This window comes from Pseudomonas sp. TH08, assembly GCF_016651275.1.
Taxonomy (GTDB): Bacteria; Pseudomonadota; Gammaproteobacteria; order Pseudomonadales; family Pseudomonadaceae; genus Aquipseudomonas.
Window position 1 is genome coordinate 921,207 of the sequence record NZ_JAEKEE010000004.1, and the last position, 461,373, is coordinate 1,382,579.

Annotated in this window: 390 protein-coding genes, 10 tRNA genes, 1 other RNA gene and 14 pseudogenes (2 of these 415 running past the window's edge); 198 read left to right on the top strand and 217 right to left on the bottom strand. The window is 59.5% G+C overall.

Annotated features, from left to right (window positions below; genetic code table 11):
- Nucleotides 1-631 carry the 3' portion of a nucleotide 5'-monophosphate nucleosidase PpnN gene (gene ppnN / locus JFT91_RS21105; RefSeq protein ID WP_201233724.1) on the top strand. Its footprint begins 743 nt before the window's first position, so only the last 631 of its 1,374 coding nucleotides appear in the window; the start codon falls outside the window, past its left edge; it ends in the stop codon at nt 629-631.
- A gap of 198 nt (nt 632-829) precedes the next feature.
- Here the strand turns inward: ppnN and JFT91_RS21110 are convergent, their stop codons facing one another.
- The 3 genes from JFT91_RS21110 to relB form a co-directional block, all read right to left on the bottom strand.
- Nucleotides 830-2,269: an FAD/NAD(P)-binding protein gene (locus JFT91_RS21110; protein ID WP_201233725.1), complete on the bottom strand. Its 1,440-nt coding sequence runs from the start codon at nt 2,267-2,269 to the stop codon at nt 830-832.
- A 178-nt stretch (nt 2,270-2,447) separates the two neighbouring features.
- Complete coding sequence (locus JFT91_RS21115; protein WP_201233726.1) at nt 2,448-2,780, bottom strand: hypothetical protein; 333 nt, start codon at nt 2,778-2,780, stop codon at nt 2,448-2,450.
- Between the two features lie 125 nt (nt 2,781-2,905).
- Nucleotides 2,906-3,469, bottom strand: coding sequence for a type II toxin-antitoxin system RelB family anti-toxin (gene relB, locus JFT91_RS21120; protein ID WP_201148570.1), 564 nt, complete (start codon nt 3,467-3,469; stop codon nt 2,906-2,908).
- Nucleotides 3,470-3,554: 85 nt separating this feature from the next.
- Between relB and JFT91_RS21125 the strand changes: the two genes are divergently transcribed.
- From JFT91_RS21125 to JFT91_RS21155, 7 genes are all read left to right on the top strand, one after another.
- The gene (locus tag JFT91_RS21125; RefSeq protein ID WP_201233727.1) at nt 3,555-4,490 is read left to right on the top strand and encodes a DMT family transporter; all 936 of its coding nucleotides are present in this window, start codon (nt 3,555-3,557) and stop codon (nt 4,488-4,490) included.
- A gap of 247 nt (nt 4,491-4,737) precedes the next feature.
- Nucleotides 4,738-7,656, top strand: a complete 2,919-nt coding sequence (locus tag JFT91_RS21130; protein ID WP_201233728.1) for a monovalent cation/H+ antiporter subunit A — start codon at nt 4,738-4,740, stop codon at nt 7,654-7,656.
- The gene (locus JFT91_RS21135) at nt 7,656-8,000 is read left to right on the top strand and encodes a Na+/H+ antiporter subunit C (RefSeq protein ID WP_008085854.1); all 345 of its coding nucleotides are present in this window, start codon (nt 7,656-7,658) and stop codon (nt 7,998-8,000) included. Before JFT91_RS21130 ends, JFT91_RS21135 begins: the two co-directional genes overlap by 1 nt.
- Complete coding sequence (locus JFT91_RS21140) at nt 7,997-9,676, top strand: monovalent cation/H+ antiporter subunit D (protein WP_201233729.1); 1,680 nt, start codon at nt 7,997-7,999, stop codon at nt 9,674-9,676. The genes JFT91_RS21135 and JFT91_RS21140 overlap by 4 nt, the downstream gene beginning before the upstream one ends.
- Nucleotides 9,673-10,161 carry a Na+/H+ antiporter subunit E gene (locus JFT91_RS21145; protein ID WP_201226786.1) on the top strand — a complete coding sequence of 163 codons (489 nt, stop codon included), beginning with the start codon at nt 9,673-9,675 and terminating at the stop codon, nt 10,159-10,161. The genes JFT91_RS21140 and JFT91_RS21145 overlap by 4 nt, the downstream gene beginning before the upstream one ends.
- Nucleotides 10,158-10,436 (top strand): K+/H+ antiporter subunit F, encoded by a 279-nt coding sequence (locus JFT91_RS21150; RefSeq protein ID WP_090284207.1) that lies wholly within the window; start codon nt 10,158-10,160, stop codon nt 10,434-10,436. Before JFT91_RS21145 ends, JFT91_RS21150 begins: the two co-directional genes overlap by 4 nt.
- Nucleotides 10,433-10,795 (top strand): Na+/H+ antiporter subunit G, encoded by a 363-nt coding sequence (locus JFT91_RS21155; protein ID WP_201233730.1) that lies wholly within the window; start codon nt 10,433-10,435, stop codon nt 10,793-10,795. Before JFT91_RS21150 ends, JFT91_RS21155 begins: the two co-directional genes overlap by 4 nt.
- An 88-nt stretch (nt 10,796-10,883) precedes the next feature.
- On the opposite strand, the gene JFT91_RS21160 is transcribed toward JFT91_RS21155, so the two are convergent.
- Complete coding sequence (locus tag JFT91_RS21160; protein ID WP_201226788.1) at nt 10,884-11,324, bottom strand: DUF3995 domain-containing protein; 441 nt, start codon at nt 11,322-11,324, stop codon at nt 10,884-10,886.
- A 94-nt stretch (nt 11,325-11,418) separates the two neighbouring features.
- Here JFT91_RS21160 and JFT91_RS21165 point away from each other — a divergent pair, with 94 nt between their 5' ends.
- Both JFT91_RS21165 and JFT91_RS21170 read left to right on the top strand, forming a co-directional pair.
- Nucleotides 11,419-11,808, top strand: a complete 390-nt coding sequence (locus tag JFT91_RS21165; protein WP_201226789.1) for a DUF2946 domain-containing protein — start codon at nt 11,419-11,421, stop codon at nt 11,806-11,808.
- Between the two features lie 91 nt (nt 11,809-11,899).
- The gene (locus JFT91_RS21170; protein WP_201233731.1) at nt 11,900-14,032 is read left to right on the top strand and encodes a TonB-dependent receptor; all 2,133 of its coding nucleotides are present in this window, start codon (nt 11,900-11,902) and stop codon (nt 14,030-14,032) included.
- Between the two features lie 157 nt (nt 14,033-14,189).
- Here the strand turns inward: JFT91_RS21170 and JFT91_RS21175 are convergent, their stop codons facing one another.
- The 3 genes from JFT91_RS21175 to JFT91_RS21185 all read right to left on the bottom strand — a co-directional run bounded on the left by JFT91_RS21175 (nt 14,190) and on the right by JFT91_RS21185 (nt 15,977).
- The gene (locus tag JFT91_RS21175; protein WP_201233732.1) at nt 14,190-15,206 is read right to left on the bottom strand and encodes an ABC transporter substrate-binding protein; all 1,017 of its coding nucleotides are present in this window, start codon (nt 15,204-15,206) and stop codon (nt 14,190-14,192) included.
- Between the two features lie 127 nt (nt 15,207-15,333).
- A complete protein-coding gene (locus tag JFT91_RS21180) occupies nt 15,334-15,531 on the bottom strand; it encodes a hypothetical protein (protein ID WP_201233733.1) in 198 nt (65 codons plus the stop codon).
- Entirely contained in the window at nt 15,528-15,977 is a 450-nt protein-coding gene (locus JFT91_RS21185) for a hypothetical protein (RefSeq protein WP_201234028.1), read from the bottom strand. Before JFT91_RS21185 ends, JFT91_RS21180 begins: the two co-directional genes overlap by 4 nt.
- 425 nt (nt 15,978-16,402) lie before the next feature.
- On the opposite strand from JFT91_RS21185, the gene JFT91_RS21190 reads away from it, so the two are divergent.
- On the top strand, nt 16,403-16,678 hold the full coding sequence (locus tag JFT91_RS21190; protein WP_201233734.1) for a hypothetical protein: 276 nt from the start codon (nt 16,403-16,405) through the stop codon (nt 16,676-16,678).
- A 48-nt stretch (nt 16,679-16,726) separates the two neighbouring features.
- The gene (locus JFT91_RS21195; protein ID WP_201202902.1) at nt 16,727-16,963 is read left to right on the top strand and encodes a DUF2789 family protein; all 237 of its coding nucleotides are present in this window, start codon (nt 16,727-16,729) and stop codon (nt 16,961-16,963) included.
- A 6-nt stretch (nt 16,964-16,969) separates the two neighbouring features.
- On the opposite strand, the gene JFT91_RS21200 is transcribed toward JFT91_RS21195, so the two are convergent.
- From JFT91_RS21200 to JFT91_RS21270, 15 genes are all read right to left on the bottom strand, one after another.
- Nucleotides 16,970-17,173 (bottom strand): hypothetical protein, encoded by a 204-nt coding sequence (locus tag JFT91_RS21200; protein ID WP_201226796.1) that lies wholly within the window; start codon nt 17,171-17,173, stop codon nt 16,970-16,972.
- 112 nt (nt 17,174-17,285) lie between these two features.
- On the bottom strand, nt 17,286-18,890 hold the full coding sequence (locus tag JFT91_RS21205) for a methyl-accepting chemotaxis protein (protein ID WP_201233735.1): 1,605 nt from the start codon (nt 18,888-18,890) through the stop codon (nt 17,286-17,288).
- A gap of 225 nt (nt 18,891-19,115) precedes the next feature.
- Nucleotides 19,116-19,520: a TraR/DksA family transcriptional regulator gene (locus JFT91_RS21210; RefSeq protein WP_003225981.1), complete on the bottom strand. Its 405-nt coding sequence runs from the start codon at nt 19,518-19,520 to the stop codon at nt 19,116-19,118.
- A 327-nt stretch (nt 19,521-19,847) separates the two neighbouring features.
- On the bottom strand, nt 19,848-20,870 hold the full coding sequence (locus JFT91_RS21215) for an ABC transporter permease (RefSeq protein WP_201233736.1): 1,023 nt from the start codon (nt 20,868-20,870) through the stop codon (nt 19,848-19,850).
- 171 nt (nt 20,871-21,041) lie between these two features.
- On the bottom strand, nt 21,042-22,607 hold the full coding sequence (locus JFT91_RS21220; RefSeq protein WP_201233737.1) for a sugar ABC transporter ATP-binding protein: 1,566 nt from the start codon (nt 22,605-22,607) through the stop codon (nt 21,042-21,044).
- A gap of 70 nt (nt 22,608-22,677) precedes the next feature.
- Nucleotides 22,678-23,604 (bottom strand): sugar ABC transporter substrate-binding protein, encoded by a 927-nt coding sequence (locus tag JFT91_RS21225; RefSeq protein WP_201233738.1) that lies wholly within the window; start codon nt 23,602-23,604, stop codon nt 22,678-22,680.
- A gap of 111 nt (nt 23,605-23,715) precedes the next feature.
- Nucleotides 23,716-24,768: a Gfo/Idh/MocA family protein gene (locus tag JFT91_RS21230; RefSeq protein ID WP_201233739.1), complete on the bottom strand. Its 1,053-nt coding sequence runs from the start codon at nt 24,766-24,768 to the stop codon at nt 23,716-23,718.
- A gap of 160 nt (nt 24,769-24,928) precedes the next feature.
- The gene (locus JFT91_RS21235) at nt 24,929-25,789 is read right to left on the bottom strand and encodes a sugar phosphate isomerase/epimerase family protein (protein ID WP_201233740.1); all 861 of its coding nucleotides are present in this window, start codon (nt 25,787-25,789) and stop codon (nt 24,929-24,931) included.
- A 131-nt stretch (nt 25,790-25,920) separates the two neighbouring features.
- Nucleotides 25,921-26,931: a bifunctional inositol 2-dehydrogenase/D-chiro-inositol 1-dehydrogenase gene (gene iolG / locus JFT91_RS21240; protein ID WP_201233741.1), complete on the bottom strand. Its 1,011-nt coding sequence runs from the start codon at nt 26,929-26,931 to the stop codon at nt 25,921-25,923.
- Nucleotides 26,932-26,961: 30 nt separating this feature from the next.
- The gene (gene iolD / locus JFT91_RS21245; protein ID WP_201233742.1) at nt 26,962-28,893 is read right to left on the bottom strand and encodes a 3D-(3,5/4)-trihydroxycyclohexane-1,2-dione acylhydrolase (decyclizing); all 1,932 of its coding nucleotides are present in this window, start codon (nt 28,891-28,893) and stop codon (nt 26,962-26,964) included.
- 123 nt (nt 28,894-29,016) lie between these two features.
- Nucleotides 29,017-29,838 carry a TIM barrel protein gene (locus JFT91_RS21250; RefSeq protein WP_201233743.1) on the bottom strand — a complete coding sequence of 274 codons (822 nt, stop codon included), beginning with the start codon at nt 29,836-29,838 and terminating at the stop codon, nt 29,017-29,019.
- 25 nt (nt 29,839-29,863) lie between these two features.
- Nucleotides 29,864-31,363, bottom strand: a complete 1,500-nt coding sequence (locus tag JFT91_RS21255; protein WP_201233744.1) for a CoA-acylating methylmalonate-semialdehyde dehydrogenase — start codon at nt 31,361-31,363, stop codon at nt 29,864-29,866.
- Nucleotides 31,364-31,393: 30 nt separating this feature from the next.
- Complete coding sequence (gene iolB, locus JFT91_RS21260; protein ID WP_201233745.1) at nt 31,394-32,203, bottom strand: 5-deoxy-glucuronate isomerase; 810 nt, start codon at nt 32,201-32,203, stop codon at nt 31,394-31,396.
- A complete protein-coding gene (gene iolE / locus JFT91_RS21265; protein ID WP_201233746.1) occupies nt 32,203-33,093 on the bottom strand; it encodes a myo-inosose-2 dehydratase in 891 nt (296 codons plus the stop codon). The genes iolB and iolE overlap by 1 nt, the downstream gene beginning before the upstream one ends.
- Nucleotides 33,094-33,254: 161 nt before the next feature.
- Nucleotides 33,255-35,192, bottom strand: a complete 1,938-nt coding sequence (locus JFT91_RS21270; RefSeq protein ID WP_201233747.1) for a bifunctional 5-dehydro-2-deoxygluconokinase/5-dehydro-2-deoxyphosphogluconate aldolase — start codon at nt 35,190-35,192, stop codon at nt 33,255-33,257.
- A 313-nt stretch (nt 35,193-35,505) separates the two neighbouring features.
- Here JFT91_RS21270 and JFT91_RS21275 point away from each other — a divergent pair, with 313 nt between their 5' ends.
- Complete coding sequence (locus JFT91_RS21275) at nt 35,506-36,426, top strand: MurR/RpiR family transcriptional regulator (RefSeq protein WP_201233748.1); 921 nt, start codon at nt 35,506-35,508, stop codon at nt 36,424-36,426.
- 8 nt (nt 36,427-36,434) lie between these two features.
- On the opposite strand, the gene JFT91_RS21280 is transcribed toward JFT91_RS21275, so the two are convergent.
- Entirely contained in the window at nt 36,435-37,769 is a 1,335-nt protein-coding gene (locus JFT91_RS21280; RefSeq protein ID WP_201233749.1) for a hypothetical protein, read from the bottom strand.
- 366 nt (nt 37,770-38,135) lie between these two features.
- Between JFT91_RS21280 and JFT91_RS21285 the strand changes: the two genes are divergently transcribed.
- From JFT91_RS21285 to JFT91_RS21300, 4 genes are all read left to right on the top strand, one after another.
- Nucleotides 38,136-38,741 (top strand): glutathione S-transferase, encoded by a 606-nt coding sequence (locus JFT91_RS21285; protein ID WP_201233750.1) that lies wholly within the window; start codon nt 38,136-38,138, stop codon nt 38,739-38,741.
- 2 nt (nt 38,742-38,743) lie between these two features.
- Nucleotides 38,744-40,012, top strand: a complete 1,269-nt coding sequence (locus JFT91_RS21290) for a DNA alkylation repair protein (protein WP_347340647.1) — start codon at nt 38,744-38,746, stop codon at nt 40,010-40,012.
- Between the two features lie 70 nt (nt 40,013-40,082).
- Nucleotides 40,083-41,735 carry a cytidine/deoxycytidylate deaminase family protein gene (locus JFT91_RS21295; RefSeq protein WP_201233751.1) on the top strand — a complete coding sequence of 551 codons (1,653 nt, stop codon included), beginning with the start codon at nt 40,083-40,085 and terminating at the stop codon, nt 41,733-41,735.
- 138 nt (nt 41,736-41,873) lie between these two features.
- Nucleotides 41,874-42,896 carry a potassium channel family protein gene (locus JFT91_RS21300; RefSeq protein WP_201233752.1) on the top strand — a complete coding sequence of 341 codons (1,023 nt, stop codon included), beginning with the start codon at nt 41,874-41,876 and terminating at the stop codon, nt 42,894-42,896.
- Nucleotides 42,897-43,480: 584 nt separating this feature from the next.
- On the opposite strand, the gene JFT91_RS21305 is transcribed toward JFT91_RS21300, so the two are convergent.
- From JFT91_RS21305 to JFT91_RS21345, 9 genes and pseudogenes are all read right to left on the bottom strand, one after another.
- Complete coding sequence (locus JFT91_RS21305) at nt 43,481-44,137, bottom strand: DUF2931 family protein (protein WP_201234029.1); 657 nt, start codon at nt 44,135-44,137, stop codon at nt 43,481-43,483.
- A 32-nt stretch (nt 44,138-44,169) separates the two neighbouring features.
- Nucleotides 44,170-44,829 (bottom strand): DUF2931 family protein, encoded by a 660-nt coding sequence (locus tag JFT91_RS21310; protein WP_201233753.1) that lies wholly within the window; start codon nt 44,827-44,829, stop codon nt 44,170-44,172.
- A gap of 11 nt (nt 44,830-44,840) precedes the next feature.
- Nucleotides 44,841-45,521 carry a DUF2931 family protein gene (locus JFT91_RS21315; protein ID WP_201233754.1) on the bottom strand — a complete coding sequence of 227 codons (681 nt, stop codon included), beginning with the start codon at nt 45,519-45,521 and terminating at the stop codon, nt 44,841-44,843.
- Nucleotides 45,508-46,165: pseudogene (locus JFT91_RS21320) on the bottom strand (DUF2931 family protein). The gene JFT91_RS21315 and the pseudogene JFT91_RS21320 overlap by 14 nt, the downstream one beginning before the upstream one ends.
- Nucleotides 46,166-46,197: 32 nt before the next feature.
- Nucleotides 46,198-46,854 carry a DUF2931 family protein gene (locus JFT91_RS21325; RefSeq protein WP_201233755.1) on the bottom strand — a complete coding sequence of 219 codons (657 nt, stop codon included), beginning with the start codon at nt 46,852-46,854 and terminating at the stop codon, nt 46,198-46,200.
- Complete coding sequence (locus JFT91_RS21330) at nt 46,854-48,395, bottom strand: T6SS phospholipase effector Tle1-like catalytic domain-containing protein (protein ID WP_201233756.1); 1,542 nt, start codon at nt 48,393-48,395, stop codon at nt 46,854-46,856. The genes JFT91_RS21325 and JFT91_RS21330 overlap by 1 nt, the downstream gene beginning before the upstream one ends.
- A gap of 137 nt (nt 48,396-48,532) precedes the next feature.
- Nucleotides 48,533-48,894: pseudogene (locus tag JFT91_RS21335) on the bottom strand (DUF6124 family protein).
- Between the two features lie 386 nt (nt 48,895-49,280).
- A complete protein-coding gene (locus JFT91_RS21340; RefSeq protein WP_201233757.1) occupies nt 49,281-49,619 on the bottom strand; it encodes a hypothetical protein in 339 nt (112 codons plus the stop codon).
- A 365-nt stretch (nt 49,620-49,984) separates the two neighbouring features.
- Nucleotides 49,985-50,347 (bottom strand): DUF6124 family protein, encoded by a 363-nt coding sequence (locus tag JFT91_RS21345; protein ID WP_201233758.1) that lies wholly within the window; start codon nt 50,345-50,347, stop codon nt 49,985-49,987.
- A gap of 753 nt (nt 50,348-51,100) precedes the next feature.
- Between JFT91_RS21345 and JFT91_RS21350 the strand changes: the two genes are divergently transcribed.
- Complete coding sequence (locus tag JFT91_RS21350) at nt 51,101-51,838, top strand: carbonic anhydrase (protein WP_201233759.1); 738 nt, start codon at nt 51,101-51,103, stop codon at nt 51,836-51,838.
- Nucleotides 51,839-52,179: 341 nt separating this feature from the next.
- Here the strand turns inward: JFT91_RS21350 and JFT91_RS21355 are convergent, their stop codons facing one another.
- The 9 genes from JFT91_RS21355 to JFT91_RS21395 all read right to left on the bottom strand — a co-directional run bounded on the left by JFT91_RS21355 (nt 52,180) and on the right by JFT91_RS21395 (nt 58,043).
- Nucleotides 52,180-52,704: a GNAT family N-acetyltransferase gene (locus JFT91_RS21355; RefSeq protein ID WP_201233760.1), complete on the bottom strand. Its 525-nt coding sequence runs from the start codon at nt 52,702-52,704 to the stop codon at nt 52,180-52,182.
- 141 nt (nt 52,705-52,845) lie between these two features.
- Nucleotides 52,846-53,325: a GNAT family N-acetyltransferase gene (locus JFT91_RS21360; RefSeq protein WP_201233761.1), complete on the bottom strand. Its 480-nt coding sequence runs from the start codon at nt 53,323-53,325 to the stop codon at nt 52,846-52,848.
- Between the two features lie 13 nt (nt 53,326-53,338).
- Nucleotides 53,339-53,554: a DUF4287 domain-containing protein gene (locus JFT91_RS21365; protein ID WP_201202873.1), complete on the bottom strand. Its 216-nt coding sequence runs from the start codon at nt 53,552-53,554 to the stop codon at nt 53,339-53,341.
- Between the two features lie 271 nt (nt 53,555-53,825).
- Nucleotides 53,826-54,404 (bottom strand): LysE family translocator, encoded by a 579-nt coding sequence (locus JFT91_RS21370; RefSeq protein WP_201233762.1) that lies wholly within the window; start codon nt 54,402-54,404, stop codon nt 53,826-53,828.
- A gap of 68 nt (nt 54,405-54,472) precedes the next feature.
- The gene (locus tag JFT91_RS21375; protein WP_201233763.1) at nt 54,473-55,312 is read right to left on the bottom strand and encodes an AraC family transcriptional regulator; all 840 of its coding nucleotides are present in this window, start codon (nt 55,310-55,312) and stop codon (nt 54,473-54,475) included.
- 100 nt (nt 55,313-55,412) lie between these two features.
- Nucleotides 55,413-56,111 (bottom strand): arsenical resistance protein ArsH, encoded by a 699-nt coding sequence (gene arsH / locus JFT91_RS21380; RefSeq protein WP_201202869.1) that lies wholly within the window; start codon nt 56,109-56,111, stop codon nt 55,413-55,415.
- A 9-nt stretch (nt 56,112-56,120) separates the two neighbouring features.
- Nucleotides 56,121-56,591: an arsenate reductase ArsC gene (locus tag JFT91_RS21385; protein ID WP_201202867.1), complete on the bottom strand. Its 471-nt coding sequence runs from the start codon at nt 56,589-56,591 to the stop codon at nt 56,121-56,123.
- Between the two features lie 12 nt (nt 56,592-56,603).
- Nucleotides 56,604-56,951 (bottom strand): metalloregulator ArsR/SmtB family transcription factor, encoded by a 348-nt coding sequence (locus JFT91_RS21390; RefSeq protein ID WP_201202866.1) that lies wholly within the window; start codon nt 56,949-56,951, stop codon nt 56,604-56,606.
- A gap of 207 nt (nt 56,952-57,158) precedes the next feature.
- Nucleotides 57,159-58,043 (bottom strand): LysR family transcriptional regulator, encoded by an 885-nt coding sequence (locus JFT91_RS21395; protein WP_201233764.1) that lies wholly within the window; start codon nt 58,041-58,043, stop codon nt 57,159-57,161.
- 133 nt (nt 58,044-58,176) lie between these two features.
- On the opposite strand from JFT91_RS21395, the gene JFT91_RS21400 reads away from it, so the two are divergent.
- Complete coding sequence (locus tag JFT91_RS21400) at nt 58,177-59,823, top strand: GMC family oxidoreductase (protein ID WP_201233765.1); 1,647 nt, start codon at nt 58,177-58,179, stop codon at nt 59,821-59,823.
- 288 nt (nt 59,824-60,111) lie between these two features.
- Nucleotides 60,112-61,734 carry an MFS transporter gene (locus JFT91_RS21405; protein ID WP_201233766.1) on the top strand — a complete coding sequence of 541 codons (1,623 nt, stop codon included), beginning with the start codon at nt 60,112-60,114 and terminating at the stop codon, nt 61,732-61,734.
- A gap of 169 nt (nt 61,735-61,903) precedes the next feature.
- Here the strand turns inward: JFT91_RS21405 and JFT91_RS21410 are convergent, their stop codons facing one another.
- Both JFT91_RS21410 and JFT91_RS21415 read right to left on the bottom strand, forming a co-directional pair.
- Nucleotides 61,904-62,287 (bottom strand): DUF427 domain-containing protein, encoded by a 384-nt coding sequence (locus JFT91_RS21410; RefSeq protein ID WP_201233767.1) that lies wholly within the window; start codon nt 62,285-62,287, stop codon nt 61,904-61,906.
- A gap of 195 nt (nt 62,288-62,482) precedes the next feature.
- The gene (locus JFT91_RS21415) at nt 62,483-63,892 is read right to left on the bottom strand and encodes a serralysin family metalloprotease (RefSeq protein WP_201233768.1); all 1,410 of its coding nucleotides are present in this window, start codon (nt 63,890-63,892) and stop codon (nt 62,483-62,485) included.
- A 279-nt stretch (nt 63,893-64,171) separates the two neighbouring features.
- Between JFT91_RS21415 and JFT91_RS21420 the strand changes: the two genes are divergently transcribed.
- The 3 genes from JFT91_RS21420 (at nt 64,172) to JFT91_RS21430 (ending at nt 67,632) form a co-directional block, all read left to right on the top strand.
- Nucleotides 64,172-66,103 carry a DNA topoisomerase III gene (locus JFT91_RS21420; RefSeq protein WP_201233769.1) on the top strand — a complete coding sequence of 644 codons (1,932 nt, stop codon included), beginning with the start codon at nt 64,172-64,174 and terminating at the stop codon, nt 66,101-66,103.
- A 184-nt stretch (nt 66,104-66,287) separates the two neighbouring features.
- A complete protein-coding gene (locus tag JFT91_RS21425) occupies nt 66,288-66,791 on the top strand; it encodes a GNAT family N-acetyltransferase (RefSeq protein ID WP_201233770.1) in 504 nt (167 codons plus the stop codon).
- A 511-nt stretch (nt 66,792-67,302) separates the two neighbouring features.
- The gene (locus tag JFT91_RS21430; protein WP_201226825.1) at nt 67,303-67,632 is read left to right on the top strand and encodes a hypothetical protein; all 330 of its coding nucleotides are present in this window, start codon (nt 67,303-67,305) and stop codon (nt 67,630-67,632) included.
- A 234-nt stretch (nt 67,633-67,866) separates the two neighbouring features.
- On the opposite strand, the gene cynR is transcribed toward JFT91_RS21430, so the two are convergent.
- A complete protein-coding gene (gene cynR / locus JFT91_RS21435) occupies nt 67,867-68,757 on the bottom strand; it encodes a transcriptional regulator CynR (RefSeq protein ID WP_201233771.1) in 891 nt (296 codons plus the stop codon).
- Nucleotides 68,758-68,878: 121 nt separating this feature from the next.
- On the opposite strand from cynR, the gene cynS reads away from it, so the two are divergent.
- The 3 genes from cynS to JFT91_RS21450 all read left to right on the top strand — a co-directional run bounded on the left by cynS (nt 68,879) and on the right by JFT91_RS21450 (nt 70,337).
- Complete coding sequence (gene cynS / locus JFT91_RS21440; protein ID WP_201226827.1) at nt 68,879-69,346, top strand: cyanase; 468 nt, start codon at nt 68,879-68,881, stop codon at nt 69,344-69,346.
- A gap of 82 nt (nt 69,347-69,428) precedes the next feature.
- Nucleotides 69,429-69,665 (top strand): DUF2790 domain-containing protein, encoded by a 237-nt coding sequence (locus JFT91_RS21445; protein ID WP_201233772.1) that lies wholly within the window; start codon nt 69,429-69,431, stop codon nt 69,663-69,665.
- A gap of 12 nt (nt 69,666-69,677) precedes the next feature.
- Nucleotides 69,678-70,337 carry a carbonic anhydrase gene (locus JFT91_RS21450; RefSeq protein ID WP_201233773.1) on the top strand — a complete coding sequence of 220 codons (660 nt, stop codon included), beginning with the start codon at nt 69,678-69,680 and terminating at the stop codon, nt 70,335-70,337.
- A 155-nt stretch (nt 70,338-70,492) separates the two neighbouring features.
- On the opposite strand, the gene JFT91_RS21455 is transcribed toward JFT91_RS21450, so the two are convergent.
- Together JFT91_RS21455 and glsB are read right to left on the bottom strand one after the other, a co-directional pair.
- A complete protein-coding gene (locus JFT91_RS21455; RefSeq protein ID WP_201233774.1) occupies nt 70,493-71,995 on the bottom strand; it encodes an aldehyde dehydrogenase family protein in 1,503 nt (500 codons plus the stop codon).
- A gap of 180 nt (nt 71,996-72,175) precedes the next feature.
- A complete protein-coding gene (gene glsB, locus JFT91_RS21460; RefSeq protein ID WP_201226830.1) occupies nt 72,176-73,084 on the bottom strand; it encodes a glutaminase B in 909 nt (302 codons plus the stop codon).
- A 139-nt stretch (nt 73,085-73,223) separates the two neighbouring features.
- Here glsB and JFT91_RS21465 point away from each other — a divergent pair, with 139 nt between their 5' ends.
- From JFT91_RS21465 to JFT91_RS21475, 3 genes are all read left to right on the top strand, one after another.
- Complete coding sequence (locus JFT91_RS21465; protein WP_201233775.1) at nt 73,224-73,712, top strand: GFA family protein; 489 nt, start codon at nt 73,224-73,226, stop codon at nt 73,710-73,712.
- A gap of 232 nt (nt 73,713-73,944) precedes the next feature.
- Complete coding sequence (locus JFT91_RS21470; RefSeq protein WP_201233776.1) at nt 73,945-76,152, top strand: TonB-dependent siderophore receptor; 2,208 nt, start codon at nt 73,945-73,947, stop codon at nt 76,150-76,152.
- Between the two features lie 102 nt (nt 76,153-76,254).
- Nucleotides 76,255-77,052, top strand: coding sequence for a MipA/OmpV family protein (locus JFT91_RS21475; protein WP_201233777.1), 798 nt, complete (start codon nt 76,255-76,257; stop codon nt 77,050-77,052).
- A 33-nt stretch (nt 77,053-77,085) separates the two neighbouring features.
- Here JFT91_RS21475 and JFT91_RS21480 read toward each other — a convergent pair whose 3' ends face one another.
- The 3 genes from JFT91_RS21480 to JFT91_RS21490 all read right to left on the bottom strand — a co-directional run bounded on the left by JFT91_RS21480 (nt 77,086) and on the right by JFT91_RS21490 (nt 79,825).
- Nucleotides 77,086-78,372: an ATP-binding protein gene (locus tag JFT91_RS21480; RefSeq protein WP_201233778.1), complete on the bottom strand. Its 1,287-nt coding sequence runs from the start codon at nt 78,370-78,372 to the stop codon at nt 77,086-77,088.
- The gene (locus JFT91_RS21485; protein WP_201234030.1) at nt 78,373-79,080 is read right to left on the bottom strand and encodes a response regulator; all 708 of its coding nucleotides are present in this window, start codon (nt 79,078-79,080) and stop codon (nt 78,373-78,375) included.
- Nucleotides 79,081-79,222: 142 nt separating this feature from the next.
- The gene (locus JFT91_RS21490; protein WP_201233779.1) at nt 79,223-79,825 is read right to left on the bottom strand and encodes a MiaE family protein; all 603 of its coding nucleotides are present in this window, start codon (nt 79,823-79,825) and stop codon (nt 79,223-79,225) included.
- Between the two features lie 158 nt (nt 79,826-79,983).
- Here JFT91_RS21490 and uspL point away from each other — a divergent pair, with 158 nt between their 5' ends.
- Complete coding sequence (gene uspL, locus JFT91_RS21495; RefSeq protein ID WP_201233780.1) at nt 79,984-80,847, top strand: universal stress protein UspL; 864 nt, start codon at nt 79,984-79,986, stop codon at nt 80,845-80,847.
- 162 nt (nt 80,848-81,009) lie between these two features.
- Here the strand turns inward: uspL and JFT91_RS21500 are convergent, their stop codons facing one another.
- Nucleotides 81,010-81,480 (bottom strand): DUF1289 domain-containing protein, encoded by a 471-nt coding sequence (locus JFT91_RS21500; protein WP_201226966.1) that lies wholly within the window; start codon nt 81,478-81,480, stop codon nt 81,010-81,012.
- Between the two features lie 468 nt (nt 81,481-81,948).
- On the opposite strand from JFT91_RS21500, the gene acnB reads away from it, so the two are divergent.
- The gene (gene acnB / locus JFT91_RS21505) at nt 81,949-84,558 is read left to right on the top strand and encodes a bifunctional aconitate hydratase 2/2-methylisocitrate dehydratase (RefSeq protein WP_201227121.1); all 2,610 of its coding nucleotides are present in this window, start codon (nt 81,949-81,951) and stop codon (nt 84,556-84,558) included.
- A gap of 168 nt (nt 84,559-84,726) precedes the next feature.
- On the opposite strand, the gene JFT91_RS21510 is transcribed toward acnB, so the two are convergent.
- From JFT91_RS21510 to JFT91_RS21525, 4 genes are all read right to left on the bottom strand, one after another.
- Nucleotides 84,727-86,373 (bottom strand): SulP family inorganic anion transporter, encoded by a 1,647-nt coding sequence (locus tag JFT91_RS21510; RefSeq protein ID WP_201233781.1) that lies wholly within the window; start codon nt 86,371-86,373, stop codon nt 84,727-84,729.
- An 80-nt stretch (nt 86,374-86,453) separates the two neighbouring features.
- On the bottom strand, nt 86,454-87,734 hold the full coding sequence (locus tag JFT91_RS21515) for a serine/threonine transporter (protein ID WP_201226258.1): 1,281 nt from the start codon (nt 87,732-87,734) through the stop codon (nt 86,454-86,456).
- A 251-nt stretch (nt 87,735-87,985) separates the two neighbouring features.
- Nucleotides 87,986-88,168, bottom strand: coding sequence for a hypothetical protein (locus tag JFT91_RS21520; RefSeq protein WP_201233782.1), 183 nt, complete (start codon nt 88,166-88,168; stop codon nt 87,986-87,988).
- A 24-nt stretch (nt 88,169-88,192) separates the two neighbouring features.
- Nucleotides 88,193-88,387: a hypothetical protein gene (locus JFT91_RS21525; protein WP_201233783.1), complete on the bottom strand. Its 195-nt coding sequence runs from the start codon at nt 88,385-88,387 to the stop codon at nt 88,193-88,195.
- Nucleotides 88,388-88,711: 324 nt separating this feature from the next.
- Here JFT91_RS21525 and JFT91_RS21530 point away from each other — a divergent pair, with 324 nt between their 5' ends.
- From JFT91_RS21530 to JFT91_RS21545, 4 genes are all read left to right on the top strand, one after another.
- Nucleotides 88,712-89,095: a tautomerase family protein gene (locus tag JFT91_RS21530; protein WP_201226259.1), complete on the top strand. Its 384-nt coding sequence runs from the start codon at nt 88,712-88,714 to the stop codon at nt 89,093-89,095.
- Between the two features lie 208 nt (nt 89,096-89,303).
- Nucleotides 89,304-89,828, top strand: coding sequence for a cysteine hydrolase family protein (locus JFT91_RS21535; protein ID WP_201233784.1), 525 nt, complete (start codon nt 89,304-89,306; stop codon nt 89,826-89,828).
- A gap of 406 nt (nt 89,829-90,234) precedes the next feature.
- On the top strand, nt 90,235-90,663 hold the full coding sequence (locus JFT91_RS21540; RefSeq protein ID WP_201233785.1) for a hypothetical protein: 429 nt from the start codon (nt 90,235-90,237) through the stop codon (nt 90,661-90,663).
- A 170-nt stretch (nt 90,664-90,833) separates the two neighbouring features.
- A complete protein-coding gene (locus JFT91_RS21545) occupies nt 90,834-91,802 on the top strand; it encodes a 2-hydroxyacid dehydrogenase (protein WP_201233786.1) in 969 nt (322 codons plus the stop codon).
- Here JFT91_RS21545 and tssA read toward each other — a convergent pair.
- The 5 genes from tssA to JFT91_RS21570 are packed head-to-tail and all read right to left on the bottom strand — an operon-like array spanning nt 91,799 to nt 99,306.
- Nucleotides 91,799-92,881 carry a type VI secretion system protein TssA gene (gene tssA / locus JFT91_RS21550; protein WP_201233787.1) on the bottom strand — a complete coding sequence of 361 codons (1,083 nt, stop codon included), beginning with the start codon at nt 92,879-92,881 and terminating at the stop codon, nt 91,799-91,801. The two genes, JFT91_RS21545 and tssA, sit on opposite strands and share 4 nt — an antisense overlap.
- Nucleotides 92,878-96,702, bottom strand: coding sequence for a type VI secretion system protein (locus JFT91_RS21555; protein ID WP_201233788.1), 3,825 nt, complete (start codon nt 96,700-96,702; stop codon nt 92,878-92,880). Before JFT91_RS21555 ends, tssA begins: the two co-directional genes overlap by 4 nt.
- Nucleotides 96,699-97,463, bottom strand: coding sequence for a DotU/TssL family secretion system protein (locus tag JFT91_RS21560; protein WP_201233789.1), 765 nt, complete (start codon nt 97,461-97,463; stop codon nt 96,699-96,701). The genes JFT91_RS21555 and JFT91_RS21560 overlap by 4 nt, the downstream gene beginning before the upstream one ends.
- Nucleotides 97,464-97,481: 18 nt before the next feature.
- Nucleotides 97,482-98,813: a type VI secretion system baseplate subunit TssK gene (gene tssK, locus JFT91_RS21565; protein ID WP_201233790.1), complete on the bottom strand. Its 1,332-nt coding sequence runs from the start codon at nt 98,811-98,813 to the stop codon at nt 97,482-97,484.
- Nucleotides 98,814-98,859: 46 nt separating this feature from the next.
- On the bottom strand, nt 98,860-99,306 hold the full coding sequence (locus JFT91_RS21570; RefSeq protein WP_201233791.1) for a type VI secretion protein: 447 nt from the start codon (nt 99,304-99,306) through the stop codon (nt 98,860-98,862).
- Nucleotides 99,307-99,533: 227 nt separating this feature from the next.
- On the opposite strand from JFT91_RS21570, the gene tssB reads away from it, so the two are divergent.
- From tssB to JFT91_RS21625, 11 genes are all read left to right on the top strand, one after another.
- Entirely contained in the window at nt 99,534-100,076 is a 543-nt protein-coding gene (tssB, locus tag JFT91_RS21575) for a type VI secretion system contractile sheath small subunit (RefSeq protein ID WP_064117633.1), read from the top strand.
- 30 nt (nt 100,077-100,106) lie between these two features.
- Nucleotides 100,107-101,591, top strand: a complete 1,485-nt coding sequence (tssC, locus tag JFT91_RS21580) for a type VI secretion system contractile sheath large subunit (protein ID WP_201233792.1) — start codon at nt 100,107-100,109, stop codon at nt 101,589-101,591.
- A 206-nt stretch (nt 101,592-101,797) separates the two neighbouring features.
- Entirely contained in the window at nt 101,798-102,295 is a 498-nt protein-coding gene (locus tag JFT91_RS21585; protein ID WP_007958866.1) for an Hcp family type VI secretion system effector, read from the top strand.
- Nucleotides 102,296-102,310: 15 nt separating this feature from the next.
- The gene (gene tssE / locus JFT91_RS21590; RefSeq protein WP_201233793.1) at nt 102,311-102,754 is read left to right on the top strand and encodes a type VI secretion system baseplate subunit TssE; all 444 of its coding nucleotides are present in this window, start codon (nt 102,311-102,313) and stop codon (nt 102,752-102,754) included.
- Nucleotides 102,738-104,531 carry a type VI secretion system baseplate subunit TssF gene (gene tssF / locus JFT91_RS21595; RefSeq protein ID WP_201233794.1) on the top strand — a complete coding sequence of 598 codons (1,794 nt, stop codon included), beginning with the start codon at nt 102,738-102,740 and terminating at the stop codon, nt 104,529-104,531. The genes tssE and tssF overlap by 17 nt, the downstream gene beginning before the upstream one ends.
- A complete protein-coding gene (tssG, locus tag JFT91_RS21600) occupies nt 104,495-105,520 on the top strand; it encodes a type VI secretion system baseplate subunit TssG (RefSeq protein ID WP_201233795.1) in 1,026 nt (341 codons plus the stop codon). The genes tssF and tssG overlap by 37 nt, the downstream gene beginning before the upstream one ends.
- A 1-nt stretch (nt 105,521) precedes the next feature.
- Nucleotides 105,522-108,062: a type VI secretion system ATPase TssH gene (tssH, locus tag JFT91_RS21605; RefSeq protein WP_201233796.1), complete on the top strand. Its 2,541-nt coding sequence runs from the start codon at nt 105,522-105,524 to the stop codon at nt 108,060-108,062.
- Between the two features lie 54 nt (nt 108,063-108,116).
- Entirely contained in the window at nt 108,117-109,151 is a 1,035-nt protein-coding gene (locus JFT91_RS21610; RefSeq protein WP_201233797.1) for a hypothetical protein, read from the top strand.
- Between the two features lie 143 nt (nt 109,152-109,294).
- Nucleotides 109,295-109,963: an endonuclease/exonuclease/phosphatase family protein gene (locus JFT91_RS21615; RefSeq protein WP_201233798.1), complete on the top strand. Its 669-nt coding sequence runs from the start codon at nt 109,295-109,297 to the stop codon at nt 109,961-109,963.
- 32 nt (nt 109,964-109,995) lie between these two features.
- Nucleotides 109,996-112,005 carry a type VI secretion system Vgr family protein gene (locus tag JFT91_RS21620; protein ID WP_201233799.1) on the top strand — a complete coding sequence of 670 codons (2,010 nt, stop codon included), beginning with the start codon at nt 109,996-109,998 and terminating at the stop codon, nt 112,003-112,005.
- Nucleotides 112,006-112,017: 12 nt separating this feature from the next.
- Complete coding sequence (locus tag JFT91_RS21625; protein ID WP_201233800.1) at nt 112,018-112,560, top strand: toxin-antitoxin system YwqK family antitoxin; 543 nt, start codon at nt 112,018-112,020, stop codon at nt 112,558-112,560.
- A gap of 134 nt (nt 112,561-112,694) precedes the next feature.
- Here the strand turns inward: JFT91_RS21625 and JFT91_RS21630 are convergent, their stop codons facing one another.
- Nucleotides 112,695-113,090, bottom strand: coding sequence for a DUF4280 domain-containing protein (locus JFT91_RS21630; RefSeq protein WP_166220822.1), 396 nt, complete (start codon nt 113,088-113,090; stop codon nt 112,695-112,697).
- A 190-nt stretch (nt 113,091-113,280) separates the two neighbouring features.
- Between JFT91_RS21630 and JFT91_RS21635 the strand changes: the two genes are divergently transcribed.
- The 3 genes from JFT91_RS21635 (at nt 113,281) to JFT91_RS21645 (ending at nt 116,439) form a co-directional block, all read left to right on the top strand.
- Nucleotides 113,281-114,348, top strand: a complete 1,068-nt coding sequence (locus tag JFT91_RS21635; RefSeq protein ID WP_201226262.1) for a phosphotransferase family protein — start codon at nt 113,281-113,283, stop codon at nt 114,346-114,348.
- A gap of 22 nt (nt 114,349-114,370) precedes the next feature.
- The gene (locus JFT91_RS21640) at nt 114,371-115,138 is read left to right on the top strand and encodes an SDR family oxidoreductase (protein ID WP_123532129.1); all 768 of its coding nucleotides are present in this window, start codon (nt 114,371-114,373) and stop codon (nt 115,136-115,138) included.
- A gap of 194 nt (nt 115,139-115,332) precedes the next feature.
- Nucleotides 115,333-116,439 carry a Gfo/Idh/MocA family protein gene (locus tag JFT91_RS21645; protein ID WP_201233801.1) on the top strand — a complete coding sequence of 369 codons (1,107 nt, stop codon included), beginning with the start codon at nt 115,333-115,335 and terminating at the stop codon, nt 116,437-116,439.
- 3 nt (nt 116,440-116,442) lie between these two features.
- Here JFT91_RS21645 and JFT91_RS21650 read toward each other — a convergent pair whose 3' ends face one another.
- The 7 genes from JFT91_RS21650 to JFT91_RS21680 form a co-directional block, all read right to left on the bottom strand.
- A complete protein-coding gene (locus tag JFT91_RS21650) occupies nt 116,443-117,039 on the bottom strand; it encodes a trimeric intracellular cation channel family protein (protein ID WP_347340648.1) in 597 nt (198 codons plus the stop codon).
- 41 nt (nt 117,040-117,080) lie between these two features.
- Nucleotides 117,081-117,302 carry a hypothetical protein gene (locus JFT91_RS21655; protein ID WP_201233802.1) on the bottom strand — a complete coding sequence of 74 codons (222 nt, stop codon included), beginning with the start codon at nt 117,300-117,302 and terminating at the stop codon, nt 117,081-117,083.
- Nucleotides 117,303-118,578: 1,276 nt separating this feature from the next.
- Nucleotides 118,579-118,833 (bottom strand): DUF1652 domain-containing protein, encoded by a 255-nt coding sequence (locus tag JFT91_RS21660; protein ID WP_201233803.1) that lies wholly within the window; start codon nt 118,831-118,833, stop codon nt 118,579-118,581.
- A gap of 136 nt (nt 118,834-118,969) precedes the next feature.
- On the bottom strand, nt 118,970-120,460 hold the full coding sequence (locus JFT91_RS21665; RefSeq protein WP_201233804.1) for a helix-turn-helix transcriptional regulator: 1,491 nt from the start codon (nt 120,458-120,460) through the stop codon (nt 118,970-118,972).
- A gap of 187 nt (nt 120,461-120,647) precedes the next feature.
- Nucleotides 120,648-121,541 (bottom strand): LysR substrate-binding domain-containing protein, encoded by an 894-nt coding sequence (locus JFT91_RS21670; protein WP_201233805.1) that lies wholly within the window; start codon nt 121,539-121,541, stop codon nt 120,648-120,650.
- A gap of 6 nt (nt 121,542-121,547) precedes the next feature.
- Nucleotides 121,548-123,761, bottom strand: coding sequence for a xanthine dehydrogenase family protein molybdopterin-binding subunit (locus tag JFT91_RS21675; RefSeq protein WP_201233806.1), 2,214 nt, complete (start codon nt 123,759-123,761; stop codon nt 121,548-121,550).
- Nucleotides 123,761-124,225, bottom strand: coding sequence for a (2Fe-2S)-binding protein (locus JFT91_RS21680; protein WP_201226266.1), 465 nt, complete (start codon nt 124,223-124,225; stop codon nt 123,761-123,763). The genes JFT91_RS21675 and JFT91_RS21680 overlap by 1 nt, the downstream gene beginning before the upstream one ends.
- A 119-nt stretch (nt 124,226-124,344) precedes the next feature.
- On the opposite strand from JFT91_RS21680, the gene JFT91_RS21685 reads away from it, so the two are divergent.
- The 9 genes from JFT91_RS21685 to JFT91_RS21725 all read left to right on the top strand — a co-directional run bounded on the left by JFT91_RS21685 (nt 124,345) and on the right by JFT91_RS21725 (nt 134,405).
- Nucleotides 124,345-125,235: a LysR substrate-binding domain-containing protein gene (locus tag JFT91_RS21685; RefSeq protein WP_201233807.1), complete on the top strand. Its 891-nt coding sequence runs from the start codon at nt 124,345-124,347 to the stop codon at nt 125,233-125,235.
- 311 nt (nt 125,236-125,546) lie between these two features.
- The gene (locus tag JFT91_RS21690) at nt 125,547-126,476 is read left to right on the top strand and encodes an amidohydrolase family protein (protein ID WP_116031241.1); all 930 of its coding nucleotides are present in this window, start codon (nt 125,547-125,549) and stop codon (nt 126,474-126,476) included.
- Nucleotides 126,477-126,480: 4 nt separating this feature from the next.
- The gene (locus tag JFT91_RS21695) at nt 126,481-127,386 is read left to right on the top strand and encodes an amidohydrolase family protein (RefSeq protein ID WP_064390555.1); all 906 of its coding nucleotides are present in this window, start codon (nt 126,481-126,483) and stop codon (nt 127,384-127,386) included.
- A 316-nt stretch (nt 127,387-127,702) separates the two neighbouring features.
- Nucleotides 127,703-129,088, top strand: a complete 1,386-nt coding sequence (locus tag JFT91_RS21700) for a UbiD family decarboxylase (protein ID WP_201233808.1) — start codon at nt 127,703-127,705, stop codon at nt 129,086-129,088.
- Nucleotides 129,089-129,099: 11 nt separating this feature from the next.
- Complete coding sequence (locus tag JFT91_RS21705) at nt 129,100-129,744, top strand: UbiX family flavin prenyltransferase (protein WP_207196989.1); 645 nt, start codon at nt 129,100-129,102, stop codon at nt 129,742-129,744.
- 121 nt (nt 129,745-129,865) lie between these two features.
- Nucleotides 129,866-130,915: a CobW family GTP-binding protein gene (locus JFT91_RS21710; protein ID WP_201233810.1), complete on the top strand. Its 1,050-nt coding sequence runs from the start codon at nt 129,866-129,868 to the stop codon at nt 130,913-130,915.
- Nucleotides 130,916-131,227: 312 nt separating this feature from the next.
- Nucleotides 131,228-132,595, top strand: a complete 1,368-nt coding sequence (locus JFT91_RS21715) for a nucleobase:cation symporter-2 family protein (RefSeq protein WP_201233811.1) — start codon at nt 131,228-131,230, stop codon at nt 132,593-132,595.
- Nucleotides 132,596-132,608: 13 nt separating this feature from the next.
- The gene (locus JFT91_RS21720; protein ID WP_201233812.1) at nt 132,609-133,997 is read left to right on the top strand and encodes an amidohydrolase family protein; all 1,389 of its coding nucleotides are present in this window, start codon (nt 132,609-132,611) and stop codon (nt 133,995-133,997) included.
- 216 nt (nt 133,998-134,213) lie between these two features.
- Complete coding sequence (locus JFT91_RS21725) at nt 134,214-134,405, top strand: hypothetical protein (protein WP_201233813.1); 192 nt, start codon at nt 134,214-134,216, stop codon at nt 134,403-134,405.
- Nucleotides 134,406-134,524: 119 nt separating this feature from the next.
- Here the strand turns inward: JFT91_RS21725 and JFT91_RS21730 are convergent, their stop codons facing one another.
- The 3 genes from JFT91_RS21730 to JFT91_RS21740 form a co-directional block, all read right to left on the bottom strand.
- Complete coding sequence (locus JFT91_RS21730) at nt 134,525-135,160, bottom strand: Vgb family protein (protein WP_201233814.1); 636 nt, start codon at nt 135,158-135,160, stop codon at nt 134,525-134,527.
- A 31-nt stretch (nt 135,161-135,191) separates the two neighbouring features.
- Nucleotides 135,192-136,403: a helix-turn-helix domain-containing protein gene (locus tag JFT91_RS21735; RefSeq protein ID WP_201233815.1), complete on the bottom strand. Its 1,212-nt coding sequence runs from the start codon at nt 136,401-136,403 to the stop codon at nt 135,192-135,194.
- Between the two features lie 121 nt (nt 136,404-136,524).
- A complete protein-coding gene (locus JFT91_RS21740; RefSeq protein WP_201233816.1) occupies nt 136,525-136,971 on the bottom strand; it encodes an NUDIX hydrolase in 447 nt (148 codons plus the stop codon).
- 508 nt (nt 136,972-137,479) lie between these two features.
- Here JFT91_RS21740 and JFT91_RS21745 point away from each other — a divergent pair.
- The gene (locus JFT91_RS21745; RefSeq protein ID WP_201202550.1) at nt 137,480-137,908 is read left to right on the top strand and encodes a nuclear transport factor 2 family protein; all 429 of its coding nucleotides are present in this window, start codon (nt 137,480-137,482) and stop codon (nt 137,906-137,908) included.
- A gap of 163 nt (nt 137,909-138,071) precedes the next feature.
- Here the strand turns inward: JFT91_RS21745 and mqo are convergent, their stop codons facing one another.
- Nucleotides 138,072-139,718: a malate dehydrogenase (quinone) gene (gene mqo / locus JFT91_RS21750; protein ID WP_201226998.1), complete on the bottom strand. Its 1,647-nt coding sequence runs from the start codon at nt 139,716-139,718 to the stop codon at nt 138,072-138,074.
- A gap of 518 nt (nt 139,719-140,236) precedes the next feature.
- Between mqo and JFT91_RS21755 the strand changes: the two genes are divergently transcribed.
- A complete protein-coding gene (locus JFT91_RS21755) occupies nt 140,237-140,668 on the top strand; it encodes a nuclear transport factor 2 family protein (RefSeq protein ID WP_201226999.1) in 432 nt (143 codons plus the stop codon).
- A gap of 170 nt (nt 140,669-140,838) precedes the next feature.
- Here the strand turns inward: JFT91_RS21755 and JFT91_RS30295 are convergent, their stop codons facing one another.
- Both JFT91_RS30295 and JFT91_RS30300 read right to left on the bottom strand, forming a co-directional pair.
- Complete coding sequence (locus tag JFT91_RS30295) at nt 140,839-141,702, bottom strand: methyl-accepting chemotaxis protein (protein WP_518524890.1); 864 nt, start codon at nt 141,700-141,702, stop codon at nt 140,839-140,841.
- Nucleotides 141,694-142,629: pseudogene (locus JFT91_RS30300) on the bottom strand (MCP four helix bundle domain-containing protein); the annotation flags it as partial. The gene JFT91_RS30295 and the pseudogene JFT91_RS30300, both read right to left, overlap by 9 nt.
- 68 nt (nt 142,630-142,697) lie before the next feature.
- On the opposite strand from JFT91_RS30300, the gene sodC reads away from it, so the two are divergent.
- From sodC to JFT91_RS21775, 3 genes are all read left to right on the top strand, one after another.
- Nucleotides 142,698-143,219: a superoxide dismutase family protein gene (gene sodC, locus JFT91_RS21765; RefSeq protein ID WP_201233818.1), complete on the top strand. Its 522-nt coding sequence runs from the start codon at nt 142,698-142,700 to the stop codon at nt 143,217-143,219.
- Nucleotides 143,220-143,359: 140 nt separating this feature from the next.
- Nucleotides 143,360-143,674, top strand: a complete 315-nt coding sequence (locus JFT91_RS21770; protein ID WP_201233819.1) for a DUF2388 domain-containing protein — start codon at nt 143,360-143,362, stop codon at nt 143,672-143,674.
- A gap of 80 nt (nt 143,675-143,754) precedes the next feature.
- Nucleotides 143,755-144,156, top strand: a complete 402-nt coding sequence (locus JFT91_RS21775; protein ID WP_201202542.1) for a hypothetical protein — start codon at nt 143,755-143,757, stop codon at nt 144,154-144,156.
- Here the strand turns inward: JFT91_RS21775 and ligD are convergent, their stop codons facing one another.
- From ligD to JFT91_RS21790, 3 genes are read right to left on the bottom strand one after another with little or no spacing between them, the layout of a single operon-like run.
- Complete coding sequence (gene ligD / locus JFT91_RS21780) at nt 144,157-146,760, bottom strand: DNA ligase D (protein ID WP_201233820.1); 2,604 nt, start codon at nt 146,758-146,760, stop codon at nt 144,157-144,159. It abuts the gene before it with no gap.
- A gap of 18 nt (nt 146,761-146,778) precedes the next feature.
- Nucleotides 146,779-147,732, bottom strand: a complete 954-nt coding sequence (locus JFT91_RS21785; RefSeq protein ID WP_201202540.1) for a methyltransferase — start codon at nt 147,730-147,732, stop codon at nt 146,779-146,781.
- A 9-nt stretch (nt 147,733-147,741) separates the two neighbouring features.
- The gene (locus tag JFT91_RS21790) at nt 147,742-149,118 is read right to left on the bottom strand and encodes an iron-containing redox enzyme family protein (RefSeq protein ID WP_201233821.1); all 1,377 of its coding nucleotides are present in this window, start codon (nt 149,116-149,118) and stop codon (nt 147,742-147,744) included.
- 315 nt (nt 149,119-149,433) lie between these two features.
- Between JFT91_RS21790 and JFT91_RS21795 the strand changes: the two genes are divergently transcribed.
- Entirely contained in the window at nt 149,434-149,892 is a 459-nt protein-coding gene (locus tag JFT91_RS21795; protein WP_201233822.1) for an REP-associated tyrosine transposase, read from the top strand.
- Nucleotides 149,893-149,970: 78 nt separating this feature from the next.
- On the opposite strand, the gene JFT91_RS21800 is transcribed toward JFT91_RS21795, so the two are convergent.
- Nucleotides 149,971-150,723, bottom strand: a complete 753-nt coding sequence (locus JFT91_RS21800) for a tellurite resistance TerB family protein (RefSeq protein ID WP_201234032.1) — start codon at nt 150,721-150,723, stop codon at nt 149,971-149,973.
- A 259-nt stretch (nt 150,724-150,982) separates the two neighbouring features.
- On the opposite strand from JFT91_RS21800, the gene pcsA reads away from it, so the two are divergent.
- The gene (pcsA, locus tag JFT91_RS21805; protein ID WP_201234033.1) at nt 150,983-151,705 is read left to right on the top strand and encodes a phosphatidylcholine synthase; all 723 of its coding nucleotides are present in this window, start codon (nt 150,983-150,985) and stop codon (nt 151,703-151,705) included.
- A 789-nt stretch (nt 151,706-152,494) separates the two neighbouring features.
- Here pcsA and JFT91_RS21810 read toward each other — a convergent pair.
- Nucleotides 152,495-153,307 (bottom strand): class I SAM-dependent methyltransferase, encoded by an 813-nt coding sequence (locus JFT91_RS21810; protein WP_201202532.1) that lies wholly within the window; start codon nt 153,305-153,307, stop codon nt 152,495-152,497.
- A 32-nt stretch (nt 153,308-153,339) separates the two neighbouring features.
- Nucleotides 153,340-153,612, bottom strand: coding sequence for a DUF4242 domain-containing protein (locus tag JFT91_RS21815; protein WP_201233823.1), 273 nt, complete (start codon nt 153,610-153,612; stop codon nt 153,340-153,342).
- Here JFT91_RS21815 and JFT91_RS21820 point away from each other — a divergent pair.
- Both JFT91_RS21820 and JFT91_RS21825 read left to right on the top strand, forming a co-directional pair.
- Nucleotides 153,611-153,751 carry a hypothetical protein gene (locus tag JFT91_RS21820; protein ID WP_201233824.1) on the top strand — a complete coding sequence of 47 codons (141 nt, stop codon included), beginning with the start codon at nt 153,611-153,613 and terminating at the stop codon, nt 153,749-153,751. The two genes, JFT91_RS21815 and JFT91_RS21820, sit on opposite strands and share 2 nt — an antisense overlap.
- Before the next feature lie 99 nt (nt 153,752-153,850).
- Entirely contained in the window at nt 153,851-154,312 is a 462-nt protein-coding gene (locus JFT91_RS21825; RefSeq protein WP_201233825.1) for a GNAT family N-acetyltransferase, read from the top strand.
- Between the two features lie 17 nt (nt 154,313-154,329).
- Here the strand turns inward: JFT91_RS21825 and JFT91_RS21830 are convergent.
- The 3 genes and pseudogenes from JFT91_RS21830 to JFT91_RS21840 form a co-directional block, all read right to left on the bottom strand.
- Nucleotides 154,330-155,540 (bottom strand): annotated as a pseudogene (locus tag JFT91_RS21830) (cytochrome c biogenesis protein DipZ).
- 47 nt (nt 155,541-155,587) lie between these two features.
- Complete coding sequence (locus tag JFT91_RS21835) at nt 155,588-155,800, bottom strand: hypothetical protein (RefSeq protein WP_201233826.1); 213 nt, start codon at nt 155,798-155,800, stop codon at nt 155,588-155,590.
- 27 nt (nt 155,801-155,827) lie between these two features.
- Nucleotides 155,828-156,091 (bottom strand): DUF2790 domain-containing protein, encoded by a 264-nt coding sequence (locus JFT91_RS21840; RefSeq protein ID WP_201233827.1) that lies wholly within the window; start codon nt 156,089-156,091, stop codon nt 155,828-155,830.
- 295 nt (nt 156,092-156,386) lie between these two features.
- Between JFT91_RS21840 and JFT91_RS21845 the strand changes: the two genes are divergently transcribed.
- Both JFT91_RS21845 and JFT91_RS21850 read left to right on the top strand, forming a co-directional pair.
- Nucleotides 156,387-157,127, top strand: coding sequence for a response regulator (locus JFT91_RS21845; RefSeq protein WP_064392669.1), 741 nt, complete (start codon nt 156,387-156,389; stop codon nt 157,125-157,127).
- Nucleotides 157,124-158,431 (top strand): ATP-binding protein, encoded by a 1,308-nt coding sequence (locus tag JFT91_RS21850; RefSeq protein WP_201233828.1) that lies wholly within the window; start codon nt 157,124-157,126, stop codon nt 158,429-158,431. Before JFT91_RS21845 ends, JFT91_RS21850 begins: the two co-directional genes overlap by 4 nt.
- 120 nt (nt 158,432-158,551) lie before the next feature.
- Here JFT91_RS21850 and JFT91_RS21855 read toward each other — a convergent pair whose 3' ends face one another.
- Nucleotides 158,552-159,301: an HvfC family RiPP maturation protein gene (locus JFT91_RS21855; RefSeq protein WP_201233829.1), complete on the bottom strand. Its 750-nt coding sequence runs from the start codon at nt 159,299-159,301 to the stop codon at nt 158,552-158,554.
- Entirely contained in the window at nt 159,294-160,073 is a 780-nt protein-coding gene (locus tag JFT91_RS21860) for an HvfB family MNIO-type RiPP peptide maturase (protein ID WP_242489329.1), read from the bottom strand. Before JFT91_RS21860 ends, JFT91_RS21855 begins: the two co-directional genes overlap by 8 nt.
- Before the next feature lie 476 nt (nt 160,074-160,549).
- Between JFT91_RS21860 and JFT91_RS21865 the strand changes: the two genes are divergently transcribed.
- Both JFT91_RS21865 and JFT91_RS21870 read left to right on the top strand, forming a co-directional pair.
- On the top strand, nt 160,550-161,596 hold the full coding sequence (locus JFT91_RS21865; RefSeq protein WP_201233830.1) for a class I SAM-dependent methyltransferase: 1,047 nt from the start codon (nt 160,550-160,552) through the stop codon (nt 161,594-161,596).
- Nucleotides 161,597-161,767: 171 nt separating this feature from the next.
- On the top strand, nt 161,768-162,610 hold the full coding sequence (locus JFT91_RS21870) for an NAD-dependent protein deacetylase (RefSeq protein WP_201233831.1): 843 nt from the start codon (nt 161,768-161,770) through the stop codon (nt 162,608-162,610).
- Between the two features lie 107 nt (nt 162,611-162,717).
- Here the strand turns inward: JFT91_RS21870 and JFT91_RS21875 are convergent, their stop codons facing one another.
- Nucleotides 162,718-163,593 (bottom strand): LysR family transcriptional regulator, encoded by an 876-nt coding sequence (locus tag JFT91_RS21875; protein WP_201233832.1) that lies wholly within the window; start codon nt 163,591-163,593, stop codon nt 162,718-162,720.
- Between the two features lie 245 nt (nt 163,594-163,838).
- Here JFT91_RS21875 and JFT91_RS21880 point away from each other — a divergent pair, with 245 nt between their 5' ends.
- The 3 genes from JFT91_RS21880 to JFT91_RS21890 are packed head-to-tail and all read left to right on the top strand — an operon-like array spanning nt 163,839 to nt 166,420.
- Nucleotides 163,839-164,537 (top strand): CoA transferase subunit A, encoded by a 699-nt coding sequence (locus JFT91_RS21880; protein ID WP_103306907.1) that lies wholly within the window; start codon nt 163,839-163,841, stop codon nt 164,535-164,537.
- Between the two features lie 24 nt (nt 164,538-164,561).
- Nucleotides 164,562-165,227 carry a CoA transferase subunit B gene (locus JFT91_RS21885; protein WP_201233833.1) on the top strand — a complete coding sequence of 222 codons (666 nt, stop codon included), beginning with the start codon at nt 164,562-164,564 and terminating at the stop codon, nt 165,225-165,227.
- Nucleotides 165,228-165,238: 11 nt separating this feature from the next.
- Nucleotides 165,239-166,420 carry an acetyl-CoA C-acetyltransferase gene (locus JFT91_RS21890; protein ID WP_201233834.1) on the top strand — a complete coding sequence of 394 codons (1,182 nt, stop codon included), beginning with the start codon at nt 165,239-165,241 and terminating at the stop codon, nt 166,418-166,420.
- A 153-nt stretch (nt 166,421-166,573) separates the two neighbouring features.
- Here JFT91_RS21890 and cobF read toward each other — a convergent pair whose 3' ends face one another.
- Together cobF and JFT91_RS21900 are read right to left on the bottom strand one after the other, a co-directional pair.
- The gene (gene cobF, locus JFT91_RS21895; protein ID WP_201233835.1) at nt 166,574-167,329 is read right to left on the bottom strand and encodes a precorrin-6A synthase (deacetylating); all 756 of its coding nucleotides are present in this window, start codon (nt 167,327-167,329) and stop codon (nt 166,574-166,576) included.
- Nucleotides 167,329-167,898, bottom strand: a complete 570-nt coding sequence (locus tag JFT91_RS21900) for a phosphoglycerate mutase family protein (RefSeq protein ID WP_201233836.1) — start codon at nt 167,896-167,898, stop codon at nt 167,329-167,331. Before JFT91_RS21900 ends, cobF begins: the two co-directional genes overlap by 1 nt.
- 331 nt (nt 167,899-168,229) lie before the next feature.
- On the opposite strand from JFT91_RS21900, the gene JFT91_RS21905 reads away from it, so the two are divergent.
- The 8 genes from JFT91_RS21905 to JFT91_RS21940 all read left to right on the top strand — a co-directional run bounded on the left by JFT91_RS21905 (nt 168,230) and on the right by JFT91_RS21940 (nt 176,553).
- Entirely contained in the window at nt 168,230-169,084 is an 855-nt protein-coding gene (locus tag JFT91_RS21905; protein WP_201227021.1) for a MurR/RpiR family transcriptional regulator, read from the top strand.
- 2 nt (nt 169,085-169,086) lie between these two features.
- Entirely contained in the window at nt 169,087-169,731 is a 645-nt protein-coding gene (locus JFT91_RS21910; RefSeq protein WP_201233837.1) for a cysteine hydrolase family protein, read from the top strand.
- Nucleotides 169,728-171,059, top strand: a complete 1,332-nt coding sequence (locus JFT91_RS21915; RefSeq protein ID WP_201233838.1) for a type I glutamate--ammonia ligase — start codon at nt 169,728-169,730, stop codon at nt 171,057-171,059. The genes JFT91_RS21910 and JFT91_RS21915 overlap by 4 nt, the downstream gene beginning before the upstream one ends.
- A complete protein-coding gene (locus JFT91_RS21920; protein ID WP_201233839.1) occupies nt 171,043-171,795 on the top strand; it encodes an N-formylglutamate amidohydrolase in 753 nt (250 codons plus the stop codon). Before JFT91_RS21915 ends, JFT91_RS21920 begins: the two co-directional genes overlap by 17 nt.
- Before the next feature lie 104 nt (nt 171,796-171,899).
- Entirely contained in the window at nt 171,900-173,249 is a 1,350-nt protein-coding gene (locus JFT91_RS21925; RefSeq protein WP_201227025.1) for an APC family permease, read from the top strand.
- A 118-nt stretch (nt 173,250-173,367) separates the two neighbouring features.
- Nucleotides 173,368-174,384 carry an arginine N-succinyltransferase gene (gene astA, locus JFT91_RS21930; RefSeq protein WP_201233840.1) on the top strand — a complete coding sequence of 339 codons (1,017 nt, stop codon included), beginning with the start codon at nt 173,368-173,370 and terminating at the stop codon, nt 174,382-174,384.
- Between the two features lie 61 nt (nt 174,385-174,445).
- Nucleotides 174,446-175,480: an arginine N-succinyltransferase subunit beta gene (gene aruG, locus JFT91_RS21935; protein ID WP_201227027.1), complete on the top strand. Its 1,035-nt coding sequence runs from the start codon at nt 174,446-174,448 to the stop codon at nt 175,478-175,480.
- Between the two features lie 203 nt (nt 175,481-175,683).
- Nucleotides 175,684-176,553, top strand: a complete 870-nt coding sequence (locus tag JFT91_RS21940) for an oxaloacetate decarboxylase (protein ID WP_007919546.1) — start codon at nt 175,684-175,686, stop codon at nt 176,551-176,553.
- A gap of 133 nt (nt 176,554-176,686) precedes the next feature.
- On the opposite strand, the gene JFT91_RS21945 is transcribed toward JFT91_RS21940, so the two are convergent.
- The 3 genes from JFT91_RS21945 to JFT91_RS21955 all read right to left on the bottom strand — a co-directional run bounded on the left by JFT91_RS21945 (nt 176,687) and on the right by JFT91_RS21955 (nt 179,627).
- Complete coding sequence (locus tag JFT91_RS21945; RefSeq protein WP_347340326.1) at nt 176,687-176,956, bottom strand: hypothetical protein; 270 nt, start codon at nt 176,954-176,956, stop codon at nt 176,687-176,689.
- 123 nt (nt 176,957-177,079) lie between these two features.
- Nucleotides 177,080-178,318, bottom strand: a complete 1,239-nt coding sequence (locus tag JFT91_RS21950; RefSeq protein ID WP_201233841.1) for a M20/M25/M40 family metallo-hydrolase — start codon at nt 178,316-178,318, stop codon at nt 177,080-177,082.
- 235 nt (nt 178,319-178,553) lie between these two features.
- Nucleotides 178,554-179,627 carry a diguanylate cyclase gene (locus tag JFT91_RS21955; RefSeq protein ID WP_201202484.1) on the bottom strand — a complete coding sequence of 358 codons (1,074 nt, stop codon included), beginning with the start codon at nt 179,625-179,627 and terminating at the stop codon, nt 178,554-178,556.
- Nucleotides 179,628-179,893: 266 nt separating this feature from the next.
- On the opposite strand from JFT91_RS21955, the gene JFT91_RS21960 reads away from it, so the two are divergent.
- The 17 genes and pseudogenes from JFT91_RS21960 (at nt 179,894) to JFT91_RS22040 (ending at nt 199,486) form a co-directional block, all read left to right on the top strand.
- A complete protein-coding gene (locus tag JFT91_RS21960) occupies nt 179,894-181,348 on the top strand; it encodes a flavin-containing monooxygenase (protein ID WP_201233842.1) in 1,455 nt (484 codons plus the stop codon).
- Between the two features lie 21 nt (nt 181,349-181,369).
- Nucleotides 181,370-182,296, top strand: a complete 927-nt coding sequence (locus JFT91_RS21965; protein ID WP_201233843.1) for an alpha/beta fold hydrolase — start codon at nt 181,370-181,372, stop codon at nt 182,294-182,296.
- Between the two features lie 190 nt (nt 182,297-182,486).
- Entirely contained in the window at nt 182,487-183,986 is a 1,500-nt protein-coding gene (glcD, locus tag JFT91_RS21970) for a glycolate oxidase subunit GlcD (RefSeq protein ID WP_201227032.1), read from the top strand.
- Complete coding sequence (gene glcE, locus JFT91_RS21975) at nt 183,986-185,035, top strand: glycolate oxidase subunit GlcE (protein WP_201233844.1); 1,050 nt, start codon at nt 183,986-183,988, stop codon at nt 185,033-185,035. The genes glcD and glcE overlap by 1 nt, the downstream gene beginning before the upstream one ends.
- Before the next feature lie 2 nt (nt 185,036-185,037).
- On the top strand, nt 185,038-186,258 hold the full coding sequence (gene glcF, locus JFT91_RS21980) for a glycolate oxidase subunit GlcF (RefSeq protein ID WP_201233845.1): 1,221 nt from the start codon (nt 185,038-185,040) through the stop codon (nt 186,256-186,258).
- A gap of 88 nt (nt 186,259-186,346) precedes the next feature.
- The gene (gene hglS / locus JFT91_RS21985; protein ID WP_201233846.1) at nt 186,347-187,735 is read left to right on the top strand and encodes a 2-oxoadipate dioxygenase/decarboxylase HglS; all 1,389 of its coding nucleotides are present in this window, start codon (nt 186,347-186,349) and stop codon (nt 187,733-187,735) included.
- Between the two features lie 516 nt (nt 187,736-188,251).
- The gene (locus JFT91_RS21990; RefSeq protein ID WP_201227037.1) at nt 188,252-188,767 is read left to right on the top strand and encodes an Hcp family type VI secretion system effector; all 516 of its coding nucleotides are present in this window, start codon (nt 188,252-188,254) and stop codon (nt 188,765-188,767) included.
- Nucleotides 188,768-188,899: 132 nt separating this feature from the next.
- Nucleotides 188,900-190,946, top strand: a pseudogene (locus tag JFT91_RS21995) (type VI secretion system Vgr family protein).
- Nucleotides 190,943-191,809 carry a DUF4123 domain-containing protein gene (locus tag JFT91_RS22000; RefSeq protein ID WP_201233847.1) on the top strand — a complete coding sequence of 289 codons (867 nt, stop codon included), beginning with the start codon at nt 190,943-190,945 and terminating at the stop codon, nt 191,807-191,809. The pseudogene JFT91_RS21995 and the gene JFT91_RS22000 overlap by 4 nt, the downstream one beginning before the upstream one ends.
- Entirely contained in the window at nt 191,806-192,222 is a 417-nt protein-coding gene (locus tag JFT91_RS22005) for a toxin VasX (protein ID WP_201233848.1), read from the top strand. Before JFT91_RS22000 ends, JFT91_RS22005 begins: the two co-directional genes overlap by 4 nt.
- Entirely contained in the window at nt 192,198-195,086 is a 2,889-nt protein-coding gene (locus tag JFT91_RS22010) for a hypothetical protein (protein WP_201233849.1), read from the top strand. Before JFT91_RS22005 ends, JFT91_RS22010 begins: the two co-directional genes overlap by 25 nt.
- A pseudogene (locus tag JFT91_RS22015) lies at nt 195,083-195,952 on the top strand (DUF6708 domain-containing protein); the annotation flags it as partial. The gene JFT91_RS22010 and the pseudogene JFT91_RS22015, both read left to right, overlap by 4 nt.
- A 126-nt stretch (nt 195,953-196,078) precedes the next feature.
- Nucleotides 196,079-197,032: a hypothetical protein gene (locus tag JFT91_RS22020; RefSeq protein WP_201233851.1), complete on the top strand. Its 954-nt coding sequence runs from the start codon at nt 196,079-196,081 to the stop codon at nt 197,030-197,032.
- A gap of 37 nt (nt 197,033-197,069) precedes the next feature.
- The gene (locus JFT91_RS22025) at nt 197,070-197,996 is read left to right on the top strand and encodes a hypothetical protein (protein ID WP_201233852.1); all 927 of its coding nucleotides are present in this window, start codon (nt 197,070-197,072) and stop codon (nt 197,994-197,996) included.
- A 201-nt stretch (nt 197,997-198,197) separates the two neighbouring features.
- Entirely contained in the window at nt 198,198-198,539 is a 342-nt protein-coding gene (locus tag JFT91_RS22030; protein WP_242489331.1) for a hypothetical protein, read from the top strand.
- Between the two features lie 52 nt (nt 198,540-198,591).
- Complete coding sequence (locus JFT91_RS22035; protein ID WP_201202456.1) at nt 198,592-198,855, top strand: hypothetical protein; 264 nt, start codon at nt 198,592-198,594, stop codon at nt 198,853-198,855.
- Between the two features lie 133 nt (nt 198,856-198,988).
- On the top strand, nt 198,989-199,486 hold the full coding sequence (locus JFT91_RS22040; protein ID WP_201202455.1) for a hypothetical protein: 498 nt from the start codon (nt 198,989-198,991) through the stop codon (nt 199,484-199,486).
- A gap of 41 nt (nt 199,487-199,527) precedes the next feature.
- On the opposite strand, the gene JFT91_RS22045 is transcribed toward JFT91_RS22040, so the two are convergent.
- Complete coding sequence (locus JFT91_RS22045; protein WP_201202454.1) at nt 199,528-200,337, bottom strand: VanW family protein; 810 nt, start codon at nt 200,335-200,337, stop codon at nt 199,528-199,530.
- A gap of 217 nt (nt 200,338-200,554) precedes the next feature.
- Here JFT91_RS22045 and JFT91_RS22050 point away from each other — a divergent pair, with 217 nt between their 5' ends.
- On the top strand, nt 200,555-201,382 hold the full coding sequence (locus JFT91_RS22050; RefSeq protein WP_201233853.1) for a glycosyltransferase family 2 protein: 828 nt from the start codon (nt 200,555-200,557) through the stop codon (nt 201,380-201,382).
- A gap of 331 nt (nt 201,383-201,713) precedes the next feature.
- Here the strand turns inward: JFT91_RS22050 and JFT91_RS22055 are convergent, their stop codons facing one another.
- The 7 genes from JFT91_RS22055 to JFT91_RS22085 all read right to left on the bottom strand — a co-directional run bounded on the left by JFT91_RS22055 (nt 201,714) and on the right by JFT91_RS22085 (nt 208,976).
- Entirely contained in the window at nt 201,714-202,298 is a 585-nt protein-coding gene (locus JFT91_RS22055; RefSeq protein ID WP_201205207.1) for a hypothetical protein, read from the bottom strand.
- Between the two features lie 85 nt (nt 202,299-202,383).
- Nucleotides 202,384-202,566, bottom strand: coding sequence for a hypothetical protein (locus JFT91_RS22060; RefSeq protein WP_201202451.1), 183 nt, complete (start codon nt 202,564-202,566; stop codon nt 202,384-202,386).
- A gap of 10 nt (nt 202,567-202,576) precedes the next feature.
- Nucleotides 202,577-202,819 (bottom strand): hypothetical protein, encoded by a 243-nt coding sequence (locus tag JFT91_RS22065; protein WP_201202450.1) that lies wholly within the window; start codon nt 202,817-202,819, stop codon nt 202,577-202,579.
- Between the two features lie 77 nt (nt 202,820-202,896).
- Nucleotides 202,897-203,967 (bottom strand): lipocalin-like domain-containing protein, encoded by a 1,071-nt coding sequence (locus JFT91_RS22070; protein WP_201233854.1) that lies wholly within the window; start codon nt 203,965-203,967, stop codon nt 202,897-202,899.
- Nucleotides 203,957-206,428 carry an FtsX-like permease family protein gene (locus JFT91_RS22075; RefSeq protein WP_201233855.1) on the bottom strand — a complete coding sequence of 824 codons (2,472 nt, stop codon included), beginning with the start codon at nt 206,426-206,428 and terminating at the stop codon, nt 203,957-203,959. Before JFT91_RS22075 ends, JFT91_RS22070 begins: the two co-directional genes overlap by 11 nt.
- Nucleotides 206,425-207,078 (bottom strand): ABC transporter ATP-binding protein, encoded by a 654-nt coding sequence (locus tag JFT91_RS22080; protein ID WP_201227051.1) that lies wholly within the window; start codon nt 207,076-207,078, stop codon nt 206,425-206,427. Before JFT91_RS22080 ends, JFT91_RS22075 begins: the two co-directional genes overlap by 4 nt.
- 200 nt (nt 207,079-207,278) lie before the next feature.
- Entirely contained in the window at nt 207,279-208,976 is a 1,698-nt protein-coding gene (locus JFT91_RS22085; RefSeq protein WP_201233856.1) for a sulfatase-like hydrolase/transferase, read from the bottom strand.
- A 390-nt stretch (nt 208,977-209,366) separates the two neighbouring features.
- Between JFT91_RS22085 and JFT91_RS22090 the strand changes: the two genes are divergently transcribed.
- From JFT91_RS22090 to JFT91_RS22170, 17 genes are all read left to right on the top strand, one after another.
- The gene (locus JFT91_RS22090) at nt 209,367-210,719 is read left to right on the top strand and encodes a UDP-glucose dehydrogenase family protein (protein WP_201148713.1); all 1,353 of its coding nucleotides are present in this window, start codon (nt 209,367-209,369) and stop codon (nt 210,717-210,719) included.
- Nucleotides 210,716-211,753 (top strand): NAD-dependent epimerase, encoded by a 1,038-nt coding sequence (locus tag JFT91_RS22095; RefSeq protein WP_201227053.1) that lies wholly within the window; start codon nt 210,716-210,718, stop codon nt 211,751-211,753. Before JFT91_RS22090 ends, JFT91_RS22095 begins: the two co-directional genes overlap by 4 nt.
- A gap of 18 nt (nt 211,754-211,771) precedes the next feature.
- The gene (locus JFT91_RS22100; protein WP_201227054.1) at nt 211,772-212,518 is read left to right on the top strand and encodes a sugar transferase; all 747 of its coding nucleotides are present in this window, start codon (nt 211,772-211,774) and stop codon (nt 212,516-212,518) included.
- Entirely contained in the window at nt 212,518-213,165 is a 648-nt protein-coding gene (locus JFT91_RS22105) for a CpsD/CapB family tyrosine-protein kinase (protein WP_008084477.1), read from the top strand. The genes JFT91_RS22100 and JFT91_RS22105 overlap by 1 nt, the downstream gene beginning before the upstream one ends.
- A gap of 21 nt (nt 213,166-213,186) precedes the next feature.
- Nucleotides 213,187-214,212, top strand: coding sequence for a polysaccharide biosynthesis/export family protein (locus JFT91_RS22110; RefSeq protein ID WP_201227055.1), 1,026 nt, complete (start codon nt 213,187-213,189; stop codon nt 214,210-214,212).
- A gap of 16 nt (nt 214,213-214,228) precedes the next feature.
- A complete protein-coding gene (locus JFT91_RS22115; RefSeq protein WP_201148718.1) occupies nt 214,229-215,821 on the top strand; it encodes a GumC family protein in 1,593 nt (530 codons plus the stop codon).
- On the top strand, nt 215,818-216,909 hold the full coding sequence (locus tag JFT91_RS22120; protein ID WP_201233857.1) for a glycosyltransferase family 4 protein: 1,092 nt from the start codon (nt 215,818-215,820) through the stop codon (nt 216,907-216,909). Before JFT91_RS22115 ends, JFT91_RS22120 begins: the two co-directional genes overlap by 4 nt.
- Nucleotides 216,906-218,276, top strand: coding sequence for an O-antigen ligase family protein (locus JFT91_RS22125; protein WP_201233858.1), 1,371 nt, complete (start codon nt 216,906-216,908; stop codon nt 218,274-218,276). The genes JFT91_RS22120 and JFT91_RS22125 overlap by 4 nt, the downstream gene beginning before the upstream one ends.
- Complete coding sequence (locus JFT91_RS22130) at nt 218,273-219,241, top strand: glycosyltransferase (protein ID WP_201227058.1); 969 nt, start codon at nt 218,273-218,275, stop codon at nt 219,239-219,241. The genes JFT91_RS22125 and JFT91_RS22130 overlap by 4 nt, the downstream gene beginning before the upstream one ends.
- The gene (locus JFT91_RS22135; RefSeq protein ID WP_201233859.1) at nt 219,234-220,370 is read left to right on the top strand and encodes a glycosyltransferase; all 1,137 of its coding nucleotides are present in this window, start codon (nt 219,234-219,236) and stop codon (nt 220,368-220,370) included. Before JFT91_RS22130 ends, JFT91_RS22135 begins: the two co-directional genes overlap by 8 nt.
- Nucleotides 220,371-220,383: 13 nt before the next feature.
- Nucleotides 220,384-221,385 (top strand): polysaccharide deacetylase family protein, encoded by a 1,002-nt coding sequence (locus JFT91_RS22140; RefSeq protein WP_201233860.1) that lies wholly within the window; start codon nt 220,384-220,386, stop codon nt 221,383-221,385.
- Complete coding sequence (locus JFT91_RS22145; RefSeq protein WP_201227061.1) at nt 221,382-222,689, top strand: lipopolysaccharide biosynthesis protein; 1,308 nt, start codon at nt 221,382-221,384, stop codon at nt 222,687-222,689. The genes JFT91_RS22140 and JFT91_RS22145 overlap by 4 nt, the downstream gene beginning before the upstream one ends.
- A complete protein-coding gene (locus JFT91_RS22150; protein WP_201233861.1) occupies nt 222,686-224,605 on the top strand; it encodes a hypothetical protein in 1,920 nt (639 codons plus the stop codon). Before JFT91_RS22145 ends, JFT91_RS22150 begins: the two co-directional genes overlap by 4 nt.
- A 230-nt stretch (nt 224,606-224,835) precedes the next feature.
- Nucleotides 224,836-225,525, top strand: coding sequence for a GNAT family N-acetyltransferase (locus JFT91_RS22155; protein ID WP_201233862.1), 690 nt, complete (start codon nt 224,836-224,838; stop codon nt 225,523-225,525).
- Nucleotides 225,526-225,529: 4 nt separating this feature from the next.
- Entirely contained in the window at nt 225,530-226,717 is a 1,188-nt protein-coding gene (locus tag JFT91_RS22160) for a GNAT family N-acetyltransferase (RefSeq protein WP_201233863.1), read from the top strand.
- Nucleotides 226,689-227,480: a ChbG/HpnK family deacetylase gene (locus tag JFT91_RS22165; protein ID WP_201233864.1), complete on the top strand. Its 792-nt coding sequence runs from the start codon at nt 226,689-226,691 to the stop codon at nt 227,478-227,480. The genes JFT91_RS22160 and JFT91_RS22165 overlap by 29 nt, the downstream gene beginning before the upstream one ends.
- Before the next feature lie 114 nt (nt 227,481-227,594).
- Nucleotides 227,595-228,287 carry a GNAT family N-acetyltransferase gene (locus JFT91_RS22170; RefSeq protein WP_201202419.1) on the top strand — a complete coding sequence of 231 codons (693 nt, stop codon included), beginning with the start codon at nt 227,595-227,597 and terminating at the stop codon, nt 228,285-228,287.
- A gap of 138 nt (nt 228,288-228,425) precedes the next feature.
- Here the strand turns inward: JFT91_RS22170 and JFT91_RS22175 are convergent, their stop codons facing one another.
- Nucleotides 228,426-229,223, bottom strand: a complete 798-nt coding sequence (locus JFT91_RS22175) for a class I SAM-dependent methyltransferase (protein ID WP_201233865.1) — start codon at nt 229,221-229,223, stop codon at nt 228,426-228,428.
- 205 nt (nt 229,224-229,428) lie between these two features.
- On the opposite strand from JFT91_RS22175, the gene JFT91_RS22180 reads away from it, so the two are divergent.
- Together JFT91_RS22180 and JFT91_RS22185 are read left to right on the top strand one after the other, a co-directional pair.
- Complete coding sequence (locus JFT91_RS22180; RefSeq protein WP_201202417.1) at nt 229,429-229,722, top strand: type II toxin-antitoxin system RelE/ParE family toxin; 294 nt, start codon at nt 229,429-229,431, stop codon at nt 229,720-229,722.
- A 2-nt stretch (nt 229,723-229,724) separates the two neighbouring features.
- Entirely contained in the window at nt 229,725-230,033 is a 309-nt protein-coding gene (locus tag JFT91_RS22185) for an addiction module antidote protein (protein ID WP_201202416.1), read from the top strand.
- A gap of 56 nt (nt 230,034-230,089) precedes the next feature.
- On the opposite strand, the gene JFT91_RS22190 is transcribed toward JFT91_RS22185, so the two are convergent.
- Complete coding sequence (locus JFT91_RS22190; protein ID WP_201233866.1) at nt 230,090-230,989, bottom strand: LysR family transcriptional regulator; 900 nt, start codon at nt 230,987-230,989, stop codon at nt 230,090-230,092.
- 160 nt (nt 230,990-231,149) lie between these two features.
- On the opposite strand from JFT91_RS22190, the gene JFT91_RS22195 reads away from it, so the two are divergent.
- Both JFT91_RS22195 and JFT91_RS22200 read left to right on the top strand, forming a co-directional pair.
- Nucleotides 231,150-232,172, top strand: coding sequence for an alpha/beta hydrolase (locus JFT91_RS22195; protein ID WP_201233867.1), 1,023 nt, complete (start codon nt 231,150-231,152; stop codon nt 232,170-232,172).
- 237 nt (nt 232,173-232,409) lie between these two features.
- A complete protein-coding gene (locus tag JFT91_RS22200) occupies nt 232,410-233,837 on the top strand; it encodes a mechanosensitive ion channel family protein (RefSeq protein ID WP_201233868.1) in 1,428 nt (475 codons plus the stop codon).
- A gap of 194 nt (nt 233,838-234,031) precedes the next feature.
- Here JFT91_RS22200 and ycaC read toward each other — a convergent pair whose 3' ends face one another.
- The 6 genes from ycaC to JFT91_RS22230 all read right to left on the bottom strand — a co-directional run bounded on the left by ycaC (nt 234,032) and on the right by JFT91_RS22230 (nt 240,614).
- On the bottom strand, nt 234,032-234,655 hold the full coding sequence (ycaC, locus tag JFT91_RS22205) for an isochorismate family cysteine hydrolase YcaC (protein ID WP_201233869.1): 624 nt from the start codon (nt 234,653-234,655) through the stop codon (nt 234,032-234,034).
- A gap of 70 nt (nt 234,656-234,725) precedes the next feature.
- Entirely contained in the window at nt 234,726-236,564 is a 1,839-nt protein-coding gene (locus JFT91_RS22210; protein ID WP_201233870.1) for an amidohydrolase, read from the bottom strand.
- 43 nt (nt 236,565-236,607) lie between these two features.
- Entirely contained in the window at nt 236,608-237,234 is a 627-nt protein-coding gene (locus JFT91_RS22215) for an antibiotic biosynthesis monooxygenase (protein WP_201233871.1), read from the bottom strand.
- Nucleotides 237,227-237,643, bottom strand: a complete 417-nt coding sequence (locus JFT91_RS22220) for a DoxX family protein (RefSeq protein ID WP_201233872.1) — start codon at nt 237,641-237,643, stop codon at nt 237,227-237,229. Before JFT91_RS22220 ends, JFT91_RS22215 begins: the two co-directional genes overlap by 8 nt.
- Nucleotides 237,644-237,769: 126 nt before the next feature.
- Nucleotides 237,770-239,542, bottom strand: a complete 1,773-nt coding sequence (locus JFT91_RS22225; RefSeq protein ID WP_201233873.1) for an Ig-like domain-containing protein — start codon at nt 239,540-239,542, stop codon at nt 237,770-237,772.
- A 148-nt stretch (nt 239,543-239,690) separates the two neighbouring features.
- On the bottom strand, nt 239,691-240,614 hold the full coding sequence (locus tag JFT91_RS22230) for a LysR family transcriptional regulator (protein ID WP_201233874.1): 924 nt from the start codon (nt 240,612-240,614) through the stop codon (nt 239,691-239,693).
- A gap of 212 nt (nt 240,615-240,826) precedes the next feature.
- Between JFT91_RS22230 and JFT91_RS22235 the strand changes: the two genes are divergently transcribed.
- On the top strand, nt 240,827-241,258 hold the full coding sequence (locus JFT91_RS22235) for a helix-turn-helix domain-containing protein (RefSeq protein WP_201233875.1): 432 nt from the start codon (nt 240,827-240,829) through the stop codon (nt 241,256-241,258).
- Between the two features lie 134 nt (nt 241,259-241,392).
- Complete coding sequence (locus tag JFT91_RS22240) at nt 241,393-244,194, top strand: ATP-binding protein (RefSeq protein ID WP_201233876.1); 2,802 nt, start codon at nt 241,393-241,395, stop codon at nt 244,192-244,194.
- Here JFT91_RS22240 and JFT91_RS22245 read toward each other — a convergent pair.
- Nucleotides 244,159-245,627: pseudogene (locus tag JFT91_RS22245) on the bottom strand (ATP-binding protein). The gene JFT91_RS22240 and the pseudogene JFT91_RS22245 sit on opposite strands and share 36 nt — an antisense overlap.
- 90 nt (nt 245,628-245,717) lie before the next feature.
- Nucleotides 245,718-246,668: a GlxA family transcriptional regulator gene (locus JFT91_RS22250; protein WP_201233877.1), complete on the bottom strand. Its 951-nt coding sequence runs from the start codon at nt 246,666-246,668 to the stop codon at nt 245,718-245,720.
- Nucleotides 246,669-246,890: 222 nt separating this feature from the next.
- Between JFT91_RS22250 and JFT91_RS22255 the strand changes: the two genes are divergently transcribed.
- Entirely contained in the window at nt 246,891-247,613 is a 723-nt protein-coding gene (locus JFT91_RS22255; RefSeq protein WP_201233878.1) for a pirin family protein, read from the top strand.
- Between the two features lie 50 nt (nt 247,614-247,663).
- Here JFT91_RS22255 and JFT91_RS22260 read toward each other — a convergent pair whose 3' ends face one another.
- Nucleotides 247,664-248,140 carry a hypothetical protein gene (locus tag JFT91_RS22260; protein WP_242489332.1) on the bottom strand — a complete coding sequence of 159 codons (477 nt, stop codon included), beginning with the start codon at nt 248,138-248,140 and terminating at the stop codon, nt 247,664-247,666.
- A 185-nt stretch (nt 248,141-248,325) separates the two neighbouring features.
- Nucleotides 248,326-249,201, bottom strand: a complete 876-nt coding sequence (locus JFT91_RS22265) for a LysR family transcriptional regulator (protein ID WP_201233879.1) — start codon at nt 249,199-249,201, stop codon at nt 248,326-248,328.
- Nucleotides 249,202-249,312: 111 nt separating this feature from the next.
- Here JFT91_RS22265 and JFT91_RS22270 point away from each other — a divergent pair.
- The 3 genes and pseudogenes from JFT91_RS22270 to JFT91_RS22280 all read left to right on the top strand — a co-directional run bounded on the left by JFT91_RS22270 (nt 249,313) and on the right by JFT91_RS22280 (nt 252,620).
- Nucleotides 249,313-250,504 (top strand): annotated as a pseudogene (locus JFT91_RS22270) (YbfB/YjiJ family MFS transporter).
- A 60-nt stretch (nt 250,505-250,564) separates the two neighbouring features.
- Complete coding sequence (locus JFT91_RS22275; RefSeq protein ID WP_201233880.1) at nt 250,565-251,563, top strand: NAD(P)H-quinone oxidoreductase; 999 nt, start codon at nt 250,565-250,567, stop codon at nt 251,561-251,563.
- Between the two features lie 112 nt (nt 251,564-251,675).
- A complete protein-coding gene (locus JFT91_RS22280) occupies nt 251,676-252,620 on the top strand; it encodes an alpha/beta hydrolase (protein ID WP_201233881.1) in 945 nt (314 codons plus the stop codon).
- Here JFT91_RS22280 and JFT91_RS22285 read toward each other — a convergent pair.
- Complete coding sequence (locus JFT91_RS22285; RefSeq protein ID WP_201233882.1) at nt 252,617-254,428, bottom strand: ABC transporter ATP-binding protein; 1,812 nt, start codon at nt 254,426-254,428, stop codon at nt 252,617-252,619. The genes JFT91_RS22280 and JFT91_RS22285 overlap by 4 nt on opposite strands.
- 274 nt (nt 254,429-254,702) lie before the next feature.
- Here JFT91_RS22285 and JFT91_RS22290 point away from each other — a divergent pair, with 274 nt between their 5' ends.
- Nucleotides 254,703-255,116, top strand: a complete 414-nt coding sequence (locus tag JFT91_RS22290) for a VOC family protein (protein WP_201202381.1) — start codon at nt 254,703-254,705, stop codon at nt 255,114-255,116.
- 57 nt (nt 255,117-255,173) lie between these two features.
- On the opposite strand, the gene JFT91_RS22295 is transcribed toward JFT91_RS22290, so the two are convergent.
- The 5 genes from JFT91_RS22295 to JFT91_RS22315 all read right to left on the bottom strand — a co-directional run bounded on the left by JFT91_RS22295 (nt 255,174) and on the right by JFT91_RS22315 (nt 260,601).
- A complete protein-coding gene (locus JFT91_RS22295; RefSeq protein ID WP_201202379.1) occupies nt 255,174-255,503 on the bottom strand; it encodes a hypothetical protein in 330 nt (109 codons plus the stop codon).
- A gap of 149 nt (nt 255,504-255,652) precedes the next feature.
- Nucleotides 255,653-256,678 (bottom strand): RNA 3'-terminal phosphate cyclase, encoded by a 1,026-nt coding sequence (rtcA, locus tag JFT91_RS22300; RefSeq protein WP_201233883.1) that lies wholly within the window; start codon nt 256,676-256,678, stop codon nt 255,653-255,655.
- A gap of 8 nt (nt 256,679-256,686) precedes the next feature.
- Nucleotides 256,687-257,475: a nucleotidyltransferase domain-containing protein gene (locus tag JFT91_RS22305; protein ID WP_201202376.1), complete on the bottom strand. Its 789-nt coding sequence runs from the start codon at nt 257,473-257,475 to the stop codon at nt 256,687-256,689.
- 14 nt (nt 257,476-257,489) lie between these two features.
- Nucleotides 257,490-258,716 (bottom strand): RtcB family protein, encoded by a 1,227-nt coding sequence (locus JFT91_RS22310; RefSeq protein WP_201202375.1) that lies wholly within the window; start codon nt 258,714-258,716, stop codon nt 257,490-257,492.
- Between the two features lie 337 nt (nt 258,717-259,053).
- Entirely contained in the window at nt 259,054-260,601 is a 1,548-nt protein-coding gene (locus tag JFT91_RS22315; protein WP_201233884.1) for an RNA-binding protein, read from the bottom strand.
- Between the two features lie 204 nt (nt 260,602-260,805).
- Between JFT91_RS22315 and rtcR the strand changes: the two genes are divergently transcribed.
- The 5 genes from rtcR (at nt 260,806) to JFT91_RS22340 (ending at nt 264,815) form a co-directional block, all read left to right on the top strand.
- Nucleotides 260,806-262,407 carry an RNA repair transcriptional activator RtcR gene (gene rtcR, locus JFT91_RS22320; protein ID WP_201233885.1) on the top strand — a complete coding sequence of 534 codons (1,602 nt, stop codon included), beginning with the start codon at nt 260,806-260,808 and terminating at the stop codon, nt 262,405-262,407.
- An 83-nt stretch (nt 262,408-262,490) separates the two neighbouring features.
- Nucleotides 262,491-262,769 (top strand): hypothetical protein, encoded by a 279-nt coding sequence (locus tag JFT91_RS22325; RefSeq protein ID WP_201233886.1) that lies wholly within the window; start codon nt 262,491-262,493, stop codon nt 262,767-262,769.
- A gap of 195 nt (nt 262,770-262,964) precedes the next feature.
- Nucleotides 262,965-263,507 (top strand): riboflavin biosynthesis intermediates N-glycosidase, encoded by a 543-nt coding sequence (gene ybiA / locus JFT91_RS22330; RefSeq protein ID WP_201233887.1) that lies wholly within the window; start codon nt 262,965-262,967, stop codon nt 263,505-263,507.
- A 209-nt stretch (nt 263,508-263,716) separates the two neighbouring features.
- The gene (locus JFT91_RS22335) at nt 263,717-264,064 is read left to right on the top strand and encodes a hypothetical protein (RefSeq protein WP_201233888.1); all 348 of its coding nucleotides are present in this window, start codon (nt 263,717-263,719) and stop codon (nt 264,062-264,064) included.
- A 310-nt stretch (nt 264,065-264,374) separates the two neighbouring features.
- A complete protein-coding gene (locus JFT91_RS22340) occupies nt 264,375-264,815 on the top strand; it encodes a hypothetical protein (RefSeq protein WP_242489333.1) in 441 nt (146 codons plus the stop codon).
- A 97-nt stretch (nt 264,816-264,912) separates the two neighbouring features.
- On the opposite strand, the pseudogene JFT91_RS22345 reads toward JFT91_RS22340, so the two are convergent.
- A pseudogene (locus tag JFT91_RS22345) lies at nt 264,913-265,161 on the bottom strand (putative metallopeptidase); the annotation flags it as partial.
- Nucleotides 265,162-265,237: 76 nt separating this feature from the next.
- Here JFT91_RS22345 and JFT91_RS22350 point away from each other — a divergent pair.
- Both JFT91_RS22350 and JFT91_RS22355 read left to right on the top strand, forming a co-directional pair.
- Nucleotides 265,238-265,810 (top strand): hypothetical protein, encoded by a 573-nt coding sequence (locus JFT91_RS22350; RefSeq protein ID WP_201233889.1) that lies wholly within the window; start codon nt 265,238-265,240, stop codon nt 265,808-265,810.
- Between the two features lie 62 nt (nt 265,811-265,872).
- Nucleotides 265,873-266,202 carry a hypothetical protein gene (locus JFT91_RS22355; RefSeq protein WP_201233890.1) on the top strand — a complete coding sequence of 110 codons (330 nt, stop codon included), beginning with the start codon at nt 265,873-265,875 and terminating at the stop codon, nt 266,200-266,202.
- A 51-nt stretch (nt 266,203-266,253) separates the two neighbouring features.
- On the opposite strand, the gene JFT91_RS22360 is transcribed toward JFT91_RS22355, so the two are convergent.
- Complete coding sequence (locus JFT91_RS22360; RefSeq protein ID WP_201233891.1) at nt 266,254-266,577, bottom strand: phage holin, lambda family; 324 nt, start codon at nt 266,575-266,577, stop codon at nt 266,254-266,256.
- A 108-nt stretch (nt 266,578-266,685) separates the two neighbouring features.
- Between JFT91_RS22360 and JFT91_RS22365 the strand changes: the two genes are divergently transcribed.
- Both JFT91_RS22365 and JFT91_RS22370 read left to right on the top strand, forming a co-directional pair.
- On the top strand, nt 266,686-267,015 hold the full coding sequence (locus tag JFT91_RS22365; protein WP_201233892.1) for a hypothetical protein: 330 nt from the start codon (nt 266,686-266,688) through the stop codon (nt 267,013-267,015).
- Between the two features lie 90 nt (nt 267,016-267,105).
- Complete coding sequence (locus JFT91_RS22370; protein ID WP_242489352.1) at nt 267,106-267,255, top strand: hypothetical protein; 150 nt, start codon at nt 267,106-267,108, stop codon at nt 267,253-267,255.
- Between the two features lie 155 nt (nt 267,256-267,410).
- Here the strand turns inward: JFT91_RS22370 and JFT91_RS22375 are convergent.
- The 9 genes from JFT91_RS22375 to thrS all read right to left on the bottom strand — a co-directional run bounded on the left by JFT91_RS22375 (nt 267,411) and on the right by thrS (nt 274,864).
- Nucleotides 267,411-267,487, bottom strand: a tRNA-Pro gene (locus JFT91_RS22375).
- A gap of 89 nt (nt 267,488-267,576) precedes the next feature.
- The gene (locus tag JFT91_RS22380) at nt 267,577-267,933 is read right to left on the bottom strand and encodes a MerR family transcriptional regulator (RefSeq protein ID WP_003179985.1); all 357 of its coding nucleotides are present in this window, start codon (nt 267,931-267,933) and stop codon (nt 267,577-267,579) included.
- Complete coding sequence (ihfA, locus tag JFT91_RS22385; protein WP_002553164.1) at nt 267,914-268,216, bottom strand: integration host factor subunit alpha; 303 nt, start codon at nt 268,214-268,216, stop codon at nt 267,914-267,916. Before ihfA ends, JFT91_RS22380 begins: the two co-directional genes overlap by 20 nt.
- A gap of 3 nt (nt 268,217-268,219) precedes the next feature.
- Entirely contained in the window at nt 268,220-270,598 is a 2,379-nt protein-coding gene (gene pheT, locus JFT91_RS22390) for a phenylalanine--tRNA ligase subunit beta (RefSeq protein ID WP_201233893.1), read from the bottom strand.
- Between the two features lie 26 nt (nt 270,599-270,624).
- Nucleotides 270,625-271,641, bottom strand: a complete 1,017-nt coding sequence (pheS, locus tag JFT91_RS22395; RefSeq protein ID WP_003226365.1) for a phenylalanine--tRNA ligase subunit alpha — start codon at nt 271,639-271,641, stop codon at nt 270,625-270,627.
- A 109-nt stretch (nt 271,642-271,750) separates the two neighbouring features.
- Nucleotides 271,751-272,107 (bottom strand): 50S ribosomal protein L20, encoded by a 357-nt coding sequence (rplT, locus tag JFT91_RS22400; protein WP_007913489.1) that lies wholly within the window; start codon nt 272,105-272,107, stop codon nt 271,751-271,753.
- A 28-nt stretch (nt 272,108-272,135) separates the two neighbouring features.
- The gene (rpmI, locus tag JFT91_RS22405) at nt 272,136-272,330 is read right to left on the bottom strand and encodes a 50S ribosomal protein L35 (RefSeq protein ID WP_002553160.1); all 195 of its coding nucleotides are present in this window, start codon (nt 272,328-272,330) and stop codon (nt 272,136-272,138) included.
- Between the two features lie 60 nt (nt 272,331-272,390).
- Entirely contained in the window at nt 272,391-272,942 is a 552-nt protein-coding gene (gene infC, locus JFT91_RS22410; protein ID WP_172668659.1) for a translation initiation factor IF-3, read from the bottom strand.
- Nucleotides 272,942-274,864 carry a threonine--tRNA ligase gene (gene thrS, locus JFT91_RS22415; protein WP_007913488.1) on the bottom strand — a complete coding sequence of 641 codons (1,923 nt, stop codon included), beginning with the start codon at nt 274,862-274,864 and terminating at the stop codon, nt 272,942-272,944. Before thrS ends, infC begins: the two co-directional genes overlap by 1 nt.
- 381 nt (nt 274,865-275,245) lie before the next feature.
- Between thrS and JFT91_RS22420 the strand changes: the two are divergent.
- Nucleotides 275,246-275,544 (top strand): annotated as a pseudogene (locus JFT91_RS22420) (hypothetical protein).
- A 289-nt stretch (nt 275,545-275,833) separates the two neighbouring features.
- On the top strand, nt 275,834-276,046 hold the full coding sequence (locus tag JFT91_RS22425; RefSeq protein ID WP_003179963.1) for a cold-shock protein: 213 nt from the start codon (nt 275,834-275,836) through the stop codon (nt 276,044-276,046).
- Nucleotides 276,047-276,118: 72 nt separating this feature from the next.
- Here JFT91_RS22425 and JFT91_RS22430 read toward each other — a convergent pair whose 3' ends face one another.
- Nucleotides 276,119-276,436, bottom strand: a complete 318-nt coding sequence (locus JFT91_RS22430; RefSeq protein WP_201227141.1) for an I78 family peptidase inhibitor — start codon at nt 276,434-276,436, stop codon at nt 276,119-276,121.
- A gap of 166 nt (nt 276,437-276,602) precedes the next feature.
- A complete protein-coding gene (locus JFT91_RS22435) occupies nt 276,603-276,908 on the bottom strand; it encodes a hypothetical protein (RefSeq protein WP_201233894.1) in 306 nt (101 codons plus the stop codon).
- A 131-nt stretch (nt 276,909-277,039) separates the two neighbouring features.
- Here JFT91_RS22435 and JFT91_RS22440 point away from each other — a divergent pair, with 131 nt between their 5' ends.
- Nucleotides 277,040-277,252: a hypothetical protein gene (locus JFT91_RS22440; protein WP_201233895.1), complete on the top strand. Its 213-nt coding sequence runs from the start codon at nt 277,040-277,042 to the stop codon at nt 277,250-277,252.
- 33 nt (nt 277,253-277,285) lie between these two features.
- On the opposite strand, the gene JFT91_RS22445 is transcribed toward JFT91_RS22440, so the two are convergent.
- The 8 genes from JFT91_RS22445 to JFT91_RS22480 form a co-directional block, all read right to left on the bottom strand.
- Nucleotides 277,286-278,314, bottom strand: coding sequence for a nucleoside hydrolase (locus tag JFT91_RS22445; protein WP_201233896.1), 1,029 nt, complete (start codon nt 278,312-278,314; stop codon nt 277,286-277,288).
- A 31-nt stretch (nt 278,315-278,345) separates the two neighbouring features.
- On the bottom strand, nt 278,346-278,750 hold the full coding sequence (gene rbsD, locus JFT91_RS22450; RefSeq protein WP_201227145.1) for a D-ribose pyranase: 405 nt from the start codon (nt 278,748-278,750) through the stop codon (nt 278,346-278,348).
- The gene (rbsK, locus tag JFT91_RS22455; protein WP_201233897.1) at nt 278,747-279,664 is read right to left on the bottom strand and encodes a ribokinase; all 918 of its coding nucleotides are present in this window, start codon (nt 279,662-279,664) and stop codon (nt 278,747-278,749) included. Before rbsK ends, rbsD begins: the two co-directional genes overlap by 4 nt.
- Before the next feature lie 24 nt (nt 279,665-279,688).
- Nucleotides 279,689-280,708: a LacI family DNA-binding transcriptional regulator gene (locus tag JFT91_RS22460; RefSeq protein WP_201227147.1), complete on the bottom strand. Its 1,020-nt coding sequence runs from the start codon at nt 280,706-280,708 to the stop codon at nt 279,689-279,691.
- Nucleotides 280,709-280,711: 3 nt separating this feature from the next.
- Entirely contained in the window at nt 280,712-281,689 is a 978-nt protein-coding gene (locus JFT91_RS22465) for an ABC transporter permease (RefSeq protein WP_201148252.1), read from the bottom strand.
- Nucleotides 281,686-283,239: a sugar ABC transporter ATP-binding protein gene (locus JFT91_RS22470; protein WP_201233898.1), complete on the bottom strand. Its 1,554-nt coding sequence runs from the start codon at nt 283,237-283,239 to the stop codon at nt 281,686-281,688. Before JFT91_RS22470 ends, JFT91_RS22465 begins: the two co-directional genes overlap by 4 nt.
- Before the next feature lie 56 nt (nt 283,240-283,295).
- Complete coding sequence (locus tag JFT91_RS22475) at nt 283,296-284,252, bottom strand: sugar ABC transporter substrate-binding protein (RefSeq protein WP_201227149.1); 957 nt, start codon at nt 284,250-284,252, stop codon at nt 283,296-283,298.
- Between the two features lie 201 nt (nt 284,253-284,453).
- Entirely contained in the window at nt 284,454-284,900 is a 447-nt protein-coding gene (locus JFT91_RS22480) for a hypothetical protein (protein ID WP_201202310.1), read from the bottom strand.
- A 349-nt stretch (nt 284,901-285,249) separates the two neighbouring features.
- Between JFT91_RS22480 and JFT91_RS22485 the strand changes: the two genes are divergently transcribed.
- The 3 genes from JFT91_RS22485 (at nt 285,250) to JFT91_RS22495 (ending at nt 287,499) form a co-directional block, all read left to right on the top strand.
- Entirely contained in the window at nt 285,250-286,338 is a 1,089-nt protein-coding gene (locus JFT91_RS22485) for an asparaginase (RefSeq protein ID WP_201148250.1), read from the top strand.
- A gap of 197 nt (nt 286,339-286,535) precedes the next feature.
- Nucleotides 286,536-286,805 carry a DUF1654 domain-containing protein gene (locus JFT91_RS22490; protein WP_166219800.1) on the top strand — a complete coding sequence of 90 codons (270 nt, stop codon included), beginning with the start codon at nt 286,536-286,538 and terminating at the stop codon, nt 286,803-286,805.
- Nucleotides 286,806-286,809: 4 nt separating this feature from the next.
- Nucleotides 286,810-287,499: an endonuclease gene (locus JFT91_RS22495; RefSeq protein ID WP_201227151.1), complete on the top strand. Its 690-nt coding sequence runs from the start codon at nt 286,810-286,812 to the stop codon at nt 287,497-287,499.
- A 54-nt stretch (nt 287,500-287,553) separates the two neighbouring features.
- Here JFT91_RS22495 and JFT91_RS22500 read toward each other — a convergent pair whose 3' ends face one another.
- Entirely contained in the window at nt 287,554-288,465 is a 912-nt protein-coding gene (locus JFT91_RS22500) for a siderophore-interacting protein (protein WP_201202306.1), read from the bottom strand.
- Between the two features lie 87 nt (nt 288,466-288,552).
- On the bottom strand, nt 288,553-288,921 hold the full coding sequence (locus JFT91_RS22505; protein ID WP_008083248.1) for a hypothetical protein: 369 nt from the start codon (nt 288,919-288,921) through the stop codon (nt 288,553-288,555).
- Nucleotides 288,922-289,171: 250 nt separating this feature from the next.
- On the opposite strand from JFT91_RS22505, the gene csrA reads away from it, so the two are divergent.
- Nucleotides 289,172-289,366 carry a carbon storage regulator CsrA gene (gene csrA, locus JFT91_RS22510; protein WP_003179932.1) on the top strand — a complete coding sequence of 65 codons (195 nt, stop codon included), beginning with the start codon at nt 289,172-289,174 and terminating at the stop codon, nt 289,364-289,366.
- 232 nt (nt 289,367-289,598) lie between these two features.
- Here csrA and JFT91_RS22515 read toward each other — a convergent pair whose 3' ends face one another.
- From JFT91_RS22515 to JFT91_RS22525, 3 genes are all read right to left on the bottom strand, one after another.
- Nucleotides 289,599-290,174: a DUF2214 family protein gene (locus JFT91_RS22515; protein WP_201233899.1), complete on the bottom strand. Its 576-nt coding sequence runs from the start codon at nt 290,172-290,174 to the stop codon at nt 289,599-289,601.
- Between the two features lie 663 nt (nt 290,175-290,837).
- Entirely contained in the window at nt 290,838-291,305 is a 468-nt protein-coding gene (locus JFT91_RS22520; protein ID WP_201233900.1) for a hypothetical protein, read from the bottom strand.
- A 57-nt stretch (nt 291,306-291,362) separates the two neighbouring features.
- Nucleotides 291,363-291,439, bottom strand: a tRNA-Val gene (locus JFT91_RS22525).
- A 183-nt stretch (nt 291,440-291,622) separates the two neighbouring features.
- On the opposite strand from JFT91_RS22525, the gene JFT91_RS22530 reads away from it, so the two are divergent.
- Complete coding sequence (locus JFT91_RS22530) at nt 291,623-292,906, top strand: NAD(P)/FAD-dependent oxidoreductase (RefSeq protein ID WP_201233901.1); 1,284 nt, start codon at nt 291,623-291,625, stop codon at nt 292,904-292,906.
- 126 nt (nt 292,907-293,032) lie between these two features.
- On the opposite strand, the gene JFT91_RS22535 is transcribed toward JFT91_RS22530, so the two are convergent.
- From JFT91_RS22535 to leuC, 23 genes are all read right to left on the bottom strand, one after another.
- Nucleotides 293,033-294,004 carry an XdhC family protein gene (locus JFT91_RS22535; RefSeq protein ID WP_201233902.1) on the bottom strand — a complete coding sequence of 324 codons (972 nt, stop codon included), beginning with the start codon at nt 294,002-294,004 and terminating at the stop codon, nt 293,033-293,035.
- A 1-nt stretch (nt 294,005) separates the two neighbouring features.
- Nucleotides 294,006-295,241 carry a c-type cytochrome gene (locus tag JFT91_RS22540; protein ID WP_201233903.1) on the bottom strand — a complete coding sequence of 412 codons (1,236 nt, stop codon included), beginning with the start codon at nt 295,239-295,241 and terminating at the stop codon, nt 294,006-294,008.
- Between the two features lie 2 nt (nt 295,242-295,243).
- Complete coding sequence (locus tag JFT91_RS22545) at nt 295,244-295,783, bottom strand: (2Fe-2S)-binding protein (RefSeq protein WP_201227156.1); 540 nt, start codon at nt 295,781-295,783, stop codon at nt 295,244-295,246.
- Nucleotides 295,776-298,607, bottom strand: coding sequence for a xanthine dehydrogenase family protein molybdopterin-binding subunit (locus JFT91_RS22550; protein WP_201233904.1), 2,832 nt, complete (start codon nt 298,605-298,607; stop codon nt 295,776-295,778). Before JFT91_RS22550 ends, JFT91_RS22545 begins: the two co-directional genes overlap by 8 nt.
- 497 nt (nt 298,608-299,104) lie before the next feature.
- Nucleotides 299,105-299,181: transfer RNA gene (locus JFT91_RS22555), tRNA-Asp, on the bottom strand.
- Between the two features lie 94 nt (nt 299,182-299,275).
- Nucleotides 299,276-299,352 (bottom strand) — tRNA-Asp (locus tag JFT91_RS22560).
- Between the two features lie 56 nt (nt 299,353-299,408).
- Nucleotides 299,409-299,484: transfer RNA gene (locus tag JFT91_RS22565), tRNA-Val, on the bottom strand.
- Nucleotides 299,485-299,652: 168 nt separating this feature from the next.
- Nucleotides 299,653-300,429 carry an SDR family oxidoreductase gene (locus tag JFT91_RS22570; RefSeq protein WP_201233905.1) on the bottom strand — a complete coding sequence of 259 codons (777 nt, stop codon included), beginning with the start codon at nt 300,427-300,429 and terminating at the stop codon, nt 299,653-299,655.
- Nucleotides 300,426-301,637, bottom strand: a complete 1,212-nt coding sequence (locus JFT91_RS22575; protein ID WP_201227159.1) for an O-succinylhomoserine sulfhydrylase — start codon at nt 301,635-301,637, stop codon at nt 300,426-300,428. Before JFT91_RS22575 ends, JFT91_RS22570 begins: the two co-directional genes overlap by 4 nt.
- A 72-nt stretch (nt 301,638-301,709) precedes the next feature.
- Nucleotides 301,710-303,215 (bottom strand): amidophosphoribosyltransferase, encoded by a 1,506-nt coding sequence (purF, locus tag JFT91_RS22580; RefSeq protein WP_007913462.1) that lies wholly within the window; start codon nt 303,213-303,215, stop codon nt 301,710-301,712.
- Between the two features lie 41 nt (nt 303,216-303,256).
- Complete coding sequence (locus JFT91_RS22585; protein WP_201147085.1) at nt 303,257-303,817, bottom strand: CvpA family protein; 561 nt, start codon at nt 303,815-303,817, stop codon at nt 303,257-303,259.
- Nucleotides 303,818-303,915: 98 nt separating this feature from the next.
- On the bottom strand, nt 303,916-304,584 hold the full coding sequence (locus JFT91_RS22590) for an SPOR domain-containing protein (RefSeq protein WP_201233906.1): 669 nt from the start codon (nt 304,582-304,584) through the stop codon (nt 303,916-303,918).
- Nucleotides 304,568-305,875, bottom strand: a complete 1,308-nt coding sequence (gene folC / locus JFT91_RS22595; RefSeq protein ID WP_201233907.1) for a bifunctional tetrahydrofolate synthase/dihydrofolate synthase — start codon at nt 305,873-305,875, stop codon at nt 304,568-304,570. The genes JFT91_RS22590 and folC overlap by 17 nt, the downstream gene beginning before the upstream one ends.
- Nucleotides 305,872-306,792: an acetyl-CoA carboxylase, carboxyltransferase subunit beta gene (gene accD / locus JFT91_RS22600; RefSeq protein WP_201147088.1), complete on the bottom strand. Its 921-nt coding sequence runs from the start codon at nt 306,790-306,792 to the stop codon at nt 305,872-305,874. The genes folC and accD overlap by 4 nt, the downstream gene beginning before the upstream one ends.
- Before the next feature lie 223 nt (nt 306,793-307,015).
- On the bottom strand, nt 307,016-307,636 hold the full coding sequence (locus JFT91_RS22605) for a phosphoribosylanthranilate isomerase (protein WP_201233908.1): 621 nt from the start codon (nt 307,634-307,636) through the stop codon (nt 307,016-307,018).
- Nucleotides 307,637-307,700: 64 nt separating this feature from the next.
- Nucleotides 307,701-308,591: a tRNA pseudouridine(38-40) synthase TruA gene (truA, locus tag JFT91_RS22610; protein WP_518524884.1), complete on the bottom strand. Its 891-nt coding sequence runs from the start codon at nt 308,589-308,591 to the stop codon at nt 307,701-307,703.
- Between the two features lie 204 nt (nt 308,592-308,795).
- Nucleotides 308,796-311,468 (bottom strand): motility hub landmark protein FimV, encoded by a 2,673-nt coding sequence (locus JFT91_RS22615; RefSeq protein WP_201233910.1) that lies wholly within the window; start codon nt 311,466-311,468, stop codon nt 308,796-308,798.
- A 208-nt stretch (nt 311,469-311,676) separates the two neighbouring features.
- The gene (locus tag JFT91_RS22620; RefSeq protein WP_201233911.1) at nt 311,677-312,687 is read right to left on the bottom strand and encodes an aspartate-semialdehyde dehydrogenase; all 1,011 of its coding nucleotides are present in this window, start codon (nt 312,685-312,687) and stop codon (nt 311,677-311,679) included.
- Nucleotides 312,688-312,951: 264 nt separating this feature from the next.
- The gene (gene asd / locus JFT91_RS22625; RefSeq protein WP_008083209.1) at nt 312,952-314,064 is read right to left on the bottom strand and encodes an aspartate-semialdehyde dehydrogenase; all 1,113 of its coding nucleotides are present in this window, start codon (nt 314,062-314,064) and stop codon (nt 312,952-312,954) included.
- Nucleotides 314,065-314,130: 66 nt separating this feature from the next.
- On the bottom strand, nt 314,131-315,213 hold the full coding sequence (gene leuB, locus JFT91_RS22630; RefSeq protein ID WP_201233912.1) for a 3-isopropylmalate dehydrogenase: 1,083 nt from the start codon (nt 315,211-315,213) through the stop codon (nt 314,131-314,133).
- A 54-nt stretch (nt 315,214-315,267) separates the two neighbouring features.
- Nucleotides 315,268-316,035: a class I SAM-dependent methyltransferase gene (locus JFT91_RS22635; RefSeq protein ID WP_201227167.1), complete on the bottom strand. Its 768-nt coding sequence runs from the start codon at nt 316,033-316,035 to the stop codon at nt 315,268-315,270.
- Nucleotides 316,036-316,169: 134 nt separating this feature from the next.
- Nucleotides 316,170-316,814: a 3-isopropylmalate dehydratase small subunit gene (gene leuD, locus JFT91_RS22640; RefSeq protein WP_007913445.1), complete on the bottom strand. Its 645-nt coding sequence runs from the start codon at nt 316,812-316,814 to the stop codon at nt 316,170-316,172.
- A 10-nt stretch (nt 316,815-316,824) separates the two neighbouring features.
- Nucleotides 316,825-318,243, bottom strand: coding sequence for a 3-isopropylmalate dehydratase large subunit (gene leuC, locus JFT91_RS22645; protein ID WP_016984527.1), 1,419 nt, complete (start codon nt 318,241-318,243; stop codon nt 316,825-316,827).
- Nucleotides 318,244-318,383: 140 nt separating this feature from the next.
- On the opposite strand from leuC, the gene JFT91_RS22650 reads away from it, so the two are divergent.
- From JFT91_RS22650 to JFT91_RS22660, 3 genes are all read left to right on the top strand, one after another.
- Nucleotides 318,384-319,268 carry a LysR family transcriptional regulator gene (locus tag JFT91_RS22650; protein WP_201227168.1) on the top strand — a complete coding sequence of 295 codons (885 nt, stop codon included), beginning with the start codon at nt 318,384-318,386 and terminating at the stop codon, nt 319,266-319,268.
- A gap of 74 nt (nt 319,269-319,342) precedes the next feature.
- Nucleotides 319,343-322,621: a sensor domain-containing protein gene (locus JFT91_RS22655; RefSeq protein WP_201227169.1), complete on the top strand. Its 3,279-nt coding sequence runs from the start codon at nt 319,343-319,345 to the stop codon at nt 322,619-322,621.
- A gap of 94 nt (nt 322,622-322,715) precedes the next feature.
- On the top strand, nt 322,716-324,407 hold the full coding sequence (locus tag JFT91_RS22660) for a molecular chaperone HscC (protein WP_201202276.1): 1,692 nt from the start codon (nt 322,716-322,718) through the stop codon (nt 324,405-324,407).
- On the opposite strand, the gene JFT91_RS22665 is transcribed toward JFT91_RS22660, so the two are convergent.
- From JFT91_RS22665 to gltX, 12 genes are all read right to left on the bottom strand, one after another.
- Complete coding sequence (locus tag JFT91_RS22665; protein ID WP_201233913.1) at nt 324,404-327,094, bottom strand: DUF805 domain-containing protein; 2,691 nt, start codon at nt 327,092-327,094, stop codon at nt 324,404-324,406. The genes JFT91_RS22660 and JFT91_RS22665 overlap by 4 nt on opposite strands.
- Nucleotides 327,091-327,786 (bottom strand): DUF1266 domain-containing protein, encoded by a 696-nt coding sequence (locus JFT91_RS22670; RefSeq protein ID WP_201202274.1) that lies wholly within the window; start codon nt 327,784-327,786, stop codon nt 327,091-327,093. Before JFT91_RS22670 ends, JFT91_RS22665 begins: the two co-directional genes overlap by 4 nt.
- Before the next feature lie 179 nt (nt 327,787-327,965).
- Nucleotides 327,966-328,412 carry an Hsp20 family protein gene (locus JFT91_RS22675; RefSeq protein WP_201202272.1) on the bottom strand — a complete coding sequence of 149 codons (447 nt, stop codon included), beginning with the start codon at nt 328,410-328,412 and terminating at the stop codon, nt 327,966-327,968.
- Nucleotides 328,413-328,533: 121 nt separating this feature from the next.
- Nucleotides 328,534-329,493 (bottom strand): tRNA dihydrouridine synthase, encoded by a 960-nt coding sequence (locus JFT91_RS22680; RefSeq protein ID WP_201233914.1) that lies wholly within the window; start codon nt 329,491-329,493, stop codon nt 328,534-328,536.
- Nucleotides 329,494-329,634: 141 nt separating this feature from the next.
- Nucleotides 329,635-330,084 carry an acyl-CoA thioesterase gene (locus JFT91_RS22685; protein ID WP_201227175.1) on the bottom strand — a complete coding sequence of 150 codons (450 nt, stop codon included), beginning with the start codon at nt 330,082-330,084 and terminating at the stop codon, nt 329,635-329,637.
- A gap of 47 nt (nt 330,085-330,131) precedes the next feature.
- Nucleotides 330,132-330,965, bottom strand: a complete 834-nt coding sequence (locus JFT91_RS22690; RefSeq protein ID WP_201233915.1) for an alpha/beta fold hydrolase — start codon at nt 330,963-330,965, stop codon at nt 330,132-330,134.
- Between the two features lie 30 nt (nt 330,966-330,995).
- Complete coding sequence (locus tag JFT91_RS22695) at nt 330,996-331,535, bottom strand: TetR/AcrR family transcriptional regulator (protein WP_201227177.1); 540 nt, start codon at nt 331,533-331,535, stop codon at nt 330,996-330,998.
- A gap of 182 nt (nt 331,536-331,717) precedes the next feature.
- Nucleotides 331,718-331,793: transfer RNA gene (locus tag JFT91_RS22700), tRNA-Glu, on the bottom strand.
- A gap of 80 nt (nt 331,794-331,873) precedes the next feature.
- Nucleotides 331,874-331,949, bottom strand: a tRNA-Ala gene (locus JFT91_RS22705).
- Nucleotides 331,950-332,001: 52 nt separating this feature from the next.
- Nucleotides 332,002-332,077 (bottom strand) — tRNA-Glu (locus JFT91_RS22710).
- Nucleotides 332,078-332,157: 80 nt separating this feature from the next.
- Nucleotides 332,158-332,233 (bottom strand) — tRNA-Ala (locus tag JFT91_RS22715).
- Nucleotides 332,234-332,489: 256 nt separating this feature from the next.
- The gene (gene gltX / locus JFT91_RS22720) at nt 332,490-333,971 is read right to left on the bottom strand and encodes a glutamate--tRNA ligase (protein WP_201227178.1); all 1,482 of its coding nucleotides are present in this window, start codon (nt 333,969-333,971) and stop codon (nt 332,490-332,492) included.
- Nucleotides 333,972-334,199: 228 nt separating this feature from the next.
- On the opposite strand from gltX, the gene JFT91_RS22725 reads away from it, so the two are divergent.
- The gene (locus JFT91_RS22725; protein WP_201227179.1) at nt 334,200-335,249 is read left to right on the top strand and encodes an HlyD family secretion protein; all 1,050 of its coding nucleotides are present in this window, start codon (nt 334,200-334,202) and stop codon (nt 335,247-335,249) included.
- Nucleotides 335,239-336,789: an MDR family MFS transporter gene (locus tag JFT91_RS22730; protein ID WP_201233916.1), complete on the top strand. Its 1,551-nt coding sequence runs from the start codon at nt 335,239-335,241 to the stop codon at nt 336,787-336,789. Before JFT91_RS22725 ends, JFT91_RS22730 begins: the two co-directional genes overlap by 11 nt.
- Nucleotides 336,790-336,903: 114 nt before the next feature.
- Here JFT91_RS22730 and uvrB read toward each other — a convergent pair whose 3' ends face one another.
- Nucleotides 336,904-338,919, bottom strand: a complete 2,016-nt coding sequence (gene uvrB, locus JFT91_RS22735) for an excinuclease ABC subunit UvrB (protein WP_008083013.1) — start codon at nt 338,917-338,919, stop codon at nt 336,904-336,906.
- 336 nt (nt 338,920-339,255) lie between these two features.
- On the opposite strand from uvrB, the gene JFT91_RS22740 reads away from it, so the two are divergent.
- Nucleotides 339,256-340,452, top strand: a complete 1,197-nt coding sequence (locus tag JFT91_RS22740; RefSeq protein ID WP_201227181.1) for an amino acid aminotransferase — start codon at nt 339,256-339,258, stop codon at nt 340,450-340,452.
- Between the two features lie 229 nt (nt 340,453-340,681).
- Nucleotides 340,682-340,882 (top strand): hypothetical protein, encoded by a 201-nt coding sequence (locus JFT91_RS22745; RefSeq protein WP_201227182.1) that lies wholly within the window; start codon nt 340,682-340,684, stop codon nt 340,880-340,882.
- Here JFT91_RS22745 and JFT91_RS22750 read toward each other — a convergent pair.
- A complete protein-coding gene (locus JFT91_RS22750) occupies nt 340,879-341,109 on the bottom strand; it encodes a hypothetical protein (protein ID WP_201227183.1) in 231 nt (76 codons plus the stop codon). The two genes, JFT91_RS22745 and JFT91_RS22750, sit on opposite strands and share 4 nt — an antisense overlap.
- 220 nt (nt 341,110-341,329) lie before the next feature.
- On the opposite strand from JFT91_RS22750, the gene JFT91_RS22755 reads away from it, so the two are divergent.
- Nucleotides 341,330-341,405, top strand: a tRNA-Asn gene (locus JFT91_RS22755).
- A gap of 171 nt (nt 341,406-341,576) precedes the next feature.
- Here JFT91_RS22755 and JFT91_RS22760 read toward each other — a convergent pair.
- A complete protein-coding gene (locus JFT91_RS22760; protein WP_201233917.1) occupies nt 341,577-343,100 on the bottom strand; it encodes a nucleobase:cation symporter-2 family protein in 1,524 nt (507 codons plus the stop codon).
- Between the two features lie 255 nt (nt 343,101-343,355).
- On the opposite strand from JFT91_RS22760, the gene JFT91_RS22765 reads away from it, so the two are divergent.
- Nucleotides 343,356-343,640: a BrnT family toxin gene (locus tag JFT91_RS22765; protein WP_201233918.1), complete on the top strand. Its 285-nt coding sequence runs from the start codon at nt 343,356-343,358 to the stop codon at nt 343,638-343,640.
- Nucleotides 343,641-343,643: 3 nt separating this feature from the next.
- Nucleotides 343,644-343,967, top strand: coding sequence for a BrnA antitoxin family protein (locus JFT91_RS22770; protein ID WP_201233919.1), 324 nt, complete (start codon nt 343,644-343,646; stop codon nt 343,965-343,967).
- A gap of 2 nt (nt 343,968-343,969) precedes the next feature.
- Here the strand turns inward: JFT91_RS22770 and JFT91_RS22775 are convergent, their stop codons facing one another.
- Both JFT91_RS22775 and xth read right to left on the bottom strand, forming a co-directional pair.
- On the bottom strand, nt 343,970-344,797 hold the full coding sequence (locus tag JFT91_RS22775; RefSeq protein WP_201233920.1) for an arylamine N-acetyltransferase family protein: 828 nt from the start codon (nt 344,795-344,797) through the stop codon (nt 343,970-343,972).
- A gap of 100 nt (nt 344,798-344,897) precedes the next feature.
- Nucleotides 344,898-345,692, bottom strand: coding sequence for an exodeoxyribonuclease III (gene xth, locus JFT91_RS22780; RefSeq protein WP_201233921.1), 795 nt, complete (start codon nt 345,690-345,692; stop codon nt 344,898-344,900).
- Nucleotides 345,693-345,821: 129 nt separating this feature from the next.
- Between xth and JFT91_RS22785 the strand changes: the two genes are divergently transcribed.
- Nucleotides 345,822-346,403 carry a GNAT family N-acetyltransferase gene (locus JFT91_RS22785; protein WP_201233922.1) on the top strand — a complete coding sequence of 194 codons (582 nt, stop codon included), beginning with the start codon at nt 345,822-345,824 and terminating at the stop codon, nt 346,401-346,403.
- 11 nt (nt 346,404-346,414) lie between these two features.
- Here JFT91_RS22785 and JFT91_RS22790 read toward each other — a convergent pair whose 3' ends face one another.
- Entirely contained in the window at nt 346,415-347,857 is a 1,443-nt protein-coding gene (locus tag JFT91_RS22790; protein WP_201233923.1) for a mechanosensitive ion channel family protein, read from the bottom strand.
- Between the two features lie 197 nt (nt 347,858-348,054).
- Nucleotides 348,055-348,921, bottom strand: a complete 867-nt coding sequence (locus tag JFT91_RS22795; protein WP_201233924.1) for a pirin family protein — start codon at nt 348,919-348,921, stop codon at nt 348,055-348,057.
- Nucleotides 348,922-349,163: 242 nt separating this feature from the next.
- Here JFT91_RS22795 and dkgB point away from each other — a divergent pair, with 242 nt between their 5' ends.
- Nucleotides 349,164-349,967 (top strand): 2,5-didehydrogluconate reductase DkgB, encoded by an 804-nt coding sequence (gene dkgB / locus JFT91_RS22800; protein WP_201233925.1) that lies wholly within the window; start codon nt 349,164-349,166, stop codon nt 349,965-349,967.
- A 4-nt stretch (nt 349,968-349,971) separates the two neighbouring features.
- Here the strand turns inward: dkgB and JFT91_RS22805 are convergent.
- The 9 genes and pseudogenes from JFT91_RS22805 to JFT91_RS22845 all read right to left on the bottom strand — a co-directional run bounded on the left by JFT91_RS22805 (nt 349,972) and on the right by JFT91_RS22845 (nt 362,337).
- Nucleotides 349,972-353,189: pseudogene (locus JFT91_RS22805) on the bottom strand (transporter substrate-binding domain-containing protein).
- Between the two features lie 10 nt (nt 353,190-353,199).
- Nucleotides 353,200-353,826 carry a response regulator transcription factor gene (locus JFT91_RS22810; protein ID WP_201233926.1) on the bottom strand — a complete coding sequence of 209 codons (627 nt, stop codon included), beginning with the start codon at nt 353,824-353,826 and terminating at the stop codon, nt 353,200-353,202.
- Nucleotides 353,827-353,961: 135 nt separating this feature from the next.
- The gene (locus JFT91_RS22815) at nt 353,962-354,384 is read right to left on the bottom strand and encodes a chemotaxis protein CheY (protein ID WP_201233927.1); all 423 of its coding nucleotides are present in this window, start codon (nt 354,382-354,384) and stop codon (nt 353,962-353,964) included.
- A gap of 77 nt (nt 354,385-354,461) precedes the next feature.
- A complete protein-coding gene (locus JFT91_RS22820; protein WP_201233928.1) occupies nt 354,462-355,682 on the bottom strand; it encodes an EAL domain-containing response regulator in 1,221 nt (406 codons plus the stop codon).
- A 16-nt stretch (nt 355,683-355,698) separates the two neighbouring features.
- Nucleotides 355,699-356,088, bottom strand: a complete 390-nt coding sequence (locus JFT91_RS22825; protein WP_201233929.1) for a hypothetical protein — start codon at nt 356,086-356,088, stop codon at nt 355,699-355,701.
- A 166-nt stretch (nt 356,089-356,254) separates the two neighbouring features.
- Nucleotides 356,255-356,971: an MgtC/SapB family protein gene (locus tag JFT91_RS22830; RefSeq protein ID WP_008084043.1), complete on the bottom strand. Its 717-nt coding sequence runs from the start codon at nt 356,969-356,971 to the stop codon at nt 356,255-356,257.
- Nucleotides 356,972-357,113: 142 nt separating this feature from the next.
- Nucleotides 357,114-359,813, bottom strand: coding sequence for a magnesium-translocating P-type ATPase (gene mgtA, locus JFT91_RS22835; RefSeq protein WP_201227196.1), 2,700 nt, complete (start codon nt 359,811-359,813; stop codon nt 357,114-357,116).
- Between the two features lie 572 nt (nt 359,814-360,385).
- Nucleotides 360,386-361,720, bottom strand: a complete 1,335-nt coding sequence (locus tag JFT91_RS22840; protein ID WP_201233930.1) for a lysine N(6)-hydroxylase/L-ornithine N(5)-oxygenase family protein — start codon at nt 361,718-361,720, stop codon at nt 360,386-360,388.
- A gap of 134 nt (nt 361,721-361,854) precedes the next feature.
- Nucleotides 361,855-362,337 (bottom strand): sigma-70 family RNA polymerase sigma factor, encoded by a 483-nt coding sequence (locus JFT91_RS22845; RefSeq protein ID WP_201227198.1) that lies wholly within the window; start codon nt 362,335-362,337, stop codon nt 361,855-361,857.
- A gap of 322 nt (nt 362,338-362,659) precedes the next feature.
- On the opposite strand from JFT91_RS22845, the gene JFT91_RS22850 reads away from it, so the two are divergent.
- From JFT91_RS22850 to JFT91_RS22860, 3 genes are read left to right on the top strand one after another with little or no spacing between them, the layout of a single operon-like run.
- Entirely contained in the window at nt 362,660-363,832 is a 1,173-nt protein-coding gene (locus tag JFT91_RS22850) for an efflux RND transporter periplasmic adaptor subunit (RefSeq protein WP_201233931.1), read from the top strand.
- Nucleotides 363,833-365,806 (top strand): MacB family efflux pump subunit, encoded by a 1,974-nt coding sequence (locus JFT91_RS22855; protein ID WP_201233932.1) that lies wholly within the window; start codon nt 363,833-363,835, stop codon nt 365,804-365,806. It abuts the gene before it with no gap.
- A gap of 7 nt (nt 365,807-365,813) precedes the next feature.
- Nucleotides 365,814-367,208 (top strand): efflux transporter outer membrane subunit, encoded by a 1,395-nt coding sequence (locus tag JFT91_RS22860; protein ID WP_201233933.1) that lies wholly within the window; start codon nt 365,814-365,816, stop codon nt 367,206-367,208.
- A gap of 129 nt (nt 367,209-367,337) precedes the next feature.
- Here JFT91_RS22860 and pvdP read toward each other — a convergent pair whose 3' ends face one another.
- Entirely contained in the window at nt 367,338-368,966 is a 1,629-nt protein-coding gene (pvdP, locus tag JFT91_RS22865) for a pyoverdine maturation tyrosinase PvdP (protein ID WP_201227202.1), read from the bottom strand.
- A gap of 221 nt (nt 368,967-369,187) precedes the next feature.
- Between pvdP and pvdM the strand changes: the two genes are divergently transcribed.
- From pvdM to JFT91_RS22910, 10 genes are all read left to right on the top strand, one after another.
- A complete protein-coding gene (gene pvdM, locus JFT91_RS22870) occupies nt 369,188-370,537 on the top strand; it encodes a pyoverdine-tailoring dipeptidase-like protein PvdM (RefSeq protein WP_201227203.1) in 1,350 nt (449 codons plus the stop codon).
- A 28-nt stretch (nt 370,538-370,565) separates the two neighbouring features.
- Nucleotides 370,566-371,846, top strand: coding sequence for a pyoverdine-tailoring periplasmic protein PvdN (pvdN, locus tag JFT91_RS22875; protein WP_201233934.1), 1,281 nt, complete (start codon nt 370,566-370,568; stop codon nt 371,844-371,846).
- Nucleotides 371,847-371,876: 30 nt separating this feature from the next.
- The gene (gene pvdO, locus JFT91_RS22880) at nt 371,877-372,770 is read left to right on the top strand and encodes a dihydropyoverdine dehydrogenase (RefSeq protein WP_201233935.1); all 894 of its coding nucleotides are present in this window, start codon (nt 371,877-371,879) and stop codon (nt 372,768-372,770) included.
- 119 nt (nt 372,771-372,889) lie between these two features.
- A complete protein-coding gene (locus JFT91_RS22885; protein WP_201227206.1) occupies nt 372,890-374,539 on the top strand; it encodes a cyclic peptide export ABC transporter in 1,650 nt (549 codons plus the stop codon).
- A gap of 155 nt (nt 374,540-374,694) precedes the next feature.
- Nucleotides 374,695-377,121, top strand: a complete 2,427-nt coding sequence (locus JFT91_RS22890; RefSeq protein ID WP_201202220.1) for a TonB-dependent siderophore receptor — start codon at nt 374,695-374,697, stop codon at nt 377,119-377,121.
- 414 nt (nt 377,122-377,535) lie between these two features.
- A complete protein-coding gene (locus tag JFT91_RS22895) occupies nt 377,536-377,796 on the top strand; it encodes a bacteriocin immunity protein (RefSeq protein WP_201234038.1) in 261 nt (86 codons plus the stop codon).
- A gap of 188 nt (nt 377,797-377,984) precedes the next feature.
- A complete protein-coding gene (locus JFT91_RS22900; RefSeq protein WP_201234039.1) occupies nt 377,985-378,245 on the top strand; it encodes a bacteriocin immunity protein in 261 nt (86 codons plus the stop codon).
- Between the two features lie 27 nt (nt 378,246-378,272).
- The gene (locus JFT91_RS30015; protein WP_518524891.1) at nt 378,273-378,392 is read left to right on the top strand and encodes a pyocin-S2/colicin E7-DNase domain-containing protein; all 120 of its coding nucleotides are present in this window, start codon (nt 378,273-378,275) and stop codon (nt 378,390-378,392) included.
- Between the two features lies 1 nt (nt 378,393).
- A complete protein-coding gene (locus tag JFT91_RS22905) occupies nt 378,394-378,597 on the top strand; it encodes a bacteriocin immunity protein (protein WP_342367175.1) in 204 nt (67 codons plus the stop codon).
- A 211-nt stretch (nt 378,598-378,808) separates the two neighbouring features.
- Nucleotides 378,809-379,099 carry a bacteriocin immunity protein gene (locus JFT91_RS22910; RefSeq protein WP_242489335.1) on the top strand — a complete coding sequence of 97 codons (291 nt, stop codon included), beginning with the start codon at nt 378,809-378,811 and terminating at the stop codon, nt 379,097-379,099.
- 111 nt (nt 379,100-379,210) lie between these two features.
- On the opposite strand, the gene JFT91_RS22915 is transcribed toward JFT91_RS22910, so the two are convergent.
- The 5 genes from JFT91_RS22915 to JFT91_RS22935 all read right to left on the bottom strand — a co-directional run bounded on the left by JFT91_RS22915 (nt 379,211) and on the right by JFT91_RS22935 (nt 411,582).
- The gene (locus JFT91_RS22915; RefSeq protein WP_201202210.1) at nt 379,211-380,158 is read right to left on the bottom strand and encodes an alpha/beta hydrolase; all 948 of its coding nucleotides are present in this window, start codon (nt 380,156-380,158) and stop codon (nt 379,211-379,213) included.
- Nucleotides 380,159-380,221: 63 nt separating this feature from the next.
- Nucleotides 380,222-393,844: a non-ribosomal peptide synthase/polyketide synthase gene (locus JFT91_RS22920; RefSeq protein WP_201233936.1), complete on the bottom strand. Its 13,623-nt coding sequence runs from the start codon at nt 393,842-393,844 to the stop codon at nt 380,222-380,224.
- 12 nt (nt 393,845-393,856) lie between these two features.
- A complete protein-coding gene (locus JFT91_RS22925; RefSeq protein WP_201233937.1) occupies nt 393,857-409,417 on the bottom strand; it encodes a non-ribosomal peptide synthetase in 15,561 nt (5,186 codons plus the stop codon).
- Between the two features lie 179 nt (nt 409,418-409,596).
- The gene (locus JFT91_RS22930; RefSeq protein WP_201227215.1) at nt 409,597-410,331 is read right to left on the bottom strand and encodes an alpha/beta fold hydrolase; all 735 of its coding nucleotides are present in this window, start codon (nt 410,329-410,331) and stop codon (nt 409,597-409,599) included.
- Between the two features lie 78 nt (nt 410,332-410,409).
- Complete coding sequence (locus JFT91_RS22935) at nt 410,410-411,582, bottom strand: MFS transporter (protein ID WP_201233938.1); 1,173 nt, start codon at nt 411,580-411,582, stop codon at nt 410,410-410,412.
- A 257-nt stretch (nt 411,583-411,839) separates the two neighbouring features.
- Between JFT91_RS22935 and JFT91_RS22940 the strand changes: the two genes are divergently transcribed.
- The 3 genes from JFT91_RS22940 (at nt 411,840) to JFT91_RS22950 (ending at nt 415,237) form a co-directional block, all read left to right on the top strand.
- On the top strand, nt 411,840-412,640 hold the full coding sequence (locus JFT91_RS22940; protein WP_201233939.1) for a glucose 1-dehydrogenase: 801 nt from the start codon (nt 411,840-411,842) through the stop codon (nt 412,638-412,640).
- Entirely contained in the window at nt 412,633-414,459 is a 1,827-nt protein-coding gene (locus tag JFT91_RS22945) for a glycoside hydrolase family 15 protein (protein WP_201233940.1), read from the top strand. The genes JFT91_RS22940 and JFT91_RS22945 overlap by 8 nt, the downstream gene beginning before the upstream one ends.
- Nucleotides 414,460-414,847: 388 nt before the next feature.
- Nucleotides 414,848-415,237, top strand: a complete 390-nt coding sequence (locus tag JFT91_RS22950) for a hypothetical protein (protein ID WP_201233941.1) — start codon at nt 414,848-414,850, stop codon at nt 415,235-415,237.
- 143 nt (nt 415,238-415,380) lie between these two features.
- On the opposite strand, the gene JFT91_RS22955 is transcribed toward JFT91_RS22950, so the two are convergent.
- Entirely contained in the window at nt 415,381-416,352 is a 972-nt protein-coding gene (locus tag JFT91_RS22955; RefSeq protein ID WP_201233942.1) for a GlxA family transcriptional regulator, read from the bottom strand.
- 89 nt (nt 416,353-416,441) lie between these two features.
- Here JFT91_RS22955 and inhA point away from each other — a divergent pair, with 89 nt between their 5' ends.
- The 3 genes and pseudogenes from inhA to aer all read left to right on the top strand — a co-directional run bounded on the left by inhA (nt 416,442) and on the right by aer (nt 419,132).
- Complete coding sequence (inhA, locus tag JFT91_RS22960) at nt 416,442-417,128, top strand: isonitrile hydratase (RefSeq protein ID WP_201202174.1); 687 nt, start codon at nt 416,442-416,444, stop codon at nt 417,126-417,128.
- A 168-nt stretch (nt 417,129-417,296) separates the two neighbouring features.
- A pseudogene (locus JFT91_RS22965) lies at nt 417,297-417,464 on the top strand (CPBP family intramembrane glutamate endopeptidase); the annotation flags it as partial.
- A 102-nt stretch (nt 417,465-417,566) separates the two neighbouring features.
- Nucleotides 417,567-419,132, top strand: coding sequence for a methyl-accepting chemotaxis protein Aer (gene aer / locus JFT91_RS22970; RefSeq protein WP_201227224.1), 1,566 nt, complete (start codon nt 417,567-417,569; stop codon nt 419,130-419,132).
- A 276-nt stretch (nt 419,133-419,408) separates the two neighbouring features.
- Here aer and JFT91_RS22975 read toward each other — a convergent pair.
- From JFT91_RS22975 to JFT91_RS22985, 3 genes and pseudogenes are all read right to left on the bottom strand, one after another.
- Nucleotides 419,409-419,772 (bottom strand): annotated as a pseudogene (locus tag JFT91_RS22975) (DUF6124 family protein).
- A 1,067-nt stretch (nt 419,773-420,839) separates the two neighbouring features.
- On the bottom strand, nt 420,840-421,202 hold the full coding sequence (locus JFT91_RS22980; protein ID WP_201233943.1) for a DUF6124 family protein: 363 nt from the start codon (nt 421,200-421,202) through the stop codon (nt 420,840-420,842).
- A gap of 919 nt (nt 421,203-422,121) precedes the next feature.
- The gene (locus JFT91_RS22985) at nt 422,122-422,799 is read right to left on the bottom strand and encodes an alpha/beta family hydrolase (RefSeq protein WP_201233944.1); all 678 of its coding nucleotides are present in this window, start codon (nt 422,797-422,799) and stop codon (nt 422,122-422,124) included.
- Between the two features lie 95 nt (nt 422,800-422,894).
- Here JFT91_RS22985 and ccoN (JFT91_RS22990) point away from each other — a divergent pair, with 95 nt between their 5' ends.
- From ccoN (JFT91_RS22990) to JFT91_RS23035, 10 genes are all read left to right on the top strand, one after another.
- Nucleotides 422,895-424,319, top strand: coding sequence for a cytochrome-c oxidase, cbb3-type subunit I (ccoN, locus tag JFT91_RS22990; RefSeq protein ID WP_201227227.1), 1,425 nt, complete (start codon nt 422,895-422,897; stop codon nt 424,317-424,319).
- Between the two features lie 10 nt (nt 424,320-424,329).
- Complete coding sequence (gene ccoO / locus JFT91_RS22995; RefSeq protein WP_003223389.1) at nt 424,330-424,938, top strand: cytochrome-c oxidase, cbb3-type subunit II; 609 nt, start codon at nt 424,330-424,332, stop codon at nt 424,936-424,938.
- A gap of 3 nt (nt 424,939-424,941) precedes the next feature.
- Nucleotides 424,942-425,139, top strand: a complete 198-nt coding sequence (locus tag JFT91_RS23000; RefSeq protein ID WP_103303919.1) for a cbb3-type cytochrome oxidase subunit 3 — start codon at nt 424,942-424,944, stop codon at nt 425,137-425,139.
- On the top strand, nt 425,136-426,089 hold the full coding sequence (ccoP, locus tag JFT91_RS23005; RefSeq protein ID WP_201227228.1) for a cytochrome-c oxidase, cbb3-type subunit III: 954 nt from the start codon (nt 425,136-425,138) through the stop codon (nt 426,087-426,089). Before JFT91_RS23000 ends, ccoP (JFT91_RS23005) begins: the two co-directional genes overlap by 4 nt.
- A gap of 481 nt (nt 426,090-426,570) precedes the next feature.
- On the top strand, nt 426,571-428,013 hold the full coding sequence (ccoN, locus tag JFT91_RS23010; protein ID WP_201227229.1) for a cytochrome-c oxidase, cbb3-type subunit I: 1,443 nt from the start codon (nt 426,571-426,573) through the stop codon (nt 428,011-428,013).
- A complete protein-coding gene (gene ccoO, locus JFT91_RS23015) occupies nt 428,013-428,621 on the top strand; it encodes a cytochrome-c oxidase, cbb3-type subunit II (RefSeq protein ID WP_064116879.1) in 609 nt (202 codons plus the stop codon). Before ccoN (JFT91_RS23010) ends, ccoO (JFT91_RS23015) begins: the two co-directional genes overlap by 1 nt.
- A gap of 5 nt (nt 428,622-428,626) precedes the next feature.
- Entirely contained in the window at nt 428,627-428,812 is a 186-nt protein-coding gene (locus JFT91_RS23020) for a CcoQ/FixQ family Cbb3-type cytochrome c oxidase assembly chaperone (protein WP_003175465.1), read from the top strand.
- Entirely contained in the window at nt 428,809-429,792 is a 984-nt protein-coding gene (gene ccoP, locus JFT91_RS23025) for a cytochrome-c oxidase, cbb3-type subunit III (protein WP_108226615.1), read from the top strand. The genes JFT91_RS23020 and ccoP (JFT91_RS23025) overlap by 4 nt, the downstream gene beginning before the upstream one ends.
- 171 nt (nt 429,793-429,963) lie before the next feature.
- Nucleotides 429,964-430,218 carry a type II toxin-antitoxin system Phd/YefM family antitoxin gene (locus tag JFT91_RS23030; protein WP_201234040.1) on the top strand — a complete coding sequence of 85 codons (255 nt, stop codon included), beginning with the start codon at nt 429,964-429,966 and terminating at the stop codon, nt 430,216-430,218.
- Complete coding sequence (locus JFT91_RS23035) at nt 430,219-430,626, top strand: type II toxin-antitoxin system VapC family toxin (RefSeq protein WP_201233945.1); 408 nt, start codon at nt 430,219-430,221, stop codon at nt 430,624-430,626.
- A gap of 94 nt (nt 430,627-430,720) precedes the next feature.
- Here JFT91_RS23035 and JFT91_RS23040 read toward each other — a convergent pair.
- Nucleotides 430,721-431,212: pseudogene (locus JFT91_RS23040) on the bottom strand (metallophosphoesterase family protein); the annotation flags it as partial.
- A gap of 193 nt (nt 431,213-431,405) precedes the next feature.
- On the opposite strand from JFT91_RS23040, the gene JFT91_RS23045 reads away from it, so the two are divergent.
- Nucleotides 431,406-431,669 (top strand): hypothetical protein, encoded by a 264-nt coding sequence (locus tag JFT91_RS23045; protein WP_201233946.1) that lies wholly within the window; start codon nt 431,406-431,408, stop codon nt 431,667-431,669.
- 36 nt (nt 431,670-431,705) lie between these two features.
- Here the strand turns inward: JFT91_RS23045 and JFT91_RS23050 are convergent, their stop codons facing one another.
- A complete protein-coding gene (locus tag JFT91_RS23050) occupies nt 431,706-432,704 on the bottom strand; it encodes a metallophosphoesterase family protein (RefSeq protein ID WP_242489336.1) in 999 nt (332 codons plus the stop codon).
- A 422-nt stretch (nt 432,705-433,126) separates the two neighbouring features.
- On the opposite strand from JFT91_RS23050, the gene ccoG reads away from it, so the two are divergent.
- The 6 genes from ccoG (at nt 433,127) to hemN (ending at nt 440,276) form a co-directional block, all read left to right on the top strand.
- The gene (gene ccoG, locus JFT91_RS23055; RefSeq protein ID WP_201233947.1) at nt 433,127-434,542 is read left to right on the top strand and encodes a cytochrome c oxidase accessory protein CcoG; all 1,416 of its coding nucleotides are present in this window, start codon (nt 433,127-433,129) and stop codon (nt 434,540-434,542) included.
- Nucleotides 434,543-434,553: 11 nt separating this feature from the next.
- Complete coding sequence (locus tag JFT91_RS23060; RefSeq protein WP_201227232.1) at nt 434,554-435,093, top strand: FixH family protein; 540 nt, start codon at nt 434,554-434,556, stop codon at nt 435,091-435,093.
- A 163-nt stretch (nt 435,094-435,256) separates the two neighbouring features.
- Complete coding sequence (locus JFT91_RS23065) at nt 435,257-437,707, top strand: heavy metal translocating P-type ATPase (RefSeq protein WP_201233948.1); 2,451 nt, start codon at nt 435,257-435,259, stop codon at nt 437,705-437,707.
- A 22-nt stretch (nt 437,708-437,729) separates the two neighbouring features.
- A complete protein-coding gene (gene ccoS, locus JFT91_RS23070) occupies nt 437,730-437,942 on the top strand; it encodes a cbb3-type cytochrome oxidase assembly protein CcoS (RefSeq protein ID WP_122592544.1) in 213 nt (70 codons plus the stop codon).
- On the top strand, nt 437,935-438,618 hold the full coding sequence (locus JFT91_RS23075; protein ID WP_039770036.1) for a sulfite exporter TauE/SafE family protein: 684 nt from the start codon (nt 437,935-437,937) through the stop codon (nt 438,616-438,618). The genes ccoS and JFT91_RS23075 overlap by 8 nt, the downstream gene beginning before the upstream one ends.
- Before the next feature lie 275 nt (nt 438,619-438,893).
- Nucleotides 438,894-440,276, top strand: coding sequence for an oxygen-independent coproporphyrinogen III oxidase (gene hemN / locus JFT91_RS23080; RefSeq protein ID WP_201233949.1), 1,383 nt, complete (start codon nt 438,894-438,896; stop codon nt 440,274-440,276).
- On the opposite strand, the gene JFT91_RS23085 is transcribed toward hemN, so the two are convergent.
- On the bottom strand, nt 440,273-440,755 hold the full coding sequence (locus tag JFT91_RS23085; protein WP_201227236.1) for a hypothetical protein: 483 nt from the start codon (nt 440,753-440,755) through the stop codon (nt 440,273-440,275). The genes hemN and JFT91_RS23085 overlap by 4 nt on opposite strands.
- Nucleotides 440,756-440,909: 154 nt before the next feature.
- Here JFT91_RS23085 and fnr point away from each other — a divergent pair, with 154 nt between their 5' ends.
- Both fnr and JFT91_RS23095 read left to right on the top strand, forming a co-directional pair.
- Nucleotides 440,910-441,644 (top strand): fumarate/nitrate reduction transcriptional regulator Fnr, encoded by a 735-nt coding sequence (gene fnr / locus JFT91_RS23090; RefSeq protein ID WP_016984742.1) that lies wholly within the window; start codon nt 440,910-440,912, stop codon nt 441,642-441,644.
- 78 nt (nt 441,645-441,722) lie between these two features.
- Nucleotides 441,723-442,271, top strand: coding sequence for an adenine phosphoribosyltransferase (locus JFT91_RS23095; protein ID WP_007918333.1), 549 nt, complete (start codon nt 441,723-441,725; stop codon nt 442,269-442,271).
- 110 nt (nt 442,272-442,381) lie between these two features.
- Here JFT91_RS23095 and JFT91_RS23100 read toward each other — a convergent pair whose 3' ends face one another.
- The 5 genes from JFT91_RS23100 to dnaX form a co-directional block, all read right to left on the bottom strand.
- Nucleotides 442,382-443,530, bottom strand: coding sequence for an acyl-CoA dehydrogenase family protein (locus JFT91_RS23100; RefSeq protein ID WP_201233950.1), 1,149 nt, complete (start codon nt 443,528-443,530; stop codon nt 442,382-442,384).
- Between the two features lie 193 nt (nt 443,531-443,723).
- Nucleotides 443,724-444,326: a recombination mediator RecR gene (gene recR, locus JFT91_RS23105; RefSeq protein WP_201233951.1), complete on the bottom strand. Its 603-nt coding sequence runs from the start codon at nt 444,324-444,326 to the stop codon at nt 443,724-443,726.
- A 66-nt stretch (nt 444,327-444,392) separates the two neighbouring features.
- The gene (curA, locus tag JFT91_RS23110; protein WP_201233952.1) at nt 444,393-445,427 is read right to left on the bottom strand and encodes an NADPH-dependent curcumin/dihydrocurcumin reductase; all 1,035 of its coding nucleotides are present in this window, start codon (nt 445,425-445,427) and stop codon (nt 444,393-444,395) included.
- Between the two features lie 274 nt (nt 445,428-445,701).
- Nucleotides 445,702-446,040 carry a YbaB/EbfC family nucleoid-associated protein gene (locus tag JFT91_RS23115; protein ID WP_053118768.1) on the bottom strand — a complete coding sequence of 113 codons (339 nt, stop codon included), beginning with the start codon at nt 446,038-446,040 and terminating at the stop codon, nt 445,702-445,704.
- 67 nt (nt 446,041-446,107) lie between these two features.
- Nucleotides 446,108-448,207, bottom strand: a complete 2,100-nt coding sequence (dnaX, locus tag JFT91_RS23120; RefSeq protein WP_201233953.1) for a DNA polymerase III subunit gamma/tau — start codon at nt 448,205-448,207, stop codon at nt 446,108-446,110.
- A gap of 145 nt (nt 448,208-448,352) precedes the next feature.
- Between dnaX and JFT91_RS23125 the strand changes: the two genes are divergently transcribed.
- Nucleotides 448,353-449,111 carry a substrate-binding periplasmic protein gene (locus tag JFT91_RS23125; protein ID WP_201233954.1) on the top strand — a complete coding sequence of 253 codons (759 nt, stop codon included), beginning with the start codon at nt 448,353-448,355 and terminating at the stop codon, nt 449,109-449,111.
- A gap of 187 nt (nt 449,112-449,298) precedes the next feature.
- On the opposite strand, the gene ffs is transcribed toward JFT91_RS23125, so the two are convergent.
- The 6 genes from ffs to JFT91_RS23155 form a co-directional block, all read right to left on the bottom strand.
- Nucleotides 449,299-449,395: signal recognition particle sRNA small type (ffs, locus tag JFT91_RS23130), an RNA gene on the bottom strand.
- 189 nt (nt 449,396-449,584) lie between these two features.
- Entirely contained in the window at nt 449,585-450,748 is a 1,164-nt protein-coding gene (locus JFT91_RS23135) for a zinc-binding metallopeptidase family protein (protein ID WP_201233955.1), read from the bottom strand.
- Nucleotides 450,749-450,982: 234 nt separating this feature from the next.
- Entirely contained in the window at nt 450,983-453,340 is a 2,358-nt protein-coding gene (gene ligA, locus JFT91_RS23140) for an NAD-dependent DNA ligase LigA (protein WP_201233956.1), read from the bottom strand.
- Nucleotides 453,341-453,502: 162 nt separating this feature from the next.
- A complete protein-coding gene (gene zipA, locus JFT91_RS23145) occupies nt 453,503-454,366 on the bottom strand; it encodes a cell division protein ZipA (RefSeq protein ID WP_201227245.1) in 864 nt (287 codons plus the stop codon).
- 313 nt (nt 454,367-454,679) lie between these two features.
- Nucleotides 454,680-458,168 carry a chromosome segregation protein SMC gene (gene smc, locus JFT91_RS23150; protein ID WP_201233957.1) on the bottom strand — a complete coding sequence of 1,163 codons (3,489 nt, stop codon included), beginning with the start codon at nt 458,166-458,168 and terminating at the stop codon, nt 454,680-454,682.
- A gap of 2 nt (nt 458,169-458,170) precedes the next feature.
- Nucleotides 458,171-458,830: a GntR family transcriptional regulator gene (locus JFT91_RS23155; RefSeq protein WP_201227247.1), complete on the bottom strand. Its 660-nt coding sequence runs from the start codon at nt 458,828-458,830 to the stop codon at nt 458,171-458,173.
- Nucleotides 458,831-459,098: 268 nt separating this feature from the next.
- On the opposite strand from JFT91_RS23155, the gene xdhA reads away from it, so the two are divergent.
- Nucleotides 459,099-460,553 (top strand): xanthine dehydrogenase small subunit, encoded by a 1,455-nt coding sequence (gene xdhA, locus JFT91_RS23160; protein WP_201233958.1) that lies wholly within the window; start codon nt 459,099-459,101, stop codon nt 460,551-460,553.
- A protein-coding gene (xdhB, locus tag JFT91_RS23165) for a xanthine dehydrogenase molybdopterin binding subunit (RefSeq protein WP_201233959.1) crosses the window boundary here: on the top strand, nt 460,546-461,373 show its 5' portion. The gene runs 1,572 nt beyond the window's last position; 828 of the gene's 2,400 nt are visible here — the first part of the coding sequence; the start codon lies at nt 460,546-460,548; its stop codon lies beyond the right edge, outside the window. The genes xdhA and xdhB overlap by 8 nt, the downstream gene beginning before the upstream one ends.

The following is a 461,373-nucleotide window of genomic DNA, read 5'->3' on the forward strand; positions in this document are numbered from 1 at the left end:
GCGTGTCGGCCACGGCATCATCATCTTCCCGGGCGGCGCCGGCACGGCTGAAGAGTTCCTCTACCTGCTCGGCATCCTCATGCACCCGGACAACGAAGGCCTGCCGTTCCCGGTAATCCTGACCGGGCCGAAACATGCCGCAGCGTATCTGGAGCAGCTCGATGCATTCGTCATCGCGACCCTCGGCGAGGCCGCTAGGCAGCACTACGAAATCATCATCGACGACCCCGCCGAAGTCGCACGGCAGATGACTCAGGGCCTGAAAGCGGTGAAACAGTTCCGCCGCGAGCGCAACGACGCGTTCCATTTCAACTGGCTGCTGAAGATCGACGAAGGCTTCCAGCGCCCGTTCGATCCGACCCACGAAAACATGGCCAACCTGAAACTGCACCGCGACCAGCCACCGCATGAACTGGCGGCGAACCTGCGCCGGGCTTTTTCGGGCATCGTCGCCGGCAACGTCAAGGACAAAGGCATTCGCCTGATCGAAGAACACGGGCCGTATCAGATCCGTGGTGACGCAGCGATCATGCAACCGCTGGACGCGCTGCTCAAAGCCTTCGTCGCCCAGCACCGGATGAAGCTGCCGGGTGGCGCGGCGTACGTGCCGTGCTATCGAGTGGTGGCGTAACTCTTTCACTTACCACGCTACAAATGTAGGAGCGAGCCTGCTCGCGATAGCGGTAGATCAGTCACCTTTTATATCGACTGAACCACCGCTATCGCGAGCAGGCTCACTCCTACAGGTTCTGTGGTGTAGCACAAATGGTGTTTACAACCAGAGTCCTGTGGGAGCGAGCCTGCTCGCGAAGAGGCCCGAAAGAGCACCTCAATTTTCCGACGTCCCCACCAACCGCGCCGCCAGTGCCTTGGCCTGCAACGCCACATCCGTCACCGCCGTACTCTCCCACCACATCCCGCGCAGCGGCGGCCCCATGGCGAATAACCGATTTGCGACCTGCCCGTTTTCGTTCAGCACCGCACCGTCAATCGCAGCCGCAATCCCCAACGCCAACGGCCCCGGTTGCACCAACCCGCGACCCAGCAGCTGTTGCGGCAAAGGTCGTGCGACACGGCGCCAGTCGTACTCGATGCCACTGGAATTGATCAATGCCGCGCCATGGATCACGCAGGTTTCAGCCTCACCACGGCGACGAATACGGATAGCCACGCCGTCCTCCGCTCCCGGCTCAAGCCCTTTGAACGAAGCCGCCTGAATCCGCAATCGACCTTCTTTGTGCAACCGCTCAACGAGTTCGGCACTCAGCGGCGGCGAACGATGATGATGGCTTTCCCACCACGGCCGCACATGCCGTACGAATTGTCGCCGTTGCACATCAGTCGCCTGACTCCACAACCGCGGGATATGCACCCGGACGGTGTCCAGCGGCGCCTGCCAGTCGACGCCTTGGGCGATGGCATCGCGGCAATGCCGACGCACTTCGTGCAGTAGCTGTCGCGGCGTGCGAATACTCGGATCGTCACCCAGAAAATCCGCCCACGATGGCGGTTGCCGACGCACATGCGGCAGCAAGCCGTGGCGCGAAAACACCTCGATCGGCCCGCGATGCCCGGCCTGCTCCAGCGAAACAACGGCGTCAACCATGGTCAGGCCGGAGCCGATGATCAACACGCTGGATTGCGGATCGAGCTGGCGCATGGCGGTGACGTCCCAAGGGTCGAGCGCCGCGGCGTTAAGGCCACTGGATCGAGTTTGCGGCGTGCGTGCGGCGGGAAACATACCCGTGGCGATCACCGCGAATGCTCCCTGCAGGTTTTGCCCGTCGTTCAACGTGAGCCGCACCGAATCAGCGTGCATCTGCAGATCAACCACCTCTGCCTGCACGTGCTCGACGGTGGAACCGTGTCGAGCGCCAACCGCTCGCGCCTCGGTCAGACGTTGCTGCACGTAGACACCAAACATTCCGCGCGGCGGGAACAGCTCGCAGACCGGCACATTCTGCTCGGCAGACTGCGGCCAGCCCCCTGAGGCAATGTGTTCGGTCAGCCATTGCGTCAGATCATCCGGGTTATCCGGATCAACGCTCATGCGTGCGGCATTGCCGTTGAGCGTGTGGCCCAATTCGACAGCGCTGTAGGCTTCGCCTCGGCCAAGTTCGGCGCGCGGTTCAATAATCAGAATCGTGCGCTGAACGGGCAGACGCAACAATTGCGTCGCGAGCATCGTGCCACTGAGGCCACCACCGATGATCAGGATGTCTGCAAAACGGGAAGAAACAAATGACTCCGTGTGGATCTGCTCACGCATAGCTGTTTACTAAGAGAGTTTATTCCGGGTAACAGTATGCTTAATCGCTGCTCTTATCAGCTCGTCTTTTTTAATGCCTGGGAGGGATCCCCACCAAATAAAGCAGTCGACGAGAACCGGAGGTTAGCGAAATAAATCCCGTCTGATCGCACAGACGGGCTGCTCCACCTCAACTCACCTATTTTTCAACGGCGGGAACAATCTTGTAAAAAGCCTTCTCCGAGGGAGAATCATTCCCGCCCCCACCGACATAAACGACGTAGTAAAACGGGATATTCCTGTTGTCTGAATATTTCTCTAAAACTTTTTTCGGGATCTTAAGTTCGCCCCCAGCCTCCGGATCCAGTTCTATCGAACCCACTGACTCCGCGGATTCTCCGATGAATACATCAGCCTCGTCACCATCCGTAGGGTTTGGCACCGGATGAATAACAGCTGTGGCGAATTCACCTAGGTTCTGAAGGCTAATAACGCCATCCACGGCTTCTTTAATACTGAGTGGCTTGAGCATTTGATCATTCCTTTTTAAATGTCCAATGGAGTTTGTTGCGATGCCATTGGAACCACACAGACTCCCTTCGTCTACTGTCAGAAATTACAGGTACCACTACTTTTCCGATCAGCGGCAGTCTAGAACTAGATCACCACATTACGCACAAACCGCGCGGCCACTTCACCATCGTTTCGATAGGCGTGCGGCTGGTTGCTGGCAAACATGAAGAACTCCCCGGTGCCGATGTGCTGTGGCTGATCACCCAACATCAGCGTCAGACAGCCCTCGAACACGTAGATTTGCTCACTCCAGCCGTCGGCATCCGGCTGCGATGGGTAAACCTCACCCGGTTGCAGGCACCATTCCCATTGCTCGACTTCACGGGTCGCGGTGGCTTTCGACAGCAATACAGCTTTACTGCCCGGGATGCTTCCGGCCCATGCCACTTCGTTGATTCGGCTCGGATCGCGCGCGTCGGGTGCCTGGATCAAGTCGCTGAAGGCAACGTCGAGTGCTTCGGCAACGCGATCCAGAGTGGTCAGGCTGACATTCTTTTCGCCCGCCTCGATCGCCACCAACATCCGCCGACTGACCCCGGATTTTTCCGCAAGCGCGGTCTGACTCATGTCCGCCGCATGGCGCAAGCGCCGAACGTTCTGGCTGACGTGCTGGAGGACGGACATTCTTTGGCTGGAATCTTTGGGCACTATATTGCTCACTCGGTGGGGTTGGGCAGTATACTGCGCAACGTTGGGCGCATTGTGCGTCCTGCCTTTTATAGTGCGCAAGGTCATGACGTCGGCGAACAACTCCCCCACTTCCCTCCGTTTCTCCCGTTTCAGCAAAGCCGAATGCGTGTTGGTGCTGATTACCATGGTCTGGGGCGGCACATTTTTGCTGGTTCAGCACGCGATGACCGTCAGCGGGCCGATGTTCTTCGTCGGCCTGCGCTTTGCGGCGGCAGCGTGCATCGTTGCGCTGTTCTCCTGGCGCCATCTGCGCGACTTGACCCTGTTTGAACTCAAGGCCGGCGCCTTTATTGGCGTAGCAATCATGCTCGGTTACGGCTTGCAGACAGTCGGGCTGCAAACCATTCCAAGCAGTCAGTCGGCGTTCATTACTGCGCTGTATGTGCCGTTCGTGCCGTTGCTGCAATGGCTGGTGCTGGGACGGCGGCCGGGGCTGATGCCGAGCATCGGCATCATGTTGGCGTTTACCGGGCTGATGCTGCTGTCGGGGCCATCGGGCGCCTCGCTGAATTTCAGCCCCGGTGAAATTGCCACGCTGATCAGTGCCATCGCCATTGCCGCCGAGATCATTTTGATCAGCACCTATGCCGGGCGGGTTGATGTACGCCGGGTGACCGTGGTGCAACTGGCGACGACGTCGGTGTTGTCGTTTCTGTTGGTCGTGCCAACCGGTGAAGTGATTGCGGATTTCTCCTGGACGCTGATGGTGACTGCGCTGGGATTGGGCGCGGCGAGTGCGGCGATTCAGGTGGCGATGAACTGGGCGCAGAAGAGTGTTTCGCCGACGCGGGCAACCTTGATCTATGCCGGTGAGCCGGTGTGGGCAGGGATTGTCGGGCGGATTGCCGGGGAGCGGTTGCCGGCAATTGCGTTGCTGGGCGCCGGGTTGATTGTGGCGGCGGTGATTGTCAGTGAGTTGAAGACCAAGGGTCAGGTCGTCGAGGCAGAGGAAGAGCTGGAGCGGGAAACACAGGGTTGATCAGCAACATTTCAGCGTCTGCCCCAGCGCTTTCGTGAGCAGGCTCGCTCCTACATTTTGAAATACATTCCAATGTGGGAGCGAGCCTGCTCGCGAAAGGGCCATCTGCCACGGCATCCCTGCCCGCTGAAACAATGCCAAACAGTTAATTTCAGACTACTTTGTAGGATTCTGAGACATCCTGGCGTTTGGTGATCGGGGAGCTGGCACGTATGATGCTTCACAAACTTCCGCAGATTAGAAGCCTATGTCCCTGATAGTTCTACTGCTTCTGCCATTCATTGGCAGCTGTCTGGCAGCGGTGCTGCCACACAACGCGCGTAATACCGAATCCCTGTTGGCAGGTCTGGTCGCTTTGATCGGCACTGTTCAGGTTGCGCTGTTGTACCCGCAAATCGCCCATGGCGGCGTCATTCGTGAAGAGTTCATGTGGCTGCCCAGCCTCGGCCTGAACTTTGTTCTGCGCATGGACGGCTTCGCCTGGCTGTTCTCGATGCTGGTGCTGGGCATCGGCACCCTCGTCTCTTTGTACGCCCGCTATTACATGTCACCGGACGATCCGGTGCCGCGTTTCTTCGCGTTTTTCCTGGCGTTCATGGGCGCCATGCTCGGCCTGGTGATCTCCGGCAACCTGATCCAGATCGTGTTTTTCTGGGAGCTGACCAGCCTTTTCTCGTTCCTGTTGATCGGCTACTGGCACCACCGCGCCGACGCCCGACGCGGCGCTTATATGGCGCTGATGGTGACCGGCGCGGGGGGATTGTGCCTGCTGGCGGGGGTCATGATCCTCGGCCATGTCGTCGGCAGCTATGACCTGGACAAGGTCCTGGCCGCCGGCGATCTGATTCGCGCACATGCCCTCTACCCTATTCTGTTACCCCTCATTCTCATCGGCGCACTCAGCAAAAGTGCCCAATTCCCGTTTCACTTCTGGTTGCCCCATGCAATGGCGGCGCCGACACCCGTCTCTGCGTATCTGCACTCGGCAACCATGGTCAAGGCCGGGGTGTTCCTGCTCGCGCGCCTGTGGCCGTCATTGTCCGGCAGCGAAGAATGGTTCTACATCGTCAGCGGCGCGGGCGCGTGCACGCTGTTGCTGGGCGCCTATTGCGCGATGTTCCAGAACGACCTCAAGGGATTGCTTGCCTACTCGACCATCAGCCACCTCGGTCTGATCACCCTGTTGCTGGGTCTGAACAGTCCGCTGGCGGCCGTCGCAGCGGTGTTCCACATTCTCAACCACGCTACGTTCAAGGCCTCGCTGTTCATGGCGGCGGGGATCATCGACCACGAAAGCGGCACCCGCGATATCCGCAAGCTCAGTGGCCTGATCAAACTGATCCCGTTCACGGCGACGCTGGCAATGGTTGCCAGCGCCTCCATGGCCGGCGTGCCGTTGCTGAATGGTTTCCTCTCGAAAGAGATGTTCTTCGCCGAAACCGTGTTCATCAACGCCACGGCGTGGGTAGAGATGTCCTTGCCGATTGTCGCGACCATCGCCGGTATGTTCAGCGTCGCTTACTCCCTGCGCTTCACCGTTGATGTGTTCTTCGGCCCGCCGGCCACCGACCTGCCGCACACGCCACACGAACCGCCGCGCTGGATGCGTGCCCCGGTCGAGTTGCTGGTGTTCACCTGCCTGCTAGTGGGGATTTTCCCGGCGCAAATCGTCGGCCCGCTGCTCGCGGCTGCCGCGCTGCCCGTGGTCGGTGGCGAACTGCCTGAGTACAGCCTGGCCATCTGGCATGGCCTGAATGCGCCGATGATCATGAGCCTGATTGCCATGTCCGGCGGCATCGTCCTGTACCTGCTGTTGCGCAACCAGTTCAAACGCGGCCGCTTCAAATACCCGCCACTGGTGGGCCGCTTCAATGGCAAGCGCCTGTTCGAGCGCAGCCTGGTGGTGATGATGCGCATGGCCCGTCGTCTGGAGCGGCGTCTGGGCACCAAGCGTCTGCAAATGCAATTGTTCCTGATGGTGCTGGCGGCAGTGCTCGCCGGCCTGATTCCTATGTTGCACAGCAGCCTGAGCTGGGGCGACCGACCGAAGATCCCGGGCTCCATCGTCTTCGTGACCCTGTGGCTGCTGGCAATTACCTGTGCGCTGGGTGCCGCCTGGCAAGCCAAATATCACCGTCTCGCCGCTCTGACCATGGTCAGCGTCTGCGGGTTGATGACCTGCGTGACCTTCGTCTGGTTCTCCGCGCCGGATCTGGCGCTGACGCAACTGGCCGTAGAAGTGGTCACCACCGTGTTGATCCTGCTCGGACTGCGCTGGCTGCCACGCCGGATCGAAGAAGTCTCGCCACTGCCGAGCAGCCTGCGCAAGGCCCGCATTCGTCGTCTGCGCGACTTGCTGTTGTCGGTCGCCGTCGGCGGCGGCATGGCGCTGTTGTCTTACGCCATGCTCACGCGGCAGACGCCGAACGACATCTCCTCGTTCTACCTCAGTCGCGCCATGCCCGAGGGCGGTGGCAGCAACGTGGTCAACGTGATGCTGGTGGACTTCCGCGGCTTCGACACGCTCGGCGAAATCACCGTGCTGGTCGCTGTGGCACTGACCGTGTTCGCCCTGCTGCGCCGCTTCCGCCCACCGAAAGAAAGTCTGCAATTGCCGGCCCAGCAGCGTTTGCTGGCACCGGACGTGGTTACCGATCTGGTCAACCCGCGTTCGGCCAGCGACACCGCGCTCGGCTTCATGATGGTGCCGGCGGTGCTGGTGCGGCTGCTGCTGCCGATTGCGCTGGTGGTCTCGTTCTACCTGTTCATGCGCGGGCACAATCAGCCGGGCGGCGGTTTTGTCGCCGGGCTGGTGATGTCGGTGGCGTTCATCCTGCAATACATGGTCGCCGGCACACAGTGGGTCGAGGCGCAAATGAGCCTGCGACCGCTGCGCTGGATGGGCACCGGATTGCTGTTCGCCACGGCCACCGGTCTGGGGGCGATGCTGGTCGGCTATCCGTTCCTGACAACGCACACCTGGCATTTCACCTTGCCGCTGCTCGGTGACATCCATATCGCCAGCGCATTGTTCTTCGACGTTGGCGTGTATGGCGTCGTGGTCGGTTCGACGCTGTTGATTCTCACCGCCCTCGCCCACCAATCGGTGCGGGGTCACAAGACCGCATCGCTGCCCAAGTCCGTCGCCAGCAAAGGAGCCGTCTGATGGAAGAAGTCATCGCAATCGCCATCGGCGTTCTCGCCGCGTCGGGCGTCTGGTTGATCCTGCGGCCACGAACTTTTCAGGTGGTCATGGGCCTGTGTTTGCTGTCGTACGCGGTCAACCTGTTCATCTTCAGCATGGGCAGCCTGTTCATCGGCAAGGAGCCGGTGATCAAGGACGGCGTCACGCAAGACTTGCTGCATTACACCGATCCGCTGCCACAAGCACTGGTACTGACGGCGATCGTCATCAGCTTCGCCATGACTGCGTTGTTCCTCGTCGTTCTGCTCGCTTCGCGCGGCCTGACCGGTACCGACCACGTCGACGGCCGGGAGCCTAAAGAATGATGGCGATGACTCACCTGATCGCCGCACCGATTCTGCTGCCGCTGCTGACCGCCGCCATCATGCTGATGCTTGGCGAACGGCACCGGCCGCTGAAGGCGAAAATCAACCTGTTCTCCAGCCTCGTCGGTCTGTTCATTTCGGTCATGCTGCTGCAATGGACGCAAACCACCGGCGTGCCAGGCTCCATCGGCGTTTACTTGCCGGGTAACTGGCAGGCACCGTTTGGCATCGTACTGGTGGTTGATCGCCTGTCGGCGCTGATGCTGGTGCTGACCGGGATCATCGGCGTCAGCGCTCTGTTGTTTGCGATGGCGCGTTGGGACGGTGCCGGTTCGAGCTTCCACGCACTGTTTCAGATTCAACTGATGGGCCTGTATGGCGCGTTCCTGACGGCGGATCTGTTCAACCTGTTCGTGTTCTTCGAAGTGTTGCTCGCCGCCTCTTATGGCCTCTTGCTGCACGGCTCGGGCCGGGCGCGGGTGTCGTCGGGGCTGCATTACATTTCGATCAACCTGCTGGCCTCGTCGTTGTTCCTGATTGGCGCGGCGCTGATCTACGGCGTCACCGGCACCCTGAACATGGCCGATCTGGCGCTGAAGATTCCGCTGGTACCTGAGGCTGACCGTGGCTTGCTGCACGCAGGCGCAGGGATTCTGGCGGTAGCGTTTCTGGCCAAGGCTGGCATGTGGCCGCTGAATTTCTGGCTGGTACCGGCCTACTCCTCGGCCAGCGCGCCAGTCGCGGCAATGTTCGCGATCATGACCAAAGTCGGCATCTATACCCTGCTGCGCCTGTGGACGCTGCTGTTTTCCGGGCAGGCTGGCGCGTCTGCATTCTTCGGTGGCGACTGGCTGATCTACGGCGGCATGGCGACCATGGCCTGCGCGGCGCTGGCGATTCTTGCTGCGCAACGACTGGAGCGCATGGCCAGCCTGAGCATTCTGGTGTCGGCCGGCATTCTGCTGTCGGCTATCGGTTTCGCTCAACCGAACCTGATTGGCGCGGCGCTGTTCTACATGGTCAGCTCGACCCTGGCGCTGAGCGCACTGTTCCTGCTGGCTGAATTGATCGAGCGCTCGCGCTCGGCCAACGAGATCCCGCTGGAAGACGAAAGCGAACTGCTACCGCGTCCACAAGAATCCCTGCAACCACCCAAAGGCATCAACCTCGACGACGAGCAGAAAGCCGTGGTCGGTCAGGTCATCCCGTGGACCATGGCGTTTCTTGGCCTGAGCTTCATTGCCTGCGCCCTGCTGATCATCGGCATGCCGCCGCTGTCCGGGTTCATTGGCAAGCTCAACCTGATGGACGCGCTGCTGAATCCACTGGGCCTGGGCACCGGCGCACCGATCTCCAATGCGGCGTGGGCGCTGCTGGCGCTGTTGATCCTCTCCGGGCTGGCTTCGTTGATGGCGTTCTCTCGCCTCGGCATCCAGCGTTTCTGGACGCCCGAGGAGCGCCCTTCGCCGCTGCTGCGCAAACTCGAATACGCGCCGATCTTTCTGCTGTTGGGGCTGAGCATCGCTCTGACCTTCAAGGCCGAGCCGCTGCTGCGCTACACCCAGGCCACCGCCGAGGCGCTGAACAATCCGCAGCAATACGTCATGGCGGTGCTCGGCACCCGCGCAGTACCGAGCCCGGAAAGCAAAGCCGCGATGCTGGAGGTGCAGCCATGAAGCGCGTGTTCCCTGCACCCTTGCTGTCGCTGTCATTGTGGGCCTTGTGGCTGACCCTGAACCTGTCGATCAGCCCCGGCAACCTGCTGATCGGCGCAGTGCTGGGTTTCGCTGCACCGTTGATGATGCGCAAATTGCGTCCCAAACAGGTACGCATTCGCCGTCCGGGGACGATTCTGCGCCTGTTCCTGCTGGTTGGCCGTGACGTGGTGACGTCAAACCTGATCGTCGCCTGGGGCGTTCTCAATGCCGGTCGCCGTCCACTGCGCTCACGCTTCGTCAAAGTGCCGCTCGATCTGCGCGACGCCCACGGCCTGGCGACACTGGCGATGATCTGCACCGTGGTGCCCGGCACGGTGTGGTCGGAACTGTCGCTGGATCGCAGCATTCTGTTGCTGCACGTTTGGGATCTGGATGACGAAGCGCAGTTCATTGAGCACTTCAAGACCGCGTATGAGCGGCCGTTGATGGAGATTTTCGAATGAGCCCGTTACTGTCGAACGCCATTCTACTGACGCTGTTCCTGTTCTCGCTGGCCATGGTGCTGACCCTGATTCGTCTGTTCAAAGGCCCATCAGCGCAGGATCGGGTCTTGGCGCTGGACTACCTGTATATCGTCGCCATGCTGATGATGCTGACCCTGGGCATTCGTTACGCCAGTGACACGTACTTCGAAGCGGCGCTGTTGATTGCGCTGTTCGGCTTCGTCGGCTCGTTTGCGCTGGCAAAATTCCTGCTGCGTGGCGAGGTGATCGAATGAATGCTGAATTGTCTCTGTGGGTCGAAATTCCGGTGGCAATCCTGCTGGTGCTCAGCGGTGTGTTTGCGTTGATCGGTGCGATCGGGTTATTGCGCATGAAGGATTATTTCCAGCGCATGCACCCACCGGCACTGGCCTCAACGCTCGGCGCATGGTGCGTGGCGCTGGCCTCGATCATCTGCTTCTCGGCGCTCAAGTCCGGGCCGGTAGTGCACGCTTGGCTGATCCCGATTCTGCTGGCAATCACCGTGCCGGTAACTACGCTGCTGCTGGCCCGCGCCGCATTGTTTCGCAAGCGCATGGCCGGCGATGATGTGCCGGCAGAGGTGAGCAGCCGCCGTACCGAAAGCGGCAGCTGAACCGTTAAAAGATCGCAGCCTTCGGCAGCTCCTACATTGATCCCTGTAGGAGCTGCCGAAGGCTGCGATCTTTTGACTTTGCCCTTTCTCAAACCCACGCCACCGCCAACAGCCCCGCCCCTAACGCCAGGCACAACGGCGAATACACCCAGGTATCCAGTCGAGCAAACCGCGAGCCCTTCACTTCCTTGAAAAACCCCACCAGATTCGAATCACCAATCGCCCGGGCAAACATCAACAGCGCAATCGCACTGATCACCCACTGCAACGCTTTGTGACTGACCGCCGGCATTCCCCAACCAACCCGCATACACACCAACGCAGCAATCGTTAACAACGCAGCAGCCACCACCAGCGTCAGCCAGCCCGACGGTTTGAACGCCGGACGCACCGTTGCGACAAAACCGCGCACCGGCACCTGCGGCACCACCACTGCCGCCGCCCACTGCCCACCCAGCGCCCAATACACGTGCATCAAGGCGATCACCGCAAAAATTGTCACCAGCCATTGAGCCAATACAAAGGTCATGGTTGAAATCCTTGGAAAGGGATTTGAACAAATCATCCTAGTCGGCATTTTTTGAAGTGCACGACCGATCAGCGGTACGGTAAAGTGCCGCCCCATGAAATTCTCCCGTACCGATCGCTCACTGCTGGCCTGGATGCTTTATTGCTGCGTCCTGTTCAACGTGTTCGCGTGCAGCATCGGTCACGGACAAATGGTCGGCATGCAACTCAACGGCATCGGCGGCCAATTCTGTACAGTCGACCCGGCGACTCAAGCGCCGTTGGCATCCAATCCCACCGAAGAACAACTGCCGACCCTGTCCAAGGCGTTCGGCTGTCCGCTGTGCTCGGTCGGTGGTGGCATGGGGCCAGCGTTCAACTCCAGCCTGACCCTGGCGATCCTCCCGGAACAACACAGCCCGCCGCTGGCGCCCATCGTCAGCGCCGACCTCCCTGCCCGCTTCACCTGGCCCTCGGCCAACCCTCGCGCCCCTCCGCTCGCCTGAGTGTCCCTGCCTTTTGATTTGTCAGCCCACTGCGCCAACGCGCGGCGTTCGCCTGTGCGCTGACTCCTAGACAAGCATTCAGGATTCAATGATGAAACAACTCACTCTGCTGGCGAGCCTGTGCGGCTGCCTGTCCGTTAACGTCTGGGCGCAATCCACCGTGGATCTGGCGCCAATCACCATCGACGGCGAAGCCGGTAACGAGCCGGGCCTGAGCCTCGACCAATCCAGCGGCATGGCCTCACGCCTCGGTCTGAGCGTACGCGACACGCCCGCCTCGGTCGCCATCGCCAATCGCAACGACACCGAACGCCACGGCGCGCAGAACTTCCAGGACGCCGCCAACACCCTGCCCGGCGTCAACGCCAGCGCACCTCCGGGGTTTGGCGGCTTTGTCTCCTATCGCGGCTTCACCAGCAGCCAGATCACCCAGATGTTCAACGGCATCAACGTCTCCGGCGGCCTCGCCCGGCCGGTAGATGCGTGGATTTATGATCGAGTGGAACTGGTCGGCGGCCCGTCGTCCTTGATCAACGGTGCCGGCTCCGTGGGCGGCTCGCTGAACTACGTGACCAAACTGGCCTCTCGCCAAGAGCAAGCCATTGAAGGCCGGGTCAGTTACGGCACCTATGACACCACCGAAACCGCTTTCGGCCTCAACCATGCGCTGACCGCCTCCGGCGCCGATGTGCAGCACTATGCGCGCCTCGACGTCAGCCACAACACCGGCAACGGTTACATCGACCGTCAGGAACGCGATGCCTGGAGCGTGGCGTTCTCCTTGCTCAGCGACCTCACCCCGAACCTGTCGCACACCTTGGCATTGGAATATCAGGACGAACACGAGGACAGCCCTTACTGGGGCACTCCAGTGCTCAATCCCAAGGGGGGCGAGTTGAAAATCGATAAACACAACCGTTTCAACAATTACAACGTCGAGGACGGCCGCTACGAACAGCGGACGATATGGGTGCGCTCGATCATCGATTACCGCATCAATGACAGCACCACGCTGCGCAACACGCTGTATCACCTCGACAGCCAGCGCGACTACCGCAATCTTGAAACCTACCAGTACAACGCTGACAACAGCGCAGTAAACCGCTCCACCGCGTATCAGGTGCGCCATCAGGGCGAGCAGGACGGCAACCAGTTCGAACTGCGCCACGACAACACGCTGTTCGGTCTTGATACGACCTGGTCGGGGGGCTTCGAGTACAAGGTCAATCAAACCACCAACTCGCCGCTGAATATCAAAGGGGCGAGCACGGTTGACCCGAACAACTACCGGCCGGGGTATTTCTATGACATTCCAGGCACCAACCCAACACTGATCAGCGACAAGACCAACGAAGTCACGACCAAAGCGCTGTTCGTCGAAAATCGTCTGGCGCTGACCGACAAATTGTCGCTGCTCACCGGCCTGCGTTATGACGACATCGACCTCGACGTGACCAACCACCGCACCGTGACCGCCGCCAACCCCAAGCACCTGAAACGCAGCTGGGAGCCGGTCACCGGCCGCGCAGGTCTGAGCTATCAGTTCATCCCGTCAGCCAACGTTTATGTGCAATACAGCACGGCCGCCGAACAGCCGAATGGCACTCAGGACTTCGATGTCTCGACCGGCAAGCAATGGGAAATCGGCAGCAAATTCGACTACCTGAATGGCCGTGGCTCGGCGACGGTGGCGGCTTATACGATTGAGCGAAAGGACTTCGCCGTGACCGATCCACTCGATCCGACCGGCAGTATTCCGGTTGGCCAGCAGACGTCGAAAGGGATAGAGATCGCAAGTTCGTTGCGGATCACCGACAAGCTGTTGGCTGAAGGCAACTTCGCCTGGGTGAATGCGCAGTACGACGATTTCACCGAGAAAAACGCCGCAGGTGCGGTGGTTTCACGCAAGGGCAATACGCCCACCAATGTGCCGGATCGGGTCGGCAATCTGTGGCTGACCTATGATTTTTCGCCGCAATGGCAAGGTGGGGTGGATGCGCGGTACGTCGCGTCGGTGTTTGCCGATAGCGCCAACACCATGACCGTGCCGTCGTACACGTTGTTCGGCAGCTTCATCAGCTACAAGGTCGACTCGCACACGACAGTGACCGGGCGCGTGCGCAACCTGACCAATGAGGTGTACGCCGAGTTTGCGCATGTTTCGCCAGCATATTACCTCGCCACCCCGCGCACCTTCGAGTTGGCCGTACAGACCCGATTCTGAATAGACGCTTGACCTGTGGCGAGGGAGCTTGCTCCCGCTCGGCTGCGCAGCAGTCGCAATGTCGGCTAATCCGGTTTTACCGGATAACCGTATTAGCCGGTCTTGGGGCTGCTTCGCAACCCAGCGGGAGCAAGCTCCTCGCCACAGAAAGCCCTCATCACTGCAGGCTCGCGCTCACCTTGTCCGCCACATCCTTCGGCAACCACGCCTGCCACACGTCCGGATGTGCCTTCATGAATGCCACCGCCGCATCGCGTGGCGCGGTGTGTTTCTCGCTCATCTCGGCCAGCGCCTTGTTCAACGGCTCGATCGGAAAATCGACCTTGCTGAAGAACTCGGTAATCTGCGGATATTGCTTTTGAAACGGCGTCGACACGCCAATCGACAGTTTGGAGGCCAGCGAACGCGTTGGTTTCGGATTGGGATTATCAGCGTCGGTCAGGGTCTTCCACGCCTCAGCATCAAACGGCGGCTCTTCCAGTTGCACCAGTTTGAATTTGCCGAGCAGCGGCGTCGGTGACCAGTAGTAAAACAGCACCGGTTTGCCGCGACGAATCGAGGAACTGATCTCGGCATCCAGCGCCGCACCCGAGCCACTGCGGAAATTGGTGTAGTCATCCTGCAGCCCATAAGCGGTCAGCTTCTGTTTATTGACCACTTCCGACGTCCAGCCAATCGGGCTGTTGAGGAAACGCCCCTTGCTCGGAGCCTCTGGGTCCTTGAACACGTCCTTGTACTTTTTCAGATCACTGACACTGCGCAAATCCGGCGCCAATGGCTTGATGCCTTTGGCCGGGTCACCCTTGATCACGTATTCCGGCACCCACCAACCTTCAGTCGCGCCCTTGACCGTGTCGCCCAGACTGACGACTTTGCCTTCGGCCTCAGCCTTGACCCACACCGGACTGCGCCCGGCCCACTCCTCGCCAATCACCTGAATGTCATTGTTGGCCAGTGCCGTTTCCAGGGTGATGGTGGTACCGGGTAGCGTGTCGGTCGGCAGTCCGTAGCCCTTCTCGACGATGATCCGCAGGACATCCGTGATCAGGCTGCCGCTTTCCCAGTTCAGGTCGGCAAAATGGATCGGCGCCTCTGCCGCCATCACCGACTGCGCCGACGTCAGCAAGCCGAATGTGGCCACGCTCGCGGCCAACAACCGTCGAAAACCGTTCATGCATTGCACCTCATGCTGTTCACAGCAATAGCAGGATGGCCTGACAGAAGACCGCAAGCCTCTGAATACTCAGTCAACTGACTGTAGCCGAGGTTCCTGCTTTTTCCGGGACCGAGCCCGGAAGAGGTTATGAATCAGACTTTTCCTGCAAGCTTTGCAGCTCTCTTCTGACCATGCTGGCGTATTCCGCGGGGCGCAACGTATAGAGCTGCGCTGCCACCCAGTTCAGCCACGCGCCTTGCATTTCGGCCTTCGCCGCGAACAAGCGCCGAGCCTCATCGCGCGCCGTGTCGAGGTTCTGCGAATGGAAATCTGCGCGGCTCACTCGCTGGCCTTGAACGTCACCAGTTCGCCCTTGCGCCACTTGGCGGCTTTGGCGGTGACGGCTTTCAGGGTTTTGGTCAGGCCTTCCTGCAGTTGCGCATGGGCGGCGAACACGGTCACCACGCTATGGCCTTCCTTGAACAGAATCGCGTGGCCATCGGCGGTTTCGACGAAGGCGTAATCGCCCAGGCCATAAACCGTCATTTTGATTTCGCGAAAACGGATGTCCATCTTGCCGCCTTCGCGGCTAGGCAAGACCGATGCACTGAAATGATCGCCAACCTTTAGCTTGAGCCCCGGTTTGTCATCGACCACCAAAGCGCTTTCGGTGTCGATTTCGGCAACGTAAATGCCTTCGGCGTTTTGCTCGGTGATGTAAACAAAACGCGACTGGAACAACTTGACCAGCTTTGCACGCAAATCACCCAGCACGAACAAAGCATGCATATCGAGGTTACTGACTGCCAAAGAAACATCCCCACATGTGAAAAAACCGTCCACGGAAAACGCGCACGGCAAAAATAACGGCAAGGCCGACGGTGCTGCCAAATGACTCAAATAAAAGCCCGAAGTGAGCAGAGTGCTCAATCGATCGCGAGGCGCGTAAGACTACTGGAATGTCACTCGCGAAACTCGTGCCGATGTCGCCAAACCTTGAAGGAAAAATCCTTGCTGGCGGCCAGAGAATACTGACTACAAACTTTAGGGAAAATTCTCACTAAAAAAAGCACTTTTCCGACATATCGCCCGTGAAAAATTGCTTTAGATAAGCACTGTCGTCAACAGGTACTGGCGATTCTAGAGCAGCAATGCTCGTTACGACTACCCGAAACGGCTTGTAAATATCAGCCGACCGATGAAAAGGACTTCACATGTGCACGTTGACTCACTTTGCCATGCCCGCTGACGCCCGACTCAAATCGCCTCTGATCTTGCATGTGACCGATATGAACGATCTGGCAAACCCCAAGGAAATCGGTCAGGCCCCGCGCTTTCAAGTCGTGCCGGCGGGTAACGCCTTCTTCCACATAAAGGAAACATCCACCGGACGCGTAAGAGGTTTCCGCAAAGATCACAACCAGGCCTGCGCCCTCGCCCGCTCATTAGAGTTGCAGATCGAACTCCTGGCCAGCGACTGCCTCAGATAAAGAGAATGATCGACAGCGCCATTCCGGCGCACGTAATAGGAGCACACGATGGATCTGGAAGCTTACAACTTGAAAACCCTGTTCGATCAATTGGGTCTGCCTTCGGACAACAAGGCTATCGACGACTTCATCGAAGCGCATCCACTGAGTCCTGACACCAAATTAGTCGATGCGCCCTTCTGGTCGGAGAGTCAAAAACAAACGCTCGAAGAGTGGATTGGCAAAGACGACGACAGAGCAATCGTCTTCGACGAACTCAACGTGCGCCTGCACGACGGCAAGTAACCCTTATCAGTGCAGGCTGTCCCAAGGCTCGGCTTTCAACTGCGCGAGCCATGCAGCCTTGCACTCCTCTGCCTCGTCACGACTGGCAAACGCGGTGCCGCGTCGCTCACCATTGAGCAACACTACCCAGCAAACGCTTTGCCCCATCGCCCTTAAACCGGCAGGCACACCGCTGCCGATCATCACGGCAACATCGACTCTGCATTGCATGCAGACCTCCCAAATCATTAGCCACCTAACTAAGTGGCCAGATTAATGCTTTCTTTCGAGAGGAAACAGCAACCGCCGTGCACAGATTCATTGCATCTGAAGTAACAATCGATCAGCGCGCACGTTCAGGTTTATAGCCCAGACGCAAACCACCCCAATGCCGGCCCTTGATCATGATTGGCACCGAGAGGTCATGCATCAGCTCGCCGGTGTCGCGGGTATAGGTCTGCAACAACACCGGTTTTTGGTGGCTGCCACAGCGAATGCCCGTGCGATCGGCAAACTTGCGTTTGGTGCGATTGTTGACCGCATCGACCTGCGCATCCCCGGTCAGCGGCTGACTAAACGCCTGATTGTGCGTCGGCACATAACCCTGCTGCGTGCAGGCGATGGCAAACACCAAGCCTTCGTGACGCGGCAGCAGAGGCTCCTGAATCGCCGGCAGCACCTGGTCGGTGTAACGGTCGAACCGGGTTTGATACTTGGGCGGCTGGGTATTCGCGATCGCCTGATACTGGCGATCGAACAGATCTTCCAGGCTGATCCGCCCCTGCTCGACATCTGCCTCGAAGCGCGCCGCAATCTGGCTCGCCCCTTCGCGCGCCAGGTCGTAGATGCGCTGGTGATAGTCATCAAGCCCGACTTCGGCCAGTCGCTCGCTGATCGTCTCGGCCTGCCCTTCCATCTGCACCGCCGCTTCGGCGAGGCGTCGGGTTTGCTGGTCGCTGATCGCCAGATCGCTGCGCATTTGCTCGATGGCTTTGAACAGACTGTCGAGTTGCTCGCGGTTGGTCTCCGCGCCTCGGGCGATCTCGCCGACCTGACCTTCCACCCCGGCAGCCAGTCGCGCGATGTTCTGCAGATGCTGACCGGTAAGCTCGACCTGCTCGACGCCTGTGTGCAGATCGCTGGACAGCTCACGAATCTGCTCCACCACCTGCGCGGTACGTTGCTGAATATCGGCAACCATCTCACCGACTTCACCGGTCGCCGACGCCGTGCGCGCCGCCAGCCCGCGCACCTCATCCGCGACCACGGCAAAACCGCGACCATGCTCGCCAGCCCGCGCCGCTTCGATCGCTGCGTTCAAGGCCAACAGATTGGTCTGGCTGGCAATCGACTGAATCACCAGCGTCACGCGCTGGATGTCGTCGCTGCGCACACTCAACGCCTCGATCAACTCGCGGCTGGTATTGGCGCGCTGACTGAGTTGATGCATGCGCGAAATCGAATCAACCAGTTCCGAACGCCCCGCCGCACTGCTGTGATGCGCCTCACTCGCAGCCTCCAGCGCTTCACGGCTGAGCTGTGAAGTGGCGTGTTCGGTGGCGATCATCACCTCGGCATTACTGACAATTCGCGCCGCCGCATCCAGTTGCGATTCGAGCTTGCTTGCCAGTTCCTTGACCGAAAACGCCACACCCGCCGCCGACAACGCGTTGTGGCTGGTGGTGTAGGAAAGGTCGCGGGTCAGATCGGAAATAGCGCTGCCAGTGTCGGCAGGCGGTACAGCGGGGACGGCTCGGGAGCGCAGCCGCGGCAGCCAGATAATCAGCACCGCCAACGGCATGCCAACGTAAAGCGACCACTCACCCAGCGTCATGCCGGCCAACAACAGCATCAGGGCGATGCTTTGCAGGGTCGGAGCGATCCAGCGGTTTTTCGGCAAAAGTACTGGTGCAGGCAGAGCCCCAACCAGAGATCCATCTCTCGTCATTTCAACACCCCACGCTTGTTCTCATTGTTGTGACTGCATTAAACGCCACTACAACGCCATTATCCATGGTCCGTTAGTCGTGGGGTCTGCAGCAGGTCAATGAACCGCGCGGAAATATCACAGACGAGCAAAAACAAAGATCGCAGTCCCAACAACCCCAAATAGGAGCTGCCGAAGGCTGCGATCTTTTCCAGGCGCCCCCATTCAACGGGTCACCTCACAGAATCAGGCCTGACGCTGGTGCTTATCGATCTGCTCGTGACGCTCTTGAGCTTCGATGCAGTATTTGGTGGTCGGGCTGATCAGCAGGCGCTTCAGGCCAATGGCCTCGCCGCTGTCGTCGCACCAGCCAAAGCTGTCTTCCTTGATGCGCTCAAGGGCTTGTTCCAATTGCGGCAGCATGCGCTGGTCGCGATCGATCGCGTTCACCAGCCAAGTGCGCTCTTCTTCAACCGAAGCCGCGTCCGCCGGGTCAGCCGGGGTGTCCAGGCTTTCGATGGCGATGCGGTTTTGCTCAATGCGCTCGTGGGTTTCGACTTTCATGTTCTGCAACAGCTCAGTGAAGAAAGCGTGCTGCTCGGCATTCATGTAGTCATCTGCCGGCATGGCCAGCAACTTGTCCTTTGTCATTGATATCTCTATAAAAAAACGTGCATTAAGGCGAATTAGGGAGCGTTTCGACGAACCGTGTCCGGCCGACGAAAAGGCATCGTTTATTGCAAACGCCACCCGGCACTCAATTTACGAGGGGCGGCAGTCTAAGGCCCGTTTGAGGCCTCAGCAACTGTAAATACAGGGAATCTGTCCAACAAAGCCCGGAAACTGCTCTGACACAGGCTTCATAGCGGTCATCGGAGTGCGTTTATAGCAAGAAATTCAGTCGAGCGGCTGTATATAGAAGACAAACGGCTGCGCCACACCGTTCGGGTGTGGCGCGTTTTCGCGATTATTAGCCTCTTAGCGCTTGAGTTTACGCTTGTTGCGGTACTGGTCGATGACCACCGCCACCACAATGATCAAGCCTTTGATGATGTCCTGAATATAGGCATCGACGCCGACGAAGGTGAACCCGCTGGCCATTACCCCGAGAATCAGCGCACCGATCACCGTCCCGGTAATGCGCCCGACGCCGCCGGCCAGACTGGTACCGCCGATGACCGCCGCTGCAATCGCGTCGAGCTCGTAGGACATGCCCATCCCGGCCTGCCCCGTCGCAGCCCGGGCCGACGCTACTACGCCAGCCAGCCCCGCCAGCAGACCGGCGATGCTGTAGACGATCACCAAATGGCGTTTGACGTTGATTCCCGAGGTACGCGCCGCCTGCATGTTCCCGCCGATGGCGTAGGTGTACTTGCCGTACTTGGTGTAGCGCAACGCGATGTGAAAGATCACCGCCACCACCAGGAAGATAATCACCGGCATCGCCCCATGACCGATTGCGGTATAGGAGTCGGAGAGCATGCTGACCGGTTGGCCTTCGGTGTAGTAACGCGCCAGACCGCGCGCCGAAACCATCATGCCGAGCGTGGCAATGAACGGTGGAATCCCGGTGATGGCGATGATGCTGCCGTTGATCGCCCCGGCGAGCAGGCCGACCCCGAGCCCGGCGATCACCGGAATCCACACCGGCAAGTCAGTCAGCGACGGGAACACTGCGCGGGCGAAATCCGATGTCTGCGCCAGACTCGCCGCAATCATCGCTGACAGCGCCAGCACCGACCCGGATGACAAGTCGATCCCCGTGGTGATGATCACCTGAGTCACGCCGATGGCCAGCAGGCCGATGACCGACACCTGCAGGATCATCAGCACCAGACGCTGCGAGTTCATCAGGAAGCTCTGGTCGCGAACGATCCAGCCAAACACCTCGAAGACCAGACCGATACCGATCAGCACCAGAAAAATGCTCAGTTCGGTTGGAAAGCGCCGACGACTCTTGGTCGGTGCCGTTGCAGGCTTGTTTTCCAGTATCGCGTTCATAACCACTCACCCTTCAAATAAAATCCGGTATCGAATACATACCTTTGGATGCAAGCTGCTTTTTTGTGGCGAGGGCGCTTGCTTCCGCTGGGCAGCGAAGCGGCCCTTAAGCTTGGGCTTGCTGCGCAATCCAGCGGGAGCAAGCTCCCTCGCCACAGAGACCGTGACCGGTCAATGGACCTGGGACATGCCCGAGGCCAGTTGCATGACTCGTTCCTGGGTAGCCTCGTCGCGGCCGAGGGTGCCCATCAGGTCGCCCTCGTGCATGACCATCACCCGGTCGCTCATGCCCAGTACTTCCGGCAGTTCCGAGGAGATCATGATCACCGCCATGCCTTCGCTGGCGAGCAAGGAGATCAGCCGATAAATCTCGGCCTTGGCGCCGACATCGATGCCGCGAGTCGGCTCGTCGAGAATCAGGATCCGTGGATTGGTCATCAGCCAGCGGGCGAGCAAGGCTTTCTGCTGGTTGCCGCCTGACAAGGTGTCGATGCACTGCTCCAGCGACGGGGTTTTCACCCGCAGCTTCTTGCACATGTCTTCACACAGAGCACGCAAGGCTTTTTGCTGGATAAAGCCGTGGCCGGCGTAATGCGGGAGCACCGCCATCTCCATGTTTTCCAGCACCGACAGGCACGGGAACAGGCCGCTGAGCTTGCGATCCTCGGTCAACAGCGCGAATCCCTTGTCGATGGCCATGTGCGGATCGGTGATGCGCACCACCTCGCCGTCCAGACGGATCTCACCGCTGTCGCTGGGCGTTATGCCGAAAATGGTTTCGGCGACGTTGGTGCGTCCCGAGCCCATCAGCCCGGCGATGCCGAGAATCTCCCCGGCATGCAGATCGAACGAGACGCCCTGGAATATGCCGTCGAGTTTCAGATCGCGGACCGACAGCAGCAGATCGCCAATCGGCTTTTCACGCACCGGGAACAACTGGCTCAGTTCGCGCCCGACCATCATCGAAATCAGACTGTCACCGTCCATGCTGTCGGCCCGTTGCAGGCCGATGTAGGCGCCGTCGCGAAACACCGCCACTTCATCGGCAATGGCGAACACTTCGTTCATTTTGTGCGTGATGTAGATGATGCCTTTGCCCTGGCGCTTGAGGTCGGCAATGATCGAGAACAGGTGCGCTACTTCCTTTTCGGTGATGGCCGAGGTCGGCTCATCCATGATCAGAATGTCGGAGTCGTAGGACACCGCTTTGGCAATCTCGACCATCTGCCGTTCGGCGATGCTCAGGTTGCCAACCTGCTCCTCGGGATCGAGGTTGATGCGCAAGCGCTCCAGCAGTTGCGCGGTGCAACGGTGCATGGCGCGGTGGTCGATCATGTGCAGGCCGTTGAGCTGCTCGCGGCCGATCCAGATGTTTTCGGCGATGCTCATGTGCGGCATCAGGTTGAGTTCCTGGTGGATCATCGCGATCCCCGCCTGAAGTGCCGCCAACGGTGTATCGAAGACTACGGGTTTGCCGCGCAAGCGCAGTTCGCCAGCATCGGGCTGGTAGATGCCGGCGATGATTTTCATCAGCGTCGATTTACCCGCGCCGTTCTCGCCCATCAGGGCCAGTACCGACCCAGGACGTACTCGCAGTTGCACATCGGACAGAGCCACCACACCGGGAAAACCCTTGCTGATGTTGGTGATCTCCAGCAGGTACGGCTCATCGACAGGTGTTGCAGTTGGCTGGATATCCACCAACGAGGTGCTCGAAGCGGTCGCTGAAGCGAACATGTTCAGGTACTCCGTCAGCAAGGTCGCGGCAGCAACCCTGCAGGATTATTGTTGTTATTGAACCGATGCACTATTTGAAAGTGTCGACGTTTTCCGGGGTGATCAGGCGATAAGGCACCCAGACGTTCTGCTCCACCGCCTCGTTTTTGGCCATCTTCACTGCAGTGTCGATCGAGCCGTCTGCCTGACCTTTGGCGTCTTGAAACACTGACACCGCCATGTTGCCTTTCTTGATTGCGTTCAAGCCGTCCGGCGTGCCGTCGACACCTGCAATCAACACACTGCCCTTCTCGACACCGGCCTGTTGCAGCGCCATGGCGGCACCAATCGCCATTTCGTCATTGTTGGAAACCACCGCGTCGAACTTGCGGCCCTGGGTCAGCCAGTCATTGACCAAAGTCATGCCTTTGTCCCGCAGCCAGATGCCGGTCTGTTCCTGTTCGATCTTGATGTTCGGGTACTTGGCCAGCACCTCTTTGACGCCCTTGGTGCGATTGGTGGTGGAGTTGTTGGCGAGGTCACCGAGCAGAATCACGATTTCGCCTTTGCCGCCGAGTTTTTCGGCCAGGTACTGCATCTGCATTTCGCCGGCCTCCAGGTCGTTGGAGGCGACCGTGACCACACCTTTTGGCAGTTTGAGGTCATCGGGGCGACGGTTGACGTAGACCAGCGGGATGCCGGCCTTTACCGCGGCTTCGGTGATTTTTCGGGTGGCGGCGGTATCCACCGGGTTGACCACGATGGCATCGACCTTCTGGCTGATGAAGCTTTCGACCTGACTCAACTGCTTGACCACGTCGCTGCGGGCGTCTTCGAATTGCAGTTGCACGCCATCGGGATAGGACTTGGCTTTCTTGTCCATGGATTCGCGCAGGTAAGTCAGCCAGGTGTCATCGAACTGGGACATGCTTACGCCGATCTTCATATCGGCAAGGGCAGCACCGCTGACAAACATCAAGGACAGGGCCAGCGAGGCAAAACGCAGATTGGTCTTCATGAACTGTCTTTCTCCACATTCTTGTTGGTTTTATGGATCAGTCGTGACGGTTTCTGTAGGCAAAATTGACTCTATTGGAATTTATTTTCTATATCAACTCATTTTAGAATTTTATTCCAAATCTGTTCCATGACTTCCAGACGGGTTCAGTTCGACCACCTGACGTTGCTTGAAACTCTGCCGCGCAGCATCCAGAACAACAGTGCTCGCCAGTGCATCACGAGCCTCGACCGGCAATGGGCCGCCAGTCTGTAACGCGGTTTGTAGCTGCTGATAAAACTGCTGCCAGCAGCCCCTTTCCGAAGGCACGCGCTCGCGTTCGCCAGCGTGTTCAAACCAGCCCCAGCGCCGATGCTCTTCGACACCCCAGCCCTCACCCGCGGATTTTGGCGAGAGCCCGGCCAGCGCTTGAGCCTCCTGCCCGTCGAGGCCATCAACGCTGTAGCAGCCCAGCGTTCCGGTGACCCGAAAGCGCGGGCCGGGCGTGCTTTGCAGGCAACTGCCGCCGAGGTGGGAGACAACCCCGTTAGCGTGGGTCAGGGAAACGAAAAAACCGTTGTCGCAGGCCTGGTCCTTGTCCTGATAATCAAGCTCGGCATACACCTGCCTGACAGGGCCGAACAGCAGCAACGCCTGATCCACCAGATGGCTTCCCAGATCGCGCAGAAAACCACCGCCGCTGGCGTTGTTCACCGACTGTGGCGAGTAGCGCTCGACCCGTGATTCGAAACGCGTGACCTGCCCGAGTGCGCCCGACTCGATGAGTTTGCGCACGGTGAGGAAATCCGAATCCCAGCGGCGATTCTGATAAACGCTGAGCCGCACGCCCTGGCGTTCGGCCATGGTGATCAGGGTTTGCGCCTGTTGCGCATCGGCGGCGAAGGGTTTGTCACTGACGACGGCGACTCCGTGTTCGAGACCATCAAGCACCAGCGCCGGACGGCCCTTCAGCGGCGTGGAAATCACCAACACATCCACGCCTGCCTCGACCAGTTCGCCGATGCTGTCGAACGCCGGTACGCCGGGGTGTTCAGCAGCGAGCAATTGGCGGCGCTCCGGGGAACGCGTCACCACACCGGCAAACGTGGCACCGGGCAGACTGCTGAGCAGCGGCGCATGAAAAAACCGGCCGCCATGGCCGTAACCGACAAGTCCGATACGCATGATTCGACTCCTTCTTATTGTTCTGTGAGCCGCTTACTGGGTAAACGCGGCCTTTGTGGGAGCGAGCCTGCTCGCGATAGCGATGCTTCAGGCGACATCGATGCAGACTGTACTGCCGCCTTCGCGAGCAGGCTCGCTCCCACCGGTATTGCGTACTGAGTCAGTGGCAGAGTTCGCTTTTGACCCGTTCGAGCATCATTCGGTTGGATTGATCCGGTCGGTCTTCCCAGGCGAACACCGAGACCGTGGCAATGCCGTCGAACTTGATCTCGCGCAAGGTGCTGAAAAACGCTTGCCAGTCGACCTCGCCCTGGCCGATGTCCAGATGCTGATGCACGGTTGCGGTAACGCCCGGCGGGTTGACGATGTAGCGCAATCCCGACGAGGCCTTGTGGTTGTAGGTGTCGGCAATGATCAGATGGCTGAGTTTCGACCCGGCATATTTGAGCATCGAGGCAATGTCGCCGACGCCGTCGTCGTAGAAAAACGTGTGCGGTGCGGCGTAGAGGTAGTTGATCCAGTCGCGGTCGAGCCCGCGAATGATGTCCACTGACTCGTTGTTGCGTTCGCAGAAATCATACGGGTGGGCCTGAATATCGAGCTTGATGCCTTCACGCTCGAACTCGGGGATCAATTCGTCCATCGAGCGCATGAACTGGTTTTCGCACACCAGCGGGTTGTCCGACTGCCCGGTGAATTCGGTGTTGACCAGCTCGCAGTCCATTTCCACGGCAATCTGGATCGCTCGCTTCCAGTTGCGCACCGCGGCCACGCGCAAACCTTCGTCGGCGGCGGCCCAGTGGTACATCGGTAACAAGGAAGAGAGTTTGACCCCGGTGTCGCTCAAGGCTTTGCGAAACTCCTTGATCCGCGCCTTGTCGACGCGCGGGGCTTTGTAAAACGGCAGGAAGTCTTCGCGAGGCGAGAGCTCGATGTGTTCGTAACCGAGCTCGGCGACCTTGTCGACCATCTTGCCCAGGGACAGATTGCGGTACATGTAGGGATCTAGTGCGATGCGCATCTTCTTGTTCTCCTTCACGCAAAATCAACACCGTCCCCTGTAGGAGCTGCGGCACGCTGCGATCTTTTGACTTTGATTGTAAAAACAACATCAAAAGATCGCAGCGTGCCGCAACTCCTACAGGGATCGGGTTAGCCGTAAAAATGTGGGCGGTCAGGCAGGGTGACTTTTACTATCTGGCCACTGTTCTGGGCTTCGATGCATGCATCTGCCGCGACGGCGGCGGCGAAACCGTCCCATGCCGAGGGCCCGCCCACCTGACCGGCGCGCACACCATCGATGAACGCCTGCAACTCGACGTCATAGGCGCCGATGAAGCGGTCCTTCCAGTCCATCAGAATCGCGTTCGACAGCTTGGCGCCGCTGCGCATTTGCACCTGCTGCGGCTCCGGCAGCTTGGCGATGCCAGTCTCCCCCACCACTTCGCACTGGATGTCATAGCCGTACTGGCAATTGACGAAAACCTCGACATCGATGCGCGTGCCCTTGGCGGTTTCCAGCAGGACGATCTGCGGATCTTTCAAATGCGCCAACGCCTTGCTCGACTTGCGTGGGAATACCACTTGCACCGACACATAATCGTCATCCAGCAACCAGCGCAGCACATCCAGCTCATGGATCAGCGTGTCGGTGATTGCCATGTCGGTCTTGTAGTTTTCGCCGACGCTCGGGTTGCGGTGCGCGCAGTGCAGCATCAACGGCTCACCGATCTGGCCACTGTCGATCACCGCTTTCAGCGCGCGATAACCTTCATCGTAAGGACGCATGAACCCGACCTGCACCAGACGCTTGCCGTGGGCGACCTCGGCTTCGACGATCTTGCGGCACCCTTCGGCAGTCACTGCCAGCGGTTTCTCGCAGAACACCGGTTTGCCGGCGGCAATCGCAGCCAGCACGAACTCTTCGTGACTCGGCCCCCACGAGGTGACAAGGATGGCCTCGACCTCTGGCGCCTTGATCAGCGCGTGACCATCCGGGTAAACCTCGGCCGTCAGCTTCAGATCAGCAACGACCTTGGCGGCTTGCTGCAAGTTGATGTCGGTGACAGCGACGACCTGACTGTTGAGCAAAGTCTGGCTGCAACGACGGATGTGATCCTGGCCGATGGCCCCGGTACCGATAACGCCAAGCTTCAAAGACATGAACATTCTCCATTTCGGGTTTCAGGACAATCAGTACTGGCGGGCCTTGGCCAACCGTTCATTAAGGGTTTTCGCGACCGCATCGGTGCGCGCACTGGTGGACACCTGCGCGACACCGACCCGCCACCACGACAGGTATTTGTGAATCATCGTCTTGGGCAGAACCTTGATATCGATCAGCGTCGACACCGTCTGCAAACGCGCATCGGCCAGCGCTGCCTGCAACGCTTCAACCGTGTTCACCTTGTAGGTCTTGCAGCCGTAGGCCGCCGCGCTCATGGCGAAATCCACCGGAACAAAACCGCCGTCGAGCTTGCCGGTCTCGGGGTTCCGGAAACGGAATTCAGTGCCGAAGCTGTCCATGCCGTGTTCCATCTGCAAGTTGTTGATGCAGCCAAACGTCATGTTGTCCAGCAGCACCACGTTGATCTTGCGGCGCTCCTGAATCGACGTTGCCAGCTCCGAGTGCAGCATCATGTAAGAGCCATCGCCGACCAGCGCATAGACCTCGCGATCGGGCTCGGCGAGCTTCACGCCCAGCGCCGCATTCACCTCGTAACCCATGCATGAATAGCCGTACTCGACGTGGTAAGTGTTGACGCCCTTGCTGCGCCAGCTGCGCTGTAAGTCACCGGGCAGACTGCCGGCAGCGGCGACAATTACCGCGTCGTCGGCCAGGGTCTCATTGAGTACACCCAGCACGCGGCTCTGGGTCAGGCAGGAACCGGTCAACTCGATGAATTCGCGCAGTACGGCCGGGTCCATGTGGTCGTTGATTTCCGGGACGAAATCCTCGGTCTGGTATTCGGCCTGATAAATCCGCTCAACCTCGGCGTCGAGTTGTTCCTTGGCCTCACGCGGCTGATCGCCCCACTCGGCGCGGTAGTCGCCGAGAATATTGCTCAAAGCCTGCAAAGCGGTTTTCGCGTCGGCCAGCAGTTGCACGCCGTCGAGTTTCAGCGCATCGCACGGGCTGATATTGAGGTTGAGGAACTGCACGTCCGGGTGTTTGAACAAGGATTTCGACGCGGTGGTGAAATCGCTGTAGCGGGTGCCGACACCAATGATCAGATCCGCCTCGGGCGCCAGCAGATTCGCTGCCAGACATCCGGTTTCGCCGATGCCGCCGAGGTTCAGTGGATGACTGGAAACCACCGCGCTCTTGCCCGCCTGCGTTTCGGCGAACGGAATACCGAAGCGTTCGGCGAACGCCTGCAACGCAGCATTAGCCCCGGAATACTTCACACCGCCGCCACAGATCAGCAACGGTTTGCGCTTGCCTTTGATCAGCGCCAGCGCATCGCCGAGCATGGCTTCGGTGGCCGGTCGGCGCTCGATGCGATGCACGCGTTTTTGCAGGAAGTAATCCGGGTAATCGTAGGCCTCGGCCTGTACGTCCTGCGGCAGCGCCAACGTCACCGCGCCGGTTTCGGCGGGATCGGTCAGTACGCGCATGGCGTGGATCGCGGCGGTCATCAACTGCTCGGGGCGGTTGATCCGGTCCCAGTATTTGCTCACGGCTTTGAAGGCATCGTTGGTGCTGATGCTCAGATCGTGAAACTGCTCGATCTGTTGCAGCACCGGGTCCGGTTGGCGGCTGGCGTAGACGTCGCCGGGCAACAACAGCAACGGGATGCGATTGGCGGTGGCGGTGGCTGCAGCAGTAATCATGTTCGCTGCGCCCGGGCCTACCGACGAGGTGCAGGCGTAGATCCTGCGGCGCAGATGCTGTTTGGCAAAACCGATGGCGGCGTGGGCCATGCCCTGCTCGTTGCGACCCTGATGGACGATCAGGTCGCCGCTGTCCTGCTCCAGCGCCTGACCGAGTCCGAGCACATTGCCGTGACCGAAAATCGTGAAGATCCCGGCGACGAACTTGCTCTGCACGCCATCGACTTCGATGTACTGGTTATCGAGAAATTTCACCAGGGCCTGGGCCATGGTCAGTCTTGTTGTGGTCATGCTTGCACCTTTCTTAAAGGCAACCGCCAATCCTTGTAGGAGCTGCCGGAGGCTGCGATCTTTTGACTTTGCTCTTCAAGATCAAGAGATCGCAGCCTGCGGCAGCTCCTACACGGGGATGTGTCAGGTCAGGGATTTTTGTAGGTGGGCCATGCTGGCGCTGATGGCTTGTTCGATATCCGCCAGACCGTGAACACTGTCAGCGAATGGTTCGAACGACAGATAGCCGCTGTACCCCGTGCTCAGCAGCGTGTCGATCTGCGCCGCGTTACCGAGAATGTCGCCCTCGCCCACCAACACTCGATGGCCGTCGCGAATGCTTGCCAACGGCGCCTCGGCATCTTCGACGCCGGAGATATGCACCAGCCCGGTCAGTTCGGGGAAAAATTCCTGCTCACTGGCGAGGTGATGGTGAAAGGTGTCATGCACCAGCCGAAACACATCCAGCCCGCCCACCGCCTGGATCGCGTCCACCGCCGTACGCTTGCGCCGCAGCGAGCATTCCTCAAACCCCAACGGCTCGATGAAGCCAAGAATGCCGTGCTCACGCAGGATCGGCGCGAGTTCGCTCAACGCCGTGCGCAGGCCAACGGCGCGTTGCGCGGTCGTGCGCATGTCGCCGGTATCGTTCAGCGGGCACATGACCAACCCCTGCGCCCCGCAATCCCGCGCATACACGGCGAGTCTTGTGGCTTGAGCTCGACGTTCGTCATTCCACACATCGAACGGGTACAGCGCATTGATCGACAGGACGCTGATGCCTTTCGCCGCACACAATTCGCGGACGGTTTGCGGGGCTGTGCCGTCCTCGATTTCCACGCCTTTGAGGTCATTGCGAATCTCGATGGCATCGGCCTTGAGGCTCACCGCCAGATCAATGAACGCGGGCAGGGAAAGTCGTGGTGCGACCATCCGGTTTAGGGCAAAACGCAGGGGCTGAGTCATTCTTGTTGTTCTCCGCACAGACGAATTATTTGGCAGTTGGCATGCTGAATTCAGGGCCTTTGGCGATGCTGTCGGGCCAGCGCTGCATCACGCTTTTATAGCGACTGTAGAAACGCACGCCCTCTTCACCGTAAGCGTGGTGGTCACCGAACAATGAGCGCTTCCAGCCGCCAAACGAGTGCCAGGCCATTGGCACCGGAATCGGCACGTTGATACCGACCATGCCGACCTTGATGGTGCGAGCAAACGCACGGGCGATGCCGCCATCGCTGGTGAAGCAGGACACGCCGTTACCGAACTCATGGGCGTTGATCAATGCCACGGCGCTGGCGAAGTCCGGTACGCGGATGATGCCCAGCACCGGGCCGAAAATCTCTTGCTGATAGATGCTCATTTCGCTGCTGACCTGATCGAAAAGGGTCGCGCCCACGAAAAAACCAGCCTCGGCACCCGGTACATTGAAACCCCGGCCATCCACCAACAACTGCGCGCCCTGGGCCACCCCGTCGCTGATAAAACCCTCAACTTTGGCCTTGTGCTCAGCCGTGACCAACGGGCCCATTTCGCTGTCGCTCTGCATACCGTTACCGACCTTGAGCTGGTCGATACGCGGCAGCAGTTTGGCGATCAGACGATCACCGACATCGCCCACCGCGACGGCAATCGAAATCGCCATGCAACGCTCGCCGGCTGAGCCGTAAGCTGCGCCGATCAAGGCGTCGGCGGCCTGATCGAGATCGGCATCGGGCATGACAATCATGTGATTCTTCGCCCCGCCCAGCGCCTGGACACGCTTGCCGCGTGCAGTGGCTTGCTGGTGGATGTACTCGGCAATCGGCGTCGAACCGACAAAGGAAATCGCCTCGATATCGGGGTGTTGCAACAGCGCATCCACGGCCGTCTTGTCGCCCTGCACCACGTTGAACACGCCGTCCGGCAAGCCGGCCTCGGTGAGCAGACGCGCCATCAGCAAACTGGCGGACGGGTCACGTTCCGAAGGCTTGAGGATGAAACAGTTACCGGTGACCAGCGCCAGCGGGATCATCCACAGCGGCACCATCACCGGGAAGTTGAACGGCGTGACACCCGCGCAAACACCCAGCGGCTGCCGCAGATTCCAGTTGTCGATGCCGCCGCCGATGTTGTCGCTGAATTCGGTCTTGAGCAGGTTCGGCGCGCCGCAGGCGTACTCGACGATTTCGATGCCGCGAGTAACCTCTCCCTTGGCATCGGACAACACTTTGCCGTGCTCGCGGGTGATGATTTCAGCCAGCTCGTTGTGATGCCGGTCGAGCAACTCCTTGAACTTGAACATCACCCGCGAACGACGCAGGGACGACTGTTCCGACCACGCCGGGAAGGCCTTCAGCGCGGACGCGACAGCCTCTTCCACGGTCTTGACGCTGGCCAGCGCCACTTGCGCCTGCACCGCGCCGGTGGCCGGATTGAACACATGACTGAACCGCTCGCCGCTGTCCTGCACCTGACCATCGATGTAGTGGCCGATTACCGGGGCATTGCTCATTGTTGTCGCGCTCCGTTCAAACGTGGGAAGTCAGAGGTCCAGCAGCCAGCTGTGCTGCGGATCGTTATGGAACTGCCAGACACGTTTCGGCCCGGCCATGACATTCAGGTAATAGGACTCGTAGCCGTACGGCACGCTGACCGGGTGATACCCCTTGGGCACCACCACCAGATCGCTGTTTTCCACGGCCATGGCCTGATCGATGCTGCGGTCATCGGTGTACACGCGCTGGAACACAAAACCCTGCGGCGGATTGATCTGGTGGTAATAGGTTTCTTCGAGAAAGCTCTGGTGCGGCAGGTCATCGGTGTCGTGCTTGTGCGGCGGGTAGCTCGACGAATGCCCGGACGGCGTGCGCACTTCCACCACGAGCAGCGAATGCGCCGGTTCGCTGTCCGGCAAGATGTCGCAGACGTATCGGGTGTTGGCGCCTTTGCCACGCACGCTGCGCTTCATCGACTCCGGGCGGATCAACCGTGGCCCGAGGTTGGCGCTGACCGATCCGGGGGCGGCGCAGACGGCGATTTGTGAGTCGCTCAACGCAGTCACTCGCGCCTGACTGCCGGGCGGCAGATACGCGGCGAACGGTGATTTGTCTTCGAACACCGATTGCCGATCGCCCAGGTTGTCCCACTCGAATACGCCCTGCCCCGGCGCCTCGCCGCTGATACTGACGCGACCGCTGAGCAACACCAGGCACAACTCCTGATCGCCCGCTGTCACCGGCAGACTTTCGCCGAGGCTCAGTCGATAGGCAGCGAAACCGACGTACTCAAGACGTCCCTTTTCCAGCTCGACCATGGTGCGGCCATGGGCCTGACTCTTGACTAGAAGGCTCATCACAAGCCCCTTTCATTGAGCAGGGCGCGCAAGGTGTCGTAGCCCTTTTTCGCGTAGATGTAACTCGGTGCCACCGCCGGATCCTGCTCGGCCTCGACCACCAGCCAGCCGTAATAATCGGCGGCCACCAGGACGTCGAGCAGCGCGGCGTAATCAATGTCGCCATCGCCAGGCACAGTGAACGTGCCGTTGATGATGCAATCCGGGAAGCTCCACAGATTGTTGCGCGCCAGTTGCACCACCGGTTTGCGCACGTCCTTGAAATGCACGTGGCAGATGCGTTCGATGTGTTTTTTCAGAACTTGCAGCGGCTCGCCACCGCCCATGTAGCAATGACCGGAATCGAACAGCAAGCCGACTTCGCTACCGGTCAGGGCCATGAGTTTGTCGATGTCTGACGGCGACTCGACGTAGGCACCCATGTGGTGGTGATACGCCAGACGCACGCCTCGGGACAGGGTGAAGCGCGCCAGTTCAGTGAGCTTGTCGGCGTATGCCTGCCACGCTTCTTCGCTATGAAAGCGTGGCCGCTCGACCAGCGGAATACGCTGCCCCTGAATCGAATCGGCGACCTCGCCGTACACCAGAACGTTGGCACCGTTCTGCGCCAGCAACTCGACATGGCTGGCGATTGCATCGATTTCCTCGGCCACCGAGCGTGTCGCCAGTCGGCTGGAGTACCAGCCAGACACCAGCGCCAGATCGTAAGGCCGCAGCACGTCACCGACGCCTTTGGCATCCTTGGGGAATTTACCGTTGAGCTCAAAACCTGCGTAACCGATTGCCTTGCCCTCACTCAGGGCGGTGCTCAACGGCGTCTCGCCACCGAGGGACGGCAGATCGTCGTTGCTCCAGGAAATCGGGTTGATGCCAATTCGGATTGCGGGCATGGCTGCACCTTTTATTGTTTTCCATCAATCATTGAGTCCACCACCGTCCAACTGTAGGAGTGAGCCTGCTCGCGATAGCGGCGCATCAGCCAACTCAAATGTTGGAATGTGCCACCGCAATCGCGAGCAGGCTCACTCCTACAGGGGATCGTGTGAATCCTTCAGGATCGGGCCTTGCGCCAGGCGTCGATCAGTTCGACAAACGTGCCCTGCACCTGGCGGATCAGCGTTTCATCGTCGATCTCGCCGGCCATCCACGCCCGGCTAGGCTCCTGAAAAATCGTCCGGCCCACCGCAAACCCTCGGCAAGTGCGACTGCCGCTGGCCTGCTGAAAACCCTCGGCCAACGCCGCTGCCGGCGCATTCAGGCCCAGCAGCACCACGCCTCGGCAATACGGATCGCGTTCTTCAATCAGCGCGTCCAGTTGCTGCCATTCTTCGGCGCTCTGCGCTTCGATCTTCCACCACGCCGGGTAGATGCCGAGGTTGTACAGGCGCTTCACGGCGCGATAGAGCACGTCCGGATGGGCTGACGGAAGATCCTTCGGCGGCACAACCTCCAGCAGCAACTCATGCCCGCTGACCTGCGAGGCCTGATACAAGCCCTTGAGCTGCGCCTCCTGCTCCAGCCGCAACATCGGCTCATCGTCAGGATGGAATTGCACCAGACACTTGATGATTTGCTCCTGCGGCCAGGCAATCAGATTGCTGCCAACCGAACGCCCGTGTTCGAACGCCAGTGGCCGCGAGTTCTGCACCTCCACCGGCCGCGCCACCCACCAGCCGCGACCGGTGGCGGCGTTGAGCGAGTCCTGGCCGAAACGCTGATCCGCCAGCAAGCCGACATCCGCCTCGACACCCTGCTCGCGCAGATCGGCTTCAACGCGCTCCACCGCTTGGATAAACAGCTGCTTCAAAGCGCTGATGCTGGCGAGATCGCGGCCACCCTTCTGCGCCAGTTCGACCAACTGCCAGCGGTGATCGAAGGCAAAAATGAACAGCGGTTTCCACTGTTTGCGCGGCACGCTGACCCGATGCAAGCGCTGCAATGTTTCGTCCTGATCCGGCCGGGTAATCGGCACCGGGCTGTTGAACAGATAGTCGAGTTCGGCGCGGGTCGGCATTGCCGGGGCGCAAGCGTGGCGCGACACCACCAGCCCGCCGCAGGCATTGGCCAACTGGCAGCAACGCTCATCCGTGGCGTCCTCGATCCAGCCACTGAGGAACCCCGACATAAAGGCATCGCCGGCGCCGAGCACATTCAGCACCTCGACCCGCACGCCGGGATAGATCGCGCCATCCTCAAGCCGCACCGGAATTACCCCGTGAATCACCGTGCAACCCTGCGGCCCGAGCTTCACCACCAGCGTCGCGTTGCTCAAGCGCCGCACATTGCGCAGCGCGCAGAGCAAGTCCTCGGCGCCACCAGCAATCAGAAACTCTTCTTCAGTGCCGACGATCAGATCGAATCGCGGCAGGATCGACTGCACGTGCTGGCTGACATTGCGGTCAGCGACAAACCGTGTCTCGCCATCCGCCTTGCCGGCCAACCCCCACAACACCGGGCGATAGTCGATATCGAGCACGCGTCTGACGTTATGTTTTTCGGCGTAATCCAGCGCCTGAATGCTCGCCTTGTAGACGGACTCGGTGGAGAAATGCGTGCCGGTGATCAGCAGCGCCTTGCTGGAAGCAATGAACGCCTCGTTGATGTCCTCGGCGTGCAACGCCATGTCGGCGCAGTTTTCGCGGTAGAACACCAGGGGAAAGGTTTCGCGGTCCTTGAGACCGAGCAGGACCATCGCGGTCAGACGCTCGGGATCAACCTTGATGCCGCTGACATCACACCCTTCGCGAGCCAGCGATTCGAGCAGAAAACGCCCCATATGGTCGTCGCCGACCCGGCTCAACATCGCCGACTTCAACCCCAGCCGCGCCGTGCCGAACGCGATGTTGGCCGACGAACCGCCAAGGTATTTGGCGAAGCTGGAAACGTCCTCGAGCCGCGCCCCGACCTGCTGCGCATAGAGGTCGACGCCAAGGCGCCCGAGGCAAATCAGATCCAATTGACGCCCACTGGCAAAACGAGTCTGGCCCATGCTGGCTCCTGTTATTTTTATCAGCCGTGGTTTTCGTCGATACGTCGAAGAAAACACATTGAGTGGACGCAGACTAAAACGCCCTGCCAGCAATAATCAATATTTATTCTAATTATTTTTTACGTGGAATATTTTTTCCAATACACTTTCGTACGGGCGTTCCAGACACGGTGCATCGATTCAGCATCGACCGCCGACCGTGCAAGCCAAGATTTTATTAGGGCCTACCCTGTAGACTGCGCACAGCCAACCTATTGTCAGGGCCTGCCGCGCACCCACCCAGGCCTATAAGAACAAGCCAGAAGGATTTTTTATGTCCCGCACCGATCAGCCGGCTATCGACGAGCGCCCCGCCGACAGCGACCTCGCCAGCCCCCCGATCAACGCCGAGCGCTTACTGCAACTGATCACCGAAGAATACGAAGCCCTGCCGCGCCAGCTCAAACGCATCGCCAGCTACATGAGCCAGCAGAGCGACCGGATCATGGTCGATCGCATCAGCGACATCGCCCGCGAGTGCGAGGTCCACCCGTCTGCCATCGTGCGCTTCTCGCAACGCTTTGGTTTTAGCGGCTTCAGCGAAATGCAGGCGCTGTTTCGCAGCGCCTACACCCACAAAGCCTCGCCCGTGCAGAACTACCAACAACGCATCCGCAGCATGATCGCCAACCAGTCGCAGAAAGCCAGCGACGGTGACCTCGCCCGCGAATGCATTGACGCCACCCGCTCCGGCATCGAACGCCTGGGTCGTGAACTCGACGATGTTGCGTTCGAAACAGCCGTCGACCTCATCGTCAATGCCGACAACATCTACGTCGTCGGCGTACGCCGTTCCTTTGCCGTAGCCGACTACCTCGTTTACAACTTGCAACACACTCACAAGCGCATTCAACTGGTTTCCGGGCTCGGCGGCAGCTATCGCGAGCAAATGCGCAGCGTGCGCGCCAACGACCTGGTCATCGCCATCAGCTTCACCCCCTATGCCAAGGAAACCCAACACTGCCTGCGCTACGCCCGCCAGCAACGGGCCAACACGCTAATCCTCACCGACAGCCACCTCTCGCCCCTGGCAAAACATGCCAACAGCGTGTTGCTGGTCAACGAAGGCAGCGCCCTCGCCTTTCGTTCGCTGAGCGCAACGCTGTGCCTGTGTCAGGCGTTGTTCGTGGCAGTAGCCTATCGCCTTGAACTGAATGTCGATGAGATTCACGAACAAGCCGGATTCGAGGATTAGTCAGCGGACTACGAGGCGGGGCACTTACCGCCTTGTGATCTCTGGCTCGGCTGAATGAACCTGGTCATCGTCTTTATACCCGGAACAAGCAGATTCAACGGCGCAACGTTACTGCCGTAATCCGGCTCCAATGGTTTGGGGGACGAAGCGGACGGATTTATCGAAGCGATTTTGAAATGTATGCCTCGATAACCGATGACCACCGGCTCTGCGAAAGCTTGCCGCAATGTAATGCCCAACGCCGAAGACCTCACCACCGAACCGGTGACGCCGGGCATATCCGGCACGATCTCGCTGACTTTCTTCCTCATCGCCTCATTGACTTGAACCAACTCGGCGTTGATGCGCGCAATTTCAGACTGTTTGGCCGGCGTATCTGGCTTTGGTGGCGCTGGCTTCTGATCTTCCGGTTTGGCGACTACTGCCGTTTTCGGATCTTCAGGTTTCGGCTTGGGCGCATCTCCGGCAGGAGGTTCTTGCGCCTGGCCCGGCGCCTGTCCAGTCAACTTGCCCAGTTGAGCCTCAAGTGATTTCTTCTTTTCGCTCAGATCAACCATTGCCAAAGTGACTGCAGAGAAGGTGCCGCTCATGCCCTCCTCCGATGACACCACCAAATCGATTGCCCGAGTCAGATACACATCGGTGACAAACACCAATATCGGCGCGGTTGCATTGGCTTTATCGATCTGCGCGCCCTGCAGTTGGGCAGCCGCTTCACGCATTCTGCGCAAATCGTCCTCGGAATAGCGCTGCAGGGTTTCCTCATCGAAACGGGTCCGGGCCAACAGGTACATGGCGCCATAAGTCTCAGCGCTGGGCACCGAGTAAGACACGCTGTATTGCGATCGACGCCCAAACCCCAACGCAGCACCAATGGCGCTACTGGTGACGTTGACGCCGATATCGCTCTCAGCGAGGGATGCGAAGGTAAATCCCGGAAATGCCACCAGACTGTTGACCTGTTTGTCGCAGATCTTCAGGGGGATCAACGCTCGGGTAGGCACCGGACCGTTTCCCGAGCCATCGTCATAGGTCGCAGACGACTCGAACGTGTGCTTGCGTGCAGACGCAGCAATTTGCGCATCCAGATTGATCGAATCAAATTTGGTAGCAGCCAGGACGTAATCGGCGGTAGCGATCTTCTCGCCGGTCTTCACCGCTCGTGCAATAAAGATGTCCCCGACCTCCACATTGCTTCGAGGCGGGTAGATCGCCTTGATACCCAATTGTTCAGTATTGGTAGTCCAATTCTCGGCCACGACGCCCGGTGCCGGTTTCGAACTCCCGCAAGCCGTCAACCCCGCGCACACCAGACACCCAACCCAATGTTTAGAACTGTTCATGTGACGCCCTCCCTACAGTTTCGATTGCACGACCCTGCGAATTGATACCGCACAGGTCGGCACCTCAACGATCACGGGGTCATGGACTGCAAGGGAGTAATACAAACGAGTACTGAATCAGAGCGCCTGAGCTCGTTTAACTTTTCCATCCCTGGTCGGTGCTGGCACTTTGAATATAGATCGGCAAAAACAACTGACAAGGTCAGGCAAAGCCTTTATTTACGGGTGTTTCATGGCTGTTACGGATTTCACATCAGCCGTCTCGCATCAACCGATCAACTACACCCAGTAGTCAGTCGATAGCCTTTGCCGCTAAATTCAGCGTCTATCGCCCGTTTTGCTGTTGACCTTCCCAAGGAGCAGGAAATGAAATTGATCGGCATGCTCGACTCCCCTTACGTGCGCCGCGTGGCGATCTCCGCCAAACGCCTGGGGATTGACCTCGAACACGAGTCGGTCTCGGTGTTCCGCCACTTCGAGCAATTCCAGCAGATCAACCCGGTGGTCAAAGCGCCCACGCTGATCCTCGATGACGGCGTGGTCCTCATGGACTCGACCCTCATCCTCGACTACCTCGAAGCCAGTTCAGGAAACAGCCTGCTGCCGAAAGAATTGCGCCAACGCGCCCACGCCCTGCGCCTGATCGGACTCAGCCTCGCCGCCTGCGAAAAAGCCGTGCAGCTCTACTACGAACGCAACCTGCGCCCGGCCGATATCCAATACCAACCGTGGGTCGAACGCGTCGAAGGCCAACTCGCCGCCGCGTTTACCGCCCTCGAACAAGAACTCGAGCAAAACGGCCTGCCCACCGACGGCACCCTGACCCAGGCCGGCATCAGCCTCGCCGTCGCCTGGAGCTTCACCGACCTCGTCGTCCCCGACCAGATCGACACCCGCCGCTACCCCCACATCGCGCAATACACCGCCTACGCCGAAACGCTCGAAGCGTTCGTCAGCACGCCGATGAACTGACCGTGAGCACCACCGACACCGCCGCCCCGGCGTTAAAGGAAATCTTCAACGCCGAACGCCTGCGACATATCGCTGACGAAATGAGCGCCGTGTATCCCGCGTTCAAGGCCAAGGCGTTTCTAAAACACGCCCAGGACCGACTCGCTGAATTATCAGTGATGCAACGCATGGCGCGTGTCAGCGAAAGCCTGCATGCCGTGCTGCCGCTGGGCTACGAAGATTCACTCGACGTTCTTTTTGAACTCGCACCCCGGTTAAACAGTGGTTTCGTCAGCATGTGCCTGCCGCACTACGTCGCGAGCTACGGCGGGCACGCATTCGATACCTCCATGGAAGCCCTGAAATACTTCACGACGTTCGGCTCATCCGAATTCGCCATCCGCCACTTTCTGCGCAGCGACCTGGAACGCTCGCTTGAATTGATGCACGACTGGGCACAAGACGAAAACCACCACGTCCGCCGCCTCGCCAGCGAAGGCAGCCGCCCTCGCCTGCCTTGGTCGTTTCGGCTGGAAGCGGTACAAGCCAATCCTCGGTTGGCCGCCGGGATACTGGATCGATTGAAGGCCGACGACAGCCTCTACGTGCGCAAGTCCGTGGCGAATCACCTGAATGACGTCACCAAAGAGCACCCGGAATGGGTACTGGATGTGATTGAGGGGTGGTCGCTGGAGAACAAACACACGGCGTGGATTGCCAAGCATGCGTTGCGGAGTTTGATCAAACAGGGGGACGTGCGCGCGCTGACGGTGATTGGCGCGGGGTCGAAGGCTGAGGTTGAGTTGCTGGATGTGCGGGTTGAACCGGCGGTGGTGCGGTTGGGCGAGACGATTACGTTGTCGTTTACGGTGAAGTCGACCGTGGCGCATGAGCAGCGGCTGGTGATTGATTATGCGATTGACTATGTGAAGGCGAATGGCGGGGTTTCGGCGAAGGTTTTTAAGTTGAAGACGGTGGCGTTGGCGGGGTTTGAGAGTGAGGTGGTCCGGCGGAGTCAGCAGATTAAGGACTTCACTACGCGCAAGCATCATGTTGGGCGGCATGGGGTTCGGGTGATGGTTAATGGAAAAAAACTAGCGGGCACCCTATTCACTGTTATGAGACGAAACCCCGTCACTTCTAAAAAAACGATAACGAATAAGCACTTAGATGAACGCAACCCACTTTGCTACCTCGCAAGACAGGACATTCCCTCACGAGCTATCTTTGATTGCCATTTAGCCAAATTGAAAATGACTACAGCTTCACCTCAACAGCTCCGAACTCAATAGTGGCTTTTTGCCAAACACTAGTGTACCGTTACTGCAACTATAAGAGCACTGATGAAAAAGGACTTTTTCAATGGAAAATTATTTTCAAGACACCATATCTAAAATATATGGTGACGATGATGATTTTATAGTCATTGGATTAACAGGCCGCACGGGAAGCGGTTGTTCTACGGTCGCAAACATCCTTTCAAGCCAACAAGAAGATATACGCCACTCTCTTTTCTCAGGTCACAATCCTAAAGACAACAACCAGCGAAAGCAAAAAGTTGTTTTTAATTGCTTCAAGCATAACTGGGAACCTTTCATAACAATACAAGCCAGCACAGTATTATTATTAATGCTATCGGAGGTAAGCATTGAGGAATCGGGGATATTTATAGGACGTTCAGGAGACTTAGACCCTCCGAAAGCAAAAAAAACAACCGATATCCTAAAAAGCATACGTGACGAGTCAGTCGTCATTGCTGACATTGAGTCACTAAGAAAATTTTATACAAAATTTCTACCGGAGAAAAATGAAGAACTTAAAGATGTCATGGGAGGAGCAGCATACGTTAGAATCTTTCAACTCATCGGAAGCAATTTACGTAATTCTGGAAGCGTAACATCTGAAGACGTATTAAGCGGCAAGTCTTTTTCCTTAGCCGAACGAATCAACAAAATAATTAAACAAATTCGCAAAGCCAGAACTGAAGGCGACAAAACCTTTATTGTTATTGATGCAATAAGAAACCCATTTGAAGCCATATATTTCCAAGATAGATACTCCTCTTTTTATCTAATGGCAGTATCTTGTAACGACGACGAACGAAAGCGAAGACTTCGTGGACTTGGGTACACTGACGCTCAAATAGACATACTTGATAGAGAAGAGTACGGAAAATTAGACGCCACAAACCAAAAAGCCTACGTAAAGCAAGATATTAAAGCGTGCTTACAAAGGGCAGATCTGCATGTAAGCAATCCCGACTCTGGAAACATGGTATCCAACTTTAACTCTCTTGCAGATCAGCTGTTAACCTTTGTCGCGCTGATGGTGAGACCGGGACTTGTTACACCAACTCCATTAGAGCGCTGTATGCAAATCGCATTTACAGCAAAGCTTAATTCCGGATGCATTTCTAGGCAGGTAGGCGCCGTCGTCACCGATGTGAATTTTTCAGTACAGTCCGTAGGATGGAATGATACGCCCTTCGGCCAAGTGCCTTGTAGCCTGAGAAATCGATTCGACCTAACTAACGGCCACGATCAAGCAGCATATTCAGAATATGAAAAACTAGATATAAAATTCATAACATCAGTCTCAACAAACAATGAAAAATTTGTAAAAGTAAGAACAACCGGAAGAAATATTTCATACTGCTTCAAAGACGAATACAACCATCTAACTGGCAAAGACAATCAGGTCCATACAAGATCACTTCACGCAGAAGAAAATGCTTTCTTGCAAATTGCTAAATATGGTGCAAGGGGTGTTGAAAACGGAAAGTTATTTACCACTGCCAGCCCCTGCGAACTCTGCTCAAAAAAAGCATATCAGCTAGGAATAAAAGAAATTTATTATATAGATCCGTACCCAGGTATAGCTATGAGCCATATTTTGATGGGTGGAAGTCTAAATCCAAAACTCGTGATATTTTCCGGAGCTATCGGCAGAGCATTTCACAATTTATATTCTCCGAAACTCTCCTACAAAGACGAACTGAATGCGCTAGCGCAATAGCAGGCTTTTTTGTAAAAAATCAGGGCTTGGCTATTAAGATTACACATAGCCAAGCTTCAAGCTAAAAACCCATAACAACAAAAAATTCTCAAGCAACATCAACACCCAACAGAACAATTAAACGAAACGGGTTATAAAATGCACCAAAAAAGTCAATTAGGCATTACATTAGACGCGATCAAAACATCAACACTGGTGCTTCTATTGGCAGCTGGAATAATAACATCAGGCGTGCTGTTTTATTTTTTAAGCAAAATAGATCAAGGAATAGTTTCAACATTTGAAACCAATCAAAGTATAGGTGTCTGGGACTCAATGTATTTCAGCATTATAACCGTCTCATCTTTAGGGTATGGAGACTATCGCCCAGTAGGCGCTGGGCGGGCCGTAGCTGCTATAGAAGTAGTTTACGGCCTATTCTTTTTAGCGGTAATAGTTTCCAAGCTAGCCTCAGAACGAACTTCGACCTTGATAAAACTTGTATATGCAAGCGACACACAGAGACGTTTACTCGACTTTATAGAAAGCACAAACGATAGAAATGAGAGATTGCAAAAAGCCATTAAAGATAATGACTACTATGCCGCTAGTGAAATTTCACACACGAATAAAACAGCATTTTCCACTTATAAACACTTCGTAAACTACCACTTACAGTACGGCGACATCGGAAACGAGTGGGACACCAAACAGTTGGTTCGATTAATAAAGGCCACCGGAGATAGTACAGACCTCGCACATAGCATAATAAGAAACATGCACACCGATTCAGAGATCCACCTCAGAATCGAAAACTATCTAACAAAAGCAGAAACCTTGTCAGAGCATTTGAAAAAACACTATACCAGAGAAAAAATAGAAAGCATTCACGCACACATATCAAAACAAAGAAAGGCATTTAAAAAAGCTATCGATAATTGCAATAATGATTTCGAAAGGCTTAGGGGTGTCACCCCATACGTATTAACTACCGAGCTTTTGACAAGAGTAAAGCATTCATTACCAAAACGACCTTGGCCAGACCATGTACACAAACTCGTAGCAAAGGAACTCAAAATCTCAAACAAACTGGCTCAGAGAGCTATTTCGGATCTCCTGGTCGGTGGCTATTTTCCACATCAGCAACCATCAGAAGCACATTCTCAAAATGAATTAAGCTAATTTAATGGGAAAAACTTCGTACAACAGAGTTTTAAGAACTAAAAATCGGGATTACAAGAGAGCGCTTGCCCCCCTTATTTCTTCTATAACTGTTTATTAACCCTTATATGGGATGCCATACTTGGTGACGTACCGCTGCCACTTCACTAAAAGTGATAAGAGTAATGTCGTTAGCTCTTATCTTAGCGAGGACCTAATGACCTCAATTTCGCCGTGCGCTCGCGCAATGTTGACTGCGTGATGATAAGAGCGTCTAAGCCAAACAAGCACAACAGCTCCTGGGCTAGTCTCGGAAACACCGAAGCCATAACCTTGCTTCCTGTTCCGATGCCCGCGAGCAACGCTGATTGACGGACGACACCATCAACTTGCTAAGGAATATCTACCCATGCGTGCCACGTTTTTTGTTCGATGATTGATTGTCAAAGGCATCAAATACGAACAGATAAGTCTTCCCAAAGATACCTGGGGTCATCTCCACCAGATTTTGGGCGGTCCGATTTGACAACCCGACAAAAGCAAAACGCCCAACAGTGCAATCGCTGCCTTCATCACCTAAGCATCCATTCAGGTACGTGTCACGACTACCAACTTCCGTATGGAATGCCGAATTTCTCAATGTAGCGTTTGGATTTTTCACTAACCGGGTATGCGTAACGTCCTTGATTCCTGCCCTGACTAGGACCTAACGGTTCGATCTCGGCTTGGGCCTTACCCACTTTGATGGGGCGATGGCACGAGTCCCGAACAAAAACCTGAACAACGCCTCCTGGAGCCAAGCCCAGATAAATAAACGCGCTGTAGCTGGCTTGCTCTTCCGGCGTTTCAGGGCAGCGCTGATTTACTGATTTCACCATCAACTGTCTCGCCTCTTCAGGCACGTCGACCCAAACCTTATACGTCTGCGGTTCAACAATGGATTGCCAACGTACATAAATGCGCTTGGGCAGATCAGCACCAATCACTGCTTTTGAGGCAGCGCCCACAGCGTGCCAGCCTCGTGCGGATTCCTTACCGTTTTCTGGCTCCCCACCTGCGGCTGTACCTCCTCCGGTGCGTCTGAACAACTTGCCGTTTATGTCTTCGACGGCGCTGTCCTCTACCCACACCTTCATGTAGTAGGGCTCAGTGAACGCGAGTTGCCATGACTCGGATTTGGGATCGTTTTTGGCTGACAGAGGATCAGCAGATTGGCAGCCCACCATGAATAGCGCGCACAGTAGCGTCACAAGAGCTTTCATTGCCAAATCGTCCGTTAGGGTACGTTTCACGACTACCAACTTCCGTATGGAATGCCGTACTTGTCGATATACCGTTTGGCTTTTTCACTGACGGGATAAGCATAGCGCCCGTCGTTCTTACCTTGGCTAGGACCCAACGGTTCAACCTCGGCTTGGGTGCGTGCGACTTTGACCGGGTGATTACACGAGTCCCTGACCCAAACCTGCACCACACCACCAGGGGCTAGTCCTAGATAGACCGACGCAATGAATCTACCTTCTTGATCCGGTGTTCGCGGGCAAGGTTGATTGACGGATGAGACCATCAACTGCCGGGCCTCTTCAGGAATATCCACCGACGCCTGCCACGTCTTCTGTTCCACAATCGATTGCCAACGAACCCAAATACGGAGGGGTAGATCTGCCCCTACGACTCTCTTTCCGCTGCCGCCTACCCCACCCGTCCACCCCCGGGCTGACTCTGTGCCATCTTCAGGTTCTCCTCCCGCAGCGCTGCCGCCGCCAGTTTTGTGGAAAATCTTGCCGGTGACGTCTTGAACAGAACTGTTTTCTACCCAGACTTTCATGTAATCCGGCTCAACAAAGGCCAACTCCCACCACTCGGATTTCGGATCGCTCTTAACCGAAAGTGGATCAGTAGCCTGGCATCCCGCGACCAACAACATGCACAGCATCGAAATGAGTTGCTTCATTGGGTTTCGGTTTACCAACTCCCATACGGAATGCCGTATTTATCGATATAGCGCTTGGCCTTTTCACTCACTGGATAGGCATAGCGATCACCATGCTTTCCCTGCTGCGGGCCGAGTGGTTCGATCTCGCCTTGGGCATGGGCAACTTTGATTGGGCGGTGGCACGAGTCTCTGACCCAAGCTTGAAGCACACCGCCCGGGGCTAACCCCACGTACAGCGTCGCCATGTATCGGGCAGTTCTTTCCGGGGTCTCGGGGCAGCGTTGGTGTGTTGACTTCACCATCAGCTGCCTCGCTTCTTCCGGAATTTCTATGAAGCCTTTATAGGTTTTTTGCTCTGTTATGGACTGCCAACGGACGAAGATAAGTTTCGGAAGGTCAGCGCCGGTCACAGACATTCCGGAACCACTAACGGTACCCCAGCCACGCGCAGACTCTGTACCATCTTCAGGCTCACCTCCGGCGGCTGACTTCCCGCCGACTCTGAAAAACATCATGTTCTTGATATCCAGAACTGAGCTGTCTTCCACCCAGATTTTCATGTAACTGGGCTCAACGAACCCTAGCTCCCACCAAGGAGACTTAGGGTCTTCGGCTCCCGAGTCGAAGCTTCCAGTTTGGCAACCCGCCAACGATAAAACGCCCAACAGGACGATCGCTGATTTCCTCACCCAGCGCCTACCAACTTCCATACGGAATCCCGTATTTATCGATGTATTGCTTCGCTTTTTCGCTGACCGGATAGGCGTAGCGACCACCGTGTTTTCCCTGTTCCGGGCCTAGTGGTTCAATCTTGGCTTGACCCCGAGCAATCATTATCGAGTTCCGACAAGAATCACGGACCCAGGCTTGAAGTACGCCTCCCGGTGCGAGCCCCACGTAAAGTGACGCCATGAACCGAGCTGGTTTTTCCGGTGTTTCCGGGCAACGCTGGTGTGTGGACGTCACCATCAATTGCCTGGCTTCCTCTGGAATCTCGATGAAGCCCGCGTAGGTTTTTTGCTCTGTGATGGATTGCCAACGAACGAAGATTTGTTTGGGAAGCTCTGCGCCAGTCACAGGTTTACCTGTTCCTCCCACTGTCCCCCAACCACGGGCAGACTCGGTACTGATGTCGGGTTCGCCGCTGGCAGCTGTGCTCTTGCCGGCTCTGAGAAACACTCTGTTATTGATATCTTGAACGGAGCTGTTTTCTACCCAGACTCTCATGTAGTTCGGTTCAACGAACACTAATTCCCACCAAGGATATTTTGGGGTCGTTTTCACCAGATTCTGGGCCTTCGATTTGGCAGCCCGATAAAAGTAAAACGCCCGACAGTGCAAACGCTGCCTTCATCACCTAAGCATCCATTCAGGTACGTGTCACGACTACCAACTTCCGTATGGAATGCCGAATTTCTCAATGTAGCGTTTCGATTTTTCACTAACCGGGTATGCGTAACGTCCTTGATTCTTGCCCTGACTAGGGCCTAACGGTTCGATCTCAGCTTGGGCCTTACCCACTTTGATGGGGCGATGACACGAGTCGCGAACAAAAACCTGAACAACGCCTCCTGGAGCCAAGCCCAGATAGATAGATGCGCTGTAGCTGGCATGCTCATCCGGCGTTTCTGGGCACCGCTGACTCACTGATTGCACCATCAGCCGTCTAGCCTCTTCAGGTACGTCAACCCAAACCTTATAAGTCTGCGGTTCAACAATGGATTGCCAACGTACATAAATACGCTTGGGCAGATCAGCACCAATCACCGCTTTTGAGGCAGCACCCACAGCATGCCAACCTCTTGCGGACTCTTTACCATTTTCTGGCTCCCCACCTGCGGCTGTACCCGCCCCCGTGCGTTTGAACAACTTGCCGTTTATGTCTTGGACGGAACTGTCCTCTACCCAAACCTGCATGTAATCCGGTTCGACGAAGGCCAGTTCCCACCATTCGGACTTGGGGTCATTCGTTCCGGAGAATGGGTCAGCAGATTGGCAGCCAGTCATGAACAACACGCATAGCACGGTCACAATTAATTTCATTACCAAAGCGTCCAATCAGGTACGTGAGGATGTTGCACGCGAATCGAGTCTGCCGTAGGAGCGTTGATGTAGACAGCTCTTATACCGCTACCATCTCTGCGCCCAAGAGGGTGGTTCCAGTTTGCAGAGGTGTGAATGTACTTCAGTTTCAGAAGCTGTTCTTCCTCAGAAGTGACGTTGTAGTCCTTGGCCAAGAACCGATCACACAGCGCTTGTAGTTCTGAGGGGATAGCCAGGTCTGGAGTGTCTGGGATGTCTTTAAACCGAACGCCCTTCTCTTTTGCCAATTGGTGCATTACTCGCAGATAAACCCTGGACAGCATGCCGCTTACAGGGCGTTTGAGCTGGACCGCAGCGTACACGCGCTTCATGCGTGGGCTTAGTTTTTCTTGCGGGCTATTGGGCATCGGATCCGCCTCTGACGTCACGACTTCGAGCATTTCAGCAGGCCAGCCTTTGGCCAACCATTGGCTTTTGGCGTTAGCAGCATCGCGGTAGATTGAGGTAGTTGTTACATCCGTATGCAGAGGCACTGCCAGTGTTTGCATGGGAGTGACAAGAACACATTCCTGCGCATCCTCCAGGTATCCGCCGCCGATGTCGGAGTGCACTCCCGGCAGGGTTATCTCCATATGATCGGCCTTGACGCGACTGAGGGCGAAGTTGGCTCGGCATTCGTCACGGGCAGACAGTTGGACGACATCAGTAAAGAATTGCCGGTCGAGGTAAAGTTTGACGCCCGTCGCAATGGAGCTTTTGATGTTCCCGAAATTTGACCAGCCGGCAATCGATGGGACGGTATCGAACAAACCGATAAAGCCCACATTGATGTCGCTTTTATATTGGTCGTTGAATTTGGGACCGAAGGCTCTTGGCAGGTTTCGCAGAACGGTACCAAGTGGCCCGCGACTGGTGCGGACAATCTCGTTGGCAAAATGTCGGGCGGCGGCCGCGCCACGACTGAATCCGAACGTATCGAAGGTCAGGGAAGTGATTTCACTTCCTGGGTTATCGATCAAAACCCGACTAATGGCTTGCTCAATTTTTGGAAACGAGGATTCGACGCGTCCAGCCACACCCGTTTCTCCGCGTCCAGTCCCTGCACCAAACTTACTGTCCTCTTCGCCGGAGCGCGTGCCGATACCCTCGACATAGACAACGCGTGAAGTGCTCTTTTTTAGGCCCTCTCCTGCGGCCTCTGGTACGGAGTCGTACAGTTCGCTCAGTTTTTGCACATTGCTGGTGTCGTTGCCATAGCTGCTGTCCGGATTTTTCATGAACGGCTTGCAACTGGCATCAATGTCTTCGGCGGCAATTGGATGATGGGCGCCGCACAGCAAGCCCGCAGCAGCATTACTAGCGTTATTGCCGGTACCGTCGAAGAACACTCCGATACGCAAGGCAATGCCGATTTTTTCACGCGCCGACGCAGGCTCTTTCCCGTGCTTCTCATACTCAGCCCAACGCTGGGCATGAATATCGACGGGTTTGGCTTCCGCGTAGCGATGGTTTTTTGGTGGGTTGGGGACGTAACCACTCAATCCTTGATTCCTTGTTCTGATCCTTGAAGAACGGCGCGAAGGGTGACAGTCGAGGATCAGGGACGCAAGGCGTGGCCCTTTGCTAGCGCGAGGGGAAATCGGGTTTGACGAGGGTTTCCCCTCGTCATGTTGGATGGCTATTTGGGGATTTCGACGTTATCCAGCGCTCGGTTTACTGCGAGTTCGCCGAGCATCACGTTCTGCGCAATGCCGAACGCAGTCTTGCGGTGGGACTTGTCGAACTCGGGGCGAAGTTGATGAGCATTGCACTGGCCGAACCGAGGGCTTTGCTGTCGTTGGCCAGGAGCGATTCCGTGTCGTACTTCGGGTTGGCGAGGTACATGGGTTCGGGCTCGTTGGTGCTGGCCATGATTTGGTCGGAGGGTTTGAGGTAGTGGTCGAGGGCGCGCTCGGCGGCTTCGTGGAATTTCTTGGAGTCGGGGGATTCGTAGGGGGATCCCGGGTCGGTTACTGGCGGGTTCGGCGTTACTTTGAACATAGATGAAGCTCCTAACACATTTAAAGGAGGCTTCACCCTTTCGCTACCAAACGAAGGGTGGCGGCCATGCACAGGTTGGTAGACCGGGTGTTAGGATCCGGCGCGCCCTAGGACGCCCTGTACATGACCACCATAAATCCGAAACGAAGAAATCTCGGCGATGGTGGAGCTGTACATCTAACACCGGGCTACCAAACCCGATCACTGTTTTTCAGTGACCGACAAACGATAGAACCCGCGCCCCAGACGCACAAGCCGGCGGATTCTGGCGTAGTCGTAGGCGATGGCGCAAGGATTTGTAGGGCATGACCAGCAACGTACGACGCGCATTAAACAAACGCGTCGTTTCTTGTTTATAGGCCAGTAGAGGTATTAGAGACTGAGATTCAATGCGTCTCAAAAGAATTCCACTGGTGCGTATCAAGGGCCAGCGCGCAGTAGGGTTCAAAAACGTAAAGCTCAAGCGCATTTTCGATGGCAATTGCTGCCACCTGGAGTGTCTTTAAATAGGATTGGGCCTCTATGAATGAGGTACCGAATAAGGCGTCATCCATTGCCTTCGCGCGCGTCAGTTTGGAGATCGTTCGATCTGGGTGCTTAGCCATCGCTATTCGAAAAGCCAGGCTGGCGTCGAAATGTGTTTTACCGAAGACGTGCTGACGAAGCCGACTGACCACACTTCTGGAAATACCCACGTAGATAGGCACCCCGTTGTCGATCAGCACATAGCAACCCGAAAAGTCATGTGCCAGATCGAACTGTTTTAGCAGCGATTTAGTGCCAACTCCCGGAACTGAATGCCTCCATCTCTCGCGGATCAGCCAGAGCGCTTTTCATTCTGCGCATGTGGCCGGGCAGTACCGTTGTGGCTAACGCTTCAAATGTGTGCGGGCATTCATGTAATGGCATTCGAAAAAAGCTCGCTCTATAAGTAGATACCAACGCTAGCGCGGCAGATCGGCTGATGACAAGCCATGTAATACACGCCTGTTTGAAACAACATCTGAAACATAATTGATTGAAATACGGCGTATCTGGATAGCTCTCTGCAGCGAAGAGCAAAGGCGATCGCTGCAGAGAGCTCTAATTTCTATTTCGGTAGTTCGACGTTGTCGAGTGCCCGGTTCACGGCGAGTTCGCCGAGCATGACGACTTGGGCGATGCCCAGTGCGGTTTTGCGGTGGGAGGTGTCGAGCGTGGCGGCGAAGTTGAGGAGCATTTCGCTGGCCGAGCCGAGGGTTTCGCTGGCGTTGGCCAGGAGCGATTCCGTGTCGTACTTCGGGTTGGCGAGGTACATGGGTTCGGGCTCGTTGGTGCTGGTCATGATTCGGTCGGAGGGTTTGAGGTAGTGGTCGAGGGCGCGTTCGGCGGCTTCGTGGAATTTCTTGGAGTCGGGGGATTCGTAGGGGGATCCCGGGTCGGTTACTGGCGGGTTCGGCGTTACTTTGAACATGGTGAAACTCCTAGTTAACAAAAGAAGCTTTCACATTCGCTACCAAACGAAGGTGGCGGCCATACGCGGGTTGGTAGACCGGTAACTAGGACCCGGCACACCCGAAGGTGTCCTGCGCATGGCCACCATTGAGCAGAGACCTGACAAGGTCTGCGAACGGTGCGCGATGCGACTAGTTATGGCGGGCTACCAAACCCGATCACTGTTTTTCAGTGACCGACAAACGATAGAACCCGCGACCTAGACGCACAAGCCGGCGGATTCTGGCGTAGTCGTAGGCGATGGCGCAAGAAGTTGTAGGGCGCAGGTGGTGTTCTGATGTTTCGTTTAAACAACCTGATTCTCTGCTGTTTATTTCGCTCGGTTTTTGGCGCGTGGTTTACAAGCTCAGGCAGGAGTCGCGGCTCTGCGATGCAAAACTCGAAACTCAGTTGAATTTGCCGAGGTAGGTCAGGTTGGTTGTGCTCTGCGGAGAGCGCAACATCGGTTCGACTTCGGCAATTGCTGAACGCCGCTCGCCCCAGATGGCATTCGCACCCACCACGATGAGGTGGCTGAATGCTGTTGCTTTTGATCCCGGCTTCAGCCTTTCGGAGTGGTCCTGTATATCAACATAAGTCCTACCACCTCCGCTCAGAACCTTCTTCCCAGGTAACCTCTTCGATCGACATTTTCGTGTTTTCGGAAATGCTGCTAACGGCAATCTGCGTCCTGGGTTAATTTGTCTCAATGCCACAATCCAGGAATTGAACAATGAATCAATCTGACCCGCAGCACCCATCCCGCCGCATGCTGCTCAAGCGCGGAGCTGCCCTTTCAGCATTAACGATTACTGGAGCGGCCGGATTAACCATGCCTTCAGTCTCTTTTGCAGCAGCGCTTAGCAAAGAAGAGCGAGATAAAATGACGCCGGATGAGGTCATTGAAAGCCTGAGATCCGGCAATCTGCGTTTCCGTGAAGGCAAAACGCAAAAGCATGACTATTTGGCGCAGAAGCGTGCCAGTCAAAACGGGCAGTATCCGTCAGCGGTAATTTTAAGCTGTATTGATTCGCGCGCCCCGGCGGAAATCCTGCTGGATGCCGGTATTGGTGAAACGTTTAACTGCCGCGTGGCTGGCAATGTGGAAAACGAAGACATTCTCGGCAGTATGGAATTTGCCTGTGCTTTAGCAGGGGCCAAGGTAGTAGTGGTGATGGGGCATACCTCCTGTGGTGCGGTGAAGGGTGCAATTGCCAATGCCGAACTGGGAAACCTGACTGGATTGCTGAGCAAAATCAAACCGGCAATTGCTGAAACGGTATACGCAGGTGAGCGTACGGCTGACAACTATGACTTTGTCGATTCCGTTGCCCGCACCAGCATCAAAATGACGATGGCCGATATCCGTCAACACAGCCCGACCCTGAACAAGCTTGAGCAGGATGGGAAAATAAAAATTGTAGGCGCTATCTATAAGCTTGTGGGTGGAGAGGTTGAGTTCTTTACCTGAAAACAAATGATCGTCAGCCTGGCCATGGCCGCTTTCGATTGCAAACGCTACGGCTGCAGGTCTTCCTCTGAATTACGCAGTGGCCGCAGCTCACCTCGGGCGACCTCATCTGGTACTGCGAAGGAGAACCTGGAAGGCACCGACGATGAGTGCCAACTGGATGCAATGAATACGAAGACTGATCGCTGAACGCTCCCGGTTGGTTCGTTCTGGAAGTGATGGGGGATTGGGCGGACGCCTTCGCGGGTAAGCCCGCTCCCACAGGGATTTGTAGCTGGATTTGAATTATCAGTGAGTGGGAGGCATTGCGCTCGGGCCCACTGTTTTTTATTCCGGCAGCATCATTGGGTTGTATTTCGTTGGATTCGGAACACCAGGCTAGGGGCTTTGCCCGGCACGTCGTCCAGCAGTCCGAAGCGGCGCAGGCCGATTTTCTCCAGCACCTTTATCGACGCCGCGTGATCAGGCCTGACCAGGCCGAACACTTCGGGTAATCCGAGGTGGTCGAAGGCGTGGGTCAACGCGGCTTGCCCCGCCTCGGTTGCATAGCCGTGGCCCCAGGCTTCGACGGCGAAGCGATATCCGAGGTTGATCACCGGTTTTCCCAGATAGTCATGCGTCGCGATGCCGGCGAATCCGAGGATGTGGTCAGGGGACTGGGCACTGGTGATGGTCCACCAGCCGTAGCCGTGGGTCGCCCAGTGTTTAAGCCAGCGTTCAAGCAACGCTTCAGCCTGGGCGAGGTCAGTCATTGGCCCGGCAGGGTTGAACAGGTTGGTTTGCGGGTCGCCGAAGATTGCAAACACGGCGGGCAGGTCGGCGAGTTGCGGTTGCCGGTATATCAAGCGTGACGTGGTGGCTGACATGATCAAAAACCTTGGTGGTAGATTCTCGGAAACACAGGTTGGCTCGGCGGGCGCCATCGCGAGCAGGCTCACTCCTACAAGTGCCGGGCTGGGCGGACGTCATCGCGGGCAAGCCTGGCTCTCACAGGTTTCGCGGGTTGCTCAGGGTTTTTGTTGTTTCATGTGAATGAGCGCTGAGCGACCGCCGTTCGGTGCCGGTCGCTCTTCGATGGCGAACGGCACGAAGCCGAGTTTCGGGTAGAGCAACAGGCCGGCGGTGTTTTCGTTGAAGCAGGACAGTTGCACTTCGTTGGCCTGGTACTTTTCGAAAGCCAGTGCCGTCATCGTTTCGATGATGTATCGGGCGACGCCTTGGCCTCGCGCATAGGGCGCGACGATGACGTTGCCGATGCAACAGATACCGTTGTGTTCAGCGCGGTAGAAATTGGCGAAACCGACGAACTCGCCGTTGGCCAAAAATGCCGTGGAGTCGAAACGCTGGCTGATCGCGGTGTGCATCTGCTCTGCCGTCAGCGGGTACTGCGCTTTCGGGAACATGAAGTACAACTCTTGAACGCCCTGCGGAAAACCGCAGATGGTTGTGACATCGTCGGCCGTCACTGGCCGATGGGAGAAGTTCATGGCTGCCCTGCCCTCATTTTTTGTCCTTGGCCAGATGATGCGCGACCAGTGCGTTGGCATGGCCGTGGCCCATGCCGTGCTCATCTTTGAGCCAGGCAACCAGCTCCATGTGTTTTTTGTCGGTGACGCTGGCGAGCAGACTCAACCAGTGGTCGATGGGCTGGCCGTACTTCTTTTCGATGGACGGAAAGTAGGATGCCGGGCCTTTGACTTTGTTGTCTTCGCTCATGCTGCAAGCTCCCTGTGGTCGCGACGGAGAGTCGGCTGACGCTCCTTGTCGGCATGCCATAGAGTGGACGCGAGAGGTAAATCCGGCAAGTGGCCCGAGCTGCTCGCTCACTTCGAAATGAGTTCTGCCATTCTCTGCAGGTCAGTCTTGCCGGAAAACTGTAGGCCTTCGCCTGCTCGCGATGGCGTCTGTTCAGTCGATATCATTATTGACTGATCCACTGCTATCGCGAGCAGGCGAAGGCCTACAGGGGGTTGCGTGCGTTCGAAGATCAGCTGTGCAGGATCGCTGTCGCGGATGAGACCACCAATAGCACGGCGAGGATCCGGTTCAGCCAGCGCAACTGCGCAGAATTACTGAGCCATCGCGCCGCGCCCCGGCCGAGCAATGCCCAGATCGCGAGGCATGGCAGCGATACCAGAAAGAACACCAGGCACAGCGCATTCAAGCCCTGCCCTTGCGCGGTGAAGACGCTGATCACGGCAATGGCCATGAACCAGGACTTGGGATTGACCCATTGCAGCAGTGCCGCGCCGATCAGGCCCATCTCGGCTTTTTCTTCCTCGGCGGCGGCATCGATGTCGGTGACCGGGGCCGTGAAGATCTGCCAGGCCAGCCACAGCATCCAGCACAGTCCGAGGCCGCTGATGATCGGGCGCACGCCGGGCAGCATCAGCGTGCTGGCCCCCGCGCCCGCGACCCAGACGAGCGAAGCGGCGCCAACGCCCGCGCCCAGAATGATCGGCAGGCATGGCCGCCAGCCGCGTCGGGCGCTGGTGCTGAGGACGATCAGGTTGGTCGGGCCCGGGGTGATGGAGGCGACGAAGGCGAAAAGGATGAATGCAAGCATGGCGCGGCCCTTTAGGAAGTCAGGGCCTACTGTGGCGGCTGGAGCGCGCGTGAGTCTTGAACGTTTGTTCAGCGTCGAATGGTGCCAACGGCGCGCTGTTGATAGGCGCCCGGGGTGATGCCATAGGCGCGCACAAACCAGCGGCCCAGATGGCTTTGATCAGCGAAACCGAGGCGGCTGGCGACTTCTATTGGCTGCACACCCGCAGCGAGCATCTGCCGGCCACGGCTGAGGCGCAGTTGAATCAGCCAGGCGTGCGGCGCCAAACCATAGGCAGCCTTGAACGCACGGGTCAGGCGGAAACGGTCGGTGCCGCAGACCTCTGCCAGGGTTTGCAGACTGATGTCCTGTTCGTGATAGGCCATCAGATAGTCGCGGGCCTGTCGGGCGATCAAGGGTGCGCGGCTAGCGGCGGTCGGCTGCGGGCGTCGGTACAAATGACTGGCGAGGCGCTCCAGAAACGAGTCCAGCGCGACGTCCCGCACCATGCGCACGTCTTGCTGATGCAGCGCGTTGAAGGCGAACAACGTGGCGCGGGCCAACTCGGGGTCATCGTTGATCACACTGCCGATCCCCGGCAAACCACTGCCGAAACGGCCCAGGTGCAAGCCGTCCAGCGCCTGCTCCAGCCAGGAAGGCTGCAAGTACAGCATGCGATAGGTGAAGCCGTCGGGGCTCGGCGCATCACCGTCGTGGATATCACCGGGTTCAAGCATGAAGACCTTGCCCGGCGTGCTGTCATGCCGCGCCCTGCGGCTGTTGAAGCGCTGCACGCCTTGCTCGGTGAAACCGATCAGGTAGGTTTCGTGCCAGTGCGGATCGTACGCGTGCGCGTGCCCGGCGAAATGCGCGTGCAGGGTTTCGATGCCGGTTTCCCGGTCGTGAGTGAGGTTGATCCAGTTGCTCATGGCTTGAATACGGTGATGGGCTGGGGCCAGTAATCCACAATTGGCGAATCGAGGCTAGAAGGTTTGTGCAACGTTCGTCAGATGAGGCCGACGGCTTTTTTCATATCGACCGCTGATTAACCCGTGCCATCAACTGCTCGGCACTTTCCTTGCGTTCGGAGTAGCGGTCGACCAGATGCGTCTGCTGATCGCGCAACAACACGGTGAACTTCACCAGTTCCTCCATCACGTCGACCACACGGTCGTAGAACGGCGACGGTTTCATCCGTCCTGCCTCGTCGAATTCCATGTAGGCCTTGGGCACCGAAGATTGGTTAGGGATGGTGAACATACGCATCCAACGGCCCAACACGCGCAGTTGATTGACCACGTTGAACGACTGCGACCCGCCGCAGACCTGCATCACCGCAAGGGTCTTGCCCTGTGTCGGGCGCACGGCGCCAAGCTCCAGCGGAACCCAGTCGATCTGCGCCTTGAACACGGCGGACATTGCGCCGTGTCGTTCCGGCGAGCACCAGACCTGCCCTTCCGACCACAGCACCAGATCGCGCAGTTCCTGAACCTTGGGATGGTCGACGGGCGCGTCGTCGGGCAGCGGCAAACCGGACGGGTTGAAGACGCGCGTTTCAGCGCCGAAGTGTTCCAGCAACCGAGCGGCCTCCTCCACCAGTAACCGGCTGAATGAGCGCTCGCGCGTGGAGCCGTACAGCAACAGGATGCGTGGTTTGTGCTCGCCGGGCTTCGACGGTTTGGCGTTATCGAACAAGCTGGTATCGAGGTTTGGCAGGTGGGCTGACATGAGTGTTCCTTAAAGCGCGCCGATGCGATCGAGCGCAGTTTTCAATTCATCGCGACTGAGGGTTTCAAAGGGCAGATCGAGGAAGGCCTGGCAGCGCTGGCCGATACGCATCAATGTCGCGCGGAAAGCGGCACTCACCGAAGCCTCGTCACCGGCCACCTCAGAGGGATCTTCCAGTCCCCAATGGGCCTTGAGCGCCGGGCCGAAATACACCGGGCAGGTCTCGCCGGCGGCTTTGTCGCACACGGTGATGACGATGTCTGGCGGGTTGCCTTCGAAAGCGTCGTTGCCCTTGCTGTGCAAGCCATCGATGGCTACGCCGGCCAGTTGCAGCGTCGACAGGCTGCGCGGCAGCACCTGGCCTTTGGGAAAACTGCCGGCACTGACCGCCTCAAATCCGGGCGGCGCCATGTGATTGAACATGGCTTCCGAGAGGATGCTGCGGCAGCTGTTGGCCGTGCACATGAACAGGATTCGCATGGTTTTTCTCTCTCAGCAGCAAGCGGCTTCGCGAACCGGGCGGCCATCCATGTTTTGCAGACGGGCCGCGTTGTCCTTGAGCCAATCAGTGTTGGCCCCAGACGTCACCTGGAGAATTTCGCGAACCCAATCGGGCAGCTGCGGATTGAGGCGGTAGTAGACCCATTGCCCCTGACGGCGATCGAGCAGCAGGCCATTGCTGCGCAGTTGCGCGAGGTGACGGCTGATCTTCGGCTGGCTGTCGTCAAGCGCACACATCAGCTCGCAAACACAGAGTTCACCTTGATCGGCAATCAGCAGGATGGCGCGCACACGGGTTTCGTCGGCGAGGCTTTTGAAGACTTCGGTGGGGGTGATCATGGAACGGCACCAACACATACGGAAATTCGAATATACGGATATCCATATATTAATCAACCGCAGATTTGACACCCCTCCCACTCAAACACACCGAACTCCTTGTAGGAGTGAGCCTGCTCGCGATAGCGGTGTATCAGACGACTTCAGTTTCACAGATATACCGCTATCGCGAGCAGGCTCACTCCTACAGGTTTTGATGTGGGTGCACTATCCGCGTAATAACCCCTGCTCCGCCTCACACAACCCCACCACATAATCCCAGACCACCCGCAGCCGCACCGATTTGTGCAACTCGCGCCGGGTGCTGATCCAGTAACTGCGCTCGATGCTTTCATCCGGCAGCAACGGCACAAGCTGCGGATCCGACTCGGCCATGTAGCAAGGCAGCACCGCAATGCCCAACCCCGACCGCGCTGCCTCCTGCTGGGCGATGACGCTGGTGCTATGGAACACCACGCGAGGATTGCGGCAGAAACTGTTGAGAAACATCAACTCCTGACTGAACAACAAATCATCCACATACCCGATCCAGGCATGCCGGCCGAGGTCTTCACGGCTTTGCAGCGACGGCGCTTTATCCAGATAGGCCTGACTGGCATACAGCGCGAGGCGGTAATCCGTGAGTTTGCGCGTCACCAGCATGTCCGCCGCCGGCCGTTCCAGATGAATGCTGATTTCCGCCTCACGATTGAGGATGCTGACAAAGCGCGGCACCGCGACCAGTTCCACTTCCAGTCCCGGATAGCGTTCGAACAAGCCGATCATGCGACTGGCAAGAAACTTGATGCCCAGCCCTTCGGTGACCCCGACACGAATCTTGCCCAGCGGCGCGGTGGATTGGGTGATCTCTTCCTGTGCCAGCAACGCAACGTTTTCCATCGCCTCAGCATGTTTGAGCAGCGCCTCCCCCGCCGGGGTCATTTCATAGCCTTGCGCATGCTGAACAAACAGAGCAGTGCCGAGGCTTTTTTCGATGGCCTCGATGTGGCGGGCGACGGTGGCGTGGGTGGTGTTGAGTCGGCGGGCGGCGGTGAGCAGGCGGCCGCTGCGTTGCAGTTCGAGAAAAAACCGCAGGTCGTTCCAGTCGAACATGGCGGGTCCTTGTCGGCTATCGTCTAGGAGTGCTGTTTAAAAACGCACAGCGGCTGCGCAAAAACTAACATTCTTTTGACGAAAGCTAACAACTAGAGTGTCCGACAATAAAAACAAAAAGCGAGGTCAGGGAATGCAGACTTCCCTCGATGAATATGACTACATCGTGGTCGGCGCCGGCCCTGCCGGGTGCTTGCTGGCCAATCGGCTGTCGGCCGATCCGCACCAGCGTGTGCTGTTGCTCGAAGCCGGCGGACGCGACAACTATGCGTGGATTCACATTCCTGTGGGTTACCTGTTCTGCATCGGCAACCCGCGCACTGACTGGTGCTTCAAGACTGAAGAACAAGCGGGCCTCAATGGCCGCGCGCTGAGTTATCCGCGCGGCAAGGTGCTGGGCGGCTGTTCCTCCATCAACGGCATGATCTATATGCGCGGCCAGGCCGGCGACTATGACGGCTGGGCGGCCGAAGGCAATCCGGGCTGGGCCTGGAATGATGTGCTGCCGCTGTTCAAACAAAGCGAAAACCACTTTGCCGGCGCCGCGGAATTTCACGGTGCCAAGGGTGAATGGCGCGTCGAACAACAGCGCTTGTCATGGCCGATTCTGGATGCGTTTCGCAGTGCGGCCGAGCAAAGCGGCATCGCCAGCATCGAAGACTTCAATCAGGGCGACAACGAGGGTTGCGGCTACTTTCAGGTCAATCAAAAGGCCGGGGTGCGCTGGAACGCGGCGAAGGCGTTTCTGAAGCCGATTCGTGACCGGGCGAATCTGACGGTGCTGACCGGGGTTGAGGTGGATCGCGTGCTGCTGGAGGGCGGCCGCGCATCGAAGGTCAGCGCCCGCCACGAAGGTCAGGTGAAAAGCTTCAAGGCGCGCAAGGAGATTGTGTTATGTGCCGGTTCTGTCGGTTCGCCGAGCATTCTGCAGCGCTCGGGAATTGGCCCGCGTCCGCTGCTGGAACGCCTCGGCATCGGCGTGATTCATGAACTGCCGGGGGTGGGTGGCAATCTGCAGGATCACCTGCAATTACGCCTGATCTACAAACTGGAAAATGCCCGCACGCTGAACCAGATCGCAGGCAGCGTGTGGGGCAAGATGGGCATGGGCCTGCGTTATCTGTATGACCGCAGCGGGCCGTTGTCGATGGCGCCAAGTCAATTGGGCGCGTTTGCGCGGTCGGGGCCGGAGCAGACGTCGGCGAATCTGGAGTATCACGTGCAGCCATTGTCGCTGGAGCGCTTTGGCGAGCCGTTGCACGGTTTCCCGGCGTTCACTGCTTCGGTGTGTGATTTACGCCCGCAGAGCCGTGGACGCATCGAGATTCGCTCGGCGGATCCGGCGGAGGGGCCACTGATTCAACCCAATTATCTGAGCCATCCCGAAGATTTACGTGTGGCGGCAGACGCCATTCGCCTGACCCGACGAATCGTCAGTGCCCCCGCCCTGCAAGCGTTCAAACCGGTCGAGTATCTGCCCGGTGCCAGCCTGCAAAGCGAAGAAGAGTTGCAGGAAGCGGCGGCGAAGATCGGCACGACGATCTTCCACCCGGTCGGCACGTGCCGCATGGGCAATGACGGTGAGGCGGTGGTCGACGCGCAACTTCGCGTTCACGGCGTGCCCGGTCTGCGCATTGCCGACGCCTCGATCATGCCGCGCATCACCTCGGGCAACACCTGTTCGCCTACGCTGATGATTGCCGAGAAGGCTGCACAACTGATCCTCAACCCCAACACCAGGAGCAGCACCCCAAAACCGGAGCTGGCCCAAACCCTGTAGGAGCTGCCGCAGGCTGCGATCTTTTGATTTTAAATTTTTGAAATCAAAACCAAGATCAAAAGATCGCAGCCTGCGGCAGCTCCTACATTGATTGGGGCTCGACACAGAACTGTAGGAGTGAGCCTGCTCGCGATGACGGAATAACATTCAACATCTCTGTTGGTTGATACACCGCTATCGCGAGCAGGCTCACTCCTGCAGGGACCGGGTTAATTCAAGGCATCGCGCATCACCCGGACACGCAACACCAGTGGAACAACAAAAACAATCACTGTGAGGGATACCGATATGTCAGAACACGCTCAGCCGCTGGACACCGCAAGCGGCGCCAGCACCCGTAACGACACGCAGAAAGTCATCTTCGCCTCGTCCTTGGGGACGGTGTTCGAGTGGTATGACTTCTTCCTCTACGGCGCCCTCGCGGCAGTCATCAGCAAGCAGTTCTTCGCCGGGGTCAACGACACCACGGCGTTTATCTTCGCGCTGATGGCTTTCGCCGCGGGGTTCGTCGTGCGGCCATTCGGGGCGCTGGTGTTCGGTCGGTTGGGGGACATGATCGGGCGCAAATACACCTTCCTCGCGACCATCATCCTGATGGGCATCGCGACCTTCTGCGTCGGCCTGTTGCCGACCTACGCCAGCATCGGCATCGCCGCGCCAATCATTCTGGTGGTGTTGCGCATGCTTCAGGGCCTGGCACTCGGCGGTGAATACGGTGGCGCTGCGACCTACGTCGCGGAGCACGCGCCGATCGGCAAACGCGGTTTCCACACCAGTTGGATTCAATCCACCGCCACCCTCGGCCTGCTGCTGTCGCTGTTGGTGGTGCTCGGTTGCCGCTATTTCACCGGCGATCAGTTTGAAGTGTGGGGCTGGCGCATTCCGTTCCTGTTATCGATTGTGCTGCTGGGCATCTCCACGTGGATTCGCCTGAGCCTGCACGAATCGCCGGCCTATCTGAAAATGAAAGAGGAAGGCAAAACCTCGAAGGCGCCGATCCGCGAATCGTTCGGCAAATGGGAAAACCTCAAAGTCGTGCTGATCGCGCTGTTCAGCATCAATGCCGGGCAAGCGGTGACCTTCTACGCCGCGCAGTTTTACGTGCTGTTCTTCCTCACCCAGTTCCTGAAAATGGATCCGGCGGTGGCCAACACACTGCTGATCATCAGCGTGGTGATCGGCGCGCCGTTCTTCATCATTTTTGGCTGGCTGTCGGACAAGGTCGGCCGTAAACCCGTACTGATGCTCGGCCTGTTGCTGGCGACGGCGCTGTACTTCCCGATTTTCAAGTCGCTGGCGCATTACGCCAACCCGGCCATCGATCAGGCCAGCCGTCAGGCGCCGATCACGGTGTTGGCGGATCCGGCGACCTGCACGTTCCAGTTCGATCCGGTGGGCAAGGCCAAATTCGACAGCCCGTGCGACAAGGTCAAGACCTTCCTGGTCAAGCAAGGCCTGCCCTACTCCAGCGCCGCTGCGCCTGCTGGCAGCGCCGTACAAGTGAGCGTCGGCGACGTCAAACTCGACGGTTACGACGAAGCCGCACTGCGCGGTGCGATTACCCTGGCCGGCTACCCGCAACAGGCTGATTTGCAGCAGATCAACAAACCGATGATCGTCGCGCTGATTGTCGCGCTGATCATTATCTCCGCCATGTGCTACGGACCGTTGGCGGCGCTGATGGTGGAGCTGTTCCCGACGCGGATTCGCTACACCTCGATGTCGCTGCCGTACCACATTGGTAACGGCTGGTTTGGCGGGTTTCTGCCGACGGTGTCGTTTGCGCTGGTGGTGTACACCGGAGACATCTTCTATGGGCTGTGGTACCCGGTGCTGATTACCGGGGTGAGCCTGGTGGTGGGAATGATCTGCCTGCGCGAAACCAAAAACATCGACCTCGACAAAAACTGATTCCAGGTCAAGTCAGCTTCTCTGTGGCGAGGGAGCTTGCTCCCGCTCGACTGCGCAGCAGTCGCAAACCTTGCTAACGCGGTGTGCCTGATACAGCACATTTCCTGGGTCTGGGGTCGCTGCGCAACCCAGCGGGAGCAAGCTCCCTCGCCACAGGGGATTCACACGATCACAGATTTGTGTCTTGGGCGTCAGCCTTGATCACCTCGAACTTCACCTGATCCGGATAAAACGCCACGTAGTTCTGGATGTCTTTGACCGACACTTTCGGATTTTCATAAGTCCACACCGCGTTCGCGCCCTCATGTCCCGGCACTTGCAGGCTGAAATAGTTGGCGTCGCCCTTGTACGGGCAGTAGCTGGTGTGGTCGGTGCGGGCGAAGTATTTTTCGTCGATGTCTTCGCGAGGAACGTAATACACCGGCGGATAGTTCGCCTCGTTGAGGACCATCACATGGGAAGAAGCAGCGACCTGAATGCCGTGAAACTTCACCAGCAGGCAGCCGGCGAGTTGTTCGAGGGTGATGACGGGGCTGAGGCCAGAGCTTTTCATGGGTTCCTCCAAGGACATGAACGAACTGTGGCGAGGGAGCTTGCTCCCGCTGGGCTGCGAAGCGGCCCCAAAATCAGCAATCGCGGTGTGTCAGGTTAACGCGAATTTCGATTTTGCGACGGCTTCGCCGCCGAGCGGGAGCAAGCTCCCTCGCCACAGGAGGCATGCATGCCCTGAATCTACAGAGTCAGCAAATCACGCAACAATATCAGTCGCCACCGCCTGCCCCACCACACCCACGGCAAAATCAACCTGCCCCTGCCCCGTCAGGTCGACCAGCAGCCCGGTCTGACCGTTCTGCGCGTAGTACGTCAGGATCGCATCGCCAGCATGGCCGGTGAAATTACTGACGAAGTTCAGCGTAGCCGCACCCGAAGCAAACTCGGCAATGCCCGACAGGTCGATCTTGTCCAGGCCGCTTTTGAAATCCATGATCCAGTCCGGCTGGTTGTTGGTCGAGTCGCTTGCCGCGCCGAACACGAACGTGTCCGCACCCTCGCCGCCCCACAACACATCCGCGCCGCCACCGCCGTAAAGGATGTCGTTACCGGCGCCGCCGAACAGATGGTTGATCGCCGCGTTGCCGATCAGCAGGTCATTGCCCGAACCGCCCACCGCATTCTCGACGGTCACACCGTAAGCAATGGAAACGTTACCCACCAGGCCACCGACATCGGAGAACGAACCTTCATTGAGGTTGATCTTCTGGTTCTGGGTGAAACCCGAGAAATTCAGAGTGTCATCACCGCCCCCGTCCCACACCGAGAACACCAGTTTCGACGACGCCGACGTGGCGCTGTAGAAATCGCGCCCGGCATTGGAACCGAAACCGTAGGTGGTGTCGCCGGCACGGGTCTCGTAGTTGGCGCCGTAAAGTTTCTGCACCGCAACGATGTCGTCCAGCAGCGGTGCCGATGCATAGGCCCCGCTGCCGTCCTTGCTGAAGTTCTGGTCAGTGTTGGCTTCGCTCCAGTAGCTCATCAGGCTGTAACCACGGGTGTCTTCGGCGTACTTGGCGTCGTTGTAGGTGGGGTTGCCGTTGCCGGCGTTGTAGGCGCCCGGGTGCGACAGACCGAGGGTGTGACCGATTTCGTGGGTCAGGGTCTGACGCCCGTAGTTGTTGGTGTCGGGGGTCTTGTTGACCTGATACTGATTGTTGATCAGGTACCACGACTGACCGTCATAGCTACTGCCGCTCGGCAAGTAGGCGAAAGCCGCGCCGCCGGTGCTGACATCGTAGTTGCCGAAGGTCATGTGGCCATCGCCGCCCTTGCCTTCGCTGAAGGTGACATTGGCGACGTCGGCCCAGGATTGCATGGCCAGCACGGCTTGCGCCTTTTGCTGGGCGCTGAATTCACTGAAGTTGCCCAGCTTGGCGTTGTAGTTCGCCGGTTTCTCGGTGAGGAAGTTGTAGCTGAGGTCGATTTTGCCGTCAGCGTTTTTATCGCCCCACGACAGGCCCTTGCGGAGGATTTCGTCAGCGGCCTGGTCGGCGGTGAACGAGGGTTTGCCGTTGACCAGCGTGTCACCGCCACGGTCGTAGAGGTGGCTGAAGGTGTCGATGGCGGTAAACGCCGTGCTGGCGCTGGAGGATGCTTGAGGCATGGTGTACGTCCTTGTTTCAGAGTAGTCAGTGTCCGACAGACTACGGCGATCTCCTGGCGAGACCGTCCTGTCGCGCGCGTTGTTGAGACGCTGGGAACCTGACACACGCCCAGACAACGGCGCTAATCAATTTCTCGATAGAGCCGTATGCCGTCCCTGTATTGCCCGTCACTTGCGGCAATGCTTTTTATCTGTATATCCATACAGATAAAAGTTGCCCCTGGCGCCAAGTCCGGCCATTCTGTGCACCTGTTCCGACCTTGATCGACGATGGTGGTTATGCGGCTGTACCTCTGTGAAAAACCTTCCCAGGCCAAAGACATTGCGGCCGTGCTCGGTGCCCGGCGCCGGGGCGATGGCTGCTGGCTGGGAACGGACGTCACGGTGACCTGGTGCATCGGCCACTTGCTCGAAACCGCGCCGCCGGATGCCTACGACGCGCGCTACAAACGCTGGGTTCTGGCGGATCTGCCGATCATCCCGGACAAATGGAAGATGACCGTCAAGCCGCGCACCGCCAGCCAGTACAAAGCGGTGAAACGCCTGCTCGGCGAGGCCAGCGAGCTGATCATCGCCACCGATGCCGACCGTGAGGGCGAAATGATCGCCCGGGAACTGGTCGAGCACTGCCGCTATCGCGGGCCGATCCGCCGCTTGTGGCTGTCGGCACTGGACGAAGCGTCGATCCGCAAGGCGTTGGCGGCATTGAAGCCCGGCGCCGAGACATTCAGCCTGTATCACTCGGCACTGGGTCGCTCACGGGCAGATTGGCTGATCGGTATGAACATGAGTCGTCTGTTCACCCTCCTCGGCCGGCAATCCGGCTACCAAGGGGTGCTACCGGTCGGTCGAGTGCAGACGCCGACGCTAAGGCTGGTTGTGGATCGCGACCGCAGCATCGCCGACTTCGTGCCGGTGCCGTATTGGGCGATCGACGTGCAACTGCTGCACAACGGCACCTCGTTTACTGCGCAGTGGCGCGCGCCGTCGGATGCCTGTGACGATCAGGATCGCTGTCTGAATCAGGCGCTGGCACAACAAGCCGCCGCCGCACTCAACAGCGCCGCCAGTGCTCGGGTGATCAAGTTGAAGACCGAGCGCATGCGCGAAGTCGCGCCGCTGCCCTTCGATCTCGGCACTTTGCAGGAAGTCTGCTCGAAGAAGCTCGGCCTCGGCGCGCAGGAAACCCTCGACATCGCCCAGGCACTGTACGAAACCTACAAAGTCGTCACCTACCCACGCAGCGATTGCGGTTATCTGCCGCTGAGCCAGCACAGCGAGGCGCCAGGGATTCTCGCGGCGCTACGTCAGGCCGACCCGAGCCTTGAAGCGTTGAACGGGTTTCTTGAGCCTCAGCGCAAGTCGCGTGCGTGGAACGACGCCAAGGTCAGCGCTCACCACGGCATCATCCCCACCGCCGCCGCGAAGAACCTCGAACGCCTGAGTGGCAAGCACCGTGCGGTCTACACGCTGATTCGCGCGCGCTATCTGGCGCAGTTCCTGCCCAATCATGAATACGATCGCACCCAGGCCGACTTCGATTGCAACGGTGAAGCGTTGCGCGCTGTCGGCAAGCAGATCATCGAGCCCGGTTGGAAACGCGCCCTGCCCGAGGCATTGGCACCGGCCAAGGGCCGTGAGGCGCCTGCGCCGCAAACCTTGCCGACATTGAGCCAAGGGGCTGAATGCGCTGTCGCGGAGGTGAAGTTCAGGGATCTGTGGACGCAACCGCCCAAGCCTTATACCGAAGGCGATTTGATCAAGGCGATGAAAAACGTCGCCAAACTGGTCGAAGATCCCCTGCTCAAGCAGAAGCTCAAGGACACCACTGGGATCGGCACCGAAGCGACCCGAGCGTCGATCATTCAGGGCTTGCTGGATCGCGGCTATCTGGTGAAAAACGGCAAGGCACTGGCCGCGACACCTGCCGCGTTCAGCCTGATCGACGCCGTGCCCCGCGCGATTGCCGACCCCGGCACCACGGCGATCTGGGAGCAGGCGCTGGACATGGTGCAAAGTGGCGAGATGAGTCTCGAAGAGTTCGTCACCAAACAGGCCGCATGGATGAGCAAACAGGTGACCCGCTGCTCGGCGCTGAGCCTGACCATCAGCGGCCCACCACCGACCGGCAAAGCAGCCGCACCGTGGAAGAAAAAACGCAAATCGACTCGCAGCAAAACCACCGGTACAAACAAACGCACCGCCAAGTAACAAAGTATCCTTTGGCAAGGGAGATTTCGTGGCGAGGGGATTTATCCCCGATGGGCTGCGAAGCGGCCCCAGCTTTTCCTCAACCTGGCGGGGCCGCTTTGCGCCCCTTCGGGGCTGTGCGACGTTTCGCTAAATCCCCTCGCCACAGGTGTTGTAGCGGGTTCATCACTGGGAGTTAATCCAAATGCCCACCATCGAACTGCACCCCGCCCAACGCGATGAACTACAAACCATCGAAAACCTCATGCAGTTCTACATGTACGACTTCAGCCAATGGCTGCCGCTCAAATTGGCCGAGCACGGTTTCTTCAGCATCCAGCCGAAAGATGATTACTGGCGCCACCCGGCCACTCAACCGTTCCTGATTCGCGTCGACGGCGAACTCGCCGGGTTCGTGACCGTCGACAACGAAACCCATATCGACGGTGCCGAACACAACATTGGTTACTTTTTCCTCACGCGACGTTTTCGTGGCCAAGGTGTCGCCCAGTTTGTCGTCTCCACCCTCTTGAGCCGCCTCCTCGGTCAGTGGCAAATTTTCCATATCGACGCCAACCTGCCTGCACAACGCTTCTGGGCACGGCTGATTCCTGAATTGAGCGGCGGCGATTTCACCCTTCAACAACGTGAAGTAGACGGTTATCCGTGTACGTTCTACCTCCTGCGCACGCCTTTTTCCGTTGCGTGAACGGATCCTTTCTCATTCCAAAACAGCTTTGTCCGACAATATGTAGTGCTCAAAAATAATCACTACAAAACCGTTGACGGCGTCGTTTTGCTTTTGCATGATGAGGACGTTCCCCGATCGGGAACACGGGTAACACGCTTGAGCAAACTCGTCTGACCGCCGAGTTGTTTTTTCCGGATACACGCTGCCCACAAGGCAGATTGAAGAAGCTGACCTGGCCTGAACGTCCAGTACAAGGACGAGAAGCGCTGGCGAAAATTCTCAAGACGCTTGTGGTCGACACTGAAAATGTCGTCAAGGAGCCTCCCGGTTTTCGCTGCTTCTCCTCGTTGTGACGCTATCGCGTAGCAGTTATTCAACACGACTACATGCAACAGATGCACGACCCCGTACTTCATACGGGCGACCGCTGACGTCCTGGTTTCGGTGCCAGGGATCAACTAACCGATGGGCTACTTGTATTAGCGAATCAACTTTGAAAGATCACCAGACTGGTCAAGGGGCAAAAATGATGAATCTGAACAATCAACCGACTATCGAAGAACTGGCTCGTATGTTCGCTGCGCAAAAAGACAGCCACGACAGCCATATTCTGTGGATCAGCAAATCGGGTCAGGTGCATATCGACTGCCTGGCACCGCACGCTGGTGAAGAAGAGTTCGACCAGAACAACCAGAACCTGCTGGCCCGCCTGAAGATGTACCGTCGCGGCCACGGCTATGTCGGCAAAAAAGCCGCAGCCGACAAGGACTTCATCGGGAATGTTCTGCAAACGCTGAAACAGGCGTGGGACTCGATGCAGAACAAAAACGAAGTACGGGTGATTGATCGGTTCTGCTGATTTACAACTTCAATAATGAAAAGGGCCTGCTCTCTGCTGCTTCACAAGTAGCAAGAGCAGGCCCTTTTTTATATTCAGCATTCGCCACCTCCCCTGTAGGAGTGGGCCTGCTCGCGATAGCGGTAGGTCATTCAATACTGATGTGTCTGAACCAACGCGATCGCGAGCAGGCTCACTCCTACAGGGTCCAGTGGTGTGAACAAGATTTGCAGTCAACCCGCTCCAACAGGGGGACTATGTCGTTGGTGAAGTTTTCGTTTGCAGCACCAAATCCACAAACGCCACGGCTGCGGCGCTGTGATAGTTGTTCTTGCGTCGCAACAATGCCGCCCCGCGCTGCGGTGCTTCGCTGTCGACCTGCAACCGCCGCAGCGCCCTGTCTTCAGTGGCAATCGCCTGCGGCAGCATCGTCGCCATCGGTGCATGCCGGACCACCTCCAGCAATGTGCTCACTGAGTTCACCTCGATTCGCACCTTGGGCGTAATCCCGTGCTGACGAAAATACTCATCCACCGACAAGCGCGTGATGAAGTCCGGGGCCAACAAGGCGAAGTCCAACTGCGCGATGTCACTCGGCGTCAGCACTGACGTGCTTTCGTACAACGGATGCTCGCGTCCGACCATTACCCCCAACGTCTCGACAAACGCCGGAATGCATTCGATATCCGGATTGCGCACTGGCGTAAACGCAATCGCAACATCCAGCGAATCATCCGCCAGCCCCGCCTCGATGTCGTCCATCGACAGCTCGAAAATCTCCAGATGAATCCCGGGAAACCGCGCCGCGAAGTCGCGCACCAAAGGCCCGACCAGATACGCCATGAACGTTGGCGTCATTGCCAGACGCAAGCTGCCACGGGACAAGTCTTTCACGTCGTGCAACGCGCGCTTGCCCGCCTCCAGCTCCACCAACACACGCCGTGCGCATTCGATGTAGGCCTCGCCGGCATCGGTGGCTTTGACCGTGCGAGAAGTGCGATCAAACAGCGTTACACCGAGGGTTTCCTCCAGTTGGCGAATCTGTTGCGACAAGGTCGGTTGCGAGACATGCAACGCCTCGGCAGCACGCGTGAAACCGCCGTGATCGGCAACAGCCAGTAGATAACGCAAATGTCGCAGCAGCATGGGGCACACCATCTATAGGCAGGACTTATGCGTTGCATTGTATATGGATCTTGGACGCTATGGATCAATCGGCAGAAGATCAATCCCACACAGCAAGCCAACCCCTGAAAGGAGTGACAACATGCAACAGTCCCACGCCTACAACGACACCCGCCTGGCCCTGACCACCCGTGTTCTCGACGCCAAGGCACGCAAAGATCTGTCGTGGCAGGACCTCGCCGAAGGCACCGGTCTTAGCCTGGCCTATGTCACCGCCGCCCTGCTCGGCCAACATCCGTTGCCGGAAAACGCTGCCCAGGTCGTAGGCGACAAGCTGCAGCTCACCCCCGAAGACGTCGCAGCGATGCAGATCATTCCATTGCGTGGCAGCCTCAGCGGCGTGCCGACCGACCCGACCATCTACCGCTTCCACGAAATGATCCAGATCTACGGCACCACGCTGAAAGCGCTGGTTCACGAACAGTTCGGTGACGGCATCATCAGCGCGATCAACTTCAAGCTCGACATCAAGAAAGTCGAAGACCCTGAAGGCGGCTCCCGCGCCGTGGTCACCCTCGACGGCAAATTCCTGCCCCTGCGTCCGTTCTGATGTGCCCCGGCCCGCACCTCGAGTGCGGGCCAGCCAAAACTTCCAATGCACTTCGTCACCACCCAAGACTGGAGGCTGCCCCATGCAAAAAATTCTGTTGACCCTGGCCCTGCTCGCTGGCTTCGCCGCCCAGGCCCAGGCCACCGATGAGGCCATCGCCTACCGCTACGGCATGCAGCTGGACGTTGCGCAAGTGCTGAGCATTACCCCGGTTGCCGACGTCTGTGGCGTGGTGCCGGTGGAAATGACTTACCTGGACAGCCATGGCGGCAAACACATTCTGCAATTCAGCGAATTCGGCAGCGGTTGCTCGAACTAAGAGGACACGCACATGAAAGCCCTGATCGACGGTTTCCTGAAGTTCCAGAATGAAGCTTTTCCGCAACGCACCGAGTTGTTCAAGCACCTGGCGACCACGCAGCAGCCCGGCACCCTGTTCATCACTTGTTCCGACAGCCGTGTCGTACCGGAACTGCTGACCCAACAAGAGCCTGGCGAGCTGTTCGTGATCCGCAACGCAGGCAATATCGTGCCCTCCTACAGCCCGCATCCGGGCGGGGTTTCGGCAACGGTGGAATACGCGGTAGCGGTGCTTGGGGTGACCGACATTGTGATCTGCGGCCATTCGGATTGCGGCGCAATGACCGCGATTGCCCAGTGCAAATGCATGGATCACCTGCCCGCCGTCAGCGGCTGGCTGCAACACGCCGAGTCGGCGAAAGTGGTCAACGAAGCGCGGGCACACGCCAGTGACGCGGCGAAATTGAGTTCGATGGTGCGCGAAAACGTGATCGCGCAACTGGCGAATATCCAGACCCACCCGAGTGTGCGCCTGGCCCAGGAAAAAGGCCTGCTGAATTTGCATGGCTGGGTGTATGACATCGAGACGGGTTCGATCGATGCGCTGTCGTCGGATCGGCGCACGTTTGTACCGTTGGCGGAGCAGCCGGCGACGTGCGCCATTCAGGCAAACACCAACGCAGCCGCCTGATACAAATTCGCTGAGGTGAAAAAGAACTTGTGGCGAGGGGATTTATCCCCGATGGACTGCGCAGCAGGCCCAATCTCTTGGGGCCGCTGCGCGCCCCATCGGGGATAAATCCCCTCGCCACAGGACCGGTGTGGATCAACCAGAATGAGGTTTTCTTAGCGCTTCACGGCCAGGTCGATTTGGCTCATGCGGCTGCGCACGGTGAACACGCCGTCACCCGAAAGAATCGCACTGCGCGCAAACAACCGCCCGCTTTCCCAGTTCGAAAGCCCCAGTTCCGGCTTGTTCAACGCGTACTGTCCATCGACCCAACGGGTGATGCCGTTGCCCACGAACGGCGCATTGACCGCGTTATAGAAACGCTCCTGAACGGCGGTATTTTCGCTGATCAGCGACACGGTGAATTGCGGGCTGTAACGGTTGAACAGCGCGATCGCCTGATCCAGATCGTCGACGATCATCAGGCTGACTTCCGGGGTCTCTTCCCACTCCCATTCACGACCCAATGCTGATTCCGCCAGCGGTTCGGCCAGCGCTTCGGTCTGATAACCTTCGGCGCGATAGACCTCGACCGTCGCGTTCTGCCACTCGGTCGGCAAGCAGCTTTCGCTGCCTTCGACGAGGTGCAATTTGCAGCCCTGGCCGCGCGCAGTGCCTGCCTGCTTGAGGGCATCGAGGAACAGCGGCAGCAGTTCTGCGGCGCGTTCGCGCTGAATCAGACAGACGTTCAGGGTATTGCAGACTTTACGATCCAGCGAATTGCGCACCACCGCGGCGAAGCGCTTGGCGTCGGCCTCGCGATCAGCGATCAACCACGCACCACCAGTGCCATGCAGGCTGACGGCTGTGCCCGCCTGCTGGGCGATGCTGCCCAACTGGCTGACGGCCCGGCCCGAGCCGCGAGCCACTGCCAGCGACAGACGCCGATCGGCAAACATCGCCCAACCGGCGGCATGGTTAACGCTTTCGACCAATGACACCGCACCGACCGGCAAACCGGCTTCGGCCAGCGCCGGATTCAGGGCATGGGTGACGATGGCTTGCGCCGTGCCCAAGGCATCGCTACCGATGCGCAACACCGCAGTATTGCCGGTGCGCAATACCCCGGCCGCATCAGCGAACACATTCGGCCGACCTTCGAAGACAAATGCGACGATGCCCAGTGGCGAGACGACTTGCTCAACTTTCCAGCCATCGTGTTCGACGCTGCTGATGACTTTGCCACGGGTGGGCGCGGCATCGCGCCAGGCCCGCAGGCCGGCAATCATGTCGCCGCGCATACGTTCATCGGCGAGCAGACGCGTGGTGGAACGCCCGCGTGCCTTGGCCCGTTCGATATCGGCGAGGTTGGCGGCGGCGATCTGCGCCCAGCACTCTGGGGTTTCCAGGCGTTGTGCGAACAGGTCGAAGAAACGGCTGATCGCTTCATCGGTCACCGCTGATAACGCGGTGAACGCAAACGCCGCACGCTCGATTGCCACCGAAGCCGCTTGTTGATCCGCTACCGGAATCAGCAGCAACTCGCCACTCACCTGCTCCACCAGCAAGTGGTCACCGGGCTGAAAACGCGCGGCCAGTTCGGGGCTGACCACGGTGACGCGGTTACCGGCGAAAGGGATCGGCGTGCCAGCGACGAGACGTTCGAGTGCAAGAGACATGAAGCGGATTCACCATGCAGGGAGCGGCCGGAAAATGTATAGGAACACCCTCCCCCCAAGCAACCCAAAACGCCTGTAGGAGCAAAGCTTGCTCGCGAAAGCGGTGGGTCAGATACACAGATGTTGACTGACACTACGCTATCGCGAGCAGGCTCACTCCTACAGGGATTAGGTTTCGGATCAGAAGACTGACCAGCCGATCCGTGAGCTGAGCATTTCCAGCGCCGCCATCCCTGCCAGCGAGTTGCCGGCGGCGTTGAGTTCCGGCGACCACACGCACACGGTGAACTGCCCCGGCACTACCGCGACGATGCCGCCGCCGACGCCGCTCTTGCCGGGCAGACCGACGCGATAAGCGAAATTGCCTGCTTCGTCGTACAGACCGCTGGTGGCCATGATCGAGTTGACTTGCTGGGTCTGGCGCCGCGTGAGGATCTGTTCACCACTGTGCTTGCAGAAGCCATCGTTGGCCAGAAAGCAAAACGCCCGGGCCAGATCGATGCAGTTCATGCGCAACGCACAGTGGCTGAAGTAACTGCGCAAGACTGCTTCGACGTCGTTATGGAAGTTGCCGAACGACTGCATCAGGTACGCCATCGCCGCATTGCGCGCGCGGTGCTGATACTCGGAGTCGGCGACTTTACCGTCGATCATGATCTGCGGGTTACCCGACAGGCGCCGCACGAAGTCACGCATCGACAGGGTCGGGGCGGCGAAGCGTGACTGGTTGATGTCGCAGATCACCAGCGCACCAGCATTGATGAACGGATTGCGCGGGCGCCCGCGTTCGAACTCCAGTTGCACCAACGAGTTGAAGGGCTGCCCCGAGGGCTCATGTCCCAGACGCTCCCAGATCGACTCACCGGAATGATCGATGGCCTGCACCAGGCTGAACACCTTGGAAATACTCTGCACCGAGAACGGCGTTTCGGCGTCGCCGGCGCAGTACATTTCGCCGTCATTGCCATACACAGCGATGCCCAATTGATTGGCCGGCACAGTGCCGAGGGCAGGAATGTAGTCAGCCACTTTGCCTTGCCCGATCAGGGGCCGGACAGCGTCAAGGATCTCGTTCAACAGCGCTTGCATGCCGGGTTCCGAAGTCTCGCCCCATGGGATCGCGGGGACACTGGGGCTAGACGCTGCAAGCGCCTGTCGCATCACACCGGCAAGGCTCGCGCAAAATGCTCTAGGCTCAACCGCACAACCCTGCTAATGGAGAGCACCCATGCACCTCGAAGGTTCCTGTCACTGCGGCGCTGTCACTTTCAGCCTGACCAGCGCCCACCCCTACCCTTATCAACGCTGCTACTGCTCGATCTGCCGCAAGACCCAGGGCGGCGGCGGTTATGCGATCAACCTCGGCGGTGACGCGACTACGCTCAAGGTACAGGGCCGCAAGAACATCGCCATCTACCACGCGAAGATGAAAGACGAAGGCGACAAACGTGCCCACCGCAGCAGCGCCGAACGGCACTTCTGCTCGCTGTGCGGCAGTGGACTGTGGCTGTTCAGCCCTGAATGGCCTGAACTGATCCACCCGTTTGCCTCAGCCATAGATACACCGCTGCCCGTGCCGCCGGAGCACACGCACCTGATGCTCGGCTCGAAAGCGCCGTGGGTTGAAGTCGAGGCCAGCCCCAAAGACCAACAATTCGACGTCTACCCCGAAGAATCCATCGCGCAGTGGCACGAACGCCTCGGACTGACCCGCTGACCTCGCAACTCCAGCCAACCCAATCCCCTGTAGGAGTGAGCCTGCTCGCGATAGCGGTGTGCCAGACAACAACAATGTTGATTGATAGACCGCTATCGCGAGCAGGCTCACTCCTACAGGGGAACTCCACTGCTTCACATTTTGTTCCAGACAGTTCCCTTTTGCCTTTCTCGTTCGGTTAACCCCTCAGAAGCACTTCAACGACCGATCGATTTGATGCAAAGGGATCTCCATGCCGTACGTCCGTTTTCGTTTTGCCTTGTGCCCGTTGGCGCTGGCGCTGCTGAGCCTCAACGCCCAAGCCGCTGAAACTGCCGCCAAAACCGATCAAGCGCTGCAACTGGGCGCCACTAACATTTCTGCCGAGGGTCTGGGCGCCACCACCGAAGACACCCACGCTTACACCACCGGTACCATGTCCTCGGCGACCGGCCTGCCGCTGTCGATTCGCGAAACCCCGCAATCGGTCACCGTGATCACCCGCCAGCAAATGGACGATCGCGGCGTGCAAAGCGTCGGCGATGCGCTGCGCAACACTCCGGGCATCTCCAGCCAGAAATACGACAGTGACCGCACCGAGTTTTCCGCGCGAGGCCTGGCCATTACCAACTTCCAGTACGACGGCATCAACATCCCGTACGACGGTGTTTACGGTGAGAACCCGAACAACGGTGACGACGCCGCCAGCATCGACCGCGTGGAAATCATCAAGGGTGCGACCGGGCTGATGACCGGTAACGGCGACCCGTCGGCCACGGTCAACCTGATCCGCAAGAAACCGACCAAAGAATTCAAGGCGTCGATCAGCGGCACGGTCGGCTCCTGGGATGCCTATCGCACCGTCGGCGATGTTTCCGGTTCGCTGACCGATTCGGGCAATGTGCGCGGACGTTTCGTCGGCGCTTATTCGGACAAGAATTCCTATCTCGATCACTACAGCCAGAAGAAAGACCTGTTCTACGGCATCCTCGAAGCCGACCTGGCTGACGATACCTTGCTGACCTTCGGCATCGACAAGTCCAGCACTACCCCACGCGGCACTTCCTGGACCGGTAACCCGGTGTATTTTGCCGACGGCGGGCGCACCGATTTCCCCCGTCATTTCAACTCCGGTGCCGACTGGAGCCGTCGCGATTTCGACAACATCACCTACTTCGCCTCGCTCGAACAGGCGCTGGCCAACGACTGGAAATTCAAGGTCAGCGTCGACCAGAAAACCACCGACCACGACACCCGTCTGGCTTCGGCGAGCGGCGGCAACCCGAATCGCGCCACCGGCGAAGGCATGTTCCTGTACTGGGGCCGCTGGGAGGGGCATCGCGTACAGAACACCGCTGACGTCAACGTCTCCGGCCCTTTCACGCTGGGTGGCCGCGAACATGAACTGGTCGCCGGCGTGATGACCGCGCACTCGCGCCAGACCGGTTCGACCTACGACACCAGCGCCTTCGCCGAAGTCCCGGGAAGCATCTATGACTGGCGCGGCGACTTGCCGAAACAGGACTTCCCGAAGAACGGCAAGTACGAACGCACGCAGAGCCAGAACGGCATTTACCTGGCCACGCGCCTGCACCCGACTGACGATTTGTCGGTGATTCTCGGCAGCCGGTTGAGCACCTTCAAATACAACGAGGACTATGGCTACAACCCTGGTGCCGGGCTCGACGACACCCACGCCAGCTACAAGGAACACGGCGTGGTCACGCCGTACGCCGGGGTGGTTTATGACCTCGATGACACTTACTCGCTGTACGCCAGTTACACCAACATCTATCAGCCGCAAACCTACAAGGACAGCAACGGTTCGACCCTCGCACCGGTCGAGGGCGACAGCTACGAGGCAGGCCTGAAGGCTGCGTATTTCGACGGTCGCTTGAACGCCAGCCTGGCGGTCTTCCGCATCGAGCAGGATGGCGTGGCCGAGTCGATTGGCACCAACGCGGTGACTAACGAAGGCATCTACAAAGCCATCGACGGCGCCACCACCAAAGGCCTTGAGCTCGAATTGGCCGGCGAACTGGCCGACGGCTGGAACGTCTCCGCCGGCTACACCTACGCGCGCAGCCGCGATGCCGATGAGCAGCGCATCTACGGCTATCCGCTGTCGACCACCAAGCCGGAACACGTGGTGCGCACCTTCACCACCTACCGCTTGCCCGGTGTGCTCGACAAAGTCACCGTCGGTGGCGGCGTGAGCTGGCAGAGTGCGTTCTACGGCAAGATCTACAGTGCGCCGGCCGGCGATTACACGCGCATCAAGCAAGGTGGCTACACCCTCGTCGACCTGATGAGCCGCTATCAGTACAACGAGCACCTGAGCTTTACGGTCAACGCCAACAACGTGTTCGACAAGCGCTACCTGACAGGGCTGGGCAACTTCGACACGACGTTCTACGGCGAGCCGCGCAATTTGATGCTGACAACGAAGTGGGATTTCTGATCGCGGCTTAACAGTCTTTGACAGTTTCCCGACAAAGCTGCCAAAGATTGCCGCTCGCCTCCCGCCTAGCATGGGCGCATCCACATTCCCCTCGGGTGCCCCATGCTGATTTCGTTTCGAACGTTCTCGCTGTCTCTGACCTCCCTTTGCCTGCTGGTGCCCGGCGGTTCGCTGCGCGCTGAGGACTGGCACGCGACCCTGCGCGCCGGGGCGGTCAATGCACCGCGCTTCAGCGGCAGTGAAGAGCGAGTGACGGCGCCGCTGGTGGGTGTCGAATTGGTCAGCCCGCAGGGATTTTTTCTCGACAGCGACCGGGGTTTGGGCTGGGGATTCGACGAAGAGGATTTCGGCCTCAGCGTCTACATCGGCGCCAGCGATGTGCGCAAGGATCGCCAGACCGGATTCAAGGGTTCTGACGAACTGAACGGCATGGGTTCGATCAAGTCGCGCCCGGTGCTGGGCGTGGACGGCCGCTATCATATGGGGCCGATCATTCTCGGGGCGAGTTTCGAACATGCGCTGGAAAAGGACGACGATGACCACGACACCGGTTCGTCGTGGAATCGCCTGAAACTGAGCATCAACCTGCCGTTGTATGAGGGCCGTTTCGGCAAGGTGTTCGGCGGACTGAACAGCCAGTTCGGCGACAGCGATTACCTGCACACCTGGTATGGCGTGAGCACGGCGCAGGCTGCGCGTAGCCAGTTCCGGGCATATGACGCGAAAGCCGGGTTGATCAGTCGCGGCGCGGACTTGACCTGGACATTGCCGATCGATGAGCGCTGGAGTGTGTCGTCAGTGCTGGCGGTACAGTACCTGAGCCATGAAGCGGCAGACAGCCCGATTGTCGACCGCCGCTTGCAGACTTCATTGGCTGGACAGGTGGCGTATACCTTCTGATTTATGTGGTGGCGTCGGCAAGGCCAACACACGTCAATCCAGGTGCGCCCAGGTCATCCGAAACGACGCCCCACCCCATTCCGATTCCCAGACTTCAACCTGCCCGCCATGGGACTGCGACACCCGGCGCACCAACGCCAACCCCAAACCAAACCCGCCGGTACGCCGATCGCGACTGGCATCCAGCCGCGAGAATGGCTCGAAAATCTTCTCCCGCCCGTCTACCGGAACGCCCGGTCCATCGTCGTTGACGCGCACCTCGTAATAATCGCCGTGGCGTACCAGCGTCACTTCAACGCGCTGCTCGGCGTAACGAATTGCGTTGCGCAGCAGATTGATCACCGCTCGCGCCATAAAGCGCGGTTCGATGCGTACCGTTTCGAGCCGGCAATCGCCAATCAACAACTGCACCCCCGCCGCTTCCGCCTCCAGCGCGACGCTGCCAACGACACTGTCGAGCCAGTTGGCCGCCTGAATGTTTTCACGTTTGATCACCGTCGCACCGCGCTCAAGACTGGCGTAAGTAAGCAGTTCCGAAACCATCTCCTCCAACTCGCCGAGGTCGGCGTACATGTCGGCGATCAACTCGCGGTTCTGGCTGGCGTCCGGCTGTTGCTTGAGTTGGTCGAGCTCGAATGACAACCGCGCAATCGGCGTGCGCAGTTCGTGGGACACCGCGTTGGTCAGCTCGCGCTGATTGGCGATCAAGCCTTCGATACGTGCTGCCATCAGGTTGAAGTGCTCGGCCAGATCGCGAATGTTCGAACGCTTGGACAGTTGAATGCGCACCGCCAGATCGTTGTCGCCGAAGCGCTCGGCGGCCAGGCGCAGTTTCTCCAGATCGCGCCAGTGCGGGCGTACCCAGAAGAACAGGACGATGCCGATCAACACCGCGAGCATCATGTAAGCCACGGTGATGTAGAACGGCATCAGGCTCGGTTCAGGCGGCAACTTGATGCTGAGCAACTGCGACCCGCCGTCAATGTTGCTGATGAACTGCGTGTAGTTGTCGCGAATCACCAACAGATTCTGCGCCAGCTCGGTTTTTTCCTGTGGCGTCAGGGCCAGTTGATCGGCCTCGACCAGCGCCAATGAAAGGCCGTAATGTGGGCGCAAGGCCTCAAGCTGCTGCTCACGCGCTTTGCCCTGCTGATCGCGCATATGCTCGACCAGCGACCACGCCTGACCGCGCACCGCCTCGCGGTTGTATGCCTGCATCTGCCCGTCGAGCAAGGCGTTGAACGTGTGTTCTACGGTCTGCAACGCCAACACCAGACCGATTGTCATCACCACAAACAGCCCGAGAAATAACCGCAGCATCTACAGCTCCCACGCAAACGGATTGAACAGATAACCTTTGCCCCACACGGTCTTGATACACACCGGTTCACGGGGATTGTCCTTGAGTTTGTTGCGCAATTTGCTGATGTACACGTCGACGCTGCGGTTGAGCCCATCGAAAGCAATGCCGCGCATCCGGTTGAGAATGTCATCGCGCGAAAGGATCTTGCCGGCGGCGCTGGCCAGCAACCACAGCAGTTCGAATTCCATGGTGGTCATTTCGATGATCTCGCCCGCCAGGCGAACTTCGCGACAACTGCGGTCGATGCTCAACCGGCCAAACTCCATGAAACTGACCACGCCGCTGTCCGGCACCTGACGCCGTTGCAGGGCACGCAACCGAGCGAGCAGAACCGGTGGCTTGATCGGTTTGATCAGGTAGTCGTCGGCACCGGATTCCAGGCCGAGAATGTGGTCGAGGTCGTCTTCCTTGGCTGTCAGGATGACAATCGGTGTGTCCGAGACGCTGCGAATCTCGCGGCACACGTGCAGCCCGCTCTGCCCCGGCAGCATCAGGTCGAGCACCACCACTTTCGGTTTGAATTCGACAAACACGGCCATCGCCAGATCGCCGCGATGCACCGAGCGGACTTCGTAGCCATGTTGTTCGAGGAAGTGCGCGATCAGCGCGGCAAGACGCTCGTCGTCTTCCACCAGCAGGACTTTGCCAAAACCCAGGTTATCCATAACGACTGTGTGCCAACCCATGTGTGAAAGGGTCGTCATTATGGCGGCAATCGCTGGCGAGGCGTTTGCCTCAGGCAGCAAAAACCGGCCCCGGGGGCCGGTTTTCAGTGATGTTTCATACTCTTAAGAGTTTTTAACAATCTCAGGCAGGTACGCCGCTATGGAAGCGGAATTCTTCATCCGGGGATTCGATCAACTCTTGCTCCGCCGCGCGAACCCGCAGGATTACCTGTTCAACGTCCTTCGCATCACCGTACTGATACGCCAGCTTCAGATAACCCTGAAAATGCCGGGCCTCGCTTTTCAGCAGGCCAAAGTAGAACTTGCCGAGTTCTTCGTCCAAATGAGGCACCAATGCTTCGAACCGCTCACAACTGCGCGCCTCGATGAACGCGCCAACCACCAGCGTATCAACCAGTTTCACCGGCTCGTGACTGCGCACCACTTTGCGCAAGCTCGAGGCGTAACGGCCGGCGTGCAGCTGGCGCAGTTCGATCTTGCGGCGCTTCATCAGGCGCATCACCTGTTCGTGGTGCACCAGTTCTTCGCGGGCCAGACGCGACATCATGTTGATCAGGTCGACGTGGGAATGGTACTTGGCAATCAGGCTCAGCGCGGTGCTGGCGGCCTTGAACTCGCAGTTCTTGTGGTCGATCAGCAGGGTTTCCTGATCGGCCAGTGCCGCCTGGACCCAGGCGTCAGGTGTGCGGCAGCCAAGGAATTCGTGGATTTCGGGAAGGATCATGGGGCTCACGGTAAAGGTGTTCGAGCGAAGGGCGCCGATTATACCGGCCTGTCCGCAGACCACCAGTCGCCAGCGTTGATATGCATCAAGTCGCAGGCGCATGAGCAGCAACTATAGTTGAGCAACGCCGTGCCTTTTCTTTGCTGGAGACTCCGCTCATGCAAGCCATTCGCAGCATTCTGGTGGTCATCGAACCCGAACATTCGGAAAGCCTGGCGCTCAAGCGCGCCAAGTTGATCGCGGGCGTGACCCAGGCCCATCTGCACCTGTTGGTGTGCGACCGCAAGCACGACCACGCCGGCATGCTTGGCGTGCTTAAAGCCACGCTGTTGGCCGACGGTTACAGCGTCACCACCGAACAGGCGTGGAACGAGAGCCTGCACGAAACCATTATCGATGTGCAGCAGGCCGAGGGCTGCGGGCTGGTGGTCAAGCAACATTTCCCCGACAGCTCATTGAAAAAAGCCCTGCTGACCCCGGCCGACTGGAAACTGCTGCGCCACTGCCCGACCCCGGTGCTGCTGGTAAAAACCTCTACGCCCTGGAAGGACCGAGTGATTCTGGCGGCGGTCGATGTCGGCAATGCCGATGGCGAGCACCGGCATTTGCACACGACGATCATCGATCACGGCTATGACATTGCCAGCCTCGCCAAAGGGCATTTGCACGTGATCACTGCGCATCCGTCGCCCATGCTGTCAGCAGCCGATCCGACCTTCCAGCTCAAGGAAACCATCGAGGCGCGTTATCGCGACCAATGCCGGGCGTTCCAGGCAGAGTTTGATGTCGATGACGAGCATCTGCACATCGAGGAAGGCCCGGCAGATGTGTTGATTCCGTTCATGGCGCACAAGCTGCAGGCGGCGGTAACCGTGATCGGCACGGTGGCGCGGACCGGGTTGTCGGGGGCGTTGATCGGCAATACCGCTGAAGTGGTGCTGGATGCACTGGAGAGTGATGTGCTGGTGCTCAAGCCGCAGGAGGTTGAGGATCATCTGCTGGAGTTGGCGGTGAAACACTGAACAGCTCATATTGAAATGCGATCCCTGTAGGAGTGAGCCTGCTCGCGATGGCGGCGTGCCAGACAACAACAATGTCGACTGATAGACCGCTATCGCGAGCAGGCTCACTCCTACCATTGGAATGCATTGCAAAATGCGGGAGCGAGCCTGCTCGCGAAGCTTCTAGGCGCCGAAGGCGTCTTTCAGGAAACCGGGCGCGATGTAGCGCTGATAGTGCGCTTCCGACAGCAGGAAAAATTCCCGATCAATGGCATCGCGCAATTCCGGCAGGTTCCAGTCGCGAAACTCCGGCAGCAGGACCATCCCGTACGCGTCCAGATTAATGATCACCCGCGCCCCACGGGCAATCAGCTGATACGCCCAGCAATATTCCGACTGATGCGGCACGAAGCGGATCTTGCGCTGTTCAAGCTGCTGGCGCAGGCGCGCCGAATCAAAAATCTCGACCTTGCCCGCCATCACTTGTGACAGCAATTGTTCCAGACGCAGCCACACCGCGCGTTTTTCCTCCTCGTTGTATCCATTCCAATGGATCACTTCGTGATGGAAACGCTTGCAGCCACGGCACACCAGATCACCGTAAACAGTGGAGCAGAGGCCGACGCAGGGGGTCTTGATGGTCTGATTGGGCATAGGATGAACAAAACACTGAAACGCGGAACAGGTCGGCATGTTAGCCCTTTGTCGGGCATTGATCACCCCTCAAACATCAGGGGCAACGGCGTCACCGAAGTTTGACCGGGCCACGCACAACGCCACCAAAGTCCAATAGAGCCCGACTTACCTTTAAATTTTTTTTGCCGTAGAATCAGCCAGCCTTTTAAGGCGCCAATGTCCGTTAGAAGCTGTTTTCAAAGCGTCACGAGCACAGTCGTTCCTTCAGAGCGGTGTTGGCGAAGGGTTTTTCCAGCGGGGAAAAGCCCAACGCCAACCCTCATCAGCTCCCCGTTCTGCAGGCGTAAAACTTTGAAAGCAGCTTCTGTAAGGAATTGCCGGTAATTCTGGCCGAACGACCCACAACGTCGTGAGGCGCATGAGTACGGCAATTTCGGGATGAGCGTCCCGGACACCCATTTGGGACCACTGATGAGGGTAATAACTGTGCTTGAAGCCTACCGCAAACATATCGAAGAGCGTGCAGCCCTGGGTATCGTTCCCCAGCCGCTTAACGCCGAACAAACAGCAGGCCTGGTCGAGCTGCTGAAAAACCCTCCGGCTGGCGAAGAAGAATTTCTCGTTGACCTGATCACCAATCGCATTCCACCAGGCGTGGACGAAGCGGCTTATGTAAAAGCCGGCTTCCTGTCTGCACTGGCCAAGGGCGAAGTTTCCTCCCCTCTGCTGGACAAGAAACGCGCTGTAGAACTGCTCGGCACCATGCAGGGCGGCTACAACATCGTGACCCTGGTTGACCTGCTGGACGACGCCGAGCTGGCGCCAGTCGCTGCCGCGCAACTCAAGCACACCCTGCTGATGTTCGATGCGTTCCACGACGTCGCGGAAAAAGCCAAGAACGGCAACGTTCACGCTAAAGGCGTCCTGCAATCCTGGGCTGACGGCGAGTGGTTCAAGAACCGCCCGACGCTGGCCGACAAGATCAGCCTGCGCGTGTTCAAGGTCACCGGCGAAACCAACACCGACGACCTGTCCCCTGCTCCAGACGCCTGGTCCCGCCCGGACATCCCGCTGCACGCCCTGGCCATGCTGAAAATGGCTCGCGAAGGCATCGTTCCTGATCAGCAGGGCGCCATCGGCCCGATGAAGCAGATCGAAGAAATGCGCGGTCAAGGCTTCCCGATCGCCTACGTCGGTGACGTGGTCGGTACCGGTTCGTCGCGTAAATCCGCTACCAACTCGGTACTGTGGTTCTTCGGCGACGACGTTCCTTACGTGCCGAACAAGCGTGCTGGCGGTTTCTGCTTCGGCAGCAAAATCGCTCCGATCTTCTACAACACCATGGAAGATGCTGGCGCCCTGCCAATCGAGTTCGACGTTTCCAACATGAACATGGGCGACGTGATCGACCTGTACCCGCATGCTGGCAAAGTCTGCAAACACGGCACCGACGAAGTCCTGACCACCTTCGAAATGAAGACTCCGGTCCTGTTGGACGAAGTTCGTGCTGGCGGCCGTATCCCGCTGATCATCGGCCGTGGCCTGACCGAGAAGGCTCGCGCCGAACTGGGTCTGCCACCGTTCGACCTGTTCAAGAAGCCGGAAGCGCCGGCTGAAAGCACCAAGGGTTTCACCCTGGCGCAGAAAATGGTCGGCAAGGCTTGCGGTCTGGGTGAAGGCCAAGGCGTTCGTCCTGGCACCTACTGCGAACCGAAGATGACCACCGTGGGTTCTCAGGACACCACCGGTCCTATGACCCGTGACGAACTGAAAGACCTGGCGTGCCTGGGCTTCTCCGCTGATCTGGTGATGCAGTCCTTCTGCCACACCGCGGCCTATCCAAAGCCGATCGACGTAACCACCCACCACACCCTGCCTGACTTCATCATGACCCGCGGCGGCGTTTCCCTGCGTCCGGGCGACGGCATCATCCACTCGTGGCTGAACCGCATGCTGCTGCCAGACACCGTCGGTACCGGTGGTGACTCGCACACCCGTTTCCCGATGGGCATCTCGTTCCCGGCCGGTTCCGGTCTGGTCGCGTTCGCCGCCGCCACTGGCGTTATGCCGCTGGACATGCCGGAATCGATCCTGGTGCGTTTCAAAGGCAAAATGAAACCTGGCATCACCCTGCGCGACCTGGTTCATGCCATTCCTTACTTCGCCATCCAGAACGGTCTGCTGACCGTTGAGAAGAAAGGCAAGAAAAACGCCTTCTCCGGCCGCATCCTGGAAATCGAAGGTCTGGAAGGTCTGACCCTGGAACAGGCGTTCGAACTGTCCGACGCCTCGGCCGAACGTTCGGCTGCCGGTTGCACCATCAAGCTGTCGAAAGAGTCGATCACCGAGTACCTGAACTCCAACATCACTCTGCTGCGCTGGATGATCGGCGAAGGCTACGGCGATGCACGTACGCTGGAACGTCGCGCACAAGCGATGGAAGCCTGGGTTGCCAACCCGGAACTGATGGAAGCCGATGCCGACGCCGAGTACGCCGAAATCATCGAAATCGATCTGGCCGACATCAGCGAGCCTGTGCTCTGCGCGCCAAACGATCCGGACGACGCCCGTCTGCTGTCCAGCGTTGCTGGCGAGAAGATCGACGAAGTGTTCATCGGTTCGTGCATGACCAACATCGGTCACTTCCGCGCTGCCGGTAAACTGCTGGATCAGGTCAAGGGTCAGCTGCCAACCCGTCTGTGGCTCTCGCCGCCGACCAAAATGGACGCTCACCAACTGACCGAAGAAGGCTACTACGGCATCTACGGCAAGGCTGGCGCGCGCATGGAAATGCCGGGCTGCTCGCTGTGCATGGGTAACCAGGCACGCGTTGAGCCGAACGCGACTGTTGTGTCGACGTCGACCCGTAACTTCCCGAACCGTCTGGGCGACGGCGCGAACGTTTACCTGGCTTCGGCCGAGTTGGCGTCCGTGGCTTCGATCCTGGGTCGCCTGCCGACCGTCGAGGAGTACATGGAATACGCTGGCAAGATCGACAGCATGGCGGCCGATATCTACCGCTACCTGTCTTTCGACCAGATCGCCGAGTTCCGTGAAGCTGCTGCGAACGCCAACATTCCGGTCGTTCAAGCCTAACGTTACAACGCAATGAAAAACGCCGCCCATCGTCAGATGCGCGGCGTTTTTTTATGCCTTGGAATACCGCTCCCCTGTAGGAGTGAGCCTGCTCGCGATAGCGGTGTGTCAGTCAAACTTGTATCAACTGGCAGACCGCTATCGCGAGCAGGCTCACTCCTACAGGGGTTATGTGTTGAGCTTGAGGGCTTTCTGCACCGCACCATCAACGCTCAAGCCACTGAGGATCACGCCGTTGGCCGACACTTCGGGTAATGCCTCCAGCACCACCAACGCCTCATGTTTGAGTCGCGCCAGAATCAGCAGCTTGCCTTCCTGATGCACCCGCAGGAAAAACTCTTGCAGCGCCTCGATGCTGGTGCCATCCAGATCCGGTGATTCTTCCAGACTGAGAATCACCGCGTGCAACGGTTCCTGCGAATGCCGAATCAAGCGTAACGCCGCGCCGAGGATCCGCTCGACATTGGCAAAGAACAGCGCCTCGCCCGGCCGGACGATCAACACCCCCGGCTCGCCGATTGCCGTCGGATGGCGCTGTTGATCGACAAAGTCATGCCCGCCGTCAATTCGCCCCAGCACCTGAATGTCCGCCGACGACATCTGCTTGAGCATCAGCAAGACACTGATCGCCACCGCCACCAGCAAACCGTCGAGCACACCGAGCACCAGCACCGCCGCCACCGCGCACAGCACCAGCACGCGGTCGCGACGCCAGATGAAATAACGCCCCAATGGCTGCAGACTCAAACCGCGCCCCAACGCGTGCATGACAATCGCCGCCAATACCGGCTCAGGGGTCAAAGCGATCCACGGCAACACGGTCAGCACGATGATCAGCACCACCAACGCAGCCACCCCGCCAGCCCAACGTGATGTGGCACCCGCCGCCTCATTCGCCGATGTCGCCGAATACCCCGCACCCGCCGGCATGCCATGGAACAACCCGGACAACAGATTCGCCGCCCCCAGCGCCAGCAAGTCACGGTTGGAGGTCACGCGGTCGCCGTGTTTCAACGCAAACGAGCTGATCGAGCCATAAGATTCCGCGTACAGAATCATCACCAGGGCAAAACCGACTTCGCCCAAACGCAGCCAGTCGGCGAACGGCAAGGCCGGCAGGTTTGGCAGTTCCAGGCTCAGGTCGATAACGCCGATCAGCTTCACGCCATACCCCGGCAGGTTCAACCATTGCCCCGCCGCGATGCCAATCACCACCACCAGCAAACCGCCCGGCAAACGTGGGAACCGCGAAAACAGGCCTAGCAGCACTAGCGCCATCGCCGCGACGCCCGCAGCCGGCCAGTTCCAGTGCGGCAATTGTTCCAGTAATTGTGGGGCGAAACGCACCAGATTGGCGTCGGTCAGGTGCACACCCACCACGCTGGCGACCTGCTTGAGGATGATCGTCAGCGCCAGCCCGAAGGCAAACCCGCGCAGTACCGGTTTGGCGATAAACGCAGTGACGCTGCCAAGCCGAAAAACCCCGGCCAGCATAAACAGCGCGCCCGTGACCAATACCAGACCGACCGCGAGGGTTGAACGCAGCTGCGCATCACCGCTGGCCAGCGTCGCCGTAGCCGCCGCCAGTACCGCCGCAGAAGAAGATGTCGCCGAAACAATGGCGAAGCGGCTGGTGCCAAACAGCCCGTAACAGAGCAGTCCGGCAAACAGCGCAATCACCCCGGCTTGGGGCGCCAGCGCGGCGATGGTCGAGTACGCCACCGCCTCGGGCAGAAGCAGACCGGCAATCGACAGACCGGCGAGCACATCCTGCCAGCGGTTGGGGGGGTTAACGGATGGCGGGACGCTCGACAATCCACTGTCTCCAGACGAAAAAAAGCCGCTGTGCGCATCACGCACAGCGGCCACTGTAGCTGAGTATCCGAGGCTTTGGCTTAAGCCGTCAGCGAATAAATCAACGCAGAGATCGCCACCAGGCCCACCGCGGTGACAAACACGTTCGACGCCTGGCCACGATAACGCGCCATCGCTGGCACTTTACGAATGGCGTACATCGGCATCAGGAACAGAATCGCCGCGATCACCGGGCCACCGACGGTCTCGATCATGCCGAGAATGCTCGGGTTCAGGGTCGCCACGATCCAGCAGATAATCAGCATGAACGCCGCGACAATGATATCCAGCGCCTTGGCGCTCGGACGGTTGCCGCTCTTGATGATCAGGCCTTTCAGACCTTCGCTCGCACCGATGTAATGACCGAGGAACGACTTGGAGATCGCCACAAATGCAATCAACGGCGCCGCGAAGGCGATGGTCGGATTGCTGAAGTGGTTGGCTAGGTACGACAGGATCGACAGGTTCTGCGCCTTCGCTTCCGCCAGTTGCTCCGGCGACAGGGTCAGCACGCAACTGAACACGAAGAACAGCACCATCAGCACCATCAGCGCATGGGCACGAGACAGGATCTGCGAGCTGCGCTCTTCAGCGTGAACGCCGTAACGGCGCTTTTGATCGACCGCAAACGCCGAAATGATCGGCGAGTGGTTGAACGAGAACACCATCACCGGAATCGCCAGCCACAGCGTATGCAGCAAGGCCGACGGTGCGGGCACGTGCGACGCGGTGGCGAGGATGCCGCCGTTCCAGTGCGGAATCAGGTAAATCGCCAAAAACAGCAGCGCGACGATAAACGGGTAGACCATCAGGCTCATGGCCTTGACGATCGCCTGCTCGCCGCAACGCACCACGGCCAGCAGGCCAAGGATCAGCACCAACGACAGCCAGATGCGCGGTGGCGGCGTGATGTGCAGTTGGTGCTCAAGGAAGCTGGCGACGGTGTTGGTCAGGCCGACGCTGTAGATCAGCAGGATCGGGAAGATCGCGAAGAAGTACAGCAGCGTGATCAGCGCACCGGCCTTGATGCCGAAATGCTCCTCGACCACTTCCGTGATGTCGGCGCCTTCGCGACCGGAGAGCACAAAACGGGTCAGGCCACGGTGCGCGAAGAACGTCATCGGGAACGCCAGCAACGCGAGGATCACCAGCGGCCAGAAGCCACCCAACCCTGCGTTGATCGGCAAAAACAGGGTGCCGGCGCCGATGGCCGTCCCGAACAGTCCCAACATCCAGGTGGTGTCCTGGCGATTCCAGCTCGACAGCTCGGCTGGTGCTGCTGCTTCAAAGCGTTGGTCGACGCTTTTGGCCTGATCATTCATCCGGTCGGATCTCCGCATTCCGGTCACTTGCCACTCGGTCAGAACGCGTCGGAAAAAACCGACAGACATGCTCCGGCCGAAACAGGGGCGCGATTCTCCGCGATAAATGAGCAGAAGCAAAGACTTAGCTGAGGAATGGTTGTGCGGAGCAGATTAGCGGGATGTCGTTTTTGGGAAAATGTCTGTCGCCACAAGGTATGCGTGGTGTCGTTTTTTGATAAGAGCCAACGCCGACGACGAGCAAAACGTAATTAGATTGAACGCATGACTATCAATCCGATTGTGAGGAACGCCAGGCCAAACAAAAAACCGAGACTGAACCTGAACAGTTCCGACCGAATTTCCGCTGGGGAGAGGCCTTGTATTTCGTCGGCAAGTTCGGCGTCTTCTCGATACAGTCGCTCAATTCTGGCTACGCGTTCTTCCAGGGTCATGATAATTCTCCTCAGCGGGTTAATTTAGAACTTCACCAAAAGGCTTAATACGGCAGCAAGCGCGGTTAAGACCCCAGTACCTACCGCGACGGGATACCAGAACTTTTCTCGCTTGAACTTGCTTTCCTCCGCCATGAGCTTAAGTCTCTCGACAACAAGTTTGCGTATTTCATTTTGTAGCCTCTCAAGTTCCAGATTTTCGCGATCATTCTGAAGCATGTGCCTTCCTTGGCTGTTGGCAGTCACTGCCCGGACTACTTTGTATCCTCATGATTTCCTATTCATCCCGAGCCAGATAGCGGATGAATCCGGCGGTTTTGTAGGCAGAATCCGGGAATCAGGTAGGCTGCCTCGTACCCCCTGCCCCTTCGCGGGCAAGCCAGCTCCCACAAGGATTTGGGATATGGTCACGATTGTTTGAGCACCGCAGGACCTGTGGGAGCTGGCTTGCCAGCGAAAGCGTCCGTTCAAACACCCGATTCTCCAAATCTGGCCCAAATGGTCTAGCGTGTATAAGTCCCTGCCCCCATGGAGTCTCTGCCCATGCCTCTCGTTCGCGTCGAAATCAGAAAAAACCCCGATCCCACCTTCGCAAAACGCATCGGCGAGCAGATCTACGCCGCCATGCGCAGCGCGATCAATGTGCCGGAGCACGATAACTTCCAGATCCTCAACGAACACGACGGCGAGCATTTCATTTTCGATCCGCAATACCTGGGCATCCAGCGCAGCGACCAACTGATCATCATCCAGATCACCCTCAATGAGGGCCGAACGCTGGAGGCGAAAAAAGCTCTGTACCAGACCATCGCCCACAACCTCAATACGCAACTGGGCGTTCGCCTCGAAGACGTGTTCATCAATCTGGTGGAAGTGAAAAAAGAGAATTGGTCATTCGGCAACGGCATCGCCCAATACGCCAGTTGACAGCCCGTGGACGCCGCCAGCATGATCAGCCCCATGAACCTTCGCGCGCTGCACCTCACCCGCACCACCACGACCGCCACCGGCGGGTCGTGGTGTTTGTGCGTGAGGTAAATCCAGCGCAGTGAACCCAAGGCCCCGCCAGCAATGGACGGGGCCTTGTTGTTTCTCCCGTCCGTGCGGCAGCTTTTGCCACCCAAGGAGAAACACCATGTCCGCAGCACTGTTGATCATCGATATGCAGGTCGGCCTGTTCCATGGCCCGGAAAAACCTCACGACGGCGAACGGGTACTCGCCAACATCCGGCAGTTGATCGCAAAGGCGCGCCAGCACGATGTGCCCGTCTTCGCCGTGCGCCACACCGGCCCCGAAGGTTCACCAATTGCGGCGGGCAGTCCATTCTGGCAACTGTTGCCGGCGCTTGAACTGATCGTGGACGTCGACCACCTGTTCGACAAATCCAGACCCAACGCCTTCCACAACACTGACCTTGCGCAGCAGCTCACCAGGCAAAACATCAAAGACCTGTACCTCGTCGGCATGAAGACTCAGTTCTGCATCGACAGCACCTGCCGCGCTGCCGCCGATCTGGGCTTCAAACCGCTGTTGGTAGCCGACGCCCACACTTGCATGGACACTGCGGCACTGCCTGCCCAGGCGATCATCGACCACCACAACGCAACCCTCGGCGGCGCGTTCGCCCGATTGATCAACAGCGCCGACGTGACGTTCTGACGAAGCGGCCTGCCAAATGACGTCGCCTCACTGTGATGCGGCGGCGTCAATGCAGTATTTGTAACTGCATCGGTGTTCCTACAAAAACGTTTAACACACCCTCCTATAACCGATATCAACCCTCTACCCGTTATCTCGACTTCACTGTATTCAACACAAATAACACCCTTGTTTTAATAAAAGTCATTTCGATATTTCAGATAATTCCTACAACTTAAACAGCCAGAAAACACAACAACAAAATATGACACAAGAACAAATGACCAGGATTTGTTACAAGCAACTACCCCGCCATTGAACAACTTACAACTTCAAGCCTATATTTTTCCTGGCTTGAATCTTCTATGCGCTTTATCGATCAGCACAAACAAAGTCCGTCACCCAACAATAAATCCGGGAACCCACCATGCAAAAAACATTGAAAGCTCTGCTGATGTCGACGCTATTGATTTCCTCGGCCTGGTGCGCAGGCGTCAGTGCGCAAGCTGCCACCCCGCCCGCTAAAAATGCGGTCGCCACCGCAGACAACGCGATGATGCTGACCGTGTTCCTGAAACACGATCAGTCACGACCGTTGAGTGAACTCAAGGCCCAACTCGCTCAGCAGGGGTTCTATAAAACCTTTCCCCCGGCCGGGGTAGAGGTGGTGAGCTGGAACATCATGATGGGCATCGGCCAAGTGGTCACCGTGCGCTTCCCGGCGTCGCGCCTGGCGGAAGTCAACCTCGCACTGGAAAACACCGCATGGGGCAGTTACCGAACCGAGTTCTATCCGACCTACGATTTCAAGTCGATTGCCCTGGCCGAACAAGTCAAAGCGCAAACGGCTCAGTGATCTCCTCAGCACACTGGATAACCGGTGTGCTGCCGCCCTTGCTTCTTGCGCGAAGCCGTCCAGAATCTAAACACCACAGCGCAAATCACAATGATTGCCAAACCGCTCTGGAATCAGCACTCTGCAACGACTTTCGCGACCTAACCGCCATTGATCTCAGGAGCCGCGCAATGCCCGCAACCGTTCTGGTACTGGTTGAAACCATCAATGACTATCTGCCGATTCTCGAAAATCAGGGCTTTCACCTGATTCTCGCCCCCACGCCTGCCGAACGCGCGCAAGCGATCAATACTCATGGCTCGCGCATCGATGCTGTGCTGACCCGCGGCCCGCTGGGCCTGACCGCCGAAGAAATCGCCGCCCTGCCCGCGCTTAAAATCATCACGGTGATCGGCGCCGGTTACGAACACGTCGACCTGCAAGCCGCCAGTGATCGCGGGATCACCGTGACCAACGGTGCCGGAGTCAACGCCTCTTCGGTGGCCGACCATGCGATGGCGATGCTGCTGGCGCTGGTGCGTGATATTCCGCGCTGCGATGCGGCGGTTCGCCGTGGCGAATGGCCAAAGATCATGCGCCCTTCACTGGCTGGCAAACGCCTGGGGATTCTCGGGCTCGGTGCGGTCGGCATGGCGATCGCCAAACGTGCGAACCTCGGCTTCGACATGGACATCAGCTACCACAGTCGGCAACTGCGCAGCGACGTGCCCTACGCGTTTTGTTCCACGCCGACCGAACTGGCCAGGGCTTCGGATTTTCTCATCGTCGCCACACCCGGCGGCATCGGCACCCAGCATCTGGTGACGCGCGCGGTGCTCGATGCGCTCGGCCCGAAAGGCTTCATCGTCAACATTGCCCGCGCCAGCGTGATCGCCACGGCGGATCTGATCACTGCGCTTGAGCAACGGCGAATTGCCGGCGCCGCGCTGGACGTGTTTGACCATGAGCCGAAAGTACCGGATGCGCTGAAAATCCTGAGCAACGTGTTGCTCACGCCTCACGTTGCGGGTCTGTCGCCAGAGGCCACGCAAGGCACGGTGGAGCTGGTCGGCAAAAACCTCGTCGCGTTTTTCTCCGGGCGACCGGTCCTCACCCCGATCCAGTTGCCGCCGAGGGTCAATAACCAGCGCGTGCACTAAAGCACGCCAAGCAACGTCCACAGGCGCCGCGATTCAGCGTCGGCGCTGATCAACTCGCCGAGCAGTTCGCTCAGCGGTTTGTTGCCCCACTCGACCCCGCGACGGATCAGATAGGGCACCGGGCTGTGGGGCTCGGTGCGTGCGAGGTATTCGGCGATCAGCAGCAACTGCCGGTACGCTTCTTCGCGACTGGCCGGCTCACGAAACACCTGTCCGACTGGCGCGGGTTCTTCTGATTGCGCGACGGCCACGGCCGCTTCGACCAGCGGCGGTGGCGGCGCCGGTTGTTGTGGGTGCATGGCGATAAACTCCTGAACCAGGGTCAGCAGCGCTTGGATGGTGTCCTGCAAGGGGCGCAGCCCCGGGGCCTGATCGCCCAGATAGGCATTGCTCCAGTTATCCAGCCGTTGCAGGTGTTGCAGGCTCAGCAGCAGATTGCCCTGCGTACGCAGCCAGAACGCCAGCGGCGTGGCGCGGATCTGCTCGTTGAGTTTCTTCTGTTCGTTGCGCGCGGTTTCCGCTGAAGTCTTGGCATTCTTGCTGTCGTTGGCCTGCACCTGCTGAACCTGCAAACGCCGCCAGACTTCCAGGGTATAAGCCTCGAAATCGCTGTTGCGGCTGCCGAACAATGGCACTCGGGTGAGCAGCACTTCACTGTAGCGACGCACCAGCCATTCCAGCGGAATCACCCGCCACGACTGGTCGCCGTCCTCGGCCTGCGGGTGCAGCTGCTCGGGAAAGCGCTCGCATAAACCGGCGATCAACGCCAGGCTGCCGGGCAAGCCGTCCAGCGCTTGCAGATGCAGCCACGCTTCACCGAGCCAGGCGCTGAGCATCAGGTCCTTGCTGCGTTCCAGCAATAACATGGTGGTGAGTTTCTCGACGTCCGGCCAGTTCGCCCGCTTGAGTGTCGATTGCCAGACCCCGGTCGGCAGACTGGCGTCATCCTCACGGCGCAGGTCGCGCAACTGGTCGAACTCACGTTCATAGCGCAAGTCGACGCCGCACGGCGCGTCCGCACTGATCGGCGCGAGCAACTGATCAATCAGGTCCGGCAAGGTGGTCGATGGCAGGCTCACAGCCCCTCCTTCTGCGATTCTATGGCGGCGGTGGTGTTGGTCACCTGAAACGGCGAACGTGGCGCGCGGGTCGGCAACGGTGCAATCGACAACGGCAGTTTCGAGCCTTGGCTCATCAGCGACAGGCGCACAAACATCCGAGTGAAGTCACTGGTGACGCTGTCGCTCGACGCCGTCACCGGCAGACGCAAGGTCAGTGGGAACTCGGTGTAATCCATGCTCGGCTGACGCTGCACCGAAAAATGCGCGCGCATCAGGCGCAGCAACGACCAAGGGCCGCCGTACTCCCAACCAGCCTCCAGATCCCGCACCACCAGGTTCGGTTGCAGTGGATCGTTGACCGGCCGCTCCTTGCCGTTGCGCGCCCAGCGCAGGGTCAGGCGGATAGGCTGGCCGATCATCCAGCGCAGGTTCGGCTGCTCGGCGGGGACCGGATAGTTGATTTGCTGACTGCCGGCGAGCAGGCCCCAGGCAATCACCTGATCGGCGCCCTTCTCATCGTCGCGATCAGTGCGCCAGCGCACATCCAGTTCGACGCCGAGGATGCCGCTCTTGTCGCGCACGAACAGTGGCGTCAACCAGGTACTGGCCTGTTTCAAGCGATTGAGAAAGTCTTCTGCCGCGAGGCGTTCCGGGGTCTGGCTGAGGACCAGTCCGGCTTGCGCCACCGGCAGGCGTTTATCGATGATTTCGAGAAAATGCTGGACCCGCGCCGGATCGGCATCTTGCGCCTGCACGCCGTTGGCGAAAGGAAAACGATCGGCCAGGTATTGATTGAAATAGTTGGCCAGTTCATTCCATGCCGCTGCGGCCTGTTGTTGCTGCAAGAACTGGCAACGCTGCATGGCCGACTGTTGCAGCTCGACCGCGCGCATCGCCAGGGTTCCGCGCCCGCCCGCAACATTGGCGGTTTGCAACACCTGCACGCACGACGCGGTGTCCATGTCGACGAAATCACGACTGACCAGTTGTTCGATCTGCGCCGGCGAACTGGCCGGGTTGGAATCCTTGTACTTGAGCAATTCGTCATTGAGCGCACCGAACTGCGTCACACGCTCGTAATCCAGCGCCGACAGATTGCCCTGCTGCGTCATCAGCCACTGCAACGCCGACTGACGCCGCTCGGTGATGCCGAGCATGGTGTTGAACTGCTGCTTGAGGCTCAGCTTCAAGTCCTGCACATCACTGGCACCGTACAGTTGCAGGCCGAGGTTTTTCGAGCCGTCCCACTGGCTGATTTCGGCTCGCCCGCCGAACAACGGCTGCGCGGTGATTTCATCGAGGCCAGCGACAATCTGCGCCATCGCCCGGCGGTTCAACGCAGCTTGCAGGCGCGCGGCCAGATCATTGCGATGCACCTCGACGAAGGCCTTTTGCAAGGCCATGGCTTGTTCGGCCTGAACATTGAACACCGCGTAAGGATGAGTCTGATCGTTGTGATCCTTGAGGCTCAGCCACATTGCCTGAGCGGCGGCGGCTTCAGCCGTTTGCAGCAGCGCCTCGCGATACGCCGGCGGGATGCGCGGCAACTCTTCGGCGACATAGCTTTTATAGCTGGTGAAGTAATTCAGTGAGGTGTTGAGATCATCGCCATCCACGGTCTGGCCCTGGAGGTTGACGTTGTCTTGATCGGCGCGCAGGGCGACCGAGACGAAGTCACGCTTGAACAGCGCCTGCACGGCATTGTTGAGCTTGACCACTTGTTCCTGCAGCGCCAGTTGCCCACTGCCCTGCTGCACCAGCAGGTTGCCGCGTGAACCGACTTGAGCGATCCATTGATCACGAAAGCTTTGCTGCAACTTGCTCGCCTGTTGATCCAGTTGTTGTTCGACCGCCGGGCCGAGCAAGGTACTTTTGCGCACCTTGTCGAGAAACTCGCGATAACCCGGCACCAGCTCCTGGCCCTTGCCGCGACTCCATGTGGAATTGGTCAACGCAATCGCTGCTTGCAGATCGTCGATCAGCGCCCGCAAGTCTTCGAGCTCTCGCAGGCTGTTGCCGCTGCCGACCTCCAGTTGCTCAAGATGCAGTTTGAGATAACCGGCCTTGCTGACGAAGTTGTCGGCGAGGAAGTACTGGTCGAGCCAGCGCTCCATCAGCCCGGAGAAATTGCTCTCGATCAGTGGCCGATCAACGCTCAGGTCCAGTGCCTGCAAGTCGCTGCCGTCGCCTGCCGCCAGCAAACGGTTGTAGAACCCCGCGTGAGGCAAGGTGCCGGCGTTGAGATTGAGCGACAGCGCGTTGTTGCTCAGTTGCACCAGATCATCCAGCGGCACGCGTGGGTTGTTCTGCACCTGGTTGAACAACTGGTTTTGCTGCTCCAGGCGCAATGCGCGATCCACCAGATCGGTTGCCTTCTGATAATTCTGCCACTGCGCCGGGTCTTCGCTCTCGACGCTGCTGCGCCGATCCGTCGCGCGGATCGCTTTGATCTTGTTCAGCTCACCGGTCAGCAATTCATGCAGCGGCACCAGCATATGTCGCTGGGTGGACTGGAACAGCTCCTGCTGCAAACGGCTATCCAGTGACGAGAACCACGAAGTCGGAAACACCAGCGAGACATAATCCCAACGCGGTGCGCGCTCCAGCACCCGCCAGAAACTCTGCACATTGCGCCGGGTCGGCTCGACGCGATGCGCCTCGTCGGTGACGGCCACGTAGCTCTTCTGCGCACTCTGCATCAGCCGCGCCAGTTCATGGGCATCCTTGACCGACTGATTCCACACCCACAACATTGCCACCGCCCAGACCACGCCAACCACCAGCGCTACGCCAGCGGTGATCCGCTGCCAGCGCTGACGCAAGCGCAGCAGGCGCGGCACGCCTTGGGCCAGACCGCGCTCGCCGACCAGACGCTGGCGCCACAACTGGCGCACGAACACGCTTTGCTGCAAACCGCTGTCGTCGGCGGAAAAACCATCCCTGGCATCTTCCGACGCCTGGCTGGCACTGAAATACACACCGCGAAAGCACGGTGCTTCGCCCTGCGCATTGCCCTGAAACACTGGTTCCAGCACGCTCTGCAAACCACGGCGCAGGGTTTCCAGACGTTCCGGCAAGGCATACAGATCCGCGCTCAAATGCCCGGAAAGAGTACCGACCTCAATCACCGATTCGGCCACTGCGCGGTGAATCCGATCCAGCGCCTGATCACTCCACTGCCCTTGCCAAACGGCATCGCGCGCGTAGGGCGACGACCAGCCCAAGGTGCGTTCGCGGGCCTCGTCGGGCAAGGCACTGATCAGTTCCTGAAACCCCGGCAACTCTTCCAGACCGGTAACAATCACGTACACCGGCACGCTCAAACCGAAGCGTTGCAGCAGATCGATAAAACGCCTGCGCGCCGCCAGACCGAGGCTCGCGGCTTGTTCGAGATTGCTCAGGCGACTCACTGGGACTGTCCAGATCACCCCGTCCAGCGGACGTTTACTGCGCAAACGCAAGATCAAACCGAGCAGGCGCCACCAGCCGCCGCGCTGCAAATGCATGCCGTCGTCCGGCAGGAACAACGCCTGCGGCACCATCAGCACCGCGCCTTCAGGGTCCGACCACCAGCGGCCGAACCACGCCGGTTTGTCGGTCGGCTGCAAGCGCCATTCAGTGACCAGTTGCGTACCCTGAGCTTCGTCGCCGAGCATCAGCAGCCACGGCATCTGATAGCGATCGCGACTGCCCTGCTCCTGCTCCATGTGCCGTACCGACGCGTAAAAACTGCGGATCGCCGCACCGCTCTGGGTGCGCAGCCACCACACCGCCACGGCGATGATCACCAGCAACAACAGCAACGCGAAGACCCACGCGACAATCGTCAGGGTGCTCATGAGTCTTGCTCCGCTGGCGTCACCGAATCGGTCATTTGCAGCACCGGTTCCAGCTCGGAGCGAATGTCACGCCAGAGAAACTGGCCGAGCCCGGTCAACACCAGCACCATCGCCAGAATCCCCAACGCCAGACGAAAACCGTCCGGCAGTGCCGTGCGTACCGGCAACTGCAACGGCGTGCCCAACGAGGGCTGCACCAGTCGCTGGCTGACGCCTTCATAAGAGGCCTCGTCCTGCCAAGCGAAATTGAACAGCGCCAACCGCCACTTCTCCAATTGCGCCTGACTGTGCTCACCGCGCAGACGCCCGTGAAAACCGAGAATCAGGCACTGCAAATACACGTTGGCGAGATCGCGGGTGGTCGGTTGCTGTTCATCAAGCAGGGTTTGAATCGCCGCCGGCACTTGCTCGCCGGCCTGTCGACTGGAATACAAACGCGACTCCAGCGGTTTGTCCTGCCATGCAGCCTGCCCCGGCCATGGCGTAAACAGGAGGGTTTCGTCGACGAGGGCGACAAAGGCATACACCAGAGCCTTGACCTGATCGGTCGCCGAGTCGCCGACCCGCGAATACGCGGTTCGCCACAAACGTTGCGAAGCCTGAGTCGACAGCTCGACCACAGTCTCGACCAGGGCCGCTTCGTCCTCGCTGTCCTTGGGCAACTGCGTCCAGTCCTGTTGCCATTGCTGCCACGTCTGGCGGAACGCGCTGCTCAACGGTGCGTCCTGCAACCCCAGGCCGGCGACACTTCCTTGCGACATATGGTGTTCCTTGTGTGATCAGGCACTTTCACTGTTCTGCGCGACAAACAACACCACTTGCCACGGACTGCTGGTCAGCTTTGCCGCGGGGGCGGCGATCATCAGCGGCAGTTGCGCGTCAAACCAGGCGCCCTCGGCAGTGATCACAAACAGTCGCGTGTCTTCGCCGACGCTGTACGCCACTTGCTCGCTGCGGCTCATGGCCTGATGGCTCAGCCCACTCATGCGCTGGCGACTGAGCAGCGCAATATGCGGTGCCGAGGCGATGATCGCGCCGCGCAACCAGTCAATCGCCGCCTGCTCGCTGGCACCGTTGGGCATGCGCAGGCCGATGACCAGACGCTGGCGCGGTTGCTCGTCCGGCAACTGAATCGAAAAGCTCTGCTCACCGCGTTCGAACGGCAGGCTGCGATAGCCGGCGCGGATCAGTTCGAGGGTGGTTTCCAGCCATTGCAGCACCGCATCGTATCCGCGTTGCAGTTCAAGAAAATCCAGTGGCGCGAACGCCGGGACACCGGCCAGCGGATCGAGCGCCGACCAGGCGCCGGCCAGGCCGAGCAACTGCACATACAAGGTTTGCGGGTGCGCGATGCGACTGTTGAGCAAGCCTTCGACTTCAGGCAGGCGCGCCCACAACGCGGTCAACTGACGGCGGATTTCCAGGGCATCGTCCTGATTGCCGGCCTGTTGCGCCTGACGCAAACGGCCGCCGAGAAACAGGCACTTTTCCCGCGCCCGTGCGCAGAGCCCGGCGATGCGCCGTCCGAGCGCGGATTCCGGCAACAGCATCGGCGTTGGCGGCGTGTACGCCAGCGGCAGAAAACCGCCGCCCTCCTTGCGGATTTTCAGCAGCGGCAGGCAGATTGAGTCAGCCTTGTTCAATTGCGTGCACAGCCGTGGATTGGGGCGCCACACGGTGATCGATTCGGGGAATTCACCACTGGTGAGATCCGGCAACGCCTCGCCGACCACCGACTGCAAACGGCCCTTGAGCGGCAGTAATTGCCCGGCGCGCCACATCGGGCTGATCGCCAGAAACACGGTGACAGTGGCATCGTCGGTGGCGTTGATCGCGGCGCTGACATCCAGTTCCAGCGTCGGCCCGACTCCGGCCTGCAAATCCACCGGCAAACCGTCGGGCATCGTTCCTTGCAGCGACAACACCCGCACAACGCCGGCACTCAAAGCTGAAGGGTCGAACTCCATGTGGCTGACGCCCCAGAACCATGGATTACACGCTTGCGCCAGATGGGCGCCGAGCGCTTCCGCCCGCAGCCCCTGCAACTGAAAATGCTGCGGCAGCAATTGCATGCCTTCGTGCCAGCAAACCGCGTCAGGTAGCAGACTCATACGACTCCTTTCGACCCTGCCGCAAGCCGGCGGCGGACGGTGTATTTCAGTTTTCCTTGCTGACCAGCGTCATCTCGCGGCTGTCGAACTTGAGCCAGGCATCGCTCTGATCGTCGAGCCGCAAGCGGTGTGCTCCGGGTGTGTTATAGCTGGCGAAGACCAAAAGTCCAGCGGCCTTCTTGCCCCCCAGCGGGAAGGGTTGGCGGTCGATGAATTGCCCCGGCACCAGCTCCAGTCCCCACACGCTCATCAACTGACGATAGTCGCGCTGGTATTGCTCGCGCTCGGCAAACCACTGGCTGGCGCTAATGCCGGACAGTTGCTTGAGCAGATCGGGGTCATTGACCGCAATGAAATCCACGGCAATCGGTGTGTCGTCGTTGGCCTTGGGCGCGACGTCGAGGGTCAGGCTGTCGAGGTCGACTTTCGGCCCGAAGAAAGAACAGCCCGCCAGCAGTGCAAACACCCACGTTAGAAAAAGTCGTCTACACAAAATGAATTTTCCTTTTCCTGAACCTGTCCAAAAATGTTTTTCCTTGCATTTTTATAGACCTGTTCTAGCGTCTTGGGTAGTTCGGTTCCTACAGCCGAATGAGGAAGGTTTGTCAAAGGAACGACAGGTCATCTGCCTCCCTTTCTAACCTACGGTCCAGCAAGGGAAAGCGATGAACGGGCCATCCCGATGCATTGCGCCCGCTCATCGCATCGGAGTCCGCTGTCATGGCAGAAAGTACTCAACACAAGCTCGACCGGGTGCGCCCGCCCCGAGTGCAAATCACCTACGACGTCGAAATCGGCAACGCCATCGAGAAAAAGGAATTACCGCTGGTGGTCGGGATCCTCGCCGACCTCTCGGGCAAACCGCTCGAGCCATTGGCAAAACTGACTGAGCGGCGTTTTACCGAAATCGACCGCGACAACTTCAACGAGGTACTCGCCTCGATCGGCCCGCGCGCCACGCTGCAAGTCAACAACACCCTCAGCGGCGACGACAGCAAGCTCAATATCGAACTCAACTTCAAACACATCGACGACTTCGACCCGGTCAAGGTGGTCGAGCAAGTCACCCCGCTGCGGCGTTTGTTCGAAGCCCGCCAGCGCCTGCGCGATCTGCTGACCAAACTCGACGGCAACGATGATCTGGACAAGCTGTTGCGCGATGTCATCGCCAACACCGAAGGCCTGCAAGAGATCAAATCGGCCCGCCCGGACACCGCTACCCCGGCAGCTGATGCCGAGGCGCCGGCCGAACCGCAAGCCTGATCGTCCACTTAATCAAGGGGAGAATTCACCATGCCCGCCGCCGCCCAGCAACAAGCCAGCGACAATGCTGCCGCCGAAACCTTGTCCCTGCTCGACCGGATCATCGCCGAGGGCCGCATGGCCCACGATGACAGTCAGCAGGATTACGCCCGCGACATGCTCGCGGAGTTCGCCACCCAGGTCCTTGACGAAGGCATGGCCATCGACAAAGACACCGTGGCGATGATCAACGACCGTATCAGCCAGATTGACGAACTGATCAGCGCCCAGCTCAACGAGGTGTTGCATCACCCCGATCTGCAAAAACTCGAAGCCTCGTGGCGCGGTCTGCACATGCTGGTGCAGAACACCGAAACCAGCACCCGGCTGAAACTGCGCCTGCTCAACGTCACGCAGAAAGAGCTGCAGAACGACCTGGAAAAAGCCGTCGAATTCGACCAGAGCGCGCTGTTCAAGAAGATCTACGAAGAGGAATACGGCACATTCGGTGGCCACCCGTTCAGCTTGCTGGTCGGTGACTACACCTTCGGCCGCCACCCACAGGACATCGGCCTGCTGGAGAAACTCTCGAACGTTGCCGCCGCTGCGCACGCGCCGTTCATTGCCGCCGCCAGCCCACGCCTGTTCGACATGAACAGCTTCACTGAACTGGCGGTGCCGCGGGATCTGTCGAAAGTTTTCGAGAGCCAGGAGCTGATCAAGTGGCGCTCGTTCCGCGAGAGCGAAGATTCGCGCTACGTCTCGCTGGTGCTGCCGCACTTCCTTCTGCGACTGCCTTACGGCCCTGACACTGCTCCGGTGGAAGGCATCAACTACGTCGAAGACGTCAACGGCACCGACCACAGCAAATACCTGTGGGGCAACGCCGCGTGGGCCTTGTCGCAACGCATCACCGAAGCATTCGCCAAGTACGGCTGGTGCGCGGCGATTCGTGGCGCTGAAGGTGGCGGCGCGGTCGAAGGTTTGCCAGCGCATACCTTCCGCACCAGTTCCGGTGACCTGTCGCTGAAATGCCCGACCGAAGTGGCGATCACTGACCGCCGCGAGAAGGAACTCAATGACCTCGGTTTTATCGCCCTGTGCCACAAGAAAAACAGCGACGTCGCGGTGTTCTTCGGCGGCCAGACCACCAACAAATCCAAGGTCTACAACACCAACGAGGCCAATGCCAACGCGCGGATCTCGGCGATGTTGCCGTACGTGCTCGCAGCCTCGCGTTTCGCCCATTACCTGAAGGTGATCATGCGCGACAAGGTCGGCAGCTTCATGACCCGCGACAACGTGCAGACCTATCTCAACAACTGGATCGCCGATTACGTGCTGATCAACGACAACGCCCCGCAGGAAATCAAAGCGCAGTACCCGCTTCGCGAGGCGCGGGTGGATGTCACTGAGGTGGCCGGCAAGCCTGGCGCGTATCGGGCGACGGTGTTCCTGCGGCCGCACTTTCAGCTTGAGGAACTGACGGCATCGATTCGCCTGGTGGCAACGTTGCCGCCACCGGTTGCTGCCTGACGAAAACAATTTTTTAGCCACTGAAGCACCCTGTGGCGAGGGAGCTTGCTCCCGCTGGGTCGCGAAGCGGCCCCGTTTCACCCAAAAGCTGGGGTCTGCTGCGCAGCCCAGCGGGAGCAAGCTCCCTCGCCACAGGTTCAGTGTTCAATTCAGCAGGTTGGTGCAGGCCAAAATCCTAATGTGATTTTCTTCAGGAGTTTCAAGCGATGGATGCAATCATTCTCGACCTCGGCGGCGACATCAAAGGCGACAGCCTGCTCGAGGGTTATGCGGACAAGATCGAAGTCATGTCCTACAGCCACAACGTCGCGATGCAGGTGACCAACGACGTCAGCAACTCGGAGCGGACCTCCGGCAAGCCTCACGTCGGCGAGTTCACCCTGACCAAATTCGTCGACACCTCGACGCCCTCCCTCAACGAATACTGCTGCGCCGGCAAACCGATTCCGGAAGCCAAAATCACCATCGGCCGTAACGCCGCCGAAGGCAGTGGGCAACTGTTGCCGTTCATCATTTACACGCTGACCAACGTGGTGATTTCCAATGTCAGTGTCAGCGGCGGTACCGGCGGCAAACCGGTAGAAACGCTGTCGCTGAACTTCACCAAGATCAAATGGGAACTCACCGCGCAAAAAGACGACGGCACTAAGGAAGGCACCGCCGCGTCGACCTGGGACATGGCCGCCAACAAGTTGGTCAGCTGACCCGGCGCCCCGGCCATGGCAGGCACCGGCATACTCCCGCCGCTGTTCGAACGCCTCGCTTCGAGCGAGGGCGACGGCGTGCGGGAGTTTGATCGGCAGGATTTGCTCGACTCGGTGCACGCCGAGCTCGGGCGCCTGTTCAACACTCGTCGCGGCCCGCGCACGTTGACCAACCCACCCAGCGTGATCGACTACGGCATCGCCGACTGGAGCGCCCTGCAACAGCAGCGCAGCGATGACCGCCGTCGCCTGGCGCGGGATATCCGCGAAGCCATTAGCCATTTCGAACCGCGCCTGAAGCTGGGCGAGGTTCAGGTCAATCCCCTGGCCGAGCACCCGCAGCAAATGAGCATTCGCTTGGTCGGCGAGTTGCGCAGCGGCCACCAGCACTGGCCGGTAGCGTTCGTCATCGAGCCCGGTGGCCAGGGGCTGGAGGTGCGCCATGAGCGACTCGATTGACCCGCAACTGCTCGACTACTACCAGCGCGAACTGACCTGGTTGCGCCACGCCGGCAGCCAGTTTGCCGAGCGCTATCCGAAAGTCGCCCGGCGTCTGGAATTGTCCCCCGGCGAATGCCCCGACCCGCACGTCGAGCGCCTGCTGGAGGGTTTCGCCCTGCTGGCGGCCCGATTACAGCGGCGGCTGGATGACGACTACGCCGAGTTCAGCGACGCCCTGCTTGAGCAACTTTATCCATTGGCCATGCGCCCGTTGCCGTCGTGCGCCATCGTCCAGTTCGAGCCGGACCCGAGCAAAGGCAAGCTCGACGGCGGTTATCCCCTGCCCCGCGATACACCGCTGTTCGTCACCACCAGCAGGGGCGAAAGCATCCACTTTCGTACCAGCGCCGCCGTGCGCCTGTGGCCGATTGAAGTGAGCGAAGCTTTGTTGCTCGGCAGCGACGAGGCGCAGGCGCTGACCGGCGTGGCGCAGTCGCGTTCGGCGCTGCGCCTGAGCCTGCGCTGCCTCGGCGAGAGCCAATGGTCAGAGTTGGGCATCGAACATTTGCGCATTCATCTGGCGGCGTCGCCGGTGATCAACGCCTGCCTCTACGACCTACTCGGTGCCCACGCCGTGCAGGTGCTGGCCGGGTCGCCGGGCAGCGTTCCGACAGCGCTCAAAGGCTTGCCGCGAATCGTCGGTTTCGCTGAGGACGAAGCACTGTTGCCCGATGAAGACGGGGTGCACCCGGGCATGCGCCTGCTCGCCGAATATTTTGCGTTCCCCGACAAATTTCATTTTTTTGACCTGCCATTGGCCGGCGCGGCCAGCGACAGTCAGACGCTTTATCTGTACATCGTCTTCGACCGCGCCCCGGGTAGTCGCCTGCATCTGCAAGCCAGTGACATCGCCCTCGGCTGTGCGCCGGTGATCAACCTGTTCCCACGTACCTCCGAGCCGCTACGCCCCGATGGCACGCGCAGCGAATATCGTTTGATCGCCGACAGCCACCGCGAAAACAGCGTGGAAATTCACAGCATTCGTGGCATGCGTGCCAGTTCCAGCACTGGCGTGCAACGGCTGCCGGCCTATTACGGCAGCCAACACAGCGGCGGCGATCAACAGCGTTACTGGCATGCGCGCAGGGTTCACGGCATGACCCCGAACCGCCTCGGCAGTGACCTGTTGGTGAGCGTGGTCGATACCCGTTTCGAACCGCAGACCGACCTGCCCGATTACAGCCTCACGGCCGAATTGCTCTGCACCAATCGCCATTTGGCGCAGAGCTTGCCGGCCGGTACGCCGCTGGGTTTCGAGCGCCCCGGCCCGGTGGCGTGGGCGCGTTTACGCAACCCACCGACCCCGCAAAGCCTGCCGCGCCTCGACGGTGATTCTCGCTGGCGGCTGGTGTCGCAATTGACCCTCAACCACTTGTCGCTGGTCGAAGGCCCGCAGGCGCTGGACGCGTTGAAAGAGATTCTGCTGCTGCACAATCTGCGCGACGAGGCCAGTGCCCTGCGCCAGATTGAAGGCCTGCTGGGGATCAATTGCGAACGGGTAATCGGTCATGTCGGCGTCGATGCCTGGCGCGGTTGGCGCAATGGCCTGGAGGTGCAATTGCAGCTTGATCCGCAGCACTTTGTCGGCAGCAGCGCGGTGCTGTTTTCGGCGGTGCTGGCGCAATTCTTTTCGCTGTACGCCACGGCCAATCGCTTTGTGCGCACGGTATTGATGCAGGGCGACAAGGAGGTCAAGGCATGGCAACCCCAAGCCGGCATGCCCCTGTCGCTCTGACCCTGAGCCAGCGCCTGCGCCGCGATCCGCAGGCGTTCGAGTTGTTGCAGGCGTTGCTGTTGCTGGAGCGCGAACAACCACAAGCCGAATCCCTCGGCAGCGGCACCTCGCCACAAGCCGAAGCGCTGAAGTTGCGCGGGCCGCTGACACCGATGTTCGCCGCCAGCCAGATCGAAAGCCTGACTGAAGAGCCGGGCGAAGCGCTGACGATCGACACACCGGTTTTCGGCCTCGGCGGGCCTGACGGGCCGTTGCCCTACGCCTATCAGGAGTGGCTGCAACAACGGGCGCGCGCCAAGGATCATGCGCCGGCCGAATTCCTCGATCTGTTCCAGCATCGACTGCTCAGTCTGCTTTACAAGGTGATGCGCAAACACCGCATCGCCTTGGGGTTTGTCACGCCAGGCGCTTCGCCGGTGCAAGCGCAATTGCGCGCGTTGACCGGCTTGTTGCCCAAGTCTTTGCAGGAACGTCAGGCCGTTGCCGATTGCGCCGTGCTGGCCTGCACGGCGCTGTTTGCCGATGGCCGCCGCTCACTGGCAGGGTTCGCCGCGATTGTCCGTGAACAGTTCGAAGTGCCGGTCGAGCTCAGCGCTTACGAAGGTGCCTGGCGCGAGATTCCGTTGGCCAGCCGCAGCCTGATGAAGGCCGGCGGGCGCAATCTGCAACTCGGGCGCACGGCCGTTGCCGGCAAACGAGTCTGGGATGAACACGCCGGCATTCGCCTGACACTTGGCCCATTGCCCTCGTCGCAGGCCGGGCGCTTTTTGCCTGACGGCGAAGCGCACCCGGCACTGGCGAGTCTTGCGGCGCTGTATTTCGGCCCGGATCTGGACGTGAAACTGGTGCTGCTGGTGCGCGGTGCCGGGCCAATGAAACTCAGTCGCCAAACTCCTGCGCTGCTGAGCTGGAACGGTGGATTGCAGCGTCAGGCCAGCCTCGCCGTGCAACAGATCGAAACCCGTCTTTGTCAGCTGGAGATCACCTGAAATGGAACTGGCCAGCCTGATCGGACGCCTCAACCCGGACAACCGCCGCGCCCTCGAACGCGCCGCGCAGCGCTGTTTGCAACGCGGACATCACTTTGTCGAGATCGAACATTTGCTGCTGGAATTGCTCGACATCGAGGGCGGGGATTTTGCTTTTCTGCTGCCGCGATTTGGTCTGGAACGCGATGCGCTGACAGCGGAGATCAACAAGGCGCTGGACCTGTTCAAGGGCGGCAGCACGCGCACACCGGCATTGTCTTCACACACTTTGGGTTTGCTCGAAGATGCGGTGGTGCAGGCCAGTGTGCTGGGGCTCGACAGCATTCGTTCGGGGCTGCTTTTGTTGGCGCTGATTGATCGCGATGAGCGCCGCAGTCTGCTGCTCAACAGCGCGTCGTCGTTGCTGCGAATTCCCAAGGAAGCCCTGCGCGCGAATCTGCTGGAGTGGACGGAAAACTCTCGCGAACACGTTGGTCCGCGAACCGCGCCGTCTAAAGGTTCGGCGCCGAGACAGGATTCGGTACTCGACCAATACACCCAGGACCTGACCGCCGACGCTCACGCCGGGCGCATCGATCCGATCGTTGGCCGCGATGGCGAGATTCGTCAGTGCATCGATATTCTTCTTCGCCGTCGCCAGAACAATCCGATTCTGGTCGGTGCACCCGGCGTCGGCAAAACCGCCGTGGTCGAAGGTCTGGCCCTGCGCATCGCCGCAGGAGACGTGCCGCCGTCGTTGCAGGAAGTCAGCCTGCGCGTGCTTGACCTCGGCCTGCTGCAGGCCGGCGCCGGAGTCAAAGGTGAATTCGAACAGCGTTTGAAAGGCGTGATCGACGCGGTGCGCAGCGCCGACAAGCCAATCATCTTGTTCATCGACGAGGCCCACACGCTGATCGGGGCCGGCGGTGCCGAGGGCGGCAGCGATGCGGCGAATCTTTTGAAACCGGCGCTGGCCCGGGGCGAACTGCGCACCCTCGCCGCCACAACCTGGATGGAATATAAAAAATACTTCGAGAAAGACCCGGCCCTCGCCCGCCGCTTTCAACTGGTGCAGGTTGAGGAACCGGACGAAATCACCGCGGTGGAAATGCTCCGCGGCGTCGCCGCAAAGCTGGAGCAACACCACGGCGTGCAAGTGCTCGACGCAGCAATCCATGAAGCGGTGAAACTCTCGCACCGCTACATCTCCGGCCGCCAGTTGCCGGACAAAGCCATCAGCGTTCTCGACACCGCCTGCGCCCGCGTCGCCCTCGGCCAGCACGACGTACCGCCTCCGCTGGAAAGCCTGCGCCACCGGCAAAACAGCCTCAAGGATGAAGTCGAACGCCTGCGCCGTGAGCAGGCCACAGGGCTTGATCACCGTGAGCGAATTACCCTGCTGGAAGATGAATCGAAAACCAATGTGCAGGCCATCCGCGAACTGGAAACCCGCTGGGGCGAGGAGCGCGTGGCGGTGCGTGAACTGCTCGATACTCGCCGCGAATTGCTCGACTTGAGCGAGCGCGCCGACAGCGACAAACCCGATGAAGCCACCGACAGCCGCATCGACCATCTCGCCGCCGAACTACTGCGCCTTGAGGCCGGGCTGGATGCGATTCGCCAGGACGATCCGCTGGTGCCGGAACAGGTCGACAGCAAAACCGTCGCCGCTGTCATTGCAGGCTGGACCGGCATCCCCGTCGGCAAGATGCTCGCCGATGAAGCCCACGCTGTGCGTACTCTCGGCCAGCGCATGGGTTTACGCGTCATGGGTCAAACCACCGCGCTCAATACCATCGCCCAACGCTTGCAGGCTTACCGCGCCGGGCTCACTGATCCACAGAAACCGGTGGGTGTTTTCCTTTTAGTCGGCCCCACCGGCGTCGGCAAAACCGAAACCGCGTATGCGCTGGCCGACGCCTTGTATGGCGGCGAACGCAACCTGATCAGCATCAACCTCTCGGAATATCAGGAAGCCCATACCGTCAGCCAACTCAAAGGCGCGCCGCCCGGTTATGTCGGCTACGGCAGCGGTGGCGTGCTCACCGAAGCGGTACGACGCAAGCCCTATTCGGTGGTGTTGCTGGATGAAATCGAGAAGGCGCATCCGGATGTGCTGGAGGCGTTTTACAACGTCTTCGACAAAGGCTTGATGGAGGACGGCACCGGTCTGGTGGTGGATTTCAAGAACACCGTGATGTTGGCCACCAGCAACGTCGGCGCGGAGCTTTTACTGGATACGCCCGTGGCGCAACTCGGCTCGGAAGCCTTCAACGAGGCCCTGCACAAAGTCCTCCTGCAAGCCTTCCGCCCAGCGTTTCTGGCGCGCATGACCGTGGTCGCGTATCGACCGCTGGATGAAGCGACGCTGGAAGGGATTGTGCTGGCGAAGCTGGAGAAGTTGCGTGGCCGCTACAAGGCCGCGACCGGCAAACAGTTCGAGTTTGATTCAGGAATCGTTAAAGCAGTGCTCGCCAAGTGCAGCGCGGCCGGTGCGCGAGATGTCGAGAATGTGTTGATGACGCAGGTGACGGGGAAGTTGGCGGAGTGGGTGTTGGAGTAAACCGTTTGCAACGCGGCCCATGGGTGCATCGAAATTTTTTGTATTGGAGAGATCATGCTAGACCTGAGTATGAGTTATCCCGAGTCTTACACGTTGAAAAATCCGGCAAGGGCTTTCATCGAGGACGGTGCACCCGACTTCGGCTTCACCGAGCCCTTTTACAATGGGGTCAGTGCCATACCGATAAAACGCCGAGGCTTGATGCAGCCGACGGATTTCGATGCACCAACAATTACCTATACCAACGGCCCGGTGTTTACTGCACAAATCACTCGTTGTGCACAGCACAATATTTCATGGGAAATCAGTCTGCCGGAACGTCCCCTGACAAGTTGTTGGCAGTACACGACTCAAAACGGCCCGCAAATTCTCAAAGTACTCACCGATTGCTTTGTTCAACGAGGAGAAATGTTTTCCCCTACTGCCAAATCCTGGTTTTCAAAAATGGAGAACAAAAACCTGCTGAACCAGCACAACAGTCAGTGGACGATCGAGATGTATCCGCAACCGGGGGCGGCACAGTTCATGTCTCACATTCTTGCCCATGAGTATCAGCACGTCGAAGACCATGCTTGGCTAGCCGAGGAAATCATCCGTCCACTCGATACCTGGCACGAAGAAAATCAGCATCGGCTTTTCACCTCGGCGACAAAGGCTGATCTCTACGGCATCGGATTGGCAGGTGTGGCGGTGGGCAACATCCGAGTACTGCGCTACTGGGAGAGATCGATTATCGAGAGTGGACATCTCTACCACAATACGGTGGAGGGAAGTCATCCGGATATCAAGATAGTGTCCATTGCAAAAGGCTCGAACGTGACCGATAAAGGCCTGATTCGCATGACAGTGACACCGAACCGGTTACTGTCATATAGCGGCTTCGATCTCGATGATCCGTTGCCACACTGTTTTCGGCGTGGCCAGGTTTTTTCCGTGCATACCGATATTTTCACGGGTAATGAACCCGCGCTGTCTTACATCGCCACAGACGCCTATCACCCGCGTGTCGTCCGTTACGTACCGCCGAACACGCCGGCGCTACAGCCTGATATGGATATATCGGGCCTGTTCGGGACGAATGACGACTAGACGAATGCGCAATGCGGTGAAAGAACTCGATCAGCACAAAGAGAAAAACCGAAAGCCTTCGAAGGAAAATTTCACGGTAAACCAGTAACACTCAGGTTTGGCAGTTGATCTCTCTGAACGCATGAATCGTTGGGTAACCAAGCATGAGAATCGGAAGTTTCAATGTCGAAAAGAACGGTAAGTCCTCAACGCTCGACAAGCAGACTCAGGTGGATTTCTTTATCCACAATTGCTGCACCAGTGATGCGTGGGATGCGGATATCGTTTTTTTGTGTGAAATCCATTCGGCTCAGGTCGACAACTACCGATCCAACCTCGCGGCCATCTACAAGACTTACTCGGTATATGCCTTCGATGGAGGTTATTCAAACGCCTACATCGTCCTTGTAAAAAGCTTTGAAACTCTTCAAGTCTGCAGCCAGGGCAGTCTGTTCGGTTTGAACAGGGATCTGATTGCCGTGGAGGCCAACGGCGTGAAGGGCTATACCGGCTACGTGTTTCTTGCGCACTTCAAATCCGGGCAGACCGGGCTTACTCGAAGCCAGCTCAAGTCCTGCACGGCATTGGGCGGCAGGTGGGTGGCGACGGGCGACTTGAACCTCGATTACGCCAACGTCGGACAACTCGATACCGCAGGCCTTGCCTACGACTGTTGGGGCGGTCAGCAAACACAAAGCAAAGGCGGGATTCTCGATTGGGTCCTGGCCTCGGCAGACGTGACTGTCAAAGTCGTCGACATTACCGGGTTGGCGCATGTATTCGACATGTCAGGTCCTGATCACCGGCCAATACTGTTTGACGTCACCGGATGAACTTGAATTTGCGTTGCCATTGAGGATATTCAATGCCCCGCTCCACCGACAGCAACACCAGTCTCTCCCTCACTGCCACTTCGCTGGCCGCGCTCTTCCCTGAGTCACTGTCCGGTGAAGAAGCACTCAATTCGCTGGCTGTACAGACTCTCAACGGCCTCAACGACGGCACCTCACTCACCCTCACCAGCGCAGTCGCCACCCACGTCACCACCACCCTGCACAACGACGCGCAAATGCGCCCGTTCGATGCCTTGGTCGCCGAGATCCGCCAACTCCCCGCCGACGCCACCGCCGAGCGCTATCAGTTGGTGTTAAGACCCTGGCTGTGGTGGCTGACACTGGCCAGCAACAACCGTGTGTTCCAGAACCTCGCCACCTCGGACATCGTCACGACGATCTTCAAGGCCCACGGTTTCACCGATTTCAAACTCTCGCTGACCGCCAGCTACACCCCGCGTGAATACTGCGTGCAGTATGGCGAGAGCGATTTCGCCTTCGTCTCGCGACTGCTCGAGGAAGAAGGCATCTTCTGGTTTTTCACCCACGACGATGGCATGCACACGCTAGTGCTTGGCGACAGCAACGATGCTTTCGTGCCGATCCCCAACGGGCCGAAAGTCAGTTATCTGGGGCAAGGATTAGGCGAACGTGAACTGCACGGCATCCGCTCGGGCCAAGTCTGTTTGCAGGCGGTCGCCGGGGTGTATCGGGCGACGGATTACGAATTCACCACGCCAACCACGTCACTGTATGGTCAGGCCGAAGCGGTAGCCGGGCCACGTTCGATCTATGAGCATCCCGGCGGTTACAACGCCAAGGCACGCGGCGATACGCTGACCAAGCAACGCGTCGACGGTTTGCGCAGTGAGGAAAAACGCTTTGTCGGCGAGAGCGACTGCCGCTGGCTGATCCCCGGACACTGGTTCACCCTCGCCGGCCACGACGATGCGAGCCTGAATATCGATTGGATCGTCACGCGAGTGACCCATGACGCCAGCCATGAAAGCTATCGCAACCGCTTCGAGGCAATCCCGAAAGCCACACCGTTTCGCCCGCAACGCAGCACACCGAAACCGCGCATGCACCCGCAAACCGCGATTGTGGTGGGCAAGTCCGGCGAGGAAATCTGGACTGACGAATACGGCCGGATCAAGTTGCAGTTCCCCTGGGATCGCGACGGCAAGAATGATGAAAGCAGTTCCTGCTGGGTGCGCGTGGTGTTGCCGTGGAGCGGTAAGGGATTCGGCATGCAGTTCATTCCGCGCATCGGTCAGGAAGTCATCGTGACCTTTATCGACGGTGATCCGGATCGGCCGCTGGTGACCGGTTGCGTCTATAACGGTGATAACGCCCTGCCCTATGCGCTGCCGGCCAACCAGACGCAATCGGGGATCAAGACTCAATCGTCCAAGGGCGGCGGTGGCTTCAACGAGTTGCGCTTCGAGGACAAGAAAGACGCTGAAGAGGTGTTCTTGCAGGCGCAGAAAGATCTGAAAATCAACGTGCTCAACGACACCACCGCCACTGTCGGCCATGACGAAACTCTCACCGTACAAAACGCCCGCACCCGCACGGTCAAGGACGGCGACGAGACCGTGACTCTGGAAAAAGGCAAACGCAGCGTGACGATCCAGACCGGCAGCGACAGCCTCGATGTGAAGGACAGCCGCACGGTCAAGGTTGGCGCCGATCAGAACCACAGCACCGGCGGCAACTACACCGACAAGGTCACCGGCGATTACAGCCTGACGGTGGACGGCAACCTGACAATTAAAGTCAGCGGCACCCTCACCCTGCAAAGCGGCGGCAGTTTCACGATCAAGAGCGGCGCCGATCTGGCGACCTCGGCGAGCACTTCGATCACGCACAAGGCTGGCACTGCCTTGACCAATCAGGCCGGCACTTCACTGGATAACAAGGCCGGCACCACGCTGACCAACGACGCTGGCATCAGCCTGACCAACAAGGGCGCAGCTTCACAGACCGTCGATGGCGGCGGCATGCTGACCATCAAGGGCGGCCTGGTGCAGGTCAACTGACAAGGAGCAGGCATGGCGATCACACCGCTGGATCTACAGCAGGATGACAAACAGTTGAAGGGTCGTTTGCAGGACGGTCAGCTCGACGGCGCCCTGCAGATCAAGGATGACGGGCGCAAACAGGCGGATCTGAATTACAGCCACGGTGAATTGCAGGGCATGTCGCTGCTCTATCACCCCAACGGCAAAGTCTCCGCGCAGATGCCGTTTGTGCGCGACAAGGTGCAAGGCGTGGCGAGTTTTTATTCAGCCGAGGGTTGGTTGCAGCGCAAGGCCACTTACCGGCGCGGGTTGTTGCATGGCGAGGCGTTCAATTACTTCCCGGATGGGCAAGTGGCTGAGGCGGAGTTTTATCGCGATGGCGTGCGTGAGGGGCGCTATCAGCGCTTTCATCCGAACGGGAAAACGGCGGTCGACGCCCGGTATGTGAATGGGCAGTTGCTGGAGCCCGAGCAAGGATTTGCCGAGGATGGGCGGCCGCTGGGCGCGGATGGCAAGCCGATTTCGCGGGTGCGCTGGTGGTATCGCAGGTGGGCGGATCCGCAACAGGCCTGAAGTTTTTTATTGGCAGCACTGGCCTCTTCGCGAGCAGGCTCGCTCCCACAGTTGATTGTGTTTCTTCAGCTGGAATGCGCTCGAATGTGGGAGCGAGCCTGCTCGCGAAGAGGCCAGACTCGGCAACACAAGCCTCAGGGAATGAGCATCTGCATCTGCCCCGGCATCGCGATCTTGATCACCCCCGCCCAGTTGCACATCAACGTGCTGTTGGCGTCGATCGCCGGCATCCCGCCGAGCAGCAGCGTCGGCGCGCCGCCGGGAATCCACGGCGTCGCGGTCGCCGGAATGCACGGCATCGGCGTCAACACGCCCAGCGCCGCCGCAGTGGCAGCGGCGACCATCGGGTTGGCCATGCTCATGCACACGCCAAACGGCAGGATGTTGACCAGCGGAATGTGATCCATGATGTTCGCCGCCGGCATCCCGCCGGTCAGCGTGCGGTTGACCGGCAGCACATTGAGCATCGCCGGCGCGGCGCCGAAGCTGCATTGCAATGTGGCGGTGGCACAGACTTGCGGACAGCCCATTTCACGACTCCTTCGTGGACACGGCATACCCGCTAAACCTTAGACGCCCACGGCCCGCCGCGCACATTCCCAAAGGTGATTATCGTGCAACACGCTAACCTATAAGACCGCCCCGCGCTTGTGACCGCCCGAGCGCGCCATTAGATTAGCCAATGATGTCTGGCCTCCAAAATAAGCAGAAGGGATAAGCATGGCGCTTACTGACCAGTCCACCCGTATCCGCTCTGGCGAAGAACTTGATGCCAGCCTGATCGATCCGTACCTCAAGGCACACATTCCGGGTCTTGGCGGATTGCCTGCGATCAGCCAGTTTCCCGGCGGCGCGTCGAACCTGACCTACCTGCTGGAATACCCGGAACAGGAGTTCGTCCTGCGTCGTCCGCCATTCGGCCACAAAGCCAAATCCGCCCACGATATGGGCCGCGAATTCCGCATTCTCAATCAGTTGCGCGACGGCTTCCCGTACTGCCCGAAAGCCTACGTGCACTGCACCGACGAATCGGTGATCGGCGCCGAGTTCTACGTGATGGAACGAGTCAACGGCATCATCCTGCGCTCGGAACTGCCGCCGGAACTGGGCCTCGATTCGGCGAAAACCGAAGCGCTGTGCAAGAGCTTTATCGACCGCTTCGTCGAACTCCACCGGGTCGACTACAACGCCTGCGGCCTCGGCGATCTGGGCAAACCGGAAGGCTACGTCGCCCGCCAGATCAAAGGCTGGAGCGAGCGCTACGAAAAAGCCCTGACCCCCGACGCGCCGCACTGGGAAGCGGTAAAAACCTGGCTCAACGAGAAGATGCCGGCCGACCACCCGACCTCGAGCATCGTCCACAACGACTACCGTTTCGACAACGTCATCCTCGACCCGCACAACCCGATGCAGATCATCGGCGTGCTCGACTGGGAACTGACCACTCTCGGCGATCCGCTGATGGACCTGGGCAACACCCTCGCTTACTGGATACAGGCCGACGACCCGGCGCCGGTGCAACTGATGCGCCGTCAGCCAAGCCACGCCCCGGGCATGCTGACTCGCCGCGAATTCGTCGATTATTACGCCGAGCGCTCGGGCATCCAGATCGACAATTTCGACTTCTACTACACCTACGGCCTGTTCCGTCTGGCCGGCATCGTGCAGCAGATCTACTACCGCTTCTACCACGGCCAGACCCAGGACAAACGCTTCGCGCAGTTCATTCACATGAACAAACTGCTGGAGCAGATGAGCCTGCAGGTCATTGCGAAATCGAGCCTCTGACGGCCCACACCCAGGAACCCTTATGTCCAAGACTCAGTTGTTCGACCTCGACGGCAAGATCGCTTTCGTCTCCGGCGCCAGCCGTGGCATCGGTGAAGCCATCGCCAAACTGTTGGCCCAGCAAGGCGCGCATGTGATCGTCTCGAGCCGCAAACTCGATGGCTGCCAGCACGTCGCCGACGCGATCATCGCTGCTGGCGGCAAAGCCACTGCCGTGGCCTGCCACATCGGCGAAATGGAACAGATCAGCCAAGTGTTCGCCGGGATCAAGGAACAGTTCGGCCGCCTCGACATCCTGGTCAACAATGCCGCGACCAACCCGCAGTTCTGCAACGTGCTCGACACCGACCTGGGTGCTTTCCAGAAGACCGTTGACGTGAACATTCGTGGCTATTTCTTCATGTCGGTCGAAGCCGGCAAGCTGATGCGCGAGAACGGTGGCGGCAGCATCATCAACGTCGCGTCGATCAACGGCATTTCGCCGGGGATCTTCCAGGGCATCTACTCGGTGACCAAAGCGGCGGTGATCAACATGACCAAAGTCTTCGCCAAGGAATGCGCGCAATTCGGCATCCGCTGCAACGCCCTGCTGCCGGGCCTGACCGACACCAAATTTGCCTCGGCACTGGTGAAAAACGATGCGATCCTCAAGCAGGCGTTGACCCAGATTCCGCTCAAACGCGTGGCCGATCCGAGCGAAATGGCTGGCGCGGTGTTGTATCTGGCCAGCGATGCATCGAGCTACACCACGGGCGTCTCGCTGAATGTCGACGGTGGTTTCCTGTCCTGACCCCCACTGAAACACGAACCTGTAGGAGCTGCCGCAGGCTGCGATCTTTTGATCTGTCTTTTAAAAACAAGATCAAAAGATCGCAGCCTGCGGCAGCTCCTACAGAGAATGAATATTTATTCTGAAATTTGCATATAGAGAATTTTTATTCCATAAATAGCCTTCCTGAAAATAAAAACCCAAGGAATACGGCTATGCGCGAACTCGGTATCGGTCTCATCGGCACAGGTTTCATGGGCCGTGCCCATGCCTTGGCGTTTCGCAATGTCAGTGCAGTGTTCGAACTGCCGTTCAAACTCTCCCTCGCCGCCCTCGCCGACGCCGATCCACAGCGTGCCCGCCACTGTGCCGAAGCCTGGGGTTTTGCCGCGCATCACAGCGACTGGCAACAATTGATCGATGACCCCAAGGTCAATCTGGTCGCCATCACCACCCCCAATCACCTGCACTACCCGATGGCCATGGCCGCCCTGGCTGCCGGCAAAGCGGTGTACTGCGAAAAACCCCTGGCGGTGAACCTCGAACAAGCCAGCGCCATGCGTCAGGCCGCCAGAGACGCCGGAGTGGTCACGCGGGTCGGCTACAACTACCAGCACAACCCGATGATCACGCTGGCTCATGACTTGATTCGCGACGGCAAACTCGGCGAGATCATCAGCTTTCAGGGTGAGTTCAGTGAAGACTTCATGGCCGATCCCGACTCGCCGTGGTCATGGCGCTGCGACCCGGCACATGCCGGCGGTGCGTTGGCGGACCTCGGCAGTCACTTGCTATCGATGGCGCGCTACCTGGTCGGCGAAGTCACAGCGGTTTGCGCCGACACCCAGACCGTCCACAGCCAACGCCCGGCCGGCACCTCGAAAAAACCGATCAACGTCGACGATCAAGTCCACGCCCTGCTGCGTTTCGCCAACGGCGCCCGAGGCACGTTCAGCAGCAGTTGGCTCAAACACGGCTACAAGAACCACCTGAGCTTTGAAATCAGCGGCACGCGCGGCACCCTCATCTTCGATCAGGAGCGCTTGAACGAACTGCGTCTGTTCCGCGCCGGACAGGACGGTTTCCAGCGCCTGCTCGCCGGCCCCAACCTGCCGGGCTACGCCGCGTTCAGCCCTGCTCCGGGTCATCAATTGGGTTACAACGAACTGAAGACGTTAGAGGTGCATGACGTGCTGATGGCGTTGGCCGGTAACCATCAGGGTGGCACCGACTTCGAACAGGCCTGGGCCGTCGAGCGTCTGGCCACGGCAATTCGCCTCGCCGCGCGCGAGCAGCGTTGGGTCCGCCTCGAAGAAGTCTGAAACTCAGGCATCAATGACCTTCGGCAACTGCCAGCCGAAATGCACTGACAGCAGGCGCAGCAGCAAACACGCTGCGCCTGCCAGCAGCGCCGCTGCGACCGGTGGCACACCGCAACGCCGTGCGATGATCAACACCGCCGCACCGGTAAAAGCCGAACTGGCATACAAATCCGCCTGCAACACGACCGGTATCCGCGCCAGCACAATGTCGCGAAGCACCCCGCCGCCGACGCCAGTAATCGTGCCCATCAGCATGGCCACAAACGGCGTGATCCCGAAGTTCAGGGCCTTCTGCGCCCCGGCCACAGCAAACAGCGCCAGCCCCGCCGCATCCAGCACAATCAGCGTCGAACCGGACCAACCCAGCACCTGTTGATGACAGACAAACGCCAGGCCACCCATGAAAAACGCCAACGCCGGATAGCGCCAATCCGCCACCGCATTGGGTGGCGTGGCGCCGATCAACAGATCACGGGTGACCCCGCCGCCGAGGGCAACGATGAACGCAATCACCATCACCCCAAGCAAATCGAGCTGACTGCGCATCGCCGCAATCGCGCCTTCCACGGCAAACACCGCCGTGCCGAGCAGATCGGCCACCAGCACAATCCGCTCAACCCGAGACTTGCGCCCCGCCGGCGTTATTGAGTGACGCAACGAGTAGTGGTGATGTGTCGAGTCACTTGCCCGTCAACGTACATGTCGCCGGCGACCTCAGTGTTTTCGAGGACCTGGCAAGTACGTTCCGGCGGTGGCGGTGGAGTGACCGGTGGCGGTGGCGGCGGACTGGCACAACCGGCCAACAGCGCCACAGCAAAAGCCAATGACAACGGTGAACACACGCGTTTCCCAAGATTGTTCATAGGACGACCCGCGAGAAATGAGAGACAAACTCCCGCAATCAAACCGACCACGGAAGACCTGACCACTCATTCTTTATAGCCGACAGCCCCGCAAGCGCCAGTAAACCGGCCACGCCGAAGCGCCAGAGCTGTCGATTTTGCGCCGGATTTGAAGGGAAAAAGACTCATGATCCGCTTCGCCAGACTGATCGTCATCGCTGGCAAGCCAGCTCCCACAATGGATTGAGTGCATTCAGTTAGCGGTTGGTTGGTTGGCAGGCCGCCATCGCGAGCAGGCTCACTCCTACAGTTTGATCGGGTGCAGCAGTAAGAGAATGGTCGGCTGGCGGGCCAGCTCCCACAATGGATTGAGTGCATTCAGTTAGCGGTTGGTTGGATTGCAGGTCGCCATCGCGAGCAGGCTCACTCCTACAGTTTGATCGGGGTGCAGCAGGAAGAGAATGGTTGGCTGGCGGGCCAGCTCCCACAATGGATTGAGTGCATTCAGTTAGAGGTTGGTTGGCTTGCAGGTCGCCATCGCGAGCAGGCTCACTCCTACAGTTGGATCGGGTGCAGCAGGAAGAGAATGGTTGGCTGGCGGGCCAGCTCCCACAATGGATTGAGTGCATTCAGTTAGAGGTTGGTTGGCTTGCAGGTCGCCATCGCGAGCAGGCTCACTCCTACAGTTTGATCGGGGTGCAGCAGTAAGAGAATGGTTGGCTGTCAGGGCGACATCGCTGGCAAGCCAGCTCCCACACGATTGATGTACATCCCACGGCAATGGGCCAGCCGAAAGAACGCCTTCGCCAGCAGGCTGGCTCCCACATAGAGCAAAAGCCAAAGCCAACCGCTTTTGACTTACACCACTTAACACAATGAGCGTTAGCTCAAGTGCCGCTTTTGACCTCCACCACTCAACACAATGAGCGTTAGCTCAAGTGCCGCTTTTGACCTCCACCACTCAACACAATGAGCGTTAGCTCGAGTGCAGCTCCTGATCTCAGAGCCCGTCGGGAGGCTGAGTGGAGGGGTTTATCCGGGGAGGCGCGAAGCGCCGTTCGACGAAGTCGAACACATCGAGAGGAGGTGCAGCGCAGCAAACCGGAGGCGATGCCCCCGGATGAACACCGTAGCGAAGGGACCCCGAGCCACAGCGAGGGGCCGTACGTCAGGGTGAAGACCTTTGCTTCCTTTGGGGCGTTTGCCAAAGGGAGTCGACCGTCAGGGCGAAACCGCCAGCAGCCATCACCAAAAAACGGATAAACACCCAAAGACCAAAAGCAACACTCCGCTACACCTACAAAACCGGATCAATAGACGAGCGCAAAGAATTGCTCTCAAGCTCATACCGCAACTCATCAATCAACGCTTCCACCGACTCCGGCGTTCGCAACGCATCCAGCTTCAACCCACTGATCACCAGATCCACCTGCCCTGACACCGGATGATAAAGCTTCACCGTCAGCGAATGATCACCATCAACCGAACACTCACACGCCAGCGGCGAAAAGCTCTGTTCAAGCCGGGCACGCAACTGCGCAAGATTCATCATTGAGGCCGTTCCTTTAACTGCTCGATGGGACACGATCCCAAGCCAAAACAGGCTCGTATCGCACCCCACCAGACTAAGAACAGCCCCCGCCCGCCAACACCCGAATTTGCACCGGATCAACTAGTGCATTTGCACCCTAGCGCTGCCCCCGCCACTCACCGGAAAACAACCCTCGTTCCCGAGCCCAGACAATCGCCTCGCTGCGGCTGTGCACATCGAGCTTGGAATACACAGTCGCCACGTGATTACGCACCGTGTTCGGCGCCAGTTTCAGCCGCGCGGCGATCTCCTTGTCTGCCAGCCCTTCACAGATCAAACCCAGCACATCACGCTCACGCGCCGTCAGATCGGTGAACGACACGCTCGGCAATTGCGGCGAGTTGACCTTCTTCACATTGGCCAGTTTTTCGATCAACGTGCGGCTGAACCATGAGGCGTCTTTCATCACCTCTTCAATGGCAGCCACCAACTCAAGCTCGGTGCGTTTGCGCTCGGTGATGTCCATCAGCACCAGCAAATAGCAAGGCACATCATGAATATTCACCATGTCGGCCGACAGCGCGCACTCCAGCAAGTCGGCGTCTTTGGTGCGCACCCGCACATCCACCCGATCCACCCGGCCGTTTTTCTCAAGCGCCGCGAGCAAACGAGTACGTGCCCCGTTGTCATCGATAAAACCGATCTGCGTCACGGTTTTACCGAGCACATCTTCACTGTCAAATGTCAGCGTATCGAGAAACGCCTGATTGACGTCGAGCACTCGCTGCTCATCCGCCGTGCAGATCAGAATCGGCACCGGCGTCAGGCGAAACGCCTTGGCAAACCGCTCCTCACTCTGGCGCAGCGCCACTTCAGCCTTGTGCCGCAATTCCATGTCGACAAAGGAAAACAGCATGCAGTCTTCATCATTGAGCACCAGCGGTTGTCCGGCGACGATCACCTGTTTGCTGCTGCCATCGGGCAAGCGCAATTCAGCCTGCATCTGCGGAATGGTCTCGACATCGCGCAGTCGCTGAATCGCCAGATCGCGCTTCTCCGCCTGCTCGTAAATATCAATCTCATAAGCCGAAGTGCCGATCACCTGTTCGCGGGTATAACCGGTCATCTCCAAAAAACCCGGATTGACCTTGATGTAACGCAAATCGCTGATACGACAGATCACCGCCGGCGCCGGGTTGGCATTGAAGGTCTTTTCGAAACGCTGCTCGGCGTTGGCCCAATCAGTGACGTCGCTCATGATCAGCACCAGCGACTCGGGCTGTCCTTCGCGGTCAGTCAGCACCATGCTGCGCACGCTGTGTACCCAGACGCGTTCGGGGTCATCTACGGCGAACACTTCAATCAGCACATCACTGAACGCCTCGCAGCGGGCCACGCGGCTGATCGGGTAATTCTCTGCGGTCAGCGAGTGATTATTGCGATAGCGCAGACTGAAGCGTTGCGCGTACTCGGTGGCGTTGTGGCCCAGCTCACCGATCTTGCTGACACCGTGCATGGCCAGCGCCGCTTCATTGGCCCAGAGGATGCTCTGATCCAGTTCCAGCAGAATCACCCCGTCGGACAGCCCGGCGATGATCTGCTGCAACTGGCGACGATTGGTTTCGGTGGTCAGGACTTCCTGGCTCATTGGATCTCCACAAGTGTTGCGCCCATGTGAAGAGTACGACCGCGCGGCGCCGTGATCGTGCCGAGCATCACTTCCCGCATCACCACATTTCCCTGTAGGAGTGAGCCTGCTCGCGATAGCGGTGGGTCATTTAGCCAATACGCTGACTGACATACCGCTATCGCGAGCAGGCTCACTCCTAGAGGGGTTAGTGGTGATTTGAGGATTCCACCAATTCACGCAGGGTGTCGAGGAACAGTTTGAGCACTGGCGAGGCATCGTCGGCGCGATAGGTGGCGTACAGCGGCACTTCCGGCAACGCTGGGGTCAGCGATTTGAACACCAGACCCGCCGGCGCCAACTGTTCGATGGACGCCGGCAACAGCGCCACGCCAAAACCGGCACGCACGAGGCTGAGCAAGGTCTGCACCTCGATCACTTGCTGACGAATCTGTGGTGTGAAACCCGCCTGAATACAGCACTGATAAAGAAAGTTGGCAAACCGCGACTGCTTCAGTTCCAGCGCCACAAACGGCTCCTGTGCCAGATCCGCCGGGGCCAGCACTTCGCGTTGCGCCAGCGGATGATCCGCCGGCATCACCACATGAATCGGCTCATAGATCAGTAGCTCGTTGCGCAACAACGGATCGTCATAACCCACGCGAAACACGCAGGCATCAATGCGCTTCTCCTTCAACGCCTTGACCTGCGCCGCCGGGGTCATCTCGTGCAGGCGCCAGTTGACCTGCGGATAACGCTCGCGAAACAAATGCAACGCCTTGGGCAGCACGCCGACCATTACCGAACTGATCATGCCGATTTCCAGCTCGCCCAACTGCCCGCGACCGGTCTGCCGAGTCAGATCCAGCGCCCGTTCGAGCTGCTCGAACACCAGCGGCGCCTGCTCCTTGAGCATCTGCCCCGCCGCTGTCAGCTCGACCCGATGATGGCTGCGCTCGAACAACGGCGTGCCGAGTTCCTCTTCCAACAGACGAATCTGCTGGCTTAGCGGCGGCTGGCAGATGTGCAGGCGCTCGGCGGCACGACCGAAGTGCAGTTCATCGGCCAACGCCATGAAATACCGCAGCAGGCGCAAGTCCATGGCGATTTATCCCAGACTCAGCGGCGTAGAGCGCTGGCGTACGCCCGTCAACGCGAAGAGCGCGTTGGCGATGGCTGGCGCTACCGACGGGCTGCCCAGCTCGCCAACACCTCCTGGTTTACTCGGCTCACCGTCGAGCACGACGATGTCGGTGGCGGGCATGTCAGACATGCGCGTGACGCGGTAGTCGTGAAAGTTGCTCTGCACCACCCGGCCCTGTTTGATATCGAGCCGGTCGAACAACGCGTGGCCGAGGCCCCACATCAGGCCACCGTAGATCTGCTCTTCGACACCACCGGGCGATACCGCCAAACCGCAATCGACTACGCAGGTGAGCTTCTCGACTGTTGGCTTGCCCTCGACCGTCGCCACCCGCGCGACCACCGCGATAAAACTGGTGTAACCCTGATTCGTGGCGATCCCCAACGCCGTGCCCGGTGGCAACGGCTGGCCCCATCCGGCGCGCTCGGCAGCCTGTTTGAGCACCGCCACATGCCGTGGCCGCTCTTGCATGTTGGCCAGGCGGAACGCCAATGGATCTTCGCCGGCAGCATGGGCGAGTTCGTCCATGAAGCTCTCGACGGCAAACACGTTGGGAATAAAACTCACCGAGCGGTACCAGCCGCTCGGCACCTCACTTTCGTGCTTGACCCAGTTCAGTTCCAGGTGCGGCGGGCGATACGCGAAGTCCCACGCGGTGATCGCCTCGGTGGTGCTGTAGTCCATGTGATCGGGGCGCTCGAAATAACCCGGCTCCCACTGTTCCGGCGACGCCGGCGACACCGCGTGCAGTTGCAACGCGCTGAGTTTGCCTTGGGCATCGAGCGCGCCTTTGACCCGGTGCAAGGTCGCGGGATGATTGAACAGCGCGTGCATTTCGTCTTCGCGGCTATTGAGCAGCTTCACCGGCACGCCGGTTTTCTGTGCCAGATACGCGACTTCAAACAACCAGTATTTGGCCTCCCGCGCACCGAAACTGCCGCCGGAGACCAACTCATGAATAGTGACGTTGGCCTTGTCGATCCCGCACACGGTTTGCGCCGCTTCCAGCGCCGAGGACGGCACCTGCACGCCGCCCCAATAAGTGATTGCCTTGTCCTTGACCTGTGCGGTGATACAGATTGGCTCCAGCGGGTTTTGCACCTTGTAGGGCATGGTGTAGTCGGCTTCGATCAGCTTCGCCGCGCCCGGCCATTGCCCGGCGACATCACCGTGGCTCATGGCTTTGACGGTTTGTACTGTCGGATCGCCGATGGCTCTGGCTTGAGCGCTGGACAACTGCTCGCTGTCGAACCCGGCCAGCGGCGAATCGCTCCACTGGATGGTCAGCACTTTGCGCCCTTCCTGCGCTGCCCAGAACGTATCGGCCAGCACCGCGACACCCTCCAGGTTGCCGCCGAGAACATCGGGCCGCCCAGGAATCGCCAGCACCTTGCGCACCCCCGGCACCCGCAATGTTGCCGCCGAATCGATGTCGAGCACTTTCGCCCCGACCACTGGCGCGCGCTGGATGACTGCCACCAGCATGTCCGGCAACTGTACGTCGATGCTGTACTTGAAACGCCCGCAGACCTTGGCCGCCGCATCACGTTTGTGGCGCAGCTTGCCGATGTATTTGAACTGCGCCGGATCTTTCAGCGTGACCTTTGCCGGGGCTGGCAGGTGCGCGGCCACACCGACCAGCTCACCGTAACCGAGGCTGCGTTTGCTTGAGGTGTGAACGACCCGGCCTTCTTCGGTGGCGCAACTGTCGGGGCTGACTTTCCATTGCTTCGCCGCCGCCGTGATCAACAACGCCCGAGCCGTGGCGCCAGCCATGCGCAAGCGATCGTATTCCAACGAAACGCTGGTGCTGCCGCCCGTGGAGAAGACTTTCCAGATCGGATGAATGTAGGTCTCGAAGAACGGATCTTCCGGGGTGACCACCTGCACGGTCATCGGGTTGACGTCCAATTCTTCGGCCACACATGCAGCCAGTGCAGTCTGCGTACCGGTGCCGGAATCGTGCTTGTGCACCACCAGTTTCACCGTGCCGTCGGCAAAGATGCGAACCCAGGCATTGGGCTCGAATTCTGTCGCCGCAGCAGGGGCTTTGGGGTCGGCGGCGGCGACGCCAGAAGGCAAGTACAGGGCAATCGCCAAGCCTGAGGCGACAGTCGCCGCTTGCTTGAGAAACACCCGGCGTGGCAGTTCGATACGAGTGTCGTCGATGAGGCTCATCACGCCTCCTTCGGCGCATTCGCCGCACGTTTGATCGCTTTGTTGATGCGCCCGTAGGTGCCACAGCGGCAGATATTTCCGGACATCGCATTGCGGATCGAATCGTCCGTCACCGCCGCACCCGTGTTGAGCAACGCGGCGGCGGACATGATCTGCCCGGATTGACAGTAGCCGCATTGCGGCACATCTTCGGCGACCCAGGCCAGTTGCAGCGGATGGTTTTCCGTCGCCGACAAACCTTCGATGGTGGTGATGCTGTGGCCCGCGACGGCCGCCACAGGCAACTGGCAGGAACGCACTGCGACTCCGTTCAGATGTACGGTGCAGGCGCCGCACAGGCCCATGCCGCAGCCGAACTTGGTGCCGGTGAGTTTCAACTGATCACGCAACACCCATAACAAGGGCATGGAGGGGGACGCCTCATCCAGCTCGCGTCGTTCGCCGTTAACCGTGAATGCAATCATTGTCAGGCTCCAAAAGAGCGGCCCGTCTTTGTGCGGGCCTGGTGACCCGATTATTGGAAGCCACGGCAATCCCCGGCCAGCGACGATTTCTGCCAACCGGTGTAAGCAGGACTAACAACATGTACAAGCGATACCCGTCGGTGCAGTCCATGAGCGCGTTTATCCACGCGGCGCGCAGCGGCAGTTTCTCCAGTGCTGCGCGCAAACTTGATCTGACCCATAGCGCGATCAGCCAGCAGATCCGCGCGTTGGAAGATTTCATCGGCCAGCCGCTGTTCGTGCGCGAAGGCGGCGGCAGCAATCTGACCGATGCCGGGCAGTTGTTTGCCAGCGTGTTGTCGGATGGTCTGGCGCAGATTGATCGGGCGATTTCCTCGGTGAAAAACCGCAGCGTGGCGCAGCGCCTGACCTTGGATGTCGACAGCGAACTGGCGCAGAGCTGGCTCAATCCACGCTTGCCGCAGTTGCTCGATGGCTTACCGGATTTTGAGGTGACGCTGCTGTCGATGCCGCGCAGTGATCGCAGCGCGTTCGAGCGGGTGGATCTGGCATTGCGTTATGGCTATGGCGATTGGGACGACTGTGAGATGACGCAGATTTGTGGCGATCGGGTGCTGGCCGTGGCCTCGCCTCAGTTGCTGGAGCGCCACGGTTTGCAGGTGCCGCTAAGTCCGGCGCAGATTCTTCAATTGCCATTGTTGGGGTATACGCGGCGGTCGTGGATTCCGTGGCTGGATGCGGCGGGCATGCCGCCCGTGGAGCCGCCGGCGCGGGTGGTGTTTGATAACGCGGCGAATCTGATTGCGGCGGCGGAGGCCGGAGTCGGCGCGGGATTGGTGCGGGGATTATTGGCGGCCGATGCGTTGCGCAGTGGACGGCTGGTGGCGCTCAACGAAGCGCAGATTGCCGCGCATTACAACCTTTACGCCGTGTGGCCGCATGGGCAGGCTGAGCGGGTGGCGCCAGTGGTTGAAGTGATCAAGCAGTTGGCTTTGCACACGCAACACTGACGCCTTCGCGAGCAGGCTTGCTCCCACAGGGTTACGCATTCCAAATGTGGGAGCGAGCCTGCTCGCGAAGAGGCCATTACCTTCACCACAAAACCAAAACCATATCGCCCAAGTATCACCACCGCGCCCAATTAATATTGTACGAACCCCACCCCTCTTTCCAATACTCGCCCTCAGCAACCACCCACCCGGGCCGGATGCGAACAGGCGAGGGAATGCGCGAGTCTTGCGCATAGAAACGGCCGATTGCCCGGGACGTGGATGCCGAGAGCCGCAAGGCTCCCTTCCCCGCTATCAGGAGATCGACTGCAATGATCATCGATATCAGCTGCTATCCCACGGATCTCGTGGACCTCGCCTGGAGGCATGACGGTGACCCGTTCACCGGTGAGCGTCTGCTGGAGATGATGGATGGCCCGTATATGGTCAACGGCAAGCCTCGCCGCATTGACAAGGCCTTCATCCAGCCGCCGCAAGGCAACACCATTTACACCTGGACCGACGGCGACCTGAGCGGCCGCGAATCCATCGACGCCTACATGGCCTACACCCTGAAAATGGTGCAGACCTACCCGGATCGGTTCATCGGCTGCTTCGTCTACAACCCGCGCTGCGGTGTGGAGAACGGCGTCGAAGCCATCGAGCGCTACGTCAAGGAGCACGGCTTCGGCATGGTGCAGATGCAAGCCAACATGCACGCCTACCGGCCCGACCGCGCACTCGACTGGGTGCGTCCGTGCTTCGAGAAGTGCGCCGAGCTGGGCATCCCGGTCAAGCTGCACACCGGCGACGGGCCGTACAGCATCCCGTCGGAATGGGTGCCGATGATCAAGGAGTTTCCTAACGTCAATTTCATCATGGCCCACTTCGGCGTACAGACCGGCGGCGTCTACGTGTTCGAACCGATGCAATGGGCGATGGAATTGCCCAACGTCTACTGCGAATCCGGCTGGTGCCTGCAATCGCGGATCGTCGAGTTCGCCAAGGTGCTGCCGACGCACAAGATCCTCTTCGGCACCGACACCCCACCGAACGAACCGGGCATGTGGCTGCGTCTGCTCGAAGTGCTCTGCCACGAACCGCCGCAGGGCCTGAATCTCGACGAGGACACCCTCGAAGACTATCTGGGCAACAACACCGCGCGAATGATCGGCCTCGAACCGACCCCGCCACCGCGTTCCGTTTCCGAAGCAGAGGCGCAACTCAAACGCCCCGTCACCACCCAATTGGCCAGGAGCTGAACCGATGATTATCGATACCCATCTGCACCCCACCAATCTGGTCGACGAGGCCTGGCGCCACACCGGCGAACCGTTCACCGGCGAGCGCATGCTCAAGTTGATGGACGGCCCGTACATGATCAACGGCAAACCACGCCGCATCGACATGGGCTTCATCCAGCCGCCACCGGGCAACACCGGTTACCGCGACGGCAACCGCCGGGGCCGCGAAGGCGTGCGCGACTACATGTCGTACATCGCCGAACTCTGCGTGAAATACCCGGACCGCTTCATCGGCAACTTCAACTTCAACCCGCGCTGGGGACCGGAAAACGGTGCGGCGGAGCTGGAATTCCACATCAAGGAATACGGCTTCAAGATGCTCAAGCTGCACGCGAACATGCACGGCTATCGGCCGGATCGGGCGCTCGACTGGCTGCGGCCGGCGATGAAGGTCTGCGCCAAGTACAACATCGTCGTACTGATCCACACCGGCGACGGCCCGTACACGATTCCGACGATGTTCTATCCGATCATCCGCGAGTTCCCGATGGTCAATTTCATCATCGGCCACTTCGGCATCCAGACCGGCGGCAACTACTCGTTCGAAGCGTTCTGGATGGCGATGGACACGCCGAACGTTTACTGCGAATCGGGTTGGTGCTTCCAGTCGCGGATCGTCGAGTTCGCCAAGGAGCTGCCACGCAACAAGATCGTCTTCGGCACCGACTCGCCGCCGAACGAACCGGGCATGTGGCTGCGTGAACTGGAGGTGTTGTGCTCACCGGCACCGCAGGGGTTGGGGATTGATGAAGATCATCTCGAGGATTACCTGGGCAACAACATTGCCCGGCTGTGCGGGATCGAACCGACACCACCGCCCAAAGACCTGGCCGAGGCCGACATACGCCTGACTACCACGTACCTCTAGATAACGCAGACCCTTGGGGTAACAAGGAAACCCTGTGGTGAGGGGATTTAGCGAAACGTCGCACCGCCCCGTTCGGTCGCGAAGCGGCCCCAAAACCTGCGACCGCGTTGTATCAGGCATATCGCGTTTACTGGTTTTACGACTGCTTCGCAGCCGAACGGGGATAAATCCCCTCGCCACAAGGGATCTGTGCACAGAGCACACAGCGACTTTACAGGCACGAAGATGACCCGGCGTTCGTTCGACCGGCAGGCCAACGGCTGGCCGCGCGAACGCCCTCTCACCCCTGCGTGCCTGCTTTTTACGAGGTGACACCATGACCCGTTCGACGCTCGGCGATTCTCAGGACTTTCACGTGTTCATCGACGCCTATCGCCGTGAGTACCCGGACGATGTGCTGACCCTCACTCAACCGATTTCTGCCGATCAGGACGTCACTGCCCTGGTCGACGCCCTCGCCGCCCAGGGACGCGATCCGCTGCTGATCTGCGAACACGTCGGCAACCTCGGTGTGCCGGTGGCGACCAATCTTTTCGCCTCGCGAACCCGCATCGCCCGTCTGTTCGGCGTAACCCCTACGCAACTGCACGAAACCTTCCAGACCCGCGCCAACCAGCCCATCGCACCGCGTTATGTGGAAAGCGGGCCAATCCTTGATGAAGTCTTCGAAGGCGAAGCGCTGGACCTGGCGTTGCTGCCGATGCTCAAGCATTTCGACAGTGACCGCGGGCCGTACATCACCAACGCAATCATCGTTGCCGAAGACCCGCGGACCGGCATCGCCAACATGAGCTATCACCGCTCGATGCGCCACGCCCGCCAGGCCCTCGCCACCAGCCTGCATTCACGCGGCCACCTATGGCGCATGCTGCAAACCGCCCGCGAGCGAGGCGAAGAATTGCGCGTGGCGATGGTCGTCGGTGCGCATCCGCTGTTCATGCTCGCTGCCGCAGCACGTTTGCCGTATGGCGCCGATGAACGCGCCGTTGCTGGCGGACTGTTCGGTGCGCCGCTGGAATTGGTGAAAACGCCGCGCTATGGCATTGGTGTACCCGCCTACGCCGAGTTCGTTCTTGAAGGCGCCATCGACCCGGCGGCTTACGCTGAAGAGGGTCCGTTCGGTGAATTCAGCGGCTACTCCTCGGACCGCTCGACCAACAATGTGCTGCGCGTCGATACCCTGTTAAAACGCAAAGACGCCTGGCTGGTCGACGTCATGGGCGGCCGCTATGCCGAACACCTGACCCTCGCCCGCCTACCGCGCGAAGCCGAGATGAGCGAGAAACTCAAAGCGCGATTCCCCGCCGTCACCGCCGTGCATTACCCCAACTCCGGCACGCATTTTCACTGCTACGTGGCGCTGGATCAGAGCCGTGACGGCGAGGCGCGGCAGATCATGCTGGCGCTGCTCGGCTGGGATCCGTACCTGAAAACCGTGATTGCGGTGGACAGCGATATCGACATCAGCGACGACAGTCAGGTGCTGTGGGCGCTGGCCACGCACTTCCAGCCGCACCTGGATATTTTCATGATCGATGGTTTACCAGGCAGCCCGCTCGATCCTTCGTCGTCGGTCAATGGCACCACGTCGCGCATGGGTCTGGATGCCACACGCGGCTCGGGTTTTGACGGGATCAAGGCGCAGCTCGATCAGGAAGTTCTGGAGCGAGCGCGGGTTTTGCTCAAAGGTCTGGAATCGTGAACCGGCAGCGGATGGTCGTCGGCATCAGCGGCGCGTCCGGTTTTATCTATGGCGTGCGTTTGCTGCAACTGCTCGCCGAACTGGACATCGAAAGCCACCTGATCATCAGCCGCGCGGCGCTGCTGACCATGGCCCATGAGACCGACTACAAACTGGCTGACGTCACCGCGCTGGCCAGCCATTACCACCGCGCCGATGACGTCGCCGCCGGGATCGCCAGCGGTTCGTTTCGCTGCCTCGGGATGGTGGTTGCGCCGTGCTCGATGAGGACGCTGGCGGAGATTGCCACGGGCACTTCGTCAGGGCTGATCGGACGCGCCGCTGACGTCACTCTCAAAGAACGCCGCACGCTGGTGCTGATGGCCCGCGAAACCCCGCTGACCCTCGCCCACCTGCGCAACATGACCGCCGTCACCGAAATGGGCGGAATCATCGCCCCGCCGGTGCCGGCGTTCTACGCCCGGCCTGACAGCCTCGGGCAAATGGTCGACCACAGCCTCGGCCGCGTGCTCGACCTGTTCGGCCTCGACGCCGGCGTCTTACAACGCTGGCGAGAACACCCAGAACCCACTGAGGGAATAAATGCCTGTGGCGAGGGGATTCATCCCCGATCGAGTGCGCAGCAGTCGCAAATGCAGCAAACCCATTCGACCTGAAACACCGCAATCGCAGGTTTTGGGGCCGCTTCGCGCCCCATCGGGGATAAATCCCCTCGCCACACCGAATCCACTGAATCAGCTCATTCATCGTGCACCGGTTAATCAAAGGAGCCTCACCATGAACACTCCCTTCAACGCCCCAACCCGCAACACCAAAATACCCGTGACCATTCTCACCGGTTTCCTCGGGGCCGGTAAAACTACCCTGCTCAATTACATCCTCAAAGAAAACCATGGCCGCAAAATCGCCGTGATCGAAAACGAGTTCGGCGAGGTCGGCATCGACGGCGACCTCGTCCTCAGTTCGGAAACCGAAGAAATCTACGAGATGGTCAACGGCTGCGTCTGCTGCACCGCCGAGGTTCGCGAGGATCTGGTGCGCATCGTTCGCGAGCTGGTGGCGCGGCCGGTGCGGCTTGATCACATCCTGATCGAGACCAGCGGCCTGGCCGACCCGTACCCGGTGGCACAGAGCTTTTTTATCAACGACCCGATCGCCGATGAAGTGGAACTCGACGCCATCGTGACCATGGTCGATGCCAAACACATCGCCCAGCATCTGGAGGATCTGCAACTCGACGGCGTCGACAATCAGGCGGTGGATCAGATCGTCTGCGCCGACCGGATCGTCATCAACAAGGTCGATCTGGTCAGCGCTGACGAGGTCGAAACCCTGCGCGGCAAGATCCGGGGGTTGAACGCCACGGCGGATCTGGTGACCTCGACCCACGCGCAAATCGACCTGACCAAGATCCTCGGCATCGGCGCTTTCGAGTGCACGCAGAAGCTGATGGAAATCGGCGCGGATCAGCACGATCACGATCACCACGACCATGACCATCGCGCTGAAGAGGCCGACCACGAGCACGACCCAAGCGTTTCTTCGGTGGGCATCGCCGTCGATGGCGCGGTCAACCTGATGGCGTTCCATCGCTGGATCAGCGAGCTGCGCTCCTCCCAGGCCGACAACCTCTATCGCATGAAAGGCGTGCTCGCCGTCGCCAACGAAGACCAGCGCTATGTACTGCAAGGCGTGCACAGCCTGGTGGAATTCCGAGCATCAACCGCGTGGGGCACGGAGCCCCGCTCGAGCAAGATCGTGTTCATCGGCCGCGACCTGGATCGCGCGGCCCTGAACCAGGGCTTCGCCGCCTGCCTGGCAGGCTGAAACAAGGCATCGGAGCCGGTGGATGGCGGCTTCGCAGCACGAATGACTGATGCCACAACGATCCAGCAACTGTGGTGTGAACTCTGTGGCGAGGGGATTTATCCCCGATCGGCTGCGAAGCAGTCGCAAACCCTGTGAATACGGTGTGGTCGAGATACCGCGGTCTCAGGTTTTGGGGTGCTTCGCGCCCCATCGGGGATAAATCCCCTCACCACAAAGCCAGCTCCCACAGGGATCTTTGGTGTTCCCAAGTCCGAGGCATCAGACGAATACCCCTCTCTACCACATAAAAACAGCCAGAGGTGTTTCCCCATGTCGTCAGCCACATCCCCATCAAAAAACGCTCCCTCCGTGCATCCCGTCGACCGCATTCTGCCGGTGCGACAAATGCTCACCCTCGGCCTGCAACACATGGCCGTCTCGTACATCGGCGCCATCGCCGTGCCGTTGATTGTCGCCAGTGCCTTGAAAATGTCCCACGCCGACACCGTGGTGCTGATCAGTACCACGTTGTTCTGCTCGGGCATCGCCACCCTTCTGCAAACCGTCGGCTTCTGGAAGTTCGGTGTACGCCTGCCGATTCTGCAAGGCGTGGCGTTCAGCAGTGTCGGCCCGGTGATCGCCATCGGCAGCAACCCCGATGTCGGTTTCGCCGGGGTCTGCGGGGCGGTGATCGGCGCGGGCATCTTTACCATGTTGATGGCGCCCTTCGTCGGTCGATTACGGCGATTTTTTCCGCCCGTGGTCACCGGTTGCATCGTCACCGTGATCGGTTTGCAACTGTTCCCGATCGCCTATGAATGGGTCGGCGGCGGCCGCAATGCGAGCAACTTCGGTGCTCCGGCATTCCTCGGTGTGGCGGTGGTGGTGTTGCTGACGATCCTGTTGGTCAACCGCTATGGCAGTCCACTGCTGCGCAACATGGCGGTGTTGATCGGCATGCTGATCGGCGCCGGTCTGGCCTACGGTCTGGGCATGGGCAATTTCCACAGCGTTGAAGAAGCGCCGTGGCTGACCGTGCCCTACCCGTTCTACTTCGGTTTGCCGACCTTCAGCCTGATCCCCATCGCGACCATGGTGGTGGTGATGATCGTGCAGATGGTCGAGTCGATGGGACTGTTCGTGGCCATCGGCGACATCGTCGAAAAACCGGTGGAAGACAAACAGGTGATCAACGGCCTGCGCGCCAACGGTCTGGCCAGCACCATCGCCGGGATGTTCGCCGCGTTCCCGTTTATCGCCTTCATGGAAAACGTCGGCCTGGTAATCCTCACTGGCGTGCGCAGCCGTTGGGTGGTCGCGGTCAGCGGCTTGCTGATGTGCTCGATTGCCCTGGTGCCGAAGGCCGGCGCGATCATCGCCTCGATGCCGACGGCCGCCCTCGGTGGCGCCGGCATTGCGATGTTCGGCGTGGTCGCGGCGGCGGGCATTCAAACGTTGGCCAAGGTCGACTATGAGCGCAATCGCTACAACGTGCTGATCGTCGGTTTCACCATCGCTGCCGCGCTGGTGCCGGTGCTCGCTCCCACCCTGTTCAAACAACTTCCCGAGTGGTCGCAGCCGTTCCTGCACAGCAGCGTGGTCATCGCCTGCCTGGTGTCGGTATTGCTCAACGCCGCGCTGAATGGCGTCAGCGTGCCGGAAACCACCGCCAGCAAATCCGCCTCGCACATCCTTTAGTTTGGAGCTGCCCATGACTCAACTTCAGAACATCCTGATCAAAAATCCGGTCGCGGTGATGACCGGCCTGCGCGGCCCTCGCGCGCGGGCCGGCGCCGTGGACATCCGCGTGGTCAACGGCCGCATCGCTGAAATGGCCGCGAACCTTGAGCCACACCCTGGCGAACGGGTGATCGACGCGCGCAATTGCGTGGTCTATCCGGGCTGGATCAACACCCACCATCACCTGTTCCAGAACCTGCTCAAAGCCGTACCTGCAGGGCTGAATCAGGATCTGCAAGGCTGGCTGGCGAGCGTGCCTTACCCGCGTCTGAACCGCTTCACACCGCCACTGGCGCGGATCGCCGCACGGCTGGGCATGGTCGAGTTGTTGTTGTCCGGCGTCACCACGTGTGCCGACCATCATTACCTCTATCACGCCCACGGCAGCACCGAGACCGGCGACTTGCTGTTCGACATGGCCGATGAATTCGGCCTGCGTTTTGTGCTGTGTCGTGGCGGTGCACTGGAGTCGGCCAGCGCGCATCCAGGTTTCTCGAAGACCGCGCTGCAACCGGAAAGCCTCGAGCAGATGGTCGGCGATATCGAACGGTTGAAGTCGCTGTATCACCAGGACACCGCGGACGCGATGCGCCGCGTGGTCGTCGCCCCTACCACACCGACCTTCTCGTTGCCGCCAACGCTGCTGCGTGAACTGGCGCACACCGCACGAGGCCTTGGTTTGAGGCTGCACACGCACCTGTCCGAGACGCAGAACTATGTGAATTTCTGCCGCGAAAAGTACAACTGCCTGCCGGTGGAGTTCGTCGCCGAACACGAATGGCTCGGCCCCGACGTCTGGTTCGCCCACGCCGTGCACTTGCAACCCGGCGAAATCCGCATGCTCGCCCAGACCGGCACCGGTATTTCCCACTGCCCGGTGAGTAACGCGCGACTGGGTAGCGGTGTCGCGCCAGTGCCGCAGATGTATGAGGCCGGCGTGCCGATTTCCCTCGGCGTCGACGGCGTGGCATCGAATGAATCCGGGAGCATGGTCGGCGAGGCGAACACCGCGTGGCTGATTCACCGCGCCGAACAAGGTGCTTCGGCGACCACAGCAGAAGATGTCATTCACTGGGGCACGGCGGGTGGCGCGCAGGTGCTTGGACTGGGCGCGGTCGGCACGCTGGAAGTCGGTCAGGCGGCGGATCTGGTGGTCTACAGCCTCGACCATCCACGCTTCTACGGCTTCCACGACAGCGCCGTCGCGCCGGTGGTGGCAGGCGAACCGATCACGGTGAAATACAGCCTGGTCGGCGGCAGGATCGTGGTCGATAACGGCGTGATTCCAGGCCTGGACATCGAGCGCATGCGCGCCGAAGCGTGGGAAGGTGTCCAACAACTGATGAACGTCGACGACTGACCCAAACCCACCAAAAACCCCTGTAGGAGTGAGCCTGCTCGCGATAGTGGTCTTTCATTCACATCAGCTCTGCCTGATACACCGCTATCGCGAGCAGGCTCACTCCTACAGGGGATTGCGGTGCATTCGCATACCGACAGTTTGTCGTCTAAGGTTATCCCCTCATCGGATTGAGCCCCTGCCAGCCACACCGGGCTCTTCATCAAGGAGAGACTGATGACGTCGCGTCGCAACATCGAACAGACCTATCGCACCTGGTCCAGCCCCATTCTGCTGGAGCTGAAAAAACGCGAACACCAGATGGCGCCAGTCGAGCGCCAAGCGCTGGAGAACGTCCTGGTGGAAAGACGGTTGCTGGACGTAGGCAACCCGGATGGCGTTGAACGTCGTCGCAACAGCGGTGGCTGACACTGCGCTTTCGCGAGCAGGCTCGCTCCCACAGGGTTTTGGGTAACTCACAAAGCTCGTGTTCACCCGCAATCACTGTGGCAGCGAGCCTGCTCGTGAAGAGGCCAGTGCCGTCACCCTCACGACTTGGGCCGACGCACCGCCCTCACACGCCCACTGTCGCCGCCACCGCAATAGAAGCGATCCGCACCGTCCGCCTCCAGCCCGGAAACACCTTGTCCCACTGGCATTGTCAGCGCTTCGAGGACTTCGCCGTCCTGCGGATCGATCCGCCGCAATTCACTTTCATCCGCCTCCCAGGTGCCATGCCACAACGCGCCATCCACCCAGGTCACGCCGGTGACGAAGCGGTTTGACTCCAGCGTGCGCAGGATCTTGCCGGTGTCCGGATCGATCTGATGAATCTTGCGCTCGCGATACTGACCGACCCATAACGAGCCATCCGCCCAAGCCATGCCTGAGTCGCCGCCATCGCCCGGCGCCGGGATGGTGTGGAGGACGCGCCCCGTGGCTGGGTCGATTTTGTGGATGCGGCGGTCGGCAATCTGGTACAGGTGCTGGCCGTCGAAAGCGGTGCCGCCGTCGGCGTTGACCTTGATCGTGCGCACGGTTTCGCCACTGGCCGGGTCCAGTGCATTGAGCTGGCCGTCGCTGGCGAACCAGACCTGCCGGCCATCGAACGTCACGCCGTGAATGCCTTTGATGTCATCAAACGGGCCGTACTCGCGAAGGATTTCTGCGTTTGCATGTTTCATGTGGGCTTCCTCGTGGATGTGTGAGTCCAGCCTAGCCATTGCCCAGCGACACCGGGAGTAACAAGATCGTCGCGAAACCCGGCATTGGTGGAGTCAGCCAGCGCCGCGCCCGACCGACACCGAACGCCTGCACCTTGTCCGCCCGCGCCAGAGCCTCCAACGCCCGCTGTACCTGACGCTGACTGTTGCCCAAGGCCAGCGCCAACGCCGAACTCGACCAGGCCTCGCCATCCGCAAGCAAGGCCAGCAACGCCGCGTATTTGTCCTCGACCGGCAGTGTCAGCAACGCGACATCCTCGGCCACCAGCGCAAAGCCCCTTGGCGTCGCGTTGATGTTCGCCAGCGGTGCGAGCGTCGCACGCAACCGGCCAATTTCGACGCGCAAGCGGGCACGGTGTGATTCATCCGTGAGGGGCAAACGAAAGGCTTGGGCGAACAGCGTTTCGCGCGCCACATCGCCCGGCCAGGCCAGCGCGAGTAAACGTGCGAGATTGAAAAGCACCGGCCGTGTGGTCAGCGCCACCGTTATGCCGGCACCGCGCACGCTATAGCGGCAGGCATCGACGATCAGTGTCGACGACGTGAACAAGGCTTCAACCTGCGCCAGATTCACCGCTTGCGCCTCACCGGCAACGATCAACCGCGCTGCCGGCGCGGCAAGCATGTGTCTGGCGTGATCGACCTCGGCGCTCAGTGCAGCGATCCCGGCCTGTTGCGCCGCAGCCTGCGCCCGAGCCAGCGCCGCACCGGCCTTATGCGCCTGAACCCGACGCACGGCGATCCCGGCAGCGATCAATTCATGTGCGGTACGCAGCGCGGGCGGCAACGGCGCCGGGTCAGTCTCACCCAGCAATGTTTCGGCCGCATCCAGTTCGCCGATCAACAGCAACCGGCGAATCTGCAAATAGCGCGCGTGCGCCGCATTCACGCCGTCACCGTGCGCCTGCAACACCCGCCGCGCCGCCTCCAGTGCCTTCACCGGCCAGCCCAGATCCCGCGCCGCCAGTGCCACTTCGGCCTCGGCGACCACACAACGTGCTCGCGACAACGGCTCATTGCTGCCGAACGCCTTCACCGCCCGTTGCAACAGCGCTTTGGCGCGACGCAGATCACCGAGCTGAGCCATGGCAATTGCGCGCAACGCCAACGCCGGCGGGTCTTCACGCAGGGCGACGTAGTTCAACGCGCCCAGCGGATCGCCGGCGGACAGCGCTCTGCCAGCGGCATTGATCAGCGAATCCATGGACCATTATTCCCCGACGACTGAATCGTCAGCTGAGTCTAATACCTGGAATGACGGTCGACGTCGCAACACATTTGATGGGGAGGCGGAAAACCTACAAAGGCGAGCGCTGCGCTGACTCTCAGGCCAGCAACCCGACGCTCTTGAGCAAATCGTGCAAACCCTTCGGCACCAATGGCGCCTGCTCGCTGAAACTTGAACTGTCATGCCAGCGCGCAGTAAAGGCAGCACCGTCGCTTTCATGTCCAATCATTTGCGCATGCGTGTACACGCTGGAGTCGGCAAACGTCGCGTCGTAGACCTGGACGATCTCGTGCCCGGGTTTGCCGTTATAGATGAACAGGCTTTCGAGTGTGCCGAGCAGGCGCAAATCCGTCATGGACAGGCCCAACTCCTCTTGCACTTCGCGCACGATTGCTTCGGCGCTGGTCTCGCCGAATTCGATACCGCCACCGAGTGGACGAAAGCAGGTTTGCTGGCTGACCGGGTCACGAAATTCGTTGACCAGAATTTTGCTGTGATGATGAAAAACGCAAAGTGCGAGGGCGCGGATCCGTTGTTCGGCCATGGGTGAAGTCCGTTTCGAGGTGTGAAAGCGCGGCATTTAAACACGATTCGCACCGCACACCCCGGACATCATCTTGTGGCCATATCTCAGACCGGAGAAATGGTCGCCAGCAAGCCGATCAGAATGGTCAATGTCAGAAATCCGCCGAGAAAAAAAGCCATCTTGTTCATATTGCTCTCTCCAATGCTGAGCTTGCGGTGCACCGGACGCTTCGGGATGAAGAACTGTCGCGAGTGACCGGACTGCGCAGCTATTCTGAGCCTGTGACTGAGCCGGTTACAGAGTCAGATTGAAACGAAAAAAGCGTATCAGATGAAATCTGATCTGTAGGAGCTGCGGCACGCTGCGATCTTTTGATCCTGGTTCTCAGAAGCAAAGTCAAAAGATCGCAGCGTGCCGCAGCTCCTACAGGGAGGGGCAATAAGGTGATATCAGGGAGCGACATTAAGGTTGCCCTGACAGCGCTTTGATCTAGAGTCGAACAACAACAAAAATAACCGGAGTGCCCATGACTGAGTTGAAGCTGCAAGCCAACGTCGCCGATTCCCTGAACCGCTGGCACGAGATGATCCGCACCGGCAACTTGAGCGACCTGCCCGAGTTACTTGATGCAAAAGCAGTATTTCGCTCACCGATGGCGCACACGCCTTACCCCGGCGCGCCGGTGGTGTCGATGATCCTTAATACGGTGTTCGGCGTGTTTGAGGATTTCCATTACCACCGTGAGCTGGCGACAGCGGATGGCTTGAATGTGATTCTGGAATTCAGCGCCAAGGTGGGGGCGAAGGAGCTCAAAGGCATCGACATGATCCGCTTTGATGAGCGCGGCAAGATTGTCGAGTTTGAAGTGATGGTGCGACCGCTGAGTGGATTGCAGGCGCTGGGCGAAGAAATGGGCCGGCGACTCGGCGCCTATCTGGCCTCCGCCAAACCCTGACCACCAAAAATGTAGGAGCTGCCGAAGGCTGCGATCTTTTGATTCTGTTTATTAAAATCACAGTCACAAGATCGCAGCCTTCGGCAACTCCTACAGGGGGATAGTGCATAAAAAACCCACTGACCGTCGCCGGTTCAGTGGGTTTTGTGTGCCAGGCTTCTAGTTACAGAGCCATGTCACGTGCAGCGTTTTCCTTCGGGGCTTCTGCTTTTTCAGCAGCAGGTGCAGCCGGAGCAGCTACCTGACCGATCACTGGAGGCGTCGGCAGTTCGAGGATTTTAGCCGTGTAGGCCCACTCTGCAGCCACTTTGGCTGGATCGCTGTTCAGCTGGGTGCCGTAGCTTGGAACGATCTGGTGCAGCTTGGTTTGCCATTCTGGCGATGCCACTTTGTCTTTGAAGACTTTCTGCAGCACGCTCAGCATGATCGGAGCAGCGGTCGACGCGCCTGGCGATGCGCCCAGCAGGCCGGCGATGGAGCCGTCTTGTGCAGCAACGATTTCGGTGCCCAGTTTCAGCACGCCGCCCGCAGCTTCATCACGCTTGATGATTTGCACGCGTTGGCCGGCTTGCCACAGACGCCAGTCTTCGGCTTTGGCGTGCGGGAAGTATTCCTTCAGCGCGTTCATGCGGTCTTCATCCGACAGCATCAGTTGGCCAGCAAGGTACTCGACCAGCGGGTATTCCTTGATGCCGACCTTGGTCATAGGCCAGATGTTGTGGGTGGTGGTGCTGGTCAGCAGGTCCAGGTACGAGCCTTCCTTCAGGAACTTGGTGCTGAAGGTCGCGAATGGGCCAAACAGAATGACGCGCTTGCCGTCCAGAACACGGGTGTCCAGGTGCGGAACCGACATCGGCGGTGCGCCAACCGAAGCTTTACCGTAAGCCTTGGCCAGGTGCTGTTCAGCGATGGCCGGGTTATCGGTCACCAGGAACGAGCCGCCTACCGGGAAGCCAGCGTATTCCTTGGCTTCTGGAATGCCCGACTTCTGCAGCAGGTGCAGAGCGCCGCCGCCAGCGCCGATGAACACGAACTTGGCGTCGGTTTCGGTTTTGGTGCCGTCTTTCAGGTTTTTGTAGCTGACGCGCCAAGTGCCATCGGCGTTCTTGGTGATGTCTTCAACTTCGCTCGACAGCTTCAGGTCGAAGTTAGGCTTGGTTTGCAGGTGGGCAGCGAACTGGCGGGTGATTTCGCCGAAGTTCATGTCGGTACCCAGCGGGCTCCAGGTGGCCGCGATTTTCTGGTTCGGGTCGCGCCCTTCCATCATCAGCGGAACCCACTTCTTGATCACAGCAGGGTCTTCGGAGTACTGCATGCCGGCGAACAGCGGGCTCGCTTGCAGGGCTTCGTAGCGCTTTTTCAGGAACTTGATGTTGTCATCGCCCCACACGAAGCTCATGTGCGGAGTGGTGTTGATGAACGAGCGAGGGTTCTTCAGAACGCCTTGCTGAACCTGCCAGGCCCAGAACTGACGGGAGACCTGGAACGCTTCGTTGATCTCGACGGCTTTCGGGATCGTGACGTTGCCTTTGTCGTCTTCCGGGGTGTAGTTCAGCTCAGCAAGCGCCGAGTGACCGGTACCGGCGTTGTTCCAGCCGTTGGAGCTTTCCAGGGCGACGCCATCAAGGCGCTCGACCATTTCCATCGACCAGCTTGGCTCCAGCTCATTGATCCACACACCCAAGGTGGTGCTCATGATGCCGCCGCCGATCAGCAGTACATCGACTTTCTTTGCTTCGTCAGCATTGGCGGATGTCATCCCCATCGCCAAAGCCAGACCCAGCAAGGCTGTGTTCACTTTCTTAAACATCTGTTGCACCTATGATAAAACGCCTTCCGCCCGCCGCTGTTATCTGTATGCGATCCGCTTTGATGACGCTCAGGCTAGCGTCGCAGATTCCGGCACACTTCAATTTTGACGGGTGGGCACACAAGGCCGACAGGTTGCATCGACCTCAGTTAATGTCCCTTCTGAACTGACTTTTTATCATTATTGGCTTCAGCTACTTGAGCGACAGGGATTCCGTCGGCCCGCCCGAAGGCAAGCAAACTGAATAAGGTCAAACCAAGTTGGCGCGAAGAATATCACGTCAGGGCAAACCCGCGCGTCTGTTCCCGACTTGAGAGTCTTTTTCCGCTCAGGGACTTATCGGCCGATGCCCGCCGAACATGATCCTGAGGCAGATTCTTGCCGAGACCTCTGTGCCGTTACCGAACGAAGTGGCGCCGTTGTGTAATCCAGGATGAATCTGCTACGTTGTACGATGACTGATGAATTAACATTTTGAATTGATCAGTCATCAACTCTCATAACAACAAGGAAACAACATGACTTATTCCCGTCTTTTGATCGGTTTGCTCTTTAGCTTCAGCGGATATGCCATGGCCGCCCCTGCCCCGGCGGAGCAAGACGTCGCCAAAGCGGTCGATCACCTGACCCAGGCAATGTTGCACAAGGACATTGCTGAACTGGATGCACTCACCGCGCCCAACCTGACGTATGGCCATTCCAGCGGCAAAATCCAGGACAAGAAAGAATTCATCGCCGACATCGAAACCGGCAGGAGCGCCTTCAAGACCCTTGAGATGCAAAAGCAGACCATCACCCTGTCCGGCGACACGGCACTGGTGCGTCACCACTTTTCAGCGCAGGCATTGAAGGGAACTGAAGTCATACCGACCGAGATCGAGAACTTTCAGATCTGGCAGAAGCAGGATGGCAAGTGGTTGCTGGTGGGGCGACAGGCGTTCAAATTCTGACGGGGTAAAACTCATCTTTTATATGTTGTGAACGTATTGTGTTTACACCACAGCCCATGTGGGAGCTGGCTTTTCAGCGATAGCGGTGTGTCAGTCAACATCAATATTGAATGTACCGACCTCATCGCTGGCAAGCCACACACACTGGGCTGTGGTGTTCGCAGCAACACTCACAACCGAAACCGATCCACCGATTGCGCCAACTGCCCCGCCAGACTCGACAACTCATCTGTCGTATTCGCCGTCTGGCCGATTACCCGGCTATTGCCCTCGGACATCCCGGCAATCATTTCCACCTGATGGGCGATCTCGTTGCTGGCATGGCTCTGCTCGCCGATGGTGCGGGTAATGTCATTGACCAGTTGTGTAGTGCTCAACGTCGCGTCGAGGATCTCGCGAATCGCCCGTTCGACGTCAGCCGTTACCGCCATGCCCTTGTCGACCTGCGCCACGCCCGCCTCCATGCTGCTTACCGCCTCGCGAGTGCTGTACTGAATGCGCGCGACCATCGCGGCGATTTCCTGAGTGGACGCACTGGTTCGCGCAGCCAGGCTGCGCACTTCGTCCGCCACCACCGCAAAGCCCCGACCCTGCTCACCGGCTCGAGCGGCCTCGATGGCGGCGTTGAGCGCCAACAGGTTGGTCTGGTCGGCAATGCTTTTGATCACCTGAATGATGTTGAAGATCGCTTCGGATTCCTGGTCCAGCGTGCGGATCACCTGCGCCGACTGTTGTGCCGAGCGCGCGATATCGTCCATATCGCTGACCACTTGATGGATCACCTGCCCGCCATTCTTCGCCAATGACTCGGCCTGATTGGCCATGCCCAAGGCGCGCTCGGCGTGGCGGGTGATTTCCTCGATGCTCGCAGTCATCTGGCTCGCGGCTGCGGCCATGGTCCCGGCGGCGACGCTTTGCTGCTGGCTGCTGTCGGCGACCTGATGGCAGCCGTGGCTCAACTGTTCGCTCATGCCGCTGACGCCGTGGGCGTTACGGCGCACTACGTCGATCATGTCGCGCAAGTCCCGCTGCATGGTCGCCAGGGTCCGAATCAGGCTGCTGGCCTCGTCCTTGCCGGACGGCTCGGCGATAGGCTCGCTGAGGTTGCCGTGGGCGATGCTTTCGGCGATTCGACTGGCCGTTTTCAACGGGCCGAGGATGCTCAGCATCACCCAGCGCCCCTGCGCCAGTAGCAACAGCAGACTGGCGATCAACACCACAGCGAGGGCGAGATTGGCATTGTGGATTGCCGTTTCGGTGCCTTCGCTGGTCTGCCGGGTATTGGTTTCGATCAGCTCGCTTAGCGCCGCCATCTGCGTTTCGAGCTGACTGAACGCGGTGTTGAACGTAGCGAGTTCCTGCTGCGCCGCCTCCGGGTTGTCGAGTGCCAGCCCGACAATCCGCTCACCGGCATTGATGTACGTGTCGAGGCTCGGCTTGATCTGCTCCAGCGCCGTGCGCAGGGTCGGGTTGATGGGCAGCTTGAGGTTGTCGTCGAGGACCTCGCGGAAATGCCCGGCGTGCTCGTTGATCGAATCGCGCACTTCGGCCGCCGTCCCGGTACTTTTGCCCAACCCCACCAGCATCGCCGAGTAGACATCGGCGCGCAGGGCATCGTGCATCATGTCGGCTTCCATGTGGTTGCGCAGCGCGCTCATGCTGACCGCGTTGTCGTTGACCGCTGAGGCCATGTGCGCATTGCCGATGTAACTGACCACCGCCATGATCAGCGCTGTCAGCAGGCCGGTAACAATCAGCAACACTAAACGCAGTTTGATCGACACCTTGAAAATCCTCCCCGGGCTCGCAGTTAAACCTGTCAGACCTTGAGTTAAGCCTATTTGCGCCGATCTGCCGCGCCAGAGCGTGTCAGCGAATGTCCACGCAGGGAGACAGCGCCGGCAAAACTTTCGGATTGTGCGACGAGTCTCACTTTGCAACACCGCGGATCGCGCCTTCATCGCCTGTTAATGGGCAAAGGTTATTGAGTCGGTCCTTCTGAAAACTCCTGCAGCACAAGGAAACGCTTATGAAACGCGCACTCTGGTTGGGACTACTCGGCACCTTCGCTATCGGCACCGCTCAGGCGGCAAGCGAAAAAGTCGCCATCAATCTGGTCAGCGCCGAGGGTGCACCGCAGGCGATTGGTGCGGTGACCATCACTGAGACACCGTATGGCCTGCTGTTTACCCCCGAGCTGAAATCCCTGCCGGCCGGCGTGCATGGTTTTCATGTCCATGAAAACGGCAGTTGCGAGCCCGGTATGAAGGACGGCGTCAAAGGCGCGGCACTCGCGGCCGGTGGCCATTTCGATCCGCAGAAAACCGGCAAGCACCTCGGTCCCTACGCTGATGGCCATCTGGGCGATTTGCCGGCGGTTTACGTGACGGCTGACGGCGTCGCCAACTATCCGGTGCTGGCGCCGCGCCTGAAGAAAATTTCCGAGATCAAGGGGCATGCACTGATGATCCATGCCGGCGGCGATAACCATGCCGACATGCCCAAACCCCTCGGCGGTGGCGGCGAGCGCATGGCCTGCGGCGTGATCTGACCGTCCCGCAGCTAACCGGGCAGCCCGCAACGGTGCTGCCCGCGTCTCTCTTAAAACTCCCACGGAACTCCCGCCCCGCGCGCACCTCTCACATTATGTAGTACTTCCCTTTTGCTTCGCGCTTGTGGAGGAATACCGTCATGCGCAAGTTAGTGCTCGTTTCTTCTTTACTCTTATGCCTGCCGGTCGGCTCGGCGCTGGCCCGCGTCGATGCGGGTGATGTCGCCACCTCGGCGGGTGTCTCCGCGTCGCTGTACTCGACCTTCAAGGATCACAAAATGGTGATTCCGGCTCGTGACGACTTGTCTGCATTTGTCGCCAGTGGCGGGGCCATTCGTGGGGTTTATCTTGAGTCGGTGCTGCAACAGGTTCGTCAGGAAAATCCTGGATTGAACGCCAGCGATGAAGACCTCGCGAACGCGATTCTGGTGCATTACGAAGGCCTGAATCAGTAGCCGCCACGGATGCAGCGGCCGATGGACGGCCGCTGATGGCGCATAGGCAAAACCGTCCGCCGGCCTCTATGATGGAGGCCATGACGACGATTGCGCGCTTGCGCTCACCCTGCCCGCCCGGCGCCTGCGATTGCGGGCGCGATCCGTTGCTGGAAAATCCCGGCGCGGATGTGCGCATCCTGCGTCTAACCCGCGAGGAAGAAAAAGTCCTTCTCGCGCGCCTGGAAAAAATCAAAGACCTCGACGACCTCAGGCATCTGCAAAAACGTATGTTCGAGCAGTTGGGGATTCGTGTAGAGGTCTCGCCGGGCTTTCATGAAGTACGCACGATGCTCGGGATCGAAATCGAAATCGCCGAGCTTCCAGGGCTGTGCCGCAAGACGCGCAAATCGATTCCGACCGCGATTCGCCGAGGACTGAACAACAGCCCGGAAATCGCTTTCGAACTGCTTAACGCCCACGACTTGCTGCGCGACGCCTGATCACTTTTTCATGCCGACCCGCTTGCGCATCTCTGCGGTGATGCTCTGGCGGGTTTTCTTCATATCAGCCCACGGCTCGTCGCCAACCTCGGCCAATCGTTCGTGGACGTTGTGCACGTTCCACTGATTGCCGCCCTTGATATCGGCAACTTCCTCGCGAAACAGCGGCACGGAAACCGGCAAACCTTCGCGTGTGCGCGCTGAATAGGCACAAATGGTGGTGGCACCCAGACCATTGCGCAGGTAGTCGATGAAGATCCGCCCGACGCGATTTTTCGGCCCGGACACCGCAGAAAAACGATCCGGCAACAGCTTGGCCATATGGCTGACGATCGCGTGGCTGAAGTCTTTGACCTCATCCCAGCCAAGTTTGCGGGTCAACGGCACCACCAGGTGAATGCCCTTGCCGCCGCTGGTTTTCAGAAAAGCCTTGAGCCCTAGCTCATCGAGCACGGTCAATGTCAGCGCGGTGGCCTCGACCATGCTTTTCCACGGCAGCGCCGGGTCTGGGTCGAGATCGAGGACGAAGCGGTCGGGTTTGTCGAGATCCGTGGTGGTGGCGTTCCATGTGTGCAGTTCGACCGTGCTCATCTGCACCGCGCCGATCAACGCTTCGGCGTCGTTGACGAGCATGACCGGTTGACCGGTGAGGTCCTTATCCAGCGTGGTGATGCCCGGGATTGCCAGACGCTCAGCGTTCTTCTGGAAGAACAACTCACCGGCAATGCCATCCGGCGCGCGCACCAGCGCAACAGGACGATCTTTGAGCTGCGGCATTATCCATTCGGCAACGCTGGCGTAATACTCAGCCAGTTGCATTTTGGTAGTACCGCTGACGGCGTCGATCACCCGATCCGGGTGGGTGATGCGGACCTTGCCGCTGGCGAGACCCAGTTGTGACGGCGCGGTTTCAGCCGTACTCGCCGAGGCTTTTTTCGCCGGTGTCTTCGCTGGCTTCTTTGCCGCCGTTTTGGTTTCGGGAGTCTTCACAGGCTTTGCTCGCTCCTCGGTGATGTCCTTGGCCGGTTTATCGTCGCGCAATCCATGGAATACGGCGTGACGCACTGACCCGTCCTTGGTCATTTCGGCAAAGGCGACTTCTGCCAGCAGTTTCGGCTTGAGCCAGTGCACGCCTTTGGCCTCAAATCCTGAGGGCGGATTGACGACCGCCGCTTTCTTCGTCTGCAACGGTTTCAATTGCTCGAGGATGCTTTTCAGCGTTGTCTCGTTGAACCCGGTGCCGACCTTGCCGGCGTAGCGCAACTCGCCACTGTCACGGTCATGCAGGCCTAACAGCAAGGCGCCGAAGGCACTGCGCGAGCCTTTTGGGTCGGTGTAGCCGACGACCACGAATTCCTGCCGGTGTTTGCACTTGAGCTTGATCCAGTCGCCGCTGCGCCGGGACACATAAGGTGAGCCGAGGCGTTTGCCGATCAGGCCTTCCATTTGCATCTGGCAAGCGCTGTTGAGCAGCGCATCGGGGGTTTCGTCGAAGGCTTCGGAGAACCGCAACAACGGGTTCTTTTGCGTCCCCAGAACCGTCGACAATGCTGCGCGTCGCTCCTCGACCGGCACCTCACGCAGGTCGACGCCGTTGAGATACGGCAGATCAAACAGGTAGTAGAGGATATTGCCGCTGCGTCCGGCTTCGAAAGCGTTTTGCAGCGCCTGAAAGTCCGGCACGCCATGCTCGTTGGCGACCACCATTTCACCGTCCAGCCAGGCTGATTCGAGGCCCAATGCGGCCAGTGCTTCGGCCTGTTGCGGCAGTTTGTGCGTCCAGTCATGGCCGTTGCGGGTGAACAGTTGCACCTGCTCATGATCGATGCGCGCCATGATCCGGTAGCCGTCAAACTTGATTTCGTAACTCCATTGCCCTTCGGGCGCACTGTCGACCAGCGTCGCCAGTTCTGGCTTGAGCTGCGTCGGCAGCTTGGCCTTGTGCGCGCCGGTGAGTTTGCCGGCCGCTTGCTTGCGCGGTTTGGTTGCGGTTTTTTTGGCCGGCTTGCTTTGCTCGGCGGCCAGTTTCGGCGTGCCGACAATCGTGCGTTCGCTCAACACACTGTCGGGTTCGGCCACCAGCACGTCATAGTCATCCTGCGGCCGCGCCGCGTTGTCCTGATGTTTGATCAGAAACCAGTTTTCCTTCTTTCCTGGCATGTGCGTGCGCACCAGATTCCAGATTCCGCCGAGTTTTTCGCCTTGCAGTTCGAATTTGAGCTTGCCCTTGGCATAGGCCTTTTGCGGATCTTCGAGCGGAATCCACACGCCGCGATCCCAGACAATCACATCGCCGGCACCGTAATGCCCCTCGGGAATGCTGCCCTCGAACGTCGCGTAATCCAGCGGATGGTCTTCGACATGCACCGCCAGACGTTTGATCTTGGGGTCGAGCGACGGCCCTTTCGGCACCGCCCAACTCTTCAGTGCGCCATCGAGTTCCAGGCGAAAGTCGTAATGCAGGTGCGAAGCGTCGTGCTTCTGGATGCAGAACTGCAGAGCATGATCAGGCGCCTTTTTACTGCCGGCACGCTTGACCGCCGCCGGTTCAGATGTCGCCGAAAAGTCGCGCATGCGGTTGTAGTCGTCGAGGTTCCTGGTCATGGGCACACCTGCCTTTTTTCAGCCTATTCGCGTCACGGTCAGCGCCACCACGGCGATCCGGTCGACGCGTTGATAACCGGGGTTGAGCAGTTCTTCGCCGAAAACGTCGGGGTCAAGTTCGCGATAAGTCCAGCCGAAGCGCTGTTGATCGAGTCGCGGCAACACCGTATCGAGAAACGGATCACGGCCATCGACCATGGCCACGCCGGTGTAAAGCAACAGTGAGCCACCGGGCGCCAGCCGATTGAGTGCCTGTTCGACGATACGCAACGACAGCCCCGCTCCCAGCGTGCCGCCACCATGTCGATAAGCGCGCGCGGCCGGATCGGCCATGTACGGCGGGTTGGCGACGATCAGATCGAACTCGCCGTCAACGCCCTGAAGCACATCACTGTGCCGCGTTTCGACGTTGGCGACCTCCGCCAGCGCCGCATTGATCGCGGTCAGACGCAGTGCGGCGGGATTGATGTCCAGCGCCAGCACTTGGGCTTCGCGGCGAGCGCGGCCGATGACAATCGCGCCGACGCCAGCACCGCAGCCGATATCGACTGCACGCTTGATCGGCGCGAAATTCTGCTGCAAATGCGCGTGAATCAGTTGCGCGAAACGGTAGGTGTCCGGGCCGAAAAACACCGCATCGGCAGCATCGGTGGGGAACGCTGAATGCACGAACAGCAAATCGTCGAGGCTCGACCAACGCACGCGACTTTTAAAACGACCGTCGTACGCATCAATGATCTGCGCCTCCTGCAATTGCCGTTGCTCATCGGCAGACAACAACCCCGGCTCGAACGCACGCGACCAACCGAAAACGTCACGCAGGCTGTCGACGGCCTGCCCTTCGTCACGCTGGTTGACCCGTTGATGCGTCAGCGGCGTTGGCGTGATGAAACGATACCCGTCGGCCTGCAAGCGCCGCCCCAGTTGCAGCAGCGCAAGGTCATTGGTGGACAGCTGTTCTTCCTGATTCATTGAGATTCCTTAACCCAGGCTGGATTTCAATTCGATGAAACGGCGGGTGGCGAGCAGCCCGGCCGGATGTGCATGCCGCGCCGGTGCCAGCCAAGGCATGAGAACGGCCATTTGCGCGTGTCCGTCCTGCCCTTGCAGCGCGGCGTTGAGTTGCTGAACGTCGGGATCCTGTTCCGGCACCTCGATAGGCGGCTTGCCCTGCGCACGACGACGGCTGACGCCGGGTTTGCTGGCGGGCGTCCAGTCACCGGCAATCCAGTCGTGCACCAGTTGTTTTTCGTAGGCGCCAAACACACCGAACATCGCTGCACCGTCGCCGTCGATCAATTGCCAGAAGCGGCTGGCTTGCGGGTCTTCGTGGCGTTTGATCCAGCCCTTGTCTTGCAACGCCTGAAGGAAACCGGGCAAATGCTGCGGCTCGGCCAACCATTGATTGACGGTACGCCCGTCGAACCGGCAGTAGTCGGAATGCATGTGCTGAGCGAATGGGCACTTGCGCTCAAGCATCGCCAGTAACTCGCGCTCAAGATCAAAGCCCTCGATGATCGCGCGGCTGCCCTGCCCCAGGTCATTGAGGCGATATCCCAGCGATACCCGACGCAAAAATTCAGCGCGATCAGCCTCCAGCGGCAAAAGATCGAGCGCTGCCTGCACGGCTTTCTGCGCATGGCCGGTGCTGGCGTTGTCGATGGTCACGTGCAGCGTGAAGTAGTACGGATCGATACCCAGTTCACTGAGCTCGTAACTGCTGATCAGCAGGTGCAGCGGCAGTTGCTCGTAACCGAGGTTGTAGCCGATCACCTCCGGCAAAAATTCTGCCCCGCATACGCCGAGCGCCAGTTGCAGCGTGCCCTGTAGATAACGCTCATCGGGGATGACGCTGCTGTGTTCAAGGTCGTGCTCGGCGAGCAACTTGCGATAGATCAACACATGGTTCTGCGCTGGATTGCCTTCGCCCAACTCTTCCAGATAGGTACACAGCAAACCGCTGAAACGCGGATCACGCCATTGCGGCAACAATCCGAAGAGCCAGGCGCCGTCTACCAGTTTGGTCGGTGCGACTGCTTGCAGGAAGTACAGCGCATGCGCCTTGTTTGTGAAAAATTGTCGTGGCCCACCGGCCTTGCGTTGCTGCAAATAGTCGGCGTATTGCCGGGCCACCTCGGCGCAGTGATCAGCCATCCAGGCATGCCAGGTCGAGGGGTCTGCGGGCAGTTCTTCGGGCAACGCTGCCGCGCGTTGAAGCTGCTCGTGCAGGAACGTTTGCGCAAGTGCGTGCGGGTTTTCCTCCCGTAGCAGCGTTTCATAAATGCCACGGAGATTCCCGGCGGGATCGATCGCTTGTGCTTGGGCTGGCACGGATTGCAGGGTTGTCAGGACAGTCATGGCAATGGTCTCGGTCGATTGGCAGGACGCTGATTCACACGCCTCTACAGCAGCAGAGGGGCTGCGCCTGCGAAAAATTCAATCGACGTGAAAATTACCCGGACAAACGGCGGGTTAGCCCCTGCATATCTCGATTGCACATCTCCCCTGTAGGAGCTGCCGAAGGCTGCGATCTTTTGATGTTTCTTTTAAAAGACAAGATCAAGGGATCGCAGCCTTCGGCAGCTCCTGCAGGGTTACATCGTGCAATAGTTGGAGTTCGCGGTTGCTAGGGCAGAAGCTAATGTTCAGGGACTAAAAAAGGAGGGCAATGGAATGCCTGAGGCTGCAAAAGCGTGTGGTTTGCGCAAAGGGCGTTATAGCGAGGTAGGTCGAATTTATTCGCTTACTGCGGTTGTGTATGAGCGTCGGCCGGTGTTTGCAGATTGGCGAATCGGACGGTTGCTTGTAGAGCAGATGCGCGCTGCGAATGATGAGGGAATGATTCATTCGCTAGCGTGGGTCGTGATGCCGGATCATTTGCATTGGCTGGTTGAATTGCGAACGGGTTCTTTAGCGGAGTTGATGCGACGCGTTAAATCGAGGAGTTGTCGATCGATCAATCTAAAGTGCGGGAGTCAGGGACGGTTGTGGCAGCGGGGGTATCACGATCGGGCGTTGCGACGTGATGAGGACCTGAAAGCGGCCGCACGGTATATCGTCATGAATCCGTTGCGTGCCGGATTGGTTCAGCGTTTGGGGGATTATCCTTTGTGGGATGCCGTTTGGCTTTAAGGTCAAAAGATCGTCCGATCGCGGCCCGAGCCTTCGGCAGCTCCTACAGGGGATAGGCTGCGATCTTTTGATCTTGCTTCAGGCCTGACCTTTGGTCTGCTGCTCCAGGTGCACCTGCAACTCAGGATCAATCTTCAACGCCGCCGCCAGTTCATCCAGATAGTTGCGCTCGGCGTCCTGTTGATCGTCCACCAGCATCACGCTGGCCAGGTACATTTCCGCGGCCACCGCCGGATCGTTGTTAGCCGACTGTGCTACTTCATCGGGATCAAGAGGCTTGGCGACCTCGTCATTCAGCCACTGCTGTAGTTGCGGATCATCGGTGTGCTTGCCGATCTCAGTGCTTATACGTTGATTTTCAGTAACGTCGATGTGCCCATCAGCCTTGGCCGCCGCGATCAACGCACGCAGCACGGCGTGGCTGTGTTCTTCGATTTCGGGGCCGGCGAGCAGATTGGCTGTTTGCGGCGTCTGCTGCGGTGCCGCGCTGGCCTGGCTGCGTTGCCAGGCTTGATAGGCCTGGAACGCCATCATGCCCAGCGATGCCAGCGCCGCGTAGTTGGTACCGCCGGATCGGCTTTGCGTGCCAGCGCTGCCGCCCAAAACGCTGCCCAAGCCTCCGCCGCCGAGCAAACCACCGAGCAAGCCGCCCAATCCACCAGCCCCTCCCGCAGGCGAAGCGCCACGAGTAGCGGTGGAATCCGCGCCACCGAGCAGCCCGCCCAGCAATCCACCGAGGCCACCCAGACCACCACCGGCCGAGGCTCCACTTTGTTGACCCGCCGAGGCCTGGCCCCGCAGCAGTTGTTCGAGCAAATCGCTGGTGTTCATGACGGCATCCTCGATGCATAGGCAGTGACTGCGTCTGGCAACGATAGACCCCAACAGCCATTGCGCCAGCACCGTTTGGCCGACACTCGAGACCAAGGCGAGTCGGGCCGGGATTTTTTTCGCCGGGCAGCTAAGATTCATGGTGGGTGAACCTTATCCCGGCCAGACCGGTCGATAGCTGCAACCCCGACCCGGTTTGCCGGCGCCCTTACCTATAAGGACGATAACCGGCATGCATCACTTTCTGGAGAACGCCCCTGTGATATCGACCGTACACATCGCCAGGCTCAAAGCATGGGGCGCCCATGGTTTTACCGCGACCGGCGTGGTCACCGCTTTCCTTGCCACCCTCGCCCTGCTGGAAAACCAGCCGACCCATTGCCTGATGTGGCTGGGTGTGGCGCTGATCGTTGACGGCCTCGACGGCGCATTGGCGCGCAAGGTCAATGTGCAATCGGTGCTGCCGAGTTTCGACGGCTCGATCCTCGATCTGGTGATCGATTACCTGACATACGTGTTCATTCCGGCCCTGTTCATCTATCGCTACATTCCGTTGCCCGACTACACGCTGTTGCTGACCGTGTCGCTGATTCTGGTGTCGTCGCTGTTCTGCTTCTGCAACGTCAACATGAAGAGCAAGGACAACTACTTTGTCGGTTTCCCTGCCGCGTGGAACGTGGTCGCGCTGTGCCTGTACATCATCGGGCCGGGGCCGTGGATCACCTTTCTGACCGTGATTGGCCTGGCGCTACTGACCGTGACGCGAATGAAATTTCTGCATCCGTTCCGTGTACGCCGCTTTATGCCGATCAACATTGCCGTTACGGCAGTCTGGCTGCTGTGCAGTTTGTCGCTGGTGCTCAATCATCCGGTGATCAACCCGTTGGTGATGGGGTTGTGGCTGCTGATGTCGGCGTACTTCCTCGGCATCTGCATCTGGCGCACGGCGCTGGAGTGGTTTGATCGATCCCATCAGAAGTAAGCCCAATCGACACACTGGAACCTGTGGGAGCTGGCTTGCCAGCGATGACGGAGGATAAGTCGATATCTTTGTTGTCTGACACACCGCTATCGCGAGCAGGCTCACTCCTACAGGTTTTGTGTCGTTTACAGACGCGGTGTACGCCGCCAATCTCTGTAGGAGTGAGCCTGCTCGCGATGGCGGCGGGTCAGTCGATATCAATGTTGAATGTCAGAAAGCAATCGCTTGCAGGCAAGCTCCCACAAAGATTTGCGGTGCATGTGGAATTTGACGGCACCACAGAAACCTGTAGGCGCTGGCTTGCCAGCGATGGTGGAGGATCAGTCGATATCTTTGTTGTCTGACACACCGCTATCGCGAGCAGGCTCACTCCTACAGGTTTTGTGTTGTTTACAGACGCGGTGTACGCCGCAAATCTCTGTAGGAGTGAGCCTGCTCGCGATGGCGGCGGGTCAGTCGATATCAATGTTGAATGTCAGAAAGCAATCGCTTGCAGGCAAGCTCCCACAAAGATTTGCGGTGCATGTGGAATTTGACGGCACCACAAAAACCTGTGGGAGCTGGCTTGCCAGCGATGGTGGAGGATCAGTCGATATCTTTGTTGTCTGACACACCGCTATCGCGAGCAGGCTCACTCCTACAGGTTTTGTGTCGTTTACAGACGCGGTGTACGCCGCAAATCTCTGTAGGAGTGAGCCTGCTCGCGATTGCGGTGGGTCGGTCAGCATATTTATCTGCCGATAGACCGCTATCGCTGGCAAGCCAGCTCCCACAAGGATCGAGTTCGACTCAGCGCTTGGTAATCACCACCTCCAGATACTCGCTCGGCACTACCAGCGAGCCCTCGCCCGCACGATTCGTGCGATTGAGCAAGTCCGCCAGATCACTTTCCAAGGCCCGACCGCTTTCCGGCGGCAATGCCGCGAACGCCTTGTGCACCGGCCCATACCAATGCCGAAAAATGTCGATGAAGTGCGCTGCCGAGCGATAACGAAAGTTGAAGGTGCGGCGGGTGACTTGCAGCAGAAAATCGCGCTCGTCGAAATGGCTGTGCAACCAGGCTTCCATGCCCCAGTTCGAGGGTGGCTGGGCACTGGCGGGAGGCGGCAGATGTCGGCCGAGGACCTTGAACATCTGGCCGACAAAGCCTTCCGGCGTCCAGTTGGCCAGACCAATGCGTCCACCACGCCGACAGACCCGCGCCAGTTCGGCAGCCGCCTGCGCCTGATCCGGCGCAAACATCACACCGAAAGTCGAAAGCACCGCGTCAAAACTATCGTCTTCGAACGGCAGCGCTTCGGCATCGGCGACCTGGAATGTGACATCCAGATGCTCCGCCCGAGCCCGATCCTGCCCGCGCTCCAACAGCGCCGCAACGTAGTCGGTGGACATCACCAGACAACCACGTCGCGCGGCCGCCAATGTCGCATTGCCGTTGCCGGCGGCGACATCCAGCACTTCTTCATCGCAGCGCAAGTCGCAGGCTTCGGCGAGGTTTTCACCGACAATTTGCAATGTGGTGCCAATCACCGCGTAATCGCCGCTGGCCCAGGCGACTTTCTGGCGTTCTTTCAGGGCCGTCAGATCAATCGGGGTACTCATGCACAGTGCTCCGCAACAGGTTGAAGCTGCCTTCACTCGGCGGTTGTCGGGTCGATGACCGTCACCACTCGCGCCACGCTGTTGGCGGGGAAACCACCGAGGCGAGCGTGTTCGCGCACCTGCTCTTCATTGGGAGCGATATACACGCAGTAAATTTTGTCGGCAGTGACGTAGCTCTGTAGCCACTGCACCTGTGGCCCGAGTTCCCGCAACGCCTGGCAGGACGTTTGCGACACGGCCTTGAGTTCTTGCTCCGACAGCTTCCCGGCCCCTGGAATCTCGCGTTCAATCACGAATTTCGGCATGGCAACCTCGCGTTCTTCTTGTGGTGTAGCGTTTGTGGCGGGGCCGGCAGTGGCCCTGCTCGCCCACTATCGCGCCGAGCCTGACCTGCGTCTTCGCCAATCGTCCGCCAAGCCCGCAAAACCGCGTGTTGGCCGATGAGTGGCAGGAATTTGTAAAGCCGCCGCAACACCCTCGGGATTGCCAGTCGCCCGGGAATGATTTTTCATGTCGGCAACACCTTCCGAACGGACTCTCCCAATGACTTTGCACCTCGACTGGCTCGCGCAGCACATGCAGCACAGCGACACTTACGCCGAATGGATTCATCGGCAGTTTCACTACGAATACGCGCACCAGCCACTGACCGAGTGGCAAGCGGAATTCGCCCAAGGCCAAAGCAACGGCAATTGGCCGTGCCTGATCGCTCTGAACGATGGGCATCTGCTGGGCGGTGCCGCGCTAGCCCGCGAGGATCTGGCGCATCGACCCGATCTCGGCCCTTGGCTGGCCTGTGTATTTGTCAGCCCCGAGGCTCGCGGCCAGGGTCTGGCGGAGCGCTTGATCGACGGGGTTTGCCAGCAAGCGAAAAGCCATGGTCTGGCGCACCTGTATCTGCATACGCAGAACAAACAGGACTACTACGCCAAACGCGGCTGGAGGGTCGTGGAGCGGTTTCACGCCTGGGACAATGATCAATGGCTCATGGTCCGTGATCTCTGAGCCAATGGGGTGGTTGATCAGGCAGCAGGTGTCTTGGCCTCTTCCAGCAATTGCCGAATCATTTGCTCCTGCGCCTCGTAGCGCCCTTCGCCGAAGTGGCTGAAACGCACCTGGCCCTTGGCGTCGATCAGGTAATGCGCCGGCCAGTACTGGTTATCGAAATTGCGCCAGATCGCGTAGTTGTTGTCGATGGCCACCGGGTAAGTGATACCGAGCTTTTTCACTTGATCCCTGACGTTGTCGATGATGCGTTCGTAGCCGTATTCCGGGGTGTGCACGCCAATAACGACCAGCCCATCCTTTTGGTACTTTTGCGCCCATTCCTTGACGTAGGGCAAGGTGTGTTGGCAGTTGATGCAGTCGTAAGTCCAGAAGTCCACCAGCACCACTTTGCCGCGCAAGGATTCGGCGCTCAATGGCGGTGAATTGAGCCATTGCACGGCACCGGCCAGCGACGGCATCGCGCCTTTGCTCTCGTCCATCAGCGGATCAGCGCGGACCTTGCTGACGAGGAAGTCGAGCACTTTCGGCACGTTATCCAGCAGGCTTTTCTCGACACTGGCGACACTTTCCGAGGAAGTGCCGGCCAACAGGATTTTATCGGCACCGGTGGAAATCACGGCCGCCGCCACGAGTACCGCGACACCGGCGCCACGGCGCAACCAACCAGTGAACGGGATCGACGGTTTCAAGCGGTTGACCAACCCGCGACCGGCGAAAATCAGCGTGCCCAACGACAACGCACTGCCCGCGCCATAAGCCAGCAACAACAGGCTTGTCTGCGCGTTGGCGCCTTGCAACATGGCGCCCGTGAGAATCACCCCGAGGATCGGCCCGGCACACGGCGCCCACAACAGCCCGGTGGCGACGCCGATCATCACCGAGCCCAAGGGCCCGGCCTTTTTTGCGCAGCGGGATCGAGGCGGTTGCCGAGCCACACAAACGGACGCGCCAGCCAGTCGCCGATTCGCGCCGAGATCAGCGACAGCGCAAACAGCGCCATGACGATCAGCGCGATATGGCGACCGTTGTTACTGGCCTGAATCACCCATTCACTGCTGACCACAGCCAGGCTGGAGATCAGCGCGAAGGTCAGTGTCATACCGCCAAGAGTCAGCAATATCGAAGAACGGCTGCGCTGCGTCCCGGCGAACAGGAATGGCACCACCGGCAGGATGCACGGGCTAAGAACGGTCAAGAGACCGCCGAGGAAAGCGATGAGGTACATAAAAGTCACCCTGAATAAATGTGAAAACCGAGCCCTGTGGCCAGGGATCAGGCGTTCTGGCTTTCCAGCCTCTGCCCTTGCGGCGTGCGGCCGGCGCCGTCAGCCGCGAGCAAGGCATCAGCACCTTGTTTGGCGATTGGCGTCAGTTGAAAACAGCTGCTGCCGTGGCAGCTATGCTGTTCAACCGCAGCGTTGGCATGGGTGGCGGCACCGGCGAGAGAGAAAGCGACGGCTGTGAGGAAACGCGAGAAGTTATTCATGGTTTTTCCCTTCAAAAGAGTGACGAATCAGTTGTCGTTGTTGCAGCCGTCAGCAAACTTGCGGTAATCCAGCTCGTGGGTTTTATTGGCCGAATCCAGGTACGTCATGCGCGCATCGACGACGCCGCACGTCACCGAGTTGTCCTGTGTCAGCGAAACCACTTTCTGGATATCCAGGTGCGTGCCGTAGCTGTAGGTTTGCGGGGTGACAACGGCTTCGGCGCGGGCCGACAGGGTGCAGATGTTCAGCGCGGCAAACAGGCAGGCGGCGATAACGGAAGTATTTTTCATGGCGTGTTCCTCAAGGCTTCAGTGGGTTTGAGCCGAGGCGTTGTGGTGTGCCTCGATGGGGCTCATTCAAGGCTCTCGAGGTATCGTCTATGTGTCGGAAACTGGCGGGTATAAATGGCTGTGTATCCCTGCTGCCCGGGGATACACAGCGATACAAAAGCCTGAAAAAATCGCGTTTTTGCGTCCCCGTGTATCGGCTGTCATGCCAGATACACTGCAATACAAAGGCAGGCAGGCGAGCGTGCGAAGGCTCGATAGACTGCACGGTATTCCCCTTTGATAGAGGCTTGGTCCCATGGAACATGTCGATCACATTCTCATCGTCGACGACGACCGCGAGATCCGCGAACTGGTCGGCAACTACCTGAAGAAAAACGGCCTGCGCACCACCGTGGTCGCCGATGGCCGGCAAATGCGCAGCTTTCTCGAAGCCAACACCGTCGACCTGATCGTGCTCGACATCATGATGCCCGGCGACGATGGCCTGCAGCTGTGCCGCGAACTGCGCGTGGGCAAACACAAGGCCACGCCGGTGCTGATGCTCACCGCCCGCAACGATGAAACCGACCGCATCATCGGCCTCGAAATGGGCGCCGACGACTATCTGACCAAACCTTTCGCCGCCCGTGAATTACTCGCGCGGATCAATGCCGTGCTGCGCCGCACGAGGATGCTGCCGCCGAATCTGGTGGTCACCGAAGCGGGTCGCTTGCTGGCGTTCGGCCGTTGGCAACTGGACACTTCGGCCCGCCATCTGCTCGACAAGGACGGCACCATGGTCGCCCTCAGCGGTGCGGAATACCGCTTGCTGCGGGTGTTTCTCGATCACCCGCAACGGGTGCTCAGCCGCGATCAATTGCTCAACCTGACCCAGGGTCGTGATGCCGATCTGTTCGACCGTTCGATTGATCTGCTGGTCAGCCGCTTGCGCCAGCGCCTGCTGGACGACGCCCGTGAACCGGCCTACATCAAGACCGTGCGCAGCGAAGGGTATGTGTTTTCGCTGCCGGTCGAGATCCTCGGTGCCCCGGCATGAGCCTCAACCTGCACTGGCCGCGTACCCTTGCCTCGCGGGTGTCGCTGATTTTCCTGATCGGCCTGATCCTCGCCCAGGCGCTGTCGTTCGGCGCGCAGTATTACGAGCGTTACCAAAGCGCGAAAAACACCATGCTGGGCAATCTGGAAACCGACGTATCGACCTCGATTGCGATCCTCGACCGCTTGCCTGCCGAGGAGCGCCCGGCGTGGCTCAAGCGCCTGGCGCGGGCCAACTACGGCTATCTGCTGAGCGAAGGTGAACCCGGCACCGCCATCGGGCCGGGCGACGTGCCGATTGCAGTCACGTCGATCACCGATGCAATCGGCGACCAATACCCGCTGACGTTCACCGACATTCCCGGCCCGCGAAAGCACTTCCAGGGCCACTTGCGCCTGAGCGACGGCAGCCCGGTGACCATCGACGTGCGCCCCTCGATGGTGCCGCTGTCGCCCTGGTTGCCAGCGGTATTGCTCGGCCAACTGGCCTTGATGATTGCCTGCACCTGGCTGGCGGTGCGCATTGCCATCCGCCCCCTCACCCGCCTGGCCAACGCCGTGGAAACCCTCGACCCCAGCGCTCACCCGATTCAGCTGGACGAGAAAGGCCCGAACGAAGTGGTCTACGCCGCCCGCGCTTTCAACGCGATGCAGGCGCGGATCGCCGATTATCTGAAGGAGCGCATGCAACTGCTGGCGGCGATCTCCCATGACCTGCAAACCCCCATCACCCGAATGAAACTGCGCGCCGAGTTCATGGACGACTCGGCGGAAAAGGACAAACTGTGCAACGACCTCGGCGAGATGGAACACCTGGTGCGTGAAGGCGTGGCTTACGCCCGTAGCATCCATGGCTCGACCGAGGAAAGTCGGCGCACCAACATGGATTCGTTTCTGGAAAGCCTGGTGTTCGACTATCAGGACATGGGCAAGAATGTGCAGCTTGTCGGCAAGAGTGAGGCGGTGGTCGACACCCGTCCGCACGCGTTGCGCCGGGTGTTGATCAACCTGACCGACAACGCCCTGAAATTCGCCGGCGCAGCTGAAGTGTGGGTCGAAGCGAACAAGGGCAACCTGTCGATCACCGTCATGGATCGCGGCCCGGGGATTGCCGAAGCGGAACTCGCGCAGGTGATGCAGCCTTTCTATCGCGTGGAAAATTCGCGCAACCGCGATACCGGCGGCACCGGGCTGGGTCTGGCGATCGCCCAGCAACTGGCGATGGCCCTGGGTGGCTCGTTGACCCTGAGTAACCGCGAGGGCGGCGGCTTGTGTGCCGAGCTCAACCTCCCTCTACACCTTTAATCTCAACACCATCCCCTGTAGGAGTGAGCCTGCTCGCGATAGCGGTCTGTCAGTCAAACCAGCTCCGACTGACAGACCGCTATCGCGAGCAGGCTCACTCCTACAGGGATTTGTAGTGTTTTAGAGAGTGCCGATCACGCCGTCTTCATGCATTTGCTGCAACAACGCCAATCCACTGTCCATGAACGCTGCATCTGCCAGCTGCCCCGCCTCCTGCGCCAATCCCTGCAACTGCTCACGCCCGGTCAATGCCGCAAACTCACCGATGCGCTGCAACAACCGCCATGTCAGTGGGCTCAGTTCCGAGAATTTCACGCTGAAATCCGCATCCCGCCGTGCCAGCAACAGCGTCGGTTGCTGCGGGGCGACCGAGGGCTGGTGATCTGGCCCGAGCAACTGCACCGGCCACACGTAAGCCAGCGGCCACGCCAACGCCGATACCTGCAACGGCTGCTCCAGCAACAACCCCGCATCGGTTGACGGCAAGGGCTGGGCGTCGGATTGCTGCAAGACCATCTCGACCCATTCGTAATGCGCCAGCTCCAGCAGAAATGCCGGCCACTGACCTTCGCGCAACACCGCAGGCTGCGCGGCAAGAAAGTCGAGGAACGCTTCGGCAATCTCAGCGAATTTCGGGGTCTGCGCGCGGTAGTCGCGTAAAAAACCGCGAATCAATTGGTTCCAGCGCTGTTGGCCGATGATCCGGATCAGTACCGGAAAAGTGCCGCTCAACAATTGCGAGAGATTATTGAACAGCAGATCGCGGTAGACATTGACCCGCGTGACGTTCATTCCAGCAGGTGGTGGTTGCTGCTCAGGATCACGCAGATAGCGCGTCAGTGCCTGTTGTTGTCGTTCGAGGTTATCCACGTGGAACTCCTTCGCCTTGCAGACGGCGGATGGTCTGTAGCTCGGCGACCAGTTCGCTGAACGCCGGAAAATTGAAATCCCGCTCGAGCAACGTTGGCCGTGCGCCAAACCTGGCATAGGCTGCGGCCAGCAATGACCACACCTGCGGTTTCACCGAGGCGCCATGGGTGTCGATCTTCAGTGTGTCGGACTCATCGAAATGCCCGGCCACGTGCATGCCGACCACCCTGCCCGGCTCGATCCGCGCGAGGAAATCCTGTGGATCAAAGCCGTGGTTGATCGAGTTGACGTAGACATTGTTGACGTCCAGCAGCAGGTCGCAATCGGCCTCGCGCAGCACGGCGTTGGTGAAGGTCACTTCGTCCATGTCCTGGCGCGGGGCCGCATAGTAGGAGACATTTTCCACCGCCAGACGCCGCTCGAGAATGTCCTGGGATTGGCGGATCCGCGCGGCGACGTGGCGCACGGCCTCCTCGGTGAACGGCAAGGGCAGCAGATCGTAGAGATGGCCGTCGTCGCTGCAATAACTCAGATGCTCGCTGTAATGCCGGACCTGATGATGGTCGAGAAACACCCGTATCTCTTGGAGAAAACCAGTGTCGAGCGGCGCCGAACCGCCCAGCGACAACGACAATCCGTGACAGGACAGCGGATAACGTTCGGCCAGTTCGCGCAGCGCCGCGCCGTGGTCACCGCCGACGCCGATCCAGTTTTCCGGGGCGACTTCGAGAAAATCGAAATCGCCGGAACGGGCGACTAGCAGGTCTTTCATCAGACCACGCCGCAGACCCAGACCGACGCTGGGTTGCCTTGATGATGGGGAGTTTGCATGGGAGTTGACCTCGTTTGATTGGCCAACCCATTTGAACCGACGGCTGTATCGCCGCTGTGTTCAGCCCACCGGGGATTTGCCACCTCGTGTATCCCCGAGCCAACGCGATACACGGCAATACAAATCCCTCATCAAACACCGTCCCCTGTGGGAGCTGGCTTGCCAGCGATAGCGGGGTATCAGGCACCAAGTCAGTAGCTATGCCTACGCCATCGCTGGCAAGCCAGCTCCCACAGGTTTTTCAGTGCCCACAAATTCAGCGTCTATCCCGGACGAGGGCTAGACTCTTTCATTACCCAGTCGAGGGGGCCGCAGGACTTTTGCCGTGCCCTGCCCGTTTCCATGACCACCGCCCGGTGGCGCATGCCTCGACCTCAACGTCGCCGGACCGTGATCCTGTTTCAGGAGCACATGTGATGGACGAGTCCCGACTCAACGAGTTCATGGGCAAACTCGTCAACGACATGGGTGGCGCAGCGATGCTCGCCAACGTCATCGTCGGCGAAGAACTCGGGCTGTACCGGGCGATGGCCGACAGCCAACTGATCAGCCCCGAAAGCCTCGCCGAAAAAACCTCCTGCAACCCGCGACTGGTACGTGAATGGCTCAGCGCTCATGCGGCGTCCGGCTACATGGAACATTCAGAGGGCCAGTTCCGTCTGCCGGAAGAACAGGCTTTAGCATTGGCCATCGAGGACTCACCGGTTTACGTCGCGGGCGGCCTCGGGGTGGTGGCGTCGTTTTTCCACGACAAGGACAAACTGGTCAAAGCCATGCGCGGCAATGGCGCCCTGCCCTGGGGCGATCATCATCCATGCATGTTCACCGGCACTGAGCGGTTCTTCCGCCCGGGCTATAAAGGCCACTTGATCGCCGAATGGTTGCCGGCGCTAGACGGCGTGGTAGCCAAACTTGAAAGCGGCGCAAAGGTCGCCGACATCGGCTGCGGACACGGTGCGTCGACGGTGATCATGGCTCAGGCTTTTCCCAACTCGCGGTTTGTCGGATTCGATTACCACGCACCGTCGATCACCATCGCCACACAGCGTGCTGAAGAAGGAAAAGTCAGCAACCGCGTGCGGTTCTTCCAGGGCACGGCGAAAAGCTATCCCGGCGATGATTATGACCTGATCTGCTATTTCGACTGTCTGCACGATATGGGCGATCCGGTCGGTGCGGCCCGCCATGCGTTCGAGTCGCTGAAGGATGACGGGACGGTGTTGCTGGTCGAGCCGTTTGCCAATGATTCACTCGACGACAACATCACACCGGTCGGACGGTTGTTTTACGCGGCCTCGACGTTCATTTGCACGCCGAATTCGCTGTCTCAGGAGGTCGGCCTCAGCCTAGGAGCGCAGGCTGGGGAAATGCGTCTGCGCAAGGTCTTTACCGAGGCCGGATTCAAACATTTCCGCCGAGCCACACAAACGCCGTTCAACCTGATACTGGAGGCGCGCAAGTAAATCATCAGGACTGAAAAGAACACATACCCTGTGGCGAGGGAGCTTGCTCCCGCTGGACTGCGCAGCAGGCCCATCCTTTGGGGCCGCTTCGCGCCCCAGCGGGAGCAAGCTCCCTCGCTACAGGGGTCGGTGCTAACCTGCAAGGCATTCTCTCTGCCAGGAGCGCTGACCATGCTCGACAGCCCGATCCTCGAACACCTCGATACGCTGCAACAAGCGATGGCCGATGGCAATTTTCTGGTGCTGACCGGTGCCGGCATCAGCACACCGTCGGGCATCCCTGATTACCGCGACAGCGAGGGTGTGCGCCGTGGCCGTCAGCCGATGATGTATCAGGAGTTCCTCGCCGCTCCCGAATCACGCCGCCGTTACTGGGCAAGGGCCATGCTCGGCTGGCCACGGGTGCGTCAGGCACGGCCGAATGCGGCGCATGAGGCATTGGCGAGTCTGCAGAGTCACGGGCGGATCAGCGGGCTGATCACGCAGAACGTCGACACCCTGCACGATCAGGCCGGCAGTCATGACGTGATTGAACTGCACGGCAGCCTGCATCGCGTGTTGTGCCTGGATTGCGGTCAGCGCAGCGAGCGGGATGCGATTCAGCAGTTGATGGAGTCGCAAAATCCATATCTGGCCGGGGTCGATGCGGTGCAGGCGCCGGATGGCGACACGCTGCTTGATCCGGCATTCGAAGCTCGGTTTCAAACGCCGCGCTGCCCGCATTGCGATGGCGAGCGGATGAAACCGGACGTGGTATTTTTCGGTGAAAACGTGGCTCAGCCCACAGCGGCGCGGGCGATGGCGGCGGCCGAGAATGCCGGAGGGTTGCTGGTGATCGGGTCTTCGTTGATGGCCTACTCGGCGTTTCGCTTGTGCCGGGTGATTGCGGATCGCGGCAAACCGTTGATGGCGATCAACCTGGGCAAGACCCGGGCGGATGATTTGCTGGATCTGAAAATCGAAGCCTCCTGCGAACAGCTCCTGCCGTTGCTATCGCAACAGCTCATCTCCTGAACACATAAATTCCCTGTAGGAGTGAGCCTGCTCGCGAAAGCGTCTTGTCAGCCAACATCTTTGCAGACTGAAACACCGCTATCGCGAGCACGCTCACTCCTACAGGTTCAGTGTTCGGCTTTGAGGATATCGAACAGCGCCTGCGCCGCCGCCGACAGTTCATTGCCCGGCTCGGTCAACACGCCGATCGCCCGCTCCACCGAATCATTCAGCGTCAGACAGCGCGCGCCCAATTCCTGCATCTGTTCGGCGCACAGTGCCGGCACCGCGCTCACCCCCAGTCCACTGGCAACCATCCGCCCGACCGTTGCCAATTGATGACTTTCAAATTCCACCGGCAACTTCATGCCCCGCGCGTGCAAATGCTCTTCAAGCATCACCCGTACAGTCGAGGGCCGCTGCAACGTGATAAACGGCTCCTGCAACAGTGTCTGCCAGTCGATCTCGGTGCGATTGGCCAGCGGCGAATCCTGCGGCACCACCGCCACAAAGCGATCCATATACAGCGGCGTAAACGTCATCGAAGTGTTCTGCATTGGCTCGAACGCTACGCCCAGTTCCACCTGGCGGTCGCGAACCATCTCTAGCACTTGCTCGTTGATCACGTCGTTGACCGTGACGCTGACGTTCGGATAGCGCGCCCGGAAGGTCTTGAGGATCGGCGGCAACAGGTTGCCGGCAAACGACGGCATCGCCGCCAGCGTCACCCGCCCGCGTTGCAGGCTGAAGCGCTGACGCATTTCATCTTCGGCGTTGTCCCAGTCGGCGATCAGACGCCGGGCCAGCGGCAACAGCGATTCGCCTTCCGGGGTCAGCGCGACATTGCGTGTGTTGCGGCTGAACAGGCGCCCGCCCAAGCCCTCCTCCAAAGCCTTGATGGTCAGACTGAGCGCCGATTGCGACAGGTGCAGGCGCTCGCCGGCCACGGCGAAGCTGAGGCTTTGCGCGACGGCGAGAAAGGCACGGATTTGTTTGATGGTCATGGGCGTCAGGCGACCTTAATGTAGGAGCTGCCGCAGGCTGCGATCTTTTGACTTTTATCTTAAAAAAACAACATCAAAAGATCGCAGCCTGCGGCAGCTCCTACAGGGGCTAGGTGATTTGAAGAGACTTTATTGAGTTTTATCTATCAATCAACCTTAAAAATCAACTTAACAAATATATCGTCCAGCGCGACACTCCAGTCATTCGGCTAGCCAGCCGCCCGCAAATAATAAAAGAGGTGCATATGGCAGGTTTCGACAAGCGCGTGAGTTCCTACGAGGAAGCCCTCGCCGGGCTTGAGGACGGCATGACCGTCATCGCCGGCGGTTTCGGTCTGTGCGGCATTCCGGAAAACCTGATCGCCGAAATCAAGCGCAAGGGCACCCGCGACCTCACCGTGGTTTCCAACAACTGCGGCGTTGACGGTTTTGGCCTCGGCGTACTGCTCACCGACCGCCAGATCAGCAAAGTGATTGCCTCCTACGTCGGCGAAAACAAGCTGTTCGAAGAGCAACTACTCAAAGGCGAAATCGAAGTCATCCTGACCCCGCAAGGTACTCTCGCCGAAAAAATGCGCGCAGGCGGCGCCGGCATTCCGGCCTTTTTCACCGCTACTGGCGTCGGCACACCTGTCGCCGAAGGCAAGGAAGTGCGTGAGTTCAAGGGTCGCAAGTACCTGATGGAAGAATCCATCACCGGCGACTTCGCCATCGTCAAAGGCTGGAAAGCCGACCATTTCGGTAACGTCATCTACCGCCACACCGCGCAGAACTTCAACCCGCTGGCCGCCACCGCGGGCAAGATCACTGTGGTTGAAGTCGAAGAAATCGTCGAACCCGGCGAACTGGACCCATCGCAGATCCACACCCCGGGCATCTACGTCGATCGGGTCATTTGCGGCACGTTCGAAAAACGCATCGAACAGCGCACCATCCGCAAATAATTCAGGCTGACGGAGAATAACAACATGGCACTTACCCGCGAACAAATGGCTCAGCGCGTCGCCCGCGAAATGCAGGACGGCTACTACGTGAACCTTGGCATCGGCATTCCGACCCTGGTCGCCAACTACATTCCCGAAGGCATGGAAGTCATGCTGCAATCGGAAAACGGCCTGCTCGGCATGGGGCCCTTTCCGACTGAAGAAACCATCGATGCCGACATGATCAACGCCGGCAAACAGACCGTGACCGCACGCGTCGGCGCATCGATTTTCAACTCCGCCGAATCCTTCGCGATGATCCGCGGAGGCCATGTCGACCTGACTGTGCTGGGCGCGTTCGAAGTCGACGTCGAAGGCAACATCGCCTCGTGGATGATTCCCGGCAAACTGGTCAAGGGCATGGGCGGTGCGATGGACCTGGTGGCTGGCGCCGATAACATCATCGTCATCATGACCCACGCGTCCAAGGACGGTGAGTCGAAGCTGTTATCCAAATGCAGCCTGCCGTTGACTGGCGCCGGCTGCATCAAGCGTGTGCTGACCGACCTTGCCTACCTGGAAATCGAAAATGGCGCTTTTGTCCTCAAGGAACGCGCACCTGGCGTCAGCGTCGAGGAAATCGTCGCAAAAACCGCTGGTAAAATGATCGTCCCGGATCACGTACCGGAAATGCAGTTCGCTGCCCAGTGAGGAATTCGAAAATGCAAGACGTCGTAATTGTTGCCGCCACGCGTACCGCGATCGGCAGTTTCCAGGGGTCGCTGGCCAGCGTTTCCGCCGTGGATCTGGGCGCAGCGGTCATTCGCCAGTTGCTTGAGCAGACGGGTCTGGACGGTGCCCAGGTCGATGAAGTGATCATGGGCCAGGTGCTGACCGCCGGTGCCGGCCAGAACCCGGCGCGTCAGGCTGCGATCAAGGCTGGCCTGCCTCACGCCGTGCCAGCCATGACCCTGAACAAGGTGTGTGGCTCGGGCCTCAAAGCCCTGCACCTCGGCGCGCAAGCGATCCGTTGCGGCGACGCTGATGTGATCATCGCCGGCGGTCAGGAAAACATGAGCCTGTCCAACTATGTCATGCCGGGCGCACGTACCGGTCTGCGCATGGGCCATGCACAAATCGTCGACACCATGATCAGCGATGGTCTGTGGGATGCGTTCAACGATTACCACATGGGTATCACCGCCGAGAATCTGGTCGAGAAATACGACATCAGCCGTGAGCAGCAAGATGCCTTCGCTGCCGCGTCGCAGCAGAAAGCCGCCGCCGCCATCGAGGCCGGGCGTTTTGTCGATGAAATCACCCCGATCCTGATCCCGCAGCGCAAAGGCGATCCGGTTGCGTTCAAGGTCGACGAACAGCCGCGTGGTGCCACCACCGCCGAATCCCTGGCGAAACTGCGTCCAGCGTTCAAGAAGGACGGCAGCGTCACCGCTGGCAACGCTTCGTCGCTGAACGACGGTGCCGCCGCCGTGATCCTGATGAGTGCCGAAAAAGCCAAAGCGCTTGGTCTGCCAGTGCTGGCGAAAATCGCCGCTTATGCCAATGCTGGCGTCGACCCGGCCATCATGGGCATCGGTCCAGTGTCGGCGACCCGCCGCTGCCTGGACAAGGCCGGTTGGGAAATCGACCAACTCGACCTGATCGAGGCCAACGAAGCCTTCGCGGCACAATCGCTGGCGGTGGCCAAGGATCTGCAATGGGATCTGAGCAAGGTCAACGTCAACGGCGGCGCCATTGCGCTGGGCCATCCGATCGGTGCCTCGGGTTGCCGCGTGCTGGTGACGCTGCTGCATGAAATGATCAAGCGCGATGCGAAGAAGGGTCTGGCGACCCTGTGCATCGGTGGCGGCCAGGGTGTAGCGCTGGCGCTGCAACGCGTGTAACGAGCAATACAGGCGGCGGGCGGATCCACGACATCCGCTCGCTGTCTGCCCCATGTACTAAGTCCCTCGTGAGGACAGACCCAATCTTTGCACCGACCACAATTCCCTGTGGGAGCGAGCCTGCTCGCGAAAGGGCCGTCCGGTCATTGAGATCTAGGGTTTGCGCAGCAGATAGGTATCCATGATCCAGCCATGTTCAGCCCGGGCGGCCTTGCGTACCCGCTCGATCTGATCCGCGACATCCTTGAGCTTGCCGCTGAGCAAAATCTCATCCGGCGTACCCAGATAGGCGCCCCAGAAAATCTCGGTGTCCTGATCGGCCACCGAATGGTAGGAATCTTCAGCATCGAGCATCACCACCAGACTGTCCGCGTCACTCACCTGACCCGCCGCCAAGCGCCGGCCGGTGGTGATTTCAACGGAGCGGCCAATCGTGTTCAACGGCACTTTGTGCTGCGCCGCCAACGCCTGAACGCTGGTGATGCCAGGGATCACTTCGAACTCGAAGTCACACCGGCCTGAAGCCAGAATCGCCTGCAGAATACGAATCGTGCTGTCGTACAACGCCGGGTCACCCCAGACCAGGAAACCACCGCATTGGCCGTCAGACAATTCGTCGTTGATCAGCCGTTCGAAGGTGTGTTGCTTGGCGCGGTTGAGGTCGTCGACGCTGGCCGCGTAGTCGACGTCGCCGCGCTCACGCTCGGGGCTATGGGCTTCAGCGAAACGGTAGGCAGGATCGGTGATATAGCGCTCACAGATCTCGCGGCGCAGATCGATCAGTTGGTTCTTGCTCTGGCCCTTATCCATCAGAAAGAACACATCGACCTGATTCAGCGCCTTCACCGCCTGCATCGTGATGTAGTCCGGATTACCGGCACCGATGCCGATCACCAGCAGCTTTTTCATCAGACAGCCTCCTCAATGTCGATGCCGGGCAAGCGTAGCCGCCAGATACCGTTAAAGCGCAAATCGACCATTGCCAGCGGCTCGACATCTATTGCATTGAATGCAGCGCCCCGCACCACCTGCATCAGCGCCGCACGCACGATGTAAGGATGAGTGATGGCGACGATATGCCCTGGCGTGGCTTTCAACCCATCGAGCCAAGCCGCCACTCGCTCGCCCAGTTGCACCACCGACTCGCCGCCGGGCGGTGCGGCGTGGGGATCGGCGAGCCACGCTTGCAATGCTTGCGCGTCGCTATTCTGCAACTGCTTGAGCGACTGCCCGTGCCAGCGGCCCCAATCACAATCACGCAATGCCGGATCGATCTCGGCATCCGGGCCAAACCACTCGGCGGTCTGCCGTGTGCGTAACTCGGGGCCGCATAGCAGACGGAACGCGCCGTCGAAACGGTCAGCCAGTGAGTCGGACGCCAAACGCTGATTTTCAACAGGCTCGTTCGTAGGAAAACGCGACAATTTCTGTGCGACGGTTCGAGCATGGCAAATCAATGTCAAACGGCTGGTCTGCACGATCGATCACTCTGTCGAGAATCATGAAAATCCACGGCGCAATGCCGAACCAAGGGCAATTGTGCCGTAAACCGGGGGCTCAGGGGGCTTGATGCAATTTCGCGAAAAAGTGACTTAAGCGCAAAATCGGCAAAATCTGACATCACTGTGGGCAATGGACTACAAAGCAGAACGACTACCGTGTAGCCCTTGTTACACGGGCATCTTGCTCCATTTTGGGGCCTTGGCAAAAGGACAAAAAATTCACTAGACATGTAGCGCCAGTTACATAAATACTGTTTTAACGGATTATGAAGCGAATTCAACACCCCTCCATCCAGCAGGAGCCCGGATGCCCCCTCTCAGAGACCTGATCACCGATCCCGGCCTGGATCTTACGCCGTCGGAGCGCAAAGTCGTTCGCGCCTTGCTTGATCAGTACCCGCGCAATGGCTTGGGACCGATGGCACGTCTGGCCGAACATGCCGGTGTCAGCGATCCCACCATCGTGCGGCTGGTGAAAAAGCTCGGTTTTGGCGGTTATGCCGAATTCCAGGAAGCGCTGCTCAGCGACATGGACCATCGCCTGCGCTCGCCGCGTACCTTGTTGCAGCCGCGTGCGCATCAAAACAAGGATGACGCCTGGGGCCATTATCTGGGCGAGAGCCATCGCCTGCTGGTCGAAACCCAGTCGCTGACCCAGCCGGAAGACGTGCGGATCCTCACCGACTGGCTGCTCGACACACGTCACCAGGTGTACTGCTTCGGCGGACGCTTCAGCAGCCTGATGGCGACTTATCTGCTCAATCATCTGCGCTTGCTGCGCCCCGGTTGCTTTGCCCTGGAAGACAACGCGCTGCTGCCGGACCGGCTGTTCGACCTGCAACGCCAGGACGTGGTGCTGGTGTTCGACTATCGCCGCTACCAGACCCAGGCCCTGCGCGTCGCCAGTGCTGCGAAAAACAATAACGCCCGAGTGGTGCTGTTTACCGACATCTATGCGTCGCCGCTGCGCGAGATGGCTGATCTGATCATCAGCGCCCCGGTGGAATCGGCATCACCGTTCGACACCATGGTGCCGGCGCTGGCTCAGGTCGAGGCATTGATCGCCTGCCTGACCTTGCGTGGCCCCGATCTGGCCGATCGCCTGGAAGGCATCGACGCCCTGCGCAACGACTTCGCCACTCACCTGCTGGAGGATAAATAAGGATGTTCAGCCTTCCCCACCGCTCGCCACGGGATCTGCCGTTTGCCCCCGACCAGACCGCGCTGCTGTTGGTCGACATGCAGCGCGCCTGGCTCGAACCGCAGTTCGACCCGCACCTCAATGGCCCGGACGCCGAGTACTTCCTCAGCCGTGCCCGCGCGCAGGTGGTGCCCAACCAGCAACGCCTGCTCAGCGCGTTTCGCCAGGCGCGGCAAAACGTGCTGCACACGATTATTGAAAGCCTGACTGCTGATGGTCGCGATCGCTCGCTCGACCACAAACTGTCAGACATGCACCTGCCCAAGGGCAGCCCGCAGGCACAGATCATCACCGAACTGGCACCGCTGGAAAACGAAATCGTCCTGCCGAAAACCTCGTCCGGCGTGTTCAACTCCACCGCCATCGACTACGTGCTGCGCAACCTTGAAACCCGTCACCTGATCATCGCCGGCATCGTCACCGACCAGTGCGTGGACATGGCCGTGCGTGACGCCGCCGACCGCGGCTATCTGGTGACCCTGGTCGAAGACGCCTGCGCCACTTACAGCGCCGAACGCCATGACGCCTGCCTGAACGCGATCAAGGGTTATTGCTGGATCACCGATACGCAAACCGTGCTCGGCCGTTTGCAGGAGATGCAGCCATGAGCGCTCGCCTGACGCCGCTGCCGATGACCACCATCGTCACCACCGACTTGATCGGCATCACCCGGGGACGCTCGTTTCCCACTGATGAGCTGGAGCATTATCAGGCGGCCGGTTGTGGCTGGGTGCCGGCCAACAGTGCGTTGACCCCGCAGGACATCATCGCCTCGAACAATCCGTGGGGCGCTTACGGCGACCTGCGATTGATCCCGGATCTGAGCAGCCGCGTGACCGTGAACAATGGCCCGGATGCCGATGCCCCAGCGCTGGACTTCATCCACGGCGACATCCACGAAACCGATGGCCGCCCGTGGGGCGCATGCCCGCGTACGCTGCTGCGCGATGAAGTGGAGCGTTATCGTGACGAGTTGGGCTTGCAGGTCAACGCTGCGTTCGAGCATGAGTTCAACCTGCACGCAGGCTTTGCCGAGCACTTGGCGTTTTCCCTCGAAGCCCAGCGTCAAGGCGCCGAATTCGGTGGCTGGTTGCTCAGCGCGCTGCGCGCCGGCGGCGTCGAGCCGGAAATGTTCCTGCCCGAATACGGCAAGCACCAATACGAAATCACCTGTCGCCCGACGCTGGGTGTGGCTGCGGCAGACCGCGCGGTAAACGTGCGTGAAATCACCCGCGAGATCGCCCGGCAACTGGGTCTGGATCTGAGCTTCGCCCCCAAAACCGCTGAGAATGCGGTGTGCAACGGCGTGCACTTGCACGTCAGCCTGCTTGATCTGAGTGGCCAGCCGATGCTTTACGACGCGGGCACCAGCAACGGCCTGTCGAGCCTCGGTCAGCATTGGGCGGCGGGGATCCTGCACTACTTGCCGGCGCTGTGTGCATTCACCGCGCCGACGCCGGTTTCCTACCAACGCTTGCAGCCGCATCACTGGAGTGCATCCTACGCCTGCCTCGGCCAACAGAACCGGGAAGCGGCGCTGCGCATTTGCCCGACCGTGACGCTGGGCGGAAAATCCGTGGCCCAGCAGTTCAACCTGGAGTTCCGCGCCATGGACGCCACCGCCTCACCGCACCTGGCGATGGCGGCCCTGCTGATCTGCGGACGACTGGGCATTGAACAGCGTCTGGCGCTGAACGCCATCACCGATGACGTTCCAGATTCACTCAACGACGAGCAGCGCAAGGCCCGGGGCATTGTTGCCCTGCCCGCCTCGCTGGCTCAGGCACTGGACTGCCTGCGCGACAGTGCAGCCTTCAATGATTGGCTGCCCAAGCCGTTGCTCGACACCTACCACGCCCTGAAAACCGAGGAACTGGCGCTGACGGAACAGCTCTCGCCCGCTGACTTGTGTGAGCACTATGCACGCCTGTACTGAATCCGCCGAACTGGGGTTGTACACCCGACCGGCCTACAACCTGAGCCGCGAGGACTCGACGCACCCGTTGATTCTGGTGTGCGAACACGCCAGCCGCTACATCCCCGACGCCCTGAACAATCTGGGCCTGGACGACGTTGCGGCCCGTGAACACATCGCCTGGGACATTGGCGCGCTGCAACTGGCCGAGCAGTTGGCGCAGACACTGGGGGCGACCTTGTTGAGCGCCAATTATTCACGGCTGCTGATCGATCTGAATCGCCCGCGGCATGCACCCGACAGCATCCCGGCACAAAGCGAGATTTATCAGGTCCCGGGCAATCGCGACCTCGACGAAGCCACACGCGAGTACCGCCGTCAGACCCTGTTCAAGCCGTTTCACGCACGCTTGCAGACGTTGATCGACGAGCGCCTCGCCAACGGTCAAGCGGTGCGCGTGGTGGGGATTCACAGTTTCACCCCGGTGTATTACGGCCAGCCGCGTCCACTGGAAATCGGCGTGTTGTTTGGTCAGGCCACAAGGTACGCGCAACGCGTGCTCGATGGCCTTGGCGAGCATCCGCTGAAAGTCGCGGGCAACCAGCCGTACAAGATCGATCCGCTGGGCGACATGACTGTGCCGGTGCACGGCGATGCCCGTGGCCTCGACTCGCTGCTGATCGAGGTGCGCAACGACTTGCTGCGCAGCCCCGAAGCCGTGTCGCGCTGGGCCGCATACCTCGCGCCCCTGCTGTAACGAAAGACTGCTGTAACGGATGTTTCGAGCACTGCTGACGCTGTAAACGATGGACCGATATAACAACTAAAAACGATCGACTGGCTGACAAGGAGTTGCGCTTCATGGAAATTGAAGAATTCGGCTACAAGCAAGAGTTGAAACGTAGCCTGACCCTCACTGACCTGGTGGTGTACGGGATGATCTTCATGATCCCCATCGCCCCGTTCGGCGTGTATGGCTATGTCAATGCCGAGGCACCGGGGATGGTGCCGCTGGCCTACATCATCGGCATGGTGGCGATGCTGTTCACGGCGTTGAGCTACGGCAGCATGGCCAAGGCGTTCCCGATTGCCGGCTCGGTGTATTCCTACGCGCAACGCGGTTTGAATCAACACGTCGGCTTTATCGCCGGCTGGCTGATGCTGCTCGATTACCTGCTGATTCCACCGCTGCTTTATGTCTATGCAGCCATGGCGCTCAACCATTTGTATCCGGACATTCCGAAAGTCGGCTTCATTCTGGCGTTTCTGGTCAGCGCCACCTTCGTCAATCTGCGCGGCATCACCTTCACCGCGCGGATGAACATCATTTTCCTGCTGGCGCAACTGATCGTGCTGGGCATTTTCCTGTTCTACGCCTGGACTGCCCTGCACAACGGTGGCGGTAACGGCGAACTGACTCTGGCGCCGCTGTATCACGCGGAAACCTTCAACTTCGCTCTGTTGATGCAAGCCGTATCGATTGCGGTGCTGTCGTTCCTCGGCTTCGATGCGATTTCGACGCTCGCCGAAGAAATCAAAGGTGATCCGGGCAAAAGCGTCGGCAAGGCCGCGCTGATTACCCTGCTGGTGATGGGCGTGATTTTCGTTGCACAAACCTGGATTGCCACTGATCTGGCAGCGGGCATGGGCTTCAAATCCGCCGACACCGCCTTCTATGAAATCGCTGAAATCGCAGCAGGCAGCTGGCTGGCGACGCTGACCGGTGTAGCGACCGCGCTGGCCTGGGGCGTTGCCGTGGCGATCACTTCGCAAGCGGCGGTATCGCGGCTGCTGTTCGGCATGGCTCGCGACGGCAAACTGCCGAAAGTGCTGGCCAAGGTGCATCCGAAACACAACACGCCATATCTGAGTATTTATCTGGTGGCCGTGCTGTCGCTGGTGATCTGCTACCTGTTCATCAACTCGGTCGACACCCTGACCTCGCTGGTCAACTTCGGCGCACTCAGCGGTTTCATGCTGCTGCACCTGACCGTGATCAACTACTACTGGCGTCGGCAAAAGTCCGGTCAGGTTGTGCGCCACCTGATCTGTCCGGTGATCGGCTTCATCATCGTCGCGGCCATCATGTACAACATGGGCGTCGATGCGCAGAAACTCGGGCTGATCTGGATCGCCCTGGGCCTGGTGTACCTGTTCTTCCTCAACAAGCTCGGCGCCAGTACTGCGCTGCCTGACCCGAGCAATGGCTGACATAAAAAAGGGCGGCGTCTGACAACAAATCAGGCGACCGCTGATTTAACGCGTGGAAACCGACAGTGATAGTCAGGTTCGGCGAATTCGTCGGACCTTTTGATACAGGAGTACATCCATGCTGGTCTTACGCCCAGTCGAGCTAACCGACCTGCCTCAGTTACAACAATTGGCCCGCGACAGCCTGGTGGGCGTGACTTCCCTGCCGGATGACAGCGAACGCCTGCGCGAGAAAATCGCCGCATCCTGCGCCTCGTTCGACAGCGACGCAGCCGCGCAAGGCGCGGAGAATTACTTCTTCGTGCTCGAAGAGCTCGACAGTCAGCGTTTGCTGGGGTGCTCTGAAATTGTCGCCACCGCCGGCTTCAACGAACCGTTCTATAGCCTGCGCAACCGCCACTTCACCAGTGCCTCGCGAGAGCTGAACATCGAACACGGGGTACCGGCGCTGTCGTTGTGCCACGACCTCAACGATCACACGCTGCTTCGCGGCTTCCATATCGACGCAGCGTTGGTTCGCACGCCTTTTTCCGAATTGCTGTCACGCGCGCGCCTGCTGTTTATCGCCGCCCATGCGCAGCGTTTCGCTGAAGCGGTGATTACCGAAATCGTCGGCTACAGCGACGAGAACGGCCATTCGCCCTTCTGGGATGCGCTGGGTAAACATTTCTTCGACCTGCCCTACGTCGAAGCCGAAAGGCTGTGCGGGTTACAGAGCCGCAGCTTCCTCGCCGAACTGATGCCGCAATACCCGATTTACGTGCCGATGCTGCCGCAAGCAGCGCAAGACTGTATCGGGCGCATTCACCCGGACGGTCAGGAAGCGTTCGACATTCTTGAGCGCGAAGGTTTTGAAACCAACAGCTACATCGATCTGTTCGATGCTGGCCCGACGCTTTATGCGCGCACCGCGAACATTCGTTCCATCGCCCGCAGCCAGACCGCCCAGGTGCAGCAACAACCGCGAATGGACGCCCGCGGCCGTTATCTGCTGAGCAACGATGCGTTACATGGCTACCGGGCCATCGTCGCCGAACTGGACGTCCAGCCCGATCAACCGCTGTCTCTCACCCCAGCAATGTGTGCGGCGCTGAACGTGACCGACGGCAGTCCGATCCGCTTGATTGCCCTGTGAACCGCGCCCGGTTCCGCAGCCAACGACAGTGCCCGAACAGGCGCGCAGAAGGAGTTACAGCATGATTGTCCGCCCGGTCAAAGTCAGCGACCTGCCAGCCTTGATGAGCCTGGTGCAACAGGCCGGCCCGGGGTTCACTACCCTGCCCGCCAACGAAGATCGACTGGCCCACCGGGTACGCTGGGCGCAACGCGCATTTGCCGAACAAGTGGAGCGCGCCGATGCGGATTACCTGTTCGTGCTCGAAGACGACGATCTGCGCGTGGTCGGCGTCAGCGCGCTGTCCGGAGCCATCGGCATGCGCGAACCCTGGTACAACTACCGGGTTGGCCTGACGGTGAGTTCGGCCCCGGATCTGGGAATACAACGACAGATCCCGACGCTGTTTCTCAACAACGAACTGACTGGCCAATCGGAACTGTGCTCGCTGTTTCTCGGCCACGAACACCGCCACGGCAGTAACGGTCGCTTATTGTCATTGGGGCGTTTGCTGTTCGTCGCCGAGTTCCCGCATCTGTTTGGTGAAAAGATGATCGCCGAGCTGCGCGGCAGTGCTGACGAGCTGGGTTGTTCGCCATTCTGGGACAGTCTGGGCCGGCACTTCTTTCAGATGGATTTCAGCCACGCCGACCACTTGTCGGGCTTGGGCAACAAGTCGTTCATCGCCGAACTGATGCCGCGCCAGCCGCTGTACACCTGCCTGCTCACCGAACAAGCCCAGGCGGCGATTGGCCAGGCACATCCCCACACTGAACCTGCATTGAAAATCCTCCAGGCCGAGGGTTTCACCCACAAAGGCTATATCGACATTTTCGATGGTGGCCCGGTGATCGAAGCGCCAGTGCGCAGTATTCGCACGGTGCGCGACAGCCTTGAGCTGACCTTGAGCCTCGGCATGCCGGATGAACAGGCACCCCTCTGGCTGATTCACAACCGTCGCCTGGAGAACTGCCGTATCACCGTCGCCCGCGCCCGCCGAGTCGGCAGCAGCCTGGTGATCGACCGGCTCACAGCCAAACGCTTGCAATTGCAGCCGGGCAATTCGGTGCGCGCGGTGATGCTGCCCAATCAACAACAGCAGGCCGTCGCTGCCTGATTCTCGGGGATCAAGCCTGCCTCCCTTGCCACAGGTAAATTTTCCCCTTCCAAGGTGAATCCTTTCAGCAGAAGATTCATCGGCAAATCGCTGCCTTGCAAATTCGTCATGATCATTGACCCATTCACGTGATAGCCTTTTAAAACTTCGGCGTTGACACATTTGCTCAAGCCGTTCCATTCCTTGGTATTGGTGGAACTCGTATGACCAGGCTTTCTCATCAAGATTTGCGCCGTAACTTCCGTCAGCTGCTGGCCTCCGACACCTGCTACCACACAGCATCCGTGTTCGACCCGATGTCCGCCCGGATTGCCGCTGACCTGGGTTTTGAAGTGGGGATTCTCGGTGGTTCCGTGGCCTCGTTGCAGGTGCTCGGTGCACCGGACTTTGCCCTGATCACCCTCAGCGAGTTCGCCGAACAAGCCACCCGTATCGGTCGCGTCGCCCAATTGCCGGTGATCGCCGACGCCGACCACGGCTACGGCAATGCCCTTAACGTGATGCGCACCATCGTCGAACTGGAACGCGCCGGCGTCGCCGCGCTGACCATCGAAGACACCCTGCTCCCCGCGCAATTCGGCCGTAAATCCACCGACCTGATCACGGTTGCCGAAGGCGTCGGCAAGATCCGCGCAGCACTGGAAGCCCGCGTCGATACGGAAATGGCGATCATCGCCCGTACCAACGCCGGCATCCTGCCCAACCAGGAAATCATCAGCCGCACCCGGCAGTACCAGGCGGCGGGCGCCGACGGGATCTGCATGGTCGGGATTCAGGATTTTGATCAGCTCGAGCAAATTGCAGAGCACCTGACCGTGCCGCTGATGCTGGTGACCTATGGCAACCCGGCACTGCGTGATGACAAGCGCCTGGCAGAACTGGGTGTGCGCGTGACCATCGACGGCCATGGCGCGTACTTCGCGGCGATCAAAGCGACATACGACAGCCTGCGCGAGCAGCGGCAGATCTTCACCCAGGCATCCGACCTGAGCGCGACCGAACTGACACACACCTATACCCAGCCTGAGGAATATATTCTCTGGGCCAAGGAATACATGAGCGTCAAGGAGTAATAAGTTGGCCGGGCTGACACCATCGCGAGCAGGCTCACTCCTACAGTAGGTCTTCAGTGCACACAGTATTTGTGTTCAACGCCGATCATTTGTAGGAGTGAGCCTGCTCGCGATAGCAACAGCCGCTACGCCGCTACATCGGAGTTCTGTACGCCTCTTCCCGCTGCATCGCCCGCGCCTGAATCACATTCAGAATCGCGCAACCCTCGCGCATCAGCAGATGCACCGCGCTGGTCACCCGCGTCAGATCACAATCGGAAATGTCTTTGAGGTTGAGACTGGCCAAGGTGTCGGCCAGATCGCGCACGACAACGAACCGGTGCATCGCACAGGCGGCCATGTCGCTGAGTTCTGTGTGGGTTTTGATGAAGAGCACCGGGGATTCGGCGTCGTAGGTGCGCACTATGGTGATCGTTCCCACGCTCCGCGTGGGAATGCAGCCCGGGACGCTCTGCGTCCCACACAAAGCCGAACGCGGAGCGTCCGTTGAGGCATTCCCACGCAGAGCGTGGGAACGATCACTCTCTCAGCGTGGCTTGGCCAACTCCATGATCATCCTCGACAACAGATAAATCCGCGGCGTCACGCTTGCCACTTCGGCGTACTCCTCAGGCGTGTGAATGTTGCCGCCGACAATCCCGAACCCGTCCAGCGTCGGCGTGCCTACGCCAGCAGACAGACTGGCATCTGCCGCGCCACCGCTGCCCTCCTCGGTCAGTTTGCGGCCAATCTCACCATAGATACCCTGCGCCATGGCCATCAAACGATCCGACTCAGCCGTCTGCGGCATCGGCGGCAAACCGCGTTGCAAGGTGGTGGTGACGACCGTGTCGGGTATCAATTTGTCCTGCGACACCCGCGCCAGATCCTTCTCGATCCGGTCAAACTCTTCCGGCACCGCCGCACGCACGTCAGCCTTGGCTGTGGCCTGATCGGGAATCACGTTGGTGCGGTCGCCGGCCTTGAGCACGGTGAAGTTGATGGTGGTTTTCTTCGCTTCATCACCGAGTTTGCCCAGTTGCAGAATTTGATGCGCCGCCTCCATCGCCGCGTTACGCCCCAGTTCCGGCGCAACCCCGGCATGAGCAGCCTTGCCTTTGACTTCGACCAGCGCCGTCGCGCTGCCCTTGCGCCACACCACCAAACCGTCAGCCGGACGGCCCGGCTCCAGATTGAGCGTCACATCGTGGAGTTTGGCGGTTTTCTTGATCAGGTCGGTAGCGACGTCGGAGCCGGTTTCTTCGCTGGCATCCAGTAGAAAAGTGATTTGCGCGTAGTCCTTGAAGTCGAGATTCTTCAGGACTTTCAGCGCATAAATTCCGGCGACGATGCCGCCCTTGTCGTCCATCACCCCTGGCCCGTATGCCCGACCATCCTTGATGTGGAACGGTCGCTCGGCGGCAGAGCCTTCCTTGAACACCGTGTCCATGTGCGCCATCAGCAGGATTTTCGCCTTACCGGTGCCTTTGAACGTGGCCAGCACATGGTTGGATTTTTCCGGGGTGTTGGGCACCAGTTCGATGGTCGCGCCAAGCTTCTTCAATTCATCAATGGCGATGTCGCTGACTTGTTTGAGGCCCGGTTCATAACCAGAACCGGAGTCAATGTTGACCAAGCGCTCCAGCAACTTCAGGGCCTCTTGCTGATACTGCTCGGCATCAGCCAATACTTGTTTGTGCGGTTCAGCGAAGGCGTTGCAAGCAGCCATGGCGAGGGACAGGCCAAGGCTGGCGGCCAACAGGGAGCGGGGAAAGGCAAACGTCATGAATCGATCCTTGTTTCGCGTCGGGGGGGATTTCACCGTACCCGACATCGGCGCGACGCTCTACTCCCAATACGACATCATCCTGACCCACAACGAACACCGAACACCGAACACCGAACACCGAACACCGAACAACTGTAGGAGCTGCCGCAGGCTGCGATCTTTTGATCTGGTTTTTACAACCAAAATCAAAAGATCGCAGCCTGCGGCAGCTCCTACAGGGGGCTTTGTGATCTCAGACTGAGTCGCGCAGTGGCTGCCGGGGCTTGTTGTCGCAGTTGCAGATCACCCGGTTACGCCCGCTCGCCTTGGCCTCGTACAACGCCTGATCGGCATCGTTGAGCCAGCGCGTCGCATCGGCATGCGCCGTGTCATAGGCCGCCAGGCCAATGCTCAAACTGACCTTCAGCGCCGGGTTCTGCTCGTAACCCAACGTCGCGAAGCGTTCACGCAAGCCCTCCATGGCCTGGGCGGCGTTGAACAGCGGCAAGTCAGGGAGAATCACGCAGAACTCATCGCCGCCGTAACGCCCGGCAATGTCGGTGGAGCGTAAATTCTGCTTGAGCATCTTGCTCAGTTGCCGCAGCACAATGTCTCCGGCGACATGGCCGTAGGTGTCGTTGATCGCCTTGAAATGGTCGATGTCGATCAAGGCAATTGCCGCGCCCTGCTTCTGCCGCTTGCAAAGTTGAAAGGCGATCTCCAGTTGATCCTTCCACGCGCCGTGATTGAGCAGTCCGGTCAGGCTGTCGGTGCGGCTCAGGGCCAACAGTTCACGTTTGTGCCGGCCGAGGGTGTGGGCCTGACGAAAGCAGATCCAGCCCAACGCCAACGGATACAGCATCAACAACGGCAGGCAGGCATACAGCTGCATGGGCGAGGTTTGCGGGATGAACGCGGGAGCAAACACCACCAGACCGACGCCGACGCCGAGGATCTGCGCCGCCGCCCCGGCCAGCAGAAAACGCAAGCCGCCGATGGCGACGTTGTTCATCGCCATCATCGAAACGGTCGTGGCACTGGGCAGCGGATTGAAATGCATCGCGGCGACCCAGAAGCCACCGAGGAAAGCGTCGATCAATAAATTACGGTGTTCGGCATGATATGGGGTGGGCGAACGGCGCGCCCATTGAAACGCCAGATGTGGCCAGAGCAGCCCGTTGAACAGCATCAGCGCCCAGACCCACAGCGGCGGATCGAGCGGGTACATCGCCACGCTGACGCACACAAGCCCGAGCACCAGCCCGAGGGTTCGCGATGTGTAAAGCCTCCTGGCCAATGAAAGTCCCTTTCCTCCCGTGTTTCCCATAAGGGCCTCGAACACTTGACGGAACCTGCACACCGTAGGACGGATGTGGTGGGAGTCTATCAGGGCAACGTTAAATAGCCATCACCGGCCAGCGGGCTCAATAGAACTCCTGTAAGAGCTGCGGCACGCTGCGATCTTTTGATCTTTTTAGAATCAAAAGATCGCAGCGTGTCGCAGCTCCTACAAGGATTTCGGATCACACAGTGCAAATTTTTAGCTATACATGAAAGGAGGAAAATGGAAAAACAACTATAAGAAGGAGGCCCATGCAGACTTACCAAGTGTTGATCATCGGCAGCGGTTTTGGCGGCCAATGCGCGGCGGTCAACCTGCTCAAGGCCGGGATCGACGATTTTCGCCTGCTGGAGCGAAGGGACTTCTTCGGCGGCACCTGGTGCCAGAACACCTATCCCGGCGCAGCGGTAGACGTGCCATCGCCGCTGTATTCGCTGTCGTTCGCGCCGTATCGCTGGTCGCAGATGTTCGCCGGGCAGGCCGAACTGCAGCGCTACACCGAACATGTCATCGACCAGTTCGGCCTGCGCGAGCGGGTGGAACTGCAGGCCGATGTCGAGCGCGTCGAGTGGGACGATGCGCAAAAACGCTGGGCCGTGCACACCGCCAGCAAAGGCATCTTTTATGCGCAGTTCCTGATCAATGCCAGCGGGCCTCTGAGCCAACCGGTGATCCCACACTTCGCGGGGCAGGAGCGCTTTCAGGGCAAGACGTTTCATACAAACAACTGGGATCACAGCTACGACTACCGCGGTAAACGCGTGGCCATCGTCGGCAGCGGCGCCAGCGCGGCGCAGGTGATTCCGGCGATTGCGCCGCAGGTTGAACAGTTGCATGTGTTCCAGCGCACCCCACATTGGGTGTTGCCCCGCGCTGATCGGGTTTTCGGGCCGTTTCAGCGTTGGCTGCTGGGTTTGAAACCGGCCTACAAACTGCTGCGCTGGCTGATCTACTGGCAATTCGAAACGCGAGTGATCGCCTTCAAATATTCGAAACCGGCGATTCATCTGGTGCAAAAACAAGCGCTGCGCTTTCTCAAACGCCAGGTGCCGGATCCTGTGCTGCAAGAAAAACTCATCCCCGACTTCACCATCGGCTGCAAACGGGTGCTGGTCTCCAGCACTTATTACCCGGCGCTGACCCGCGCCAACGTCACGCTGCACACTCGCGAACAAGGCATAGCCTCAATCGATGAAAGCGGGATCAATACGCAGGACGGCCAGCACATCGATGTCGATCTGATCGTCTGGTCGACGGGTTACGACGCCACCGACGGCGTTATTTCCTACCCGGTCAGCGGAAAAAACGCCGTACAACTTAGAGATGTCTGGGCCGAATACCCTCGCGCCTATTTAGGCACAAGCCTGCCGGACTTCCCCAACCTGTTTATCGTCACCGGGCCCAACACCGGAATTGGCCACACCTCGGCGCTGTTCATCATCGAATCGCAGATGAACTACATCATTGACTGCATTCGTACGCTCAACAGCAAAGGGCTGCACAGCATCGAAGTGCGCCGGGAAGCGGAACGTACCTACACTGAAATGATCCACCAAGAGATGGAACGCACGGTGTGGAAGTCCGGCGGCTGCAACAGTTGGTATCAAAGCAAGAGCGGTCATGTGATCGCGATGTTTCCCGGCTTCAGTTTCAGCTACTACCGGTTGACCCGGACGCTGAAACCGGCCGACCACATTCTGTCCTGAACACGTAAAAGGAAGACGTCGATGCTTTTGCTGTTTGTCGCCCTTGCGGTTTTCGTAGCCTGGAGCTGGTTGAGTTATCCGGCGGTCGGCCATTGGCTGTATGACCTGAACATGGCCATCGAGGCCAAGCTGTACAAATTGCACAAGATCGAAGTGCCGATCGCCGAGATGAGCGTCTCGACCTGGCAAGGTGGGCCGTATGAAGCGTCCAGCGCGATTTTGATGTTGCACGGGTACAGCGCCGACAAGAACCTGTGGCTGCGCTGCGCCCGACATTTTGTTCGTCAATACCGGGTGATCATTCCGGACCTCGCCGGCCACGGTGAAACCGGCTTCAAGGCCGGTGGCGGCTACGACATTGCGGTGCAGGCCAAGCGCATGATCCAGTTGCTCGACGTCTGCGGCGTGGAGAAAGTGCATGTGATCGGCAACTCCATGGGCGGTTACATCGCCGCGTGGCTGGCGGCGACGTACCCGGATCGCATCGCTTCGGTGGCGCTGATCGATCCGGCCGGCGTCACCGCTCCGGAGGTCAGCGACATGGAGCGCCATCTGTCCCGTGGGCATAACCCGTTCCTGATCAATTCCCGCGAGGAGTTCCGCCAGTTTTACGCGATGACCATGGAGTCGCCGCCGTGGGTGCCGAGCCTGGTGCTGGACGCCATCGCCCAGCGCTACGAACAGCGGCGCGATGAGCTGGAAGAGATTTTCCGCGACTTCCGCGCCAGCCCGCCGATGGAGCCGAAACTGGCCGAAATCAAATGCCCGGCGCTGTTGCTATGGGGTCGCAAGGATCGCTTGATCGACGTCAGCAGCGTGCCGATCTGGAGCAAAGGCATCGCCAATTTGCAGGTGGATGTGTGGGATCACGTCGGGCACATGCCGATGGTCGAGCAGCCGGGAAATACCGCACGGCTGTACCGGGATTTCCTCGGAAACCAGAAATGATCCTCAAGATAAACGCGCCCCCTGTGGTGAGGGGATTTATCCCCGATGGGTTGCGAAGCAGCCCCCATCCTGTGCATGCAATCTGTCTGATCCCCAGCATTCTCTGCACTGGGGCCGCTGCGCGACCCATCGGGGATAAATCCCCTCACCACAGTCAATCCTCCTCATTACCAGAGAGATTCGGATTGAGATGAACATTCTTTATGACGAGCGCCTCGATGGCCCGCTGCCGGAGGTGAACAAGGCGCAACTTCTCAAAACCCTGCAGCAGGCCATTCCCGATCTCGACGTCCTCTGGCGCGAGGAAGAACTCAAACCCTACGAATGTGACGGCCTTTCCGCCTACCGCACCACGCCAATGCTGGTCGTCCTGCCCCGACGTCTGGAGCAAGTACAAACCCTGCTCAAGCTCTGTCATCAAAACAACGTCCCGGTGGTGGCCCGGGGCGCCGGCACCGGATTGTCCGGCGGCGCCTTGCCGCTGGAAAAAGGCCTGCTGCTGGTGATGGCGCGCTTCAACAACATCCTCCATATCGACCCCGCCGCGCGCACCGCACGCGTTCAACCCGGCGTGCGCAATCTGGCGATTTCCCAGGCTGCTGCGCCCTTCGGGCTGTATTACGCGCCTGATCCGTCGTCGCAGATCGCCTGCTCGATCGGTGGCAACGTAGCGGAAAATGCCGGCGGCGTGCACTGCCTCAAATACGGTCTGACCGTGCACAACCTGCTGAAAATCGAAGTACTGACCATCGAAGGCGAACGCCTGACCCTGGGCTCCGACGCCCTCGACTCGGCGGGGTTCGACTTGCTTGCGCTGTTCACTGGCTCCGAAGGCTTGCTGGGTATCATCACCGAAGTCACGGTCAAACTGCTGCCAAAACCACAGGTCGCCAAAGTGCTGCTGGCCAGTTTCGACTCCGTGGAAAAGGCCGGGCGTGCCGTCGCCGAGATCATCGCGGCGGGGATCATTCCGGGCGGACTGGAGATGATGGACAACCTGGCGATTCGCGCCGCCGAAGACTTTATCCACGCCGGTTACCCGGTCGACGCCGAGGCCATTCTGTTGTGCGAACTTGATGGCGTCGAAGCCGACGTTCATGACGATTGCCAGCGGGTTCGCGAGGTCATGAACCTGGCCGGCGCCACCGAGGTGCGTCAGGCCCGTGACGAGGCCGAGCGCGTGCGGTTTTGGGCCGGACGCAAAAATGCCTTCCCGGCCATCGGGCGGTTGTCGCCCGACTACTACTGCATGGACGGCACCATCCCGCGCCGCGAATTGCCCGGCGTCCTGCAAGGCATCGCTCGTCTGGGCGAAGAATACGGGTTGCGCGTGGCCAATGTGTTCCATGCCGGCGACGGCAACATGCACCCGTTGATCCTGTTCGACGCCAACCAACCGGGCGAACTGCATCGCGCCGAAGCGCTGGGCGGCAAGATTCTCGAATTGTGCGTGCAGGTCGGCGGCAGCATCACCGGCGAACATGGCGTGGGCCGGGAGAAAATCAATCAGATGTGCGCGCAGTTCAACAGTGCTGAACTGAGCCTGTTCCATGCGGTGAAAGCCGCCTTCGATCCACAGGGCCTGCTCAACCCCGGCAAGAACATTCCGACCCTGCACCGCTGCGCGGAATTCGGTGCGATGCACATTCACGCCGGGCAACTGCCCTTCCCTGAGCTGGAGCGCTTCTGATGGTCGACTTCGACGCTGCCGGCGCCCTGCTCGATCAGGTCAATGAAGCGCGGACCAACGCCACGCCATTGAAGATTCAGGGCGGCAACAGCAAGGCGTTTCTCGGTCGCGAGGTGGCCGGTGAAGTGCTCGACACTCGCGCCCATCGTGGCATCGTTCGCTACGACCCGACCGAACTGGTGGTCAGCGTGCGTGCGGGCACGCCGTTGGCCGAATTGCTCGCGGCGCTGGACGTCGCCGGGCAGATGTTGCCGTGCGAGCCGCCCTCGTTTGCCGATGGCGCCACGGTCGGCGGCATGATCGCCGCGGGGTTGTCTGGGCCGCGACGACCATGGTCGGGCTCGGTACGCGATTTCGTCCTTGGCACACGGGTGATCACAGGTCTCGGCCAGCATTTGCGTTTCGGCGGCGAAGTGATGAAAAACGTCGCCGGGTATGACCTGTCGAGGCTGATGGCGGGCAGTTATGGCTGCCTCGGCGTGCTCACAGAAGTCTCCCTGAAAGTTCTGCCCAAACCCCGCCAGTGTCTGAGCATTCGCCTGGAAATCGATTGCGCGCGGGCGCTGACCAAACTTGCCGAGTGGGGCCAGCAACCGTTACCGATCAGCGCGGCGTGTCACGATGGCGGCAGCCTGTATCTGCGACTTGAGGGCGGCGAAGGCTCGGTGACAGCGGCACATCAACGGCTCGGCGGTGAGCCGTTGGACTCGGTTTTCTGGCGTGATCTGAACGAACAGCGATTACCGTTTTTCGACGAGGGCCTGCCACTGTGGCGGCTGTCACTGCCAAACAATCTCGGGCCACTGGAATTGCCCGGCGCACAATTGATCGACTGGGCCGGCGCACAACGCTGGCTGAAGTCCTCCCGCGACGACATTCATGCCCTCACGCAGTCATTCGGCGGCCATGCGACTTGCTTCACTCACGGCACCAGTGACACACCGTTCCATCCGCTGGCACCGACGCTGCTGCGCTATCACCGGCAACTCAAGGCGCAACTCGACCCGCAAGGGCTGTTCAACCCCGGCCGGATGTACGCGGAGTTCTGACCATGCAAACCACCCTCAGTGAGCAATCCCGGCTGCTGCCCCGCGCCGCCGAAGCGGAAAAGATCCTGCGCACCTGCGTGCATTGCGGTTTTTGCAACGCGACGTGCCCGACCTATCAATTGCTCGGCGACGAACTCGACGGCCCGCGCGGGCGCATCTACCTGATCAAACAAGTGCTCGAAGGCGCGCCGGCCACTGTGCAAACGCAACTGCATCTGGATCGCTGCCTGTCGTGCCGCAACTGCGAAACCACCTGCCCGTCCGGCGTTGATTACCACAACTTGCTCGACATCGGCCGTGCGGTGGTCGATCAAGCGGTGACGCGCCCGGCCGCGCAGCGCCTACTGCGTGAAGGCTTGCGCGCATTGGCGCCGAATCCAGGCTTGTTCAAAGGATTGCTGCGCGTCGGTACGACGTTTCGCCCGCTACTGCCGCGTTTGCTTGAAAGCAAACTGCCGCAGCGTTTGCCGGTTAACGGCTCTCGTCCCGCCCCTCGGCATGCCCGCCGGGTATTACTGCTTGAAGGTTGCGTGCAACCCGGTTTGTCACCGAACACCAATGACGCAACGGCGCGGGTGCTGGATCGGCTCGGGATCAGCGTCACGCCCGTGGCCGAGGCCGGTTGCTGCGGCGCGCTCGACTATCATCTCGACGCCCAGGTCAAAGGCCTCGACCGCGCTCGGCAGAACATCGACGCGTGGTGGCCGCATTTGCAAAACGGTGCCGAAGCGATTGTGCAGACGGCCAGTGGCTGCGGCGCGTTCATCAAGGATTACGGACATTTGCTTTCAAGCGATCCGGCATACGCGATGAAGGCTCGGCGAGTCAGCGAAATGACTCTGGATCTGGTACAGATCCTCGCCCAGGAGCCACTTGAGCAAGTGTGCGCAGCCAGCGAACAACGTATCGCCGTGCATTGCCCGTGTACCTTGCAGCACGCATTGAAACTCGGCGGCGCGGTGGAAGCCGTGCTGAGCCGAATCGGTCTCAACCTCACCGCGGTGCCCGACGGCCATTTGTGCTGCGGCTCGGCGGGCACTTATTCACTGACGCAACCGGTGCTGGCCAGGCAACTGCGCGACAACCGCCTCAACGCGCTGGAAAGCGGCCGCCCGCAACTGATCGTCACTTCCAACATCGGTTGCCAAAGCCATCTGGCCAGCGCTGGGCGCACGCCGGTTGTGCACTGGATCGAACTGGTGGATCAGTCGTTGGCAGAATGAAGTCCGTAGGATTCTTCGTTTGCCGACGTCGGCGAAGGCTGCGATCTTTTCCTGCATCCCATACGTGACCGTGGCAGGAATTTTTTTCATGAGCGTGCAGCCTTTCATCAGCCCAGACCTGATCCGCCAACGCTTCTCCAAAGCGATGTCCGACATGTACCGCGAAGAAGTGCCGCTGTACGGCGCGCTGATGGAACTGGTGGAGCAAACCAACCGCGACGTGCTTTCGCGTGAGCCGGACATCGCCCGACAGCTCGACAGCACTGGAGAAATCGAACGGCTGGACATGGAGCGCCACGGTGCGATCCGTGTCGGCACCGCAACCGAACTGGCCACCCTCGCCCGCTTGTTCGCGGTGATGGGCATGCAGCCGGTGGGTTATTACGACCTGACGCCGGCAGGTGTGCCGGTGCATTCCACCGCGTTTCGCGCAGTGCATGAGGATGCGCTGCAGGTCAGCCCTTTCCGGGTGTTTACCTCGTTGTTACGCCTGGAATTGATTGAGGATCCCGAGTTACGCGCATTTGCCGGAGCCGTGTTGGCCAAACGCTCAATCTTCACCCCGAAGGCGTTGCGCCTGATCGCCCAAGCGGAAACAGCTGGCGGCCTTTACGAAACCGAGGCGCAGGAATTCGTCCTGCAGGCACTGGAGACTTTTCGCTGGCACCACAGCGCCACCGTCACCGCCGCGCAGTACCAGACACTGAGCGCCCAACACCGCTTGATCGCCGACGTCGTCGCGTTCAAAGGCCCGCACATCAATCACCTGACGCCGCGCACGCTGGACATCGACATCGTCCAGGAACAGATGCCCGCCCACGGCATCACCCCGAAAGCGGTCATCGAAGGCCCACCGCGCCGGCAGCAGCCGATCCTGCTGCGCCAGACCAGCTTCAAAGCGCTGGACGAACCGATCGCCTTCACCGATCAAGATGAAACCCGTGGCAGCCACAGCGCGCGTTTCGGCGAAATCGAACAACGCGGCGCGGCGCTGACACCCAAGGGCCGTGCGCTGTACGACCTTTTATTGAATGCGGCACGCGATGCGCTGGGAGAATTTCCCAACGAGGCCAACGCCTCACGCTACAACGCGCTGATGAGTCAGCACTTTGGCGAATTTCCTGACAGCCTCGACGGCATGCGTGAACAAGGGCTGGCGTACTTTCGCTATTTCGCCACGGAAAAAGGCTTGGCAGCAGGTAGCCTGGGCGAGGTATCACTAGAGGATTTGTTGCGCGACGGTTACGTGAAAGCTGAACCGCTGGTGTACGAAGATTTCCTGCCGGTCAGCGCAGCGGGGATTTTTCAGTCAAACCTTGGGGATGCTGCGCCGACGCACTATGGCGAACACTCCAACCGCCAGGCGTTCGAACAGGCGCTGGGCCGCGCCACAATTGATGAGCTGGACCTGTATGCCGAAACGCAGCAGCGCTCACTCGAAGAGTGCGCGGAAGCGTTAGGTCTGAAAACAATCTGAGAACTAACCTGACCTTTGTGGCGAGGGAGCTTGCTCCCGCTGGGCTGCGCAGCAACCCCAAAAAATAGTGCAGTAACGAAGATCTTAGGGAGCGCTACGCACTCCAGCGGGAGCAAGCTCCCTCGCCACAGGTTTTTTGTGTTTACTCAGCGCCGTTTTTCCCAACCAGTCCGCCCACTAAAGAAAACGTCATCGCGCTCACTGATGGCATATAGCCGTACTGCGCAAGAAGTTGCGCAGTTGGTCGTAATATTTCACTACTAAAATGCCCTGCAAGCCATGATCTACGTGGCCTGTAGACGAGTGCGCAAGAAGTTGCGCAGTACTGCGCAACTTCTTGCGCACTTTTGCCCTGATTCGCCTGGCAAAAATCCTCAAACCCACAGGCCAGAGCGGTTTAACCCCCGGCTGCCGGGCACTTCACAAAAGCTGGCACGCTCCTTGATAACAGTCAGGCACCCACCGGGCGATTTCGCCTCCCGGGCACCTTAAATTTATCCGCAAGGAGAGCACCCCATGGCAACACCAGCGTACATGTCGGTTACCGGCGAAAAACAAGGCCTGATCACTGCAGGCGCCTTCACCGCCGACTCCGTTGGCAACACCTACCAGGAAGGCCACGAAGACCAGGTCATGGTTCAGGCTTTCAGCCATGACGTGATCATCCCGCGTGACCCACAATCCGGTCAGCCAACCGGTCAGCGCGTTCACAAGCCAGTTGTGATCACCAAGGTCTACGACAAGGCATCGCCTCTGCTGCAAGCTGCTCTGACTTCGGGCGAGCGCATGAGCGAAATCGTTATCCAGTGGTACCGCACTTCGGCTCAAGGCACCCAAGAGCACTACTACACCACCAAACTGGAAGACGCGATCATCGTCGCCATCAACAACAAAATGCACAACTGCCAGGACCCGTCGAACTCGCACTTCACCCACCTGGAAGAAGTGCAGTTCACCTACCGCAAAATCACCTGGACCCACGAAGTATCCGGTACTTCGGGTTCCGATGACTGGCGTGCTCCAGTCGCTTAATCGCGGCTGACCGCTTCACGCATCGGCCAGCGCTGCTGGTCGATGTTGTTTACGCCCCTCCAGAATTTCGCGTACGTTGACCCGCTTTTGCGGCCGTCGACGAGCGCCGCTGTACAGCACGAGGAACAACGGATGTTCGCGCCGGCCAATGAAACCCACTTTGCCCTGACCATCGAAGGTCTCCCCGCCGACTTTCAGGTGTTTACCCTGCAAGGCCGCGAGGCCATCAACCAGCCCTTCGTCTTCGAGGTGGAACTGGTCAGTGAGCAGCCGTCGCTGGACCTCGAAACCCTCCTGCACAAACCGGCCTTCCTGCAACTGTCGCCCGACGGCAGCGGCATCCACGGCCAGATCTACCGCGCTGCGCAAGGCGATTCGGGCAAACGCCTGACCCGCTATTCGGTGACCCTGCGCCCGCAACTGGCGTACCTCGCGCACCGCATCAACCAGCGCATATTCCAGAACCTCAGCGTGCCGAAAATCATCGGCATGGTCCTCGAAGAGCACGGCATCCAGAGCAATGCCTACGCCTTCCAGACCGGCTCGGTCTACCCCGAGCGCATCTACTGCGTGCAGTACGACGAGTCGGACCTGCATTTCATCCAGCGCCTGTGCGAGGAAGAAGGTATCCATTACCACTTCCAGCACAGCGCCACCGCGCACAAACTGATCTTCGGCGATGACCAGACGGTGTTCCCGAAACTCCAACCCGTGGCCTATCAGCAAGACTCCGGCATGGTTGCCAGTGACCCGGTGATCAAGCGCTTCGACCTGCGCCTGGAAACTCGCACCAGCCGCACCACCCGCCGCGACTACGACTTCGAAAAACCGCGGATCACCCTTGAAAGCGAAAACCGTGGCGACGCCCTGCCCGACCTCGAGGACTACGATTACCCGGGCCGCTTCGTCGACCGCGAGCGCGGCAAACACCTGGCCAAACGCGCCCTCGAACGCCACCGCAGTGACTTCCAGCTCGCTGAAGGCAAAAGCGATCAGCCGTTGCTGGTCAGCGGCCACTTCCTCGCGCTGACCGCAACACCCGAAAGCGAAATGGAACGACCTCTGGCTGCTCACCGAAGTGCTGCACGAAGGCAAACAGCCGCAAGTGCTGGAAGAGTCGGTGACCAGCGACACTACCGCACTCAAAGACGATTTCCACCAGGGCTACCGCAACCGCTTCCAGGCCACGCCGTGGGACGTCCCCAACCGCCCGCCCCTGCGCCACCCGAAAGCGCGCATCCTCGGCAGCCAAAGCGCCGTGGTGACCGGCCCCAAAGGTGAAGAGATCCACTGCGACCAATACGGTCGCGTCAAAGTCCAGTTTCACTGGGACCGCGAAGGCCAGGCCGACGACAAAACCAGCTGCTGGCTACGCGTGTCTTCAGCCTGGGCCGGCGCCCAGTACGGCGGCATCGCCATCCCGCGCATCGGCATGGAAGTGCTGGTGACCTTCCTCGAAGGCGACCCCGATCAACCGCTGATCAGCGGCTGCCTGTACCACAAGGAAAACACCGTCCCGTATGCGCTGCCGGCGAACAAGACGCGCAGCACGTTCAAGACCCTGAGCTCGATGGGTGGTGGCGGTTACAACGAACTGCGTATTGAGGACAAGAAAGGTCAGGAGCAGATTTATCTGCATGCCCAGCGCGATTGGGATGAAAACATCGAGCACGACCAGAAGATTCGGGTCGGCAATGAGCGGCACGATACGGTCGAGAAGAACAGCTACACGGAATTCAAGGCCGAAGAACATCACACGGTTTATGAAGACCGCAAGGTTGAGGCGCAGGCCAGTGATCACCTGACGGTTGGGGTGAATCAGCACGTCAAGATTGGTACTGGGCAGTTCATGGATGCGGGGCAGGAAATCCACCTGAGCAGCGGCATGAAAGTGGTGATGGAGGCTGGCGCAGAGCTGACGCTGATTGGCGGAGGCAGCTTCATCAAGATCGATGCCGGCGGCGTGACCATGAGCGGGCCGGTGATCAACATCAACTCGGGCGGTGGACCGGGCAGTGGCACTGGGGCAGCGCCGTTGTTGCCGGGACCGTTGAAGCAGGCGGATGCGGATAAGGCCGGGACCTTGCTGGTGCCGGCCTTGCGTCAAACCCTGCAACGAGCAGCCACAACGGCTCAGCCAGTCTGCGAGATATGCGAAAAACTGAAGGCGATGAAATGATCCCCGGTACCACACGTTATCTGCTTCTGGATGGAGCAAAGATCGAAAACCTTCCGGCCCGCGTATACAGCCTGGATGAAAATCCGATTGTCGAATGGCTTTACCACTCAACCCCCTTGCAAGAGGTGTTTGATGTCGGCCCTGCGTTGGTCGTCTTGCGCGCCAACACCGCACTCGAAAAAGCCTTCATTGACGACTGGCAAAACGATGCCGGCCTCATCATCGAAAGCGATGCGCCCATTCAGCAACTGACTGAACATCTGCGCAGCCTGATCCACGTACGGGTGACCGATGATGCGTCAATGCTGTTTCGATACTACGACCCGCGAGTCATGCGCCATTGGTTGCCGCCCCTGAGTCCAGCTGAAAAAGATCACTTGATGGGACCGATCCGCCGCGTGCGTCTGCCGGCCCGAGAGGGTGAGCAAGAGCAGTGGATCGTTCGTGAGCAAGATCGCCAAAGTGCCCAGCAATATGCCGAGCGGCCGTGGTTGTACCTTGATGAGCAGCAGTTGCAACAGCTCAACCAAGGCAAGCTGGAGCTGTTTGATCAACAGCTACTGGAGCACGTCAACACCTACTTCCCTGATTGCCTGGCCCAGCGCTCGTCCACGGAGCAGCAGCAATGGGCAGTGCTCTGCCGCGAAGGCGCCGCCAGCCACGGCTACTCGGCGCCCAAGGAAGTGGCGCGCTGGTCGGCACTGGTTGCCGAACATGGCACCGAGTTTCCGCGAGCGCCGGAACATCAGGCCTACCGCGAGATTCTGCAACAACCCACGCTAAACGCCACACAACGCCTGGATGCCTTGTTGGTAGAACTGCATCGCCATTGGCTGCTGACTGACAAGGAGTCCTTTGCATGACCACCCAACCGATCGATAAAAACCGCAATCTGGCCGCCGCCGATCAGGCCGCACAATGTCAGTTCGGCGACGAGGAACTGTCGAGCCCAGGTACCACCTGCCCGGCCAAACACCCGGAAATATTCGTTGTTCCCGCGCGCTACGCGAAGGCCGAGCAGGCCGCCGAACACGCCGACTTCAAACCGCCCAGCCCGACCAAAAGCCACCCGATGGCACTGCGTCGCCTGCGCGCCGGTTATGTCTACCTGTGGCATGCCGAAGGCCCATTGAAACGTTACGGCGTAGGCGCAGATGGCCTGCTGGTCGAGCAGTCGCTGACGCAACCACACGCCGAAATCGCCACAGGCGAAAAAGCCGGTATCGCCCTGAAAAAAGCACCGACGCCTGGATGCTCTACAGCGAAAGACCGTTGAGCAAAGACGCCTGCGAGAGCCTGAAAAAGAACGGCGAGCGACGCAAACGCATGCGTCAGGTAGCACTCACCAAAGTCGCCACAAACCTGACGGCCAAACACTGCCCACCACTCGAAAAAGCCCCGACACTTGTCGCCGAGCTGATGCCCAAGGTACGTGATCAAGCCCTTGCGCATGATTATCAGCAGAACGGTGCGGCCTACCGTGAAGGCGTGAACCAACAGGGCAAGGAGATGCAAAAGGCTCCCACGCAGGACAACATCAAAGCCTATTCTGCGAGCTCGCAATTCCTGCGCGAACGTGAACAAGCAGCCAGCGCACAACCCCCGGGCGAGCCGGTGGCCGAACCTGGCATCTGGAGTGCCACCCCTTGGGAACTGGCCCCGACCCAAGCTTGGCTGGATGCAGCCAAAAGCCAGTCGGCCCCGTTATATGGGGTGTTTGCTGCGCTGGATGATGATCTCGGCGTGTTGCGAGATATCGACCACGAACAGAATAAGGTCGAGGCTGAGCACGAAGCCTGGGTCGCCGACAACAGCTTGCGTCAGACCATCGGCAGTTTTATCCGCAGCATGGTCACCGAAGACGGCGCGGAGGTGGCCAACCTGCTCAACTATCAGTATCGCGAGCACAACCTGAAGCTGACGCCCGAACAAGGCGACACCCTGCTTGATAGCCAGAAGCAGCTCAACGATCTACAAGCGGAAAAACAACGCATCAACCTTCAGCGCGGCCGTCAGTACGGATTATCCAAAGCGGATTCGTTGATGGCGGATGTGAGCAGCCGAGAAGAAGGCATTCTGAATAAAGTGCGCAGCTTTATCCCAAGCGAGCTGCACAAAGAGGCGCAACAAGTAGTACGCGAGTATCGCCGGGAAAAAGCCAGCAATCTGGGAGATGGTCGCGGCGCCAGCAAAGTTGGGGAATATATTGATCTGGCAAGCATGGATCGTTGGCTGGACGAAGAGGCACCGCAGCATTTCAAACAGGTCGAGACGCGTCATCATCTGCTGTATACCGATCGTAAAGCGTATCTCCCACGTAGTGAGAGCGGCACCTGGTTTGTCGACCAAAGCAACGAAGATCACCTCAAGTGGCTGGAAAATTTGACGGTCGCCTGCCTCAGTGCCCAATGCAGCCGCAGCGAAGGGGCCAAGCAGTTTACTGACTACGTGCAAAGCGACAATCCGGGGTTGCTGCGATTGGTGTTCCAGGCTTGGAGCCCGAGCCTCGAAGCGGCAGTCAACAACACGTCGCGACTCAATGAACTGTTCACCGCTCTGGGTATGGAAAACCTCGCTGATTCGCGTGCCGCCATCGCCAAGATTATCGACGCCGACACGCTACGCAACATCGAGCGACTGGCAAGCAACCTTGAAGGTGCCTGGGTCGCAGCCCTTACTCGCCTCGGCGCATCATTGATACAGGCCCGCAACGGCATGGCCATAGGCATGGGTATGTTTCTTGCCCTTCGTCTGGGCGAAAGCGCTCGCCTGCTGCAGGGCATGGAGAACGGCATAAAAGTCTGGCGTCTGGTCGGCCAGAAAGCTGACGCCCTTGGCCAGTGGACGCGCAGCACTGCGCAGGCCATCGGCCTTGGCCGCGTTAGCGGTATCGTCAATGCTCCCGCAGTGAAAGCCTCGGGCGGCCTGCTGCCATTGGCAGCGCTGGTGGTGAATATTCTCAACGCCGGTACATATGCCGGGCAGGCAGCTGCATTGGAAGGCAGCGATGAGCAGCGTCAAGCGGATTCTCTTTCTGCGTATTTATACGCAGGGGCGGCGTTGGGGGCGGTGATTCAGAATTGGCTGCTTTTGGGGAAAGGAGTTAATGAATTAACAGGGCGACTGCCTCTTGGCCTTTCTGCAACCGCTCCAACGTTGACGCTGTTCGGTGGGATTGTTGGCGGACTTTCTGCTGCAGCAGCTCTTCAAGAATTCAATTCGTTAAAAACTCAAATAGATAGCGCTCAAGGCAGTATTGATCCATGGATCAAGATTAAACAATTGGCCGTTACTGGGCAGGTTGCCGTATATGGAGCGCAAGCGCTACTGGGGCTTGGACTAACAGGTATGCGGCTATCAAATCAAATTTCAACTCCAGTGGCCATAAAGCGCTTTCGCCTTGGGATGGGGCCAATGAATTTCTTGCTGTTGGCACTCGGTGGTCTTTACTTGATCGCTTGGCTCCGCCAAGCCAGCCCGTTGCAGAATTACTTGGCGAATTCCTGCTGGTCCCATCGCCGTGCAAATGCCAATAAGGCTATCGAGCCTCAGGCACAACTGGACGAGATCAACGAACTGATGATGTTGTTGTATCAGCCGAGAGTCTCGATGGAGACTCGAGAAGTGCGGATCAGCGGAGTTCTGGGTGACACAATCACCCAGGACGGCATCACCCAGTTAAGCATTGACTTGCCGGGGGCCGCACCAGGAGCGGCACAAATCGATATATCCATGAGCGGCAACCCTACTCCAGTCTCGGCGGGGTTCGGTACCGGTACTAGAGGTACGCCCACCGACCTAGGTGCTACTTGGCTGAATGCCAGCCAGTGCACTTGGATTCCGGCCGATGCCGGCCAGGGCTTGCGCCTCACCGGCAGCTTCTCGCAACCACTTACTCGTTTGTCCTTGCGCGTATGCTACCTCAGTCCCGTGGCACTGCTGGCCGGGGACGGTGCTACCATCGGCGGCTCGAAAGGTTTGGCATATACCTTGTCACCCAATGGCGGATTTCTGAGTCCGGACGGTGAAGTCATCACACTTCGATCAGGCGAGCCAACGCCTGAGCTAGATCGAGCCAGCGTTCACCGCCTTGGCCCACAACAGAACTCCAACTACCTCAACCCCAAGGATAAGGCATGACTTCAGCCACACCCGGCAGCCGCAAAGGACTGTTGTCACGAGAGGATTATCTGGCACCACCGGCTGTCCCTACGGGGCAACCACCCAAGGATGTACTCAACACTATTTGGCGAAAAAATGAGGTGTTCCTAGATATTGGCTCTTACAGCATTGGCTCTGCTGTAATGGTCATCTGGCCGGTGCTGCTGTTGTGTATTTGGCTTGTCCATCATGAACGTAATTCCGGAATTTTCTGGGAAGCATTGGGTCTGTCATTTTTCATGGTGGGCATACCCATTCTTCTAGTCCTTAAAGGCTTGATGAGCCGAGTACCAGCCCCCATTCGCTTCAACCGCCAACGCCGCGAAGTTTGTGTGCCGTTTGACGATGGCAGTTACTGGATCGTGCCTTGGGAACAGGTCACTGCCCAAGCAGTTGCAATGGACTCAGTCGGCCAGCACGGGAAAACTACCCAAGGATTATTAGTTGTGGGTTTTCGAAATCCGGATACCAATGCTCCCGAAAAGGAGCGCGATTTCAGCGTAGGGTTCAGTTGCGGCGGTGGCGAAACGGCCATGAGCCTTTGGGAGTGCATGCGCAGTTTTATGGAGGTTGGACCGGACGCTACTCCACAGGGAAATGACTTGGAGGGGATTCGCGGAAAGCTTGGAAGAAAAGGCATTTTTTGGGGTATCTGGTACGGTTTCTTCACCGGTATTCGTGACCATCTGATGGCAAAAGAGTTTGGTCAAGCACTATGGCTTTTCGTATCCATCTTTCTTTTGGGAACGCCTCTCGCCATGATGCTTCAAGTCTGGAAACTCGCACCTCCGCCGGATCTCACTGATCCAGCCATCGTCGAATGGTCCAAACCACTGCCACCCGAATAATGGGCCAAGCGCTCCCCAGAACTGGAAGAAGCTATCACCAAGCGTGAAGCCGAACTAGCCGCCCAGACAGATCAAGCATTAGCTTGATGATGAGTAGCAGGACTTACAACCCAAGGGCAGCATATGAGTACGCCACCGGCAGGCACTACAAAAAAACGATTGTTTTCGCGCAACGACTATTTGGCGCCGCTACCCATTCCAACCGGTGAAAAACCCTGTGATATGCTTAACACCATCTGGCGAAAAAACGAGGTTTTTCTCGACATCGGAAACTACAGCATCGGTTCGGCGGTGATGGTGCTATGGCCGATGGTCGTGGTACTAGCGCTGATGACGTACATCACCCCCAAGCCGGCAATGATCTTGATTGTAGGAGCAATCATAATTGGAGTACCCGCACTCTTTATTGTTAAGGGCCTTTTCCGCGAGGTGCCTTTGCCCGTGCGCTTCAATCGGCAACGTCGTGAAGTATGTGTGCCCCGAGAGAATGGTGAATATTGGCTGGTGCCTTGGGAAAGCGTAACCGCAGCAGCGACGCAACATTCCTCAGTGAGCCAGGCCGGTAAAGCCACCATGGGCTTGTTGATAATCGGCTTTGAAAACCCAGACCCGCTGGCCAAAGAAGACAACAAACATTTTTCATTCGGATTCAACTGTGGCGGTGGCACCACGGCTATGGCCTTGTGGGAGTGCATGCGCAGCTACATGGAGATAGGGCCAGAAGCGTTACCGATCACCAATGACTTTGAAAGGGGTCGGGACAAGTTACGCGGCAGAAATGTGTTTTGGGGCGTTTGTTGTGAATACATGGGCGGCATTATTCAGCACATGCGAGCCCTGGAAATTGATAAAGCCTTGTGGCTGATTATCGGAGCCATATTCTTGGGCGGGCCACTCGCAATGATGTTGCAAGTATGGAAGCTCTCTCCTCCTCCTGATCTGCTCTATCCAGACATCATCGAATGGTCAAAACCGCTGCCACCCGAACAATGGGTCAAGCGTTCCTCAGAACTGGAAGAAGCTATCGCCAAGCGTGAAGCCGAATTAGCCGCCCAGACAGATCAAGCATTAGCTTGATGATGAGTAGCGGGACTTATAAAGCCAAGGGAAGCAGATGAGTACGCCACCGGCAGGCACTACAAAAAAACGGTTGTTTTCGCGCAACGATTATTTAGCGCCGCTATCCATCCCAACCGGTGAAAAACCCTGTGATGTGCTTAACACCATCTGGCGAAAGAACGACGTATTTCTCGACATTGGCAATTACAGCATCGGTTCAGCAGTGATGGTGATGTGGACGGGCGTGATGGTGTTTTTAGCAATGTCTTTCTTTACTCGAAATCTCAACTCTGATTTCAGCGAGGATATTTTGTATTTGGGTGCCGCTATTTTGGCCATCCCTATTTGGATTTTGATCCAAGCCTTATTCCGCGATGTCCCCTTACCCGTGCGCTTCAATCGGCAACGTCGTGAAGTATGTGTACCGCGGGAGAATGGCGAATATTGGTTGGTGCCTTGGGAAAGCGTCACGGCGGCAGCAACACAACATTCCTCAGTGAGCCAGGCCGGTAAAGCCACCATGGGCTTGTTGATCATCGGCTTTGAAAACCCGGATCCGCAGGCTAAGGAAGACAACAAGCATTTTTCATTCGGTTTCAACTGTGGCGGCGGCACCACGGCCATGGCGTTGTGGGAGTGCACTCGCAGTTACATGGAGGTAGGACCGGACGCCGTACCCAATAGTCGAGTGGGTATTACCCCCTACGAAAAATCGCAAATCGGTTCGCTCATCATCGATCTGCGTAAGGGAGACCTGATAGGTGTTGTATGGGGGATATTCTGCATCACGATTCTGGGAACCTATTTCGCGGAAAAGCTGCAGAACTTGAAACTGTCTTACCCACCCGATCTGCTCTACCCCGACATCATCGAATGGTCAAAACCGCTGCCACCCGAACAATGGGCCAAGCGTTCCCCGGAATTGGAAGAAGCCATCGCAAAGCGTGAAGCCGAACTGATGCAAGAAACACAAGTCGCATGACTGCTTTGGGCAATCGGAACTCCTGAAGTCATTTATCAAAAACAGGCACAACCCGGAAATGCAGCATCCCTGCTATTTGCAAAACCAGGATAAGGCATGACGTCATACACATCTGGCAGCCGCAAGTGTCTGTTTTCAAGAGACCGTTACCTGTCTCGAATTACCGTCGACAGGTCAAGCCTTCATGAATGGAAGTCACCAATGGCAGGCATGACAATCAACACCGCGGGCCCCTACTTCCTGATTCTCGCACTGACATTTCCCGCTGTTTCTCAAGCAACCGATACCACCAGTCCGCTCCCACCCGACGTATCCAGCTTCACCAAAAACCGAGACAACTGCGACACTCTCAGAGGAGAAATCCCCGAACCTGATCCGGCAGACCCAGACAACCTCAGCCAGGTGATCAGCGCCATCAATCAAGCTTGCAAGGGCACGGACAAGCAATTGATGCAGTTAAAGAACAAGTATTCGACCGACGAAAACATCATGAAGAAACTATCGAGTTATGAAGAACGCATCGAAGCAGACATGAGCCTTTAGGCATTGGCCACCTGAACACTCATGACTCCAGCGAGCGCCTGCGAGGTGAAGATTGAAATTCAACGACACGTTCATCAACCGGACCGAACGCTTCACCCTCGGTATCGAAACCCTCTCTGGTACACCGTACCTTTCCATCCCGGTGAGCAACCGTTTGGTGGATTACGAGGAGTACTACGAAATCAGCAGCGACTCTTACGCGCTGTTCCTGAACGATCCATCCGCCGCATCGGATTTTGCCGAGCGCTGCCGAAACCGTCAGGAAGACCAACGATTGATGCTGAAACCCGGATCAGATCGCGGCGTTGCTTCATAAGTACATTCGCAGGCAGCATCGTATTGACGCAGCCACAGCAGGACACTCGCCAGTGACGGGCACTTTCCAACACGCTTTAGATCACCATGAAACCGCGGATCGAAACGCTTTAACCCGAAGACTTGGAAACCCCATGAATAAACATCAGATCACCCTCGCCAACGGCTGGACGGCCACTTTTGAAAACCGGGGCGAGTTCCGCATGGGGGCTGAAGGCTGGGGCTTGTTTCTGCAAGGGCCGGACGGCAGGACTATTGAGTACTTCGCTGACCAGATCATTCTGGTCAATGATGAGGACGGCACTCAGGCCAGTTCGTGCATTCGGCTCTCAAGCGATGGTGTGTACGGCTACTTGAGTGCAGCGATTGATCATTGCTGGGTGATCGACTTTGCGCGGGGCATGATCGCGCCCCATCGAGCGAGCATCCATCACTACCATCACGCCTACGACGAGAGCATCTCGCATTACGAGCAGCCAGCGTTCAAGCGTGAGCGGCAATACATCAGCGTGGTGGGCATGCACATTTATCTGACATTCCCGCTGACCCGCGACGAGGAATTCTCCAAGGTTTGGGATGAGTATCTGTCGATCCGCAGACGCCAACTGGACGAGTTGTATTTCAGAAACTGATCATCTCTGGCGCGCATGTCCAGAAAACATCTATTCGCGCCCTACCCGATCAACTCGTCGGCCACTTCATACTTGACCACCACGCGATTGCGATAAAGCCGTTCGCGTTTCACCAACTCACCCACCTGCCCCTTGTTTCGCACTTCTCGCCAGATTTCGTTCTCGCGGAATACCCGTCCTGCTTCCCGTACAAAGCGGTGCGCCTCCTGGAATACGTGATAGCGATACGCGCGCACTTGATCGCACAACAACTCGCCTTCGAGCTGCGTCTCACCGACATGCAGCTTCAACTGAAAGTGGCGATCCGTCGGGTTGTGCAGTACCAGATCGATGTAGTTGTAAAAAATCGCTGCCCCGGAGCCGAACGGTAACACCCGGCCCTCATCGGGGAACGGATCGAAGCTGTGATTGGATCGTTCAATCACCACCAGCGGCGAATGAATGGCCATCCAGTGAATCAGGTTGCTCAGTTGGCAGATGCCACCACCCACACCGCGTCGAGCCTCGCCGAACGACAGTTCCATGCCTTCGACATAGCCACGTTGGCGGGTCGGACGGCCGACCAGACGACAAAAAGAGAAATGTTCGCCAGGGCCGATAATGACGCCATCGATGGCGGCGACGGCGAGTTTGAGGTTGATAACCTTGTTGTGTTGCAGGACTGGGTCGGAGTCACCAAGTTTGCGGATCAGTTTCGAGGTGTGTTTGAGGTAACGAAATGGCAGACGTTCAGCGGCGGCAGGCCGTGCGTAGCGTTTGCTCGAACAGTACCAGGCGATCTGGCGGAACAGTCTTTTTTGCCACACGCGCAGCCAGTACAAGGCGGGGTGGTAGAGGGAAAGTGGTTTCATCCGTGACACAACGGCGACGCCGTTATCGTCCTTGGGGCGGTTTCAGGGGCACGCATTCTAGCGTGGAAGTCATTGGAAAGCTGCGGCGTTTGCCGCGTACCACCTCACCCGCCCCCCACTGCCGAAACGGCAAATTAAGGTTGGCCTAAGGTTGCTTCGTTAGCATCCCGGTTCAAGAAGCACTGTCGCCCCTTAATTTGCGGATGAGCCCTTGCCAATGACAACGTTTGATTTACCCGCCCAACAGCCGTCGACGTTCAGTCTTGTCCTGGTCAATTACAAAACCCCGGACCTCACCAGAATGTGCCTGGAATTATTGCGCGAGCACGTCAAGGAACAGCGTATTCCAGTGTGGGTGGTGGACAATGATTCGGCCGATGAAAGTCTGGATTATTTGCGTTCTCTGGACTGGATCAACTTGATCGAGCGCCCGTCACCCGGTAAAGAAGCTGGGCACATCGCCCATGGCAAAGCGTTGGATCTGGCGTTGGCGAAAGTTGAAACCGACTATCTGTTTCTTTTGCACACCGACACCTTTGTCTACGACAAGGAAGTGTTCGCGATGATGATGCGCGAGTGCACGAAGTCGGCTGATATTGCAGCGGTCGGTTGTGTAGAGCAAATCAATCGGGGTGCAGTGAGAGATACCTGGCGCTTAACTTCGCGCTTTTGCAAGCATTATATTCGTCGCGCCAAACAGCAGTTTGGCTTGCGCTCAAAAGAGCCAAAACCCTACAGAGAAACACATCTGAAAAGTTTCTGTACATTGTGGAATGCTCGGTTGATCAAGTCGCAAGGCCTGCACTTCTGCCTGGACGATCGCGTGCCCGGTTATACGCTACAGGACCGCATGATGGGGCGCGGCTACGGCATCAAGTTTCTGTCTCCACGGAAGATTTTTCGCTATTTGGATCACATCCAGTCCGGCACCGTCGCGGCAGCCGGCACCTACGGCAAAGATCATCGACGGACAAAAATGTATCAGGCCACGCTCAAGCGTTTTCAGGGGCAGCAAGATAAGTCCGGTATCCAGGCATCGAGTTAATCGATCGGCAATAAAAAAGGGCGACTTCACAGTCGCCCTTTTTATTTGAAATTGTATACAACCTCCCCAATGGAGGTGTTCGCCCAGTGTAATGGCCTGGCAATCCATGCACCGGTAAAGAGCCCTGACACTGGGCGAACGGGAGGGATTTTAATAGAAGTTGGCGCTTATGTCGTCATGCATCATGATGTTTTTTATGTACTAGAAAGTTAAAAAGTGTGTATTGCCGATATTTCCCGGCAAACTTCCTAACCTCTTCAGCCGGAGCAATTAGTATGATTGTTCTCATACAAAACCCTGTACAAGAACAATCATTCTGTAGAGTTAATGCTCAGCTTTCATGCTCGCTGGTCACTTTTAATATATCGGTGTAAGTGACGATTACGCTCTGCCCTTCTTTCAAATCCTTCAGTTTCGCCTGAATTTCAGGCTTTTTGACGTCGAGCGTTTTTGATTGTCCCGATGGGTTTTCGAGGGTCACCTGATTTTTCTTCAAATCAATTTTGGTGATTTTCAGTTGCACCTGAATCTGACGGAATGCTTCGCCGCCCGGGTTTTCGCTGCCCGGAGCGTTGCGCAGCTCGCCCGTACGCTCGGTGGAGCCAGGCAGACCTTTATCCACATCGGTGTCGAGATAGGCCGCGACAGAGCGCTGAACCTCGACGTTGACCTTGTCGCCAACTTTCAGATTGGCGAGGTTTTTTGCCTTGTCGCTCAGTTGAACATGCACCTGTCGACCTTCGGCGCCTTCCAGCACCACCTGATGCTTGGCAGCATCAACGGAGAGCACTTTAGTGGTGACCTGATCCGCTTCAATGGTGGCGGACAGCGGAATATCGGCGGCAAATGCTCCGAAGCTGGTGGCGGACAATACGGTTGCGAGAGTGATGGCCTTGGCCAGTGCGTGGAGCTTCATAAGCGGTACTTTCCCTGTGATGAATGGCAGCACCCGACGCCGAAGCCTGTTCGGCGACAGATGTGCCACTGAGCATAGACGCTGTTCAGGGCTTGGCTTTGGTTTGTTGCTTCGCGGTTTCCTGCGCCGTCGATTCACCGCTCGCAGTGCCTTTGCCACTGTTCTCGCGCTGTTTGGGATCGGTGGGCCGCAGGGCGTCGTTATCGCGCTCAGTCTCGCCCGGTGGCCGCGGTTCGTCGGGGTGTTCGCTTTGAGAGATAGGTTTCATGGGAGAGTCCTCAGGCTTCGGGATCATCGAGTTCACGGGCGACGTTCACCGCTGGAGAGTCCTTGTGCAGGTCAGCAGCTTTGGCGCGCAGGATCTGCCACTGCTCCAGGTCGATGGCGCCTTGCCCAAGCAGGTCGTCGGCGACGCGTTGCAGGTCGAAATAATGGGCGTCGGGAGACTGCTGCCACAGGGTTTCATCGTCGAACAGACGCTGCCAGGTATTCATGTCCGGGGGTTGCAGGTCGTCGCTCATGACAAATCCTCGACAGGTGTTTCTGTGTAGAGGTTTAGCGAACAAATGGAGTTCAACCCAAATCCGTGTAGGAGGCTTTAATAGCCGGTCATTTCGAGGTAGCCGCTGCCGGTGTGGCTGCCACTGATGTTGACCGGGCCTTCCCAGTAGGGAATGCGCAGGTTCATCCACGCATTGGGGTTGAGCGCCGACAGGCGGATGTCGAGGTGTTTGTCCGGGATACTGATCGACCAGCGCACCGGCATGGAGCGACCGGCGACGCTTGCGGTGTCTTCTGGCGTGAGTGTGATCTGCCCGCTGTGCAGGGTTTGCGTCTGGCCGTCAGCGTCGATCCAGGTACCGGTCAGATACGGCGCGCCGTCCTTCTGGCGCATGCGGTACAACATGACGTGTGCGCCGCTGTCCAGGTGCAGGGAGAACCAGTCCCAGCCGGTCTGGTTGGCAGTCAGCGGTTGGCTGCTCCATTCACGATCGAGCCAGGCCGGGCCGCTGACGGTGTAGGTCTGACCGTTGATTTGCAGCGTGCCGCTGGCCTGAAAAAACGGTTGGCTGTAGTAGTACGACGCCTGGCCCTGTTCGGATTTCTGACTGAAACCCTTGTCACCTTGCAGCACCAGCGGACGACTGGCGGTGAGGTGCAGTTGATAGCTGAAGGATTTGTCCTTGGCGCTGAGTTGCATATCGCTCAATGGGTCCTGGGAGTGACTGACAAACTGCCAATCATCGATCCACGCCTCGAACGGTGTCAGGCGTACGCCAGCCTGACCCACCCCACCGCGGGCATAACGTTCGGCGGCACGGTGTGCAGTCGCCGAGGTCACTGCCGCATGCCCCAGCCAGATCGTTTGGCTCCCCCACCCGGCCTGTTCCGGGACGGGTTTGAGGGCACTGCGGAACAACGTCCATTGCACACCGAATTCCCTGCCCTGCTGATCTTTGAGGTTGGCGGTGACGTACCACCACTCAATGCGAAAACCCGCATGCGCGCCGTGGTCCGCCGGAAAGCTGAACACCCGCCCCGGCACCACCGGGGTGAACCCTGACGCCTGATCGCCCATCCCGGCAAAACCCTTTTGCTCGGGCACTGTTTGATCGCAGCCACCCAGCAACAACAGCACGATCAACCACACAACCGCGTTAATCCTCATGGGCAAACGTCCTCAGCAGGTCCGCCGGTTGCGTGCGGTACAGCGAATACAACGGCCACGCCGACGCCAGCAATGTCGCGAGCAACGCCAAACCCATCAGTTGCAGCAATTGCCACGGGAACACCCGCAGCGGCAGTCGCCAGCCAAACGCCTGTACGTTGATCACCGCATCCAGACACCACGCCAGCGCGATCCCCAACGGCAGGGCCAACACCAGCGTCAGCACCGCCAGCAGCCAGGTCTGACCAAGGTTCAGCAGCATCAGTTGGCGTCTGGTCACACCCAGCGCCCACAGCGGCGCGAGCTGGCCGAGTCGGCTCTGGCTCTGGGTCAGCAGGCTGATAAACAGCGCCACGCCCGCCACCGCCAGGGTCAGGCTGTTCAGTGCGGCGGTGGCTGCAAAGGTGCGTTCAAACACTTGAACCGACCAGCCCTTGAGCCGCGCCTGATCGACGATGCGGCTGTCATCGAGCGCAAAACGTGCCTGTAATGCGGACAAAAATGCCGGGATGTTTTGCGGATCGATGCGCAGATTGAAACGGTTCGGCGTCAGTTGTGGCCAGCCGCGCAGCAGGTGATTGACGTTGACCAGCAGGTGCCCCTTGGGATTGCCGTAATCGGCATAGATGCCAACGATGCGCGGTGACCACGCCCCGTTCGGCGTGGAGATGCTCAGGTGTTCGCCAGCATGCAGTTTCAGGCGTCGGGCCAGTTGTTCGCTGAGCATCACCGCATCATCGGTCGCCAAATGCCCCCACGGATCACCGCCACTGACATCTAGCAACGGCCAATGTTGACGGTAATACGGGTGATCGATCACACCGAACACGTCCGCCGGCCAGCCTTGCAGCGTCACCGCAACCTGCCAGTTGGGCAGTACCGCCGTCACGTGCGGCTGCTGTTTGAGCCAGCTATACATCTCGCGCGCCTGAGCCGGGTTGCTCGGGTTGATATAGAGCTCGGCGCTCAGACGTTGTTCGAGCCAGTCGTTGAAGGTCTGGCGAAAACCGGCAGTCATGCTGCCTGCGCCGATATTGGCAGCGAGCGCCAACAGCAACGCCATCAGCGCCAGGCTCAATGCTGGCAATTGCTGGCGGCAGTCAGCGAGAAACCACTGACCGAGCACCGACCGACTGCGCCCGAGCAATTGATTGAGTACGCCGCTGAGCAGCACCGGCAATGCCAGCGCGGCGCCGAGCAGCAGCCCGGCCATCAGCACAAATCCGCTGGCCAGACTGTCGCCCCAGACCAACGCCGCCAACGCGATCACGCCCAGCAACAAGGCCAGCCAGCCCTGACGCCGCAACCAGCGCGCGTATTGTTGATGCCAGGCTTGCGGATCTGCCACCGCCAGCAAAGGCAGGCGCGCCGCCCGCAGCAGACTGTTGGCTCCGGCGAGCAAGGCGCCGAGCAGGCTCAACCCTATCCCGCTGAACCACCACCAAGGGCTCAGCCGCAACTGCCCCGCCACTTCCGCACCGTACAAACCACGCAGGCTGGCGGCGACATCCGGCAGCAACACACTGGCCAGCCAATACCCGCTGATTACGCCAAGTACGCCGCCGATCAGCGCCAACACGCCCAGCTCAACGATAAGACAGCCAATCAACATTCGCGCACTGACACCACAGGCGCGCAATGTGCGCAGCAGTCCGCGCCGTTGTTCCAGGGCGAGGCCGATGGCCGCATGGACAATGAACAAACCGACCACGAACGAGAGAAATCCCAAAGCATCCAGATTGAGATGAAAGCTCTCGGTCAGTCGAGCCAGATTGTTTTCCTCGCCACTGCTCTTGAGCTGCAACTGGCCTTTGAACGTGACCGGTAACTCACCGTGAAAATCCTTGGGCAGCAACAGGCGTGAGAGTTGTCCGGGTTGTTCGAGCAGGGTTTGCGCGACGCCGATGTCAACCAACAAGACGCCCGGCGCCATGTCCTTTTGCGCCAGCAGCGGCGGCAGCTTCTGGCCATTCAGCGTTTGCGGGGTGGCGCCTTCTTGCAGGCTCAGGACCTGCAGGGTTTCCGGGGAAATCCACGTACTGCCCGGCGGCGTGAAGAACTCGACCACTCGCTCGATCGGCATGGCCTGCCCGGCCACCGCCGAATCAGCCGGCAGCGACACCGGTTCGATGCCCATCAGTTGCAGGCGCTGATCGTCGTGCCCCTTGAGAAACAAGCGGCCCTGCAACAGCGGCGACACCGGCCAGCCCTGGCGACGCAGATCGACAAACCATTGCTGCGCGAACGTCGCGCCGTTCGGCATACTGAGACTGGCCTGCGGTTCGCCGCCGATCAATTGGCTGGCGCGTGCGTAGCTGTCGCGGGCCTGACTGTTGAGCGCTTCGACGCCAGTCAACAGGCTGGTGGCCAGCCACAACCCGGTCAGCACACTGAAAAACTGCACCGGATGCCGTCGCCAATGGCTCAGCAGCGCGCGCAGGGTTTGCCTGAAGACGATCACATCAGCCGCCCGTTGGAGAGCACCACCCGCTGTGCCAGCCGCGCCGCCACTCGCGGACTGTGGGTGACCATCAGCAGGGTTGTCGGCGTATCGTCGAGCAGTTCCAGCAGCAAGCGCAGCACTTCATCACTGGTCGCTTCATCGAGGCTGCCGGTGGGTTCGTCGGCCAACAGCAGCTTCGGTTGCGAGGCCAGCGCCCGGCCCAGCGCGACGCGTTGCTGCTGGCCGCCCGAGAGCTGCTCGGGATAGCGTTTGAGCAAATCGCTCAGCCCGAGGCGCTGCACCAGATGTGCCTGCCAGCGCGGCTCGTGACGCCCGGCCAAACGTGCCTGAAACGCCAGATTGTCCTCGACGCGCAAACTGCCAATCAGATTGAACTGCTGGAACACCAGACCGATTTCCGTGCGCCGCCAGTTCGCCAGTTGCGCCTCGTTCATGCTTTCGAGCCGATGTTCGCCGCTGCGAATGCTGCCGCTATCGACTTTGTCGAGGCCGGCGATCAGGTGCAGCAAGGTGCTTTTGCCACTGCCGGATTCGCCCATCAGCGCCAGACTGCTGCCGGGTTCGAGCGTCAGGTCGACGCCTTGCAGCACCGGTAACGAGCCTTGAGGAGTGAGGTAACTTTTGCAGACGTTTTCAATCTGGAGCATGCCGCCACCTGATGGGTCAGTGTGGGGCAAGGATAGCGGATGCCGATGACAGACCAGAGCCTGGCGTTGAATCAAACGACCTCATCGCTGGCAAGCCAGCTCCCACAGGGATTCAGGTTGTTCACAGATACCTGAATTCACCCTCAATCACTGTGGGAGCTGGCTTGCCAGCGATGAGGCCAGTCCTGCCCATACAAAATTTACTGCCCAGCCGCCACACTGGTCGCAGCCTCCCCCGGCGTGACAATGCTGCCCAGATCAATATGCTTCCACTCAGGCTTGGCCCCCAGCCGCGCATTGAAGCGGTAATTGAAGGTGAACTCATCCGCCGTCGGCACCGTCAACGGTTTGCCATACACCGCCTCGATCCCCGCCAGGTCGTAACCCATCAACTGCAACAAGGTCGGGAAAATGTTGTAGTGGCTGGAGTGATCCTTGTTCGCCGCCAGTTGCGCCTGCCAATCCAGCGTCTTTAATTCGCTGCCCTGAATCACCACCAACGGTACCAGCCCTTCCTCCTCCACCGGATCGCCGCCGCAGTGCGTGTTAAGGCCCGGATTACCGCGCTCGTGCAAGTCCTGGCCATGATCGGAGGTATAAATCAGCAACGCATTGCTCAGGTTGGCCTGGGCGAACACTCGTGCAAAGAACTCGCCGACATTCCATAGCACGGTGTTTTTGTAGGCGTTGCGGTACAGCACCCAGTCATCCGGCTGCCCATTGAAACCGGTGCGCTCGCCCGTGTCGGCGACTTCGGTGAACTGCCCGCGCGGCAAGGTCGGCCGATAGGCCATGAATGCATCGGGATACTTGTCGTGTACCGGAAAATGCGCGCCGACTTTGTTGATCACCACCAACTCGGGCTTGTCGTCATTGAGCAGTTCGATCAGCTTCGCAGCAGCGGCCATGTCGCGATCGCGCACGCTGGTCTGGTCGAATTGCACGAAATCGTCGATGTCCTTTTTCTCGGTATCGGTCATCAGGTTCTGCAGATTGCCACCGGTGCGCTGCGCATCGATGTACACCGTGCGCAGCCCGGCCTTTTTCGCGTATTGCCAGATCGACGGCAGCGTACTGTTGATGCGCATGTAGTCAGCGCGGGTGCCGCCGTAGCGCAAGGTGATGTTGGTGTCGGCGCTGCAATTGGCGATGGACGCGGCGTAGCCATAATTGAAAATGTCGACGCCGGCGTGGGCTTGCTTAAGGTTGCTGTGCACCCCGAACGGCGCATTGATATCCAGATAATTGCCGGAGATGCTTTCATCGATGATCAACACGATGTCATGGCCGACCGCTTGCGACGCGCGCGACAACGTGACCGGCTCACGCGGGCCGACGGTGTTGTGCAGCGCTTCATAGGCAAACAGGTTCAGGTAGGCCAACGGCGTGTACATGATCGGCAAGCCACGAGCGCCCTCGCCCGCTCGCAAAAACAGCACAGCGCTGAGCAGCAAAACCCCACAAATCGGCGCGGCTACGCGCAAGGCATTCGGCACCCTCAGCGAGTGTCGGGGTTTCAGACCAATGCCCAACAGCAGCAACAAGCCATTCAGGACGCCATGCAAGATTGCATCGCGGTACTGATACGCCGCTTCCTGGATGAAGCCACCCGAGTACACCAGCGAGACAAAGCTGCTGTAGTTCAGGTAATCCGCGGTGACCCGCGTATAGACATCAAAAAACACCGCCGAGGCGAACATGAACAATGCGAATAAATGTCGAATGAGCGCCTGTCGTATATACGCCGTTAGATATAACGCTAAAGTAAGCGCCAAAAACATCGCGCCAAAAAGAACTACAGAAAACCCCAGGCCGATAGCATTTAACCGCTCAATGTAATAATCGGAATAAACCAGTAGATAAATAACTAAAAGCAGTTCTTTGAGGTATCGAAACATGGCTATTCCGGTCGCGCGAAACGGCAGAGGGTCAAGGTTTTGTCGGTCAAAAACTGACACTAGCACCCGGCCATCAAAGCGCAAGAAATGGCTGACTTTTCCTGAAAGCGTCAAAAAAACGTTGACTCAAATCTGACACACTCAAGCGGCTATAAGCCTTTAATTTCGGGGGATTCGACCGTTTATCGCTTTCTCTGAATTGTGAAAAAAGCGTCAAGGACGGGACAAATCCAACAATAGCAAGCACTTGATGGCAAATCGCCGCAAAAATGTGACCTGTTATACAGGTGCAACATGTCATTTTGCTGACACGCTTTTCTCACCCTGCGCTATACCCCTTTTGACAGTCTCGATTTGAACTCTTTCCACCGTCTTACGAGGCACGCCAATATGGACGTGAGCGTATTTGGTACGGGCTATGTTGGCCTGATACAAGCAGCGGCACTTGCCGATGTTGGACACCGCATTCTGTGCGTGGATATTGATCCGAATAAAATCAAGCAACTGCAACAAGCAGTTCCTCCAATTAGTGAGCCGGGCTTATCCAGCACCCTGGAAGAAAACATTAAAGCCGGGCGCTTATCGTTCAGCACCCAGGCCAGTGATGCGGTGGAGCACGCCGAGCTGATTTTCATCGCCGTGGGCACACCGGCCGATGAGGATGGCTCTGCCGACCTGAGCCACGTGCTCAACGTTGCTCGCCAGATTGCTTCGCACATGGAGGCCGATCGCACGCTGATCATCAAATCCACGGTGCCGGTCGGCACTGCCGATCAGGTGCTGGCCGCTGCCAACAGCGAGTTGCTGCGTCGCGGCAAATCCGAGCTGAACGTGCGCGTGGTCTCCAATCCCGAATTCCTCAAGGAAGGCAGCGCCCTCGCCGACTGCATGCGCCCCGACCGAATCATCGTCGGTACCCGCGATGACGTGGCGCGCGAGCAAATGAGCGAGCTGTACGCGCCGTTCTGCCGCAACCACGAAAAACTGATGTTCATGGACAACCGCAGTGCCGAGCTGACCAAGTACGCGGCCAATGCGATGCTCGCCACCCGCATCAGTTTCATGAACGAGCTGGCCAACCTCACCGAGTTGCTCGGTGCCGACATCGAAGCGGTGCGCAAAGGCATCGGCTCCGACCCGCGCATCGGTTACCACTTCATCTATCCGGGCTGCGGCTTCGGTGGCTCATGCTTTCCCAAGGACTTGCGCGCCCTGCTGCACACCGCCGAACACAACGGCATGCCGCTGAAATTGCTGCGCAGCGTCACCGACGTCAACGACCAGCAGCGGCACATTCTGTTCAGCAAACTGAAAGCGCAATTCCCCCAGGGTCTGGCCGGCAAGTCCATTGCCATCTGGGGCCTGGCATTCAAGCCGAACACCGATGACATGCGCGAAGCCCCGAGCCGTTACCTGATGGATGCCCTGTGGGCCGAGGGCGCCAGTGTGCAAGCTTACGACCCGGAAGCCATGTCCGAATGCCGGCGCCTCTACGGCTACCGCAACGATCTGCACCTGTGCGCCACCCGCGACGACACGCTGGAAGACGCCGATGCGCTGGTGATTTGCACCGAGTGGAAAAATTTCCGCGTGGTCGACTTTGAGTTGCTCGCCGAAAAGCTCCGCTCGAAAGTCATCATCGATGGCCGCAACCTCTACAACCCGGAACACGTTGCCGCTGCCGGTCTGCATTACAGCGGCATCGGCCTTCGCCATATCGCTCCCGAAGGGCCACGGCCATGAAGGTGCTGGTCACCGGTGCGGCCGGTTTCATTGGTGCCCATTGCGTGTTGCGGTTGATGCGCGACGGCCACTCGGTGGTCGGCCTGGACAATTTCAACGCCTACTACGACCCGCAACTCAAGCACGATCGCGTGCAATGGGTGCGCGAGCAGGTCGGCGATTTCCCGCTCGCCACGGTTGACCTGGCTGATGCGTCGGCCATCGACGCACTGTTTGTCCGCGAACGCCCGCAAGTGGTGATCCACCTCGCGGCGCAAGCCGGGGTGCGCTACTCGCTGGAAAACCCACGGGCCTATCTGGACAGCAACCTCAATGGTTTCCTCAACATTCTGGAGAGCTGCCGCCACCACCCGGTCGAGCACTTGATTTATGCCTCATCGAGTTCGGTGTACGGCGCCAACCAGCACACGCCTTACTCGGTGAAGGACGGCGTCAATCACCCGCTGTCGCTGTACGCCGCCACCAAAAAAGCCAATGAACTGATGGCGCACAGCTACAGCCATCTGTTCGGTATTCCCAGCACCGGTTTGCGTTTTTTCACCGTATACGGCCCTTGGGGTCGACCAGACATGTCACCGATCCAGTTCGCCCGCGCGATCACCGACGGCACACCGCTGAAACTGTTCAATTACGGCGAGCATCAACGCGACTTCACCTACGTCGACGACATCGTCGAAAGCATCGCCCGCCTTGTCGATCACCCGCCGCATGCTCATCCGGAGTGGGATCGTGAACACCCCGACGCCGGCACCAGCATGGCGCCGTGGTGCCTGTTCAACATTGGCGGCCAGCACCCGGTGGAGCTCAAAACCTATCTGGCTCTGATGGAAAAACACCTCGGTCAGAAAGCCATTGTCGAGCTGTTGCCGCTGCAACCGGGCGATGTGCTCAACACCTGCGCCGAGACCGACGATCTGGCCCAGGCCACCGGGTTCCAGCCGCAAATAGAGCTGGACGAAGGTCTTGGACGCTTCATCGCATGGTTTCGCGACTACTACCCGACTGCCTATCGCCCACGCGCCGCTCGCGGCTGAACATCAGCGGAGGACTCCATGACTGGACATGAAAAAGGTGTACCGATCCAACAACTGCAGCGTGACAAGCGCATGGATCCGGAACAGCGCATGCGCCTTGATGCGGCGATTCATCGTCAGGGTCAGGGCTGGGTCACCGGTCGAGAAGGCGGTCGGCCATGGACCTTGTCGCGCACCAACCGCGTGGTCGCATGCCTCGGTGCAATCACCATTCTGCTGGTGTTTTCGCCACTGCTGCTGGGCCTGGCGCTGGCCATCAAACTCACCAGCAAAGGCCCGGTGATGTTCGTGCAAAAGCGCACCGGCTACCGTGGCCGCAAGTTCGGCATGTACAAGTTCCGCACCATGGTGGTCAACGCCGAAGAGCTCAAGGAGTCGCTGCGCCACCTCAACAAGCACGGGGCCGACGCCATCGATTTCAAGATCGACAAGGATCCTCGCATCACCGGTATCGGCGGTTTTCTGCGGCGCACCAGCCTCGATGAACTGCCCAACCTGATCAATGTAGTGACCGGCGACATGCGCCTGGTCGGCCCACGCCCGACCTCGTTCAACGCCTATCGGTACAAGGACAGTCACCTCGCCCGGTTGGCGATTTATCCCGGAATGACCGGCCTGTGGCAGATCTCCGGGCGCAGCAACATCGACTTCGACCAGCGCGTTGAGTTGGACCTCAGCTACATCGCCGAGCAGAGCCTTTTGCTTGATCTGAAGATTCTGTTGAAAACCCCTTTCAAAGTATTCAGCGGCCACGGAGCAAGCTAATGGACGGTTCAACCAACAAAAGCCTGAGCATTGCCAACCCCAGCGAATCGAACCTGACTTCGACCGTGCTGGACCTTGATCTGCGGATCCTGTTCCTGACCGCTGCCAACCCCGGCGCCGGCACCACCACCAGTGCATTGGCGCTGGCCAGCCAGTTGGCGCAAATGAGCAGCGGCCAGGTGCTGCTGGTCGACGCCAGCCAATCGGCGAGCAACCTCACCCAGCAACTGAACCTGAGCAAAGAACGCGGTCTGCGCGACTTGCTGTTCAACCCGGACAACCCGCCGCTGTTGCAGGACTGCGTGGTGCAGGTCTCAAGCCTGCCGTTCCACGTACTGCCCAATGGCCGGCCGATCCGCACCATGGAACACCTGACCGCCGAGCGCCTGAGCCCGTTGCTCGATCAATTGGGCAGCCAGTACCGCTTCGTGGTGATCGACGGCGACGCGGTGTATTCCGCCGCCGACACGCTGGTCATCAGCACGCAAGTCGATGGCGTGGTGTTTGTGGTTCGCGCCGAAGACACCCGCTGGGAAGTCGCTCAGGCCGCCGTGCAACGCCTGACGCAGGCTGGCGCAAAAGTGGTCGGCAGCGTGTTCAACCGGCGCAAGTACTACATGCCCAAATGGCTTTACAAAAACCTCTAAGCGAACGCGAAGGATGACGCCATGAACGCCAAGATTCTTGTTCTGCTGATGCTGCCGCTTGCAGGTTGCTCCAGCAATTCCGAAACCCAGAACATGCCGGTGAATATCCTCACCGCCGCGCCGGCCAACGCCCAGGCGACGGACATGCCGAAGATCGAGCAGACCCTTCGCCCGCAGGATGTGCTGGACGTGATCTTCCATATCAGCACCAGCGGCTCGGATGCCTACCGCGTGCAGTCAGGTGACCAGATCGGCCTCAACTTCACCGCCGCCAGCCAGCTCAACGGCAATCAACTGGTGCTGCCGGACGGCACCATTGAACTGCCAGGCGCCAACACCTCGGTAAAAATCGCCGGGCTGACCAGTGACGAGGCGCGCGATGAAATCCAGCGCGCCTATCAACGCAAACAGCTGTTCCAGCCCAACCGCAATCAGTTGACCGTGCAGATCATCAGCCCGCTGACCAATGAGCAGAACCTGAAAAGCGCGCTGAATCACCCGGCCACCGGCATGAGCCGCGAGATCACCGTCGGCACCGACGGCTACGCGAGTTTCCCGGAAATCGGCGCTGTGCCGCTGCAAGGCATGACCGTCAACCAACTGGAAAGCTTCCTCAATAAGAAGTACGCGCAATTGCCGGGCCGGATGACCGTGGATGTGCTGCTGAAATCCACCGCCGGCAACGAAATCTATGTACTTGGCGAAGTCGGCCAACCGGGTTCCTACCCGATCCGCCGGCCGGTCTCGGTGCTTGAAGCGTTGACCCTAGCCCGTGGCACCAACGTCAAGGCACGGCTGGATTCGGTGGTGATCATGCGCCGCAACGGCAATCAGGTGCAGGCGGTGCGTTACGACGTCGAGAAGGCCCTGTCGGGTGAAGCGCCGCAAATCGCCTACCTGCAACCGGACGACATGCTCTACGTGCCGAAAACCAAACTGGCCAGCGCCGGTGAACTGGCGCGGCAACTGGCGGACGTGGTGTTGTTCCAGGGCGTCGGTTTCAGCTTCGGCTACCGCGTCGACAACAAAGACAGCAACAACAACTGACTCTCAGGTGACCGACATGAATCCAAAGGAAAACTACCTGCATGAGTTCTTCAGGATCTTCTTCGCCAACAAGCAACTGGTGAAACGGGTCTTCCTGATCTTTGCAGTCATCGCCCTGCTGCTGCCGCTGGTGCTCAAACAGAGCTTCGATATCACCGCGCAGGTGATCGTGCAGTCGAAAAAACTCTCTCAGGGCGACGCCACGACGTCGCTGACGGTGGACAACGCCACGTTCATTCCACCGTCGCTGGCCGACATGGAAACCGAGAGCAACATCCTCCGTTCGCCGGCGCTGATCCGTCAGACCATCAGCGAACTGCGTGACAAGGGTGAGTACACACCTTCGCCGGGCATCTTCAGCAAACTGGTGGCCGAACCGTTCAAACGCTACGTCAGTTCGCCGCTGCGCCAATACGTGATCAACCCGGTGCGCAACATGCTCGGGCTCGAGACCGACCCGGTGCGTGACACCGCACTCGACGCCTTGACCCAGCAAGCCATCGACAGCCTGAAAATCGAGACACTGCCCGGCTCCAACGTGATCTCGATCGTCTACAGCTTCCCTGATCCGCATCAGGGCACGACGTTTGTCGCCGCCCTGTTGCAGAACTATCTGGTCAGCCGTCAGGCGTTGCAATCGATCGACTTGCCGCAGTCTTTCTACGAATCGAAAAAACAGCTCTATCAAGTACGTATCGACGGCCTGGAAGGCAACCGCCAGGCGTTACTCGAAAGTGTCGGCTCGTCTGATCCGAAGGAAGAAATCACCTTTCGCCTCAACGCGATCAACACCGAAGAGCAAGCGTTGAACCTGTATCAGGACCGCCTGCTGCAAAGCCAACGCTGGCTCGAATACCTGAAAACCAGCCTCGCCGCCGCGAGCGCCAACAAGCTCAACGACTACACCTTCCCCTACACCTTCACCACCACAGTCGACAACGTGGCGTTTGAAGACCGCGAGATCAAACAGCTCGGCGAGCAACTGACCACTCAGGTCAGCCGCTACATGAATGACCTGGCAGTGTTCCAGCCGGGCAGCGAACCGATGTTGCTGACCCGCGAACAGATCGCCCGCACCCGTCAGCAGTTCCTCAAAGTGGTGAGCAACCGCATCCAGGAACGCACCAACGATCTGACCGTGGTGCAACAGGTGATCAATCAGAAAACCGCGCGCATCGCCGAGTTCAAGAACCGCATCCACGAGTTGCAGCAAACCCAGAGCAAACTGCGGCAGATGGACACCGAGATTGATGCGATGCACGCCGCGTTCTCGACGTACGCCCAGCGGTTTGCCGAAAGCAGTACCACACGCACGCTTAACGACGACCTGTCCAACGCGCGAGTGTTGAGCCCACCGTTTGAACCGACCGAACCGGCGTTCCCGAAACCGGGCCTGATCATTCCGTTCGGCATGCTCACCGGGTTGCTGCTGGCGATTGCCTTTGTCTACGTGCGTGAGTTCTTCGATCACCGCTTCAAACACCCGGCGCAAATCAGCCACGAACTGGGCATTCCGGTGCTGTTGGTGATCAACGACCAGAACGTGCTGCCGAGCAATCCGCACAAGAACTGGACCGTGCCAAGCTTCCTGCACTGGGTGCGCAATTGAGCACCGCACCCTCCCCTGTTGCCGCGCTGCCGATCATTCATTTGCTCAGCAGCGGCGGCTTCTATGGGGCCGAGCGGATGTTGCTGGATCATTGTCTGGCGACGCCGGGGCAGCATCAGGTGCTGTTCCTCGACGCGCCGCCAGCACTGATCGCGCGCTTTCGCGAGGCCGGCGTGGACTGTCGCGGTTGTGCCGGGCTTGGGGAATTGCTCCGGCACTTGCGCCAACGTCGCGCTGAAAAACCGCTGATCAATACACACAACTTCAAAGGCCTGTTGTTCGGCTGGGTTGGCGCGACGCTGTGGCGCCTGCCGCTGGTGATCACTCAACACGGCTTCACGCCACGCAGTCGCAAGCAGAAGTTCTACACCTGGCTCAGCCTGCAACTGTGCCGCACCGCTTCGGTGGATCGGGTGGTGTGTGTGGCGGAAAGCATCGCCGTGCTGCACCGTCAGGCCAGCGTGCGGGCGGAGAAGTTGCAGGTGATCCCCAACGGTTTGCCAGCCGCGGCGGCGATGGTGCCGGATGCCGATCGGCAGCGCTGGCTGGCCGGTTACGTCGGCCGTTTGAGCAGCGAGAAAGGCCCGGATCTGTTTCTCGACGCGCTGATCCAGCTGTGTCATCAGCACCCGCAACTGGATGCGGTGATGCTCGGCGACGGCCCGGAACGTGAGGCCTTGCAGTCGCGCATCGACAACGCCGGTTTGCATGCGCGGATTCGTTTGCCCGGTTATCAGATCGCGATGCAACCGTGGTGGCAGCAACTCGATGCGCTGGTAATCAGTTCGCGCACCGAAGGCACACCGATGATTTTGCTCGAAGCCATGCAGGCCGGGGTGCCGGTGGTGGCGTTCGGTGTCGGCGGAATTCCCGATGTGTTGGAACATCGGCACAACGGTTTACTCGCGACACCGACCGACTGCGCCGACCTCAGCCGCCAAATCGACACCTTGTTGAACGAGCCGAAACTGGCCCGGCAACTGCGCGATAACGCAAAACGCACACAACAGGATCGCTACGACCTCAAGGCCCTCGCCGAACGCTGGTCGCAGCTGTACATCCGCACGGCACGGGAGGCACGCGCATGATTTTCCCGCTCTCGATCGTCAGTTTGCTCGGTCTGGTCTGCATCGCTTTGCTGGCCAGCCCTTATCCGTATCTGGCGCCGGGAGCGGTGCTCGGCCTGGTCGGTTTTGCAGTGTTGTACCGCAAGCCAACCTGGGGCCTGCTCGGCATTGCTGCGCTGGTGCCGTTCGAGGGTTTCTTCAAGGACAGTTCGTTGTCGGGCAGTAAATTGCTCGGTGCCGGGCTGGCGGTGATCCTGATGCTGCAACTGGCGCTGCATCAGATTCCTTCGGAACGCCTGCGCAGTAATATCTGGCGCTACCTGATCTGGTTCATGGTGCTGTACTTTCTCAGCCTGCTGAATACCGATGACATGGGCATGTCGCTCGGGCACCTGCGTGAACTCAGCGTCGGTTTGATTCTGTTTGTCATCACCCTGTTGATCGGCCGCGATCTCAATCTCGACCTCTTCGCCCGCCTCGTCACCCTCGCCGTCAGCGCGACCTGCGCGATGGCCATGTTCTCGACAAAATTCCAGGATCAGGGCCGCGCGGCGGGCCTGCTCGAAGACCCGAACGCGTTCGCCATGCTGATTGCTTTCGCAGTGCCGATGGGCCTGCTGCTGGTGATTCGCAGCCCGAATACACTGCACCGTTTGTTCTGGGGCGGTTGCTGCCTGCTGCTGCTTGGTGGCATGACCAAAACCGAATCGCGCTCCGGGCTCGTCGTGTTGGCGCTGAGCCTGTTGATCGGTTGCTGGCATTACCGCTCGCAACTGACGCGGATTCGTCCACGGCATCTGGGTTTCGCCATGCTCGGCGCGGCCATCGTGCTGCCGCTGGCGATCTATGCGATGCCGGCCGGCTATATGGCGCGCATCCAGTCCCTGAGTATTCTCAGCGCCGGTTCCAAGGCGCAGGACGAATCCCTCGGCCGCCGCGCTTCGTACATCGTCGTTGGCAGCCAGATGATCCGCGAGAACCCGCTGCTCGGCTCCGGCCCCGGCACCTTCCCGCTGCATTACGCGACCACCGGTTACGCCAAGGCATTCTCGGCCAACCGCAAGATCGGCGACTTGTACCGCCGCGCGCACAACACCTACCTGGAAATTTTCAGTGAGCTGGGCGTGCCTGCCGGCCTGTTGTTTGTCGGCATGCTCGCCCTCGGTCTGTACAACCTGATTCGCGCGCGGTCGGCGTGGATGCTGCGCCGCGACTGGCATCAGGCCGACATGATGACCCACCTCGGTGTGAGCTTCCTGTCGCTGACCCTGTTCCTGATGTTCCTCAGCGCGCCAAACCAGAAATACGTGTGGATCATGCTCGCGCTGACCAGCGTGCTGCGCCTGAAAGCCGAACAGGCGCCAATGGCGATGGAGGCGAAGGCATGAGCCGGATCAGTATCGTCATCCCGATGTTCAACGAGGCCCGGCACATTGGCCGCACGTTGCTCGCCGCGCAAAAAGCCGCGTTCGCCGCCAATGTCGAATGCGAGCTGATCGTCGTCGATAACGGCTCGACCGATGACGGCCCGCACATTGCTCGCCAGTTCGGTGCGCAAGTGCTGGAGTTGCCGGGCGTGTTGATCGGTGCGCTGCGCAATCGCGGCACGGCCATCGCCAGCGGTGAATGGCTGGCGTTCATCGATGCCGACATCGAGATGCCCGAAGACTGGCTCAAGCCCCTGTTCGAACTGGAGGCCAGCGGCCAGGCCGATGTCTTCGCGCTGGATCTGCACACCCCCGCAGAAGCGCCGTGGTACGCCACCGCCTGGCAACGCCGCACGTTGCGCGTGTCGTCGCAGACTTCGCATACCGTCGACTGGCTGCCCAGCGCCAACCTGCTGATGCGCCGTCGCTGGTTCGACAAGGTCGGTGGCTTCAACGAAACCCTGCGCACCGGCGAAGACAAGGAATTCACCCTGCGCCTGCACGAACAGGGCGCGCGGCTGCTGTCGATCAACAACAGCGTCGCCCTGCACTGGGGTTACGAAATGAACTGGCGCGAATGGATGGGCAAAGAAATGTGGCGTCAGGGCAGTCATCTGCAACTGCTGCGTACCCACGGTTTCAGCCTGCGCCTGCTGCGCTTTCCAATGCTGTCGCTGCTGGTGTGGCTGCTGGATTTTCTGGCGATTTCTGCGTTGTTCAATGGCTTTCCGCATCACGCCGCGATCATGGTGGCGATCACCAGCCTGCCGGGTCTGGTGCTTAGCCTGCGCCAGAGCGCCAAACACCACGATATCGGCCTGACCTTGCAACTGTGGGGCCTGCACTGGGTGCGTCTGCATCTGGCCGGCGCTGCTTTTATTTTGAGTCTGTGTCATTGGAACGCCAGGAGGCCTGCCCGTGGCTGAATTCATTTTCTGGATGTGCCTGTTGCTGCCGGTCTACGCCTACGTCGGCTACCCGTTGCTGCTGACGCTCATCGCGCCGCTGTTTCCGGCCTGGCGCCACACGCCGGCACCGCCGCTGAACATCAGCATCGTGATCGCTGCGCACAACGAAGCTCGGCATATCGAGCACAAATTACGCACATTGCTGGCGCAGGATTATCAGCCAGCAACCCTGCAAATCATTCTCGCCAGCGACGGTTCGACCGATGACACCGTGGCTTGCGCACACAAAGTGGTTGATTCGCGCATCACCGTCCTCGACCTGCCACGCCAGGGCAAAGCCGCGACGCTGAACGCCGGCGTGGCCCTTAGCACTGGCGACATTCTGGTGTTCACCGATGCCGACAACCAATGGTCACGCGAAACCCTCGGCTACCTGCTCGCACCGCTGAATGATCCGCAGGTCGGCGGTTGCGCCGGGCACATGGTAATCCCGGTCACCGGTGGCGGCTTGAGCGTTGGCGACAGCCTCTATCGGCATTACGAAGGCTGGCTGCGCCGAGTGGAAAATCGCACTGGCTGCATGGTGTCCGCCGACGGCGCCCTGCTCGCCTTGCGCCGTGAGCTGTTTCAGAACGTGCCCGCCGAGGTCAACGATGATTTCTTTATCAGCACCTGCGCACCGGTGGCGCACAAACGCATTGTCTACGTGCCGGAAGCGCAAGTGATCGACCACGGTGTCGATGAAGCGGACAAACAGTTCCGCCGTCGCCAACGCGTCACCGTTGGTGGCCTGCAAAGCCTGGCCCAGCGCAGTGAGCTACTCAATCCGCTGAAATATGGTCTGTACTCGATCGCGTTGATCAGCCACAAACTGATCCGCCGTCTGGCGCCGATCCTGTTGCTGCCGCTGCTGCTGAGTAACTTCTGGCTGTGGGACGACCACGGTTTCTATCGCCTCGCCCTGATCGCACAACTGTTCGGCTACACCATCGCGATAGCCGGGCTGCTGGATTCGCAACACCGTTTGCCAAAACCCTTCCGTCTTGCTGCGTTTCTGCTGGTCACCCTCGCCGGGATGAGTCTCGGCCTGTGGCAGTTCCTGCGTGGCCAGCGGTATGCCCAGTGGAATCCCGAACAGAACCGTTAAGAGGACCGAAGCCATGGCGATAAAACAACTGATAAAACGCACCAGTGGCTGGCTCTATCTCAACTCGTCCGTGGGCCGAAACCAGCTGCACGGCGCCGGGGTGATTCTGATGCTGCACCGGGTGCTGGCCAACGACCGCGCCGCTGACCTGCCGCACCGCAATGAACTGTGTGTCGGGCCCAAGGCCTTCGAGCATTTGCTGGTGTGGCTGCGCAAGCATTTCGATTGCGTGCCGCTGATGGAAATTCTCCAGCCCAACGCGCTGCGCACCGAGCGCCCACGGGTGGCGCTGACCTTTGACGATGGCTGGCGCGACAATGCGATCAACGCCTTCCCGTTGCTGCAAAAACATCAGGTGCCAGCGAGTATTTTCCTCTCCACCGATTTCATCGGCAGCCGCCAGCGTTTCTGGTGGGAAGCCTTGGGCGAAACCCTGTGGGGCAGCCATGGAGAAAAGGCGCGGATGCATTTGATCGAGTGCCTGCATGCCAGCGGTCATCCGTTGCCAGTGTTGCTCGATGACATCGATGTCGACCGCCGTAGCCTGTCGCTGCTGCATTACCTGCAAGGGCTGAAAACCCTTGAACCGCAGGAGCTTGAACGCCTGACCGATGAGTGCCCGCAAGAGTCGCAACCGCAGGCACTGGACTGGCATCAGGTGCGTGCGCTGGAAGCTTCCGGGTTGGTGCGCTTCGGCCCGCACGGCGCCAGTCACGCTATCCTCACGGGCCTTGACGATGTGCGCCTGAGCGAAGAGATCACACGCAGCCGCGATGCCCTGAACAACGGCTGCAACCGGCCGCTGCCGGTGTATTGCTACCCCAACGGCGACACCGATGCGCGCGTGCGCCAACAGATTGCCAGCCATGAATATCCGTTTGCGTTGGGCACCGGCACCGGCATTTATCGCGGTGAAGACGATCCGCTGAACCTGCCGCGTTTCGGCGTCAGCCAGCGCACCGCTCGCAATCCGGAACTGCTGTCGTGGCGGATTTTTCGCGGGGCGCGACCATGAGTCGAGGCGGTTACCTGAAGCACTTGGCGCTGAGCATGGGCACCAAGCTGGCGATGATTGCCCTGCGCTTGCTGCGCAACGTGTTGCTGGCACGGATTCTCGGGCCAAGTGAGCGCGGGCTGTTTGCCTTGCTCAGCACCCTGCCCGACTTGATCAGTGCAGCCACCAGTGGCGGGTTGAATTCGGCGGTCGGCTATCAAGCGGCCAAGCAGCGGCCGATGGGCTTGTTGCTCAGCCAAGTGCTGGTGTTCGGCTGCTTGCTGGCGGCGCTGTTGACCTTGCTGGTGGTGGCGCTGGTGCGCGAGTTTGGCAGTGAACTCGATATCACCATGCAACTTGGCCTACTGGCCTGGCTATTGTTGCTGGCGGTGCCGCTGACGGTGCTGAAAAGCGGCCTGCTGACACTGCATAACGCCTCTGGTGGCGTCGTCGCATTCAATGCCTTGCGACTGGTCGAGTCATTGGCGCCACTGTTGCTGTTCCTCGCACTGTTTTGGATGTGGAAAAGCGCCGCCCTCGAAGCAGCGCTGATCAGTTGGCTGGCGGGCATCAGTCTGGTAGTGCTGGCCGGTTGGGTCTGGCTCAAACGCGCGCAACCGCTGCAACTGCAATGGGATCGCACCAGCCAGAACGAACTGCTGCGCTACAGCGCCCGCAGCCACCCCGACTTGCTGTTTCAGCAAGTGATTCTGCGCTCGGATTACCTGTTCATCGGCGCCCTGCTCGGCAGCACCGCGCTCGGTCATTACGCAATGGCCAGCGCTGCTGCCGAATTGCTGCTGATCGTCCCGGAAGCGGTGACCACGCCGCTGATGAAACGCCTGCTGCAACAGGACGAAGGCATGGACAAGGTCACGCCGCTGGCCTTGCGTTTGACGGCGACGGTGATGCTCGGCGCGTGCCTGACCATGGCGGTGATTGGTGAATGGCTAATCGTCACCTTGTTCGGGGCGGCGTACCAACCGGCGTATCCGGCGCTGCTGGCATTGCTGCCGGGACTGTTGGGCCTGTGCTACGCGAGTATTTTGCGTCTGGATCTGCTCGGTAAAAATCGGCCCGGCACGGTGTCGATGCTGATGGGACTGGGCGCCCTGCTCAATCTGGCGTTGAACCTGGTAATGATTCCCGCCTACGGCATTGTCGGCGCGGCGGCGGCTTCGTCGATTGCCTATCTGGCCGTTACCGTAGCGATGCTGGTGCTTTACTGCCGTTTGAGCGGCGTGCCGTTCTGGCAAACCCTGATTATCCTGCCCCGCGACGTCACGCCGATGTGGCTGATGCTGCAACGCCGGAAAACCGCATGAAAGGCCTGGCGCTGCTGATCGGCCTCAGCCTGTCGCTGGACGCCTTCGCGGCGTCGATGCGCTGGGGCGAGATCCGTGACGGCAGTCTGTACCTGCAAACGGATCGCCCCGACACGGTGACCGTACGCTGGACGCCGGCATGGCAGGCAGAAGCCAACGAAGAGCATCTGTATCTGCTCGACGGCCAAGGCAAATTGCAGGGTGAACGCTTCATCAAAGCCAGTGAAATCCGTGGCAGTCAGAGTTGGCCGCTGGTGCCCGGTGCGGCGAGTTATCGACTGGAAATTCCTGGCTACAGCTTCCGTAATTATCGCGTCGAACATGACGAGCGCACGGTCGCGTTGTTCGCCCCGGCCAAGGTGCATTTCAGCGCCGACACCCATAACGGCGATGAGTTGTATTTCAAAGTCGCGCCGGGGGAACACGCGGTGCTGGCCGGCAAGTTTCATGGTGGCGTCAGCGGTTTGCAGGCGCAACGGGTCGGCGATGATCAGCAACTGACCTTGGCGCTGAAACCCTATCGCGCCTACTGGCAATTCGATCAGGTCGCCCTGCCCGTCAGCCAACGCGAACAGATCTGGCGCCTGCGTTTGCAAGGCAGCGGCAAAGCGGCGTTCTGGCTGGACGGCACGGCCAACCTGTTTGCACAGAATCCGCAGCAACTGAAACCGCTGCGCGAAGACCCCGGGCACACCCGTTTGACCGTGCACGATAAAGTCCTTGGGCGTACGCCGGATCTGGGCATCGCCCTGCCCTACGTGATGCCGCCACCGGCCAGTCATGCGGCGCTGGATGCACTGAAGCCGACGGCAGCGAGCTACTACAGCTTTGTCGATGTGACGGCGAAGAATCCGCATTTCGAAGACGCGTTCCGTCAGGTTTATCAAGATCGTTTCGGCATCAAACAGGACATCACATTACTGGCAGGCAGTCAGCGTCAGGCCGATCTGCGCGCCGATGTGCAGAGCAACAGCGGCCTCGATGCCTGGCTGGCCGGCACCCGAGCGCTGGGCGGCAAAGGCACGCACTACATTGGTTTCGCCGACGAACCGAATCTCAACTATTCCAGCTACGCGCAGTATCAGGCGATCTTCGCCAGCATGGCCCGGCAGGTGCGCAGCGATCCGGCGAATGCCAAGGCTGGCGTGCGCATCGCCATGCCGGCCAGTTCGCGACTGGTCAACGGGCCGTTCGCCAATAACGCAGCGGACAAACGCGGGATCGATTGGGCGCGGCGTTTGCTCAGCGAATCAGGCGATCAGGTCGATGCACTGGCGTGGCACGAATGGATGATTCGCGACCTGCTGGCCACCCGCGTCTACCGCGACAGCGTGCGCCGCGCCGCCGAGCTCGTCGGCCTCGACAGCAAAGGCGTGCCGCGCAAAGCCTTGCTGCTCGATCAGACCAATATGTCCAGCGGCTCCAGCCTCAGCCCTTACGATCAGGAAACCCACTACGCTTCGCTATGGTGGACCTCGGTGGTGATCAACGCTTCACAGGACGGCTTGCTGAGCATGCTCAACTGGTTCCAGGCCGCCGATGAGCCGCAGTATCCCAAGGGCATGTTGCGGGTGTTGGCCGATGATCGTTTTGAACTGAAGCCGGTTGGCCTCGCCCAGCAATTTATCGCTCAGCATTGGCTGCCTCAGGTGCTGTGGCTGGAAAACGATTCCTTTGAAGTCGATGTGCTGGCGATGGCCGGCGACGATCAGCGCGGCTTGCTCGGCGTCAACAAGGGCACACGCCTGCAACGTGTGGATCTGAGCGGCGCCAAGTGCCCGCTGAACAACGGCGCCCTGCGTTACTTCGGCGCGGACAACCGCAGCCGCGACGCACCATTTGCCTGCCGCGATGGACGCGTCAGCTTTGACTTGCCGGGGGAAACCCTGTTTGCACTGAGCTGGATCGCGTCATGAAGCCAATTCCGAATCTCAGAAAATGTAAAGCGAACACAGATTTGTGGCGAGGGAGTTTTTGTGGCGAGGGGATTCATCCCCGATGGGCTGCGAAGCGGCCCCGCATTTACAGGCTAAAAGCGACGACTGCTGCGCAGCCGATCGGGGCGGTGCGACGTTTCGCTGAATCCCCTCGCCACAGAGCCCCTCGCCACAGTCATTCGCCTTGCCGGAACTCCGGAGCACGCACAATGGGCATCGTCAGCAAACTCAGCGAACACATCAAGCAAAAAGGCCTGCGCGCCACTTTGGCGAAAGCCTGGAAGCACTACGTTTTTTCCCATCAGGAACTGCTGTGGATGGAGCGCGATCTGGTCAGTCCGGTGCCGCCGCACAATCTCAAACCCTACCCGCCGCTGCGAGTGGTGAAGATTACGCCGGACAACGCCAGCGCCTTCGCCCGCTACTTCGGCGACCGCGTCGGCACCATGGCTGAATTGGCCAACGAAGGTCACACCGGGCATATGCACCTGGACGATCAAGGCGATGCCGTGGCGTTCATCTGGGGCAGCGCGCGGGACTACTTCGACCGGCATTACTACGGCTGCATGTTCCCGGTGAAACCCGGCGAGTTCTTCGAGTTCGGCGGCGAACTGACCCGCGCCTACTGGGGCAGCGAACTGTCGGTGGATCTGCAACTGGAGCTGTGGAAAGCCATGGCTGCGCAGGGTTGCGACAAGGTCGTCGACGTCTGCGAGTTTCACAATATTCCGGCGCTCAAACTGCACCTGCGCATGGGCTACACCGAGCAGAACCGCATCATGAACGTCTACACCCTGTTCGGCCGCTGGCGCTTCTACCGCGAAACCCGCTACAGCGGCTCGCGTCTGGATGCTCTGCGCAAACCTTCCCGTCCACCCGTAACAGCAACGGCGACCTGAGCCTATGGTGACGCGATTCGAATGGCGCACTTCGCTGTGCGCCGCCGATTTCCCGGCAGCAGCGTACGAAGCCCTGCGCCTGCGGATGACGGATCACACGCCGTTCAACAATCTCGGTTGGTTGTGCGCAGCCGAGCAGGCCCTTGGCGAGGGTGATGGCTTGCACATCCTGCTCGCTTGGTCGGCGGATGAATTGCGTCTGTGTCTGCCGCTGGTGGCGAGTCGCGAGCGCTTTGCCGGCGTGCCGTTTCGGGTGCTGCATCACTTGGGTTATCCGTTGGCGGATCGTTTGGCGCTGCTGTCGATGCTGGACAGTGAGGACATGCGTGAGGCCTTGAAATTGATCCGCCAGCGCGTGCCTCACGCGCTGCTGCAACTCAACGAATTGTCCGAGCCGGCCGGAGAGGAGAGTGCCCTCACCGAATGGATGGGGCGCAGTTCCACCGCTGAGCGGCGACTGAGTTGTCGGGTGCCAGTGCACCTGATCAGCGAAGCCGATCATCAGGAAGTCTCCGGCGACCCGCGCTACAAGTTGCGCCGGGCACGCAAGCGGATTGCAGCATGTGGCGCCGAGGTGCGCAGAATTATTCCCGACGCGATGAGCATGGGTGCGCTGTTACAGACCATCAGCGAAGTCGAAGCGGTGAGTTGGAAAGGTGACGAAGGCGTGGGGATTTTTGCCAGCGAACCCAGTCGCCAACTGATCGAAAAAGCTTTCATCGCCCTCGCCGGCCAAGGCCTGGTGCGCGTGGTGACGCTGGAGCTTAACGGCCGCTGCATCAGCTATCGTCTCGGCTTGCTGGAGCAGGGTCGACTCTACGATTACAACCTCGCCTTCCTGCCGCAATACGCCGATCTTGGCAGCGGTCGGGTATTGCTGGAGGAATGGATTCGCTGGGGGCTGGACGAGCACTGGCGCTGGATCGACGCGTCGCGCGTCAGTCTGGAAAACTCCAGCCATCAACTGCACGAACGCATGACCGGGCAACTGGAACACTGGCGCTGGAGTTTCTATTCCTGGCGACCGAGCGGCCTCATCCTCGGTCTGGGCTTGCGCCTGTGGTATCGAATCAAACCGCGCTTGCAAGCCTGGCGGTCACGCCGCCGCGCCGAGCAGGCAAAGCCGACACTCAAACCCGTCGCGATCACCACGGAGGGCGAACATGCCTCGCCAAGTCATAGTCAACGCTGACGATTTCGGCCTCAGCCCGAACGAAAACGCGCTGATCTTCGCGGCGTTTCAGGCCGGGGTCATCAGTTCTGCCACCGCCATGGCCAATATGCCGGCGTTCGAAGCGGCGTGCGCCATGGCTCGGCATGCGACGCTGCAAGGCCGGGTGGGCCTGCACTTCAATCTGACTTACGGACGACCGTTGAGTCAGGCGATTCTCGCTCGCCGCACATTCTGTGATGACCACGGGGTGTTCGACCTCAGCCTGCCGCGCCATACCGTCTGGCTCGGCCGTGAGGATCGTGATGCGGTGCGTGAGGAATTGCAGGCGCAGTGGCAGCGTTGCGTCGATCACGGGATGCGTCCGAGCCACATCGATTCGCATCAACACGTGCATAACATCTGGCCGATCGGCGAGATCGTCGCGCGCTTTGCCGCGCATCAAGGTGTGCCGATTCGCCTGGCGCGTAATCTGGGGCAAAACCTCAATTTGCCCAAGCGCGTGTTCAAGGGATTGCTCAATTGGCGTTTGCAAAGTCTGGCGGGGGCGACAGCGGACTACGTCTGCACCCCAGTGGACTTGCGCAACGACATTTCGCCGACCGACGGCGTGCTGGAAATCGTCGCTCACCCGACTCAGCTCGGCAGTGATTTTGGTGATGCCTATCTCAACCCGGATGAATCCCTGAGCCGCGTGCTAGAGCAGCGGCTGGCAGGCATTCGACGGATCTCCTACACCGACTTGAACAAGGATTTTCTACGCGGTGCTGCGGCACTCGACTGACTTACATACCTTGCAATACTTTCGAAGATGGCACTTTGAAATGAACTTGCACGGGTGATCTATACCCACCACAGAACCATCCACAACACCCGGGCCACGGCCACGGAGGGCATCATGAGCGTCATCGAAAAACTACAAGAACGCATCCGTCAAAAAGGCCTCGGGCGCACCTTCGGCACCTTGTGGAAACGCTACGTGTTCTTCCACTGGGAATTGTTGTGGATGGAGCGCGACCTCGTCAGTCCGGTACCGCCGCACAAGCTGCGCCCTTACGACGGCCTGCGCAGAGTCGATATCACGCCGCAGAATGCCGAAGCGTTCGGCAAGCACTTTGGTGATCGCATTGAGACCATGGCGGAACTCGCCGCCGAAGGGCACACAGGGCACATGTACCTCGACGCGGACGGTCACGCGGTGGCGTTTATCTGGGGCAGCATTCGCGACTATCACGACCGCCACTATTACGGCTGCAACTTCCCGGTGAAGCCTGGCGAATTCTTCGAGTTCGGCGGCGAAATGACCCGCGCGTATTTCGGCAGCAGCCTGTCGGTGGACGTGCAGGTCGCCTTGTGGGAAGCCATGGCAGCCCTGGGCTGCAACAAAGTGGTGGATGTCTGCGAGACCCACAATATTCCGGCGCTGAAACTGCACATCCGCATGGGCTATCACGAACAGGGGCGCGTCACCCACGTTTACTGCCTGTTCGGCCGGTGGAAATTCTTCCGTGAAACGCGTTACCAAGGCTCGCGACTGGAGCCACTGCGCAAACCGGGACGGCCGGTAGTGAGTGCGGCCGCGCAGGCTTGATTCAATCTCAGGATTTGTGGCGGTCATTAGGCCGTCTTCGCGAGCAAGCTCTGCTCCTACAGGGGTATTCGGCGTACAGCAGATTCCTTGTAGGAGCCGAGCTTGCTCGCGAAGAGGTCGGTCGACTCAATGAAGAACTCAGGCCTTGGTGGCGACCAGGGTAAAGCACATCGGCATCTGCGCCTGCTGATTCAAATACTGGTCATACAGCTCTTCCCGATTCGAGTGCGCATACTCCTTGAAATGCGCGATGTTCAGCCCTGCCGCAATGGCGCCGCTGAAGATGGCGCCAAGGGTGTGCACAAACCAGTAGGACTTCGCCGCCTGCTGCTCGACCTTACCGACATAAACGATGGGCTCTTGTTGCACAAACGGCTCCGCGCGGAAGTACGAACTGGCGAGGCGATACGGATCTTCGGCGTCGGGATCGACCATTTCCAGAAATGGATGGGTTTCGTAAATCACCAGGTTGCCGCCCGGTTTCAGCGTCGAGGCGACGTGGCGGAAGAATTCGCCGATATCGGGCATCCAGTTCAGTACGCCAATAGTAATCAGCGCCACGTCGAAGCGGTTTTGCAACGACGCCGGCAGGTGGTGGACATCGGCTTCGATGAATTCGGCGGTGTGCGCTGAACGCTTGTTCAGCTCGCGCGCCTGCTCAAGAAACGCCACCGACTGATCGACACCGACCACACTGCGCGCACCGAGGGCAAACAGCGACAGACTCTCGCGGCCGTTGTTGCAGCCCAGTTGAATCACGTCTTTACCGTCGACCTCCAGCAACCCGCTCAGGGTCTCATCGAGGCAAGAAAAATCCGCCTGCGCGACCTCGCCGAGCAAGGCCTGCCAGTCAGGCGAATCCTGGTGATGGCGGGCGGAATCGTTCCACGCCTGTCGATTGCTCTCGATGGCGGTTTTATTATTAAGCACTTCCATGGCGCACTCCGAACGATGCTCGTGATTGAGCGAACCCGAGTCTAGATCAGCCCGGCAGTTGCGGTTGTTACAAACTTGTAAGCCACCCCCTGCGGCAACTCCTACAAATGAGAAAACTCTCGCCTACAAATACCGACGATTTTTCAAGGTTTGATAGACGACTTGCCTGACTTCGCAAAAGTATCCACTTGGATACAGTCAAGCAATGGATTACCTTATTCAACAAACAGCAGCCTTCCAGGCTTGGCACCGTTCTATTCGAGACCTGCGGGCAAAAGTCGCCATCGCACGTCGCATCGATCGGGCCTCAACAGGAAATCTCGGCGATGTTAAACCGGTGGGTGATGGCGTATCGGAAATGCGCGTAGATGTGGCTGCGGGCTTTCGGGTGTATTTCACGATGCGTAACGGTGCAATCATCGTTCTATTGGCTGGCGGCGATAAGTCCTCACAGAGCGCAGACATCCGCCGCGCACAAAAAATGGCTAAGGAGGTTTAACCATGAGCCAGACTTTGACGAATTTCGACATGGCAGCACTGCTGGACAGTGACGAAGCTATCAGCGAATACCTGTCTCAGGTACTCGCAGACGGGGATAACGAAGAGTTTCTTCGTGCAATCGGCTATGTGCTTAAGGCACGCGGAATGACGCAGATAGCCAAAACGTCAGGCATGGGTCGCGAGAGTCTGTACAAGGCGTTCGCGCCGGGTGCAAAACCGCGCTTCGACACGGTTTTGAAAGTCATGCATGCCCTCGGCATTGATCTATACGCGCAGCCGGGGCATGCGATCAATCACCCAGTCGCTTGAATGCAGGGCAGCCAGGGTTAGCAGGCGCAGGCTTACAGATTTTTTCTGCGTAGGGTTTAGAGGGCGACGTTGCTTTGGTTGAGGCGTTCGCGCAGGAATTCGATCAACGCCTGCACCGGGCGCGACGCCTGGCGATGCTGCGGATACACCGCCGATAACGTCAGCGGCTCCGGACGGAGATCATCCAGCACCGGCACCAAGCGCCCGTCCTTCAACGCCGCGCCAACAATGAACGTTGGCAGATAGGTAATCCCCATCCCCTGCACCGCTGCGTCCCTTAACAATTCACCGTTGTTCACGCGCATACGCCCGGTGACATTGACCAACAGCGGTTTGCCCTGCCCCGCGTTGAACCGCCATTGCACCGAACGACCATGGCCATAAGGCAGGCAATCATGGCTGAGCAGTTCTTCGGGTTTCATCGGTGTACCGCGTTCGGCCAGATAAGCCGGGCTGGCGCAATACACCCGCTCAATGCTGGCGATGCGACGCGCGATCAAGGTCGAGTCTTCCAGCACGCCGATGCGCAACGCCAGGTCGTAGCCCTCGCCGAGCAGGTCCACCGGGCGATCGCTCAAATCGACTTCAACGGTGACCTCGCGATAGCGCTGCAAGAACACTGGCAGCAGACAACCGAGATGCGCCACGGCAAATGACAGCGGCGCACTCACGCGAATCGTGCCGCGCGGCTCGGCGGTCTGTCCGGCGATGCCCTGCTCGACCTGTTCGACTTCACCCAGCAAGCGCAATGCTGACTCGTAATAGCTCTGACCCAGCGGCGTGACGTCGAGGCGCCGGGTCGAGCGATTCAACAATCGCACACCGAGGCGCTCCTCAAGTTGCATCAAGCGACGGCTGACGAATTGCTTGGACAGTCCCAACTGATCAGCCGCGGCGGTGAAGCTGCCGGAGTCCATGACCTGGCAAAAAATACGCATGTCTTCGAACGGGTTCATTGTCACTCTCTGGTGGACAGTTAAACGCTTTATAGCCGCTTTTTCACTTTTCAGCACCCCATTAATCTGTGTCCACGGTGTTGCTGAGGCCTGAAGCCCAGCGCCACAGCAGCCCGCAACCCAGGCAAACAAATCAAAAATATTCAAAAGGATTTCCACCATGAACCTCGTCAAGAAAACCCTGACCGCTTCCCTCCTCGCCCTGTCCATCGGTAATGCTTTTGCCGCTGGCAGCGAGGGTGTCGAACACAACACTCAAGCGTTCCTTGAAGCCCTCGCCGCCGGTGGTGGCAAGCCGCTGGAACAGCTGAGCCCGAAAGACGCCCGCGCGGTGCTGACCGGTGCGCAGGCTTCGGTGAAGGTTGATTTGTCCGGTGTGGAAGTCAGCGACAAGGCGATCAAGGTCGATGGCCAGACGATCAACCTGAAAGTGGTGCGTCCGGCCAAGGTCAAAGGCGAGTTGCCGGTGTTCATGTTCTTCCACGGTGGCGGCTGGGTGCTCGGTGATTATCCAACCCACCAGCGGCTGATTCGTGATCTGGTGGTGGGCTCTGGCGCCGTTGCGGTGTACGTCGATTACACGCCGTCGCCGGAAGCGCAGTACCCGACTGCGATCAACCAGGCCTATGCCGCGACAAAATGGGTGGCGGAACACGGCAAAGACATCGGTGTCGATGGCAAGCGCCTGGCGGTGGCCGGCAACAGCGTCGGCGGCAACATGGCGGCAGTGGTGGCGTTGATGGCCAAGGAGCAAAAAACCCCGGCCCTGCGCTTCCAGTTGCTGATGTGGCCGGTGACCAACGCGCAATTTGACGACGGCTCGTACCAGCAATTCGCCGAGGGCCACTTCCTCACCAAAGGCATGATGAAATGGTTCTGGGACAACTACACCACCAACCCGGCCGAGCGTGCGCAGATCCATGCCTCGCCACTCAATGCCAGCGCCGAACAGCTCATGGGCTTGCCCGCCGCCATGGTGCAGACCGCCGAGTTCGACGTGTTGCGTGATGAAGGCGAAGGCTACGCGCGGCACCTGGATGCGGCCGGCGTGGCGGTGACCTCGGTGCGCTACAACGGGATGATTCATGACTTCGGTCTGCTCAACCCACTGAGCCAGATTCCTGAGGTGAAAGCGGCCGTGCGCCAGGCGGCGGCTGAGCTGAAGACGCACTTGCAGCCTTGACGTTAAAAGATCGCAGCCTGCAGCGGCTCCCACATCGGACACGTGCAGGCGGCGATCTTTTCCATCGATCTTGTGGTGAGGGGATTTATCCCCGATGGGCTGAGCAGCAGTCCCCTGCTTCTTCTGGATAAGAGCGGGGTCGCTGCGCAACCCGTCGGGGCGGTGCGACGTTTCGCTAAATCCCCTCACCACAAAAAGTCCTTCATTACCAAGGCTCTTGCCAATCCGGAGCACATCATGTCCTTCCTCCTCACCCACCTGCTGTCCCTGAGCGCTGCCCTGCTGTTGCTCGACGCCGTGCTCTGGCACTTCACGCCCTTCACCCATCGTGCGCCGAAAGTGGCGGTGCGCCTGGTGCTGTTTCTGGCCTTCACCGCGCTGGTGATCAACGCCGGTGTCAGCCCGTTGCAGGCGCCGCTGTTCGCCGATGATCGCGTGGCGCAACTGGGGGCAACGGCGCTGGGGATTCTCTGGTGGTTGTACGCGGCGCGGGTGCTGACCGAAGTGATCGGTTTGATCCTGATGCGCCGCATCGGCCACAGCGGTCGCCTGCTGCAGGACGTCATCGGTGCGCTGGTGTTTCTGGTGGCCATCGTTGCCGCCGCCGGCTACGTACTGGAGTTGCCGGTCAAAGGCTTGCTGGCGACCTCTGGTGTGTTCGCGATCGTCGTCGGTCTGGCGCTGCAAAGTACGCTGGCCGATGTGTTTTCCGGGATCGTGCTCAACACCACCAAGCCGTATCAGGTGGACGACTTCGTGGTGATCGATGGCATCGAGGGCAAAGTGCTCGATATCGACTGGCGCGCCACGCACCTGCTCACCAGCGCCGGAACCATGGCGGTGGTGCCGAACTCGGTGGCAGCCAAGGCGAAAATCGTCAACCTCAGTCGCCCGAACAACCTGCACGGTGTGTCGATCAGCATCAAAGTGCCGAACTACATCCGCCCACGCCGGGTGCTCGACGCCCTCGACCGCACACTGCAAGGCAGCAGCAGTCTGCTGCTGAGCCCGGCGCCGAAAGTGGTGTTGAAAGAGGCCGGCGAAGAGATGTCCGAATACGTGGCCAGCGGTTTTATCGCCGAACTGGGCAAGAAAAACGAAGTGCGCAATCAACTGTTCGACCTCGCGCATCGTCATCTCGAAGCGGCTGGCATTTCGCGGCATCCGGAGGGTGTGATCGAACCTTCGAGCCGCGCCCGCGCATTGCTCGATGAAGTGAAAATATTCCGTTCGCTGAGCAGCGAAGAACGTGATCGCCTCGCCGAATCGATGGTCGCGCAGCAGTACTCGGCGGGCCAGGTGGTGCTGGATCTGGACGAAGTGCCGGACAGTCTGTTCGTGATTGCCACGGGCGTGGTCAGTGCGACCGTGCCCGACGGTGACGGGCAGACCGAGGCCGGGCGGATGGGGCCGAGCGAGGTCATGGGTGAACAGAGCATTCTGGCGGATACACCGTCGCAGGCTACGTTCACGGCGCTGACGTCGAGCATCATTTATCGACTGGACAAGACCCTGACTCGTCAGTGCATGGAGCAGCGCACGGAGGTCAGTCGGGCGTTGAATAAATTGCAGGCGGTGCGTCAGCAGAACAGTCATCTCGCGTTGATGGCGAAAACCGCGCCGTCGCGCAAAGGCGGATTTCTTGGTTGGCTGCAAAAACGCTGACCCGCAAGAAAGGCAAACACCAAATCCTGTGGCGAGGGAGCTTGCTCCCGCTGGGCTGCGCAGCGGCGCCAGTATCTCGTGAGCGCTGCGCACTCAAGCGGGACGGTGCGGCGATCCGACAAGCTCCCTCGCCACAGGAAATCAGGCAGCACATAAAAATGCCCGCAATCAAGCGGGCACTTTTAGTTCAGCAGTTACTTGGCCGTGAACTTGGTGTAGCTGTTGATCAGGTTGCGATAGTTCGGCAAACGGTTCGACAGCAAGTTAGCCAGACCTTCCATGTCGTTGCGCCAGTCGCCCTGCAGCTCACACGCCACCGAGAACCAGTTCAACAGGTGTGCACCCGCTGCCGACATCCGCGCCCACGCCGCCTGCTGCACGGTGGTGTTGAAGGTGCCCGACGAGTCAGTCACCACAAACACTTCATAACCTTCAGCAATGGCCGACAAGGTCGGGAATGCCACGCAAACGTCAGTCACCACACCGGCGATGATCAGTTGCTTGCGACCGGTGGCCTTGATCGCTTTGACGAAGTCTTCGTTGTCCCAGGCATTGATCTGGCCTGGACGCTGAATGAACGGTGCATCGGGGAACTGCTCGCGCAATTCAGGCACGATCGGGCCGTTGGGGCCGGCGTCGAAACTGGTGGTGAGGATGGTCGGCAGCTTGAAGAACTTGGCGATGTCGCCCAGCGCCAGCACGTTGTTCTTGAACTCGTTCGGGGTGAAATCCTGTACCAGCGAGATCAGGCCGGTCTGGTGATCGACCAGCAGCACAACCGCATCATCTTTGTTCAGACGTGTGTAAGGAACGCTCATGGGGAAACTCCTGATGGACGGATGGATGAAACGTTAAGCGCCGACCGCATGGTCGGCGCTTCAGGGGAAATCAGAACGCGAAGCAGGAACAGCCGAACGCGCCCCAGAAACCGGCGAAGTCGCTGACCGGCGCGTTCGACATCCGCGCCTTTTCATGGCTGTGGGTGTGCACGGCGCACGGGCCGCTGCACTGGTGAACCTGCGACTGCAACGGCGAGTTCGGCCGCCAATGGCCCGGGACTTTCACCACAGGCGACCAGTCCGGCAACACCGGAATCGAGCGCGGCCCCAAGTCTTCGAAGTCGCCGACGGCGTAAACGATCTTGCCGCCGACCACGGTGAGTACCGACTCGATCCACTTGATCGCTTCTTCTTCGACGTGGAAGAAGTCCGCGCTCAGCGCCGCCAGATCCGCCAGTTGCCCGACCTTGATCTGGCCTTTCTTGCCTTGTTCAGACGAGAACCACGCGCTGCCGTGGGTGAACAATTCCAGCGCGGTGATGCGCGGCAGACCTTCTTCGTACAGCGCCAGACCGCCGACGGTGCGACCGCTGACCATCCAGTACAGCGAGGTCCACGGGTTGTAGCTCGACACCCGCGTGGCATCGGTGCCGGCGCCGACCGGCACGCCTTCGGCGAGCATGCGTTTGATCGGCGGCGTCGCTTCGGCGGCTTGCTTGCCGTAGCGGTCGACGAAGTATTCGCCCTGGAACGCCATGCGATCCTGAATCGCGATACCGCCGCCCAGCGCTTTCACCCGCTCGATGTTTTGCGGGGTGATGGTTTCGGCGTGGTCGAAGAACCATGGCAAGCCGTTGAACGGAATGTCACGGTCGACCTTCTCGAACACGTCGAGCATGCGGCTGATCGATTCGTTATAAGTCGCATGCAAACGGAACGGCCAGCGCTGTTCGACCAGATGGCGCACCACCGGCTCCAGCTCCTCCTCCATGGTTTGCGGCAAGTCCGGGCGCGGTTCGAGGAAGTCTTCGAAATCGGCTGCCGAGAACACCAGCATCTCGCCGGCGCCGTTGTGGCGCAGGAAGTCGTCGCCCTGATGCAACTTGACGCTGCCGGTCCAGTTCTGGAAGTCGCTCAGCTCTTCTTTGGGCTTTTGGGTGAACAGGTTGTAGGCGATGCGCACAGTCAACTGGTCGTCTTTGGCCAGTTGCTCGATCACTTGGTAATCGTCCGGATAGTTCTGGAAACCACCGCCGGCATCGATCGCGCTGGTCAGGCCGAGGCGATTGAGTTCACGCATGAACTGACGGGTCGAGTTGACCTGATACTCCAGCGGCAGCTTCGGCCCCTTGGCCAGCGTCGAGTAGAGGATCATTGCGTTCGGCCGCGCGACCAGCATGCCGGTCGGGTTGCCGTTGGCATCACGGACGATCTCGCCGCCCGGCGGGTTCGGCGTGTCGCGGGTGTAACCGGCCACGCGCAACGCGGCACGGTTGAGCAGCGCACGGTCGTACAGGTGTAGGACGAACACCGGGGTGTCCGGCGCGGCCAGGTTGATTTCTTCCAGGGTCGGCATGCGCTTTTCGGCGAACTGGAATTCGTTCCAGCCACCGACCACGCGTACCCATTGCGGGGTCGGCGTGCGGTCGGCCTGATCCTTGAGCATGCGCAGTGCGTCGGCCAGCGACGGCACGCCTTCCCAGCGCAGTTCGAGGTTGTAGTTCAAACCGCCACGGATCAGGTGCAGGTGCGAGTCATTAAGGCCGGGGATCACGCAGCGGCCGTGCATATCGACCACTTGCGTGTTCGGCCCGCGCAGGGCCATGGCCTGATTGTCATTGCCGACGACAACAAAGCGCCCGTCGGTGATTGCCACGGCACTGGCCAGTGGTTTGGTTCGGTCTACGGTATGAAATTGGCCATTGAAGAGAATCAGATCGGCGCTCATCGCAGTTCCTCAAACAAAGTGAAAAGGAGCAAACCTCGCGCGCTCAGCGTGGCGAGATTTCTTGGGAATCGAGGTGTTCATGGGCCTGACCCGCCTCCAGCCACGGCGCGAACAGTCGCGTCACACGGGGCATGAACACGTACACCACCGACACAACGATGGTCAGGGTGATCAGGAACGTGGCAACCACGTAGTTGGAAAGCAGCGGATGCAGCTTGAGCAGCGGCCCCCAGATCAGTGGCACCAGCAAGGTGTGCGGCAAAATCACCAGCAGCGTGATCACCGCTTGCTTCCAGCGCGGCGGCGGTGAGGCTGCATCGGCCAGCGGCGAAAACCAGAACTCGTTGATCGGGGCGACTTCGGTCTGGTCGCCGTCAGCGAGCATTGGCGCGGCTTCGTCGACCAGCGCCTGACGTTGTGGCGATTCCAGCCATTGCTGCATCGCGTCGGTGGAGCAAAAGCGCAGCACGCAGGTGTAGAAGTCGAGGCCGGCACGCTTGCCGCGCACCACGTCGACGCCCAAATGCCCTTCGCGCTGCCCCGCCACCCGGACGATGTTGCGCAGCCAGGTTTCATACGCCGCCTCGAAACCGGCCTTGACCCGGTGCTTGACGATCAACGTGACGGTCTCATCAGACCCCGGTGCTTTTTGACTCAGGACTTCAGGCATAACGCAGCACTCCGGGCAATCGGACATTGAGCGCCAGCCGTCCCGGCCCGGCGATCAACACAGTGGTAAACAGGATCAGCAGCAACCAGCCGAACTGCCCTTCGGCCACGCTCCATTGCGGATGCACGATCAGCAGCGCCACCAGCAGCACAAAGAGAATAGGCACGCAGGCCAATCGCGCCAGCACCCCGGCGACGATCAGTAGCGGACAGAGGACTTCAGCGAAGATCGCCAGACATAAGGTCAGGTGCGCGCCGAGGTGGAACGGGTCTTCGATCAGTTGCAGCTGCGCGCCGAAGTCGAGCAGCTTGGGCAAGCCGTGGACCCACAGCAGGAAGAGCCCGCCGGTCACCCGCAGAAATAGCAAACCGAGGTCGCGCGCCTGTTCATCCCGTTGAGAACCGTGCATGGGCCCACCCTTTAATAGTTATTGGGGTGAATCATGCCGGTGATGCGGAGGAAGAAATTGAATGGATGTGCTCTCTTCGGGACCTTCCCGCCAAGAGGCGCCGAAGATGCCGAGAGTGGCTTTTGCTCAGGGCACAGCCCGAATCGTGTATTCACGCGTTTGAAAGATCGCCGCCGTATTAGCGTTCGCAACCTGATCCAAGTTGACCCTGAAACGAATGATCAGCTTGCTGCCGTTCCTCAGCAGTCGCAGGTAATCGGCGGAGATCACAGGGCTGAAGCTGCCATTGGTCACCCAGGCGCGATGCACCATATTTGTCGACCCCACCCACATCCGCAGGTTGTGCGCACCGGTGTTGCTCTGGCCCTCCAGGTCGAGCCAGATCCGTTGGTTCACTGCGATAAACGGCCAGATAAGAAACAACAGATTTGCGCCGAATGGAACGTCTTTCAGATCGAGAATATCAGTGCCGTTGGCCTGAGTGATCCGCGGAGCCACAAGTCGATCCAGCGCAATCTGCGACACGTTCAGACGCAGGGGTTGAGAGGTCACCGGAGCAGAGGTGCCTCGGGTATAAGTAGAGGTCACCTCCATTGATTTTCCGATGCTGAATGGCACCAGCAGCACGGGCAATCTGATTCTGACCGGGCGTGTGGTGCCGGCCGTAACCGGCGTGGTGGTATGCGAACCGGCAGCGGGTGTACCTGCGGCGGCGGTTACTGTCACGCTCAGCAGATCGCTGGGCTGCATGTCGTAATCCAGCACGGCCGTCAGGGACCTTGTCGCCTGCAGTGGATCAAGATTGGCGTTATCAGGAGCCTCCTCGATCGAGAGCTGCCGACCTTCAGTCGGGTTAACGGTGATGGTCCAGGGATCGGACACCTCATCATCGCCATACATGGCCTGGGCTGTGAACGTGTGCGGACCGACAACCAATCCGGACAAGGGGAACTGCCAGATACCGGCCTCGGCACGAACCGTTCCTCTGGAGTCAGGCCCGTCAAACACCACTAATTGCTCGCCCGCCATCGCCGTACCGCTGATCGTTACGCTGGTGGCGAGGGTAGCTTGCCCATCGGGGATCTCTTGTAGCTCAGGGTCTCTGACCGAGCGGATTTCAGGTTTGAGCGGAGTGGGCGTTGCGCCGGTCCTGACAATGTAGTGGCGAAGCGCAAAGTCGGTTGCATCGGTTTCAACCAGGCTGCCGTCGAGCGATGCGCCGAACTCAATGGTCAAAACGCTGCGATCCTTCAGTCCCTGCAGAGGACCGGCCGGGAAGTCTTGTGCGAAAAAGCCGAAGCGGAAAAAATCCATACCAACCTGACTACCCGGCGCACTCCAGTATTGTTGATCAAACACGCTACCATCGGCGTTCGTCCCCTTAAACCGGGCCCAGAAAAATTGCCGTTGGTCGATCAGAGGCCATGCATTGATTCTCAAGATAAACTGCTGCAGATCCCGCACGAACAGATCCAGACCCTCACCCTCCTTTTCAGCCGATTCGATAGTCGGCCTGGGCAAATCACCTTGTGCCACTGGCAACACGTACAAAATCAAAGGCTGGGAAGTCACCGCAGGTGCGTTACCGCGAATGATGTCGTAGGTCAACGTGACTGTCTTGCCTTGATTGATGGCTGCCAATGAAGGTGCCAGTCGCAGTTCCACCGGGCGCTTGTCGCCCACTTCGACAAAACCTGTGACGTGTGAACCTTCGGCGGGTGTGCCCGATGCGCCCTGCCATTTGACACTGATTTTGTCCGTGGACTCGAGGACAGCGTCCGAGGCGATCGTCAGCGAATACTTGACCAGCACTGGATCGAGAAGGGTGTAAGTCGGGCTTTCCAGAACATAGGGTCGGGGCAAGTCATCAATGGTTATCTTGACGGAGGTGCTGCTCATCATTCGCTCCTGTGCGTGGTTGACGTTGCCCCGGAGGACATTGGCTCATCACACACCGGATCGGTCACTTGCGCTACTGTCAGAAATTACAGGTGACGGCGTATTCCGGACGAACGGCAACAGTTGACCAGACGCCATGGCACAGACGTTACCTGTGTTCGATATCCAGCGGCGCAGCCATGAACTGGCTGATCCGCGATCTCAACCACTTTTCCGCCGGATCGTTGTCATGCACCCCGCTCCACGCCATCGATAACTGCGCCGCATCAATTGGAAACGGCGGGTCTTCGGCGCGCAACGCACACCCTTCAACCAACGCACAGGCAGCGTAATCCGGCACGGTGGCGATCATTTCTGTGCCGGCGAGCAAGGCGCGCAGGCCGCTGAATTGCGGTACGCCGAGCACCACGCGCCGGCTGCGACCGACCTTGGCAAGGTCGACGTCAATGTTGCCGCTCAAGTCGCCGGAGAACGACACCATCGCATGGGGGCGCTCGCAGTACTCGTCGAGAGTCAGCGGTCCCGGGCGATCGTCGCCACGCAGGACTTTGCAGGGAATGTCGCGCAGCTTTTTGCGTTTGGCGTTGGCCGGTAATTCAGTGGTGTAACTGACGCCAACGGAGATTTCCCCTGAGGCCAACAGTGCCGGCATCAGTAAATAATTGGCGCGACGCACCACCACGACGATGCCCGGTGCTTCTTGCTGAAGCTGACGCAACAGGGGCGGGAACAGGCCGAACTCGGCGTCGTCCGACAAGCCGATGCGAAACACGTCACAACTGCTCGCCGGGTCGAATTCCTTGGCGCGGCTGACCGCGCCGGAAATCACGTCCATCGCCGGTTGCAGCTCCTTGAGAATCGCCAGCGCACGGGCGGTCGGCTCCATGGCGCGACCGTTGCGCAGTAGCAACGGATCGTCAAACAGATCGCGCAGGCGACCGAGCGCGGCGCTGACCGCCGGTTGGCCCATGAACAGCTTTTCCGCGACGCGGGTCAGGTTTTTTTCGAACATCAGCGCTTCGAATATCACCAAAAGGTTCATGTCGACGCGGCGCAGATCGTTGCGGTTCATCAGCTCGATTTCCTTCCAAGGCCAGCCAGACGCCAGTGCTACGCACTTTAGCCGATCAACGGTGGTTTATTCGCGGGTCTGTTAAGCAAATTAACAACGATTAACTCGTCAGTCGTCGGCCCGCGACCAACAATCGCTTCACTGCGCAGCGTTGTTTTTTGACCTGAGGGAAGCCGCCTGGCGTGGATCCCTCACCAACACGGACCTTGGCCATGGCTCATTTACAGCATACCGTCGCCCTCGCCCCTGCCTGCGAACCGAGCACTGCGCGCATCGGCGGCCTCAGCCCGCAACGCGTGCGGCGGGTAAAGCAATTGATCCTCGAACGTCTTGGCGAAAGCCTGGAAGTCAGCGAACTGGCGCAGGCCTGTGCGCTGTCTCGCAGTCACTTTTCCCGCGCCTTCAAGTGCAGCACCGGCGTCTCGCCGCAGGACTGGATTCGCCGCCAGCGCCTCGCTCGCGCCAAGCTATTGATCCAGCACACTGACCTTAGCCTGACGCAAATCAGCCTGGAATGCGGGTTCTGTGATCAGGCGCATTTCTGCCATATCTTCACCCGCATCGAAGGGATCAACCCGTTCGCCTGGCGCTGCCAAGTCATGCGTGAACACAAAAGCCACCACTCAACGTCCAGCGCGTTTTGAACTCAACGCCTGCGCCACCCGTTGCACTGACGCCAAAACCTGAGGATTATGCCCGGACATCCCGGAATAGAAGGCCTGCGCGTGCGCCCGGCCCTGCTCCGACCTGTCCGCCGCAGCACCGCAGGAGCGAGCTGTTGAGTCCTCATCCGAATCAGGCGATCGGTTTCGGCCCCTATCGAATCCATCCCGCGCAACGACTGGTGCTTGAAGGCGAGCAGCCGTTGCGTTTGGGTCGCCGCGCGATGGACATTCTGCTGATCCTGCTGGCCCATGCCGGCGAGGTGGTCAGCAAGCAACAGTTGATCGCTGGCGTCTGGCCGGACAGCGTGGTCGAAGAAATCAATCTGCGCGTACACATGGCCGCGCTGCGCAAGGCATTGGGCGACGGACAGGCCGGCCAGCGCTACATCGTCACCGTGGCGCAGCGGGGTTACAGCTTTGTCGCGCCCATTGAATTGCAAACCCTCGAACAACGACCGGCTGGCGACACCGCCGGACGGCATAACCTGCCACTGCGGCGTACGCGGATGATCGGGCGCCAGGCGCTGGTCGACAGCCTGATGACACAGCTACCGCGCCAGCGCTGCATCACCCTGGTCGGCCCCGGCGGGATTGGCAAAACCACTGTGGCCCTGCGTGTTGCCGAGCAGTTGATCGGCAGCTACCGCGACGGCATTCGCTTGCTCGATCTGGCGCCCTTGAGCGACCCGCGCATGATCTGCTCGCACCTGGCCGCCCTGCTCGATATTTTGCTGAACGACAGCGATCCAATGGCAAGCCTGATCAATGGCTTGCGCGAACGGCAGATGCTGCTGGTGATCGACAACTGCGAACACCTGATCGACGCCGTGGCGCAACTCGGCGAAAGCCTCTTGCGTGGCGCGCCGCAGGTGCACATTCTGGCCACCAGCCGCGAGAGCCTGCGCGCCGAGGGCGAATACGTGCAGCGCCTGGAGTCGCTCGACTGCCCGCCACCCACGGCCGTACATGACCGTGCGCAAGCGCTGGGTTTTTCCGCGCTGCAACTGTTTACCGAACGCGCCATGACCGCTCATGAGCATTTCGAACTCAACGAAGCCAACCTGGCGCAGGCCATCGAAATCTGCCAGCGGCTGGACGGAATTCCGTTGGCACTCGAGTTGGCAGCAGCGCAAATCAGCGAAGCGGATCTGAGTGGCTTGCTCAGTCAGTTGCAGGGGCGCTTGCCTGCGTTGATCGCGGGCAATCAGCAGCGTCACCTCACGCTGCGCGCCACGCTGGACTGGAGTTTCAACCTGCTTGGCCACGGCGAACAAACCTGCCTGCGCCGCCTGGGCGTGTTTCGCGGCAGCTTCACCCTGGAGTCCGCTGCGGCGGTGATGGGTGCTCAGCAGATTCTGCCCGGCGAGGTGATGGTCGCGGTTACGCAACTGGTGGCCAAATCACTGCTCAATGTCGAGGTCGGTGATGAAGAGGTGTTCTACCGCTTGCTCGACACCACCCGGCGCTATGCCCTGGAAAAACTCGATCACGCCGCCGAACTCGGCGAAACCCGCAAACGTCATGCCGAACGCTGCCTGGCGTTGATGCATCAGGCGCAGACCGCTTGGGAACACACCCCGACCGCGTTATGGATCGAGCGCTACGCGCGGTGTCTGGAAGACTTGCGCGCCGCGCTGGACTGGTGCCTGAGCGGCGCCGGCCCGACGGGGCTGGCAATCGAATTGGCGGCGACTTCGGCGCCGTTATGGCAAGAGTTGTCGCTGCTCAAGGAATACGGAGGTTACGTGCGGCAGGCGCTGACGCTGCTGGAAAATGCCGACGAGCCCAGCCCACAGTTGCAAATCGCCCTGAAACTCGCACTCGGCAGCGCCTGTTACCACACCTGGGGCGGCACGGCTGAAACCATCGAGGCCTTCGCCAGCGCGCGCGCATTGGCGCAACAACACGGCGATGTCGCCGGGCAACTGCGCGCGGTGTCCGGGCACATGGCGGTCAATCTCAGTTGCGGGAACTACCGGATGGCGTTGGCGCAAAGCGAACATTTCGACCGCCTCGGCCTGCACGGTGAGCCGCTGTTATCGCTAAGCACTCATCGGCTGCGAGTGCTGGCGCTGCACTACGCCGGCGACCAGCCGCAGGCGCGAATCCATGCCGAACAGGTGATTCAGCGCATGGCGCAAAGCGGCCACCTCAATCGGTTTACCCACGGCTTTGGCGTGCAATACGATCAGAGCGTCGCCTCGCTGACGGTGCTGGCGCGAGTGCTGTGGCTGCAGGGTTTCCCCGAGCAGGCGTGGCGCACGGCGCGCCAGGCACTGGACATCGCGGTGCAGATCAATCACGGCACGTCGATCTGCTACACGCTGGCGTTGGCCAGTTGCCTGATCGCCCATTACAACGGCGACCAACAGAACGCTCGGGCACTGCTGCATCTGTTGCTTGAACAATCGCAGAAGCACTCGGTGCTGCTGTTTTACACCTGGGCCCGGCACTACGCGCAGGTGATCGACGCCGACAGCGCCACGTCGATGTCGGCAGATGGCAGCGGGTTGATTCGGGAAATCATGGTGACGCTGGATGAGCGGTTTGTGGATGCTGATTTGCTCAAGCGCGCGCAGGCGGGTGATGCGGGGTGGAGCACGGCGGAGATCTTGCGGGCACGGGCGAATGTATTGTTGATTGGGGATTCGGCCCGCCCAGACAACACCCATATTCAGGAAGCAGAAGCCATTCTCCAACAAGCCCTGTCCATCGCCCGGTCCCAGGGCGCCTTGGCCTGGGAACTGCGCAGCGCCACCTCGCTGGCCCGGCTCTGGCAACAGCAATCGCGCCGTCGCGAAGCCGTGGATCTGCTGACCCCGATCTATCAACGCTTCACCGAGGGCTACGCCACCCCGGACTTGCGCAACGTGCGCGAGCTACTCGACGAGTTGCGCGACCCCTTGCGCGCCTGACGCCTGGCGCATACGGCTGAGGTAACGCGCATGTCGACGCTCAAGATCAATCCCTTCGCCACTGCGCTCGAGTTGCTCACGGGCGTAACGCCGAGTGGTATTGAGCAGGCGGTATCTGCATCCATCTGCACCCTGCTCCACCGTCAGCAGCGACTTGCAGGCCAGGCGATCGATCACCGCCGCCAGCGTTGACGAGGCCAGTTGCGTGCAACTGATCACGCCCAGCGCCGCCTCCAGGGTAAACGCCATTTTGAATACCGATAACCGCTGCAGCGCTCGCTGCTCCTGTTCGCTCAAGCGCAGATAGCTCCAGTCGAGTGCGGCCTGCATGGATTGATGGCGCGGCACCGCCGTGCGCCTGCCGTGGCTGAGCAGTTGCAAACCGTTATTCATTTGCGCCTGCAAGCCGACCAGGCCGAGGGCATCGATCTGCGCCGCTGCCAGTTCGATCGCCAGCGGCAAACCATCGAGTTGACGACAAATCTCGCGCACGCTTGGCAAGTCTTGTTCACGCAGAACGAAATCATGCTGTCGCGACCGGGCGCGGCTGACGAACAACTGCACCGCCGAATAGCCCATGGCTTGCGCGATGCAATTGACCGCCGGATTTTTCGGCATGGCCAGCGGTGGCACGGGCTGCAGGGTTTCCAGAGTGACCTGCAGGGCTTCGCGGCTGGTGGCGAGAATGGCCAGCCGCGGCGCGGCGTCCAACAGCGTTGCAACCAGTGCTTTGCAGGCATCGCGCCGATGTTCGCAATTGTCCAGAACGAGCAACGCATGACGAACGCACAGTGTGGAGAAATCGCAATCAAAGACGCGCAGCAGGTGTTCAAGCAAAGGAGTTTCTTCATCGACCTGCGCCAGATCGACCCACCACCCCCCTCACGAAAATGTTCCAGCAACAACTCCGCCACGCGCAGGGCCACAGTGGTTTTACCGACTCCCGGCGGACCTGTGACGGTCATCAGGCGACACAGCGGCATGCGTCGGACCATGCCGCCCACCAGCGAATCACGACCGGTCACCGGCGTCAGTCGCGCGGGCAAATTGTGCTGGGGAGCCTGCAAGCGCTCGAAGACCCATTGCGCCTCGCTGTCGTAATGCACCGGGGCGATAAAGCTATAACCGCACTGCGGCACATTGACGATATAACGCTGGCCGTTTTCGCCATCGCCAAGCGCCCGACGCAACGCGGCAATGTGCACGCGCAGGTTGATCTCTTCGACCACGGACGTTGGCCAGACCAACGCGATCAGATGCTCCTTCCTGACCACACGGCCGGCGCGCTCGACCAGCACCTGGAGGATGTCCAGCGCGCGGCCGCCCATGCGCAGTTGCCGATCCCCTTCGAGGATCAGGCGCTGGCGCAGGTGAAACGCGAAAGGCCCGAAACGCAGCACAGACGCCGAGTTGAAATCGTTGAGACTGTTCATGCCAACTATCTTGGCAGCCTCGGTTGACGCTACAACTACCGCACGGGGCGCAGCACGGACATCCGGGTGCGCGAGACGGACAGAACCGCTCTAGCTGAACTGTTCGCGGTACTGCGCGGGGGTCAGGCCGAGCTTTTCGGCAAACAGGAACCGCATGTGCCGAACGCTGCCGAAACCGCTTTTGTAGGCCACGGTTTTCAATGGCAGATCGCCGGTTTCCAAGAGGTTTCGTGCGCAGTCGATGCGCGCACTTTGCAGAAACTCCATCGGCGTCATCTCGACGTCGCGAATAAACACGCGAGCGAAGTGGCGTGCGCTCATGTTGGCCAGCCCCGCCATGCGCTCGACCGTAAAGGCTTCCTCAATGTGTTCGAGGACGTAATTCTGTACGCGGGTGATCGGCGTTTCCTGCGGTGCTACCGCCGCCATCAGCGGGCTGAACTGCGCCTGGCCGCCCTGACGTTTCATGACGACCAACAACACTTTGGCAACGTCCTGAGCGAGCTTTTTGCCATGATCGCGAGCGACAACTGCCAGGGCCAGGTCGATCCCGGCGGTGACACCTCCCGAGGTAATCAGGTTGCGATCCTCGACGAAGATCTGATCGGTGGCGACGCTGGCCTTGGGGAACCCCTTGATCAAGCGCTCGGTGTAGTTCCAGTGCGTGGTCACGCGATAACCGTCGAGCAAACCGGCGTGACCGAGCACAAACGCCCCGGTGCAGATCGAACCGTAGCGCTCGGCCTGCCGCACCGCCCTTTGCAACCAATCCAGCAACGGCGGGTGCTTTTCGTTGTAGGCGCCGGGGCCGCCCGGCACCAGCAGCAAATCATAGTGCTCCTGAGCCTGATCAATGTGTCGGTCGGTGTGCACCAGCACACCGTTGGATGCACGCAGCGGCCCGAGCTCGGTGCCCAATGTCGTCAGTTGGTAATGCGACTCAGGCTTGAGATAGCGATTGGCAACCGAGAAGACCTCCAGCGGCCCGGCCATGTCCAGCAGGAGAAAGTCGGGGAACAACACCATTGCCACGGTTTTCATGAGGAGCCATCGCTGAGATCAAAGATAAATGAACGCATGAAACAGGCTGAGCATTATGGCCAAGTGCAGCGCGGTCGACGGAAAAGAATGCGTGAACTACCGCGCATTACTGTCAACTTGAACAGGACAGTCTTTCAGTTTTCATCTACTTTTTGCATTTCCCCGTAAAGATTAACCTTCTCCTCACTCGGACGAATTCACGTCCCACCAGGAGATTTCATCATGCTGACCCTTCGCAAAGCCTCCGATCGTGGCCTCGCCAATCATGGCTGGTTGAAGTCGTTCCACACCTTTTCTTTCGCCAGTTACCGCGACCCGCGTGAGCAGGGTTTCTCCGACCTGCTGGTGATTAATGATGACCGCGTTGCCGCCGGCAAAGGTTTTGGCCAACACCCGCATCGCGACATGGAGATTTTCTCCTACGTGCTGGAAGGCGCGCTGGAACACAAAGACACTTTGGGCACCGGTTCGGTGATCCGCCCCGGCGATGTGCAACTGATGAGCGCCGGCAGCGGTGTGGCGCACAGCGAGTTCAACCACTCGGCAACCACGCCTGTGCACTTTTTGCAGATCTGGATCGTGCCGGAAGTCAGCGGCGCCAAACCGCGCTACCAGCAGGAGCACTTCAGTGCGCAGCAAAAACGCGGTCGCCTGCAACTGATCATCTCGCCCGACGGCAGCGATGGTTCGTTGACAGTACGTCAGGATGCGCGAGTGTTCGCCGGTCTGTTCGATGGCCAGGAAAGCGCTACGCTGGAACTGCCAGCCAACCGCTACGCCTATGTGCATGTGGCGCGTGGCAGCGTTGAACTTAACGGTGTGCAATTGCAGGAAGGCGACGGCGTGCGGGTTCGTGAAGAACAGGCGCTGACCTTGACCAATGGCGTAGACGCCGAAGTACTGGTGTTTGATATGCGGCCGCAGGAGTTGCCGCAAATGCCATGAAGCGGCGTTTCAACCGCTCACAAAAAACGGCCTTCTCTGAAGGCCGTTTTTTATTGTGGCGGCGTGAGCATTGGCAACATGAAAGGCTTGGGGACACTGAAGTCCTTGCCGGCCTGAATCGCTGTCAGGGTCGTTTGAATGGCCACATACATGTTGGCCTGGTTGGCGTAATAGGACCCGATGACAATGGCGACTATTCCCAATAACTGTACGGCCGTTGCCGCCCAGACATTGGCCTTGACTGTACTTGCTTGTCTGAGCGCCTCTTTCGACTCTAGAGCAATTGAGTCGAGGTATTTATCGCGCTCGAGCCGAATGCGCTCACTAGCTTTGTCCCGCTCTGCCTGTACGCAAAGGAATTCTCGAATATCTGCGCGCACTCCCTCCACCCGAGCATCCATCCTTGTTTCGATGGTCTCGATCCTGGCGTTGAACTCTTCACGACTTATAGCGTTCATGGCGGGAGTGCTCTGACCCTTGCTCGAAGCGTTCATGTTTTGGTACTGCTCAAATTCCCTGGCGTTCAATCCGATCCCCTTCCTTGGGTTACCGATACCTTCCCTGGTACATCGTTTGATGGGTGAGCGCTGCGTCTCTCATCAAGCTGGAGCAACAGTAAAGCCCCTGCCCAAAGCCCACAAGCCAGCGGATTCTGCGCTGGATGTAGGTCTTTTCGTCAGGCTGCGTAGCCTTCCCTCGGCAGTCGTCGCACTCACTGATTCTCCGATGCGAATACGTCGACGATCTGCTCGATCACCGCCCTCACCCGCGCGGTATGGCGCAAATCCGCGTGGGTCACCAGCCACACTTCATAGGGCAACGGCCGCGTTCGTTCAGGCCAGAGCCTGACCAGGCCATCGCGCTCGCCCATGTACACGGGGATTTCTCCTACACCCAAGCCTGCCGCAAGCGCACGGCGCACCAACAGGCTGGAACCGAGCCCGGCAACGATCCGCCCGCGATTTATCGGCTCAGAAACCAGAGTCAGGTCTTTGTTGCCCTGCAAGTACGGCTGATAGACCACCAGATCATGGCCCTCGAACGCTGAGCCCGGCGGCGGAACACCTTTGGCGTCGACATAGGCCTGCGACGCGAACAACCCCACCGGCCAACGGGCGATCCGTCGCGCGATCAGGTCCGGATTGTCCGGGCGGGTGTTGCGCACGGCGATATCCGCCTCGCGCTTGGCCAGGCTGAGAATTTGCGTGGAGGCATCCAGCAGCACCCGCACATCCGGGTGCTGCTCATGTAGACGGGCAATTGCCGGAATCAGGAAGTCGATGGCCAGTGAATCGGTGGTGCTCACGCGCACGCTGCCGGTGAGACGGTCATCCAGGCCCTGAATCTGTCGCTCCAGCTCCAGTGCCGAATGCTCCATTTTCTCCACACTTTTCAGCGCCGCTTCGCCAACCGCGGTCAGTGCGTAGCCGTCCGAGGTGCGCAAGAACAGCGTCGCGCTCAAGGATTTTTCCAGGGCGGTGACGCGTCGCCCCACCGTTGCCTGATCCACACCCAGCACCCGCGCGGCTCCGCGCAGTGTCGACTCGCGACAAACAGCGAGAAACACCCGTGCATCATCCCAATTCATACCGTCTCCAGATGATGCAATTACGCATCAGTGCGCCGCCAATTCGCTGCGTTATCGCAGCAACGATAGCCGATATGCTGAGCGCCATAAACCTTCCTTGGAATCGCTATCATGCGCACATCCTCCCCCTCCGGGCTCTGGCTGCCGATCTTCGCCGGCCTCTGCGCCAGCCTGGTCAGCATCGGTCTGGCGCGGTTTGCTTACACACCGCTGATTCCCGCGTTGATTCAGGCGCAGTGGTTTTCGGCCAATGACGTGGTGTACCTCGGCGCGGCCAATCTGGTCGGTTATCTGATCGGCGCCCTGCTCGGCCGGCCGCTGGCGCGGCAACTGAGCAACAAAACCGCGCTGCGCATAATGATGCTGGCGGTGACGGCGGCGTTTTTTGCCTGTGCGTTTCCGTTGTCGGTGATTTGGTTCTTCGCCTGGCGGCTGCTCTCGGGGATCGCCGGCGGCGCGATCATGGTGTTGGTCGCGGCGACCGTATTGCCGCATGTGCCGGCGGCGCGCAAAGGCCTGGCCAGTGGCGCGATCTTCCTGGGTATCGGCCTCGGTATCGCAGGGTCCGGCACGCTGGTGCCGCCGCTGTTGAGCCTTGGTTTGCAAGACACCTGGCTGGGCTTGGGCGCGTTGTCGCTGCTGCTGACGGCGCTGAGCTGGTTCGGTTGGCCGGCCGATCTTGCCGCACACGGTGATCTCACAATCGAACACCACGGCTCAGCCGACACCGCCCGGCGTTTATCTGTTGTTTGGCCAATATGCATTCATGGCGGCCGGCCTGGTGCCGGCCATGGTCTTTCTGGTTGATTACGTGGCGCGCGGACTCGGCGCGGGCGCGCATGTCGGGGCGCTGGTGTGGGTGATGTATGGCTTGGGCGCGATTGTCGGGCCGGTGAGTTATGGCTTTCTGGCGGACCGCTTTGGCGCGCGCAGGAGCATTCGGCTGGTGCTGGTGGTGCAGGCGATTGCCCTAGGCTTGCTCGCTGTTGCCCACTCCTTTCTGGCGCTGGCGTTGCTCGCGGTGGTTCTCGGCTCGTTCCCGCCGGGCATCGTCCCGCTGGCGCTGGCCCGGGTGCATGAACTGCTGCCGGAGCATCATCGCCAGCAAATCGCCTGGAGCCGCGCCACGGTGTCGTTTGCCACGTTTCAGGCGCTGGCCGGATTTGCCTATTCGGCGCTGTTCAATGCCACGGGTGGCCATCACGCGTTGCTGTTTGTGATTGCGGCTGGCGCGATTTTAGTGGCGTTGCTGCTGGCAGGCGATGAACCTCTGGTACCGCTCCCACAGGGTTGCGCCGATTAACGGGAATTTTTGCACTGCACGGACCTCCCATCTACAGAACCTTTATAAGCAGGAATTGAAATGACTTTACCCAACGAAATGACCCGCATCGAAATCACCGAACCCGGTGGCCCCGAAGTGCTGCAACCCAAACGCGTACCGTTGCCGGTGGCCGCAGAAGGTGAAGTGTTGATTCGCGTCTACGCGGCCGGCATCAACCGTCCGGACGCCTTGCAGCGTGCGGGCAAATACCCGATGAAACCCGGCATGAACCCGATTCCCGGTCTCGAAGTGGCCGGCGAAGTGGTGGCCCTCGGCGCCGGGGTCAGCCAGTTTGCTGTGGGTGATCGCGTCTGCGCGCTGACCAACGGCGGTGGCTACGCTGAATACTGCGCAGTTCCGGCCGGCCAGACGCTGCCCATTCCCGACGGGCTCGACTGGGTGCACGCCGCCGCGATTCCGGAAACCTTCTTTACCGTGTGGGCCAACCTGTTTGGTCTCGGCGGTGCCAGCCGTGGCCAACGTGTACTGATTCATGGCGGCACCAGTGGCATCGGTACGACGGCGCTGATGCTCTGCCGTGAGTTTGGCATCGAAGCCTTTGCCACCTCCGGCAGCCCCGAAAAATGCGCGGCGATCAGTGAACTGGGTGGCCAGCCGATCAACTATCGCGAGCAGAATTTTGCTGAAGTCATCGCCGAGAAAACCGCCGGCCAAGGTGTCAATGTGGTTCTCGACATCATGGGTGGCTCGTACCTCAACGGTAATGTCAGCGCCCTGGCGATGGACGGACGTGTGGTCATGCTCGGTTTCCTCGGCGGCGCCCGGGCCAACGATGTCGATCTGCTGGCGATCCTCGGCAAACGCGCGGTGGTGACCGGATCGCTGTTGCGTGCCCGCACCAGTGCGGAGAAATCCGCGATCGCCGATCAACTGCGCGAACATGTCTGGCCGCTGCTGAACGCCGGGCGTTGCCTGCCGATGATCGACAAAGTCTACGCACTCAGCGACGTGGCGCAGGCCCATGCGCACATGGAGGCCGGCGACCATATCGGCAAAATCGTCCTGCGGGTGGACTGAGCCGTTGCAGCATTTTGTAATCGTTGTCCGATCACGGTGGTCGAAAATGTCACGCGCAGACCAAGGCTTCTGGTAAAAAGCGTTCTTTGTCCACGCAATGGTGAAACGTTTAATGTTCCTGTCCTTCATGACTCGTCTGCGCCGCCGTCGTCTGGCGTTTGCCTGCATGGCCGCGTTGATTATCGGCGTGCCGACGAGTTGTGCCGTGCTGGAACACACCGAACGCAAACTGCTGTTTCGCATCGAACCGGGCACAGCGGGCTGGTTTCACGGCCTGCCCGGCAGCGTGCAGGAGCTCGACCTGCAACCGAAGAGCTTCAAGGCCGGGCAAAACATTCATGCCTGGTGGTGGCCCGCGGAAAAGGCCAATGCGCCGGCCATCCTGTACTTGCATGGTGTTCGCTGGAACCTCACTGGGCAGTTGTTTCGCATCGAGCAATTGCGCGCGGCAGGTTATTCGGTGCTGGCCATCGACTATCGCGGCTTCGGCCAGAGCCACGGTGATCTGCCCTCGGAAAGCAGCGTTTACGAAGATGCGCGAGTGGCGTGGGAGCGTTTCAAGCTGCTGCAGCCGGACCCGAACAAACGCCTGATCTACGGGCACTCTTTAGGCGGGGCTGTAGCAGTCGATCTGGCGGCCGAGCTTGGAATGGAAGCCACCCGTGATCACACCGCACTCCCCGTGCGCGGGCTGGTGATCGAGTCCACGTTCACCTCGCTGGCGGACGTTGCCGCGGCCGTGGCCAATACCTCTCTGCCGGTGCGCTGGCTGCTGTCGCAGAAATTCGATTCCATCGACAAGATCGCCGACATTCATATGCCATTGCTGGTGGTGCACGGGATGGCCGACGCCTTCGTACCGCCGCGTTTCAGCGAACAACTGTTCAATGCCGCGCAACAACCCAAACGCTTGCTGCTGGTGCCGGGGGGCACGCACAACAACAGCATGGCGCTCGGCGGGCAGAATTACCGCAAGGCGATTGATGCCTTGATGCAGACCCGACCCGCGCCGCGTATGGCCGGGCCTGCGACCGTGCGCAGCGGGCGGGAAACCTAACGGTAGCCGCGCGCCTGCAAATCGAACAGTTGCGCGTAGTGCCCGACAGCAGCGATCAACCCATCGTGGCCACCCTGCTCCAGAATCCGCCCTTGTTGCAGCACGATGATGTGGTCGGCATTGCGTACGCTGGAAAAGCGATGGGAGATCAGCAAGGTCATGCGGCCCTTGGTGTGCTGGCTGAAATGCTCGAACACCGCCGCTTCCGCCGCCGGGTCGAGGGCCGACGTCGGCTCATCAAGGATCAGAATGTCGGCATCACGGCGCATGTACGCCCGGGACAAGGCAATCTTCTGCCACTGCCCGCCGGACAACTCCTGGCCACCGGCAAACCAGCGCCCCAACTGCGTGGCGTAACCGTTGTCGAGCCCTTCGATGAAGGGCGCCGCCATGCCTTCGGCTGCTGCCTCTTTCCAGCGTTGTTGATCATTGAACGCCAGGGTATCGCCGACGCCGATATTTTCACCGACGCTGAACTGGTAGCGGATGTAATCCTGAAAAATCACGCCGATACGCCGCCGTAACGCGATTTCCTGCCAATCCTGCAAATCGCTGCCGTCGAGCAGAATGCGCCCTTGATCTGGACGGTAGAGCCGGGTCAGCAACTTGATCAGCGTGGTTTTGCCTGAGCCGTTCTCCCCGACCAACGCCATGCTGTTGCCGGGCAGCAGATGCAGGTCAATGCCTTCCAGTGCCGACCGACTGGCGCCCGGATAACGGAAACCGACGTTTTCGAAACGCAAACCGTCGCCCGGTTGCGCGCCGACGGTCAGGTGGCCGGTATCGACCAGTACCGGCTCGGCCAGGTATTCATAAAGACTCGTCAGGTAGAGGCCGTCTTCGTACAGGCCGCTGATCGCACTCAGGCTGCTGCTCACAGCGCTTTGGCCTTGCTTGAACAGCACCAGATACATGGTCATCTGACCCAGGCTGATATTGCCGTGTACGGCATCGATCACCACCCACGCATAAGCCACGTAAAAAGCCGCGGTGCCGAGCAGGCCGAGGCCGAAACCCCAGCCATCGCGGCGCAAGGTCAGGCGCCGGTCTTCGGCATACAGCCTGGCGAATGTGTCGCGGTAGCGTTGCAGCAACAACGGCGCAAAGCCGAACAGCTTGACCTCTTTGATATAGGTTTCGTGAGACAGCAAGGTCTCGATATAACTCTGCTGCCGACTCTCCGGCGCGCGGCGGGTGAACAGCCGAAAGGCATCACCGGAAAAATGCGCTTCGGCAAAGAACACCGGCAACGCACCGACCACCAGCAGCACCAGTGCCCACGGTGAAAAGTGCACCAGCAGCACACCGAAGCTGATCAGCATGATCAGGTTCTGAATCAACCCCAGCGACTTCATCACCAGCGCCAATGGCCGGGTCGAGGCCTCGCGACGCACACGTACCAGTTTGTCGTAGAACTCGGAGTTCTCGAACTGCACCAGTGACAGGGTCTGCGCTTTCTGCAAAATCAGCGTGTTGACCTTCTGGCCCAACTGCACGCGCAACAGCGACTGCTGCACCGAGAGCGCTCGTTGTGTTCCCGACAACATCGCCAACACCCCGGCTTCCAGCAACACGTAACGCAACACTGGCCACAGTGGCGCACTGCCGTTCTGCGCATGCAACTGCATCGCTGCGACCACGGCATCGACAATCCGCTGCCCCAACCATGCCGCGAGTGCCGGCAGCAACCCGGCAATCAACGTCGCCAGTACCAGGCCCAAAAATAATCCGCGTGATGTCTCCCAGACCAGGCGCAAGGCTCGCTGTGCCTGGTCGAACAGGGACGTGAAGCGCGATAAAACAGGCATGGGGCATTGAACTCGGCAGGTGATGACAGTGCGACATGGTACTCCAGCACCACGATTGAAATTCCAGCGTCGGAAGTTCCTCGGGATGCTTGCACCTGATCTCCCCCAGGGATGTCGGCGGCACTGCGCAGTGCTAAGTCCTGCCTTTTTCATGAGAAAAACGTCTGGAAGGCTTTGCCCTTGCCGACGTTCAGCACTCTGCCAGGTTTTAACCACCCAACGTGGAACCAGGCGCACAACCGCCACTCCGCGCCTTACTGCCGGGAGCAAAGACATGAAAATCAACCCGTACCTGATCTTCAACGGCGACTGCCGAGAAGCCTTCACGTTTTACCAGCAAGCCCTGAACGGCGAACTGGAGGCCATGACCTCTTTCGGTGAGTCGCCTGCCGCTGAGCATGTCCCGAAAGAGCATCATGCGTTGATCATCCATACCTGCCTGAAAGTTGGCGATCAGATGATCATGGCCTCGGACACCACGCCCGACCGCCCGACCCAGGGCATGAGCGGTTGCTCGATTTCGCTGAACGTCGACAGCGTCGCCGAAGCTGAAAGCGTATTCAACGCGCTGGCCCAGGACGGCCGCGTCGACATGCCGCTGGAGGCGACGTTCTGGGCGGCACGTTTCGGCATGCTGGTGGATCGTTTTGGAGTGTCGTGGATGGTCAATTGCGATACCGACAAGTGACCCCGAGATTGCCTCAGGCATGAAAAAGCCCAACCGATCAAGGTTGGGCTTTCAACTCTAGCGTTGGGCCAATTCGTGGCGCACGCATTGTTCGTAATACGTCTGCTTGACCGCTGCTGGCTTGAGCTTCGATGTGCTGTTGTAGGTTTGTTCGGTGATGCCCATCGCGGTCATGCGCATCCACGGCTGCTGGAATTTGCGTACCTGCAATTGCTTGCGTGCGCCATACAGCGACATGCCCGATAGCTTGGATTGCTGAGCACCGGCGGCAATGTCCGAACCCCAGATGCAGGCAAAGCGATGGCTTTTACTCAACTCTTTCGCTTCGACTCCCGAAGCGAAGACAGCCAGGGAAAGCGTTGCAACGGTTATGGCAATCGTCCGCATATAGCCAACCTAACCTTTTGAAAAAAGGCGATTTTGCCGGGGAAGCTTAACGTCGGGGGCCAGCAATTTGCCGCTTTTTGGCAATATTCGGCTACAAAAAACGGGACAGCGCGATTTCGTGATGAAATCCCTCTGTCCCGTTGCCTTGTTCAGATCGCGCTGACCTCAACCCGCAATCGATCCGCGCCCTCCTCCTGGCAATCGATACGTACCGGCAAAAACTGCTCGATCACTGCGATATTGCTGTGCAGGTGCTCGGTCATGCGCGGCGTGGTGAACGAACCGCCACCGGCCAGCGCCATCGGCAGCAGCAACTGATCGGCGAGGTGTTCGGCGACAGCGGCACCACTGCGCAACCAGTCGGCGGCCTGATTGATCGCGGTATCGGCGACCTTTTCCGCCCGCAACGACACCTGGCCAAACGCACTGAACACTTCGCTGACGTGTTCGAATACATACTCCAGCAACAATACGTTGCCTGGCCCGCGCGCCGGGTCGAGCGTGACGTGTTGCAGCGCCGAAGGCGGCAGACTTAAACGCTTGGCCACCTGGCTCAACTCACGTTCGGCAACCGTCGGCGCAAGCCCGGCGGTCAGCGCTGAGGCGTGCTGCGAAAGCGCCGCACCACGCTCACAAAGGTCCAGTCGAGCCAGGCGCGAAGGCGCTACCTTCGCCTCGATTTCACCGCCACCGGCCGGCACAAACCCGTGCCGCAGCAACTCCAACTCAATGTCAGCGCCCATGCGCCGCAGCAGTGGCAACCAACTGCGCATGAGGAAGTCCGTCGGCGGTGCCAATGGGTTATGCGTGCCACCGGTAATCCTTACCCGACTCGCCTGCGGTGCCCGCAACAATGCCGGCAACAAGGTCTGCAAGACCAATGTGCAACTGCCGGCCGTGCCAATGGCGAACTGGTAGTCGCCACCGCGAATGGCTCCGGGCTCGAAGCTCAAGGCTTGCGCCCCCAACTGCGCACCACAGACTTTTGCCGCGCAGACCTCGGCCGCCGCCATCACCGCCGTCAGGTGCTGTCGTAACAACCCCGGACGGCTACGCTTGGCACGAATCTGTTTAATGCGAAACGCCCGGCCTGTCACCATCGACAGGCTCAAGGCACTGCGCAACACCTGGCCGCCACCGATGGCGCCGTCCAGTTCTATCACTTCCTGTTTCATTACAATCCTTACGCGTACAGCCCGACGGTATCCCTGAGGTACTGATCCAGCCGTCGCGAGTCTTCCTGAGTTCTGAGTAAGGTGGGCACTTCGCGCTCAAGCTCAGCCGCGATGAACCCGTGCAGTGCCGGACGACGCGGCCCGTAGGCGCTCTCATCGGCATTGCGTTTAAGCGCCAGCAGTTCGTCGACTTCAGCGAGCAGCGCACGATCATCGACCGTGGTCAGCAGGTCGGCGAACGTCATCGGTGGCCGGCCTCGGCCCTGGTCGATCCAGCGCACCGCCAGCAGCGGCCGCAGCACGTAGAAGTACTTCTTGAATCGCACTGTTTCGCCTTGCAGGTAACCGCGAAAGTTCTTCTTCGCCATCGACAAATAGTGATTACGCGCACTGGGTGGGCTGTAGAACGCCTCGGCGAGTTCACGCAGTTGCGCCACCTGGGCGGTTTCGCTGCGATAAACCAGCGGCGAATCGAGCCACTCCAGCAACGTCGGATTGGACTTGCGCAGCAACCCGAGGGTCTTGCGCAGCTCCCAGCCGCTGACGTCGAGTTCATCGTCCAGCGGACGTTCGATCACATCACGCGGTGCATCGACCTGAACAAACCACTCGGGCTTTTCCACATAGACAAACCGCACGTCGTAATCGCTGTCGGTCGAGGCGAAACCCCAGGCCCGACTGCCGGACTCACACGCATACAACACCGTGACATTGCGTTCGCGCTCTATACGCGCCAGCTCTTCCAGTACCCGCGCGCGCATCGTGTCGCACAGCGGATGACGCTCTTCGAGATCCATGACTTGTTTTCCTTTTATCCTTTGACGCACACCACCTGACGCAAGGTGTGCAGCACTTCCACCAACTCACGCTGGGCGTGCATGACTTTGTCGATGTCCTTGTAGGCCATCGGAATTTCGTCGATCACCGCTTCGTCCTTGCGGCACTCGACGTGGGCCGTGGCGCGGATCTGATCGGCCACGGTGAAAGTGTTCTTCGCTTTGGTGCGGCTCATGGTGCGGCCGGCGCCGTGGCTGCAGGAACTGAACGACTCCTCGTTGCCCAGACCGCGAACGATGAAACTCTTCGCCCCCATAGAGCCGGGAATAATCCCCAACTCACCCTTCTTCGCCGACACCGCACCTTTGCGGGTGACCAGCACCTCTTCACCAAAATGCCGCTCTTTCTGCACGTAGTTGTGGTGGCAGTTGACCGCCTCCAACGCCACGTCAAACGGCTTGCGAATAATCTGCCGTGTCGCCTGAATCACCGCGCGCATCATCAGCTCTCGGTTCTGCTTGGCGAAATCCTGCGCCCAGCCCACTGCTTCCACGTAGTCATCAAAGTGCTGGCTGCCTTCCTCGAAGTAGGCCAGGTCACGATCCGGCAGGTCGGCGATGTGCTGGCGCATATCCGCCTGCGCCATCTGGATGAACAGGTTGCCGATGGCGTTACCGACACCGCGCGACCCGCTGTGCAACATGAACCAGACCCGGTTGGCTTCGTCCAGGCACACTTCGATGAAGTGGTTGCCGCTGCCGAGGGTGCCGAGGTGCCCACGGTTGTTGGTGTTGGACAGTTTCGGGTACTTGTCGGTGATCAACTTGAACCGCGGATGCAACGCCGCCCACGCCTGATCGGCCTGCTGCGGGATCTCGTCCCACGCCCCTTTGTCACGTCGCGAACGGGTCGAGCTGCGGCCATGGGGCACCGCTTGTTCGATGGCGCAACGCAGAGCATGCAGGTTGTCCGGCAAGTCGGCGGCGGTCAGCGACGTACGCGCGGCGATCATGCCGCAACCGATGTCGACGCCGACCGCCGCCGGAATGATCGCGCCCACCGTCGGGATCACGCTGCCAATGGTCGAGCCCTTGCCAAGATGCACGTCTGGCATGACCGCCAGGTGTTTGAAGATGAACGGCATCTTCGCCGTGTTCATCAACTGCTCGCGCGCCTCGTTTTCTACCGGGACGCCTTCGGTCCAGAGTTTGATCGGTTTGCCGTTGGCGACTTCAAGCAGTTGGTAAGTATGTTCTTTCATTTCTCTGTTCTTTATTTTTTGGCCGATGATTCGGCGTTGTTCCGTAAGTCGCAGCGACAAAAACACAGGCACTGTGGCTCTGCCAGTTGAGCCCCCGTTGCCGGGGCGGGAGTCGAACCCGCTTTCCGATGTAGTACCTGTCGCATTCGCTGCCAATAACTGCAAAAAAGGTGGCACGACAAAAGTTGATGACTGTTGCGCGTTGCCGCGCTCCGGGGTTAGCCGGACTTCAGATGTACAGCCATCAGGCATTCGTGCCGTCACTGGCGCTGACAAGGGTTTGATGAGACGTTCTGGATGTAGTCCCATCGGCATTCAGCGCCAGTGATAAATCAATTCATAAAGCGCTTTCGATCGCCTCGACCCAGTGCTGCGCACCGTAGTGGCCGCTGGTGAACTGCTCGACCACGTCGAACACGGCATCGCTGAAACCGCCGACATTCAAGATGTCATCACGCTCCGCCGCCTGCGTTGCATGGCCTGGCTGGATATCGATGCACACCAGCCGCGCCTGCGGGTTGAGCTGCTTGATTCGCTCCCACTGACGCATCGTCTCGCTGGCACCGTGGCGCCGCGCATCGATCCACGACTCGTTGTCCGAAACCATGATCAACGTATCGACCCTGGCCTTGCTGTCCGCCAATCTCTTCAGCGGTGCCGAGCAGTTGGTGCCGCCGCCAAAAATCCCGGCGAGCTTCTGCGCATTGCTGATCACGCTGTCACGCGGGTTGAGCTGGATATCCACCACGTTCACCTCGAACGGCATTACCCGTGCTTGCGGCTGTTTGCGCAACACGGCTGCTGCAACCAGCGCCGCTACGTCGATGCAACGCACTACCGACGTCGCGCCTTGGCGATAACCCGTCGCCGGGCTACCCATCGAGCCTGAAACATCCGGGCAAACCACTACCGCCCCTTCAAGCTTCGGCACATTGGCCAATGACAACTCCAGTGCATCCTGCAGCGCTTCGCGTATCAGCGCCGGAATGTCTTCACCCATCATCCGATACGCCGACAACAGCTGATATGGATACACTCGCGCCTTCGCGACTTCTTGCGGGTCGGCCAATCGCGCCGCTACATATTCGACGCAACCCGGCACTTCAAACGCACCGTGGCGAGCCAAGGTGTTGAGGTTGATGCGCAGCCCCTGCCAACCCATGTTGCGCGCTTGCGCCGCCCATTGTTCCTTGCTCAGTGTTTCATTGCCGAGCAACTGAAACGGCACCGCAGGCACCTCATCACTTGCGCCGCTACGAAAGGCCAGCAAATCGCGCGTCAATTGCGGCAAGGCCTTTACCTCAACCGGTTTGCCAATCAACCAGGCGAAGAACGCTTCACGCCACGCTTCGGCAGGTTTCGGGTGAACCATCTTCACCACGTCCGCCAACGACGGTTGATTGCCGATCGACGCTTGCAACAGTTGACGTTCGGTGGCGCTGTTCAGCCAGTTCTGCACCAGACGCTTGGGTTGCGAACCGAGGGATTTACGCCCGGTGGCACCGCTGCGCAGGATCTGCACAAAGTTGCGCAGCATTTTGCCGCTGTCGATCACTTGCTCGAAAACCTCTGGCACCAGGCTCGAACGCTGAGCAGTCAATGCCGCCAGCAACAGCGCTGGCATGTCTTTCATGTGCCCTTGCTTGCGAGCGTAGATCGCGGCCTTCGCCACGAAGCGACTGTCCAACTCAGCCACCAGCTTCAGCACTTGATCCAGCTGGCTTTCAGCGGAGGCGTAAAAGGTCTGGTTCAGGCAACCGGTCACTGCCAGTTGGGCCAGTTGATGCTTGGGGCTGTAGGCATAAGCCGAGGCGCCGGAGGCATTCAAGGTGTTGCAGGCTGGCAAGTGATTCGATTGCGTATTGAAGAGATTCTGGTTGGCCATCGTGGCGTCTCGCTGTGTTGTCCTGTTCGTTGTGATAGGTATTGCAGCCGCTGTGCCAGTTTTGTTTTTCTGCGTTGAATTATTTTTATCTATCTGATTTATAACGTTTTTTATTTTTATTCGTTCTTCTATCGATTGAATTCGCGACAAGCCACCTTCAGAAAAACTATCATTGGATATCGTCTTTTATCTTTTGAGATAAGCATGACCAGCAAACGCACAGTCGCCATCGGTTTTATCGGAGCCACCCTTGATCGCGTCGGTAAAGGCGCCAACCGCTGGAGCCACTGGCGCCCCAGCGTAGGGTTGTGCCAACAACCGGACGTGCTGATCAATCGGCTTGAGCTGATTCACGGCATCGACGCCCGCGATGTCAGCCTCGCCGAACGGGTGCGCGCAGACATCCAACAGGTTTCGCCGGAAACCGAAGTGCGCCTGCACCCGATGTCGCTGCGCAATCCGTGGGATTTCGAAGAGGTCTATGGCGCCTTGCATGACTTCACCACCGCCTACGACTTCGATACCGAGCGCGAGGATTACCTCGTTCACATCACCACCGGCACCCACGTCGCACAGATCTGCTGGTTCCTGCTGACCGAAGCACGCTACCTACCGGCGCGGCTGATCCAGACCTCCCCCGCCAAGCGCGCCAGCGAAAGCGATCACGCCATTGGCACTCACGCGCTGATCGACCTCGACCTGTCACGCTACGACCGCATCGCCTCGCGCTTCGCCAACAAGCGCCTGGAAGGTCTGGAGTTTTTGAAGTCAGGCATTGCCACACGCAACCCGGCGTTCAACCGCTCCATCGAACAGATCGAGCGCGTAGCCGTGCGCTCGAAAGCACCGATGTTGCTGATCGGCCCGACCGGCGCCGGCAAATCGTTTCTGGCCCGACGCATCTTTGAACTCAAACGCAGCCGCCATCAAATGCAGGGCCGCTTCGTCGAAGTCAACTGCGCCACGCTGCGTGGCGATGGCGCGATGTCGGCACTGTTTGGTCATGTCAAAGGCGCTTTTACCGGCGCGCAGAATGCGCGTGACGGCCTGTTGCGCGCCGCCGATGGCGGCATGCTGTTTCTCGATGAAATCGGCGAACTGGGTGCGGACGAACAGGCCATGCTGCTCAAGGCGATTGAAGAAAAACGCTTCTTCCCGCTGGGTTCAGACAAAGAGGTCGACAGTGATTTCCTGATCATCGCCGGCACCCACCGCGACTTGCGCAGCCGTGTCGCCGAAGGCTTTTTTCGCGAAGATTTGTACGCACGCATCAACTTGTGGACGTTCGATCTGCCGGGCCTTGCCGGCCGTCGTGAAGACATCGAACCGAACATCGACTTCGAACTGCAGCGTCATGCCCGCGAGCACGGACAGTTAGTGCGCTTCAATCTTGAAGCACGCCGCAGCTATCTGGCGTTCGCCGGCTCGCCGGAAGCGGCATGGCTGGGCAACTTTCGCGAACTGTCCGCGTCGATCACGCGCATGGCGACACTCGCCGACAGCGGGCGGATTGATGAAGCGCAGGTGCAGGAGGAGATCGACCGCTTGCGTTATGCGTGGGGCCTGGCGCAGCCGACCGGCATTTCCCGGGATTTGCCGGGAGATAGCGAGCACATGGACCTGTTTGATCGCTTGCAACTGAAGGCGGTACTTGAGGTTTGTCGGCAGGCAGACAGCTTGTCGGATGCCGGCAGAAAGCTGTTTGGCGTTTCGCGACAAGCCAAGGCACAGCCCAACGATGCGGATCGACTGAGGAAGTATCTGGCGCGGTTCGGGATTGAATGGAGCCAGGTTGCCAATCGGTAATTTTACCGCTCGTCCAGCGCTATGCACCTTTGCCTTTCTCGCACTTCCAATAAGTACGTTCCCACACGCGGAAGGCCTAGATAATGAACAAGAACATTGCTTCCCTGTCGCTCGCCAGCCTGCTGATTATCAGCCCGCTATATGCCTCTGCAACCGAGAAAACAGCAGCGGAAACGGCCGCCCCACCGACCGCCCTGCCGGGCGTCAATCAATCCGCAAGCTCACGCGAAAACGATGAAAAGGCGAACAAAAAGGGCGAAGAGGCTTCAGGTTCGAATTCGGGCGCAGAGTCCCATGAGACGGCAAAAGATGCAGCGACTTCGAGTGATTCGCAGGACATCAAGAAGCAGACGAAGCCATAGCGACGAATGCGATTGGCTGGCTTGAAAATCCGCGATTCGAGTGGACGGAGAGCATTGGACGCTGCCGAAACTTGAAACGCCTGCAGTCTGCCGGTATGAAGTTCGCCTTTAACGGCAAAACCGCAGCCGATGTAAAAGGCGCGAACTGCTCGCAGTCAATTTACGAATTTAAAAACTATCGCCAAGGAAGCACCATTGGACTCTAAATATCTCGAAGATCTGCGCTCGCGATTCAACTCGGGGGAAAACCTGGAATTCACGTTTTTCTGGGGACATCAACCAAGCAAGAAAGGCATTACCCCAGCGTGCTTCAGCCAATGGTACGTCGCTGAATTCACGGTCGACGGGCAATGCTACCCAACCGCCGAACACTTCATGATGGCCGAAAAGGCAGCCCTGTTCGGCGACCAGGAAATTCGCGCTCAAGTGCTCCAGGCGACCACCCCAGAAGCAGCTAAAGCACTCGGCCGCAAAGTACGCGGATTCAATAACGAGGAGTGGCTGCAACACCGGTATGACATTGTCGTTCGCGCGAACCAGGCCAAGTTTTCGCAAAACCCTGAGCTAAATACTTATCTCAAGGGAACGGGCGCTCGCATCATTGTTGAAGCAAGTCCGGTTGATAGCATTTGGGGGATTGGCCTGACCAAAGATGACGCAAAGGCGAACAATCCCAATCTCTGGGAAGGTTTGAATCTACTGGGATTTGCGCTGATGCAGGTTCGCGACGGCGATTGATTGAGACAAACCCATAACGGCTATTTTCTTGATGCAGTAGGCCCAGACTGTCACTGAATGTCACCGAACAACATGCAGACGCCACCTTGGTGACTATTCAAACCATCCCGGCGACGTGTCTTTTTTGAGGAGGCTCATTCAGCGAGTCGGGTATCATTTGTCTTCCAATAATTTCCGAGAACACAACGCTCATGCATGGACGCCTATTGTTGGCTGCACTGGTTATTGCTCCCTCTCTCGCGGTCGCAGCACCTTCTCTCTACGCCTACGACGAAGCCCCTACAGATGGCTATATGTACGCCATGAGGTATCAACAGGCGAAACTGGCTTGCGGGTCACTTCCAGACGACCTTGAGGCGGACTACGCGAAGGCGATGCGATTGACCGCAGAGGCCAGCTCTGAATTTGAGAAGACCTATACGAAAGGTTTGGCAGCAAACCCACGGTGGCGTAAACCTGCAACAGCTGAAGAACAGGAGGCAGAGTGCAATCAAGGCCAGGTGGCACTTCGAGTGACGGTCAGACTTGCACGCCAGTGGTTTCCTGGCGGCTGGTAACGCTCAGCAGCGTTCGTAAAGTGCGATCCGACTTACTCGACCTAGCGGCTCGGTAACTTGAAGTCAGCCACATTTAGATCTCCAGATCTCAAGTACTTGGCATTAACGCCAAGACATACCGGCCATTTTGGCTGGTTCCTTGAGCAAATTAGCCGCCCCCTCCGACACCACCCGAACGCACTCCTCTCCGCGCCCAACGGCATCCAGCGGAGCGGATGAGTAGATCCGCGTTTCATCGGCCATCAAAGACCAACGCCTCTAACTTGAGGTGACGCTACCGGCATGGTCAAATAAGTAATAGCCCTTTGCCATGGTGATCTCAGTTGAAGCAACATCGCGGATTGATTATCTTTTTCTCGGCAACGACGTTGCTCTTTATCTTGGCCCAGGTATGGCACGCACAATCTGCCCCGGAAGAAAAAAGGAGGAACGGGAACGCCAGCTCAAGGGGCTCGCGCTCATCATGAGTGCCCAGGCCGGAAAAGTATCTGACGAGTCAACTCGCATCAATTCGGTGACCTACAGCGATGAGGTCATGCGTATCTCTTACACACTCACAAAAGTTACGAAAAACGAAATCGATTCTGATGAGTTCACCAAGGACGCAAAAGCGCTTGCAGCTTCTGCATTCTGTAATGAAAAAGGTTTAGGACAATTCGTGAAATCGGGTCTTTCCATTGATCTCCTCTACAAAGATTCAACCAGCTCACCGATAGTCGAGTTTCAGATAGGCAAGTCCGACTGCCTCTGAAGCCCGCCTCTGTCGCGGGCTTTTTTCTGCGTGCCATACCCGCGATGAGTCCGCGCAGCTAGTCATCATCCTCACGAGCGAACCCGAATGCACCCCCTCCGCCAGCGCGGAACGCGACCTGCTCGGCCTGGCCCACTACCGTGCGCCCCTTCTTCATAAACGTAGAAGACGCCCACATCACACGAATGTCCGCATCGATCAGATGGGCGTGCTCTTCATTGTGGATGCTGCCGGTGTCGGCGAGGATCTCGGCTTGGAGCCAATCCCTAACTTCTGGAGCAGGACTCAGCCGCATCCTGAAATCGGCCTGTTCAACTACTGAATGTGGAGGATATGGCCTGTCCATTATTCACCCTTACGCTTGAAATAGTGGCTCATAGCCGGTATTTGTGTGCGCCTCGAAAAGTAAGGACGCCCAACTAATGCGAATTCAACCAATCTCCCTCGTCGCCGCCGCTCTCGCCGCAGTCACTCTTTCTGGCTGTGTAACCGCTCCAACTTGGACTAACAGAGGGCCGTCGACGATTGTCACCGCCAAAGGGATGATCTCCTGCTACGAAGACGCAAACATCATCGACGGAGAGCGGATGCAAGGCACTATTTGCGCCACTCCTGAATCCGGTTTCTTCGGCGGCGGCGAACCAGAGATCTACTTTGGGCCGTGGAATCGGAAATTCATGAAGGAACCAGCAAGCACAACAACGGCAGGTGTAACTCGAGATTATCAAGGGAAGACGGTGTTTCTTCAGTGCGACCCGGTTCTTGCACCTGGCACTAAGACTGAAACCGGGCGGGCGTGCAAGGTCACCGTCAATGGCCAACTCCTAGTCACAGCGAATGTTGAATTCAAAAATAGAACGTTCCGTGCGGCACACCCATGCAATGCGGAACAACTACCGCGGATTTCGATAGAGCGTTCTGCCCAGCCTAGGATGATTAACTTGAGCGACACTGCCCCCCAGCATCACCAACTAGCTCAGGCACACCTTGGTTAACCACTGCTATTGCATTTGTAACCTTTATGGTTGGTGTCGGTACTACACTGGTGGTAGGAGGCATGAATTTTGGACAACAGAAAAATGCGTTAGAAAACCAAACAGTGCGAAATCAGGAGCTGCAAAAGCAAAACAATGAACTGGGCGCCTTGCTTGAGAAATGGAGGGAAGCAGTCGCACAGCGAGACGCGCTGCTATCCTCGACCCAAGCAAAGTTGTCTGCCATGCAAAATGATCAGTGCGAAGCAATACGGGGCGAGATAACCGGACTGGAGGGCACTCTGAGTTGGGCTGACAACAGCCAAATGTCCACTGTAAGACGTTCAGAAATCAATAATCTGATAACGCAGCATCAGCAGTCTCTTCAGAGTTGCTTCGCAACCCGCCGCTAGACCTGCCACGCGTCGCGACACAATTTGCTGACTCGCGAAACGTGTCGCAATTTACTCCGCCTTGCGAGTGGGAAGCTTGAAGTCAGTCACCCGATCCGCGATGTTGCGGATCTTCTCCACGCCCAGGAAGCCAACCCAGCCGCCGGCGAAGGTGGCCATGCTCTGGGGCAGGCCGAAAAAGTCCAGGCCGCTGATGATGGTCAACGTCAGGCCGCCGCAAATGGCGCCTTCCACCAACATCTGGCGACGCGTGCCGCCCCCGTAGGTGATCCGCAAAACGGCCATGGCGCAGGACAGCGCAGCGGCATAGAGGATCGGCGAATGCTGGCTCAACCACGCAAGCGCTATCGCCCATGTGCCTGGTTTGTCTGGCATCTCGGCTCCTCCCCGTAAGGGAGTTAGGAATAAAAAAGCCCGCTCAGTGGCGGGCGTATGGCTCCTTGATATCGTCATTGCCCCTATGGCAATTCGATGGACCGAACCATGGCAAAAACAAATATTGAGCGCTTCGATGAGATGAGCGCTGACATCTTGGCTTTTCTCTACGAGAGTTTCCCGATCCCTTCCGACGTGAGCCCACAGGTCGCAGGATTAACCGTTCTCAAATACCTCGAATACGATCCCGACATTGAAGACGCCGTAACAGAAGGTGCACGCGACCCGGAAACAGAGTTCTTCGACGCCACACTCGAATGGCTGGTGCACGCAGGTTTCATCGCGAAAAAGGCAGCCCCAGTTAACCGGAAAGTCTATGTGCTGACCCCGTACGGCCTTCAAGCACTCAAGCATGTGCCGAAACCTTCGATTGAATAGGTGCGCTCGTCTTTCCGAGCTGGCTGCCAAAGGCCTTCTCAGCGTCGACGCCCCATTGCATCGATCTCGCCGGCCCAGTCTCGCGTCACCGTGCCAGCAGTCGCCGCAGATTTCGCCGGCGCCATGAAGAACAAGCGCACGATCGCCAGCTTGCAGGACGCTGTCGATACTGAACTGGCCGGGGCAAAAATCGCCGCGAGCCAAACCGCCGACGCTATTCGCCTCAACCTGGCCATCTGATTGAGGCTGCGAACATGGTATCAGCAACCGATTCGCGTGGACCGGTCCTGACAATCTTGAAGAGGAAGCAGGCGTGAAAAATCGAGAAGTCACGCAAAAGTCACGCACATGAAAAAGCCCAACTCGCGAAAGTTGGGCTAAGTCATTGAATTATATGGTCGGGACGGAGTGATTCGAACACTCGACCCCTAGCACCCCATGCTAGTGCGCTACCGGACTGCGCTACGCCCCGACTGGTCTTGCAACTCGCTCTTCACCTCGAAGAGCGCTCAAGAATATAGCGCAAGCTTTTGAAAACTGGAAGTATTCAAACGCCGCTTTTTATTTCTTGAGAACAACCAGAACGTCTTCCAATTCGGCAATCATCTGCCGAATCATCTGCTTGTACTGGGTAGTGTCGTCTTTGGCTTCATCGCCGGACAGACGCAAACGTGCGCCGCCGATGGTGAAACCTTGATCGTAAAGCAGCGCGCGGATCTGCCGGATCATCAGCACGTCTTGGCGCTGATAATACCGGCGGTTTCCGCGGCGTTTGACGGGGTTGAGTTGAGGAAACTCCTGCTCCCAGTAGCGCAGCACGTGTGGCTTTACGGCACACAGCTCGCTGACTTCACCAATGGTGAAGTAGCGTTTGCCCGGGATGACGGGTAGTTCGTCGTTATGACTTGGTTCCAGCATAAGCCTCAACTCGGGCCTTCAACTTCTGCCCTGGACGAAAGGTGACCACACGGCGAGCCGTGATCGGGATTTCTTCCCCCGTTTTCGGGTTGCGGCCAGGCCGCTGGCGTTTGTCCCGAAGGTCGAAATTGCCGAAACCGGACAATTTGACCTGCTCGTTGTCTTCAAGAGCGTGCCTGATTTCCTCGAAAAACAGTTCTACCAATTCCTTGGCTTCCCGCTTGTTCAGGCCCAGCTCTTCATACAGACGTTCCGCCATCTCAGCTTTCGTCAAAGCCCCCATACGTCACTTCCTTAACGTGGCGTTCAACCTTTGTTCGAGCGAGGTGAGGATATTTTGCGTCGTCAAATTCACCTCATCGTCATTAAGAGTGCGCGATGGATGCTGCCAGGTCAAGCCAACTGCAAGGCTTTTTCTATCAGGATCAATGCCTTTACCCTGATACACGTCAAACAGCCTGAGATCTGTGAGCCATTCGCCTGCATTTTCACGGATTACGTCCAGTACAGCCGAGGCCGCGACGTCTTTGTGTGGAATTAATGCAAGGTCACGACGCACTTCAGGAAAGCGCGACAACTCGTGGAATTTCGGCATTTTACCGAGTGCCACCTCAGCCAGAACCAGCTCGAAAACGAAGACTGGACGGTCCAGACCCAGAGCTTTCGACAATTCAGGGTGAATGGCACCGATGAAGCCGACTTCACGCCCTTCCCGCTCGATACGCGCGGTTTGACCCGGGTGCAACGCCGGGTGTTTGCCCGGTGTGAAAGTGAAGGAATCCAGTGCACCGGCAAAACCCAATACTGCTTCCACATCAGCTTTGACGTCGAAGAAATCGACGGTGTCGCGACCCTGTGCCCAGCCTTCCGGCAGACGGCTACCGCAGACCACGCCGGACAGCATTGGCTCCTGCTTCAGACCTTCGAGCTGACCGACGAAACGCAGACCGCTTTCGAACAGACGTACGCGATCCTGCTGACGATTGAGGTTGTGTTGCAGCGCTTTGACCAGACCCGGCCACAGCGACGAACGCATGGCCGCCATGTCATTGGAGATCGGGTTGGCCAACAACAGCGGCTCGACGCCCGGGTTGAACAGTTCGAACTGACGCGGATCGATGAAGCTGTAAGTGATCGCTTCCTGATAACCACGAGCCACCAGCAGACGGCGCAGTTCCGGCAGGTCGCTACGCGCCTCAGCCTTGGCTTGCGGCGCCAGGCGCGCTTGCGGATAACGAACTGGCAGACGGTTGTAGCCGTACAGACGGGCCAGTTCTTCGATCAGATCGACCTCCAGGCTGATGTCGAAGCGATGACTTGGCACTTCTACGCGCCACTGGCCTTCACCATCGGCAGTAATGCCAAGACCCAGGCCGCTGAGCAGACGCTCGACCTGTGCCGAATCCATTTCCATGCCGAGCATTTGAGCGATGCGCTGGGCACGCAGAGTGATCGGCGCGATCGACGGCAGATGTTGCTCGCTGACGGTCTCGATAATCGGGCCGGCTTCGCCGCCAGTGATTTCCAACAGCAGGCCGGTGGCGCGCTCCATTGCTTCACGGGCCAGTTGCCAATCGACGCCACGTTCGTAGCGGTGCGAGGCATCGGTGTGCAGGCCATAGGAACGAGCCTTGCCAGCGACAGCGATCTGGTCGAAGAACGCGGACTCAAGGAACACGTCGCGAGTGGTCGCGGAAACACCGCTGTGCTCGCCACCCATCACACCGGCAATCGCCAGTGCACGAGTGTGGTCGGCAATCACCAGCGTATCGCTACGCAGGCTGACTTCCTGACCGTCGAGCAATACCAGCTTCTCACCCTCTTCTGCCATGCGCACACGAATGCCGCCATTGATTTCGGCGAGATCGAAAGCGTGCAGTGGGTGACCCAGTTCAAGCATCACGTAGTTGGTGATGTCGACCGCAGCATCAATGCTACGCACATCAGCGCGACGCAGACGCTCAACCATCCACAGCGGCGTCGGCTTGGACAGGTCAACGTCACGGATGACACGCCCCAGATAACGCGGACACGCGGCTGGCGCCAGCACTTCTACAGAGCGCACTTCGTCGTGCACGGCAGGAATGCTCATCACCACCGGACGGGTGACCGGAGCGTCGTACAGCGCGCCAACTTCACGGGCCAGACCGGCCAGCGATAGGCAGTCGCCACGGTTCGGGGTCAGGTCGACCTCGATGCTGGCATCTTCCAGATCCAGGTAAACGCGGAAATCCTCGCCCACCGGCGCATCGGCCGGCAGCTCCATCAGACCGTCGCTGCCTTCACCGACCTGCAGCTCGGCTTGCGAGCAGAGCATGCCGTTGGACTCGACACCGCGCAGCTTGGCTTTCTTGATCTTGAAGTCGCCTGGCAGCTCAGCACCGATCATCGCGAACGGAATCTTCAGGCCCGGACGCACGTTTGGCGCACCGCACACGACCTGGAAGGTTTCCGCGCCATTGCTGACTTTGCAAACACGCAATTTATCAGCGTCAGGGTGTTGCTCGGTGCTCAGCACCTCGCCCACGACGACGCCACTGAATACGCCGGCGGCCAGCGTGACGCTATCGACTTCAAGACCGGCCATCGACAGACGAGCAACCAGCTCGTCGCGATTTACCTGCGGGCTAACCCAGCCACGCAGCCATTGTTCACTGAATTTCATCCTGCTCTCCTAAGAATTCGTTACGACTAGCGAAATTGCGCGAGGAACCGCAAGTCGTTGTCGAAGAACAGACGCAAGTCATTCACGCCGTAACGGAGCATGGCCAGACGCTCGACGCCCATGCCGAAAGCGAAGCCGGAGAATTCTTCCGGATCAATGCCGGACATGCGCAGCACGTTCGGGTGAACCATGCCGCAGCCCATCACTTCCAGCCATCCAGTCTGCTTGCAGACGCGGCAGCCTTTACCGCTGCACATCACGCATTCCATATCGACTTCAGCGGATGGCTCGGTGAACGGGAAGTACGAAGGACGGAAGCGTACGGCCAGTTCCTTCTCGAAGAACACCCGCAGGAATTCTTCGATGGTGCCTTTGAGATCGGCAAAATTGATGTCGCGATCAACCAGCAGGCCTTCGACCTGATGGAACATCGGCGAGTGAGTGATATCAGAGTCGCTGCGGTAGACACGGCCTGGGCAGACGATGCGGATCGGCGGCTGTTTCGATTCCATGGTGCGGACCTGTACCGGCGAGGTATGGGTGCGCAGCAACATGTTGGCATTGAAATAGAAGGTGTCATGCATCGACCGGGCCGGGTGATGACCTGGGATGTTGAGCGCTTCAAAGTTGTGATAGTCGTCTTCGACCTCAGGGCCTTCGGCAATGCCGTAGCCGATGCGGGTGAAGAACTGCTCAACGCGTTCCAGAGTGCGGGTGACCGGATGCAGACCACCAGAGGTCTGGCCACGGCCCGGCAACGTCACGTCAATGGATTCGGCAGACAGTTTGGCAGCCAGCTCGGCTTCTTCAAACAAGGCCATGCGCGCATTGAGAACGCCTGTAACACGTTCCTTGGCAACGTTGATCAGGGCGCCGACTTGCGGACGCTCTTCTGCCGGCAAATTCCCCAGGGTCTTCATCACCTGAGTCAATTCACCCTTTTTGCCAAGGTATTGAACCCGGATTTGCTCCAGGGCATTGATATCTTCAGCGCTTTGCACAGCCTCTAGTGCTTGAGAGACCAGCGCATCCAGGTTTTCCATGTACAGACTCCAGATACAAAATAGGGGAAGAGCTTGAAGGCTCTTCCCCTATTTAAGACGTTTACCACCTGGCCCCACGGAAGTGGGGCCGGGTGATTGTCGGGGGTACTTAAGCCAAGGTGGCTTTAGCTTTCTCGACAATCGCAGCAAACACCGCTTTTTCGTTCACTGCCAGATCAGCCAGAACCTTACGGTCGATCTCGATGGACGCTTTTTTCAGGCCAGCGATGAAACGGCTGTAGGACAGACCGTTAACACGAGCACCAGCATTGATACGAGCGATCCACAGAGCGCGGAACTGACGTTTTTTCTGACGACGGTCACGGTAGGCGTATTGGCCTGCCTTGATTACCGCTTGCTTGGCAACACGGAATACGCGGGAGCGTGCGCCGTAGTAGCCTTTAGCAAGTTTCAGAATTTTTTTGTGACGCTTACGGGCAATGACGCCACGCTTTACACGAGCCATGAGTTACTTCCTCTATTCTTGACTAAAATTAACGAAGGCGCAGCATGCGCTCGACTTTTGCCACGTCAGACGGATGCAGCAAGCTGCTACCGCGCAGTTGACGCTTACGCTTGGTCGACATTTTAGTCAGGATGTGGCTCTTGAAAGCGTGCTTGTGCTTGATACCGTTAGCAGTTTTCAGAAACCGCTTAGCAGCACCACTTTTGGTTTTCATTTTTGGCATGTTCGGATACTCCGCATTCAGTTGATAAACATAATCAGAAGGCCTGCCGTGCCCTGTTGATTACTTCTTCTTTTTCGGGGCGATGACCATGATCAGCTGGCGTCCTTCCATCTTAGGATGCTGTTCGACCGAACCGTACTCGAGCAGGTCACCTTCAACCCGCTTGAGGAGTTCCATCCCCAGCTCCTGGTGGGCCATCTCACGGCCGCGGAATCGCAAGGATACCTTGGCCCTGTCCCCATCACTCAGGAAACGTACCAGGTTGCGCAGTTTTACCTGGTAATCCCCTTCCTCCGTCCCTGGACGAAACTTGATTTCTTTAACCTGAATCTGCTTCTGGTTTTTCTTGGCTGCGGCAACCTGCTTCTTCTTTTCGAAGATCGATTTGCCGTAGTCCATCAGTTTGCAAACAGGGGGTACTGCATCGGCGGAAATTTCCACCAAATCCAGTTTGGCCTCTTCAGCCTTAAGAAGCGCGTCTTCAATTGACACAATCCCAAGCTGTTCACCTTCAGCCCCAATTAACCGAACCTCGCGTGCCGAGATATTCTCGTTGATCGGGGCTTTCGGTGCAGCTCGTTTATCTTGTCTCATTTCACGCTTAATAATAATTACTCCGAATCTGGGCGACCACGCCGGGAAACCGCTTGCGCGAGAAACTCAGCGAACTGGGCGACGGGCATCGAGCCCAGGTCAGCACCTTCACGAGTACGCACAGCGACAGTCTGCATCTCGACTTCCTTATCTCCGATTACCAAGAGATAGGGAACCTTGAGCAAAGTATGCTCACGGATTTTAAAGCCGATCTTTTCATTTCTCAAGTCGGACTTGGCACGAAATCCGCTTTCGTTGAGAGTTTTTTCTACTTCTGCAACAAAATCTGCCTGTTTATCAGTGATATTCATGATCACCGCCTGGGTTGGCGCCAGCCAGGCAGGGAACGCACCTTCGTAGTGCTCGATCAGAATCCCGACGAAACGCTCGAAGGAACCGAGGATCGCGCGGTGCAACATCACTGGGTGTTTGCGGCTGTTGTCTTCGGAGACGTATTCAGCGCCCAAACGGACAGGCAGGTTAAAATCGAGCTGCAAGGTACCACATTGCCAGACACGGCCAAGGCAATCTTTCAGCGAGAATTCGATTTTCGGACCGTAGAACGCGCCCTCACCCGGCTGCAGATCGTACGGCAGGCCCGCAGAATCAAGGGCTGCAGCCAATGCAGCTTCTGCGCGATCCCACAGCTCGTCAGAACCGACGCGTTTTTCCGGACGAGTGGACAGCTTCATCTCGACGTCGGTGAAACCGAAGTCACGATAAACGTCCATGGTCAGCTTGATGAACGCGGCGGATTCAGCCTGCATCTGCTCTTCGGTGCAGAAGATGTGGGCGTCATCCTGAGTGAACGCACGTACCCGCATGATACCGTGCAGCGCACCCGACGGCTCGTTACGGTGGCAGGCACCGAACTCGGCCAGACGCATCGGCAGCTCGCGGTAGCTCTTCAGGCCTTGGTTGAACACCTGCACGTGGCAAGGGCAGTTCATCGGCTTGATGGCGTAATCGCGGTTTTCCGACTGCGTGGTGAACATGTTGTCGGCGTAGTTGGCCCAGTGCCCGGATTTCTCCCACAGGCTGCGGTCAACGACTTGCGGAGTCTTGATCTCAAGATAGCCGTTGTCGCGCTGGATCTTGCGCATGTACTGCTCGAGCACCTGGTACAGAGTCCAGCCGTTCGGGTGCCAGAACACCATGCCCGGGGATTCTTCCTGGGTGTGGAACAGGCCGAGACGCTTGCCGATCTTGCGGTGATCGCGCTTTTCAGCTTCTTCGATGCGCTGGATGTAAGCCGCCAGTTGCTTCTTGTCTGCCCAGGCGGTGCCGTAAACGCGCTGCAATTGCTCGTTCTTGGCATCGCCGCGCCAGTAAGCGCCCGACAGCTTGGTCAGCTTGAAGGATTTCAGGAAGCGAGTGTTCGGCACGTGCGGGCCGCGGCACATGTCGACGTATTCTTCGTGATAGTACAGACCCATAGCCTGTTCGTTCGGCATGTCCTCGACCAGGCGCAGCTTGTAGTCTTCGCCGCGGGCCTTGAACACTTCGATCACTTCGGCGCGCGGAGTGACTTTCTTGATGACGTCGTAATCTTTTTCGATCAGCTGCTGCATGCGCTGTTCGATGGCGGCCATATCGTCCGGGGTGAAAGGACGCTCGAAGGCGATGTCGTAATAGAAGCCTTCGTCGATGACCGGCCCGATCACCATTTTAGCGGTCGGGTAGAGTTGCTTGACTGCGTGGCCAACGAGGTGGGCGCAAGAGTGGCGAATGATCTCCAGCCCCTCTTCATCCTTTGGCGTGATGATTTGCAGGGTCGCGTCGCTGCTGATGATGTCGCTTGCGTCGACCAGTTGACCATTGACCTTGCCGGCCAGGGTGGCTTTGGCCAGGCCAGCACCAATGGATGCGGCGACCTCGGCTACGGAAACCGGGTGATCGAATGAACGTTGACTGCCGTCGGGAAGAGTAATAGTTGGCATGGCGCCTCCTCTCCTAGTGGTGACCCCTACCAAAGGTCACGTGGGTTGGGATGAGCCAGTACAAGATCCGATCCAGGCCATTCAATGACGAACGCCTGCCTTACAGCGGCAGGAGCCTTGCGGCCAACCGGAAAACCGAACCAGAGTGACTGGGATTCAAATCGAAATATTCGCACGCTGACCGCTACCGGGGCTGAAGGCCATCCGGAGCCTGAGAACGCTTGAGCCCGGCATGCTAGCACAGATGAGCGGTCATCGATGCGCAGGATTAGAGGCAATGACGATTTGCCCATTTTTGCGGCACAAAGTGAACTTGGCATGTACGCTTTGCCTCAAATAGGCTGAGAATCGTCGCCGATATCAATCCAAGGAGTTTCAGAAATGCGCCTTATCCGACTTTTTGCCTTCGCCGCCCCCTGGCATTGCTGCTGCCACTGAGCGCTCACGCGGCGTGGCCTGCGGGCGTCAAAGCCCAATACATGGATGACTGCACCAAAGCTGCCAGCCAAAGCGTCAACCCAACCGTCGCCAAACAGCACTGCACCTGCGGCGCCGATGTCCTGGAGAAGAAATTCACCACGCAAGAGATCGCGCAACTGATGGACAAGAACACTCCACCAAGCGGTGAACTGGGCCAGCGCGCACTGAAAGAAATCTCGGTTTGCCGCGTTCAGAAATAAGGTCGATTCGCTGAATTTTGCAGCGCTTAAGAGGCTGAAAACAGCGAAAAAGAAGCTGAATCCGATATTTTACGAAGGATTTATAGCTTTTTTACAGCCTCGTTTTTCAGCTTGAAGCCCCGCAAACCGGGGCCTGCAGACATTTCAGACATCGAAATGAATGCAATATGAAAGCAAACAGCACGTCCGGGGGGCTACCAAAGCGAACATTTCGACTATGATACTCCGGTGTGCCCAGTTGGCCTGAGCAGCACAGTACTGAAAAATATATGTTTCTTGGAGATACACCATGTCTAATCGCCAAACCGGCACCGTTAAATGGTTCAACGATGAAAAAGGCTTCGGCTTCATCACTCCTCAAGGTGGCGGTGACGACCTGTTCGTACACTTCAAAGCTATCGAATCCGACGGTTTCAAAAGCCTGAAAGAAGGCCAGACCGTCTCCTTCGTGGCTGAGAAAGGCCAAAAGGGTATGCAAGCTGCACAGGTTCGCCCAGAGTAATTTCTCGGCGCACTAAAAAAACCCCGTCCATGTGACGGGGTTTTTTATGCCTGCAACAAAAGCTGCCAGCAATCAGCCGCAGTTCACGCGGTTGACTACCAGGTTGTTGTCGGTGTTCAGGTTCAAGCGATCAGAGCGGTATTCCAGCGTGATCATGTCGGTCGGCTTGAGGAAGCGTGCATTTTGCGCACCGGCTTTGGCGCGCGCCTGCTCCAGCAGCTCAGGCGAAGCTTTCTTGCCGATGGCGAATTGCGCCGCCGATGCTTCACAGCGACTGTGCCCGGCTTCGGTCGCCACCGGATCCTTTGCCGACTCGCTGGAGGTCGTACTGCAACCGGCCAACATGGCAACGGCCATAAGTGCACCCAGTGTCGCGAACTTCAAAGGCATGAAGCCTCCTTGTTTTCTATGATTAAGCTGAGATCGTGCGACCGCCATTCAGGCGTTTGGTTTCATGGCAATGCCATCATCCTGCCCCACGATCGGAAAAACGCCGAGTTTGCCTGAGCAATACCCGCCCCTTCATCAATCAATCGTGACTGAATATTAACGACGCTCAATAGACGTCGATGTAGTCGTACGGCGGATTCGGCCAATTATCCTTGAGCGCGTTGAAAATCTGCATCACCCAGACCTCATCGCTGGCCGCCACATTACCCACATAGCCCGAGCCCTTGGCCCAGGTTTCCAGTCGAAACAGCAGCCCGTCGATATCCTGCCCACCCGTAATGCCTGAAGAGATATAGGCAATACCGCCCTTGGTCACGCGCAACTGGGTGTGTTCGTCGTCACTGGCCGAGGCAAGCAATTGGCGCACTGCGTCCAGCGTGAGGCCGTCAGAGGTATTCAAATCGATCTGCACAGCACGATCCTTGGAAAGCCGTAAAAGACCAAGTGTCGCATAGCACTCCGCTCATGCCTAAGTCGCAGTGCCAAATGCCCGACAAAATGGTTAACTCGCTCTCAGACATTCCAGACTTTCAGAGCGCACTCATGAGCACCGTAAGCATTACTGCCGACATCAAAGTCTTGTGGCCGAAGGGGCATAGTTCGTATAGCCCGGGCAGCTCGGAGGAGCTGGCATTGATCAGCATCGATCTGCTGGTCAAAACGATGGGAACACAAGGTGCGCAAAAGTTTATCGAACAGGTGCTGGAGCGGTATCAGAACGAGCACAAGGCTACATCAGACACCGATAGAGAGTAACGACCCGCAGGCTGGCACCTGCGGGCCTTCGCCCTACTTCAGGCGTTTCAGACGCTCGGTCAACAAATCGAAGAAGCCCTTGGCGTCTCCGTTCTCGACCCAAAACGCATTTTTCGGCTGTTTCAGGCCGTCGTACCAATCGACGACGGTCTGACCGAAAGTGATCCCTTCACGGCTGTCGATGGCCACATTTACCGAACGACCGGTGAACAACTCCGGTTTCAGCAAATAAGCCACGACAGTGGCGTCATGCACCGGGCCGCCCGGAATACCGTAGTGCTCCATATCCCCTTTGATGTACTCGTTGAGGATGTCACCGACGATTTTGCTCGCATTGTTATTCAGCGCCGCGATCTGCTTCAGGCGCGCGTCGCTGGTGAGAATCTTGTGGGTCACATCGAGCGGCAGGTAGGTCAGTTTCACGCCGCTTTTGAGTACCACTTCAGCGGCCTGCGGATCAGCAAACAGGTTGAATTCGGCCACTGGGGTGATGTTGCCGCCGTTGAAGTGCGCACCCCCCATGACCACCACTTCCTTGATGCCCTGAACAATCTCAGGCTCCTGGATCAGCGCCAGCGCCAGATTGGTCTGTGGGCCGAGCATGGCAATGGTGATGCTGTGTGGCTTGGCTTTTTTCAGGGTATCGATCAGATAATTGACCGCATTGCCTTCCGCCAGGCCTTTTTTTGGCTCATGCACGGTGACACCCGACAGGCCTTCCTTGCCATGGATGTTTTCGGCATAGATTGGCGTGCGCATCAGCGGCTTCGGCGCGCCCGCGTAAACCGGCACATCTTCGCGCCCTGCCCACTCGCGAGCCAGACGCGCATTGCGCGACGTCTTGTCGAGGCGCACGTTACCGGCCACGGTCGTCAGCGCACGAATGTTCAGTTCTTCTGGCGAGGCCAGTGCGAACAACAAGGCGACGACATCGTCAGCGCCCGGGTCGGTATCGATGATCAGGTCGATTTTTTCCGCCGCCTGAGCGCCGGTCGCAGTTATCACGGACAAAAGCAGCAGCCCCCGGATGAATTGATGCAGTTTGTGAGCATGGCGTTGCATGGCGCATTCCTTGTGCAGGTGAAAACGAAAGTTAAAACGTAACCCCAGCCAACAAAACGATGTTGCAGTACGGCTGGCATTCGCCGGTACGCACAATCGCTCGAGCCTGTCGACTGAGAACCTTGAATTGCTCATGACTGAGCAGATCGCGACGCCCCAGAGCGCCCTCTTCATTCAATGCGTCGAGCGCAGTCAACGCGGTCGGTTGCTTGTCGAAGATTTCTTTAGCCAGCGCATGGCTTTCCACCTGCATCTCGCTGAGAACAACTTTCAACGTGCTGACGAAATCCGGAATGCCGTGAGTCAGCGCCAGATCGATCAGCTCGACACCCGGCGGCACAGGCAGCCCGGCGTCACCGATGACCACCATGTCGCCGTGGCCCAGAGAGGCAATCAGCCGCGACAGCGCGACGTTGAGCAAAGGAGTCTTTTTCATGCGGGTTTAAAGGCCTGTACGTCGGATAGGGTGGGAATGGACGGTTGTGCGCCGGCGCGAGTGACTGACAGCGCAGCGGCGATCTGTCCGTAACGAATCGCCTCGGCCTCGGTCTTGCCACTGGCCAGTGCAGCGGCGAACCCACCGACAAAGGTATCCCCCGCCGCCGTGGTATCGACAGCCTGTACTTTCGGCGCCGGAAAATGCTCGAAGCCTGTACCGTTGGCAAACAACGACCCCTGAGCTCCCAAGGTAATGATGACTTTGCCCGCGCCCATGGCGATCAGTTGGCTGGCGGCGCGCTCGGCAGTGTCCAGCGAATCGACTGGTAATCCGCTCAACGCCGTCGCTTCGCTTTCGTTGGGTATCAGGTAATCGATAGCGGCAAACCAGTCCGCCGGCAAAGGACGACTGGCCGGCGCCGGATTGAGGATGACAGTCTTGCCCAGGGCGCGTGCCCGTTTGAGCGCATGGCCCACCGTGGCATCGGGAATCTCGAGCTGGCAGATGACCACGTCCGCAGCCTGCAACACAGCGTCAAAGCGGTCGATCACTGCGGGGGTCATCGCACCGTTGGCGCCAGCGACGATCACAATGGCGTTCTGACTGTTGTCATCGACCACAATCAACGCCACGCCGCTGGAATCCTCAACGACACTCACCGCTTGACAATCGATCTGCTCGGCCAGCAAGGCGTCGCGCAATTGCACACCATAGTCGTCGTTACCGACACAGCCGACCATTGCCACTTGTGCGCCCAATCTCGCTGCGGCCACCGCCTGGTTGGCGCCCTTGCCGCCGGAAACCGTGGCAAAGGAATGACCGATCAGCGTTTCACCGCCCACGGGCAGCCGCGGTGCGCGAGTGACCAGGTCCATGTTCAAGCTGCCTATTACCACTACATTTGCTGGCATACATCATTACTCGTCAATTCGGTTTCAGCGGTATTCGGTGAACACGCCGGACAACGGCGCGGTCGATTCGCGCAGGACAATACTTGGGGTCACAATACGTTGATCAGTGCTCAGCGTCGGGGTCGCAATCCTTCGCAGCAGCACTTCGGCCGCCATCTCGCCCAATTGCAGGATCGACTGACCAACAGTGGTCAGCGCCGGGTAGACATAACGGCTCATCTGGATATCGTCGAAGCCGATCACCGACAGCTCGCTGGGCACACGAACATTGCGTTCAGCCGCCGCGCGCAGCACACCAATGCCGATCATGTCGTTACCGGCAAAGATCGCGCTCGGCGGATTGTTTTCAAGCAAGATCGCCGCCGCGTTGTAACCGCCAGTGCTGGTGAAATCACTTTCCAGCATGCGCGCTTGTCGCACTTCGATGCCTGCCTCTTTCAGCGCTCGGCAATAACCCGCCTGACGCATCTGCGCCACGCTGGTGCTCGCCGGACCGCCGATGGTAGCGATATCGCGATGACCCAACTCCAGCAGATGGCGGGTGGCGAGGTAGGCACCGTATTCGTGGTCGATGCGCACCAGATCGGCATCGACACCATCCAGACCTCGGTCGACGATGACCATCGGTGTTTTCACAGCGGCCAGCCCTTGCGCCAGACCACTGTCACCACCAGCAGAGGCGACGATCAGGCCGTCGATGCGCTTTTCCAGCAGCACGCGCAGATAACTGCGCTGTTTGTCCGGGTTGTCATCGGAGTTGCAGAGGATCACGCAATAGCCGTTACGCTCGCAGTAATCCTCGATGCCCCGCGCCAACTCGGCGAAGTACGGGTTGAGGCTGTTAGGCACCAGCAAGCCGATGGTTGCAGTGGTTTTGGCCTTCAATGAGCGTGCCACTGCACTTGGCACATAGTCGAGGGTCTTGATCGCCGCCTCGACTTTCAGCCGCACTTCCTGACTCACCGGCCGCGTCTTGTTCACCACATGTGAGACGGTCGTGTAGGAAATCCCCGCGAGCGCAGCCACATCCTTGATCGTTGCCATGTGTTAGCCCCGTCGACTGGCGCGCTGACTGCGATAAGTATCGAGCACCACGGCGATGACGATCACCGCACCGGTGATGATGCGCTTGGTCGGCTCGGTCGCGCCAATCTGCGCCAGACCGGCCGCCAATACGGAAATGATCAACACACCAAAGAAGGTACTGATCACCGAACCACGGCCGCCCATCAGGCTGGTACCGCCGATCACGACGGCGGCGATCACTTGCAGCTCCAGACCGGAGCCGGCATTTGGATCAGCCGCTTCCAGACGCGAAATCTGAAACAGCGCGGCAACGCCAGCCAACAGGCCCATCAGGCTGAATACCAGGATCTTGTACGGCTTCGGGTTGATCCCCGCGAGCCGTACCGCTTCTTCATTAGTGCCGATGCCGATCAGGTAGCGACCGAACACGGTGCGGGTCAACACCGCTTGCGCGATGAAGATCACCAGCAAGGCAATGATGAACGACGGCGAGATACCGAATGCGATCGGATTCGACAGCCAGGCGAACGAATCACCGATATACGCGGTGCGCGACCCGGTCATTTGATAGGCCAGGCCTCGGGCCATTTCCAGCACGCCGAGGGACACGATGAACGATGGAATCCGCCAGGCCACGGTGATCGAACCGGTGACCGTACCGGCCAGCGCCGCCACTGCCATGCCGAGCAACGCGGATGGCAACACGCCCCAGCCCCAGCCGAGAATCGCCACGCTGACCGTCGATGCCGCCAAGGCCAGCACCGAACCAACGGAAAGGTCGATGCCGCCGATGATCAGCACAAACGTCATGCCGACGGCCAGGACCATCAGGTCAGGAATCTGGTTGGCCAGCGTACTGAAGGTGTTATAGGACAGAAAGTGGCTGCTCAAGACCGAGAACAGCGCGACCATCGCCAGCAAGGCACCGGCCAGGCCCAGATAGGTGCCCAGTCCGTAGAAATTGCCACTACGTTTGCCGGCAGGAGATGCAGTTTTCATGGGAGATCCCTAGGCGCCGCTTCGTTGAGCAACGCATCACGTTTTTGGTAGCCGGCGAACGCGGCGGCAAGCAAATCATCCTGGGTCCAGCTGTCACGCTCGAAGGTGTCGATGAGGCGCCCGGCCGACAGCACACCGATGCGGTCGCAGATCAGCATCAGCTCACGCAGATCACTGGACACCACCACCAGCGCTTTGCCCTGGCGAGTCAATTCGCCGAGCAAGGCATAAATGTCGAATTTGGCACCGACGTCGATACCGCGAGTTGGCTCATCGAACAGCAGCACCGAACAATCACGCTCCAGCCAGCGACCGATCACGACTTTCTGCTGATTGCCGCCGGACAGCTCTGAGACCAACTGTGTCGGGCTCGAACTGCGGATGCGCATGGCGTCGATCTGACGCTGTGCCAAAGCGATTTCGTCGCTGTTGTTAACGACTCCACCCCTGGAAATTTCCGGCATGTTGCCCAGCGCGATGTTGGCGCTGATCGACTGACTGAGCAGCAAACCTTCGCCCTTGCGGTCTTCAGTGATCAACGCGATGCCATTGCGCACCGCATCAACCGGCGAGCGCACACTGACCACTTGAGCCGGCGAACCCAGTGCAATCGTGCCGCTGTCGGCGATATCGGCACCGAAGATCAAGCGCAGCAACTCTGTGCGCCCTGCCCCGATCAGCCCGGAAATGCCGAAAATTTCACCCGCGCGCACTTCGAAAGAAACGTCGCGAACCTTGTCGGAGCGGGTCAGGCCTTTGATCGTCAACGCCGGCGCGCCTATCTTGCGCGGCCCCATGTCAATGTGTTCGCCCAACTCGCGACCGACCATCAGCGTGACCAGTTGCTCACTGTTGTAATTGGCCATTGGCTCGACGCACACCAGATTGCCGTCACGCAGCACGGCGATGCGCTGCGCAACGCGGGCGAGTTCTTCGAGGCGGTGAGAAATGTAGATGATGGAGACGCCGCGCGCCTGCAATCGGGTGATCTGCTCAAAGAGCATTTCGACTTCGCGAGCGGTGAGCATCGCCGTCGGCTCGTCGAGAATCAGCACATGGCAATCGCCGATCAGGTTACGGGCGATTTCGACCATCTGCTGATGCCCGATGCCCAGTTCGCCGACGAGGGTATCCGGATCGATCGCATCGAGCCCGACTTGCGCCATGGCTTCGATCGCCGCTTTGCGCAGTTGCTTGCGACTGATCCAGCCACCGTTGCTCGGCAGGTTGTCGAGAAACAGGTTCTCCGCTACCGACAGGGTCGGCAACAGATTGAGTTCTTGCATGACCATGCGCACGCCAAGCTCTTCTGCCTGAGTACGACTGCCCGGACGATAGTCCTTGCCATGGAATTGCATCTGCCCGGTGGTTGGCGTGACCAGGCCACCGATGATTTTCGACAAGGTGCTTTTACCGGCGCCATTTTCGCCGGTCAGCGCCAGTACTTCACCGCGCATCAGCGTCAGATCGATGCCAGTGAGCACCGGTTGCGCATAGGTCTTACCGATGCCGCTGACCGAGAGGACAGCGTTCGGGGCGGAAACTGACATAAAAACTCTCCATGCGCTCGCCCGGACGGACGAGCGCCGTTGTGTCGCCAGAAGACTTACTTGGTGACCAGTTCGACCGGCGTTTCAATCACGCCATTGGTACCGCTGTCGACTTTCTCGCCCTTGATGATCTTCAGCGCAGTCTCGATACCGAATACGGCTTGCTTGGCGGCGAACTGATCGGCCGTCGCCAATACGCGACCGTCCTTCAACATAGGCTTGATCGCATTGATATTGTCGTAGCCGACCACTTGCACCTGGCCAGCCTTGCCAGCCGCACGAACTGCCGAAACAGCACCTACAGCCATGCTGTCGTTGCCGGCGAGCAACGCTTTGACGTCCGGGTATTCGCTGAGAATCGAAGCGGCAACCTTGTTGCCTTTGTCGATCTCCCAGTCACCGGACTGCAGGGAAACGATCTTGATCTGCGCGGCGTCCATCGCATCCTTGAAACCAGCGGTACGTTGCTGGGCGTTGGTCGTCGTCGACACGCCTTCAATGATGCCGACTTCATCACCGGCCTTGAGCTGTTTGGCCAGGTATTCGCCGACCAGACGCGCGCCTTTGCGGTTGTCCGGGCCTACGAATGGCACGCTGATGTTTTTGCTTTTGACGATTGCCGGATCGAGTTGGTTGTCGATGTTGATCACGGTAATACCGGCATCAACGGCTTTCTTGATCACCGGCACCATGGCCTTGGAATCAGACGGCGCGATAACCAGGGCATTAACCTTCGCCAGGATCATTTGCTCGACAATGCGCGTTTGGCCTGCGGTATCGGTTTCGTCTTTGATGCCGTTGGAGATCAGGTCGAAATCGGCAGAGTGTTCTTTTTGATACGCCTTGGCGCCATCTTCCATGGTCAGGAAGAATTCGTTGGCCAGTGATTTCATGACCAGTGCGACTTTGGGTTTTTCAGCAGATTCGGCGAATGCCGAAGAGACAGGTAGTGCGGCGGCTGTGGCAGCCAGCATAGCGACAGCAAGAAGACGTCCAGCGAATGGCAGCTTCATGGGTTCACTCCGATCTTATGATTATTGTGAGCAACGCTTGCGCTGGCGTAAGCTACGTCACGTTCGCCGGTGACAGAATGTCCCGGGGACGTCGCGCAAACGTTTGCGTAGACCGAACTATGCGAATCCCGTCGACATTTGTCAACAATCAGAGATCGTCATTTCTTGCAGGGCGAACCTGTTGATCCGCCCCGCCACCGTTTATGCGGTGGTGCTGACCAGGTTTCCGCTGCTGGAACCCTTGGACATCTCTTTCAGCAGCGCCGCCGAGACCTGCATCATTTCGCCGCTGGTTTGCGCGATCTGCCCCTGAATGGACATGACCACCTGCGACTTGGCCTCTGGCGTCGGATAGCTCGCAGCCTGCGCGGCAGCGAGTTGCTGTTGCTGCTCCTGCATTTGCTTCTGCAATTCCTGCATGCGCTTCAGCAGCATCTTGACAGTAACGCTCAGGTTATCGCTGCTTTCAGTCTTGCTCTCTTCCTGCGCGGGCCCACCGGTTCTGACCTGATTACTCTCTTCTTTCTCGATGCCCAGCGCCTCGGCGGAAGCATCCGCTTCTGCTGCACTTATGGCATTGATCGTCGCGGCGGTCTTACCACCAATGGTGACAGCAGCGGGATTTGAAATACCGATGGTCAGTGACATGTGAACTCCCTAGATTTCAGTTTCCTTCAACACCCATCGGCCTGCGCACAGGATTCTTTAGCAGGAAATCCAGAACTCACAACCCGGCCTGTTCGACAGAAGCGGTAGTCCTTTTCGGTGAGCCGAACGCGAAAGCGCCCATTGTTCGGAAACCCGGATAAACGATTCACCAAAAATCTTGCCGACTCATAAAATACTGATGTAAATCATCAAGTTAAACATTTCTCTCACGCAAAGTATGGCTGGTACAGATCCTGCTCCCTTCACTGCACCCCGCGCATCCAGATCAGCGCGGGGTGCATCTAGATGAACCTGCACCAGCACCGTCTCACTACTAGAGAGAAAAATAATGACATCTGCTTTGAAAAACTTCGTTCCGGGCGCTTTGGCCCTCCTCCTGCTCCTGCCCACCGCCCTTCAGGCAAAAGAAGTCGAAACCCAGACCAAACTGGCCAACGTTGTTGTGCTCGCGACCGGCGGCACCATTGCCGGGGCTGGCGCCAGCGCCGCCAACAGCGCCACTTATCAAGCGGCCAAAGTCGGCATCGAACAATTGATCGCCGGCATTCCTGAATTGAACAAACTGGCGAATGTGCGTGGCGAACAGGTCATGCAAATCGCCTCCGAAAGCATCACCAACGACAATCTGCTGCAACTGGGCCGTCGCGTCGCCGAACTGGCGGACAGCAAAGACGTTGATGGCATCGTCATCACTCACGGCACCGACACTCTGGAAGAAACCGCTTATTTCCTGAATCTGGTCGAGAAGACCGACAAACCGATCATCGTTGTCGGCTCCATGCGCCCAGGCACCGCCATGTCGGCTGACGGTATGCTCAACCTGTACAACGCCGTGGCCGTGGCCAGCAGTAAAGAAGCACGCGGCAAAGGCGTATTGGTGACCATGAACGATGAAATCCAGTCCGGTCGCGACGTCAGCAAAATGATCAACATCAAGACCGAGGCGTTCAAAAGCGCCTGGGGCCCGCTGGGCATGGTGGTTGAAGGCAAGTCCTACTGGTTCCGTTTGCCGGCCAAGCGTCACACCATGGACTCGGAATTCGACATCAAAAACATCAAGAGCCTGCCTGACGTAGAAATCGCCTATTCCTACGGCAACGTAAGCGATACCGCCTACAAGGCACTCGCCCAGTCCGGCGCCAAAGCCATCATCCACGCCGGTACCGGCAACGGTTCGGTATCGTCCCGCGTAGTTCCGGCTCTGCAGGAACTGCGCAAGGATGGCGTGCAGATCATTCGCTCGTCTCACGTCAACGCTGGCGGCTTCGTTCTGCGTAACGCCGAACAGCCTGACGACAAGTATGACTGGGTTGTCGCTCACGACCTGAACCCGCAAAAGGCCCGCATCCTGGCGATGGTCGCTCTGACCAAAACCAACGACAGCAAAGAACTGCAACGCATGTTCTGGGAATACTGATTGTCCTTCGCCCGATCAGTCCTGGTCGGGCACTCTTCGCTCCATTCACCTGCCTGGTGAATGGAGCGTCGCCTACAGTTCGAACGCACTCCTCCTACAAAAAACTCGACACAGCTCACACCAAAATCGGAAAACCGCTGTCAGAGGATTTTCTTGAATTTTAAGCAGTTGCGAAAATGCTTACAGTTAAATACTGTATGCACGTACAGCTTAATAAGGATAACCTCGTGGCCACCTCCCCTGATGCTCCTGACGCTTATGAACGCATGGGTATGCGCGTTCAGAAAATCATCAATTCCCCCACTGCACAAAAAGCCAAAGCCGCATTGATCTTCCGCTTGCCGGACGAACCGATGGATGAGTGGGAGCGCCTGCTCGAGGAAATCGACGAGAACGACAACGTCACCCTCGCCTATCGAGACGATGGCGGCGTGCAGATTTTTTGGGTTGTGCCGAAGGAAGATTGATTCAATGATTGTCCGCTGTTTTGCTTTGTTGCTGCTGTTCATCACCATGGGTGCCCAGGCTGGCGCGCCCCGCACATTCACAGAAGCCAAGAAGGTCGCGTGGAAGCTGTATGCACCGCAGTCCACCGAGTTTTATTGCGGGTGCAAATACACCGGCAACAAGGTGGATCTGAAGGCTTGTGGTTACGTCCCGCGCAAGAATGCCAAGCGCGCCTCGCGCATCGAGTGGGAGCACATCGTGCCGGCCTGGCAGTTCGGTCACCAGCGCCAATGCTGGCAGGAAGGCGGTCGCAAGAACTGCACCCGCTATGACCCGACCTACCAAAAGGCCGAAGCCGATCTGCACAACCTGGTACCGAGTATTGGCGAGGTCAACGGCGACCGCAGCAACTTCAGCTACGGCTGGTTGCCGGTGCAATCCGGTCAGTACGGTTCGTGCCTGACCCAAGTCGACTTCAAGGCCAAGAAGGTCATGCCCCGCCCTTCCATTCGCGGCATGATCGCACGCACCTATTTCTACATGAGCAAGCAGTACGGTTTGCGCCTGTCGAAACAGGATCGGCAATTGTATGAGGCGTGGGACAAGACTTATCCGGTGCAAGACTGGGAACGTCAGCGCAATCAGAGCGTCGCATGTGTAATGGGGCGCGGTAATGAGTTTGTCGGCCCGGTGAACATGAAAGCCTGCGGCTGATTGCAGCGCAAAAAAGAAAGGCCTCGAATGTTATGTTCGAGGCCTTTTTTGTGACTAGCTTCCAGACTTGTTGTAGCGCCAGTACCCCATCAGATTGAGCGACTCACGAGGAATGCCGCACTCCTTGATCAGGTATTTGCGCAAGCTCATGACTGCCGCACTTTCACCGGCGACCCAGCCGTAAAATCCTTCAGGTGCGGTGTCGGCAATTTCCCAGAGAATATCCTTGTCGATATCGACATCGGCCAACTCGACTGCACGCCCCTCTGACGACGCATGAACGGGCAGCGTTGCCCCGCGCACCGCCTCAACCATCAGCGCTCCGGCGACGGTTTCACCCGATTGTTCACGGATCAACCATTGCACTGACAGCCCCGGCCAGTCAGGAACGGCAAGCATGTCCTGCGCGCTATCCACCTCAAAGAATGCCTGGACTTGCGGCGGTTCATCGAGCGCCGCCAACTCATCGAGAATACCCATGGCAGCCGGCAGCGCCGTGGCGTCGGCGACGAGTAGAACCTGCTTGAGAATTTGTGGCGGCTTCCATTCGAATCCACCGGCATCCTGCGCCGAGAAATGGCTGTCGGGCGCAAGGATCTGCATCGACTCACCGGGTTGAGCCCTTAGTGCCCAACGCGATGCCGGGCCGGTCTCGCCATGCAGAACAAAATCGATATCCACTTCGCCTTGTTCAGCGCGCAGGTGACGGATTGTGTAGGTGCGCATCGCAGGACGTCGATCCGCCAGCATCGCCCGGAAGCGGGCGTACCAACCTTCACCTTGAGAAAGTCGTGATTGCGAACCGTCGGCGGCAGGGAAAAACAGCTTCACCCGTTGATCCGGCGCCCAGGTAGCCATTTCATTGACCGGCGGGCCGGAAAGGGTGATCCGCATCATATGCGGGCTCAAATGCGTTTTACGATGCAAGGTGACATCGAACAACTTGTAGGGATTGGCGGAGGCCATGGGGAGCTCCTTCTGGAAATCATCAGCGACTTCAATAGGAACGAATCGCAGCTGACAACCTTTAGGCAGCTCCACCAAATGAATCGCTTATGGCGTGAGCGGATGCTCAACCAACACCGATTCGACATTCTGCTTTTTCGCCTTCACCAGTGCAGCATCCACTTGCACCTTGCGAGCTTCGGCCTCGGCCTGGGAGTTGAACGGGCCAATCAGAATCCGCGTTTTACCGCTGCTGTCCTTGATGACCGTCGGAACGAAAGCATGTTCGATCAGCCAGCCGCTCAGGTCGCTAACAGCCTGAGGCGTTTCACCGCGCACCTCAAGATCCCACTGTGGAGCAGAGGCTACCGCCGGCGCCGCTGTCACTGCCGTTTTCGGCTTCGGTACGTCTACACTCTTGCCTTCACCACAACCGGCCAAAACCAGTGCCGCGACTACCCAGACCAATTTGCGCACAACGTTTTCCTCGAAATTCTCAAAGCGGCGATCTTAACATTCAAAAATACTTCGCGAGCCCCGCAAAATGGGCACAAAACAACGAGATTGATGATTGCAGCCTCTGTATAGTTACGCCCTGGGAATTAATGCCGCATCTGCGCGTCAGAAAGAGGCACCCAAACCGTGAGACTTCGCACTAATCTATACGTACCACCGACCTCTGCACTGTCTGAATCAGGTGCCCTACAAAGCAATCAAGGAGAAGACCATGCTGATACTCACCCGCAAAGTCGGTGAAAGCATAAATATTGGTGATGACATTACGATCACCATCCTCGGCGTAAGCGGCCAACAAGTCCGCATCGGCATTAACGCTCCAAAGAACGTTGCCGTACACCGCGAAGAGATTTACCAGCGCATTCAGGCTGGCCTGACCGCCCCGGACAAGCCACAAACGCCCTGATTCGCCTCGCAGTCAGTAGCCAGTTCGTTTACCCGCGTGTAATGACTGGCTAAAGATTCACGCGCCGTACTGCCATCCGCTCCCCAATCCCCTTGGGCACGGCGCCTGACACACGACCTCCTTCCCATCCGACTCTTCCCCGCATCCCTATCCTTTGTTGCCGGCGATACTACCCGCCATTATTGAATCTGGCTGTCGGACATTTCCGATAGAACACAGCGAATTCGCCTTCCTAAACGAATGTCACGCCACGCGCCATGCCAGTGGCTGCTATCACCATCAATACAAGCAGCAACGCCTCGACATGACTGATTCGTGCGTACAGCTTTGCACGCTCGGTATCGAGTGCCGCACCGCGCGCAGATGCGATCCGCCATTTGACTAACGTGATCATCGGGGCGAGTTCAATCAGCAGAATAAGCACCAACAGCGTCATCTTCAGATGAAACAGCGGCTGATGAAGATAATAGTCAGTACCTTTCTCATACCCGCCAAATGCGCGCATCCCACCCGTCACCAGCAGGATCAGCGCAGAAATGCCCCATAAGTTATCGGCGAGCAGCACTCGCCCGGCCTCCCCGTTCCGGCCGCCAACCGGCGGAATGCTGTACCGCGCGTAAGCACCGCCCAAAAACCCAAGGCAAAAGCCAATAGATGAATAGCCGCTAGAAACCAGTGAACCAGCATCGACACACTCCTTAGGAAAGAGTTGGAAATCGCCAGTCAGTAGTAGTCGAAAAAGTAAGGATTTGCCCGCACAGCATCGGCAGAAGAAAGACAGGCGCTGCGACAGCCAAATCGCAGGCAAAAAAAAATCCCAAGCAGCTGATGGAAGCTTGGGATTTAAAAATGCATAAACCGTGGTGGTGAACGCGGAGCGAATGTTACTGATTTATCCCGCAGGTAACAACATTTTTTCGATAACTGGTTGGTTAGTAACACTCGTAAACCATTCAATATCCACACTTTTTTAAAGGATGCTAGCGACGGACGGTGACTTTACGCCTGACAACCGAAGCCCTCCCCGCAGCGCTAGTCGACCATCATCCCGACCCACTGGATCATCCACACGCAAATCAGCAAGGACCGCAAAACAATGAAGCACCCCGCTCATGGACGACGCCCCCCTCAAGGCAATCTCCCCGCTAAAAACTCCCCAGGGACACACCCTCAACATCAGCAGTATCAGTACTTGGCCCCTCATCGGCTTCTTGTGCTGTGCAAGTTTTTTTGGTGAACGCCACAGAGATACCAATCAAAGAGGGGATGTCATTTACGAGTGCCAGGCGCGCCTTGATTCAGAATGGCTGGAAGCCGAATCCAACCGACTCAGAAAGGATCGGGGTCGAAAATATCCTGATAAGAAAAGGCTTCATTGAAATTGAATCCTGCACGATGGGCATCCAATTCTGCAGCTTCTACTATTTAAAAGGCCAAACCTGCCTCGGCGTAGCGACAGTGGGCGAAGAGATCAAAGACATGAAGATCTACTCATGGAATTTCGATTGCCCCGAGAGAGAGTGAGGGCGCTGCGAACGATCAGATCCTTTCCTTGGGTCTGCATTTTGCTTTGCCTCTCCAGTGCCATTGCCTGCGCTACAGATATTCCAGTCAAAGAAAGCATGCCGTTTTTATCGGCACGGAATGCATTGATCAAAGATGGCTGGAGGCCGGATGCGCCGAAAGAGAGGCAGCCTGTCGGCACTGCGGTAGAACTTTCAAAAGGGGCATTACGGAAGTCGAGCGATGCACGCAGGGCGTGCAGTACTGCCAATTCCATTACAGGAAAAACAAGGAATGCCTGGGCATCACGACTACTGGCGAAGAGGTAGGAGACCTGGTTATTGATGCTTGGGATTTTAAGTGCCCGTGACCTGCCCGATGTTTTGAAATGCATTCGGAGGGGATTTGCAAAAGTTTTGCAAATCGCAGACAACAAAAAAGGGCCCACCTTTCGGTGAGCCCTTCTAGACCGCCCAGCAGAGCGGATTTTGTTTGGTAGGCGCGATTGGACTCGAACCAACGACCCCCACCATGTCAAGGTGGTGCTCTAACCAACTGAGCTACGTGCCTGCTGTGAGGCGGCATTCTACGGAATTCCGGAGGGGTGTCAACACCTTTTTTTCACCTAACCCTATGAATATGCAAAATATTTAATTTCGGCTCAGCAACCGGGATTTTCCGGTGGCTGGCGGAGGTTTTTCAACTCGGGTAGGATCGACGCACTCGTAAAATATATTAAACAGAGGCTGCAGGATGGCGAACACCCCTTACCCAGAGTCTTATTATGCTGCGTCGGCCAATGCCGTACCGCCACGTCCGGCCCTGCAGGGTGATGTGGAGACGGACGTCTGTGTGATTGGCGCCGGGTATACCGGGCTGTCCTCTGCCCTGTTCCTGCTGGAGAACGGGTTTCGCGTCACCGTGCTCGAAGCAGCCAAGGTCGGTTTCGGCGCCTCCGGGCGTAATGGCGGGCAGATCGTTAACAGCTACAGCCGTGACATCGACGTCATCGAACGCACCGTCGGCCCGAAGCAAGCGCAATTACTCGGGCATATGGCTTTCGAAGGCGGCCGGATCATTCGCGAGCGCGTGGCCAAATACAACATCCAGTGCGACCTGAAGGACGGCGGCGTGTTTGCCGCCCTGACTGTCAAACAGATGGGCCATCTGGAATCGCAGAAGCGTCTCTGGGAGCGCTTTGGCCACACGCAACTGGAACTGCTCGATCAACGTCGCATTCGCGAAGTGGTCGGATGCGAACAGTACGTCGGTGGGATGCTGGATATGAGCGGCGGACATATTCATCCGCTGAACCTGGCACTCGGCGAAGCAGCGGCCGTGGAATCCCTCGGCGGTACTATTTATGAGCAATCGCCTGCCGTGCGCATCGAGCGCGGAGCCAATCCGGTTGTGCACACGCCGCAAGGCAAGGTCAGGGCCAAGTTCATCATCGTTGCCGGCAACGCCTACCTGGGCAATTTGGTGCCGGAACTGGCGGCCAAATCGATGCCATGCGGTACGCAGGTGATCACTACCGAACCGCTGGGTGATGAGCTGGCGAAAGCCTTATTACCCCAGGACTACTGCGTTGAAGACTGCAATTACTTGCTCGACTATTACCGCCTGACTGGCGACAAGCGTCTGATCTTCGGCGGTGGCGTGGTGTATGGCGCGCGTGATCCGGCGAACATCGAGGCAATCATTCGCCCGAAAATGCTCAAGGCTTTCCCGCAGCTCAAAGATGTGAAGATTGACTACGCCTGGACCGGAAACTTCCTGCTGACGCTGTCGCGTTTGCCGCAAGTGGGACGCTTGGGTGACAACATTTACTACTCGCAGGGCTGCAGCGGCCACGGCGTGACGTACACGCATTTAGCCGGCAAGGTGCTGGCTGAGGCATTGCGTGGTCAGGCCGAGCGTTTTGATGCGTTTGCGGATCTGCCGCACTATCCGTTCCCGGGCGGGCAGATGTTGCGCACGCCGTTTGCGGCGTTGGGGGCTTGGTATTACGGGTTGCGGGATAAACTGGGCTTCTGACAGACCGTGAAACAACTGTGGCGAGGGGATTTATCCCCGATGGGTCGCGCAGCGCCCCCTGAAGGGAATGCTGCGCAGTCCATCGGGGATAAATCCCCTCGCCACAAGTAGATATACAAGCCTGTATCAGAGTTGGTCGCGGGCGATGCCGCTGCGGATCCGCAAGATGTCGGCGAGTACCGCCAAGGCAATCTCCGCCGGCGTCTTGCTGCCGAGGTTAAGCCCGATCGGCGCATGAATCCGCGCCAAGTCCGCCTCCCCCAGCCCACCGATTCGACGCAACCGCTCGAAGCGCTTCTGCGACGTCTGCTGCGAGCCCATCACGCCAATGTAGAACGCTTCGGTGCGCACCGCTTCCATCATTGCAAGATCGTCGATGCGCGGATCATGGGTCAACGCGACAACGGCCGTATCGCGGTGGCAGCCACCATCGGCGATAAACACTGAAGGCAATTGTCGACGGATCTCCACGCCATCCAGCACTACGCCTTCGAGCACTTCATCACGCGGATCGCAGAGAATCACTTCAAAGCCAAGACCGACAGCAAACTCGGCACACGCCTGCGCCACGCTGGAGTACCCGGCGAGCAACAAGCGCTGCGCCGCACCGATGCGAATCCGCACCCGATCAATCTCGCGTTCGATCCGCGCACCCTGCTCGCGATCAGCGAACAGACTGCGCGCACCACTGGCCAGATCGACCTCGCGAATCAAGCGGCGCTGACCCAACAGCGCCGATTCCAGCTCGCGCAGATGCGCCTGCACCGCACAATCGGCGTCAAATTTCTCTACCAGCACATCGAGAATACCGCCACAGGGCAGACTGACCCGCGAACGCGGATCGTCGCCCTCGCCGTATCGCACAACGTTGACGGCATCGAGAAACGCACCTTCGGCGACACGTTCGAGAAAATCTTCCTCGACGCAGCCGCCGGACAGCGACCCGATCCACTGCCCGCCGTCATTCACCGCCAGCAGCGAACCCGGCGCACGCGGTGCCGAGCCGTAAGTGGTGAGCACGGTGCACAGCCAGATGCGCTGCCCCGCCACCGACCACTCCAGCGCCCGCCGCACCACTTGTAGATCGAGATGCTGCATATCAGTGTGCCTTGTGCTCGATGGACGGCGCGTCAGCTTGCAGCTTTTGCACTTCACTCACTGCCAACTCGGCAGACTGCCCGCCCCACCCTTGACGCAGGTAGTTGAGCAGATCGGTCAGCTGTTCAGGACTGAGCTTGTCGGCGAAACCCGGCATCGGTTGCATGTGCTCGAACCCGGAGAACTTCTGTTCGCCGATACCATCCTCGATCACGCGCAACAGGTTGCGCGGGTCTTCCAGGCGCAACGTGGTGTTGCCACGCATGGCCACCGCGATGTGCGGCTTGCCTTCGCCACCGACCGCATGGCAACCGGCGCAGACGTTCAGGTATGCCTGCTGGCCGCGCTGGGCACTGGCGCTGAGTTGCTCGACTGGCACTTCAACCAGCGCTTTGGCTGCCGGCGGTTTGTCGCCGAGCAGGAACGTTGCCATCGCCGCCAGATCGGTATCGTTCAGGCCTTGCGTGCTGTTGTGGAACACCGGGAACATCTCGTTGAACATCGTCCCTTGCGCGCTCATGCCGTGCTTGAGGAACGTACCCAGATCCTGCTCGTTCCAGCCGCGAGCGGCCAGATCAGTGGCCAGCAGGCTCGGCGCGAGGTAACCGTTGAGAATGCCGCCGGTCAGGCGTTTATCCAACTGCATCGCGCCCGGCAGGCCGCGTGGCGTGTGGCATTCGCCGCAGTGACCAAGCACTTCGACCATGTACTGGCCACGTTTCCAGGCTTCACTTTTGCCTTCAGCCGACTCCAGTTTCAGCGCCTTGCCGTACATCATGTTCCAGCCGATCAGACCCGGACGCACGTTGAATGGAAAGCTCAGGCTGGTGACCGGTGCTGCGCGTTCGATCGGCTCGATGGTTTTCAGGTACGCATGGATCGCGTCGGAATCTTCGCGCGGCATCAGGTGATACGAGGTGTAAGGCATCGCCGGGTACAGGTTCGCACCGTCGCGACGCTTGCCTTCGGTCAGCGCAGCGAAGAACTCGTCATCGTTGTATAAACCGATGCCATGATCTTTGCTCGGCGTGATGTTGGTGCCGTAGATCGTGCCGAACGGCGAGACGATCGGCAGACCACCCGCAAAAGGCGCGCCGCTCGGAGCAGTGTGGCAAGCCATGCAGTCGGCCGCGCGAGCGAGGTACTCGCCGCGCTTGACCTGATCTTCGGCGTGAACAAACAACACTGGCGCAGCAAGGCCGACCGCCAGGGTCAGGCGGGTCAGAAAAAGCTTCATGCTTAACCCTCCTTGACCAGGCCGAGATCGGTCAGCACGTTGCGGGTGGCGTTGTAATAACGCACGTACCCGGTGCAACGGCAGACGTGATGGCCGAGGCTGTCCTCGATGACTCGCTCCAATTGGCTTTTGACGATTGGCTGACGTTGCAGCTTCTCAACCAAGACTGTCGCGGCGTTGACGAAGCCTGGTGCGCAGTAGCTGCACTGGAACGCGAACTCATCGACGAAGCGCTGCTGGATCGGGTTCAGCTCAGTCACCTGACCGCTCTCATCGCGCTTGGCGTGAGACTCGATGGTGCGGACTTTCTTGCCTTCGAAGTAATGCGCGCCAGTGATGCAGGTGCGCACTTCTTCGCTGGTGCCGTCCGGGTTGTCGACGATCACCACGCAGGCGTGGCAGATACCCTGGCCGCAGCCCAGACGCGAACCGGTGAGGTTTTTGTATTCGTGCAGGTAGTCGATCATCGGCAGGTCATCAGGGATGTCCACCGGGCCGACGGATTGACCATTGAGGGTCAGTTGAAGCGGACGGTTAGCCATTGAGGGCCTCCTTGATGCGCGCAGCAGTGATTGGCAGATCGCGAACACGTTTACCGATGGCGTGCGCCACGGCGTTACCGATGGCACCGACGATCGGGATCATCACCACTTCGGCGATGCCTTTGGACGGATCGCTTGGCGACAGCGCCGGGAGAATCTCCGAGGTCTGTTTCCACACGGCAACGTGGCGCGCCATCGGCAAACGGTAACGGTTGAAGTTCCAGTCACCCTCCCCCGGCCCGCCTTCGTACAGCGGCATTTCTTCCATCAAGGCGTGACCGATGCCCATGGCGATACCGCCTTCCATCTGGCCCTTGACCAATTCTTCGACCAGCACACGACCGCACTCGACCCACGAATGGTGGTTGAGCACTTCGACTTCCGCCGAGCCCTTGTTGACCTTCAGCTCGACCAGCGTGGCGACCGGGCTGTAGTAGGTCACGGCAGCGTTGTTCAGCTGGGTCACCGGGTAGTTGATGTTCTGGCGATCGAGCAGGTGGAAACCAGCCGTGCTCATCAGCGCTTTCTTCGCTTTTGGCGCACCATCACCGTACTTCACCGCCAGACCGTCGAGAGGCAGACGTTCACGCACGCCATCGATGCTGTACTCAGCCTCGGCCCAGCTCCAGCGGTTGAAGGCGTGAACGGTGGCACCGGTCACCAGACCACGCTCGTGAGCGTGTTTGGCCAGCTCTTCGAAGCTCAGTGGCTGCATACCGTTGGCCGTCAGCTTGCCGTCGACCCAATGCGCATCTTCGCGACGCACCACGTAAGGGTTGGCCTGACCGCCGTACGGGCCCTGGCGCCAGATCTCCATCGCCGCTGGCCACAAACCGTTGTTGAACAGCACGCGCGCCGCCTCACGGGTGGCATGGCTGAAGTAATAAGCGGAGTTGGTCGCCGACGACGCCGAGGCCAACTTGCCAACCCAGCGCGGGTTGCGCAGCAGGTTGTCCTGCTCGGCCTGGCTCATGATGTAAGGGTTGCCGCTGGTGATCAGCTGCATTTCCTTCCATTCGGTTTCGCCAGTCTTCACTTCATGCGCCGGGCTGCCGAGGAAATCGGCCACGACCAGCGCTTGCGAAGTGGACATGCCGGTGCCGATCTCGATACCGATGTGGCGCAGGGTAATGCGACCTTCAGCGGTGAACTCGATGCTCGCCATCGGCGCTTCGGAACCAGTGCCGAAGTCTTTCTGGCAGATGGCAAAGCCAACGCCATACCAGTTGTCCGGGTCTGCCGCTTCGCGCTGCTTTTTGATTGCGTCGCGGTTTTTCCAGACTTCGTGCACCGAGGCCTTGTCGAGAATCTCGTGCAGGCGCAAAGCACCTGCCGGGATCGCGCCCTGAGTGTTTTTCATACCGGAGCGCAGGGCGTTCTTGCGACGCAGATCGATGGCATCGACACCGAGGCGATTGGCGATTTCGTCGACCATCATTTCGGTCGACGCCATGCTTTGCAGGGTGCCATAACCGCGCATCGAACCCGCTTCAACACCGCGCGAGTGGTACGCGGTGACTTGCAGATCGTTCTGCGGCATGTAGTAGATCGACTGCGCTGCGGTGGCGCCAACCGCGGCCACCGACGGGCTGTAGTTGATCCGACCACCACCGTCGACGCTCATTTCAGCGCGGAAAATCTTGAAGCTGTAGTCGTTCTTGTCCACGGCCAATTGGTAGCGGATGTCGAACGGGTGACGCTTGATGCCGCTCTGGAATTGCTCGTAGCGGTCATTCGCCAGGCGCACCGGCACACCAGCGCCGTACAGTGCAGCGAGGGCTGCGTAGTAAACGAAGATGTTGTGGTCTTTGGAACCGTAGCCCACGGTGTAACCGGGGTGCATGTTCAGGTTGTCCAGGCCGAAGCGCGACGGCGCGATCATTTTCGCGGTCTCGGTCGCCGCTTCCAATGGGCACTGAGTGGCCACTACGAAGTGCAGGGTCTTGGTTTTCGGGTCGTACCAGCCGTTGCCGTTGTCCGGCTCCATGGCGGCCGGTTCGATCGATGGGGTTTTGTAGCGCTCGTCGAACACCAGCCAATTGTCCGGCGGCGTGTCGATCTCTTTCTTCATGCGGTCGGCGTAGAACAGGCCACGCTCGGTCAGGTTACCGTGCAGGTTCGGCTGGGAATTCCACACCGGGCGACGGTTTTTAAGCATCGGGAAGAGGATCGAGTCCTTGAGGCTGGCGAATTCGTCTTCGTCTGCCGAGGTCGGGCCGCCGACGCGCACATAGCGAAAGCTACCGTAGGGGTCGCCTTCGTAGAACGGTACCTGGGCACCGTAACGAATCGCCTTGTCATTGAATTTGAGTTTGTTCTTGGCCTGGCGGAAACGCTCGAAGTCATTCCAGATCAGGATGGCCACCGGGTGACCAATGAACATCGGCACCTTGCCTTCAGGCAACAGTGGATCCGGCGCATGCTCTTCCGGGAAGACGATGCCGTCCTTGTCCAGATCAGCGGCGGTCACGATGCGGTCAGGCTGCAAGTCGGCGCCGAGCCACGACAGGTCGTAGCCGTCGTAGATGCGGTCAGCCTTGATGGTTTTCAGCAGCATGGCGTGACCTTGCTGCTCAGGCCAGCCCGGCATGTCCTTGGAGCGGATGTCGCGGGCAAACACTTTGCTGCCGCAGACTTTGGACAGTGCATCGTTACGCTGGCGCGCCTTGCCGTTGTTGCCGAGCCATTTCTCGGACGGCACGGTGACGCTGTTTTCCATCAAGGCAGCCAGCGCCTGACTGCTGAGCGGCGTGAGCGTGACGCTCACACCCGCCACCAGCCCGCCCTGGAGGAACGAGCGCCGGGATATATCACGGTTGGACATGGATCATCCTCTGGGCGGTTATGTGTCCGCCCTTCTGGTTATCTACTGGGAATCTCGAGTCTTGCAGAAGCCCTTTTTGGCTAAACAAAGGGCGTGTTGACAGTGCAAAGCTGACCGAAAGGTTAACTTTAAAGGTTTCTGCGCTCGCAGCAAACAACCAGTTACAAAAATTTGACTAAAGAATCAAAAAATCAATGCGACGTGGCACCGCATGAGGTCGCCGTACAAACCGACACCCCTATGTGGGAGCGAGCCTGCTCGCGAAGGCGTAGTGTCAGTCAGCGCATTTTTTGCCTGATACACCGCATTCGCGAGCAGGCTCGCTCCCACATGGGGATTTGTGTCGGATCCAGAATCAGGCAGAAGGAGCAGAGGGGAAAGGTCAAATTTCAGACACAAAAAACCCCGGTCTTTCGACCAGGGTCTTTGCTATCGGATCCGACTCAGCAATGCTGACTTCGGTGCTTCAAGGCGTTCAGTGGTCCTTGAAGCAGATATGGCGCAGCGGACGGGACTCGAACCCGCGACCCCCGGCGTGACAGGCCGGTATTCTAACCGACTGAACTACCGCTGCGTATCGCTTTGAGCTTGCGCTCAAGTAACTCGTTTTGATTGAAAGCTTCGGTGCTTTTCAATCGCGAACCAGACAGTGTCTGATTCGTTCAATATGGCGCAGCGGACGGGACTCGAACCCGCGACCCCCGGCGTGACAGGCCGGTATTCTAACCGACTGAACTACCGCTGCGCGTCGGTGCAGGCACTTTCAGCCTACGCTCTTGCTTACGCAAGTTTCTCGGGGAGTGGTGGGTGATGACGGGATCGAACCGCCGACATTCTGCTTGTAAGGCAGACGCTCTCCCAGCTGAGCTAATCACCCGTTTGCATCTCCGAGGCCGCGAAATTTACGCAGGTAGCGAACCTAAGTCAATAGCAGGATTGAAGTTTTTTTCAAAAAGACGAAATTGCTTCATTCCCTGAAGAAAGCGACAACCCTGGAACCGCTATCGCGAGCAGGCTCACTCCTACAGGTTTGCGGCTTCGCTTCTTAGTCCTTGTAAATCATCTTCTTGGTCATGCCGCCATCGACGACGAATTCCTGCCCGGTAACAAAACCGGCATTCCTCGACAGCAACCACGCAACCATCGCCGCCACATCTTCAACCGTCCCTACCCTGCCCGCCGGATGCTGAGCATGATCGGTATCGGCCAGCGGCTCGGCACGACGCGCAGATGGGTCCCGCGCATCGATCCAGCCCGGGCTCACCGCATTCACACGAATCTCCGGCCCGAGGCTGATCGCCAGCGCATGCGTCAACGCCAGCAGGCCGCCCTTGCTCGCCGCGTACGCCTCGGAGTCGGCCTCCGACTGCCGCGCACGAGTCGAGGCCAGATTGACGATCGAACCGTTGTGCGCACGCAGATACGGCGCGCAGTGCTTGGCCAGCAACATCGGCCCACTGAGATTCACCGCCAACACGCGATTCCAGTAAGCCAGATCGAGGCTTTCCAGGGTGATGTTGTGCGGGTCAGCGACCGCCGCGTTGCACACCAGCGCATCGAGACGACCAAACTGACCCAACACCTCAGCCACACCGAGCGCGACCTGACCTTCGTCCGCAACATCCATGGCAATGAACCAGGCACTTTCGCCCAGCACCTTCGCCACTTTCGAGCCGCGCGCACGATCCAGATCGGTCAGCACCACCTGCCAGCCTTCGCTGATCAGCCAGGCGGCGATGCCAAGGCCAATGCCGCGCGCGGCACCCGTGACCAGCGCAACGCGGCCATGGGTGCCCGAGGTCGGAGTGGACAACTCGATCACAACGCCGCCAGACCGCGCGCCAGGTCGGCTTGCAGGTCGGCCACGTCTTCGAGCCCGACCGCGATGCGAATCAAGCTGTCACGGATACCCGCCGCTTCACGTTCCTGCGGCGCCAGGCGGCCGTGGGATGTGGTGCTCGGGTGCGTGATGGTGGTTTTGCTGTCGCCCAGGTTGGCAGTGATCGAAATCAGTCGGGTGGCATCGATAAAGCGCCAGGCGCCCTCTTTACCGCCCTTGACCTCAAAACTGACGACCGCACCAAAGCCCTTTTGCTGACGCTGGGCCAGCGCGTGCTGTGGATGGCTCTTGAGGCCGGCGTAATGCACCTTCTCGATGCCCTCCTGCTGCTCCAGCCATTCGGCCAGTTGCTGAGCATTGGCGCAGTGCGCCTTCATCCGCAGGTTCAGGGTTTCGAGACCTTTGAGGAAGATCCACGCGTTGAACGGGCTCAGGGTTGGCCCGGCTGTACGCAGGAAGCCGACGACTTCTTTCATCTGCTCGCTGCGACCAGCCACCACGCCGCCCATGCAACGGCCCTGGCCGTCGATGAACTTGGTCGCCGAATGCACAACGATGTCCGCGCCCATTTTCAGCGGTTGTTGCAAAGCAGGTGTGCAGAAGCAGTTGTCGACAACCAGCATCGCGCCTTTGGCGTGAGCGATTTCTGCCAGCGCGGCGATATCGACCAGTTCAGCCAGAGGGTTGGACGGCGATTCGACGAAGAGCAATTTGGTGTTCGGCTTGATTGCCGCATCCCAACCGGACAGGTCGGCCAGTGGCACATAATCGACTTCGACGCCGAAACGCTTGAAGTATTTCTCGAACAGACTGATGGTCGAACCGAACACGCTGCGAGAGACCAGCACGTGGTCGCCAGCGCTGCACAGACTCATCACCACCGCCATGATCGCGGCCATGCCGGTCGCAGTCGCAACGGCCTGCTCGGCGCTTTCGAGCGCTGCAATGCGCTCTTCGAACGCACGAACGGTCGGGTTGGTGTAACGCGAGTAGACGTTGCCCGGCACTTCGCCAGCAAACCGCGCGGCCGCATCGGCAGCGGTACGGAACACGTAGCTGGAGGTGAAGAACATCGGATCACCGTGTTCACCTTCCGGCGTACGGTGCTGACCGGCACGTACGGCCAGGGTATCGAACGCTACGCCTTCAAGGTCGCTGTCCAGCCGACCGGCATCCCATTCCTGACTCATGCTGTCACTCCTTGCCCTGTTCTGAAAAATAAAAGTCAGATACAAAACCGGCCCCTCAGGGCCGGTGGTTACTTAGTTGTTGTACAGATCGATGATCGCACTGACCGCCTGGGTCTTGATCTTCGAGGAGTCGTTACGCGCCTGTTCGATCTTGTTCAGGTAGGCCTCGTCGACGTCGCCGGTAACGTACTTGCCGTCGAACACTGCGCAATCGAAGTTTTCGATCTTGATCTTGCCGCCACCGACCGCTTCGATCAAGTCAGGCAGGTCCTGATAGATCAGCCAGTCGGCGCCGATCAGATCCGCCACGTCCTGAGTCGAACGGTTGTGGGCGATCAGTTCGTGAGCGCTCGGCATGTCGATGCCGTAAACGTTCGGGAAGCGCACCGCTGGAGCAGCCGAGCAGAAGTAGACGTTTTTCGCGCCGGCCTCACGGGCCATCTGGATGATCTGCTTGCAGGTGGTGCCGCGTACGATCGAGTCGTCAACCAGCATCACGTTCTTGCCGCGGAATTCCAGCTCGATAGCGTTGAGCTTCTGGCGAACCGACTTCTTGCGCGCGGCCTGGCCCGGCATGATGAAGGTACGGCCGATGTAACGGTTCTTGACGAAGCCTTCGCGGAATTTCACGCCCAGGTGGTTCGCCAGTTCCAGCGCTGCAGTGCGGCTGGTGTCCGGAATCGGGATGACCACGTCGATGTCGTGCTCTGGACGCTCGCGCAGGATCTTCTCGGCGAGCTTCTCACCCATGCGCAGACGGGCCTTGTAGACCGACACGCCGTCGATGATCGAGTCCGGACGCGCCAGGTAGACGTGTTCGAAGATGCATGGGGTCAGGGACGGGTTGGTCGCGCACTGACGGGTATGCAGCTTGCCGTCTTCAGTGATGTAGACCGCTTCGCCTGGCGCCAGGTCGCGAATCAGGGTGAAGCCAAGCACGTCCAGCGAAACGCTTTCGGACGCGATCATGTACTCGACGCCTTCGTCGGTGTGACGCTGGCCGAACACAATCGGGCGGATGCCGTGCGGATCGCGGAAACCGACGATGCCGTAACCGGTCACCATGGCAACCACCGCGTAACCACCGACGCAACGGTTATGCACGTCGGTCACGGCAGCAAACACATCTTCTTCGGTCGGTTGCAGCTTGCCGCGCTGGGCCAGTTCGTGAGCGAACACGTTGAGCAGCACTTCCGAGTCGGAACTGGTGTTGACGTGACGCAGATCGGATTCGTAAATCTCTTTGGCCAACTGTTCAACGTTGGTCAGGTTACCGTTGTGCGCCAGGGTAATGCCGTAAGGCGAGTTGACGTAAAACGGTTGGGCTTCGGCCGAAGTCGAGCTGCCCGCGGTCGGGTAACGGACGTGACCGATACCCATGTGACCGACCAGACGCTGCATGTGACGCTGTTGAAACACGTCACGCACCAGGCCATTGTCCTTGCGCAGGAACAACCGGCCATCATGGCTGGTGACGATACCGGCAGCGTCCTGGCCGCGGTGCTGGAGCACGGTTAGCGCGTCATACAGCGCCTGATTGACGTTCGACTTACCGACGATACCGACGATGCCACACATGCGACGCAACCCCTACTTAATGGATCTGAACTGAACAACACTCACTGTGGCGTTTTCGCCGACGGCAAGAATTGCTCCTTGAACGGAATATCAGCGGGTACGCTGATTCCGCTGGCAAGCCACTGACTGCTCCACCCGAGGATCAGGTTTTTGGACCAGTCGGCGACCAATAGAAACTTTGGCACGAGCTGTGATTCTTTCCACCACCCGTCCTGCTGTACCGGCCCCAGGCTCAACAGCCCGACCGCCACGACCACCAGCAACACGCCACGCGCAGCGCCGAAGGCCATGCCGAGGAATCGATCGGTCCCGGACAACCCGGTGACGCGAACCAACTCGCCGATAAGATAATTGATCATTGCGCCCACGATCAGCGTGGCGACAAACATGATGGCACAGCCCGCGATCACGCGAGCCGATGGGGTTTCGATGTATCCGGCGAGGTACTCGGACAGTGAGCCACCGAACATCCAGGCAACCGCTCCTGCGATGATCCAGGTCACCAGCGATAATGCTTCCTTGACGAAGCCGCGGCTCAAACTGATCAAAGCGGAGATGGCGATGATTGCAACGATCGCCCAGTCAACCCAGGTAAATGGCACAGTGCAGCCTACAGACGGATAAGGCGGCGCATTTTAGCAGAGCGCATGCCTCTCGGTAAGCTGCGATTGTCAGCGCATTTCAATCGAGGTGATAGTTTTTAGCCGCGCTCAGGCTGGAAACGTACGACAAAACCCTTGAGGTTCTGTTGGCGACCCAGCAGATCACGCAGACGATCGGCTTCGGCGCGCTCGATCAGCGGGCCGACAAACACCCGATTCTTGCCATCGGCAGAACGAATGTAGGCGTTATAGCCTTGGCTGCGCAGGGTTTTCTGCAGGCTTTCGGCACTGGCGCGACTCGACAGACTGGCCAGTTGCACCGACCAGCTCACCGACAGGCCGTTGGCATCGACACGGCTTTGCGTGGTGTCAGGCTTGGTCGAAGCGGCAGTAATCGGCTGAGCAGGTGCCGGAATCGGCTTGGACACCGCTGGTGGCGCGACGGGCTTGGCGATCAAGATCGGAGCAGTCGGTGCAGTCGGTGCAGTCGGTGCCGGCGCAACGGGTGCAGCAGGCGCGGTGTCTTCTGCGACCTCTTCATCCGTGGGCACAGGCTCTTGCGGCAAGGTTTGCGGCTCAGGCACCGCCACCGACTCCATTTGCACTTGCGGCACCACGGGCGCTTGCGGTGCGGCAGGCGCTTCGACAGTCACCTGACGCTGTTCATCCTGACGGGTAAACAGCATCGGCAGGAAAATCACCGCCAGCGCCACCAGCACCAACGCGCCAACCATGCGCTGCTTGTACGCTTTATCCAGCAAAGCCATTTGCCGCTTCCTCCGTGGAGCGCCGGGCCAACCATTCAAGGGCCTCGGCAACACAATAAAATGATCCGAACAACAGAATCTCGTCGTCAGCGGTGGCCACGGCGCACTGCCCTTCCAGCGCAGCGGCGACACTGTCGTAAGACGTGACGCCAGCGCCAAGGTTCTGCAGGGCTGCCTGCAACTCAACCGCCGGGCGTGAACGAGGCGAATCCAGCGGCGCCACCGCCCAATGCTCGACACTAGCACTCAATTCGCCGACAACACCATCCAGATCCTTGTCGGCCAGCAGACCGAACACCGCCAGGCGCTTGCCGACTGGTGGTCGCGAGGCCAGACGACGGGCCAGATACTCGGCGGCATGCGGATTGTGCCCCACATCCAGCAACACATTCAGGCGTTTGCCATTCCACTCGAACGAACGGCGATCAAGGCGTCCGACCACACGAGTGTCCTGCAACGCAGCAACGATTTGCCGGGGATCCCACGGCAAACCGAGCAACAGATAGGCCTGCAAGGCCAATGCGGCGTTCTCCATCGGCAGGTCGAGCAGCGGCAAGCCACGCAACTCGACAACCTGTCCCTGCGCATCGGTGCCGCGCCACTGCCAATGTTGATCGGTCATGCCGAGATCGAAATCACGTCCACGCAGGAAGAATGGACAGGCCAGCTCACGCGCCTTGTCGAGCAGCGGTTGCGGAGGGTTCAGATCGCCACACAGCGCAGGTTTGCCCTGGCGAAAGATCCCGGCCTTTTCAAAGGCCACGGATTCGCGGGTATTGCCCAGATAATCGGCGTGATCGACGCCAATGCTGGTGACCAAGGCGATATCGGCATCGACCACGTTGACCGTGTCCAGACGCCCGCCCAGCCCCACCTCAAGCACCACCGCATCAAGTCCGGCCTGTTGAAACAGCCAGAACGCCGCGAGGGTGCCCATTTCAAAGTAAGTCAGGGAAATGTCGCCGCGCCCGGCCTCGACCGCAGCAAAGGCTTCGCACAGTTGTGCATCAGTGGCTTCGACGCCATTGAGCTGCACCCGCTCGTTGTAACGCAGCAGATGCGGGGAATTGTAGACACCAACGCTCAGACCCTGCGCGCGCAGCAATGAAGCCACGAAAGCGCAGGTCGAACCCTTGCCGTTGGTGCCGGTGACCGTGATCACCCGAGGCGCCGGCTGGCCTAGCCCCATGCGGGACGCTACCTGTTGCGAACGCTCCAGCCCCATGTCGATGGCCGAAGGATGCAACTGTTCAAGGTAGGCGAGCCACTCGCCAAGGGTGCGCTCGGTCATAGGCCAGCAGGTACCGGTGGAACCACGATCGGTTCGATCGGTGCAGCGACGAATTTCGGCGTCGGCTTGCCAGTCATCTGTGCCAGCAGGTTACCCAGACGTGGGCGCAATTCCTGACGGTGAACGATCATGTCAATCGCGCCGTGTTCCAGCAGGAACTCGCTGCGCTGGAAGCCTTCCGGCAGTTTTTCACGCACGGTCTGCTCGATAACGCGCGGACCAGCGAAGCCGATCAGGGCTTTCGGCTCGCCGACGATCACGTCGCCGAGCATCGCCAGGCTGGCGGAAACACCACCATACACCGGGTCAGTCAGTACCGAGATGAACGGAATGCCTTCTTCACGCAAACGCGCCAGAACAGCCGAGGTCTTGGCCATCTGCATCAGCGAGATCAGCGCTTCCTGCATGCGCGCACCACCGGAGGCGGCGAAGCAGATCATCGGGCAGCGATTTTCCAGCGCGTAGTTGGCGGCGCGGACAAAACGCTCACCGACGATAGCGCCCATGGAACCGCCCATGAAGCTGAATTCGAATGCCGAAACCACTACCGGCATGCCCAGCAGGGTGCCGCTGACGGAGATCAGCGCGTCTTTTTCGCCGGTCTGCTTCTGTGCAGCGGTCAGGCGATCCTTGTACTTCTTGCCGTCGCGGAATTTCAGACGGTCAACCGGCTCCAGATCGGCGCCCAGTTCGTTGCGACCTTCAGCATCGAGGAAGATGTCGATGCGCGCACGTGCGCCGATGCGCATGTGGTGGTTGCACTTGGGGCAAACATCCAGGGTCTTTTCCAGCTCCGGACGATACAGCACAGCCTCGCAGGACGGGCATTTGTGCCACAGACCTTCAGGCACCGAGCTCTTCTTGACCTCCGAGCGCATGATCGAAGGGATCAGTTTGTCTACTAACCAGTTGCTCATGCTTTCTTTCTCCAGTACCGGCGGCCCGAACGCTCTGGTTCGCAGCCCCGCGTATGCCCTTCAGCTAAATTCATGTGTGTGGCGATGATCGGTGAACAGCCACGGTCAGCGCGAAACATGACCTGCGTGCCCTCCACAAACCCTCAGCCGCGCCTGCTTTGTGCAAGTGCATTGATGGACGGCGGCAGACTGCCAGCCGTCACATCAATATCGGAACCGGTGCCTAAACGCCTTTTACGGCGTTGATGAACGCGTGGATCCTGGCGTGATCCTTGATGCCCTTACTTGCCTCTACCCCGCCGCTGACGTCTACGGCATACGGCTTTACCCGAGCCACTGCGTCGGCGACGTTCTCCGGCGTCAAGCCGCCCGCCAGAATCAACGGCTTGCTCAACGCTTGCGGAATCAAAGACCAGTCAAACGCCTCTCCGGTTCCGCCAGGCACGCCTTCGACATAAGTGTCGAGCAGCACGCCGCTAGCGCTTGGGTAAGCATTAACGGCGGCAGCGATGTCATCACCAGCCTTGACCCGCAACGCCTTGATGTACGGACGATGCCAGCCTTCGCACGCCTCAGCGGTTTCATCACCATGGAACTGCAACAGGTCCAGCGGCACGGCATCGAGGATTTCCCCCAACTCGCAGCAGCTGGCGTTGACGAACAGGCCCACGGTGGTCACAAACGGTGGCAACGCCCTGATGATCGCCCTCGCCTGCTGCACGGTTACCGCTCGCGGACTCTTGGCGTAGAACACGAAGCCGATCGCATCCGCCCCGGCCTCGACAGCGGCCAACGCATCTTCTATGCGGGTAATCCCGCAGATCTTGCTGCGAACGGCTGACATGTCGAGAAAAACTCCAAGGCAAATCCGGGAAAGTCCCGGATGGTAACAAAAGCGTTCGAGGGCGTCAGCCGTCAAGTTCCGAGAAACCCGTAAGGAAATGTGGCCCGATAAAACGCTCGGGCAACGGGAATTCGTCGTGGTACTCGACCTGCACCAGATACAGACCATAAGGATGCGCGGTCACGCCACCGGAACGGCGCTCGCGACTTTCCAGCACTTCCTTCATCCACTCAACCGGTCGCTCGCCCGCACCAATGGTCATCAGGACACCAGCGATGTTGCGCACCATGTGATGCAGGAAGGCATTGGCGCGAATGTCGAGCACGATCATCTTGCCGTGTCGGGTGACACGCAAGTGGTGCATCTTCTTGATCGGCGATTTGGCCTGGCACTGACCGGCGCGGAAGGCACTGAAATCATGGGTGCCGATCAGATGCTGCGCGGCCTCGGCCATGCGTTCGACATCCAGCGGGCGGTGGTTCCAGGTGATTTCTTCGTTGAGATGCGCCGGCCGGATCTGATCGTTGTAGATCACGTAGCGATAACGCCGGGCGATGGCTTTGAACCGCGCATGAAAATGCGCCGGCATCACTCGCGCCCAACTGACGCTGATGTCATGGGGCAAATTGATGTTGGCGCCCATGACCCAGGCCTTCAGCGAGCGATCGACCTGAGTGTCGAAATGCACCACTTGCCCACAGGCATGCACGCCAGCGTCGGTACGCCCGGCGCACTGCAAGGACACCGGCGAATTGGCGACTTTCGACAAAGCTTTTTCGAGCTCTTCCTGCACCGTCGCCACACCGGTCAGTTGACGCTGCCAACCGCTGTAGCGCGAACCTTTGTACTCAACGCCCAGCGCTACGCGGTAAAAGCCGTCAGGGGCCAGTTCGGCGACCGGGTTATCTATGTTTGCCAAGGTGGGACAGCCTGCTGTTTTTGCAAAGGCGGGCATTATAAGGCTGTCGACCGGGGATGCCAGAGTTCTCTATTGGTCGTTCGGGCCCTATCGCGAGCAGGCTCACTCCTACAGGGGATCGCATTTCAAAATGTAGGAGTGAGCCTGCTCGCGATAGCAATTCTTCAAACACCGCTGAATCCGGCACAAACAAAAACGGCAGCCTCAATGGGCTGCCGTTTTCGCTTACCGCTGGACTGACTACAAGCTCGAGAGCATATCCTTGGCTTCCCCACGCTGCTTCTCGTCACCCTCGGTCAACACTTCGTTGAGGATGTCGCGCGCGCCGTCGCTGTCGCCCATGTCGATATAGGCCTGAGCCAGATCGAGTTTGGTCGCCGCTTCGTCGGTGCCGGCGAGGAAGTCGAAATCATCTTCGCCCAAATCACCGCCCACCGCCGCATCGGCTTCGGTGAAGGTCGGCTCGGCAATGCTTTGCGACAGACGATCCAGCTCGGCGTTGACGTCATCCAGCTCGGCCGCAAATGCATCAGGCTCGGCCGCCGGGTTGCTGTCCATTTCGTCGGCCAGCGACAGATCGAAATCGGCCGGCAGCTCCAGATCGTCCTGCGGCACGCTAGCCACGACTGGCGGTTCGACGGGCGCGAGGTCTTTCACACCCTCGTCCAGGTCGAGCATGAAATCATCGTCCGCCAGATCAACGGCCGGTGCCGGATCGGCGCCGAGATCCAGGTCGAAGTCCGACAGGTCGTCGAGGTTTTCCTTGATCTCGGTCTGCTGTTGCAGCACCGATTCAAAGCTCAAGTCGTCGTCGGCCGGGAACTCGTCCAACTCCAATGGTGCGTCCAGCTCAGCAGGCGCTTCAGGCTCAACCACCGGCGCAGGTTCTACCGGCGTGATGTTGTCGAGATCGTCCAGGCTCAGGTCAAACGCGCTGTCCAGATCATCTTCCACTGGCGCCGGCGCAGGTGCTTCAGGCTCGTCCAGCAGCAGATCCTTGACGTACTGCGCGTCCAGCTCGGCAGCCACGGCCGCAGCGGCCAGACCACCGGCAGCAGCAACGGCAACGGCCATGGCCGGGAAGCGGCTCTTCAGCTCTTCAACCTTGGCAAAGTTGTCGCCATTGGCCACCAACTGACGCTCCTGACCGACGAACGCATCACGATCGCCCTGCTGACCGTAGACTTCCATCAGCTTCAGACGCAGATCACTGCGCTGTGGCTCAAGGCTCACGCCTTCTTCCAGCAGCGCGGCGGCCTGATTCAAGCGGCCGGCGTTGATGTGCGACTGCGCCTTGTCGAGTACGTCGTCAGAACGCTCTGCGGCCGGAGCCACCAGCGGTGCAGCAATCGGCTCAGCCATGACCACTGGAGCGACGATCGGAGCTGGCGTTGGAGCAGCTACTGGTGCAGGCGCCGGAGTGTTGAGCTTGACGCTCGCCGCTGGGGTTTCCAGACCTTCGAAGCTGCTTTCCGGCAGATCCTGTTCAGCGGAGAACTCTTGCTCTTCAGACAGGGCACGCGCCATGCGCAGATGTTTTTCAGCTTCCTGCTGCGCTTTGCGGCGACGGGCCAGCAACAGCAACAGGAGCAGCAGGACAACGGCACCGCCGCCCACCAGACCCAGCAGAATCGGATTGGTCAGCAATTCGTTGAAGGTTTTTTCGTCGTCAACAACCGGCTTCGGCTCCACAACGGGCTCGACAACCGGTGTCTCAGCCGGCGGCGCAATAGCCGATTCCGGCGTAGGAGACGCAGCAGCCTCTGCCGGCGTGGCTGGCGGGGTGGCGGCGAGTTCCGCGGTGATTGCTGGAACCGCAGCACCGGAGGCATTTGCAGCGGGTGCAGCACCCGAGCCTTCTGCCTGCAGTTTCGCCAGTTGATTGTTCTTCAGCTCGATCAGCTTTTGCAGCTTGTCCAACTGGCTTTGCAGATCGGACATGCGGCTTTTCAGTTCCTCATTGTCACGACGGGTCGTGTCGAGGCTTTCCTGAGTGACCGCCAGTTTGTTGCTCAACGCCTTGGCGTCGCCTGCCGGGCCCTTGCCGCGCGCCTTGGCGCTTTCGGCAGACACCAGGCTCAAGTTGTCCTGGGCGTTTGGCGCTGCACCGGTATTGGCGCGACCACGGTTGGTCGCGTCGAGCTGCTGCTGGCCAGTGCCAGGCTTGGCCACATAGCGACGACCCTGACGCCAGGCTTCGTTCTGCGCCGCGACTTCGGCAATCGCCTTCGTCTGCGGTAGCGCGGTGCTTTGCACGGCATCCGGCAGACGCAGCACCTGACCGGTTTTCAGCCGATTGATGTTGCCACCGATGAACGCATCCGGGTTCAGCGCCTGAATGGCCAGCATGGTCTGCTGCACGGAACCGCCAGTACGCGCCTTCGCGGCGATCTCCCACAGGGTGTCGCGCGGCGTGGTGGTGTACTGCGTCGGGTGCGTGGCGCCAGTGGTCGGCGCGGCGATGGTCTGTGACGGTGCCGGTTGCGCGGCGGCGTCGGCAGTCTGCGGCGAGAACTTCGACGGATCCAGCAGCACGCTGTAATCGCGCAGCAAGCGACCGTTCGGCCACATCACCTGCACAAGGAATTTCACCATCGGTTCCGACAGCGGCTTGCTCGAGGTCACACGCAGCACGCTTTTGCCGCTGGCGTTGAGTACCGGGGTGAAGGTCAGATCGTTGAGAAAGGCCTGGCGATCAACACCGGCCTTGGCAAAATCTTCGGGTGAAGCCAGGCTCGGCACCACTTCGGCAGCGGTGAGATCCTTGACGTCGAGCAGCTCGATTTCAGCCACCAGCGGCTGGTTCAGGGTCGACTTCAGGGTCAGCTCCCCGAGCCCGAGGGCATGCGCCATACCGGAGGACAGCGCCGAGGCGGCCGCTATTGCTAACACCAGTTTGCGAACTTGAACCATAGCCTCATCCTTTGTTTGAACGTTCCTCGGCCAGCGAGAAGATGTTGAATACCGCTGCCGTAAGGCATTGCGCGCGACGACGACAGATGTCGCGCGCGATCATTTCTTTGATGCCCCGGAAAGTCCCGGAGGGTGACACGTTATCAAGCGGTTCGGGCAAGCATAGCGCTCACCTAGAATCAGTCGACAAATTGTTGCCAAGTATCTTTTACAGCAGGTCTTTTATCAACAATTCAGCCACCTGCACAGCGTTTAGCGCCGCCCCTTTGCGTACGTTATCTGACGTCAGCCACAGATTAAGTTCCGCCGGGTCGTCGACACCGCTGCGCACGCGACCGACATAGACAACATCCTGCCCTACCGCGTCACCGACGGCAGTCGGGTAATCACCGGCTTCGACCAGCTCGATACCCGGCGCTTCTTCGAGTGCGGCGTTGATCTTTTTCAGGTCGACAGCCTTCGCTGACTGCAAGGTCACGCTAAAGCTATCGCCAAAAAACACCGGGGCTTGAACGCAAGTTGCCGAAATCTTTAATAAAGGTTGTGCGAGCACCTGACGCAACTCGCGCACCAGACGTTTTTCCAGCAGCGTGTGACCCTGCGCGTCCGGTGTGCCGACTTGCGCCAACAGGTTAAAGGCCATTTGGCGGTCGAAGAACGTCGGCTCCAGCGGGCGCATGTTCAGCAGCTCGGCGGTCTGTCGCGCGAGTTCGGTAACGGCTTCACGACCCTGGGCGGAAACGGCCAGATTGGCGGTGACATTGACATATTGCAGATCAAGCAGATCGAGCAGCGGCGCCAGCACTACGGCGAGCGAAGTGGCTGACGGGCTCGGGCTGCTGACCTGGAACGGCGCTTTCAGGCTGGCGAGCACTTCGGCGTTGGCCTCCGGCACGATTTGCGGCGCCTGATCGGCCGGCAAGGCGCCGGACAAGTCGATCAGCGAGCAACCGGCGGCATGGGCGCGCGCGGCGTAGCTCAGGGTGATGGCCGGGCCTGCGGCGAAGAACACCAGTTTGACCTTGCTGAAATCGAACTCGTCGACTTCACGCACACGCACGTTCTTGTTGCGAAAAAGTACCGAACTGCCAGCGGATTCGCTGCTGGCGAGCAGATGCAAATTCGCCACCGGGAAGTTGCGCTCTTCGAGAATCTGCACAAGGGTTTCGCCGACAGTACCGGTGGCGCCGATTACGGCAATATCAAGGGTCTGGGTCATGGTGCGAGCCTCTGGCGAAACGGGGGGAGCGGCACTTTACCGGGTGACCGCCGCACAGGCAATTCGGCGGTGCCTGTACGGGCCTCATCGCGAGCAGGCTCACTCCTACAGTGATCGGTGTTGATCAGAAAATTTGTGCACACCACCACCCCTTGTAGGAGCGAGCCTGCTCGCGAAGGCGTCAGACCAGTCATCCGAGAACCATCGGGCATAAAAAAACCCGCACCTTTCACAAGGTACGGGTTCTTTCATTACTTCAAGCGATCAACGCTCCAGCAAGATCCGCAGCATGCGACGCAGCGGCTCGGCCGCGCCCCACAGCAGTTGGTCACCCACGGTGAACGCACCGAGGAACTGCGAGCCCATGTTCAGCTTGCGCAAACGGCCCACCGGCACGTTCAGGGTACCGGTAACCTTGGTCGGGCTCAGCTCCTGCATGCTGATATCGCGGTTGTTCGGCACCAGTTTGACCCAAGGGTTGTGCTGGCTGATCAGCCCTTCGATGTCGGCGATCGGCACGTCTTTGTTCAGCTTGATGGTCAGTGCCTGGCTGTGGCAACGCATCGCACCGATGCGCACGCAGATGCCGTCGACCGGGATCGGGCTCTTGAAGCGACCGAGGATCTTGTTGGTCTCGGCCTGAGCTTTCCACTCTTCACGGCTCTGGCCGTTCGGCAGTTCTTTGTCGATCCACGGGATCAGGCTGCCCGCCAGCGGTACGCCGAAGTTTTCGGTCGGGTACGCTTCGCTGCGCATGGCATCAGCAACGCGACGGTCGATGTCGAGGATCGCGCTGGCCGGGTCGGCCAGTTGATCGGCGACAGCGGCGTGGGTCGCGCCCATTTGCTTGATCAGTTCACGCATGTTCTGCGCGCCGGCACCGGAAGCCGCCTGATAGGTCATGGCACTCATCCACTCGACCAGACCAGCCTCGAACAGACCACCCAGGCCCATCAGCATCAGGCTGACGGTGCAGTTGCCGCCGATGTAGTTCTTGGTGCCCGCGTCGAGCTGTTGGTCGATGACCTTGCGGTTGACCGGATCCAGAATAATGACTGCATCATCGTTCATGCGCAGGCTGGACGCCGCGTCGATCCAGTAACCCTGCCAGCCGGCTTCGCGCAGCTTCGGGAACACTTCGCTGGTGTAGTCGCCACCCTGGCAGGTCAGAATCACGTCGAGGGTCTTCAGCTCATCAATGCTGTAAGCATCCTTGAGCGGAGCAATGTCCTTGCCCACGGACGGGCCTTGGCCACCGACATTGGACGTGGTGAAAAACACCGGCTCGATTAGATCGAAATCCTGCTCTTCCAGCATCCGCTGCATGAGCACGGAACCGACCATCCCGCGCCAACCGATCAGACCTACACGTTTCATCGCAACTACACCTTCTTGAAAAGTGGGCCGCTGCTTTGTATTGAATTTCGCAGCGGGCCCGAGAGATTACAGATTCCGCAGCGCGGCGACTACTGCGTCGCCCATTTCCTGCGTACCGACTTTGGTGCAACCGGCCGAATGGATGTCGCCGGTGCGCAGCCCCTGGTCGAGCACAACGCTGACGGCTTTTTCGATGGCATCGGCGGCATCGTGCAGATTGAAGCTATAACGCAGCATCATCGATACCGACAGAATGGTCGCCAACGGGTTGGCAATGCCTTTGCCGGCAATGTCCGGTGCCGAACCGTGGCAAGGCTCGTACATGCCCTTGTTGTTGGAGTCCAGCGAAGCCGACGGCAGCATGCCGATGGAACCGGTGAGCATCGACGCTTCATCAGAAAGGATGTCGCCGAACAGATTGTCGGTCACGATTACGTCGAACTGCTTCGGTGCGCGCACCAGTTGCATCGCGGCGTTGTCGACGTACATGTGGCTCAGTTCGACCTGAGGGTAATCCTTGGCCACTTCTTCGACGATTTCACGCCACAGCTGGCTGGAGGCGAGCACGTTGGCCTTGTCCACCGAGCAGAGCTTTTTGCCACGCACCATGGCCATGTCGAAACCGACGCGGGCGATGCGGCGGATTTCGCTTTCGCTGTACGGCAGGGTGTCGTAGGACTGACGCTCGCCGTTTTCCAGGGTACGCGTGCCGCGTGGTGCGCCGAAGTAGATGCCGCCGGTCAGCTCACGGACGATCAGGATGTCCAGACCGGCAACGATTTCCGGCTTCAGGCTGGAGGCGTCAGCCAATTGCGGGTACAGAATCGCCGGACGCAGGTTGCCGAACAGACCCAGTTGCGCACGGATTTTCAGCAGACCACGCTCAGGGCGAATGTCACGCTCGATGGTGTCCCATTTCGGGCCGCCGACAGCGCCCAGCAGCACCGCATCGGCAGCGCGGGCACGGTCGAGGGTTTCGTCGGCCAGCGGCACACCGTGCTTGTCGATGGCGGCGCCACCGATCACGTCATGGCTCAGCTCGAAGCCCAGGCTGTATTTGTCGTTGGCCAGCTCCAGCACCTTGACCGCTTCGGCCATGATTTCCGGACCAATACCGTCACCTGGGAGAATCAGAATCTGCTTGCTCATGCTTTCCTCGTGTCTTCAGTCGGTGCGCCACTCAGGGCGCGCCCGGAAAAATTCTTATCGCTCAGCCATCAGTACGATTACATCTGTACTGAACGAGCCGTCGCCATCAATCTCAAAATATTCGCGCACTTCGTTGCCCATCGATTGCTGCAACTGACGAATCGCTGCTCGCATCACTTCAGGCGTACGCATGCGCTCGACCCAACTGCTGTATTCCAGGCGCAGGCGCTGCCGCGTGGTGCTGCGAACATGCAAACCAGCCTCGCTGACCTGACGCAACCACTCACCGGCGGAATAATCGCGCACATGGCTGGTGTCGCGCAGTACTTCAACGCTTTGCAGGTAAGTGTCGAACAACGGACTGCCCGGTGACAACACGTCAACGAACGCTGCCACGCCACCCGGTTTCAACACCCGGCGCACTTCGCGCAGAGCCACACCGAGATCGCTCCAGTGATGCGCCGAATAACGGCTGAACACGAAGTCGAACTCGCCATCGGCAAACGGCAGACGCTCGGCGGCGCCGTTGACGGTGGAAATGTTGCTGAAGCCGCGATCTACAGCGGCAGCAGCGACCACGTCGAGCATTTGCTGCGACAGGTCGTAGGCGACCACTTCCCTGACCAGCGGTGCGACATGAAAACTGACGTGACCGGCACCGCAACCCAGGTCCAGCACGCGAGCTTCGCCCTGCCCGGCCAGTTCGGCTTGTAGCAGCGCGAATTCGGTGCCTTGAGCGTGAACGGCGCTGCTCAGGTAGGCGGCGGCCTGTTCACCGAATTGCTTTTGGACGACCTGAGTGTGTTGGGCGGTGCTGGTCATGGGGACTTCCTTTTGGGGTGAGTCTTGTGGTGCTTTTTGAGGGCCTCATCGCGAGCAGGCTCACTCCTACAGGGGAACGCATTTCAAATGTAGGAGTGAGCCTGTTCGCGATGGCGTCATTCGCCACACACAAATCACGCGTCGCGGAACAACCACGGCTGGCTCACGCGGTGTTTGGCCTCGAACGTCGCAATCGCATCGCCGTCCTGCAAGGTCAAACCGATATCGTCCAGACCGTTCAACAGGCAATGTTTGCGGAACGCATCGATTTCAAAGCTATAAACCTTGCCATCAGGACGGGTCACCGTCTGCGCCTGCAAGTCGACCTGCAATTGATAACCCGGCTCGGCCTCAACCTGCTTAAACAATTCATCGACTTCAGCGTCGCTGAGGATGATCGGCAGCAAGCCGTTCTTGAAGCTGTTGTTGAAGAAGATGTCGGCGTAGCTCGGCGCGATGATGCTGCGGAAACCGTATTCTTCCAGCGCCCACGGCGCGTGCTCACGGCTGGAGCCGCAACCGAAGTTCTCGCGGGCCAGCAACACGCTGGCGCCTTGATAACGCTCGGCGTTGAGGACGAAGTCCTTGTTCAACGGGCGCTTGGAGTTATCCTGATACGGCTGACCGACATCGAGGTAACGCCACTCGTCGAACAGGTTCGGGCCGAAACCGGTGCGTTTGATCGACTTCAAAAACTGTTTCGGAATGATTTGGTCGGTGTCGACGTTGGCACGATCCAAAGGCGCGACAAGACCAGTGTGCTGGGTAAAAGCTTTCATGCTGCGCTCCTTAGATCAATTCACGGACGTCGATGAAACGACCGTTCACCGCTGCCGCAGCAGCCATGGCCGGGCTGACGAGGTGGGTACGACCACCGGCGCCCTGACGGCCTTCGAAGTTACGGTTGGAGGTCGAGGCGCAATGCTCGCCGGACTCCAAACGGTCCGGGTTCATCGCCAGGCACATCGAGCAACCCGGCTCACGCCATTCAAAACCGGCTTCAAGGAAAATCTTGTCCAGACCTTCGGCTTCAGCCTGGGCCTTCACCAGACCCGAGCCCGGCACGACGATCGCCTGCTTGATGGTCGAAGCGACTTTACGGCCCTTGGCGATCACAGCCGCAGCGCGCAAGTCTTCGATCCGCGAGTTGGTGCAGGAACCGATGAACACGCGATCGAGCTGAATGTCGGTAATTGCCTGATTGGCGGTCAAACCCATGTATTTCAGGGCGCGAACGATCGAGTCGCGCTTGACCAGATCCATCTCTTTGGCCGGATCCGGCACGTTCTGATCAACCGCCAACACCATCTCGGGCGAAGTGCCCCAGCTGACTTGCGGCTTGATCTGCGCAGCGTCGAGCTCAACCACGGTGTCGAACTTGGCATCCGCGTCGGACACCAGGTCTTTCCAGGCTTCGACGGCCATGTCCCATTCCGCGCCTTTCGGGGCGAATGGGCGACCTTTGACGTAGTCGACCGTCTTCTGGTCCGCGGCCACCAGGCCAACACGAGCGCCCGCCTCGATGGACATGTTGCAGATGGTCATGCGGCCTTCAACGGACAAGTCGCGGATCGCGCTGCCGGCGAATTCGATGGCATGGCCGTTACCGCCGGCAGTGCCGATCTTGCCGATCACCGCGAGGACGATGTCCTTGGCGGTCACGCCGAACGGCAATTGCCCTTCAACGCGCACCAGCATGTTTTTCATTTTCTTGGCGACCAGGCACTGCGTGGCGAGCACGTGCTCAACCTCAGAGGTGCCGATACCGTGAGCCAGAGCACCGAAGGCGCCGTGGGTCGAAGTGTGCGAGTCGCCGCAGACCACGGTCATGCCCGGCAAGGTCGCGCCCTGCTCCGGGCTGATGACGTGGACGATGCCTTGGCGGACGTCATTCATCTTGAACTCGACGATGCCGTACTCATCACAGTTGTCATCGAGGGTCTGAACCTGCAAACGCGAAACCTGGTCGGCAATCGCTTCGATGCCGCCCTTGCGCTCTGGCGTGGTCGGTACGTTGTGATCCGGGGTCGCGATATTGGCATCGATGCGCCATGGCTTGCGCCCGGCCAGACGCAGGCCTTCGAAGGCTTGCGGCGAGGTCACTTCGTGGATGATGTGACGATCGATGTAGATCAGCGCAGAGCCATCGTCGCGCTGCTTGACCAAATGCGAATCCCAGAGCTTGTCGTAGAGCGTTTTGCCGGCCATCAGACGGTTCCTCATCAGCTTGTTTCTATGCCCTGGGCTTATCAATAACCCTTTGGCTTGTGAGGCCGATCCTATGGGGTTAGATTAAATAACTCAAATTCATATTTTTTATGCTTTGGATAACCAACTGGAATACGAACATGGATCTGGCCAACCTCAATGCTTTTATCGCGATTGCCGAGACGGGGAGTTTCTCCGGCGCTGGCGAACGGCTGCACCTGACGCAACCGGCGATCAGCAAGCGCATCGCCGGCCTGGAGCAGCAATTGAAGGTGCGCCTGTTTGATCGGCTGGGCCGCGAAGTCGGCCTGACTGAGGCCGGCCGTGCCCTGCTGCCACGGGCCTATCAGATTCTCAACGTGCTCGACGACACGCGCCGCGCCCTGACCAATCTGAGCGGCGAGGTCAGCGGTCGCCTGACGCTGGCCACCAGTCACCACATCGGCCTGCACCGTTTGCCCCCCTTATTAAGGGAGTTCACCCGCCGCTACCCACAAGTCGCGCTGGATATTCAGTTCCTCGATTCGGAAGTGGCCTACGAAGAAATTCTCCACGGTCGTGCTGAACTGGCGGTCATCACCCTCGCGCCGGAGCCTCACGCGTTGGTCAAAGCTACGCCGGTGTGGGACGACCCGCTGGATTTTGTGGTCGCCCCGGAGCATTCGCTGATCAACAACGGTGCCGTCAGTCTGGCGGACATTGCCGGTCATCCGGCAGTTTTCCCCGGCGGCAACACTTTTACACACCATATTGTGCAGCGCTTGTTCGAGGCCCAGGGCCTGACACCTAACATCGCCATGAGCACCAACTACCTGGAAACCATCAAGATGATGGTCTCCATCGGCCTGGCCTGGAGCGTATTGCCGCGCACCATGCTCGACGATCAAGTGGCGAGCATCGCTTTGCCGGGCATACAACTGCGACGCCAGCTAGGCTATATCCTGCACACCGAACGGACGCTATCGAATGCGGCAAGAGCCTTTATGGCCTTGCTGGACGCACAGATCGATCTGCCAGGGACTTAAGGCCAACTTGTGCTACTCCTAAAGAGCCGCTGTCCCTGTGCCTAACGCCACCATCAGCTCAAGGCCTGTCCACAATGCCGAAATCTGTTGACCGAATTCCGCCGATGCCGCGTATTCAGGCGATTGACCCGCGTCATTCCGAGCAGAGCTGGGAGAGCGCGCCGCAATTGCTCGCCGCGCTCAACGGCGCGCGGCTCGGCGCCTGGTACTGGGACATCGAGCGTGGGCAGATCAGTTGGTCGCGCGGCACCCAGGCCTTGTTCGGCTTCGATCCACGGCAGCCGTTGCCGGCGGACCTCGAATACCTTGATCTGCTGCCCCCGGAAGACCGCGCCAAGACCGTTCGGGCCTTCCACGCGGTGATTGCCGGTGCGCCGCTGGAACAGGCGATGCACCACCGCATCCGCTGGCCCGACGGCAGCCTGCACTGGCTGGAGATCAGTGGCAGCTTGTTGCCAGATAAAAACGGCCGCCCCCGAATGATCGGGGTGATTCGCGAAATCACCCACCAGCGCCAACGCGAACAAGCCCTGAGCAGTTCGGAGAAACGTTTCGCCACACTGTTCCATCTGTGCCCGAACATGGTTCTGCTGACCCGCCAGGAAGACGGCCTGATCAGCGAGGCCAATCAATATTTCGAAAGCCTGTTCGGTTGGCCGGTGCAAAGCGCCATTGGCCGCACCACGCTGGAGCTGGGCCTGTGGGTGCACCCCGAGCAACGTGCCGAACTGGTCAGGAAAACCAAGGCCAAGGGCGAACTGATCAGCATGGAAGTGCAGTTTCGCGCGAGCAACGGCCAGATTCACGACGGTATTCTCAGCGCCCAAAAGGTTGAACTCGAAGGCCAGCCGTACTTGTTGAGCACCTTCCTCGACACCACCGAACGCAAAGTCGCCGAACATGCATTAAAGGACAGCCAGGAACGTCTCGACCTGGCGCTGGATTCGGCGCAACTGGGCACTTGGGACTGGCACATTCCCAGCGGCATGCTTTACGGCTCGGCACGGGCCGCGCAATTGCACGGCCTGGACGCGAAACCCTTCCATGAATCATTCGATGCGTTTTTTGAAGGGGTGCCCGGCGAGGAACGCGACAGCATGCGCGACGCCTATCGCAGCCTGCGCGAAGGCCCGGCGGGCAATTACCAACTGACTTATCGCGTGCAACTGCCGGACGGTAGCTCACGCTATCTGGAAAGCCGCGCCCGCCTCTATCGTGACGACAACGGCGCGCCACTGCGCATGGCCGGTACGTTGCTGGACATTACCGACCAGGTTGAGCGCGAACAGCGCCTGGTCGCGTCGGAAGAGAAGTTCGCCACGCTGTTCCAGGTCAGCCCCGACCCGATCTGCGTAACGCGCCAGGACAGCGGCGAATTTATCGAGATCAACTCAAGTTTCAGCCAGACCTTCGGCTGGAGCGCCGCTGACGTGATTGGCCACACCGCAGAGGAAATCGGCCTGTGGGATGCCTCGGCAAAAAGTCTGCAACGCATCGAACGGGTAATCCGCGAACAAGGCCTGAGCAATGTCGCAATCATCGTTCAGCACAAGGACGGTCAATCGCTGACCTGCGTGATTTCCAGCCGGCAGATCAGCGTCGGCGATCAAGCGTGCATCGTCACCACCCTGCGCGACATCACCCAGCAGCAACGCTCGGAAGCGGCACTCAAGGCCAGCGAAGAGAAATTCGCCAAGGCGTTTCACTCCAGTCCCGATGCGATCACCATCACCGAGCGCGACACCGGGCGCTATCTGGAGGTCAACGACGGTTTCTGTCGCCTCACCGGCTATCGCGCCGACGAAGTGGTTGGCAAAACCGTGTATCAGGTGGGCATCTGGGCCGAGGAAAAACAGCGTTCGGCGTTGTTGGCCGAGCTGCAGATAAAGGGCCGCGTGCACCATCAGGAAATGCTCGGGCGCAACAAGCGCGGGGAATTGCTGACCGTTGAGGTCTCGATCGAACCGATCACCCTGAATGAAACCGCGTGCCTGCTACTCACCGCTCGCGATGTCAGCCTGCTGAAAAACGCCGAAGCACAGATCCGTCATCTGGCTTACCACGATCCGCTGACCAATCTGCCCAATCGTGCCCTGCTGATGGATCGCTTGAGTCAGCAGATCGCCTTGCTCAAACGCCACAATCTGCGCGGCGCTTTGTTGTTTCTCGATCTGGATCACTTCAAGCACATCAACGACTCTCTCGGCCATCCGGTTGGCGATACGGTGCTGAAGATTATCACCGCACGACTCGAAGCCAGCGTGCGCATGGAGGATACGGTCGCGCGCCTGGGTGGTGATGAGTTCGTGGTGTTGCTTAGCGGCCTCGAAGGGTCGCGCAACGAAGTCAGTCTGCAAGTGCGCAATCTGGCCGACACCCTTCGCGAACTGTTGTCGGAGCCGATGTTCCTCGACGGCCAGCGCCTGCAAGTAACGCCGAGCATCGGCGTGGCGCTGATCCCTGATCACGGCTCGACCCCGACCGACCTGCTCAAACGTGCCGACATTGCCCTCTACCGCGCCAAGGATTCCGGGCGCAACACCACGACGATGTACCACAACACCATGCAGAAGGCGGCCAGCGAACGGCTGCGCATGGAGACCGACTTGCGCCTGGCGCTGTCGCGCGGTGAGTTCAACGTGCATTTCCAGCCGCAGATCGATGCCCGCGACAACCGCATCATCGGCGCCGAAGCCTTGGTGCGCTGGAATCACCCGGAACTCGGCGCGCAATCACCCACCGAGTTCATCAAAGTGCTGGAGGACAGCGGGTTGATTCTCGAAGTCGGCACGTGGATCCTCGACGAAGCCTGCGATGCCTTCAAACAACTGATCGCCGAGCACCTGATCGACCCGCTCAATTTCAGCCTCTGCGTGAACATCAGCCCGCGACAGTTCCGCCAGAACGACTTTGTCGAACGCATCGAACACAGCATGGTCAGCCACGGGCTGCCCTGCTCGCTGCTGAAACTGGAAATCACCGAAGGCATCGTCATCCAGAATCTGGAAGACACCATCAGCAAAATGCGTCGCCTGAAAAAGCTCGGCGTAAGCTTTGCCATGGACGATTTCGGCACCGGTTATTCGTCGCTGACTTACCTCAAGCGCCTGCCGGTCGACACCCTGAAAATCGATCAGTCGTTTATCCGCGACGCCACCACCGACCCGAACGATGCGGAAATCATCCGTGCCATCGTGGCCATGGCCCGCAGCTTGGCGCTGGAGGTGATCGCCGAAGGCGTGGAAACTTCAGAGCAACTGGCATTCCTGCAAGGTCTGGGCTGCCATTTGTATCAAGGCTACTGGCACAGCCGACCACTACCGCTGGAGGATCTGAAAAAGCTCCTGCCCTGATATTCGCCGCTGCGCAGCTTGCAACAGAGCGGCAATTGCCACGGTTTGCGCCAACCTGTAGGGTCGCTTTTTTTGCGCCGTTTCGAGATCTTTCATGCAGGATGCAACCCTCCCCCGCCCGGCATTGCTGGGCATCGACCTTGGCACCACCAACAGCCTGATCGCCGTCTGGCGCGACGGTCGCGCCGAGCTGATCCGCAATGCCCTCGGCGACGTGCTGACCCCGTCGGTGGTCAGCCTCGATGAAGACGATACGATCCTGGTCGGCAAAGCCGCCCGCGCCCGCCTGACCACGCACCCGGATCGCACGGCCGCCGCGTTCAAACGGTTCATGGGCAGCGATAAACAGATCGAGCTCGGCGCGCGCGCCTTCAGCCCTGAAGAGTTGTCGGCGCTGGTACTCGGTTCACTCAAGCAAGACGCCGAAGCGTTTCTGGGTCATCCGGTCTCCGAGGCGGTGATTTCGGTGCCGGCGTATTTCAGTGACGAACAACGCAAGCGCACCCTGTTTGCCGCCGAGCTGGCCGGCTTGTCCGTCACGCGACTGATCAACGAGCCGACCGCAGCGGCCATGGCTTATGGGCTGCATGAGCAGAAATTCGAACGCACGCTGATCTTCGATCTGGGCGGCGGCACTTTCGACGTCACGGTGTTGGAATACGCCTTGCCGCTGATCGAAGTGCACGCGTCCACCGGTGACAACTTCCTTGGTGGCGAAGACTTCACTGCCGCGCTGTTGCAAGCCTGCCTCAAGGACTGGCAACTGACGCCGGCGCTGATCGACGCCCAGAGCATGGCCAGCCTCGCCGATGCGCTGGAGCAACTCAAATGCAAACTGGGTGAAGGCCCCCAGCAACTGCACTGGCGGCTTGGCGAAAAAACCTTCGAATGGGCGCTGGACGCAGCCACTGCGGCAAGCCTCTGGGAACCGCTTTTGGGCCGCTTGCGTGCGCCGATCGAACAGGCCCTGCGCGATGCCCGCCTCAAACCCCGTGACCTCGACAGCCTGGTGCTGGTCGGCGGCGCCACGCGCATGCTGGCGGTGCGACAACTGGTTGCGACGCTGTTCGGCCGCCTGCCTTATCGGCATCTCGACCCGGACACCATCGTCGCGCTTGGCGCAGCCACACAAGCGGCGTGCAAGGCCCGCGATGGCGCAGTAGAGGAGCTGATCCTGACCGACGTCTGCCCTTACACGCTGGGCATCGAGACGATGCGCGGCAAAGGTGTCGAAGGTGCCTTCTCGCCCATCATCGAGCGCAACACGATCATTCCGACGTCACGGGTGGAACGCTATTACACAACCTACCCACGGCAAGAAGAAATCCGTATTGCGGTCTATCAAGGCGAACGCCCGTGGGTGCGCGACAACATCTTCATTGAGAGTTTCGATCTGACGCTGACACCCTGCGATCATATTCAAGCGCTGGATGTACGCTTCAGTTACGACATCAATGGCCTGCTCGAGGTTGACGTCACGCTGCTTCAGACCGGCAAGCGCCACAGCCACGCCATCGACCGCAGCCCCACCGGCCTTGACGAAGCGTCACGTCAGAACAGTCACGACCGGCTCGCCGCACTCAAGGTTCACCCGCGCGACGCGTTGCCCAACCGCACCTTGCTGGCACGCCTGGAGCGCGCCTGGATGCAGAGCCTCGGCACCGAGCGCGAACGCATTGCCGAATGGTTGCACGGTTTCACGGCTGTGCTCGCCGACCAGCAACCTGCGCAGATTGCCAGCCAGCGCTCACAGCTCAACGACGCCCTGGATGAACTGCGCTTCTAGCCGATGAGACGCCGCAACGCAGCCTGCAAACCGGCGGACAACGGGTCTTCACGAAAGCTTTCCGGGGGCATGCCATAGCGGTTGGGCAACTTCTCCCCGGGAAAGCCGAACAGGACCAGCGGCAGAAAAGGCAAAACGGGTGTCAGTCCGGCGAGCACCAGAAAGGTCGGTATACCTCGGCCCATGTCATGCAGGCGTCGGAGCATGGCGCCGAGCAGAATCAACATCCCGAGCAACAACACCACCAGGGCGGGCGTCGTCGACCCACTGAGCACGGCGACCAGCGGGGTGAGCAGCACCAGGCCAATCACTTGCCCGACAAAGGCCTCGCGACTCAGCCGCGAGCCAAGGCGCCAGAAGGCCATGGCCGATGTCGGCCGCGCCTCGGCCCTGGCCAGCAGCAAACGCTCCGACCACGACAGCAGCGCGCTGCAGGCAAAACGCAAACCGAGGCCGTTCTGCAGGTTGTCCTTGGCGCGCTGCAGGCGTATCAGGTTTTTCTGACGTGGCACACCCGCGTCGCCGTACCTGACCAGATCCTTGAGCGCATCGAGCGCCAGGTAAAAGTCGTCGATGTCGTCAATGCCCTCCAGCGCCTCGCGAGAAGGCCGTACCGGTTCGCCCTTGATCAAGCTGTGGCGGAAACCGTCGAACCAATCCTGCGGGTTGACGACTTCGGTAATCCTGTCGAGTAGAAAGCGTCGCTGTTTGGCATCAAACAATCCTGTGTGATACAGAACCCCGGTCAGCAGCATCCGGCCGAGCAGGTCGTCGTCAAAAGCCCTCAGATCGCGGCGCATGCACGTGAACAACCGGTCGTTGCTGAGCAAGCGCAGGCTGTCGAGCGCCTCCTGAACCCCACACATCTGCTGGGCCAGCAGCGCTTGCACCGGCTCTTCGGTTTGCAGCAAGCCGAGCAAGCCACTGCAATTGCCTTGCTCACGCAACAATCGCTGCAATAACGGCTGCAAGCGGCTGAGCGGATGGGCCGGGTTGAATGCCAATGACTCCAGCATCCGCGCGTCGATCAATGGCAACCAACGCTCCGTTTGCCCCAGCAACGCCAGCAGAAACAGCGTTTGCGCGTGCCATTGCCACAACGCTTCGCCCGCCTCCGGCGCCGGCAACAGCACATCGTGTTGAGCCAGTTGCAGCAGTTGCGTCAGTTCCGACAGATCAGTGCCGGCGTACGAACCGTTGAGCTTGAAGTCTTCGTCAATGCGCGCGAGCGCGGCATGATCGTAAGGACGCAACCGGCGCAACCACCCACGGCAGAGGCTGTGCGACTGATCGCTGGTCTGCGCCGCCGGCAGTTGCGGCGACACTGCGTTTTCATCGATGTAGGCATTCATCGCCAACGCGATCGGCGCTTGCTTCAGCCAGCGCACATGTTGCTCCGCCTGATACTGAAAGCCGCTCAGCACCAGCGCTTCAAGTGCATCCAGCGGCAACGCCTCGTCGAGCACCTGCTGCAACAACAGCACGTCACCGCGATGCAACGCCCACGCGTGCCGATAAAGTCGCTGCAAGCGGATGTCGGCATGCTCGCCGAGCAACAGCGCCAGCAGCGGCAACTCATCGTCGTGCAGGCGCCAATCGACGAAAGCCCTGGCCAGCCCTTGAAGCTGCAGAGGACCTACGTCCAGCCAGCGCAACAGCGTTTGCGGTTGCTGAGACGGGCTGCCATACGCCTGACTGGCGTCGTCAAGATCAAGCGGCCAGGCACTGAAAGGCTGGGCACAATCGAAGGCCTGAATCAGCAACGGCAGCAAGTCCGGTGAGCGCTCGGCACATAACGCCAACAACTGGCCTTCGGCTTTCGGATGGCGATGTTCCTGCCACAAGCGGATCCAGTTCGGCCACGCCTGATCGTCCAGCCCCTGCAAACTGTACTGACTGGCCAGCAAGTACAGCCAGTCGATGTCGTCAGGATGCTGACGCTGCTGTTCGACACATATCTGCAACAGGCCGGGTCCGGCGATGCCCGCCTGAACGAACTGGGTCAACAGGCGTTTGCTGTAGGCGTCGTCGTTGGGCAATGCCTGGCACGTGTGCTGACTGGCGAAGTCAGCGAACTCATCGAGCGAACGCTGGGCGAAGATGAAGTCGAGGCTGCGCGCATACCACAGCGATTCGATCTGCACCGCCTCGGGCCAGGTGTTCATCAGGGTCGTGTCGAACGGATCGCCCGTTTTCAGCCGTTGCAGAAAGGCTTCCACAGACTGCGCATCAGCAAACGACAGATCCAGCAACTGCTGGTCCCAAGCCATTCGCCGGGCGAGCAGATACGCGCAACGATAAGACAACGGTCCAGCGTCGGCCAGCCGATGGTACAAACCCCAACTGAGGTCTTCGAGGGCCTCCAGGGACAATTGATCGAGTGAACGGACAAACGCCTGCCAGGCGTTGAAGTCGAAGCGCCGCGCGGGGTCGTCCAGTAACTCGCAAAAATCCACGAAGGCCTGCGGAACCTCGACAACGGCGGGTTCCGGCTCGTCGAACACCTCTGGCTCTTCTTCCTCTTCATCACGCGCCAGACGCACGGCTTTTTCATACGCCATGCGCAACGCTTGAAAGCCTTCGGGATCGGTCTCCGGGTGATGTGCGGGCAGACGCGCGCGGTAGGCATCACGGATCAGGGTTTCGTCGGTGGTGGGCTCAATGCCCAGATGAATCCAGCAACTCATGACCAGTCGAACTCCTTGAGCGATGCCGGACGTGGCGGCAACTCGATTTCCATTTGCCAAGGCAAGTCAGGCAGAAACTGCGGGATGTTCTGATCCATACCACGGGCGATCAGCAGGTTATGCGTGGTCTGCCCTTGTCGATCGAGCTCGAACGCCAGTGCCTCTTCACTTTTACTCTGGCAGCACCAGAATGCGCGACCGATAAGGAAGCCATGGAAGTAAGCCATCCAGCTGTCGTAATGAAATTGCGCCCTGACGGCCAGGCGCGTGTGCAGCCACTGACTCTCGACCAGATCAATCCACTGGTTGCGCACACCGCAGCGCAGGAGGAACCCCATGCGCCCGTAGTCCCAGGACAAAATCCCGCCAGCCCCGCAGCTGTCGAAGGTGCGGCTGGCAAACTCATGCAGAACGCGTTCACGGAGTTCGAGGCGCTCAAGCAGCGCCGGCCATTCACTCGGCAGGCAACGCTGCCAGGCCAGATACGCGGCACTGAGATGTTTGGCATGGCCGTCGTCGGTCATCCGCCTGAGCATGCCGAACAGCTCCTGGCGGTCATCAATGCCCCAGCTGTTCTTCAGATTGATGTACGCGTCGTCGCAGAAAGCAGGGTCGTCGTACCCGGCTCCAGGATTGAGCGCCGCCATAGGCGCAGACAGGGCCCACAGCCAGCGCTGCTGAATCTCATCCATGAAAAATGCTCCAGGCCGACCGGTGAGGGATGGAGGGTCGGCAAAACTGCGGCGGATTGTAGAGAAACCGCTGCCGGGCGGCAAAGCCGGTGTGTAGCGCCCATAAAAAAGGCCCCGACGTATCGGGGCCTTCGTTCAGCGGCTCAGCGCCCATTCAGACGCTTTTATCTGCAACTGAATCAGTGCTGCAGAGCCGGTTTTTGCGTCCCGCTGATCGGGATGCGCTTGGCCTTCGCTTCTTCCGGGACCACACGCAACAGGTCAATGCTCAGCAGACCGTTACTCAGGTCGGCGGCTTTGATCTCGATGTGATCAGCCAGGCGGAAGGACAACTTGAATGCACGCTGGGCGATGCCCTGGTGCAGGAAGGTCACGCCTTCGTTGGCATCACGCTTGCCACCACTGATGGTCAGCACACCCTTCTCGACTTGCAACTCCAGGTCTTCTTCCTGGAAACCGGCCGCGGCAACGACGATGCGATATTGATCGTCACCGTGCTTTTCCACGTTGTAAGGCGGATAGGTGCTACCAGGCTCGTTGCGCAGGGCGGTTTCGAACAGGTCGTTGAAACGGTCGAAGCCTACCGAGGAACGGAACAGTGGTGCGAGGGAAAATGCAGTACTCATGGTTCAAATCTCCTGAAAACAATCAGCAAGGTTTTGTGTATCCGCGACCCGAATTCGGCATCGCGTAACCCTTAAATAGGGGCCGCCAATTTGATTTCAAGAGATTATTTGCAGATTTTTTTCACGCTGCTTCAACGACCGGCAGACCGAGCAACCGCGAGACATGATCCGGTTCCGTCTCACGACGCAAGACGGTGAACAGCTCGGTGGCTTCGGGATAATTGCGCGTCAGCATCGCCAGCCATTGCTTCAAACGGCCCGGTGATTGACGCGCAGTCATTTGCGCTTTGGCCTGTAACCAGAAGTCCTGCATCAGCGGCATCAGCTCGGCCCAGGTCATCTCGACGACTTCCTCACCGGCGCGCGCTGCAGCGATCTGCCTGGCCAGATCCGGGCGCGAGACCAGGCCACGGCCGAGCATGATGTCTTCTACGCCACTGATTTCCCGGCAACGGCGCCAGTCTTCGACGCTCCAGATATCACCGTTGGCAAACACCGGCACCTTGACCACGTCCTGCACGCGCGGAATCCACTCCCAATGCGCTGGTGGTTTGTAACCGTCCATTTTGGTTCGGGCGTGAACCACGATGTGTTCGGCGCCACCTTCGGCCAATGCCGTGGCGCAGACGAGCGAGCCGTCCGGGCTGTCGAAACCGAGGCGCATCTTCGCGGTGACGGGAATGTGCGCAGGCACAGCGCGGCGCACGTGCTCGACGATCTGGTTGAGCAGTTCGGGCTCTTTAAGCAGTACCGCGCCGCCACGGGACTTGTTCACGGTCTTGGCCGGGCAGCCGAAGTTGAGGTCGATTACCTCAGAACCGAGTTCGCAGGCCAGCGCTGCGTTTTCCGCCAGGCACACCGGGTCGGAACCGAGTAGTTGCACACGCAATGGCACGCCCGACGCCGTGCGAGCGCCGTTGAGCAGTTCCGGGCCGAACTTGTGGAAGTAGGCTGGCGTGAGCAATTGATCGTTGACCCGGATGAATTCGGTCACGCACCAATCGATGCCGCCAACGCGGGTCAACACGTCGCGCAGGATGTCGTCGACCAACCCTTCCATGGGCGCCAGAGCAATTTGCATGGGGAAACACTACTTAAAGAAAAAACGTGCGGCAGTTTACTGGATTACGAGAAAAACCGCAGATCCCTTGTAGGAGTGAGCCTGCTCGCGATAGCGGTGTGGCTGACACATTGCTATCGCGAGCAGGCTCACTCCTACAGTTTAAATTTGGGCAGATTCTGAGGGCTGGATCGCCGGGCCGTAGCCGTCGATGAATTCGGCGGGCATGCGCTTGGGCTTGCCCGTGGACAGCTCGATGCAGACGAAGGTGGTTTGCGCACGGAGCAGCGTGGTGTTGTCGCTCGGGCGTTTGAGCTGGAAATGCCGGGTCATCCTCAGACGCTGATCCCAATCGACGATCCAGGTCGCCAATTGCAACTCGTCCCCCTCATAGGCGGCCGCCAGATAATCGATTTCGTGGCGCACCACCGCCATCGCCCGATCCAGACGCCGGTACTCGACCAGATCCAGTCCTAGACGCTGCGAATGCCGCCAGGCGCAGCGTTCGAGCCAGGTGACGTAGACCGCGTTGTTCGCGTGGCCCAGCCCGTCGATGTCCTCGGCGCCTACTTGCAGATCAATGGTAAACGGCGTTGCCCGATCCCAGCCCATGCCCCACTCCCGGTCAAATTATTTCAACCGGGGCAGTGTAACGGAGCTCACGCCGATTGGCGCGCCTGGAGGCTGCGGCCGGCCAGCAGTGATAACACGCCATCAATCACCCGCGGGTCGGCCAGCACACGCTGATGACCGCCACCTTCCAGACGCAGCAAACGGCTGTCGAACCAGGCTTCGTGGATCAGTTGCGACTCTTTGACCGAGACAAAGTTGTCGTCCTCGGCATGTACGATCAGGCCGGGCATATCCAATTGATAGTGGGCGACATCGAGGGTGGCGGCGCGCATGCCGACATCCTGCTCAACCTGACGAATGAACGCGGAACGCGCTCTCGGCGGCATGCCCACGTAGCGGGCAAACCCACGCAATACGCCGAGGATTCGCGCAGGGGCGGCAATGCTGACGAGGGTTTCCGTGCGCAAGCCCAATTGCACGGCGAGCATGGCGCTGGCGCCGCCCATGGAGTGACCGATGACCGCTTGCAGCGGCGGTAGCTCGGCAGCGGCTTCGAGCATCGCCCGAGCGAACAATACGACATTGGCTTCACGCCCCGGCGAACGGCCGTGGGCCGGACCATCGAGCGCGACGACGGTATAACCGCCATCGACCAACGCCGTGATCAACGCGGCGAACTGGGTTGGGCGCCCTTCCCAACCGTGCATCAGCAGCACCGTCGGGCCTTGACCCCAGCGCAACGCTGAAAGGCCGAAGCGCAACGTGATCCGTTCGGAATTGGCCAGCAACGGCAACTCCCAATCCCGCAGAGGTAGCGACCGCGGCGTCATGAACGCCACACGCATTTTGCTCGCCACGCGTTTCGGTGCAATCCAGCCCAAGGTGCCGTTAACGCCACGAACCCACTTCAACGTGTTCATCGCTCTCTCCTCAGGCCTGCTGCCTTCAGGTCAACGCACGGCCGACTTGGCAGCGCGCAGCAATCGATCGGACAAATCTCCAGGGCCAAGCGCTCTCGCGAGTGCCAGACCACCCACCATCAAGGCCACGTCGGCCAAGGCTTTGTCGGTGTCTTCAGGGCTGGACGCCAACTGCGCAATCATCAGTTCCAGGTGCTCATTGAGCGCAATGCGGAACGATTCCGGCAAACGACCCAATTCGCCGATCGAGGCTGGAATCGGGCATGCCGCTTCACTGGAATCACGGTGTTTGCGCGACAAGTAGAACGCGGCGACCAAGGCGCGACGCTCTTCGCCGGTCAGTTCGGTGTCCATGTCGGCAATCAGGTCGCGACGGCGACCCAGCAGCTGCTTGAACGCTTCCAGCATCATTGCGTCCTTGCTTTCGAAGTGCGCATAAAAACCGCCAACCGTCAGGCCGGCTGCGCCCATCACTTCGCCCACGCTCGGGTCGGCCGGGCCACGCTGGATCAGTGCGGCGCTGGCAGCCTTGAGGATGCGTTCGCGGGTTTGAGCTTTTTTATCGTTCATCGTTGCCTCCGAATATTACGACTAGAATATTATTCGCATAATAATATTCTGCAAGTCAAGAATATGACCGCTGGTCTGAAGCACAGTGTAAGGAAAAAGGAGAATTGGCCAAACGCCAGACAAACAAAAGGGCCATTCAATAATTGAATGACCCTTATAAAATCCCGCAGAGCGGGTAATCGTGGCGTCCCCTAGGGGACTCGAACCCCTGTTACCGCCGTGAAAGGGCGGTGTCCTAGGCCACTAGACGAAGGGGACACAAACCTTCTATACAACTGATCAGTGCTGAGAGCTGATCGATTCAAGGCCGGTGTGGCCAGACCTTGAACTTGTAAAATTGGTGGAGCTTAGCGGGATCGAACCGCTGACCTCCTGCATGCCATGCAGGCGCTCTCCCAGCTGAGCTAAAGCCCCGATTTATCGCCTCGCGGCGGAGTGACATTTTGCAACATCACTTCTGTAAAACTGGCGTCCCCTAGGGGACTCGAACCCCTGTTACCGCCGTGAAAGGGCGGTGTCCTAGGCCACTAGACGAAGGGGACGCAAACCCTTCTATACAACAGACCAACACTGAGTGTTGATCGCTTCAAGGCCGGTGTGGCCAGACCTCGAAGTGTAAAATTGGTGGAGCTAAACGGGATCGAACCGTTGACCTCCTGCATGCCATGCAGGCGCTCTCCCAGCTGAGCTATAGCCCCTCATCGTTGATGTCATCGCTGAGGACGGGGCGAATCTTAAGGGCGTATCGAAAGCCTGTCAAACTTATTTTTGAAATTTTTCAAAATTTTTTGTCGGCATAACAACCACTTACCGCCCTCCTCCCGAAAATCCGGCACTCGGGATAGAACTCGGACCTGCAGGAGCTGCCGCAGGCTGCGATCTTTTGATGTGGCTTTTTAAAGATCCAGATCAAAAGATCGCAGCTTGCGGCAGCTCCTACAGGGGGCTAAGCGCTTAGGCGATGGCGCCCAGAAGCTTTTCCCACTCTTTGTTTTCTTTCTTCGATACGCCGCCCAGCAGGTCAATCGCCTGACGCAGACGGAAACGGGTCAGGTCCGGGCCGAGGATCTCCATCGCATCGAGCACCGACACCGAACTCGCCTGACCGGTGATCGCAGCAAACATCAGCGGCATCGCGTCACGCAGTTTCAGCTCCAGCGATTCAACCACTGCCTGAATCGTTGCGGTGATGTTGTCCTTCTCCCACTGACGCAGGCTTTCCAGCTTCCACAGGATCAACTGCATCAACTGGCGAACCTGATCGCCCGAAAGCTTCTTCGATTCGAACAGCTTGGCATCCGGATTGACGCCTCCGGCGAAGAAGAACCCACCCAGCGGTGCAACCTGGCTGAAGGTTTCAACGCGGCCCTGCACCAGCGGCGCGATCTTCATCATGTATTCCGGGTTCAGCGCCCAGGTCTGCAAACGGCTGGCGAACTCTTCCACCGGCAGATCACGCAGCCACTGGCCGTTGAGCCACGACAGCTTCTCGATGTCGAAGATCGGCCCGCCGAGGGAAACACGTTTGAGGTCGAAGTTGTCGACCATTTCCTGCAGCGAGAACTTCTCGCGCTCGTCCGGCATCGACCAGCCCATGCGGCCGAGGTAGTTAAGCATCGCTTCCGGCATGAAGCCCATGCGCTCGTAGAACGTCACCGAAGTAGGGTTCTTGCGCTTGGACAGCTTGCTTTTGTCCGGGTTACGCAGCAGCGGCATGTAGCACAGCTCTGGTTGTTCCCAGCCGAAGTACTCGTACAGCAGAATCAGTTTCGGCGCCGATGGCAGCCACTCTTCGCCACGCAGGACGTGGGTGATGCCCATCAGGTGGTCATCGACCACGTTGGCGAGGAAGTACGTCGGCAGACCGTCGGTCTTCATCAGTACTTGCATGTCCATGCGATCCCACGGGATCTCGACGTCACCACGGAGCATGTCTGGCACCACGCAGACGCCTTCGCTCGGCACTTTCATGCGGATTACGTGCGGTTCGCCGGCGGCCAGGCGGGCTGCGACTTCGTCCTTCGACAGCAGCAGCGCGCGGCCATCGTAGCGCGGGGTTTCGCCGCGAGCCATTTGCTCGGCGCGCATCTGGTCCAATTCTTCAGCAGTGCAGAAGCATGGGAACGCATGGCCCATGTCGACCAGTTGCTGGCAATACTTCTGGTAGATGTCGCCACGCTCGCTCTGACGGTATGGACCGTGCGGGCCGCCAACGTCCGGGCCTTCGCTCCAGTCGATACCCAGCCAGCGCAGGGCATCGAAGATCTGCTGTTCGGACTCGCGGGTCGAACGCAACTGGTCGGTGTCTTCGATCCGCAGGATGAACTCACCACCATGCTGCTTGGCAAAGCAGTAGTTGAACAATGCGATGTAAGCGGTACCTACGTGGGGGTCCCCGGTAGGCGATGGCGCGATGCGAGTGCGGACGGTGGTCATGGCATGTCTCGAAAAGAATGAAAAGCAAAACAATCAAGCGGCGAATGGTAACAGGCGACACCCGCCCCGCTCCAGCAGGCAGGGCATTTAAGCCAAGTTTGCGTCTGTAACGCCCGTGAGCCGTGGTGAATGGCCGAATATCAACCATGGGCATTTACCGTTTATCGGCTGTATGCGAGATTCACCGGCTGATAACTTTCCTTACAATTACTCGACTACAGTTTGCCCATGCCTGCCCAACTCAAGCGTCGCCTGTTCATTTTTCTACTGCTCGTCCTGCTGATTGCCGGGGGCTTCTTCGCCCATTGGTTTTTCAAGGGGCGCTTTTATGAAAGCACCGACAACGCCTATGTCCAGGGCGAAATCACCCGTGTGTCGAGCCAGTTGAGCGCGCGCATCGACGACGTACTGGTGCAGGACAACCAGCACGTCGAAAAAGGCCAGTTGCTGGTGCGCCTCGAAGGCGACGATTTTCGTCTGGCGGTCGATCGCGCCAATGCCGCGCTTGCCACTCGCGAGGCCGAACGCTTGCAGGCGCAAAGCAAGCTCACTCAGCAAGCCAGTCTGATCGCCTCCAGCGATGCACAAGTGGCGACCACCCAAGCAACCCTCGGCCGCTCTCAGATGGATTTGTCGCGGGCGGAAACCCTGCGCAAACCCGGCTACGTTTCCGAAGAGCGCGTAACCACCCTCGCCGCCGACGCCCACATTGCCCGCTCGCAAGTCACCAAGGCCCAGGCCGATGCGCAGAGTCAGCGCCAACAAGTGAACGCATTGAGCGCCGAAATCAAACGCCTCGATGCGCAGATCGCCAATGCCCGCGCCGATATCGCTCAGGCCCAACTCAACCTGACCCGCAGCGAAATCCACGCACCGATCAGCGGCCTGGTCGGCCAGCGCGCCGCACGCAACGGTCAGGTGGTCCAGGCCGGCGCCTATCTGCTGTCGATCGTCCCGGACGAAGACATCTGGGTACAGGCCAACTTCAAGGAAACCCAGATCGGTCATATGCAGCCCGGACAAAAAGCCGAATTGACCTTCGATGCCTACAGCGACACGCCGATCGAGGCGCGAGTCGACAGTCTGTTCGCCGCCTCCGGTGCGCAGTTCAGCTTGCTGCCACCCGATAACGCCACCGGCAACTTCACCAAAGTCGTGCAGCGGATTCCGGTGAAACTCACCTTCAAAGCCGATAACCCGTTGCGCGGCAAAATCCGTCCGGGCATGTCCGTCACCGCCACCGTGAACATCAAAGACGCCCCAGACGATGGCCGGTGATTCGCTGATCCGCCCGGTCGGCGAACCGACCCGGCGCGACTGGATCGCGGTAATGAGCGTGATGCTCGGCGCCTTCATGGCGGTGCTCGACATCCAGATCACCAACTCTTCGCTTAAAGACATCCAGGGCGCCCTGTCGGCGACGCTTGAAGAAGGTTCGTGGATTTCCACTTCTTATCTGGTCGCGGAAATCATCATGATCCCGCTGACCGCCTGGCTGGTGCAGTTGCTCTCGGCACGGCGACTGGCGGTATGGGTGTCGCTGGGTTTTCTGGTTTCATCGCTACTGTGCTCGATGGCCTGGAGCCTCGAGAGCATGATCGTCTTCCGCGCCATGCAAGGCTTCACCGGCGGCGCGCTGATCCCGCTGGCGTTCACCCTGACGCTGATCAAACTCCCCGAACACCACCGCGCCAAAGGCATGGCGATGTTTGCCATGACCGCGACGTTTGCGCCGTCCATCGGCCCGACGCTGGGCGGTTGGCTCACGGAAAACTGGGGCTGGGAATACATCTTCTACATCAACATTCCGCCGGGGCTGATCATGATCGCCGGGCTGATGTATGGACTGGAAAAGAAAGCAGCGCACTGGGAATTGCTCAAGAGCACCGACTACACCGGCATCCTCACATTGGGGATCGGCCTCGGTTGCTTGCAGGTATTTCTCGAAGAAGGGCATCGCAAGGATTGGCTGGAATCGAGCCTGATCGTGACACTGGGCAGCATTGCCCTGCTGAGCCTGATCACCTTTGTCATCGTGCAGATCTCCAAGCCAAATCCGCTGATCAACCTCGGCATTCTGCGTAATCGCAACTTCGGCCTGTCGAGTATTTCCAGCCTCGGCATGGGCGTCGGGTTGTACGGTTCGATCTATCTGCTGCCGCTGTATCTGGCGCAGATCCAGAACTACAACGCCTTGCAGATCGGCGAAGTGATCATGTGGATGGGCGTGCCGCAGCTGTTTCTGATTCCGCTGGTGCCGAAGCTGATGACGTTCATTTCGCCAAAATGGCTGTGCACTTTGGGTTTCGGGTTATTTGGCTTGGCGAGTTTTTCTTCGGGCGTGCTCAACCCGGATTTTGCCGGGCCGCAGTTCAATCAGATCCAGATCATTCGGGCGCTGGGGCAGCCGTTGATCATGGTGACCATTTCGCTGATCGCCACCGCTTATATCCTGCCGCAGGATGCGGGGTCGGCGTCGAGCCTGTTCAACATCCTGCGCAACCTCGGCGGTGCGATCGGCATTGCGCTGCTGGCGACACTACTGGATGCGCGGACCAAGACCTACTTCGATTATTTGCGTGAGGCGATTGTACCGACCAACCCGCAGGTGGCTGAGCGCATGGCGTCGATGACAGACCGGTTTGGCAGTGACACGGCGGCGCTGGGCAAGATGAGCGAGATCGTCCATCAGCAGGCGGCGATCATGGCCTACAACGATGCGTTTCACTTTGTCGGGATTGCGCTGGGGATCAGTATGCTGGCGATTCTGTTGACCAGGAAATTACCGCAAGGGCTGAAGGCTGGGGAGTCTCATTAAGAACGCGTTGCCGCCATTCGCGAGCAGGCTCGCTCCCACAGGGGATTTTTGAACGACACAATACCTATGTGGGAGCGAGCCTGCTCGCGAAGAGGCCAGATCAGGCAACAGAGATCAGACAGCCAAAAGCCGCTCGCGCAATTTGGCGATTTCATCACGCATCTGCGCCGCCGCTTCAAATTCCAGATCCCGCGCCAGCTGATACATCTTCTCTTCCAGCGCACGAATACGCTTGGTGATCTCGCTCGGCGAACGCAATTCGGCTTCGTACTTGGCGTTTTCCTCGGCAGCCTTGGCCATGCCTTTGCGCTTCTTGCTGCGCGAGCCCGGCACGGTGGCGCCTTCCATGATGTCGGCGACGTCCTTGAACACGCCTTTCGGGGTGATGCCGTTTTCGAGGTTGAAGGCGATCTGCTTGTCACGACGACGCTCGGTCTCGCCAATCGCCCGCTCCATTGAGCCGGTCATGCGATCGGCGTAGAGAATCGCTCGACCATTGAGGTTACGCGCCGCCCGGCCAATGGTCTGGATCAACGAGCGCTCGGAACGCAGGAAGCCCTCTTTGTCCGCGTCGAGAATTGCCACCAGCGACACTTCCGGCATGTCCAGGCCTTCGCGCAAAAGGTTGATCCCGACCAGCACGTCAAAGGTGCCGAGACGCAGGTCGCGGATGATCTCGACGCGCTCAACGGTATCGATGTCCGAGTGCAAATAACGCACGCGCACACCATGGTCGGCGAGGTAATCGGTCAGGTCTTCGGCCATGCGCTTGGTCAGCGTGGTGACCAACACCCGTTCTTCAATGGCGACGCGCTTGGAGATTTCCGACAACAAATCGTCGACCTGAGTCAGCGCCGGGCGGACTTCAATCTGCGGGTCGACCAGACCGGTCGGACGCACCAGTTGCTCGACCACGCGCCCGGCGTGCTCAGCCTCGTAGTTGCCCGGCGTTGCCGAGACGAAAATGGTCTGCGGGCTCACCCCTTCCCACTCATCGAAACGCATCGGTCGGTTGTCCAGTGCCGACGGCAGACGGAAGCCGTATTCGACCAGCGTCTCTTTACGCGAACGGTCGCCCTTATACATCGCGCCGACCTGCGGCACGCTGACGTGGGATTCGTCGATCACCAGCAAGGCGTCGGCCGGCAGGTAATCGTAAAGCGTCGGCGGCGCTGCACCGGCCGGGCGTCCGGACAGGTAGCGCGAGTAGTTTTCGATGCCGTTGCAGTAACCCAGTTCGAGGATCATCTCCAGGTCGAAACGGGTGCGCTGCTCCAGACGTTGGGCTTCGACCAGTTTGTTGTTACTGCGCAGGTATTCGAGGCGCTCCTGCAATTCGACTTTGATGTGCTCGATGGCGTCGAGCAGGGTCTCGCGCGGCGTCACGTAGTGACTCTTCGGGTAGAAGGTGAAACGCGGCATCTTGCGGATGACTTCGCCGGTCAGCGGATCGAACGCGGAGATGCTCTCGACCTCGTCATCGAACAGCTCGATGCGGATCGCTTCCAGATCGGATTCCGCCGGGTAGATGTCGATCACATCGCCGCGCACGCGGAACGTCGCGCGGGCAAAATCCATGTCATTGCGGGTGTATTGCAAGTCAGCCAGCCGGCGAAGCAGCGCACGCTGATCGAGTTTGTCGCCACGATCGACGTGCAGCACCATCTTCAAATAGGTTTCCGGACTACCGAGACCGTAAATGCACGACACCGTGGTGACGATGATCGCGTCTTTGCGCTCCAGCAGCGCTTTGGTCGCCGATAGACGCATCTGTTCGATGTGATCGTTGATCGACGCATCCTTCTCGATGAAGGTGTCGGACGACGGCACATACGCTTCGGGCTGATAGTAGTCGTAGTAAGAAACGAAATACTCGACGGCGTTGTTCGGGAAGAATGCCTTGAATTCGCCATACAGTTGCGCGGCGAGGGTCTTGTTCGGCGCGAGCACCAGGGTCGGGCGCTGTATCTGCGAGATGACATTGGCGATGCTGAAGGTTTTGCCCGAGCCGGTCACACCGAGCAACGTCTGGTGCGCCAGACCGGCTTCGATGCCCTCAACCAATTGGCGAATGGCTTCCGGTTGATCGCCGGCGGGTTCGAAGCGGGTGACGAGCTGGAATTCGGACATATACACCTCTGGGTCGCGGCGTTCCGAGCAAAGCGGAGCACCACGGGGACGACCGCAAACGACCGACGTCGCGCAAGAAAAAACCTGGATTGTGCTCAATGTGGTGGCGATTGCCTGACCTTTCAAGGCAAACGTCCTACATCGGGTAAAGAATCTGACACGGCCAATCGACTAACGGTCGAGAAATAATCGGAAAAACTTGGGGTAAAAGCCGAATCGCCTGTCGCCATTGCTCGCAGATGGCCTCTATACTAGCTCCCCGTTTGTGCACCGCTCTAGTGCATTCGGCTGGAGCGCCACACGTCCCTCCACTATCCATTCAGAGCCGCCGTAATAATGAGCCTGTTCTCCGCTGTCGAAATGGCACCCCGCGATCCAATCCTGGGCCTCAACGAAGCATTCAACGCCGATACCCGGACCGACAAGGTCAACCTGGGCGTGGGTGTTTACTGCAACGAAGAGGGGCGAATTCCACTTCTGCGCGCCGTAATCGAAGCCGAAACCGTTCGCGCTGCTCAGCACGCATCCCGTGGCTACCTGCCGATCGACGGCATCGCTGCCTACGACCAGGCTGTGCAAAAGCTGCTGTTCGGTAACGACTCGCCGCTGATCAGCGCCGGTCGCGTCATCACTACTCAGGCTGTCGGCGGGACCGGCGCACTGAAAATCGGTGCCGACTTCCTCAAGCAGCTGCTGCCTAACGCCGTTGTCGCGATCAGCGACCCGAGCTGGGAAAACCACCGCGCGCTGTTCGAAACCGCCGGTTTCCCGGTGCAGAACTACCGTTACTATGACGCTGCCACCCACGATGTGAACCGTGCCGGCCTGCTCGAAGACCTCAACGCCCTGCCGAACGGCTCGATCGTTGTGCTGCACGCTTGCTGCCACAACCCGACCGGCGTCGACCTGAGCCCGGCGGACTGGAACAACGTGCTGGAAGCGGTCAAGGCCAAAGGTCACGTGCCGTTCCTCGACATGGCTTACCAGGGTTTCGGTGACGGCATCGACGAAGACGCCGCCGCTGTGCGTCTGTTTGCTGAATCCGGCCTGACTTTCTTCGTATCGAGCTCGTTCTCGAAATCGTTCTCGCTGTACGGCGAGCGCGTTGGCGCCCTGTCGATCATCAGCGAATCGAAAGAAGAAAGTGCGCGCGTACTGTCGCAGGTCAAACGCGTGATCCGCACCAACTACTCCAACCCGCCGACCCACGGTGCAAGCATCGTCGCCGCTGTGCTGAACAGCCCGGAACTGCGCGCGCAGTGGGAAGCGGAGCTGGCGGAAATGCGCCTGCGCATTCGCGGCATGCGTGAGCAAATGGTCAGCCTGCTGGCGCAAAAAGCGCCACAGCGTGACTTCAGCTTCGTTGGCCGTCAGCGCGGCATGTTCTCCTACTCCGGCCTGACCACTGAACAGGTGCATCGCCTGCGCAACGAGTTCGGCATCTACGCCCTGGACACCGGCCGCATCTGCGTGGCTGCGTTGAACCAGAGCAACATCAAGGCTGTGACGGACGCGATCGTTCAGGTCATCTGATTTCACGGCGTGATGAAAAACGGGAAGCCTGAGTGCTTCCCGTTTTTTTATTCGTCACGGAAACTGCTCTACACCCTCTAAACTGCAAACAACTCAAAACTGTAGAAGCAAAGCTTGCTCGCGAAGGCGTCGAGTCAGCCGATGATAATGGCGACTGACCTGACGCCTTCGCGAGCAAGCTTTGCTCCTACAGGTTTTGTGTTTATCCGGGATTTTTGAGAGAAGCCAAATGAAAAACGACAACCTGCGCGCTGACCGTGATGACCTGGATGATTTCATCCCCCGCACCCCGGCCAAACGCGAAAAAAGCCTGGTGCTGCAAGTGGCGGCCGGGGTGTTTCTCGGTGGGCTGGCGTTGTGGCTGGTGCAACTGGCGGTGACGGCGGCCTACGCCAAACTGCTGCTCGGCACCCTTACCTTCGGCAGTTAAGCCAGTTCACTCGCGCGCTGACTGGCGGCATCGTCATAAGCGACATACATCGATTCGGCGATCTGGCTCTTGATCGCCTTGGCGCTTTCCAGACCGAGGACGAACCCTTCGGCCTTGCCGCCCGCACGGTTCAATTCTTCAACGGTGCTGGCCTGGGTGATTGCGTCGAGGAGTTTTTCGGCGTGGGGACCGACGCCTTTTGGCAGGCTGATTTGCGCGATGCTCATGCGAGCACCTCGTGGTTGCAGGATGAAAACTTCATGGCGCGTACCTTTTTCGGCGGATGGCCGGTAGCGCGTGTGACCACTTCCGGGCGGCCATGGTAGACCTCTGCTGCGATTCTGGTAACCGCCAATCGCTGACAAACCAGCGTTGATCCAGCCGAATCACTAAATTTCACAACTGACGCTTGACTTCTCTTTTTGAATCAGTAACATACGCACCAATTCCGCAATAGCTCAGTTGGTAGAGCAAATGACTGTTAATCATTGGGTCCCTGGTTCGAGTCCAGGTTGTGGAGCCAAATAGCAAAGCCCCTGAATCGAAAGATTCAGGGGCTTTTTTGTGGGCGCTCGAAAAGCTCACAGAACACCGATCCCTGTAGGAGTTGCCGAAGGCTGCGCTCTTTTGATCTCGAAATGAAAAAGGGCCGATCTGTTTAACAGGTCGGCCCTTTTCCATTCAGCTACCGCAGTCAGACATGCTCGCTGCTTTTCGCCTGCGCTTTCGGCGCGCCATGTCCATGGTCGTGATCATCCGGCTCGATCACCGGCACTTCATTACCATCGCAATCGCGCAGTTTACCTTCGCTGAAGTAATCGCCTTCACGCAGCGCCGCCAGATCACGGAAGCGCAAGGTGCGCTCATCCGCTGCGGCAAACACCGACTGTTGATCCGAGTTACCCGTGGTGAAGTGGTTGAACGCCAGGTTCAGCAGGATCGCCATGATCGCCGACGAGCTGATGCCCGAGTGGAAAATGGTCGCGAACCAGCTCGGGAAGTGATCGTAGAAGTTCGGCGCAGCAATCGGAATCATGCCGAAACCGATCGACGTCGCGACGATAATCAGGTTGACGTTGTTGCGGTAATCAACCTTCGACAGCGTGCGAATCCCGCTCGCCGCCACGGTACCGAACAGCACGATACCGGCGCCGCCAAGCACTGAAGTCGGCACTGCCGCGATGACCCGCCCCATGAAGGGCAGCAAGCCGAGAATCACCAGGAAGATACCGCCAGTGGCCACCACATAACGGCTCTTGATCCCGGTCACCGCCACCAGCCCGACGTTCTGGGCGAAAGCGCTTTGCGTGAACGAACCGAGAATCGGCGCAAACAGGCTCGACAGCATGTCCGCACGCAGACCGTTGCCCAAGCGCTTGGAATCGACCTTGGTGCCGATGATTTCACCGACCGCCAGAATGTCCGCCGAGGTTTCCACCAGCGTCACCATGATCACGATGCACATCGACAGGATGGCGGCAACGTGGAAGGTCGGCATGCCGAAGTGGAACGGCGTCGGGAAGCCGAACATAGGCCCCTGTGTAACACTGGAGAAGTCGGCCATGCCACAGACCACCGCGATGAGCGTGCCGATCACCATCGCCAACAGGATCGACAAGCGCGAGATGGTCGAACTGCCGATCTTGCTCAATACCAGCACCAACAGCAGCGTCACCGCCGCCAGCCCGATATTTTGCATGCTGCCGAAGTCCGGCGCATGGCTGTTGCCGCCCATGGCCCAGCGCGCGGCCACCGGCATCAACGTCAGGCCAATGGTAGTGATCACAATGCCAGTGACCAAGGGAGGGAAGAACTTGGTGATTTTCGAGAACACCGGGGTAATCAGTAAACCGATCAATGAGGCCGCCATCACCGCGCCCAGCACCGACTGGAAGCCACCCTCCCCGCCACTGCTGACGATCGCGACCATGGTCGCAACGCCGGCGAACGACACACCCTGTACCAGCGGCAACTGACAGCCAAAAAACGGTAGACCCAGGGTTTGCAGCAGCGTCGCCAGCCCCCCCGCAAACAATGAAGCAGCAATCAACAAACCAATGTCAGCCGGCGACAGCCCGGCCGCCTGACCGATGATCAGTGGCACCGCGACGATACCGCCATACATGGTCAGAACATGTTGCAGGCCGTAAGCCATATTCGCGCCGACCCCGAGATTTTCGTCCTCGGGCCGTTGGTGTGAAACATGGGGCGTTTTCATGGTGGGGGGTTCCCTGGTTTTTGTTATGCGCACACTGTATTCAATACTCGGGACAAATGTCCATAGAGTTGTATACAACTTATCAGTCACATAATGGATAGGTAGCCACCCAAGCTTCTATCCCGCGGCTTCCATCCCCCACAAATCCGGCAACACATCCCCTCCGGCGCCTACGCCCACCCCCACTACGCTGAAGTGTTCACGGCGACCGACGGTGCCGTCGCGCTGCTTTTATATACATATAAAGTATGCATAATGAAGTCAATTGACATTCAGTACGACAAAAGCAAGAACGCAGCCAACAAACTCAAGCACAAAGGTGTCAGCCTCGCCGAGACCGAAGCGGTCTTTCACGACGAACGAGCGCTGACGATTGAGGACAACGACCATGACGAACAACGCTGGATCAGCCTCGGCCTCGACGGCAGGGGGCGCTTGCTGGTTGTTACGTACAGTTACCGCGAGGCGAATGTCGTTCGAATCATTTCTGCACGTGTCGCCACACCGAGCGAGCGTTGCGCTTATTTTCTGGAGGCTTGACCGATGAAAGACGAATATGACTTCACCCAGGGCAAACGCGGCGCCGTAGCGTCCAGCAAGGGCAAAACGCGCATCACCATCATGCTTGACGATGCCGTCATCGAAGCTGCCCGCACGGTGGCCGAGAACGAAGGGTTTGGTTATCAGACGGTGATCAACAACACACTGCGCCATGTCCTGCTCGACACCGGCAAGCAGGAGCAGAACGAACAGCCGACGCCACTCGGAGCAGGCCTCACCGCCACCGACCTCAAAAGCCTTGAAAAAAAGCTCTCGGCAGCGGCCGGAGAGATTCGCCGGATGCTCGAGCCGGACGCCAAACCCTAGCCTCAGGCCGGCACGATCAGTCGTTCAAACGCGCGGCGTACTGACGGCTGGTCCGGAACGTGCAGATCGAACTCCGTAGTCAGCACATCGATCAGCTCATCGATGCTGGTCAATTCACGCCGCTCGCTATCAGCGCCCATGCGATGAATCGCAAAACTGCCGTTGTTAAGCGTGCGCCGCCAGCCATCGCCAGTACGCGCGACCATCAGGCGCTTGGCGAATGGTGAGTCCGGGTGGGTCGAGACGTACCAGTTGCCAATGGTGTAGTCGATGTCTTCCTGACGTTGCAGGTCGAACAGGTACATCGAGCGCCATTCACCCGCGACATTCGCCCGCAGCATGTAGCCATCGGCCTGTTTTTCGATGCGATAAGGTTCGTGTGGGGTAAGTTGTTCCGCTTCAGAGTCAAGAATCAGCGGTGCAGTCGGCACCATGCCACCGAACCCGACATCGGTGATGTAGCGCACACCATCAAGGATCACCAGGCTCAAGCGATGCGTGCGCGCTGTCCAGGTGCCTTCGGGTTGTGCCATGACTACTCGCCCACTGATACCCCGAGCGTCGAACCCCAGTTCCTGCAACAGCGCCAGAAACAGATTATTCAGTTCGTAGCAGTAACCGCCGCGGCCGTCTTGCAGAACCTTTTGCTCGACAGATTCGAGGTCGATCAACACCGGCTCGCCGCTGATCGTCGACAGGTTCTCGAAGGGAAAGGCGCCGGTGTGGCGCAACTGCAATTGACGCAGGGTCTGCAATGTTGGCGCCGGTGGTGCGTCGAAGCCCAGACGCTGCAGATAGAGATGCAAATGTGTCAGGCGTGGCTCGCTCATGGCTCAATCCTTTTGCATATGGCTGCGGATCGCTCCGCCGATGGCCGACATGTATACGGGATCAGTCACTGCTGACGACAATTGATTTCGCCAATCAACGCTATCGGCGCTTGCGCGAGCCGATGCGGATCCACGTTGGCGCATGGTCACTGGCATGCGGCTCATTGCGCACCCAGGCGTCTACTCCGGCCTCGTGCAAATACGGACTCAGCGCCGGGTTGAGTAATAGATGGTCGATGCGCAGCCCGGAATTGGTTTGCCAGTGTTGGCGGAAGTAGTCCCAAAACGTATAGAGCCGATCCTCGGGATACAGATGTCGCAGCGAATCGGTCCAGCCCTGATCGAGCAAACGCTGATAACACTCCCGGCTCTCGGGTTGCAGCAGTGCATCCTTGAGCCATGAGCGGGTGTTGTAGATGTCCATGTCGGTGGGCACGACGTTGTAGTCGCCGGCCAGCACCACCGGGTGATCGCTGCTTTGCAGGTCTTTTGCGTAGCTGATCAGCCGTTCGAACCACGCCAGTTTGTAATCGAATTTCGGCCCCGGCTGCGGATTGCCATTGGGCAGGTACAGGCAACCGACCAACACGCCGTGCACCGCCGCTTCCAGATAGCGGCTGTGCTTGTCGTCGGGATCGCCCGGCAAACCGCGCCGACTCTCCAGCGGTTGCGCATCACGGGCGAGAATCGCCACGCCGTTCCACGAGGCCTGGCCCTGCCAGATCGCGCCGTAGCCGGCGGCCTCCAGCTCCGCAGCGGGGAATGCACTGTCGACCATTTTCAGCTCTTGCAGGCAAGCGATGTCTGGTTGCTCACGCTTGAGCCAGTCCAGCAGGTTCGGCAAACGCGCGCGTAACCCGTTGACGTTGTAGGTGGCGATCCGCAGGTTTTTCATCGGCTGAGGCTCCTGCCCATGGGCTGTGAAAATTGTGACCTCGTGAACATCGTGGCGGTTGCATCGGATCAGCCTGCTGCGGCGTAATAGGCGCTCGCCATTCGCCTGCTCTGCCGAGACCTGAATCCCATGCAAACCACACTGCAAGGTCAGCGCATCCTTCTGCGCCCGCTTCAGTTTTCCGACGCCGACGCCCTGCTCCACGCGGCGGCCGATGGCGAGTTGTGGAACCTCACCGTCACCGTCGTGCCTTCGGCCAGCACCGTCGACAGCTACTTGCAAAAAGCGCTCGACGGCCGTGAAGCCGGGACGGTAATGCCGTTCGTCATCGTGCTGCGAGACAGCAACGAAGTGATTGGCTCAACGCGCTTCTGGAAGATCGACCCGCTCAATCGCAAGCTGGAAATCGGCAGCAGCTGGATTTCCGCAAGTTGGCAGAAATCTTTCGTCAACACCGAAGCCAAGTACCTGATGCTGCGTCACGCCTTTGAAGTGCTCGATTGCGTGCGCGTGCAATTCACCACCGACGAGAACAACCAGAAGTCACGTAACGCGATCCTGCGTCTCGGCGCGCAGCAGGAAGGCGTCGTCCGCCATGAACGGATCATGCCGGACGGTCGCAAGCGCAACTCCGTACGCTTCAGCATCATCGACGACGAGTGGCCGCAAGTGCGCCGCCACCTGGAACAGAAGCTCGCTGCTTACGCGTAACGCCAAGGTGTTCAGGCGCGATTGCGCAACCATTGCAAGAAGCCCTTTTTCGCCACGACCACCGGCACCTCTTCGGTCAGTGACTGGGCTTTGTGCAAACGGTAATCGAGCAAGGTTTTCATCGCATCGCTGATGTCGTGACGGGCATCGAGGCACGGCTTCAAGTAAGTCTTTTCGATGCGATACATGGCGCAGAAGGTTTTCGCGGCAAACGTCGCCGGCACCGACGTATCGGAAAGAATCCCCGCCTCGCCGATCACCTCGCCCGGGCCCATGCGGCCGGATTCGAACGGCGTGCCGTGCCGGGTCAGGGCTACCGTAACCACGCCGGACTCGATGATGAACAAATGATCGCTGACCTCCCCCGCCGCAAGGATGGTCTCGCCGGCACGGAAGGTTTGCAGGGTCATGTTCTGGCTGAAGGTTTCTTTCTCTTCCTGGCGCAGCGTCGAAAAAATCGGCGAGCTGTCGAGCAGTGCCCGAGGCCGCGAAAGGTTGGCCGGAACATTGGTTTCATTGCTCGACAGCAAACTGACGCCCGACGCCTGCAAGTGCCGATAGGCCAGATCGAACAGTTGATTGCGCACCACACGCTTCTCGCCCATCGAGGCGACGAAGCCACTGATCTCGTATTCCGCGCCGCTGCTGTCGGAGCTTTTCAGCGCCACACTTGGCGCTGGGGTGTCCAGCAACTGGCGACAGCCCTGCATCGCCCGCTCCAGCGCCTCGATTACCGAGTTGGGCCGCGCATGCGGGCTGACCTGAACGCTGACCGAAACGCCGAACATGTTGCTCGGCCGGCTGAAGTTGATGATCTTGGCTTTGGCTGCCAGCGAGTTGGGAATCACCGCCATGCTGCCCTGGCTGGTTTGCAGGCGCGTGGCACGCCAATCGATGTCAGTGACCCGGCCTTCGGTGCCGTCGATGGAAATCCAGTCATCCAGTTGATAAGGCTTGGTGGTGTTGAGGACGATCCCGGAAAACACGTCGCTGAGCGTGCTCTGCAACGCCAGACCGACGATGATCGCCAACGCACCGGAAGTCGCCAGCACACCTTTGACCGGCAGATCCAGCACGTAGGCAAGCGCCGCGATAATCGCGATGAGGAAAATCACCGCGCCGAGCAAATCCTGCAACAGCCGCCCGGTGTGGCCGACCCGCTGCATCATCACCGCACCGAGCAACACCGTCAGCGTGCGCGCACCGAACAGCCACCAGCCGATCTGCAACCCGGTCGCCGCCAGGTGCAAAGCCACGTTGTCGGCCCACGGCGCAGGCTCCATCGGGTTGAGGCCTTCGTTGAACAGCAGGACGCTGAACAAACTGAAAATCAGCACCCGCACCAGCAGTTTCCACTCGCTGCCACGGGAACTGATCAAGCGCCACAGACCGAGATCAAGAAGGATCAGGATCAACGCGCAAAACAACGGATGTTCGGTCAGCAGTGACAGCATCAAACAACTCCGACGGGAACCAGTCGCGAGAAGATCGCACAGATTGGGCTCAGTGTAGGAGCAATTGATTTCAGAGGATGAACACCCTCTCACTGGCAACAAAAAAACTGTAGGAGCTGCCGCAGGCTGCGATCTTTTGATTTTTAAAAACAAAGTCAAAAGATCGCAGCCTTCGGCAGCTCCTACAGGGGTTTGTATCAGCCGTGCATCCGGCCAAAGCGTCCGGACTGGAAGTCGGCGAACGCCTGGTGGATTTCCTGCTCGGTGTTCATCACGAACGGCCCGTGACCGACAATCGGTTCGTCGATCGGCTCGCCACTGAGCAGCAGCACCACCGCTTCCTGACTGGCTTCGAGGGTGAGTTGCCGACCATCGCGTTCGAACAACGCCAGTTGCCCTTGCTCCGCCGATTCCTTTCCATTGATCTGCACCGAGCCCTTGAGCACCACCAGTGCAGTGTTACGCCCTTCGTGCAGATCCAGCGTCAGCAACTTGCCGGCGTTCAGACGCAGATCCCACACATCGATTGGCGTGAAGGTTCGCGAGGGGCCTTTGTGGCCATCGAACTCACCGGCGATCAAACGCAGGCTGCCGGCGTTGTCCTTGAGCGCAATGCTCGGAATGTCGCCATCGAGGATCGTCTGGTAGCCCGGCGCGGCCATTTTGTCCTTGGCCGGCAGGTTGACCCACAACTGGACCATTTCCAGTTTGCCGCCGGTTCGGGCGAAGTTTTCCGAATGGAATTCTTCATGGAGAATTCCCGAAGCCGCGGTCATCCACTGCACATCGCCCGGGCCGATGGTGCCGCCACTGCCGGTCGAGTCGCGGTGCTGCACCTCGCCGTCGTAAACGATCGTCACGGTTTCGAAACCACGGTGCGGATGCTGACCCACGCCACGGCGTTCGGTGGTCGGGGTGAATTGAGCCGGACCGGCATGATCGAGCAACAGGAAAGGGCTGATGTGCTGGCCCAGGTTATCGTAGGAAAACAGCGTGCGAACCGGGAAACCATCGCCGACCCAATGGCCCCGCGGGCTGGTGTAGATACCGATGATGTTTTTCATGGTTGTCTCCAATGGGGTAAGTGACGCGATGGATTAAGCATAAATCCACAACCATTAATGCACTAGACCGCAAAAATCGCCCTCAGCGTTCCATGAGGAGAACAGTCAGCCATGATCCGGTTCTGAGTTCTGCAAAAGATTCATGACCTGCGGGCAAAGGTGCTTTGTCTCACCGACGGTTTTTCTCATGGATGCAGACGCGGATACTCCTGCCCATTCCCACTGCAACCCTGGAGTCCACAATGTCTGTTCCCGCCTTCGGCCTCGGTACCTTTCGCCTGCAAGGCCAGGTCGTCATTGACTCGGTGAGCACCGCCCTCGAACTCGGCTACCGGGTCATCGACACCGCACAGATCTACGAAAACGAAGCCGACGTCGGCCAGGCCATCGCCGCCAGCGGCATCCCGCGCGAAGAGTTGTTTATCACCAGCAAGATCTGGGTGGCCAACTTCGCCAGGGATCGTCTGATCGACAGCCTCAAAGAGAGCCTGCAAAAACTGCAAACCGACTACCTCGACCTGACGTTGATCCACTGGCCATCGCCGGACGATCAAGTACCGGTCGAAGAGTTCATGGGGGCGCTGCTGGAAGCCAAGCGTCAAGGTCTGACCCGAAAGATCGGCGTGTCCAACTTCACCATCGACCTGATGAAACAGGCCATCGCAGCCGTCGGCGCCGATAACATCGCGACCAACCAGATCGAGCTGCACCCGTACCTGCAAAACCGTCAGGTGGCCGAGTTCGCCCACAGCCAGGGTATTCAAATCACGTCGTACATGACCCTTGCTTACGGCGAAGTGCTGAAGGACCCGTTGATCAAACAAATCGCCGAACGCCTGCACGCTACTCCGGCACAGGTTACCCTCGCCTGGGCGATGCAATCGGGCTACGCGGTGATCCCTTCTTCAACCAGGCGCGCCAACCTGCAAAGCAACCTCGGCGCCAGCGCACTGACATTGAGTGACGCTGACATGGCACTGATTGCTTCGCTTGAGCGCGGCCATCGTCTGACAAGCCCGAAAGGCATCGCACCGCACTGGGATTGATTGTTCAGGCCTGAAGACGTTGCGCGAGACCCTGCATGACCTCGCGCAATGCATCGACGCTCATGACCAGCGCGACACCTTCACCATCCCGGCAAGCCTGTTCGAGGTCGGCGCATGCAGACACTACCCGTGCCGCGCCGACCATTTGTGCACCGCCCTTGATGTGATGCGCCAGATCGCGTAACCCTTCGCGGTCATGCTCATGGTGCAGATTGTCCAGTCGCTGCAGATCATGGTGCAGGCTGCTCAGCACTTCCCCGCGCAGATGCTCGATCAGTGAGTGATTGCTGCCCGCCATTTGTTCCAGCGTACTCAGATCAATTTCTGTCAGTGGATCTTCCTCGATCGGCTCGACCTCTATGTCGCAACGACTGGCGCCATTCAACGCCTGCTGCAAATCGTGCAAGCGAATCGGTTTGAACAGGCATTCGTCCATGCCGGCTTCGAGACAACGCAGCTTTTCTTCAACCTGTGCGTTGGCGGTAAACCCGAGGATCAGACAAGGTGCCTGCCCGCTCGCAGCCTCTTCCTCACGAATGGCCACAGCCAGTTCGTAGCCATTGCGCCGGGGCATGTTGCAGTCGGTGATCACCACATCGAACGGCTGTGCCCGCCAACGCTCCAGCCCTGCATGACCGTCCTCGGTATCAACCGTGCGGTGGCCGAGTTCACTTAACTGCCAGCAGAGCAACAAACGGTTAACCGGATGGTCGTCGACCACCAGAACGCTCAGTGAGCATCCGCCAGCGTCCGGTGTTGCAACGGGCGCAGGTGCTTGCGCGAGTGCGGCCAGCAGCGGCAGTTCGAGACTGACTTCGACTTGCGTTCCGTGACCTGGCTCGCTGTCCAGGCGCAACGCACCGCCCATCATTTCGCAGAGACTGCGACTGATCACCAGGCCCAGCCCGGCGCCGCTGCGCAGCGGTTGCGCGGTATTGCTCGCTTGCACGAACGGACTGAACAAGCGCTGCCGATCCTGCGCGCTGATGCCTATTCCGCTGTCCTCGATGAAAACCTTCACCGCCACGCGCTCGGCGCAGGTCACCGTCAGCGCAAGTCGCAGACTCACCTCGCCCTGTTCAGTGAACTTGATGGCGTTGCTCAGCAGGTTCGATAGCACCTGCTTGAAGCGCGTCGGATCAATCAACACATCGACGTCGCTGCATGCATCGAGCTCGATGTGCCACAGCAGGCGCTTCTGCCGCGCCAGTCCCTCGAACACCCGGCAGACCGACACCACCAGTTCACGCAGATTGACCCGTTCAGGGGCCAGGGACAGATGCCCGGTTTCAATCCGTGCGATGTCAAGAATGTCGCCGATCAATGCCAGCAATTGTTGCCCGGCGTTGGAGGCCACTTGAATCGCCAGACGATCGGTCACGCCCTCCTCGGCCCGTTTCAAGGCCAGTTCGAGCATGCCGATCAACGCATTCATCGGTGTGCGGATTTCATGGCTCATGGTCGCCAGAAACGTGGTCTTGGCCCGGTTGGCGTCATCTGCCGCTTCCTTGGCTTGCTGCAATTGCTGCAACCACTGCTGACGCTGACGGATCTGCCAGCGCTGAAATCCGATCCAGCCCAGCGCCAGCACCAGCAAGCCCGCCGCACCGGCAAATCCGAGGATTATCTCGCGGCGATGACGCAGCCAGTAGCTGTCATCGACCACCACATCATGGCTCCAGCGTTCAACCAATTCGTCCATCTGCTGCGGAGCGATGCTCAGCAGGGCCTTGTTCAGGATCGAATTCAACGCTGCAGCCTGCGGCGCAGTGGCCAGTGCAATACGTGCCGGTTGATCACCGACGGTGCTGATGATGCGCAAACGCTCGCGGTAAAGACGGGCGATCAGGTAACGCGCCACCAGCAATGAGCTTACGGTGGCGTCAGCCTGTCCCTTGGCAACCATTGCCATGCCTTCGGCGGGGCTCGCGACTTCGATGAAGCGTATTCGCGGTAGGCGCTGCTGCAGGTATTCGCGCAACGGGTGACCGCGATAAATGGCCAGGCGTTTGCCCGCCAGATCGTCAAGATTGCGTGGGCTCTGCGCAGTCGTTGCACCGACCAGCACGAACGGATTGTTCAGATAGGCGCGGGTGAATTGCAGTTCGCTTTCCCGCTCACTGCTGGGTGTCACCACGGGCAGCACATCCAGTTCACCGGCCTGCAACTGCACAATCTGGCGATCCAGTGAGACGCCACGGACGATGTCGAAATTCAATCCGCTGCGTTGACTGATCAGGCTCAGCAGTTGCGCCGACAACCCGCTGAATCGGCCATCGGCATCAAAAAAGTCAGCGGTGCGAAGTCTTCGATGCCGCCCACGCGCACCACCGGATGTTGATCCAGCCAATGCTGTTCGGCGGCACTCAATTGCACCCGTGCCTGCCCGGCCATTTCGGCAGGTCCGGCACTCCAGCGCAGCTCTATGCGGTGTCGCTGGCTCATGGGAATGCTGGCCAACGCCTTGTCGACAAGGCGTTTGAGGCGCGCCTCGCTCCGCAACATCGCAAAGCCGAACGCGTTGGCATCAAGCCCTGCCGGTCCCGCCAGATGCAAGTCGTTGCGATAATTGGTGTTGATCAAATAGTTGGCACTGATGAAGTCACCCAGGTACACGTCATCGGCGCCGAATGCCACAGCGCCGAGAGCGTCCATCGCCGAGGGGTAACGTTGCACGCTCGCCTCGGGGTAGAACGCCTGCACGGTCGCCAGTGGCAGATAATCCTCGACCATGGCTACGCGCTTGCCCGCTAGGTTCGCGGGCAAGGTTTCATCGAGCCTCGTCACCAGCATCGGCTGATCTTCAGCGTAGGCGCGGGACAGAATGAACGCGGGATCGGCTGTCTCGAAACTGTTCGACGTTCCCAACAGATCGAGGTCGCCACGCTTGAGTGCCGCCATCACCAAATCCCGGTTGGCAAAGCGCCGCACTTCAATACCGGTGCCGAGCAGTTGCGCCAGAAGGTCAGCGTAATCGGCCGTGAGCCCTTCCAGCTCATGCTGATTGCGGGTGATCTCGAAAGGTGGGTAATCGGGCCCGGAAATGCCCATGCGCAATAGCGGATGCTGGCGCAGCCATTGCCGATCCTGTTCGTCCAGACGAACCTTGATATTTTCCACGCTGGCGCGGGTCAGCACCTCCAGCACCTGTGGCGCTTCATTGGCCCAACAAGAAACCACGAGGCTCAGCCACAACCCGCAAACCTGAACGCCGCGGATCATGACCGGCCGCTCAGATCAAATGATTGCGCTTGGCGAAATCGCGCAAGTGCACCGCTGAACTCACCCCGAGCTTCTTCATCAGACGGGTTTTGTAGGTACTGATGGTCTTGTGGCTCAGGTGCATCTCCTCGGCAATCGCCTTGTTGGCCTTGCCCTGGCCCAGTTGCTCGAAAATGTTCAATTCGCGATCGGAGAGCTGGTCGATCATTTGCTTTTCCGTGGTTTGCACGGCATTCAACGTGCTGACGTTGTCCGGCATCGCGGAAAAATAGGTGTAACCCGACATCACCGCCTGAATGGCTTTGTGCAGTTGTGCCAACTGATTGGTTTTGGTCACGTAGCCCATTGCCCCGGCGCGCAGGCAGCGCTCCTGGTAAAACAGGGGATCGTGGGAACTGAACACGAGGATGCGACAGTCAAAGTCGTTGACTCTGATGCGGGTCAGAACTTCCAGGCCATCAAGTGTCGGCAAACGCAGATCAAGCACTACCAGTTGCGGTTGGTGCTCGCGGAGCAATTGCAAGACTTCTCTACCGCTGGATGCCTCGTAGATCTCACTGAAGCGCTCCGCTTCCAGCACGAGTCTGACGGCGGCGCGCACCACCGGATGATCGTCGACGATCAGCGCTGACTTCATGAACACTCCCAGGGCAGACTCTGACGATTAGGCCACCGGCGTGGATTGATCCGGACTCAGTGGCTGCGCAGAGACTGTTACATGGAACGGGAAGGGATTCACCTGTCAGATCTGACAGTTGCGGTCAGCGCACTTCTATGCATACGCCCGGCGTTGTACGGTTTGCTCGGGCTTCCACTGCGCAACGTCGACGTGAGCCATCAAGTGCCTGATTGCCTGTTCATTGGGCAACGGCGCATGACTGATCAGCACATTGTCCTGAGCGAAAGCTGAAAACACCTGCAACGGTGCCGAAGGATCGTTGTAGATCAGGGCATGACGCACCTGCGGGTTATCGAGGAAGAACGCCGGCAGCTCCAGCGAGCCCGCGGCCAGTTCAGCGTTGATGACCACTACGTCGAACGGTTCACAGCCGTACTCCACCAGCGTCAATAACTCGAGGAGGCTTTGCACGGGCGCAATCCGGTAGTACTCAAGGGCATTGAATGAACGTTCGATTTTCATCCGGTTGAAATGCTGCGCGTCAGCGATCAGGACACGCAGGGTTTTATTGATCATGGTCGATCTCCAGAGGGACAGGGTTCTGAGTGCGGCAAGACTACGCAAGCTCAACGGCAGGTTCTGTAGGACTTTTCCTAAAAAGCTGATCGATCTTCCGAGACCCGACGGGCACTGCGCTGTTGCAGCCAATGCAACAAATCGCTCCCGGCCATCGGTCGTGCGTACCAGTAGCCCTGCCCCTGCGTGCAGCCCAGCGCGAGCAATTCACGACGCTGCGCATCGGTTTCGATGCCTTCGATGACCACGGCCATGCCGAGGGTTTCGCCGAGCGCCAGGGTGCTGCTGATCGCCGCCCGGCAACGCGGTTCGTGCTCAAGGTTGCGCACGAAGTCGGCGTCGAGTTTGATTTCGTTGAACGGCAGCTGACACAAGCGTTGCAACGAAGAAAACCCTGCGCCGAAGTCGTCGATCGACAAACGGCAGCCCATCATGCGCAGGCGCACCAGGTTTTCGAAGCTGGCGGCCGGTGCTTCCAACAAGCCGCTTTCGGTCAGTTCAAACGTGAGGCCGGAGCCTTGCGCGGCATGGCGCGAAAGAATGTTTTTGAGGGAGGCCGTCAGCTCTGCGCTGGCTAACTGCACGGCTTGCAGATTGAACGCCAGGTTCAAGACGAAACCCTGCGCGCGGGCGCTTCGCTGCACCTTGAGGGCTTGATCGAGTTGCAAAAACAGCAGCTCGTCGAGCAAGCCACAGCGTTCCAGTACCGGTACGAACAGCGCAGGTGCGATGATTCCGCGAGTCGGATGCAGCCAGCGACAGAGCACTTCCACCCCACAGATTTCACCGCTGCGCAGGTTGAATTTTGGCTGATACCAGGCGTGCAATTGCCCATCCGCCAGAGCCCGGCGCACCGACTCCTCGCTGGCCATAGCGACCGTCGTCGGCGGGCATTCGCCGATGCTTGAGCCGCTGACAAATCTGTTCAGCAGATCGGCCAGGACTTGCGCATGCAACGGTTTGCCGACATCACCCAACAGGTCCAGACCGAGCAGCCTGACCATTTGGTGCACCGCAAGGCGCAAATCGGCGGACAACGAACTGCTGATGATGATCGACTTCACTTGCCCGGAAGCGCCCACCCGTTGGAGGAATTCCAGGCCGTCCATGCCCTCCATTTGCAAATCGCACAGCGCAATGTCGACGCTGCCGATTTCATCCAGCAGCGCCAGCGCCTGTGCACCATCGCTGGCTTCGAACACCTCGTGGCAACCCAGGCTTTGCAACATGCTGACCGCAACCGCACGCTGGAACGCATGGTCTTCAAGCACTAAAACGCGCAGCGGCAATCTGCACATGAGCGTGGTTTCTCCTCTAGACATCAAGCTGCTCCAGCAGTGCACCCAGCGTCTGTCGATCCGGTGTGCGGGTCAGGTGCAACTGGCGTTGATGGTTGGCGTAGATGGTCTCGGCCTGCGGCTGACCGCGCCGCGCATCGTGAATGACACAGTGGCGAATCTGTGGGCTGCTCTGGAAAAAACGCACCGGGTCGACACCGGCGGCAGCGATCAACTCACCGTTGATCACCATCAGATCAAAGCGCTGGAACGGGTCATGGGCGTAGTGAGTCATGGCCAGCAGTTCACGAAAAGAACGCACCGGGGTGAGATTCCGATAGCCCAGTTCATTGAAGATCCTCGCGATTCTGCCTTGCAGAACGCTTTGCTCTTCGGCAATGACCACTCGCCAGCGTTTGTAGGACATAGGATTTAACAGCGTGGGAAAAATGTGCTGACTACGCTAACCGTCCCTCTTTCAAACCTCTGTAGGAAAATTCTTAAATGCGGTCGGAAATCTCCCAAAACCCGACAAGATCACCAGCGTGGATTGCCAGATTGATCCGTGGAACCGCAGGAGACGCCCAAAAAACCTACTCAGTGGTGCTCGGACTCCAGAACGCCTGCACCACCAGCGCCGAGGTGGAGATTCGTGCGACCAGTGCATCCAGCTCATCGCCATCGACCGAGGTGGTCGCCAAGGTGGCTTCGATTTCGATTTCATCGGCACCGAAGGCATGCACGTCAACATCGCTGGCCGGGTAGTTGCTGCGTTCAAGCTCGGCTTCGAGCAAGGCGAACACGGCTTTCTGCTGCGAGCGCCGGGCGATGACATAAACGATGTTGGTAACTTCCGCCGAGACCACGTCCAGTGGCTGACGGTTGATGTTGTTGACGATGGGCCGCAACAAAGTGTTGGCGGCGAGGATGAACAGCGTGCCGAGCACGGCTTCGGCGAGCAGATCGGCACCCGCGCAGGCGCCGACTGCGGCAGAAGTCCAGAGGGTCGCGGCGGTGTTGAGGCCACGCACGTTGCCTTCTTCGCGCATGATCACCCCAGCACCGAGAAACCCGATACCGGAGACCACGTAAGCGACCACACGCACCGCGCCTTCAGCGCCGGCGAGACGGTTGGCCATGTCGACGAAAATCGCCGCACCGACCGCGACCAGCACGTTGGTGCGCAGGCCGGCGGTGCGTTGCCGGTACTGACGCTCAAAGCCGATCAGACCGCCGAGGATGAACGCGGCGCTGAGGCTGACGAGGGTGTCGAGCAGCGAATCGAGATTGAGGTTGTTGATGGCTTGCATGATGAAATCCTTGAGATACACACGACCAAATGTAGGAGTGAGCCTGCTCCGGGCGGCGTTCCGACGATGGCGATGTGTCAGTCAACATTGCAGTGACTGACACATCGCCATCGCGAGCAGGCTCACTCCTACAGGGGCAGCATTATTGCCAGCCGAACCGGCGGATGTAGAAGCCTTTCACCGCCTGGGTCAGCGCCATGTACGCCAGCAGAATCACCGGCAGGAACACGAAGTACAGCGATGGCAACGCCTGCAATTTGAAGTAATGCGCCAGTGGGCCCATCGGCAGGAAGATCCCGACCGCCATGATGATCCCGGTCATCACCAGCAGCGGCGTGGCTGCACGGCTTTGCAGGAACGGAATCTTCGGCGTGCGGATCATGTGCACGATCAGCGTCTGGGTCAGCAACCCCACCACGAACCAGCCGGACTGGAACAGCGTCTGGTGATCCGGGGTGTTGGCATCAAACACGTACCACATCAAGGCGAACGTGGTGATGTCAAAGATCGAACTGATCGGGCCAAAAAACAGCATGAATCGGCCGACGTCACCGGGCTGCCAGCGCTGCGGTTTTTTCAGCATCTCGTCATCGACGTTGTCGAACGGAATGGCGATCTGCGAAATGTCGTAGAGCAGGTTCTGCACCAACAGATGCATCGGCAGCATCGGCAGGAACGGGATAAACGCACTGGCGACCAACACCGAGAACACGTTGCCGAAGTTGGAACTGGCGGTCATCTTGATGTACTTGAGCATGTTGGCGAAGGTGCGACGGCCTTCAAGCACGCCCTCCTCCAGCACCATCAGGCTCTTTTCGAGGAGGATGATGTCGGCCGCTTCCTTGGCGATGTCCACCGCGCTGTCCACGGAAATGCCGATGTCTGCGGTGCGCAGGGCCGGCGCATCGTTGATGCCGTCGCCCATGAAGCCGACCACATGACCGTTGCCTTTGAGGATGCGCACGATGCGCTCCTTGTGCGACGGCGTCAGTTTGGCGAAGACGTTGGTTGTCTCTACGGCCACTGCCAGTTCGGCATCGCTCATGCGTTCGACATCGTTGCCCAGCAACAGACCTTGTTGGGCGAGGCCGACTTCGCGGCAGATTTTCGCCGTCACCAGCTCGTTGTCGCCGGTCAGCACTTTCACCGCCACGCCATGCTCGGCCAAAGCCTTGAGCGCCGGCGCGGTGCTTTCCTTCGGCGGATCGAGGAACGCCACATAACCGATCAGCGTCAGTTCCTGCTCATCCGCCAGGCTGTAGATTTCGCGACCTTCGGGCATCGAGCGGGCGGCCACTGCCACCACGCGCAAGCCTTCAGCGTTGAATGCTGCGGTGACCTGACGAATCCGGGTCAGCAATTCATCGCTCAAGGCTTCATCGACCTCACCGTGACGCACGCGGCTGCACACCGCCAACACTTCTTCCACCGCACCTTTGCAGATCAGTTGATGCGGTTGACCACGCCCCTCGACCACCACCGACATGCGCCGACGATTGAAGTCGAACGGGATCTCATCGACCTTGCGAAACGCCGTGCCGACTTTCAGTTCACGGTGGATTTCCACGTGTTCCAGCACCGCGACGTCGAGCAGGTTTTTCAGGCCGGTCTGGTAGTAGCTGTTGAGGTAGGCCATTTCCAACACGTCATCGGAGTCTTGGCCCCAGACATCGACATTGCGCGCGAGGAAGATTTTGTCCTGAGTCAGCGTGCCGGTCTTGTCGGTGCACAGCACGTCCATCGCGCCGAAGTTCTGGATCGCGTCGAGGCGTTTGACGATGACTTTTTTGCGCGACAAAAACACCGCGCCTTTGGCCAGGGTCGAGGTGACGATCATCGGCAGCATTTCCGGGGTCAGACCGACTGCAATCGACAATGCGAACAGCAGTGCTTCCGTCCAGTCACCCTTGGTGAAACCGTTGATGAACAGCACCAGCGGCGCCATGACGAACATGAAACGGATCAACAGCCAGCTGACTTTATTCACGCCTTGCTGGAACGACGTCACCGCCCGATCAGTCGCGCCGACGCGTTGCGCCAACGCACCGAAATAGGTGCTGTTGCCAGTGGTCAGAATCACCGCCACCGCTGTGCCCGACACGACATTGGTGCCCATGAACAGGATGTTTTCCAGTTCCAGAGGATTGCGCGTGTCGCGATCCTGCTGACGCGGGAATTTCTCCACCGGCATCGATTCACCGGTCATCGCCGCTTGGCTGACGAACAGGTCTTTGGCGCTGAGCACCCGGCAATCGGCCGGAATCATGTCACCGGCCGACAGCACGATCAGATCCCCCGGCACCAATTGCTTGATCGGCAATTCGCTGCGCGGCGCATCCCGGCGCATCACCGTGGCGGTGTTGCTGACCATGGCTTTGAGCGCGTCGGCGGCCTGGTTGGATTTGCTTTCCTGCCAGAAGCGCAGCAGCGTCGACAGCACCACCATGGAAAAAATCACCACGGCCGCCTTGAGGTCTTCGGTCAGCCACGAGATCACCGCCAACAAGGTCAGCAGCAGGTTGAACGGGTTTTTGTAGCAGTGCCACAGGTGAGTCCACCATGGCAGCGGTTGCTCGTGTTCGACTTCGTTGAGGCCGTATTGCGCACGCAGCGCATCGACTTCGAAATCGGTCAGACCATCGGAGTGCGTGCCCAGTGAAGACAGCAACACGCCGCTGTCGCTGTGCGCGGCATCGACCAGCACATTGGCCAAGGTTGGCGGGACTTCACGGCTGACCGTGGTGTCGTTGATGGTTTCAAGCAGCGCCAGGCGACGGAAGTGCCGGGCGATGTGGCGGGTCCGCAGAAAGCCTGCGAAAAATTCCTTGAGCGTAAGTTTCATGGCTGTTGCCCCTATGGTCAGCCGGGAAACCGTCAAGCAGGTACGGCCGCGCCTCGTCCGCCGGATTAACCGGCACGGCAAGGCTTGGCGCGCCGGTCAAAAAGACAGGCGTGTCGATAGGGCTGCGATCACGACTGTGCAGTCGAGATCACGCTCTGTTCAGCGTCGATGAGAAGGAACGTCCAGACATGCCCCAGAACGGGTCATGCACGGGATGCCGCTGCTCGCTGTTACGGCGAGACAACGGCAGAGAAAGGCTGCGCGTTATCTTGCCGAGAATCTGCCGGTTACCGAGACCGGCCGACAACTGTCACTCGAACAAGTACCCACTGTGGGTCTCCGCTATTGATGAAAACGCGCGAAGCTTACGCCCCGATGATTGGAGAGTAAACCCGCAGAAGGAAGTACGTCAGGGAATGTGGGGGATGTTCAGGAAGGGTTCAGGATTGAAGATTGGTGGTGTTTTGAATGGCGCCATCGCGAGCAGGCTCACTCCTACAGGGGTCCTGCTTACACAGAACATTGTAGGAGTGAGCCTGCTCGCGATAGCGGTATATCAGACGCCGCAGGTGTTAGCTGGCAGTTGCCAACAACAGATCCGCCATCGAACGATGCCCGCGATTCTTGCCATGTTCATACAGCGAGCCGGCAATCTCGTCCGCACGAATCGGCAGCACCGACAACAACGTGTCGCTCAGACCATGGCTCGCCTGGCAGAAGCCCTGCATGTAGATGCCGGCCTTGCAGCGCTCATCAGTGATCAGTTTGTAGTTGCGATCAACCTCGAACTCGCCCAGGTACTCTTCCAGCGGCGCGAGCAGTTTGCGGTGCATCTGCCGCTCGTAACCGGTGGCCAATACCACAGCATCGTAGTTGCGTACGGTGACTTCCCCGGTGGCGTTGTTGCGCACGGCCAGTTCTATACCGTTTTCAGTGGCAGTGGCGCTCTCGACGGTGGTCAGGGTGCGGAACGCGTGACGGGCAATCCCCGAAACCTTCTGGCGATAGAAGATGCCGTAGATGCGTTCGATCAGGTCGATGTCGACCACCGAGTAGTTGGTGTTGTGGTACTCGTTGACCAGACGCTCACGCTCGGCGCTGTTCTGCTGGAACACCAGATCGGTGAATTCCGGCGAGAACACTTCGTTGACGAACGGGCTATCGTCCGCCGGTTTCAGTGCCGAACCACGCAGGATCATGTCGACCTGCACCGACGGGAACGAATCGTTCAGGTCGATAAAGGCTTCCGCCGCACTCTGCCCGCCACCGATGATCGCGATGCTCATCGGCTGATTGTTCACGCACGGCTGTTTGGCCATCTGTGACAGGTATTGCGAGTGGTGGAACACGCGGGCGTCGCCCTTCAGCGCCTTGAACGCCTGAGGAATACGCGGTGTGCCGCCGGCGCTGACCACTACCGAGCGGGTAGTCCGTACATGCTGCTGACCGTCGCTGCCACGGGAAATGACGCGCAGCGCTTCGACCTGATGGTTGTGCAGCACCGGCTCGATGGTCAGCACTTCTTCGCCGTAACGGCTCTGCTCGGTGAACTTCCCGGCGACCCAGCGCAGGTAGTCGTTGTACTCCATGCGGCACGGGTAGAAGGTGCCGAGGTTGATGAAGTCAACGAGACGGCCGTGATCCTTCAGGTAGTTGACGAAGGAGTATGGACTGGTCGGGTTGCGCAGGGTCACCAGATCCTTGAGGAAGGAAATCTGCAACTCGCTTTGGGTCGACAGGGTGTTGCCGTGCCAGCTGTAGTCAGCCTGCTTGTCGAGGAACAGCACATCCAGCTCGCCCTGGGTCGGCCCGCGCTCTTGCAGAGCGATGGCCAGCGCCAGGTTCGAAGGGCCGAAACCGACGCCGATCAGGTCGTGAACGATGGGCGATGCAATTGCCTGAGTCATTTCCAGTGTCCTCTGGATGAACCCCTCAACAAGGGGCAAGGAGAGCCTAAGTGACCTGACCGGCCTTGAGCAGGACAGCAGGTCGTCTGTTGAGTAGGAACGAGGACAGTGAAATAAAATTTAACAGTGACAGCTCAATGGGCATCCCATTGCTTGATCCGGATACGACAATGCTTCATCGCGTTGACGATGTGTTTTTCCACCAGAGCCTTGGAAATGCCGAGCTGTTGCGCGATTTGCGGATGCGACAGACCTTCGATCTTGCGCAGTAGAAAACTTTCTCGGCACATCGGCGACAGTTCCGCCAAGGCCCGCTGAAGCATCTCCAGGCGCTGGCCGTGATCGAACGTGCTGTGGGGTGAAGGCGTGAAGTAACGTTCTTCGGTGTCGAGCACTTCCAGCGATTCGACCTGACGCAGTGCGTTGCGCCGATGGTCATCGATGACCAGATTCAACGCGGTCCGATAGAGGAAGGCTCGGGGTTGCTCGATCGGCGTGTCGCTGGAACGTTCCAGCACTCGCAGATAGGCGTCATGCACCACATCTTCGGCGACCTGACGGTTGCCAAGCTTGGCGTTCAGGAAACACACCAGCTCCCGATAGTAGTTTTCCAACATGACTCCCGACCGCTGTGGTGCGGTTTCTGTCCTTGAGCCGACTGATCTGCCAGCACCTGAACGGCAGTAGCAAGATAGTGGCAACTTGAGGCGCGTAATTTATAGTAATTCTCATATAGATTTAAAGTGGTGTTTGTCGTTGCCCGAGAAATAGTCCTGTTCTATAGCTGTAACATCGTGTGTCTTCGCTTAAATTCCCTCGCCCTTGCAACGTTTACAGGACAGCTCCCCGTGTCTGTCGCGCCCTGCGACAGCGTTCAGCGCTGCCCGAAACTGTGTGCCAGCCGAACGACGGGCCGATTTCCACTGGCCGGAACCCTGCATGAAACGTCCCCGCCCCGCCCGACGCGCCCTGCTCGTAGTCCTCTGTCTGATCCCTGTTGTCGGCTATGCCGCGTGGCAAATGCTGCCGCCGGGCCGGGATAAGTTCGCCACCGTGCAAGTGAGCCGTGGCGATATCGAAAGCAGCGTTACCGCACTCGGCACGTTACAACCACGCCGTTACGTAGACGTCGGCGCGCAGGCCTCCGGGCAGATCCAGAAGATCCATGTCGAAGTCGGCGACGTGGTCAAGGAAGGCCAATTGCTGGTGGAAATCGATCCATCGACGCAAAAGGCCAAGCTCGACGCCGGCCGCTTCTCGATCGAGAACCTCAAGGCGCAATTGCAGGAACAACGCGCGCAACATGAATTGGCGCAACAGAAATATCAGCGCCAGCAAAACCTCGCGGCCGGCGGTGCAACCCGAGAAGAAGACGTACAGACCGCTCGCGCCGAACTGAAAGCCACGCAAGCACGCATCGACATGTTTCAGGCGCAGATCCGCCAGGCCGAAGCCAGTCTGCGCAGCGATCAGGCCGAGCTCGGCTACACACGCATCTACGCGCCGATGGCCGGTACCGTGGTCGCCCTCGATGCCCGCGAAGGCCAGACACTCAACGCGCAACAGCAAACGCCGCTGATTCTGCGCATCGCCAAACTGTCGCCAATGACCGTGTGGGCCGAGGTTTCCGAGGCAGACATCGGCCACGTCAAACCGGGCATGACCGCTTACTTCACCACCCTCAGCGGCGGCAATCGGCGCTGGAGCAGCACGGTGCGGCAGATTCTGCCGGTACCGCCCAAGCCGCTGGACCAAACCAGTCAGGGCGGCGGCAGCCCGGCCAGCAGCAGCAAAAGCGGCAGCGCTCGCGTGGTGCTTTACACCGTTTTGCTGGACGTGGATAACGCCGACAACGCACTGATGGCGGAGATGACCACCCAGGTGTTCTTCGTCGCCAATCAGGCCAGGGATGTCCTCACCGCCCCGGTGGCGGCCCTGCAAGGCAGCGACAAAGCCAACCTGCAGACCGCGCAGGTGGTTGCCGCCAACGGCAAAATTGAATCCCGCGAAGTGCGCACCGGCATCACCGATCGACTCAAGGTACAGATTCTCGACGGCCTGAGTGAAGGCGATCACCTGCTGATCGGCCCGGCCGACGGCAGTGGTGGTTGAATGCAAACGCCCCTGATCGACCTGCAGGACATCCGCAAATCCTACGGTGGCGGCGACTCGCCTGAAGTTCACGTGCTGCGCGGGATCGACCTGTCGATCCACGCCGGCGAATTCGTGGCGATTGTCGGCGCGTCCGGCTCCGGCAAATCGACGCTGATGAACATCCTCGGCTGCCTCGACCGACCGACGTCCGGCGAATACCGTTTCGCCGGGGAAAATGTCGCTCGTCTGGACAGCGACGAGCTGGCCTGGCTGCGGCGCGAAGCCTTTGGATTTGTGTTCCAGGGCTATCACCTGATCCCTTCCGGCTCCGCCCAGGAAAACGTCGAGATGCCGGCGATTTATGCTGGCACTCCAGCCGCCGAGCGTCATGCCCGCGCCGCCGCCCTCCTCGACCGCCTCGGCCTCGCTTCGCGCACCGGCAACCGTCCGCATCAGCTCTCCGGCGGCCAGCAACAACGGGTATCGATTGCCCGCGCTTTGATGAACGGCGGCCACATTATTCTCGCCGACGAACCGACCGGCGCCCTCGACAGCCACAGCGGCAAAGAAGTCATGGCGCTGCTCGACGAACTGGCGAGCCAGGGCCATGTGGTGATCCTCATCACCCACGATCGCGAAGTCGCGGCGCGGGCCAAGCGCATCATCGAAATCAGCGATGGCCTGATCATCAGCGACAGCGCCCGCGAAAATCCCCACGCCCAGATCAGTGCCAACCCTGGCGCGCTGCAAGCGGTGGATCTGCGCAAGCGTCTGACCGAGGGCGCCGAAGCCACGGGCGCCTGGAAAGGCGAACTGGTGGACGCCTTGCACGCGGCGTGGCGGGTGATGTGGATCAACCGCTTCCGTACCGCCCTGACCTTGCTCGGGATCATCATCGGCGTCGCGTCGGTGGTGGTGATGCTGGCGGTCGGCGAAGGCAGCAAGCGCCAGGTCATGGCACAAATGGGCGCGTTCGGCTCGAACATCATTTATCTGGGCGGCGTCCCTCCGCACCCGCGCGCTCCGCAGGGCATCATCACCCTCGACGACCTCGCCGTGCTCGCCACCCTGCCGCTGATCAAGCAGATCATGCCCGTCAACGGCGCCGAAGCCGTGGTGCGTTTCGGCAATCTCGACCACAACAGTTACGTGGGCGGCAATGACACCAATTTCCCGAAGATTTTCAATTGGCCAGTGGTTGAAGGCACTTACTTCACCGCTGCCGACGAAGCCAGTGGCGCTGCGGTTGCCGTCATCGGGCACAAAGTCAGAAGCAAGTTGCTCAAGGATGTTGCCAACCCTATCGGGCAGTACATTCTGATTGAAAACGTGCCCTTTCAAGTGGTCGGGGTTCTCGCGGAAAAGGGTTCCAGCTCTGGCGATTCCGATAGCGACGACCGCATTGCCATTCCCTACTCCGCCGCCAGCACGCGCCTGTTTGGCACCTATAACCCGGAGTACGTTGCCATCGCCGCCGCCGATGCGCGCAGGGTCAAGGAAACCGAGCAGGACATCGAGCGGATGATGCTGCGTCTGCACAACGGCAAGAAAGATTTCGAACTGACCAACAACGCCGCGATGATCCAGGCCGAGGCGCGCACGCAAAACACCCTGTCCCTGATGCTCGGTTCGATTGCCGCGATTTCGCTGCTGGTCGGCGGTATCGGCGTGATGAACATCATGCTGATGACCGTGCGTGAACGCACCCGCGAGATCGGTATTCGCATGGCCACCGGTGCGCGTCAGCGCGACATCCTGCGTCAGTTCCTCACCGAAGCCGTGATGCTCTCGGTGGTCGGCGGGATCGCCGGGATTGCCTTGGCGTTACTCGTCGGCGGCGTGCTGATCCTCAGCGACGTCGCGGTCGCCTTCTCGTTACTGGCGGTGCTCGGCGCTTTTGGCTGCGCGCTTGTCACCGGTGTTGTCTTCGGCTTCATGCCGGCCCGCAAAGCTGCCCGGCTCGACCCGGTCACGGCCCTTACCAGCGAATGATCGATCTATGAAACCGCGCCTCAGTTTGTTGACCGTATGCCTGATTCTCAGCGCTTGCGGCAGTCCCCTCCAGCGCCCGGACAGCAGCTTGCAGCCTCCTGCCGCGTGGCAGTCAGCGCCTACTGCCAGCAGTGCTCGCAACAACCCGCAATGGTGGACGCAGTTTGGCAGCCCAGAGCTTGATCGTCTGATCGAACAGGCGCGCGCCGGCAGTTTCGACCTCGCCGCCGCCATGGCCCGGGTACGCCAGGCCCAGGCCGGCACCGTGATCGCCGGCGGCTCTCAATTGCCTGAGGTGCAGGCCTCGCTCAATGCCAATCGGCAGAAACTGCTCCGTGGCAACGGCTACAGTCAACTGGACGCCGACAGCAGTAACAAGGCTGTGGATTATTTCGACGCCAATCTGAATGCCAGTTACGAAATCGACTTTTGGGGTGGCAAACAGGCGTCGCGCGACAGTGCGCAATTTGCCTTGCAGGCCAGCGAGTTCGACCGTGCCACGGTGGAGCTGACGCTGTTCGGCAGTGTCGCCGACACCTATGCGCAAACCTTGTCGCTGCGCGAGCAGAGCCGCATTGCCGAACTCAATCTGGCCAACGCGCAAAGCGTGCTGAAACTGGTGCAAACGCGTTTTGACTCAGGCTCGGCCACAGCCCTGGAACTGGCTCAGCAGAAAAGCCTGGTGGCCGCCCAACAACGACAATTGCCGCTGGTGCAGCAACAAGCCCGAGACGCTTCGATCAGCCTCGCGGCGCTGCTCGGTCGACCCGTTCAGGAACTTGCACTGAACCGGGAATCGTTCGATCAGTTGCAATGGCCGGAAGTCGCCGCTGGCGTGCCAAGCGATCTGCTTGATCGACGCCCGGACATCGCCCGCGCCGAAGCGCAACTGGCTGCCGCCGAAGCCGACGTCAAGGTTGCCCGCGCCGCCATGTTGCCCACCGTCACCCTCAGTGCCGATATCGGCTCGGGGGCGGACCAGTTCCGCGACGTTTTACGCAGCCCCTTCTACAACCTTACTGCCGGATTGATCGGGCCAATCTTCAATAATGGTCGCCTCGGCGCAGAGCGTGACAAGGCGACCGCTCGCCAGGAAGAACTGCTGCAGAATTATCGGGGTGCGATCATCAACGGCTTCGCCGATGTCGAAAAAGCCTTGAACAGCATTCGCGGCCTCGACGAACAGCGGCAGTGGCAGAGCGAAGAACTGCGGCAAGCGCAGACCGCGTTCGACATCGCCCAGAGCCGCTACCAGGCCGGCGCCGAAGACTTGCTGACGGTGCTGGAAACCCAACGCACGTTGTACGCCGCGCAGGACTTGAATGTGCAGTTGAGATTGTCGCGAATGCAGGCAAGCATTGCGTTGTACAAGGCGCTTGGGGGTGGGTGGCAGGCGCTGTAAGTTCTCTGCCGGTCAAACCCATTCGCGAGCAAGCTCGCTCCCACAGTGTTCAGGGGTGCTGCCGCTAGCTACGGGCCAGCACAACAACCTGCGGGAGCGAGCCTGCTCGCCAAGAACGATGACGCGGCCTCAGGCCGAAGTCTGTTTGGGTTTCAGATGGCGCGCATACCAAGGGCGCTGCGGCACCTTGCGAAACAACGACGACAACACCTTCTCGTCATCGCTGAAGGTAATGCGCAGCGCCAGCTTCATGGTTTCCGGATCCATCTCCACTGACTTGCCCGGTTGCAGGCCCGGCACCGTGCTGCAGCCGTGAGTGCTCGGCCCGAGCCACGGATCGGCGACTTCAACCCAGCGCCCCGGTGCAAACCACGGCACACCATTGACCTGCAAGCGACTGACTTCGCCCGGATGGAAGCGTTCGTGCGCGCGAAACCAGTCTTCCAGGCGATCATCGATCCAGCCGTGAAAGTGCCAGAACACCGGGCTGACATGGGAGGAAAACGGATCGCCCAGGAAGTCGTTTTCAGCGGCGTACCAACGCGCGGAAAAATCTGCCGGATCGCGCGCGAACGGTACCGGATGGCCATTGGACGGGTCCCGTGGTACTGACGCCCAGCGCATGTGCAGCCAGTCGTGCAGCCCCAGTTCGACTTCCGAACCGAACTGCCCCAAGGTCAGCCTGGCCAGATAGCGCGGGTCACGGTAGCGCGATTCCCACACCAGGAAATTACTGTGATAAGTCTCGGCCGTCTTGATGTCGCTGACCCATTGCGAGTATTCGTCATCGTCCTCGGCCAGCCAGGTCGGCGGCAGTGAAGTGCCGTCGTGATTGTCGAAATAATCGGCAAAACCTTGGCGATCACGGATCAACTCCGGCTGCGGCAGCGGAAAATGCTGCCACGACGGCAGATCCTGCATTGAACGCGCCGTGCCCAGCATGTGCCGGTGCATGAAAAAGAAATCGATACCCGAGCCATTGCGATCCTTGCGCGGACCACGGGCGTCGCGCTCCTTGTCACGCGGGCCGGGCTGCCAGCCGATACCGCGCAGGGCGCCGCGCTTTTCCTCGCTCAAGGTATGCCACTTGTCGCGGCTGGCGTGCCAGAGCTGATGGAACAAGCGGTGCTCAGGAGAAATCAGCCAGGCCAGCAACGTCGGGTTCAACCCTGCGCGCTCGCGTGCCTCGGGGAATACGCGTTTGACGGCAATAAAACGGTTGTCCTGCGCCGGCAGCATCAAGGGGCGATCAAGGTTGAGGACGCGTCCGCTGAGGCTGCCGCTGCCGGCGTTGCCGAAACCGCCCCAGACCTCATCCAGCGCCATGCTGAATTCGTAGTCCGGTGCACCGTCGGCTGCGGACAGGCTGACCAGACGCCAACTCAACTGCGAGGTTTTGACATCGGCGAGGTCCGCGAGAATTCGATAGCGCGGCGCCTGAGACGAACGCAAGCGCTCGGCCGTGTCGAGAAAGCCGATGACGCCGCGCCCTTTGTGGGCAACATCGAGAAACACTTCCAGACCTTCTCCGGGCAAACCCGCGATACCGGCGTCATGACCCTCGAAACGAATCTGCCAGACACCGCGCAGCGCATCCGCCAGGCGTTGCCCGGCAACATCCGCGACGTCGAACGACGCCTCACCCGGGGTGATCGTCGGATCCGGCTTCGTCCATTCACGATGCCCAAAATACGCTGCAGGCACAGCGGCGCCGGTCAGTGCCAGGCCCGCCATGAACCATCGTCGAGAAATCTTCATTGCCCTACCTGTGTCAGCCATGAAGCAGGCTTTATCCAAGCTAGAACGTTTGTTGCAGAGGTAAATTTATGCCGTCCTGAAAAGATCGCAGCCTTCGGCAGTTCCTGTATCGCGCGCGTTCTTTTCAGCCAGACCTAAATTACCCGGTAGCCCAGTCGTTCCACCCAGATAGCGAAGGCCCTTGCGCCTGCACCTCGACGGCGAACCTGACTGAGATGGCAATGACAAAACCACGTTCGAAAAAGGCTCTTTACATCGGCCTGCCGCTGGCCCTGGCGATCAGTGCCGCCGCAGGTTTTGCGGTTTGGGAACACTGGTTCAAGGACAACCCCGGCTACCCGGTCAAAGTCATGCAGCAAGCCGATGAGTTGCAGGACCGCATCATTTCCTTCGATAGCCACATCACCGTGCCGCTGGATTTCGGCACCGCCGGCAACGAAGCCGACAAGGATGGCAGCGGCCAGTTCGATCTGGTGAAAACAGCCCGCGGGCGCCTGTCCGGTGCCGCCCTGACGATCTTCGGCTGGCCGGAAATCTGGAACGGCGCCAACGCCCCCCACCGTCCGACCGCCGGGTTTGTCGAAGAAGCACGCTTCGAACAGGAAACCCGCTACAAGATCATCAGCACCCTGGTGCGCGACTTCCCCAATCAGGTCGCCATCGCCTACACCCCGGACGATTTCCGCCGTCTGCATGGCGAAGGCAAGTTTGCGATTTTCATGAGCATGCTCAACGCCTATCCACTGGGCAACGATCTCAACGCCCTGGACAAGTGGGCCGCACGTGGCATGCGCATGTTCGGTTTCAGTTACGTGGGCAACAACGACTGGGCCGACTCCTCGCGACCACTGCCGTTTTTCAATGACACCCGCGATGCGCTCGGCGGTCTGTCGGACATCGGCAAACAGGCCGTGCATCGCCTCAATGATCTGGGCGTCATCATCGATGTCTCGCAGATGTCGACCAAGGCACTGGAACAGGTCGCGCAACTGAGTCGCGCACCGATCGTGGCATCCCACTCGGCGCCACGGGCACTGGTGGATATCCCGCGCAATATCAGCGACCAGGAAATGCAACTGATCAAGAACAGTGGCGGCGTTGTGCAAATCGTCGGTTTCCCGACCTACTTGCGTCCCCTGAGCCAAACAACGCAGGACAAGCTCAACGCCTTGCGTGCCAGGTTTGATCTGCAGCCACTGCAGGGCCTGGAAATGGCGCTGATGCCTGGTGACCCGATCATCACCGTATGGCCGGAACAACGCTTTGGCGAGTACGCCGGCCAGCTCTACGCAATCGTCGACGAAGAACCCAAAGCCAACCTCAAGGACCTCGGTGACGCAATCGATTACGCCGTGAAGAAAATCGGCATCGACCATGTCGGCATCAGTTCCGACTTCAACGATGGCGGCGGTCTGGATGGCTGGAAGGACGTCAGCGAAGCACGCAACGTAACCGCCGAGTTGATCTCCCGTGGCTACAGCGAGGCCGACATCGCCAAATTGTGGGGCGGCAACTTCTTGCGGGTCTGGGAACAAGTGCAAAAATCCTCCAAGCCTGTCGTCAACCGCTGACACCTCTTCGAACAAGCGATCAGACCTCATGACCAACCGTCGTTCTTTTCTCAAACAAGCCGGCATTCTTGCCGCCGGCCTGCCCCTGGGCGCAGCCGTCAACCTGCCGGCCCGCGCCGCCAATCCACAACCGATCGGCGGGAACAAATGGGCACAACTGCGCCAGTTGTTCGATCAGGACCCGGATTACCTGCATTTCGCCAACTTCCTCGTGACCTCCCATCCGCGCCCGGTGCGCGAAGCCATCGAGCGTTACCGCGTGACCCTCGACCGCAATCCCGGTCGCGCGATGGATTGGGATCTGGGTGAAACCGAAAAGCGCGAGCAAGCCGTGCGCGAATGGGCCGGTCGCTACCTCAAGGCCAAGCCTGAGCAGATCGCCCTCACCGGCAGCACCACCGAAGGTCTGGCGCTTATCTATGGCGGCATTCATGTGCGCGCCGATCAGGAAATCCTCACCACCGAACACGAGCACTACGCGACCAATTACACCTTGGCTTATCGCCAGCAGAAAGATGACGTCAAGGTGCGCAAACTGAAGTTGTTCGACAGCAGCGCAACGGTGTCCGTCGACGAAATACTGACCCGTATCGACAAAGGCATTCGCCCTGAAACCCGCGTATTGGGCATGACTTGGGTGCAATCGGGCAGCGGCGTGAAGCTGCCGATCGGCGAGATCGGCAAACTGGTGGACCAGCACAATTGTCAGCGCGAGGAAAAGGATCGCATCCTGTACGTCGTCGATGGCGTGCACGGCTTTGGTGTCGATGACCTCGACTTCCCCGACATGCAGTGCGATTTCTTTATCGCCGGTACCCACAAGTGGATGTTCGGCCCGCGCGGCACCGGAATTATTTGCGCACGTTCCAGCGAACTGAAGGACGTCACCCCGACCATCCCGACCTTCTCCGAAGCCACCACGTTCTCGACCATCATGACCCCCGGCGGGTATCACAGTTTCGAGCACCGCTGGGCGCTGGACGAAGCGTTCAAGCTGCATCTGACGCTGGGCAAGCGCGAGGTGCAAACGCGTATTCACGAACTCAATACCTACGCCAAAAACCGCTTGCTGGAACACCGTTCGATTGAACTGGTAACACCGCGCAGCAGCGATCTGTCTGCCGGCTTCACCTTCTTCCGGATCAAGGATCGCGATTGCGATCAGGTCGCCGCTCAACTCATGCAAAACCGCGTGGTATGCGACGCGGTGGAGCGCGACGTCGGCCCGGTGATCCGCATCGCACCCGGCCTGCTGAACAGCGAAAACGACATCGAGCGTTTCATGGCCGTACTCAACAAACAGCTGTGACGCCCCGCTTTCCTTTAGACGAGATGACTCATGAAACGTGATCTGTTGACCCCTGCCCTCGGCGCCAAGGCGCTCAAGGCACTGGCCCTCGCCGCCCTCATGAGCGGCCTGCTGCCGAGCGCCGCCCAGGCCGCAACCGCCCCTGCTGCTGGCAAAGTGTTCAAGGACTGCAAGGACTGCCCGGAAATGGTCGTGCTGCCGGCCGGCACCTTCACCATGGGCACACCGGAGGATGAAGTCGGGCGCGAACCCGACGAAGGCCCGATGCATGAAGTGACCTTCGCCAAACCCTTCGCCATGAGCCGCTTCCAGATCACTGCAGGTGAATGGGACAGTTACATTCGCGAGAGCGGTGCGGTGATCGCCAACGGTGACACGCGCCCCGGTCGCGAGTGCGTCGCGAGCAAACCGCGCTACCCGCAAACCCCGCGCCAGCCGGCGGTATGCATGGACTTCCAGGACATCAAGAACTACGTCGCCTGGTTGTCGAAAAAAACCGGGCAGACCTACAGCATGCTCAGCGAAGCCCAGCGTGAATACGGTGCCCGTGCAGGTTCCAAAGGACCGTTCCCCTTCCCGTTCGACGAGGGCAAGGGCTACAGCATCGCCAAGCACGCCAACACCTACGGCCCGGCGGACGGCTACAGTTTCAGCTCGCCGGCAGGCAGCTATCCGGCCAACGCCTTTGGCCTGTACGACATGCACGGCAATGTCTATGAGTGGGTCGAAGACTGCTATCACCCGGACTACAAAGGTGCGCCAACCGACGGCAGCGCGTGGCTGGAACCCAACTGCGAGACCCTGCGCATTCGCGGCAATGACTGGGGTGAAGCGCCGGTCTTCTCCCGTTCGGGCAACCGCAACGACATCGATCCGAAGACCCGCGGCGACTGGATCGGTTTCCGTGTCGTGCGTGAGTTGTAATCGGCAGTAACGCTTCTCCTCTCCCCCCGGTCGCCGCCAGTCGGCGACCGTCTAAATTAAGCAGCGGATCAGACGTTCTACAGGGTATCTGCCTTTACGACCCAAGGAACTGTCCTGTCATGACCCAGCCTACGCGCGGTGCAATTCATGAATTGTTCACCCTACTCAAACCTTTTCGGCTCGTCGTCGCACTGTCGGTCATTCTGGGTATGGTCGGTGGCCTGAGTGTCACGGTCCTGCTGGCCACCATCAACAACGCGCTGCACTCCGAAACCGGTCTGACCCAAGGCGTGGTCGCGCTGTTCGGTGGCCTGTGTGTGCTGGCGCTGCTCAGCTCGATCTGCTCGGACATCGGCACCAATTATGTCGGCCAGCACATCATCGCCACCCTGCGCAAACAACTGGGCGAGAAAGTCCTGTCGGCACCGATCGAGCAGATCGAACGCTATCGCAGCCATCGCCTGATTCCGGTGCTGACCCACGATGTCGACACCATCAGCGACTTCGCCTTCGCCTTCGCGCCACTGGCCATATCGCTGACCGTGACCCTCGGTTGCATGGGTTATCTGGCGATGCTGTCGTGGCCAATGTTCCTGATCATGGTCGTGGCGATCCTGATCGGCACGGGCATTCAGTACTTTGCCCAAGGGCGCGGGATCAAAGGTTTCTTCGCCGCCCGTGATGCTGAAGACGAACTGCAAAAGCACTACAACGCGATTGCCGAAGGTGCCAAGGAACTGCGCATACACCGCCCGCGTCGCCAACGCATGTTCAACAGCGGCATCAAGGGCACTGCCGATTTCATCTGCAAGACCCAGATCAAATCGATCAACACCTTTGTGATTGCCAAGAGTTTCGGCTCGATGCTGTTCTTTGTGGTCATCGGTCTGGCACTGGCCCTGCAATCGTTCTGGCCCAGCGCTGACAAAACCGTGATGAGCGGTTTCGTCCTGGTGCTGCTGTACATGAAAGGTCCACTGGAACATCTGGTCGGTACCTTGCCGGTGGTCAGCCGCGCACAGATCGCCTTCCGCCGCATCGCCGAACTGTCGGCGCAGTTCTCCTCGCCCGAGCCGCATCTGTTGCTCAGCGATCAGGGCAAGAAAGCCGAGCCGGTACAGAGCCTGGAACTCAAAGACGTGCGCTATGCCTTCCCGGCCGTGGGCGACGCCAACCCGTTCACGCTGGGGCCGGTGAACCTGAAGATCGAACAGGGCGACATCGTGTTCATCGTCGGCGAAAACGGCTGCGGCAAGACCACTCTGATCAAACTGCTGCTGGGCCTGTATCCGCCGCAGCAAGGCGAAATCCGCCTCAACGGGGAATGCGTGACCGCCCTCACCCGCGACGATTACCGCCAGTTGTTCACCACGGTCTTTGCCGACTACTACCTGTTCGATGACGTGGTGCAAGGCGATACGCACATTCCCGACGACGCCAACAAATACCTGCAACGCCTGGAAATCGCCCACAAGGTCAGCGTGCAGGACGGCAGCTTCACCACCACCGACCTGTCCACGGGCCAGCGCAAGCGTCTGGCGCTGGTCAATGCCTGGCTGGAGGAACGCCCGGTGCTGGTGTTCGACGAATGGGCCGCGGATCAGGACCCGACCTTCCGCCGGATCTTCTACACCGAGTTGCTGCCCGACCTCAAACGCCTGGGCAAGACCATCATCGTGATCTCCCACGATGACCGTTACTTCGACGTCGCCGACCAGTTGGTGCGCATGGATGCCGGCAAAGTCAAAACCGCGCTCAACCCGGCCTGACACGCCAACCGCTCAGGGATGGGCTGATCCCGCCTTCACGCGATAGCAGAGTTTTTCGCGGTTGGCGGGATTTTTTTCCGGTTTTTACGCAGTGTTGCGTCTAATTATCATTAACTAATAAAACTGCACTCGCACTTCAGGAGCATCCCGAGCAAATGCAAGCCTTAAAGTTGTCCCGCACCCCTCTGGCTGTAGCCATTTCCCGCCGCAATCCGCGTGGCGCCGTGCTGTCAGGTGCCCTGCTGACGCTGATGCTGTTGGGCAGCGCCCAGGCTCAAGCGACGCCGGTCGACGTCAACGTTCCTGCGCAACCGCTGTCCAGCGCACTGCAACAGCTTGGGCAACAAGCCAACCTGCAGATTCTCTACAGCCCGGAAACCCTCGCTGGCCTGAAGTCGAGTGCGGTCTCCGGTCACCTGGAGCCGAAACAGGCGCTGGACAACTTGCTGCTGGGGAGCGGCATGACTTATCAACTGACCGGCAACACCGTTTCGCTGGTGCCGGCGACCGGAGCAGCTGCGGGAAACGCCCTGGAGCTCGGCGCGGTATCGATTTCCGGCAAGGCGCCGGGGTCGACCACTGAAGGCACCGGGCTGTACACCACGTACTCATCCAGTAGTTCGACGCGTCTGAACCTGACACCCAAGGAAACCCCGCAGTCGCTGACCGTCATGACCCGTCAGCGCCTCGACGACCAGCGCCTGACCAACCTCAGCGATACCCTCGACGCCACACCGGGCATCATCGTGCTGCGTGACGGCCAGGGCGCAGAGTCCGACGGTTACTTCTCCCGTGGTTTCGAGATCCAGAACTTCGAAATCGACGGCGTGCCGACCGTCAAGCGCATGGACAACTACACCCAGAGCATGGCGATGTACGACCGTGTTGAAGTGGTGCGTGGTGCCACCGGTCTGATCAGCGGCCTGGGCAGCCCTTCGGCGACCATCAACCTGATCCGCAAGCGCCCGACCGCCGAAGCGCAGGCCAGCGTCACCGCTGAAGCCGGCAACTGGGATCGCTACGGCACCGGCTTCGACGTCTCCGGGCCGTTGACCGAAACCGGCAACATCCGTGGCCGTCTGGTCGGCGACTTCAAGACTGAACAGTCCTGGGTCGATCGCTACAAACAAGATTCGCAACTGATGTATGGCATCACTGAGTTCGACCTGACCGAAGACACCTTGCTGACGATGGGCTTCAGCTACCAGCGCACCGACGTCGACTCGCCAATGCGTTCGGGCCTGCCGACCCGCTTCACCGACGGCTCGCGCACCAACCTCAAACGTTCCTTGAACTCGGCGCAGACCTGGTCTTACAACGACCACGAACAAACCAGCTTCTTCACCTCGATAGAACAGCAATTCGGCAATGGCTGGAGCGGCAAGGTTGAATTGACTCACTCCGAGAACAAATTCGACGAGGTCTTCAACTACGTCAACGGCGGCCTGAACCCTGACGGCAGCGGCACGACCCAACTGCCGGTGCGCTTCTCCGGTACCCCGCGCCAGAACAACATCGACGCCTACCTGACCGGCCCGTTCGGCCTGCTGGGTCGCGAGCATGAGCTGATCGCCGGTGTGACCCTGTCCCAATACTACGAAAACGTGCCGAGCTACGGTGGCTGGAAATACGACTATTCCAGCTCCCCTGCCGGCGCCATCGACAACCTGCTGAACTGGAACGGCGACTCGGTCAAACCCGAATTCAACGTCACCGGCAAATCCACCGTCGATGAAACGCAATACGCCGCTTACCTGGCCACCCGCCTGCGCGCCACCGATGACCTGAGCATCCTGCTCGGCAGCCGCGTCGTCGACTGGCATCGCGAGATCGAAGACAAACCGTACGGCGGTGCAGAAACCAAGACCAAGGAATCGGAAACCGGCGTCTACATCCCTTACGCGGGCGTGGTCTACGACGTCAACGACACCTGGTCGCTGTATGCCAGCTACACCAAGATCTTCAACCCGCAATCGTCGTGGGTTCGCGACATCAACAACAAGCCTCTGGACCCGATGGAAGGCACCGGCTACGAAGTCGGCGTCAAGGGTAGCCACTTCGATGGCAAGCTGAACTCCAGCTTCGCGCTGTTCAAGATCGAGCAGGACAACCTGGCGATCTGGATCGACACCCCAGGCGGCAACACCTACAAATCCGAACAGGGCACCACCACCAAAGGTGCGGAATTCACCCTCGATGGTGAACTCGCCGAAGGCTGGCAAGCGTCTGCCGGTTACGCCTACGCGGTCAGCACCGATGCCGATGACCAGCGCATCGTCACCACCCTGCCCCGTCACAGCCTCAAGACCTTCACCAGCTATCGCCTGCCGGGCATTCTGGACAAAGTCACCGTTGGCGGTGGCGTGAACTGGCAGAGCAAGACCGGTGCCGACCTGCACACCTTCCAGCAAGGCAGCTACGCCGTCACCAACCTGCTGGCACGCTACGACATCAGCAAAAACCTCAGCGCCTCGGTCAACCTGAACAACGTATTCGACCGCGAATACCTCAGCTACGCAGGCGACCACGGCATGTACGGCGCACCGCGCAACATCATGACCGGCTTCAAGTACACGTTCTGATTTAACCACCGCAACACAAAAAGCGCCCCGGCCAAACCGGGGCGCTTTTTTTATGGGTAAAGGTTTAACGGACTACAAGGCGTGCGCTTTGAAAGGCATTTCCTTTCGTTGCATAGGAAACGTCCGATTACATAAAAGATGCATCCGCTAAAACCCTCTTTTCGCCGAAAACTCCCGCCTTATCTCCTGTCAGCACCTACAGACGACTCGGATATTTCCCTGAGCACTTCGTTGTAACTTTGATTGGCAGGAAGCAACTGACTGCTTACCCGTTACTTATCGAAAAACAATGCACATTCAAAAGGATATGAATATGCAAAAACCACCGCCGTTCGTATTGACCGAGGCAGTCCACACGACTGCGACAGCGCCACAGGTTCAATGTTGTACTGCACTGGGAGAGATAATTTGAAAATGGTATTGAAGGCCAAGTTTGAGGAATACACAGAGTCAGAATATGCAGCCTTAATAAGTCGTTTGGTGGAGGGAGACTATTCCTCAGAGCGGGAGCACGGTGCAATTGTAAACAATATCGTCCGGACTTCAGAGCATCCAAACGGAACAGGGATTTTGTACTACCCGGCAGAAGGCGTTGAAGACAGTCCCGCAGGCGTTTTAAAAGCCATCAAAGAATGGCGAGCAGCCAACGGTAAACCAGGTTTCAAACCAAAATAGTCAGTTCCAGCTTAACCCTGTGGCGAGGGAGCTTGCTCCCGCTCGGCTGCGCAGCAGTCGTAAACCAGAGTTCAAGGTTTGCCTGACGCTCCGCGTATGGCAATTCAGGTCTGCTACGCAGACCAGCGGGAGCAAGCTCCCTCGCCACGGATTCAATATTGTCCGGTATTGGTAGAGATAATTTGAAAATGGTATTGAAGGCCAAGTTTGAACACTACACAGAATCAGAGTATCTCAGCCTTATAAACCGGCTATTCCAAGGGAATTACCGTTCAGAGAAAGAACACGATGACATTGTAGAAAACATCGTAAAAACTTCGGAACACCCGAATGAAATAGACATTCTGTACTGTCCCGAAGAAGGCGTTGAGGACAGCGCAGCCGGCGTACTAAAAGCCATCAAAGAATGGCGAGCCGCCAACGGTAAACCAGGTTTTAAACCGGAATAGTCAGTCCCTGAAAAAACTGCCAGCCAAATTAATCTCGAACTACACCACACGAAATACATATCCAAAAGCGGTGAGATCTACGACATTAAAAACATCGGAGTCACCCCACCAAAACAACACTCTGAAATCCACAAGGAAAAAAATTGAAATGCACAAACCAATTCTTTCCGATTTTACCGAAACAGATTTTCTGCGGTTCGTATCCGGAGTTTGCAATGCGCAATTTGACTCGGAAAAAGAACAGGTCCGCGCAGTGCTGTTGTTTGAAGAGTTGACTGAACACCCCCACGGCTCGGACATGATTTATTACGCCGACTCCGACGAGGAGGCGACCCCCGGAAGCGATCGTTAGCAAAGTGAAGGAATGGCGAGCCGCCAACGGCAAACCTGATTTCAAACCAGAATAGAGTTCCAACATAACCCTGTGGCGAGGGAGCTTGCTCCCGCTCGGCTGCGCTGCAGTCGCAAACCAGAGTTCAACGTGTGCCTGACACTCCGCGCGTGCAGACTCAGGTCTGCTGCGCAGACCAGCGGGAGCAAGCTCCCTCGCCACGGGTTCAATATTGTCCGGTATTGGTAGAGATAATTTGAAAATGATATTGAAGGCCAAGTTTGAGGAATACACAGAGGCAGAATATTCAGCCCTGATTAGTCGCCTGTTCGAAGGAGATTATTCATCCGAGCGCGAACATGACGCCATCATTGAAAACATCCTCTGCACGTCTCAACACCCTGATGGAACCGGCGTTCTTTATGACCCAAAAGAAGGCGTTGAGGACAGTCCAAAAGGCGTTTTAAACACCATCAAAGAATGGCGAACTGCCAACGGCAAACCAGGTTTCAAACCGGAATAGTCAGTTCCTGAAACAAGCTGTCAGGACCGGCCTCTTCGCGAGCAGGCTCGCTCCCACAGGGGCGGATGTTGATGGCCTGAGGTGTGGACGCACACATCAGGCCAGGGCGGATCAGACCGTTTCGGGATACATCACGGTGCGCAGCACGCTCACCAGTTCCTGATAGATCGCCTCCACTTCTTCGGTGACCATGCGCATGCGCAGGAAGTCGTGCACGTGGCCGCTGAATTCGCGGCATTCAAGCAGTCCTCCGGTGCTGGCCAAACGTTCGGCGTAGGCGCGGCCTTCGTCCAGCAGCGGGTCAAAACCTGCCAGGGCGATGTAGGCCGGGGCGGCGCCGGCGAGGTCGTTGCTCAGCAGTGGCGAGAAACGCCAGTCGCGGCGGTCCTCGATGCTGCGGGCGTAGTGCTGGTAGAACCATTCCAGGGAATCGCTTTCCAGCAGGTAGCCTTCGCCGAGCAAGTCCATCGATTCACGGCGCTGCGAGGCGTCGGTCACCGGGTAGCAGAGCAATTGCAGGCAGGGTTTCAGCGCGCCGGGGGCGCGCGCCTCAAGCGCCAGCACGGTCGCCAGCGTGGCGCCGACGCTGTCGCCGCCAAACACCAGGCGCGACAGATCGAGAGCAAATTCACCAGCCTGTTCGCGCAGCCAATCCAGTGCATCGGCACAATCGTGCAACGCCACCGGGAACTTGTGTTCCGGCGCGCGGCGGTAGCCGACCGACAACACTGCACACGGCGTGCGCGCGCAGAACTCGCGGCAGATACCGTCGTGGGAATCGAGGCTGCCGACGACAAAACCACCGCCGTGCAAAAACAGCAGCACCGGCAAGACACCGCCCTTTTGCAACGGACGGTACAGCCGCAAGGTCAGTTCAGCGCCGTCGCGGGCACGGTGTTGCACCTCGCTCACGTCGACATCCGGCACGGCCCAACGCATCTGTTGCGAGGACTGCTCGAACGCCCCACGCGCCTGCTCGGGTGTCCCTTGGTGAAACGCGTCGTTCTGACTGTCTTCGACCAGATCAAGAAACGCCGCTACTTCCGAATTCAATGGCATGCATCACATCCCGGGGCGCTGCGCGCAATGCACACCGCCCCTCTCAAAAAGTTAAAGACCGGCTCAGCGCGCCGACTGTTGCAGGCAATGCTCGACCAGCGCTTCCAGCTCGGCCTGATACTGCTGCATCAAGGTCTCGATGGTGCTTGGGCGGAAGCGACGGGTGCTGTACATGCAGCGCATCGACAGCTTGCCGTCGAACACCTGACCGACGATTTCCAGCCAGTTGCCAAGGTTGGCGTCCAGGCTGTAGACGTCGCCGATGTGCTCGTCCGCCGGCATCAGCATCGCCTGCTCATCAAAGGTCTGGTCGAACTGCCCCAGGTAGTTGAAGGTCAGTCGCGCCTGTGGCAACGCCGCCAGACGCTGTTGCACCGACGCATCGGCCATGTAGCGCAACGCGCCGTAGCCGACGCCCTTCTGCGGCACCGCCGCCAACTGCTCGCGTACCGCCAGAATCGACGCGCCGAAATCCTGCTCGGTCAACGGCGCCAGCCGTACCGGGAACATGGTGGTGAACCAACCGAGCGTGCGGCTCAGGTCCAGCCCTTCGACCAGGTCTTCACGGCCGTGCCCTTCCAGTTGCACCAGCACCGACTCGGCCTCGCTCCAGCGACACAGCACACGACCGAGCGCCGTCAGCAGCAGATCGTTGATCTGCGTGCCGTACACCGCTGGCGCCTGTTTGAGCAACTGCCCGGTACGGGTGGCATCGAGGCCCATGAAGGTTTCTTCGCGGAAACGCACCAGGTTCTTGCCACGCGGGTTGTCACACGGCAGATCCTTGCCCGGCTGATCCAGCTGTGCCAGCCAGTAATCCAGCTCTTGCTCGGCCAGTGCCGGCACCTGCGCCGCGAGGCCATCGGCCCAAGCGCGATAGCTGCTGGTGCGCTGCGCCAGTTGCGGTTCGCGGCCCTGACTGAACGCCTCGTAGGCCAGTTGCAAGTCTTGCAGGAATACCCGCCACGACACCGCATCGATCACCAGGTGATGCACCACCAACAGCAGACGCACCTCGCCGTCCGGCAGGTTCACCAGCAGGCCGCGCATCAGTGGCCCATCGAGCAGGTTGAGGCTGCGCTGGGCCTGGTTGACCAGTGCGTCGAGTTGCTCGATGTCGCTGATCTCCCGTTGCCACAGCAACGGGTTGCGCTCAGCGATGCGCAAGCTGTCTGGCAACGTTTGATAGTGCTGCAACCAGCGGCCCTGGTCCTGATAGAAGCGCAGGCGCAACGAATCATGCTGCTCGAGCATCAACCGCAGCGTCTGCTCCAGTGCCGGGGCATCCAGTGCCTGGCGCGAACGCAGCATCATTGCCTGGTTGAAATGATGCGGTTCACTCATGCCCTCGGCGAAGAACCACTCCTGGATCGGCAACAGACCAAACGCGCCAGCCTGCGCCACATGACTGCTGTCGGCAGTCTGACTCGAGTGCGCGACCGCTTGCTGGTCGAACAGGTTGCCAATGGTCTGGAAGCGCATCAGGTCGCGCAGCTTGATCTCCAGTTTCAGTTGCGCATGGTTCCGTGCCCGGGAAATCACTTGCAGGCTGAGAATCGAATCACCGCCCAACTCGAAGAAGTTGTCGCTGATACCCACCTGCTCCACTTGCAGCACGTCGGCCCAGATCTCTGCCAGCCAACGTTCCTGCTCGTTGCGTGGCGCCTGATATTGATCGGCGCAGAACTCAGGCTCCGGCAGCGCTTTGCGGTCCAGTTTGCCGTTCGGCGAGATCGGCAGGCGCGCCAGACCAATGATCTGCAGCGGCACCATGTATTCCGGCAATTGTGCGCGCAACAGGGTCTTCAGACGGTCACCGGCGTTGTCGTCGGCGCTGACCACGTAACCGATCAACTGTTTGCCCGAGACGCCGTCACGGGCGATGACCACGGCATCGGTGACGCCGTCCTGAGCGCGCAGGCAGGCTTCGATTTCACCCAGTTCGATGCGGAAGCCGCGAATCTTCACTTGATGGTCGGCGCGGCCGACGTAATCGAGGATGCCGTCGTGACGCAGGCGCACCAGGTCGCCGCTGCGGTACAGACGACCGCCCGGCGCGCCGAACGGATCCGGCACGAAGCGCTCGGCGGTGATGGCCGCACGGCCATGGTAACCACGGGCAACCCCGTAGCCGCCGATATACAACTGGCCGGACAAGTCTTGTGGCAGCGGATTGAGATCGTCGTCCAGCACCCACAGCGAGCGTTGGCCGACCACTCGCCCGATCGGCGCATAGGCGGCAGCGCAGGCTTCATCGTTCGGCGCTTTCCAGAGCATCGGCGTGACCACGGTTTCGGTTGGGCCGTAACCGTTGGTGATGAACTGCGGCTGCAACACGCGGCGCACTTGCGCCAGGGTCTGCTCCGGCACAGCGTCACCGCCCAGGCAGTAAATGCGCACCTTCGGCACGGCCATACCGCTGGCCTCGACGTACTCGGCCACCTGCTTGAGGTAGGCCGGCGGGAAACAGGCGATGTCGATCGAACGGCTGAGCAAGGCGTGGCTGGTCTGCTCCGGCGTCCACAGTTCATGATCGCGCAGCACCAAGGTGCCGCCGAAGGCCAGGGTGGTCAGCCAGCGCTCATGCGCGCCATCGAAGGCGAACGACATAAAGTGCAGTTCGCGGGTGCTGGCGTCCATTTCGTACAGTTCGCGGATCGCCTGGCAATGCATGCTCAGCGGTCCGTGCGTCACCGCAACACCTTTGGGCAAACCGGTAGAGCCCGAGGTGTAGATCAGGTACGCGAGGCTGTCATCACAGGTCTGCACCCGAGGTGCGGTGTGCGGATATTGATTGCCATCGAAATGATCGAGATCGAGCAATGGCAGGTTCGCCGGCAGCGGCAAGCGCTGGCTGGCGGCGCCACGGCTGATCATCTGACGCATGCCGGAGTCTTCGATGATGAAGGCCAGGCGATCACTCGGATAATCGATGTCCAGCGGCACGTAGGCAGCGCCACTTTTGAACACCGCGAGCAAGGCCACCAGCATGTCGAGCGAGCGCTCGAGTGCGACACCGATCAGCATTTCCGGACCGGCACCCGCCGCGATCAAATGATGCGCCAACTGGTTGGCACGGCGCTCGAGTTGCGCATAGCTCAACTGCTCGTCGGCACATTCGGCGGCGATCGCCTCAGGGCGTTGCGCGGCAATCATCGCCGGTAACAGCTCGCGCCGGTGCACCGCCGCCGGTTCTGCGCCCCACTGCTGCAAGGCCTGCCATTGTGGCGCAGCCAGACGTTGCAGATTGCCCAGACGCTCGGTCGGCTGCTGCATCATGCTCTGCAGCAACACTTCCATGGTCTGACGGATCCGCTCGACCGCTTCGACACTGAAGCGATCACGCAGGAACAGGTACTCGATGGAGAACTCCTCGCCCAGATGCACCGCCAGGTCCATCGGGAAGTTGGTCACGTCATGGCTGGCCGAGGTGCCGAAGCGCAAGCCGCCCGGAGCCTGTTCCAGACGCTGGTCAATCGGGTAGTTCTCGAACACGATGATGCTGTCGAACAAGGCTTGCCCGCCCTGCCCCGACCAGCGCTGAATGTCCGCCAGCGGTGCGTGAGCATGTTCACGCAGGTCGAGGTTATAAGCCTGCAGACTGCTCAGCCAGGCGTTCAGCGGCTGTGCCGGATCGAGGGTCTGGATCACCGGCAAGGTATTGATGAACAGACCCAGCATGCTGCCGGCATTCGGCAAGCCTTCCGGGCGTCCGGCCACGGTGGCACCAAACGCCACGCTGTGCTGCCCGGTGTAGCGCTGCAACAAGAGCAACCATGCGCCTTGAATCAGCGTGTTGGCGGTGATGCCCTGCGCTCGGCAATGCTGCTGCAACAAAGCGGTCTGCTGTGCATCCCAACGGGTGTACAACGCCTGGTGACCGTGCTCGGCGGACTCGTGACGCGGGTGCATCGCCTGGCTCAACGCCGTCGGTTCGACCAGCGTCTGCAAATGGCCGCGCCAGAACTGCTCCAGTTGCGCCGAATCCTGCTGCTGCAACCACGCGATAAAGTCGCGATAACGACCGCTCTCGCCTTCAACCTGACCGGTTGCGTAATGCTGCAGCACCTCGCCGAACAACTGCGAACTGCTCCAGCCGTCCATCAGGATGTGGTGGCTGGTCCAGATCAATTGGTACTTGTCCGCACCCAGACGAATCAGGCGCGTGCGCTGCAACGGCATGCGGTCCAGCGCAAAACCCTGAACGCGCTGCTGACGGGCAAACTCGGCGAGTTGCGCATCATCCATCGGCGTGTCCAGCGCTTGCAGGTCAACCACGCCCTGACGGTGGACGATCTGCACGGGTGACGCCTGGCTGTCTTGCCAGTGGAACGACGTGCGCAGAATTTCGTGGCGCTGCACCACGCATTCCCACGCGGCACGGAAGCGCTCGATATCGAGGCCTTCCACCGACAGGTTGAGCTGGTTGACGTAGAGATCGTCGCCATCATCGGACAAAGTGTGGAACAGCATGCCCTGCTGCATCGGCGACAACGGATAGATGTCTTCGATGTCCGCGACCGCCACGGGCAAACTGTCCAGACGCGCCTGACTCAGCGCGGCCAGCGGGAAGTCCGACGGCGTCAGGCCGTGGTTGCCCGGAACCACGCAGTGGTCGATCAGCGCCGTCAGTTCACGCCCGTAATCATCGGCCAATGCCTGCACGGTCGCGGTGTCGAACATCTGCTCGCTGAAGCTCCACGACAGGCTCAGCTCACCGCCATACACCTGGCCGTTGACCGACAACCAGTTGCCCAGAGGGGCGCGATCGCTGAGGTCATTGCCGGCACTTTCGCCGGCCGGCAGGAACAGCGCAGCTTCGTCGAACTGGCTGTCGAACTGGCCAAGGTAGTTGAACGTGATTTTCGGCGTTGGCAGGTCTGCCAACGCCTCACGCGCCGAGGCATCGCCCAGATAACGCAAGGCGCCAAAACCGATGCCCTTGTCGGGAATCGCGCGCAGTTGTTCCTTGATCTGCTTGATCGAATCAGCGAGCCCGCTGGCCGGCGTCAGGTGCACCGGGAACACGCTGGTGAACCAGCCGAGGGTGCGGCTCAGATCGATATCGTCAAACAGGTCTTCACGACCATGACCTTCCAGCTGAATCAGCGCCGAGGCATGCCCGTTCCAGCGGCTGATGACGCGCGCCAGTGCGGTCAGCAGCAGGTCGTTGACCTGCGTGCGATAAGCCGCCGGGGCCTGTTGCAACAGTTGTTTGGTCAGCTCAGGGGCAAGACGCGTCTGCACACTTTGCGCGTAGCGGTTTTCCAGGCTGCCGCCCGGGCGCTCGCACGGCAACGTGGCGCTCGCCCCCTGCAAGTGCTCACGCCAGAAGGCCTGTTCATCATCGAGGCTGGCGGTGTGCGCCTGCAGGCGTTCGGCCCAGGCTTTGAAGGCGCTGGTCTTGGCCGGCAACGCGACCTCGCGCCCGGCCTGAATCTGGCTGAACGCGGTGTGCAGATCCTCCAGCAGAACACGCCACGAGACACCGTCGACCACCAGGTGATGCACCACCAGCAGCAAACGCTGAGTGTGGTCCGGCAGATCGAGCAGCACACCTCGCAGCAGCGGACCGTCGTGCAGATTGAGGCTGCCCTGGGCCTGCTGACAGGTGGCTTCGATTTCACCCGGATCGGTCAGCGTGCGCTGCCAGAGCAGTGCTTGCGCAGGATCGATCGGGCGGTGAGTGGCTGTCCAGCCGTCAGTCGTTTCACTGAACGACAAGCGCAAGGCATCGTGATGCACAACCAGTGCCTGAAGCACTTGCGCAACGGTGTCGGCGTGCAGGGTCATCGCCGGTTTTAGCAGCAACGACTGGTTCCAGTGATGCCGCTGGGGAATCTCGCTGGCGAAGAACCATTGCTGGAACGGCAGCAACGGCGTCGTGCCGCTGACCGGTCCCTGGTCGATGCTCAGCAGCGTGCCGCCCAGTTGCGCGACTGCCGCCAGTGCCTGCACGGTCTGGTGCTGGAACAAATCCTTGGGCGTGAACTGGATACCGGCCTGCCGCGCACGGCCGACCACTTGAATCGAGATGATCGAATCACCACCCAGCTCGAAGAAGTTGTCCGTGGCGCTGACACGTTCAAGGCGCAAGACATCGGCCCAGATCGTGGCGATGCGTTGCTCCATGTCGTTGCGCGGCGCCACGTAGCTGTTCTGCATCAGGCTGGCATCCGGTGCCGGCAGCGCCTTGCGATCCAGCTTGCCGTTCGGGGTCACCGGCAGTTGCGCCAGCACCATCAAGTGCGCCGGCACCATGTGCGTTGGCAGACTCTCCTTGAGGGCGTTGCGCACGCTGTCGCGCCATTCGCCCAAATGGGCTTCTGCCACCGACTGCGTCGGCACCAGATACGCCACCAGTTGCTTGCCGCTGGGCCCGGCATGCGCCAGCACCACGGCTTCGCGCACGCTGCTCAGTTCCAGCAGACGCGCTTCGATTTCGCCCAGTTCGATGCGGAAACCACGGATTTTCACCTGATTGTCGACGCGGCCCTGATAGTCAAACACGCCATCGGCGCGCTCACGCACCAGGTCACCGCTGCGATACAGACGACTGCCCGGCGCCCCGAACGGATCGGGTACGAAGCGTTCAGCGGTCATCGCCGGACGATCCAGATAACCCCGGGCCAGCCCGGTGCCGCCCAGGTACAACTCGCCCATCACGCCCTGTGGCAACGCGTTGAGATCAGCGCTGAGCACACAGGTGCTGCGGTCGCCGATACGCGTGCCGATGGGTGCATAGGCCGCGCCGCACTCGTCATTGCGTCCGGCCTTCCAGATCAGCGGAGTGACCACGGTTTCGGTCGGCCCGTAACCGTTGATGATGTACTGCGGCGCCAGCGCGGCACGCGCCCGCTCGAAACTGTCGTTGGGCACGGCGTCGCCGCCGAAGCAGTAGATGCGCACTGCGGGCGGTTGGCCAACCTGTTCGGCGTGCTCGGCCAATTGCTGCAGGTACACCGGCGGGAACGCCGCCACCGTCACGCCGTGTTGCTGCATGGCGGTATAGGTCTGCTCCGGGCTCCACAGACTGTCGTCGCGCAACAACAGCCGCGAGCCATGGGTCAGCGGGGTCAGCCACCGCTCATGAGCGCCGTCGAACGCGAACGACATGAAATGCAGTTCGCAATCGTCCGGGGTCATTTCATAGCGCTGGCCGATGGCCTGGCAATGCATCGCCAACGGGCCGTGCGCCACGCACACCCCCTTGGGTTGTCCGGTGGAACCCGAGGTGTAAATCACGTAGGCGAGGTTTTCCGCCTGCACGTCGACCTGCGGCGCAACGTCTGGCCATTCGGCGGTCGACAGCGTGTCCAGATCCAGTGCGCGCAAACCGGCGCTCAACGGTAACTGGGTGCGCAGTTGCGAATCGGTGAGCAACAGCGCGATGCCCGAGTCTTCGATCAGATAGGCCAGGCGCTCGCGCGGATAACTGGCGTCCAGCGGCACGTAGGCGCCGCCGGCCTTGAGCACAGCGAGCAAGGCGACCAGCATCGATGGGCTGCGCGGCAGGGCTACGCCGACGCGCACTTCCGGGCCGACGCCTTCATTGATCAACACGTGCGCGAGGCGATTGGCCTGGGTTTCAAGCGCGGCGAAGGTCAACGCCTGATCGCTACAACGCACGGCCTCTTGTTGCGCCTGCTGCGCCGCAATCACCGCAATGCGCTGATGCACCAGCAACGGGTCGGTGCAGGGTTGCGCACGATTGCTGTCCTGCAAACGGTTCTGTTCTTCACGGCTGAGCAGGGTCAACGCGCCAAGACGCGCATTGGCCGACTGCACGAATTGCTCCAGCAGCGAGGCCAGTTGTGCGTGCAAACGCACAATCGCCTCCTGGCTGAAATTCGCCGTGGCAAAGCTGTAATGCACCGACAGGGTTTCGCCCAGATTGACCCCGACCGTCAACGGGAAGTTGGTTTGTTCACGGGTGTCGACCGCACCGAAATTCAGGCCCAGCGCTGAGCCTTGCTCCAGCGCTTCGGAGATAGGGTAGTTCTCGAACACCAACAGGTTGTCGAACAGGCCATCGCTGCCCTGCCCCGACCAGCGCTGGATATCGGCCAGTGGCGTGTGTTCGAAATCACGCAGGGCGATGTTGAGTTCTTGCACGGTTTGCAGCCACTGGCTGACCGTCAGTTGCGGTTCCGGACGGGCAATCACCGGCAAGGTGTTGATGAACAGGCCGACCTGCTGCTCGACCCCCGGCAGGTTCGCCGGACGCCCCGACACGGTGGCGCCGAATGCTACGGTCGATTGCCCGGTGTAACGCTGCAACAGCAGCAGCCACGCCGCTTGCACCAAGGTGTTAAGGGTGACTTTTTGCTGGCGGGCAAATTCACTCAGGCGCAACGTGCCGGCGGCGTCGATCCACTGCTGATATTGTTCGATCCCGCCATTTGCGCTCGCCGAACGATCCGCCAGCCCTTGGGCCAGGCGGGTCGGCTCATCAAATTGAGCCAGACGCTCAAGCCAGAACTGCTCGCTGAGCTGACTGTCCTGACGCTGCAGCCAGGCGATGTAATCGCTGTAGCGGCCGATGGTCGCTGCAGGCACTTGCCCGGCATAGCGTTGCAACACCTCACCGAGTAACTGCGAATTGCTCCAGCCGTCCATCAAAATGTGATGACTGGTGTAGAGCAGTTCGTGACGGTCCGCAGCGGTGCGCACGACCACCAGGCGCAACAGCGGCACCTCGTTCAGGTCGAACGGACGGCTGCGCTCGGCCTCGGCCAGCGCATCCAGCGCCTCACTCGGCTGGCCGCGCCAGTCGTGAACGGTGAACGGCAGCGTGGCCGTGCGTTCGACGATTTGCAGTGGCTGCGCTTGCGCGCCGCCCCAGACAAACCGCGTACGCAAAATGTCATGAGCCTCCAGCGCCGCTTGCCAGGCCTGACGGAAACGCTCGACATCGAGCCCTTCCACCGACACGCGCATCTGGTTGATGTAATCGCCCGAACCTTGTTCGTACAGGGTGTGGAAAAGCATGCCCTGCTGCATCGGCGACAGTGGATAAACGTTGTCCACCGCTTGCGGGTCCGTGATCAGCTGATCGAGCTGCGCCTGGCTCAGGTCAGCCAACGGGAAGTCCGACGGCGTCACGCCGCGGTTGTTCGCCTCACAGCAATGGGCGATCAGCGCATTGAGTTCTTGCGCATAGTCGTCAGCCAGACGCTGGATCGTCGCCTGATTGAACATTTCGTGGCTGAACGACCAGCTGAGGTTGAGCTCACCGCCATAGACCTTGCCGTTGATGTCCAGCCAGTTGGCCAGCGGTGCCAACGAACTCTGTTCACGGCCGGTGCTTTCACTGGCGGGCACGAACAGCGCGGCATCGTCGAACTGGCTGTCGAACTGCCCCAGGTAGTTGAAGGTAATGCGCGGTACCGGCTGCGCTGCGAGGGTCTGCTGCGCGTGTTCATCGCCCAGGTAACGCAAGACTCCAAAACCCAGGCCTTTGTTCGGCACGCCACGCAGCTGTTCCTTGACCGCCTTGAGCGAGTCGGCCAGGCCCATGGCCGGGGTCAGGCGCACCGGGAACAGGCTGGTGAACCAGCCAACGGTGCGGCTCAGGTCGATGTCGTCGAACAGCTCCTCACGGCCATGCCCTTCGAGTTGAATCAGGGTCGAAGCCTGACCGGTCCAGCGGCAAATCACCCGCGCCAGTGCCGTCAGCAGCACATCGTTGATCTGCGTGCGATAGGCGGCGGGCGCCTGCTGCAGCAGTTGGCGGGTCTGATCGGCATTCAAGCGGGTTTCCACACTCACCGCGTGACGGTTTTGCAAGGTCGCCGCAGGGTTGTCGCAAGGCAGATCGGCAGGCGCCTCGCCCAACTGCTCGGCCCACCACGCCAGTTCGTTGTGCAGCTCGCCGGCGGCGAACGTTTGCAGGTGTTGCGCCCAGTCCTTGAACGGGCTGGTCTTGGCCGCGAGTTTGATCGTCTGACCGTTTTGCAGTTGCTCGCAAGCGTTCTGCAAATCTTCCAGCAACACGCGCCAGGACACTCCGTCGACCACCAGGTGATGGATCGCCAGCAACAGGCGCTGGCTGCCGTCGGCCACATTCAGCAGCACGGCGCGCAACAGCGGGCCGTTTTGCAGATCGAGGCTGCCTTGCGCGGCGTCGCACACCGCTTCGATTTCGTCGACGTGCTGCACGCTCGCCTGTTGCAGCAACGGCTGGATATCCGGCGCACGGTGCGTGGCCGTCCAGCCTTCAGCGCCTTCGCTGAAGCTCAGGCGCAAGGCATCGTGATGCGCCACCAGCGCCTGCAAGGCGCGTTCGAGGACATTGGCATCGACCGCCTGCGATGGTTTGAGCAGCAGCGACTGGTTCCAGCGCTGACGCTCAGGAATCTGCAGTTCGAAGAATCGTTGCTGGAACGGCAGCAACGGCGTGCTGCCAGTGACGGCGCCCTGCTCGATGCTGAACGCTGCCTCGCCACGCTGGGCGACCCGGGCCAGACCTTGCACGGTCTGGTACTGGAACAAATCCTTGGGGGTAATGCGCAGACCGGCCTGACGCGCGCGGCTGACCACCTGAATGGAGATGATCGAGTCACCGCCCAGGGCAAAGAAGTTATCCGTGACGCCCACTTGCTCCAACCCGAGCACGGCCTGCCAGATCTCACACAATTGCCGCTCGCTGTCGTTGCTCGGCGCCAAATAGGTGTGCTGTTCCAGCGCTGCATCAGGTTTGGGCAGGGCCTTGCGATCAAGCTTGCCGTTGGGAGTCAGCGGCAGTTGTTCGAGGAACAGCAAGTGCGCCGGCACCATGTACTCCGGCAGGTGTTCACGCAGGCCGGCCTTGAGTACTTCGCGCAGCCGCGCTTGTTCTTCGGCATTGCCCAGGGCAGCGCTCGGCACGATGTAGGCGACCAGTTGCTGACCGCTCGCGCCTTCCTGCGCCAGCACCGCCAGTTCGCGCACCGCGTCTTGTTGCAGCAGGCGTGCTTCGATCTCGCCCAACTCGATGCGGAAACCGCGCACCTTGACCTGATGGTCGATACGCCCGACGTATTGCAGGTTGCCGTCAGCTTGATAACGCGTCAGGTCACCCGTGCGGTAGAAGCGCTCGCCCGGAGCGCCGAAAGGGTTCGGCAGATATTTTTCTGCGGTCAACGCCGGTCGGGCCAGGTAACCGCGGGTGATGCCGGCACCGGCCAGATACAGTTCGGCGGCGACGCCTTGCGGCACCGGTTGCAGCTCGCCATCAAGGACATAGCTGGCGGTGTGCTTCAGTGGCCGACCGATGCTCGGCTGGCCACCGGCCGTGCGCCGGGTCCAGGTCGAATAGGTGGTGTCTTCCGACGGACCGTACAGGTCGAAAACATGCTCGACCGTCGGTTGCGCGTATAGGGTGTCGACCAGCGCTTGCTTGAGCGGCTCACCGGCCAGATTGATGATGCGCACGCTCGGCGGGATCTCGCCGCTGCGTTGCAGGGCGGCAATCGCCGACGGCACGGTGTTGATCAGGCGCACCTGATCGCGGGCCGGCAACTGCGGCAACTCCAGCGCGTTACGGGCGATGATCAGCGAGCCACCGTTGGCCAGGGTGACAAACAGCTCCCACACCGACAGGTCGAAACACACCGAGGTCGAGGCCAGCACGCCTTGAATATCGTCGCGGCTGTACACCGATTGCGACCAGTCGATCAGCGCCAGCACGTTGCGATGCGCAATCGCCACGCCTTTCGGTTTGCCGGTAGAACCGGAGGTGTAAATCACATACGCCAGGTTGTCGGCCGACACCCGCGTGTCCGGCGCATGCGCAGGGTACGCGGCGAAATCTTCGGCGGCGTTGTCCATCAGCAGCACGTCGGTGTCGGCCGCGATCGCCAGATTGGCGGCGACCTCGCGTTCGGTCAGCAGGCACAACGCACGGCTGTCTTCGAGCATGTAAGCGACACGGTCGGCCGGGTAATCCGGGTCGAGCGGCACGTACACACCCCCAGCCTTGAGCACCGCCAGCAGTGCGACCAGCAGATTCTCCGAGCGCTGCATCGCCACGCCGACCCGCACTTCCGGGCCGACGCCACGCTCGATCAAGGCATGTGCCAACGGGTTGGCCCGCGCTTCAAGCTGGGCATACGTCAGGTGCCACTCGGCAAAGGTCACCGCGCGTGCATCCGGGGTCTGCGCCGCCTGGCGAGCGATCAACTGGTGGATGCACAGATCGCTGGCAAACGGAGCGTCCACAGGGTTCCAGTCGTGCAGCAAGACCTGCCGTTCACTGGCATCGAGCAACGGCAACTCGCCGACGCGCTGTTGCGCATCGCTGACGATGCCCTTGAGCAACGCCTGCAAGTGCCGGCCCATCCGCTCGATGGACGTCGCCTCAAACAGATCCGTGGCGTAGATCAGCGAGGCCCACACGCCTTGCGGCGACTCATGGGTTTCCAGAGTCAGGTCGAACTGCGCCGTGAGGCTGTCCCAGTTCACACTTTCAACCGCAAGCCCCGGCAATTGCATGGCCTGATTGGCCTGCCGCGCGCCGCTCTGATGGTTGAACATCACCTGGAACAACGGGCTGCGGCTGAGGCTGCGTTCCGGCGCCAGGGCTTCGACCAATTGCTCGAACGGCAGGTCCTGATGCGCCTGCGCGCCCAGCGCCGATTGCCTGGCCTGGGCCAGCAACGCGCTGAAAGGCATGCTGCTGTCGAGGCTGGCGCGCAGGACTTGGGTGTTGACGAAAAAGCCGATCAACCCTTCGGTTTCCGCGCGGTTGCGGTTGGCAATCGGCACGCCGATGCGAATGTCATCCTGACCGCTGTAGCGATGCAGCAAGGCCTGGAACGCCGCCAGCAACAGCATGAACATCGTCACGCCTTCACGGCGCGCGAGGTCCTGCAAGCCTTTGCTCAACGCCGCGTCCAGTTGCAGATCCAGACGTGCGCCGCGATAGCTTTGCACCAGCGGGCGCGGATGGTCGGCCGGCAGTTCCAGCACGCCCGGATCCGAACCCAGGTGTTCGACCCAATAGCTCAGTTGCCGCTCGCGCTCACCGGCGTCCATCCAGCTGCGTTGCCACTGGGCGAAATCGGCGTACTGAATCGGCAACGGTGCCAGCGTGGCCGGCGCGCCCCGACTGAACCCGGCATAGAGTTCGATCAGCTCGCCGACCATCACTTGCATCGACCAGCCATCGGAAATGATGTGATGTTGCACCATCACCAGAACGTGATCGTCCGGTGCCAGTTGCAACAGGCAGACTCGCAGCAACGCATCCTGTTCAAGGTCGAACGGGCGGGCGATCTGTGCTTCGATGGCCGCGCGCAAACGCGGCTCATCGACTTCGCCTGCCAGTGGGTGAACCTCGATCTGCAAGGCATACGGCGCCTTGATCAGTTGAATGGCCTTGTCCTGATCACCTCGGGCAAACCCGGTGCGCAGACTTTCGTGACGCTCGATCAGCGTATCGAAACTGCGCTGCAGTACCGCCATGTCCAGGGCGCCGCGCAAGCGCAACGCCGTGGGGATGTGGTACGCCGCGCTGTCCGGCTCCATCTGCCAGAGAAACCACTGCCGCTCCTGGGCATAAGACAACAGCAACGGTTCACCTTCGGTGCGCCGGAAAATCGGCGCGATGCCATAAAGGTTAATGCCCTGTTTGCCCAGTAGAATCGCCAGCGCCTTGCGTTTCTCGGGAGAAAGCGCGCCTACCGATTCAATCAACTGCTGCATGCCGTGGTCCTCTCAGGAAATCAGTTTTTCAAGTTCATCTGCTGATAAACGATTGAGAGCCTCCAAGGATTTAGCCAAAACATCATGAACGGGCTGCAAATCAGGTTGCAGGGCTTGTACGGCCGCGCTGAAAGCCGCCAGATCGGCACTGGCGAACAGGCTGGCCAACGGCACTTCGAAGCCCAACAACTCGCGCAAACGCAGGGCCACCTGAGTGGCCAGCAGCGAATGGCCGCCGAGCTCGAAGAAGTTGTCCGTCAGGCCGACTCGCTCCAGCTTCAACACGTCGGCCCAGACCTCGGCGATCTGCTGTTGCAGTTCGCTTTCAGGCGCCACGTAGGTGTTTTGCAGCAGGCTGGCATCCGGTTGCGGCAGGGCCTTGCGGTCGAGCTTGCCGTTGGCGGTCAGCGGCAGGCTGTCGAGCAACAACAGGTGCGCCGGCACCATGTAATCCGGCAGGTTGTGCTTGAGCGCCTGGCGCAGGTGCTCACGCCACGGGCCCTGTTGATCGAGTTCGACCGACTGATCGGCCACCAGATACGCGACCAGTTGCACGCCACCGGCGCCTGGTTGATCGAGTACCACGGCCTGACGGATTTGCGGCAGCGCCAACAATTGCGCCTCGATTTCCCCCAACTCGATACGGAAACCACGGATCTTCACTTGATGGTCGATGCGTCCGGCGTACTCGATCCGGCCATCGGCGCGATAGCGCGCCAGGTCACCGGTGCGGTACAGCCGCGCGCCGTCGTCACCGAACGGGTTGGGCACGAAACGCAATGCGCTGAGGTCGGCACGCTTGAGATAACCGCGTGCCAGCCCGGCGCCGCTGACGTGCAATTCGCCGATGCAGCCCTTCGCGACCGGTTGCAGGTCGGCGTCGAGCACGTACCAGCCGAGGTCCGGGATCGGTTCGCCCAGCGGGCTGCCGGCATCCTGTTCGAGATCGGCCAGGGTCAACGGACGGTAAGTCACGTGAACCGTGGTTTCGGTAATGCCGTACATGTTGACCAGTTGTGGCGCAGTGTCGCCGAAGCGTTCGAACCATGGACGCAGGCTGCGCACTTCCAGCGCTTCACCGCCGAACACGACGTAACGCAGCGACAGTTGTGCATCCTGTGGTGCGTCGCAGGCGACTTGCATCAGTTGCTTGAAGGCCGACGGCGTCTGGTTGAGCACGGTGATGCGCTCGCGACACAGCAGCGCATGGAACTCCTGCGGCGAGCGGCTGACGCTGTGCGGCACGATCACCAGACGCCCGCCATGCAACAGCGCGCCGAAGATTTCCCAGACCGAGAAGTCGAACGCGTACGAGTGGAACAGCGTCCAGCGATCCTCGGCACCGAAGCTGAACCAAGGGTCCGTGGCCTCGAACAGACGCAGCACGTTGTCGTGAGCCAGCAGCGTACCTTTCGGCTTGCCGGTGGAGCCCGAGGTGTAGATCACGTAAGCGAGGCTGGCGCTGTCGGCCCAGACCAGCGGATCGGTCGCCAATTGATCCTGCCAGCGGCTGTCATCACCCAGCAGCAGGGTTTCGACGCTGTCGGCCACCGCCAGATGATCGAGCACCCCCGGCTGCATCAGCAGCAAGGCAATGCCGCTGTCTTCGATCATGTATTGCAAGCGCTCGGCCGGGTACTGCGGGTCCAGCGGCAGGTAAGCGCCGCCGGCCTTGAGGATGGCGACCAGGCCGACGATCATGTCGATCGAACGCTCGGCAGCCAGACCGACCAGCACATCGGCGCCGACGCCCCGTGCGATCAGGGCATGGGCCAGGCGGTTGGCACGGGCGTTGAGTTCGCCGTAGCTCAAATGTTCCTCGCCCAGGCTCACGGCAATTGCCTGCGGTGCCCGACGCACTTGTGCTTCGATCAGCTGTGGCAGAGTGCGGGTTTGCGCAAAGGTGGCCGGCGCACGGTTCCAGTCCTGCAACACCGCCTGGTGCTGCGCGGCATCGAACACACTCAGATCGGCCAACAGACGTTGCGCCGGCGAGTCGGCCATTTGCTGCAACAGGTGCTGCAAGTGGCCGCTTATCTGCCCGATCTGCGCAGCGCTGAAATGTTGCCGGGCGTAGGCGAATTGCAACGACAGGCTGTCGCCCAGATCCACCAGCACCGTCAACGGCAGGTTGGTCTGTTCCTGGCTGCACGCCTGGCCGAAACGCAAGCCTTGCGGCGCACCGTTATTCAGCGCCTCCGACACCGGGTAGTTCTCGAACACCAGCAGGCTGTCGAACAAGCCTTCGCCACGTTGTCCCGACCAGCGCTGGATGTCGGCCAGTGGCGTGTATTCGAACTCGCGCATGGCCAGGTTCAGCGCCTGCACTGTTTGCAGCCACTCACCGAGGGGGTGCTCGACACGCGGGGTGGCGATCACCGGTAAGGTGTTGATGAACAAACCGACCTGTTGCTCGACGCCTGGCAGCTCGGCCGGACGCCCGGCGACCGTAGCGCCGAACGCCACGGTCGGTTGCCCGGTGTAACGCTGCAACAGCAGCAACCAGGCGGCCTGCACCACGGTGTTGAGGGTGACCTTGTGCTGACGGGCGAACGCGCCCAGACGTTGCGTCTGCTCACGGCCCAGCCATCGGGTTTGCTGGTCGTAACCGCTCTGGCCAGCGGTCGCCAGCGTATCCAGGCAGCTGCGGGCCAAGTGAGTCCGTTCCTCCAGGTCGGCCAGACGCTCAGTCCAGAAGCGTTCGCTGGCCTGACCGTCCTGACGCTGCAGCCAGCCGATGTAATCAGCATAACGGCCCAGCGGCGCGGCCGGGGTTACACCGGCGTAGCGCTGCATCACTTCGCCGAGCAACTGCGAGTTGCTCCAGCCGTCCATGAGGATGTGATGGCTGGTGTAGATCATTTCGTGGCGGTCATCATCGGTGCGCACCAGCACCAGACGCAGCAACGGTGCCCGCAACAGGTCGAAGCCCTGTTGCAGTTGCTCTTGCGCCAGCACGTCGAGCGCCGACGGCAGGTCAGCGCGGCCTCGCCAGTCCTGCAGGCTGAACGGCAACTCGGCCTGGCGCTGGACGATTTGCAGCGGCTGTTCCTGCTCGGAGATCCACACGAACCGCGTACGCAGAATCGCATGGCGGTCGACCGCGCCCTGCCAGGCCTGACGCAAACGCTCGGGATCCAGGCCTTCGACGCTTACGCGCATCTGGTTGATGTAATCGCCCGAACCTTGTTTGTACAGGCTGTGGAACAACATGCCCTGTTGCATCGGCGACAGCGGGTAGATGTCTTCGACATCGGCACCGGCACCCGGCAAGGCGTCGAGCTGTTGCTGGTTGAGCGACGCCAACGGGAAGTCCGACGGCGTGATGCCGGCGTTCTGCGCGGCGCAGCAATGCTCGACCAGCGCCGCCAGTTCGACCGCGTATTCATCGGCCAGACGTTGAATGGTCGTTTCATCGAACATTTCGCGGCTGAACGTCCAGCCCAGGCTCAACTCGCCACCGTAGACCTGACCGTTGAGTTCCAGCCAGTTGCCCAGCGGCGCCAACGGGCTCTGTTCGTCGCCGGCCTTTTCGCTGGCCGGGGCGAACAGTGCGCCGTCATCGAACTGGCTGTCGAACTGGCCGAGGTAGTTGAAGGTGATGCGCGGTGTCGGCAGCGCCGCCAGCTCACGGCGGGTCGCTTCGTCGCCGAAGTAACGCAACACGCCGAAGCCCAGGCCTTTGTCGGGAATTGCCCGCAGCTGTTCCTTGATCTGCTTGATCGAACCGTCAAGCGACGGGGCCGGGGTCAGCCGCACCGGGAACAGGCTGGTGAACCAGCCGACGCTGCGGCTCAGGTCGAGGTCGTCGAACAGGTCTTCGCGACCGTGGCCTTCCAGCTGAATCAAGGTCGAGGCGTGCCCCGTCCAGCGGCAGATGACTCGGGCCAGCGCGGTCATCAACAGGTCATTGACCTGAGTGCGATACGCCGCCGGCGCCTGTTGCAGCAGTTGTCGGGTCAGCACTTGATCGAGGCGCGTCTGGACGGTGTGTGCGTAACGATTTTGCAGACTGGCCTGTGGATGGGTGCACGGCAGGTCGACGGGCGCATCAGCCAGTTGTGCGCGCCACAGCTCGAGTTCGCCAGCGCGTTGCGGCGCGTGTTGTTGCAAACGTTCGGCCCAGTGCTTGAAGGCGCTGGTCTTGGCTTGCAGGCGCGGGGTCTTGCCGTCGATGCGCTGCTGGTAAGCGCTTTGCAAATCTTCCAGCAGAATCCGCCATGACACACCGTCCACCACCAAGTGGTGCACCGCCAGCAGCAAGCGTTGCGAACCATCGGCCAAGGTCACCAACAAGCCACGCAACAGCGGGCCGTGAGCCAGGTCGAAGCTGCGTTGTGCCTCAAGGCAAGCGTCCTGCAACTGTTGTTCATCGCTGACACTCGCCTGCATCAGCAGGGTGTGTTGCACCGTTGTTGCGTGATGATTTGCGGTCCAGCCGCTGGCCGTTTCTGTGAACGACAGGCGCAAGGCATCGTGATGCGCGACCAGTGCTTGCAAGGCTTGCTCAAGCGCAGTTGCCTCAATGCTGACGGCCGGTTTGAGCATCACCGACTGGTTCCAGTGATGCTGCTCGGCAATCTCGGCCGCAAAGAACCACTGCTGGAACGGCAGCAACGGCGTGGCGCCACTGACCGCGCCCTGATCGATCTGCGCCGCGCCATCGCCCAGCGTCGCGACGCCCGCCAGCGCCTGGACGGTCTGGTACTGGAACAAGTCTTTGGGGGTAAAGCGGATTCCGGCCTGACGGGCACGGGCTACCACTTGAATCGAAATGATCGAATCGCCACCCAGTTCAAAGAAGTTATCGGCCAAGCCGACTCGCGGCAGTTTCAGCACATCGGCCCACACCGCAGCGATACGCTGCTCCAGCTCATTGCGCGGAGCGATGTATTCGGCTTTGCCGGCGCCCAATTCAGGCTTCGGCAGCGCCTTGCGATCCAGCTTGCCGTTGGGACTCAACGGCATCTGCGGCAGCGTCAGCCACTGGTTGGGCACCATGTATTCCGGCAGCCCGGCGTGCAAATGACGCATTAGGGTGTCGCGCCAGTCCGCGCTGTCTTCGTTCAGCACCACGTAACCGGTCAACAGTTTGCCGTCGATCACCAACACCGCGGCTTCTCGGACAATGGCGTGTTCGAGCAGACGCGCTTCGATTTCACCGAGTTCGATACGCAGGCCGCGCAGCTTGACCTGATGGTCGATTCGGCCGGCATATTCGATCACGCCGTCAGCGCGGTAGCGTGCCAGGTCACCGGTGCGGTAGATCCGTTCGCCGGCGCCGAAAGGGCTGACCGCAAAACGTTCGGCGGTCAGCACCGGACGCTGGTGGTAGCCGCGCGCCAGACCGACGCCCGCCAGGTACAACTCGCCGAGCACGCCGGTCGGCACCGGCTCAAGGTTATCGTCAAGGATGTAGCAGCCGAGGTTGGCAATCGGCTGGCCGATCGGCACGCTGTCGCGGCCCTCCTCCACACACGTCCAGTGCGTCACGTCGATGGCCGCTTCGGTCGGGCCGTAAAGGTTGTACAGCCCGGCAGTTGGCAGCTTGGCGAAGACTTGCTGTTGCGCGTCTGCCGGCAGCGCTTCACCGCTGCAGACGATGCGTTGCAGGCTGGTGCACGTACCGACCTCGGCGTCTTGCAAGAAGGCTTGCAACATCGACGGCACAAAGTGCAGCGTGGTGATGTGTTCGCGATTGATCAGCGCCACCAGTTTTGCCGGATCGCGGTGATCGCCCGGGGCTGCGACGACCAGACGTGCGCCGGTCATCAGTGGCCAGAAGAACTCCCACACCGACACGTCAAAGCTGAAAGGGGTCTTTTGCAGCACGCTGTCGCCCGCGCCGATCTTATAGGCCTGTTGCATCCAGCACAGACGGTTGGTCAGGGCGACATGACGGTTGCCAGCGCCTTTCGGTTTGCCGGTGGAGCCGGAGGTGTAAATCACGTAGGCAAGGTTTTCACCTGTGACCGCTACATCCGGATTGTCGCTGGCGAAGCCCTCCAGCGACGCCTCGATCAACAGGGTGTGTACCTGACCGCTCAATGGCAAGGCATCGAGCAGATGCGCCTGAGTCAGCAACAGCTGGACGCCGCTGTCTTCGACCATGTAGGCCAGGCGATCCTGCGGGTATTCAGGGTCCAGCGGCACGTAGGCGCCCCCGGCCTTGAGCACGGCCAACAGCGCGACGACCATTTCGATCGAACGTTCGGCGGCGATGCCGACCAGGCTTTCAGGTCCGACACCCAGCGCCATCAGCTTGTGCGCCAACTGGTTGGCGCGGGCATTGAGTTGCGCGTAGCTCAGGCATTCATCGGCGTATTTCAGCGCCATGGCGTCCGGCGTGCGCAGCACTTGCGCTTCGATCAACTGCTGCACGCTCAGGTGCAGCGGGTATTCGGTGGCAGTGGCGTTCCAGTCTTCGAGAATCTGCTGACGCTCCTGCGCGGCGAGCATCGGCAACGCGGCGATCGCCTGCTGCGGTGCAGCGATAATCGCCCGCAGCAATGCCTGCCAGTGTTCGAACAGGCGCGCGATGGTCGTCGCCTCGAACAGATCGCTGGCGTAAGTCAGACTGACCATCAGCCCGGCGGCGGTTTCGGTGGTGTCCAGGGTCAGGTCGAACTGGGCGGTGGCGCTGTCCCACGGCAGGCCTTCGATGCGCAAATCCGCCACAGCGGTGACCGGCGCGGCATCGCGCTGGTGGTTGAACAGCACCTGGAACAACGGGCTGTGGCTCAGGCTCCGCTCTGGCGCCAGCGCTTCGACCAATTGCTCGAACGGCAGATCCTGATGCGCCTGGGCGCCCATTGCGGCCTGACGCGTCTGCGCCAGCAGATCACGGAAACTCAGGTCCCCGGCAAACTGTGCACGCATCACCTGGGTGTTGACGAAGAAGCCGATCAGGCCTTCGGTTTCAGCGCGGTTGCGGTTGGCAATCGGCACACCGACGCGGATATCGTCCTGACCACTGTAGCGGTGCAACAGGGTCTGGAACGAGGCCAGCAAGAGCATGAACATCGTCACCCCCTCACGTCGGGCAACCTCCTGCAATTGCGCACTCAACGCGGATTCCAGCGGCGCATCCAGCCGCGCGCCACGATAGCTCTGCACCGCCGGACGCGAATGGTCCAGCGGCAGCTCCAGCACCGGTTGTTCGCCGCCGAGTTGAGCCCTCCAATAATCGAGTTGGCGCTGACGTTCGCCGGCCTCCATCCACTGTCGTTGCCACTGGGCGAAATCGGCATATTGCAGCGTCAGCGCTGCCAGTTCGAGCGGTTGTCCGGCGCATTCTGCGGCGTACATCGCCATCAGTTCGCGCACCATCACTTGCATCGACCAGCCGTCAGAAACGATGTGGTGCTGAGTGATCACCAACACATGATCATCCGCCGCCATCCGTAGCAGAGCGACGCGCAGCAGTGGCCCGTTCAACAGATCGAACGGTTGACGGATCTGCGCCTGCACCCAGTTCGCCGGCCCCTCTTCGGTGTTGAGGCGGTGTTGTTCAATCGTCAATTGTCCCTGCGCATGAACCACCTGCACGGTGCGTTCGTGGTCCTGACGGAACGTGGTGCGCAACGGTTCGTGACGGGCCACCAGTTGATTGAAGCTGTGCTGCAACGCAGCGATGTCCAGCGCACCGCGCAAGCGCAGTGCACTTGGCACGTGGTAAGCGGCGCTGTCCGGCTCCAGTTGCCAGAGGAACCACTGACGTTCCTGGGCATAAGACAACGCCAGTGCATCACCGCGCGGCAACGCCAGCATTGGCACAGTTTCGCTGTGTTGCAGGGTCGCGCAGGCGGCGGCAAAGGCTTGCAGCGTCGGCTGCTCGAACAGGGTGCGCATCGGCACATCGAGCTTGAGCGTCTGGCGGACCCGGGAAATCACCTGGGTGGCCAGCAACGAGTGACCGCCGCGTTCGAAAAAGTGATCGTTGAGCCCCACCGCGCCGGACTCCAGCACGGCTTCCCAGATCTGCGCCAGTTGCACCTGCAGCAAGGTCTGCGGCGCGGCATAAGCGCACAAATCCTGGTTCAGTTCGGCTTTCGGCAGCGCGGTGCGATCCAGTTTGCCGTTGTTGTTCAAGGGCAACGCGTCCAGCAACAGCAGGTGTGCCGGCACCATGTAATCGGGCAGCACTTGTTGCAGCGAAGCTTTGAGCGAGCCCAGCCACTGCGCCTGCGCGGTCGCAGGTTCGGTGCCTGCTTCGGGCACCACATAAGCCACCAGTTGTGCGCCCCCCGGGAAATCCTGAGCGATGACTGCGGCGGCGTGCACGCCTTCCTGCGCTTGCAGACAGGCTTCGATTTCCCCCATCTCAATGCGCAAGCCACGAATCTTCACTTGGTGGTCGATCCGCCCGGCGTATTCCAGATCGCCGTTTTCGTTATAACGGGCCAGGTCGCCGCTGCGGTACAGCCGCGCCCCTGCCTCGGCGGCAAACGGGTCTGGCAGGAAGCGCTCGGCGGTGAGGGCCGGACGGTCGAAATACTGCTGCGCCAGACAGGCGCTCGCGCCAATGCACAACTCGCCGACACCGCCAGCCGGCAGCAATTGCCCGGCGCTGTCGAGCACGTACAACGCGCGGCCGGGGATGGCTCGGCCAATCGGAATGCCGAAACTATCGTTGGCATCGCTCAGCCGGCAATCGTGGACGCTGGACACCACCGTCGCCTCGGTCGGCCCGTAGGTGTTGAGCAAGCGCACATGGCTCAACCCAGCCTCGTGCCACAGGCGCAGGCCTTCGACCGACATCGCTTCACCACCGACGTGAACCTGACGCAACGGGCCCAGGCTGGCGATGTTGCCGCCAGCACATTCACGCGCCAGCAAGAACCAATAAGCTGCCGGCAAGTCCGCCAGGGTCACGCCATTGCCGACGATCTGCTCGGCCAACTGGATGACGTCCCAGAGTTCGTCACCGCGCATGATCAGCGCCGCACCGACACACAGCGGCGGGTAGCACTGTTCGACAAAACCATCGAAGCTGAACGTCGCAAATTGCAGCACGCGATCATCAGCGGTGAGCGCCGAATACTCGGCACCGGTCTGGCAGAACTCGCGCAGCGCCGCGTGAGCAATCGCCACGCCTTTTGGCTGGCCGGTGGAACCCGAGGTGTAAATCACGTACGCCAGGTCATTGACCGTGGCGTGATTCAGCGGATCGCTGTCCGGATAAGCGCCCAGCGTCTCGATGATTTCGCCCAGGTGCAAATGTTCAAGACCTGCCGGCAGCGGCACGTCTTGCAGCAGAGCGGATTCATCGAGCAGCAGATCGACACGGCTGTCTTCGATCATGTAGGCCAGACGCTGGGCCGGGTAGTTGGCATCAAGCGGTACGTAAGCGGCGCCCGTCTTCAGCACGGCCAGCAAACTGACGATCATTTGCGGGCCACGACGCAGCGCCAGACCGATGCGTTTGCCCGGTGCTGCACCGCTGGCCAGCAGACGGTGAGCGAGGCGATTCGCCTGACGGTTGAGTTCGTCATAGCTCAGACGCTGTTCACCGCACTGTACGGCCAGTGCCTGCGGTGTGGCTTTGGCCTGCGCGGCAATGCGCTCGTGCACCAGGCCGGTGTGCTGCAATTGCAGCGCTGGCGGCTGGCAATGGGCGAGCATGGTGTGCGTGGCAACGGCATCGAGCAACGTCAGGTTACCGAGGCAAGCGGTGACGTTGGTGATCAATTGCTCAAGCAAGTGGCGCAGGTTGGCGCAGAGCATGTGCACTTGGGCAGCGCTGAATCGCGCGGCGTCGTAGCTCATCTCCAGGCTCAGCGTGGCGCCCAGTTCGATGCCCAGCGTCAGCGGATAGTGAGTGCGTTCATGGTTATGCAGGTTGCCGAAGGTCAACCCGGCCGGCGCGCCCTGTTTCAGCGCCTCGGCGACCGGGAAGTTTTCGAACACCAGCAGACTGTCGAACAGCGCCGAGCCCTGATGCCCTGCCCAGCCTTGAATGTCGTACAACGGCACATGCTCGAATTCACGCAGGGCCAGGTTCTGCGCCTGCAGATCACTCAACCACTGCCCGACGCGCTGATCCGGGCGCGGGTTGCACACCAGCGGCAAGGTGTTGATGAACAACCCCAGTTGCTGCTCGATGCCCGGCAGCGGCGCCGAACGACCGGCCACTGTCGCACCGAACGCTACGCAGTCCTGCCCGGTGTAGCGTTGCAGCAACAGGCTCCAGGCCGCTTGCAGCAACGTGTTGAGGGTGACTTTCTGCTGACGGGCGAACTCGCCCAGACGCCGCGTTGCGGCTGCGTCGATCACCTCGCGATGCTCGTCTGTGCCGTGGCCAGCAACGGGCGCACGCACGGCATCGGCGAGCAGTGTCGGCGCCTGCAACGGCGCCAGCGCAGCGCTCCAGAACGCTTTGCCAGCGTCTGCCGATTGCTGCTGCAACCAGCCCATGTAATCGCGGTAATGCCCCACCGGCGCCGGCAATGAGCGCGCGTCGGCGTAGTGCGAAATCACCTCGCCGAGCAGCTGCGCATTACTCCAGCCGTCCATGAGGATGTGATGGCTGGTGTAGATCAAATGCCAGCTATCGGCGCCGGTGCGCACCAGCTTCAAGCGCAACAACGGCGCGCAGTCGAGTCCAAAACCTTGCGCCCGCTCCGTCTCGGCCAGCGCATCGGTGTCCGTGTTTTCCAGCACCTGCAGCGGCAGTTGCACTTGGCGGCTGATCACTTGATGGGCGCTGTCCAGGCCTTGCCAATGGAAGCTGCTGCGCAACACATCATGACGCGCCAGCGCCGCTTGCCAGGCGTCGGCAAAACGCTGTGGATCGAGGCCCTGAATGTCCAGGCGCATCTGGCTGATATACGCCTCGACCTGCGGTTCATACAGGGTATGGAACAACATGCCCTGCTGCATCGGCGACAGCGGATAAACATCTTCGATGACGGCGGCGGCGACCGGCAACGCATCCAGTTGCGCCTGGCTGATGCGCGCCAACGGGAAGTCCGACGGCGTCACTTGCGCGGTGTCGAGGGCGCAGCAGTGCTCGACCAGGGCAGTCAGTTCTGCGGCGTAGCGATCGACCAGATACTGCACGGTGGCGCTATCGAACATCTGCGAGCTGAAACCCCAACTCAGGCTCAATTCGCCGCCATAGACCTGGCCTTCGACCGTCAACCAGTTATCCAGCGGCGCCTGTTGATCCTGGGCGACACCGCCAAACTCGGTGGACGGCACCAGCAGCGCCTGCTCATCGAACTGACGGTCGAACTGCCCCAGATAGTTGAAGGTAATGCGCGGCGCAGGCAATGCAGCCAGTTCTTCGCGCACCGACGGCGCGGCCAGGTAACGCAGTACGCCGTAACCCAGCCCTTTGTCCGGAACCGCGCGCAGTTGTTCTTTGATCGCCTTGATCGAACCGTCGAGGTCCTCGGTCGCCACCAGATTGACGGCGAACAGGCTGGTGAACCAGCCGATGCTGCGCGTCAGGTCAATGTCGTCGAACAGGTCTTCCCGGCCATGGCCTTCCAGCTGGATCAGGGTGCCCGGCTGACCGCTCCAGCCACTGATAGTGCGCGCCAATGCTGTCAGCAGCAGATCGTTGACCTGCGTGCGATAGGCCGCCGGTGCCTGTTGCAGCAATTGGCGAGTGCGCTCGGCGTCCAGACGCCATTCGATCTTTTTACCGAAACGGTTTTGCAGACTGCCTTCAGGGCGTTCGCACGGCAGATCCTGCGCGGTGTTGTGCTGGGCTTTCCAGTAAGCCAGTTGATCGTCGAAGCGCGAAGCCTCGATGCTCAGGCGCGCCGTCCAGCTCTGGAACGCACTGGTCCTGGCCGGCAATTGCACACCACCACCCGCCGCGAGTTGTTCGTAGGCTTGCTGCAAATCTTCCAGCAACACGCGCCACGACACACCGTCCACTACCAGGTGATGGAGGATCAGCGACAGGCGCTGACTGCCATCGGCCATGGTCACCAACACCGCGCGCAACAGCGGCCCGTTGGCCAGATCAAGACTGCGCTGGGCTTCGTCGCAATGGGCGCTCAGTTGCGCGGTCGTCTCGGCCGTGCGCAGCCACACGTCAGCGCGTTCGACCTGTGCTGCGTACGCTTGCTGCCAGCCGTCGACGCCCTCGACAAAACGCAGACGCAAGGCATCGTGGTGATTGATTACATGGGTCAATGCCGTGTCGAGCCACTGAGCATTCAGCGTCTCGCGCGGGGTCAGCAACAGGGACTGGTTCCAGTGCTCACGCTGCGGCATCGCCCGGCTGAAGAACTGCTGCTGGATCGGCCCCAGCAACGCTTCGCCCGTCGCCGATGCCTGATCCACCGAGCTGAGGCTGTCGGGGATTGCGACCAACGCCAGACTGCGCACAGTCTGATACTGGAACAGGTCGCGCGGGCTGATACGGATCCCGGCCTGCCGCGCGCGGCTGACCACTTGAATCGAAATGATCGAATCACCGCCCAGCTCGAAGAAGTTGTCTTCCAGACCCACACGCTGCAGACCGAGCACGTCTTCCCAGATCGCGGCCAAGGCCTTTTGCATGGCATCCTGCGGCGCAACGAAGGCTTGTTGCGGCGCGGCATCCGGTTCCGGCAAGGCTTTGCGATCCAGCTTGCCGTTGGCGGTGACCGGCAACCTGTCCAGCGTCAGCAGGTAGGTCGGCACCATGAATTCCGGCAGACTGCCGAGCAGCCAGGCCTTGACGTCCTGTTGCCATTGTTCGTCTGCCTGAGCGGTTTCCAGCACCAGATAGCCGACCAGATGTTTGCCGCCCTGCACCAGCACCACGGCTTCACGCACCAGCGGATGCTGCATCAGGCGGGTTTCGATTTCGCCCAACTCGATACGCAAGCCGCGCAACTTCACCTGATGATCGAGACGCCCGAGGTATTCGATGACGCCGTCGGCACGTTGGCGCACCCGGTCACCGGTGCGGTACAGGCGCGCGCCGTCGTGGAACGGGCACGGCACAAAACGCTCGGCAGTCAGCGCCGGGCGCTGGTGATAACTGCGCGCCAGCCCTGCCCCGCCCAGATACAACTCACCGGCGACGCCGCTCGGCACCGGCAACAGTTCGGCGTCGAGCACATGCGTGCGCAGGTTGGCGATCGGCCGACCGATCGGCACGCTGTCGGCGCCTTCGTCGACACAGGTCCAGTGGGTGACATCGATGGCCGCTTCGGTCGGGCCGTACAAATTGTAGAGCCCGGCGTTCGGCAGCTTGGCGAACACTTGCAGTTGCGCATCCAGCGGCAGCGCTTCGCCGCTGCAGACAATGCGCTTGAGGCCGACACAGGCCTCGACGCCCGGCTCATGAATAAACGCCTGCAACATCGACGGGACAAAGTGCAGCGTGCTGATGCCGTAGCGGTTGATGGTCTCGATCAACAGCGATGGATCGCGGTGCGCACCCGGTGCGGCCACGACCAGACGCGCGCCGGTCAGCAGCGGCCAGAAAAATTCCCAGACCGACACGTCAAAGCTGAACGGGGTTTTCTGCAACACCGAATCACTGGCAGCCAGCCCGTAAGCCTCCTGCATCCAGCACAAACGGTTGACCAGCGCCGCATGACTGTTGCCAGCGCCTTTCGGTTTACCGGTGGAGCCGGAGGTGTAAATCACGTACGCGAGGTTCAGCGGGTCGACGACCCCATCGACACGGCCTTCGCTGTAGCGATCCAGCCAGTCAGCTTCCTGATCGAGGGTAATGACGTTCACCCCTGCCGTCGGCAGCGACGCCAGCAACGCACTCTGGGTCAGCAGCAAAGTGATGCCGCTGTCCTCGACCATGTAGGCGAGACGCTCTTGCGGGTATTCCGGATCCAGCGGCACATAGGCGCCGCCGGCCTTGAGAATCGCCAGCAGGCCGATCACCATTTCCAGCGAGCGCTCGACGCAAATCCCCACAAGACTGTCGGCCCGCACGCCTTGTTCACGCAACAGATGAGCCAGTTGGTTGGCCCGGGCATCCAGTTGTGCATAACTCAGGGTTTGCTCGGCGAACACCAGCGCCGGGGCATCCGGGGTGCGCGCCACTTGGGCTTCGATCAATTGATGAATCGGCTGCCCGCTCGGATAAACCGCTGCTGTAGCGTTCCAGGCATGCACCAGCGTGTGCTGCTCATCCGCGTCGAGCAACGGCAGTTCGCCAATGCGTTGCGCAGGATCGGCGACCATTGCCTTGAGCAGGCGCAACCAGTGCCGCGCCATCCGTTCGATGGTCGGCGCGTCGAACAGATCGCTGGCGTAAGTCAGTGCAGCGTGTAGCTTGCCGCCTTTCTCGTAGGTGTCGAGTGTCAGATCAAACTGAGTGGTGCGGCTTTGCCATTCGAGGCTGTCGAGCACCAGGCCCGAGGCCGTACTGAGGGCGGCGATATCGGCCACCTGCGGCTGGTGGTTGTACATCACCTGGAATAGCGGCGTGTGACTGAGGCTGCGTTCCAGCTTCAGCGCTTCGACCAGTTGCTCGAACGGCAGATCCTGATGTGCCTGAGCGCCGAGCGCCGTCTCTTTGATCGCTTGCAGCAACGCGTCGACGCGGGTCTGGCCATCCAGTCTGGTACGCAGCACCTGAGTGTTGACGAAGAAACCGATCAGGCCTTCGATCTCGGCGCGATTGCGGTTGGCAATCGGCACGCCGACACGGATGTCGGTCTGCCCGGTGTAACGGTGCAGCAGCGCATTGAACGCGCCGAGCAACAACATGAACAACGTGACTTGATGCTGTTGCGCGGTGGCGCGCAGTTGCTCGGTCAATTGACCGTCGACGGCAAACTCATAGCGCGTGCCGCGATAGCTCGGCATGGCCGGACGCGAATGGTCCAGCGGCAGTTCCAGCACCGGGTGCTCATCACCCAACTGCGCCTGCCAGTATTCCAGTTGCCGCGCCTGCTCGCCGGCTTCCAGCCAACGGCGTTGCCACAGCGCGTAATCACTGTACTGGACCGGCAGCGCTGCCAGCGCCGGAGGCTGGCCGGCGTCAAAGGCGTCATAGCAACGGATGAATTCGTCGATCAGCACGTTCATCGACCAGCCATCGGAAACGATGTGGTGCAGGGTCAGCAGCAATACGTGCTCCTGCTCGGCGAGCTTGAGCAGGGTGACCCGCAGCAACGGCCCGACAGCCAGATCGAACGGCAACACCGATTGCTGCTCGGCGGCACGAACGACAGCCTCCTCGCGTTCGGTGGCCGGCAGCGCGCTGAAATCTTCGTGACGGATGTTCAAGGTCGCCGTGGCCGGCACTTGCCGCAGACTGTCATCCGCCTGCCGCTGGAACACCGTGCGCAGGGTTTCATGGCGGGCGACCAGTGCGGCAAACGCCTGCTCCAGTGCCGACAGATTCAGCCGCCCGCTCAGGCGCACCGCACCCGGCAAGTTGTAGGCGCCGCTGTGCGGGTCCAGTTGCCAGAGAAACCACATCCGTTGCTGCGCGTAAGACAACGCCTGGCGGTCTTCGGCCTCGATCCCGGCCGGAATCGGAAACCGGGCGAAATCCACGCCCTCCTTTTGCAGGGCCGCGAGGAACATCTGGCGCTTTTCCAGGGGCAACCCGATAAACCGGCGAGCAAGTTTCAAGGAGTCTTCAGCATTCATTTCTCAGCATCCGGATCAGTAGGCAGGAAGCACAAAGGCACGTCGTCCCTATAAAACGAATGCACACCGGAAAAATTAGCGAATGAGAGGAAGTATCAGGAGCGAGGCAGGCGGAGATTTTCAGACAGGCAGGAAACGCTGTGGGAGCGCGCTTGCTCCCACATGAAATGAGCTGATGTTCAGGCAGTGGCGGGCATTGAGTGCCGGCGGTGATGAACGTCGAGCTGATCCTTGATGACTTTCAGCACTTTGGCTTCGTGTTCATGAATAAAGAAATGACCGCCGGCGAGCATGTCCACGGAGAAACTGCCGAGGGTTTCCTTGCTCCAGCCGATCAATTGCTCGGTGGTCGCTCGGTCGGTGGTACCGCCAAGCACATGCACCGGGCATTTGAGCAGTGGTCGCTGGATGGGCTGAAAACGTCCGCACAACAGGAAGTCGGCACGCAGCACCGGCAGGGTCAGGCTCATCAATTCGGCGTTGGCGAGAATTTCTTCGCTGGTGCCATTCAAGGTGCGCAATTGATCGATCAGTTCGGCATCGCTTTTCGGTTCAGCGAAACCGCGATCATATTCACTGCGCAGCGTCGGCGCTGCCGTGCCAGAGGCGAACAGCGCCACCGGCTCCGGCAACCCCAGGGCGCGCAAGGCATGGGCCAGCTCGCAGGCCAGCAGCGCGCCAAGACTGTGGCCAAAAATGGCATAAGGCGCACGCAGGGTCGTTTGCAGTTCGCTGGCCAACTGACGGGCCAGCGCCCGCATATCGGTTTGCAGCGCTTCGCCAAACCGTGCGCCGCGACCCGGCAGTTCTACCGGTTGCAGCGTCAGCCACTGCGGCAGTTTGCGCCGCCAGCGGCTGTAAACCATGGCACTGGCGCCCGAATAAGGAAGGCACAGCAATGTCAGCTGAGTCACCCGGCTTACCTCGAAAAGTTGTCTGTATAAAAGAACGAAGGCGGCCCTGCAGAAATTAGCCCGCGCACGTCTATCCAGTCATTTCAAGTGACGGAAACTCTGTACTGCCGAGCCCAGTACCACCGCCCCGGCCGCTATCGCCAGCCAGAAACCGCTGCGTGCGCCATATGCATCCACCAACGCGCCGGATCCCGCCGCACCGATCGCCACGCCAATGCTCAGACCTGTTATCAACCAGGTCAGGCCTTCGGTGAGCTTGGCCGACGGCACGATACGCTCGACCAGCGCCATCGCCACAATCAACGTCGGCGAGAAAAACAGCCCCGCGACAAATACCGCCACCGAGAGGCCGAAAATATTGCTCGCCCACAACAGCGGCAGCGTCGTCACTGCGGTTGCAATACCGCCGTACATGAACAGTCGCGGCAACGGCAGTTTCGAGCGCATCGCCCCAAACGCGATCCCGGCCAGGCACGACCCAATGGCGTACACCGACAACACAATGCTTGCCGCCGCCGGTTGCCCCTGTTGCTGTGCGAAAGCGACGCTGACCACATCCACCACGCCAACGATGACGCCCATGGCGAGCATCAGCGCCAGCAGCCACTGAATGTCAGTCGAGCGAATGATCGAACCCTGATGATGCGACTCGTGCGGATGCACCGACGGTTCGGTGCTGCGCTGGACGACAAATGCACTGACACCGATCGCCAGCATCAACAGTGCCGCCAGCGGCCCGGCTTCGGGGAACACCGCCACGCACAACCCCACCGACAACGGCGGGCCGACGATGAAACAAACTTCATCAAGCACCGACTCCAGCGCATATGCCGTTTGCAATTGCGGTTGGCCACGATAGATTTCGGTCCAGCGCGCCCGCACCATCGCCGACATGCTTGGCATGCAACCGGCCAGTGCGGCGAAGATGAACAGCGTCCAGGTCGGCGCCTGCAATCGCGTGCACAGCAGCAACATCAGCAGTGCCCCGCCGCCGATCAATGCTGAAATGGGCAGCACTTTGCCCTGACCAAAGCGATCGACCAGCCGCGACACCTGCGGCGCGCAAAACGCCGTGGCCAGGGCAAACGTCGCCGCCACCGCACCGGCCAGTGCATACCCGCCCTTCAACTGCGAGAGCATGGTGATCACGCCGATACCGGTCATCGAAATCGGCATGCGCGCGATCATCCCGGCCAGGACAAAATTGCGGGCGCCGGGGGCGGTGAACAAATCGCGATAGGGGTTTGCCATGGACTGCGGCCTCATCAAGGGCCGCCAAGTTGCCATAAAGGCCGATGAACCGGGAAGCCGGGAATTGTTGGTGGAATGTGAAGGCTCATTCGCGAGCAGGCTCGCTCCCACACGGGATTTGCGACATACAGGGATCTTTGTGGGAGCGAGCCTGCTCGCGAAGGGGCCGGCAAAATCAATGCAACACCGGCATCGAGTGAACTCTCACGCCTGGCAATCGGTCAGCTAGTTAAGCCCTCAACCCAGGCGCCTCAGCTATGCACATTTCCCTCGCCCGCCAGGTTGCACTGGTCACCGGCGCCAGTTCCGGCATCGGCCACGCGGTCGCCAAAGCGCTGGCTGCGGCTGGCGCTGCCGTGGTCATCAACTACAACCGCCAAGCCGAACCTGCCGAAGCACTGGCCCGCCAGATCATCGCCGACGGCGGTCAGGCACTGGCCATCGGTGCCGACGTGTCGAAGGAAGACGAAGTTGAGCGGCTGTTCGCCGAGACCCTCGACGCCTTCGGCTCACTGGACATTCTGATCGCCAATTCCGGCCTGCAAAAAGACGCGGCGGCTGTGGATATGTCGCTGGATGACTGGAATACGGTGATCGGCGTCAACCTCACCGGCCAATTCCTTTGCGCTCGCGCCGCCCTACGAATTTTCAACCGCCAAGGCATTCGCGAAGGTGTGTCCCGCGCCGCCGGCAAAATCATCCACATGAGCTCGGTGCACCAGCGCATCCCGTGGGCCGGGCACGTCAATTACGCAGCGTCCAAGGGCGGTGTCGATCAGTTGATGCAAACCCTCGCCCAGGAAGTCAGCCACCAGCGCATTCGCATCAACGGTATCGCGCCGGGGGCGATTCGCACGCCGATCAATGCCGCCGCCACCGAAGGCGCTGCGGGTGAAAAACTGCTTGATCTGATTCCTTACGGGCGCATCGGCGATGCTGAAGACGTCGCCAACGCTGTGGTCTTTCTCGCCTCGGATGCCGCCGATTACATCATCGGCACCACCCTGTTCATCGACGGCGGCATGAGTCTTTATCCGGAGTTTCGCGGCAATGGCTGAGCATCATCAAGAACGACAAAGCCCGATTGACGCCCACGGCATCATCGGCGACATGCGCAGTGCCGCACTGGTCAACGACAAGGGCAGCGTGGATTTTTTCTGCTGGCCGGAATTCGACAGCCCGTCGATTTTCTGTTCGCTGCTCGACACCCCCGATGCAGGGATTTTCCAGTTGGCGCCGGACCTGCCCGATGCCCGGCGCGAGCAGATTTACCTGCCGGACACCAATGTGCTGCAAACCCGCTGGCTGAGCGAGTTCGCTGTGGTGGAAATCACCGACATGCTGCCGGTGAGTGACAGCGAAGATGACTTGCCACTGCTGATGCGCCGTGTGCGCGTGGTCAGCGGCGAGGCGACTTTCCATATGCGCTGCGCCGTACGCCACGACTATGCCCGTGCCGACACTAGCGCAGCGCTGGATAACAACGACGTATTGTTCAGCGCCAGCGAGCAACCGACGTTGCGCCTGGCCTCGGACCAGACCTTACAGATTGACGCCGCAGCAGCGATTGCCCGGTTCACACTAAAGCAGGATCAGACGGCAGCCTTCATGCTAGGTGCCACGGACGACCCACGGTTTGCCGAGGGTGCCGGCGAGTTCTGCATGGAGCGCACGCTGAAGTTCTGGCGCGACTGGATCGGCCAGTCGATTTACCGCGGGCGCTGGCGGGAAATGGTCAACCGCTCCGCCCTCGCGCTCAAGCTGCTGACCTCACGCAAGCACGGTGCAATCCTCGCCGCCGCGACCTTCGGCCTGCCGGAAACTCCCGGCGGTGAACGTAACTGGGATTACCGCTACACCTGGATCCGCGACGCCTCCTTCACCGTTTACGCCTTCATGCGCCTGGGCTTCGTCGGCGAAGCCAACGCCTACATGAACTGGCTGCGCGGACGGGTCAGCGATTGCCATGGCCAGCCGATGAAACTGAACATTTTGTATGCCATCGACGGTCGCCAGGAATTGCCGGAAACCGAGCTTGAACATTTGTCCGGCCACGGTGGCGCGAAACCGGTGCGCATCGGCAATGGCGCGTATGACCAGATCCAGCTCGACATCTTTGGCGAACTGATGGACGCGGTATATCTGGTCAACAAGTACGGCGATGCGATTTCCCATGAAGGCTGGAAACATGTGTGCGAAGTGGTCAACCAGGTCTGTGAGACGTGGCAGACGACTGACGTAGGCATTTGGGAAATGCGCGGTGAGCAACATCACTTTCTGCACTCGCGGCTGATGTGCTGGGTGGCGCTGGACCGGGCGATTCGTTTGGCTTCGAAACGCTCGTTGCCGGCACCGTTCGCGCAATGGGATCAGACCCGTCAGGCGATCTACGCCGATATATGGGACAACTTCTGGGACGAAGAGCGCGGGCATTTCGTGCAGTACAAGGGCGGTACGGCCCTCGACGGTTCGATGCTGCTGATGCCGCTGGTGCGTTTCGTCAGCGCCAAGGATCCGCGCTGGCTCTCGACCCTTGAGGCCATCGAGAAACATCTGGTACGCGATGGCATGGTTTACCGCTATCGCAACGATGACGCCAACATCGACGGTTTGACCGGCACCGAAGGCGCATTCGCCGCGTGCTCGTTCTGGTACGTTGAATGCCTGGCCCGCGCCGGCCAGGTGGAAAAGGCTCATCTGGAGTTTGAACAGTTGCTGCGCTACGCCAATCCGCTGGGGTTGTACGCCGAAGAATTCGACAGCCATGGCCGGCATCTGGGCAATACCCCGCAGGCACTGACCCATCTGGCGTTGATCAGTGCGGCGAGTTTTCTCGATCGACGGTTGAGTGGGGAAAAGAGTGAGTGGCAGCCGTAATCTTCGCCGCAGGCTGTAGGAAATACCCCACAAATCTGCGCTTCACCAGGCCAGGTCCTACTCACCAATCAGCGGAGTGCCCCCTGTGGCGAGAAGATTTATCCCCGACGGGCTGCGAAGCAGCCCCCAACCCTGCGCCCCCATTCCTGCAGAAATACCGTATTTGCTGACTTTGCGACTGCTGCGCAGCCGGTCGGGGATAAATCCCCTCACCACAATTGCGCAGCCCAGCCCCTACATTTTCTAAACACCCCCGACCCAATCCCTCCTTGGTAACTCGCACTTACACCCGGAAATACCTTGTTGCCACCTGTTACATCCGCCCCTACCATCCACCGCAACGGGCACAGCGGAGCTGTCCAACAAAACCCGAATTCAAGGAAGCAGAATGACCCAGCACGTCCAGCGCAGCATCGACTCGCCCCTTCGCACAGGCCTGAGCCGCACCCAGCTCTGGGAAGCCGCCGACAAAGGCCTGATCAAATGCTGGGAAATCGGTCGTCAGCGCGCCATCCGTTTCCCCGACATTGCCCAAAAGTGCCTCGCCGGCGAATTGCCCGTCCTCGGCTGGAAAGGTGGAGTAAGTCGCAGCCTGAAGAAAAACGAAAAATACGGCTCGCTGAAATACCTCGCCCAATGGCAGGGCCTGCGTGGGGAAAATCTGGATATTGATTTGAGTGAGGAACGCTCGCTGACCTGTTCGCGGACGAGGATGCTGGTGACATATACGCCGGATCGGACCAAGTATTTCAATCAGGTGGCGGAAGCTGAGGTCTGATCCATACGAGGCATAAGGCTTTTATGGCGAGGGAGCTTGCTCCCGCTGGGTTGCGCAGCGACCCCAATTGGGCTCAAAAGCATGGGCCTGCTGCGCAGTCCAGCGGGAGCAAGCTCCCTCGCCACAGGGTCAGGGTCGTCCCGTCAATCTGTTGCGGCGCTGACCGAAAACCGCTCCCGGTAAGCCTGTGGCGTCACGCCAATGGCCCGCAGGAAACTGCGGCGCAAGGTTTCTTCGCTGCCAAACCCACAATTGGCCGCGACCCGTTTGACCGGCAGGCCGGTGTCGCTCAACAGGCGGCGGGCGGTTTCGACGCGGATCAGCTCGATCGCCCGCGCCGGGGTCTGGCCGGTGTCGGCGCGGTAGTGGCGGACGAAACTGCGTTCGCTCATGCCGGCCTGTTCAGCCAGGGTCGCAATGCCGAGGTCGCGGGTGAGGTTCTCGGCGATCCAGGCGTGCAGATCATCGAAGCGGTTGCCTTGTTTTTGCAATGACAGGGTCACGCTGAACTGCGACTGCCCGCCCGGACGCTTGAGGAACACCACCAGTTGCCGGGCGACGTCCAGTGCCATGTCGCGGCCCAGATCGTCTTCAACCATGGCCAGCGCCAGGTCGATACCCGCAGTGACACCCGCCGACGTCCACACTGGGCCGTCATTGATGAAGATCGGATTCGGTTCGACACGCAGCTTCGGATGCTGTTGCGCCAGTTGCTCGCAGCGCGTCCAGTGCGTGACGACCCGACGACCGTCGAGCCAACCGCTGGCCGCCAGCAAGAAAGCACCGGTGCAGACTGACGCCACACGTCGACATTTGGTCGCATGCTCGCGCACCCAGTCCACCAGCGCCGGGTCTTCAGCGGCGGCGTAAACGCCCCAGCCGCCAGAGATGATCAGCGTATCGCTGGCCTCCTGCGGCAAGGGCTCGGCGAGCAATGCCAAACCTGCCGAAGAAGTCACCGCCCCGCCGCCGCTGGCGATCACCGTCGGCGCGTAAGGCGCAGGCAAGCCTTGCTGACGGGCAATGTCGTTGGCCGAGGCGAACACCTGCAACGGGCCGGTGACATCCAGCAGTTGCAGATTGGCGAACGCGAGGACGTGAATGGTTTTTGGCATTTGGCGTAATTCGTGGGGTTATTGGCGTATGCGCCAGAACCTACGCGCCTACAGTGAAGCCGTCCACCCCTTTTCATGGAGCAAGAACGATGACGCTGCAGATCGGCTTTCTGTTGTTTCCACAGGTTCAGCAACTTGACCTGACCGGCCCTTACGACGTGCTCGCCTCACTGCCGGACGTGCAGGTGCACCTGGTCTGGAAGGATCTGATGCCGGTCACCGCCAGCACTGGCCTGCTGCTGAAACCGACCACCACTTTCGAGGACTGCCCCGATCTGGATGTGATCTGTGTGCCTGGCGGTGGTGGCGTCGGGCCGTTGATGGAGGATGAACAGACGCTGGATTTCATCAAACGTCAGGCTGCGCAAGCGCGTTACGTGACCTCGGTGTGCACCGGGTCGCTGGTGCTCGGTGCGGCGGGCCTGTTGCAAGGCAAGCGAGCGACCACACATTGGGCGTATCACGATCTGTTGCCGACGCTGGGCGCGATTGCGGTAAAGGATCGTGTGGTGCGTGACGGCAATCTGTTTACCGGTGGCGGGATTACGGCGGGGATCGATTTTGCTTTGGTGTTGGCGGCTGAGTTGGTGGATGCCGACGCGGCGCAATTGATCCAGTTGCAATTGGAATATGCGCCGGCGCCACCGTTTGACTCGGGCAGCCCGGACACTGCGCCGAGCGCGATTGTCGATGAAGCGCGCTTGCGTGCTGCGCCGTCGCTGAAACTGCGCACAGAAATAACCGAACGCGCCGCCGCGAAACTCAACCTGCGCTAGATCCCTCGCCTTACACATCCCCTGTAGGAGTGAGCCTGCTCGCGATAGCGGTGTGTCATTCAACGCAAATGTTGGCTGATACATCGCTATCGCGAGCAGGCTCACTCCTACAGTTGATCGGGGTTGCCGCAGATATTTGGGTTGTCCCCAATTGCCGCCACACCTTCACTTGTCCCCACGCGCGCGGGCTGGACCTGGGTGTTGCTGGCGGGGCTGGCGGGGGTCAGCTATGGTCTGGCCTACCGTTTTGGCGGACTGGGTGCGGCGATCGCCACGCATTTCGGGCTCAATCTGCTGCACTTCGGCCTGTTCACTTATCCGATGCTCGCGGGCTGAAGCAATGACCGTTTTGCGACGGCATTCTTAAATCTGAAAAAAAATTTCAATAAAAAGCTGACACCGCCGACAACCTTTCAAAGCCTTGCGGATTGAAAAACCATGCGTAATAACCAGCCCATCACACAACGCGAACGGACTTTCCCGGCTCAGCAACGGTTGATTTCCACAACCGACGCCAAGGGCGTGATCACCTACTGCAACGACGCTTTCGTTGAGATCAGCGGGTTTTCGCGAGAAGAACTGATCCGTGCGCCGCACAACCTGGTCCGTCACCCAGACGTTCCGGCTGCGGTGTTTTCGCACATGTGGGGCACATTGAAACAAGGCTTGCCATGGATGGGCATTGTCAAGAATCGCTGCAAGACCGGTGACCATTACTGGGTTAACGCCTATGTAACGCCGGTGTTCGAGGGCAATCAGGTGGTCGGTTACGAGTCGGTGCGGATCAAACCCACCGCCGAACAGATCCGCCGTGCCGAAGCGCTCTACCAACGCATCAACCAGGGCAAGTCAGCGATCCCTTCCAGCGACAAATGGCTACCGGTGCTACAGGACTGGCTGCCGTTCATTCTGGTCAGCCAACTGAGCTTCGTGATCGGCGCGACGTTGAACTCGCATTGGGGCTTTGCTCTGGCGGCAGGTCTTTCGGTGCCGCTGGGCCTGATGGGTCTGCAGTGGCAACAACGCGGGCTCAAGCGCCTGCTGCGTCTGGCCGAACAGACCACCTCCGACCCGCTGATCGCGCAGATGTACACCGACAGCCGTGGCGCCCAGGCGCGTCTGGAGATGTCGATCCTCAGCCAGGAAGCCCGCCTGAAAACCTGCCTGACGCGTCTGCAGGACACCGCCGAACACCTGACCGATCAGGCCAAGCAGTCCGACTCGCTGGCGCACAACAGCTCCATCGGCCTGGAACGTCAACGCGTGGAAACCGAACAAGTCGCCACCGCCGTCAACCAGATGGCCGCAACGACGCAGGAAGTGGCGAGCCACGTACAGCGCACCGCTGACGCGACTCAGGAAGCCAATCGCCTGACCGGTCGCGGTCGTGACATCGCAGGCGAAACCCGCGAAGCCATTCAGCGTCTGTCCGTAGTCGTCGGTGAAACCGGTCTGACCGTGACGCAACTGGCCAAGGACAGCGACGAAATCGGCGGCGTGGTCGACGTGATCAAAGGCATCGCCGACCAGACCAACCTGCTCGCGCTCAACGCCGCCATCGAAGCGGCCCGTGCCGGTGAAATGGGTCGTGGGTTTGCTGTGGTGGCGGACGAAGTTCGTCAACTGGCGCAACGCACCAGCGAATCGACCGGGCAGATCCATGCCTTGATTGCCAAGTTGCAGCAGACCGCGTCGAGCGCCGTGCAAACCATGGAAGCCGGGCATCGCCAGGCTGAAGAAGGTGTGGCGCGCGTACTGGAAGCGGATCAGGCATTGGTCGGCATCAGTGAAGCGGTGGCCAACATCACCGACATGACCACGCAGATCGCCGCAGCCACCGAAGAGCAAAGTGCGGTGGCTGAAGAGATCAGCCGCAACATCAGCAACATTTCGGAGTTGGCGGATCAGACGTCCGAGCAGGCGCAAAACTCGGCGTTGCTGAGTGAAGAGCTGACGAAGACGGCGAATACGCAGTACTCGTTGGTGGAGCGGTTTAACCGCTAAAAGCAAAAGATCGCAGGCTTCGACATCTCCTACAGGAAAATGCATTCCAATGTAGAAGCTGCCGCAGGCTGCGATCTTTTGATCTTGAAAGCCCGGATAGCGAAAGCGTCCGGGCTTTTTGTTGCCGGTCTGAAATTGATGCTGCGTGACAGACCGCTTTCGCGAGCAGGCTCGCTCCTACATTGGGTCTGCGGTGATCACCGATTACGTGCCCGACAACAAATCCCCTGTAGGAGTGAGCCTGCTCGCGAAGAGGCCTGACCGCCAACGCCATTCTTAAGGCAAACGGAAGTTATCCAGCAATCGATTGACCAACAGCTCGTTCATCATGATCACCTGTTGCAGCGCCAGCAGCGGTTTGCGCTCCGGGCCGCCTATCGAGTTGGCGATATTGCCGGCCATGGCATGGGCGTACGACAGCGATTCACAGGCCTCGACGAGCAGGGTTTCGTCATCCAGCGTGGGGTCGACGAGATAGACAGGGCGAAATTTGGGCGAAGGTGGCGGAGCCGTCAGATCTTCGGGTCTGAGGTAGTAGTCGAGGGCGCGATCTGTCGCTTCTTTTACCTTTTGCGGGCTGAGCGCTGGGTCGTGGGGGGATTGGATCGATATGCGGTGGGTTTGGCGTGATTTTGAACATAGATGAAGACTCGTATCGAAATAAATAGGAGCCATCACCCTCGCTACCAAACGCGGGTGGCGGCCATGCGCAGGTTGGTAGACCGGTCAAATCGGGAAACCCGGCGCTCACAGAGGAGCCCCACGCATGCCCACCATACAAAGCCATACCTCAAAAAAGAGACAGCATCGAAGGTGTCGCGACAACGACAATTTAAAGCGGGCTACCAAACCCGATCACTGATTTTCAGTGACAGGGAAACCATACCGCCCGCCTCATAGCCGTGTAAGCCGGCGGATTCTGGCGTACGCGTAGGTAACGGCGCAAGGTGTTGTAGGCCGTGTGGCGTAACGTGTTGTGTAACTTAAACGTGTTCGCTGGATTGCGTTTACGCATCGATGGCGCAGGTGATCCCCTGCTCTATTGATGTTGTCTGGCAGGCCGTCATCGCGAGCAGGCTCACTCCTACATTGGTTCTGTGGTGATCACGGATTAAGTGCCCGACCAAGATCTCCTGTAGGAGTGAGCCTGCTCGCGAAGAGGCCTTCTCTACCGGCTACGATCTCGCTCAAACAATGCAGACACTGCCTACAACTGCGCCAGAATGCGCCGACTGGTGCTCATTGAGGCCAGGTTCTATCGTTTGCCTGTCGCTACTCAATCACGCGGACCGGTCAGCATGAATACACACCCCACCCGAAAACCCGAAAAACAGAAACTTTGTGATGAACTGACATTCCTCGATGTTCGGCAAGCCGCGCGTGATGGGCAGAAAGTGTTCGATAAATTTGTGATCACTGGCAGGCTACCTATTACAAAGTAAATCAAAAGATCGCAGCCTTCGGCAGCTCCTACCAATCACTGTAGGAGTTGCCGCAGGCTGCGATCTTTTGATCTTGAAAGCCCGGATAGCGAAAGCGTCCGGGCTTTTTGTTGCCTGTCTGAAATTGATGCTGCGTGAGAGACCGCTTTCGCGAGCAGGCTCGCTCCTACATTGGGTCTGCGGTGATCACCGATTACGTGCCCGACAACAAATCCCCTGTAGGAGTGAGCCTGCTCGCGAAGAGGGCTGACCGCCAGCGCCGTTCTTAAGGCAAACGGAAGTTATCCAGCAGACGATTGACCAATAGTTCGTTGAGCATGATCACCTGTTGCAGCGCCAGCAGCGGTTTGCGCTCCGGGCCACCGATTGAATTGGCGATGTTGCCGGCCATGGCATGGGCGAACGACAGTGACTCGCAGGCTTCGACGAGTAGGGTTTCGTCATCCAGCGTGGGGTCGACGAGATAGACGGGGCGAAATTTTGGCGAGCTTGGTGGAGCCGCCAGGGCTTCGGGGCTGAGGTAGTAGTCGAGGGCGCGATCGGTCGCTTCTTTGACCTTCTGTGAGTCGAGCGCGGGGTCGTGGGGAATTGGATCGGTGCTGGGTGGGTTGGGCGTAATTTTGAACATAGATAAAGCTCCAATTTGAACAATAAGGAGCCATCACTCTCGCTACCAAACGAGGGTGGCGGCCATGCGCGGGTTGGTAGACCGGTCTAAGCGGAATAGAAACCCGGCGCTCACGAATGAGCCCCACGCATGGCCACCATAAAAACAGCCTCCAAAAAGAGACTGCATAAGGTGTCGTCACACGGCAATTAAAGACGGGCTACCAAACCCGATCACTATTTTTCAGTGACAGGCAAACGATATAGCCCGCTCCATAGCCGTGTAAGCCGGCGGATTCTGTAGTACGCGTAGGCAACGGCGCAAGGTGTTGTAAGCCTTGTGGCGTAACGGGTTGTGTAATTTAAACGTGTTCGCTGGATTGCGTTTATGGGCAGAAAAGACGGGAAGTTGCTCTGTTTTTTTGATGTTGTTTGTCAGGCCGCCTTCGCGAGCAGGCTCGCTCCCACAGTTGAACCGGGTTCATCAGTAAGAGACTGGTCGGCCGGTAGGCCGCCTTCGCGAGCAAGCTCTGCTCCTACGAAGAGCGAGATCAGAAGATCGCAGCCTGCGGCAACTCCTACATGAAACTCGCGGCGCAGCCGCACCACTCGCAGGATGAGCGTTAGCTCGGCTGCAGCTCTTGATCTTGATCCACGGGCGACGTCGGAAGGCTGAGTGGAGGGATTGATCCGGGGGTGGGAGCGCAGCGACCGTTTGGCGCAGCCAAACACATCGAGAGGAGGTGCAGCGCAGCAAACCGTAGGCGATGCCCCCCGGATCGATCCCGCAGCGAAGGAACCCCGAGCCCCAGCGAGCGGGCCGCACGTAGGAGCAAGCGTTTTTTTGCTTACTTTTTTTAGGCGTTTGTAAAAAAAGTGAGTCGCCGTCAGGGCGAAACCCTAAGTGGCCGTTGCCGCAGCAATGGATATGCACCCAAACATTACCGAAGAAACGAAGCTACTTTCTGCGCGGCGCTAGCCAAATGCTGTTCATGGGTAAACCCGGAAACCTTGAGCGGTTTCAAATCATGATCCCCGGCCACCAGCCAATACACCTTGATACTCGGCGATAACGCATACGCCTCGACAGCTTCACGGTTGCCAAGCGCATCCCGCTCCCCCTGCACGATCAAAGTCCGTGTATTCAACCCCGCCAAATGCTCAACCCGCGGCTTCTCGGGTTTCCCAACCGCATAAAACGGATACCCGAGACAAACAAGCGCATCGGCGCCCAATTCGTCAGCCAAAAGACTCGCCATCCGCCCACCCATGGACTTACCACCCATGGCCAAAACCCCAGTGACATGACGTCGCACCAAGCCATACACCTCACGCCAGCACTCAAGCAGTTTCGGCGCCGGGTTCGGCGGACGTTTACCGCCATCAACACGACGTTGGGCCATGTAAGGAAACTCAAACCGCAACACGTTCACCCCAAGCCCGGCAAGGCGTTCAGCCATGTCGTTCATCCAGTCGCTATCCATCGGCGCACCAGCACCGTGGGCGAGGATCAACGTCGCCGAAGCCTCACCACTGGCGGCGTTCCAGAGCCACCCATGATCACGCACGCACTGCGCCCATTGATCCCCGTCAATACTGGCCTTGTGCTGTTTGTCCATGCTTGCCTCGCTTTTAGTCTGCCTATAACTCCAGACGAAGGATTCGCCGCGTGTTGTGCGCGCGCTCACTTCGGCTGAACCGTGGATGGGGAACCATGAACACTTCTATCAGTACCGCCTACAACTACAAGGTGGTCCGCCAATTCGCCATTATGACGGTGGTGTGGGGCATCGTCGGCATGGGGCTCGGGGTTTTTCTCGCGGCCCAATTGGTCTGGCCCGAACTCAACTTCAATTTGCCGTGGACCAGCTTCGGCCGCCTGCGCCCGCTGCACACCAACGCGGTGATCTTCGCGTTCGGCGGCTGCGCCCTGTTCGCCAGTTCCTTCTACTCGGTACAGCGCACCTGCCAGACCCAATTGTTTGCGCCGAAAATCGCCGCGTTCTGCTTCTGGGGCTGGCAACTGGTGATCCTGCTGGCGGCGATCAGCCTGCCACTGGGTTACACCAGCTCCAAGGAATACGCCGAGCTGGAATGGCCGATCGATATCCTGATCACCATCGTCTGGGTCGCCTACGCGATCGTGTTCTTCGGCACGATCATGCAGCGCAAGACCAAGCACATTTATGTGGGCAACTGGTTCTTCGGCGCGTTCATCATCACCGTGGCGATTTTGCACATCGTCAACAACCTTGAGTTGCCGGTAAGTTTCACCAAGTCCTACTCGGTGTACGCCGGTGCAACCGACGCGATGGTGCAATGGTGGTACGGCCACAACGCCGTAGGCTTTTTCCTCACCGCCGGTTTCCTCGGGATGATGTACTACTTCGTGCCGAAACAGGCCGAACGTCCGGTGTACTCGTATCGCCTGTCGATCGTGCACTTCTGGGCACTGATCACTCTGTACATCTGGGCCGGCCCGCACCACTTGCACTACACCGCGCTGCCGGACTGGGCGCAGTCGTTGGGCATGGTGATGTCGCTGGTACTGCTGGCGCCAAGCTGGGGCGGCATGATCAACGGCATGATGACCCTCTCGGGCGCCTGGCATAAGTTGCGCAGCGACCCGATCCTGCGCTTCCTCGTGGTCTCGCTGGCGTTCTACGGCATGTCGACCTTCGAAGGTCCGATGATGGCGATCAAAACCGTTAACGCCCTCTCCCACTACACCGACTGGACCATCGGCCACGTTCACGCCGGCGCGCTCGGCTGGGTGGCGATGATTTCCATCGGCGCGCTGTACCACATGATCCCGAAAATCTTCGGCAAAGCGCAGATGCACAGCGTCGGCTTGATCAACGCGCATTTCTGGCTCGCGACCATCGGCACCGTGCTCTACATCGCCTCGATGTGGGTCAACGGCATCGCCCAGGGCCTGATGTGGCGCGCCGTGAACGAGGACGGCACGCTGACCTACTCCTTCGTCGAAACCCTGGTGGCCAGCCACCCAGGTTTTGTCGTGCGGCTGATTGGTGGGGCGATCTTCCTCAGCGGCATGTTCCTGATGGCTTACAACACCTGGCGCACCGTGCGGGCCTCGCAGCCTGCTGACGTCGTCGCTGCCGCGCAGATGGCCTGAGGAGTCCGCCATGAAACACGAAACGATTGAAAAGAACGTCGGCCTGTTGATGTTGCTCATGGTGTTTGCCGTGAGCATCGGCGGCCTGACCCAGATCGTCCCGCTGTTCTTCCAGGACGTCACCAACAAACCGGTGGAAGGCATGAAGCCCTACACCGCGCTGCAATTGGAAGGCCGCGACATCTACATTCGCGAAGGCTGCGTCGGCTGCCACTCGCAGATGATCCGCCCGTTTCGCGCCGAAACCGAACGTTACGGGCACTACTCGGTGGCCGGCGAAAGCGTCTGGGATCACCCGTTCCTGTGGGGCTCCAAGCGCACCGGTCCGGACTTGGCCCGGGTCGGCGCGCGTTACTCGGATGACTGGCACCGCGCGCACTTGTACAACCCGCGCAACGTCGTGCCTGAGTCGAAAATGCCGGCCTACCCATGGCTGGTCACGCAAGCGGTGGACAGCAGCCACACCGAAACCAAGCTCAAGACCATGCGCACCCTCGGCGTGCCATACACCGACGACGACATCAGCGGCGCGGTGGCCAGCCTCAAGGGCAAGACCGAAATGGACGCCCTGGTCTCCTACCTGCAAGTGCTCGGCACTGCGATCAAGAGCAAGAGGTGAGCCATGGTCATTGAAATGAGTGCAGGCCTGATTCGCGGCCTCGGCACGGTCGTGGTGTTCGTCGCCTTCGTCGGCCTGACCTTGTGGGTGTTCAACCGCAAGCGCACCCCGGAGTTCGCCGAAGCGCGATTGCTGCCATTCGCCGACGAACCGCTACCCGACACAACCCCAGCATCTGAACCAAGGAGTACCCGGCCATGACCACCTTCTGGAGTACGTGGATCTGCGTACTGACCATCGGCAGCCTGATCGGCCTGACCTGGCTGCTGGTCGGCACGCGTCGGGGCGAGACCAAGGGCAGCGTCGACCAGACCATGGGCCACAGCTTCGACGGCATCGAGGAGTACGACAACCCGCTGCCGCAGTGGTGGTTCATGCTGTTCGCCGGCACGCTGGTGTTTTCCGTGGGCTATCTGATCCTTTATCCGGGCCTGGGCAACTGGAAAGGCATCCTGCCCGGCTACGAGGACGGCTGGACCGGCGTCCACGAGTGGGAGAAGGAAATGAGCAAGGCTGACGCCAGGTTCGGACCGATCTTCGCCAAATTCGCCGCCATGCCGCTGGAAGAAGTGGCGAAGGATCCGCAGGCGCTGAAAATGGGTGGGCGTCTGTTCGCCTCCAACTGCTCGGTGTGCCACGGCTCGGATGCCAAAGGCGCGTTCGGTTTCCCTAACCTCGCCGACAGCGATTGGCGCTGGGGCGGCGACGCCGACACCATCAAGACCACCATCATGGGTGGGCGGATGGCGGCGATGCCGGCCTGGGGCGAAGTGTTGGGTGAAGCCGGGGTGAAGAACGTCGCCGCTTACGTGCGTCACGAACTGGCCGGCCTGCCGCTGCCAGCGGACAGCAAGGCTGATCTGCAAGCAGGACAGCAGGCGTTCAGCACCACTTGCGTAGCCTGTCATGGGGCAACCGGCCACGGCACTGAAGCCATGGGTGCGCCGAATCTGACGCACCCGGCTGGATTTATCTATGGCACCAGCCTGACGCAGCTCGAGCAGACCATTCGCCATGGCCGTCAAGGCCACATGCCGGCACAGAACGAGCTGCTGGGCAACGATAAAGTGCAATTGCTGGCTGCTTATGTGTACAGTCTGTCGCACGGATTGAATACAGAAAAACTGATTACTGAGGACAACAAACAGTAATCCATGTGTACAACGTTGCCGCACCATTCTCGGTGCGGCAGCATCCCGCCCCTTTGCGACGCATTGTCGCACCCCGTCACACCCTCTCCTTTCGGTTCCTCTGATTCGGGTCTACGCTTGCTCGATGCGGACTGGCTCGTGCCGGTTCCAGGTTGCCCCAGAGCGATGTGTTCGTCGAATCGGCTGACAGACTCGCCGCAAAGGCCGGTAGATACCGGCTGTCGCGCCGATTGCCGTCCATCAGCCGAACCGGCTGTTGGAACACACCCAGTTACAAGTGACCTGAACCCCTCGCTTTTTTCGTCCGCTGCGACATTTTGTCCGAGGCCAATTTTGACCTTACGCGGCGCATGGAAAGGCCGCAGAATCAGCGTTGGAAAGCATTGACCCAGGTCATGGCGCGTTGCAATGACCCCCTGCTCTCTGCATACTTGCGGCCGATTTTAATCCTAATAAAACACCCAAACCGTGGAACCTTAGAATGAGCACAGCAATCAGTCCGACTGCTTATAACTATAAGGTAGTCCGCCAGTTCGCCATCATGACGGTGGTCTGGGGGATCCTTGGCATGGGGCTCGGTGTCTTCATCGCCTCGCAACTGGTCTGGCCGGAATTGAACTTCGGTCTGCCGTGGACGAGCTTTGGACGCCTGCGCCCGTTGCACACAAACCTGGTGATTTTCGCCTTCGGTGGTTGTGCACTGTTTGCCACTTCCTACTATGTCGTGCAGCGAACCTGCCAGACGCGACTGATATCCGACAGCCTCGCAGCCTTCACCTTCTGGGGCTGGCAAGCGGTGATCGTCGGCGCGATCATTACCTTGCCGCTGGGTTACACCACCACCAAGGAATACGCGGAACTGGAATGGCCGCTCGCCATTCTGCTGGCCATTGTCTGGGTCACCTACGGTCTGGTGTTCTTCGGCACCATTACCAAGCGCAAGACCAAGCACATCTACGTCGGTAACTGGTTCTACGGCGCATTCATCGTCGTGACGGCGATGTTGCACATCGTCAACCACGCCTCCCTGCCGGTGAGCTTCTTCAAATCCTACTCTGCCTACGCGGGCGCGACCGACGCGATGATTCAATGGTGGTACGGCCACAACGCCGTAGGCTTCTTCCTGACCACTGGCTTCCTGGGGATGATGTACTACTTCGTGCCGAAACAGGCCGAACGTCCGATCTACTCCTATCGCCTGTCGATCGTGCACTTCTGGGCACTGATCACCCTGTACATCTGGGCCGGCCCGCACCACCTGCACTACACCGCGCTGCCGGATTGGGCACAATCGCTGGGCATGGCGATGTCGATCATTCTGCTGGCGCCAAGCTGGGGCGGCATGATCAACGGCATGATGACCCTCTCGGGCGCCTGGCATAAGCTGCGCACCGACCCGATCCTGCGCTTCCTCGTGGTGTCGCTGGCGTTCTACGGCATGTCGACCTTCGAAGGCCCGATGATGGCGATCAAGACCGTCAACTCGCTTTCGCACTACACCGACTGGACCATCGGCCACGTACACGCCGGCGCGCTCGGCTGGGTAGCGATGATCTCGATCGGCGCGATCTACCACATGATCCCGAAACTGTTCGGCCGTGCGCAGATGCACAGTGTTGGCCTGATCAACGCGCACTTCTGGCTCGCAACCATCGGCACCGTGCTCTACATCGCCTCGATGTGGGTCAACGGCATCACTCAGGGCCTGATGTGGCGTGCAATCAACGACGACGGCACCCTCACCTACTCGTTCGTTGAAGCGTTGCAAGCCAGCCACCCGGGCTACATCGTTCGTGCCTTGGGCGGTGCATTCTTCGCCAGCGGCATGTTCCTGATGGCTTACAACGTCTGTCGCACCGTGCTCGCCTCGAATTCGGCTGAAGCCGAAGCCGCCGCCCAGATCGCTGTCGTTGGAGCTCACTGATGAAGCATGAAGCTGTCGAGAAGAATATTGGCCTGCTGGCCTTCTTCATGGTCATCGCCGTCAGCGTTGGCGGCCTGACCCAAATCGTTCCGCTGTTTTTCCAGGACGTCACCAACAAACCGGTCGAAGGCATGAAGCCGCGTTCGGCGCTGGAACTGGAAGGCCGCGACGTCTACATCGCCAACGGCTGTGTCGGCTGCCACTCGCAGATGATCCGTCCGTTCCGTGCTGAAACCGAACGCTATGGCCACTACTCGGTTGCCGGTGAAAGCGTCTGGGATCACCCGTTCCTGTGGGGTTCCAAGCGTACCGGTCCGGACCTGGCCCGAGTGGGCGGTCGTTACTCCGATGACTGGCATCGTGCGCACTTGTACAACCCGCGCAACGTGGTGCCTGAGTCGAAAATGCCGGCTTACCCGTTCCTCGTGGAAAACAAGCTCGACGGCAAAGACACGGCCAAGAAAATGGAAGTGTTGCGCACGCTCGGCGTTCCGTACACCGACGAAGACATCGCCGGGGCCAAGGACGCCGTGAAGGGCAAAACCGAAATGGACGCGCTGGTGGCCTATCTGCAAGGCCTGGGCACCATCATCAAAAGCAAACGGTGATCTGGATGGATATCGGGATGATTCGTGGCCTGGGCACCGTTGTTGTGATGGTGGCCTTCATCGGTCTGGCGTTGTGGGTGTTCAGCCCCAAGCGCAAGTCGGAGTTTGAAGACGCGACCTTGTTGCCTTTTGCGGATGATCCCGAAGCCATCAAGCACGTCGAGCAAGCTTCTAGGAGTAACAAAGAATGACTACATTCTGGAGTCTGTACGTCACAGTCCTCAGTCTCGGTACGATCTTCGCCCTGACCTGGCTGCTGTTGTCGACCCGCAAGGGCCAGCGCAGCGAACAGACGGACGAGACGGTCGGGCACTCCTTCGACGGGATCGAGGAGTACGACAACCCACTGCCGAAATGGTGGTTCATGCTGTTCGTGGGCACCATCGTGTTCGCACTGGGTTATCTGGTTTTGTACCCTGGCCTGGGCAACTGGAAAGGCCTGCTGCCGGGCTATAACTACCTCGATAACGATAAGCAGACCGCGTTCGCCAACGGCCAGACGGGCTGGACCGGCGTGCACGAGTGGGAAAAGGAAATGGCTCGTTCGGACGCCAAGTTTGGTCCGATCTTCGCCAAGTTCGCCGCGATGCCAATCGAAGAAGTCGCCAAGGATCCGCAAGCACTGAAAATGGGTGGCCGCCTGTTCGCCTCCAACTGTTCGGTGTGCCACGGTTCCGACGCCAAGGGTGCCTACGGTTTCCCTAACCTGACCGACGCCGACTGGCGCTGGGGCGGCGAACCGGAAACCATCAAGACCACCATCATGGGCGGTCGTCACGCGGTGATGCCGGCCTGGGCTGAAGTCATTGGTGAGCAAGGCGTGGCCGACGTCGCTGCATTCGTCGTGACCAAACTCGATGGCCGTAAACTGCCGGAAGACACCAAGGCTGACCCGGAAAACGGCGGAAAACTGTTCGCCGCCAACTGCGTGGCCTGCCACGGTCCAGAGGGCAAAGGCACCCCCGCCATGGGCGCGCCGAACCTGACCCACCCGGGCGCGTTCATCTACGGTTCAAGCTTTGCGCAACTGCAACAGACCATCCGTTACGGCCGTCAGGGCCAGATGCCAGCGCAGGAACAACTGCAAGGCAACGACAAGGTGCACCTGCTGGCGGCGTATGTTTACAGCCTGTCCCACGGTGAAAAAGCACCGGAAGCGAACGCCGAGTAACGCCGGCGCTTGCAGCGAAAAAGGCCCCGCCAATGAGAATTGGCGGGGCCTTTTTGCTTCTACTTCCTTTATCGAACGACCAGTGGTTATTTTCTGAAGCGCTTAGAGGTTGCCGCACATCGAACACGGTAGTAACGTTTCTACAAACCTTACTCAGGGGAGATCGTCATGATGGCCATCACCACCATTTCAAGCCGCGAATTCAATCAAGACACAAGCAGTGCCAAAAAAGCCTCGCGTCAGGGGCCGGTTATCATCACCGACCGTGGCAAGCCTGCTCATGTACTGCTAAGCATTGAGGAGTACCAGAAACTGACGGGTACGAACGCGAGCATCGTCGATTTGTTAGTCATGCCTGAATCGGCAGACATTGAATTCGAAACCGAGCGTGCCGTGATCACTCACCGCCCTGTGGATCTGTCCTGAATGTATTTACTCGATACGAATGTGATTTCCGAACTGCGCAAACCGCAGGCTGACGCGAATGTCGTCGCCTGGGCCAAGAGTATTTCTGCGTCACGCCTGTTTATGTCTGTGATTACCTTGATGGAGCTGGAGACAGGGGTGCTGCGCATAGAGCGTCGCGATTCCGACCAGGGAAAGGTACTGCGCCATTGGTTAAAACGGCACGTAGTCCCCGCCTTCGACACTAGAATCCTGCCTATTGACGCAGCTGTCGCCGTTCGCTGTGCCAGCCTGCATGTTCCCGATCGCGCCAGCGAAAGCGATGCGCTGATCGCAGCGACAGCATTGGTTCATGGTTTTACGGTGGTGACCCGCAATACCGGCGATTTTCAAAGCAGTGGCGTGGCACTCATCAATCCATGGGATTGATGAATTCGCCCTTTGACGGCGAAGGACCGGTGATACCTACGTTACAAACTGCCGATTTGAAAAGACCCCGCCAGCCATCCGACGGGGCCGTTTTTCATGGCCGATTGGCCCAGATGGATTTCACCGGAATGGTGTCGATCAACTCCCGTTTCTGCCATTGATTGTCTGTCACCAGATAGACCTGCAACTGCTTGCGATCCTCGGTAAAACTGGTGATCAGGTAAGTCTGTTGAGAAGTGGCACCACTCAGGTACATCGGTACATTCCCCAACCAGTAGGAATTTCCGCCGTCCCTGTGCAAGTGGCCGGCAAATACCGCAGTGACCTGATATTTCCTGATCATTTCGATAAAGCGCTTCTGCTGGCTCGCGTCGCCCTTCATCTCCAGCGGCTTGTGCATATTGATGATGGCGTACCCCGCAGCCCTCGCCAGTCGGAGGTCGGTCTCCAGCCAGTCCAGTGCGCAGGTGATGTTGAATGTGGTGGGGTTCCAGACGCTGGAGATATTCGTCATGTAGGTAGGCTCGTTATTGAGCTGCACCAGATGCACATCGCCGAGGGTCTTGGAGTAAGCGAGGCTTCCCGAACTTCAAAACATACTTCCCCACAGCAACCAAAAACCATTTCGCCCCTCATTAATGATCACGCTTACGAGTGCTCATGATTTGCGGTAAATGCTCGATGGACTCACACGTTGTCGACCGGTATTTTCTCTTTCCATCTGGCGAGCACTCGTCAGACCGCCCCCTACAGCCCGCTGTTTTTCAAGGAAGAATGCCATGCGAGAATCCGATCACGATTGCGTGCAGTCCCACGAAGACTTCACCTACACCAACCCAGCTGTCGACCCCGCTACACCTGCACCTGCACCTGATGACTCCATCACCGTCGAAGTCGTGAAGAAAAAACAGGTAGCGGACTCGACAGCCTGGGCGGCGGAAGGCTGGACTGACGCCTTACTGACTCGACTACCAGGCAATCCCGAGGCTCGCTCGTCAGAGCGAGTCTCATGCATCGTCTATAGTCAATTGCCCCGCCAATGAGAATTGGCGGGGTCTTTTTATTCAAGCCTACCCTGCCTATTTCACGGGAATCGTGTCCAACACCACACGACTTGGCCAGTTGTTGCCGTTGACCTGGCTGATAGTCAGGCTTTTCCTGTCGCTGGAAAAACCGGCGATCAGGTAGGTTTGCTGGGAAGCGGCACCACTTAGAAACACTGGTACGCTGCCGAAATAGCGGTAAGCGTAAAGACTGCGTCCTACCGATTGATGAAAGTGCCCGGCGAATACCGCCGTGACGTTGTAAGTGTTAATCAACTTATTGAAACGCTCGATCTGTTGCGTCGTTCCCTGCCATTGACCGGGCTTGTGCATGTTGACAATGATGATTTGCCCACGATCACGCGCAGCCTTCAAATCCTTTTCCAGCCAATCCAGCGAATCCTTGATTTCAAAGGTCGTAGGGTTCCAGGCGCTTGCAATACGTACTGAGTACGTCGGTTCGTTGTGCAACTGTACAAGATGCACATCCCCAACATCTTTGGAATAAGCCAGACTTCCGGAATAAAGCCTATTGAAGACAGGCCCACTGATATTCAGGTCCAGACTATCGACCTTGCCTCGATGATGTTCTTCGAAGTCGGTAATACTACCGGCAGCACAGTTTTCAGAGAAACAGCTGTTGTTTTCATAATCATGATTGCCGAGACCGTAAAGCACATTCTCGCCAAAGTACTTACCCATTACCGGCCGCAACCAACTGCGCTGCCAGCCATGACCGTAGGCCGTAATGTCGCCATTGATCATGACCGGAATATGTTCAGGGGACGTACTGAAGTTCTTCCTGAAACTCGCAATATCCGAAAACTGGCTTTCGATGAGCTGTCGGGAACGGGCCTCCTTTTCCGGCTGAGTCTCAGCTTCACCACTGTCCGTCTTGTCCGTCCAGGGGTATTGAGGGTCGGATGCAAATACCATGTAGTGGGGATTTTGTTCAGCCAGCACCATGGGCGAAATAAAACCAAATACGCATACAAACGCACAGACAATTCGGCTTTTATTAAATAGAGCCTTCATATAATTCCTTTTATTTTCAATTGAGAAATAGCGATAACGTAATCGCAATCGGAAGTTAATGGAAAATCGAAAAGAACAAAACTGCAAATCCATTGCAAATTAATTAACTGCACTTACTACCTTTCCGCCCCCAAACAAAAAACCATTAAAGTTCAAACCTGTATCACTAAGAAATTGCTGAAGGACGCTGTTTACGGATTCGCCTGCAGCCGCAAAAACTCAGCCATACTCTACAAGTCAATTGACCTGCATCATGCTTTGTTACATTCGCTACACCATTCGGGTTTTTTACCCAACGCGACCAAAGGTCGCACCCTTGAGTTAGAGCGACAGGCGTATCATTGCGCCACTGCAACACTCCTTTTTGACCGCGGTTGGCACGTATCGACCGAGGCATTTTTCCACTGCCGTGGGATGCAATGATGAGCAACCAGATTCCGGTACACGACGTCACACCACCGAGCAAAAACGCGAACAACAGCGTTGACCTTTACGCCTCTCGAGAAAAAATCTACACCCGCGCTTTCACCGGCCTGTTCCGCAATCTGCGGATGATGGGCGGCGCGGCATTGTTCCTGCTGTATTTCGGTACGGTGTGGCTGAACTGGGGCGGCCATCAAGCGGTGTGGTGGAATTTGCCCGAGCGCAAGTTCTTCATCTTCGGCGCGACCTTCTGGCCACAGGATTTCATTCTGCTTTCGGGTCTGTTGATCATCGCCGCCTTCGGCCTGTTCTTCATCACGGTGTATGCCGGCCGAGTCTGGTGCGGTTACACCTGCCCGCAAAGCGTGTGGACATGGATTTTCATGTGGTGCGAGAAGGTCACCGAAGGCGACCGCAACCAACGCATCAAGCTCGACAAGGCGCCGATGAGCGCCAACAAGTTTGCACGCAAATTCGCCAAACACGCGCTGTGGTTGCTGATCGGTTTCGTCACCGGCATGACCTTCGTCGGCTACTTCTCGCCGATCCGCGAACTGGTGTTCGAATTCTTCACCGGCCAGGCCGATGGCTGGTCGTACTTCTGGGTCGGTTTCTTCACCCTCGCCACCTACGGCAACGCCGGTTGGTTACGCGAGCAGGTGTGCATTTACATGTGCCCATATGCGCGCTTTCAGAGCGTGATGTTCGACAAAGACACGCTGATCGTTTCCTACGATCCACGTCGCGGGGAAAGCCGTGGCCCGCGCAAGAAAGGCGTCGACTACAAGGCCCTGGGACTCGGCGACTGCATCGATTGCACGATGTGCGTGCAGGTCTGCCCGACCGGCATCGACATCCGCGACGGCCTGCAGATCGAATGCATTGGCTGCGCCGCGTGCATTGATGCCTGCGACAGCATCATGGACAAAATGGACTACCCGCGCGGCCTGATCAGCTACACCACCGAACACAACCTGTCCGGGCAGAAAACCCATAAACTGCGGCCACGCCTGATCGGCTACGCCATTGTGCTGCTAGCGATGATCAGCCTGCTGGTGACCGCGTTCTTCATGCGCTCGCTGGTTGGTTTCGACGTCAGCAAGGACCGTGTGCTGTACCGCGAAAACGCCGAAGGCCGGATCGAGAACGTCTACAGCCTGAAAATCATGAACAAAGACCAGCGCGACCACACTTACCTGCTGGAAGCTGGCGGTTTGCCGGATCTGCGCCTGCAAGGCAAGCGCGAGATCAAGGTCGCGGCCGGCGACATAGTCAGCATGCCGGTCGAACTGTCGAGCGCACCGGAACAACTGCCATCGAGCACTAACGAGGTGAAATTCATCCTCAAGGATGCCGATGACGACAGCGTCCACGTTGAAGCCAAGAGCCGATTCATCGGCCCACAAATCCGTTGAGAGAACTGAACATGCCCGCAGCAAACGCCGCAAGCCCCTGGTACAAGCACCTTTGGCCATGGATCATCATCGGGATTCTGGCCTGCTCGGTGACGCTGACCTTGTCGATGGTGACCATCGCGGTGAACAACCCGGACAACCTGGTCAACGACAATTACTACGAGGCCGGCAAAGGCATCAACCGTTCGCTGGATCGCGAGTTGCTCGCGCAGAACCTGAAGATGCGCGCCAACGTGCATCTGGATGACGTGACCGGCGAAGTCGATCTGCGCTTGAGCGGCGCCAGCCAGCCCAAGACCCTGGAACTGAATCTGATCTCGCCGACCCAACCGGAGAAGGATCGCAAGATCGTCCTGACCCGCAGCGAAACCGAAGCCGGTCGCTATATCGGTCAACTCGGCGATAAAGTCGAAGGTCGTCGTTTTGTCGAATTGCTCGGCAGTCAGGATGACCACGTGTGGCGCATGTTCGAAGAAGAGCTGGTGAGCCATGACAAGGATCTGCTGCTCGGTGACGAACCGCTGCAAGGCGCCGAAGACTTGAAAAAGTAACCTTGCCATTGTGGCGAGGGAGCTTGCTCCCGCTGGGGTGCGAAGCGCCCCCAAAACCGGCTTTACGGTTCATTCAGACATAGTGAGTCTGCTGCTTTGCGACTGCTTCGCAGCCGAGCGGGAGCAAGCTCCCTCGCCACAATAGATTTTCATGGCAACAGAAATGACCACCCCACTCCCCTGCTACCACTGCGCCCTGCCCGTGCCGTCCGGCAGCCGCTTTACCGCTGTCGTGCTCGGGGAGTCCCGCGAGTTCTGCTGCCCCGGCTGTCAGGCCGTGGCCGAGGCCATCGTCGCTGGTGGGCTGCAAAGCTATTACCAGCATCGCAGCGAAGCGTCGGCCAACCCCGAAGCGCTACCGGTGCAACTGGTGGATGAGCTGGCGCTGTACGACCGCGCCGATGTGCAAAAACCTTTCGTCCGCCATGAAGGCGACCTCGCCGAAACCACGCTGCTGATGGAAGGCATCAGTTGCGCCGCGTGTGGCTGGCTGATCGAAAAACACCTGCGCACGCTACCCGCCGTCGCCGAGGCACGGCTGAACCTGTCCAACCATCGTTTGCACGTACGCTGGGCCGATGCGCAAGTGCCGCTGAGCCAGATCCTCGCCGAACTGCGCCACATCGGTTACGCCGCGCACCCCTATCAGGCCGACCGCGCCAGCGAACAGTTGGCCAGTGAAAATCGTCTCGCCCTGCGCCAACTCGGCGTGGCCGGGCTGCTGTGGTTCCAGGCGATGATGGCAACCATGGCGACATGGCCGGAATTCAACATCGACCTCAGTCCCGAGCTGCACACGATCCTGCGCTGGGTCGCGTTGTTTCTGACCACGCCGATCGTGTTCTACAGTTGCGCGCCGTTCTTCAAAGGGGCGATGCGCGATTTGCGCACACGGCATCTGACCATGGACGTCTCGGTATCGCTGGCCATCGGCAGCGCCTACATCGCCGGGATCTGGACATCGATCACCGGCGTCGGCGAATTGTATTTCGACGCAGTCGGCATGTTTGCCCTATTCCTGCTCGCTGGGCGCTATCTGGAACGTCGCGCGCGTGAACGAACCGCCGCCGCCACGGCGCAACTGGTCAATTTGCTGCCGGCCTCGTGTCTGCGCCTTGATGCAGAAGGTCAGAGCGAACGCATCCTGCTCAGCGAATTGCGCCTGGGCGACCGAATTCTGGTGCAAGCGGGCTCGATCCTGCCGGCGGACGGCAAGATCCTCGACGGTCAGTCGAGCATCGATGAGTCGCTGCTGACCGGCGAATACCTGCCGCAGCCGCGTACCCTGGGCGATGCCGTCACGGCGGGCACGCTGAACGTTGAAGGCGCCCTCACCGTGGAAGTGCTGGCGCTAGGCCAGGAAACACGCCTGTCGGCCATCGTCCGCCTGCTTGACCGTGCCCAGGCGGAAAAACCGCGCCTGGCGGAAATCGCCGACCGCGCGGCGCAATGGTTCCTGCTGTTGTCGCTGATCGCCGCGGCCGCCATCGGACTGCTGTGGTGGGAGCTGGATTCGTCGCGCGCGTTCTGGATCGTCCTCGCCATGCTCGTCGCGACATGCCCGTGCGCATTGTCGCTGGCAACGCCGACCGCGCTCACGGCCGCCACCGGCACCCTGCACAAACTCGGTCTGTTGTTGACTCGCGGTCACGTGCTGGAAGGTCTGAATCAGATTGATACGGTGATCTTCGACAAGACCGGCACCCTCACCGAAGGTCGCTTGGTACTGCGCTCGATCCGTCCGCTGAGGACGCTCAACAGTGATCAATGCCTGAGCCTCGCCGCCGCACTGGAAAACCGTTCGGAACACCCGATCGCCCGGGCTTTCGGCCGTGCACCGCTGGCAGCGGAAGAAGTCCACAGCACACCGGGACTGGGTCTTGAAGGTCTGGTCGGCGAACAGCGTTTGCGCATCGGTCAGGCGGAATTCGTCTGCGCCCTCAGCGGCTCGCCTTTGCCAACACTGCCGGACGAGGCGGGCCAATGGTTGCTGCTCGGTGACAGCTCGGGGCCGCTGGCGTGGTTTGTTCTCGATGACCGCTTGCGCGACGATGCGCCCGCCCTGCTCGCTGCGTGCAAGGCCCGTGGCTGGCGCACCTTGCTGCTGTCCGGCGACAGCTCGCCGATGGTCGCCAGCGTTGCAGCTGAACTGGGCATTGACGAGGCCCGTGGCGGCCTGCGCCCGGATGACAAGCTGCAAGTGCTGCAACAGTTGCACAAGGAAGGTCGCAAGGTGCTGATGCTTGGCGACGGCGTCAACGACGTGCCCGTGCTGGCTGCAGCCGACATCAGCGTGGCGATGGGATCGGCCACTGATCTGGCAAAAACCAGCGCCGACGCCGTGCTGCTGTCCAATCGCCTCGACGCACTGGTACAAGCCTTCACCTTGGCGCGGCGTACCCGTCGGGTAATCATCGAGAACCTGCTGTGGGCGGCGCTGTACAATGGCCTCATGTTGCCGTTCGCCGCCCTCGGCTGGATCACTCCGGTGTGGGCCGCCGTCGGCATGTCGATCAGTTCGTTGACCGTGGTGCTCAACGCCCTGCGCCTGACTCGTCTGCCGAGCGCGCCGGCTGCACGCACTTCGTCAGAAACCCGCCCGCTGCCGGCCTGAGCCGCGCGGGCATGGAGTACAGATGCCAGCTCTCTACGTGATGATCCCGGCCGCCCTGCTGATCGTGGCCATCGCCGTGTACATTTTTTTCTGGGCGGTGGACAGCGGCCAGTACGACGATCTCGACGGCCCGGCCCACAGCATCCTGTTCGACGACCAGGACCCGAACCACACTGCAGCCGTCGACGAAGCCAACGCGAACAAACCGGACGACAAGGCGCCACCCCATGCTTGAACTGGCGCCACTGCTGGTGTCGGCGCTGATCCTCGGCCTGCTCGGCGGCGGGCATTGCCTGGGGATGTGCGGCGGTTTGATGGGCGCGCTGACATTGGCGATTCCCAAGGAACAACGCAGTCGGCGCTTTCGTTTGCTGCTGGCGTACAACCTTGGGCGAATTCTCAGTTATGCCACCGCCGGGTTGCTGATCGGCCTTGCTGGCTGGGCGGTGGCCAACAGCCCCGCCGCGCTGTTCATGCGCGTGCTGGCCGGGTTGCTGTTGATTGCCATGGGCTTGTATCTGGCCGGTTGGTGGAGCGGCCTGACGCGCATCGAAAGCCTGGGCCGCGGTTTGTGGCGCTACATCCAACCGGTGGCCAACCGTTTGCTGCCGGTGTCGAGCCTGCCCCGCGCGCTATTGCTTGGCGCATTATGGGGCTGGCTGCCGTGCGGATTGGTTTACAGCACGCTGCTGTGGTCGGCGAGCCAGGGCAATGCGCTGGACAGTGCGTTGCTGATGCTCGCGTTTGGCCTCGGCACTTGGCCGGTTTTGCTCGCCACCGGGCTGGCCGCCGAGCGAGTCACCGCGCTGCTGCGCAAACGCAGCGTGCGCATGGCGGGTGGATTGCTGGTGATCCTCTTCGGCATCTGGACCCTGCCCGGCCCGCATCAGCATTGGTTGATGGGTCACTGACATGAACCCAAGAAATTGAGCCAGTGATATCTACTGTGGTGAGGGGATTTATCCCCGACCGGCTGCGAAGCAGTCGTAAGACCTGTCAGCAAGGTATGACTGGAAGAATGTAGGGGACCGCTTCGCGCCCCATCGGGGCGGTGCGACGTTTCGCTGAATCCCCTCACCACAAAATCCAGGCAAACCCTTCAACCACCGTTGATGCAAATCAACAGCCCCATCGCCGCACCCCGATAGACTCGCCACACTGCCAGCCTATCCGGGGGAATGCCCGCATGCTCGACGCCATTCGTTGGGACCTTGATCTGATCCGCCGCTACGACCTGGCGGGGCCGCGTTACACCTCGTATCCGACGGCCGTGCAATTCAACAGTCAGGTCGGCACATTCGACCTGTTCCATGCCCTGCGCGACAGCCGCAAAGCGCTGCGCCCGCTGTCGCTGTACGTGCACGTGCCCTTCTGCGCGAACATTTGCTACTACTGTGCCTGCAACAAGGTCATTACCAAGGATCGCGGCCGCGCACTGCCGTATCTGCAACGCCTGGAGCAGGAAATCCAGCTGATCGCCTGCCACCTCGACCCCGCGCAGAAAGTCGAGCAACTGCACTTTGGCGGCGGCACCCCGACCTTTCTCAGCCACGACGAACTGCGTCAGCTGATGGCGCATCTGCGTAAACACTTCAATCTGCTGGATGACGACTCTGGCGATTACGGCATCGAAATCGACCCGCGCGAGGCCGACTGGTCGACCATGGGCCTGCTGCGCGAACTCGGTTTCAACCGCGTCAGTATCGGTCTGCAAGACCTCGACCCGGCGGTGCAACGCGCGGTCAATCGCCTGCAAAGCCTGGAAGAAACCCGCGCGGTGATCGACGCGGCGCGCACTCTGCAATTTCGCTCGATCAATATCGACCTGATCTATGGTTTGCCCAAGCAGACGCCAGACAACTTCGCGCGCACCGTCGAGGAAGTCATCAGCCTGCAACCGGATCGCCTCTCGGTGTTCAACTACGCGCACTTGCCTGAACGCTTCATGCCCCAGCGGCGGATCAACGGCAGCGAGCTGCCGAGCCCGACGCAGAAGCTGGAAATGCTCCAGCGCACCATCGAGCAACTCACCGCCGCCGGTTACCGCTATATCGGCATGGACCACTTCGCCCTGCCCGACGATGAACTGGCGATTGCCCAGGAAGAAGAAACGCTGCAACGCAACTTCCAGGGCTACACCACCCACGGTCATTGCGATTTGATTGGTTTGGGGGTCTCCGCGATCAGCCAGATCGGTGATCTGTACTGCCAGAACAGCAGCGATCTCAACGAATACCAGAACACCCTCGCCGCCGCGCAATTGGCGACCAGCCGAGGCCTGGTGTGCAACGCCGACGACCGACTGCGGCGGGCAGTGATTCAACAACTGATCTGCAATTTCAGCCTGGAATTTGCCGAGATCGAGCAGATGTTCAATATCGACTTTCAAGGTTATTTCGGCGCGCTGTGGCCGCAACTGCAAGGCATGGCCAACGATGGCCTGATCACACTGGATCGCGAGCGGATCGAAGTATTGCCCGCCGGACGCCTGCTGGTGCGCTCGGTGTGCATGGCGTTCGACGCGTATCTGGAGCAACAGAACCGTCAGCGTTTCTCGCGGGTGATTTAGTTTTTCATCAGCAATGAACCGACTTGCATGTTTTGCTCGGACGTCAGACCCGACTGGCCCACCACTTTCGACAAAGCCAGATTGGCGGTGATCAGACCGGTGTTCAACGCAGCAATGGCGCCACGCAGGCTGGCAACCTTGATGATTTTTTCTTCGTTGGAAAGGCGCTTGTCGGCCATGATTTTTTCGATCTGCGCCTTTTTCTCGGCAATCTCTTTTTGCAGTTTGCGGATCATCTTCAGCAATTGCTGGATGTTCTCGGGCAAACCGCTTTCTTCGATGTCGCGATTATCGCCACCCGCACTCGCGGATTTCTCGATGGAGGCTCCAGACAGCGACACTTTGACGCCTTCGACCAAGGTCGGGGTTGCCTCCTCGTTCAAGCCGTCTTCGCGTGTATTGCCTGAAGCAGCTTTAAACGTCTCCGGCAATGCCGCAACGTCGCTGCTACCGGGGCCCAGCGTACCAATAGCGGTCATCGAGTCGTTCCTTGTATGCGTGCTGATACCTGTTTATCGGCGGCTTGCCCTGCGGCTTTATGGCCGTAGGACAAAGTCGCCTCAGACTGGCCTGAATGTCCTCCTGTGGGTTACCCTTACGGCTTATGTGTGTTTTCCCACAAGGATTTAAGAAATGTCCGAGCCAGTTAAACTGCGCGCTCACAACCAGGCCCATTGCAAGGATTGCAGCCTGGCCCCTCTCTGCCTGCCACTTTCTCTGAATCTGGAAGACATGGATGCGCTGGACGAAATCGTTAAACGCGGCCGCCCGCTGAAAAAGGGTGAGTTCCTGTTCCGTCAGGGCGACACGTTTGATTCCGTTTATGCAGTACGCTCCGGCGCCCTCAAGACCTTCAGCCTGAGCGACAGTGGCGAAGAGCAATTGACCGGCTTCCACCTGCCGAGCGAACTGGTCGGCCTGTCCGGCATGGACACCGAGAAACACCCGGTGTCCGCCCAGGCGCTGGAAACCACCTCGGTTTGCGAAATCCCCTTCGAACGCCTCGACGAACTGGCCCTGCAATTGCCGCAGTTGCGTCGTCAGTTGATGCGCGTGATGAGCCGCGAAATTCGCGATGACCAGCAAATGATGCTGCTGTTGTCGAAGAAAACCGCCGACGAGCGCATTGCAACCTTCCTCGTCAACCTGTCCGCGCGCTTCCGCGCTCGGGGCTTTTCGGCCAACCAGTTCCGCCTGAGCATGTCGCGCAATGAAATCGGCAACTACCTGGGTCTGGCGGTGGAAACCGTGTCCCGCGTATTCACGCGCTTCCAGCAGAACGAGTTGATCGCCGCCGAGGGCAAAGAGATCCACATCCTCGACCCGATCCAGCTCTGCGCGCTCGCCGGCGGTTCGATCGACGGCTGATCTCGATCCGCGGTTGAGCGAAGCGTTTCAGCCGCGGGTATACTGCGCCGTTTGCAGCCCTGCCAGGACAACTCGACGATGGTCTTCGACTCCTTCGATATCAAATCCCTTATCCGCCCTGTGATCGACTTCCCGAAACCGGGCGTGATCTTTCGCGACATCACCCCGCTGTTTCAATCGCCAACGGCCCTGCGCCTGGTGATGGACAGCTTCGCGCACCGTTATGTGGAAGCCGACTTCACCCACATCGGTGCGATGGACGCGCGGGGTTTCCTGATCGGCTCGGTATTGGCCTATCAGTTGAACAAGCCGCTGGTGCTGTTTCGCAAGCAAGGCAAACTGCCGGCCGACGTGCTGGCTGAAGGTTACGCGACCGAGTACGGCGAAGCGTTTCTGGAAGTGCACGCCGACAGCCTGTGTGAAGGCGATTCAGTGGTGATGTTTGATGATTTGATCGCCACCGGCGGCACGCTGATTGCGGCGGCCAACCTGATTCGCCGCATGGGCGCGCGGGTGCATGAGGCGGCAGCGATTATTGATTTGCCGGAGTTGCAGGGTTCGCAGCGCCTGGAAGACATGGGTATCCCTACCTTCTGCCTGACACAGTTTGCCCTGACCGACAAGTAAGCAGTGCCTGTTAGACCGCCTTCACGAGCAGGCTCGCTCCCACATTTGGAATGCATTCTCCTGTGGGAGCGAGCCTGCTCGCGAAGGCGTCGGCCGCCTCAACGCAAATCCTAAAGGCCCATCTGCTTGCTGATGATCTCGTTCATCACTTCTCGCGTCCCGCCGCCAATCGACAAGATGCGGTTATCCCGATACAGCCGCTCCACCAGACTCTCGCGCATATAACCCAGGCCACCCAAAATCTGCACAGCCTCGGTGGTAATACGATCCGAGGTGTCCGTGGCAAAGTTCTTCGCCATGGATATCTCCTTGATCACGCTCTGCCCCGCCGCCATCTTCGCCGCTTGCCGGTAGGTAAACTCGCGCGACACCTCCAACGCTGTGGCCATCTCCGCCAATCGATGCTTGATTACCTGAAATTTGCCGATCGGTTTACCAAAGGCCTCGCGCTCATGCGCCCACTTGAGGCTTTCTTCCAGCGCCAGCTGTGACGTCATGTTGGCCATCAGCGCCAGTGCCAGGCGCTCGCTCTGGAAATTGCCCATGATGCAAGCGAAGCCCATGTGCTCGGCGCCGATCAGGTTTCCTACAGGTACACGGCAATCGTCGAAGAACAATTCAGCCGTGTCCGACGCCCACCAGCCCATTTTCTTCAACTGCCGGCCGACGGTGAAACCTGGGGTGCCCTTCTCGATCAGCAACAGACTGATGCCGCCGAAACCGGGCGCTCCGGTGCGCACCGCGACGGTATAAAAATCGGCGCGTACGCCACTGGTGATAAAGGTTTTGCTGCCGCTGACCCGGTAGTAGTCGCCGTCACGCACAGCACGGGTTTGCAGGTTGGCGACGTCGGAGCCGCCTCCGGGTTCGGTGACGGCCAGCGCGCTGATCTTGTCGCCGCTGAGCACTTGCGGGGCTACGCGATCTCGCACGTCGGCGCGGGCCCATTTGACGATGGGCGGCAGACCGATATCCAGCGAGCCCAGCCCCGCCACCAGGCCGCCAGAGCCGCAGCGCATCAGCTCCTCACTGGCGGCGACCTTGGCGAACAGATCGCCTTCATGGCTGCCTCCGAGCGCCTCGGGATAACCGATACCGAGTATTCCGGCGGCGCCCGCCTTCAGGTACAGCTCACGAGGGAAGCTTTCGGCTTCTTCCCACTGATCGATGTCCGGCAGGATCTCACGCTCGACGAAACGTCTGACGCTGTCGCGGACCAATTGGTGGCTGGGGTCGAAGTATTCCTGAAAGGCAGGCATCGGCGAGCTCCACTGAAGGGTTCGCCGACGTTAACCGAGCGCTTGCTTGGTTTTCAACTCAATTGTGTGAATCAAGTGAACCGAGGTGCGCCATTCGCGAGCAGGCTCGCTCCCACAGGGGATTTGTGAACGACACAAAACCAATGTGGGAGCGAGCCTGCTCGCGAAGGCGTCAAAGCGGACAGCGCCTAATTCAGAGGGAGATCGGTTTACGGCCGGCAAACGAATGCGCCAGCGTGCCGCCATCGACCAGCTCCAGCTCACCACCCAACGGCACGCCGTGGGCAATCCGCGAAGCGATCAGGCCTTTGTTCTGCAACAACTGCGCGATGTAGTGCGCCGTGGCTTCACCCTCAACCGTCGGGTTGGTCGCGAGAATGACTTCGGTAAACGTGCCCGCCTCTTCGATCCGCGTCATCAACTGCGGAATGCCGATCGCCTCTGGCCCCAACCCATCAAGCGGCGACAAATGCCCCTTAAGGACAAAGTAGCGTCCACGGAAACCGGTCTGCTCGACCGCGTAAACGTCCATCGGCCCCTCCACCACGCACAGCAACGTGTCGTCGCGGCGTGTATCGGAGCATTGCGGGCACAGATCGTCTTCGGTGAGCGTGCGGCATTGCCGGCAATGGCCGACCCCTTCCATGGCCTGGCTCAAGGCTTGGGCCAGACGCAAACCGCCGCTGCGGTCACGTTCGAGCATCTGCAACGCCATGCGCTGGGCGGTTTTCTGACCCACGCCCGGCAAGGTGCGCAGAGCGTCGATCAGTTGGCGAATCAAAGGGCTGAAGCTCATGGGTAAAAAGTCCGACAAAACAACGAGACGCGGTTTATACCCGCGCCTCTGGCCAGCGTCAAATACTCAGTCCTGGGCGACCTTCACCACCAGTTTGCCGAAGTTGCGCCCTTCCAGCAGACCGATAAACGCCTCGGGCGCCTGCTCAAGGCCTTCGACCACGTCCTCGCGGAATTTGACCTTGCCGTCACGCACCCACGGCACCATGTGGCTGACGAACTCAGGCTGACGGTCACCGTAGTCATCAAACACGATAAAGCCCTGAATGCGCACGCGTTTGGTCAGCAGTGTGCGCTGCAGCATCGGCAGGCGATCAGGACCTTGCGGCGCCTCGGAGGCGTTGTAGCCAGCAATCAGACCGCACAGCGGAATGCGCGCCTTGGGGTTGAGCAGCGGCACGACCGCGTCGAATACGTGGCCACCGACGTTTTCGTAATAGATGTCGATGCCTTTGGGGCAAGCCTTAGCCAGTTGTTCGGCGAAGTCTGCGGCCTTGTGATCGATGCAGGCGTCAAAACCCAACTCCTCGACCACGTACCTGCACTTCTCGGCACCGCCCGCCACGCCGACGGCGCGCAGGCCTTTGATCTTCGCCACTTGGCCGACCACCGAGCCGACCGCGCCGGAAGCGGCAGCCACCACCAATGTTTCGCCTTCTTTCGGCTGGCCGATGTCCATCAGGCCCATGTAGGCGGTCATGCCGGGCATGCCCAGCACACCGAGGGCCATCGACGGGCTCGGCAGCCCGGACGGGATTGGAATGATGTTACGGCCGTCGCTGATGCTGTAGCTCTGCCAACCGGTGGCGCCGACCACCAGATCGCCTTTATGAAACTTCGGATGAAGTGAATCCTCGACACGGCTGACAGCACCGCCGGTCATCACTTCGCCAATTTCTACCGGCGCAGCGTAGGACGGCGCGTCGTTCATGCGCCCACGCATGTAGGGATCAAGCGACAGATAGAGGGTTTTCAGCAGTACCTGACCGTCTTGCAGGTCCGGCAGGGCTTCGCGTTCGAGGCGGAAGTTTTCCGGGGTAGGCGCTCCAACCGGGCGTGAGGCAAGGACGATGCGTTGGTTAAGGGTAAGAGGGTCGGACATGTCAGCGTCTCCTGTGAATGAAGAATTCAGCGGGTATAGGGAGCAGACCGTTGCAGCATGGGTGGGTTCGATGTTTCGACACTGCACGAGATTTATGTAGGAGCTGCGGCACGCTGCGATCTTTTGATTTTGCTTATAGAAGTCAGGATCAAAAGATCGCAGCCTCGTTTCACTCGACAGCTCCTACAGGGGCTGGTGTTGAACCAGCCAGAAACAAAAATGCCAGGCGCGATGCCTGGCATTTTGTGTAGCCCATCTGCCGCCGAATGGCGAATCAGAATGGCAGTTTCATACCGGCTGGCAGGTTCATGCCGGCAGTCATGCCGCCCATTTTTTCCTGGCTGCTGGCTTCGATCTTGCGCACGGCGTCGTTGACGGCGGCGGCGACCAGGTCTTCGATCACTTCACGGTCATCTTCGTCCAGCCCCGGCAGCAGGGTCGGGTCGATGCTGACGCGCTTGAGGTCGTGACGACCGGTCATCACCACGGTGACCATATCGCCGCCGGCCTTACCGGTGACTTCGGCGTTGGCCAGTTCTTCCTGCATCTTGGCCATTTTTTCCTGCATCTGCTGCGCCTGCTTCATCAGGCCGGCCATGCCACCTTTCATCATGGGAATCACCTCAAAAGTACTTGGATCAAAACAGCGCCCGGCCATGGAGGCCGAGCGCCTTCAGTTATTAGCCTTGGGTGACCAAGGCGTCGACAGGTTCAATAGTATCGTGTCGCACCACCGCGCCAAACTGCTGAACCATCTGCTGGATGAACGGATCGCCGTGAATCGACTCCTCCGCCTCTTGCTGACGGTTGGCACGGCGACGGGACGCGGCCTGGGCCGGGGTTTCCTGCTCAGGCTTGATCAGCTCGATGGTCAGGGTCAGCGTGCGCCCGTGGAACTGGTTCAATGCATCATTCAAACGACGCTGCTGCGTGGCGTTGAACAACGCGCTGTGCGCCGGATCGAGGTGCATCAGCCAATGGTCGCCATCAACCGCGATCAAGGTGCAGTTGGCGGCGATGCTGCCGGTCATGCCGGAAATCGGCAATTTCGGGAACAGCTCCAGCCATTGCAACGCCAGACCTGTGGCCGGCGCCGCAGCGGGCTCTGGCTCGGGTTCCGGGGCCGGTTCGGCGGCGTGCTCGCTGGCCAGCTCATCAAGGTAGCTGTACGCCGAGTCGATGTCCGGCTCGATGTAATCCTCGTCCAGCGGCGGCTCGTCGTCCATGTCCATGCCCGACGTGGCGGCATCGACGTCGGCGACCGACGGCTCGGGAATTGGCGCGGCGGTCCACTCCGGTGCATCCGGGACGACGCTGTCCGGGGTCGGCAGCGGCATCGGCGGCAACTCGGGCTGCTCGGCGGCGGTTTCCAGTACGGGTTCGACAGCGGGTTGCTGCGCAGGCTCGGGCTCAGGTTCAGGCTCAACCGGGTCGTTCCACGGCAGGTCGACCACCGCTTCAACCGCAACTGGCTCAGGCTCGGGTTCCGGCGCTGGTTGCGGCTCCGCCGCGATCACAGGCTCGGGAACCGGAGCAGGCGCAACCACGGGAGCTGGCACTGGTGCAGGTGTGGGTGCAACAGCCGCCGCGACTACCGCCGCAGGTTTCGGCACGGCAGCCACGGAGTTTGCGGAATCAACTGTGGCCTGGCTGATCCCCACTGGCTTTAGCGGTTGCCTCGGAGCATCCGCCGTGTCTGCGGGCCGGAAGGCCAGCATCCGCAGCAGGACCATCTCGAAACCGCCACGCGGATCCGGTGCCAGCGGTAAATCGCGGCGCCCGATCAGGCCCATCTGGTAATAGAACTGCACGTCTTCGGCCGGCAAGGCCTGCGCCAGCGCCAATACCCGATCGCGGTCGCCCTGCCCATTGTCGACGCCTTCAGGCAGCGCCTGAGCGATGGCCACACGGTGCAGCACGTTGAGAATTTCCGAGAGCACGCCATTCCAGTCCGGACCTTGCTCGGCCAGGTGACGCACGCCTTCGAGCAATGCCTTGGCGTCGCCTTCGATCAACGCATGCAGGACGTCATAGACCTGACCGTGATCGAGAGTGCCGAGCATCGCTCGCACATCGGTAGCGAGCACCTTGCCTTCGCCGAAAGCGATGGCCTGATCGGTCAGGCTCATGGCGTCCCGCATCGATCCGTCAGCAGCGCGACCGAGCAGCCACAGTGCATCGTCTTCGAACGGCACGTTTTCGGCAGTGAGAACGTGGGTCAGATGCTCGACCACGCGTTCCGGCGTCATGTTCTTCAGCGAGAACTGCAGGCAACGCGACAAAATCGTTGCCGGAAGTTTCTGCGGGTCGGTGGTCGCCAGGATGAACTTGACGTAGGGCGGCGGCTCTTCGAGGGTTTTCAACAGCGCATTGAAGGAATGGCTGGAAAGCATGTGCACTTCGTCGATCAGGTAGACCTTGAAGCGCCCACGGCTCGGGGCGTACTGCACGTTGTCGAGCAGTTCGCGGGTGTCTTCGACCTTGGTGCGGCTCGCGGCGTCGATCTCGATCAGGTCGACAAAGCGGCCCTCATCGATTTCACGGCACACCGAACACTCGCCGCACGGGCTGGAAGTGATACCTGTTTCACAGTTCAGGCATTTGGCAATGATCCGCGCAATCGTGGTTTTACCCACCCCGCGCGTACCGGTGAACAGGTACGCGTGGTGCAGCCGCTGGCTGTCCAAGGCATTGATCAGAGCCTTGAGCACATGGGTCTGGCCGACCATTTCGCGGAACGAGCGCGGACGCCATTTACGTGCAAGAACCTGATAACTCATCGAAAACCGTCGCAACGAAGGAAGCTGAAGCGGCTAATGCTAGCGGAGCAAGGGCAAAATTGCATCCGGTGTCCTTCTCTAATATGACTAAGCTGCATCAGCAGAGGCTTTTATCGGCTCGGGACGGGGAAATACCGGAGCGTTTATGCGTTGGGCCGTGGGGGCACTGCTGGGAATCAGCCTGAGCGTAACGGCAGCGGAAACCCCGTTGCGCTTCGCCATGCCCGACAGCTGGGCGATGCCGATGGTGCAATTCGAACGCGGCCGACCGACGCAGGGCATTCTCTACGACATGATGCTCAGCCTGGCGACTCAGGTCGCAATGCCCGCCGAATTCCACGTCCTGCCGCGCGCCCGGGTGCAGAGCGCGATGGAACACGGCGAAATTGATATGCGCTGCTATGCCGCACAGTCGTGGCTGCCGAATCAGTCGGGGGATTACATCTGGAGTCTGCCGCTGTTTTTTCAGCGGGATTTGCTGATCAGCCGCAAGGATCAGCCAGTCAGTGCCGATCCCGCGCACCTGCCCCGCCAATCCATCGGCACTGTCCTCGGCTACACCTACCCCACGCTGCAACCACTGTTCGATGCTGATCGCCTGCAACGTGAAGATGCGCGCAATCAGGAACAAGTGCTGGAGAAGCTGCTGGCCGGGCGTTATCGCTACGCGGTGAGCAATCAGTGGACGCTGGACTGGTTCAACCAGCGCTTGATGCCCGCGCAACAACTGCAAGGGGTGGCAGTGCTGCAAGAACAGAAGGTCGGTTGCTACGTGAGGAATGACCCGAAAGTGCCAGTGCAGCGGATCTTGCGCACGTTGCTGCGGATGAAAATGTCGGGGGAAATTGATGAGATTATCCGGCTCTACACCGGCCAATCCGACAACACCCCATCACCCCTGTAGGAGCAAGGCTTGCCCGCGAAGGCGGTGTGTCAGTCAACTCATCTCTGACAGATCTGGCGCCTTCGCGAGCAGGCTCGCTCCCACAATTAACCCAGGGCGCTGGCCAAATCGCAGACACAAAAAAACCGCAGTGGGCGAAACCCATGCAGTTCTGTTTGAAGCGTTCGATTGTTCGTTAAGGTGGTAACCCCACCAGCCACACCCCGGCACACAATGTTCCCGCTGTGGCTGCTGCCTTCCGGCTCTGACCAGGTTCACGGGTAATCGTTGCGGGGGGACCGATGGGGTCACCATAACGACGCTTGCCTGTCGGCGAGCCGCGCCATTGTACCTATCTGAGACGAAGTTACAACCGTTGGTTGCAGATTAAAAATATGAATCGCTTCAAGGACATAAAGATCGCAGCCTGCGGCAGCTCCTACATGGATCCGCACTCTCCTGCAGGAGCTGCCGCAGGCTGCGATCTGTTGCCTTTACAGGGCCAATACCTCGTCCGCTTTGCCACCGGCTTGCTGGATCACCAGATGAATGAAGTGCAGCTTGGCAATCGCAGCCGCCGGTAGCACGAACGGGTAGAAATCCGGCTGGCCCATGCTGCGCGACAATTCGTTGAGCATCCCCGCGAGTTCGATCCACGCGTTGACGAACGCCAGGAACGCCTCGCCGCCGGGATGCTCCGGGTCGTACAGCGTGCTGGGCGGAAACGGCTGATAGTCGAAATCCATTTCCCGCGCGCTCATGCCGAAGCCCAGCGCCGTGTCCACCGCGTCCATCATGTGCAGGTAATGCGCCCAGGTTTCCGCCCAGTCTTCCCACGGGTGCATGGTTGCGTAGGCGCTGACGTAGTGCTGCGGCCAGTCGAGTGGTGCGCCTTGCTGGTAATGACGATCCAGCGCCTCGACGTAACTCGCGCGTTCGTCGCCAAACAGGTTGCGGAAAGCGTCGAGCCATGGACCGTTGGCAATCAGGCGATCCCAGTAATAGTGACCGACCTCATGGCGGAAATGCCCAAGCAGCGTGCGATACGGCTCGTGCATCTGCGCCCTCACCTGCTCGCGGTGGGCGTCGTCGGCTTCCTTGATATCGAGGGTGATCAGGCCGTTGGCATGGCCGGTCATCGGCGCGTTGCCTTCGAGGTCGACGCCGATGAAATCGAAGGCCAGGCCGGTGTCTTCATCCACGGTTTTCGGGATGACCTGCAAGCCGAGAGTGATCAGTTGCGCGACAAGACGCCGCTTGGCGATTTCGACTTTGCGCCAGCGCTCGGGATTGTCCGGGTCGGACAGGTCGGGGATGGTGCGGTTGAGGCTGCAGGCGACGCATAAGGCGTCGTCGACGTTGGCCGGCAACAGCCAATTGCACGCAGCGGGTGTGTCGAGGTTGGCGCAGCGGCGATAGAGACCCGCGCCAGGATCGGTATCCAGCGTCCACGTGCCGTTCTCCGCAGCGGGCGACAATGAGGTGATGCGACTTTCTTCCGGTTGGTAGCCGAGCAAGGCGTTGCAAGCGAGGCACTGGCTGTTGCGAAAGAACAGCGACTGGCCGCAACGGCACGGCCAGACTTTGCTGTTACGCGAGGATTCGCCCATGAACGGCGCGATGATGCGGGAACTGAGCTGCTCGAAAAAGCGGTGCATGGCGATCTCTCCCTGGGGCTTGCCAAGACTAGATCATTCCCATGACAACATCGTTCCCACCCATAACAGCGCAAACAGGTGATAACACCATTGTGGCGAGGGGATTTATCCCCGTTGGGTTGCGAAGCGACCCCAAATCCATACAACGCGGTAAATCAGGTGTACCGAGCCGTATGGTTTTGCGACGACTGCGTCGCCGAACGGGGATAAATCCCCTCGCCACAGGGGTTTGCGTTAAACCTGAAGTCCATGGGTTTTGAGGAAGGCGATGAAGGTTTCTTCGTCCATCACTTTCACGCCCAGCTCATTGGCCTTGGTCAGCTTGGAGCCGGCGCCGGGGCCGGCGACCACGCAGTGCGTTTTCGCCGAGACGGAACCGGCAACCTTGGCACCGAGGCTTTCCAGATGCTCCTTGGCGACGTCACGACTCATCAGCTCGACCTTGCCGGTCAACACCCAGGTCTCGCCGGACAACGGCAAGCCTTCGACGACTTTCTTCTCGCTCTGCCAATGCATACCGAAATCACGCAACTGCTTCTCGGAGGCCTCGGCCAGTTGCCGGTTCTCAGGCGAGGCAAAAAACTCGCGAACCGAATTCGCCTGCTTCTCCGGCAATGCCTGACGCATGTCCAGCCAATCGGCGTTCATCACCGCTTCCAGCGAACCGAACTTGTCGGCCAGTTTCTGCGCACCGCCCGGCCCCACCGAAGGGATGTGCAGTTTGTCGAGGAAACCACCGAGCGTGGTGCTGGCGGCGAACTCGGCGCCCAGTTCACCCTGATCCTGAATCTGCAAACCATGACCGAGCAATTCAGTAATCACCTGCTGGTTATGCGCATCTTCAAAGAAGCTGTGAATCTCGTGCGCGACTTCCAGACCGACATCCGGCAGATACGTCAGCACTTGCGGCAAGGCTTGCTGCACACGCTCCAGCGAGCCCAGCGAGCGCGCCAGCACCTTGGCCGTCTCTTCGCCGACATCGGGAATACCGAGCGCATAGATGAACCGCGCCAGACTCGGCTTTTTGCTGTCTTCAATAGCCGCTAGAAGCTTGTTGCTCGAGACCTCGGCAAAGCCTTCCAGGTCGACGATGTCGTCAAATTTCAGCGCGTACAGATCGGCTGGTGAACTGACCAGACCTTCATCGACCAACTGCTCGACACTCTTGTCGCCCAGGCCTTCGATGTCCATCGCACGACGCGAAACGAAGTGAATGATCGCCTGCTTCAGTTGCGCACCGCAGGCCAGACGCCCGACGCAGCGATACACCGCACCTTCGCTGACGGTTTCCTTGCCTTTGCTGCGCTTGATCAGTTGCGTGCGCTCGACGTGCGAGCCGCACACCGGGCAGCTTTCGGGAATCGCCACTGGCCGGGCGTTTTCCGGGCGGCGCTCCAGCACCACTTGCACCACTTGCGGGATCACATCACCGGCACGGCGAATGATTACGGTGTCACCGATCATCAGCCCCAGCCGCGCCACTTCATCCATGTTGTGCAGCGTGGCGTTGGCCACGGTGACGCCGGCAACCTTGACCGGTTTCAGTCGTGCCACCGGCGTAACAGCGCCAGTACGGCCGACCTGGAACTCGACGTCGAGCAACTCGGTGAGTTCTTCCATCGCCGGGAATTTATGCGCAATCGCCCAGCGCGGTTCGCGGGCGCGGAAGCCCAGTTCGCGCTGATCGGCAATGCTGTTGACCTTGAACACCACGCCGTCGATTTCATACGTCAGCGAGCTACGGCGCTCGCCGATGTCGCGGTAATAATCGAGGCACTCGTCAATGCCCTTGGCCAGTTTCAGCTCGTGGCTGATCGGCATGCCCCATTTCTGCAACTGCTTGAGGTTGCCGATGTGGGTGTCGGCAATATCGTGGGAAACCTGACCGATGCCGTAGCAGCAGAATTCCAGCGGACGATTGGCGGTGATCTTCGAATCCAGCTGACGCAAGCTGCCGGCAGCTGCGTTGCGCGGGTTGGCGAAGGTCTTGCCGCCGACTTCCAGCTGCGAGGCGTTGAGGCGCTCGAAACCGGCTTTGGACATGAAGACTTCGCCGCGCACTTCCAGCGTCGCGGGCCAGCCTTCGCCGTGCAGCTTCAGCGGAATGTTGCGCACGGTGCGCACGTTGACGCTGATGTCTTCACCGGTGGTGCCGTCGCCGCGTGTGGCGCCGCGTACCAGCACGCCGTCCTGATACAACAGGCTGACCGCCAGGCCATCGAGCTTCGGCTCGCAACTGTATTCCACCGCCGCGCTACCGCCGAACAGATCGCCGACCGGCAGATCCAGACCTTCCGTTACGCGGCGATCAAACTCGCGCATGTCGGTTTCTTCGAAGGCATTACCGAGGCTGAGCATCGGCACTTCGTGACGTACCTGTGTGAACGCGGTGAGCGCCACGCTGCCGACACGCTGGGTCGGCGAGTCGCTGGTGACCAGTTCCGGGTTGGCCGCCTCCAGCGCCTTGAGCTCATGGAACAACCGGTCGTACTCGGCGTCCGGAATACTCGGCTCGTCGAGGACGTGGTAGCGGTAGTTGTGCTGATCGAGTTCAGCGCGCAGCTCGAGAATGCGGTTTTTGGCGGCGGTCATGGATGGTCTCTCATAAAGCAAAAGAGCAGCCGAGGCTGCTCTAATTCATATATCACTGGCAGCAGAATCAAAAGATCGCAGCCTTCGGCAGCTCCTACAGAAAATCGCAATCCCTGTAGGAGTTGTCGAGTGAAACGAGGCTGCGATCTTTTGATCTTGGCCTTAACGCTTCTGGGTCAGGGCGCGACGTTCGAACTCGACGATGCGCTGACGGTAGTGTTCGATGGTCTGCGCGGTCAGAACACTGCGCTGGTCATCTTTCAGCTCACCGTTCAGTTCCTGCGACAGCTTGCGGGCTGCAGCCACCATCACGTCGAAGGCTTGCTTCGGATGACGCGGGCCTGGCAGGCCGAGGAAGAAGCTCACCGCTGGCGTGCTGAAATGGTCGATGTCGTCCAGATCAAAGATGCCCGGCTTGACCGCATTGGCCATGGAGAACAGCACTTCACCGTTGCCGGCCATGCTTTCGTGACGGTGGAAAATATCCATCTCGCCAAAACGCAGACCGCTTTCGAGAATGTTCTGCAACAGTGCCGGGCCTTTGAAGCCGGCAGCGTCGCGGCAGATCACGCTGATCACCAAAACTTCTTCAGCTTGCGGCTGATCCTTGTCGACAACCGCCGGCGAAGGCTTGCTGTCTTCAACGAAATCGTCATCGCGGCTGCTGAAGCTCGGGCCGTCATCCAGATCGAGGTTAAGGTTCAGGTCACCCTGAGCCGGACCATTGCTGCCACGTTTGCCACGTTTCGAACCGGATTCGCGAGGCTCGCGTGCTTCGCGGGCCGGCATGCTCACCGACGGCAGATCGTGTTCGTCCAGCTGCGGTTCTTTATGGTTGTCCAGGACGCGGGCCGGGCCCAACAGCTCGGCGCTGGTGTCCTCGTCCGGCAGGTTGGACAGACTTCGGTCAAGACGGAATTTCAGTTTTCCCTTGCCGCCGCGCATACGGCGCCAGCCATCGAAAAGAATACCGGCTATCACAATGATGCCGATGACGATCAGCCACTCGCGCAGACCGATTTCCATGTAATCCCGTGCCTCTATAAAAAATGCTGAAAAATAAGGGGTTTACACTGTGCAAACCGCTTTAAAACGTGGCGCCAACTCTATGTTCTGACAGGCGTTTTGCCCACGTATACGAAAAATTGACATTAAACTAGCACGACCAAAGACAACTTTACACCGTCTGTCGAAATCGCTGCGCAAATTGTGTCGATTTGCCACTTTCATTCAAATAGTCAGCCTGTTGTCATCTTTGCGCAGCTCAGCTGCAAGTCTCGAGCTATAAGCCACAAGCTCTTCTCTTGCAGCTCGCAGCTTATCGCTCGAAGCTGCGCCGCTAGGCGTCCACCATCGCCATCGCCTCCTCGACATCCACGGCTACCAGTCGCGAACAACCCGGCTCATGCATCGTTACGCCCATCAACTGCTCGGCCATTTCCATGGCGATCTTGTTGTGGGTGATATAGATGAACTGCACGGTCTGCGACATCTCTTTGACCAATCGTGCGTAGCGTCCAACGTTAGCGTCATCCAGCGGTGCGTCAACTTCATCAAGCATGCAGAACGGCGCCGGGTTCAACTTGAAGATCGCAAAAACCAGTGCCAGCGCCGTCAGGGCTTTTTCCCCGCCGGAGAGCAAATGGATGGTGCTGTTCTTCTTCCCTGGCGGCTGCGCCATGATCGTTACCCCTGTATCGAGTAGATCTTCGCCCGTCAGTTCCAAATACGCCCGCCCACCACCGAAAACTTTTGGGAAAAGTGCCTGTAAACCGCCATTGATCTGATCAAAGGTATCTTTAAAGCGGTTTCGGGTTTCCTTGTCGATCTTGCGGATAACGTTTTCCAGGGTGTCCAGTGCTTCGACAAGATCGGCGTCTTGGGCATCCAGATAACGTTTACGCTCGGACTGTTGCGTGTATTCGTCGATGGCCGCGAGGTTGATCGCGCCCAAGCGTTGAATCCGTGCACTGATGCGTTCGAGTTCTTCTTCGGCTTCACGTTCACTGGCTTGCGCAGTTAATGTCGCGAGCACGCCGTTTAGATCGTAGCCGTCTTCGAGCAATTGATCCTGCAACGCCTTGCGGCGCACGGTCAGGGCTTGCCATTCCATGCGCTGTTGTTCGAGTTGGCCGCGAATCAACTGTGATTGCTGTTCGGCCTGGGTCCGGCGTTTTTCCGCGTCGCGCAGTTCGCGGTCGGCGTCTTCCAGAGCGATCTGCGCGGTCTTGAGTTCTTCGTCGACAGTCATGCGCTTGTCGAGCAGCTCTTCGAGTTTCAGGCGCAGTTCTTCCAGTGGCGCCTCGCCCTCCTCCAGGTTCAGACTCAACTGCTCGCGTTTTTCGGTGAGGCGCTCGGCCTGCATTTCCAGACGCTCCAGCGCCTGACGCGTGGAGTCGTGCTGGGCGCGCAACGAGCCGAGGCGCACGGCCAATTGGTGCGCGTGATCCTTGTGCTGACGCGCTTCCTGACGCACGCGATCGAGGCGTTCACGCAGGCTGTCGCGCTGAGCCAGCAGCAATTCGCGCTGCTCGGTGTCCAGTGCCATGGCATCCAGCGCGTCCTGCAACTGCATGCGCGCTTCGCCAACCTGTTCGTGCTCAAGCTCACGTTGCTCGCCGAGCTCGACGAGTTCCTCATCGAGGCGCGTGCGGCGCAAGGTCAACTGTTCGGCCTTGGCTTTACCCGCGGACAGTTGGGCTTTGAGTTCACCTTGCTGACGCGCTTCGTCTTGCAGCAAACGACGCAAATGTTCGCGGCCGTTTTCCTGCTGACGCTGTTGCGCACGCAGGGTTTGCAGACGGGTTTCCATGGCCTCGACCGTGGCTTCTTTCTCTTCGCGCTCAAGGTGCAACGCTTCGATTTCCTGGCCACGGGCGAGCATGCCGCTTTCCGCTTCGCTGGCCCTGCGCACACGCAGGAAGTGCCGACCGACCCAGTAACCATCACGACTGATCAGGCTCTCGCCAGCGCTCAACTGCCCGCGCAGCGCCAGCGCTTGCTCGAGGCTGTCGACCGGTTTGACCTGACCAAGCCACGGCGACAGATCGATCTGTGCATCGACTTTATCCAGCAAGCTGCCCGCCACCCGCACGCCATCGCTGGCCGGGCTGAGCAGGCGCAGATCACCTTGGGTGAAGCCGGACAAATCGAAGCCGCTGAAATCGTCGACCAGCACCGCTTGCAGATCAGCGCCGAGCACGGTTTCCACCGCCAGCTCCCAACCCGCCTCGACCTTCAGGCCTTCGGCCAGGCGCGGACGCTCGGCGAGATTGTGCTCCTTTAGCCATTCGGCGGTGCCAGTGCCCGGATCGAGCGCGGCTTGCTGCAGAGCTTCAAGGGACGCCAGGCGACCATTGAGGCGCTGCAAATCACCCTGCGCCTGTTGCTGCGCGGTCAGTGCCTGCTGCAATTCCTGACGCAATTGCTCAAGCTTTTCGACCTGCGCTTCTTCGCTGGTCTGCAAATCTTCAAGGGTCGCTTCGGACTCGGCGAGCTGCTCGTTGAGCTCCATGATCGCCGCGTCTTCCGGATCCGCCGAGAGCAGCGCGCGCTCTTCGCCGAGACGTTTCTGCCGATCGGCGAGGCGCTCCATGCTGGTTTCCAGCTGCTGGATGCGCGACTGCTGCACTTCGGCCTGACGGCGCGGTTCGGCGGCGGTCAGGTTGAACGTATCCCACTGCTCCTGCCAGCCGTGCATGACGCTTTCGGAATCTTCCAGCGCAGCGGCGGCTTCTTCGGCGGCAGCGCTGGTGACTTCCTGCTCGGGGGTGAGCATGTCCAGCTCTTCGCCGAGGGTCAGCAGCAACGTGCGGTCGTGACCGAGGTGCGACTCGGTTTCCAGTCGGGCGCGCTCGGCTTCTTTCAGATCGTCCTGCAACTGACGCAGACGTTGCTGGCCGTGCTGGATGCTCTGCTCAACCCGGGCGATGTCGCCGCCGACCGAATAGAAGCGCCCTTGCACCAGATTGAAGCGTTCTGACAGATCATGGTGCCCGTCGCGCAGCCGCTCGATGGCCGCGTCGGCATTGCGTTGCTCGGCGACTAGCGCTTCGAAGCTGACTTCCTGAGTACCGATGATCGACTCACGCTGGCCGACCTGATCGTTCAGATCCTGCCAGCGCAGGGCCGACAGTTGCGCCTTGAGCTGACGCTCTTCGGCTTTGAATTCCTGATACTTCTTCGCCGCCTCGGCCTGACGGTGCAAGCGCTCAAGTTGACGCTCAAGCTCTTCACGCAGGTCGGTCAGGCGAGCGAGGTTTTCGTGGGTGCGGCGGATCCGGTTTTCGGTCTCGCGCCGGCGCTCCTTGTACTTGGAGATGCCGGCGGCTTCTTCGATGAAGTTACGCAGGTCTTCGGGCTTGGACTCGATCAGCTTGGAGATCATCCCCTGCTCAATGATCGAGTAGCTGCGCGGGCCGAGGCCGGTGCCGAGGAAGATATCGGTGATGTCGCGACGACGGCATTTGGTGCCGTTGAGGTAATAAGTAGTCTGGCTGTCGCGGGTCACTTTGCGGCGAATGGAAATCTCCGCGTAGGCCGCGTATTCGCCCAGCAGCGTGCCATCGGAGTTATCGAAAACCAGCTCGATACTCGCCTGACTCACCGGTTTACGGCTGGTCGAGCCATTGAAGATGACGTCGGTCATCGACTCGCCACGGAGGTTCTTCGCCGAACTTTCGCCCATCACCCAGCGCACGGCGTCGATGATGTTCGACTTGCCGCAACCGTTCGGCCCGACGACTGCCGCCATGTTACTGGGGAAGTTCACCGTGGTCGGGTCGACGAAGGATTTGAATCCCGCCAGCTTGATGCACTTGAGCCGCACGCTTAGGCGACCGTCAGGGCAGACACCACCAGATCGCAGCTGCGCTGGGCGTACGCCGTCAGCACGATGCGGATCTGCGGCAAATCACGGGCAAGCACGGCGGCCAGCAAGCGTTCGAACAGTTCGAGGAACTCGCTCATGGAGGCCTTGCGCTGTTCGAGGGCGAGGAAGTAGGCGCGGCTCATCGCCGGTTGCAGGTTCTCGACCGTTTCCTGCAGGTACGGGTTGTTGGCGAACGGATAGGCGGCGCGCATCACGCTGAAGCTGTCGTCGACAAACGCACGGATGTCCTGGCGCTCGAAGCTGGCGGTCAGGCGCTGCTGGATTTGCACGAACGGCGCCATGTCGGCCTGCACTTGCCAGCCGTTGGCCACCGAGTTGCCAAGCAGGATGTACAGCTCGCTCATCAGCGTGCACAGGCTCTGCACCTTGTGCGGCGTCAGCTCGGTGACGTGCGCACCACGGCGCGGCAGGATCGCGATCAGGTGGCGGCGTTCGAGGATCAGCAGGGCTTCGCGGACCGATCCGCGACTGACATTGAGTGCCAGCGTGACCTTCTGTTCCTGGATGCGCTCTCCTGGCTTCATTTCGCCACGAATGATGCGTTCGGCGAGGTGGTGAGCAATTTGCTCGGCGAGGCTGTCCGGCGCCTTGAACGTCATGGTTGTCCTTCAAACTCTATCGATCTGCACAAGCGGCGCAGTGTAGCGCAAATGCAGGCTCATGGCGGAGTGCCCACTCAGCGGTTTTTGGCACGAATCCCGCAAAAAAGCAGGGGATCCATTGAGGGTCAATACTGAATAGACACGTTGTTGATCGACGAAACGCATTTTCTTGACCTTTAAGTCAGAAAACCATTGACCGAAAAGTCAGAGCTGCTAAATTCGGCTCAAGTCGGTTAACAACAATAATGAGTCTGCGAGGCCTTCCGTGATCCAGTTTTTACTTAACCAGGAACTCCGTAGCGAGCACGCCCTGGACCCGAATCTGACTGTGCTCAATTACTTGCGCGAACACGTAGGCAAATCGGGCACCAAAGAAGGTTGCGCCAGCGGTGACTGCGGCGCCTGCACCGTGGTGGTCGGCGAGTTGCAAACGGATGACGCTGGCCGCGAACACATTCGTTATCGCAGCCTCAACTCATGCCTGACCTTTGTTTCGTCGCTGCACGGCAAACAACTGATCAGCGTCGAAGACCTCAAGCACAAGGGCGAACTGCACAGCGTGCAGAAAGCCATGGTCGAGTGCCACGGCTCGCAGTGCGGTTTCTGCACCCCAGGCTTCGTCATGTCGCTGTTCGCCCTGCAAAAGAACAGCGATGCGCCCGATCACGCCAAGGCCCACGAAGCGCTGGCCGGCAACCTCTGTCGCTGCACCGGCTACCGTCCGATTCTGGCGGCAGCCGAGCAATCGTGCTGCGGCAAACAACCGGATCAGTTCGATGCCCGCGAAGCCGACACCATCGCCCGCCTCAGAGCCATTGCCCCGACCGATATCGGCGAACTGAACAGTGGCGACAAACGCTGCCTGGTGCCGCTGACCGTCGCTGATCTGGCCGACCTCTACGACGCTTACCCACAAGCGCGCCTGCTCGCTGGCGGCACCGATCTGGCACTGGAAGTTACCCAATTTCACCGCACCTTGCCGGTGATGATCTACGTTGGCAACGTCGCTGAAATGAAGCGCATCGAAACCTTCGATGACCGCATCGAAATCGGCGCCGCCACTGCCCTCTCCGACTGCTACGAAGCGCTGAACGCCGAGTACCCGGACTTCGGCGAATTGCTGCATCGCTTCGCCTCCCTGCAGATCCGCAATCAGGGCACGCTCGGCGGCAACATAGGCAACGCCTCGCCAATCGGTGACTCGCCACCGCTGCTGATTGCCCTCGGCGCGCAGGTCGTGCTGTGCAAAGGCGAAACCCGCCGCACGCTGAACCTCGATGATTACTTCATCGACTACAAAGTCACTGCGCGTCAGGAAAGTGAGTTCATCGAGAAAATCATCGTCCCGCGCGCCAGCGCCGAGCAGCATTTCCGCGCTTACAAAGTTTCCAAGCGTCTGGACGACGACATCTCCGCCGTCTGCGCCGCATTCAACCTGCGCGTCGAAAACGGCGTGATCACTGATGCGCGCATGGCCTTCGGCGGCATGGCCGCAATCCCCAAACGCGCAGCTCACTGCGAAGCCGTGTTGGTCGGTCAGCCGTTCAACAACGCCGTGGTCGAACGCGCCTGCGCCGCCCTGGCCGAAGATTTCACCCCGCTCTCGGACTTCCGCGCCAGCAAGGAATATCGCCTGCTCAGCGCGCAGAACCTGCTGCGCAAATACTTCATCGAACTGCAAACACCGCACATCGAGACTCGGGTGACCGCTTATGTCTAACCATCACGGCGTAGAAAAAACCCAGGCTGAACTGGCTGAATTGTTCGCCAAGGATCTGACTTCTGGCGTCGGCCGCAGCGTCAAGCACGACAGCGCCGCCAAGCATGTGTCCGGTGAAGCGCAGTACATCGATGATCGCCTGGAATTTCCGAACCAGTTGCACCTGTACGCACGCATGTCGGACCGCGCCCACGCGAAAATCATCAGCATCGACACCAAGCCCTGCTACGCCTTCGAAGGTGTGCGCATCGCCATTACCCACGAAGACGTCCCGGGCCTGAAAGACATCGGCCCGCTGATGCCGGGCGACCCGCTACTGGCCATCGATGACGTGCAATTCGTTGGTCAACCGGTGCTCGCCGTTGCCGCGAAAGATCTGGAAACCGCGCGTAAAGCGGCGATGGCCGCGATCATCGAATATGAAGATCTCGAGCCGGTGCTCGACGTGGTCGAAGCGCTGCGCAAACGCCACTTCGTGCTCGACAGCCACACTCACCAACGCGGCGATTCGGTTTCCGCTTTGGCGACCGCTGAACACCGCATTCAGGGCACGCTGCACATTGGCGGTCAGGAGCACTTTTACTTGGAGACGCAGATCTCCTCGGTGATGCCGACTGAAGACGGCGGCATGATCGTCTACTGCTCCACGCAGAACCCGACCGAAGTGCAGAAACTGGTCGCTGAAGTGCTCGACGTATCAATGAACAAAATCGTCGTCGACATGCGTCGCATGGGCGGTGGTTTCGGTGGCAAGGAAACTCAGGCCGCCAGCCCGGCGTGCCTGTGTGCGGTGGTTGCGCACCTCACCGGCCAGCCGACC

Coding starts and splice junctions, on each gene's coding strand:
- ycaC (WP_201233869.1), bottom strand. CDS start 234,655: ATGAGCGTTCCTTACACACGTCTGAACAAAGATGATGCGGTTGTGCTG.
- JFT91_RS21775 (WP_201202542.1), top strand. CDS start 143,755: ATGACGACGATTGCGCGCTTGCGCTCACCCTGCCCGCCCGGCGCCTGC.
- JFT91_RS21155 (WP_201233730.1), top strand. CDS start 10,433: ATGAATGCTGAATTGTCTCTGTGGGTCGAAATTCCGGTGGCAATCCTG.
- JFT91_RS21415 (WP_201233768.1), bottom strand. CDS start 63,892: ATGCCTCAAGCATCCTCCAGCGCCAGCACGGCGTTTACCGCCATCGAC.
- JFT91_RS21375 (WP_201233763.1), bottom strand. CDS start 55,312: ATGAGCAACTGGATCAACCTCACTCACGACCGGGAAACCGGCATCGAA.
- JFT91_RS22285 (WP_201233882.1), bottom strand. CDS start 254,428: ATGCCTGTTTTATCGCGCTTCACGTCCCTGTTCGACCAGGCACAGCGA.
- JFT91_RS22230 (WP_201233874.1), bottom strand. CDS start 240,614: ATGAACCGCAACGATCTGCGCCGCGTCGACATGAACCTTTTGGTGATA.
- JFT91_RS23115 (WP_053118768.1), bottom strand. CDS start 446,040: ATGATGAAAGGTGGCATGGCCGGCCTGATGAAGCAGGCGCAGCAGATG.
- ihfA (WP_002553164.1), bottom strand. CDS start 268,216: ATGGGGGCTTTGACGAAAGCTGAGATGGCGGAACGTCTGTATGAAGAG.
- JFT91_RS21955 (WP_201202484.1), bottom strand. CDS start 179,627: ATGGGAAACACGGGAGGAAAGGGACTTTCATTGGCCAGGAGGCTTTAC.
- JFT91_RS21530 (WP_201226259.1), top strand. CDS start 88,712: ATGCCTCTCGTTCGCGTCGAAATCAGAAAAAACCCCGATCCCACCTTC.
- JFT91_RS21295 (WP_201233751.1), top strand. CDS start 40,083: ATGGAAAATTATTTTCAAGACACCATATCTAAAATATATGGTGACGAT.
- hglS (WP_201233846.1), top strand. CDS start 186,347: ATGAGCGTGCAGCCTTTCATCAGCCCAGACCTGATCCGCCAACGCTTC.
- JFT91_RS22485 (WP_201148250.1), top strand. CDS start 285,250: ATGACATCTGCTTTGAAAAACTTCGTTCCGGGCGCTTTGGCCCTCCTC.
- JFT91_RS22070 (WP_201233854.1), bottom strand. CDS start 203,967: ATGAGGATTAACGCGGTTGTGTGGTTGATCGTGCTGTTGTTGCTGGGT.
- asd (WP_008083209.1), bottom strand. CDS start 314,064: ATGAAACGTGTAGGTCTGATCGGTTGGCGCGGGATGGTCGGTTCCGTG.
- xth (WP_201233921.1), bottom strand. CDS start 345,692: ATGAAAAACCTGCGGATCGCCACCTACAACGTCAACGGGTTACGCGCG.
- zipA (WP_201227245.1), bottom strand. CDS start 454,366: ATGGAAATCGGTCTGCGCGAGTGGCTGATCGTCATCGGCATCATTGTG.
- JFT91_RS21190 (WP_201233734.1), top strand. CDS start 16,403: ATGTGCACGTTGACTCACTTTGCCATGCCCGCTGACGCCCGACTCAAA.
- JFT91_RS22890 (WP_201202220.1), top strand. CDS start 374,695: ATGCAAGCCTTAAAGTTGTCCCGCACCCCTCTGGCTGTAGCCATTTCC.
- JFT91_RS21325 (WP_201233755.1), bottom strand. CDS start 46,854: ATGAAATTAATTGTGACCGTGCTATGCGTGTTGTTCATGACTGGCTGC.
- JFT91_RS22750 (WP_201227183.1), bottom strand. CDS start 341,109: ATGAGCATCGCGCAAATCAGCCTGCCAAAAGGCGTCGGTCCCCACGCC.
- cynR (WP_201233771.1), bottom strand. CDS start 68,757: ATGCTGCTGCGACATTTGCGTTATCTACTGGCTGTTGCCGATCACGGC.
- JFT91_RS22360 (WP_201233891.1), bottom strand. CDS start 266,577: ATGCCAGACAAACCAGGCACATGGGCGATAGCGCTTGCGTGGTTGAGC.
- JFT91_RS22980 (WP_201233943.1), bottom strand. CDS start 421,202: ATGTTCAAAATTACGCCCAACCCACCCAGCACCGATCCAATTCCCCAC.
- JFT91_RS21910 (WP_201233837.1), top strand. CDS start 169,087: ATGTTCAGCCTTCCCCACCGCTCGCCACGGGATCTGCCGTTTGCCCCC.
- JFT91_RS22815 (WP_201233927.1), bottom strand. CDS start 354,384: ATGATCAATAAAACCCTGCGTGTCCTGATCGCTGACGCGCAGCATTTC.
- JFT91_RS22350 (WP_201233889.1), top strand. CDS start 265,238: ATGCGAATTCAACCAATCTCCCTCGTCGCCGCCGCTCTCGCCGCAGTC.
- JFT91_RS22900 (WP_201234039.1), top strand. CDS start 377,985: ATGGTATTGAAGGCCAAGTTTGAACACTACACAGAATCAGAGTATCTC.
- JFT91_RS21370 (WP_201233762.1), bottom strand. CDS start 54,404: ATGCTTGCATTCATCCTTTTCGCCTTCGTCGCCTCCATCACCCCGGGC.
- JFT91_RS22730 (WP_201233916.1), top strand. CDS start 335,239: ATGGCCGGTGATTCGCTGATCCGCCCGGTCGGCGAACCGACCCGGCGC.
- JFT91_RS22740 (WP_201227181.1), top strand. CDS start 339,256: ATGAGCCTGTTCTCCGCTGTCGAAATGGCACCCCGCGATCCAATCCTG.
- JFT91_RS23045 (WP_201233946.1), top strand. CDS start 431,406: ATGCGAGAATCCGATCACGATTGCGTGCAGTCCCACGAAGACTTCACC.
- JFT91_RS21625 (WP_201233800.1), top strand. CDS start 112,018: ATGGCGATCACACCGCTGGATCTACAGCAGGATGACAAACAGTTGAAG.
- rbsK (WP_201233897.1), bottom strand. CDS start 279,664: ATGCCAGCAAATGTAGTGGTAATAGGCAGCTTGAACATGGACCTGGTC.
- JFT91_RS21880 (WP_103306907.1), top strand. CDS start 163,839: ATGGCAGGTTTCGACAAGCGCGTGAGTTCCTACGAGGAAGCCCTCGCC.
- JFT91_RS22905 (WP_342367175.1), top strand. CDS start 378,394: ATGCACAAACCAATTCTTTCCGATTTTACCGAAACAGATTTTCTGCGG.
- JFT91_RS21215 (WP_201233736.1), bottom strand. CDS start 20,870: ATGAACGCGATACTGGAAAACAAGCCTGCAACGGCACCGACCAAGAGT.
- JFT91_RS21850 (WP_201233828.1), top strand. CDS start 157,124: ATGAGCCTCAACCTGCACTGGCCGCGTACCCTTGCCTCGCGGGTGTCG.
- JFT91_RS22795 (WP_201233924.1), bottom strand. CDS start 348,921: ATGAAAAACATCATCGGTATCTACACCAGCCCGCGGGGCCATTGGGTC.
- JFT91_RS21920 (WP_201233839.1), top strand. CDS start 171,043: ATGCACGCCTGTACTGAATCCGCCGAACTGGGGTTGTACACCCGACCG.
- JFT91_RS21465 (WP_201233775.1), top strand. CDS start 73,224: ATGCACCTCGAAGGTTCCTGTCACTGCGGCGCTGTCACTTTCAGCCTG.
- uvrB (WP_008083013.1), bottom strand. CDS start 338,919: ATGTCCGAATTCCAGCTCGTCACCCGCTTCGAACCCGCCGGCGATCAA.
- JFT91_RS22765 (WP_201233918.1), top strand. CDS start 343,356: ATGAAGTCAATTGACATTCAGTACGACAAAAGCAAGAACGCAGCCAAC.
- JFT91_RS21555 (WP_201233788.1), bottom strand. CDS start 96,702: ATGAGCACCCTGACGATTGTCGCGTGGGTCTTCGCGTTGCTGTTGTTG.
- JFT91_RS22200 (WP_201233868.1), top strand. CDS start 232,410: ATGTCCTTCCTCCTCACCCACCTGCTGTCCCTGAGCGCTGCCCTGCTG.
- pvdP (WP_201227202.1), bottom strand. CDS start 368,966: ATGAAGATTTCTCGACGATGGTTCATGGCGGGCCTGGCACTGACCGGC.
- JFT91_RS21865 (WP_201233830.1), top strand. CDS start 160,550: ATGGACGAGTCCCGACTCAACGAGTTCATGGGCAAACTCGTCAACGAC.
- JFT91_RS21585 (WP_007958866.1), top strand. CDS start 101,798: ATGGATGCAATCATTCTCGACCTCGGCGGCGACATCAAAGGCGACAGC.
- JFT91_RS21790 (WP_201233821.1), bottom strand. CDS start 149,118: ATGACTGTCCTGACAACCCTGCAATCCGTGCCAGCCCAAGCACAAGCG.
- tssK (WP_201233790.1), bottom strand. CDS start 98,813: ATGAGTCTGCTACCTGACGCGGTTTGCTGGCACGAAGGCATGCAATTG.
- fnr (WP_016984742.1), top strand. CDS start 440,910: ATGTCCGAGCCAGTTAAACTGCGCGCTCACAACCAGGCCCATTGCAAG.
- ccoO (WP_003223389.1), top strand. CDS start 424,330: ATGAAACACGAAACGATTGAAAAGAACGTCGGCCTGTTGATGTTGCTC.
- JFT91_RS22215 (WP_201233871.1), bottom strand. CDS start 237,234: ATGCCTGAAGTCCTGAGTCAAAAAGCACCGGGGTCTGATGAGACCGTC.
- JFT91_RS21870 (WP_201233831.1), top strand. CDS start 161,768: ATGCTCGACAGCCCGATCCTCGAACACCTCGATACGCTGCAACAAGCG.
- aruG (WP_201227027.1), top strand. CDS start 174,446: ATGATTGTCCGCCCGGTCAAAGTCAGCGACCTGCCAGCCTTGATGAGC.
- JFT91_RS22475 (WP_201227149.1), bottom strand. CDS start 284,252: ATGAAGCTGCCATTCGCTGGACGTCTTCTTGCTGTCGCTATGCTGGCT.
- tssC (WP_201233792.1), top strand. CDS start 100,107: ATGCCCGCCGCCGCCCAGCAACAAGCCAGCGACAATGCTGCCGCCGAA.
- JFT91_RS21940 (WP_007919546.1), top strand. CDS start 175,684: ATGACCAGGCTTTCTCATCAAGATTTGCGCCGTAACTTCCGTCAGCTG.
- glcD (WP_201227032.1), top strand. CDS start 182,487: ATGAACATTCTTTATGACGAGCGCCTCGATGGCCCGCTGCCGGAGGTG.
- JFT91_RS22785 (WP_201233922.1), top strand. CDS start 345,822: ATGCAAACCACACTGCAAGGTCAGCGCATCCTTCTGCGCCCGCTTCAG.
- JFT91_RS22745 (WP_201227182.1), top strand. CDS start 340,682: ATGAAAAACGACAACCTGCGCGCTGACCGTGATGACCTGGATGATTTC.
- JFT91_RS22315 (WP_201233884.1), bottom strand. CDS start 260,601: ATGGCCAACCAGAATCTCTTCAATACGCAATCGAATCACTTGCCAGCC.
- JFT91_RS21890 (WP_201233834.1), top strand. CDS start 165,239: ATGCAAGACGTCGTAATTGTTGCCGCCACGCGTACCGCGATCGGCAGT.
- JFT91_RS21815 (WP_201233823.1), bottom strand. CDS start 153,612: ATGCCGAAATTCGTGATTGAACGCGAGATTCCAGGGGCCGGGAAGCTG.
- JFT91_RS21210 (WP_003225981.1), bottom strand. CDS start 19,520: ATGACAAAGGACAAGTTGCTGGCCATGCCGGCAGATGACTACATGAAT.
- JFT91_RS21185 (WP_201234028.1), bottom strand. CDS start 15,977: ATGCATGCTTTGTTCGTGCTGGGTGATTTGCGTGCAAAGCTGGTCAAG.
- iolD (WP_201233742.1), bottom strand. CDS start 28,893: ATGACCACAACAAGACTGACCATGGCCCAGGCCCTGGTGAAATTTCTC.
- ccoN (WP_201227229.1), top strand. CDS start 426,571: ATGAGCACAGCAATCAGTCCGACTGCTTATAACTATAAGGTAGTCCGC.
- JFT91_RS22310 (WP_201202375.1), bottom strand. CDS start 258,716: ATGAAAGAACATACTTACCAACTGCTTGAAGTCGCCAACGGCAAACCG.
- JFT91_RS21150 (WP_090284207.1), top strand. CDS start 10,158: ATGAGCCCGTTACTGTCGAACGCCATTCTACTGACGCTGTTCCTGTTC.
- JFT91_RS22830 (WP_008084043.1), bottom strand. CDS start 356,971: ATGCAAGCCATCAACAACCTCAATCTCGATTCGCTGCTCGACACCCTC.
- JFT91_RS21500 (WP_201226966.1), bottom strand. CDS start 81,480: ATGCCCAATCAGACCATCAAGACCCCCTGCGTCGGCCTCTGCTCCACT.
- JFT91_RS21305 (WP_201234029.1), bottom strand. CDS start 44,137: ATGAAAGCTCTTGTGACGCTACTGTGCGCGCTATTCATGGTGGGCTGC.
- ccoS (WP_122592544.1), top strand. CDS start 437,730: ATGCCAGCTCTCTACGTGATGATCCCGGCCGCCCTGCTGATCGTGGCC.
- JFT91_RS21140 (WP_201233729.1), top strand. CDS start 7,997: ATGATGGCGATGACTCACCTGATCGCCGCACCGATTCTGCTGCCGCTG.
- JFT91_RS21145 (WP_201226786.1), top strand. CDS start 9,673: ATGAAGCGCGTGTTCCCTGCACCCTTGCTGTCGCTGTCATTGTGGGCC.
- JFT91_RS22760 (WP_201233917.1), bottom strand. CDS start 343,100: ATGAAAACGCCCCATGTTTCACACCAACGGCCCGAGGACGAAAATCTC.
- JFT91_RS22235 (WP_201233875.1), top strand. CDS start 240,827: ATGGCTCATTTACAGCATACCGTCGCCCTCGCCCCTGCCTGCGAACCG.
- JFT91_RS22845 (WP_201227198.1), bottom strand. CDS start 362,337: ATGTTGGAAAACTACTATCGGGAGCTGGTGTGTTTCCTGAACGCCAAG.
- JFT91_RS22690 (WP_201233915.1), bottom strand. CDS start 330,965: ATGAACACGTTGAAGTGGGTTCGTGGCGTTAACGGCACCTTGGGCTGG.
- JFT91_RS21475 (WP_201233777.1), top strand. CDS start 76,255: ATGCTGATTTCGTTTCGAACGTTCTCGCTGTCTCTGACCTCCCTTTGC.
- JFT91_RS23085 (WP_201227236.1), bottom strand. CDS start 440,755: ATGACCGCTATTGGTACGCTGGGCCCCGGTAGCAGCGACGTTGCGGCA.
- JFT91_RS22250 (WP_201233877.1), bottom strand. CDS start 246,668: ATGAAAACCGTGGCAATGGTGTTGTTCCCCGACTTTCTCCTGCTGGAC.
- JFT91_RS22365 (WP_201233892.1), top strand. CDS start 266,686: ATGGCAAAAACAAATATTGAGCGCTTCGATGAGATGAGCGCTGACATC.
- JFT91_RS21840 (WP_201233827.1), bottom strand. CDS start 156,091: ATGAAAAATACTTCCGTTATCGCCGCCTGCCTGTTTGCCGCGCTGAAC.
- JFT91_RS21950 (WP_201233841.1), bottom strand. CDS start 178,318: ATGACGTTTGCCTTTCCCCGCTCCCTGTTGGCCGCCAGCCTTGGCCTG.
- JFT91_RS22445 (WP_201233896.1), bottom strand. CDS start 278,314: ATGCAACGCCATGCTCACAAACTGCATCAATTCATCCGGGGGCTGCTG.
- JFT91_RS22650 (WP_201227168.1), top strand. CDS start 318,384: ATGGATCTGGCCAACCTCAATGCTTTTATCGCGATTGCCGAGACGGGG.
- tssG (WP_201233795.1), top strand. CDS start 104,495: ATGGCAACCCCAAGCCGGCATGCCCCTGTCGCTCTGACCCTGAGCCAG.
- rtcA (WP_201233883.1), bottom strand. CDS start 256,678: ATGAAACAGGAAGTGATAGAACTGGACGGCGCCATCGGTGGCGGCCAG.
- JFT91_RS21230 (WP_201233739.1), bottom strand. CDS start 24,768: ATGCGTATCGGACTTGTCGGTTACGGCCATGGCGGCCGGTTTTTTCAT.
- JFT91_RS23060 (WP_201227232.1), top strand. CDS start 434,554: ATGCCCGCAGCAAACGCCGCAAGCCCCTGGTACAAGCACCTTTGGCCA.
- JFT91_RS21115 (WP_201233726.1), bottom strand. CDS start 2,780: ATGCTCAAGCCACTCAGTATTAAAGAAGCCGTGGATGGCGTTATTAGC.
- ligD (WP_201233820.1), bottom strand. CDS start 146,760: ATGACCAGGAACCTCGACGACTACAACCGCATGCGCGACTTTTCGGCG.
- JFT91_RS22180 (WP_201202417.1), top strand. CDS start 229,429: ATGGATTACCTTATTCAACAAACAGCAGCCTTCCAGGCTTGGCACCGT.
- JFT91_RS21630 (WP_166220822.1), bottom strand. CDS start 113,090: ATGGGCTGTCCGCAAGTCTGTGCCACCGCCACATTGCAATGCAGCTTC.
- JFT91_RS21820 (WP_201233824.1), top strand. CDS start 153,611: ATGGCAACCTCGCGTTCTTCTTGTGGTGTAGCGTTTGTGGCGGGGCCG.
- JFT91_RS21825 (WP_201233825.1), top strand. CDS start 153,851: ATGACTTTGCACCTCGACTGGCTCGCGCAGCACATGCAGCACAGCGAC.
- JFT91_RS23050 (WP_242489336.1), bottom strand. CDS start 432,704: ATGAAGGCTCTATTTAATAAAAGCCGAATTGTCTGTGCGTTTGTATGC.
- ccoN (WP_201227227.1), top strand. CDS start 422,895: ATGAACACTTCTATCAGTACCGCCTACAACTACAAGGTGGTCCGCCAA.
- tssF (WP_201233794.1), top strand. CDS start 102,738: ATGAGCGACTCGATTGACCCGCAACTGCTCGACTACTACCAGCGCGAA.
- inhA (WP_201202174.1), top strand. CDS start 416,442: ATGACGCTGCAGATCGGCTTTCTGTTGTTTCCACAGGTTCAGCAACTT.
- JFT91_RS22155 (WP_201233862.1), top strand. CDS start 224,836: ATGGGCATCGTCAGCAAACTCAGCGAACACATCAAGCAAAAAGGCCTG.
- JFT91_RS22040 (WP_201202455.1), top strand. CDS start 198,989: ATGAATAAACATCAGATCACCCTCGCCAACGGCTGGACGGCCACTTTT.
- JFT91_RS22855 (WP_201233932.1), top strand. CDS start 363,833: ATGCAAACGCCCCTGATCGACCTGCAGGACATCCGCAAATCCTACGGT.
- JFT91_RS21455 (WP_201233774.1), bottom strand. CDS start 71,995: ATGTCTCTTGCACTCGAACGTCTCGTCGCTGGCACGCCGATCCCTTTC.
- JFT91_RS21390 (WP_201202866.1), bottom strand. CDS start 56,951: ATGATCACCCCCACCGAAGTCTTCAAAAGCCTCGCCGACGAAACCCGT.
- JFT91_RS21720 (WP_201233812.1), top strand. CDS start 132,609: ATGACTCAACTTCAGAACATCCTGATCAAAAATCCGGTCGCGGTGATG.
- JFT91_RS21310 (WP_201233753.1), bottom strand. CDS start 44,829: ATGAAGCAACTCATTTCGATGCTGTGCATGTTGTTGGTCGCGGGATGC.
- JFT91_RS21560 (WP_201233789.1), bottom strand. CDS start 97,463: ATGTCGCAAGGAAGTGTCGCCGGCCTGGGGTTGCAGGACGCACCGTTG.
- JFT91_RS22790 (WP_201233923.1), bottom strand. CDS start 347,857: ATGCTGTCACTGCTGACCGAACATCCGTTGTTTTGCGCGTTGATCCTG.
- JFT91_RS21205 (WP_201233735.1), bottom strand. CDS start 18,890: ATGACGAGAGATGGATCTCTGGTTGGGGCTCTGCCTGCACCAGTACTT.
- JFT91_RS21735 (WP_201233815.1), bottom strand. CDS start 136,403: ATGGATTCGCTGATCAATGCCGCTGGCAGAGCGCTGTCCGCCGGCGAT.
- JFT91_RS30295 (WP_518524890.1), bottom strand. CDS start 141,702: ATGCAGCGGGACTTGCGCGACATGATCGACGTAGTGCGCCGTAACGCC.
- JFT91_RS21350 (WP_201233759.1), top strand. CDS start 51,101: ATGAATCAATCTGACCCGCAGCACCCATCCCGCCGCATGCTGCTCAAG.
- JFT91_RS21640 (WP_123532129.1), top strand. CDS start 114,371: ATGTCCAAGACTCAGTTGTTCGACCTCGACGGCAAGATCGCTTTCGTC.
- JFT91_RS21785 (WP_201202540.1), bottom strand. CDS start 147,732: ATGAATCAGGAAGAACAGCTGTCCACCAATGACCTTGCGCTGCTGCAA.
- JFT91_RS22430 (WP_201227141.1), bottom strand. CDS start 276,436: ATGCCTTTGAAGTTCGCGACACTGGGTGCACTTATGGCCGTTGCCATG.
- JFT91_RS21285 (WP_201233750.1), top strand. CDS start 38,136: ATGAAATTGATCGGCATGCTCGACTCCCCTTACGTGCGCCGCGTGGCG.
- JFT91_RS21725 (WP_201233813.1), top strand. CDS start 134,214: ATGACGTCGCGTCGCAACATCGAACAGACCTATCGCACCTGGTCCAGC.
- JFT91_RS22810 (WP_201233926.1), bottom strand. CDS start 353,826: ATGAAGTCAGCGCTGATCGTCGACGATCATCCGGTGGTGCGCGCCGCC.
- JFT91_RS22125 (WP_201233858.1), top strand. CDS start 216,906: ATGATTTTCCCGCTCTCGATCGTCAGTTTGCTCGGTCTGGTCTGCATC.
- JFT91_RS22840 (WP_201233930.1), bottom strand. CDS start 361,720: ATGACTCAGGCAATTGCATCGCCCATCGTTCACGACCTGATCGGCGTC.
- JFT91_RS22105 (WP_008084477.1), top strand. CDS start 212,518: ATGGACGGTTCAACCAACAAAAGCCTGAGCATTGCCAACCCCAGCGAA.
- JFT91_RS21430 (WP_201226825.1), top strand. CDS start 67,303: ATGAATCTGAACAATCAACCGACTATCGAAGAACTGGCTCGTATGTTC.
- JFT91_RS22590 (WP_201233906.1), bottom strand. CDS start 304,584: ATGGCTTTGCTGGATAAAGCGTACAAGCAGCGCATGGTTGGCGCGTTG.
- JFT91_RS21610 (WP_201233797.1), top strand. CDS start 108,117: ATGCTAGACCTGAGTATGAGTTATCCCGAGTCTTACACGTTGAAAAAT.
- JFT91_RS22305 (WP_201202376.1), bottom strand. CDS start 257,475: ATGGATCTCGAAGAGCGTCATCCGCTGTGCGACACGATGCGCGCGCGG.
- JFT91_RS21395 (WP_201233764.1), bottom strand. CDS start 58,043: ATGTTCGACTGGAACGACCTGCGGTTTTTTCTCGAACTGCAACGCAGC.
- JFT91_RS22055 (WP_201205207.1), bottom strand. CDS start 202,298: ATGAAGCTCCACGCACTGGCCAAGGCCATCACTCTCGCAACCGTATTG.
- JFT91_RS22535 (WP_201233902.1), bottom strand. CDS start 294,004: ATGCAGCATCTCGATCTACAAGTGGTGCGGCGGGCGCTGGAGTGGTCG.
- JFT91_RS22860 (WP_201233933.1), top strand. CDS start 365,814: ATGAAACCGCGCCTCAGTTTGTTGACCGTATGCCTGATTCTCAGCGCT.
- ccoP (WP_201227228.1), top strand. CDS start 425,136: ATGACCACCTTCTGGAGTACGTGGATCTGCGTACTGACCATCGGCAGC.
- leuD (WP_007913445.1), bottom strand. CDS start 316,814: ATGAAAGCTTTTACCCAGCACACTGGTCTTGTCGCGCCTTTGGATCGT.
- JFT91_RS22500 (WP_201202306.1), bottom strand. CDS start 288,465: ATGGCCTCCGCCAATCCCTACAAGTTGTTCGATGTCACCTTGCATCGT.
- JFT91_RS22060 (WP_201202451.1), bottom strand. CDS start 202,566: ATGAAACCTATCTCTCAAAGCGAACACCCCGACGAACCGCGGCCACCG.
- JFT91_RS21480 (WP_201233778.1), bottom strand. CDS start 78,372: ATGCTGCGGTTATTTCTCGGGCTGTTTGTGGTGATGACAATCGGTCTG.
- JFT91_RS22100 (WP_201227054.1), top strand. CDS start 211,772: ATGACTGGACATGAAAAAGGTGTACCGATCCAACAACTGCAGCGTGAC.
- JFT91_RS21410 (WP_201233767.1), bottom strand. CDS start 62,287: ATGAAAAGCTCTGGCCTCAGCCCCGTCATCACCCTCGAACAACTCGCC.
- JFT91_RS21740 (WP_201233816.1), bottom strand. CDS start 136,971: ATGGCCGAACAACGGATCCGCGCCCTCGCACTTTGCGTTTTTCATCAT.
- JFT91_RS22170 (WP_201202419.1), top strand. CDS start 227,595: ATGAGCGTCATCGAAAAACTACAAGAACGCATCCGTCAAAAAGGCCTC.
- JFT91_RS21160 (WP_201226788.1), bottom strand. CDS start 11,324: ATGACCTTTGTATTGGCTCAATGGCTGGTGACAATTTTTGCGGTGATC.
- JFT91_RS22080 (WP_201227051.1), bottom strand. CDS start 207,078: ATGCTCCAGATTGAAAACGTCTGCAAAAGTTACCTCACTCCTCAAGGC.
- JFT91_RS21175 (WP_201233732.1), bottom strand. CDS start 15,206: ATGAACGGTTTTCGACGGTTGTTGGCCGCGAGCGTGGCCACATTCGGC.
- JFT91_RS22655 (WP_201227169.1), top strand. CDS start 319,343: ATGCCGAAATCTGTTGACCGAATTCCGCCGATGCCGCGTATTCAGGCG.
- JFT91_RS21135 (WP_008085854.1), top strand. CDS start 7,656: ATGGAAGAAGTCATCGCAATCGCCATCGGCGTTCTCGCCGCGTCGGGC.
- JFT91_RS21705 (WP_207196989.1), top strand. CDS start 129,100: ATGGTCGTCGGCATCAGCGGCGCGTCCGGTTTTATCTATGGCGTGCGT.
- JFT91_RS22550 (WP_201233904.1), bottom strand. CDS start 298,607: ATGTCCAACCGTGATATATCCCGGCGCTCGTTCCTCCAGGGCGGGCTG.
- JFT91_RS21125 (WP_201233727.1), top strand. CDS start 3,555: ATGACGTCGGCGAACAACTCCCCCACTTCCCTCCGTTTCTCCCGTTTC.
- JFT91_RS21715 (WP_201233811.1), top strand. CDS start 131,228: ATGTCGTCAGCCACATCCCCATCAAAAAACGCTCCCTCCGTGCATCCC.
- JFT91_RS21360 (WP_201233761.1), bottom strand. CDS start 53,325: ATGAACTTCTCCCATCGGCCAGTGACGGCCGACGATGTCACAACCATC.
- JFT91_RS21615 (WP_201233798.1), top strand. CDS start 109,295: ATGAGAATCGGAAGTTTCAATGTCGAAAAGAACGGTAAGTCCTCAACG.
- JFT91_RS22175 (WP_201233865.1), bottom strand. CDS start 229,223: ATGGAAGTGCTTAATAATAAAACCGCCATCGAGAGCAATCGACAGGCG.
- JFT91_RS21965 (WP_201233843.1), top strand. CDS start 181,370: ATGCTTTTGCTGTTTGTCGCCCTTGCGGTTTTCGTAGCCTGGAGCTGG.
- iolG (WP_201233741.1), bottom strand. CDS start 26,931: ATGTCTTTGAAGCTTGGCGTTATCGGTACCGGGGCCATCGGCCAGGAT.
- recR (WP_201233951.1), bottom strand. CDS start 444,326: ATGAGCTTCAGCCCTTTGATTCGCCAACTGATCGACGCTCTGCGCACC.
- JFT91_RS21170 (WP_201233731.1), top strand. CDS start 11,900: ATGAAACAACTCACTCTGCTGGCGAGCCTGTGCGGCTGCCTGTCCGTT.
- JFT91_RS21645 (WP_201233801.1), top strand. CDS start 115,333: ATGCGCGAACTCGGTATCGGTCTCATCGGCACAGGTTTCATGGGCCGT.
- JFT91_RS22465 (WP_201148252.1), bottom strand. CDS start 281,689: ATGAAAACTGCATCTCCTGCCGGCAAACGTAGTGGCAATTTCTACGGA.
- JFT91_RS22110 (WP_201227055.1), top strand. CDS start 213,187: ATGAACGCCAAGATTCTTGTTCTGCTGATGCTGCCGCTTGCAGGTTGC.
- JFT91_RS22065 (WP_201202450.1), bottom strand. CDS start 202,819: ATGAGCGACGACCTGCAACCCCCGGACATGAATACCTGGCAGCGTCTG.
- pvdM (WP_201227203.1), top strand. CDS start 369,188: ATGACAAAACCACGTTCGAAAAAGGCTCTTTACATCGGCCTGCCGCTG.
- JFT91_RS22545 (WP_201227156.1), bottom strand. CDS start 295,783: ATGGCTAACCGTCCGCTTCAACTGACCCTCAATGGTCAATCCGTCGGC.
- JFT91_RS22380 (WP_003179985.1), bottom strand. CDS start 267,933: ATGCTGGAACCAAGTCATAACGACGAACTACCCGTCATCCCGGGCAAA.
- arsH (WP_201202869.1), bottom strand. CDS start 56,111: ATGTCAGCCCACCTGCCAAACCTCGATACCAGCTTGTTCGATAACGCC.
- JFT91_RS22480 (WP_201202310.1), bottom strand. CDS start 284,900: ATGTCACTGACCATCGGTATTTCAAATCCCGCTGCTGTCACCATTGGT.
- JFT91_RS21515 (WP_201226258.1), bottom strand. CDS start 87,734: ATGAATGATCAGGCCAAAAGCGTCGACCAACGCTTTGAAGCAGCAGCA.
- aer (WP_201227224.1), top strand. CDS start 417,567: ATGCGTAATAACCAGCCCATCACACAACGCGAACGGACTTTCCCGGCT.
- JFT91_RS22675 (WP_201202272.1), bottom strand. CDS start 328,412: ATGAGTACTGCATTTTCCCTCGCACCACTGTTCCGTTCCTCGGTAGGC.
- mgtA (WP_201227196.1), bottom strand. CDS start 359,813: ATGAAACTTACGCTCAAGGAATTTTTCGCAGGCTTTCTGCGGACCCGC.
- JFT91_RS21700 (WP_201233808.1), top strand. CDS start 127,703: ATGACCCGTTCGACGCTCGGCGATTCTCAGGACTTTCACGTGTTCATC.
- JFT91_RS21255 (WP_201233744.1), bottom strand. CDS start 31,363: ATGAGCAATGCCCCGGTAATCGGCCACTACATCGATGGTCAGGTGCAG.
- tssH (WP_201233796.1), top strand. CDS start 105,522: ATGGAACTGGCCAGCCTGATCGGACGCCTCAACCCGGACAACCGCCGC.
- cobF (WP_201233835.1), bottom strand. CDS start 167,329: ATGAAAAAGCTGCTGGTGATCGGCATCGGTGCCGGTAATCCGGACTAC.
- JFT91_RS23125 (WP_201233954.1), top strand. CDS start 448,353: ATGCGTTGGGCCGTGGGGGCACTGCTGGGAATCAGCCTGAGCGTAACG.
- JFT91_RS23095 (WP_007918333.1), top strand. CDS start 441,723: ATGGTCTTCGACTCCTTCGATATCAAATCCCTTATCCGCCCTGTGATC.
- JFT91_RS21925 (WP_201227025.1), top strand. CDS start 171,900: ATGGAAATTGAAGAATTCGGCTACAAGCAAGAGTTGAAACGTAGCCTG.
- JFT91_RS22255 (WP_201233878.1), top strand. CDS start 246,891: ATGCTGACCCTTCGCAAAGCCTCCGATCGTGGCCTCGCCAATCATGGC.
- uspL (WP_201233780.1), top strand. CDS start 79,984: ATGCAAGCCATTCGCAGCATTCTGGTGGTCATCGAACCCGAACATTCG.
- dnaX (WP_201233953.1), bottom strand. CDS start 448,207: ATGAGTTATCAGGTTCTTGCACGTAAATGGCGTCCGCGCTCGTTCCGC.
- JFT91_RS21345 (WP_201233758.1), bottom strand. CDS start 50,347: ATGTTCAAAGTAACGCCGAACCCGCCAGTAACCGACCCGGGATCCCCC.
- JFT91_RS21685 (WP_201233807.1), top strand. CDS start 124,345: ATGTACAAGCGATACCCGTCGGTGCAGTCCATGAGCGCGTTTATCCAC.
- JFT91_RS21905 (WP_201227021.1), top strand. CDS start 168,230: ATGCCCCCTCTCAGAGACCTGATCACCGATCCCGGCCTGGATCTTACG.
- JFT91_RS22540 (WP_201233903.1), bottom strand. CDS start 295,241: ATGAAGCTTTTTCTGACCCGCCTGACCCTGGCGGTCGGCCTTGCTGCG.
- JFT91_RS23035 (WP_201233945.1), top strand. CDS start 430,219: ATGTATTTACTCGATACGAATGTGATTTCCGAACTGCGCAAACCGCAG.
- pvdO (WP_201233935.1), top strand. CDS start 371,877: ATGAAACGTGATCTGTTGACCCCTGCCCTCGGCGCCAAGGCGCTCAAG.
- JFT91_RS22290 (WP_201202381.1), top strand. CDS start 254,703: ATGAAAATCAACCCGTACCTGATCTTCAACGGCGACTGCCGAGAAGCC.
- JFT91_RS21745 (WP_201202550.1), top strand. CDS start 137,480: ATGACTGAGTTGAAGCTGCAAGCCAACGTCGCCGATTCCCTGAACCGC.
- JFT91_RS21470 (WP_201233776.1), top strand. CDS start 73,945: ATGCCGTACGTCCGTTTTCGTTTTGCCTTGTGCCCGTTGGCGCTGGCG.
- tssE (WP_201233793.1), top strand. CDS start 102,311: ATGGCAGGCACCGGCATACTCCCGCCGCTGTTCGAACGCCTCGCTTCG.
- JFT91_RS22140 (WP_201233860.1), top strand. CDS start 220,384: ATGGCGATAAAACAACTGATAAAACGCACCAGTGGCTGGCTCTATCTC.
- JFT91_RS22530 (WP_201233901.1), top strand. CDS start 291,623: ATGGCGAACACCCCTTACCCAGAGTCTTATTATGCTGCGTCGGCCAAT.
- gltX (WP_201227178.1), bottom strand. CDS start 333,971: ATGACCACCGTCCGCACTCGCATCGCGCCATCGCCTACCGGGGACCCC.
- JFT91_RS22265 (WP_201233879.1), bottom strand. CDS start 249,201: ATGAATTGGGATGATGCACGGGTGTTTCTCGCTGTTTGTCGCGAGTCG.
- JFT91_RS21315 (WP_201233754.1), bottom strand. CDS start 45,521: ATGGAAGTTGGTAGGCGCTGGGTGAGGAAATCAGCGATCGTCCTGTTG.
- JFT91_RS22985 (WP_201233944.1), bottom strand. CDS start 422,799: ATGGACAAACAGCACAAGGCCAGTATTGACGGGGATCAATGGGCGCAG.
- JFT91_RS22280 (WP_201233881.1), top strand. CDS start 251,676: ATGTTCCTGTCCTTCATGACTCGTCTGCGCCGCCGTCGTCTGGCGTTT.
- tssB (WP_064117633.1), top strand. CDS start 99,534: ATGGCAGAAAGTACTCAACACAAGCTCGACCGGGTGCGCCCGCCCCGA.
- JFT91_RS21485 (WP_201234030.1), bottom strand. CDS start 79,080: ATGGATAACCTGGGTTTTGGCAAAGTCCTGCTGGTGGAAGACGACGAG.
- JFT91_RS21545 (WP_201233786.1), top strand. CDS start 90,834: ATGCCCGCAACCGTTCTGGTACTGGTTGAAACCATCAATGACTATCTG.
- JFT91_RS21635 (WP_201226262.1), top strand. CDS start 113,281: ATGGCGCTTACTGACCAGTCCACCCGTATCCGCTCTGGCGAAGAACTT.
- JFT91_RS22460 (WP_201227147.1), bottom strand. CDS start 280,708: ATGGCAACGATCAAGGATGTGGCTGCGCTCGCGGGGATTTCCTACACG.
- JFT91_RS22575 (WP_201227159.1), bottom strand. CDS start 301,637: ATGAGTCAGGAATGGGATGCCGGTCGGCTGGACAGCGACCTTGAAGGC.
- JFT91_RS22495 (WP_201227151.1), top strand. CDS start 286,810: ATGATTGTCCGCTGTTTTGCTTTGTTGCTGCTGTTCATCACCATGGGT.
- JFT91_RS21250 (WP_201233743.1), bottom strand. CDS start 29,838: ATGACTCAGCCCCTGCGTTTTGCCCTAAACCGGATGGTCGCACCACGA.
- leuC (WP_016984527.1), bottom strand. CDS start 318,243: ATGGCCGGCAAAACGCTCTACGACAAGCTCTGGGATTCGCATTTGGTC.
- glcE (WP_201233844.1), top strand. CDS start 183,986: ATGGTCGACTTCGACGCTGCCGGCGCCCTGCTCGATCAGGTCAATGAA.
- JFT91_RS21355 (WP_201233760.1), bottom strand. CDS start 52,704: ATGTCAGCCACCACGTCACGCTTGATATACCGGCAACCGCAACTCGCC.
- JFT91_RS22670 (WP_201202274.1), bottom strand. CDS start 327,786: ATGGATGAGATTCAGCAGCGCTGGCTGTGGGCCCTGTCTGCGCCTATG.
- JFT91_RS22850 (WP_201233931.1), top strand. CDS start 362,660: ATGAAACGTCCCCGCCCCGCCCGACGCGCCCTGCTCGTAGTCCTCTGT.
- JFT91_RS21405 (WP_201233766.1), top strand. CDS start 60,112: ATGTCAGAACACGCTCAGCCGCTGGACACCGCAAGCGGCGCCAGCACC.
- dkgB (WP_201233925.1), top strand. CDS start 349,164: ATGTCTGTTCCCGCCTTCGGCCTCGGTACCTTTCGCCTGCAAGGCCAG.
- JFT91_RS22130 (WP_201227058.1), top strand. CDS start 218,273: ATGAGCCGGATCAGTATCGTCATCCCGATGTTCAACGAGGCCCGGCAC.
- JFT91_RS23075 (WP_039770036.1), top strand. CDS start 437,935: ATGCTTGAACTGGCGCCACTGCTGGTGTCGGCGCTGATCCTCGGCCTG.
- JFT91_RS22605 (WP_201233908.1), bottom strand. CDS start 307,636: ATGTCAGCCGTTCGCAGCAAGATCTGCGGGATTACCCGCATAGAAGAT.
- JFT91_RS22020 (WP_201233851.1), top strand. CDS start 196,079: ATGAGTACGCCACCGGCAGGCACTACAAAAAAACGATTGTTTTCGCGC.
- JFT91_RS22190 (WP_201233866.1), bottom strand. CDS start 230,989: ATGAACCCGTTCGAAGACATGCGTATTTTTTGCCAGGTCATGGACTCC.
- JFT91_RS21225 (WP_201233738.1), bottom strand. CDS start 23,604: ATGAAGACCAATCTGCGTTTTGCCTCGCTGGCCCTGTCCTTGATGTTT.
- JFT91_RS21425 (WP_201233770.1), top strand. CDS start 66,288: ATGCCCACCATCGAACTGCACCCCGCCCAACGCGATGAACTACAAACC.
- purF (WP_007913462.1), bottom strand. CDS start 303,215: ATGTGTGGCATCGTCGGTATCGTCGGTAAGTCGAACGTCAATCAGGCG.
- JFT91_RS21235 (WP_201233740.1), bottom strand. CDS start 25,789: ATGCGCATCGCACTAGATCCCTACATGTACCGCAATCTGTCCCTGGGC.
- JFT91_RS22660 (WP_201202276.1), top strand. CDS start 322,716: ATGCAGGATGCAACCCTCCCCCGCCCGGCATTGCTGGGCATCGACCTT.
- JFT91_RS23000 (WP_103303919.1), top strand. CDS start 424,942: ATGGTCATTGAAATGAGTGCAGGCCTGATTCGCGGCCTCGGCACGGTC.
- glcF (WP_201233845.1), top strand. CDS start 185,038: ATGCAAACCACCCTCAGTGAGCAATCCCGGCTGCTGCCCCGCGCCGCC.
- JFT91_RS21885 (WP_201233833.1), top strand. CDS start 164,562: ATGGCACTTACCCGCGAACAAATGGCTCAGCGCGTCGCCCGCGAAATG.
- JFT91_RS23155 (WP_201227247.1), bottom strand. CDS start 458,830: ATGACGTTCAAGGCGCCGGACAGCCTCGCCGAGCAAATTGCTCACCAC.
- JFT91_RS22325 (WP_201233886.1), top strand. CDS start 262,491: ATGAACAAGAACATTGCTTCCCTGTCGCTCGCCAGCCTGCTGATTATC.
- pheS (WP_003226365.1), bottom strand. CDS start 271,641: ATGGAAAACCTGGATGCGCTGGTCTCTCAAGCACTAGAGGCTGTGCAA.
- JFT91_RS21665 (WP_201233804.1), bottom strand. CDS start 120,460: ATGAGCCAGGAAGTCCTGACCACCGAAACCAATCGTCGCCAGTTGCAG.
- JFT91_RS22165 (WP_201233864.1), top strand. CDS start 226,689: ATGCCTCGCCAAGTCATAGTCAACGCTGACGATTTCGGCCTCAGCCCG.
- JFT91_RS22090 (WP_201148713.1), top strand. CDS start 209,367: ATGGACGTGAGCGTATTTGGTACGGGCTATGTTGGCCTGATACAAGCA.
- JFT91_RS22160 (WP_201233863.1), top strand. CDS start 225,530: ATGGTGACGCGATTCGAATGGCGCACTTCGCTGTGCGCCGCCGATTTC.
- JFT91_RS22185 (WP_201202416.1), top strand. CDS start 229,725: ATGAGCCAGACTTTGACGAATTTCGACATGGCAGCACTGCTGGACAGT.
- JFT91_RS21690 (WP_116031241.1), top strand. CDS start 125,547: ATGATCATCGATATCAGCTGCTATCCCACGGATCTCGTGGACCTCGCC.
- JFT91_RS21110 (WP_201233725.1), bottom strand. CDS start 2,269: ATGCGTGAGCAGATCCACACGGAGTCATTTGTTTCTTCCCGTTTTGCA.
- JFT91_RS21800 (WP_201234032.1), bottom strand. CDS start 150,723: ATGAACACCAGCGATTTGCTCGAACAACTGCTGCGGGGCCAGGCCTCG.
- glsB (WP_201226830.1), bottom strand. CDS start 73,084: ATGCAAGCGCTGTTGAACGAGATCCTTGACGCTGTCCGGCCCCTGATC.
- JFT91_RS22210 (WP_201233870.1), bottom strand. CDS start 236,564: ATGAGCGCCGATCTGATTCTCTTCAATGGCCAATTTCATACCGTAGAC.
- JFT91_RS22725 (WP_201227179.1), top strand. CDS start 334,200: ATGCCTGCCCAACTCAAGCGTCGCCTGTTCATTTTTCTACTGCTCGTC.
- JFT91_RS22775 (WP_201233920.1), bottom strand. CDS start 344,797: ATGAGCGAGCCACGCCTGACACATTTGCATCTCTATCTGCAGCGTCTG.
- accD (WP_201147088.1), bottom strand. CDS start 306,792: ATGAGCAACTGGTTAGTAGACAAACTGATCCCTTCGATCATGCGCTCG.
- JFT91_RS22000 (WP_201233847.1), top strand. CDS start 190,943: ATGATCCCCGGTACCACACGTTATCTGCTTCTGGATGGAGCAAAGATC.
- JFT91_RS22925 (WP_201233937.1), bottom strand. CDS start 409,417: ATGAATGCTGAAGACTCCTTGAAACTTGCTCGCCGGTTTATCGGGTTG.
- JFT91_RS21960 (WP_201233842.1), top strand. CDS start 179,894: ATGCAGACTTACCAAGTGTTGATCATCGGCAGCGGTTTTGGCGGCCAA.
- JFT91_RS21490 (WP_201233779.1), bottom strand. CDS start 79,825: ATGATCCTTCCCGAAATCCACGAATTCCTTGGCTGCCGCACACCTGAC.
- JFT91_RS22225 (WP_201233873.1), bottom strand. CDS start 239,542: ATGAGCAGCACCTCCGTCAAGATAACCATTGATGACTTGCCCCGACCC.
- JFT91_RS22895 (WP_201234038.1), top strand. CDS start 377,536: ATGGTATTGAAGGCCAAGTTTGAGGAATACACAGAGTCAGAATATGCA.
- JFT91_RS22220 (WP_201233872.1), bottom strand. CDS start 237,643: ATGCACGGTTCTCAACGGGATGAACAGGCGCGCGACCTCGGTTTGCTA.
- JFT91_RS22275 (WP_201233880.1), top strand. CDS start 250,565: ATGACTTTACCCAACGAAATGACCCGCATCGAAATCACCGAACCCGGT.
- JFT91_RS21540 (WP_201233785.1), top strand. CDS start 90,235: ATGCAAAAAACATTGAAAGCTCTGCTGATGTCGACGCTATTGATTTCC.
- JFT91_RS22470 (WP_201233898.1), bottom strand. CDS start 283,239: ATGTCAGTTTCCGCCCCGAACGCTGTCCTCTCGGTCAGCGGCATCGGT.
- JFT91_RS22340 (WP_242489333.1), top strand. CDS start 264,375: ATGGTGATCTCAGTTGAAGCAACATCGCGGATTGATTATCTTTTTCTC.
- JFT91_RS21385 (WP_201202867.1), bottom strand. CDS start 56,591: ATGCGAATCCTGTTCATGTGCACGGCCAACAGCTGCCGCAGCATCCTC.
- JFT91_RS22010 (WP_201233849.1), top strand. CDS start 192,198: ATGCTCTACAGCGAAAGACCGTTGAGCAAAGACGCCTGCGAGAGCCTG.
- leuB (WP_201233912.1), bottom strand. CDS start 315,213: ATGAGCAAGCAGATTCTGATTCTCCCAGGTGACGGTATTGGTCCGGAA.
- JFT91_RS22695 (WP_201227177.1), bottom strand. CDS start 331,535: ATGAACGATAAAAAAGCTCAAACCCGCGAACGCATCCTCAAGGCTGCC.
- rbsD (WP_201227145.1), bottom strand. CDS start 278,750: ATGAAAAAGACTCCTTTGCTCAACGTCGCGCTGTCGCGGCTGATTGCC.
- JFT91_RS22045 (WP_201202454.1), bottom strand. CDS start 200,337: ATGAAACCACTTTCCCTCTACCACCCCGCCTTGTACTGGCTGCGCGTG.
- rplT (WP_007913489.1), bottom strand. CDS start 272,107: ATGGCTCGTGTAAAGCGTGGCGTCATTGCCCGTAAGCGTCACAAAAAA.
- JFT91_RS22050 (WP_201233853.1), top strand. CDS start 200,555: ATGACAACGTTTGATTTACCCGCCCAACAGCCGTCGACGTTCAGTCTT.
- JFT91_RS21660 (WP_201233803.1), bottom strand. CDS start 118,833: ATGATGAATCTTGCGCAGTTGCGTGCCCGGCTTGAACAGAGCTTTTCG.
- JFT91_RS21915 (WP_201233838.1), top strand. CDS start 169,728: ATGAGCGCTCGCCTGACGCCGCTGCCGATGACCACCATCGTCACCACC.
- JFT91_RS21400 (WP_201233765.1), top strand. CDS start 58,177: ATGCAGACTTCCCTCGATGAATATGACTACATCGTGGTCGGCGCCGGC.
- JFT91_RS21810 (WP_201202532.1), bottom strand. CDS start 153,307: ATGAGTACCCCGATTGATCTGACGGCCCTGAAAGAACGCCAGAAAGTC.
- JFT91_RS21270 (WP_201233747.1), bottom strand. CDS start 35,192: ATGGGCCAGACTCGTTTTGCCAGTGGGCGTCAATTGGATCTGATTTGC.
- csrA (WP_003179932.1), top strand. CDS start 289,172: ATGCTGATACTCACCCGCAAAGTCGGTGAAAGCATAAATATTGGTGAT.
- JFT91_RS21620 (WP_201233799.1), top strand. CDS start 109,996: ATGCCCCGCTCCACCGACAGCAACACCAGTCTCTCCCTCACTGCCACT.
- JFT91_RS21420 (WP_201233769.1), top strand. CDS start 64,172: ATGCGGCTGTACCTCTGTGAAAAACCTTCCCAGGCCAAAGACATTGCG.
- JFT91_RS22885 (WP_201227206.1), top strand. CDS start 372,890: ATGACCCAGCCTACGCGCGGTGCAATTCATGAATTGTTCACCCTACTC.
- thrS (WP_007913488.1), bottom strand. CDS start 274,864: ATGCCAACTATTACTCTTCCCGACGGCAGTCAACGTTCATTCGATCAC.
- JFT91_RS21525 (WP_201233783.1), bottom strand. CDS start 88,387: ATGCTTCAGAATGATCGCGAAAATCTGGAACTTGAGAGGCTACAAAAT.
- JFT91_RS22195 (WP_201233867.1), top strand. CDS start 231,150: ATGAACCTCGTCAAGAAAACCCTGACCGCTTCCCTCCTCGCCCTGTCC.
- folC (WP_201233907.1), bottom strand. CDS start 305,875: ATGACCGAGCGCACCCTTGGCGAGTGGCTCGCCTACCTTGAACAGTTG.
- JFT91_RS23030 (WP_201234040.1), top strand. CDS start 429,964: ATGGCCATCACCACCATTTCAAGCCGCGAATTCAATCAAGACACAAGC.
- JFT91_RS22115 (WP_201148718.1), top strand. CDS start 214,229: ATGAATCCAAAGGAAAACTACCTGCATGAGTTCTTCAGGATCTTCTTC.
- ccoP (WP_108226615.1), top strand. CDS start 428,809: ATGACTACATTCTGGAGTCTGTACGTCACAGTCCTCAGTCTCGGTACG.
- JFT91_RS21770 (WP_201233819.1), top strand. CDS start 143,360: ATGCGCAAGTTAGTGCTCGTTTCTTCTTTACTCTTATGCCTGCCGGTC.
- pheT (WP_201233893.1), bottom strand. CDS start 270,598: ATGAAATTCAGTGAACAATGGCTGCGTGGCTGGGTTAGCCCGCAGGTA.
- JFT91_RS21220 (WP_201233737.1), bottom strand. CDS start 22,607: ATGTTCGCTTCAGCGACCGCTTCGAGCACCTCGTTGGTGGATATCCAG.
- JFT91_RS21990 (WP_201227037.1), top strand. CDS start 188,252: ATGGCAACACCAGCGTACATGTCGGTTACCGGCGAAAAACAAGGCCTG.
- JFT91_RS21875 (WP_201233832.1), bottom strand. CDS start 163,593: ATGACCATCAAACAAATCCGTGCCTTTCTCGCCGTCGCGCAAAGCCTC.
- ligA (WP_201233956.1), bottom strand. CDS start 453,340: ATGACCGCCGCCAAAAACCGCATTCTCGAGCTGCGCGCTGAACTCGAT.
- JFT91_RS21165 (WP_201226789.1), top strand. CDS start 11,419: ATGAAATTCTCCCGTACCGATCGCTCACTGCTGGCCTGGATGCTTTAT.
- JFT91_RS22005 (WP_201233848.1), top strand. CDS start 191,806: ATGACCACCCAACCGATCGATAAAAACCGCAATCTGGCCGCCGCCGAT.
- mqo (WP_201226998.1), bottom strand. CDS start 139,718: ATGTTTAAGAAAGTGAACACAGCCTTGCTGGGTCTGGCTTTGGCGATG.
- JFT91_RS22490 (WP_166219800.1), top strand. CDS start 286,536: ATGCACGTACAGCTTAATAAGGATAACCTCGTGGCCACCTCCCCTGAT.
- ccoG (WP_201233947.1), top strand. CDS start 433,127: ATGAGCAACCAGATTCCGGTACACGACGTCACACCACCGAGCAAAAAC.
- JFT91_RS21450 (WP_201233773.1), top strand. CDS start 69,678: ATGAAAGCCCTGATCGACGGTTTCCTGAAGTTCCAGAATGAAGCTTTT.
- JFT91_RS21535 (WP_201233784.1), top strand. CDS start 89,304: ATGTCCGCAGCACTGTTGATCATCGATATGCAGGTCGGCCTGTTCCAT.
- JFT91_RS21520 (WP_201233782.1), bottom strand. CDS start 88,168: ATGACCCTGGAAGAACGCGTAGCCAGAATTGAGCGACTGTATCGAGAA.
- JFT91_RS21680 (WP_201226266.1), bottom strand. CDS start 124,225: ATGATTGCATTCACGGTTAACGGCGAACGACGCGAGCTGGATGAGGCG.
- JFT91_RS21365 (WP_201202873.1), bottom strand. CDS start 53,554: ATGAGCGAAGACAACAAAGTCAAAGGCCCGGCATCCTACTTTCCGTCC.
- JFT91_RS23135 (WP_201233955.1), bottom strand. CDS start 450,748: ATGCACCGCTTTTTCGAGCAGCTCAGTTCCCGCATCATCGCGCCGTTC.
- truA (WP_518524884.1), bottom strand. CDS start 308,591: ATGCCCGCCTTTGCAAAAACAGCAGGCTGTCCCACCTTGGCAAACATA.
- JFT91_RS21795 (WP_201233822.1), top strand. CDS start 149,434: ATGCCTGAGGCTGCAAAAGCGTGTGGTTTGCGCAAAGGGCGTTATAGC.
- astA (WP_201233840.1), top strand. CDS start 173,368: ATGCTGGTCTTACGCCCAGTCGAGCTAACCGACCTGCCTCAGTTACAA.
- JFT91_RS22915 (WP_201202210.1), bottom strand. CDS start 380,158: ATGCCATTGAATTCGGAAGTAGCGGCGTTTCTTGATCTGGTCGAAGAC.
- JFT91_RS22955 (WP_201233942.1), bottom strand. CDS start 416,352: ATGCCAAAAACCATTCACGTCCTCGCGTTCGCCAATCTGCAACTGCTG.
- JFT91_RS21200 (WP_201226796.1), bottom strand. CDS start 17,173: ATGCAATGCAGAGTCGATGTTGCCGTGATGATCGGCAGCGGTGTGCCT.
- JFT91_RS21730 (WP_201233814.1), bottom strand. CDS start 135,160: ATGAAACATGCAAACGCAGAAATCCTTCGCGAGTACGGCCCGTTTGAT.
- JFT91_RS21860 (WP_242489329.1), bottom strand. CDS start 160,073: ATGAAAGACCTGCTAGTCGCCCGTTCCGGCGATTTCGATTTTCTCGAA.
- JFT91_RS21835 (WP_201233826.1), bottom strand. CDS start 155,800: ATGAATAACTTCTCGCGTTTCCTCACAGCCGTCGCTTTCTCTCTCGCC.
- JFT91_RS22620 (WP_201233911.1), bottom strand. CDS start 312,687: ATGACCCAGACCCTTGATATTGCCGTAATCGGCGCCACCGGTACTGTC.
- JFT91_RS22825 (WP_201233929.1), bottom strand. CDS start 356,088: ATGTCCTACAAACGCTGGCGAGTGGTCATTGCCGAAGAGCAAAGCGTT.
- cynS (WP_201226827.1), top strand. CDS start 68,879: ATGCAACAGTCCCACGCCTACAACGACACCCGCCTGGCCCTGACCACC.
- JFT91_RS22440 (WP_201233895.1), top strand. CDS start 277,040: ATGAGCACCGTAAGCATTACTGCCGACATCAAAGTCTTGTGGCCGAAG.
- JFT91_RS21130 (WP_201233728.1), top strand. CDS start 4,738: ATGTCCCTGATAGTTCTACTGCTTCTGCCATTCATTGGCAGCTGTCTG.
- iolB (WP_201233745.1), bottom strand. CDS start 32,203: ATGAGCCTTCTAGTCAAGAGTCAGGCCCATGGCCGCACCATGGTCGAG.
- JFT91_RS22945 (WP_201233940.1), top strand. CDS start 412,633: ATGGCTGAGCATCATCAAGAACGACAAAGCCCGATTGACGCCCACGGC.
- JFT91_RS22680 (WP_201233914.1), bottom strand. CDS start 329,493: ATGCAAATTGCTCTGGCGCCCATGGAAGGGTTGGTCGACGACATCCTG.
- JFT91_RS22820 (WP_201233928.1), bottom strand. CDS start 355,682: ATGTGCAGATTGCCGCTGCGCGTTTTAGTGCTTGAAGACCATGCGTTC.
- ccoO (WP_064116879.1), top strand. CDS start 428,013: ATGAAGCATGAAGCTGTCGAGAAGAATATTGGCCTGCTGGCCTTCTTC.
- JFT91_RS22685 (WP_201227175.1), bottom strand. CDS start 330,084: ATGGGCTGGGATCGGGCAACGCCGTTTACCATTGATCTGCAAGTAGGC.
- JFT91_RS22635 (WP_201227167.1), bottom strand. CDS start 316,035: ATGACCAGCACCGCCCAACACACTCAGGTCGTCCAAAAGCAATTCGGT.
- JFT91_RS21695 (WP_064390555.1), top strand. CDS start 126,481: ATGATTATCGATACCCATCTGCACCCCACCAATCTGGTCGACGAGGCC.
- JFT91_RS23020 (WP_003175465.1), top strand. CDS start 428,627: ATGGATATCGGGATGATTCGTGGCCTGGGCACCGTTGTTGTGATGGTG.
- JFT91_RS22935 (WP_201233938.1), bottom strand. CDS start 411,582: ATGGCAAACCCCTATCGCGATTTGTTCACCGCCCCCGGCGCCCGCAAT.
- JFT91_RS21755 (WP_201226999.1), top strand. CDS start 140,237: ATGACTTATTCCCGTCTTTTGATCGGTTTGCTCTTTAGCTTCAGCGGA.
- JFT91_RS21275 (WP_201233748.1), top strand. CDS start 35,506: ATGTCCCGCACCGATCAGCCGGCTATCGACGAGCGCCCCGCCGACAGC.
- hemN (WP_201233949.1), top strand. CDS start 438,894: ATGCTCGACGCCATTCGTTGGGACCTTGATCTGATCCGCCGCTACGAC.
- JFT91_RS22425 (WP_003179963.1), top strand. CDS start 275,834: ATGTCTAATCGCCAAACCGGCACCGTTAAATGGTTCAACGATGAAAAA.
- sodC (WP_201233818.1), top strand. CDS start 142,698: ATGAAACGCGCACTCTGGTTGGGACTACTCGGCACCTTCGCTATCGGC.
- JFT91_RS22940 (WP_201233939.1), top strand. CDS start 411,840: ATGCACATTTCCCTCGCCCGCCAGGTTGCACTGGTCACCGGCGCCAGT.
- JFT91_RS21300 (WP_201233752.1), top strand. CDS start 41,874: ATGCACCAAAAAAGTCAATTAGGCATTACATTAGACGCGATCAAAACA.
- JFT91_RS22085 (WP_201233856.1), bottom strand. CDS start 208,976: ATGTTTCGATACCTCAAAGAACTGCTTTTAGTTATTTATCTACTGGTT.
- JFT91_RS22920 (WP_201233936.1), bottom strand. CDS start 393,844: ATGCAGCAGTTGATTGAATCGGTAGGCGCGCTTTCTCCCGAGAAACGC.
- curA (WP_201233952.1), bottom strand. CDS start 445,427: ATGTCCGACCCTCTTACCCTTAACCAACGCATCGTCCTTGCCTCACGC.
- JFT91_RS21845 (WP_064392669.1), top strand. CDS start 156,387: ATGGAACATGTCGATCACATTCTCATCGTCGACGACGACCGCGAGATC.
- JFT91_RS22615 (WP_201233910.1), bottom strand. CDS start 311,468: ATGGTTCAAGTTCGCAAACTGGTGTTAGCAATAGCGGCCGCCTCGGCG.
- pvdN (WP_201233934.1), top strand. CDS start 370,566: ATGACCAACCGTCGTTCTTTTCTCAAACAAGCCGGCATTCTTGCCGCC.
- rpmI (WP_002553160.1), bottom strand. CDS start 272,330: ATGCCAAAAATGAAAACCAAAAGTGGTGCTGCTAAGCGGTTTCTGAAA.
- JFT91_RS21675 (WP_201233806.1), bottom strand. CDS start 123,761: ATGAGCCTCATCGACGACACTCGTATCGAACTGCCACGCCGGGTGTTT.
- JFT91_RS22355 (WP_201233890.1), top strand. CDS start 265,873: ATGAATTTTGGACAACAGAAAAATGCGTTAGAAAACCAAACAGTGCGA.
- JFT91_RS22295 (WP_201202379.1), bottom strand. CDS start 255,503: ATGCGGACGATTGCCATAACCGTTGCAACGCTTTCCCTGGCTGTCTTC.
- JFT91_RS22030 (WP_242489331.1), top strand. CDS start 198,198: ATGGCAGGCATGACAATCAACACCGCGGGCCCCTACTTCCTGATTCTC.
- JFT91_RS22770 (WP_201233919.1), top strand. CDS start 343,644: ATGAAAGACGAATATGACTTCACCCAGGGCAAACGCGGCGCCGTAGCG.
- JFT91_RS22145 (WP_201227061.1), top strand. CDS start 221,382: ATGAGTCGAGGCGGTTACCTGAAGCACTTGGCGCTGAGCATGGGCACC.
- JFT91_RS23100 (WP_201233950.1), bottom strand. CDS start 443,530: ATGCCTGCCTTTCAGGAATACTTCGACCCCAGCCACCAATTGGTCCGC.
- JFT91_RS21280 (WP_201233749.1), bottom strand. CDS start 37,769: ATGAACAGTTCTAAACATTGGGTTGGGTGTCTGGTGTGCGCGGGGTTG.
- iolE (WP_201233746.1), bottom strand. CDS start 33,093: ATGCCCGCAATCCGAATTGGCATCAACCCGATTTCCTGGAGCAACGAC.
- JFT91_RS21655 (WP_201233802.1), bottom strand. CDS start 117,302: ATGAACAATCTTGGGAAACGCGTGTGTTCACCGTTGTCATTGGCTTTT.
- JFT91_RS21710 (WP_201233810.1), top strand. CDS start 129,866: ATGAACACTCCCTTCAACGCCCCAACCCGCAACACCAAAATACCCGTG.
- rtcR (WP_201233885.1), top strand. CDS start 260,806: ATGACCAGCAAACGCACAGTCGCCATCGGTTTTATCGGAGCCACCCTT.
- JFT91_RS21195 (WP_201202902.1), top strand. CDS start 16,727: ATGGATCTGGAAGCTTACAACTTGAAAACCCTGTTCGATCAATTGGGT.
- JFT91_RS22665 (WP_201233913.1), bottom strand. CDS start 327,094: ATGAGTTGCTGGATTCATCTGGGCATTGAGCCCACCACCGACGAAACC.
- JFT91_RS22150 (WP_201233861.1), top strand. CDS start 222,686: ATGAAAGGCCTGGCGCTGCTGATCGGCCTCAGCCTGTCGCTGGACGCC.
- JFT91_RS22025 (WP_201233852.1), top strand. CDS start 197,070: ATGAGTACGCCACCGGCAGGCACTACAAAAAAACGGTTGTTTTCGCGC.
- JFT91_RS21445 (WP_201233772.1), top strand. CDS start 69,429: ATGCAAAAAATTCTGTTGACCCTGGCCCTGCTCGCTGGCTTCGCCGCC.
- JFT91_RS22950 (WP_201233941.1), top strand. CDS start 414,848: ATGACCCAGCACGTCCAGCGCAGCATCGACTCGCCCCTTCGCACAGGC.
- JFT91_RS21670 (WP_201233805.1), bottom strand. CDS start 121,541: ATGGACTTGCGCCTGCTGCGGTATTTCATGGCGTTGGCCGATGAACTG.
- JFT91_RS23065 (WP_201233948.1), top strand. CDS start 435,257: ATGACCACCCCACTCCCCTGCTACCACTGCGCCCTGCCCGTGCCGTCC.
- JFT91_RS22095 (WP_201227053.1), top strand. CDS start 210,716: ATGAAGGTGCTGGTCACCGGTGCGGCCGGTTTCATTGGTGCCCATTGC.